406 protein-coding genes, 8 tRNA genes, 6 rRNA genes, 1 other RNA gene, 1 pseudogene and 3 riboswitches (2 of these 425 only partly in view) are annotated in these 457,426 nt (G+C 63.1%); of the genes and pseudogenes, 215 read left to right on the forward strand and 207 right to left on the reverse strand.

The genetic code is table 11. The features are described from left to right. From ACWA1U_RS05880 to ACWA1U_RS05910, 7 genes are all read left to right on the forward strand, one after another. Positions 1-408 carry the 3' portion of a GNAT family N-acetyltransferase gene (locus tag ACWA1U_RS05880; protein WP_463724408.1) on the forward strand. The gene continues 75 nt to the left of window position 1, outside the view, so only the last 408 of its 483 coding nucleotides appear in the window; the start codon falls outside the window, past its left edge; the stop codon is at positions 406-408. A gap of 117 nt (positions 409-525) precedes the next feature. Continuing rightward, the gene (locus ACWA1U_RS05885) at positions 526-1,245 is read left to right on the forward strand and encodes an L-ribulose-5-phosphate 4-epimerase (protein WP_463724409.1); all 720 of its coding nucleotides are present in this window, start codon (positions 526-528) and stop codon (positions 1,243-1,245) included. Further along, a complete protein-coding gene (gene araA / locus ACWA1U_RS05890) occupies positions 1,242-2,750 on the forward strand; it encodes an L-arabinose isomerase (RefSeq protein ID WP_463724410.1) in 1,509 nt (502 codons plus the stop codon). The genes ACWA1U_RS05885 and araA overlap by 4 nt, the downstream gene beginning before the upstream one ends. 177 nt (positions 2,751-2,927) lie before the next feature. Further along, a complete protein-coding gene (gene chvE, locus ACWA1U_RS05895) occupies positions 2,928-4,049 on the forward strand; it encodes a multiple monosaccharide ABC transporter substrate-binding protein (RefSeq protein ID WP_463724411.1) in 1,122 nt (373 codons plus the stop codon). 81 nt (positions 4,050-4,130) lie between these two features. Next, the gene (gene mmsA / locus ACWA1U_RS05900) at positions 4,131-5,660 is read left to right on the forward strand and encodes a multiple monosaccharide ABC transporter ATP-binding protein (RefSeq protein WP_463724412.1); all 1,530 of its coding nucleotides are present in this window, start codon (positions 4,131-4,133) and stop codon (positions 5,658-5,660) included. A gap of 3 nt (positions 5,661-5,663) precedes the next feature. After that, positions 5,664-6,863, forward strand: coding sequence for a multiple monosaccharide ABC transporter permease (gene mmsB / locus ACWA1U_RS05905; protein WP_463724413.1), 1,200 nt, complete (start codon positions 5,664-5,666; stop codon positions 6,861-6,863). Between the two features lie 100 nt (positions 6,864-6,963). Further along, positions 6,964-8,223, forward strand: coding sequence for an FAD-binding protein (locus ACWA1U_RS05910; RefSeq protein ID WP_463724414.1), 1,260 nt, complete (start codon positions 6,964-6,966; stop codon positions 8,221-8,223). Here the strand turns inward: ACWA1U_RS05910 and ACWA1U_RS05915 are convergent. The 8 genes from ACWA1U_RS05915 to ACWA1U_RS05950 all read right to left on the reverse strand — a co-directional run bounded on the left by ACWA1U_RS05915 (position 8,210) and on the right by ACWA1U_RS05950 (position 14,426). Then, the gene (locus ACWA1U_RS05915) at positions 8,210-8,986 is read right to left on the reverse strand and encodes a hypothetical protein (protein WP_463724415.1); all 777 of its coding nucleotides are present in this window, start codon (positions 8,984-8,986) and stop codon (positions 8,210-8,212) included. The two genes, ACWA1U_RS05910 and ACWA1U_RS05915, sit on opposite strands and share 14 nt — an antisense overlap. A 105-nt stretch (positions 8,987-9,091) precedes the next feature. Then, positions 9,092-9,898: an ATP-binding cassette domain-containing protein gene (locus ACWA1U_RS05920; RefSeq protein WP_463724416.1), complete on the reverse strand. Its 807-nt coding sequence runs from the start codon at positions 9,896-9,898 to the stop codon at positions 9,092-9,094. Positions 9,899-10,029: 131 nt separating this feature from the next. Further along, a complete protein-coding gene (locus tag ACWA1U_RS05925; protein WP_463724417.1) occupies positions 10,030-10,233 on the reverse strand; it encodes a hypothetical protein in 204 nt (67 codons plus the stop codon). A 2-nt stretch (positions 10,234-10,235) separates the two neighbouring features. Then, the gene (locus tag ACWA1U_RS05930) at positions 10,236-10,406 is read right to left on the reverse strand and encodes a hypothetical protein (protein WP_463724418.1); all 171 of its coding nucleotides are present in this window, start codon (positions 10,404-10,406) and stop codon (positions 10,236-10,238) included. 77 nt (positions 10,407-10,483) lie between these two features. Next, a complete protein-coding gene (locus ACWA1U_RS05935) occupies positions 10,484-10,711 on the reverse strand; it encodes a hypothetical protein (protein WP_463724419.1) in 228 nt (75 codons plus the stop codon). A 37-nt stretch (positions 10,712-10,748) separates the two neighbouring features. Next, positions 10,749-11,417 carry a ThuA domain-containing protein gene (locus ACWA1U_RS05940; protein WP_463724420.1) on the reverse strand — a complete coding sequence of 223 codons (669 nt, stop codon included), beginning with the start codon at positions 11,415-11,417 and terminating at the stop codon, positions 10,749-10,751. Further along, positions 11,414-12,553, reverse strand: coding sequence for a LacI family DNA-binding transcriptional regulator (locus ACWA1U_RS05945; protein WP_463724421.1), 1,140 nt, complete (start codon positions 12,551-12,553; stop codon positions 11,414-11,416). Before ACWA1U_RS05945 ends, ACWA1U_RS05940 begins: the two co-directional genes overlap by 4 nt. Further along, positions 12,546-14,426 (reverse strand): heparinase II/III family protein, encoded by a 1,881-nt coding sequence (locus tag ACWA1U_RS05950; RefSeq protein WP_463724422.1) that lies wholly within the window; start codon positions 14,424-14,426, stop codon positions 12,546-12,548. The genes ACWA1U_RS05945 and ACWA1U_RS05950 overlap by 8 nt, the downstream gene beginning before the upstream one ends. Before the next feature lie 144 nt (positions 14,427-14,570). On the opposite strand from ACWA1U_RS05950, the gene ACWA1U_RS05955 reads away from it, so the two are divergent. From ACWA1U_RS05955 to ACWA1U_RS05990, 8 genes are all read left to right on the forward strand, one after another. Beyond that, complete coding sequence (locus tag ACWA1U_RS05955; protein ID WP_463724423.1) at positions 14,571-15,584, forward strand: hydroxyacid dehydrogenase; 1,014 nt, start codon at positions 14,571-14,573, stop codon at positions 15,582-15,584. Next, positions 15,581-17,515: a DUF2264 domain-containing protein gene (locus ACWA1U_RS05960; RefSeq protein WP_463724424.1), complete on the forward strand. Its 1,935-nt coding sequence runs from the start codon at positions 15,581-15,583 to the stop codon at positions 17,513-17,515. Before ACWA1U_RS05955 ends, ACWA1U_RS05960 begins: the two co-directional genes overlap by 4 nt. Positions 17,516-17,577: 62 nt before the next feature. After that, entirely contained in the window at positions 17,578-18,855 is a 1,278-nt protein-coding gene (locus ACWA1U_RS05965) for an ABC transporter substrate-binding protein (RefSeq protein WP_463724425.1), read from the forward strand. 55 nt (positions 18,856-18,910) lie between these two features. Then, positions 18,911-19,846: a carbohydrate ABC transporter permease gene (locus ACWA1U_RS05970; protein ID WP_463724426.1), complete on the forward strand. Its 936-nt coding sequence runs from the start codon at positions 18,911-18,913 to the stop codon at positions 19,844-19,846. Next, a complete protein-coding gene (locus tag ACWA1U_RS05975) occupies positions 19,846-20,766 on the forward strand; it encodes a carbohydrate ABC transporter permease (RefSeq protein ID WP_463724427.1) in 921 nt (306 codons plus the stop codon). The genes ACWA1U_RS05970 and ACWA1U_RS05975 overlap by 1 nt, the downstream gene beginning before the upstream one ends. Continuing rightward, positions 20,763-21,491 carry a DUF624 domain-containing protein gene (locus tag ACWA1U_RS05980; protein ID WP_463724428.1) on the forward strand — a complete coding sequence of 243 codons (729 nt, stop codon included), beginning with the start codon at positions 20,763-20,765 and terminating at the stop codon, positions 21,489-21,491. Before ACWA1U_RS05975 ends, ACWA1U_RS05980 begins: the two co-directional genes overlap by 4 nt. Before the next feature lie 35 nt (positions 21,492-21,526). After that, positions 21,527-22,168, forward strand: coding sequence for a nucleoside/nucleotide kinase family protein (locus ACWA1U_RS05985; RefSeq protein WP_463724429.1), 642 nt, complete (start codon positions 21,527-21,529; stop codon positions 22,166-22,168). A 152-nt stretch (positions 22,169-22,320) separates the two neighbouring features. Then, positions 22,321-25,872 carry a discoidin domain-containing protein gene (locus tag ACWA1U_RS05990; RefSeq protein WP_463724430.1) on the forward strand — a complete coding sequence of 1,184 codons (3,552 nt, stop codon included), beginning with the start codon at positions 22,321-22,323 and terminating at the stop codon, positions 25,870-25,872. Positions 25,873-25,975: 103 nt separating this feature from the next. Here the strand turns inward: ACWA1U_RS05990 and ACWA1U_RS05995 are convergent, their stop codons facing one another. Further along, positions 25,976-27,037 carry a LacI family DNA-binding transcriptional regulator gene (locus ACWA1U_RS05995; RefSeq protein WP_463724431.1) on the reverse strand — a complete coding sequence of 354 codons (1,062 nt, stop codon included), beginning with the start codon at positions 27,035-27,037 and terminating at the stop codon, positions 25,976-25,978. 140 nt (positions 27,038-27,177) lie between these two features. Between ACWA1U_RS05995 and ACWA1U_RS06000 the strand changes: the two genes are divergently transcribed. The 5 genes from ACWA1U_RS06000 to ACWA1U_RS06020 all read left to right on the forward strand — a co-directional run bounded on the left by ACWA1U_RS06000 (position 27,178) and on the right by ACWA1U_RS06020 (position 35,895). After that, positions 27,178-28,098, forward strand: coding sequence for a carbohydrate ABC transporter permease (locus ACWA1U_RS06000; RefSeq protein WP_463724432.1), 921 nt, complete (start codon positions 27,178-27,180; stop codon positions 28,096-28,098). A 125-nt stretch (positions 28,099-28,223) separates the two neighbouring features. Then, positions 28,224-29,033: a carbohydrate ABC transporter permease gene (locus tag ACWA1U_RS06005; protein ID WP_463724956.1), complete on the forward strand. Its 810-nt coding sequence runs from the start codon at positions 28,224-28,226 to the stop codon at positions 29,031-29,033. Positions 29,034-29,079: 46 nt separating this feature from the next. Continuing rightward, a complete protein-coding gene (locus tag ACWA1U_RS06010; RefSeq protein ID WP_463724433.1) occupies positions 29,080-30,411 on the forward strand; it encodes an ABC transporter substrate-binding protein in 1,332 nt (443 codons plus the stop codon). 126 nt (positions 30,412-30,537) lie between these two features. After that, positions 30,538-32,637 carry a beta-galactosidase gene (locus tag ACWA1U_RS06015; protein WP_463724434.1) on the forward strand — a complete coding sequence of 700 codons (2,100 nt, stop codon included), beginning with the start codon at positions 30,538-30,540 and terminating at the stop codon, positions 32,635-32,637. Positions 32,638-32,694: 57 nt separating this feature from the next. Further along, complete coding sequence (locus tag ACWA1U_RS06020) at positions 32,695-35,895, forward strand: Ig-like domain-containing protein (RefSeq protein WP_463724435.1); 3,201 nt, start codon at positions 32,695-32,697, stop codon at positions 35,893-35,895. A 94-nt stretch (positions 35,896-35,989) separates the two neighbouring features. Here the strand turns inward: ACWA1U_RS06020 and ACWA1U_RS06025 are convergent, their stop codons facing one another. From ACWA1U_RS06025 to ACWA1U_RS06055, 7 genes are all read right to left on the reverse strand, one after another. Further along, positions 35,990-36,847, reverse strand: a complete 858-nt coding sequence (locus ACWA1U_RS06025) for a phosphogluconate dehydrogenase C-terminal domain-containing protein (RefSeq protein ID WP_463724436.1) — start codon at positions 36,845-36,847, stop codon at positions 35,990-35,992. Position 36,848: 1 nt separating this feature from the next. Further along, positions 36,849-37,649: a sugar phosphate isomerase/epimerase family protein gene (locus ACWA1U_RS06030; protein ID WP_463724437.1), complete on the reverse strand. Its 801-nt coding sequence runs from the start codon at positions 37,647-37,649 to the stop codon at positions 36,849-36,851. Then, positions 37,646-38,476, reverse strand: a complete 831-nt coding sequence (locus ACWA1U_RS06035) for a triose-phosphate isomerase family protein (RefSeq protein WP_463724438.1) — start codon at positions 38,474-38,476, stop codon at positions 37,646-37,648. Before ACWA1U_RS06035 ends, ACWA1U_RS06030 begins: the two co-directional genes overlap by 4 nt. Next, entirely contained in the window at positions 38,460-38,966 is a 507-nt protein-coding gene (locus tag ACWA1U_RS06040) for a ribose-5-phosphate isomerase (RefSeq protein ID WP_463724439.1), read from the reverse strand. The genes ACWA1U_RS06035 and ACWA1U_RS06040 overlap by 17 nt, the downstream gene beginning before the upstream one ends. After that, positions 38,963-40,738, reverse strand: coding sequence for a dihydroxyacetone kinase family protein (locus ACWA1U_RS06045; RefSeq protein ID WP_463724440.1), 1,776 nt, complete (start codon positions 40,736-40,738; stop codon positions 38,963-38,965). The genes ACWA1U_RS06040 and ACWA1U_RS06045 overlap by 4 nt, the downstream gene beginning before the upstream one ends. A 76-nt stretch (positions 40,739-40,814) precedes the next feature. Beyond that, complete coding sequence (locus ACWA1U_RS06050; protein WP_463724441.1) at positions 40,815-42,182, reverse strand: MFS transporter; 1,368 nt, start codon at positions 42,180-42,182, stop codon at positions 40,815-40,817. A gap of 255 nt (positions 42,183-42,437) precedes the next feature. After that, entirely contained in the window at positions 42,438-43,181 is a 744-nt protein-coding gene (locus tag ACWA1U_RS06055; protein ID WP_463724442.1) for a FadR/GntR family transcriptional regulator, read from the reverse strand. A gap of 224 nt (positions 43,182-43,405) precedes the next feature. On the opposite strand from ACWA1U_RS06055, the gene ACWA1U_RS06060 reads away from it, so the two are divergent. The 4 genes from ACWA1U_RS06060 to ACWA1U_RS06075 are packed head-to-tail and all read left to right on the forward strand — an operon-like array spanning position 43,406 to position 48,667. Further along, positions 43,406-44,671, forward strand: a complete 1,266-nt coding sequence (locus ACWA1U_RS06060; protein WP_463724443.1) for an ABC transporter substrate-binding protein — start codon at positions 43,406-43,408, stop codon at positions 44,669-44,671. Between the two features lie 6 nt (positions 44,672-44,677). Further along, on the forward strand, positions 44,678-45,649 hold the full coding sequence (locus ACWA1U_RS06065; RefSeq protein WP_463724444.1) for a carbohydrate ABC transporter permease: 972 nt from the start codon (positions 44,678-44,680) through the stop codon (positions 45,647-45,649). Further along, positions 45,646-46,476 (forward strand): carbohydrate ABC transporter permease, encoded by an 831-nt coding sequence (locus ACWA1U_RS06070; protein WP_463724445.1) that lies wholly within the window; start codon positions 45,646-45,648, stop codon positions 46,474-46,476. The genes ACWA1U_RS06065 and ACWA1U_RS06070 overlap by 4 nt, the downstream gene beginning before the upstream one ends. A 49-nt stretch (positions 46,477-46,525) precedes the next feature. Further along, positions 46,526-48,667 (forward strand): right-handed parallel beta-helix repeat-containing protein, encoded by a 2,142-nt coding sequence (locus tag ACWA1U_RS06075; RefSeq protein ID WP_463724446.1) that lies wholly within the window; start codon positions 46,526-46,528, stop codon positions 48,665-48,667. A gap of 11 nt (positions 48,668-48,678) precedes the next feature. Here ACWA1U_RS06075 and ACWA1U_RS06080 read toward each other — a convergent pair whose 3' ends face one another. Further along, the gene (locus tag ACWA1U_RS06080; RefSeq protein ID WP_463724447.1) at positions 48,679-49,431 is read right to left on the reverse strand and encodes a FadR/GntR family transcriptional regulator; all 753 of its coding nucleotides are present in this window, start codon (positions 49,429-49,431) and stop codon (positions 48,679-48,681) included. Between the two features lie 89 nt (positions 49,432-49,520). Here ACWA1U_RS06080 and ACWA1U_RS06085 point away from each other — a divergent pair, with 89 nt between their 5' ends. From ACWA1U_RS06085 to ACWA1U_RS06115, 7 genes are all read left to right on the forward strand, one after another. Then, positions 49,521-50,672, forward strand: a complete 1,152-nt coding sequence (locus ACWA1U_RS06085; RefSeq protein WP_463724448.1) for a mandelate racemase/muconate lactonizing enzyme family protein — start codon at positions 49,521-49,523, stop codon at positions 50,670-50,672. Between the two features lie 5 nt (positions 50,673-50,677). Continuing rightward, on the forward strand, positions 50,678-51,649 hold the full coding sequence (locus ACWA1U_RS06090) for an MBL fold metallo-hydrolase (RefSeq protein WP_463724449.1): 972 nt from the start codon (positions 50,678-50,680) through the stop codon (positions 51,647-51,649). Beyond that, entirely contained in the window at positions 51,646-52,740 is a 1,095-nt protein-coding gene (locus tag ACWA1U_RS06095; RefSeq protein WP_463724450.1) for a Gfo/Idh/MocA family protein, read from the forward strand. The genes ACWA1U_RS06090 and ACWA1U_RS06095 overlap by 4 nt, the downstream gene beginning before the upstream one ends. Further along, a complete protein-coding gene (locus ACWA1U_RS06100; protein ID WP_463724451.1) occupies positions 52,737-53,942 on the forward strand; it encodes a CaiB/BaiF CoA transferase family protein in 1,206 nt (401 codons plus the stop codon). The genes ACWA1U_RS06095 and ACWA1U_RS06100 overlap by 4 nt, the downstream gene beginning before the upstream one ends. Next, positions 53,939-55,072, forward strand: coding sequence for a hypothetical protein (locus ACWA1U_RS06105; RefSeq protein WP_463724452.1), 1,134 nt, complete (start codon positions 53,939-53,941; stop codon positions 55,070-55,072). Before ACWA1U_RS06100 ends, ACWA1U_RS06105 begins: the two co-directional genes overlap by 4 nt. Beyond that, positions 55,065-55,835, forward strand: a complete 771-nt coding sequence (locus ACWA1U_RS06110) for an enoyl-CoA hydratase/isomerase family protein (protein WP_463724453.1) — start codon at positions 55,065-55,067, stop codon at positions 55,833-55,835. The genes ACWA1U_RS06105 and ACWA1U_RS06110 overlap by 8 nt, the downstream gene beginning before the upstream one ends. Before the next feature lie 64 nt (positions 55,836-55,899). Next, positions 55,900-57,075, forward strand: coding sequence for a fumarylacetoacetate hydrolase family protein (locus tag ACWA1U_RS06115; protein WP_463724454.1), 1,176 nt, complete (start codon positions 55,900-55,902; stop codon positions 57,073-57,075). A 133-nt stretch (positions 57,076-57,208) separates the two neighbouring features. On the opposite strand, the gene ACWA1U_RS06120 is transcribed toward ACWA1U_RS06115, so the two are convergent. Continuing rightward, on the reverse strand, positions 57,209-57,415 hold the full coding sequence (locus ACWA1U_RS06120) for a hypothetical protein (protein WP_463724455.1): 207 nt from the start codon (positions 57,413-57,415) through the stop codon (positions 57,209-57,211). A 137-nt stretch (positions 57,416-57,552) separates the two neighbouring features. Next, complete coding sequence (locus ACWA1U_RS06125) at positions 57,553-57,855, reverse strand: hypothetical protein (protein WP_463724456.1); 303 nt, start codon at positions 57,853-57,855, stop codon at positions 57,553-57,555. Positions 57,856-57,867: 12 nt separating this feature from the next. Beyond that, positions 57,868-57,988, reverse strand: a riboswitch (SAM riboswitch). 113 nt (positions 57,989-58,101) lie between these two features. Between ACWA1U_RS06125 and ACWA1U_RS06130 the strand changes: the two genes are divergently transcribed. Together ACWA1U_RS06130 and ACWA1U_RS06135 are read left to right on the forward strand one after the other, a co-directional pair. After that, positions 58,102-58,593, forward strand: a complete 492-nt coding sequence (locus ACWA1U_RS06130) for a DUF2975 domain-containing protein (RefSeq protein WP_463724457.1) — start codon at positions 58,102-58,104, stop codon at positions 58,591-58,593. Continuing rightward, positions 58,593-58,859 carry a helix-turn-helix domain-containing protein gene (locus tag ACWA1U_RS06135; RefSeq protein ID WP_463724458.1) on the forward strand — a complete coding sequence of 89 codons (267 nt, stop codon included), beginning with the start codon at positions 58,593-58,595 and terminating at the stop codon, positions 58,857-58,859. The genes ACWA1U_RS06130 and ACWA1U_RS06135 overlap by 1 nt, the downstream gene beginning before the upstream one ends. Before the next feature lies 1 nt (position 58,860). Here ACWA1U_RS06135 and ACWA1U_RS06140 read toward each other — a convergent pair whose 3' ends face one another. The 5 genes from ACWA1U_RS06140 to ACWA1U_RS06160 all read right to left on the reverse strand — a co-directional run bounded on the left by ACWA1U_RS06140 (position 58,861) and on the right by ACWA1U_RS06160 (position 63,291). Further along, entirely contained in the window at positions 58,861-60,156 is a 1,296-nt protein-coding gene (locus tag ACWA1U_RS06140; protein ID WP_463724459.1) for an alpha-L-fucosidase, read from the reverse strand. A gap of 59 nt (positions 60,157-60,215) precedes the next feature. After that, a complete protein-coding gene (locus ACWA1U_RS06145; protein ID WP_463724460.1) occupies positions 60,216-60,965 on the reverse strand; it encodes a peptidase M56 family protein in 750 nt (249 codons plus the stop codon). Beyond that, positions 60,962-61,561 carry an RNA polymerase sigma factor gene (locus ACWA1U_RS06150; RefSeq protein ID WP_463724461.1) on the reverse strand — a complete coding sequence of 200 codons (600 nt, stop codon included), beginning with the start codon at positions 61,559-61,561 and terminating at the stop codon, positions 60,962-60,964. The genes ACWA1U_RS06145 and ACWA1U_RS06150 overlap by 4 nt, the downstream gene beginning before the upstream one ends. Before the next feature lie 39 nt (positions 61,562-61,600). Next, the gene (locus ACWA1U_RS06155; RefSeq protein ID WP_463724462.1) at positions 61,601-62,023 is read right to left on the reverse strand and encodes a GNAT family N-acetyltransferase; all 423 of its coding nucleotides are present in this window, start codon (positions 62,021-62,023) and stop codon (positions 61,601-61,603) included. Positions 62,024-62,130: 107 nt separating this feature from the next. Beyond that, positions 62,131-63,291, reverse strand: a complete 1,161-nt coding sequence (locus ACWA1U_RS06160) for an epoxide hydrolase family protein (protein WP_463724463.1) — start codon at positions 63,289-63,291, stop codon at positions 62,131-62,133. 150 nt (positions 63,292-63,441) lie between these two features. Here ACWA1U_RS06160 and ACWA1U_RS06165 point away from each other — a divergent pair, with 150 nt between their 5' ends. Then, on the forward strand, positions 63,442-63,678 hold the full coding sequence (locus ACWA1U_RS06165; RefSeq protein ID WP_463724464.1) for a helix-turn-helix domain-containing protein: 237 nt from the start codon (positions 63,442-63,444) through the stop codon (positions 63,676-63,678). A 32-nt stretch (positions 63,679-63,710) separates the two neighbouring features. Here the strand turns inward: ACWA1U_RS06165 and ACWA1U_RS06170 are convergent, their stop codons facing one another. Both ACWA1U_RS06170 and ACWA1U_RS06175 read right to left on the reverse strand, forming a co-directional pair. Next, positions 63,711-64,223 (reverse strand): hypothetical protein, encoded by a 513-nt coding sequence (locus ACWA1U_RS06170; protein ID WP_463724465.1) that lies wholly within the window; start codon positions 64,221-64,223, stop codon positions 63,711-63,713. After that, complete coding sequence (locus ACWA1U_RS06175) at positions 64,177-64,749, reverse strand: cysteine hydrolase family protein (protein WP_463724466.1); 573 nt, start codon at positions 64,747-64,749, stop codon at positions 64,177-64,179. The genes ACWA1U_RS06170 and ACWA1U_RS06175 overlap by 47 nt, the downstream gene beginning before the upstream one ends. A 148-nt stretch (positions 64,750-64,897) precedes the next feature. On the opposite strand from ACWA1U_RS06175, the gene corA reads away from it, so the two are divergent. Then, entirely contained in the window at positions 64,898-65,914 is a 1,017-nt protein-coding gene (corA, locus tag ACWA1U_RS06180) for a magnesium/cobalt transporter CorA (protein ID WP_463724467.1), read from the forward strand. Here corA and ACWA1U_RS06185 read toward each other — a convergent pair. The 3 genes from ACWA1U_RS06185 to ACWA1U_RS06195 are packed head-to-tail and all read right to left on the reverse strand — an operon-like array spanning position 65,892 to position 70,463. Then, the gene (locus tag ACWA1U_RS06185; protein ID WP_463724468.1) at positions 65,892-68,495 is read right to left on the reverse strand and encodes a family 78 glycoside hydrolase catalytic domain; all 2,604 of its coding nucleotides are present in this window, start codon (positions 68,493-68,495) and stop codon (positions 65,892-65,894) included. The genes corA and ACWA1U_RS06185 overlap by 23 nt on opposite strands. Positions 68,496-68,517: 22 nt before the next feature. Beyond that, a complete protein-coding gene (locus ACWA1U_RS06190; protein ID WP_463724469.1) occupies positions 68,518-69,564 on the reverse strand; it encodes a D-2-hydroxyacid dehydrogenase in 1,047 nt (348 codons plus the stop codon). Continuing rightward, positions 69,561-70,463: an SMP-30/gluconolactonase/LRE family protein gene (locus tag ACWA1U_RS06195; protein WP_463724470.1), complete on the reverse strand. Its 903-nt coding sequence runs from the start codon at positions 70,461-70,463 to the stop codon at positions 69,561-69,563. Before ACWA1U_RS06195 ends, ACWA1U_RS06190 begins: the two co-directional genes overlap by 4 nt. Before the next feature lie 105 nt (positions 70,464-70,568). Here ACWA1U_RS06195 and ACWA1U_RS06200 point away from each other — a divergent pair, with 105 nt between their 5' ends. Beyond that, positions 70,569-72,089, forward strand: a complete 1,521-nt coding sequence (locus ACWA1U_RS06200; RefSeq protein WP_463724471.1) for an apiosidase-like domain-containing protein — start codon at positions 70,569-70,571, stop codon at positions 72,087-72,089. Here ACWA1U_RS06200 and ACWA1U_RS06205 read toward each other — a convergent pair. Then, positions 72,038-73,513 (reverse strand): aminotransferase-like domain-containing protein, encoded by a 1,476-nt coding sequence (locus ACWA1U_RS06205; RefSeq protein WP_463724472.1) that lies wholly within the window; start codon positions 73,511-73,513, stop codon positions 72,038-72,040. The two genes, ACWA1U_RS06200 and ACWA1U_RS06205, sit on opposite strands and share 52 nt — an antisense overlap. Between ACWA1U_RS06205 and ACWA1U_RS06210 the strand changes: the two genes are divergently transcribed. Further along, positions 73,512-74,429 (forward strand): DMT family transporter, encoded by a 918-nt coding sequence (locus ACWA1U_RS06210; RefSeq protein ID WP_463724473.1) that lies wholly within the window; start codon positions 73,512-73,514, stop codon positions 74,427-74,429. The genes ACWA1U_RS06205 and ACWA1U_RS06210 overlap by 2 nt on opposite strands. A gap of 14 nt (positions 74,430-74,443) precedes the next feature. Here ACWA1U_RS06210 and ACWA1U_RS06215 read toward each other — a convergent pair whose 3' ends face one another. From ACWA1U_RS06215 to ACWA1U_RS06230, 4 genes are all read right to left on the reverse strand, one after another. Next, the gene (locus tag ACWA1U_RS06215; protein ID WP_463724474.1) at positions 74,444-75,001 is read right to left on the reverse strand and encodes a GNAT family N-acetyltransferase; all 558 of its coding nucleotides are present in this window, start codon (positions 74,999-75,001) and stop codon (positions 74,444-74,446) included. A gap of 263 nt (positions 75,002-75,264) precedes the next feature. Beyond that, positions 75,265-75,867: a GNAT family N-acetyltransferase gene (locus ACWA1U_RS06220; RefSeq protein WP_463724475.1), complete on the reverse strand. Its 603-nt coding sequence runs from the start codon at positions 75,865-75,867 to the stop codon at positions 75,265-75,267. A gap of 32 nt (positions 75,868-75,899) precedes the next feature. Further along, positions 75,900-76,892 (reverse strand): Rossmann-fold NAD(P)-binding domain-containing protein, encoded by a 993-nt coding sequence (locus ACWA1U_RS06225; RefSeq protein ID WP_463724476.1) that lies wholly within the window; start codon positions 76,890-76,892, stop codon positions 75,900-75,902. 10 nt (positions 76,893-76,902) lie between these two features. Continuing rightward, the gene (locus ACWA1U_RS06230) at positions 76,903-77,055 is read right to left on the reverse strand and encodes a hypothetical protein (RefSeq protein ID WP_463724477.1); all 153 of its coding nucleotides are present in this window, start codon (positions 77,053-77,055) and stop codon (positions 76,903-76,905) included. 139 nt (positions 77,056-77,194) lie between these two features. Here ACWA1U_RS06230 and ACWA1U_RS06235 point away from each other — a divergent pair, with 139 nt between their 5' ends. Both ACWA1U_RS06235 and ACWA1U_RS06240 read left to right on the forward strand, forming a co-directional pair. Beyond that, positions 77,195-78,148, forward strand: a complete 954-nt coding sequence (locus ACWA1U_RS06235) for an aldo/keto reductase (protein WP_463724478.1) — start codon at positions 77,195-77,197, stop codon at positions 78,146-78,148. Between the two features lie 65 nt (positions 78,149-78,213). Beyond that, entirely contained in the window at positions 78,214-81,132 is a 2,919-nt protein-coding gene (locus ACWA1U_RS06240; protein WP_463724479.1) for a glycoside hydrolase family 2 TIM barrel-domain containing protein, read from the forward strand. Positions 81,133-81,146: 14 nt separating this feature from the next. On the opposite strand, the gene ACWA1U_RS06245 is transcribed toward ACWA1U_RS06240, so the two are convergent. The 3 genes from ACWA1U_RS06245 to ACWA1U_RS06255 are packed head-to-tail and all read right to left on the reverse strand — an operon-like array spanning position 81,147 to position 85,751. After that, positions 81,147-82,457 carry a four-carbon acid sugar kinase family protein gene (locus ACWA1U_RS06245; RefSeq protein WP_463724480.1) on the reverse strand — a complete coding sequence of 437 codons (1,311 nt, stop codon included), beginning with the start codon at positions 82,455-82,457 and terminating at the stop codon, positions 81,147-81,149. After that, positions 82,450-83,757: a RuBisCO large subunit C-terminal-like domain-containing protein gene (locus ACWA1U_RS06250; protein WP_463724481.1), complete on the reverse strand. Its 1,308-nt coding sequence runs from the start codon at positions 83,755-83,757 to the stop codon at positions 82,450-82,452. The genes ACWA1U_RS06245 and ACWA1U_RS06250 overlap by 8 nt, the downstream gene beginning before the upstream one ends. 5 nt (positions 83,758-83,762) lie before the next feature. Then, positions 83,763-85,751 carry a glycoside hydrolase family 127 protein gene (locus tag ACWA1U_RS06255; RefSeq protein WP_463724482.1) on the reverse strand — a complete coding sequence of 663 codons (1,989 nt, stop codon included), beginning with the start codon at positions 85,749-85,751 and terminating at the stop codon, positions 83,763-83,765. Positions 85,752-85,985: 234 nt separating this feature from the next. On the opposite strand from ACWA1U_RS06255, the gene ACWA1U_RS06260 reads away from it, so the two are divergent. The 4 genes from ACWA1U_RS06260 to ACWA1U_RS06275 all read left to right on the forward strand — a co-directional run bounded on the left by ACWA1U_RS06260 (position 85,986) and on the right by ACWA1U_RS06275 (position 89,853). Beyond that, positions 85,986-87,314 carry an ABC transporter substrate-binding protein gene (locus tag ACWA1U_RS06260; protein ID WP_463724483.1) on the forward strand — a complete coding sequence of 443 codons (1,329 nt, stop codon included), beginning with the start codon at positions 85,986-85,988 and terminating at the stop codon, positions 87,312-87,314. A 66-nt stretch (positions 87,315-87,380) separates the two neighbouring features. Continuing rightward, a complete protein-coding gene (locus ACWA1U_RS06265; protein WP_463724484.1) occupies positions 87,381-88,262 on the forward strand; it encodes a carbohydrate ABC transporter permease in 882 nt (293 codons plus the stop codon). A gap of 1 nt (position 88,263) precedes the next feature. Next, positions 88,264-89,172: a carbohydrate ABC transporter permease gene (locus ACWA1U_RS06270; protein ID WP_463724485.1), complete on the forward strand. Its 909-nt coding sequence runs from the start codon at positions 88,264-88,266 to the stop codon at positions 89,170-89,172. 9 nt (positions 89,173-89,181) lie between these two features. Next, positions 89,182-89,853: an aspartate/glutamate racemase family protein gene (locus ACWA1U_RS06275; protein ID WP_463724486.1), complete on the forward strand. Its 672-nt coding sequence runs from the start codon at positions 89,182-89,184 to the stop codon at positions 89,851-89,853. On the opposite strand, the gene ACWA1U_RS06280 is transcribed toward ACWA1U_RS06275, so the two are convergent. Next, positions 89,807-90,931: a sugar-binding transcriptional regulator gene (locus tag ACWA1U_RS06280; RefSeq protein ID WP_463724487.1), complete on the reverse strand. Its 1,125-nt coding sequence runs from the start codon at positions 90,929-90,931 to the stop codon at positions 89,807-89,809. The genes ACWA1U_RS06275 and ACWA1U_RS06280 overlap by 47 nt on opposite strands. A gap of 84 nt (positions 90,932-91,015) precedes the next feature. Here ACWA1U_RS06280 and ACWA1U_RS06285 point away from each other — a divergent pair, with 84 nt between their 5' ends. The 3 genes from ACWA1U_RS06285 to ACWA1U_RS06295 are packed head-to-tail and all read left to right on the forward strand — an operon-like array spanning position 91,016 to position 93,374. Continuing rightward, positions 91,016-91,885 carry an NAD-dependent epimerase/dehydratase family protein gene (locus ACWA1U_RS06285; RefSeq protein ID WP_463724488.1) on the forward strand — a complete coding sequence of 290 codons (870 nt, stop codon included), beginning with the start codon at positions 91,016-91,018 and terminating at the stop codon, positions 91,883-91,885. A gap of 52 nt (positions 91,886-91,937) precedes the next feature. After that, on the forward strand, positions 91,938-92,933 hold the full coding sequence (locus ACWA1U_RS06290) for a helix-turn-helix domain-containing protein (RefSeq protein ID WP_463724489.1): 996 nt from the start codon (positions 91,938-91,940) through the stop codon (positions 92,931-92,933). Positions 92,934-92,948: 15 nt separating this feature from the next. Next, positions 92,949-93,374, forward strand: coding sequence for a CoA-binding protein (locus tag ACWA1U_RS06295; protein WP_463724490.1), 426 nt, complete (start codon positions 92,949-92,951; stop codon positions 93,372-93,374). 3 nt (positions 93,375-93,377) lie between these two features. On the opposite strand, the gene ACWA1U_RS06300 is transcribed toward ACWA1U_RS06295, so the two are convergent. Continuing rightward, positions 93,378-94,205 carry a DUF1206 domain-containing protein gene (locus tag ACWA1U_RS06300; RefSeq protein ID WP_463724491.1) on the reverse strand — a complete coding sequence of 276 codons (828 nt, stop codon included), beginning with the start codon at positions 94,203-94,205 and terminating at the stop codon, positions 93,378-93,380. Positions 94,206-94,264: 59 nt separating this feature from the next. Here ACWA1U_RS06300 and ACWA1U_RS06305 point away from each other — a divergent pair, with 59 nt between their 5' ends. Further along, positions 94,265-94,660, forward strand: a complete 396-nt coding sequence (locus ACWA1U_RS06305) for an MmcQ/YjbR family DNA-binding protein (RefSeq protein WP_463724492.1) — start codon at positions 94,265-94,267, stop codon at positions 94,658-94,660. Next, entirely contained in the window at positions 94,653-95,201 is a 549-nt protein-coding gene (locus tag ACWA1U_RS06310) for a DUF1990 family protein (RefSeq protein ID WP_463724493.1), read from the forward strand. Before ACWA1U_RS06305 ends, ACWA1U_RS06310 begins: the two co-directional genes overlap by 8 nt. Here ACWA1U_RS06310 and ACWA1U_RS06315 read toward each other — a convergent pair. The 3 genes from ACWA1U_RS06315 to ACWA1U_RS06325 form a co-directional block, all read right to left on the reverse strand. Next, positions 95,138-95,674 carry a GNAT family N-acetyltransferase gene (locus tag ACWA1U_RS06315; protein ID WP_463724494.1) on the reverse strand — a complete coding sequence of 179 codons (537 nt, stop codon included), beginning with the start codon at positions 95,672-95,674 and terminating at the stop codon, positions 95,138-95,140. The genes ACWA1U_RS06310 and ACWA1U_RS06315 overlap by 64 nt on opposite strands. Continuing rightward, positions 95,675-96,067 (reverse strand): DUF1304 domain-containing protein, encoded by a 393-nt coding sequence (locus ACWA1U_RS06320; protein WP_463724495.1) that lies wholly within the window; start codon positions 96,065-96,067, stop codon positions 95,675-95,677. A gap of 113 nt (positions 96,068-96,180) precedes the next feature. Next, positions 96,181-96,675, reverse strand: a complete 495-nt coding sequence (locus ACWA1U_RS06325; protein ID WP_463724496.1) for a hypothetical protein — start codon at positions 96,673-96,675, stop codon at positions 96,181-96,183. 158 nt (positions 96,676-96,833) lie between these two features. Here ACWA1U_RS06325 and ACWA1U_RS06330 point away from each other — a divergent pair, with 158 nt between their 5' ends. Continuing rightward, positions 96,834-97,907: a C2 family cysteine protease gene (locus ACWA1U_RS06330; RefSeq protein ID WP_463724497.1), complete on the forward strand. Its 1,074-nt coding sequence runs from the start codon at positions 96,834-96,836 to the stop codon at positions 97,905-97,907. Between the two features lie 8 nt (positions 97,908-97,915). Further along, positions 97,916-98,188, forward strand: a complete 273-nt coding sequence (locus tag ACWA1U_RS06335) for a hypothetical protein (RefSeq protein WP_463724498.1) — start codon at positions 97,916-97,918, stop codon at positions 98,186-98,188. Between the two features lie 103 nt (positions 98,189-98,291). On the opposite strand, the gene purL is transcribed toward ACWA1U_RS06335, so the two are convergent. From purL to ACWA1U_RS06360, 5 genes are all read right to left on the reverse strand, one after another. After that, on the reverse strand, positions 98,292-100,589 hold the full coding sequence (gene purL / locus ACWA1U_RS06340) for a phosphoribosylformylglycinamidine synthase subunit PurL (protein ID WP_463724499.1): 2,298 nt from the start codon (positions 100,587-100,589) through the stop codon (positions 98,292-98,294). Further along, positions 100,586-101,362, reverse strand: coding sequence for a phosphoribosylformylglycinamidine synthase subunit PurQ (gene purQ, locus ACWA1U_RS06345; protein ID WP_463724500.1), 777 nt, complete (start codon positions 101,360-101,362; stop codon positions 100,586-100,588). The genes purL and purQ overlap by 4 nt, the downstream gene beginning before the upstream one ends. After that, entirely contained in the window at positions 101,359-101,616 is a 258-nt protein-coding gene (purS, locus tag ACWA1U_RS06350) for a phosphoribosylformylglycinamidine synthase subunit PurS (protein WP_459327534.1), read from the reverse strand. The genes purQ and purS overlap by 4 nt, the downstream gene beginning before the upstream one ends. A gap of 255 nt (positions 101,617-101,871) precedes the next feature. Beyond that, positions 101,872-102,468, reverse strand: coding sequence for an SSI family serine proteinase inhibitor (locus ACWA1U_RS06355; protein WP_463724501.1), 597 nt, complete (start codon positions 102,466-102,468; stop codon positions 101,872-101,874). Positions 102,469-102,496: 28 nt separating this feature from the next. After that, positions 102,497-103,441, reverse strand: a complete 945-nt coding sequence (locus ACWA1U_RS06360) for a 3-methyladenine DNA glycosylase (protein WP_463724502.1) — start codon at positions 103,439-103,441, stop codon at positions 102,497-102,499. 248 nt (positions 103,442-103,689) lie between these two features. Between ACWA1U_RS06360 and ACWA1U_RS06365 the strand changes: the two genes are divergently transcribed. Beyond that, positions 103,690-106,866, forward strand: coding sequence for a S8 family serine peptidase (locus tag ACWA1U_RS06365; protein ID WP_463724503.1), 3,177 nt, complete (start codon positions 103,690-103,692; stop codon positions 106,864-106,866). Positions 106,867-106,987: 121 nt separating this feature from the next. Here ACWA1U_RS06365 and ACWA1U_RS06370 read toward each other — a convergent pair whose 3' ends face one another. Further along, a complete protein-coding gene (locus ACWA1U_RS06370) occupies positions 106,988-108,274 on the reverse strand; it encodes an aspartate kinase (protein WP_463724504.1) in 1,287 nt (428 codons plus the stop codon). A 206-nt stretch (positions 108,275-108,480) separates the two neighbouring features. Here ACWA1U_RS06370 and ACWA1U_RS06375 point away from each other — a divergent pair, with 206 nt between their 5' ends. Both ACWA1U_RS06375 and ACWA1U_RS06380 read left to right on the forward strand, forming a co-directional pair. Beyond that, positions 108,481-109,413, forward strand: coding sequence for an ABC transporter ATP-binding protein (locus ACWA1U_RS06375; protein ID WP_463724505.1), 933 nt, complete (start codon positions 108,481-108,483; stop codon positions 109,411-109,413). Continuing rightward, a complete protein-coding gene (locus ACWA1U_RS06380; protein ID WP_463724506.1) occupies positions 109,410-110,543 on the forward strand; it encodes an ABC transporter permease in 1,134 nt (377 codons plus the stop codon). Before ACWA1U_RS06375 ends, ACWA1U_RS06380 begins: the two co-directional genes overlap by 4 nt. Before the next feature lie 111 nt (positions 110,544-110,654). Here ACWA1U_RS06380 and recR read toward each other — a convergent pair whose 3' ends face one another. From recR to ffs, 4 genes are all read right to left on the reverse strand, one after another. Then, the gene (recR, locus tag ACWA1U_RS06385; RefSeq protein ID WP_463724507.1) at positions 110,655-111,251 is read right to left on the reverse strand and encodes a recombination mediator RecR; all 597 of its coding nucleotides are present in this window, start codon (positions 111,249-111,251) and stop codon (positions 110,655-110,657) included. 63 nt (positions 111,252-111,314) lie between these two features. Further along, positions 111,315-114,431 (reverse strand): DNA polymerase III subunit gamma and tau, encoded by a 3,117-nt coding sequence (locus ACWA1U_RS06390; RefSeq protein WP_463724957.1) that lies wholly within the window; start codon positions 114,429-114,431, stop codon positions 111,315-111,317. A 60-nt stretch (positions 114,432-114,491) separates the two neighbouring features. After that, on the reverse strand, positions 114,492-115,412 hold the full coding sequence (gene gluQRS, locus ACWA1U_RS06395) for a tRNA glutamyl-Q(34) synthetase GluQRS (RefSeq protein WP_463724508.1): 921 nt from the start codon (positions 115,410-115,412) through the stop codon (positions 114,492-114,494). 20 nt (positions 115,413-115,432) lie between these two features. Continuing rightward, positions 115,433-115,529, reverse strand: an RNA gene (ffs, locus tag ACWA1U_RS06400) — signal recognition particle sRNA small type. 102 nt (positions 115,530-115,631) lie between these two features. Here ffs and ACWA1U_RS06405 point away from each other — a divergent pair. From ACWA1U_RS06405 to ACWA1U_RS06415, 3 genes are all read left to right on the forward strand, one after another. Further along, positions 115,632-115,716 (forward strand) — tRNA-Ser (locus tag ACWA1U_RS06405). Between the two features lie 219 nt (positions 115,717-115,935). Beyond that, positions 115,936-116,997, forward strand: a complete 1,062-nt coding sequence (locus ACWA1U_RS06410) for a ferredoxin reductase (protein WP_463724509.1) — start codon at positions 115,936-115,938, stop codon at positions 116,995-116,997. A gap of 20 nt (positions 116,998-117,017) precedes the next feature. After that, entirely contained in the window at positions 117,018-118,211 is a 1,194-nt protein-coding gene (locus ACWA1U_RS06415; RefSeq protein WP_463724510.1) for a fatty acid desaturase family protein, read from the forward strand. Between the two features lie 67 nt (positions 118,212-118,278). On the opposite strand, the gene ACWA1U_RS06420 is transcribed toward ACWA1U_RS06415, so the two are convergent. Further along, entirely contained in the window at positions 118,279-119,184 is a 906-nt protein-coding gene (locus tag ACWA1U_RS06420) for an oxygenase MpaB family protein (protein WP_463724511.1), read from the reverse strand. 84 nt (positions 119,185-119,268) lie between these two features. Here ACWA1U_RS06420 and ACWA1U_RS06425 point away from each other — a divergent pair, with 84 nt between their 5' ends. Next, positions 119,269-119,760 (forward strand): glutathione peroxidase, encoded by a 492-nt coding sequence (locus ACWA1U_RS06425; protein ID WP_463724512.1) that lies wholly within the window; start codon positions 119,269-119,271, stop codon positions 119,758-119,760. Here ACWA1U_RS06425 and ACWA1U_RS06430 read toward each other — a convergent pair whose 3' ends face one another. Continuing rightward, positions 119,761-120,651 carry a Cof-type HAD-IIB family hydrolase gene (locus ACWA1U_RS06430; RefSeq protein WP_463724958.1) on the reverse strand — a complete coding sequence of 297 codons (891 nt, stop codon included), beginning with the start codon at positions 120,649-120,651 and terminating at the stop codon, positions 119,761-119,763. It abuts the gene before it with no gap. Between the two features lie 201 nt (positions 120,652-120,852). On the opposite strand from ACWA1U_RS06430, the gene ACWA1U_RS06435 reads away from it, so the two are divergent. Both ACWA1U_RS06435 and ACWA1U_RS06440 read left to right on the forward strand, forming a co-directional pair. Then, a complete protein-coding gene (locus tag ACWA1U_RS06435; RefSeq protein WP_463724513.1) occupies positions 120,853-121,152 on the forward strand; it encodes a type II toxin-antitoxin system VapB family antitoxin in 300 nt (99 codons plus the stop codon). After that, the gene (locus tag ACWA1U_RS06440) at positions 121,145-121,837 is read left to right on the forward strand and encodes a LytR C-terminal domain-containing protein (RefSeq protein WP_463724514.1); all 693 of its coding nucleotides are present in this window, start codon (positions 121,145-121,147) and stop codon (positions 121,835-121,837) included. The genes ACWA1U_RS06435 and ACWA1U_RS06440 overlap by 8 nt, the downstream gene beginning before the upstream one ends. A gap of 42 nt (positions 121,838-121,879) precedes the next feature. Here the strand turns inward: ACWA1U_RS06440 and ACWA1U_RS06445 are convergent, their stop codons facing one another. Genes ACWA1U_RS06445 through ACWA1U_RS06480 form a run of 8 tightly spaced genes read right to left on the reverse strand, consistent with a single transcriptional unit; the run spans position 121,880 to position 129,823 of the window. Continuing rightward, on the reverse strand, positions 121,880-122,575 hold the full coding sequence (locus tag ACWA1U_RS06445) for a DsbA family oxidoreductase (RefSeq protein WP_463724959.1): 696 nt from the start codon (positions 122,573-122,575) through the stop codon (positions 121,880-121,882). A 52-nt stretch (positions 122,576-122,627) separates the two neighbouring features. Continuing rightward, positions 122,628-124,475 (reverse strand): Hsp70 family protein, encoded by a 1,848-nt coding sequence (locus ACWA1U_RS06450; RefSeq protein WP_463724515.1) that lies wholly within the window; start codon positions 124,473-124,475, stop codon positions 122,628-122,630. 37 nt (positions 124,476-124,512) lie between these two features. Then, positions 124,513-125,214, reverse strand: a complete 702-nt coding sequence (locus ACWA1U_RS06455; RefSeq protein ID WP_463724516.1) for a hypothetical protein — start codon at positions 125,212-125,214, stop codon at positions 124,513-124,515. A gap of 59 nt (positions 125,215-125,273) precedes the next feature. Further along, complete coding sequence (locus ACWA1U_RS06460) at positions 125,274-125,762, reverse strand: hypothetical protein (RefSeq protein ID WP_463724517.1); 489 nt, start codon at positions 125,760-125,762, stop codon at positions 125,274-125,276. A gap of 4 nt (positions 125,763-125,766) precedes the next feature. Beyond that, positions 125,767-126,426: a nucleotide exchange factor GrpE gene (gene grpE, locus ACWA1U_RS06465; protein WP_463724518.1), complete on the reverse strand. Its 660-nt coding sequence runs from the start codon at positions 126,424-126,426 to the stop codon at positions 125,767-125,769. Between the two features lie 21 nt (positions 126,427-126,447). Continuing rightward, positions 126,448-127,668, reverse strand: a complete 1,221-nt coding sequence (locus ACWA1U_RS06470) for a cysteine peptidase family C39 domain-containing protein (protein WP_463724519.1) — start codon at positions 127,666-127,668, stop codon at positions 126,448-126,450. 60 nt (positions 127,669-127,728) lie between these two features. Next, positions 127,729-129,525, reverse strand: a complete 1,797-nt coding sequence (locus tag ACWA1U_RS06475; RefSeq protein ID WP_463724520.1) for a P-loop NTPase family protein — start codon at positions 129,523-129,525, stop codon at positions 127,729-127,731. Further along, on the reverse strand, positions 129,515-129,823 hold the full coding sequence (locus ACWA1U_RS06480) for a hypothetical protein (protein ID WP_463724521.1): 309 nt from the start codon (positions 129,821-129,823) through the stop codon (positions 129,515-129,517). The genes ACWA1U_RS06475 and ACWA1U_RS06480 overlap by 11 nt, the downstream gene beginning before the upstream one ends. A 106-nt stretch (positions 129,824-129,929) precedes the next feature. Between ACWA1U_RS06480 and ACWA1U_RS06485 the strand changes: the two genes are divergently transcribed. Next, the gene (locus ACWA1U_RS06485) at positions 129,930-130,460 is read left to right on the forward strand and encodes an RNA polymerase sigma factor (RefSeq protein ID WP_463724522.1); all 531 of its coding nucleotides are present in this window, start codon (positions 129,930-129,932) and stop codon (positions 130,458-130,460) included. Between the two features lie 18 nt (positions 130,461-130,478). Here the strand turns inward: ACWA1U_RS06485 and ACWA1U_RS06490 are convergent, their stop codons facing one another. Then, a complete protein-coding gene (locus tag ACWA1U_RS06490; protein WP_463724523.1) occupies positions 130,479-131,885 on the reverse strand; it encodes a GTPase in 1,407 nt (468 codons plus the stop codon). A gap of 174 nt (positions 131,886-132,059) precedes the next feature. Here ACWA1U_RS06490 and ACWA1U_RS06495 point away from each other — a divergent pair, with 174 nt between their 5' ends. Continuing rightward, entirely contained in the window at positions 132,060-132,668 is a 609-nt protein-coding gene (locus ACWA1U_RS06495; RefSeq protein ID WP_463724524.1) for a hypothetical protein, read from the forward strand. Between the two features lie 118 nt (positions 132,669-132,786). Here the strand turns inward: ACWA1U_RS06495 and aceB are convergent, their stop codons facing one another. Both aceB and aceA read right to left on the reverse strand, forming a co-directional pair. Then, complete coding sequence (aceB, locus tag ACWA1U_RS06500; protein ID WP_463724525.1) at positions 132,787-134,400, reverse strand: malate synthase A; 1,614 nt, start codon at positions 134,398-134,400, stop codon at positions 132,787-132,789. Positions 134,401-134,500: 100 nt separating this feature from the next. Then, positions 134,501-135,805 (reverse strand): isocitrate lyase, encoded by a 1,305-nt coding sequence (gene aceA / locus ACWA1U_RS06505; protein WP_463724526.1) that lies wholly within the window; start codon positions 135,803-135,805, stop codon positions 134,501-134,503. Between the two features lie 118 nt (positions 135,806-135,923). On the opposite strand from aceA, the gene ACWA1U_RS06510 reads away from it, so the two are divergent. Next, positions 135,924-137,405: a helix-turn-helix domain-containing protein gene (locus ACWA1U_RS06510; protein ID WP_463724527.1), complete on the forward strand. Its 1,482-nt coding sequence runs from the start codon at positions 135,924-135,926 to the stop codon at positions 137,403-137,405. 26 nt (positions 137,406-137,431) lie between these two features. Beyond that, entirely contained in the window at positions 137,432-137,974 is a 543-nt protein-coding gene (locus ACWA1U_RS06515) for a CGNR zinc finger domain-containing protein (RefSeq protein WP_463724528.1), read from the forward strand. A 78-nt stretch (positions 137,975-138,052) separates the two neighbouring features. On the opposite strand, the gene ACWA1U_RS06520 is transcribed toward ACWA1U_RS06515, so the two are convergent. The 4 genes from ACWA1U_RS06520 to ACWA1U_RS06535 all read right to left on the reverse strand — a co-directional run bounded on the left by ACWA1U_RS06520 (position 138,053) and on the right by ACWA1U_RS06535 (position 146,137). Beyond that, entirely contained in the window at positions 138,053-141,967 is a 3,915-nt protein-coding gene (locus ACWA1U_RS06520) for a S8 family peptidase (RefSeq protein ID WP_463724529.1), read from the reverse strand. A 279-nt stretch (positions 141,968-142,246) separates the two neighbouring features. Beyond that, the gene (gene thiD, locus ACWA1U_RS06525) at positions 142,247-143,071 is read right to left on the reverse strand and encodes a bifunctional hydroxymethylpyrimidine kinase/phosphomethylpyrimidine kinase (RefSeq protein ID WP_463724530.1); all 825 of its coding nucleotides are present in this window, start codon (positions 143,069-143,071) and stop codon (positions 142,247-142,249) included. A gap of 79 nt (positions 143,072-143,150) precedes the next feature. Next, positions 143,151-145,781 carry a polysaccharide pyruvyl transferase family protein gene (locus tag ACWA1U_RS06530; protein WP_463724531.1) on the reverse strand — a complete coding sequence of 877 codons (2,631 nt, stop codon included), beginning with the start codon at positions 145,779-145,781 and terminating at the stop codon, positions 143,151-143,153. 179 nt (positions 145,782-145,960) lie between these two features. Further along, positions 145,961-146,137, reverse strand: coding sequence for a hypothetical protein (locus tag ACWA1U_RS06535; protein ID WP_463724532.1), 177 nt, complete (start codon positions 146,135-146,137; stop codon positions 145,961-145,963). Between the two features lie 90 nt (positions 146,138-146,227). Between ACWA1U_RS06535 and ACWA1U_RS06540 the strand changes: the two genes are divergently transcribed. Next, on the forward strand, positions 146,228-146,932 hold the full coding sequence (locus ACWA1U_RS06540; protein ID WP_463724533.1) for a queuosine precursor transporter: 705 nt from the start codon (positions 146,228-146,230) through the stop codon (positions 146,930-146,932). 128 nt (positions 146,933-147,060) lie between these two features. Here ACWA1U_RS06540 and tgt read toward each other — a convergent pair whose 3' ends face one another. From tgt to ACWA1U_RS06570, 6 genes are all read right to left on the reverse strand, one after another. Next, on the reverse strand, positions 147,061-148,314 hold the full coding sequence (gene tgt / locus ACWA1U_RS06545; protein WP_463724534.1) for a tRNA guanosine(34) transglycosylase Tgt: 1,254 nt from the start codon (positions 148,312-148,314) through the stop codon (positions 147,061-147,063). 101 nt (positions 148,315-148,415) lie between these two features. Next, positions 148,416-149,177 carry an SRPBCC family protein gene (locus tag ACWA1U_RS06550; protein ID WP_463724535.1) on the reverse strand — a complete coding sequence of 254 codons (762 nt, stop codon included), beginning with the start codon at positions 149,175-149,177 and terminating at the stop codon, positions 148,416-148,418. Between the two features lie 29 nt (positions 149,178-149,206). Then, complete coding sequence (locus ACWA1U_RS06555) at positions 149,207-150,064, reverse strand: DUF6707 family protein (RefSeq protein WP_463724536.1); 858 nt, start codon at positions 150,062-150,064, stop codon at positions 149,207-149,209. Between the two features lie 63 nt (positions 150,065-150,127). Beyond that, positions 150,128-150,667, reverse strand: a complete 540-nt coding sequence (locus ACWA1U_RS06560) for an NUDIX hydrolase family protein (RefSeq protein ID WP_463724537.1) — start codon at positions 150,665-150,667, stop codon at positions 150,128-150,130. A 95-nt stretch (positions 150,668-150,762) separates the two neighbouring features. Then, the gene (locus tag ACWA1U_RS06565) at positions 150,763-151,461 is read right to left on the reverse strand and encodes a VOC family protein (protein ID WP_463724538.1); all 699 of its coding nucleotides are present in this window, start codon (positions 151,459-151,461) and stop codon (positions 150,763-150,765) included. Further along, positions 151,461-151,604: a ribbon-helix-helix domain-containing protein gene (locus tag ACWA1U_RS06570; RefSeq protein WP_463724539.1), complete on the reverse strand. Its 144-nt coding sequence runs from the start codon at positions 151,602-151,604 to the stop codon at positions 151,461-151,463. The genes ACWA1U_RS06565 and ACWA1U_RS06570 overlap by 1 nt, the downstream gene beginning before the upstream one ends. A 50-nt stretch (positions 151,605-151,654) precedes the next feature. Between ACWA1U_RS06570 and ACWA1U_RS06575 the strand changes: the two genes are divergently transcribed. Next, positions 151,655-152,245, forward strand: coding sequence for a YdeI/OmpD-associated family protein (locus ACWA1U_RS06575; RefSeq protein WP_463724540.1), 591 nt, complete (start codon positions 151,655-151,657; stop codon positions 152,243-152,245). Between the two features lie 81 nt (positions 152,246-152,326). On the opposite strand, the gene ACWA1U_RS06580 is transcribed toward ACWA1U_RS06575, so the two are convergent. The 4 genes from ACWA1U_RS06580 to ACWA1U_RS06595 form a co-directional block, all read right to left on the reverse strand. Beyond that, complete coding sequence (locus ACWA1U_RS06580; RefSeq protein WP_463724541.1) at positions 152,327-153,115, reverse strand: TspO/MBR family protein; 789 nt, start codon at positions 153,113-153,115, stop codon at positions 152,327-152,329. A gap of 65 nt (positions 153,116-153,180) precedes the next feature. Further along, complete coding sequence (locus tag ACWA1U_RS06585) at positions 153,181-155,274, reverse strand: iron ABC transporter permease (RefSeq protein WP_463724542.1); 2,094 nt, start codon at positions 155,272-155,274, stop codon at positions 153,181-153,183. 18 nt (positions 155,275-155,292) lie between these two features. Then, positions 155,293-156,288, reverse strand: coding sequence for an ABC transporter substrate-binding protein (locus ACWA1U_RS06590; protein WP_463724543.1), 996 nt, complete (start codon positions 156,286-156,288; stop codon positions 155,293-155,295). Between the two features lie 62 nt (positions 156,289-156,350). Further along, positions 156,351-157,214 (reverse strand): ABC transporter ATP-binding protein, encoded by an 864-nt coding sequence (locus ACWA1U_RS06595; RefSeq protein ID WP_463724544.1) that lies wholly within the window; start codon positions 157,212-157,214, stop codon positions 156,351-156,353. Between the two features lie 371 nt (positions 157,215-157,585). On the opposite strand from ACWA1U_RS06595, the gene ACWA1U_RS06600 reads away from it, so the two are divergent. Further along, positions 157,586-162,079, forward strand: coding sequence for a beta strand repeat-containing protein (locus ACWA1U_RS06600; protein ID WP_463724545.1), 4,494 nt, complete (start codon positions 157,586-157,588; stop codon positions 162,077-162,079). 178 nt (positions 162,080-162,257) lie between these two features. Continuing rightward, positions 162,258-162,680 carry a hypothetical protein gene (locus ACWA1U_RS06605; protein ID WP_463724546.1) on the forward strand — a complete coding sequence of 141 codons (423 nt, stop codon included), beginning with the start codon at positions 162,258-162,260 and terminating at the stop codon, positions 162,678-162,680. Here ACWA1U_RS06605 and ACWA1U_RS06610 read toward each other — a convergent pair. Next, the gene (locus ACWA1U_RS06610) at positions 162,639-163,730 is read right to left on the reverse strand and encodes a glycoside hydrolase family 76 protein (RefSeq protein ID WP_463724547.1); all 1,092 of its coding nucleotides are present in this window, start codon (positions 163,728-163,730) and stop codon (positions 162,639-162,641) included. The two genes, ACWA1U_RS06605 and ACWA1U_RS06610, sit on opposite strands and share 42 nt — an antisense overlap. 157 nt (positions 163,731-163,887) lie before the next feature. On the opposite strand from ACWA1U_RS06610, the gene ACWA1U_RS06615 reads away from it, so the two are divergent. Next, the gene (locus ACWA1U_RS06615; protein WP_463724548.1) at positions 163,888-164,664 is read left to right on the forward strand and encodes a 3-hydroxyacyl-CoA dehydrogenase; all 777 of its coding nucleotides are present in this window, start codon (positions 163,888-163,890) and stop codon (positions 164,662-164,664) included. A gap of 30 nt (positions 164,665-164,694) precedes the next feature. Further along, a complete protein-coding gene (locus ACWA1U_RS06620) occupies positions 164,695-165,888 on the forward strand; it encodes an acyl-CoA dehydrogenase family protein (RefSeq protein ID WP_463724549.1) in 1,194 nt (397 codons plus the stop codon). Positions 165,889-165,913: 25 nt separating this feature from the next. On the opposite strand, the gene ACWA1U_RS06625 is transcribed toward ACWA1U_RS06620, so the two are convergent. Next, positions 165,914-166,750 (reverse strand): hypothetical protein, encoded by an 837-nt coding sequence (locus ACWA1U_RS06625; protein ID WP_463724550.1) that lies wholly within the window; start codon positions 166,748-166,750, stop codon positions 165,914-165,916. Between the two features lie 22 nt (positions 166,751-166,772). On the opposite strand from ACWA1U_RS06625, the gene ACWA1U_RS06630 reads away from it, so the two are divergent. Continuing rightward, entirely contained in the window at positions 166,773-167,096 is a 324-nt protein-coding gene (locus tag ACWA1U_RS06630; protein ID WP_463724551.1) for a hypothetical protein, read from the forward strand. Positions 167,097-167,138: 42 nt separating this feature from the next. Here ACWA1U_RS06630 and ACWA1U_RS06635 read toward each other — a convergent pair whose 3' ends face one another. From ACWA1U_RS06635 to ACWA1U_RS06680, 10 genes are all read right to left on the reverse strand, one after another. After that, the gene (locus ACWA1U_RS06635; protein WP_463724552.1) at positions 167,139-167,804 is read right to left on the reverse strand and encodes a DedA family protein; all 666 of its coding nucleotides are present in this window, start codon (positions 167,802-167,804) and stop codon (positions 167,139-167,141) included. Between the two features lie 27 nt (positions 167,805-167,831). Further along, positions 167,832-168,755: an RluA family pseudouridine synthase gene (locus ACWA1U_RS06640; protein ID WP_463724960.1), complete on the reverse strand. Its 924-nt coding sequence runs from the start codon at positions 168,753-168,755 to the stop codon at positions 167,832-167,834. A gap of 23 nt (positions 168,756-168,778) precedes the next feature. Further along, the gene (locus ACWA1U_RS06645; RefSeq protein WP_463724553.1) at positions 168,779-170,701 is read right to left on the reverse strand and encodes a DUF6541 family protein; all 1,923 of its coding nucleotides are present in this window, start codon (positions 170,699-170,701) and stop codon (positions 168,779-168,781) included. After that, the gene (locus ACWA1U_RS06650; RefSeq protein ID WP_463724554.1) at positions 170,698-171,498 is read right to left on the reverse strand and encodes an Fpg/Nei family DNA glycosylase; all 801 of its coding nucleotides are present in this window, start codon (positions 171,496-171,498) and stop codon (positions 170,698-170,700) included. Before ACWA1U_RS06650 ends, ACWA1U_RS06645 begins: the two co-directional genes overlap by 4 nt. After that, positions 171,491-176,191 carry an ATP-dependent helicase gene (locus tag ACWA1U_RS06655; protein ID WP_463724555.1) on the reverse strand — a complete coding sequence of 1,567 codons (4,701 nt, stop codon included), beginning with the start codon at positions 176,189-176,191 and terminating at the stop codon, positions 171,491-171,493. Before ACWA1U_RS06655 ends, ACWA1U_RS06650 begins: the two co-directional genes overlap by 8 nt. Positions 176,192-176,272: 81 nt before the next feature. Further along, on the reverse strand, positions 176,273-176,980 hold the full coding sequence (locus ACWA1U_RS06660; protein WP_463724556.1) for a DUF4232 domain-containing protein: 708 nt from the start codon (positions 176,978-176,980) through the stop codon (positions 176,273-176,275). Positions 176,981-177,073: 93 nt separating this feature from the next. After that, the gene (locus tag ACWA1U_RS06665) at positions 177,074-177,796 is read right to left on the reverse strand and encodes a YcnI family copper-binding membrane protein (RefSeq protein ID WP_463724557.1); all 723 of its coding nucleotides are present in this window, start codon (positions 177,794-177,796) and stop codon (positions 177,074-177,076) included. An 84-nt stretch (positions 177,797-177,880) separates the two neighbouring features. After that, complete coding sequence (locus ACWA1U_RS06670; RefSeq protein WP_463724558.1) at positions 177,881-178,480, reverse strand: hypothetical protein; 600 nt, start codon at positions 178,478-178,480, stop codon at positions 177,881-177,883. A gap of 114 nt (positions 178,481-178,594) precedes the next feature. Next, positions 178,595-179,062, reverse strand: a complete 468-nt coding sequence (locus ACWA1U_RS06675; RefSeq protein ID WP_463724559.1) for a 23S rRNA (pseudouridine(1915)-N(3))-methyltransferase RlmH — start codon at positions 179,060-179,062, stop codon at positions 178,595-178,597. A 40-nt stretch (positions 179,063-179,102) separates the two neighbouring features. Continuing rightward, entirely contained in the window at positions 179,103-180,155 is a 1,053-nt protein-coding gene (locus ACWA1U_RS06680; protein ID WP_463724560.1) for an SDR family oxidoreductase, read from the reverse strand. Positions 180,156-180,245: 90 nt separating this feature from the next. Between ACWA1U_RS06680 and ACWA1U_RS06685 the strand changes: the two genes are divergently transcribed. Continuing rightward, entirely contained in the window at positions 180,246-180,548 is a 303-nt protein-coding gene (locus ACWA1U_RS06685; RefSeq protein ID WP_463724561.1) for an ArsR/SmtB family transcription factor, read from the forward strand. 46 nt (positions 180,549-180,594) lie between these two features. Next, on the forward strand, positions 180,595-181,365 hold the full coding sequence (locus tag ACWA1U_RS06690) for a type 1 glutamine amidotransferase domain-containing protein (protein ID WP_463724562.1): 771 nt from the start codon (positions 180,595-180,597) through the stop codon (positions 181,363-181,365). A gap of 64 nt (positions 181,366-181,429) precedes the next feature. On the opposite strand, the gene ACWA1U_RS06695 is transcribed toward ACWA1U_RS06690, so the two are convergent. Together ACWA1U_RS06695 and tadA are read right to left on the reverse strand one after the other, a co-directional pair. After that, a tRNA-Ser gene (locus tag ACWA1U_RS06695) sits at positions 181,430-181,519 on the reverse strand. A gap of 283 nt (positions 181,520-181,802) precedes the next feature. After that, on the reverse strand, positions 181,803-182,282 hold the full coding sequence (tadA, locus tag ACWA1U_RS06700) for a tRNA adenosine(34) deaminase TadA (RefSeq protein WP_463724563.1): 480 nt from the start codon (positions 182,280-182,282) through the stop codon (positions 181,803-181,805). 23 nt (positions 182,283-182,305) lie between these two features. Between tadA and upp the strand changes: the two genes are divergently transcribed. From upp to ACWA1U_RS06715, 3 genes are all read left to right on the forward strand, one after another. Then, positions 182,306-182,941, forward strand: coding sequence for a uracil phosphoribosyltransferase (gene upp / locus ACWA1U_RS06705; protein WP_463724564.1), 636 nt, complete (start codon positions 182,306-182,308; stop codon positions 182,939-182,941). A gap of 459 nt (positions 182,942-183,400) precedes the next feature. Further along, the gene (locus tag ACWA1U_RS06710) at positions 183,401-184,237 is read left to right on the forward strand and encodes a winged helix-turn-helix domain-containing protein (protein WP_463724565.1); all 837 of its coding nucleotides are present in this window, start codon (positions 183,401-183,403) and stop codon (positions 184,235-184,237) included. Positions 184,238-184,275: 38 nt separating this feature from the next. Next, positions 184,276-184,800 (forward strand): SixA phosphatase family protein, encoded by a 525-nt coding sequence (locus ACWA1U_RS06715; RefSeq protein ID WP_463724566.1) that lies wholly within the window; start codon positions 184,276-184,278, stop codon positions 184,798-184,800. On the opposite strand, the gene ACWA1U_RS06720 is transcribed toward ACWA1U_RS06715, so the two are convergent. Together ACWA1U_RS06720 and ACWA1U_RS06725 are read right to left on the reverse strand one after the other, a co-directional pair. After that, the gene (locus ACWA1U_RS06720; RefSeq protein ID WP_463724567.1) at positions 184,797-186,209 is read right to left on the reverse strand and encodes a dihydrolipoyl dehydrogenase family protein; all 1,413 of its coding nucleotides are present in this window, start codon (positions 186,207-186,209) and stop codon (positions 184,797-184,799) included. The genes ACWA1U_RS06715 and ACWA1U_RS06720 overlap by 4 nt on opposite strands. Before the next feature lie 92 nt (positions 186,210-186,301). Next, a tRNA-Arg gene (locus ACWA1U_RS06725) sits at positions 186,302-186,377 on the reverse strand. A 284-nt stretch (positions 186,378-186,661) separates the two neighbouring features. Here ACWA1U_RS06725 and ACWA1U_RS06730 point away from each other — a divergent pair. After that, positions 186,662-188,521: a phosphoenolpyruvate carboxykinase (GTP) gene (locus tag ACWA1U_RS06730; protein ID WP_463724568.1), complete on the forward strand. Its 1,860-nt coding sequence runs from the start codon at positions 186,662-186,664 to the stop codon at positions 188,519-188,521. Between the two features lie 115 nt (positions 188,522-188,636). Here ACWA1U_RS06730 and ACWA1U_RS06735 read toward each other — a convergent pair whose 3' ends face one another. After that, positions 188,637-190,043, reverse strand: a complete 1,407-nt coding sequence (locus ACWA1U_RS06735; RefSeq protein ID WP_463724569.1) for a phosphomannomutase/phosphoglucomutase — start codon at positions 190,041-190,043, stop codon at positions 188,637-188,639. A gap of 123 nt (positions 190,044-190,166) precedes the next feature. Here ACWA1U_RS06735 and ACWA1U_RS06740 point away from each other — a divergent pair, with 123 nt between their 5' ends. After that, on the forward strand, positions 190,167-192,281 hold the full coding sequence (locus ACWA1U_RS06740) for a RecQ family ATP-dependent DNA helicase (protein WP_463724570.1): 2,115 nt from the start codon (positions 190,167-190,169) through the stop codon (positions 192,279-192,281). A 76-nt stretch (positions 192,282-192,357) separates the two neighbouring features. On the opposite strand, the gene ACWA1U_RS06745 is transcribed toward ACWA1U_RS06740, so the two are convergent. Further along, positions 192,358-192,445 (reverse strand) — tRNA-Ser (locus tag ACWA1U_RS06745). A 53-nt stretch (positions 192,446-192,498) separates the two neighbouring features. Then, entirely contained in the window at positions 192,499-194,586 is a 2,088-nt protein-coding gene (locus ACWA1U_RS06750) for a prolyl oligopeptidase family serine peptidase (protein WP_463724571.1), read from the reverse strand. Positions 194,587-194,700: 114 nt separating this feature from the next. Here ACWA1U_RS06750 and ACWA1U_RS06755 point away from each other — a divergent pair, with 114 nt between their 5' ends. After that, positions 194,701-197,109, forward strand: a complete 2,409-nt coding sequence (locus ACWA1U_RS06755; protein WP_463724572.1) for an ATP-binding cassette domain-containing protein — start codon at positions 194,701-194,703, stop codon at positions 197,107-197,109. A 49-nt stretch (positions 197,110-197,158) separates the two neighbouring features. Beyond that, positions 197,159-199,069: an FAD/NAD(P)-binding protein gene (locus tag ACWA1U_RS06760; RefSeq protein ID WP_463724573.1), complete on the forward strand. Its 1,911-nt coding sequence runs from the start codon at positions 197,159-197,161 to the stop codon at positions 199,067-199,069. An 85-nt stretch (positions 199,070-199,154) separates the two neighbouring features. On the opposite strand, the gene ACWA1U_RS06765 is transcribed toward ACWA1U_RS06760, so the two are convergent. The 3 genes from ACWA1U_RS06765 to ACWA1U_RS06775 all read right to left on the reverse strand — a co-directional run bounded on the left by ACWA1U_RS06765 (position 199,155) and on the right by ACWA1U_RS06775 (position 204,867). Further along, positions 199,155-203,633: an ExeM/NucH family extracellular endonuclease gene (locus ACWA1U_RS06765; protein ID WP_463724574.1), complete on the reverse strand. Its 4,479-nt coding sequence runs from the start codon at positions 203,631-203,633 to the stop codon at positions 199,155-199,157. Between the two features lie 478 nt (positions 203,634-204,111). Further along, a complete protein-coding gene (locus ACWA1U_RS06770) occupies positions 204,112-204,639 on the reverse strand; it encodes a septum formation family protein (RefSeq protein ID WP_463724575.1) in 528 nt (175 codons plus the stop codon). Positions 204,640-204,779: 140 nt separating this feature from the next. Next, positions 204,780-204,867, reverse strand: a tRNA-Ser gene (locus ACWA1U_RS06775). A gap of 70 nt (positions 204,868-204,937) precedes the next feature. Between ACWA1U_RS06775 and ACWA1U_RS06780 the strand changes: the two genes are divergently transcribed. The 7 genes from ACWA1U_RS06780 to ACWA1U_RS06810 all read left to right on the forward strand — a co-directional run bounded on the left by ACWA1U_RS06780 (position 204,938) and on the right by ACWA1U_RS06810 (position 213,023). Further along, a complete protein-coding gene (locus ACWA1U_RS06780) occupies positions 204,938-205,909 on the forward strand; it encodes an NAD(P)H-quinone oxidoreductase (protein ID WP_463724576.1) in 972 nt (323 codons plus the stop codon). A gap of 76 nt (positions 205,910-205,985) precedes the next feature. Further along, positions 205,986-206,606, forward strand: a complete 621-nt coding sequence (locus ACWA1U_RS06785; RefSeq protein ID WP_463724577.1) for a PadR family transcriptional regulator — start codon at positions 205,986-205,988, stop codon at positions 206,604-206,606. Continuing rightward, entirely contained in the window at positions 206,603-207,325 is a 723-nt protein-coding gene (locus ACWA1U_RS06790; RefSeq protein ID WP_463724578.1) for an ABC transporter ATP-binding protein, read from the forward strand. The genes ACWA1U_RS06785 and ACWA1U_RS06790 overlap by 4 nt, the downstream gene beginning before the upstream one ends. A gap of 2 nt (positions 207,326-207,327) precedes the next feature. Beyond that, the gene (locus tag ACWA1U_RS06795; protein ID WP_463724579.1) at positions 207,328-210,066 is read left to right on the forward strand and encodes an FtsX-like permease family protein; all 2,739 of its coding nucleotides are present in this window, start codon (positions 207,328-207,330) and stop codon (positions 210,064-210,066) included. Positions 210,067-210,193: 127 nt separating this feature from the next. After that, the gene (locus tag ACWA1U_RS06800; RefSeq protein WP_463724580.1) at positions 210,194-210,433 is read left to right on the forward strand and encodes a hypothetical protein; all 240 of its coding nucleotides are present in this window, start codon (positions 210,194-210,196) and stop codon (positions 210,431-210,433) included. Between the two features lie 116 nt (positions 210,434-210,549). Next, positions 210,550-212,847, forward strand: coding sequence for a carbon starvation CstA family protein (locus tag ACWA1U_RS06805; RefSeq protein ID WP_463724581.1), 2,298 nt, complete (start codon positions 210,550-210,552; stop codon positions 212,845-212,847). Continuing rightward, positions 212,847-213,023 (forward strand): YbdD/YjiX family protein, encoded by a 177-nt coding sequence (locus ACWA1U_RS06810; RefSeq protein ID WP_463724582.1) that lies wholly within the window; start codon positions 212,847-212,849, stop codon positions 213,021-213,023. Before ACWA1U_RS06805 ends, ACWA1U_RS06810 begins: the two co-directional genes overlap by 1 nt. Positions 213,024-213,035: 12 nt before the next feature. Here ACWA1U_RS06810 and ACWA1U_RS06815 read toward each other — a convergent pair whose 3' ends face one another. After that, positions 213,036-213,872, reverse strand: coding sequence for a helix-turn-helix transcriptional regulator (locus ACWA1U_RS06815; protein WP_463724583.1), 837 nt, complete (start codon positions 213,870-213,872; stop codon positions 213,036-213,038). Between the two features lie 185 nt (positions 213,873-214,057). Here ACWA1U_RS06815 and ACWA1U_RS06820 point away from each other — a divergent pair, with 185 nt between their 5' ends. The 5 genes from ACWA1U_RS06820 to ACWA1U_RS06840 all read left to right on the forward strand — a co-directional run bounded on the left by ACWA1U_RS06820 (position 214,058) and on the right by ACWA1U_RS06840 (position 218,102). Further along, the gene (locus ACWA1U_RS06820; RefSeq protein ID WP_463724584.1) at positions 214,058-215,044 is read left to right on the forward strand and encodes an SDR family oxidoreductase; all 987 of its coding nucleotides are present in this window, start codon (positions 214,058-214,060) and stop codon (positions 215,042-215,044) included. A gap of 12 nt (positions 215,045-215,056) precedes the next feature. Then, positions 215,057-215,701, forward strand: coding sequence for a bacterial proteasome activator family protein (locus ACWA1U_RS06825; protein ID WP_463724585.1), 645 nt, complete (start codon positions 215,057-215,059; stop codon positions 215,699-215,701). Positions 215,702-215,718: 17 nt separating this feature from the next. Beyond that, entirely contained in the window at positions 215,719-216,177 is a 459-nt protein-coding gene (locus ACWA1U_RS06830; protein WP_463724586.1) for a hypothetical protein, read from the forward strand. Between the two features lie 108 nt (positions 216,178-216,285). After that, complete coding sequence (locus tag ACWA1U_RS06835; protein WP_463724587.1) at positions 216,286-216,879, forward strand: helix-turn-helix domain-containing protein; 594 nt, start codon at positions 216,286-216,288, stop codon at positions 216,877-216,879. After that, on the forward strand, positions 216,876-218,102 hold the full coding sequence (locus tag ACWA1U_RS06840; RefSeq protein ID WP_463724588.1) for an MFS transporter: 1,227 nt from the start codon (positions 216,876-216,878) through the stop codon (positions 218,100-218,102). The genes ACWA1U_RS06835 and ACWA1U_RS06840 overlap by 4 nt, the downstream gene beginning before the upstream one ends. Here ACWA1U_RS06840 and ACWA1U_RS06845 read toward each other — a convergent pair. Beyond that, positions 218,099-219,241, reverse strand: coding sequence for a hypothetical protein (locus ACWA1U_RS06845; protein WP_463724589.1), 1,143 nt, complete (start codon positions 219,239-219,241; stop codon positions 218,099-218,101). The two genes, ACWA1U_RS06840 and ACWA1U_RS06845, sit on opposite strands and share 4 nt — an antisense overlap. Beyond that, on the reverse strand, positions 219,238-219,762 hold the full coding sequence (locus ACWA1U_RS06850) for an RNA polymerase sigma factor (protein ID WP_463724590.1): 525 nt from the start codon (positions 219,760-219,762) through the stop codon (positions 219,238-219,240). The genes ACWA1U_RS06845 and ACWA1U_RS06850 overlap by 4 nt, the downstream gene beginning before the upstream one ends. Before the next feature lie 113 nt (positions 219,763-219,875). Between ACWA1U_RS06850 and ACWA1U_RS06855 the strand changes: the two genes are divergently transcribed. Together ACWA1U_RS06855 and ACWA1U_RS06860 are read left to right on the forward strand one after the other, a co-directional pair. Continuing rightward, entirely contained in the window at positions 219,876-220,715 is an 840-nt protein-coding gene (locus ACWA1U_RS06855; RefSeq protein WP_463724591.1) for an aldo/keto reductase, read from the forward strand. A gap of 214 nt (positions 220,716-220,929) precedes the next feature. Further along, on the forward strand, positions 220,930-221,556 hold the full coding sequence (locus tag ACWA1U_RS06860) for a dihydrofolate reductase family protein (protein ID WP_463724592.1): 627 nt from the start codon (positions 220,930-220,932) through the stop codon (positions 221,554-221,556). A gap of 27 nt (positions 221,557-221,583) precedes the next feature. Here ACWA1U_RS06860 and ACWA1U_RS06865 read toward each other — a convergent pair whose 3' ends face one another. Continuing rightward, positions 221,584-222,180: a hypothetical protein gene (locus ACWA1U_RS06865; RefSeq protein WP_463724593.1), complete on the reverse strand. Its 597-nt coding sequence runs from the start codon at positions 222,178-222,180 to the stop codon at positions 221,584-221,586. A 132-nt stretch (positions 222,181-222,312) separates the two neighbouring features. On the opposite strand from ACWA1U_RS06865, the gene ACWA1U_RS06870 reads away from it, so the two are divergent. After that, on the forward strand, positions 222,313-223,344 hold the full coding sequence (locus ACWA1U_RS06870; RefSeq protein WP_463724594.1) for a lactonase family protein: 1,032 nt from the start codon (positions 222,313-222,315) through the stop codon (positions 223,342-223,344). 2 nt (positions 223,345-223,346) lie between these two features. Here the strand turns inward: ACWA1U_RS06870 and ACWA1U_RS06875 are convergent, their stop codons facing one another. After that, complete coding sequence (locus tag ACWA1U_RS06875; RefSeq protein ID WP_463724595.1) at positions 223,347-224,315, reverse strand: N-acetylglucosamine kinase; 969 nt, start codon at positions 224,313-224,315, stop codon at positions 223,347-223,349. Positions 224,316-224,490: 175 nt separating this feature from the next. On the opposite strand from ACWA1U_RS06875, the gene ACWA1U_RS06880 reads away from it, so the two are divergent. Next, the gene (locus tag ACWA1U_RS06880; protein WP_463724596.1) at positions 224,491-225,639 is read left to right on the forward strand and encodes a zinc-dependent alcohol dehydrogenase; all 1,149 of its coding nucleotides are present in this window, start codon (positions 224,491-224,493) and stop codon (positions 225,637-225,639) included. A gap of 9 nt (positions 225,640-225,648) precedes the next feature. Beyond that, a complete protein-coding gene (locus tag ACWA1U_RS06885) occupies positions 225,649-226,227 on the forward strand; it encodes a hypothetical protein (RefSeq protein WP_463724597.1) in 579 nt (192 codons plus the stop codon). A gap of 40 nt (positions 226,228-226,267) precedes the next feature. Here the strand turns inward: ACWA1U_RS06885 and ACWA1U_RS06890 are convergent. From ACWA1U_RS06890 to tmk, 4 genes are all read right to left on the reverse strand, one after another. Next, positions 226,268-226,340 (reverse strand) — tRNA-Thr (locus tag ACWA1U_RS06890). 80 nt (positions 226,341-226,420) lie between these two features. Further along, positions 226,421-227,971, reverse strand: coding sequence for an alpha/beta hydrolase (locus ACWA1U_RS06895; protein ID WP_463724598.1), 1,551 nt, complete (start codon positions 227,969-227,971; stop codon positions 226,421-226,423). Continuing rightward, on the reverse strand, positions 227,968-229,131 hold the full coding sequence (locus tag ACWA1U_RS06900; RefSeq protein WP_463724599.1) for a DNA polymerase III subunit delta': 1,164 nt from the start codon (positions 229,129-229,131) through the stop codon (positions 227,968-227,970). The genes ACWA1U_RS06895 and ACWA1U_RS06900 overlap by 4 nt, the downstream gene beginning before the upstream one ends. Further along, a complete protein-coding gene (gene tmk / locus ACWA1U_RS06905) occupies positions 229,128-229,775 on the reverse strand; it encodes a dTMP kinase (RefSeq protein WP_463724600.1) in 648 nt (215 codons plus the stop codon). The genes ACWA1U_RS06900 and tmk overlap by 4 nt, the downstream gene beginning before the upstream one ends. A 163-nt stretch (positions 229,776-229,938) precedes the next feature. On the opposite strand from tmk, the gene ACWA1U_RS06910 reads away from it, so the two are divergent. Beyond that, positions 229,939-231,096, forward strand: a complete 1,158-nt coding sequence (locus tag ACWA1U_RS06910; RefSeq protein ID WP_463724601.1) for a trans-sulfuration enzyme family protein — start codon at positions 229,939-229,941, stop codon at positions 231,094-231,096. 9 nt (positions 231,097-231,105) lie between these two features. Then, positions 231,106-231,426 carry a DUF2516 family protein gene (locus tag ACWA1U_RS06915; protein ID WP_463724602.1) on the forward strand — a complete coding sequence of 107 codons (321 nt, stop codon included), beginning with the start codon at positions 231,106-231,108 and terminating at the stop codon, positions 231,424-231,426. Between the two features lies 1 nt (position 231,427). Here ACWA1U_RS06915 and ACWA1U_RS06920 read toward each other — a convergent pair whose 3' ends face one another. Further along, positions 231,428-232,150, reverse strand: coding sequence for a class I SAM-dependent methyltransferase (locus tag ACWA1U_RS06920; RefSeq protein ID WP_463724961.1), 723 nt, complete (start codon positions 232,148-232,150; stop codon positions 231,428-231,430). 161 nt (positions 232,151-232,311) lie between these two features. Between ACWA1U_RS06920 and ACWA1U_RS06925 the strand changes: the two genes are divergently transcribed. Then, the gene (locus ACWA1U_RS06925; RefSeq protein ID WP_463724603.1) at positions 232,312-233,067 is read left to right on the forward strand and encodes a phosphoglyceromutase; all 756 of its coding nucleotides are present in this window, start codon (positions 232,312-232,314) and stop codon (positions 233,065-233,067) included. Positions 233,068-233,143: 76 nt separating this feature from the next. On the opposite strand, the gene phoU is transcribed toward ACWA1U_RS06925, so the two are convergent. After that, positions 233,144-233,803, reverse strand: a complete 660-nt coding sequence (gene phoU, locus ACWA1U_RS06930) for a phosphate signaling complex protein PhoU (protein WP_463724604.1) — start codon at positions 233,801-233,803, stop codon at positions 233,144-233,146. A 173-nt stretch (positions 233,804-233,976) separates the two neighbouring features. Between phoU and ACWA1U_RS06935 the strand changes: the two genes are divergently transcribed. Then, complete coding sequence (locus ACWA1U_RS06935) at positions 233,977-235,224, forward strand: sensor histidine kinase (protein ID WP_463724605.1); 1,248 nt, start codon at positions 233,977-233,979, stop codon at positions 235,222-235,224. Next, entirely contained in the window at positions 235,221-235,901 is a 681-nt protein-coding gene (locus tag ACWA1U_RS06940; RefSeq protein WP_463724606.1) for a response regulator, read from the forward strand. The genes ACWA1U_RS06935 and ACWA1U_RS06940 overlap by 4 nt, the downstream gene beginning before the upstream one ends. A 102-nt stretch (positions 235,902-236,003) precedes the next feature. Here ACWA1U_RS06940 and ACWA1U_RS06945 read toward each other — a convergent pair whose 3' ends face one another. After that, on the reverse strand, positions 236,004-236,525 hold the full coding sequence (locus ACWA1U_RS06945) for a hypothetical protein (RefSeq protein WP_463724607.1): 522 nt from the start codon (positions 236,523-236,525) through the stop codon (positions 236,004-236,006). A 249-nt stretch (positions 236,526-236,774) separates the two neighbouring features. On the opposite strand from ACWA1U_RS06945, the gene ACWA1U_RS06950 reads away from it, so the two are divergent. The 6 genes from ACWA1U_RS06950 to glgX all read left to right on the forward strand — a co-directional run bounded on the left by ACWA1U_RS06950 (position 236,775) and on the right by glgX (position 243,225). Next, a complete protein-coding gene (locus ACWA1U_RS06950) occupies positions 236,775-237,257 on the forward strand; it encodes a CarD family transcriptional regulator (protein WP_463724608.1) in 483 nt (160 codons plus the stop codon). 101 nt (positions 237,258-237,358) lie between these two features. Beyond that, entirely contained in the window at positions 237,359-238,069 is a 711-nt protein-coding gene (gene ispD, locus ACWA1U_RS06955; protein WP_463724609.1) for a 2-C-methyl-D-erythritol 4-phosphate cytidylyltransferase, read from the forward strand. Next, positions 238,066-238,560 carry a 2-C-methyl-D-erythritol 2,4-cyclodiphosphate synthase gene (ispF, locus tag ACWA1U_RS06960; protein WP_463724610.1) on the forward strand — a complete coding sequence of 165 codons (495 nt, stop codon included), beginning with the start codon at positions 238,066-238,068 and terminating at the stop codon, positions 238,558-238,560. The genes ispD and ispF overlap by 4 nt, the downstream gene beginning before the upstream one ends. Before the next feature lie 71 nt (positions 238,561-238,631). Continuing rightward, positions 238,632-240,053, forward strand: coding sequence for a cysteine--tRNA ligase (cysS, locus tag ACWA1U_RS06965; RefSeq protein WP_463724611.1), 1,422 nt, complete (start codon positions 238,632-238,634; stop codon positions 240,051-240,053). An 88-nt stretch (positions 240,054-240,141) separates the two neighbouring features. Next, positions 240,142-241,131: a 23S rRNA (guanosine(2251)-2'-O)-methyltransferase RlmB gene (gene rlmB, locus ACWA1U_RS06970; protein WP_463724612.1), complete on the forward strand. Its 990-nt coding sequence runs from the start codon at positions 240,142-240,144 to the stop codon at positions 241,129-241,131. A 15-nt stretch (positions 241,132-241,146) separates the two neighbouring features. Further along, the gene (gene glgX, locus ACWA1U_RS06975; protein WP_463724613.1) at positions 241,147-243,225 is read left to right on the forward strand and encodes a glycogen debranching protein GlgX; all 2,079 of its coding nucleotides are present in this window, start codon (positions 241,147-241,149) and stop codon (positions 243,223-243,225) included. Here the strand turns inward: glgX and glgP are convergent. Next, on the reverse strand, positions 243,222-245,831 hold the full coding sequence (glgP, locus tag ACWA1U_RS06980) for an alpha-glucan family phosphorylase (RefSeq protein WP_463724614.1): 2,610 nt from the start codon (positions 245,829-245,831) through the stop codon (positions 243,222-243,224). The genes glgX and glgP overlap by 4 nt on opposite strands. 270 nt (positions 245,832-246,101) lie before the next feature. Between glgP and ACWA1U_RS06985 the strand changes: the two genes are divergently transcribed. Genes ACWA1U_RS06985 through glgB form a run of 3 tightly spaced genes read left to right on the forward strand, consistent with a single transcriptional unit; the run spans position 246,102 to position 253,567 of the window. Continuing rightward, the gene (locus tag ACWA1U_RS06985) at positions 246,102-248,117 is read left to right on the forward strand and encodes an alpha-1,4-glucan--maltose-1-phosphate maltosyltransferase (protein ID WP_463724962.1); all 2,016 of its coding nucleotides are present in this window, start codon (positions 246,102-246,104) and stop codon (positions 248,115-248,117) included. Continuing rightward, positions 248,117-249,883 (forward strand): maltose alpha-D-glucosyltransferase, encoded by a 1,767-nt coding sequence (gene treS, locus ACWA1U_RS06990; protein ID WP_463724615.1) that lies wholly within the window; start codon positions 248,117-248,119, stop codon positions 249,881-249,883. The genes ACWA1U_RS06985 and treS overlap by 1 nt, the downstream gene beginning before the upstream one ends. After that, positions 249,884-253,567, forward strand: a complete 3,684-nt coding sequence (glgB, locus tag ACWA1U_RS06995) for a 1,4-alpha-glucan branching protein GlgB (protein WP_463724616.1) — start codon at positions 249,884-249,886, stop codon at positions 253,565-253,567. A 40-nt stretch (positions 253,568-253,607) separates the two neighbouring features. Here glgB and ACWA1U_RS07000 read toward each other — a convergent pair whose 3' ends face one another. Continuing rightward, entirely contained in the window at positions 253,608-253,901 is a 294-nt protein-coding gene (locus tag ACWA1U_RS07000; RefSeq protein ID WP_463724617.1) for a hypothetical protein, read from the reverse strand. A 94-nt stretch (positions 253,902-253,995) separates the two neighbouring features. Here ACWA1U_RS07000 and ACWA1U_RS07005 point away from each other — a divergent pair. The 9 genes from ACWA1U_RS07005 (at position 253,996) to ACWA1U_RS07045 (ending at position 269,222) form a co-directional block, all read left to right on the forward strand. Next, positions 253,996-255,518 (forward strand): 16S ribosomal RNA (locus tag ACWA1U_RS07005). A 559-nt stretch (positions 255,519-256,077) separates the two neighbouring features. After that, positions 256,078-259,236 (forward strand): 23S ribosomal RNA (locus ACWA1U_RS07010). A gap of 186 nt (positions 259,237-259,422) precedes the next feature. After that, a 5S ribosomal RNA gene (gene rrf, locus ACWA1U_RS07015) occupies positions 259,423-259,539 on the forward strand. Between the two features lie 1,487 nt (positions 259,540-261,026). After that, positions 261,027-262,549: ribosomal RNA gene (locus ACWA1U_RS07020) — 16S ribosomal RNA — on the forward strand. A gap of 559 nt (positions 262,550-263,108) precedes the next feature. Beyond that, positions 263,109-266,267 (forward strand): 23S ribosomal RNA (locus ACWA1U_RS07025). Positions 266,268-266,453: 186 nt separating this feature from the next. Then, positions 266,454-266,570 (forward strand): 5S ribosomal RNA (gene rrf / locus ACWA1U_RS07030). The 16S, 23S and 5S rRNA genes sit together here, the layout of an rRNA operon. Before the next feature lie 115 nt (positions 266,571-266,685). Next, entirely contained in the window at positions 266,686-267,165 is a 480-nt protein-coding gene (locus ACWA1U_RS07035; protein ID WP_463724618.1) for an SRPBCC domain-containing protein, read from the forward strand. Further along, positions 267,162-268,550 carry an FAD-binding oxidoreductase gene (locus ACWA1U_RS07040; RefSeq protein WP_463724619.1) on the forward strand — a complete coding sequence of 463 codons (1,389 nt, stop codon included), beginning with the start codon at positions 267,162-267,164 and terminating at the stop codon, positions 268,548-268,550. Before ACWA1U_RS07035 ends, ACWA1U_RS07040 begins: the two co-directional genes overlap by 4 nt. Positions 268,551-268,685: 135 nt before the next feature. Then, positions 268,686-269,222, forward strand: a complete 537-nt coding sequence (locus ACWA1U_RS07045; protein ID WP_463724620.1) for a DUF4190 domain-containing protein — start codon at positions 268,686-268,688, stop codon at positions 269,220-269,222. A gap of 73 nt (positions 269,223-269,295) precedes the next feature. Here the strand turns inward: ACWA1U_RS07045 and ACWA1U_RS07050 are convergent, their stop codons facing one another. From ACWA1U_RS07050 to otsA, 4 genes are all read right to left on the reverse strand, one after another. Next, complete coding sequence (locus ACWA1U_RS07050) at positions 269,296-270,648, reverse strand: DUF4032 domain-containing protein (protein ID WP_463724621.1); 1,353 nt, start codon at positions 270,646-270,648, stop codon at positions 269,296-269,298. Positions 270,649-270,758: 110 nt separating this feature from the next. Beyond that, positions 270,759-271,847: an ABC transporter ATP-binding protein gene (locus tag ACWA1U_RS07055; RefSeq protein WP_463724622.1), complete on the reverse strand. Its 1,089-nt coding sequence runs from the start codon at positions 271,845-271,847 to the stop codon at positions 270,759-270,761. A gap of 142 nt (positions 271,848-271,989) precedes the next feature. Further along, positions 271,990-272,766, reverse strand: a complete 777-nt coding sequence (gene otsB / locus ACWA1U_RS07060; RefSeq protein WP_463724623.1) for a trehalose-phosphatase — start codon at positions 272,764-272,766, stop codon at positions 271,990-271,992. Next, on the reverse strand, positions 272,759-274,204 hold the full coding sequence (gene otsA / locus ACWA1U_RS07065) for an alpha,alpha-trehalose-phosphate synthase (UDP-forming) (RefSeq protein WP_463724624.1): 1,446 nt from the start codon (positions 274,202-274,204) through the stop codon (positions 272,759-272,761). The genes otsB and otsA overlap by 8 nt, the downstream gene beginning before the upstream one ends. Positions 274,205-274,337: 133 nt before the next feature. Between otsA and ACWA1U_RS07070 the strand changes: the two genes are divergently transcribed. Both ACWA1U_RS07070 and ACWA1U_RS07075 read left to right on the forward strand, forming a co-directional pair. Then, positions 274,338-275,198, forward strand: a complete 861-nt coding sequence (locus tag ACWA1U_RS07070) for a DsbA family protein (RefSeq protein ID WP_463724625.1) — start codon at positions 274,338-274,340, stop codon at positions 275,196-275,198. A 94-nt stretch (positions 275,199-275,292) separates the two neighbouring features. Continuing rightward, positions 275,293-275,369: transfer RNA gene (locus ACWA1U_RS07075), tRNA-Thr, on the forward strand. Positions 275,370-275,702: 333 nt separating this feature from the next. Here ACWA1U_RS07075 and ACWA1U_RS07080 read toward each other — a convergent pair. The 16 genes and pseudogenes from ACWA1U_RS07080 to ACWA1U_RS07155 form a co-directional block, all read right to left on the reverse strand. Next, complete coding sequence (locus ACWA1U_RS07080) at positions 275,703-276,500, reverse strand: hypothetical protein (protein ID WP_463724626.1); 798 nt, start codon at positions 276,498-276,500, stop codon at positions 275,703-275,705. Continuing rightward, on the reverse strand, positions 276,493-277,878 hold the full coding sequence (locus tag ACWA1U_RS07085) for an MFS transporter (RefSeq protein ID WP_463724627.1): 1,386 nt from the start codon (positions 277,876-277,878) through the stop codon (positions 276,493-276,495). The genes ACWA1U_RS07080 and ACWA1U_RS07085 overlap by 8 nt, the downstream gene beginning before the upstream one ends. A 2-nt stretch (positions 277,879-277,880) precedes the next feature. Continuing rightward, the gene (locus tag ACWA1U_RS07090) at positions 277,881-278,279 is read right to left on the reverse strand and encodes an HAD family hydrolase (RefSeq protein ID WP_463724628.1); all 399 of its coding nucleotides are present in this window, start codon (positions 278,277-278,279) and stop codon (positions 277,881-277,883) included. Further along, positions 278,231-278,539: an HAD family hydrolase gene (locus ACWA1U_RS07095; RefSeq protein WP_463724629.1), complete on the reverse strand. Its 309-nt coding sequence runs from the start codon at positions 278,537-278,539 to the stop codon at positions 278,231-278,233. Before ACWA1U_RS07095 ends, ACWA1U_RS07090 begins: the two co-directional genes overlap by 49 nt. After that, a pseudogene (locus tag ACWA1U_RS07100) lies at positions 278,523-279,538 on the reverse strand (pseudouridine-5'-phosphate glycosidase). Before ACWA1U_RS07100 ends, ACWA1U_RS07095 begins: the two are co-directional and overlap by 17 nt. 34 nt (positions 279,539-279,572) lie before the next feature. Further along, the gene (locus tag ACWA1U_RS07105) at positions 279,573-280,007 is read right to left on the reverse strand and encodes a DMT family transporter (protein ID WP_463724630.1); all 435 of its coding nucleotides are present in this window, start codon (positions 280,005-280,007) and stop codon (positions 279,573-279,575) included. Positions 280,008-280,073: 66 nt separating this feature from the next. Further along, complete coding sequence (locus ACWA1U_RS07110; RefSeq protein ID WP_463724631.1) at positions 280,074-280,394, reverse strand: DMT family transporter; 321 nt, start codon at positions 280,392-280,394, stop codon at positions 280,074-280,076. A gap of 10 nt (positions 280,395-280,404) precedes the next feature. Beyond that, positions 280,405-280,875, reverse strand: a complete 471-nt coding sequence (locus ACWA1U_RS07115) for a tRNA-specific adenosine deaminase (protein WP_463724963.1) — start codon at positions 280,873-280,875, stop codon at positions 280,405-280,407. A 29-nt stretch (positions 280,876-280,904) separates the two neighbouring features. After that, positions 280,905-281,513, reverse strand: a complete 609-nt coding sequence (locus tag ACWA1U_RS07120) for a DsbA family oxidoreductase (RefSeq protein WP_463724632.1) — start codon at positions 281,511-281,513, stop codon at positions 280,905-280,907. Between the two features lie 85 nt (positions 281,514-281,598). Further along, positions 281,599-282,078: a MarR family winged helix-turn-helix transcriptional regulator gene (locus ACWA1U_RS07125; RefSeq protein WP_463724633.1), complete on the reverse strand. Its 480-nt coding sequence runs from the start codon at positions 282,076-282,078 to the stop codon at positions 281,599-281,601. Between the two features lie 30 nt (positions 282,079-282,108). Further along, entirely contained in the window at positions 282,109-282,882 is a 774-nt protein-coding gene (locus ACWA1U_RS07130; protein ID WP_463724634.1) for a maleate cis-trans isomerase family protein, read from the reverse strand. 3 nt (positions 282,883-282,885) lie between these two features. Further along, the gene (locus ACWA1U_RS07135) at positions 282,886-283,560 is read right to left on the reverse strand and encodes a transglutaminase-like domain-containing protein (protein WP_463724635.1); all 675 of its coding nucleotides are present in this window, start codon (positions 283,558-283,560) and stop codon (positions 282,886-282,888) included. Beyond that, complete coding sequence (locus tag ACWA1U_RS07140) at positions 283,557-284,678, reverse strand: acyl-CoA dehydrogenase family protein (RefSeq protein WP_463724636.1); 1,122 nt, start codon at positions 284,676-284,678, stop codon at positions 283,557-283,559. Before ACWA1U_RS07140 ends, ACWA1U_RS07135 begins: the two co-directional genes overlap by 4 nt. 11 nt (positions 284,679-284,689) lie before the next feature. Beyond that, positions 284,690-285,064 carry an ectoine synthase gene (locus ACWA1U_RS07145; RefSeq protein ID WP_463724637.1) on the reverse strand — a complete coding sequence of 125 codons (375 nt, stop codon included), beginning with the start codon at positions 285,062-285,064 and terminating at the stop codon, positions 284,690-284,692. A 4-nt stretch (positions 285,065-285,068) separates the two neighbouring features. Then, the gene (locus ACWA1U_RS07150) at positions 285,069-285,338 is read right to left on the reverse strand and encodes a hypothetical protein (protein WP_463724638.1); all 270 of its coding nucleotides are present in this window, start codon (positions 285,336-285,338) and stop codon (positions 285,069-285,071) included. Positions 285,339-285,342: 4 nt separating this feature from the next. Next, positions 285,343-286,827: an AMP-binding protein gene (locus ACWA1U_RS07155; protein WP_463724639.1), complete on the reverse strand. Its 1,485-nt coding sequence runs from the start codon at positions 286,825-286,827 to the stop codon at positions 285,343-285,345. Here ACWA1U_RS07155 and ACWA1U_RS07160 point away from each other — a divergent pair. Beyond that, positions 286,822-287,421: a 4'-phosphopantetheinyl transferase family protein gene (locus ACWA1U_RS07160; RefSeq protein ID WP_463724640.1), complete on the forward strand. Its 600-nt coding sequence runs from the start codon at positions 286,822-286,824 to the stop codon at positions 287,419-287,421. The two genes, ACWA1U_RS07155 and ACWA1U_RS07160, sit on opposite strands and share 6 nt — an antisense overlap. A 311-nt stretch (positions 287,422-287,732) precedes the next feature. On the opposite strand, the gene ACWA1U_RS07165 is transcribed toward ACWA1U_RS07160, so the two are convergent. The 8 genes from ACWA1U_RS07165 to ACWA1U_RS07200 form a co-directional block, all read right to left on the reverse strand. Then, positions 287,733-288,332, reverse strand: a complete 600-nt coding sequence (locus ACWA1U_RS07165; RefSeq protein WP_463724641.1) for a uracil-DNA glycosylase family protein — start codon at positions 288,330-288,332, stop codon at positions 287,733-287,735. Positions 288,333-288,407: 75 nt separating this feature from the next. Further along, positions 288,408-289,265 carry an HNH endonuclease gene (locus ACWA1U_RS07170; protein ID WP_463724642.1) on the reverse strand — a complete coding sequence of 286 codons (858 nt, stop codon included), beginning with the start codon at positions 289,263-289,265 and terminating at the stop codon, positions 288,408-288,410. Between the two features lie 58 nt (positions 289,266-289,323). Continuing rightward, a complete protein-coding gene (locus tag ACWA1U_RS07175; protein ID WP_463724643.1) occupies positions 289,324-289,611 on the reverse strand; it encodes a hypothetical protein in 288 nt (95 codons plus the stop codon). 62 nt (positions 289,612-289,673) lie between these two features. Next, positions 289,674-290,291, reverse strand: coding sequence for a hypothetical protein (locus tag ACWA1U_RS07180; RefSeq protein ID WP_463724644.1), 618 nt, complete (start codon positions 290,289-290,291; stop codon positions 289,674-289,676). A gap of 101 nt (positions 290,292-290,392) precedes the next feature. Beyond that, complete coding sequence (locus tag ACWA1U_RS07185; RefSeq protein ID WP_463724645.1) at positions 290,393-290,737, reverse strand: hypothetical protein; 345 nt, start codon at positions 290,735-290,737, stop codon at positions 290,393-290,395. 49 nt (positions 290,738-290,786) lie between these two features. Further along, positions 290,787-291,203: a hypothetical protein gene (locus tag ACWA1U_RS07190; RefSeq protein ID WP_463724646.1), complete on the reverse strand. Its 417-nt coding sequence runs from the start codon at positions 291,201-291,203 to the stop codon at positions 290,787-290,789. A gap of 80 nt (positions 291,204-291,283) precedes the next feature. Next, complete coding sequence (locus tag ACWA1U_RS07195; RefSeq protein ID WP_463724647.1) at positions 291,284-292,144, reverse strand: NAD-dependent epimerase/dehydratase family protein; 861 nt, start codon at positions 292,142-292,144, stop codon at positions 291,284-291,286. Continuing rightward, positions 292,141-293,145 (reverse strand): aldo/keto reductase family protein, encoded by a 1,005-nt coding sequence (locus ACWA1U_RS07200; protein WP_463724648.1) that lies wholly within the window; start codon positions 293,143-293,145, stop codon positions 292,141-292,143. The genes ACWA1U_RS07195 and ACWA1U_RS07200 overlap by 4 nt, the downstream gene beginning before the upstream one ends. A gap of 119 nt (positions 293,146-293,264) precedes the next feature. On the opposite strand from ACWA1U_RS07200, the gene ACWA1U_RS07205 reads away from it, so the two are divergent. Further along, complete coding sequence (locus ACWA1U_RS07205) at positions 293,265-294,338, forward strand: lipid II:glycine glycyltransferase FemX (protein WP_463724649.1); 1,074 nt, start codon at positions 293,265-293,267, stop codon at positions 294,336-294,338. A 39-nt stretch (positions 294,339-294,377) separates the two neighbouring features. Then, on the forward strand, positions 294,378-296,042 hold the full coding sequence (locus ACWA1U_RS07210) for a threonine/serine exporter family protein (RefSeq protein ID WP_463724650.1): 1,665 nt from the start codon (positions 294,378-294,380) through the stop codon (positions 296,040-296,042). 10 nt (positions 296,043-296,052) lie between these two features. Here the strand turns inward: ACWA1U_RS07210 and ACWA1U_RS07215 are convergent, their stop codons facing one another. Continuing rightward, complete coding sequence (locus ACWA1U_RS07215) at positions 296,053-296,802, reverse strand: uracil-DNA glycosylase (RefSeq protein ID WP_463724651.1); 750 nt, start codon at positions 296,800-296,802, stop codon at positions 296,053-296,055. Between the two features lie 160 nt (positions 296,803-296,962). Here ACWA1U_RS07215 and ACWA1U_RS07220 point away from each other — a divergent pair, with 160 nt between their 5' ends. From ACWA1U_RS07220 to groL, 4 genes are all read left to right on the forward strand, one after another. Further along, complete coding sequence (locus ACWA1U_RS07220; RefSeq protein ID WP_463724964.1) at positions 296,963-297,247, forward strand: DUF3263 domain-containing protein; 285 nt, start codon at positions 296,963-296,965, stop codon at positions 297,245-297,247. Positions 297,248-297,283: 36 nt separating this feature from the next. Beyond that, a complete protein-coding gene (locus ACWA1U_RS07225) occupies positions 297,284-297,958 on the forward strand; it encodes a LytR C-terminal domain-containing protein (protein ID WP_463724652.1) in 675 nt (224 codons plus the stop codon). Positions 297,959-298,077: 119 nt separating this feature from the next. After that, positions 298,078-298,284 (forward strand): cold-shock protein, encoded by a 207-nt coding sequence (locus ACWA1U_RS07230; protein WP_463724653.1) that lies wholly within the window; start codon positions 298,078-298,080, stop codon positions 298,282-298,284. Between the two features lie 294 nt (positions 298,285-298,578). Then, the gene (gene groL / locus ACWA1U_RS07235; protein ID WP_463724654.1) at positions 298,579-300,213 is read left to right on the forward strand and encodes a chaperonin GroEL; all 1,635 of its coding nucleotides are present in this window, start codon (positions 298,579-298,581) and stop codon (positions 300,211-300,213) included. Between the two features lie 153 nt (positions 300,214-300,366). Here the strand turns inward: groL and ACWA1U_RS07240 are convergent, their stop codons facing one another. The 6 genes from ACWA1U_RS07240 to ACWA1U_RS07265 form a co-directional block, all read right to left on the reverse strand. Beyond that, positions 300,367-300,657, reverse strand: a complete 291-nt coding sequence (locus tag ACWA1U_RS07240; protein ID WP_463724655.1) for a WXG100 family type VII secretion target — start codon at positions 300,655-300,657, stop codon at positions 300,367-300,369. A gap of 128 nt (positions 300,658-300,785) precedes the next feature. Continuing rightward, positions 300,786-302,237 (reverse strand): sensor histidine kinase, encoded by a 1,452-nt coding sequence (locus ACWA1U_RS07245; protein WP_463724656.1) that lies wholly within the window; start codon positions 302,235-302,237, stop codon positions 300,786-300,788. Between the two features lie 25 nt (positions 302,238-302,262). Then, positions 302,263-302,973: a response regulator transcription factor gene (locus ACWA1U_RS07250; RefSeq protein WP_463724657.1), complete on the reverse strand. Its 711-nt coding sequence runs from the start codon at positions 302,971-302,973 to the stop codon at positions 302,263-302,265. A 57-nt stretch (positions 302,974-303,030) separates the two neighbouring features. After that, positions 303,031-304,674 (reverse strand): DNA repair helicase XPB, encoded by a 1,644-nt coding sequence (locus ACWA1U_RS07255; RefSeq protein WP_463724658.1) that lies wholly within the window; start codon positions 304,672-304,674, stop codon positions 303,031-303,033. After that, positions 304,667-307,048: a helicase-associated domain-containing protein gene (locus ACWA1U_RS07260; RefSeq protein WP_463724659.1), complete on the reverse strand. Its 2,382-nt coding sequence runs from the start codon at positions 307,046-307,048 to the stop codon at positions 304,667-304,669. The genes ACWA1U_RS07255 and ACWA1U_RS07260 overlap by 8 nt, the downstream gene beginning before the upstream one ends. A gap of 42 nt (positions 307,049-307,090) precedes the next feature. After that, positions 307,091-307,369, reverse strand: coding sequence for a hypothetical protein (locus ACWA1U_RS07265; protein ID WP_463724660.1), 279 nt, complete (start codon positions 307,367-307,369; stop codon positions 307,091-307,093). A 189-nt stretch (positions 307,370-307,558) separates the two neighbouring features. Here ACWA1U_RS07265 and ACWA1U_RS07270 point away from each other — a divergent pair, with 189 nt between their 5' ends. The 3 genes from ACWA1U_RS07270 to ACWA1U_RS07280 are packed head-to-tail and all read left to right on the forward strand — an operon-like array spanning position 307,559 to position 309,819. Then, entirely contained in the window at positions 307,559-307,942 is a 384-nt protein-coding gene (locus tag ACWA1U_RS07270) for a cold-shock protein (RefSeq protein ID WP_463724661.1), read from the forward strand. Between the two features lie 8 nt (positions 307,943-307,950). Next, on the forward strand, positions 307,951-308,505 hold the full coding sequence (locus tag ACWA1U_RS07275; RefSeq protein ID WP_463724662.1) for a DUF3027 domain-containing protein: 555 nt from the start codon (positions 307,951-307,953) through the stop codon (positions 308,503-308,505). A 33-nt stretch (positions 308,506-308,538) separates the two neighbouring features. Then, positions 308,539-309,819 carry an MFS transporter gene (locus ACWA1U_RS07280; protein ID WP_463724663.1) on the forward strand — a complete coding sequence of 427 codons (1,281 nt, stop codon included), beginning with the start codon at positions 308,539-308,541 and terminating at the stop codon, positions 309,817-309,819. On the opposite strand, the gene serC is transcribed toward ACWA1U_RS07280, so the two are convergent. Beyond that, the gene (gene serC / locus ACWA1U_RS07285; RefSeq protein ID WP_463724664.1) at positions 309,816-310,955 is read right to left on the reverse strand and encodes a phosphoserine transaminase; all 1,140 of its coding nucleotides are present in this window, start codon (positions 310,953-310,955) and stop codon (positions 309,816-309,818) included. The two genes, ACWA1U_RS07280 and serC, sit on opposite strands and share 4 nt — an antisense overlap. 260 nt (positions 310,956-311,215) lie before the next feature. Between serC and ACWA1U_RS07290 the strand changes: the two genes are divergently transcribed. The 8 genes from ACWA1U_RS07290 (at position 311,216) to ACWA1U_RS07325 (ending at position 318,305) form a co-directional block, all read left to right on the forward strand. Continuing rightward, positions 311,216-311,941, forward strand: coding sequence for a metal-dependent transcriptional regulator (locus ACWA1U_RS07290; protein WP_463724665.1), 726 nt, complete (start codon positions 311,216-311,218; stop codon positions 311,939-311,941). 119 nt (positions 311,942-312,060) lie between these two features. Beyond that, positions 312,061-312,223: riboswitch (cyclic di-AMP (ydaO/yuaA leader) on the forward strand. Positions 312,224-312,227: 4 nt separating this feature from the next. Continuing rightward, positions 312,228-313,448: a M23 family metallopeptidase gene (locus ACWA1U_RS07295; RefSeq protein WP_463724666.1), complete on the forward strand. Its 1,221-nt coding sequence runs from the start codon at positions 312,228-312,230 to the stop codon at positions 313,446-313,448. Between the two features lie 157 nt (positions 313,449-313,605). Next, positions 313,606-313,760: riboswitch (cyclic di-AMP (ydaO/yuaA leader) on the forward strand. 5 nt (positions 313,761-313,765) lie between these two features. After that, on the forward strand, positions 313,766-314,572 hold the full coding sequence (locus tag ACWA1U_RS07300; RefSeq protein ID WP_463724667.1) for an NlpC/P60 family protein: 807 nt from the start codon (positions 313,766-313,768) through the stop codon (positions 314,570-314,572). Positions 314,573-314,599: 27 nt separating this feature from the next. Further along, positions 314,600-315,421, forward strand: coding sequence for an NlpC/P60 family protein (locus ACWA1U_RS07305; protein ID WP_463724668.1), 822 nt, complete (start codon positions 314,600-314,602; stop codon positions 315,419-315,421). A gap of 227 nt (positions 315,422-315,648) precedes the next feature. Continuing rightward, positions 315,649-316,149, forward strand: coding sequence for an HNH endonuclease (locus tag ACWA1U_RS07310; RefSeq protein ID WP_463724669.1), 501 nt, complete (start codon positions 315,649-315,651; stop codon positions 316,147-316,149). Continuing rightward, a complete protein-coding gene (gene mobA, locus ACWA1U_RS07315; RefSeq protein WP_463724670.1) occupies positions 316,146-316,757 on the forward strand; it encodes a molybdenum cofactor guanylyltransferase in 612 nt (203 codons plus the stop codon). Before ACWA1U_RS07310 ends, mobA begins: the two co-directional genes overlap by 4 nt. A gap of 13 nt (positions 316,758-316,770) precedes the next feature. Beyond that, positions 316,771-317,055 (forward strand): DUF6457 domain-containing protein, encoded by a 285-nt coding sequence (locus tag ACWA1U_RS07320; RefSeq protein ID WP_463724671.1) that lies wholly within the window; start codon positions 316,771-316,773, stop codon positions 317,053-317,055. Then, on the forward strand, positions 317,052-318,305 hold the full coding sequence (locus ACWA1U_RS07325) for a molybdopterin molybdotransferase MoeA (protein ID WP_463724672.1): 1,254 nt from the start codon (positions 317,052-317,054) through the stop codon (positions 318,303-318,305). Before ACWA1U_RS07320 ends, ACWA1U_RS07325 begins: the two co-directional genes overlap by 4 nt. Positions 318,306-318,333: 28 nt before the next feature. Here the strand turns inward: ACWA1U_RS07325 and ACWA1U_RS07330 are convergent, their stop codons facing one another. Then, positions 318,334-320,670 carry an FdhF/YdeP family oxidoreductase gene (locus ACWA1U_RS07330; RefSeq protein WP_463724673.1) on the reverse strand — a complete coding sequence of 779 codons (2,337 nt, stop codon included), beginning with the start codon at positions 320,668-320,670 and terminating at the stop codon, positions 318,334-318,336. A gap of 167 nt (positions 320,671-320,837) precedes the next feature. Between ACWA1U_RS07330 and fdhD the strand changes: the two genes are divergently transcribed. From fdhD to ACWA1U_RS07345, 3 genes are read left to right on the forward strand one after another with little or no spacing between them, the layout of a single operon-like run. Continuing rightward, entirely contained in the window at positions 320,838-321,677 is an 840-nt protein-coding gene (fdhD, locus tag ACWA1U_RS07335; protein WP_463724674.1) for a formate dehydrogenase accessory sulfurtransferase FdhD, read from the forward strand. A gap of 29 nt (positions 321,678-321,706) precedes the next feature. Beyond that, positions 321,707-322,792: an LLM class flavin-dependent oxidoreductase gene (locus ACWA1U_RS07340; RefSeq protein ID WP_463724675.1), complete on the forward strand. Its 1,086-nt coding sequence runs from the start codon at positions 321,707-321,709 to the stop codon at positions 322,790-322,792. A gap of 28 nt (positions 322,793-322,820) precedes the next feature. Next, positions 322,821-324,734, forward strand: coding sequence for an ABC transporter ATP-binding protein (locus tag ACWA1U_RS07345; RefSeq protein WP_463724676.1), 1,914 nt, complete (start codon positions 322,821-322,823; stop codon positions 324,732-324,734). Here the strand turns inward: ACWA1U_RS07345 and yczE are convergent. Then, positions 324,715-325,341: a membrane protein YczE gene (gene yczE, locus ACWA1U_RS07350; RefSeq protein WP_463724677.1), complete on the reverse strand. Its 627-nt coding sequence runs from the start codon at positions 325,339-325,341 to the stop codon at positions 324,715-324,717. The genes ACWA1U_RS07345 and yczE overlap by 20 nt on opposite strands. A 61-nt stretch (positions 325,342-325,402) precedes the next feature. Here yczE and yczR point away from each other — a divergent pair, with 61 nt between their 5' ends. Next, a complete protein-coding gene (gene yczR / locus ACWA1U_RS07355; protein ID WP_463724678.1) occupies positions 325,403-326,821 on the forward strand; it encodes a MocR-like transcription factor YczR in 1,419 nt (472 codons plus the stop codon). Here the strand turns inward: yczR and ACWA1U_RS07360 are convergent. From ACWA1U_RS07360 to ACWA1U_RS07395, 8 genes are all read right to left on the reverse strand, one after another. Next, entirely contained in the window at positions 326,818-327,255 is a 438-nt protein-coding gene (locus ACWA1U_RS07360) for a DUF6314 family protein (protein WP_463724679.1), read from the reverse strand. The genes yczR and ACWA1U_RS07360 overlap by 4 nt on opposite strands. Positions 327,256-327,264: 9 nt before the next feature. Then, on the reverse strand, positions 327,265-327,690 hold the full coding sequence (locus ACWA1U_RS07365) for a hypothetical protein (protein ID WP_463724680.1): 426 nt from the start codon (positions 327,688-327,690) through the stop codon (positions 327,265-327,267). A gap of 598 nt (positions 327,691-328,288) precedes the next feature. After that, positions 328,289-328,918, reverse strand: a complete 630-nt coding sequence (locus ACWA1U_RS07370; RefSeq protein WP_463724681.1) for a hypothetical protein — start codon at positions 328,916-328,918, stop codon at positions 328,289-328,291. A 20-nt stretch (positions 328,919-328,938) separates the two neighbouring features. After that, entirely contained in the window at positions 328,939-329,322 is a 384-nt protein-coding gene (locus tag ACWA1U_RS07375; RefSeq protein WP_463724682.1) for a hypothetical protein, read from the reverse strand. Then, complete coding sequence (locus ACWA1U_RS07380) at positions 329,322-330,782, reverse strand: PGAP1-like alpha/beta domain-containing protein (RefSeq protein ID WP_463724683.1); 1,461 nt, start codon at positions 330,780-330,782, stop codon at positions 329,322-329,324. Before ACWA1U_RS07380 ends, ACWA1U_RS07375 begins: the two co-directional genes overlap by 1 nt. After that, positions 330,779-331,564 (reverse strand): hypothetical protein, encoded by a 786-nt coding sequence (locus tag ACWA1U_RS07385; protein ID WP_463724684.1) that lies wholly within the window; start codon positions 331,562-331,564, stop codon positions 330,779-330,781. The genes ACWA1U_RS07380 and ACWA1U_RS07385 overlap by 4 nt, the downstream gene beginning before the upstream one ends. A gap of 59 nt (positions 331,565-331,623) precedes the next feature. After that, positions 331,624-331,697 (reverse strand) — tRNA-Arg (locus ACWA1U_RS07390). A gap of 39 nt (positions 331,698-331,736) precedes the next feature. Then, positions 331,737-332,357: a hypothetical protein gene (locus ACWA1U_RS07395; RefSeq protein ID WP_463724685.1), complete on the reverse strand. Its 621-nt coding sequence runs from the start codon at positions 332,355-332,357 to the stop codon at positions 331,737-331,739. A gap of 175 nt (positions 332,358-332,532) precedes the next feature. On the opposite strand from ACWA1U_RS07395, the gene ACWA1U_RS07400 reads away from it, so the two are divergent. The 5 genes from ACWA1U_RS07400 to sucD all read left to right on the forward strand — a co-directional run bounded on the left by ACWA1U_RS07400 (position 332,533) and on the right by sucD (position 339,605). Next, positions 332,533-334,077: an alanine/glycine:cation symporter family protein gene (locus ACWA1U_RS07400; RefSeq protein ID WP_463724686.1), complete on the forward strand. Its 1,545-nt coding sequence runs from the start codon at positions 332,533-332,535 to the stop codon at positions 334,075-334,077. 127 nt (positions 334,078-334,204) lie between these two features. Beyond that, complete coding sequence (pcrA, locus tag ACWA1U_RS07405) at positions 334,205-336,649, forward strand: DNA helicase PcrA (protein WP_463724965.1); 2,445 nt, start codon at positions 334,205-334,207, stop codon at positions 336,647-336,649. Positions 336,650-336,656: 7 nt separating this feature from the next. Next, complete coding sequence (locus ACWA1U_RS07410; RefSeq protein ID WP_463724687.1) at positions 336,657-337,346, forward strand: hypothetical protein; 690 nt, start codon at positions 336,657-336,659, stop codon at positions 337,344-337,346. Positions 337,347-337,497: 151 nt separating this feature from the next. Beyond that, on the forward strand, positions 337,498-338,667 hold the full coding sequence (sucC, locus tag ACWA1U_RS07415; RefSeq protein ID WP_463724688.1) for an ADP-forming succinate--CoA ligase subunit beta: 1,170 nt from the start codon (positions 337,498-337,500) through the stop codon (positions 338,665-338,667). A gap of 35 nt (positions 338,668-338,702) precedes the next feature. Continuing rightward, a complete protein-coding gene (gene sucD, locus ACWA1U_RS07420; protein WP_463724689.1) occupies positions 338,703-339,605 on the forward strand; it encodes a succinate--CoA ligase subunit alpha in 903 nt (300 codons plus the stop codon). A 149-nt stretch (positions 339,606-339,754) separates the two neighbouring features. Here sucD and ACWA1U_RS07425 read toward each other — a convergent pair whose 3' ends face one another. Next, entirely contained in the window at positions 339,755-340,330 is a 576-nt protein-coding gene (locus ACWA1U_RS07425) for an NADPH-dependent F420 reductase (RefSeq protein ID WP_463724690.1), read from the reverse strand. Between the two features lie 91 nt (positions 340,331-340,421). Between ACWA1U_RS07425 and ACWA1U_RS07430 the strand changes: the two genes are divergently transcribed. The 5 genes from ACWA1U_RS07430 (at position 340,422) to ACWA1U_RS07450 (ending at position 344,719) form a co-directional block, all read left to right on the forward strand. Continuing rightward, a complete protein-coding gene (locus ACWA1U_RS07430) occupies positions 340,422-340,898 on the forward strand; it encodes a MarR family winged helix-turn-helix transcriptional regulator (RefSeq protein ID WP_463724691.1) in 477 nt (158 codons plus the stop codon). 144 nt (positions 340,899-341,042) lie between these two features. Continuing rightward, positions 341,043-341,666 carry a TetR/AcrR family transcriptional regulator gene (locus ACWA1U_RS07435; RefSeq protein WP_463724692.1) on the forward strand — a complete coding sequence of 208 codons (624 nt, stop codon included), beginning with the start codon at positions 341,043-341,045 and terminating at the stop codon, positions 341,664-341,666. Continuing rightward, the gene (locus ACWA1U_RS07440; protein ID WP_463724693.1) at positions 341,663-343,273 is read left to right on the forward strand and encodes an MDR family MFS transporter; all 1,611 of its coding nucleotides are present in this window, start codon (positions 341,663-341,665) and stop codon (positions 343,271-343,273) included. Before ACWA1U_RS07435 ends, ACWA1U_RS07440 begins: the two co-directional genes overlap by 4 nt. Positions 343,274-343,325: 52 nt before the next feature. After that, positions 343,326-343,766, forward strand: coding sequence for an SRPBCC family protein (locus tag ACWA1U_RS07445; protein ID WP_463724694.1), 441 nt, complete (start codon positions 343,326-343,328; stop codon positions 343,764-343,766). Positions 343,767-343,963: 197 nt separating this feature from the next. Continuing rightward, complete coding sequence (locus ACWA1U_RS07450; RefSeq protein ID WP_463724695.1) at positions 343,964-344,719, forward strand: sigma-70 family RNA polymerase sigma factor; 756 nt, start codon at positions 343,964-343,966, stop codon at positions 344,717-344,719. Between the two features lie 14 nt (positions 344,720-344,733). On the opposite strand, the gene ACWA1U_RS07455 is transcribed toward ACWA1U_RS07450, so the two are convergent. After that, positions 344,734-345,696 (reverse strand): glycosyltransferase family 9 protein, encoded by a 963-nt coding sequence (locus ACWA1U_RS07455; RefSeq protein ID WP_463724696.1) that lies wholly within the window; start codon positions 345,694-345,696, stop codon positions 344,734-344,736. Positions 345,697-345,772: 76 nt separating this feature from the next. Here ACWA1U_RS07455 and ACWA1U_RS07460 point away from each other — a divergent pair, with 76 nt between their 5' ends. Genes ACWA1U_RS07460 through ACWA1U_RS07490 form a run of 7 tightly spaced genes read left to right on the forward strand, consistent with a single transcriptional unit; the run spans position 345,773 to position 352,522 of the window. After that, positions 345,773-346,297, forward strand: coding sequence for a D-glycero-alpha-D-manno-heptose-1,7-bisphosphate 7-phosphatase (locus tag ACWA1U_RS07460; RefSeq protein WP_463724697.1), 525 nt, complete (start codon positions 345,773-345,775; stop codon positions 346,295-346,297). Beyond that, positions 346,294-347,364: a glycosyltransferase family 9 protein gene (locus ACWA1U_RS07465; RefSeq protein WP_463724698.1), complete on the forward strand. Its 1,071-nt coding sequence runs from the start codon at positions 346,294-346,296 to the stop codon at positions 347,362-347,364. The genes ACWA1U_RS07460 and ACWA1U_RS07465 overlap by 4 nt, the downstream gene beginning before the upstream one ends. Further along, positions 347,361-348,362: a glycosyltransferase gene (locus tag ACWA1U_RS07470; RefSeq protein ID WP_463724699.1), complete on the forward strand. Its 1,002-nt coding sequence runs from the start codon at positions 347,361-347,363 to the stop codon at positions 348,360-348,362. The genes ACWA1U_RS07465 and ACWA1U_RS07470 overlap by 4 nt, the downstream gene beginning before the upstream one ends. Continuing rightward, on the forward strand, positions 348,359-349,684 hold the full coding sequence (locus ACWA1U_RS07475) for a glycosyltransferase (protein WP_463724700.1): 1,326 nt from the start codon (positions 348,359-348,361) through the stop codon (positions 349,682-349,684). Before ACWA1U_RS07470 ends, ACWA1U_RS07475 begins: the two co-directional genes overlap by 4 nt. A gap of 44 nt (positions 349,685-349,728) precedes the next feature. After that, positions 349,729-350,397, forward strand: a complete 669-nt coding sequence (locus tag ACWA1U_RS07480) for a D-sedoheptulose-7-phosphate isomerase (protein WP_463724966.1) — start codon at positions 349,729-349,731, stop codon at positions 350,395-350,397. Beyond that, the gene (locus tag ACWA1U_RS07485; protein WP_463724967.1) at positions 350,397-351,794 is read left to right on the forward strand and encodes a PfkB family carbohydrate kinase; all 1,398 of its coding nucleotides are present in this window, start codon (positions 350,397-350,399) and stop codon (positions 351,792-351,794) included. The genes ACWA1U_RS07480 and ACWA1U_RS07485 overlap by 1 nt, the downstream gene beginning before the upstream one ends. Positions 351,795-351,820: 26 nt before the next feature. Continuing rightward, on the forward strand, positions 351,821-352,522 hold the full coding sequence (locus tag ACWA1U_RS07490; RefSeq protein WP_463724701.1) for an SDR family oxidoreductase: 702 nt from the start codon (positions 351,821-351,823) through the stop codon (positions 352,520-352,522). Between the two features lie 12 nt (positions 352,523-352,534). On the opposite strand, the gene ACWA1U_RS07495 is transcribed toward ACWA1U_RS07490, so the two are convergent. After that, the gene (locus ACWA1U_RS07495; protein ID WP_463724968.1) at positions 352,535-353,632 is read right to left on the reverse strand and encodes a glycosyltransferase family 9 protein; all 1,098 of its coding nucleotides are present in this window, start codon (positions 353,630-353,632) and stop codon (positions 352,535-352,537) included. Between the two features lie 144 nt (positions 353,633-353,776). Here ACWA1U_RS07495 and ACWA1U_RS07500 point away from each other — a divergent pair, with 144 nt between their 5' ends. From ACWA1U_RS07500 to rfaE2, 4 genes are all read left to right on the forward strand, one after another. Then, on the forward strand, positions 353,777-353,989 hold the full coding sequence (locus ACWA1U_RS07500; RefSeq protein WP_463724702.1) for a hypothetical protein: 213 nt from the start codon (positions 353,777-353,779) through the stop codon (positions 353,987-353,989). Positions 353,990-354,012: 23 nt separating this feature from the next. Beyond that, complete coding sequence (locus tag ACWA1U_RS07505; protein ID WP_463724703.1) at positions 354,013-354,930, forward strand: Rieske (2Fe-2S) protein; 918 nt, start codon at positions 354,013-354,015, stop codon at positions 354,928-354,930. Between the two features lie 83 nt (positions 354,931-355,013). Further along, the gene (locus ACWA1U_RS07510; RefSeq protein ID WP_463724704.1) at positions 355,014-356,414 is read left to right on the forward strand and encodes an aldehyde dehydrogenase family protein; all 1,401 of its coding nucleotides are present in this window, start codon (positions 355,014-355,016) and stop codon (positions 356,412-356,414) included. Next, on the forward strand, positions 356,411-357,895 hold the full coding sequence (gene rfaE2, locus ACWA1U_RS07515; RefSeq protein WP_463724705.1) for a D-glycero-beta-D-manno-heptose 1-phosphate adenylyltransferase: 1,485 nt from the start codon (positions 356,411-356,413) through the stop codon (positions 357,893-357,895). The genes ACWA1U_RS07510 and rfaE2 overlap by 4 nt, the downstream gene beginning before the upstream one ends. 144 nt (positions 357,896-358,039) lie before the next feature. On the opposite strand, the gene mraY is transcribed toward rfaE2, so the two are convergent. Beyond that, complete coding sequence (mraY, locus tag ACWA1U_RS07520) at positions 358,040-359,176, reverse strand: phospho-N-acetylmuramoyl-pentapeptide-transferase (protein ID WP_463724706.1); 1,137 nt, start codon at positions 359,174-359,176, stop codon at positions 358,040-358,042. A 413-nt stretch (positions 359,177-359,589) separates the two neighbouring features. Between mraY and ACWA1U_RS07525 the strand changes: the two genes are divergently transcribed. Further along, complete coding sequence (locus tag ACWA1U_RS07525) at positions 359,590-361,101, forward strand: HNH endonuclease signature motif containing protein (protein ID WP_463724707.1); 1,512 nt, start codon at positions 359,590-359,592, stop codon at positions 361,099-361,101. 236 nt (positions 361,102-361,337) lie between these two features. Here ACWA1U_RS07525 and ACWA1U_RS07530 read toward each other — a convergent pair whose 3' ends face one another. Continuing rightward, entirely contained in the window at positions 361,338-361,760 is a 423-nt protein-coding gene (locus ACWA1U_RS07530) for a MerR family transcriptional regulator (RefSeq protein ID WP_463724708.1), read from the reverse strand. Between the two features lie 115 nt (positions 361,761-361,875). Here ACWA1U_RS07530 and ACWA1U_RS07535 point away from each other — a divergent pair, with 115 nt between their 5' ends. Then, positions 361,876-362,595: an SDR family oxidoreductase gene (locus ACWA1U_RS07535; protein WP_463724709.1), complete on the forward strand. Its 720-nt coding sequence runs from the start codon at positions 361,876-361,878 to the stop codon at positions 362,593-362,595. Positions 362,596-362,677: 82 nt separating this feature from the next. Here the strand turns inward: ACWA1U_RS07535 and ACWA1U_RS07540 are convergent, their stop codons facing one another. After that, on the reverse strand, positions 362,678-363,772 hold the full coding sequence (locus ACWA1U_RS07540) for a VIT1/CCC1 transporter family protein (protein ID WP_463724710.1): 1,095 nt from the start codon (positions 363,770-363,772) through the stop codon (positions 362,678-362,680). A gap of 203 nt (positions 363,773-363,975) precedes the next feature. Between ACWA1U_RS07540 and ACWA1U_RS07545 the strand changes: the two genes are divergently transcribed. The 3 genes from ACWA1U_RS07545 to ACWA1U_RS07555 are packed head-to-tail and all read left to right on the forward strand — an operon-like array spanning position 363,976 to position 365,968. Continuing rightward, on the forward strand, positions 363,976-364,413 hold the full coding sequence (locus ACWA1U_RS07545; RefSeq protein WP_463724711.1) for a YidH family protein: 438 nt from the start codon (positions 363,976-363,978) through the stop codon (positions 364,411-364,413). A gap of 1 nt (position 364,414) precedes the next feature. Further along, a complete protein-coding gene (locus ACWA1U_RS07550; RefSeq protein WP_463724712.1) occupies positions 364,415-364,741 on the forward strand; it encodes a DUF202 domain-containing protein in 327 nt (108 codons plus the stop codon). 60 nt (positions 364,742-364,801) lie between these two features. Continuing rightward, positions 364,802-365,968, forward strand: coding sequence for an AI-2E family transporter (locus tag ACWA1U_RS07555; RefSeq protein ID WP_463724713.1), 1,167 nt, complete (start codon positions 364,802-364,804; stop codon positions 365,966-365,968). Positions 365,969-366,031: 63 nt separating this feature from the next. On the opposite strand, the gene ACWA1U_RS07560 is transcribed toward ACWA1U_RS07555, so the two are convergent. Then, entirely contained in the window at positions 366,032-367,564 is a 1,533-nt protein-coding gene (locus tag ACWA1U_RS07560) for a sodium:solute symporter family protein (RefSeq protein ID WP_463724714.1), read from the reverse strand. Between the two features lie 159 nt (positions 367,565-367,723). Between ACWA1U_RS07560 and ACWA1U_RS07565 the strand changes: the two genes are divergently transcribed. Then, positions 367,724-368,302 carry a helix-turn-helix domain-containing protein gene (locus ACWA1U_RS07565; protein WP_463724715.1) on the forward strand — a complete coding sequence of 193 codons (579 nt, stop codon included), beginning with the start codon at positions 367,724-367,726 and terminating at the stop codon, positions 368,300-368,302. Between the two features lie 106 nt (positions 368,303-368,408). After that, complete coding sequence (locus ACWA1U_RS07570) at positions 368,409-369,797, forward strand: ABC transporter substrate-binding protein (RefSeq protein WP_463724716.1); 1,389 nt, start codon at positions 368,409-368,411, stop codon at positions 369,795-369,797. Between the two features lie 198 nt (positions 369,798-369,995). On the opposite strand, the gene ACWA1U_RS07575 is transcribed toward ACWA1U_RS07570, so the two are convergent. Continuing rightward, a complete protein-coding gene (locus ACWA1U_RS07575) occupies positions 369,996-370,937 on the reverse strand; it encodes a carbohydrate ABC transporter permease (protein ID WP_463724717.1) in 942 nt (313 codons plus the stop codon). Beyond that, positions 370,937-371,896 (reverse strand): carbohydrate ABC transporter permease, encoded by a 960-nt coding sequence (locus ACWA1U_RS07580; RefSeq protein WP_463724718.1) that lies wholly within the window; start codon positions 371,894-371,896, stop codon positions 370,937-370,939. The genes ACWA1U_RS07575 and ACWA1U_RS07580 overlap by 1 nt, the downstream gene beginning before the upstream one ends. A gap of 159 nt (positions 371,897-372,055) precedes the next feature. On the opposite strand from ACWA1U_RS07580, the gene ACWA1U_RS07585 reads away from it, so the two are divergent. Then, the gene (locus ACWA1U_RS07585) at positions 372,056-372,484 is read left to right on the forward strand and encodes a VOC family protein (RefSeq protein WP_463724719.1); all 429 of its coding nucleotides are present in this window, start codon (positions 372,056-372,058) and stop codon (positions 372,482-372,484) included. Between the two features lie 2 nt (positions 372,485-372,486). Here ACWA1U_RS07585 and ACWA1U_RS07590 read toward each other — a convergent pair whose 3' ends face one another. Next, a complete protein-coding gene (locus ACWA1U_RS07590) occupies positions 372,487-372,891 on the reverse strand; it encodes a DUF1801 domain-containing protein (RefSeq protein WP_463724720.1) in 405 nt (134 codons plus the stop codon). A gap of 141 nt (positions 372,892-373,032) precedes the next feature. Here ACWA1U_RS07590 and speB point away from each other — a divergent pair, with 141 nt between their 5' ends. From speB to ACWA1U_RS07605, 3 genes are read left to right on the forward strand one after another with little or no spacing between them, the layout of a single operon-like run. Further along, positions 373,033-374,052 (forward strand): agmatinase, encoded by a 1,020-nt coding sequence (speB, locus tag ACWA1U_RS07595; protein WP_463724721.1) that lies wholly within the window; start codon positions 373,033-373,035, stop codon positions 374,050-374,052. Then, positions 374,052-375,734, forward strand: a complete 1,683-nt coding sequence (locus tag ACWA1U_RS07600) for a thiamine pyrophosphate-binding protein (protein WP_463724722.1) — start codon at positions 374,052-374,054, stop codon at positions 375,732-375,734. The genes speB and ACWA1U_RS07600 overlap by 1 nt, the downstream gene beginning before the upstream one ends. Positions 375,735-375,766: 32 nt before the next feature. Further along, positions 375,767-376,786 carry a nitronate monooxygenase gene (locus ACWA1U_RS07605; RefSeq protein WP_463724723.1) on the forward strand — a complete coding sequence of 340 codons (1,020 nt, stop codon included), beginning with the start codon at positions 375,767-375,769 and terminating at the stop codon, positions 376,784-376,786. Here the strand turns inward: ACWA1U_RS07605 and ACWA1U_RS07610 are convergent. The 3 genes from ACWA1U_RS07610 to ACWA1U_RS07620 all read right to left on the reverse strand — a co-directional run bounded on the left by ACWA1U_RS07610 (position 376,783) and on the right by ACWA1U_RS07620 (position 379,379). Further along, positions 376,783-377,793: a LacI family DNA-binding transcriptional regulator gene (locus tag ACWA1U_RS07610; protein WP_463724724.1), complete on the reverse strand. Its 1,011-nt coding sequence runs from the start codon at positions 377,791-377,793 to the stop codon at positions 376,783-376,785. The genes ACWA1U_RS07605 and ACWA1U_RS07610 overlap by 4 nt on opposite strands. Positions 377,794-377,897: 104 nt before the next feature. Further along, entirely contained in the window at positions 377,898-378,422 is a 525-nt protein-coding gene (locus ACWA1U_RS07615; RefSeq protein WP_463724725.1) for an immunoglobulin domain-containing family protein, read from the reverse strand. A gap of 30 nt (positions 378,423-378,452) precedes the next feature. Further along, positions 378,453-379,379: an arabinan endo-1,5-alpha-L-arabinosidase gene (locus tag ACWA1U_RS07620; protein WP_463724726.1), complete on the reverse strand. Its 927-nt coding sequence runs from the start codon at positions 379,377-379,379 to the stop codon at positions 378,453-378,455. A gap of 238 nt (positions 379,380-379,617) precedes the next feature. On the opposite strand from ACWA1U_RS07620, the gene ACWA1U_RS07625 reads away from it, so the two are divergent. The 9 genes from ACWA1U_RS07625 (at position 379,618) to ACWA1U_RS07665 (ending at position 390,483) form a co-directional block, all read left to right on the forward strand. Beyond that, positions 379,618-380,958 (forward strand): ABC transporter substrate-binding protein, encoded by a 1,341-nt coding sequence (locus tag ACWA1U_RS07625; RefSeq protein ID WP_463724727.1) that lies wholly within the window; start codon positions 379,618-379,620, stop codon positions 380,956-380,958. Between the two features lie 123 nt (positions 380,959-381,081). After that, complete coding sequence (locus ACWA1U_RS07630) at positions 381,082-381,984, forward strand: carbohydrate ABC transporter permease (RefSeq protein ID WP_463724728.1); 903 nt, start codon at positions 381,082-381,084, stop codon at positions 381,982-381,984. A gap of 194 nt (positions 381,985-382,178) precedes the next feature. Further along, positions 382,179-382,949 (forward strand): carbohydrate ABC transporter permease, encoded by a 771-nt coding sequence (locus tag ACWA1U_RS07635; RefSeq protein ID WP_463724729.1) that lies wholly within the window; start codon positions 382,179-382,181, stop codon positions 382,947-382,949. Between the two features lie 3 nt (positions 382,950-382,952). Further along, positions 382,953-384,281: an arabinan endo-1,5-alpha-L-arabinosidase gene (locus ACWA1U_RS07640; RefSeq protein ID WP_463724730.1), complete on the forward strand. Its 1,329-nt coding sequence runs from the start codon at positions 382,953-382,955 to the stop codon at positions 384,279-384,281. A gap of 2 nt (positions 384,282-384,283) precedes the next feature. After that, a complete protein-coding gene (locus ACWA1U_RS07645; RefSeq protein ID WP_463724731.1) occupies positions 384,284-384,961 on the forward strand; it encodes a YesL family protein in 678 nt (225 codons plus the stop codon). 118 nt (positions 384,962-385,079) lie between these two features. Next, entirely contained in the window at positions 385,080-386,582 is a 1,503-nt protein-coding gene (arfA, locus tag ACWA1U_RS07650; protein WP_463724969.1) for an arabinosylfuranosidase ArfA, read from the forward strand. Further along, positions 386,582-387,568, forward strand: coding sequence for an arabinan endo-1,5-alpha-L-arabinosidase (locus ACWA1U_RS07655; RefSeq protein ID WP_463724732.1), 987 nt, complete (start codon positions 386,582-386,584; stop codon positions 387,566-387,568). Before arfA ends, ACWA1U_RS07655 begins: the two co-directional genes overlap by 1 nt. 9 nt (positions 387,569-387,577) lie before the next feature. After that, complete coding sequence (locus ACWA1U_RS07660) at positions 387,578-389,767, forward strand: HVA1 family protein (RefSeq protein ID WP_463724733.1); 2,190 nt, start codon at positions 387,578-387,580, stop codon at positions 389,765-389,767. Between the two features lie 86 nt (positions 389,768-389,853). After that, the gene (locus ACWA1U_RS07665; protein ID WP_463724734.1) at positions 389,854-390,483 is read left to right on the forward strand and encodes an FMN reductase; all 630 of its coding nucleotides are present in this window, start codon (positions 389,854-389,856) and stop codon (positions 390,481-390,483) included. A gap of 43 nt (positions 390,484-390,526) precedes the next feature. Here the strand turns inward: ACWA1U_RS07665 and ACWA1U_RS07670 are convergent, their stop codons facing one another. Genes ACWA1U_RS07670 through ACWA1U_RS07680 form a run of 3 tightly spaced genes read right to left on the reverse strand, consistent with a single transcriptional unit; the run spans position 390,527 to position 393,495 of the window. Then, positions 390,527-391,660: an FAD-dependent oxidoreductase gene (locus tag ACWA1U_RS07670; RefSeq protein WP_463724735.1), complete on the reverse strand. Its 1,134-nt coding sequence runs from the start codon at positions 391,658-391,660 to the stop codon at positions 390,527-390,529. Then, positions 391,660-392,358, reverse strand: coding sequence for a class I SAM-dependent methyltransferase (locus ACWA1U_RS07675; protein WP_463724736.1), 699 nt, complete (start codon positions 392,356-392,358; stop codon positions 391,660-391,662). The genes ACWA1U_RS07670 and ACWA1U_RS07675 overlap by 1 nt, the downstream gene beginning before the upstream one ends. Continuing rightward, entirely contained in the window at positions 392,359-393,495 is a 1,137-nt protein-coding gene (locus tag ACWA1U_RS07680; RefSeq protein WP_463724737.1) for a type III polyketide synthase, read from the reverse strand. Between the two features lie 204 nt (positions 393,496-393,699). On the opposite strand from ACWA1U_RS07680, the gene ACWA1U_RS07685 reads away from it, so the two are divergent. From ACWA1U_RS07685 to ACWA1U_RS07700, 4 genes are all read left to right on the forward strand, one after another. Next, positions 393,700-394,773, forward strand: a complete 1,074-nt coding sequence (locus tag ACWA1U_RS07685; RefSeq protein WP_463724738.1) for a hypothetical protein — start codon at positions 393,700-393,702, stop codon at positions 394,771-394,773. A 124-nt stretch (positions 394,774-394,897) separates the two neighbouring features. After that, a complete protein-coding gene (locus ACWA1U_RS07690; RefSeq protein ID WP_463724739.1) occupies positions 394,898-395,554 on the forward strand; it encodes a hypothetical protein in 657 nt (218 codons plus the stop codon). A gap of 9 nt (positions 395,555-395,563) precedes the next feature. Further along, on the forward strand, positions 395,564-396,352 hold the full coding sequence (locus ACWA1U_RS07695) for an SDR family NAD(P)-dependent oxidoreductase (protein WP_463724740.1): 789 nt from the start codon (positions 395,564-395,566) through the stop codon (positions 396,350-396,352). Positions 396,353-396,392: 40 nt separating this feature from the next. Further along, on the forward strand, positions 396,393-398,789 hold the full coding sequence (locus ACWA1U_RS07700) for a Tex family protein (protein WP_463724741.1): 2,397 nt from the start codon (positions 396,393-396,395) through the stop codon (positions 398,787-398,789). Positions 398,790-398,937: 148 nt separating this feature from the next. Here the strand turns inward: ACWA1U_RS07700 and ACWA1U_RS07705 are convergent, their stop codons facing one another. After that, positions 398,938-399,609: a transglycosylase family protein gene (locus ACWA1U_RS07705; protein ID WP_463724742.1), complete on the reverse strand. Its 672-nt coding sequence runs from the start codon at positions 399,607-399,609 to the stop codon at positions 398,938-398,940. A 401-nt stretch (positions 399,610-400,010) separates the two neighbouring features. Here ACWA1U_RS07705 and ACWA1U_RS07710 point away from each other — a divergent pair, with 401 nt between their 5' ends. Further along, entirely contained in the window at positions 400,011-400,427 is a 417-nt protein-coding gene (locus ACWA1U_RS07710) for an acyl-CoA thioesterase (RefSeq protein ID WP_463724743.1), read from the forward strand. 49 nt (positions 400,428-400,476) lie between these two features. On the opposite strand, the gene fdhA is transcribed toward ACWA1U_RS07710, so the two are convergent. Next, on the reverse strand, positions 400,477-401,694 hold the full coding sequence (fdhA, locus tag ACWA1U_RS07715; RefSeq protein WP_463724744.1) for a formaldehyde dehydrogenase, glutathione-independent: 1,218 nt from the start codon (positions 401,692-401,694) through the stop codon (positions 400,477-400,479). Between the two features lie 200 nt (positions 401,695-401,894). Between fdhA and ACWA1U_RS07720 the strand changes: the two genes are divergently transcribed. The 6 genes from ACWA1U_RS07720 to ACWA1U_RS07745 all read left to right on the forward strand — a co-directional run bounded on the left by ACWA1U_RS07720 (position 401,895) and on the right by ACWA1U_RS07745 (position 407,257). Then, on the forward strand, positions 401,895-402,653 hold the full coding sequence (locus ACWA1U_RS07720; protein WP_463724970.1) for an SDR family NAD(P)-dependent oxidoreductase: 759 nt from the start codon (positions 401,895-401,897) through the stop codon (positions 402,651-402,653). Between the two features lie 121 nt (positions 402,654-402,774). Beyond that, a complete protein-coding gene (locus ACWA1U_RS07725; protein ID WP_463724745.1) occupies positions 402,775-403,002 on the forward strand; it encodes a YegP family protein in 228 nt (75 codons plus the stop codon). Between the two features lie 48 nt (positions 403,003-403,050). Next, positions 403,051-404,100 carry a nucleoside hydrolase gene (locus tag ACWA1U_RS07730; RefSeq protein WP_463724746.1) on the forward strand — a complete coding sequence of 350 codons (1,050 nt, stop codon included), beginning with the start codon at positions 403,051-403,053 and terminating at the stop codon, positions 404,098-404,100. Positions 404,101-404,193: 93 nt separating this feature from the next. After that, positions 404,194-405,048: an ECF transporter S component gene (locus ACWA1U_RS07735; RefSeq protein WP_463724747.1), complete on the forward strand. Its 855-nt coding sequence runs from the start codon at positions 404,194-404,196 to the stop codon at positions 405,046-405,048. A gap of 2 nt (positions 405,049-405,050) precedes the next feature. Further along, positions 405,051-405,803: an energy-coupling factor transporter transmembrane component T gene (locus ACWA1U_RS07740; protein WP_463724748.1), complete on the forward strand. Its 753-nt coding sequence runs from the start codon at positions 405,051-405,053 to the stop codon at positions 405,801-405,803. Beyond that, positions 405,800-407,257 (forward strand): ABC transporter ATP-binding protein, encoded by a 1,458-nt coding sequence (locus ACWA1U_RS07745; RefSeq protein WP_463724749.1) that lies wholly within the window; start codon positions 405,800-405,802, stop codon positions 407,255-407,257. Before ACWA1U_RS07740 ends, ACWA1U_RS07745 begins: the two co-directional genes overlap by 4 nt. Before the next feature lie 23 nt (positions 407,258-407,280). Here the strand turns inward: ACWA1U_RS07745 and ACWA1U_RS07750 are convergent, their stop codons facing one another. Both ACWA1U_RS07750 and ACWA1U_RS07755 read right to left on the reverse strand, forming a co-directional pair. Further along, entirely contained in the window at positions 407,281-410,523 is a 3,243-nt protein-coding gene (locus ACWA1U_RS07750) for a DEAD/DEAH box helicase (RefSeq protein WP_463724750.1), read from the reverse strand. Positions 410,524-410,564: 41 nt separating this feature from the next. Then, positions 410,565-411,053 (reverse strand): MarR family winged helix-turn-helix transcriptional regulator, encoded by a 489-nt coding sequence (locus tag ACWA1U_RS07755; RefSeq protein WP_463724751.1) that lies wholly within the window; start codon positions 411,051-411,053, stop codon positions 410,565-410,567. A 45-nt stretch (positions 411,054-411,098) separates the two neighbouring features. On the opposite strand from ACWA1U_RS07755, the gene ACWA1U_RS07760 reads away from it, so the two are divergent. Then, positions 411,099-412,040 carry an EamA family transporter gene (locus ACWA1U_RS07760; RefSeq protein ID WP_463724752.1) on the forward strand — a complete coding sequence of 314 codons (942 nt, stop codon included), beginning with the start codon at positions 411,099-411,101 and terminating at the stop codon, positions 412,038-412,040. A 37-nt stretch (positions 412,041-412,077) separates the two neighbouring features. Then, the gene (locus ACWA1U_RS07765) at positions 412,078-412,536 is read left to right on the forward strand and encodes a DUF3817 domain-containing protein (protein ID WP_463724753.1); all 459 of its coding nucleotides are present in this window, start codon (positions 412,078-412,080) and stop codon (positions 412,534-412,536) included. On the opposite strand, the gene ACWA1U_RS07770 is transcribed toward ACWA1U_RS07765, so the two are convergent. From ACWA1U_RS07770 to ACWA1U_RS07780, 3 genes are all read right to left on the reverse strand, one after another. Continuing rightward, complete coding sequence (locus ACWA1U_RS07770; protein ID WP_463724754.1) at positions 412,533-413,915, reverse strand: DUF2254 domain-containing protein; 1,383 nt, start codon at positions 413,913-413,915, stop codon at positions 412,533-412,535. The genes ACWA1U_RS07765 and ACWA1U_RS07770 overlap by 4 nt on opposite strands. Positions 413,916-413,949: 34 nt before the next feature. Next, positions 413,950-414,336 carry a VOC family protein gene (locus ACWA1U_RS07775; RefSeq protein ID WP_463724755.1) on the reverse strand — a complete coding sequence of 129 codons (387 nt, stop codon included), beginning with the start codon at positions 414,334-414,336 and terminating at the stop codon, positions 413,950-413,952. A gap of 140 nt (positions 414,337-414,476) precedes the next feature. Next, entirely contained in the window at positions 414,477-415,526 is a 1,050-nt protein-coding gene (locus ACWA1U_RS07780) for a sigma-70 family RNA polymerase sigma factor (protein WP_463724756.1), read from the reverse strand. On the opposite strand from ACWA1U_RS07780, the gene ACWA1U_RS07785 reads away from it, so the two are divergent. The 5 genes from ACWA1U_RS07785 (at position 415,525) to ACWA1U_RS07805 (ending at position 419,069) form a co-directional block, all read left to right on the forward strand. Beyond that, the gene (locus ACWA1U_RS07785) at positions 415,525-416,844 is read left to right on the forward strand and encodes an FAD-binding oxidoreductase (RefSeq protein ID WP_463724757.1); all 1,320 of its coding nucleotides are present in this window, start codon (positions 415,525-415,527) and stop codon (positions 416,842-416,844) included. The two genes, ACWA1U_RS07780 and ACWA1U_RS07785, sit on opposite strands and share 2 nt — an antisense overlap. 130 nt (positions 416,845-416,974) lie before the next feature. Beyond that, complete coding sequence (locus ACWA1U_RS07790; RefSeq protein WP_463724758.1) at positions 416,975-417,619, forward strand: LysE family translocator; 645 nt, start codon at positions 416,975-416,977, stop codon at positions 417,617-417,619. Positions 417,620-417,878: 259 nt separating this feature from the next. Continuing rightward, positions 417,879-418,166, forward strand: a complete 288-nt coding sequence (locus ACWA1U_RS07795; protein WP_463724759.1) for a hypothetical protein — start codon at positions 417,879-417,881, stop codon at positions 418,164-418,166. 16 nt (positions 418,167-418,182) lie between these two features. After that, the gene (locus ACWA1U_RS07800; protein WP_463724760.1) at positions 418,183-418,755 is read left to right on the forward strand and encodes an N-acetyltransferase family protein; all 573 of its coding nucleotides are present in this window, start codon (positions 418,183-418,185) and stop codon (positions 418,753-418,755) included. Continuing rightward, positions 418,752-419,069 (forward strand): putative quinol monooxygenase, encoded by a 318-nt coding sequence (locus ACWA1U_RS07805; RefSeq protein ID WP_463724761.1) that lies wholly within the window; start codon positions 418,752-418,754, stop codon positions 419,067-419,069. The genes ACWA1U_RS07800 and ACWA1U_RS07805 overlap by 4 nt, the downstream gene beginning before the upstream one ends. A gap of 6 nt (positions 419,070-419,075) precedes the next feature. On the opposite strand, the gene ACWA1U_RS07810 is transcribed toward ACWA1U_RS07805, so the two are convergent. Beyond that, positions 419,076-420,266, reverse strand: coding sequence for a citrate/2-methylcitrate synthase (locus ACWA1U_RS07810; protein WP_463724762.1), 1,191 nt, complete (start codon positions 420,264-420,266; stop codon positions 419,076-419,078). 77 nt (positions 420,267-420,343) lie between these two features. On the opposite strand from ACWA1U_RS07810, the gene ACWA1U_RS07815 reads away from it, so the two are divergent. After that, entirely contained in the window at positions 420,344-421,480 is a 1,137-nt protein-coding gene (locus ACWA1U_RS07815; RefSeq protein ID WP_463724763.1) for a citrate synthase, read from the forward strand. Positions 421,481-421,498: 18 nt separating this feature from the next. On the opposite strand, the gene ACWA1U_RS07820 is transcribed toward ACWA1U_RS07815, so the two are convergent. The 5 genes from ACWA1U_RS07820 to ACWA1U_RS07840 all read right to left on the reverse strand — a co-directional run bounded on the left by ACWA1U_RS07820 (position 421,499) and on the right by ACWA1U_RS07840 (position 427,437). After that, positions 421,499-423,994 carry an Ig-like domain-containing protein gene (locus ACWA1U_RS07820; protein WP_463724764.1) on the reverse strand — a complete coding sequence of 832 codons (2,496 nt, stop codon included), beginning with the start codon at positions 423,992-423,994 and terminating at the stop codon, positions 421,499-421,501. 24 nt (positions 423,995-424,018) lie between these two features. After that, complete coding sequence (locus ACWA1U_RS07825) at positions 424,019-424,642, reverse strand: hypothetical protein (RefSeq protein ID WP_463724765.1); 624 nt, start codon at positions 424,640-424,642, stop codon at positions 424,019-424,021. 221 nt (positions 424,643-424,863) lie between these two features. Then, positions 424,864-425,928, reverse strand: a complete 1,065-nt coding sequence (locus ACWA1U_RS07830; protein WP_463724766.1) for a spore photoproduct lyase family protein — start codon at positions 425,926-425,928, stop codon at positions 424,864-424,866. 39 nt (positions 425,929-425,967) lie between these two features. Next, positions 425,968-426,807 (reverse strand): SDR family oxidoreductase, encoded by an 840-nt coding sequence (locus ACWA1U_RS07835; protein WP_463724767.1) that lies wholly within the window; start codon positions 426,805-426,807, stop codon positions 425,968-425,970. Between the two features lie 90 nt (positions 426,808-426,897). Then, entirely contained in the window at positions 426,898-427,437 is a 540-nt protein-coding gene (locus ACWA1U_RS07840) for a hypothetical protein (RefSeq protein WP_463724768.1), read from the reverse strand. Positions 427,438-427,556: 119 nt separating this feature from the next. Here ACWA1U_RS07840 and ACWA1U_RS07845 point away from each other — a divergent pair, with 119 nt between their 5' ends. From ACWA1U_RS07845 to ACWA1U_RS07855, 3 genes are all read left to right on the forward strand, one after another. Further along, positions 427,557-428,291, forward strand: a complete 735-nt coding sequence (locus tag ACWA1U_RS07845; RefSeq protein WP_463724769.1) for a glutamine amidotransferase — start codon at positions 427,557-427,559, stop codon at positions 428,289-428,291. A 117-nt stretch (positions 428,292-428,408) separates the two neighbouring features. Continuing rightward, the gene (locus ACWA1U_RS07850; RefSeq protein WP_463724770.1) at positions 428,409-429,617 is read left to right on the forward strand and encodes a glycerophosphodiester phosphodiesterase family protein; all 1,209 of its coding nucleotides are present in this window, start codon (positions 428,409-428,411) and stop codon (positions 429,615-429,617) included. A gap of 181 nt (positions 429,618-429,798) precedes the next feature. Beyond that, positions 429,799-431,034 (forward strand): NAD(P)/FAD-dependent oxidoreductase, encoded by a 1,236-nt coding sequence (locus tag ACWA1U_RS07855; RefSeq protein WP_463724771.1) that lies wholly within the window; start codon positions 429,799-429,801, stop codon positions 431,032-431,034. 4 nt (positions 431,035-431,038) lie between these two features. Here the strand turns inward: ACWA1U_RS07855 and ACWA1U_RS07860 are convergent, their stop codons facing one another. Then, entirely contained in the window at positions 431,039-431,698 is a 660-nt protein-coding gene (locus ACWA1U_RS07860; RefSeq protein WP_463724772.1) for a class I SAM-dependent methyltransferase, read from the reverse strand. Beyond that, on the reverse strand, positions 431,698-432,684 hold the full coding sequence (locus ACWA1U_RS07865) for an NAD(P)/FAD-dependent oxidoreductase (protein ID WP_463724773.1): 987 nt from the start codon (positions 432,682-432,684) through the stop codon (positions 431,698-431,700). Before ACWA1U_RS07865 ends, ACWA1U_RS07860 begins: the two co-directional genes overlap by 1 nt. 129 nt (positions 432,685-432,813) lie before the next feature. On the opposite strand from ACWA1U_RS07865, the gene ACWA1U_RS07870 reads away from it, so the two are divergent. Further along, complete coding sequence (locus ACWA1U_RS07870) at positions 432,814-433,467, forward strand: GntR family transcriptional regulator (RefSeq protein ID WP_463724774.1); 654 nt, start codon at positions 432,814-432,816, stop codon at positions 433,465-433,467. A 27-nt stretch (positions 433,468-433,494) separates the two neighbouring features. Here ACWA1U_RS07870 and ACWA1U_RS07875 read toward each other — a convergent pair whose 3' ends face one another. From ACWA1U_RS07875 to ACWA1U_RS07890, 4 genes are read right to left on the reverse strand one after another with little or no spacing between them, the layout of a single operon-like run. Further along, entirely contained in the window at positions 433,495-434,235 is a 741-nt protein-coding gene (locus tag ACWA1U_RS07875) for a maleate cis-trans isomerase family protein (protein ID WP_463724775.1), read from the reverse strand. After that, entirely contained in the window at positions 434,228-435,652 is a 1,425-nt protein-coding gene (locus ACWA1U_RS07880) for a dihydroorotase (protein WP_463724776.1), read from the reverse strand. Before ACWA1U_RS07880 ends, ACWA1U_RS07875 begins: the two co-directional genes overlap by 8 nt. Further along, entirely contained in the window at positions 435,649-436,425 is a 777-nt protein-coding gene (locus ACWA1U_RS07885; protein WP_463724777.1) for an aspartate/glutamate racemase family protein, read from the reverse strand. The genes ACWA1U_RS07880 and ACWA1U_RS07885 overlap by 4 nt, the downstream gene beginning before the upstream one ends. A gap of 8 nt (positions 436,426-436,433) precedes the next feature. Beyond that, positions 436,434-437,807: an MFS transporter gene (locus tag ACWA1U_RS07890; RefSeq protein WP_463724778.1), complete on the reverse strand. Its 1,374-nt coding sequence runs from the start codon at positions 437,805-437,807 to the stop codon at positions 436,434-436,436. A gap of 445 nt (positions 437,808-438,252) precedes the next feature. On the opposite strand from ACWA1U_RS07890, the gene ACWA1U_RS07895 reads away from it, so the two are divergent. Then, positions 438,253-439,563 (forward strand): MFS transporter, encoded by a 1,311-nt coding sequence (locus tag ACWA1U_RS07895; RefSeq protein WP_463724971.1) that lies wholly within the window; start codon positions 438,253-438,255, stop codon positions 439,561-439,563. Beyond that, positions 439,553-440,239, forward strand: a complete 687-nt coding sequence (locus ACWA1U_RS07900) for an aspartate/glutamate racemase family protein (RefSeq protein ID WP_463724779.1) — start codon at positions 439,553-439,555, stop codon at positions 440,237-440,239. Before ACWA1U_RS07895 ends, ACWA1U_RS07900 begins: the two co-directional genes overlap by 11 nt. 53 nt (positions 440,240-440,292) lie before the next feature. On the opposite strand, the gene ACWA1U_RS07905 is transcribed toward ACWA1U_RS07900, so the two are convergent. Next, the gene (locus tag ACWA1U_RS07905; protein WP_463724780.1) at positions 440,293-440,832 is read right to left on the reverse strand and encodes an N-acetyltransferase family protein; all 540 of its coding nucleotides are present in this window, start codon (positions 440,830-440,832) and stop codon (positions 440,293-440,295) included. 40 nt (positions 440,833-440,872) lie between these two features. Then, positions 440,873-441,508 (reverse strand): zinc ABC transporter ATP-binding protein AztA, encoded by a 636-nt coding sequence (gene aztA, locus ACWA1U_RS07910; RefSeq protein ID WP_463724781.1) that lies wholly within the window; start codon positions 441,506-441,508, stop codon positions 440,873-440,875. Between the two features lie 53 nt (positions 441,509-441,561). On the opposite strand from aztA, the gene aztB reads away from it, so the two are divergent. Genes aztB through aztD form a run of 4 tightly spaced genes read left to right on the forward strand, consistent with a single transcriptional unit; the run spans position 441,562 to position 445,848 of the window. Beyond that, a complete protein-coding gene (aztB, locus tag ACWA1U_RS07915; protein WP_463724782.1) occupies positions 441,562-442,461 on the forward strand; it encodes a zinc ABC transporter permease AztB in 900 nt (299 codons plus the stop codon). Further along, complete coding sequence (locus tag ACWA1U_RS07920; protein WP_463724783.1) at positions 442,442-443,650, forward strand: hypothetical protein; 1,209 nt, start codon at positions 442,442-442,444, stop codon at positions 443,648-443,650. Before aztB ends, ACWA1U_RS07920 begins: the two co-directional genes overlap by 20 nt. Positions 443,651-443,655: 5 nt before the next feature. Beyond that, positions 443,656-444,585 (forward strand): zinc ABC transporter substrate-binding protein AztC, encoded by a 930-nt coding sequence (gene aztC, locus ACWA1U_RS07925; RefSeq protein WP_463724784.1) that lies wholly within the window; start codon positions 443,656-443,658, stop codon positions 444,583-444,585. Between the two features lie 39 nt (positions 444,586-444,624). Beyond that, positions 444,625-445,848 (forward strand): zinc metallochaperone AztD, encoded by a 1,224-nt coding sequence (aztD, locus tag ACWA1U_RS07930; RefSeq protein ID WP_463724785.1) that lies wholly within the window; start codon positions 444,625-444,627, stop codon positions 445,846-445,848. A 64-nt stretch (positions 445,849-445,912) separates the two neighbouring features. Here aztD and ACWA1U_RS07935 read toward each other — a convergent pair whose 3' ends face one another. Further along, entirely contained in the window at positions 445,913-446,311 is a 399-nt protein-coding gene (locus ACWA1U_RS07935; protein WP_463724786.1) for a winged helix-turn-helix transcriptional regulator, read from the reverse strand. 81 nt (positions 446,312-446,392) lie between these two features. Between ACWA1U_RS07935 and ACWA1U_RS07940 the strand changes: the two genes are divergently transcribed. Next, entirely contained in the window at positions 446,393-446,803 is a 411-nt protein-coding gene (locus ACWA1U_RS07940; RefSeq protein ID WP_463724787.1) for a RidA family protein, read from the forward strand. A 132-nt stretch (positions 446,804-446,935) separates the two neighbouring features. Next, positions 446,936-447,997, forward strand: coding sequence for a copper resistance D family protein (locus tag ACWA1U_RS07945; protein WP_463724788.1), 1,062 nt, complete (start codon positions 446,936-446,938; stop codon positions 447,995-447,997). Between the two features lie 54 nt (positions 447,998-448,051). Here ACWA1U_RS07945 and ACWA1U_RS07950 read toward each other — a convergent pair whose 3' ends face one another. The 8 genes from ACWA1U_RS07950 to ACWA1U_RS07985 form a co-directional block, all read right to left on the reverse strand. Continuing rightward, positions 448,052-448,831, reverse strand: a complete 780-nt coding sequence (locus tag ACWA1U_RS07950; RefSeq protein WP_463724789.1) for an alpha/beta fold hydrolase — start codon at positions 448,829-448,831, stop codon at positions 448,052-448,054. 124 nt (positions 448,832-448,955) lie between these two features. Further along, entirely contained in the window at positions 448,956-450,059 is a 1,104-nt protein-coding gene (locus tag ACWA1U_RS07955) for a substrate-binding domain-containing protein (RefSeq protein ID WP_463724790.1), read from the reverse strand. Between the two features lie 83 nt (positions 450,060-450,142). Next, entirely contained in the window at positions 450,143-451,444 is a 1,302-nt protein-coding gene (mmsB, locus tag ACWA1U_RS07960) for a multiple monosaccharide ABC transporter permease (RefSeq protein ID WP_463724791.1), read from the reverse strand. Between the two features lie 21 nt (positions 451,445-451,465). Continuing rightward, entirely contained in the window at positions 451,466-453,004 is a 1,539-nt protein-coding gene (gene mmsA / locus ACWA1U_RS07965) for a multiple monosaccharide ABC transporter ATP-binding protein (protein WP_463724792.1), read from the reverse strand. Between the two features lie 117 nt (positions 453,005-453,121). Then, positions 453,122-454,330, reverse strand: a complete 1,209-nt coding sequence (locus ACWA1U_RS07970) for an ROK family transcriptional regulator (protein WP_463724793.1) — start codon at positions 454,328-454,330, stop codon at positions 453,122-453,124. 86 nt (positions 454,331-454,416) lie between these two features. Then, a complete protein-coding gene (locus tag ACWA1U_RS07975) occupies positions 454,417-455,361 on the reverse strand; it encodes an N-acetylglucosamine kinase (RefSeq protein ID WP_463724794.1) in 945 nt (314 codons plus the stop codon). A gap of 96 nt (positions 455,362-455,457) precedes the next feature. After that, a complete protein-coding gene (locus tag ACWA1U_RS07980) occupies positions 455,458-456,105 on the reverse strand; it encodes a LysE family translocator (protein WP_463724795.1) in 648 nt (215 codons plus the stop codon). Beyond that, positions 456,102-457,426, reverse strand: the final stretch of a protein-coding gene (locus ACWA1U_RS07985; protein WP_463724796.1) for a TM0106 family RecB-like putative nuclease. 2,206 nt of this gene lie beyond the right edge of the window; only the last 1,325 of its 3,531 coding nucleotides appear in the window; its start codon lies beyond the right edge, outside the window — the gene reads right to left on this strand; it ends in the stop codon at positions 456,102-456,104. The genes ACWA1U_RS07980 and ACWA1U_RS07985 overlap by 4 nt, the downstream gene beginning before the upstream one ends.

Consider the following 457,426-nt stretch of genomic DNA (forward strand, 5'->3'; position numbering starts at 1 on the left):
TTCGCTACCTCGCCGGCGGAGAGCGTCCATGCCCTCGATCACTCGGCCCTCGCGGCGCCCGGTATGACCTTCTGGACGGCACGCGAGCAGGCACTTCTGCTGGGATGCGGTGCGCTGAAAGAACTCTCCATCACCGAAGGCGAGATCAAATCAATGCGGACGACGACGGCGGCCCGGCGACGCGGCGTCGGAAAGCTTCTACTCGCCCGCATCATCGACGAGGCACGCGCGCGGGGGTATGAACGGCTACTGCTCGAAACAGGCACCGAGGGCTTCTTTGCCCCGGCGCGGGCGCTTTACCAGCGCCACGGTTTCGTCGAATGCCTGCCGTTCGGAGACTATGAAGCGGACCCTCACAGCACGTTCATGGCTCTCGCGATCCAAGGCTGCGGATACGGGAGTGCTTGACATGCCCGGGTTGCCTGAGTCATATTATGTGAACGGTCACATTCGGCTTTCCGAGTTTGACTCCAAAATTTCCGCACGCAGCTTTGCGATTCCCCGCAGGACAATGAGGTTCACCGCATGACCACCTTCAGCGACAAAGAGCTCGAGGCCATTGATGCCGTCCGCCGCGACGTGGCGGGTCTGCACGCCGAACTGGTCAAATACAACCTCGTGGTGTGGACGGGCGGAAATGTCTCCGGCCGCGTCCCGGGCACGGACCTCTTCGTCATCAAGCCGAGCGGCGTCGATTACGACGATCTCACCCCCGAGAACCAGATCCTGTGCAATCTCGATGGCAACGTCATCGAGGGTACGCCCGGTTCCGAACGTTCGCCCTCCAGCGACACCGCCGCCCACGCGTACGTGTACCGGCACATGCCGCGCGTCGGGGGAGTGGTCCACACTCATTCCACCTATGCGACGGCGTGGGCTGCCCGCGGTGAATCCATTCCGTGCGTCATCACAGCCATGGCGGATGAGTTCGGCGGCGAGATCCCCGTAGGCCCGTTCGCGATCATCGGTGACGACTCGATTGGCCGAGGCATCGTCGACACACTCACCGGCCACCGCTCCCGTGCGGTGCTGATGCAGAGCCACGGCCCGTTCACCATCGGCAAGAACGCACGTGACGCCGTGAAGGCCGCCGTCATGCTCGAGGACGTCGCACGCACCATCCACATCTCCCGCCAGCTCGGGGACGCGCTGCCCATCGAGCAGCGCCATATCGAATCGCTTTTTGACCGCTATCAGAACGTGTACGGGCAGCAGAAGCCCGCAGAAACCGGAGCCGCCCTATGACTGCCCTGAAAACCTCGTTGGACCACTACGAGATCTGGTTCCTCACCGGCAGCCAGGACCTTTACGGCGAGGACACCCTGCGCCAGGTGGCTGAGCAGTCACAGCAGATTGTCGGCCAGTTGCAGGGCCTGCCCGTGAAGGTTGTCTGGAAGCCCACGCTCAAGGATTCCGCCTCAATCCGCCGTATGGCGCTCGAAGCCAACGCGACGGACAACACCATCGGCGTCATCGCCTGGATGCACACGTTCAGCCCGGCGAAGATGTGGATCGCGGGCCTGGACACCCTGCGCAAGCCGCTGCTTCACCTCCATACGCAGATCAACGTCGAGCTTCCATGGGCTGAGATCGACTTCGACTTCATGAACCTCAACCAGGCCGCACACGGCGACCGCGAGTTCGGGTACATCCAGACGCGTCTCTCGGTGGCGCGGAAGACCGTCGTTGGGCACGTGTCCAACCCCGCTGTGCAGGAGCAGATTGCCACGTGGTCCCGAGCGGCTGCCGGGTGGGCGGCAGTGCACGAATTGAAGGTTGCCCGTTTCGGCGACAACATGCGCAACGTTGCCGTCACGGAGGGGGATAAGACCGAGGCGGAACTGCGCTTCGGCGTTTCCATCAACACGTGGGGCGTCAACGACCTTGTCAAGGCTGTGGAGGAGCAGTCAGACTCCGACGTCGACGCGCTGGCCGTGGAGTATGAGGAAACGTACGACGTCGTCCCCGAGCTTCGGCGCGGAGGCGAGCGGCACGAGTCCCTCCGCTACGGCGCAAGGCAGGAACTGGCGCTGAAGTCCTTCCTCGAAGCAGGCTCATTCGGTGCGTTTACGACGACGTTCGAAGACCTGGGTGCACTCCGCCAGCTTCCGGGGCTCGCTGTCCAGCGCCTGATGGCGGCCGGCTACGGGTTCGGTGCCGAGGGTGACTGGAAAACCGCCGTGCTGGTCCGGGCCGCGAAGGTCATGGGTGCCGGGCTGCCGGGCGGCGCGTCGCTCATGGAGGACTACACGTACCACCTGGTGCCTGGGGAGGAAAAGATCCTCGGCGCGCACATGCTGGAAATCTGCCCCACCCTCACCACCTCCAAGCCAACGCTCGAGGTGCATCCGTTGGGCATTGGCGGCAAGGAAGACCCCGTGAGGCTCGTGTTCGACACGGACGCAGGGAACGCCGTCGTCGTCGCGATGTCCGACATGCGTGACCGCTTCCGCCTCACCGCCAACGCCGTCGAGGTTGTCCCGCCTGACGCACCGCTGCCCAACCTGCCGGTCGCCCGCGCGGTATGGAAGCCGGAGCCGGACCTCGCAACGAGCGCTGCGGCCTGGCTCAGCGCGGGCGCTGCGCACCACACGGTCATGAGCACCGCCGTCGGGCTCGATGTTTTCGAGGACTTCGCGGACATCGCCGGGACGGAACTGCTGCGGATCGACAGCACGACGACGTTACGTGAGTTCCAGCGTGAGCTGCGCTGGAACGCGGCGTACTACCGCTTGGCGCAAAAACTGTAGCGGTCGGCGCCGTGTTCGTCACGGACGTATAACAATCGTTTTACCTGCCTGTTCGCCTGCTCAAGGTCTAGGGTGACGACGATGTGAACGGTCATAAGTTTCTGCGTCAGGCTTCGCCCGCTTCAGTGGGCGGAACGCAGGTTTCGGGCGCAGGTGCCCGGAAAAGGAAGGAATGCCATGAAGAAAAATGTGATCTTAGGCGTAGCTGCTGCCAGCGCGCTGGCGCTCTCACTGACGGCCTGCGGAGGCAGCCGTGGTGGCGGCGGCGCTGGCGAAGGTGCCGAGGAGGGCTCGAATGAAGGCGCGCGTATCGGTGTTGCCATGCCGACCCAGCAGTCCGAGCGCTGGATCGCCGATGGTGAAAACATCAAGAGCCAGCTGGAAGAACTGGGCTACGAAGTTGACCTCCAGTTCGCCAACGACGACATCCCCACACAGGTCTCCCAGATCGAGAACATGATCAACGGCGGCGCGAAGGCCCTGGTCATCGCGTCGATCGACGGCACCACGCTGACCAGCGTGCTGGACACCGCCGAGAGCCAGGACATCCCGGTCATCGCGTATGACCGGCTCATCAACGGGTCCGACACCGTGGATTACTACACCACGTTCGACAACTTCGAGGTCGGAGTACAGCAGGCAACCTCGCTGCTGACCGGCCTGGGAATTCTCGATGAGAACGGTGAAGAGACGGGCGAAGAAGGCCCGTTCGACGTCGAACTCTTCGCTGGTAGCCCCGATGACAACAACGCCACCTTCTTCTGGGACGGCGCAATGGAGACACTGCAGCCGTACCTGGACAGCGGCGTTCTGCGCGTACCGAGCGGCCAGACGGAGTTCGAGCAGGCAGCCATCCTGCGCTGGCTCCCCGACACAGCCCAGGACCGCATGGAGGACCTCCTCACCGTGGGTGGCGGAGAAACGCTCGAGGGCGTCCTGTCACCGTACGATGGCCTGTCGATCGGCATCATCTCGGCGCTGACTTCGGGTGGTTACGCAAAGGATGAGCTGCCCGTGGTGACCGGCCAGGACGCTGAGGTTGGCTCGGTCCAGTCGATCGTCGCCGGCGAGCAGTACTCCACGATCTTCAAGGATGTGCGTGAGCTCGGCAAGCAGGCCGTCAGCATGGTCGATGCGCTGATGACGGGTGAAGAGCCCGAGGTCAACGACACCGAGACGTACGACAACGGCGAGAAGGTTGTGCCGTCCTTCCTGCTCGAATCGCAGATCGTGACTGTGGACAACTACGAGGAAGTCCTCATCGACAGCGAGTACTACACCGCTGAGGAAGTCCAGTAGGACAGTTCCTGAAAAACGCTGTGGCCGGCGGCCTGCGCTGCCGGCCACAGCGGCACCTTTTGTTCGATGTAAGGAAGCATCATGAAAGAAAATGTTCTCCAGATGCGGGGCATCACCAAGACGTTCCCTGGTGTGAAGGCCCTGCAGGACGTCACCCTTGAGGTGGCGCGCGGCGAAGTACACGCAATCTGCGGCGAGAACGGTGCAGGCAAGTCCACGCTCATGAAGGTGCTCTCGGGGGTCTACCCCCACGGCACGTATGACGGCGATATCGTCCTTGAGGGCGAAACCGTCGAGTTTCGTGACATCAAGGACAGCGAACACCACGGCGTGGTAATCATCCACCAGGAGCTTGCGCTGTCGCCTTACCTTTCTGTCGCGGAGAACATTTTCCTCGGCAATGAACGGTCCAAAAATGGCCTCGTCGACTGGAACGAGACCAACACCATGGCAGCCGCGTTGCTCAGCCGGGTGGGGCTGAAGCTCAACCCGACGGTCAGGGCCAATGAGATCGGCGTTGGCAAGCAGCAATTGGTGGAAATCGCCAAAGCGCTTTCGAAGGACGTCAAGCTGCTCATCCTCGATGAGCCCACCGCCGCCCTGAATGATGAGGATTCCGCTCATCTGCTGGGGCTGGTCAGTGACCTGCGCTCCGAAGGCATCTCCTGCATCATCATCAGCCACAAACTCAATGAAATCCGCGCGATCGCCGATTCCGTAACCATCATCCGCGATGGCCGCACCATCGAGACACTGAGCCTGCACGACGGTTCCGTGACCGAGGAGCGCATCATCAAGGGAATGGTGGGTCGCGACATGGCCAACCGTTACCCGGACCGCACACCGGAGATCGGGGATGAAGTGTTCCGGGTGGAGGACTGGACCGTGCACCACCCCCAGGAGCACTCCCGGGTCATCATTGACCGCGCGCACCTTTCGGTGCGGGCAGGGGAAATTGTTGGCATCGCCGGGCTCATGGGCGCTGGCCGCACCGAACTCGCGATGAGCATCTTCGGCCAGAGCTACGGTTCCAACATCAGCGGGAGCCTGTACAAGAACGGTCAACAGATCCAGGCGAAGTCCGTGGGCGCGGCAATCAAGCACGGCATTGCCTATGCCACGGAGGACCGGAAGCGCTACGGACTCAACCTGCTTGATGACATCAAGCGGAACATCTCCGGGGCTGCGCTGAACAAGCTCGCCCCCCGCGGTTGGGTGGACGGTGACAAGGAAACGATCGTCGCCAATGACTACCGCAAATCCATGAACATCAAGGCGCCGTCCGTCGCAGCCGTCACAGGCAAGCTCTCGGGCGGAAACCAGCAGAAGGTTGTGCTGTCCAAGTGGATGTTCGCGGATCCTGATGTCCTCATCCTGGATGAACCGACCCGCGGCATTGACGTAGGCGCCAAGTACGAGATCTACACCATCATCAACCGCCTCGCCGCGCAGGGTAAGGCGATCATTGTGATCTCCTCCGAACTGCCGGAACTGCTGGGTATCTGCGACCGCATCTACACCCTGGCCGAGGGGACGATCACCGCTGAGGTGCCCATCAACGAGGCCACCCCCGAAATTCTCATGCAACACATGACCAAGGAAAAGGACTAACCGATGGCCTCGAGCGTCAAGGACGCCGCCCAGTTCCTCACCGGCAGGCTCCGCCAGATCGGCATCTTCGTAGCACTGCTCGTGATTGTCGGGTTGTTCCAAGCCCTGACCGGCGGTGCATTGCTGCAGCCGGACAACGTCTCCAACATCATCGTCCAGAACAGCTACATCCTGTTGCTGGCCATCGGCATGGTCATGATAATCATCGCCGGGCACATCGACCTCTCGGTCGGCTCCGTTGCGGCTTTCGTCGGGGCGATGTCCGGTGTGATGATCCAGGACTGGGGTTTCCCATGGTGGCTTGCCATGCTGTCCTCCCTGATCATCGGCGGACTCGTAGGAGCCTGGCAGGGTTTCTGGGTGGCTTACGTCGGGATACCGGCGTTCATTGTCACGCTGGCCGGCATGCTCATCTTCCGTGGTCTCACGCAGATCACCCTGGAGAACCAGCGCATCAGCGGCTTCCCGGACGAGTACCGCCAGCTGGGTGGAGGCTTCCTCTTCCCGGGACTGTTCCCGGCGGCCACGAACCTCCTCGACTGGACAACCGTTGGCCTTGGCGTGATTGCCGCAGTGCTGCTGGTCATCAGCCAGATCCGTGGACGGCGCACCCGTGCTCGGCTCAACCTCGAGACCGAACCACAGGCCTGGTTCTTCACCAAGCTCGGGTTCGGCGTGGTCGTCATTCTCGGACTCACTTTCCTCCTGGCCAGTTCGCGTAGCGGAACGCCCATCGTCCTCGTTCTCCTCGGTATCCTCGCGGTTGCCTACAGCCTGGTCATGAACCGGGCAGTGTTCGGCCGCCATATCTATGCACGCGGTGGCAATCTGCAGGCGGCCCAGCTCTCGGGCGTCAACACCAAGCGCATCGACTTCATGCTCTTCGTCAACATGGGTGTCCTTGCAGCGCTTGCCGGCCTGGTCTTCACCGGGCGCCTCAATTCTGCGGGTCCGGGCGCCGGCAACCTGTTCGAACTGGATGCCATCGCTGCCGCGTTCATCGGTGGCGCTGCGGTCACCGGTGGAGTCGGCACCGTGATCGGCGCGATCACCGGCGGTTTGATCATGGGTGTGCTGAACAACGGCATGTCCCTGCTGGGCGTCGGCACCGACTACCAGCAGTTCATCAAGGGCATGGTGCTGCTGCTCGCAGTGGCCTTCGACGTATTCAACAAGCGCAAGGCGTCCAACGCCCTGAAGTAGACACATTCCGTTGGATGAGTTGTCAGGACACACCCCTCATTGCATGACTAAAGGGGTGTGTCCTGCTGTTTCGAATGAGAAAAAGAAAAGGACCACAAATATGGCGAACGACGTCGGCACAAACTGGGCAGGAAACCTCGCCTACGGCGCGTCCATAGTTCACGAGCCGACGTCGGTGGATGAGGTTCGGCGGATCGTTGCCGCAGCCAGGTCCATCAGGGCGCTCGGGTCCCGGCACTCCTTCAACACCATTGCCGACGGAACTGACGAGTTGCTCTCAACGGCAGCCTTGGATGGGCCCGTCATGGTGAATAGGGAAGCCTCGACGGTGACCGTGGGTGCAGGGATCCGCTACGGAGAACTGGCTTCAGAACTCGAACGGCATGGCCTCGCACTGGCCAACCTCGCGTCGCTCCCACACATTTCGGTGGGCGGGGCTGTCGCGACCGGCACCCACGGATCAGGTGACCGGAACGGCAGCCTTGCTGCCGCCGTCGTCGGGCTTGAACTCGTCACGGCGCACGGTGAGCTGGTGCGGTTCCGGGCCGGGGATGCCGAGTTCGAGGGCGCCGTGATCAACCTAGGGTCGCTAGGGGTGGTGACACAGCTCGAGCTTCAGGCCGAGCCGGCGTTCGAGGTGGAGCAGACTGTTTTTGAGGGACTGCCGATTGACGCGCTGATCGAGAATTTCGACAGCGTCACCGGTGCCGCCTACAGCGTCAGCGTCTTCACGACGTGGCGGGATGCCGACGTTGCCGACTCCGTCTGGGTGAAACGGCGGCCGGATCGCGACGCTGCGCTGCCGAAGACGCTGTTCGGCGCCGTACGCGCCGACGCTGAGCGACACCCGCTGCCCGGCTTCCCGCCGATTGGCTGCACGCCGCAGCTTGGCGTCGCTGGCCCCTGGTACAACCGGCTTCCGCACTTCAAGCTCGATTTCACCCCGAGTAATGGTGTGGAACTGCAATCCGAATACCTGATACCGCGCGACCATGCTCTTGCGGCCATCCTGGCGGTGCGGGAGCTGAGCGCGGAAATTGCCCCGCTGCTGCAGGTGAACGAGATCCGCACGGTGGCAGCGGATGCACTGTGGCTGAGTTCCAGTTATGGTACCGACGCCGTCGGGCTGCACTTCACGTGGGTTCAGGACCAGCCTGCGGTCGAAGCGCTGCTACCGAAGATCGAGGCGGCGCTGCAGCCGTTTGACGCGCGGCCGCATTGGGGGAAGCTGTTCACGCCCTCGAGCCACGACTTCCAAGCCCTGTACCCAAAGCTCGACGACTTCCGGCGGCTCGTTCACCACCTTGATCCCGACGGTGTCTTTGCCAACCCCTTTTCAGCCGCCGTTACGGCGCCCTGACACCTTTCGGACCTCTGGACAGCCTTGCGAGCGTGATCGCCGCCGCGGCCAGTAGGATCATCAGCGCGGCGGCAATCCCGCTGACCGGCGGGGAGTTGATTGAAGCCACCTCCGGAGCGTCGCTTCCGGCGGCGGGTATCCCGGAGTCAGGTGACTCAGAGGGCGTCGGTGCAACGTACCCTGGCGCCCAGGCGAAGGGCGGCAGAGCGAACGGGGGCATGATCGGCTCTGCCGATTTCTTTGCAGTCTCAGGATCCTCGGGAATCGTTTCTGCTGGGACAGGAACTACCGGAACGGGAACCACCGGTGCGGGTACGGGCTCAATAACAAATTGCTCCGGGATCTGAACTGCTGGACCCTCCACCGGCGCGGGGATTGGTGCGGGCGGTTCAGGTGCGGGTGGCTCTGGCGCGGGAGCGGGCGCAGGCAGTTCGGGTGCGGGTGGTTCTGGCGCGGGAGCGGGCGCAGGCGGTTCGGGTGCGGGTGGCTCTGGCGCGGGCGGTTCGGGTGCGGGCGCAGGCGGGGCAGGGGCGGGAGGTGGTTCGGATGCGGGCGGCTCTACCGGCGGTGCAGGTGGCGCGGGCTCCGGATCGGGCTCCGGCGGCGGTTCACTCAGGGTGGCCGGCGAGGTCGGCGAACGCCCATGATCTGACTCGTGACCTGGCTTGTGATCAGCGTTCGCGGACGGAACAGCGGTGAACGTTACCCCGACGATCAGCGCCACGGCCGCTATGGGCCCGAAACGGTAATTAGTGCTCCTCATGGGGTTCTCCAACCGCTGCTTGGGCGACTTGCGCTTAGCAGCACCACTCCACGGGGCGTCAACTCACTGAATGCAAGCTATCCGACCGTAAGTGTGCTTACTAGTTTACACCTCCGGTTCCTCAGATGCGACTGCGAATTCGCGGATTCGGCTCGGGTGCAGAAATGTGGAAGTGGTTCCGACGGCAACTCTTCTACCGCTGTTCCGTTCACCTTCGTGGATGCGGAGGATGGTGCAGACATCATCGGCGGTGGTCTTGCCCAACACAACCACCCGGTCTGCGAGGCGCAGAGCCTCATCCATGCTGTTGGTTGCCAGCAGCACTGTGGTGGGCAGCGCGCGGTGAAGGGTCTGCAGCACGGTGTGGAGTACGTTGCGGGCGGCGCCTTCGACGGCGGCGAATGGGTTGTCGAGCAGTATCACGCCTGGCGTGCCAGCCATGGCACGGGCCAGTGCGGCCCGGCGGGCGATCTCGGCGGTGACCTCAGTGGGCAGGAGTTTGGCGAACCGGTGAAGTCCGGCGAGGTCGAGGAGCTCGGCGATTTTTGCTTTCGCCTCGCTGGCGCTGGAACTCTTGCGGAGACCGAGGGCCAGGTTGGCCTGCAGTGAGTGGGCTGCCTGGAGCTCCACGTCGCGGGGCGTCCACGAGCAGCGGTCGTCAGTGCGGCGGACCGGCTCGCCGCCTACAAGTACTTCGCCTGACTGCGGGTGATCGAGCCCGGCGGCGGCGCGCAGGAGGGTGGAGGCGCCGTCGTCGTCGTTCCCTACGAAGGCAAGGACTTCGCCTGCCTTGACGTCCAGGTTGAGGTTCCGCACGCGCCCGGCATGGAGGTTCACGAAGGACACATCCAGTGGCGTGGAGGAAGGGCGGCGGAGTGCGAGGTGGTGGGGTGGAACCAGGCTGGGACTCATCGGCAACTTCCGTTGGCATCATGGTTCGAAGGCGTCCCCCAAACGCCCAGCGCGATCGACACCAATCTAGCCGTTTACGGTTGGATCCGCGCCATAACGGGGATCCAGCACGTAACAATGTGACCGCTAACTCAGCGGTAGGAGCGGAACATTTCCTCCAGGGTGCGTTCCCGCTGCGAGTCAGCTGAGCAGACCACAAGCCCAAGCCACACGTTCCGGGCTAGCCCGCGGACGCCCCAGGATCGGATCGGGAGCCGCTCGCGGGCGGGAGTTGAGTTGCGGCCGATGACGGCGAAGATGACGACCGTTATGGCAAGGATGATCAGGAGTGACATGGCTACGAACCTTCTGCCGTGAGGTCTGAGTACGAGCGGCTTGGAAGGGCGTCACTTCCCCATCCCGAGTGGGACGTGATGAGCGGCGTGCGGCCCGCCCCGTCCGAGCGGATAGCCCGCAGAACAGCCGCTGTGAGTGCGGCGACAACAATGAGTACGACGATGATTTCCATACATCGATCGTGCTCTCACCCGCACTGCGGCAACAGTGGCAGGAAAGACGCCTATCGCTAAATTACTGCCACTCCCTTTAAGGGCCCATATGGCGGTCCTGCCAGCGCGGATACAGCCACCACGTGAGCAGCGCAGCGAGCGGAACGACGACGACAGCGGCCAACCAGTGGGTGGGCAGACCGACCAGTGAGAACGGTGTCGAGTAGCACCCGCCGCCGGACGGACAGCCGCCGCGCTCCCCGATCGGCAGCAGCAGCAATCCCGCCAGCACGCCGAACGCCAGGCTCAGGACGAAGCGCTTCATACCTGCGAGGGTTCGCCTGCGGAGGCTGGGAAAGCGCCTACGCCAGCAGCCAGTCCACCGCCCGCACCAGGAGTTCCCGCCGCTCCGGCGAGGAGTACGACGCCGCGTCGTGGCCCAGTGCGTCGTAGAAGCTCCGCGCCCTCCCGGACGATGCATCCCGCTCGAGCGACCACATCAGCGGGTGCAGGTGGCCCTCATGTTCGTGGCGGGCGTGCACGACGACGTCGGGCGAGGTACGCAGCCAGCTGTACCGTTCGTCGTCGACCGTGAAATCCGGAACGCCCACCGCAAAGGATCCATCCAGCAGGATGTGCGCGGGCCCGTATTCGGGGTGCATGGACACATCGCGCACCCAGCGCCCGCCGAGGGCCGTCTCCCAGGCCTCGGACCCGGTGAAACTCGTCGAGCTTGCGTGAAGGGCCAGCAGTGGACGGCCACCGGCAATGAACGCATCCAGCCCGGCAGCGGCGGCCTCCGTGCCCGGCGAAGTGCCGCCATCGCGCGGCAGCCCCACATCCACCACCAGCAGATCAGGCCACGAAGAGGCGTCCTGAAAGCGCTCAAGGGTGGAGTCGACGTCGTCGGCCGTGGTTACGTCGATGCCGCGCTCCGAGAGGAGCCCCGCGACCGCAGCGGAAGTTTCGGCAAAGGGGTGCCACGGGTCCGCGTATCGGCCGGTCCCGGTGAGGATGAGTGCGGTAGTCATGGGAGGCTCACTTCCGTAGGGGTTGGGTGTGGGGTTCCGAGGGAGGAATCGCGCACGATCAGGTCGGGGTTCAACTCAAGCCGGTGGACGGGACGACGGCGGCCCTCGGTAATGCGGGCGGCCAGCAGCTGGACGGCCACGCGCCCAACGTAGTGCTTCGGTGGGCGAACCGCTGAGATGGCGGGTTCGGCGAGGTAGGCGACTTCGTCGTCGTACGCCACTACAGCAAGCTGGCCGGGAACGCTGATCCCCAGGTCGCGGCAGTGCTGAACCAACGCCACGGCCTGCGTATCGGAGTGCACCAACAGGGCGGTCGTGCCGGTCTCCCTGCACTGGTCCATGACGCTGTCGAAGTGCCCGGTGCGCAGCCCGTTGTCCTTCATACCTGCCGAATCGGCGTGGAGGGCAGTCTCTGAAATACCGAGCGCAGTGACGGCCTGCTTCCATCCCCGCACAACGTGCCGGCTGGTGGGGCTCTCCGAGTCGGTGAGGCACCCGATCACCCGGTGCCCTTCCTGCCACAGATGCCGGACGGCCATCCCTGCACCGAACGCATGGTCGGTCGCCACCCACTCGAGACGGTGCGCCGGAATGACCGTCGGGGAGCGCCGTTCAGCCAGCACCACCGGGACAGGCACTGAGTTGAGCCAGCGAAGCAGATCGTGGCCAGCCTCGCCGGAAGTATCAGGCGCAACGATGATTCCGCTGATCCCGTCCATTGCGAGCAGGGCCTGAACCTGGCGCCGGTTGTCCTCAGCGTCGTACGCGGAACCGCGCACCACCAGGCGCACCCGCTGCACTTCGGCTTCAGCGCGGGCACCACTGATCACCTGCGGCCAGTAATAATCCAATGACGGGACCACCATGCCGAACGTGTGCCGGTTGCCGGTGAGCTGTTCGGAAGCACCCCGTTCGAGCGGGCTCGGCAGAACGGCGCCACCGTGGACCCGGGACACGAGACCTTGCTCAGCGAGCGCGTTGACGTCCCGGCGGATGGTCAGTTCACTCACCCCGAGTTCGGCTGCGATCGCCCGTACCGTGACCGAGCCGTGCGCGCGCAACTCGTCCATGAGCCGTTCACGCCGCTGCAGGGAGAACATGGACCGCCCTGCCGGTGGGGTTTCGTTCTTACTCATCGCGCACCTTCACTGTCAGGGCAAACCGTCCGTCCGCACGGTGTTCCGCCTTCACCCGGAATGTCAGCCTGGTCAGCCGCCTGCCCCATACGTCCGAAAGCAGTGGGTCATCCAGTTCCCAGCGCTCAGCCAGCGCATCAGCGATCTTCGCGTCCCACGTCAGCTCCGCCGCACGGCCGCCGACGACGCCGGGAATCCCCTCCGGCAGAACCGTCGCCTTCCCGGGTTCCACGGCCCCAAGGCGACCGGCAAGCAGATAGTGAATGTCGACGTCGTCCGCGGCGCCCGTGGGACGCGCTGGTAGGCGCCACTCGTCGGTGATCTGTGCGGCGCCCGGTTCCAGCGCTGCCGTTCGGCGCCAGGATGAACCCGCGGTCAGCTCATAGCCGCCCCCGAGGTCCAGGACCATGACCGGTTCAGCGGCGGTGGGCGGGCGCACGACGACGACGGCGAAGTCCCTGCCGGCACGCTGGCTCAGACCCCACGGGGCCGGGGTGGAATGCCACACGCTTTGCATGGCCCGGATGGAGTACCGGTCGGTACCGAAAGTCTGCGCCGTATAGGTGGGTTGTCCCGCGTCCACCAGGAGGGGAGTGCCGTCCACCGCTACAACCACGGAGCCGAGGTCCAGGTGGTTATGATGCTCGGCATTGTGGCCACCCTTGGCCGTCAGGGTGAGGCCGCGCGCGCTTCCCTCGGTTTCCCGTGCGACCATGACCTGCACCGACTCGAAGTAGCTGAAAGCGGTCAATGGGGGAGTGGAGCTCCCGACGGCGCTTGCGCTCACCGCGCGCATCGCCCGCAGGAGCCCGGCGTCGGTTGGCGGCTCATGGGCCATCATCGCGCGGGCGTGGCGGCGGGCGTCGTCGTCGCCCAGACGTTGCGCCCAGCGGTGCAGCAGGTCCCACGGCAGGGTATCGGAGGCCTTGCCGGGACCGTCGGCCACGTTCAGGAAGAACCGCCCGCCGAGGTGCATGCGATGGGGAAAGCCGACCATTGCCCTGGTGATCGGCAGATCAGCGGCCAGTTCGCCGCCGGTCGCTTCCTCCAGCAGCTCAAGTGCTTCCAGTGCCCGGCCCGCGCCATTCCACCAGTACGCGAATCCCTCATCAACTGCGCCGTCGGAGGGGAGTGCATCGAGGAAGCGGTCCAGTCCTTCGATCACCCGGGCCGCCAGGCGCGCACGGCGCCCAGCGCTGGGCTCGATGATCAGCGCCGCTGCGAGGAGATTCGAGTGGATCCACGGATTCCAGTTGTGGACGTCGCCGTCGAGTCCCAGCCAGTGCCAGTCGAGGCGGTTCAGGAACGGACTGAGGACGCGGGTGTTCGTTTCTGATCGGATCCGCTGGCGGATGCCGGGTGCCCGTTCATCCAGTCGGTGTCCAAGGAGCAGGTCGACCCACGCCAGCTGTGCGGCGACTTCCCCTGCGCCGAGGTCGAGGTAGGGGTCATCGCGGTCCGGGACAATCTGCCGCTTGCGGGTGAAGACGTCATCGTGGGCGGCCCAGCTCCACGAACTCTGCTCGCACAGCAAGTACGCTCCGTCCACCACCTCATCAAGCCAGTCCAGACGACCAGGGCTTTGCCAGGCCATCAGCGTGGCGCGGGTCAGACGATCCTGGCGCTCCCGGATGAGGTCCTCGTAGGCCGTCCGGTTGCCGTCGCGGAAGTACCGGGTGTAGTGGGACGCCAGGGGTTGAGGCCAGGGGGTCCCGAACTCGGTTTCCGCGCGGGAGCGCAGGGCGCCGGGCAGGGTGAGCCCGCGGTCGAGCCACCGGCGTTCGAGGCGGGTGCGGGCACCTGCAAGGCTCTGCTGGAGGCTCTCGGGATCTGCAGCGGCGCCCCACCCCGACCGTAATGGCGGGGCGGTCACGGAGGTCGAGTGACTGAACATGTTCGTTTCGGATCGAATTCGAAAAGCTTGATTGCTTTACGTCGAGTCCGAGTATGTACTGGTTCCGAACGTGATGCAAGGCACACCCCGCCGGGCATCGAGCACATCGAAAGGACCGCTTCAATGACGAACAAACCCGAGGCGCTGGTGGTGATGGATCGCAAGACCTTCACCGACCAGTTCGACTCCTCGCGGCTGGAGCGGCTCGGGAACCTGGTGGCGCTCGGTGAGCCCGTCTGGACTGATTCCCTCGACTCTCCGGAATTACAGCAGCGGCTTGCCGAGGTGGAAATCCTGATCACCAGCTGGGGTGTACCCCGCCTGACCGCCGAGCGCCTGAACGCGCTTCCGAACCTCCGAGCCATTTTCCACTGCGCCGGAACAATCAGGGCCTTCGTCAGCGAGGAGCTCTGGGCGCGGAACATCCTCATCACCAATTCCGCTGATGCCAACGCGCTTCCGGTCGCCGAGTTCACTTTCGCTTCCATCCTGCTTGCGGGAAAGAAAGCGCAGTTCCTGGCTAATGACGCCCGGGCGCACCGTGAGGACTGGTCCTACCTCAACAACCACGGCGACCTCGGAAACATCGGCCGCACCATCGGCGTCGTCGGGTTCTCCAGGATCGGGCGGAGGGTGGTCAAGCTCATGGAACACCTTCAGGATGCGCAGTGCCTGGTGGTCGATCCGTATGCGGACCCGCAAGAGGTAGCGGCTGCGGGCGCCCGCCTCGTCACGCTTGAAGCGATGCTGCCGGTCGCAGACATCGTAACCATCCACGCACCCGAACTCCCCGAAACCCTCCACATGATCGGCGCCGCCCAATTGGCGGCGATGAAAGACCACGCAACCCTGATCAACACCGCCCGGGGTTCGCTGGTGGACACAAAGGCGCTTGAGGAAGCGTGCCTGACCGGTCGGATCCAGGCAATCCTCGACGTCACCGAACCGGAACCGCTGCCCGCCGGCTCGGTGCTCTATGACCTGCCCAACGTCATGCTGACCCCTCACATCGCCGGGTCGCTGGGCACCGAGACCCGCCGGATGTCCGATGCCGCCCTCGATGAGCTGGAACGCCACCTCTCCGGTAAGGCCCTTGAGACCCGGGTGCTCATGGAAGATCTCGGGTTGAGCGCATGATGCAGCTGACTCTTCCCGCTCTGGACCGGGACCTCTCGCCGTACACAGGCTGGACCCGCGAACACCACGCCGCGCTCGCGGACTCCATGCTCCTCGGCGTGCAGCAGTGGGCAAGCCCAACCCACGCCCGCATTACACCGCCGGGGCGCGCCGGCGGATATGGTCAGGCGATCGACGGGCTCGAGGGCTTCGCACGGACGTTCCTCACCGCGGGATTTCGCCTCGCGGGTGAGCACGGCAAGGACCCGTTGAACCTGGCCGAGTGGTACGCCGAGGGCCTGCGCCACGGCTCAGATCCGGCCAACCCGGAACGCTGGGTACGTCCCGACGAGCACGGCCAGGCCAAGGTGGAGGCCGCCGCACTGGCCCTTGTCCTCGACATGACCCGGCCCTGGTTGTGGGACCGTCTGGACAGTACGGTCCAGGAACAGCTGGTCAACTGGTTTTCCCTCACCACGGATGCCGAGTATCCGCCGATCAACTGGGTCTGGTTCCGCATCGTGGTCCAGCAGTTCCTCAAGTCGGTCGGTGCTGACTACAGCCAGGCGAACATCGACGAAGACCTCGCCCTTCACGACACCTTCGTGCGCGACGGCGGTTGGTACAGCGACGGCAGCAAGCGCGCCTACGACCACTACGCGGGCTGGGCCCTCCACCTCTACCCGGCGCTGTGGCACCGGATGGCAGGGCACGACGACGGCCCCGGACTTTCGCGCCGCGAACGCGACACCGCCCACCTGAATCGTTTCCTGCCCGACGCCGTCCGCCTGGTCGGCGCTGACGGCTCACCGCTCATCCAGGGCCGCAGCCTGATCTACCGCTTTGCCGCCGCGGCACCCTTCTGGGGTGGGGCGCTCGCCGGATGCACCGCCGTCGAGCCCGGCCTTTTACGCCGCGCGGCCAGCGGAATCGTCCGTCACTTCGCGGACAGGGGAGCACCCGACGCCGAGGGCCTGCTGACGCTCGGCTGGCACCATGAGTGGCGGCAGCTCGCGCAGTCCTACTCCGGACCCGGATCGCCGTACTGGGCATCCAAGGGCCTGCTCGGGCTCGCGCTCCCAGCCGACCACGCAGTGTGGACCGCCGTCGAGCAGCCGCTCCCGGTCGAAGAGGGCGACTTCACCTTCACCGCAGCGGCACCCGGTTGGCTGGTCAGCGGAACCCGGGCCGACGGCGTCGTGCGCGTGATCAACCACGGCACCGACCATGCGGAGGAGGGCGCGGAAACCACCGACTCGCCCTTGTATGCGCGGCTCGGCTACTCGACCGCAACCTCCCCGGTCATGGACAGCGAGGGCGAACTCAAACCACTCGACATGTCCGTCACGCTGGCTGACGCAGACGGCAATCCAAGCCACCGCACCGGATTCCGGACGCTGGAGATCGTGGTCCTGAACGACGGCGAGAACGACGACGACGACGACGACGGCGGCGCCCGGCTGGGTGCCTCCAGGGCCGCGACGCACTGGGTCGATCCGGACCCCACGGACACGCATCACGGTTCGGGACTGAGTGGATCAGTGCGCCGGGGCGCTCCCGTCACTACCGTTTCTGCGGCGAAGGGTGTGTGGGAGGTCCGGCTGGTTCGGATCGACCGCGCTCCAGGGCCCGGGGAGGAGCCGCTCGGAGTGTTGACCGTCGGTGGTTGGGCGCTTACGGAAGGCTCGAACCTCGACACAGTTGTGGTTCCGTTGGTGGGCCTGGGCACTCCCGGCTCGCGTCAGTACACCGACGCCACGCCGCTCGCTGAGCGCACGCGGGTTCCCTCCCTGAGCGAACCGGAACCAACGCCCGGCCGCTGGCACGCAGCCGCCGTCGGGCTCGGAACCTCCGAAATGCTCTCCCAGACGCCGAGGCTCACGTTCGCGGCCGGCACCCCAACAGTCCACTGGCCCGGCCAGCGCACCACCTCATTTCACCTGCCCGAATAACCGCAACCAGTACCTGCCCTCCCACCGCCAAGCGGCTGGGAAAAACCACAAGGAGAACCGCAATGAAGCGAAACGTACTCGCAGCCGCGGCGACGGCGGCCGCCGCCGTCCTGGCCCTCACCGGATGCGGCGGAGCCGCCGGACCGTCCGAGGAAGGTGCAGCGGAAGGAAAGACCCCGCTCACCGTGTCCGTCTGGAACTACGAAGGGACGCCCGAGTTCCAGGCCCTGTTCACCGCCTACGAGGAGGCCAACCCGGACATCGACATCCAGCACGTTGACATCCTCGCCGACGATTACGCCGAGAAGGTCACCACCATGCTGGCCGGAGGCGACACCACCGACGTGCTCACCATGAAGAACGTCACCGATTACTCCCGGTACGCCAACCGCGGGCAGCTACTCGAGATCAACGACGTCGTCGAATCCCTCGACACGGAGAACACCGCGAGCCTCGACGCATTCGATCTTGACGGCAGCTACTTCGCAGCACCGTACCGCCAGGACTTCTGGCTGATGTACTACAACAAAGACCTGTTCGACGCCGCTGGAGTCGAGTACCCCGAGCGGATGACCTGGGATCAGTACGCCGAAACGGCCAAGCAACTCACCAGCGGCAGCGAGGGTGACAAGGTCTACGGCACCTACCACCACTACTGGCGCTCGGTGATCCAGGCGATCTCGGCGGCACAGAACGACGGCGACCTGATCGGCGGTGAGTACGGCTTCTTCGAGGACCAGTACTCAATGGCACTCGACCTGCAGGAAGAGGGCGCAGCGCTGGATTGGGCGACGGCGATGAGCCAGCAGACCGGTTACCAGTCAATGTTCGAGACCCAGCAGACCGCAATGCTGCCGATGGGCTCGTGGTACATCGCGGCCCTGGTTGCCGCCCAGGAAGCCGGCGAGGCTGACTTCAATTGGGGACTGGCACCCATGCCGCAGGTCTCGGAGGGCGAGGACGTATCGACCTTCGGCTCACCCACCGCTTTCGCGGTGAACAAGAACGCTGAACGCAGCCAGGAAGCGAAAGACTTCATCACCTGGGCTGCAGGGGAAGGCGGGGCGGCGACGATCGCCGAGATCGGCGTCGTGCCCGCGCTGCAGACCGAGGAAGTGACCGAAGCCTACTTCCAGTTGGAGGGCCTGCCCACTGACGAAGTGGCGAAGGCTGCCTTCACCCCCGACGAAACGGCGCTCGAGATGCCCGTCAGCGAATTCGCTTCCGACGTTGACCTCGTCCTCACCGAGGAACACGAGCTCATCATGGTCGGAGAGAAGTCAGTTGAGCAGGGTCTTTCAGATATGGGCACCCGCGTCCAAAGCGAAGTACTGAACTAAATCTGCGCGGGCGCCGCCGGTTTCCGGCGGCGCCTCAACGGAGAAGGTGCACACCATGACTACCCAGACACTGCGAAGCCGCAAATCCTCCCCGCCGGAGATCCGCTCACAGGGCAACCGCAAACAGGCCCGGCGCACCACCCTGACCGGGTGGACCTTTATCCTTCCCAACTTCCTGGGCTTCCTCGCATTCACGCTGATCCCGGTCTTCGCGGCATTTGGGCTGGCGTTCATGGAGTGGAACTCCTTTTCCTCGCCCGAATGGGTGGGACTGCGCAACTTCCAGGAGATGCTCGGCAACGAGACGTTCTGGATAGCGCTCACCAACACCGTGGGCTACACCCTCGGCCATGTTCCGCTCACTCTTGCACTTGCCTTGATGCTTGCAATGCTGCTCAACCGCAAACTGAAGGGTCTTGGCTTCTTTCGGGTAGCCATCTTCTTCCCGTACATCACCTCGCTGGTTGCTGTGGCCGTGGTGTGGAACATGCTGTTCAACCCGACCACCGGTCCCATCAACCAGGTTCTCGAGGGCATCGGCATCGCGAACCCGCCTGGCTGGACCTCCAGCTCGGACTGGGCCATGCCCGCCGTCATTATCACCAGCGTGTGGCGGGACATGGGCTACTACATGATCCTTTACCTAGCAGGCCTCCAGGCCATCCCGTCGGAACTGTATGAAGCCGCCGAGGTTGACGGAGCCAGTGCCTGGCAGCGGTTCTGGAACGTGACGGTTCCCTGCCTGCGGCCCACCACCTTCTTTGTCCTCGTGATGCTGACGGTGTCCAGTTTCAAGGTCTTCGACCTGATCGTTGTCATGACTGACGGCGGGCCCGGACGGTCCACCACGGTGCTGTCGCAGCTCATCTACCAGGAGGGCATCAGCCAGGGTAACTTCGGCTACTCGTCCGCGATCTCGCTGGTCCTCTTCCTCATTGTGCTCACCGTGACGGTTGTGCAATTCAAACTGCAGCAGCGGAAGGAACGCTGATGACCAACATGACAGAAGACCTCAAGACCGAGGCGGCGCTGGCCCCTGTGCTGCCGCAGGAGGACCGGGCAGAACAGCGCAGGCACAGCCCGAAGGAGCGCAAACTGCGGCGGGTGAACATCGCCTGCTACACGGCGCTGATCATCCTTGTCGCAGCACTGCTGATCCCGTTTGCGTGGATGCTCTCATCCTCGCTGAAGCAGGACAACCAGGTGTTCACCGTACCCATCCAGTGGATCCCCGAGGATTTCGTCTGGAGCAACTACACAGACATCTGGACCCGCATTCCCATGATGGGTTACATCCAGAACACCATGTACCTGGCCGTGATCATCACGTTCCTGCAGGTACTGACCGGATCGCTGGCTGCCTACGGGTTCTCGAAGGTCCGCTTTCCGGGACGTGACGCGCTGTTCCTCGGGTATATCGCGACCATTGCCGTGCCGTGGCAGGCCTACATGGTGCCGCAGTACATCATGATGCAGAACCTGGGCCTGACGAACACATTCTGGTCGCTGATCCTGCTGCAGGCATTCGGTGCCTTCGGGGTGTTCCTGATGCGCCAGTACTACATGACCATTCCGGATGAATTGTGCGAAGCCGCCCGCATCGACGGCCTCAGCGAGTACGGGATCTGGGCGCGGGTGATCCTGCCGCTCTCCAAGCCCGCACTGGCATCGCTGGCGCTGCTGACCTTCGTCAGCACCTGGAACGACTACATGGGTCCGTTCATCTACCTCACCAGCAACCGGCTGTGGACAGTGCAGCTGGGCCTCCGTTCCTTCGTTGGCCAGTTTGACGCTGAATTTGCGATGATCATGACCGGCTCGGTCATTTCCATCATCCCGATCCTGATCATCTTCCTGCTCGGTCAGCGATACTTCATCCAGGGCATTGCAACGAGCGGAATGAAGGGGTGACAACCCTGGCGCAGGACCATCACAGAGGGCAGCAAGAAGGCAAACAAGCACGACGGCGGCGGGCCGGCCTGGGATTCGAGACCTATGCCAGCATCTTCGCCTTCGTTTACACGTTCCTGGCCGTCAACGTGCTGCTGGCGGTCACGAACTTGCCCCTGGTCTTCTTCTTCTACGCGGTGGCGGACCCAGTGGCGTCCTGGCCATTCTTTCTCGCGTTGTCTTTGACAGTGCTCCCGTCACTGGCCGGCGCGTTCGCCGCGTTCAACGCCCTGCGGGGAGAAGAGACGGTCAGCCGCCCTTTCGCGACCTTCCTTGCCGGGTACCGGGCGTCATTCAGGCGAGCGGCGCTCGCGGGTCTTGCCGCCGTCGTCGTGCTTGCTGTTCTGGGGGTTGACCTTGCGCTGGTGGCGGCGCTGCCCGCAGGCGCCGTGCTGATTCCCGTGCTGGTACTGGCCATGGCTACCGTGGTGGCGGTCTCGGTTCAGGCTGTGGCCGGCTCCGTGCTGCTGCCCGGTGCGCGGCTGAGGCACCTCGCGAAGGCTGCGCTGTATATCTCCGTGCGGCGCTGGTACCTGAGCTTGGCGGCGCTTGCCCTGCTCGGGATTGTGGCAGGGGCCGCCATGGTGCAGCCGGTGCTCGGCATCGCGCTGATTCCAGCTCCGCTGCTGTTCATCGTGTGGAGCAATGGTTCCTACGCGCTTTCGGCGGAGCTCGGGAAGGCCTGACCCCCGCGCGGGGGTGCCCGTGTCAGGATAGCTCCGTGGGCTTCGCTGACCTCTCGTCCCGGATTGAGCTGCTTCGTGCGCAGGGGGGTGTGGTGGTGCTCGGGATTGCCGGGCCCCCGGGAGCAGGCAAGACCACCCTCGCTCAGCAGCTGGTCGCTCGCCTGAACCGGGAGGAACCGGCTGGCGAGCGCCAGCATTTCGCGTACGTGCCCATGGACGGGTTCCATCTGGCCGACACCGAACTTTCCCGCCAGGGCCTTTTAGGCCGTAAAGGCGCTCCCGAGACTTTCGACGCGCATGGCTACGCCGCACTCCTGCAGCGGCTCCACGGGCCTCGTGATTCGGTGATCTACGCTCCCGGCTTTGACCGGACCATCGAGCAGCCAGTCGCCGGCGCCGTTCCGGTGTACCCGACGGCGGACACCATCATCACTGAAGGGAACTATCTGCTGCTTGATCGTCCCGGCTGGTGCGAGGTGAGGGCTCAGTGCACTGAGGTCTGGTACTGCGAGCAGCCCAACAAAAGCCTGCGGATCGATCGGCTGATCGAGCGGCACGTCGCGTTCGGCAAAACACGCGATGCCGCGGAGGAGTGGGTTGACCTTGTCGACGAGCCGAATGCGCGGCTCATCGCAGGGACGAGGGACCGGGCTGACCTGGTGGTGAATCCCGGCTAGGACCGGCGCCCTTACTTGAACCATGAGCTCCCCCAAGACCCCCGTGATCGAGTCTGACCGATGACGTTCGGAGCTGTTCGAAGGCGTTGAGTAGTGTGCGGCAGGTCACATACGTTGGCCGGGACCACTCGCCCCACAACAAAGAGGTTGCCATGACGTTCCACCCGCGCCGATGGAAAGGCACAACGGTGCTTGCCGCCGCTGCCTTCGCTACCGCAGGGCTCGTCGCCCTGCCGGTGGCTCCCGAGACTCCGGCCCACGCTGACACGACCGGCGTAACCATCACGCCCAATCCCGCGAGCCGTACCGACGCATTCCAGGGTTGGGGAACCAGCCTGGTCTGGTTCGCGAACGCGACGGCCGGCTACCCGGACCAGCTGCGTGAGGATCTGTACCAGAAGGTGTTCAGCAAGGAAGGGCTCAACCTGAACCTGGCCCGCTACAACGTGGGCGGCGGCCACGCTTCGGACGTCGCGGACTACCTGCACGATGGAAGCGCTGTAGAGGGCTGGTGGAATCCAGTCACCGAAGCCACCGCCGAGACACCGGTACTGTCCAACCTCTATAACCCGGACGGATCGGTGGATCCAGGCCAGGCGAACAAGCTGGCGTTCCTGGAGCAATGGGACCCTTACGACGACGCCTCCTACAACCCGGACGCCGACCTGACCCAGCGTTGGTGGGTCGAACGCCTGGCCGCCGATGACCAGATCACCCATTGGGAAGCCTTCAGCAACTCTCCGCCCTGGTTCATGACCCGCAGCGGATACGTGTCCGGACAGGACAACCGGCGGAAGGGCGAAAACCTGCTACCGGAAGCCGAGGAGAAGTTCGCGGCGTACATGGCACGGTCCGTGGAGCTGCTCGAAAAGGGTAGCGGGATCAGCGTGGACACCATTGACCCTTTCAACGAGCCGAACTCCGGGTACTGGGGCACTGACATTGACGCCGCAACCGGCAAGCCGCCGGCGTCGTACACCCAGAAGCAGGAGGGTGCGCTCATTTACCCGGCCGCACAGGACCGGATCATCAAGCACCTCGATGCCGAGCTGCAGCGGGACACCAGCACCACCGGCGCCGTCATCTCCGCCATGGACGAGACCGACCCGGCGAAATTCATGACCAACTGGAACGGCTACAGCGCGGAGGCGAAGGACGCCGTCGAGCAGCTCAACGTGCACACCTACGGCACCAACGACCGACGTCGGGTCCGTGACCTCGCCAAGGCGGAGCAACTCCCGCTCTGGATGAGCGAGGTGGGCGGCTTCTGGACAGGCAATACTGCCCTTGGCGATTCGAGGAGCGGTTGGGACCGCTCGAACATTACCAACGGCCTGGGTATCGCCTCCCGCATGGTCAATGATCTCCGTGAACTGGAACCGGACGCGTGGGTGTTCTGGCAGCCGGTCGAGGACACGTACAAGCAGGAGAAGGCGGACAAGGGCTGGGGTTCGATCTACATCGACTTCGACTGCAACTACGCGGGCCGCGAGGGCTTCTCCAACCGCCGCCTGAACGACGGCGACAGCCAGGAAGCAGCGAAGTGCAAGGTGCTGACGAACCAGAAATACAACACCACCCGTAACTTCACCCATTACATCCAGCCCGGCGACTTCCTCATCCAGAACAATGACCCGAAAACCGCCAGCGCCCTGCGCGCCGACGGCACCGGTGCCACCCTGGTTCATTTCAACGACACCGCCGCTGCTGAAACTGTCACGGTCGACCTCAGTCTCTTCGGAGCGATCGACGACGGCGCCACAGTCACGCCCGTCGTGACCACCAAGTCACCGCTTGAGGACATCGAACGCAACGCGCTGGTCGAGGGGGAGCCCGTTGCGGTTGACCGCGAGGCGAAGACAGCCACGCTTGAAATTCCCGCCGCCTCCGTAGTGACGTTCCTGATCGATGGCGTGAGCGGTGTTTCTGACACCGCAGCGCCGGTGAAGGACGGATCCACCTACCACGTGCCCGGAGAATCGAGCGGTCAGTACCTTGCCGCGCGCAATGGCGCAGTCACCACGGAACCCAAGGCGACGACGTCGGGCGCTGTTCCTGCCCAGCAGTGGACCTTCCACGCAGTGGACCCGGAGGATACGTACTCCCACGACCAGCGTTGGGTTGTATCCAACGGCGCCGGAGGAGTGCTGGCGGGTGCGGGCGGGATCATCACCGGAACCTCAACCGGGACTGCATCGATCCTTGACTCCAGCGTCGAGGAAGCCCGGGCCAACCCGGCCGCACAGTGGATTGTGAGCACCGAAAACGGGAATCAATGGACACTCGTCAACGCAGCCGCAGCGAGCACCCTGCAGGCAGGGGCGGCCGGTATCACTCTTGCTGCTCCGAGCGGATCGACCGCGACAGCGCGGAGCAACCCCAACCAGGCCTGGGCGTTCGAGGACGTTGCCGACCTGGTGCTCACCGGGACCGAGCAGGCGTACGTCAGCACCGAAATAGGGGTCGAGCCGGAGCTGCCGGAGACTGTGATTCCCCTGTACCCCGCGGGACGCGGCGAACCCGTAGCCGTCGAGTGGCAGAGCGCTGACGACGGCGCGTGGGACACTGCCGGCGAGGTGACCCTCTTGGGCTCTGGAACCGACATCTACGGTCAGCATTTCAATGATGCTTCAGTAGTGGTGACAGTCGGCGAGTACGTAGCCACGGATCCGGTGTCAGTGACAGTTGAGGCAGGAACGTCGCGGGCGGAGCTCGAGGACGTCGCCCCGGAGACTGTTCCAGGGCAGATCGGTACTGGCCCCGCACGCAATCCACTTCCGGTTACGTGGGACTTCAGCGCAGTGGACGACGCCGCGCTTGAGCCCACCGGATCCCTCACCGTACCGGGAACGGCAGCGGTGAGCGGCGGTACCTTGCCGGCCACGCTCACCGTCCTGGTGGTGGAGCGCGTGCAGGTCGCAAATATCTGCCGCGAGGCTCCGGGAACGGTAGTGACGGCGTCGTACACGGAAGGAAACTACCGCCCGGAGAACACGTGCGACGGCAACTCAGCAACACGCTGGTCCAACTGGGTCAGCGGCGGTCGCAGTGGTGACTCGCTGACGTACTCCTTCCCAGACGCGTACACGGTGGATTCAGTAACCATTTCGCCGTTCGAGAGGGCGCCGAGAAGCCTCACCGTTCAGTACCTCGACGACGACGGCGCGTGGCAGCAAACTTCGGCCGGCACCGTCTCGGGGCTCACCACCAGCTCTCCGACGACTGTGTCACTGGATCCGGTCGAGACGCGGGGAATCCGGGTCTCGCTCGATACTGCTGCCTCCTACACGAAGGTGTCCGAAGTGGTGATCGCAGGCTCACGGCTCGCGGACGCCGGGTTGGCGGACCTGGGCAGGTTGCTTGTGGACCAGGTGCAGGTGGAGGGGTTCGACCCTGCGGTCACTGAGTATTCGGCGACCATCGCCCCTGGGGATCTGCCGGTGGTTTCGGCGGTGCCGCTCGACTCAGCAGCCTCGGTTGAGGTGGAACAGGCGAGCGCGGGCAACCTGACCGCCGTCGTGACCGTTACCGCACCGGATGGTACCGAAAAGGTCTACCGGGTGGTGTTCACCGTCGATGAGAACGCGGGCGAGACCATCCTGACCAGTAAGGACCAGTGCAAGCGCGGCGGCTGGGCGACCAGCACCAGGCCGGTCTTCCGGAACCAGGGGGAGTGCGTAAGCTTCTTCGCCGCAAGGCCGTAGCAGCTTCCGCACAGTGAAGTAACGCGCCGGTGGGTTGCAGGATCGTGTGTGTGAGCGCGCGATCCTGCCGCTCATCGGCGCTTTGCGTGGAGTGGAACCGAACCTACGACGGCGGCGGCGCGGCGGTGCTCGAGCGCACCATCAGCCGGGTGGGCACCAGGGTGGTTCCCGGCGGCGGCGTCTCGTCGCGCAGTTGCTGCATCACCATCTCGACGCAGCGGTGGCCAACCTCGGTGAAGTCCTGGTGCACGGTGGTCAGGGGAGGTGTGAACGCGGAAGCTTCCGCTATATCGTCGAACCCCACAATGCTCACGTCCTCCGGCACGGAGATTCCCTGCTCGCGGAATGCACGCAGCATGCCGAGCGCCATCTGGTCGTTCGCCGTGAACACAGCGGTGCAGTCCTTCTCCTTCGCCAGGTCCAGGCCGGCCCGGTACCCCGACTCCGCCGACCAGTCCCCACGCAGCAGCCGCGGCACCTCCCGGCCTTCCCGTTCCAGCGTCTCCCGCCAGGCTGTGATACGCCGCTCGCTGGCGTACGACGCCGACGGGCCGCCCACGTGCCACACCGTCCGATGGCCCAGGCCCAGCAAGTGCTCGACGGCGGTGCGTGCGCCGTCTGCCTGGTCCGTGTCCACCACGGTGTACTGGGATCCGGCATCGGAGTCGACGACGACGGCCTTTACTCCGGGGGGCAGGGAGACAGTTGCGGCGTCGAGCAGGTGCACCTCCATCATCACGATGACGGCGTCAACTGCCATTTCGTTCAACCTCGAGAAGGCTCCCTGCACCCCCGCCTGCGTTGGTGCGGACACCGGGATGAGCGTGATCGCGAAGTCCTCACGGGCGGCTTCGAACGCAATGGCTTCGAGAGTCCGCACGTTACCCGTGGATGAGAGCGAGAACAGGATGACGCCGATGGTGCGGAAACTGCCGCGCTTCAGCGCACGCGCGGCGCTGTTGGGCCGGTAACCCAACTGGTTCATGGCAGCGATGACCTGCGTGCGGGTGGCCTCGACGACGCCGGGACTTCCGTTCGCCACGCGGGATACAGTCTGCGAGGACACCCCGGCAACACGGGCGACGTCGGCCATCGAGACGCGCCGCTGGCGTGCGGCGTGCGGCTGGGACTCGTCCACGAGTTCCACGCTGTCAAGGGATCTCATGGGGTCATCCAAAGCCGGGGCAGTTGACGGGCCGAAAGGTTCATGTGACCATCGTAACAATCATGTTTACGTAAACATCTCACTTCCTACTCGAGTATGTTTGCGTAAACATCTAGAAAAGTACTCCCGAAGGACCGTACATGACTATGACGTCGCAACCCGTCGTCGCGCGACCGGACAAGGTCACCACGCGACGCTCCGGCCGCAATTGGACGGGCTGGTTGTTCATCGGACCCTTCATGGCAGTGTTCGCGCTGGTGTTCCTTGCGCCGATTGCCTACTCGATCTTTCTGAGCTTCTTCCGGAACCAGCTGGTCGGCGGCAACGCGTTCGTGGGTCTGAACAACTACGCGCAGGCGCTCAGCGATCCGTCCTTCTGGTCCTCCCTGACCCGAGTGACGCTATTCCTCGCAGTCCAGGTGCCGGTGATGCTTCTCATCGCGCTTTTGGTGGCACTGGCGCTGGACAGCGGGCGGCTTTACGGCAAGGCATTCTTCCGCATCTCAATCTTCCTTCCTTACGCGGTACCCGCCGTTGTCGCCACCCTGATGTGGGGCTTCATGTACGGGACCCGATTCGGCCTGGTGGGCAACATCAATGACGCCTTCGGCCTCTCCCTTCCCAACCCGCTGAGCCCTGAACTGGTGCTCGCATCGATCGGCAACATCGTCACGTGGGAGTTCATCGGCTACAACATGCTGATTTTCTACTCGGCACTCAGGGTGATCCCGACGTCGTTGTATGAAGCCGCGGAAATTGATGGCGCCGGGCAACTCCGCATCATCACCGCCATCAAGCTCCCCGCCATTCGCGGAGCGCTCATCGTGGCAACCATCTTCTCGATCATCGGCAGCTTCCAGCTCTTCAACGAGCCGAGCATCCTCCAGGGCCTCGCTCCCAACGCGATCACCACGGACTTCACGCCAAACCTGTACGCCTACTCGCTCTCCTTCTCCGGGCAGCAGTACAACTACTCCGCCACCGTCGCAATCATCATGGGTCTGATCACCATGGCCATCGCCTACGTGGTGCAGGTCCGCGGCATGCGGAAGGAAGGTTGACCGTGACAACCACCGCGAAGATCCGCCCGAGCGTGCATCGCAAGGCCAGCGCTCCTGCCCGCATCCGATCGAGCCAGACCCGCAGCGTCGACAAACCGAAGCGCAGCGTCCTGCTCACTGTGCTCATGGGAATAGTGCTGGTCTACAGCCTGGTTCCGCTGCTGTGGCTGGTCATTAACTCCACCAAGTCCCAGGAGAGCCTCTTCAACTCCTTCGGCCTGTGGTTCGCCGGTGATTTCGACCTCTGGTCCAACATCACCGAAACCCTAAGTTACGACGAAGGCATCTTCGTCCGCTGGCTGGCCAACACCGTGCTCTACGTAGTCCTTGGTGCCGGCGGTGCCACCTTCCTCGCCGTGCTCGGCGGTTACGCCCTCGCGAAGTTCAATTTCCCAGGGAAGAAGGCGGTGTTCGCCGTCGTCATCGGCGCGGTGGCAGTGCCCGGTACCGCGCTCGCCGTCCCCACTTTCCTGATGTTCAGCGAGATGGGCCTGACCAACACCCCGTGGGCCGTGATTATCCCGTCGCTGATCTCACCGTTCGGCCTGTACCTGATGTGGACCTTCGCCTCGGAAGCCATCCCTACCGAGCTCATGGAAGCGGCCCGGGTGGACGGCGCCAGCGAGGCACGCACCTTCTTCCAGATCTGCCTGCCGCTATTGGCGCCGGGAATCGTGACCGTGCTGCTGTTCACCATGGTGGCCACCTGGAACAACTACTTCCTGCCGCTGATCATGCTCAAGAACCCCGACTGGTACCCGCTCACCCTCGGCCTGAATGCCTGGAACTCACAGGCTGCGACGGCGGGCGGCGAGGCAATCTTCAACCTCGTCATCACCGGGTCGCTGTTGACCATCCTTCCGCTCATCGCGGCCTTCCTGCTGCTTCAGCGCTACTGGCAGTCGGGCCTGGCCGCGGGCAGCGTCAAAGAATAACCCCCTTCAAGAAACCGTCCATCACCAAACAAGAACAAGGATCACTATGCGCACCAAAGCACTCGCGGGAACGGCACTGGCCGCCGCCCTCGCCCTCGGTCTGTCAGCCTGCGGCGGCGGATCCAATTCCGGAACGCAGGCCGAGCCCGTCGACGCGGACGCAGTACAGGCCGCGCTCGAAGAAGGCGGGACCCTGACGGTGTGGGCATGGGAGCCCACGCTTGAGCAGGTCGTCACCGACTTCGAAGCCGAATACCCGAACGTCGACGTCGAACTGGTCAATGCCGGTACGGGCAACGACCAGTACACGGCACTGCAGAACGCCATCGCGGCCGGCTCCGGCGTGCCCGATGTGGCGCAGATCGAGTACTACGCCCTGCCGCAGTTCGCACTCAGCGAATCGATCGCCGACCTCAACGCCTACGGTGCCGGCGATCTTGAAGGCACCTTCACACCCGGCCCCTGGAACTCCGTACACGCTGGCGAGGGCATCTACGGCCTGCCGATGGACTCGGGCCCCATGGCACTGTTCTACAACAAGGAACTCTTCGACAAACACGGCGTCGAGGTGCCCACCACGTGGGAAGAGTACGCGGAAGCCGCACGCACGCTGCACGAGGCTGACCCCGACGTCTACATCACCAACGACACCGGCGACGCCGGCTTCACCACCAGCCTTATCTGGCAGGCAGGCGGCCAGCCGTACACCGTGGACGGCACCAACGTCGGCATCGACTTCAGCGATGAAGGTTCCACAAAGTTCACCGAGACCTGGCAGGAGCTCATCGACGAAGAGCTCCTTGCACCGATCGGCTCCTGGAGCGACGAGTGGTACCAGGGCCTCGGCAACGGCACCATCGCAACGCTCGCAACCGGAGCCTGGATGCCCGCCAACCTGGAGTCCGGCGTAGCCGACGGCGCAGGCAAGTGGGCCGTCGCTCCGTTGCCACAGTGGGAAGACGGTGCCAACACGAGCGCTGAAAACGGCGGCAGCTCACTCGCCGTTCCAGCTGCGTCAGGGAACGGCGCGCTGGCATACGGCTTCCTCGAGTACGCAAACGTTGGCGACGGCGTCCAGACCAGGGGCGACGGCGGCGCCTTCCCTGCAACCTCCGCAGCCCTTGAATCTGAAGAGTTCCTGAACACCGAGTTCGAGTACTTCGGCGGCCAGCAGGCCAACCAGGTGTTCGCAGAGTCCGCAGCGAACGTCGTCGAAGGCTGGACCTACCTGCCCTTCCAGGTCTACTCGAACAGTATCTTCAACGACACCGTAGGCCAGTCCTACGTCTCCGACACCCCGCTGCAGGAGGGCCTGACCAGCTGGGCCGATTCCTCCGCTGATTACGGGCAGCAGCAGGGTTTCGCCGTCGCTGAATGAACCCGGTGAGTAAGCGTCGCTGAGTAAGCCCGCTGAAAGCGCCCGCTAGACCGCCGCCGGGCGGGGTATCCCGCCCGGCGGTCCCATTTCTTGCCGCATTCATCCACTCCCGCATTCAGGAGACTCATGTCCACCCCGTACCGCTGGCTCCGCTGGCCCGCACCCGCTAATGACGATGCTTCTACCGTTGATGCCGGCACGGCGGCACCGAAGCTGGGCTTCGGCGCCGACTACAATCCCGAGCAGTGGCCGCGCGAGGTCTGGGATGAGGACATCCGGTTGATGCGCGACGCCGGCGTGAACATTGTGTCGCTGGCGATTTTCTCCTGGGCGCGGCTCCAACCGAAGCAGGACGAGTGGGACTTCTCCTGGCTCGACGAGATCATGGACCTGCTCCATCAGGGCGGCATCGCCGTCGACCTCGCGACGGCCACCGCTTCACCGCCGCCGTGGCTGACGACGGCCCACCCCGAGATTTTGCCCGTGACCCGCACGGGTGAGACGCTGTGGCCGGGCGCGCGTCAGCACTGGCGTCCGACGTCGCCGGTGTTCCGCGAGCACGCGCTCGTCCTCGTGAACGCGTTGGCCGAGCGTTACAAGGACCACCCCGCGCTGGCCGCTTGGCACGTATCGAACGAGCTCGGCTGCCACAACATCTATGACTATTCCGACGACGCCGCCACAGCCTTCCGCACGTGGCTGCAGGCCCGTTACGGCACGCTGGACGAACTGAACCACGCCTGGGGCACGGCCTTCTGGGCGCAGCGTTACAGCGACTGGAACCAGATCCTGCCGCCGCGGCTCGCGGCGTCCCACCCCAACCCGACGCAGCAGTTGGACTTCAAGCGGTTCTCCTCAGATGCGTTGAAGGACTATTTGGTCGCTGAGCGCTCACTGCTCATCGGGATCACTCCCGATGTCCCGGTCACCACCAACTTCATGGTCATGGGTGAGACCAAGGGCATGAACTACGCCGACTGGGCGAATGAAGTCGATTTTGTCTCCAACGACCACTACGTGATCCCCGGCCCGCAGGACCTCGACGAGTTGTCCTTCTGCGCCAACCTCACGGGCAACATCGCTGGCGGCAAACCGTGGTTCCTCATGGAGCATTCCACCTCGGCGGTTAACTGGCAGCCGATCAATACTCCCAAGAAGCCCGGTGCCATGGCCCGTGATTCCCTGACGCACGTGGCCCACGGTGCGGATGCAGTGTGTTTCTTTCAGTGGCGCCAGTCGAAGGCGGGCGCGGAGAAGTACCACTCCAGCATGGTGCCGCACGCTGGTGAGAACAGCCGCGTTTTCGACGCCGTGAAGCAGTTGGGCGCAACGCTGACCGATCTAGCGCCGATCGCGGGCAGCATCCGCAAACCGGCCCGCGCCGCGATCCTTTTCGACTGGGACTCCTGGTGGGGCAGCGAGCTGGACTCCCACCCCACGGACAGGCTGCGTTACCGGCAGGAAGCGCTCGACTGGTACTCAGCGTTCCTCGCACTGGGGATCCGGGCCGACGTCGTTCCGGTCGCGAGCCGTTTTGAGGATTACGAGCTGGTGATCGCACCGGTGCTGTATGTCGTTCCGCAGGAGCTTTCCTGGCGGATCGACCAGTACGTCCGTGGCGGCGGCCACTTCGTCACAACCTATTTCTCGGGCGTTGTGGACGCCAACGACCACGTCTGGCTCGGCGGGTACCCGGGCGCGTTCAGCGAGCTACTCGGCATCCGGGTGGAAGAGTTCGGGCCGCTCGCTGAGGGCGCCGGCGTCGGCCTGGATAACGGGAGCGTCGGGTCGTTGTGGGCGGACCGGATCGATGTGCGCAACGCCGACGTCGTCGTCCGCTATTCCGGCGGGCAGGGGGATCTTGGCGGCTCGGGTTTCGATGAGCATGACTACGACGGCGGCGCGGCGGTCACGCGCCGGACCGTGGGCAAGGGTTCGGCGGGCTACGTCGGAACCCGGCTCGGTCCGGAAGGGCTTCGGCCGGTGCTGAAGCACTTCGCCGATGCTGCCGGGCTCACACCGGAACTGCCCACGGAACTCGCTGGCGCCGTCGAACTTGTCCTCCGGGCTGGCAGCGACGAGGAGTTCGCGTTCGTGATCAACCGGACGGACGGCGTCGTCGATGCCTCCGCCGTGCAGGGCGCAGTCCTGTCCGGCTCGGGGGAGCCCGGTTCGCTCAAGCTCGGCCCGCGTGAAGTCGCAGTACTGCGCAGGCAGCCGTCCTGACAGCCATGTCCTAATCACTTCAGACCACGCACCACCCCTTTGGAAGGAAGCAGTTCAATGACGAATTATCCAACCCGCCCATGGAAGGCGGTTGCCGGGATCGGCACCGTTGCGGCGCTGACCGCGGGGTTCCTCTTCGGAACTCCAGCTTCAGCCGCTCCGCCGGGTGCAGCAGAAGAACCGCTTCCTGAAGGGGTGACTGTCCGTCCCGACCCGTCCTACCAGAGCGAGGAGTTCGAGGGCTGGGGCACCTCGCTGGTGTGGTTCGCCAACGCCACGGGGGACTACCCGGCTGAAATCCGGGAGCAGCTCGCTGAAATGGTGTTCGGTGAGGACGGACTGAACCTCAACATCGCGCGGTACAACATCGGCGGAGGCAACGCGCCGGAGGTCGAAGATTACCTGCGTGCCGGTGGTGCGGTCGAAGGCTGGTGGAAGGCGCCGGAAGGCACCACCCGCGAGGACGTGGACTGGTGGGACCCGGAGAACCCGGACCACTGGAACCCGGACGCTGACCAGACGCAGCGCTGGTGGGTGGACCGCATCAAGGAAGACGTCACCCATTGGGAGGCGTTCAGTAACTCCCCGCCGTGGTTCCAGACCGTCAGCGGTTACGTGTCCGGGGGCTTCAATTCCAGCGCAGACCAGCTCAAGACCGGGAGCATCGACGAATTCAACGCCTACCTGCTGGGCGCCGTCGAACGCCTTGAGGACGCACACGGTATCTCGGTCGACACGCTCGACCCGTTCAATGAACCCAACACGCCGTACTGGGGTACGCAGCTTGGGCCGGACGGTGAGCCGACCGGCGGCCGCCAGGAGGGCGCACACATGGGCCCCGAACTTCAGCAGCAGGTGCTGCGTTCGCTTGCTGAGCAACTCCCTGAAGCTGACACTGATGCCGTCATTTCGGCCATGGATGAGACCAACCCGTCCATCTTTGCGACCAACTGGAACAGCTACCCACAGGACGTCCGCGACGTCGTCAGCCAGCTCAATGTGCACACCTACGGCACCGGCCAGCGCACCACACCGCGCGACCTCGCGAAGGCAGCGGACAAGCCGCTGTGGATGAGCGAAGTCGGGGGGTCCTGGGGCAACGGGCAGAACTTCGAGTCGATGGAATCCGGTCTCGGCATGGCCGGGCGGATCGTCGATGACCTGCGCGAGCTTGAGCCCAACGCCTGGGTGCTGTGGCAGCCGGTCGAGGACTACAACAACATGAAGCCTGGCGGCGAAAGCGCTGCAGGCGCCAACTGGGGGGCCATTCAGCTCCCGTTCGACTGCACCTCCGAGGACACGCTCGAGACGTGCCCCATCTACACCAACACCAAATACAACACGATCCGGAACTTCACCCACTACATTGAGCCCGGCGACCGCCTGGTCAAGGTGAGTGACACTGCGTCCACCGCTGCAGTGTCCGGTGATGGTGCCACCGTTGTGCACATCAACGACACCACCGACGCGCGCACCGTGAACCTGGACCTCACCGGTTTCGCGAAGGTCTCGCCGAAGGCAACGGTTACCCCCGTGGTGAGTGACGTGGACAACGTCCTCACCGAGGGCGAGCCCGTTGCAGTGGGCCGGAACGGCGTCGTCTCGCTGGAGGTTCCTGCCGAGTCAGTGACCACCTTTGTCGTCGAGGGAGTCACCGGGGTGGCGAAGGACGCAGCGCTGTTCCAGGAGGGTCACGCTTACCGCCTGCAGGGTTTCCAGAGCGGTAAGTCGCTGGTGCCCGCCGGCGACGGTGCACAGATCGCCACCACCGATCCGGCCAGTGGCGAACAGCTCTGGAACTTCACGCCGCTCGATGAGGGCTACAGCAACCGTGCCCGCTTCTCGATCTCCACGTCCGACGGCGCGAGCCAACTGGCCGTCGTTGACACCGCAGTAGTGCTGCAGGACGCTACAACGGCGCCTGGGCCGGAAGCACAGTGGATCCGTTCGACCACCGGCGACGGAAGCTACACTTTCGTCAATGCGGTATCCGGCCGGGTACTTGAGGTCGGCGGGCAGGCGACTGCAAACGGATCGCCTGCCACCACCTGGTTCCCGAACTCGGGGGCGAACCAGCGCTGGACCGTCATCGATGAGACTGTGCTTGGTGTGCAGGATCCGTCCGTGTTCACCCTGCCCGGCGTAGCGCCGGAAATGCCCGCGACCGTGGTACCTGAGTACCGCGACGGCGCCCGAGGCGAACTGCCGGTGACCTGGAAGGTTCCGGGCGACAAGGCCTGGGCCAAGCCGGGAGCCGTCAAGGTCCGCGGCACGGCAACCGACGCACTGGGTAACGTCCACAAGGTCACAGCGGTGGTCACCGTGGACACGCTGGTGTCCACCGAGCCCGCCCGTGCCAAGACCTTCATCGGCGGGACGCCCGAATTGCCCACGACAGTGACCGCCGTGGCCTCCGAGGGAGCGACGACGTCGGTTCCCGTCACGTGGGACGCGGCTCCCGAGGACGCCTTTGACGAAGCCGGCGTTGTCACCCTGACCGGTACTGCCAGCGTCGGCGACGGCACCACGCTGCCCGCGACGGTCCGCGTGCAGGTTACCGAACCGGGAACGGCGAACGCAGCCGACGACGACGGCGCGTCCATCAGCGCCACGTTCACTGAACCCGGCTACAGCACGGCGGGCCTCCGCAACGGCGACCTGCGGGACAAAGCATGGTCGAATTGGAGGTCGGGCACCAAGAACGCATCGGACACACTGACAGCCCAACTGGCTGAGCCTGCGGTGGTGAGTGGCGCCGTCGTGCACTTCTACCGTGATGGTGGGCACTTGAGTTTCGCCGAATCGGTGCAGGTGCAGACCCGCAACAGCGCAGGTCAGTGGGTCAATGCGGGCGGACCGGTTGTTGTCGATCCCAACCAACAGCCCGCGCCGTCGGTTGAGGTGCTGTTCGATGGCGTGCTGACCGACGCGGTGCGTGCGGTGCTGAAGGCCCGCAACAACACGCACATGACCGTGAGCGAGCTCGAGGTGCTCACCCAGGCGCCGGGAACGTCATCGGTGTCGACTGCGGAGTCCATCTCGCTGGATGGTGAGGAAATTGAAGGGTTCGAGCCTACGACAACCGAGTACACCGTGGGCTGGCGCGGCAAGGTGCCTACCGTTTCGGTGGTTCCCGCTGACCCGTATGCCACCGTTGACGTCACTCAGGCGGACACACGGACCCGGACGGCGACGGTAACCGTCACCTCAGAGGACGGCTCGTCGAGCACCACTTACAGGGTTGTGCTAGGCCGCTAGCTCAACCACCAAATGCGCCCGTGGGGTGCGGGATCCTGGGTCGAAACTCATGATTCCGCACCCCACCGGCGCGTTAAGGTCCCGGACGCGGGATCTAGCGCGAGGCTGAGTCCAGCTTCAGCATCTTGCCGATCACGTTGTCCAGCTCGGAGTCGTCGAAGACCTTCTTCCAGTCGTCACGGATGATGCTGTCCTTACCGTACTGGATGGCTATTTCACAGGCCTCGGAGAACGGATTCGATCCGCGCAGGGCGTTGGTCAGCGCGATCTGCACGTGGCCGAACAGCATGGCCTTCGCCGCAGCCTCCGGGACGCCGACGGTGTGGATGGTCTCATGGAGCGCCTCGTTGAGCAGGGTCCCGATCATGCAGGCGATGGTTTCCACGAGCGTCGGCTCCAGGACGGCCAGCTGTTTCACGGTCACCCAGTGCACCTCGATGACCGGCGCGTAGATCACCTTGATCGTCGCTTCGGTGAGGGCACGGACGTCGGCGGTGGCGTCGTCGTCGATTGCGGCGACAACGTGCTGCGGAGCAGCCTGCCCACCGAACGTGTCAGCCCACTCCTCCTTGGAGGTGCGCTCCAGGAAGACCGACGGGTGGCAGGGGTGCGCAACGGCCTGCACGACGTCGTCGCGCTTTGCCAGCAGGCCCGCATACGCGGCGGCCGGATCCAGGGTGAGCAGGACCGCGCCGGCCTTCAGCTGCGGGACCACGCCCTCGGAAACCACACCGAGAATGGTGTCCGGGACAGCGAGGATGACGACGTCGGCGTCCTTCACGGCGTCGTCGGTGGTGGTGACTTCGCGGCCTTCGGCGCGGACGCGCTCCTGTCCGGCGGGAGAATTCTCGCTGTAGAACACGGTGTGGGAGCTCTTCTGGAGGTTGGCGGAGACGCGCATCCCCATCTTGCCTCCGGCTCCGATAACAGCAACGGTCAGTTCGGTTGACATGTCATTTGCTCCTTAGGTAGTCGACGCCTTGTTGCGTCCACTGGTTCTCCAGGCGGATGGTCTCTTCTTCGGAGCCCTGCCAGGGGAGCCAGTGTTCAATAATCCGGTTGATGTTTTTCTCTTCTGGGCGGATCTTCCGGACCATGTAGTCGTAGTCCAGAAGGCCATCGCCGAGGGGTGCGCCAGCGTAGGTAAAGCCCACCCACCCCTCCTTGCGGCTGAACGCAAAGTCTTTGATGTGCATGTTCACGACATAGGGCGCGACGGCGTCCACCACGTCGTTCGGCAGCTCAAGGGCAGCGACAGTATTACCCGGGTCGCTGCAGATGCCGAGGTAGGGGCTGTCCAGGGCCTGAACCACTTCGAGAATCCGGGAGGTGGGCACCTGCTCATACGTCTCAAGCGCGATCTTCACTCCCGCAGCCTCGAACTCCGGCAGCACCTCCGTGAAAATACGGACAGCTTCAGCGGCCGACGGCGTGTGGCCCGGAACATTGAACATGGTCCTCAGCACCGATGCATCGAACATGCCTGCAATGTGCAGGAACTTTCGCAGGTGATCCGCCTGAATGCCCTTGGTGCCGAGTTCGAGGGTGATATCGAGGGAGTTGGCGGTGGCCCGCACTGCGCGGAGTTCGTCGTCGTTCATGGTCTCAAGGGGTGCGTAATCACAGACCTGGAACACATCGATTCCCAGCGCGGCGGTCCGCTCGAGCGCCTGGTGCAGGCTGAGGGGCGCGGCAACCTTGTCCGAGAGCTGCCAGAAGAAGGAGTAGGTACTCAGGCCAATCCGGCTGGTCATACGGTTACCTCCCTCTCAGCGAGCCGCTGCGCGGTTTCGTCCAGGATGATGCGGAGGGCCTCCGGATCGTGGGCGAAGCGGCCAAGGAACAGGCCGGCCACGCTGCTGTCCAGCTGGCCGATGAGTCCCGGGCCCGCACTGCCCCCGTAGATCACGCGGCTTTGTGCCTGCCCCGGGCGCGCCCGGAGGTGGCTGTCGATGCCGCGGACCACTTCGCTGATGTAGTCGGGTGCTGCGGGGACGGGTGCGCCGATCGCCCAGTGCGGCTCGTAGGCGACGATGGTCCGGCCCGCCTGGCCCAGGCCCGCTGCCCGGTCCAGGATGCCGTCGATCTCGCGGATGCAGTGCTCGACGGCGCTGGCAGCCGTTCCTTCTGTCGGCTCGCCGACGCACAGGACCGGAGTCAGCCCGTTTCTGTAGGCTGCTGCGGTCTTGAGCGCAACGACGCCGTCATCCTCGCCGAAGATGCGGCGGCGTTCGGCGTGACCCACTTCGGCGTAGCGGCCACCCGTTTCGGCCACCATGGCGGCACTGACCTCGCCGGTGAACGCGCCGCTGTCCTCCCAGAAGATGTCCTGGGCGCCGGTGTCGGCCCGGGTGCCGTCGAGGATGCGGGAGCACTCGGCGAGGGCTGGGTGGGAGGGCAGCACGAACAGCTCAACGTCTCCGTTCTGTACCGCCGGATGAGCCGCCGCGATTGCGGAAACTGCACGGCAGTACGCCAGCGTTTGCTCGTACCCGAAGTACATCTTCAGGCTGATGCCGACTATGGCTCCAGCCGGCGAGTGTTGGGGCGTCGGGGCAGGGGTTTCAGCAGGACGTGACACCTTGTGCTTCCTCACCGCCTTGGGAGTCACTGGTGCTCTCGTACTCCTTGATCAGGGATACCTTTTCGGCGGATGCGGATGACTCATCGAATGTGTAGGTGAGCCATTCCCTTGCAAGGCGGCGGGCCAGTTCCAGACCGACCACACGCTGCCCGAAGGTCAGTACCTGCGCGTTGTTGCTCAGCACGGAACGCTCCACGGAGAAGCTGTCGTGAGCGGTGACGGCGCGTACTCCTGGAACCTTGTTTGCGGCGATAGCAACGCCGAGGCCCGTGCCGCAGACCAGCAGTGCGCGGTCGGCCTTGCCGGCGGCGACAAGCTCAGCGGCAGCGATGGCCACCGACGGGTATGGGGTGTGCGAATCAGCATCAACGCCGACATCCTGCACGGACTCCACCAGGTCGCTGGAATCCAGGTCCGCTTTGAGGGCTTCCTTGTATTCAAGGCCGGCGTCGTCCGACCCGACAACGATGCGCAGTTTCCCGGTCATGATTGCTCCTTAGTGGTTCCCTCGAGGAGGGTGTTGTGAATTGCTCGAATAATCAGTGCCATGGACACGGCGCCGGCGTCGGGAGTGCCGAGGCTCTTTTCTGCGTGCGGGCGGGCTCGGCCGATCTTCGGGAGGAGGTGCGCTGTGTCCTTGGACGCCTGTTCGGCGACAGTGGCTGCTTCACCCCACGCCTCGGTCAGGGTTAGTCCGCGACCCGCGGATTTCGACAGTGCTTCCTGGAAGGGCAGCAGGACGTCGACGAGAGTCTTGTCGCCCGCCTTCGCTTTGCCGAAGACCATGATCGCGGTGGTGGCGCGGGATACGCCGTCGGCCATCACGCCGGCGTCGGGTTTGTCCGAGTTCCCCAGCGCTTCACCGAGCGCCGCCAGAGCCGTGCCCCACAGCGCGCCGGACGTGCCCCCTGCCTTGTTCGCCCAAGCGTCACCGGCCTGGGACAGGGTTGTTCCGGCGCCGGAACCCTGAATGACGGCGGCTTCCGCAGCGTTGACCGCAGCCTTCACTCCGCGCTGCATCCCGATGCCGTGGTCGCCATCGCCTGCAACGGCGTCGATCCGGCCAAGTTCATCGGCATTCTCATCCACGACCGCCTTCGCTGCCCTGAGAGCGGCGAGGATCTTCTCTGCCGTGGCCTGGGATTCTTTGCTCGCCTCAGGGGTTGCAGCCGCGACCGGTCCATCGACGGAGCCGGGGATCGCATTGCCATCGGCCTGCTGTGTTTCGAGCGGAGTCGAAGCGACCACGCCGCGTCGGAATGCGGGAGCGTCGGCAGGGGCGCTCCAGAGGTGTTCGAGTTCGTCGTCGAGCCAGAACAGGGTGAGCGAGGTTCCGGCCATGTCGAAGCTCGTGACCAGTTCACCGACCTGCGGGTCAACGATCTCCAGGCCGGCATCACTCAGAAGCTGCGCCACGCGGCGATACACCACAAACAGCTCCTCATATTTCACGCTGCCCAGGCCATTGAGAATGGGAACAACCCGCGGACGGCCCGTGGTGCTGCCGGCACCAGCGCCATCAGGAACTTCACCGAGCAGCTTGCTGACGAGCAGTTCCGCAAGCTCATCGGCGGTGGGGACGTCCGTTTCACCAATACCGGGCTCGCCGTGGATGCCCATGCCCACGGCCATGCGGCCCTCGGGTACCGAGAAGAGCGGGTGATCAGCGCCGGGGAGCGTGCACCCGGTGAACGCGACGCCGAACGAGCGCGTGCGGTGGTTGGCGCGTTCGCCGACGGTCATGACGTCGTCGAGGGTGTAACCGGCTTCGGACGCTGCAGCAGCGACCTTGAAGACCGTGAGGTCGCCTGCGATTCCGCGGCGTTTCTCGAGTTCGTTGCTCGGGGCGGAAGAAATATCATCCGTTACGGCGATGCTCCGGCAGTCAATGCCCTCCTTACGGAGTCGGTCCTGGGCCTGGTTGAAGTGCAGGACGTCGCCGGCGTAGTTGCCGTAGGAGAGGAGGACGCCGCCGTCGTTATCTGCTGCCTTCGCAACGTTGTACACCTGCTGGGCTGAGGGAGAAGCGAACAGGTTACCCATGGCGGCTCCGTGGGCGAGGCCCTGGCCCACAAGCCCTGCGAAGGCGGGGTAGTGACCGGACCCGCCACCGATCACCAGGGCTACGGTGCCCGGAGCAGTCACGGTGTTCCGGACCACTCCACCGGACACCCGGCGGACCCAGCGGCCGTGGGAGGCTACGAAGCCTTCGATCATCTCGTCTGCGAAATCGGCTGGTTCATTGAATAGGCGGGTCATTCCGGTGGCCTAACTGTGCTTGATGCGGATGTCTGGGCGGACGGGGCGGCACCGAGGCGGTGCCGCCCGACCTGGGTCACGGCTGGGTGTGGTGACCCGCACCCTGGACGTCCAGGGCTTCGGCGCGAGTACCGTCGGCCACTTTCCCCGAGCGGCCCAACAGAACCATCAGGAGCGCCGAGAGGAGCATGAACCCGCCAACAACGAACATCGGGACGGTGTAGTCCCCGGTCAGGTCACGGAGCCAGCCGGTAATGTAGCCGGCGCTGAAACCGGCCAGGTTGCCGATGGTATTGATGAGCGCGATTCCCGCTGCCGCTGCCGCCCCGGTGAGGAACTGAGTGGGAACAGTCCAGAAATTCGGCAGGGCCGCGAAGATGGACATGGCCGTGATGGTGATGACGGCTATGGTGGCTGCCGGTGATCCAGCAAAGAGGGCGAGCGGGATGCTGAGGCCGCCGATCAGGGCAGGCAGGGCGATGTGCCAGGTCCTGACTCCGCGGCGGGAAGCGTCCCTCGACCAGAAGTACAGTGCAAACGCTGCCGGCAGATACGGGATGGCAGTTATAAGGCCGCGCTGGAATACGTCAAACGACGTTCCGTAGAGCTCTTCGAACCCACCGATGATGGTCGGAAGGAAGAACGCCAGCGCGTACAGGCCATAGATGAAGCCGAAGTAGATGAAACAGAGGGTCCACACTCGGCCGTTCCCGAAAACGGTCTTCACGCTGACGTGCTTGTTGGAAGCGGCGGTTTCCTTGCGTTCCTTTTCAAGCGCACCGGTGAGCCAGGTCTTCTCGTCCTGGGTCAGCCACTTCGCCTGCGCGGGTGAATCTGCGAGGTAGAACCAGGCCAGCACCCCAACGATGATCGCAGGGAGCGCCACGCCGAAGTACATGAAGCGCCATCCCTCGAGGCCGAAGAAAACCCCTTCCTGCTGGATGAGCAGGCCGGCAAGTGGCGCGCCGATCACTGTGGTCAACGGCTGGGCGAGGTAGAACAGGGCCAGGATCTTGGCGCGGTGCTTGGTGGGAACCCAGAGGCTCAGGAAGAGGATGGCTCCGGGAAAGAAGCCGGCCTCTGCAACACCGAGGATGAAACGCAGGATGTAAAGGCCTTCAACGCTGCTGACCCAGGTGAACAGCAGGGAGACGATTCCCCAGCTGACCATGATCCGGGCCAGCCAGCGGCGTGCCCCGAACTTGTGCAGGGCAAGGTTGCTGGGGACCTCCAGCAGGATGTAGCCGATGAAGAAAATACCTGAGGCAAAACCGAACTGGGCTGCTGAGAGGCCCAGATCGTCATTCATGCCGTTGGGTCCGGCGAAGGAGATTGCCGTGCGGTCAAGGTAATTGATGAAGAACATCAGGGCGACGAACGGCACGAGCCGAACAGCCACCTTCCTGATGGCTGATGTTTCAACCGTTGACGGAGTGGTGTCCACATTGACTCCTAGTGTGTGCGGTGTATCCGGTGGTCCCTGGGGGAAGGGACGGGACATGTTCTGAGGACCCGGCCCGGAGCTTTCTGGGTGCGGAAAGGGGAGCGGGGGTGTGATGTAAACGATAGTCCTGCTGGGACTAATTGGTCAACCGGTTGACTGCTTTGACTTCTTTTTGGGCACACTTTGTCACGCCACGATGCTCGAATTCCCGTCCTGACAAGGAGGGTGTGGAGGTGCAGGCCCGGTGCGTTGGCGCTACTGCGAGGCGTCGTACCCGGCGAGCAGCCGGCGGGACGCGGTACCCATGTGAGCCGTCATCACGCGGGTGGCGGCATCGGCGTCGTGCTTGTTCAGTGCTTCGAAAATCTTCCTGTGCTCGGCCAGGGCGGCTGCTGCGTGGCTCTCGTCGGTCAGCGCCCTGTCTACCCAGATCCTCAACAGCGACCGGATGCTCTGCAGCAGCTCCTGAAGCACTTGATTGCCTGAACTGACCGCTATCTCTGTGTGGAACGCGGCGTCGGCCTCCACAAACGCGGCAAGGTCAAGCAGGTTTTTTTCCATCAGGTCGAGGCTGACTTTCATGCGCTCAAGGGATTCATCAGTAATGCGCGCCGCTGCGAGTTGCGCCGCCTGCACCTCCAGGCCGCTACGGAGCTCGACCAGTTCACGGGTGCGGGGCGCGCCCAGCATCATGCCCCAACTCAGGGTCCGGGGGAGCAGTTCAGAGACGCCGTCGCGCAAGTAGGTTCCGGATCCGGGCCGCACAACAACGATCCCGAGGATTTCCAGCGCAGCCAAGGCTTCCCGAACGGCGGAGCGGCCAACTCCCAGGGACGCGGCGAGCTGGCGTTCGGCCGGCAACCTGGTGCCCACCGGGATGTCTCCGCTCGTGAAGTAGGCCAACAGGCGCTCCGCGACCTCGGCAACAACCGAGCCCTGCCCGAGCGTGCCCAGGGCTTCGCTGATGTTTGTCAGGGATGCAGGCGAGTTGGCGGTCACAGGGAAAGCCTAACCGGAAGGGCGGCAGCAGCCGCTGTGAGCGCATGCCAGCCGCTGCATCCCTCTCCGCCAAGTTTCGCGGGCCGCGTGTCTGCCGTCACATTCACCTCATCGAATCCATTGACAGTGTTACGTATTACGTTATACCTTTGCTTCAACGCGGAGCCGTCCACTGCCCGCCGGTTCGTAGAAACGTAAGAATTAACTCTCTGAGAGGCATCGCAATGAAGCGGTATATCGCACCAAGCGCCCTGGGAATTGCAGCCGTTCTGGCGCTGACCGCATGCGGCGGCGCGAGCCCTACAGGGGGTGAGCCTGCCGGCGGAGGTGGCGAAGAGAAGCTCGTCATCTGGAACTGGGGAGCCGCTGACGCAGCGGCCGAGGCCTACACCGAGGACGTGAAAGCTGCGTTCGCGCAGTCCCATCCCGACGTTGAGGTTGAGATTGTCTCTCAACCATTTGACCAGTACTACACCCTGCTAGGCAGCGCGATTGAATCCGGAACCGGCCCGGACCTCGCCCTCTTCAACGGCGGAACACAGCTGAAGTCCCGCGCCGACCTCCTTACTCCGGTAACTGCCGAGCTGCAGGACCTCCAGGGCACCCTCGCAGGCTGGCCGGCTTTCGAGGCCGACGGCGAAACCTACTCCGCGCCAACGTTCCTCCAGGGCTTCCCCATCTATTTCAACAAGGCGCTCTTCGAGCAGGCCGGGCTGGACCCCGAAACTCCGCCGGCAACCTGGGATGAGTTGTCGGATGCGTGTGACGCCGTTGCAGAGAAGACTGAAGCTTCCTGCTTTGCCATGGGTAACAAGGAAGGCCTCGGCATCGAGTTCTTCATATCCGGTTTCGGTTCCGGCATCTTCACCCCTGAGGAATACGACGCCTGGATCGAAGGCGAGCGTGACTGGGAGAGCGAGCATGCAAAGCAGGCCCTCCAGCTGTGGCAGGACACGGCTGAACAGGGCTGGTATAACGAAGGCGCCAACTCCACCGCCATGTTCAACGACTCCTTCGACCTGTTCTCGGGTGGAAGCGCCGCCATGGTGATCGGGCTTTCGTCAGGAACGGCACACTGGAAGCAGTTCGATGAATTCCTCGGTGATGATCTTGGCTTCATGATGCCGGTCACCGTCAACGAAGGCACCGAGCCGGCGCTGCCCATCGAGGGCGGTATCGGTTACAGCGTGCTGAACGCCGACAAGACCGACGTCGGTGCCGACTGGATCAAGGCAACCGTGGACAACGGAGCCCTTTCCGCCTACTCCGTGGCGGGTGGCCAGATTGTTTCTGACACCACCATCGAGCTGGACACAGACATTGCCGCTGCGCAGAGCATCGTGGAGGCGTTGCCTGAGGGTAAGCCACTGCTGCACACCGCATTGAGCGGCGAGACGCTGGACCTTCTCCACCGGCTTGGGCAGGAGCTGCTGGTGGGCGAGGTTACCGTCGATGACGCCGCGAGCCAACTGGCTGCATCGGAAGGCTGATCCGCCGTGAGCACCAAGCACGCAATAGCTGAGAGCCGGGTCCGCACGGGCCCGGCTTCCGGGAAAAGCTCCGGGAAGAGAACGGGTAACGCAGCAGTACCGCCGCGGCGCAGGAAGCGCTGGACATCGGAACGGGTGACGCCCTTCCTGTTGATCATCCCGACACTCCTGGTTCTGCTCGCGTTCCGTGTTTACCCGTTGATCATGGGGATCAACTTCTCCTTCACTGGCGATGGGCCGCTTAACGGCGCGTTCGTCGGGTTGGACAATTACCTTGAGCTGCTCAGCATGGAACGCTTCCAGGCCTCAGCGAAGAACGTGCTGGTTGTGCTGCTCTTCGTGCCGATCGAGGTCTTCGTTGCGGGGATCCTGGCAACCTTCATCTTCCTGAAGGTGCCGGGCCACCGCCTCTACCGCAGTGTCTATTTCCTCCCCGTTGTTCTTTCGCCCATCATCATCGGCGCAATGTTCAATATCGTGCTTGGGGCAAACGGTCCGCTGAACGGGATCGGCGAAGCGCTGGGGCTGCCCACCATCGACTGGCTGGGCCAGCCTGAAACCGCGCTCCCCAGCGTGCTCGCTGTGCATGTCTGGGCGACCTTCGGTATGGCGCTGGTGATTTTCCTGGCTGGTTACTCGACGCTCGACGGCCAGTTGCTGGACGCCGCCAAGATCGACGGCGCCAGCCTCCGCCAGACCATCTGGTACGTGATCATCCCCGGGCTTTCGCAGACCATCCAGTTTGTGTTCGTGACAACCACCATCGGTATGCTCACCGGCTTGTTCGGGCTGCTCTATACGATGACGGCGGGCGGGCCGGGTGCTGCAAGCTACCTGCCCGAGTTCCTCATCTGGAAGCTCAACGGCGAAGCCCGCCCCGCGCTCGCCTCAGCCGCATCGGTCTTCCTGCTGCTTCTGGTGCTGATCATCGGACTGATCCAGATCCGCGTGCTCCGCCGCGCGACAAAGGAGTCATGATGCGCGCCGAGCGTCTCTCACGGTGGGCCATCGCAGTTCCGATGGCGGTACTCGCAATCGCCACCATCTTCCCCATGCTCTACGCGGTCAACCTCGCACTGAAGGACCGCCGGGGGTACGTCCTGGACCGGCTGGGGCTCACCACCACGTTCCAGGTCCAGAACTTTGTGGATGCCTGGGTCCAGGCAAACATGGGACGGTACTTCATGAACTCGATCATCGTCACGGGGTTCTCGGTGGCACTGATCCTGATTCTCGCGTCAATGGCCGGGTATGCGCTCAGTCACCTCACGTTCCGTGGCAGCCGTTTCGCGTTCCTGGTGATCCTCGCAACCATGATGATCCCGTTCCAGGTGATCATGGTGCCGTTCGTCAAGATGGTCAGCGACCTGGGAATCATCAACAGCTACCCGGGTCTGATCGTTGCGTACGTATCCCAATTCCTGCCTTTCACCGTGTACTTCATGACGGCCTTCTACTCGGGCATCCCCAAGGAGATCACCGAGGCCGCGCGCGTGGACGGGAGCAGCCTGTGGGGAGTCTGGGGCCGAATCATGCTCCCACTGGGGAAGCCCGCGCTCCTGTCCATGGGCATCCTCAATGCCCTGTTCTGCTGGAACGACATCCTGATTGCGCTGCTGGTCATGCAGTCGCCCGAGCAGCGCACCGTGATGGTGGGTGTCAGCGCGCTCCGGGGCCAGTACCCCGACAACGTGCCCACGTACCTTTCAGGAGTGCTCCTTGTGGTGTTGCCCCTGATCGTTGTTTACCTCATCTTCCAGCGCCAGATCACGGCGGGCGTTACGGCCGGCGCCACCAAGGGCTGACGCGCCGTGCCCATTCTTACGAATCCGTTCCCCGCCCATGGAGGCCTCGGTGTCTACTGACCGCATAGAAGTTCACGCAAGCCCCCAGGGCTCCGTCTACGGCGACGGTTCACGAGGCTACCCTGTCCGGGATCTGCACTCTGCAGTCCGTCTAATCCGGCAACGCCGCGAACCGGGGCAGCGCGCCATCGTGTGGCTCACCGGTGGCACTTACACGCAGCACGAAACGCTCGAACTGGGTGCGGCGGATTCCTTCACGACGTTCGCGGCGCTCGACTCCGGAAATCCTCCGGTGTTCGAAGGCGCGGTCCGGCTGGATCACTGGCGCACCGTAGAGGTGAACGGTGTTGCGGTGCTCGCGGCGCGCTCACCCGCCGTCGGACGCTGCCTTTATGTTGGAGGTGAGCGTGCCCCCCGCCCGAGGCACCCCAGGGAGGGGATGCTTCGGATCGAATCACAGGAGGGGCTGGACCCTGCCGCGGGTTTCGTGGAGACCCTTTTCGACGGCGCGAGTTCTTTCCGCTATTCCGACGGCGACATACCATCTCTTGCCGAACCGCAGCGGGTTGAGGTGGTGGTTCCGCACTACTGGGTGCAGGAGCGGATGCCCATTGACGACGTCGATACCTCGCGCCGCGAAATCACCAGCCGCCTCCGTTCGATCTTTGCCCTGCGCGACGATGCCGCCAAACTATTTGCGCGCTACTACCTGGACAACGTGGCGGAGCGTTTTGGTGAGGCTCCGGGGGAGTGGTACCTCGATTCGACCGGGCTGCTGTCGGGGTTGGACGGCGCCCACGTGCTGTACGTCCCAAAGCCCGGAGAAACTGCCGGGTCGCTGGATGTGCGGATGCCCGTGCTCGACGTTTTCGTCCGCCTGACCGGTACCGGCGGTGAACCGGTGCGGGAGGTCAGGTTCGAAGGCATTCATTTCGCTTATGCAGACTTCGCCGAGGTGCCGGCCGCGCGTCCTCCCTGTGGCGTCCGCGAGGATCCGGTGTTGCCGAAAGATGTCCCCTTCGCATCGGACGTACAGGCTGCGAGTACTGTTCCCGCGGCCATCCAGTTCGAGTTTGCACGATCATGTGCGTTCATGGACGGCGCCGTCGAACACGTGGGCGGGTACGGCATCAGCCTGGGTCAGGGCAGCCGCGGAAACCTGGTCAGCGGATCGCGGTTCTTCGATCTCGGTGCCGGAGCAGTGCGCAGTGGGGGATCAATAGATCCGGCAAGTCCCGCCTTCAACAGGGACAACGAAATCAGTGACAATGACATTGAATCCGGCGGCCGCGTCTACCCGAGTTGCGTGGCGGTGCTGTTGCAGCACGGTTCGCACAACGCGGTGGCCCACAACCACATCCGCGACTTCTACTACACGGGCATCTCGGTCGGCTGGATGTGGGATTACGAGGACAGCCCTTCGCAGGGAAATCTGGTTGTGGGCAACCACATCCACCAACTCGGCCAGGGCCTGCTGAACGACATGGGCGGCGTCTATCTGTTAGGAATAGCCCCTGGGACAGCCGTACGGGGCAACCTTATCCACGACGTCCGGTGCGCCAACTACGGTGGGTGGGGAATCTATCTCGATGAGGGTTCCTCCCATGTGGTGATCGAGGGCAACGTTGTCCACGACGTTTCCACCCAGGCGTACCATCACCACTACGGCCGGGAAGCGATCATCCGCGGGAACGTTTTTGCGTTCGGCGGGCAGGGGCAGGTCTCCATTACCCGCCCGGAGCCGCATGTTTCGTTCACCCTCGAGCGGAACGTGCTGGTTGGCCAGGGATCCCCGGCGTACGTCGGCACTGAGGGCCCCCGTGACGTCCGCAACTACACGCTCTTCTCGGACCTCAACCTGTTCTGGGATACGGAGCCGTTAGAGGGTGCTATCCGGGCTGCCAATGCAGTGAAGAGCACCAATTCCGCTGGTGGCTTGGACTTCACCATCACCGAAGCACTCGACGGCGAATGGGAGGCTGCAGGACGGGACCGGCACTCCCTGAACGCGGATCCGCTGTTCGTGAACCTGGCGGAGAGGGACTTCCGTGTGCAGGAGAACTCACCCGCACACCAACTTGGCATTACCGTCCCAGATGTTTCCGGGGCAGGGCCAAGATCGCTCGACGAGCGTCTCCACCCCCTGGCATCACGCACCCGCGTGGACCAGTTCGCCCGGGCGCAGGGCTGATGATGGGGGTTTCAGTCGCGGATACGACGGCGTTCCCAAGCCTTCACAATGTGATCGCGCATCCGGCTTCCGGCCAGGCTGGAGTCTCCCGCAGCAATCGCGTCAAGGACCTCGGCGTGTTCGGCGATGGTGAGCTCGAAGGCCTTCTCATCCGGCGCACCGTAGAAACGCGCGTTGTCGCGAGCCCGCCGGGTCAGGGTACGGGCTATGCCCTGCACCAGGGTGTCGCCGGAAATCTGCATGACACGGGTGTGGAAGTCAACGTCGGTCTGGGCGAAATCCTCGCGGGATCCGGTCGCCGCGCACAGTGTCGCATGGACCTCGCGGAGGGCTTCGACGTCGTCGTCGGTCGCCTTGGCTGCGGCGCTTTCAGCGAGGTACTCCTCAAGCCGGCTGCGGACCACGGCGATTTCGTCGAGGACACCCAGGGTGACATCGTTTTCGATCATCACGGAGATGACCACCCGGTCGAGGATGTTCCACTCGGCGGGGTCGGTGATCTCGGTGCCGCGGCCCTGGGCCACGCGCACCATGCCTTTCTCCTCGAGCCGCTTCATGGACTCGCGTATAACGGTGCGGCTCACGGCGAAGTGCGCGCACAGTTCGGTTTCCGTGGGCAGGAGGTCGCCGGGCTTAACAGTGCCGGTCACCACAGCCGACACAAGATCATGCACGACGGCGGTACCGAGCCGGGCAGATGGCGTTCGGGGAGTGCCGAGCGAGGCCGCGCTGCCTGTGCTCGATGGAAGGGACTGAGGAGCCATTCGGCAATTATACGGGGAAGCACCAACAAGGGCATACATATGATGTTTAGCGCACCGCGGAAGTTCGTTCAGAAAGTATCGAGGACGATATGAAAATCACCGGCTACCGCACCTTGACAACCCAGCACCGCTGGGCGCGCGCCATCGGGGACATAAACGGCCACCTGGACAACGCGGTCACCGCTGTCCCCGTGGTCATCGTGGAGACGGACACTGGGATCGAGGGTGTGGGCATCGGATCCCATGCCGACATTGACCGGCTCTTCCCCGCTCTACTCGGCGAGGACCCCCGCGCAACGTCCGCCCTTTTCGACCGGATGCTGGCCCAGGTCTTCAAATCGAGCCACGCCGGTGCCACCTACGGTGGAATTGCCACGCTCGACTCCGCCCTGTGGGATATCAAGGCAAAGGACGCCGGACAGCCGCTTTGGCGCCTGCTCGGGGGCCTTGACCGGTTTGTCCCCGCTTACGCGTCCGGACTGGACATTGCACTGAGCGACGAAGAGCTTGCTACCTTCTACGGTGCCTTCGCTGACCGCGGATACGTTGCCGGCAAGCTCAAGGGTGGGCTTGACCCGGTGACGGACATCCGCAGGCTCGGGATCATCGCCGACGCGCTGTCCAAAAACACGCCGTGCCCGGGCCTGATGCTCGACGCAAACGAGTCCTGGCAGGTTAAACAGGCCGTGCGCTACGTCTCGCGTGTCGAGGAAGCAGTTGACCTGCTCTGGATCGAGGAACCGCTGCGACGCTGGGACGCCGTCGGGCACGCCCGCCTGAGCGACTCGGTCCGCGCTGCCGTAGCAACGGGTGAGAACCTCACAGGCGTGGAGCAGTTCCGACCACTGTTCGACGCCGGCGCACCCGACATTGTGCAGGCCGGGGCCTGCTGGGGTGTGACGCACGCATTGCGGCTTGCAACTGTCGCGGCCAGTCGCGATCTTCCATTCAGTCCCGTGGGCTACAACGCCAACCCTGCGGTGGCGGCCGTGATGACGGCAGTCCCCAACCACATCACCACGGAGGTCCAGGCGCTGGATTTCGCGGTCGGACTGAGCGTTGACCACGAATATTCCGATGGAGGCATAGTGCTGGGTGACCAGCCCGGGGCCGGCATAGAGATCGATGAGTCGCTGATCAACAGCTCCTCCGCAGCGGACGGCTGGGGCAATCCGGCCGGTCCGCACATGCGGCCCCGCAGGGCGGGAATGCGCCTGTTACTCGACGGCGTGGAGCGTTAGGGAGGATGAACACCATGTTGCTTCGGCCGGGTCTTCACCGCATCCCGGCACCACTTGGCGAGCGGTTCGTAGCGTTGTATCTGTTGGAGGGCGAGGACGCCGCGCTGCTGGTGGATACCGGCATCCGCGAGTCCATCACCGAGACGTTCCTGCCGTATCTGGAACAGGCAGGCATCGACCCGTCAAAGCTGAAGTGGGCGCTGAATACACACTGCGATTTTGACCACACGGGCGGCAACGGCGCCCTCAAAGCTGCGTTGCCGCACGTCGAGATCCTTGCCCACAGGCTGGACCGGAAGCTTACTGAAGACGTACAACTGCTGATCGATACGCGTTACGGGGAGTTCCGGGCAACTGACGGATTCGATGACCCGCCGGAAACCACCGAATACCTGCGCAGCGTTACGGATCTGGTCCCTGTCGACCGCGAACTTGCTGGCGGAGAGACCTTCGACCTCGGCGGCCGTTCGGTGACCGTTCTGCACACTCCCGGTCACAGTCCCGGTCATCTGGCCGTACACGATCCCACGAACCGCGCACTGTTGATCGGCGACGCCACCCTCGGAGATACAGTTCCCTTCGCCGACGGCAGCGCGGCCTTCCCGCCGACGTACCGTGACACCGACCCCTACCTGGCCTCCATTGAGCGATTCCGCAGCCTGGACCCTGAGCTGTTGCTCACCGCGCACTACCCCGTCTATGAGGGTTCAGCGGCTCAAGCGTTCCTTGACCGCTCGGCGGACTACGTGGCCGAGATCGATGCGGTGCTTCAGAAGGTGCTGAAGGCGCAGAACGAACCACGAACCACCCTGGAACTGGTGCGCGTCGCTGGTTCGAAGCTCGGTCCGTGGAGCCCGGGCGCATTGGACTACTCGGTCTTTCCAGTCACAGGCAACCTTGAACGGCTCCGTGACCGCGGGCTCGTGACTGAGGGTCGCCGAACCGGCGGGCACCGCACGTGGAGGTGGGCATCATGAGCGGGGGAGTCCTGGGCCGAAAGGTCAGAATAGGTGCCATCGGTGCCGGGTGGTGGGCCACCAGCAACCACTTCCCCATCTACGCAGCCAGGGAAGACGTCGAACTCGTCGGTGTCTGCGGAATGGGTCCGCAGCTGGAGGCTGTGCGCAAACAGTTCGGCTTCGGCATGGCGACCGGGGACTTCAGTGAGCTACTCGCCCAGGATCTCGACGCCGTCGTCATCACGACTCCACACGACCTTCACTATGAGCACGCAGTGCAGGCGATCGACCGCGGCCTGCACGTGCAGGTTGAAAAGCCGGTGACCCTGGACGCGGGATCGGCGTGGGATCTGGTGGCACGTGCCGAGCGTGCGGGAGTGCACTTCCTCGTGCCGTACGGCTGGAACTATGCGCCGTTCGTTGTCGGAGCCAAGCGGTTGCTGGAGGAGCACGGCGTCGGAGAAATCCAGCATGTGGTGTGCCAGATGGCCTCACCCACGCGCGGCCTGTTCGCTGGCGACCCCGATGACATCCGCCAGCTTTGGGACTCCGACACCAGCGGCCCCGACAAGACCACCTGGCAGTCCCCGGACCGCGGCGGCGGGTACGCCCATGGGCAGGTCACCCACTCCAGCGCCCTCCTGTTCTGGCTGACGGGGCTGCGCGCCGCCACCATTGCGGGACGCGTGAGTCGCGCAGGTGCCGCCGTCGATCTCTTCAACGCCGCGACGGTCACGTTCGACAACGGCGCGCTGGGTGTCCTTTCCGGTGCCGCAACAGTGCCCGACGGCGACCCCTACCAGATCGACATCCGCATCTTCGGAAGCGAGGGGGTGCTGCTTCTCGACACTGAGCGCGAACGCGTCAGCCTGCACCGGTACGACGGCGGCCGCTGGGACCTTGCGATCCCGCGCGGCGAGGGTGCGTACCAGTGCATTACGCCACCCAACCGTTTCATTGACCTGGTCGCGGGGACGTCGACGGAGAACAATTCGGACGCACGGGTCGCCGCGAAGTCCGTCGAGCTGATCGACGCGCTCCTGAAATCCGCGGCACAGGACGGCGCAACCGTTCCCGTTCATCCAGAAGATAGGAAAACTTCCCCATGAGCCCCACCTCCATTCTCGAGGGCTACCGCGTCATCGACTGCTCCATCGCGATGGCCGGACCGTTCGCCGCCCAACGGCTTGGTGACCTGGGCGCCGACGTCATCAAGGTTGAGCCGACTACCGGCGAATGGCAGCGCCATGCCTCGGCCGGTGGCGCCGTCGGGAACCAGATCAATGTCTCGTTCCTTTCACTTAACCGCAACAAGCGCTCGGTTGCCCTGAACCTGAAGCAACCCAGGGGCCGCGAGGCACTCTATGACCTCATCCGCACGGCCGACGTGTTCCTGCAGAACTACCGGCCAGGGGTGGCGGCGCGGCTCGGCGTGGACTACGAGTCGCTGAAGGCGATCAACCCGTCAATCGTCTACGTGTCCATCTCCGGCTACGGCGAGGACGGACCGTACCGCGACCGGCCAGGACAGGACCTGCTGGTGCAGGCCATGTCCGGTGCCATGCTGTCGGCCGGGCGCGACGGCGACGAGCCGAGTCCAGCGGGCCAGTACCTTGCGGACGCGGTGACGGCGTCGACGGCGTTCGAAGGCGTACTCGCCGCGCTGTTGCACCGGGAGCGCACAGGGGAAGGCCAGCTCGTCACCGTCAATATGTTGGACGCCATCACCACCCTGCAGATGCAGGAACTCAGCGTGTTCACGGTTGGCAACCGGCCGCAGCAACGAAGCCGGGAAGCCCTGGCGCACGTATACATCCGCGCACCGTATGGCATCTTCAAGACCAAGGACGGCTTCGTCGCGCTCGCCTTTGCCGAGCCAGCACTCCTCGGCGAACTCTTGGACGAGCCTGCCTTCAGCGACTGGAAGGGTGAGGAACACGGGTGGAGCCACCGCGATGAGATGCATGAACGCATCGCGGCGAAACTCGTTGGCAACACCAGCGAGCACTGGCTGGAACTGCTGGGCGCTGCAGGCGTGTGGATAGGTCCGGTGTACTCCTACCAGGACCTCGTTGATGACCCGCAAATCGCGCACAACGGCACATTCGTGGAGTACAGCCACCCCACCGAGGGCACAGTCAAGACTCCCGGCTTCCCCTATAAGTTCTCGGCTACTCCACCCCGGATAGAACGCGGTGCACCGCTGACAGGGGAACACACACGCGAACTGTTCGCGGAGATCGGTTATGACATTGGGACGGTCGAGGCGCTGTTCGAGGCCGGAGCCGCCAGTGACCGGATGCACAGATGAGCCGCTTTCGCGGCCTCACCTGGGACCATCCCCGCGGACGCACGGCACTTGAGCGGTCTGCGGCCGCCTCGGGGGGTTTGATTTCCTGGGATACGCACTCGCTCGAGGGTTTCGAATCCGCGCCGATCAGGGAGCTCATGGAGCAGTACGACGTCGTCGTCCTCGATCACCCGCACCTTGGCGACGCCGTTGCGACCGGCAGCATCCGCCCCCTGTCGGATTTCTTTGATGCCGGCTATCTGGCAGCACTGGACGGCGGCAGCGTAGGGCCCACCCTTGAAAGCTACCGCTATGACGGCACCGTGTGGGCGCTTCCGTTGGACGCGGCAACTCAGGTCTCGGTCCGGGACGCGGCCCAGGTGACCGAAGCACCGTGTACCTGGGCGGAGGTGCTCGAGCTGTCGGGCGAATCCCCCGTTGCCCTCAGCCTGGCGGGCCCGCATGCGTTCCTCAGTGTCGCTTCACTGTGCGTGGCGCTGGGGGAGGAACCGTTGATTGAACCGGGTGCCGGAGTGCTTCCGCCACGTGCAGTACAGGCGGTGGAGACGCTCTCCGAACTGGCGCATCGCGCCCCGGCCGGCACCGAGCTGCTCAACCCCATCGGGTTGCTCGAGCGGATGCGTGTCGAGCGGGACATTGCCTACATCCCACTGGTGTTCGGCTACGTGAACTACAGCACCGGCCCGGCGCCCCTGCAGTTCGGGGACGCCCCGGCCTGGGTGCCCGGCGGCCGGCGCGGGTCCGTCATCGGCGGAACAGGCCTTGCCCTTTCCCGTAGGTCCAAGGTCGACGATGAACTGCTCGCCTACCTACGCTGGCACCTTGATCCGCTCACGCAGGCCACATTCATTGCCGACAATGACGGCCAGCCCAGCGCCCGCTCCGCCTGGACCAATGACGCCGTCAACGCCCACGCGAACAGTTTCTACTGCAACACCCTCGCCACCATTGACCAAGCCTGGGTGCGCCCGCGCGTCCCCGGCTTCACCAAGTTTCAGGGCGAAGCGTCAGGCCTGTTGCGGGAAGCGATCCTCGGGCCGGCGCAGGCGGCCTCCGCCGTCGTCGAAATCAATGCGCGGTTCAATGCGCTAGCCGACCGATTTGCTACCCAAGGGAGTACCCATGTCTGAAGATATCCGCTGCGAAATAAGGGGGCGGGTAGCGCTGGTTACCATCGACCGGCCGGCGAAGCTGAACTCCGTGACCAAGGAGATGTCGGACGAACTGGTGCGCATAGTGCATCAATTGAATGACGACGACGGCGTCCGGGCAGTGGTGTTGACCGGCGCGGGCGAGCGGTCTTTCTGTGCAGGCAGCGACATCCGCACCCTGGACAAATACGCAACGCCGTGGGACTTCCGGAATCGGGCCGACTACTGCGACGCCATCCGCGAATGCCGCAAGCCCGTGATCGCCGCTGTGAACGGATACGCGTTTGGTGGTGGGCTGGAGACGGCGCTGACCTGCGACATCCGGTTGGCTTCAACCACGGCGAGCTTCGCGGCTCCCGAGATCAAGCTGGGGTGGATCGGTGGGGGTGGGATGTCGGCGTTCCTGGCCGCGTCCATCGGGCCTTCGAATGCTGCGCTCATGCTGATGACGGGTGATCCTATCGATGCCGAGACCGCTCTTCGCTGGGGGCTCGTGAGCGAACTGGTGGAGCCACAAAACCTGGTGGCGCGTGCCGTTGAGCTCGGCGGGGTCATCGCTGCGCGTCCGCCCATCGCGGCCGAGACAGCCAAAGCCAATCTCCGCGCCGCCTACAACATGCCGCAGGACGCAGCAATCCGTTATGAACGGGATCTGCAGACCATTACCTTCGCCACGGCCGATGCCGACGAGGGCCGGGCCGCGTTCACCGAGAAGCGCCAGGCCGAGTTCCACCGGCGCTGAAGCGCGTTTCTCGCCCACTGTTTTGGCTTACCGTTTTGCCTAGCAACCTACCGAGAGGTTCACTGTGACTCTTCGCCCCACCGCTTCAGCGCTACTGCCCGACGACGGCACAACAGGCGCGCTCGCTGGCCGCGTGTTCGACCCGTCCGTTGGCGGGCCGAGCGTCGTGGCAATCCGGGCGGACGGCGTGGTGGATGTCAGTGCGTCGTTCCCCACCATGCGTGCGCTGACCGAGCTCGCCGATCCCGCGGGTGCGCTTGCCGGGGCCACAGGTCCGGTCCTGGGAACGCTCGATGAGATCGCCGCCAACACCCCTGACGCCACGCGGGATACGAGCCGCCCATGGTTGCTCTCGCCGATCGACCTGCACGTGGTTAAGGCTGCAGGAGTTACGTTTCCGGTGTCGATGATTGAGCGCATCATCGAGGAACGGGTTCGTGGGGAGGCGCACGGCGGCGCGGCGGTCCGGGAGGAAATCCTGGGTCTGCTGGGCGGATCACTGAACACGCTGGTGCCCGGCTCGCCGGAGGCCGCAGAGCTGAAGACCCTGCTGATGGAGAGGGGTTGGTGGAGCCAGTACCTTGAGGTTGGAATCGGTCCGGATGCGGAGATTTTCACCAAGGCGCCGGTGCTGTCCACTGTGGGGGCCGGCTCCGACGTCGGTGTGCTCGCGAAATCCGAGTGGAACAATCCCGAGCCGGAGGTTGTGCTGGTGGTGTCCTCGGAGGGGAACATTGTCGGCGCGACGCTCGGCAATGACGTGAACCTGCGGGACATCGAGGGCCGGTCCGCCTTGCTGCTCGGCAAGGCGAAGGACAACAACGCCTCAGCTGCGGTGGGTCCGTTCATCCGGTTCTTTGACGGCGGCTACGGGCTCGACGACGTCCATTCCGCCGTCGTCACTCTCACTGTGGACGGAACGGACGGTTTCCGGCTTGAAGGTACGAGCCTGATGGAGAAGATCAGCAGGGACCCGGCGCAGCTGGTGGAGCAGGCGATCGGTCCGCACCACGCCTACCCGGACGGGTTGGTCCTGTACCTCGGGACACTGTTCACACCGATCGAGGACCGCGGCGGGGCCGGTGCGGGATTCACGCACCACGTCGACGACGTCGTCACCATCAGGGAGCCGCGGCTCGGTTCGCTCATCAACCGGGTTCAGGTGAGCGAGAAGGTAGCGCCGTGGACGTTCGGCATTGACGCGCTGTACCGGAACCTTGCCGCGCGCGGATTACTCTAGGATTCGCGGCTCAGTCGCTGGGCCGATTGACGACATGCACGTCGGCCCATCCCCAGTCGAGCCGGTCCTTGAGCCATGCACCCTTTTTGAGGGTCGGGAATCCAGGTCATAGGGCCAGCCAATTGCGGCATCGTTATCGGCTGTTGTTTTTGCGTATGTTGAGAAAGATCGCGATGAAGGCAAGGCAGAACATGAACGGACTGAGGGTTTCCCAGAATCCCCGGCCGTCAAGGATTCGGAAGACGCCATTGGTGAGAAACAGAGCACCCAATAGCGGTGCGGCAATCAGGCAGAAACGTGCGAGGTGCGGGTGCATCCTGGGTTTACGTGATTCAGGCATTGTCTGCAGCGTACCGTTTTAGGCAGGTTTGCTGAACGCAACTGCGTGTCGCCCAACAAAACGCCGACCCCTTGGCCACTCGAAGAGCTGAAACCTGCAAGGAATCGTACGGCGCCCTGCAACGGCACCAGCGACCCTCAAGAAGCCGGTTCGAGCGACCGTCCCGATTCCAAGCCCAACGAGGCCGAATCAGACAAGACCACGCCTACGCGCAGCCCGTTGCGCCGATCGAGGGCTGCCACCCGCACAATCAACAAGCCGCTGCAGGCATCCCAAATCGGCCTGCTCACGCTTCGGCGCAACATGGCCTCGAGCGTGTGGATGTCCTGACTCCAACGCCGCACCCACTCACCGTCTACGCGGAAGTCGATGGCGCCGTCGTGCACATTGAGGATGGGAAAGACCGTGGGAAAGTGACCACCTGGAGGTTCGTGGCTCATCGCCGTCCTTCGAGTTTGCTCTTGCCCGCACCGGTGCCCGAGAGGGCAATGTGGGCCGCTTCCTCATCCGAACCACCCGTGAACATGGGGTTGGTGTGCGGCCAGTCGGAGCTTGGCGCCGCAGCTCATGAAGCTGAAAGGAGTATAACGACGACGGTGTCCCGGGGAATCCGTTGTGACGCACTGGCTTGTTCTAGCTCTCGTTTAACGATAGATTTCTATTGCAGGTCAATCGAAGGAGTCGTGATGGGAAAACTGGCCATCCTTGCGTTACGTGTTGTGATCGTGATGGTGCTGGCGGGTTCGCTCTTTGTGCAGTTGTGGATGGTTCCACTGATCGCCACCGACCTGGAGGAAGCGGGAGTCCCAACCGGGCTGCGCATCACGCTCAGCGCAATCGTTGTCCTCGGCATCGTGACAGTGCAGGTCACCGCGCTCTGCGTCTGGAAGCTCCTCACGATGGTTCGCCGTAACACGGTGTTCTCACGCGCAGCCTTCCGCTACGTCGACATCATTTTCTGGGCCATCGCCGCAGCGGCCGTGCTCATGTTCAGCCTGGCCGTCCTGCTGGCTCCGGGCGAAATTGCACCGGGAATCGTGCTCCTGATTTGCGGTGCGGCGCTCATGATCGGCGGCGTTGCACTGATCGTGCTGGTGATGCGGACCTTGCTCGCCCAGGCTGTTGACCGCGATGCCGAAGCCCAGCACCTCCGCACCGAACTCGACGAGGTGATCTGATGCCCATCATCGTGGATATTGACGTCATGCTCGCGAAACGGAAAATGGCGGTGGGCGTGCTCGCAGACCGCATTGGGATCACCCCCGCCAACCTGGCCGTCCTCAAGAACGGGCGCGCAAAAGCGGTCCGCTTCACCACGCTCGAAGCCATCTGCGACGTCCTCGACTGCCAGCCCGGTGACATCCTGCGCTGGGAGGGTGCCACCGAAAATACCAACAGAAACGACGACGACGGCGCCACGCCCCTTAAGCGCGGGCCCTCCTGAGCTAATCCTTCAGGAACAGCTCGACCACCGGCACCAGAACGTCCGGGCGCCGGATCGGAAGCTTGAGCGTGAGAGTCCCGGGCGGTTGTCCGCCCATCTCCATATTCGCCGCTTTGGCCGTGGGATCGGTCTGGATCTGTTGCACTTCCGAGGCGTCATTGAGGAGTTGTGCGTAGGCGACTTTGTCGGCCAGACCCGGCAGGTGTACGTGTTCGAGCGGCCATCCGAACAGGTGCAGGTACAGCCGGTTACCGTTCTGTGTGTACCGTGCGTCGGCAGGCGGCGCGAACGCTGAGGCTCCGGCGCCCCGGATGGACCGCTCGTGCAACCGCATCCATTCGCCTATGCTGTGCAGGCTCTCGCTGGCTCGTGGATCGAACTCGCCCCGACCAGTCGGCCCCACATTCAAGAGCAGGTTGCCGTCTTTGGAGACACCGTCAATGAGCATCCGTACCAGGAGGTCGGGCGTCTTGTAGGCGAGGTTGTCGCGGTCGTAGCCCCAGGAACCGTTCAGCGTCTGGCACGCTTCCCACACGACTGGCGTGCCGTCGTCGTTCTTCATTGGCTGGCTCGGCTGGTACTGCTCGGGTGTGATGAAGTCACCGTCGATTCCGAGGCGATCATTCACGAGGATGCCGGGCTGCAGTTCGCGGACCATTGCGAGCAGTTCAACAGCCGCCCAGTCGGTTGCGCCCTTGCCGCCCCACACCACGTCGCCGATCACGTCGTAGGAGAAGTCGTAGAACAGGTAGTCGATCTGGCCGTAGTTGGTCAGGAGCTCGCGGACCTGGCCGTGCAGGTAGTTGCGGTACCGGCTCATGTCCCGGGACTCGTTCAACGCTGCCACATCTGGCGCGTCCCGCTGCGGGTGGTGTCCGTCGATGGTGAAATCAGGGTGGTGCCAGTCGATCAGGGAGTGGTAGAAGCCGACGCGTAGCCCCTCGGCCCGGATAGCGGCAACGTATTCGGCGATCAGGTCGCGGCGGAAGGGAGTGTTTGATGCCTTGTAGTCGGTGAGCGCGGAGTCCCAGAGGCAGAATCCGTCGTGGTGCTTGGTGGTCAGGACCACGTACTTCATGCCGGCGCGCTTGGCCTGGCGGGCCCAGTCGCGGGCATCGAAAAGGTCAGGGTCGAAGTTCTCGAAGTACCTGCGGTAGTCCTCGGTGCTGCGCTTCTCCCAGGTCATGACCCATTCGTGGCGGGCCGGTAAGGCGTAGAGGCCGAAGTGGATGAACAACCCGAAACGGTCGTGCTGGAACCAAGCACTGTCAGCGCCTCGGACGGGAGATTCGCTCATGGTTTGGAACTATACATCGGATCTTTCGCCGGGTGGAGTCCGCCCGATTCATAGGGTGTTCACCATGACCCGACGACGAACTCGCCGATCACAGTTTCGCCGTCAGATTCGTAGACCGGCACCGTGACTGTCTTGCCCTTCATCGACTCCTGCCAGGCGAGCGCTTCCTCCGGGCTGGTGAAGTTCGCGGATCCGCCGGCGTCACGGAGTTCGGTCGTGTAGGCGTAGCCCATCTTGCCGTTCGTCGCGAAGACCGCTTGCAGGTCGGGTTCCGTGCTGTCTTTGGCCCCACCGTAAGTGTCGCCGTTCTCGTTCACGGCCCATTCGGTGGGCGTCTGGTTTACGTAGGTGACCTTCGCGCGGTACTGGACGTCGTCGTCGGCCTGGATTTCGGTAGTCCGTTTTTCGGGGGTGAGGGTCAGGGTTTGCCCGCCCATGCTCGACGCGTCATTCCCGCTGCAAATCATTGACGAGCCGTCTTCCCAGTAGACGGTGCCAGCCGAGACGCACGTGAGCTCGACGAGAATGTGTGTTGCCTGTTCGGGCGGCGGACCGAGGTCGATGACGGCTGAGCCGGTGTAGGTGCCCTCGGCGGGATCGGCGACACTGGTCACGATGTCGGACCCGGGAACGTGGAAGAACCCGGCCGTCGCAGCGCCGGCGCCACCAGCAAGCGCCGCCACCGCAACAAAGCCGGCCCCAATCTGCCAACGACGACGACGGCGCGCGCTCCCGGTGCGGGTCGCCTCGACTTCCCGAATCAAGGCGTCCCGCAAGCCGCGGCTGAATGTTTCGTCCATGCGGTTCATGGCTGGGTCTCCTGTGCTGGCTGGAGTGGTGAATCCAGTCCGTTTACGTGAACTTCGCTTCTGATCCAGATTTTCGCTCTGTGGAGGCGTGCTTTTGCTGCTTCCGGGCTGAGTTGAAGGAGGGGCGCGGCGGCGGCGACGGTGAATCCTTCGAGTGCAACCAGCGTGACGAGCTGCAGGTCGACTGGTTTGAGGGCGCGTAGGGCTCGGAGGAAGTCCGGGTGGAGACCGGCTGCCAGGTTCTGTTCGATGAAAGTCTCCGCGGTGTCGCGGGTGTCGGTTGGTTTTGGGAGGCTAGCGAGAAATGTTCGGTATCTGCGGGTTGAGCGGCGCACATTGCTGGCGCAGAGACTGGCGGTGACGAGGAGCCAGGGGAGGACGGAACGGTCAACGAGCGTCACCGCATCACGGCGTTTCCATAGCTGGAGGAAGGCTGTGGCGGTGACATCTTCGGCGTCGGTGCGGTTGTCGGTCAGGCGGCAGGCGTGAGCGTAAACGCGATCGCGGTGCCGGTCGAAGAGCTCACCGAAAGCGTCGCCGTTGCAGCTGAGACTGGCTTCCCAGAGGGTGGAGTCATCCGGAGTTGTTATCCCCATACTCTGTAGTGTCCGCGAGACGGGAAAAAGTTGCACGCATCAGTCGAATCGGATGAATGCGCGAACCGCACCTTCATTGAACTCTGAGGTTTCCGTGTAGCCGAGGGATTCGTAGAAGGCTTTCTGGCCGGGTTCCGCGTCGGTCAGCAGTACCTTTTGGCGCACGTGGGGGTACTGCCCGAGTGCGTTGGCCACGAGCGCTCGGCCAACGCTGGAGCGTTGAGCAGCCGGGTGGACCAGGACGTCCTGGAGGTAGCAAATCGAGGCGTCGTCGGAGATGACCCTGGCCAGGCCGACTAACTCGTTTCCTTCAAATGCGGCGACAACAAGTGAGGACCCGAGCAGTGCTCTTTGAAGGTTCGCTGGGTCGTCCGTGTATGCACGCCATCCCACCGATTCATAGAGAGCCACTACAGATTCAAGGTCCAGTTCTTTAGCGTCGACGATCCTGATGGTGGCCATGGTTCATCTAAACATTCTGCTGGGCTGTCGACTCCCAGCGGCAGGTGAGTTCGAGCCCCGGGCGAGTGCCGACGTCGTACTGATGCTGGCGGCTCAGTTGCTGGCTGCTAGCGCAGGGGGCGGAGGAACTCGCGGATGTCATCCACCAGGAGCTTCGGTTCCTCCAGGGCGGCGAAGTGCCCGCCACGGTTGGGGACATTGGTCCACCGGGTAATGGTGTGCTCCAATTCGGCGTAGCGGCGAATGCCGACGTCGTGGGCGAACATGATTGCTGCGGTGGGTACCCCGGACGGTTTCTTGGGCTCTCCCCAAGCCGACTCCTGTGCATAACCCACGTACGCTGCTGAGCCGGCGGTCCCAGTCAGCCAATAGATCGCGACGTTGGTCAGAAGCCGGTCCCGGTCAATGACCTGGTCCGGCAGTGCTTCGCGTGGATGGGTCCACTCCCGGAACTTGTCGAGAATCCAGGCCAGTTGCCCTGCGGGCGAGTCTGTGAGCCCGACTGCGAGGGTTTGTGGCCGCGTCGACTGGATGGAAATGTAGCCAAACTCCTCCTGCATGAACGCCTCTACCCGTGCAAGCCGGTCCCGTTCGAGTTCGGTGAAGGGTGCTTGCTCCGCTTCATCTGGTCCATGCAGCGGCGTACCGATACTGCCGTTGACGTGCACGCCAGCGACCCTTTCGGGAACCAGCCGGGCGACCTCCGGGGCAACCCCGGCACCGATGTCGCCGCCCTGGACGGCGAAGCGCTCGTAGCCCAGCCGCTTCATCAGCTCGCCCCAGGCAGCGGCGATGTGGGTGGTATCCCATCCGGCATCGGCGAGAGGGCTTGAAAAGCCGAAGCCTGGCAGGCTCGGGATGATGAGGTGGAATGCATCGGATGCGTCCCCACCGTGTGCGGCGGGATCGGAGAGTGGGCCAATGATGTCCAGGAATTCCACAAAAGAACCGGGCCACCCATGAGTAAGCAGCAGAGGCATGGCGTGAGGTTCTGCAGACCGGATGTGCAGAAAGTGGATGGTTTGCCCATCAATGTCAGTGGTGAACTGCGGATGGCGGTTCAGTGCGGTTTCCTGTGTGCGCCAGTCAAAGTCGCTCGCCCAGTACCGAACCAGTTCATCCAGGTAGGCAACCGGCACTCCGACATCCCAGCCATCCCCGGGTAGGGGGCTCGGAAGCCGTGTCTGAGCCAAACGTAGCTGGAGATCATCTAGCGCGTGCTGGGGGATATTGATGCGGAAAGGGTGAATATCCTTCGTGTTGGTCATGCCGAAAGCCTGTCAGCTATTGCGGACGGATTCGGTCCGCAATAACTTTTGGTTGCCCCAAGATTGAAGTCAACGCATGTTGACGATTAGGCGATTTTCGATTTAGTCTTGTCAACGTAAGTTGACGGATGAGGAAGGCTGACTGTGGAGGTGAACGAGTTGGTGAAGGTGGCACAGGCAACCGGGGACGAGGATCCACGGATTGCGTTGCGGGCAGCGGCCGAGCTCCGGCGGGCGTCAGAACGCATGGAAGCGCAGTTGGTTCGACGGGCACGCAATCAGGGGTTGTCGTGGGCGGAAGTCGCGGCGCAGCTTGGCGTTTCGAAGCAAGCGGTTCACCGGAAATACGGGGGTCAGGGCTTTCTCGGTCTTGGGCGTCAGGCTTAGGCCTGAGTCTGGCGACGGGCGCTGAGGCGGGCTCACTTAAGGACGAAGATGCCGTCCGGGCCCGGGTTGACTCGAGCGCCCGGTTTGGAGAACACGCTCACCGTCCACTCCGAGTGGACTGTGTGGGGAGCGCAGTGCCAGTCGGCAAACCTGCCTGTTAGTGCCAACCCCGCTGACGCAGCCAACGTGTCCTGTTGGTGAGGGCCGCCGGACGCCGCCGTCGTCGTACCGGAGACAAGTGTGCCTCCTGGCGTCAGCGCGTCTGCCGCTGCCAGGAAAGCGCGCTGCAGTGACTCGGGTGTAAGGAACGCTGGGACATTTCCGGACATCATCACCGCGTCGTAACGGTCTGGGAGGCCGGCTTCGCCGAGTGCGCTCGCCGAAAGGTCTTCGACTGCAAGCTGGCGGTACCATCCCGCATCGAACAGGAACGCATCTTTTGGGCGTAGGCGTTGTAGTCCGGACCGCTCGCGGAGTCCTCCACCGTTGATCTGGACGTCACTTGAGTAGGTCAGAAGTACGGACGACGACGGCGAACTCGTCATGGAGGTTCACTCCGGTTATATGGGTGAGCGTGTCCGCGCTGACGGTTTCGCCATCGGGACCTGTGCGGTCAAAGGTATGCGTTGCGTCGATGGCGAAGTACACGTGGTAACCCAGGTTTCCGCCGACGCGGGCGGTTGTTTCACAGCAGTGGTTCGTGGTGATGCCGCAGACCACAAAGGTTTCAATACCGTTCGTCTTCAACCACGAGTCCAGGTCGGGTGTGCCGTGAAAGCTGGAGTTGACGCTTTTGCGGACAAGTAGGTCGGGACGTTCCTGGACAAAGTCCTTTAACTTGTTCCCAGGATGGGACGGATGGAGAGGCGACTCTGGTGATGTCGAATCGTGCTGCACCAGCACGATCGGGCGGCCTTTCTCCGTCCACTCCTTCAAGAGCGCGGCGATGTTGCCCTCGCACTCCGGATTGTTGCGGGTGCCCCAGTACGCGGCATCATCGAAGGCCTGCTGAACATCCACGACAATCAGGGCTGTCTTCTGATCAGGCTTCCACGGCAGCGTTTGGGTCACGTTGCGACACTATCGTGTGTGGTTTCCGTTGGTTGATACCAAGACGTGGCGCGGTGTGGCTCCTCACCTTCCACAGGAACCAGAATGGCACAGGGCTCGTGAGACACTCACCTAGTCCCGCGAGCCGACCAAGAGAGAGGAACCGCCGATGCCCATCGTGGATAACGGGGTTTATGTGGACGGGCTGCGGACCGACAACCCGACCAATCTCGGCGAGACCTTTGAGGTGATGCGGGACCGCGGCGGCATGGCCTGGATTGGCCTCTATCGGCCGGATCACGCCGAAGTCATGACTGTTGCGGACGAGTTCGGCCTCCACGAACTCGCGGTCGAAGACGCACTGCACGGCCACCAGCGCTCCAAGCTGGAACGGTACGGAGAAACACTCTTCGCGGTGCTTCGTCCAGCCCGCTACCTCGACAACGAGGAGAAAGTCGAGTTTGGTGAACTGCACGTCTTCGTGGGCCCCGATTTCATCGTCACCATCCGGCAGGCCGAAGCACCGAACCTCGCAAACGTACGACGACGGTTGGAAGCCAAGCCGGAACTTCTTGCCCTCGGCCCGCAGGCCGTTCTTTATGCAATTCTCGACGAGGTCGTTGACCAGTACGCTCCCGTGGTCGCCGGACTCGAAAACGATATCGACGAAATCGAGGACGAGCTCTTCAACTCCGCCCCCGACGTCGCACGCCGCATCTACGAACTCTCCCGCGAAGTAATTGGTTTCCAGCGCGCAGCCCACCCGCTCCGTCCCATGCTCGAATCCCTGCTCCGCGGCTCTGATAAGTACGAGATGGACCTGGAGCTGCAACGCCGCCTCCGTGACGTGCTCGACCACGTCATCCGCGTCATCGAGCGCGTCGACTCGTACCGCATCCTGCTGCAGAACGCGCTCTCGGTTCACGCGACCCTGGTGACCCAGCGCCAGAACGAGGAAATGCGTCACCTTTCGGAGGCCAGCCTCGCCCAGAGCGAGGAGGTCAAGAAGATCTCCTCGTGGGCAGCGATCCTTTTCGCGCCCACACTGGTGGGAACCGTCTACGGCATGAACTTCGACTACATGCCCGAGCTGGCGTGGCGATTTGGCTACCCGTTTGCGCTGGCACTGATGCTGTTGATGGGCGTAGGTCTTTACCTCCTGTTCAAGAACCGGAAGTGGCTTTAACGCTCCTGAGCTCGCTTTGGAAGGTGTGGGTGCCGCTTACGACGACGACGGCGTCCTCGCCGGGGAGCTCCACCGTCGCCTCGGTGCCGGTAGGGACCGTCACCTCCACATGCAGCGCCTCGCCTTCGAGACGCCATGCGATAGCTGCCCTGCCGTAGGGCGTTTCATGCTCGGCCGAGGCATGCGTCAGCCCGCCGCCGGGCCGTGGAGCGAACCGTATCCTTCGATATCCCGGAGCGGCTGGAGCCAGCCCGGCCACAACCCGATGCAGCCAGTCAGCAACAGCGCCAAGTGCGTAGTGGTTGAACGAGGTCATGGTCCCGGGGTTCACGGTGCCATCCGGCAACAGCGCGTCCCAACGTTCCCAGATAGTGGTTCCGCCCTGCTTCACGGCGTATAACCAGGACGGCGCAGCCTCCTCTAGCAGCAGGCTGTAAGCAGCATCCACATGGCCTGTGGAGGTAAGTGCGTCAGATACCAGCGGGGTTCCCACAAATCCTGTCGCTATCCGGTGCCCGGACTCTTCGACCAATTCGGCAAGGCGCGCCCCCAGGTTGCCGTCGTCGTTCACCAGTTCAAACGCGATGGCGAGCGAGTACGCGGTCTGAGCGTCGCTGGTCATGCGACCATCGGCACGGACATACGCTCGTTTGAAAGCAGTCCGTACTTCGGCGGCGAGTTGGAAATAGCGTTCGGCTTCATCGCTCCGGCCCAACACCTCGGCCATTCGCGCGAGGCGGTCGGCGGATCGGGCGAAGTAGGCGGTGGCTACGAGGTACCGGTCGGTCCGTGCATCAGCTGGATCCTGTGGCGGTGCATGCGGGTCCAGCCAGTCGCCGAGCTGGAATCCCTCGTCCCAGAGCCGGTCCTCACCGGCCAACCGCTCAACGAGCTCCACCCAGTTCCTGGCGCTTTCATACTGCGCCTCAAGAATGCCAGCATCGGCGAAACGTTCGTATAGCGTCCACGGCGTGAAGGTTGCAACATCGCCCCAGGCGGCGCCGGGGCGGATCGGCGACCACATTTTGTGTGCAGGTATCACCGGCACGTACCAGGGCACAGTCCCGTCGGGAAGCTGTTCAACGGCAACGTCCTTCAACCAGCTGGACAGCATGCCGGACACGTCATAGAGGTAGCTCGCCGTCGGTGCGAACACCTGGATGTCTCCGGTCCAGCCGGCACGCTCATCACGCTGCGGGCAGTCTGTTGGAATGTCCAGGAAGTTGCCCCGCATGCTCCAGACCACGTTCTCGTGCAGCCGGCTAACCAACGGGTTTGAGCATTCGAACCAGCCGGTTCGCTCCAGATCCGTGTGATACACCCGGGCGACGACGTCCCCGTGGCTCACTGCCGCATCAAGGTCACCGGGCCATCCGGTCACTTCCGCATACCGGAACCCGTGGAAGGTGAAACGCGGTTCCCACTCTTCAACCTCACGGCCAGCGAGCACATACTGATCGGTGGATTTTGCCGTGCGTAACGGACGCGTATAGAGCTCGCCGTCCTGGAGCACCTCGGCTGTGCGGATGACCACACGGTCCCCCTCGCTGCCGGAAACCCGGATCCGCGGCCTTCCCACCAGGTTCTGACCGAAGTCGAGCACGCGTTTACCGCTCGGAGTGGTCAATACCTGGACCGGGGCAACCTCCTGTGTGCAGCGGACCGGCGGCCCTTCTGGTGCCACGAGGGTTGCGCGTTCGCGGTGGGCTGCGGCGACGCGGTGCCACGCGCCGTCGTCGTACCCAGGCTCGGACCAACCCGGGAGCTCCTCGCGTGCGTCGTACAGTTCGCCGTCGTAGTTGCCGCTGCGGATGATCGGACTCAGGGCGGCCCGCCACGAATCATCCGTGGCAATGACCTCAACAGAACCGTCCGCGTACCTGATTTCGAGCTGGGCAAGCAGTGAGAGATCCCGCCCGTACAGGTTCTGGAAGCCGCCGTACCAACCCAGCCGCCCGCGGTACCAGCCGTCACCGAGCCACGCACCGACAACGTTGGCGCCCACACCGAGGTGATCGGTGACGTCGTAGGTGTAATAGCGCAGGCGCCGGCCGTACGTGGTCCAGCCGGGAGACATAGCGTCATCACCCACGCGCTTGCCGTTGATCTCCACCTCATACAGCCCGTGGGCGGTGGCATAGAGGCGGGCGGAAACGACGTCGTCACGCACGGCGAACTCCCGGCGCACCAGGGAGGGCCTGCGCTCATCCGACGCCGGATCTTCCACCCACCCGGCGCCCACTGCCATCGCGGTCCAATCCGAGGGCTGCAACAGCCCCGCCTCTACAAATCCGGGATTACTCCACTCCGAGCGCGAACCGTCAGAACCGGTGACGCGCACACGGACGCCAACGCGCTCGCGTGATTCGAGCGGGTCGGCAGGCCACGGCTGCAGTACGGAATCAGCGGAATCAACTTGTTCGGCTACCCGTTCCCCGCGGCGATCCAGCTCCAGCTCATACGATGCCTGTGACCACCCGGACGGCGCCGTAGTCTTCCATGAGATGCGTGGCGAGGGGACGCCTGTTCCCAGGGCGTCCCGCAGATGCTCGAAGGTGGGGGCAGCAACACTGATGCTCATGGGTCTCCTGTGTGGGGCCGGTTCAGTAGAACTCGACGGTGTTGACGACGTTGTGGAGCGGCTTTCCGTCGAGCAACCGGCCGGCGTTCTCAGCGAACAGTTCGGCGATCCGGAGCTCTTCCTCGAGATACGTCCCGGCAGTGTGCGGGCTGACGACGACGTTCGGGGCGTCCCACAACGGGCTCTCGGCAGCGAGCGGCTCCCGTTCAAACACGTCGAGCGCGGCGAAGCCAACCCGCCCGTCGGCGAGTGCTTCGATCAGCGCTTCCTCATCGATGGTGGTGCCACGGCCAACGTTCACCACAGTGATTCCCGGCTTCACACCCGCGAGCAGTTCCCGGCTCAGCATGTGGTGGGTTTGTGCGGTAGCGGGCAGGCACATTACGACGGCGTCGACCTCGCCCAGCACGCCGGCGAGCTGGTCAGGCGGCACTACGGAAGCGACCACGGGAACGTCGACGCTGCGCCGGTGCACGCCGACAACAACAGATCCCAGCGCATCAAGCTTCTGCGCCACCGCCCGGCCTATCCCGCCGAGCCCGACGACGGCGACCCGCAGCGAGGACATGAGTGGCACCGCACGCCGTGCCCCCCAGACGTGGTTGCGCTGATCAGCGAGGAGGAGGGGGAGTTCACGCGCACCGGCGAGCACTCCGAAAACTGCGAACTCCGCGAGCGGCTCACCGTGGACACCGCCGGAGGTGGTGAAGACGATGCGGGACAGTTCGTCCTCGTTGAGCTCTGCACCCTTCACCTGTCCACCGCCACCGGCGGGCGTGGTGTGGACCCAGCGAAGCTGCCTGTTACTCCGGACTGCCCGTCTCAGCTGGGCGCCTGACTGGCCGGGCACTCCGTAAAGGGCATCTGCGCTATCGATAAGACGTTCGTACTCGGATTGTTGTTGCGGTGTGCGTTGGAACTCCGGGTCGCCCTGATGATCCCCCGGGTAGAGCTGCGGCGGCAACAGTTCCTGGTCGCGTATCAACTCGATTCGCGGCTCACGCCGCGTGATCAGCTCGCAGAGCGTTTCGGGAAGGGGCGTGGGCACAAAGACGCGCAGTTCGGTCACGGTGCTCCCGTCGTCGTAATCCGGTAGAGGCTGGTCGAGGCGGTGATGAAGAGTTCATCTCCCCGGTCTCCACCGAAGCACACGTTGGAGACCTTCTCCGGAATCGGCACGTGTCCAAGGAGGGTGCCGTCGGGGGAGTACACATAAACGCCGTCGCCGGCTGACGTCCAGATGCGGCCATCGCGGTCGACGGCGAAGCCATCAGAAGCACCGACCGGCACTGTTGCGAACGGTTTTCCTTCCCCAACTGTGGTCCCCTTGACCGGGAACGCGAGGATGTGCTTCGCGTCCGGGTTCTCGCCGAAGAAGCCGGTGTCGGAGACGTAGAGCACCGATTCATCCGGCGAGAATGCAATGCCGTTTGGATGCACCATCGAGGTGATGACGGGTTCCACGGCGCCCGTTGCTGGATCGAACCGGAAGACGTAGCAACCGTCATAGTCCTGGTTGCCGGGGTAGCCCTCCCTGCCACTTGGGTGCAGGCCGTACGGCGGGTCGGTGAACCAGATCGAACCGTCGGAGGCAACAGCAAGATCGTTGGGCGAGTTGAAGCGGTTGCCGTTCCACTTGTCCACGAGGATTTGGGGCCCGTTCTCAGTTTCCCTTTCCAGGGCCCGCCTGCCGTGGCTACACTGGATTACGGCGCCACGGGCGTCAAGGGTGCGGCCGTTCGTGTATTCCGCAGACTCACGGAACACACTGACGACGCCGGTTGCCTGGTCCCATTCGAGGATGCGGTTGTTCGGGATGTCGCTCCAGCGGACTCTTTTGCTTTCGGCCAGCCACAGGGGGCCCTCGGCCCAAACCGAGCCACTGGCCAGCCGCTCCGGTTCAGCGCCCTGAAGGACGGGAAAGAGCGCGGTACTTTCGGGCCGTGCCCCTACGTTTTGCTCAGCCACCAAGCTCCTCTTTGAATCACTGGTCAAGCTAGACCTCCTCAGCGTATATCAGGCCGTGTATCGTTTCAACAAACTGGTCAACCGGTGAACCTATTGCTTGACCACGTGTCGAAAGGACCGCGCGTGCACCCCTGCTACTCGGTAATGGAGCTTGAGTTCGTTGGGCCCGCAACACCTGTCCCAGCCGACCAGACGCCACTGGAAGTGACGTTCACGCACGAGGCTGGTGATGCCGTCGTCGTGCCGGGGTTTTGGGATGGAGGAACCCGTTATCTTGCACGCTTCTGTGCGGAGCTGGAGGGTGAATGGCGCTGGGAGTGCTCAAGTGCGGTCCGCGGGTTGTCCGGTCAATCGGGCAGGTTTACCGTGGGCCCGCCTGCCGGTGAGCGTGGGCCGGTTCGGGTGGCTGGTACCTTCCACTTCGCGTATGCGGACGGAACGCCGTACCGGCCTGTCGGATCAACGGTCTACAACTGGATCCACCAGGATGAGCCAATCTATTCAGAATCGGTTGATGCGATAGTTGAAGCCGGCTTCAATAAACTCCGGTTTATGGTGTTCCCGCAGGCAGGTGGCTACGTGGAGCACTTCCCCGAACTGCTTCCATTCGAGTGTCGCGCTGATGGGCGTTGGGACGTGACGCGGCCGGTGCCCGGGTTTTTCCAGCATCTTGATAGGTCGGTGCGGTTGTTGCAGGAGCGTGGCATCCAGGCCGATGTACTCATCTACAACGCTTATGACAACGGACGGTTTGGGCTCGACACCCTCACTGAGGATGAAGACGCGGTTTATCTGCGGTATCTGGTTGCACGACTTTCGGCTTACCCGAATGTGTGGTGGTCACTGTGCAATGAGTTCGACATTCTCGACCGGCCGATCGAGCGTTGGACCCGCACCGGGGAGCTACTTGCCGGCATCGATCCCCACCGGCATTTACGATCCATCCACAACTGGGTGCAGCTGTATGACTACAACCAGCCATGGGTTACGCATGCTTCCCTGCAGCTCGGGCAGGCTACGGAAGATTTCGGCAGGGCATCACTGTTCCGCGACGCCTATCTCAAACCGATCGTGCTCGATGAGATCAAGTACGAGGGCGATGTTCCCCAGCGCTGGGGGCAGTTGTCCCCGGAGGAACTTGTGCACCAGTTCTGGATTGCAACGGTTTCAGGCTGTTATGCCTCTCACGGTGAAAGCTTTGAACGGCCATCCGGGAGCCTGCACATTGTTGAAGGTGGGCGGTTTGTGGGCGAGAGCCCTGCACGCCTGGCCTTTCTGCGGGAGGTCCTCGAGCAGGTTGGGGGAGTTGGGCTGGATCCGATCGACAACTGGTGGGACCGGGCGTTCGTCGCGGGCGTCGTCGGGCAGGTCTATCTGCAGTATCTCGGGAGGTCCGCGCCGCCGGAGTGGATTTTCAGGTTGCCGCAGAACTCACAGGACGGGCTGGAGGACGGCCAGCGGTTCGAGGTGGAGATTATCGACACCTGGAACATGACTATCACTCCGGTTGGCGGCGAGTTCACGCTCGATAAGGTTCAACGCAACGAGGCCTGGTCCTCGGGATCCGCACCGGTTCAACTTCCGGTTGGGGAAGCGTTGGCGTTGCGGATTCGGAGGGTGGGCTGACGCTCACGACGACGCTCGGCTGAGCCGCTCGACACTTCACCGAGGATGCGCGCTGCTTCAGGGAAGGCCGCCGGGTTCGGTCCGGAGTAATTGAGGCGGATGAAGGACCCGGTGGGTTCGGCCGGGAACCATTCAGTGCCTGCAGCGATGACCACCCCGGCTTGCTCGCACTCGCGTGCGAACTGAAGGAGATCCGTAGTGTCTGGAAGCTGCAACCAGAGGTTCAGCCCACCCGCGGGGAGATGCGCGAGGTGGAGCTCGGATGCGTGTTTGCGGAGACTGTCGACGAGCAGGTCCCGGCGCAACTGCAACTGCTGTCGCAAACCCCGTAGGTGGGTCTTCCAGCCTGGCTGCGTGACGACGTCGAGCGCTGCGGTTTGAAGCAACCCGCTCACATAGAGCGATTCCCCGGCACGCGTGGACAAAATGCGGTCCCTGGCCGGCCCGCGGGCGATGACCGCCGCAACACGAAGCGCCGGTGACACGCTTTTGGTGAGTGAGCGGATGTAAATGACGTGGCCGCAGTCGTCGTGGGCAGCAACTGGCACGGGAGTGGTGGTGATGCCGAAATCGTGTGCCCAGTCATCCTCAATGAGGTAGGCGCCGTGCTCCCGCACTATCTGCAGCACCCGTTCGCGGCGCTCCGTTGACCACTGGGCACCCGTGGGGTTGGCGTAATTGGGTTGGGCGTAGAACAGGCGCGAACCCGTTTCCTCGAACGCGCGGGCCAGTTCTTCCGGATCCGGGCCGTCCGGTCCGCTGGGGACGGGGACGATGTCGACGCCGGCGTTACCGGCCGCGCGGATAGCCCCCCAGTAGGTGGGCGATTCGGTGAGTATTGGCCGCCCAACGGTAACGAGGGACTGGAAAATCGAGCTGAGCCCGCTTTGGCTCCCCGGGACGATGATCGTGTCGCTGGGCTCCGGTGACGAGATTGCTGCGGGTGTCGCGGCGCTAAGTTCATTGGCGAACCAGGACTGCAATTCCGGAAGGCCGGCCGCTGGGGTGCTTGCCACGGCCGATTCAGTCCGGGAAGCTCTTGCCAGTGCTGCGCGCACCAGCCGTTCCGGCAGCAACTCCTTGGTGGGATATCCCGAGTGAAGAGCTATGACGTCATTGGGAACAGAACGCATCGCGGTAGAGACTGGCCGGTAGGCGAAGCGGGGGGACCGCAAGGCGGCAGTCTGCCAACTGAAATCGACCGGTCTCGGCGCCCTGGCTGCGCGAACAAAGGTGCCAGCGCCAGGCCTGCTCTCGATCAGGCCCATGGCTTCAAGGCTGCGTAGGGCCTTCTGGACCGTAACCGGACTTGCGTTGTGTTCGGCGACCAGCGCGCGCGTGGAGGGCAGCCGTGAACCGGGTGCTGCATTTGCAATCCACGCCCGAAGCCGCTCCGTGATGCGCGCACTGCTATCGTTGTACATGAAGCCCAATAGTAGCGCTACTCTCGTTTATCGCCAACCGCTATCGTCGTCGTCGGTCGCTGGCCTCGCTTGGGGCTTTGCGGGGGTCGTAGCGTTTTCGTTCACTGTTCCTTTCACGCGAGTCGCGGTGGAGGGCATCTCTCCGTTGCTCGTCGGTTCCGGCCGGGCGGTGGTCGCGGGCGTCCTGGCCGGCCTGGCATTGCTGCTGACCAGGCAGCCGCTTCCCAGCAGGAATCAATGGAAGCGACTGGCGGTCGTTGCTGGCGGAATAGTGGTTGGATTTCCGCTCCTGACGTCGTTCGCGCTTACGTCGGCTAACGCCAGTCACAGTGCAGTGGTCATTGCGCTGCTGCCGGCCGCCACGGCCACTGTTGTGGCGGTACGAACACGTGAAAAGTTGCGAACCGCCTTCTGGGTCGCGGCCGGTCTTGGTGCCGTTGCTGCGCTGACGTTCGCGTTCGTGCAGGGCGGGGGTTTGGGGCACCTGGGATGGGCTGACATGCTGCTGCTTGGTGCGGTCATTGCAGCGGCGATCGGCTACGCGGAGGGCGGGCTGCTGGCACGCGAGTTGGGGGCGTGGCAGACCGTGTCGTGGGCACTGGTTCTCGCGATGCCGCTGATGGCGGTACTTGCCGGTGTTGCGGCAGCCAACCAGCCGCCGTCGGGCACTGTGGTGCAGTGGCTGGCTTTCGCCTACCTCGGCGTGGTGAGCATGTATCTGGGCTTCTTCGCCTGGTACCGCGGTCTGGCGGTAGGCCCGATGGCCCGGGTGAGCCAAATTCAGCTCGTCCAGCCCGTGCTGACAATCTGCTGGGCGTCGTTATTGCTTGGCGAACAGCTCACACTCCCCACGGTTGTCGGTGGAGTGGGGGTGGTCCTTTGCGCGGGGCTGGCGGTTCGGGTCCGGTTGCGCTAGTTGTTCACAGCAACTTACGACGACGACGGCGCCCCGCTCGCTGTTGTCGTTGGCCGGTTCGCGCGCCAATCAGTCGCAGAAATAGCGAATTGGCGGTAGAAGGTCTTGGTTGTGAGGAAGGTATCTTCCGTTCCTCGTCCCGTCTCCTGCATGCCAAGCCGCTGGAGTATGCGTAACGATTTTTCATTGGCAGCCAATGCTTCGGCCCAGATTTCCTTCAGATGGAGCTTTTCAAAGCCGAAGTCCAGCGCGGCGGCGGCTGCGCTGCTTCCGAGGCCTTGGCCCCAGTCAACGCGATTGCCGATCACATAACCAAGCTCGCGCCGTTGCGGGTCTGTTCCGTGCAGGTCCACGTAGCCGAGGAGTATCCCGTCGCGGACTACGCCAAGCCGGAGAAGTTCGGACGGTGGCTGGATAATGATTCGGGCCCAGAACTGTTCACGTTCTGGCCTCGCGGTGCCAGGTGTCCATTCAGCTTCGGCACAGAAGACTGGGTCATCGCCCCACCTGGAAATCATTTCGGCGTCGTCAGCCACGAGCGGACGAAGGGTCACTCCAGTGATTGAGTTCACAGACAGATCATATGACGCGGTTTTGTGGATGGCCTTTCCATCCAACGTATTCATTTAGTCAGGAGTCAATCGGTGCTGTCCGTAGTTTTGTCCGAGGCAGCTGTTTGGAGACTCCGCGCCAAACCCGGTACCGCAGCCAGTGAGAAGTAGCAGGGCTGCGGTGAACTGGGCCAAACGCACGAAATCTGGAAGTCAGCCGAGGCCTTTCATAGGCCATTGCCTCGGCTATGCAAGCACTTTACGGCGCAAGCAGGTTCTTCACACTACGAAACCTCTGATGCTCCCAAATCTTGACCGTCAGCCGCCACGTCAGCAGCATCTCGGATCTTCGCGAAAAGCAGCATGTCGCGTCGTTCCCCCGCGATCTCCTGATGGCTTCTGAGGAGACCTTCGCGCTCGTAACCAACCCGGTCAGCGGTTCTCACGGAGGCCTTGTTCCAAGGTTCGATCAACAGTTCGATCCTGTGCAGGGGCTCGATTGCCCAACCAAATTCTGTCAGCGCGCTGAGGGCATCTGACGCCACACCGCGTCCCCGAAAAGCGGGTACAACGCCATAACCTGCCTGAGCCCGTCCCTTATCCAACTCTCGGATGGTCAGCCCGATGAAGCCCAGGCATGCGTCCGTTTTCCGGTCGGCGATGGCGAAAGAGAAGCCGATGCCGTCGTCGTACCTTTGCCGTTGGCGTTTCAACCAGTCGAGGGCCTGCCCCTGCGATGCGCAGGCCGGCAAAGTGCCGATGTGCGGAACGTACGGATCGAGCGAAAGTGCGACGACGGCGTGCACGTCCTCCGGTTCGAACTGCCGCAGGACAATGCCACCCGCAGCGGGGTCAACCTCCGGCCAGGAAGGAACAGAACCGTTCATCCTCGAAGTCTGCCAGCAACCACAGCCCGCGCTCACCCCCGACTCAACCGGCGGACCCGCTCCGCCACCCAGTCGATCTCGCCGGCCAGCAGCTCCAATGCAGTACCTACCGGCTCATACCCGAGACGGGCCGAGGCCGTTGTGTCCAACACGACCGGATGCCGTTGCATCCACGGATGATTGCCCTCGTCGGGGTGGGGCTCGGACTGATGAAGGGTGGCGAGACGTGAGGAGTCCCGGTGGGAGGAGTCCAACAGCTTAAGCCCACCTGACCACTCCAGCCGCTCACCAATCGCGCGGACTATCTGTTCGGCGGATGGAGCGTCCGGATCGGCACTGTTGAGGACGCGCTGTCCGGGCTGCCCAGCCACAGTCTCAATCAGTGCCGCCGTGTTTGCTGCAGCCGTCAAATGGTCAATCGGGCCCGCCTCAGCCAGCTTGATCGAAGCCTCGCCACGCAGCATTGCCTCCACAAACGATTCAGTACGGGCATTGCGAGCCCACCTGCCTTGAACCTTGGAGGGCCGGATGATCGTCACCGGCAAGCCGCTATCCAGTGCTGCAACCTCGGCTGCAACCTTGGAAGGTGCGTAGCCCTCGCGGGTGTAGGGATTGACGTCGTCGTTGGCGGGCTGCAACGTCGGGTTGGTTTCAGGAATCGGGACCGGAAACCGGGGCGGTTCGTCACCGTTGATGTGCTGACCGGACGGATCAACATAGACCGCCCTGGTCGAGATAAGAACCGGGCAACCAACTGACGACATCACAGGCAACAGCGCGCGTACGTGCGAGGCCTTGTACGCCAACAGGTCAACCAAAAGTTCGACGCCGTCCCCCACCAGCTGCCCGATGTCCGACACATCGCTCCGCTCAACCTGGTGAAACCGCACGCCCGCCGCAGCCAGCTCGGGCGGCATCGCTCCAGCACCGCGACCCGTCACGTCCACGGCCCAACCCGACTCCGCCAACCTCAACGCCGTGGCGCCTCCGATAGCTCCGGTGCCTCCCAACACAACAGCACGCATGCGCTTCTCCCTATTCTTGAATTCCGCGACGGACGGCAAACGCCAGCGGTATATCCAACAACGCCACAACCACGCCGGTCAGGATGAACGTTTGCTGCAGGCCCGCCACCGCCGCAACCAAGCCTCCGGTTAAAGCCTCGAGAGGCAGGTTGATGTGGTTCACGGTCAGTCCCCCTGAGCTGGTTCAGTACGCACTCCGACCCTACTGGTAGCGGTTGGGACCTCCGAATCAGGTAGCTGCCGACGAAGCCCAACACGGTAGGGTTCGATGCAACTGAACCAGCGCACACGGAAGGCCCGCCATGCCCAACGAAGCCGTACAACCCACTGACCCGCGGCCACTCGGCGGGACGGGCCTGAAAGCAAGTCCCATCACGCTCGGCACCTCCTTTCTTGGTGCCGGCACCAGCCAGGGAAGCCAGGAAGAGGCCGACGCCGTCGAGCTCGCCACTGCCATGCTGCACGGACCGTACGCACTGGTCGACACCTCGAACAACTACGCAAAAGGCAGAAGCGAAGCGGTGTTGGGGCTTGCCCGCACGCAGAACGGCACGGCTCCAGGGCGCGACGTCGTCACCAAGACGGACGCAGACTCCGACACTGGACGCTTCGACCGTGACCGCGTCCGCCGCTCGTTCGAGGAAAGCTGTGAACGCCTCGGCGTTGACAGGATCAGCTTGCTGCACCTCCACGACCCGTACTCGGTCACCTTCGAAGAAGCTGCAGGGCGCGGCGGAGCCATCGAGGGAATGACCGAACTCAAGGACGAAGGGCTGGTCGACGCCATCGGTATCGCCGCCGGCACAGTGAGCCTGATGCGCCAGTTCGTCAGTACCGGCGCGTTCGATGTGCTGCTCACCCACAACCGCTTCACCCTCGTTGACCGCAGTGCCACACCCCTGATCGAAGATGCCGTCCAACGCGGCATGGGAGTCTTCAATGCCGCTCCCTTTGGCGGCGGACTGCTGGCACGCGGTTCAGCAAGCGGCGCCAATTACGCCTACACGGACAATCCGCCCGAACTGCTCGCCTGGGTGGCACAGGTGGAAGGGCTATGCAGCGAACACGGCATCGACCTCCCGACCGCCGCGCTCCACTTCTCGCTCGGTTCACCGCTGGTCGACTCGACAGTCGTCGGGATCTCGTCGACCAAACGCATCGCAGAACTGGAGCGGATGCGCACCACCGAGGTGCCGCCGTCGTTCTGGGAAGACTTCGAAAAGCTGGGCACGCCGCCCAGCAACATCAAAGACTGACGGCATCACCGACTGACAGCGCCACGGACAAACCGCCTCAGCTCGTATTCCGAACAGGAGCCTCGATGCCCGGATACTGGGAGACCTTTACACCTGGTGTTGGTCGCCGCACACCGCGCGCCGACGCCGTCAGTGATTCCCGCCGCATCACCCTGAATGGAGCCTGGCGCTTCCGACTGTCGCCCACGGCCGCCGGTACGGGCACGGCTTTCATCGAGTCGGGGTTCGACGACGGTAGCTGGGACCGCGTAGACGTCCCGTCCCATTGGGTACTGGAGCAGGTCACCCCGCTGGCTGGCGGCCAACCCCGCTCCCTTCTAGGAACCGCGGAGGGGCCGCTCTACACAAACACCGCCTTGCCGATACCGCTTGATCCACCTCGTGTGCCAACCGAAAACCCAACTGGCGACTACCGCCTCGAGTTCACCGTCCCAGCGGACTGGACCGGCGGGGTGCTCCGGTTCCAGGGAGTGGATTCCTGTGCGAAGGTCTGGTTGAACGGCGAGGAACTGGGGTTTTCGACCGGCAGCCGCTTACCCTTCGAGTTTGACGCCCCCGTCCATAGCGGTGAGAACGTCCTCGCGGTCAGGGTTCATCGCTGGTCGAGCGGCACATATCTGGAAGACCAGGACATGTGGTGGCTCCCGGGCATTTTCCGGGATGTCGAGCTGCTGGAGCGTCCAACAGGCGCTATCGACGACCACTTTATCCACGCCGGCTACGACGCCGAGACCGGCCTTGGAACCCTTCGTATCGACACTACCGCGCCGGCCACCATCGAGATTCCGGAACTCGGCATCAGCACGGTCGCCGGGAAAACCGTCACAGTGCCGGTGGAACCCTGGAGCGCCGAGTCACCGCGCCTGTACTCCGGGACGTTGCAATCAGACGGAGAGACGATCCATCTGCGGGTCGGCTTCCGGACCGTCAGCATCGTCAACGGCGAACTGCTGGTGAACGGCCGGAAGGTCTTCTTCCGCGGGGTGAACCGGCACGAACACCACCCTGACACCGGCCGCACCCAAGACCGCGACACTATGATCCGCGACATCGTGATGATGAAGCAGAACAACATCAATGCCGTCCGTACCAGCCACTACCCGCCCCACCCCGAGTTCCTCCGCCTCTGCGACGAGTATGGGCTCTGGGTAGTCGAGGAGTGCGATCTCGAAACGCACGGTTTTATCTACTCCGGCTGGGAAGGCAATCCGCCCGCTGATCCGCGGTGGCTCCCGGCCATGCTCGACCGGATCCGGCGCATGGTGGAGCGGGACAAGAACCGCCCGAGCGTCGTCGTCTGGTCGATGGCCAATGAGAGTTGGGTCGGTGAGAATTTCGGCGCTCTTGAGATCTGGCTCCGCGACCGCGATCCGTCGCGGCCCATCCACTACGAACGTGATCCCAGCTATCGCAACTCGGACTTCGCGTCCCTCATGTACCCCTCGCTTGAGTTACTTGAACAGATTGGCCGCGGTGAAGATCCGCGCCCGGAGGCAGTGAACGACGACGACGACGCCCGCCGGCGCTCCCTCCCGTTCCTCATGTGCGAATACGCCCACGCGATGGGTAACGGCCCGGGATCACTCAGCGATTACCATCGCATCCTCAAGGCCCATAAGCGGTTCTGTGGGGGATTCGTCTGGGAGTGGATCGACCACGGCTTCAACCATCAGGATGATCGCGGCAATGAGTTCATCATGCACGGCTCTGACGTCCCGTACCGCCCCAACGGGGCGCGCTACTGCCTGGACGGGCTGGTTTTCTCGGACCGTTCGGCGACGCCGGGCCTCGCTGAGCTCAAGGCGGCGGTGCAGCCGGTCATGATGACCGTCGGCGATTCAATCGAAATCCTCAACGATTACGACACCCTCTCACTCGATCACCTCACGTTCCACTGGCACCTCACCGTCGACGGCGAGGAGAAGGCATCCGGTTCCCTTGACGTTCCGCGGGTGGTCGCAGGGGGCACGGTTACTGTGCCGCGCCCGGTGCTGAACACCGACGGCGTGGGGGAGTGGTGGCTTACTATTGAGGCGGTCCTCGCAAGGGACGTCGACTGGGCGCCGGCTGGACACCTGGTGGCACGGTCGCAGGGCCTGGTTGCCCATCAAAGCCTGCCCCGGAGCAGCCCGTCCAGATACCCAGTACACGACGACGGCGCACTCCGGCTCGGCGACGCGGCATTCGATTCGACCGGCAAGCTCAGCCGGTTCGGGCCGCTGCAACTCGATGGACCAACCCTCGATGTTTACCGCGCCCCCACCGAGAATGACCGTGGACAGGGCGGGCGGAATAACCTGGCGGGCGTGTGGCTCGCGGTCGGAATCGACCGCATGCTGCACCGCACTGACGCCGTCGAGGTGCTTCAGGACCGCATCAGGGTACGGAGCCGCTTAGCTGCGGCGACCCATCCACACGCGGTTGAGTACCAGTTCGACTGGACCGCAGATGATGCTTCCCTGCTACTCGAAGTCAACGTCGAGTTCACTGGCCCGTGGTCCGACACGCCCTACCAACACCGGGATGTCGTGTTGCCCCGGCTGGGGCTGCGGCTCGGTCTACCGGGGGAATACCGTTATGCCCAATGGTTTGGACGGGGGCCGGGTGAATCTTACATCGACTCCCAGGAGGCTGCCGCAGTCGGTCGTTTCTCCTCGACCATCGACGATCTGCAGGTGCACTACCCGGTCCCGCAGGAGAACGGCAATCATTTGGATACCCGCTGGCTGGAACTGTCCGGAGAGAACCACCCGACACTGCGCATCGAAGGTGACCCGGTTTTCGGCTTCACCGCACGCCGGTGGACGAGCGAAGAGCTTGAGGTCGCGCGCCGCCCCTACCAGCTGGCTGATTCCGGCCGGGTGTGGCTGAACGTGGACCATACACAGTTGGGAATCGGTTCGGCTGCCTGCGGCCCGGCGCTTCCCGAGGAATACCGCATCCCCCGCGAGGGAACCACCTGGCGCGTCCGGTTTTCGATCTGACTTCCCGGGCCGCGCTAAACCGCAGCTGAGCGCAGCGCCCGGATACGCTCGAACAGGTCCACCGGACCCACCTGGCCGCCCTTCAGCAAAACCTCCACGCCGTCGAGCCACTCGTTCCGGGAGGCGACCGCGCAGACAACAACGTTGCCTATCGGGTTCGCCGCAATCGTCAGCGACCGGGCTCCGAGGAGGCCAACCACCCTGCTCGAGGTATCACCGCCGCAGATGATCACGCGTCGGGTGGCTCCGGCACGAAGAGCAGATTCGACGACGGCGGCGAGCCGGGCCGCGATGACAGCCACCAGATCGGTGTCCACAGGGGAAGTATTCAAACCTGCGTCGTAGTTTGCGTCCGCCCCGGTGGTCACTACGACACTGCGTCCCGCTGCCAGTTCACTCAGCACGATGTCGGCAACTTGGGAATCGAACGGCTTATCCTCGAGCCGCAGCACAACTTCGGTCCATCCCTGGCGGACGGCTTCCCCCACCTGCCGGTTGGTTTGCGGCGATCGGCTGCCTGAAACCGCGAGGGTCGGGCCGTCGTCGTTCAGGTCCGCATCGACGGCCGCTCCCGTGGAAGCGGGCAGCGCCCGGGCGATACCCCTGCTCAACCCACCGGACCCAACGATAAATCTCGGGAGGCCTGAAAGCTCAGTAACCACCGCTTCGCCAATAAGGGTGATGTGCTGATCGGAGAGCGCATCGAGCACCACTGCAGCCTCCGGACGCTGTTTAAGTTCACGAGCCAGGCCGGCGCCGTCGGAGTACTCCGTAAAATGCAGGCTGCCGATCGGCAGGTGGGTCTGCCTGGAGAGGTGCTTCGCCAGTTCGGACTCGTGCATGGGCGTCACCGGATGATGGGACATGGTGGGCTGCCGGTCCAGGCGGTACACCACGCCGTCGTCGGCCGCGAAATGGTGTCCAAAGCTTGTGTAGCGGCCAAAATCAGGCTGCGCGAAAAGCACGGGAACAGAGCAGGCGTGGGAGAAAAGCTCTCGGGCCACCTCGATCACCCGGCCAATGTTTCCCACCTCCGGTGAGGAATCCGCCGTCGAACATACCTTGTACTGAATGATGTGGGGCTTGAGAAGGGCGAGGGATTCAAGCGCTGGCCGCACCTCGCTGGCAAGCCGCTCCATCGGGAGGGAGCGGGAAATTCCCGCTATCCCAACGGCGTCGGACTCCTTCGCTGCCCTCTCCAGTTCGCCCTGGTCCGGAAGTCCGAGGAACAGGCGGCTCCGCCAGCCCTCACGCATTGTCTGCAGGAGAACGTCAACGCTGCCGGTGAAGTCGTCTCCGTAGAACGCAAGCCGTAGATCAGGCACGCGGAGTACCGAAGATCTCCGCCGCACGGCGGAACGCGGCCGAGGATTCCAGTGCGCTCTCAACCGTTTCACCCCGCTCTGCCGAATCCCAGGCGGCCCGCATGCTGCCTACTCCAGCAGAGGCACCATCCGGGTGGCCGTGAATGCCGCCGCCGGCCAACACCAGTACATCTGTCGTACCGATTGCGGCATGAGTCGCATGGGCCAGCCCTGCCCACTGGCCGGAAGACAAGACCGGCACCGTGGGAAGTTGGCCGAGCAGCGGCTCACGCACCGCTTGGATTGAATCGAGCACTTCGGCGTCGCTCTCATAGAACTTGTTGCTGATGCCGTTGGTATGCAGATGATCGACGCCGGAAAGGCGCGCCATTTTCTGCCAGGCCCGGAATGAGAAACCCAGCTGCGCGGACCGGCTCACTGCACCGAACATGGCACGGTGACCGTGAATGGGAACCGTCGAGTGACGGCGCAGGTATTCGACTCCCGCCAGGCCGATCATGTTGATGCACGCCATCACACAGGTTCCGCCCGCTTCTACAACAAGGTCATGGTTCGCCTCGAGACGACCGATGTCATCAGTGATGTTGAAAGCGTACATGGGCAACACTCCGGTGCGGTCGGCGTGCCGCTCAAGTACCGGCATCACCGCCCTGACACGCTCGGCCAGCGGAGCGAGGGGTCCGTTCCCCTGCAGCTCATCGTCCTTGATGAAGTCCACTCCTGCGTCCACCAGTTCGGCCACCACTTCGGCAAGTTCCTGTGGGGAGAGGCCGATACTGGGTTTAACTATTGTGCCGATCATGGCCCCCGAAGGACGGGACATGAGCCGACGGGTGCCTTCCACACCGAACTGAGGGCCGGGATACCGCTCCGCGAAGGCAGGAGGAAGGTCAAGGTCAACCAACTTGATGGCCGCTAGCTCCTTGATCTCAAACAGATTCCCCGCAACAGCCGCCTGCAGGTTGGGCAGGGAAGGTCCAAAGTTCGCCAATGGGAATCGAAGCTTGACCCGCGCGGCCCGACGCGAAACAGGATCACCCACAGATCCCGGCAGGCAGCTCGAACCGACCAACTCCACTTCCTTCAACTCTTCAACCTGTGCAGCGAACTGCGCGCGCAGATCGTCGGATTCCCGCGCGACCTTGACGAAGGTGCCGGTGGATTGCTCTCCGGCCAGCACTTCCGCGGCCTGCTGCAGGTCAAGTGAAGTTTCGATGTAGTAAGTCGCGACAACATGCTGCGACAAGGATGACGGCGGTGAGGTGGTGGCCGATCCGGCAGAGGGCAGTGTCTGGGTCATTGTTTTCACCACACCAACGGCAGCCAGACGGACATTTCCGACGGCCCGCGGTTGCCCCACGCGAAGTAGGGGATCAGACGTACGGGGATGGTCTGGAGTGCACCTTCTTCCAGATCGGTGTAAAGCTCGGCGCGATCGCCGACCGGCAGGACAATCGCCTCACATTCGAGGGCCACGATACGGCGCCCCCCAAGCTCGGTCTCCACCGGCGTCGGTCTGACACCCCGTCGCAGCGCGACCTGTTCCAACCGGACGCCTTCGGGCAGGTCCTGGCCCTCGACGCAATAGACCAATGGGCCACGGGTAACGGCTACCTGATTGGAAATCTCCTCCGCGAGACGGTTCCCGCGCACAACCCTGACTTGCATCGGCAACGTCAGGGTGACTGTGTCGCCGTCTCTCCACTCCCGGGTGATCGTGGTGTAGCTGCCCGGTTCTGCAACCTCCACCGCTTCACCGTTGACCGTCAGGCCGGCACCGTCGCTCCAGACAGGGATGCGCAGCTTGAGCGGCAACCCGCCGCCTGCCGCTGCGGTGACTGTGAAATCCACACGCTCACCCCAGGGTTGGTCGGTTTCCTGGCGCAGCGTGAGGCTGCACCCGCCACGTTCGGCGGAGATCTCCGCACTACCGTAGAGGTGGATCCACAGGCCGTCGTCGGAGGTTGAAACCGCCCGCTCGTGCAACTGCGCTAGAACGCGGGCGATGTTCGGCGGGCAGCAGAAGCAGCTCAGATACTCCGCACGCAGACGGGCATCCGACGGCGGCGGGTCAGGTACCGGCCTCATTGCGGTTTCGCCGGGCATGCGAAGCGGGAACGGAAGGTCGCGGACCTGACGGAGTGGGTTCGTGTAGAAGAAGCGTTTTCCGTCAAGACTGATGCTGGCGAGCAGGCTGTTATATACGATGCGCTCAATGACCTCGGCGTACCGGGCATCACCGGTCAACGCCAGCATGCGTTCGCTCCAGAAAATCATGCCGATGTTCGCGCACGATTCGTTGTGCGCCGTCGTGTTCGGCAGCTGGAATGCACGTCCGTAGGCCTGGTGTACGCGGCTGATTTCGCGCTGCCACGGATTTCCATCCGGAGAGGCGCCGTCGTACAGGGCGCCACAACCACCGGTCAGGTAGAGCTTCGTGTCGACGACGTCGGCCCATAATCCCGCAAGAACATTTTCCAGTTCCGCGTCTCCGGTCTCAGATACGAGATCGGCAAGGCCGGCATAGAGGTAATTTGCGCGCACAGCGTGACCGGCTGCCACTCTCTGCTCCCGCACCGGTATGCGGTCCTGGTTGTCGTCCCCACCTGCGAAGTTGTCGCGTACGGCCACGAAAGCTTCGGCCAGGCGAAGGTAGCGTTCGTTGCCGGTTTCCCGGTAGAGGTCAATAACCCCCATGTAATGGGACGGGCAGATTGCGCTCCGGGCCAGTTCATCGGCGTGGTTCTCGGCAAGGTTCTCCAGGAAGCCTGCTGCTTTCTGTGCAGCGTCCAGCAGAACGGTGCTCCGCGTAACCCGGTGATGGCGGGCGCCGAGGGTCATCAGGTGGCCAAGGTTGTAGGTTTCGAAGTTATAGCGGTCCGCTAAAGCGGTTGCTGCCACTTCGTTGCGCTCCGCAATGGTGGTGGGGGTGTGAAGGTAACCGTCTTCCCGCTGGACCGAGGCTATCCGCTTGGCAATCTGCTCGAGTTCGGCTTCCAGGTCCGGGTTGGGTGCCGTTTCCAGCAGGCTGATTGCAGCCTCCAGCCATTTATAGAGATCGCCGTCCAGGAAAGGGGGGCCCTCGTGTTCGCCATCCGCTTCTCCGGATGCAATGAGGAAGTTGCGCCAGCCAGGACTGACCGCTGGATCGCTGAGTGATCGCCAGATACCAGGCACGGTTACCGCACGCGTCCGTTCGAGGGTGTCACCCCAGAAGCCCTGGGTCCAGGCAATATTCGGGGCTGCAAGCGCAGTGAGTACATCGCGTTGACGCGGCAATATATCTGTCTTCATGGCGTGTCGTCCTCATTGTCGATGATGTTCTCGGGTGGATGCCCGGGATGGCCATATGAGTATTCTCGCAAACTTGAATGAATATTCAAAACAGTCAGGAATCGTGATACGCTCAACTCGAACGCCGAACCTGAATATTCTCTCACTGGTGACTTAGAACACAATGGTGGAGAATGGCCAGGGGATGAAACGGTTCAACTGCACTCACCGGAAGCAGTCGTCAAGGAGGACGCCATGAAGACAACCCGAAGCCGCAAAATGATGGCAACGGCCTTTGTATTAGCCACGCTCACCCCGCTCGCCGCGTGCGGTGGTGGTGGTGGATCACAGGAAGCCGGAGAGGAAGCAGCCGCGGGCTCCGATCCCGAAACTTTCACCGTTCTTACTGCCAATGAGAACGCAGTTCTCGAAGAGCAGCTTGATGCACTTGCCGAAGGCGCCTGCGCCGCGGAGAACGAGGCCCTTCCGCTTGAGCACCAGAAGGTTGCTCAGGCTGACACTGTGCAGAAGGTAACCCTCCTTGCAGGTCAGGGTGCGCTGCCCGCCCACTTCATCGCCGGTACCGCTATGGTCCGCCCGGATGGGGACCTGGGCAGCAATGAACTGGTCCTTGATTACCAGTCCGCGCTGGAGGAACTCGGGGTCTGGGAGAACGTCCTCCCGGGCGCTGCCGAAACAGTGCAGAGCGTGTACGGCGGCATGGTGTCCCTGCCATACCAGTACAACATTGAAGGAATCTGGTACAACAAGCAGATCTTCGCCGACAACGGCATCGAGGAGCCACAGACCTGGGATGAGCTGGTTGAAGCCAACGCAACGCTTGCTGATGCGGGAGTCATTCCCACAACGCAGGCCGGTGCTGCAGGATGGCCCCTGACGCGACTCATGGGCATGCACATTTTCCGCAATGTCGGCCCGGACGCCTTCCAGAAAGTGCAGGACGGCAGCGCCAAGCTGACCGACCCCGAGTATGTAGCGGGTGCGCAGGCGCTCGCCGATATGGCTGCTGCCGGTCACTTTGGGGATGGATTCTCCACACGCGACCCTGACACTTCGACCAACCTTTTCCTGACCGGAGAAGCAGCCATGACCTATGACGGCAGTTGGCTGCTCGGCGCGATCAATGATCCGGAGCGCAACACCATCGGTGCAGAGAACGTTGGCTTCATGCCGTTCCCAGGCGTGGACGGCGGCGCGGGCTCCATCGAACAGTACGCCGCTAACGCCGGAGCCGCCATGGCGATGTCGGCAGAGCAGTACGGCCCGAAGGTAGGCGATTGGCTCTCCTGCATCTCCGAGAACTATGGTGCGCAGGCATTGCAGGAAGCAGGCGTCATCTCCGGTTTCAAAGTCAACGCGGAGGTCACAGAGGTTCCTGAGCCAACGGCAAATATCCAGGAGAAAATCACCGCGCTCGAGGAGCCGGTGCTCTGGTTCGAAGCCTTGATGGATCCCAAGAGCAACTCGCTCGCATCCACAAACGTCACCCTCCTCACAAGTGGCGAAATGTCACCTGAGGACTACATGGCCGCGCTTCAGGAAAGCATCGACGCCGCCAAGTAAATTCGTTCCGGCCAGGCTGTCCTCCGTGATGGCCTGGCCGGTTCCCGCGAAGAAAGGGTTTCAACCATGAACTCAGTGTTCGGGGATCGCAAGACGATCTTCATCCTGCTGGGGCCGGCGCTGCTGCTCTACACGCTGCTCAAGATCGTTCCGGTTGGTTGGTCCTTTGGGCTCTCCTTTTTCGAGGGCAATACGTTGCGCGGCTTCGAATTCGTGGGGTTTGACAACTTCACCACCTTCTTCACCGACCAGGCCGCACTGCAGTCGCTGGGTGTGAGCGTGATGTTCGCCATCACCGCAACCATCGGCCAGGTCATCCTCGGCTACCTGCTGGCCCTGTTGTACGTGTTCGTCCTGCGCAAGGGTTCTGCAATCCTCCGCACCATCGTGTTCTTCCCGGCCATCCTGCCCACAGTTGCTGTCGCTCTCCTTTTCAAGAGCTTCGTTGCGGTCGGTGAGAATCAGGGCCCGGTCAATGATCTTCTGAACCTCTTCGGCATGAACAGCGTGGAGTTCCTGGCTACCACCAGCGGCACTATGGCAACCGCCATCGTGATGACGCTGTGGGGTTCGATGGGTTTCTACGCGATCCTGCTTTATGCCGGTTTGCTGGACATCCCCGACGAGATCCTGGAGTCCGCGAAGCTCGACGGCGCCAGTGGATTGCGCCTGGTCCGGCACATTGTCCTTCCGCTATCCCTGCCCATCCTGTTGTCTTCGATCATTTTCAGCCTCAACGCGACGCTCAAGGTCTTCGACAGCCTGCTCGCACTGAATAACGGGGGGCCCGGAACATCGACCGCGCCGCTCACCCTGTACATGTACCGCACCGCCTTCGAATATGCGGAGTACGGCTACGGCAGCACCATAGCCCTCGTCCTGACCTTCCTATGCCTGGTATTCACACTCGGCATCTTCCGCTCGTCTCGTCGCAAGGTGGAGGACTAACATGACTGCCCATACAGCGGTTCGCAGTGCACCCGTAGCACCTGAGCGTCCGGTCCGGCAGAGTCCGGCGAAGCGCAGGGCAATGCGCTCCCTGAAGCGCCTACCCGTCTGGATCATGGTGACGGTGCTCGTCGTCGTCGTGCTCTATCCGCAGCTGTGGATGGTTCTCGGCTCCTTCAAGACGCAGGCCGAGTTTCTCTCGAATCCAGCGCTGTCCCTGCCCCAGCAGTGGGACTTCAGCAACTACACAACCGCGCTGACCAACGGCAACGTCGGCAAGAACTACCTCAACAGCATCGCGGTCACACTTCCCGCAGTGGCGCTCATCGTGCTGATCGGTGTCGCGGCGGGTTATGCGCTGGAAGTGATGATCTGGAAGGGCAGGAATGGGGTGCTGCTCTACATCCTTGCCGGCATCATGGTGCCCGGTCAGATGATCCTTGTTCCGCTTTTCACCATCTACTTCCGTGCTGGCCTGACCGACACGCTGTGGCCGCTGATCATCACCTACACGGTGATGGGACTGCCCCTCACCACGTTCCTGATGGCTGCCTACTTCCGTTCGGTTCCGCGGGAGATCTTCGAGGCAGCAACAGTTGACGGCTCAAGCCCGCTTCGCTCGTTCTTCGCGATCGGGCTGCCAATGATGCGAAACTCAATCCTTACCGTCGCCCTGGTTCAGTTCTTCAGCGTGTGGAATGACCTGCTGATCGCGTTGACGTTCACCACGCGTCCGGAGCTCGCCACTATTCAGGTCGGCTTGCTGAGCCTTAGCGACGAGTTCGGGTCAACCCAGTACGGCCCGCTTTTCGCAGCCGTCAGCATCAACATCGTGGTGCTATTGCTTGTATTCATATTCCTCAACAAGAAGATCATGGCCGGCATGGCTGCAGGATCGGTAAAGGGTTAGGGAACGCTCATGACTGAAAGTACCCGCGTAGCGTTGATCCATACCGGCGCGGTGGTGATCGAGCCGATCATGAACCTGGTGAAGCGGGAGCTCCCGGAGGTCACGGCCATCAACTACCTGGACGACAAGATTGTTGCTGACCTGGGCAACCTCAGGGTTTCCGCATCGGTTCCCCTGCGCGTTGCTGATCTGGCCAGGGCTGCACGGGAGGCTGGGGCGGAGGCGATCATGTTGAGCTGCTCCTCTATTTCAGAACTCGCAGCGCCTACGTCGTTGGAGGTGGGTATACCGGTCCTGCGCATTGATGAGGCTATGGCCGACGAAGCCGTTTTGACCGGCAACCGCATTACCGTGCTCGCCACCCTTGCGACCACGTGTGAACCTACCTCCCGTCTCATCCGTGAGCGCGCCGAACTCGTCGGCCGCACTCCGGAGCTGCGCAGCGTCGTGGTTGACGGCGCCTTCGCGGCTGTCGCCGCAGGGGACCGGGCGAAGCACGACCATAAGGTAGCCGAGGCAATCAGGGAGGCGGCGTCGTCGTCGGACGTTGTTGTTCTGGCTCAGGCATCAATGGCCAGCGCCGCCCAGATTGTGGAGGTCAAGGTACCTGTGCTGACCAGCCTGGAGTCCGGCGTCAGGCGTCTGCGGGAACTGCTTGAGTCTCTTCCCGTGCCCCGCTGACTTCTCCGTTCCCTCGACCGTGAACCTCGCCTTCACCGCCCGCCAGCGCTTTCGCTGTGTCAATGTCCGTGACCAGCACGTTGATCCATCCACCGGTCAGGGCGCCGAGAATGGGTTCACGCTTCCTCAACCCGCCCGCCACTCCGATGCGGCGGGGGATGGCGAGAAAGTCTTCGACCGGAATGGAAATGGTGCGGGACGCAAGGTCGCCGGTGACACTGGTACCGTCTGCGGTGAAAACGTGGTGGCAGATGTCGCCCACCGCCTTGGCCTCCGAGAGACGCTCAAGGTCCTCGGGAGAGAAGGCGTTTCCGCTTTCCGCGAGCAGCTCCGATGGCACAACGCTTCCTACGCCGACGATCGCCATCGAAAGTTCTTTCCAGCGGCGGGTCACTTCGGTGAGAGCGCTGTCCTTGAGCAGGCTGTCCCTGATCTCGCGGCTCGCGACGATGCCGGGCGCGGGAACGTAGATTGGTTCCGCCGCGAGCATCCGTGCAAACTCGCCAACCAGGCGCTGCGCCTGGTTCTGAACATCCGGTGTGCCGATTCCACCGAGGAGCTGCACTACTTCCGTGGCACCACGCACGGTGAACGGCCGCATACGGTCAATCATTGCCAGCAGGGTCTGGCTCCACGAGGCGATGCCGATACGGTCTCCGCCGCCAAGAGTGGCCTCAAGGTAGCTACCCGCCGCGGCGCCGAGCGCCGAGAGGACCACCCGTTCATCGTCGTCGCTTTCGATGTCAACGACCACAGCCTCGAGCAGCCCGAACTTCGCTTCCAGACGCTCCTCAAGGTCGGAGTGGACGCCAGGCGCGACCATCACCGTGGTGCGGACAATTCCCTGCGCGGCCGCACGCTTCAGCAGCCGGGACACCTTCGCCTGCGAAATGTTCAACGCAGATGCGATATCCGCCTGGCGGACGTTCCGCTCGTGGTACATCCGGGCAACCTTGGTCAGCAGGCGCACTTGGCCGTCAACGGGGTTGGTGTGGCGGGAGGGTTGCACGGTGCTCCGTTCGGCGGGCCCGACCCCAGCCGGTTCTTCACCACCGGACACCAGTCGAACCCCAGTCATTTCCGCCCTCATTGTATCATCATGCGAAGTTGATACTTTATGCAACCCATCCAACCGACCATTGAACCTATCGCAAGGAATCATATGCGCATCGCCGTAACGGGCAGCTCTGGCAAGCTCGGCAAGGCAACAGTCCACCGGCTGCTCGAAGACGGCCATGATGTTGTTGGGCTGGACCTCACCGGGCCGGCTGGGGCCCGGTTCACCAAAGTCGACCTCAGCGATTACGGACAAACGCTCGACAGTCTTCTCGGCGTGACCGCGCGCCATGAGGGACTGGACGCCGTGGTGCACCTCGCCGCGATTCCCGTGAACGGGCTTGTCCCCGACGCCGCCACTTTCCAGAACAATGTCATCGTGAGTTTCAACGTGGTCCACGCCGCAATGCGCGCCGGGATTCGGACCATCGTCACCGCCTCAAGCATCACCGCCATGGGTTTCCCCTTTGATGAACCGCCAGCCTTACTCCCGATCGACGAGGAAACCACCCGGGCCAACAACACCTACGGACTCGGCAAGGTTGCCGAGGAAGCGATGTGGGCGGAGCTGGTTCGCTGGGAGCAGGGGCTCAGCATCACCTCCCTGCGCTTCACGAATGTGGTGGGGGAGGGGGAGTACGGAACCTTCGAGCGCGCTTCCAGCCCTGATTACCGCCGCGACCTGCTCTTCAGTTACATTGACGCCCGGGATGGAGCCACCGCCGTTGCCCATGCGTTGAAGCACGCGGCACCCGGTTTCGAAGTGTACGACGTCGCTGCCCCCGACACCGGCAGCGCTATTCCGACGGCGGAGCTCGCCGCGCATCACTTTCCTGGCGTGCCCGTCCGCCCAGGGCTCGGGGAGTTTGAGACGTTGGTTTCCGTTGACAAGGCTCGTGACCGCCTTGGATTTGAAGCGAAGCATCTCTGGCGCGGGGAGTTCGCGGCGCAGCGAGACGAAGGCGTTACGGGCTAGCCTCCGTCTGGCGGATCTTACCCTTTCGCTCAAATGCTGCCATACTGGCTCCATGCTTCAGTCCGTCGCAGCGATTGTCCTCCCGCCGGTTGCCGCCTTCGAGTTCGGCGTGGCGTGCGAGATTTTCGGTCTCGACCGCTCCGGCCGCCAGGATGGCGTCCCCGACTTCGACTTCCGGGTCTGCACACCCCACCCCGGGCTGTTGCCGGGCAAAACTGGCTTCTCGCTCGAGGTGACACAGGATCTGACTGCAACAGAGACCGCTGACCTCGTGCTCATGCTGCCGTACACGGTCAACTCTCCCTGCCCGCCCGAAGTACACGAAGCGCTCCGAGCGGCCCACGCCCGTGGAGCCTGGGTGCTCTCGGTGTGCAGCGGCGCGTTTGTACTGGCCGAGGCTGGACTGCTCAACGGACGACGTGCAGCAACGCACTGGATGTACTCGCAGCAGCTCGCGAGAAAGTACCCGGAAGTCACCGTCGACGAGAACGTCCTCTACGTCCAGGACGGCAACATCATCACCAGCGCGGGCACGGCTGCCGGAATCGATGCCTGCCTGCACCTTGTGCGCACCGAGCTCGGCGCTGCCACTGCAACGAGCATCGCTAGATCCATGGTCGTCCCGCCGCACCGGGCGGGAGGGCAAGCGCAGTACATCGACCGCCCGGTATCCGTAGTCGAGTGCGACACCCTCGAGGACGTCCTCGTCTGGATGGACGCGAACCTCAGCCTCGAGCACTCGGTCAGTGCCCTCGCCGTTCGCGCACACATGTCCGAGCGCACCTTCGCCCGCCGCTTCAAGGCAGAAACGGGTACGACGCCGGCCGCCTGGCTCACTGCCCAGCGTGTCCTCCGCGCGCAGAGCCTGCTCGAAAAGACCGATCTCAGCATCGAGGCCATCGCCCGCGAAACGGGCTTCGGTCAGGCGGTGCTGCTGCGCCACCATTTCCAGCGGGCACTTGGCACCAGCCCGGCCGCTTACCGGCGAACGTTCCGTGGAACCACCACGGAACCTAAACAACCCGCAACCGAACTGACATCCGTCTAAAGCTGAAAGGCACCCATGCCCCACCAGAATGATCCCGCGACCATCCAGAAGCTGATGACCACGCCGGGCCGCTGGGCCGTCGTCGGGCTTTCGAGCAACCCGGCCCGCCCGGCAGTGGGCGTGTCCAAATTCCTCATCGACCGGCTCGGCATGGACATTGTGCCCGTGAGCCTGAAGGGGGACGAGGTTCACGGCCGCACCGGCTACAAGACGCTGCAGGAAGCGCGGGACGGCCAGGGTGAGATCGACGTCGTCGACTGCTTTGTGAACAGCCAACGCGTGGGCGCAGTGGTTGACGACGCGATTGCGATCGGTGCCAAGGCTGTATGGCTCCAGCTCGAGGTGATCGATGAAGCAGCAGCCAAGCGTGCCGCGGACGCCGGGCTCAACGTCGTCATGAACGCCTGCCCGGCAATCGAAGCGCCACGGCTCGGGTTGTAGCGGCTACATCTTTTCCAGCGGAGCGCGCACGATGCTGTAGACGCCGTAGGCAATCAGCCCTACAGCGATGACTCCCAGTATCAGCTCGCCGAAGGGCTGTTCCTGGAGCGACTTGAGTGCGCCGTCAATCCCGGTTGAGTCCTCGGGGTCAGCCTTCACCGTCGCAACAATGAACAACAGGCCAAGCACTGCCAGTGCAACACCCTTCGCGCAGTAGCCGACGGCGCCCGTGACCTTGACGGCCGTGCCCCACGGCGGGCGGGGAGTCCGCTGCAGGTCCTCAAGAAATTTCCGCTTGGCACCCTTGTAGATGTAGTAACCGCCGATCCCGATGACGGCCGCGCCCAGCACAACGAGCAGGGTTGCCCCGGCCGGATTCGCCATCAGGGAGGAGGTGAACTGCCGCGTCGTCTGCCCGCTGTCCGTCGATCCGCCAAGCGCGTAGATCCCGAATCCCGTTCCGATCGCAGCGTAGGCAATGGCCTGCCCGATTGCCTTGAGTTTTCGGCCCCACTTCTCCTTGGATTCCCGTTCATTCCACGCGAACGCTGCCTCACTGAGCTGGAACAGGGCCAGCGCCAGGCACCCGATGAAGCCGAACCACAACAGGAACACTCCACCCGGCTGCGCGGCAAGGCGTTCCATGGCACCCGACTGGTCGGCTTCCCCCTCGCCGCCCATGGCGATACCAATGGCAATGAAACCGATCACGATATGCATGAGGCCGTTCGCTGCGAAACCCAACCGGGCAGCGGTCTCGAACGCCGTCGAATCGGCGGCGTCTTCAGCGCCGTCAGCAACCTTCCTCGCTTGCTGGCCGAGGTCTCCCATGTGCACTCCTTGGTATGTGGTCCCTCTATAGTGTCACCGGTTGGCAGTACGCTCGTGGTGTGGATGCAGTACAGCTTCGGGAAACCTGCCTCGCGATGCCGGGTTCGTTCGAGGACTTCCCCTTCGGACCTGACGCTTCAGTGTTCAAGGTGCGCGCACCCGGCGGCCCGGCGAAGATGTTCGCCCTGTCAGACCTTGAGGCCCCCGCGCTCTCGGTGAGCCTCAAGTGCGAGCCGGCACTCGCTGAGCAGTTGCGCGCGGCCCACCGTGAAATCACGGGTGCGTATCACATGAACAAAACCCACTGGAACGGTGTTGACTGCACCGGTTCCCTCCCCGATGGGATGCTCAAAGACATGATCGAAGACTCCTATGACCTCGTAGTCGCTTCCCTGCCCCGGAAGGACAGGGAATCACTCGGCTGGGCCAGGCTTGCAAGGGGCGCTGATGCCTGAGCTTACGTACTCCACAGTCGGGCTCACCAGGGCTGGTGCGTGGCCCGCTGGTTTTCGTCCGCTTCAGCATCGCATCCTGGTCGGGCAGGGCGGTATCGCTTTCCGCCAGCTCGCCGACGGAATCATGACATTCAACCTTCATCGCGGCGCTGGGTTGCGGGTAAAAGCGGCCCAGCGGGCGGTAGTCGGCGGGCGTGTGGTGGTGGGCTTCGGCGTCGGGGCCGTCCGGCTGGAGGCGCCCTGCCGGGTGGTGTGGGTTGAGGAGATCCAGACTGAGACCAACACGAACGACGACGACGACGGCGCCTCCCGCCGCGCGGGTTTTGCCTACGGCACCCTGCCGGGTCACCCGGAGGCAGGGGAAGAAGCCTTCATCGCTGAGATCACAGCCGATGGCCAGGTGTACTTCGAGGTGAGGGCGTTCAGCCGCCACTCGAACTGGTTCTACCGGCTCGGTGCGCCGATAGCCAGAACCTGTCAGTGGCTGGCCACCCGCGGGTACCTGCGGGCGGCGCGTCGCCTGGCCCGCACACCGTCATAGCGAAACACCGTACTCGCTCCCGGCGGACCAACCACCTCGTATCCGGCCCGGAGAAGCACCCCGGCTGACTCCTCAGACTGTGCATGCGCCTCAACCATGAGCACCCCCGGGTGGGACAGGGCATACTCCGTCACGCAGCGTAAAGCTTCCAGCGCGAAACCGTTGCGCCTGCGAGACGGGACGATCCCGTAAGCGACCCCCACCACGCCGTCCTGTGGCGGACCGTCAAACCCGACCGTCCCAATCACAACACCCGTGCCCCGCTCCACGATGAGCCACACCCCAAAGGCTGCGCCGCCGTCGTGCAGTAGGCCGGCTTCGAGAAGATGACGGGCTGAGTCCACGTCCATCGGCTGCGGGAAGTCAGCCGCCCATGAAGGGTCACGCAGCCCCCGGGCCAGGGAGGTCACGTGGGAGGCGCGCATTGGAACCAGGCTCAGACGTGCACTACTCAGCTCGAACGGGGTGACCATCTACGCGATCGTCGTTTGATAGAACAGACCGAGCAGCGCGATTAGCGGTGGTACGCCCTGAACCAGGGCCGCAATCCAAAGGCCGCGCACGGTCAACACCAGAACGACGGCGGCCAGCACCATCGAGGCCAGCGCGAGGACAATCATGCCGTACCCCGCCAGGGTGCCGGTAAGTGCCAGCCCGACAATCACTCCGCCCGCAAGGAACAGGTTGTAGAAACCCTGGTTGAAGGCCATCGGCTGCATGATTTCGGCGTGCTCCTGGGAGTGGACACCGAACTTCCTCCACACCGATGGATGGCGCCAGCGAACAGATTCCAGGACAAAAAAATAGACGTGCAACAGGGCCGCTATCAAAGCAAACAGCGCACTGATAAGCGGAAACGTTGTCATGAGGCAACCTTATCCGCTGGCCACTGGCAACCTCTCCTCGAGCTCGTAACGATCCGGACAGGGTTCAGGCACGTCCAAGCTGTTAGGCCGGGCTACAGCGGGTAAAAACTCGCTCAGGATAGCGAGCAGTCCGGTGAGGTGACTGTCGCGCTGAGGCTCAGTTCGCTCTGGTTCTTGGCGCGTAGAAGGAATGTGGCGGCGTGCTGGTCTTCGGCCTCGGTGGAAATCCAGCCGCCGCCGGCCGTCTGCACATCCGAAAGCTCCGAGAAACCATGCTCGGCCAGCACCCCTGACACGGCTTCGACCGTCCGGACCCGGTTGTCGGGCATCAAAACGTGGATGTCAACGGTAATGTTCTGCAGGAAGAGCACGCATCTTCCGTCGTCCTGAAGCCCCACCGAAGGAGTGTCGTTGGAATTCGCTACGACCGTCGCATCCGGGTAGGCCCTTTGAAGAGCGGCCGCAACGTCCTCGAGCACTCCCGCGTACGTGCTTTGGGCATCTTCCAGGTCCAGTGGAGGTTCTGCTGTTGAACCCGAACAGCCCGACAGCAGCAAACCCGCCCCCACCACTAACGCGCTCGGACCCGCCACACGCCTTTTCCCCATATCAAGTGCCTTCCTTGTGCCCGTCGCTCCAGCCTAGCGGGCTCCCTCCGGCCCTGGGATGGGCAGCTCTGCCCATCGCGCCGGCCTTAAGTGGCCAGTAGCTTTTGCAGTAGAAGTGGGAACAAACCGAATCGGATCAGACGGAGTGCTGGAGGCTCATGAGTGACCTTTTGGGAGCCAATCCCGAGCAGCTGAGACAGTTGGCTCGGCAAATGGGTGACAGCGCCGATCGCATTGCCTCCGCTGCTGCTGCGCTGCACTCGGTGGTCGAGCACTCGCCTTGGCAAGGCCCGGATGCCTCTGCCTTCCGCACCACCTGGCGATCGTCGCATCGCACTCAGCTGCTGCGTTGTGGCGACCTGCTGCGGAACAACTCCCAGCTGCTGCTGACCCAGGCAGATGACCAGGAACGCGCAAGCTCTAGCGACACTGCAGGCTCGGGCGGCAGTTCGGACGGGCCTGGAGACGCTGACAATCCCGTGGTCAACGCCGGAAACAAAGAAGACATCCCCGGCAATCCGGATACCAGCGAAGACCACGAGCCCATCGACACTCCCATCTCCGAAAACCCGGAGGACCTGCAGCCGGAAGATATCGACCAGGGCGCGCTCGCAGACTGCTGGTTGCTCGCCGGTCTCGGGGCCGTCGCCGGGCAGGACCCAGAATTCATCGCCGAGCACATGACACTGAACGAGGACGGCACCTATACCGTGCGCTTCTACGACGACGGCGAACCCGTGGACATCACCGTTGATCCCACGCGCGTCCCGGCATACGCTGGCGACCCGAATGGCCAGCCGAACTTCGCCACGATTTACGAGAAGGCCGCAGCAGAGTTCTTCGGCGGCAGTTACTCCGACATCGAATACGACGACCCGCAGCGCGCCCTCGAAGCCATCACCGGGCAAAATTCGCAGACCGAGGGTGGATTGAGTTTCGACCAGATCGAAGATCGAATGGGTGGCGGTCCCGTTGTCGCATCAAGTGCACCCGGCGACCAAGGGTTCTTCGACCTCTGGCCCGACGAGGTGGAACATGACCAGATCGTGACCAACCACGTCTACATCGTCGAGGGGATCGAGGAACGAAACGGCGAACGAATGATCCACCTGCGCAACCCCTGGGGGCCCGACGGCGGTACGGCTTCGGACGGCGAGCAAAAGGTCGGGGACATCTGGCTCACCGAAGAGGAATACCTTGAGAACTTCCCCAGCGTCAGCTCGATCGAGTAGGGCAGGTTATGAGTTCTGAAACGGAATCGACAGTTCAGCTGAAGCAGGGCGCGCAGCTGAAGCACCACGGGGCCCGCATCGGCTTGATGCGGGTCGGCGCGCCCGGAGGAGTACCAACAGCGAAGCTCTCCGTACGCACCGCGGCGAGCACCGACGTCGTAGACCTCCAACTTGGCGAGTCAGCGCCGTGCGGTGAGTACGGCAGTGTCACGCTGGTGGATGTCGTGGCACCCAACGCGGAAGCCACACGCGGCGCGGCCATACTGCAACTGGACGCCTGACTACCGATTTGGAGCACAGAAACCAGCACGCCCCCGGCGCCTCAACTGGTTACCGTTTGGCCTGGTTGAACGGCAGGGAGCGTGCTTCCCGTGTGGACAGATTTCAGCCGAAGTACTTCGGAAGAGTTGCCTCGTGGGCGTCCTTGAGCTCGGCAAGCGGCAGCGTGAAATGCCCCTGAACGTCCAGGGCCTGGTTCTCAACGTCCACCACACCGATTCGGATTCTCGGGAAGTTCCGCGCGGTACACATGTCGTTGAACCGAACCTCTTCCGAACGCGGAACCGAGACGATGGCTCGTGCCTGGGACTCCGAGAAGAGCGCCGTGAACGGATCGATCCCGTCCCGTTCGCACAGTTCGTCAATTCCGATCCGCGCGCCAACACCGAAGCGCAGCACCGCCTCGGAAAGCGAAGCAGCAAGGCCACCCTCCGAGAGGTCATGGGCGGCATCGATCATGCCGTCCCGCGACGAGTTCACCAGGATTGCCGCGAGCGTCTTCTCGGCGTCGAGGTCCAGCGCGGGCGGCTGCCCGCCAAGGTGGCCCCGCAGGTTAGCCCATTCCGAGCCATCGAGTTCATCCCGCGTGGTTCCGAGCAGGTAGATGGCCTGCCCGTCCTCACGCCAGCCCGACGGCGTACGGCGGGCGACGTCGTCGAACACGCCAAGGACACCCACCACCGGGGTGGGGTGGATGGCAACGCCGCCGGTCTGGTTGTACAGCGACACGTTGCCGCCGGTGACTGGAACTCCGAGCTCCTGGCACGCATCGGCAAGGCCGCGCACAGTCTCGGCGAACTGCCACATGACCTCGGGGTCCTCCGGCGAGCCGAAGTTCAGGCAGTCCGTGACGGCCATGGGCTTAGCACCCGAGGTGGCAACGTTCCGGTACGCCTCGGCGAGGGCCAGCCGCGCGCCGTCGTACGGGTTGAGGTATGAGTACCGCCCGTTGGCGTCGGTGGACAGGGCAATGCCCAGGCCGGTCTCCTCGTCGACGCGGACCACTCCGGCGTCGTCGGGCATAGCCAGTGCGGTGTTCCCCTGCACAAAGCGGTCGTACTGGTTGGTGATCCAGTCCTTGGAGCACATGTTCGGTGAAGCCATGAGCTCCAGAACAGCCGCACGCAGCAGCTCACCGGTAGCCGGGCGCTCGCCGCTGAACGAATCCGCCTGGACGTCGTCCAGCCACTCGGGACGGTTGTAGGGGCGTTCGTAGACGGGGCCGTCGTGGGCAACGGTGCGGGGATCGACGTCGACAATCTTCTCGCCGTCCCATTCGATGATGAGCCGCCCGGTGTCCGTGACTTCACCGAGCCAGGAGTACTCCACAGCCCACTTGTCCATAATGGCCTCGAACGCTGCAACGTTTTCCGGCGTCACGACTGCCATCATGCGTTCCTGCGACTCGGACATGAGGATCTCACCCGGGGTCAGCGATGGATCGCGCAGGAGGACGTTGGTCAGCTCGACGTGCATGCCGCCGTCCCCATTCGAAGCCAGCTCCGACGTGGCGCAGGAGATTCCCGCGGCGCCGAGGTCCTGAATGCCCTCGACCACCGAGGCCTTGAACAGTTCCAGGCAGCACTCAATGAGCACCTTCTCGGCGAAAGGATCGCCAACCTGGACGGCAGGGCGCTTCGAAGGCTTGGCGTCGTCGAAGGATTCCGAGGCCAGCACCGACGCGCCGCCGATGCCGTCTCCGCCCGTGCGCGCGCCGAAAAGCACCACGCGGTTGCCGACGCCGGACGCATTGGCCAGCCGGATGTCCTCGTGGCGAAGCACGCCGACTGCAAGCGCGTTCACCAGCGGGTTGCCTTGGTAGACGGAGTCGAACACCACTTCGCCGCCGATATTCGGGAGGCCGAGAGAGTTGCCGTACCCGCCGATTCCGGACACTATTCCGTGAACCAGCCGCGCGGTGTCGGGGTGGTCGATGGCTCCGAAGCGCAGCGGGTCCATGACCGCCACGGGACGCGCACCCATCGAGATGATGTCGCGGACGATGCCGCCGACGCCGGTCGCAGCACCCTGGTAGGGCTCCACGAACGAGGGGTGGTTGTGGGATTCGACCTTGAAGGTCACTGCCCAGCCGTCGCCAATGTCGACGACGCCGGCGTTCTCACCGATGCCGACGAGGAGGTGCTCCTTCATGGCTTCGGTGACCTTGTCGCCGAACTGGCGCAGGTGGACCTTTGAGGATTTGTAGGAGCAGTGCTCACTCCACATCACCGAGTACATCGCGAGTTCGGCGGCGGTGGGACGGCGACCGAGGATCTCCACGACGCGCTGGAACTCGTTTTCCTTCAGGCCAAGCTCTGCCCAGGGGAGATCCTGCTCCGGGGTCTGCCCGGCATGCTCAACGGTGTCGATGTTGAACTTTTTGGTGGTTGTCTCAGTGCTCACTTATTGACCAGTTTCTGCAGTACCGAGGTGAAAATTCCGAGCCCGTCCACGCCGCCGCGAACATCCACGGGACCGAGCGCCGACGAATCCGGGCCAAATCCAGCTTCCACCGCATGCTCGGGGTGGGGCATGAGGCCAACCACGTTGCCGTGCTGGTTTGTGATGCCCGCAATGTCTCGACGGGAGCCGTTGGGGTTTCCGCCCACATAGCGGAACACCACGCGGCCTTCACCCTCGAGTTCATCGAGGGTGTGTTCGTCAGCAACGAACTGGCCGTCCTGGTTCTTCATCGGGATGACCACTTCATCGCCATCCGAGAACGACGACGTCCAGGCCGTAGCGCTGTTCTCGACGGCCAGGCGCTGGTCGCGGCACAGGAAATGCAGGTGGTTGTTCTTGATCATCGAACCGGGCAGCAGGTGCGCTTCGGTAAGGACCTGGAACCCGTTGCAGATACCCAGCACAGGCAGGGAGCCACCGGACGCGGCGGCAGTGATCTGCTCCATCAACGGCGCGAACCGCGAAATTGCACCGGCGCGGAGGTAATCACCGTAGGAGAAACCGCCGGGAATGATGACTGCGTCAACGTCCTTGAGGCTGTGATCAGCGTGCCAGAGTGCGACGCCGGTCCCTCCTGCGAGCCGGACGGCACGGAGGGCGTCGCGGTCGTCGAGCGAACCGGGAAACGTCACCACACCGACACGGACGCCGGCCAGGCTCTCATCCACAGCTTCGGCGGCTGTTTGGCCGATCAGGGGAGTTTCGATGGTCACTGTGCGTCCTCGATGACCTCGACCCGGGTCACATCCTCGATCACCGGGTTCGAGAGCAGGGTAGCGGCCGCGCTGCGCGCGTGCTCCAGGACCTCTTCGGTGATGTCGCCTTCGACGGTGAGCTCGAAACGCTTACCCTGGCGGACTTCGGCGAAGCCGGTAAATCCGAGCCGGGGGAGGGCGCCGGCGATGGCCTTGCCCTGCGGGTCGAGGATTTCAGGTTTGGGCATAACGTCAACGACGATCCGGGGCATCCGGCAACTCCTGTGAAGTGTAAACACTGCGAATAGGTGCGGTTAAAAGCAGTTGCCCGGCGGGTGCCGTCTCACGCTTGGATGATTGACTCCAGACGAAGTCCCTGACGCGATCCAGCGCTCCGCGAGCTTGCCGTCCCATTCTACCGGCGCTCGGGGGCATCACGTGACCTGTGACGCGAGGCGCGAAAGTGGCGCAAAACAGTAGATCCCTCCCGGTTTCCGGAAGGGATCCACTGCTGTTCGAAGGGCGACCTATTGTGTTCCGGATGTACCAAGAATCGACGAGAGCGAATTCCAGCGCGCAATCTCGCAACCGTCAGTCGCGGCGAAGGAGGCCATGACGCGCCTGCCGTCGACCATGCCCTTGACGGTGGCCGTCTGCGGTCCGCCGTACTGCTGGGTGCACATGCGGTTTGGATCGCGCTGAGCGGTGAAGAACTCGGCTCCGAGTTTCCTCACCGTTTCGCAGGCAGCTTCCGCATTCGGCAGGGTTGTAGCTTCCCCGACCCCATCCTTGGTGCACTCCAGGGTGTACTCAGTGGGAGCGGATTCAGGTGTCTGCAGGATGGTGATGGACAGCATCGCGGTTCCGACGGCTGCCGGATCGCTGGGCATGGTGGGGGTGGGTTTGCCGGTTTCGGAAGGCATGGTGGAGTCCGTTTCAGTTGGGGAACCGGATGGCGAATCGGTAGGTGAATCGGTCAGGTCTTCTGAGGTGTCGGGTGCGTCGCTGGAGGTCGGCGCGGGGGTGAGTTCAGCGCCGGGCGTGTCCCCTGGAGACCCGCACCCAGCCAGCAGCACCGTCAGCACGGCACACACCAGTAAGTGCGGACTGCGTATTGAAATCATGGGTAACCTCCTTGTTGCCCTCAATGTTTCACCGCGCCTGAAGTTCCGTTCCGGTCTGGACATCCTGCACCAGATCGCTGACGCGCTCACTCAACTGTGCACGAAGTTGCTGTGATTCCGCCGAGAACAGCCGCTGAGCGCGCACATAGTCCGCCCGCCCCGGTGGCGTCTCGATGGCAATCGGCGGGTATCCCCACTCGCTCAGGTCATACGGCGAGGCCTGCATATCCATGATCCTGATCCGCCAGGCAAGCTCAAAGCAGTCCATGACCAGTTCGCTCGGCAACGCGGGAGTGAGCTTGTAGGCCCATTTGTAGAGATCCATGTTGGCGTGGAGGCAGCCGGGCTGTTCAAGGTTTCGCTGTGTTTCACGGGTGGGCTGCAGTTCGTTCAGCGGACCGGCCTGCGGCGTGTAGAAGCGGAATGCGTCGAAGTGTGAGCAGCGGATCCGGTTTGCCTCGACCACTTCGTCGGTCCCACTTGCCCCCAGCCGAAGGTTCAGGTACTCGTGGCGGATCGAATTCTCTTCCGAGCGGTAGGCCATTGCCCACTCGTGCAGGCCAAAGCAGCTGAACTGTCCTGGGCGTGCGGCTGTTCCCCCGAGGATGACCTGCGCGAACTTCACGGCCTCGCCCCGGGCCGCAAGGAAACTGGCGGGATCGCAGGTAACGGCGTCGTCGTCGTTCGCTATGCCCAGAGCCTCACGCTCAGCCGAGGTAAGGCGGCGGTAGAACTTCCAGGCGGCGCGTTCGACGGCGGCCGGTCCGGTCAGGACGGTACGCGCCCCCGGGTGCCACCGCAGGAGCTGGGCAGGTTTCTGCGTGTAGTAGGTGAAGAGGAAATCTTCCACCGGATGCGGCCGCCGTTCAGACCGGCGCTCAAGGTAGGGCTCGGTGTATTTCCGGACCCGCGCGGCGTGGGCGGAGGCCAACGGGAGCCACTGGTCCTCGATGAGAACAGTGGTGGTTTGCATATTTACATTATGGCCCCGATGCCTGAGGCAACCAGTGCATTACCATGGTCGACCGAATAAGTTAATGCACGACCGTTATGGAAACTGTATTTTGCTCCAAACCCCCGCAAACGGGCAGGCAGCACCCAGCTCGACAAGATAAATGTCCGGGCGCGGGGGTAGCCTGTTCGAGGCTTAGGTGTGATTCAGGGCACAATCCGTCTCCCGCTCAAGCTGCTTTCAGGCCGGCAGGTCCGGCCGCTCGTTCGATGAAAGGTAACCAGAGCGTGAAAGACCCCCAACAGAAGACTCCGCGGGCAAGCGGATTGCGAAGGGCTACAGCTCTCGCCGTCGGCCTTCCGCTGATTCTCGGTTCCATGGCGGCTCCGTCTGTCGCCGCACCCAACGGTCCCACTGCCACCCAGCAGGTCCAGCCAGTCAAGAAGGTTAATCCGAAGGATTACCCTGACGGTCGCTACATCGTCGTGCTCAATGAAGCGCCGGCGGCGACCTACGACGGCGGCGTTGCAGGTATCGCAGCGACCAAGCCCGAAGCAGGCGAGAAGCTCAATGCTGAGGACGCAAACGTCCAGAAGTACCAGAAGCACCTTGAGAAGAAGCAGAAGGCAGTTGCCGCCGAAGAAGATGTGGACATCAACCGCACCTTCACCGCCGCGATCAACGGCTTCAGTGCCCAACTGACCTCGGACCAGGCGGTTGAACTCGCCAAGGATCCACAGGTTCTCATGGTCGCTGAGGACGTCGAGTACGCCCCGGATGCCTACACGAGCATTGACATCCTGAACCTGCCCGGCAAGAAGGGCGCCTGGAACACTCAGTTCGGCGGAGTGAAGAACGCGGGAGCTGGCACCGTTGTAGGTGTCATCGATACTGGTTACGCACCCGACAATCCTTTCTTCCAGGGCAAAAAGGTCAAGCCCCTGAAGGGGAACCAACAGCCCAAGGTCGGCGAGCCGTACCTCGACGCTGACGGCAACATCGCCATGCTGAAGGCTGACGGCGGAACATTCGTTGGCGAGTGCCAGGCAGGCGAAGGCTTCACCGGAGAAGAGTGCAACTCCAAGGTTCTCGCGGCGCAGTACTTCGCGGACGACTTCGTGCGCTTCGTACCCGAGGGAAACCGCGCTCCTCAGGAAGTTCTTTCCCCAGTCGACATCGACAACCACGGAACCCACACTGCCAGCACCGCAGCCGGCAACAACAAGGTGACCCAGGTTGTCGACGGCCGCGACTTCGGTCAGTCCTCCGGTGTCGCTCCAGAGGCCAAGCTCTCCATCTACAAGGTTTGCTGGGCTGACACGGACCCCAACACCGGCGGTTGCTACGGCTCCGCTTCGATTGCCGCAATCAACCAGGCAATCCTCGACGGCGTAGACGTCCTGAACTTCTCGATCTCGGGAAGCACCACCACAACCACTGATCCCGTCTCGCTTGCGTTCCTTTCCGCAGCGTCGGCAGGTATCTTCGTGGCTGTGTCGGCCGGGAACTCTGGCCCGACTGCCAGCACCGTCAACCACGGCGGCCCCTGGCTGACCACAGTTGCGGCGAGCACCTTCAGCCACGCGCTGCAGGGAACTGCCGAGTTCTCCGACGGAAGCAAGTTCCGTGGAGCCAGCGTCATGAGCCAAGGTGTTGCTGCCAGCCCTGTCGTTCTTTCCGCCAATGCTGCTGCCGCAGGTGGCACCGACGCCGCACTGTGCGCACCGAACTCGCTTGACCCCGCAAAGGTCACCGGCAAGATCGTCGTGTGTGACCGCGGAGTCTACGACCGCGTGGCCAAGTCCGCTGAAGTTGCCCGCACGGGCGGCGTCGGCATGATCCTGGTGAACCTGACTGACTCCTCCATGGACTCGGACCGGCACGCCGTCCCGACCATCCATGTCAACGCTCCGCAGGGTCCGGAACTGAAGGCAAAGGTTGCTGCCAACCCGAACCTCACCGTTGCCCTTGTCCCTGAGGACACCACAGGCCTGCCCCTGCCTCCAGTTCCGCAGGTCGCAGGATTCTCTTCGCGCGGCCCGCTGCTGGCTACCGGTTCTGACCTCCTGAAGCCGGACATTGCGGCTCCTGGTGTTGCAGTACTTGCCGGCGTCTCCACCGTTGGGTCCAACGGCGAGCAGTTCGGGTTCCTCTCCGGAACCTCGATGGCTTCGCCGCACATCGCTGGTGTCGGCGCACTGATCCTGGCCGAGCGCCCGGACTGGTCCCCTGCAGCAGTGAAGTCGGCGATGATGACCACTGCTGATTCGCTCAAGACCGCCCAGGACGGCGTGGACGGCGACGTCTTCGCTACCGGTGCTGGCCAGGTTGACCCCTTGAACGTTCTCAATCCGGGCCTGATTTACGACGCCGGATCGCGTGAGTACCTTGAGTTCGTGAAGGGCACTGGCGTTCCTGTAAACATTGCGGGTCTGAAGGCTACCGAAGCGAAGAACATGAATGTTCCGTCCTTCGCACTCGGCAACCTGACCGGTAAGGTAACCGTCACCCGAACGGTCACCGCTCTCGAAGCAGGTATCTACGCGGCCAAGGTGAACGTACCCGGCGTGAACGTTACCGTTACACCGTCAATCCTGAATTTCAGTGCTGCCGGTGAAAAGCGCACCTTCCAGGTGACCTTCGAGAATGCCAGTGCACCGTTGGGACAGTTCGCCAAGGGTTCCCTGACCTGGGAAGGCCAGGGCAAGGTTGTGACCTCCCCGGTTGCGGTTCGCCCGCAGTCCGTGGTTGCGCCTGCCGAGGTTTCCTTCAGTTCAGCTGGTCCTGACGGCAGCGGAACCATCGACGTCACCTCGGGAACCAACGCCCCGATCAACATGACGATCGACGGTCTCTCCAAGGCCAGCCGTGAGAACCTCTCACTGGTTCCCGGGCCGGTTGAGGTAGCGAACGATGCGTCGAACTTCCTGACTGAGGTGGAGGTTCCAGCCGGAACTCCGTTCGCCAAGATGTCGGTGATATCTGCCGATGACACTGCGGACTTCGATCTGTTCGTCTTCAATCCCAGGGGTCAGCTCACCCAGGTGGCTACCGCATCGGCCAGCGAGACGCTGACCCTTCGGAACCCCATCCCAGGTACTTACACCGTTGTCGCCAACCTGTATGCAAGCACCGACGGTCGTGCAACCGCGGCAACGTTCGACGCCGCGGTACTGGGCGCCAACCAGGGCAACGCGACAGTGACTCCGAACCCGTTGCAGCTCGCAAACGGAACCAAGGGCAAGGTCACTTTCAACTGGACCGGGCTCGAGCCAGGATCCTACGTAGGTCGAATCACCTACCAGGGATCCACCAACGTCACCTTCGTAAACGTGACGGTGAGCGGGTCCGGCACAGCAGCTGTGGCACCGCTGCCGCAGGTAAACGGAGCTGACAAGCTGCCTTCCGGCCCCAGTGAGGACATCACCCCCACGATCGGCAAGTAGCTAGAAAGCACCACACTCGCACCAGCAAAGTACCCCCACAGCCCAATGGGACTGCGGGGGTACTTTCGTGCTGGGTGCTGGGTGCTGGGTGCTGGGTGCTGGGTGCTGGGTGCTGCGGCTGCTAGCGCCCGGTGCCAGCGTAGACGGTAGCGACGTCGTCGCCGTCGAGCTCGAATGCCGCGTGCACGGCCCGCACTGCGGTGTCGAGCAGTTCGGCGCTGGTGACTACCGAGATGCGGATCTCGGAGGTCGAGATCATGTCGATGTTCACGCCGGCGTCGGAAAGGGCGCGGAAGAACTTGTAGGACACGCCAGGATTGGATCGCATGCCAGCGCCGATGAGTGAGAGCTTGCCAATCTGGTCGTCGTAGTCGATGCCCTCGTAGCCAACCTCGGCCTGGGCTGCCTTCAACGCGGCCAGCGCATCAGCGCCCTCGACGACGGGCAGGGTGAATGAGATGTCTGTGTGCCCGGAACCGTGCGTTGAGACGTTCTGCACGATCATGTCGATATTGGAGTGCGCACCAGCCACGATCCTGAAGATCTCAGCTGCCTTGCCAGGAATGTCCGGCACGCCGACTACGGTGACCTTCGCTTCGGAACGGTCATGGGCAACACCGGAGATGATCGGCTGTTCCAAGGGTTCTCCCTCTTGAATCTTGATGGTGTCGTCGGGGCTGGGCAGAACCCAGGTGCCTTCGAGCTGGCTGAAGGATGAGCGGACGTGCAGGGGCACGCCGAATCGGCGGGCGTATTCGACGCATCGCAGGTGCAGGATCTTGGCTCCGGAGGCGGCCATTTCGAGCATCTCTTCACTTGAGATGGTGGCGATCTTCCTTGCGGTGGCCACCACCCTGGGATCGGCCGTGTAGACGCCGTCGACGTCGGTGTAGATCTCACACACGTCAGCATCCAGGGCTGCCGCCAGGGCGACGGCGGTAGTGTCCGAGCCGCCGCGGCCGAGGGTGGTGATGTCGTTGCTGTCCCGACTCATGCCCTGGAAGCCGGCAACGATCGCGATGTCGCCCTTGTCAATGGACGTCTTGATCCGGTGCGGTGAGACGGCGATGATCCGTGCCTTGCCGTGAATGGCGTCCGTGATCATCCCGGCCTGGCTGCCGGTGAATGACTGCGCGTTCGAGCCGGATTCATGGATAGCCATCGCGAGCAGCGCCATCGAAATGCGCTCACCTGCACTGAGCAGCATGTCCATTTCGCGGGGGTTCGATTCGGTGCTTACCTGCGCTGCGAGGTCGAGCAGTTCGTCGGTGCTGTCTCCCATCGCGGAAACCACCACGACCACCTGGTTACCGGCCGCCTGCGTCTGAACCACACGCTTGGCGACACGCTTGATGCCCTCGGCGTCCGCGACTGAGGAACCACCGAACTTCTGAACAATTAAGGCCATGCGCACGCTCGCTGAATACTTGTGAAACAGTGTCCGGCGGCGTCTTCGGCGCCCGAAACAGGTCGATGGATAGGACAGGGGAGTTGCCCAGCGAACTGGACATGCACGGCGGTAGCCGCATCGACCATCTTAACGGTTACCAGAAGACGCCCCAACTGTGCGTCGAATTATGCAGCAAAACGGCGCCTCCTTGCTAGGGTCACTTCATGACCAATGGGTATGGGGGAATCATTGCCAAGGGTATTCAAAGGAGCTTCGGCTCCGTCGCGGCTGTCCGCAACATCGACTTCGAGGCGCCGCCCGGTGAAGTGACGGCGCTGATCGGGCCCAACGGGTCCGGAAAAACCACGCTGCTCCTGATGCTGGCGTCACTGCTGGCTCCCGATGCAGGCTCGCTCACAGTCGGTGGGTTCAACCCGCTTGAGGACGCCGCAAGCGTCCGCCGCCGCGTAGGTTGGATGCCGGACACGCTTGGTGTTTGGGAATCGCTGAGGGCACGCGAAATCCTCACCACCGTGGGTGCACTGTACGGAATGACGACGACGGCGGCGGGCAAGCGCGCTGACGAGCTGCTCGCCGAAGTGCGACTGGGCGACTACGCCGAGGCGCCTGCGAGGATACTCTCCCGCGGCCAGCAGCAGCGGCTCAGCCTGGCACGGGCTCTCATTCACGATCCTGAGGTGCTCCTCCTCGATGAGCCTGCATCCGGCTTGGACCCGGGATCACGGATTGAACTGCGGGTACTGCTCAGACGGCTCGCCGGGCAGGGTAAGACGGTGGTGGTTTCCAGCCACGTGCTCTCCGAGTTGGACGAGATCGCTGACCGTGCTGTCTTCGTCAACCGCGGGGAATCGGTGAAGAACCAGACACTTGATGAAGCGGGAAGGCAGTCACGCCGGTACTGCATCCAGGCGGAGCCGATGGGCCCGCTTGCAGATGCCCTGACAAGCCACGGGCTCGCCTTCGAGGAGCGGGGTGACTCGCGTCGCGTCGAGTACCAGGTACTGCTCAGCAGCACTGAGCAGGCAGCCTGGCTGCTTCGCACCCTGGTGATGACCGACGTCGTCGTCACAGCCTTTGCGCCCGCTGGCGGCGCCCTCGAAGAGACCTATATGAGCCTGGATACGGATCGGCAATGAGCACAGTGAAGTCTGAGACTCTGGAAGAAGCGCGCACCCAATCGCTCGGGTACTGGACCGGCATCCGAACCATCTTCAGCCTTGAAATGAGGCAACGGCTTCGGGGCCGCGCATGGTACGTCATGCTGCTGATCTGGTTTGTCATCATCGGGCTGGTGTTCATGCTCGCAACGATGACCATGGGGTCAATGCCCGGGAGCAACGGCCCGATCCTGTTTGAGCTGATCGTCGGGTTTGTCCTGTTCTTCGGACTGCTGCTTGCGCCGGGACTGTCGGCGAACGCCATCAACGGGGACAGGGCTGCCGGAACGCTTGCCATTCTGCAGGTGACTCTCCTGACGCCAGGCCAGATCCTTTGGGGTAAGTGGCTTGCGTCCTGGGTGGCTTCACTGGGATTCCTCGTGCTGAGCGCACCGTTTATCTTCTGGTCGCTGGCCCTTGGAGGCGTCAACCCGGCTGAAGCGTTCGTGTCGCTGCTGATGCTCGCGGTTGAGCTGGCGCTGGTCTGTGCTCTTGGCGTCGGTATCTCCGCGCTCGCAGGGCGCCCCCTCTTCTCGATCGTGACCACGTACATGGTGGTCGCAGCGCTGGCGCTTGGTACTGTCATCGCCTTCGGTCTCAGTTTCACCCTCGTGGAAGAGAAAAACGCCCAGGTTACGCAGTCCTACCCGGATTACAGCAGTCAGGGTTTTGACACTAACGGCGTTCCGGTCGATGAAGAGGTTGAGTGCATCACGGAAACAGTCTCGATGAGCGTCTGGCACTCAGAACGGATCGCCTGGCTGCTTGCCGCGAATCCTTTTGTCGTGGTTGCCGACGCTGTGCCTTACGACAGGGACGCGAACCAGCCGGAGCCTGATCCCTCCGGTTACTCCTACCGCACGCCAGGTGTCATGGAAAGCATCAGCGAACAGGTTCGGAACGCACAGGCCGGGCCGGATTACAACGTGACGTGCGAGGAGTCGCAGTTCTTCGGCGGCTCCGGCCGGGACATCGAGAACGAACCGTTCCCCATCTGGCCCCTCGGCCTCGCACTCCAGGCTGGCCTCGCGGGACTTGTGCTTTGGCTTGGCCACAGGAAACTGGTGACCCCTGTCCGTCGGTTGGCAACGGGAACGCGGATCGCCTGATCAACTCCTGTTTCACTGACAGCTGGTTGGGTGCGCAGATAATCGGTTTTCTGATCGTGGGAAAGCCCGATTATCCGCGCACTCAACCCTGGGGCTGACCCCGAATTCCTGTTAGGAAACCGTCCGGCGGCCCTCGAATGCACGGCCGAGGGTGATTTCATCTGCATATTCGAGGTCCCCGCCGACCGGAAGGCCGGAAGCGAGGCGGGTGACCTTGATGCCAATGGTTTTGAGCATCCGCACGAGGTAGGTGGCCGTCGCTTCGCCCTCGAGGTTCGGATCGGTGGCGATGATGATTTCCTGCACCTGGTCATCGGAGAGGCGGCTCAGGAGTTCGCGGATACGCAGTTGCTCCGGACCGATTCCCGCGATCGGATTGATTGACCCGCCCAGCACGTGGTACTTGCCGCGGAAGGACCGGGTGCGTTCCACCGCGATGACGTCTTTGGACTCTTCGACCACGCAGATTGCCGTGGGGTCGCGGCGCGGGTCCCTGCAGATGGCGCAGGTTTCCTGCTCCGCAACGTTTCCGCAGATGGTGCAGAACTTGACTCGCTCCTTGACGGTGACGATGGCGTCGACGAGGCGTTTCGTGTCGTCGCCGTCTGATTCAAGGATGTAAAAGGCTATGCGCTGGGCTGACTTTGGGCCCACACCTGGCAAACGCCCCAGCTCGTCGATGAGCTCCTGAACTGCGCCTTCGTACACGGGTCTCTCTTAGCTGTTGTGGTTGCTGGAGCGTGCTTGTTGGAGCTGGGCGAACCTGACGACCTACTGGTCGAGGCTACGCTCCTCGATGAGCCGACCGTTGAGGATCCGCTCAATGGCCTGACGGCCAACCAGCCCGGACTCCTCGATGGTTTCATCATCTGCACTGGGAACGTCCTCAACGAAGTTCAAGTCTACGGCTCCCGATGCGCCGTTCCGGCGTGCATCTGGCTGCGCCTTCTTCCGCGTAGCTTCCGAGCGGGCTGCCTCATCAAGCAGTTGCTGGTACCGGCTTGGGCGGGAGGGCGGCTCGTCCTCGAAGGATGGTTCCTGCGGTCCCGGATCATCGGGGTCGGGTGCAGGCTCCTGCCGCAGCCAATCATCCGACGGCGACGGCGACGGCGACGGCGATGGTGACGGTGAGGTCGAAGTCGTGGGTGTGGGAGTCGGGGAGGCGGGTGCTTCGGATGTCACTGGCGATTCGCGTGGCGTCGCAGGCGCCTGGTCAGGACGCGCGGCTGGCCGTTCGCCGGCACGTGGGGTGGGCGAATCGGGGTGTGCGGATTCGGGCGATTCTGAATCAAACCGTGGGGTTTGCGCAGATTCTTCGTCCTGAGCGGCAGGAGCAACGCGTCCGACGGCGGAAGGTTGGCTTGGCGCTGCGGGTGGCTTGCCCTGACGCGCGGCAGGCGATTCGCTGGCGCGGGGGGCGGGTTGATCGGTGGACGGCTCGTTTTGCACTGCGTCGGCCGGCTCGCTTGGACTGCCTGGCGCAGCCGGAGTGGCGTTCGCAGGCTCCCCGCGCGGCGCTGTGTTTTGAGTGGGAGGAACTGACCACTGGCTATTACCGCCGAGCGCGTTGCTCGGCACATCCGGCTTATCAGGTGGCAGGCCCCACGCCTCATCGATACTCGAGGTGGACGGAGCTGCAGTTGGCACGTCCGGTTGCGAAGCCGTTGGCTGGCGCTGTTGGTCGGAAGTAAGAGGATTACCGTTGGCCTGGTTTGAACCCGACTGGTCCGAGTCAGGCGTCCCGGTGCCTGGCTCGGTTTTGCCCGCCTGCACTGGCCCATCCTGTTGCGAGCCGTCTGCCGGCAGCGCCCGGCTAGTAGGTACTTTTGGGTCGGGTTCACCCACAGCCGCAGTGCCGTCGTGGATTGCTTCGATGCTGCAGGTGAGGCCCAGCACCTTGCTGATGGCCTGTTTCAAATTGTCGGTGTGCTGGCCGCGCTGGAACCCCAACGCGTTGCCCTGCGAAGCGAACGCCAAAGTGAGCTGGTTGTCATTGAAGGATCTCGGCTTGGCGTCCGCATTGACGTTCAACCACGTGCTGCGCTTGATTCCGGCAAGCTCATCCATGATCTCCGGCCACGCACGCCGGATCATTTCGATCTGGCCCGAACCTTGCTGGCCTGAGGCCTGCTGGCTTGTGCCCTGCTGGCTCGAGGTCTGAGGGGTTGGCTGCGGCCCGGAGTTCTTCTGCCCGCCACCTTGCAGGTCCGGTTGCTGGACCGAGCCCCGCTGGTCCGAACCCCGCTGGCCTGAACCCTGAACCGCTTCCTGCCCCGGAGATGCCTGCGATCCGCCCTGCGTTACCGGCGGTGCGGGGGAGCGCTCCGAGGTTTCGCCGCGGCCGGTGTGGGAGTCCGAGCTCTCGGTTGGTGATGCCTGCTGCCCGGTTGGTTCCGGCGCCGACGGCGATTGCTGCTGAGGCGGTTGCTGCTGAGCGGGTCGCTGTGCGGTGGGTGACTGTGTGGTGGGCGACTGAACTGGTGCAGTGTCAGCCGATTCAGGACGGGCCTGCGGTTGCCCTTCAGGCGCCCGCTTCGGGGAGTTGTTGGAAGCAGGACCGGAGGGCATGCCCCAACCGCCACCCCAATCAGCGGCAGCAGGTTCCTGGGAAGGCGCATCCGGGCGTCCAGGCTTCTCGGCAGGCTCAGGCAGGTTGGACGGAACGTTCTCCCTGCCAGCGTCCATGCCATCACGTGGAGCAGCTGGCGCAGGCCTAACGGTGCTCCTGTCAGCAGCAACGCCGTCAGTAGGGCCCGCGCTGTCAGTAGGGCCGCTTGCGTAGCTGAGCCGACGTTCGATGCGGTCCACCCGGGCAAGCACACCCTGCTCGGACTGATCTGCCGCAGGCAACAGGATCCGTGCACAGAGCAACTCAAGGTGGAGCCGTGGCGACGTTGCTCCTGTCATCTCGGTCAGGGCTGTATTGGTAATGTCTGCCGCGCGGGACAGTTCCGCGCGCCCTAGTTGCTGCGCCTGGGTGCGCATCCGGTTCAACTGATCATCAGGGACGCCGCGGAGGATGGAGGCTGCGGCGTCGGGCACCGCATTCACGATGATCAGGTCACGGAAACGCTCCAGCAGGTCCTCGACGAATCGCCGGGGATCATGTCCGGTCTGGATGACGCGGTCAACAGCACCAAAGACGGTAGCGGAATCATCAGCGGCAACGGCGTCAACCACGTCATCCAGCAGCGACGCGTGGGTGTACCCGAGGAGTGAGACGGCAAGCTCGTAATCGAGGCCGGACGCACCTGCACCGGCCATGAGCTGATCCAACACGGACAGGGAATCGCGGACCGACCCTCCACCTGCCCGCACCACCAGCGAAAGCACGCCGGGGGCCACCGGGATGTTTTCCTGGTCGCAGAGCAGCTGGAGGTAAGTCATGAGCGGTTCCGGCGGAACCAGCCGGAACGGATAGTGGTGCGTCCGCGACCGGATAGTGCCGATCACCTTGTCCGGCTCAGTGGTGGCAAAGATGAACTTGATGTGTTCCGGCGGTTCTTCGACGATCTTCAACAGCGCGTTGAAGCCCGCGCTGGTGACCATATGGGCCTCATCGATGATGAAGATCTTGAAGCGGTCCCGGATGGGAGCGAAGGTGGCGCGCTCGCGAAGGTCACGGGCATCATCAACTCCACCGTGTGAGGCGGCGTCAATCTCGATGACGTCGAGGCTGCCTGATCCGCCACGGGCAAGCTCCACGCAACTGTCACACGTGCCGCACGGGACCGGCGTGGGGCCCTGAGCACAGTTCAGGCAACGGGCCAGGATGCGTGCAGAGGTTGTCTTGCCGCAGCCGCGCGGGCCGGAGAAAAGATAGGCGTGGTTGACCCTGTCCTTGGAAATGGCCGTCATCAATGGTTCGGTGACGTGCTCCTGACCGATGACGTCGGAGAAGGTCTCCGGACGGTACCGGCGGTAAAGGGCTGTACTCACAGAAGAACTCTATCGGTTGGGTCCGACAGGAGAAGCATTGGTGGAGGAGAGGTGCGAGGGGTCAACGATCCACGGTTCCCGGGGCAGAACCACAGGATCGAAAGCGTCAAGAGCGGCCTCCAAGGACGCACCTGGGAGCCCAAGTGAACCAAGCAACAGCGCCCTGATCCTCGGAGGCTCCCAGCCGTCCGCCGTGAGCTGTTCGAGGGTGACGGAACCGTCCCGCTTGGCCAGCCGCCGGCCATCCTGGTTCAATGCCAACGGAACATGGGCATACTCCACTGGAGGCAGGCCCAGCAGGGACGCGAGGTGAGCCTGCCTCGGCGCGGAACTCAGGAGGTCCTCCCCCCGAACCACCTGGTCGATGCCTTGCAAGCCATCATCGACGACGACGGCAAGGTTGTACGCAGGTACGCCATCGTTTCGAACCACTACGAAATCATCGACGGCGCCCTCGTAGACACCGTGCAATACGTCACGGATCTCGTGCTGCGAGGCATCAGCGAGCAGCCTCAGCGCTGCTGGTCTGTTCCGACGTGCGGCATCGCGCTCGGTGGTACTCAGGGAACGGCAGGTTCCGGGGTAGTGACCCGGCAGCGCATGTGGTGCGGACGCCGCCTCGGCGATGTCCCGCCGCGTACAGAAGCACTCGAAGAGGCGACCATCGGCGCGGAGGCGGCTGACGGCGTCGTCGTAATGGTGCTGGCGCTCGCTCTGGCGGGAAGGTTCGCCGTCCCAGGAGAGCCCGACGGCGGTGAGTTCGGCGAGCTGGGCGGCCTCGGCTCCCGCGCGGACCCGGTCAAGGTCCTCGATGCGCAGGAAGAACTGGCGGTGTGAGGACCGGGCGAACAGCCACGCGAGGATCGCCGTGCGGAGGTTCCCAATGTGCAGTTCGCCGCTCGGGCTCGGTGCGAATCGGCCTGCGCCCACGGTCAACCTCCTGCGGAAAATGAGAAGACCCCCCATGCACCTGCCAGAGCCCGCTTACCCTTGCTACCTTCCGGTCCTGGGGGAGTTCAACAGGATGACACCACATGAGGGGCCGCGTAACAGTCTACAACAGCCGCTGGGTGGGGGACGTAGCCCGGACAGGCCACTGGATTCGGTGGAACACCTTTGTACGGGTATTCTGGTGTCTGCTCCAAATGAGGAGGATTCGCCTAGCGGCCTATGGCGCACGCCTGGAACGCGTGTTGGGTTCACGCCCTCGGGGGTTCAAATCCCCCATCCTCCGCTGTGTAGCACAGGCACCCCGGCCCAAGTGGCCGGGGTGTTTCACGTTCGAGCCGCGACAGCCACGTTTGAGAAATCATAAGCATGCTGAGTAAAATAAACTGAGCACAGTTTGCAACGCGTGAGGTCAAGGCTTGAAACTTCATACGGACAACTTGCAGTCGTGGTTCGGCCTTCGCATCACGCGCCATTTCCGAGGAGTTGCATTGGACCTACAGGAATGACCCCGCCGCCTAAGTTCTCGCGTGCCTTCGAGGCGCTGACTACACCGTTGGCTCCGGAAGACTTTCTGTCTCTTTTCAATCCGGTATTTTCTTCCCGCCAGCTGCGCGGCGTCGTCACCAAGGTCCTGTCCGAGACCGCTGATTCGGTGACCATCCACTTCCGCCCCGGCAGGGGATGGAAAGCACACCGTGCGGGTCAATGGGCCAGGATCGGCGTGGAGCTCAACGGTGTGCGGCACTGGCGTTCGTACTCGCTCAGCACGGCAGCCGGCCAGGATCCGGCAATCACAGTGACGGACATGGGAGCCGTTTCCGGGGTTCTGGTGCGGGAGACCAAACCGGGCGACGTCCTCTTCCTCGCGCCCCCGCAGGGCAGTTTCGTGCTCCCGGAAAAGCCCCGTCCGCTCCTCATGCTGACGGCAGGCAGCGGCATCACCCCGGTCATGTCGATGATCCGGACGCTGATTCCCCGACGCCCGGATGCCGACGTCGTACTCATTCATTCAGCACGGACCGCCAAGGACAGCCTCTTCGTCGAGGAACTCCGCGAACTCGCCGACCAGTTCCGCCAATTCCGGATCAAGCTCTGGTTTACCCGGGAGCGCGGCCGGATCGACTTCTCCAAAACGTCCGAGCTGGACGAGCTCTGCGAGGATTGGCGTGATCGGGCGGCTTACGCCTGCGGACCCGAGGAGTTCCTGCAGGACGCCGAGTCACTCTGGACGGACCAGCCGCAGCTCCCCGAGGGAAGCCTCACCATCGAGCGGTTCAACACCGTCCTTGCCGACGGAGCAGGGCACGACGGCGGCCTGGTCACCTTCGAAGCCTCCGACCGCGAGGTTGAAGCCGACGGCGAAACTCCGCTGCTGGAGGTCGGCGAGGACGCAGGCCTACTGATGCCGAGCGGCTGCCGCATGGGAATATGCCACAGCTGCCTGCTCCCGCTGAGGGCAGGACAAGTCCGCGACCTCCGCACCGACGAAGTACATGGGGAACCAGGCCAACTCATCCAGACGTGTGTTTCGGCGGCAGCCGGGCCCGTAAATCTCGATATCTAGGAAATCTAAGGAGTCCAAGTATGACAAGCCTTGTAGATCAAGTTTCAGAAGCTACTGAAGCAACCGACGTCGAGAAGCCAACTACCCGACGACGGCCCGGAGCGCTCGCTGAATCCGGTAGCCCCCTGGTCCGCCCTCCTGCAGCGGCGCACCTGTCGGACGAGCAGATTGCGGAGCTGGGCCGCGAGCTCGACGCCATCCGCGACGAGGTACTCGGACGCCGCGGGAAGCCTGACGCCGCCTATATCCGCAAGGTGATTAAGGCGCAGCGCGCGCTTGAGTTTGCCGGCCGCGCGGCACTGCTGGGCAGCCGGAACAAGGTGGCCTGGGTTGCGGGCACCACCATGCTTAGCTTCGCGAAGATCCTCGAAAACATGGAACTGGGCCATAACATCCTGCACGGCCAGTGGGACTGGATGCGGGATCCGGATATCCACTCCACCACCTGGGACTGGGACTTCGTCACCCCCACGCGCTCGTGGCAGCACACCCACAATGACCTGCACCACCGCTGGACCAACGTGGTGGGCAAGGACCGCGACGTTGGATACAACCTGCTGCGCATGGATGATGACCAGCCGTGGAAGCCCTTCAACCTGGGCAACCCGGTTTACAACGCCATCCTCGCGCCGCTCTTCGAATGGGGAATTGCCCTCTACGACCTGGAGCTCCCGGAGTACCAGGAAGGCCTGAAATCGAAGGAGGATCTCCGCCGGGACCTTCGGGCACTCGGTATCAAGGCCGCCAAGCAGTTCGGCAAGGACTACGCGGCTACTCCCGCGGTTGCCATGCTGACCGGCTCCGGCAAGCAGGCGCTGATCGGCACGCTGACGGCTAACGCTGTGCGCAACGTGTGGGCGCACGCAATCATCTTCTGCGGACATTTCCCGGCTGGCACCGACACCTTCACCGAGGAAATGGTCGACGGCGAAACCCGCGGCGACTGGTACGTGCGCCAGATGATCGGGTCAGCGAACATCTCCGGGTCCAAGTTCATGCACCTGATGAGCGGCAACCTGTCCCACCAGATCGAGCACCATCTGTTCCCGGATCTGCCCTCCAACCGGTACTACGAGATCGCGCCCCAAATCCGTGAGATCTGCGCCCGGTACGGCTTGCCGTACACCACCGGGCCGCTCCTCAAGCAGGTGGGCTCCGCCTGGGCAAAGGTGTTCAGACTGTCAGTCCCGGGCCGCGCAGCGGCTGCGAGCTAGGCACCCGAGGCTGGGCGCCGGCGCGGAAGGGCATCCTGGAAGACAGGCGCCGGTCAGCAACTCCGGGCTAGGCGCCAGCTTCGAGCCTGCGGATCCGGCGGAGGGCCGCCGCAACTGTGGGGCTCTGCCTGCCGAGGCCCAGCTTGAGCGCGCCAAGAACCAGCAGGACAGCGGGCTTGACGGGTAAGGGTACTGGTCCGATATGTGGAAGAGTCAACCCGAGCAGTTCCCGGTGCCGCGGCGTCAACGTCGCCACGGCACCGGTGAACAGGACCCTGTAACCCAGCCGCTGTGAGCGGGGAAGCGGGGGACGCCTGATGTAAGCCAGGGCGTCCTGGACCTGCTCGCTCGAGGTGAGTTCGTCGTCGTACGTTGCCAGTTGCTCCCGCAGCTCCGCCACGCTTCGGGGCGGATCGGTGACTCCCATCAACTCGCCGGCCACAGCCCACTGCTCCACATATTCGTCAGCCCCGCCGGGAAACCGCACGCCGTAAGCCTGATGGGCTGACAGGAAGGCATCGGTGAAGGCGAGATGTACCCAGCGGAGTAGATGGGGATCGTTGGCGCTGTAAGCCTGCTCGACGCCGTCGGCCCCTATGTAAGTGCCGGTCACCTTCTCGTGGAGGCGGCGAACCCAACCGGACGCGTTGCGGGCAGCGTCCGTGGAGCCGTAGGTGACCGTGAAGATCCAGCGGATTGTGTTCGCGAGGCGGCCCAGCGGATCCTCACGGAAGTTCGAGTGCGCGTAGACGCCAGCCATCGCGCCGGGGTGCAGTGCCTGCAGCAGAAGCGCCCGGATGCCGCCAACCGTCGGCGTCATGGAACTGTGCACCGACCAGACGGCGGAACCGGGTGTGAAGTAACCGGTGTCGTCACCCTCCGCGAGCTCCTCCGACCACCTAGGCGGTTGAGCGCCTGTACCAGTGAAGGTGTTCTTGAGCTCAATGCGCAGACGGTTCAAGAGGGAGGCCATAATCCAGTATGCAAGGCTGAGCCCCATCCGTGTGCCGGCCCCCAACGAACCCCAAGACGATCCACCACCACCCAAGGAGCGTAAATGCCGCAGAATCTTCACGACATCCCACTGACCATGATCGATGGAACCGAGGCCAGCTTCGGGGACTTCAAGGGCATGACGGTAATGGTGGTCAATGTCGCGTCGCAGTGCGGGTTCACTCCCCAGTACTCGGCCCTGGAGAAGCTTTACCGCACGTACGCTGACCAGGGTTTTGTAGTGCTCGGGGTGCCGAGCAACCAGTTCATGGGCCAGGAACCCGGAACCGAGGAAGACATCCAGGCCTTCTGCTCCAGCACTTTTGACGTCACCTTTCCGCTTACCCGGAAGACCGATGTACGCGGAAGCGGCCAGCACCCGCTCTACGCGGAACTCACCAGGTTCAAGACCGGCTTGCTCCCTGGGCTGGTGAAGTGGAACTTCGAGAAATTCCTGGTGAACGACGACGGCGAAGTGGTCGCGCGGTTTGCCCCAACGGTTGAGCCGGACTCGCCGGAGGTTGTCAGCGCAATCGAGAAAGCGCTGAATTCCTGACTAGGTGACGGTGGTTGTCGGTCGGGAGTTGACCGCGTCAGTGCAGCGAAGCAGGAAGGCTGCGCCGGCGTCGTCGTTTGTCAGCTCGCCCTCCGTGAGGATGGCGTACGGCTTCTTCGGGACGCCGTCCGCTGGGCGCACGTCGACGTGCGCCACGCTGTAGCCGTGCTCGTGGAGGTAGTCGGCCATCGCGTAATCCGTGCGGGAATCACCCACAGTCCGCCAGACGTGTGGAATCTTCCCGTTCAGCAACTTCAATGCGCGCTCAGCGCCGAGGTCCTTGCCCACCCGAACAGATTCGATGTCAGTGGAAATGATCGTGGGGTCAACGCGGTAGTCGATGCTGTCGTCGCTGTCCGGCAGGTGGTGGGACAGCCTGCAGACGCCCATGTTGTATTGCTGCATCAGTTCGAGGACAGCGGCGTCGAACGGGCCCTGCCGGTTCAGGTAATCCTCGTTTTCGACGTCGATGCGCTGCTCAATCGAGACCATTGCGCGCTTGGTCTCGTCGAAAAACATGTGGTCCGCGTACTCCGTTTCGACCAGGTGCCGCACGTCGTCGCCGAACTCGGCCGGAAGTGCGAGGCTCCCGTCAACCTGCACCTCGGTTTCGCCGTCGGCGCCGAAGCTGAACCAGGTCGAGCCCTTCTCACAGATGGCGTGGAACGTTACGCCGGCGGGAATACCGGCGGCGAGCATGGGCTGCATCACCTCGTCGCGGATGAAGGCATCCGACCTGCCAGTGTTGAAGATGACCGGCCACCCCGCACCCGCAAGCTCGAGCAGTGCGTCGATGATCTCCGGGCGCACCGTGCGGGAAACAGGGCTGGCGACCGGCCCGTCGACGTCGAGCAGCAGGCCCATCGGGGCAGGTCCAGGTTCAGGATGCATCACCGTCCCAGTATCCGGCGAACCCCTTGTACGCACGAATCCGTGACCGTTCAGTATTTCCCCAAGGTCTGCGCAGAATGATTTGTTACGACTCCCGATCATCCCGATTATCGCTTCCTGAGCCGTAACCTTTTGACTACGACCCGGTGGGCCGGGCGCGTTCATGTTTCATTGGAGGTGTAAGTTGCCTAGGCTGTGTTGGTGATCTTCAAAGCAGTAAGTGACGGACGCCCCTATCCCGACCATGGACACGTGACGCCCAAGGACTGGGCGAACGTTGCTCCGCGGCAGGTTCGGCTTGACGAACTCGTCACCACCAAAACTACGCTTGACCTCGAGGCGTTGCTTGCTGAGGACTCAACATTTTTCGGAGACCTCTTCCCACACGTTGTGCAGTGGAAGGACACGCTCTACCTCGAGGATGGGCTCCACCGGGCTGTCCGAACCGCACTCCACCAGCGAAGCATTTTGCACGCACGGGTCCTAGTGATCGATGGCTAGGAACCCGAAACAAAAGCCCATTCGTTCGAAGAAGAACCCCATCGAATGGCACGGGCACCGGATTGTTACTGAGAACGATCTCGACACAGTATTCGCCGACGACGGCAACGTCGAGCGCCCCCATATCTACATGCGCAGGCTGCGCCACGGCGTGGTCCTGGTGTTGTTGGTCGGGCTGCTGACGGCGGCGGTCCTTTTCGCGCTCGCACTTTCGCGCGGCGAAATCCAGCTCACCACCACTAGCGTGACACCCTCAGCAACCCCCACAGATACGTGCCCCAGCGGCCCATATGAGTTGGTTGATCCGCCGACTGTCACCGTGAACGTGCTGAACAGCACCAGCATCACCGGGCTCGCCGGAAACGCTGCGGCGTCTCTTGGAGAACGCGGCTTCGTCATCGAAGCGATAGGGAACCGAACCGTCGAAGCTTCCAACATGACGGCGATCATTACTTCCGGTCCCGCCGGTTACGCGCAGGCTTTCACGCTTCAGCGGACCATCCCGGGAACGCTTTACATGGAGGATGATCGGTCGGACACCACGGTTGATGTTGTCCTCGGCTCGGAATTCGAGGCACTGGTCCCGGCGGAGGAAGTCAATCCTGAAGCAGGCGGTTTGACGTGCCAACCACCTTCCACGGCGAGCGCCACGCCAAGCCCTGCACCGGCGTCGAGCGCACCCTGACGAAGCAGCAGTACACACCCGGCGCCGGGAACCATCGGTTGCTCAGCAGCCGTCAGGGCCGCAGACCTCGCCGTCCGCCGTCGACGAGACCGGTATCAGCGGGTGGGTTTCCTGCCACGCCTGGTCCAGCGCCTTCCGGAATACCTCCACGGGCTGGGCGCCTGAAATACCGTACTTCCTGTCGACCACGAAGAACGGCACACCGCTGACGCCGAGTGTCTGAGCCTCGCTGATGTCACGCCGGACGTCGTCAGCGAAACGATCGCTGGCCATCGTTTCGCGGATGGCCTCTTCATCGATGCCGATGTTCCTGCCGAGCGCAACGAGTACGTCGACATCGGAGGTATTGAGTCCCTGCTCGAAGTGCGCGGAGAGGATGGCTTCCTTTGCTTCGTTGCCTCGTTCAAGGGATTTGGCGAGGTGCAGGAACCGGTGGGACGGGAAGCTGTTGCCGACAACGACCGAGTCGAAGTCGAAGTCGACTCCAACATCGGCTGCTGATGCTTTGAGCTGGTTCCACATCTGGCGGACCTGCTCCGGGGGAAGTCCCTTGCGCTCCGACAGGTATTGCAGCTCAGTGCCGTCATAGGACTCAGGCAGGGTCGGGTCGAGCTGGAAGCTCTTCCAAGTCACGTCAACGCTGTCCCGGTGGGGGAAATCGGCCAACGCCTTCTCGAAGCGGCGCTTCCCCACGAAGCACCAGGGGCATTTGACGTCAGACCAGATTTCGATGTGCATACCTGGGCCAACGGAACGACGGCGGTGCGCTATTCCCGCGCGGGCCGAGCGGCTAATTTCCCTGCCACCAGTCATAAAGCTTCTCCACATCCGCTTCGCCGGAGATGGCCCAGGCTTCAGTAGACGCTTCCTCCTCGGACCAGACGAGGTAGGAACCCTCGGCATCGACCGCTCCGAGGATGCGCCCTCTCACTTCATCGGTTGGATCGCCGGTAAAATTCCAGGTCTCCCACGCGGGTGGCTGTGTGACGTCCCGTTCAGCTGCACCGAAGTTATCGATGATGCCGTCGAATGCCCGGTTCAAATCATCAGTTGAATCGTATCCGTACAGCCAAACGGTGGGCCGCTCGGCCGCACTGAATTCGGTGCTGGTCACTGAATCACACACCACGCCGAAGCTCGCATCGACCAGATCAGTATTCGAGGTGCATGTGTCGGACTGTATGAGTCCGAACCCGTCCGCGTCGGCTACCAGCGTACATTCGCCTTCGGACAAGTCGGTCCGGTCTATGGCAGCGCATTCGGAGGGGAGCGCTGTCGTGGAAGCGTCAGCCCCTGGGGAACTGGGGCTGACGGGACCCGCGGATGTGGTGGTGTGGGATTCTCCTGCAGGTTCCCGGTTCCCGAGATTTGCAGCGACAATCCCGACAGCCAGAATTATTGCAGCTGCACCAACCCCGCCGGCGAGAAGAACCTTCTTGGAGAGTCCGCCCGGCTTTTTGTCCCCGGGGTCACCGTGATTGGGAGGAGTTGGTGCAGTTAGGCCAGCCCATGTGCCGTGATCCGGTACCGACGCGGGAACGTGGGCTGGTTGCCACGGCGCCTGTAGCGCCCCAATGCTCGTGACCTGCTTTGGGTCTCCCATAAGCCCCAACTTCATGGGAAGGATACTCTCCAGTTTGGCCTGGAGCGCTGGGATGTGGCTCGACCCTCCAGTCAGGTACACCCGGTGTAGGGAGTCCGTCGACGGGAGCGCCTGCGCGATGACACTATGGAGAAGAGCCACCGCCCGGTTCAATTGTTGGTCAACCATCTGCTCGAATTCACGGCGGGTTATTGTGCCAACCCATTCATGCGCGCCTGAGCGGACACCGATGGGGGCGGAAGCGTGAAAACTCAGTGCGTGCTTCGCTTCCCTAACCTGGTCACGCAATACCGCGCGGTCCGCAGCCGCTCGCTCCGAGGCGAGCGCCTCGATCAGCCCGGTCTGTCCTTCTGCGCGCAGTTGCGCGTATACCCAGTCTTCCAGCTGAGCGTCGAAGTCGTGACCTCCCAACGGGTCGATGCCAGCCGAGGACATGACGTGGAAGGCGGGTTGTTTCCCGGTGGCCTCAAACTTCAGCACTGCTGCGTCGCAGGTGCCGCCACCAAAGTCCAGGACTGCTATCTGCGCACCGGGCGGGACATCTGAGCCGGCAGCATAGTGCCACGCCGCGGCTATCGGTTCGGGCATCAGGACGACCTGCTCACGTGGTATTCCCGCTTTCCCCGCGGCCTCCAGCAAGCGCTGTTTCATGTATTCATCCCAGGCATCGGGATGGGTGAGGATTACACCAGAAGGTGTCCCTTCTCCTGCGAATCTGAGGGCTTGATGGAGTACGAAACGTAGCACGGAGGCAACCAGGTCCACTGGATTGAACACTTCTCCACCCAGCACTACTGCATTTTCTCCCAACCGCCGCTTCGGCGTCGGTTCGAACGCTGCCGGATTAATGCCCGCTATCCGGAGGGCCGATTCGCCCGTGAGAATTTCTCCGTTGTACACCGCTACGCATGACGCGATCGCGTCGGATCGTGACCCGAGGCGGAGGACGACGACGCCGTCGTCCCCACGCACAACAGCGGCAGCAGTGTTTGATGTTCCGAAATCGATGGCTAACCGCCATGGCGAGCTGCTCATGAGCTTTCCCTTCATTGTGTCGATACGTTCCGGGCAGCTAGTGCTCGCCCATGGACCACCACTCGTGCAGAGTCTCAATCCCAAGCTCGGTGGACTCAGCCGAAATCCAGAGCAGTTCTCCCCAATCGGTCCAGACGAGAATCGCCTCGCCCTCCTCCACGCGGCTCATGAGCTGTCCCCGGTCCACATCAGCCGGATCGTCAGTGAAGGACCAGCGGTCAACCGCCGGAGGCTGCAGCACGTCACCTTCGGCTATGCCCAAATCCTCCGCGTAAGAGTCAAAACCCTGTTGGAGCTGTTCCCGTTCGGCGAAACCGAAAATGTATACAGAGGGTTCCTTGTCGGCAGGAAGGATGCCACGGGCGTCACCCTTGCACTCGACAGCAGCGATGGACCCACCTGACGGTGGGTAGGTAACACAGGTTTGAATTGCGACCAACCCAAGGTTGTCACTGTTCACCAGATTGCACTCAGCAGCAGAGAGGTCGGGCCGCTCGTACCCGCCACAGATCCGGCGTTCTGCTTCGACGGTCGTCGGAACTGTCGGCGGCATAGTGGTTGGTTCGGAAGAGTCATTGGGACTGGTGGTTGGCGGCAAGGTGGGGAGGCTGGCGTCTGTGTCGGAACCGCAGGCCACCAGAAGCCCTCCTGCCAGTATCGATCCGAACAGAAAGCTCCCGCCCATCCTGAAGACGCTGTAGAGGCGGGTTCGCGGCCTGCCCATTCGTGTTCGTTTCATCTACTGGTCTTCCCTGCGGAGTTATTGCACTGGTCGGTGATCAGACGAAGCGCTGATTTTCAGTGCTGATGGTCGGATTTTTGGTTGAAGGGGTTTGGAAAACCCCTTTGCCCCGTTTGCGGTTGGTGTCCTGGAGCCGCGTGGACTTCGCTGGGCGATGGGTTTGTAGGCTTCTGCGGCATAGTCGGCAGCGGGCCGGTGACGGTCTTCGTCTTGCCTCGCTGATTGTCCAGGTTCCCCATTCCGCGCTCGCTGGGCTGCGGGAACTTGCGGAAGCGCCGCCACAACGTGAAGCCTGCGACGGCCAGCCCAAGAAATACCAGGAACCTTCCGGTCAGGACCAACCCCGCGTCATCGTTGTCGTACGGTTGGCCCAGGATGTACCCGAGGCCAGCGAAGGCGCTTTCCATAGCTCCGCCCCTGCGGCTTGTCGACGAGGGAACATAGTTCCATCCGGCGATGGCTGAACCAACGAAGATGAAGAGGAACACCAGGAACCATAGGAGGCGGTCGGAAAGCCGCCGGCGCTTGGGAGGTTGCGGAATCATATTCTTACTCCTTAAAAACTTCGACATCTGCGGGACGCAGAACGCCTTCTGGTGACTGCCATCCCGGACGGAGAACGCGGGCAATACGAAAGACGAGCGCAGGACTGGGAGAGGGGACGCCCGAGACACCGTTATGAATGGTGGTGTCAAAAGGTTCCCCGGAAGTGGGACTGACCATCCGGACGCCCACCCCGCGAAGCGATTTTTCGACGTGCGCCCTCACAGCGTCGCTTTCTGAAAGGTCGTAGGCGCCGATCAAGCCACTGACAAGGTAGCTGTGATCTTGGTGTTCTTGCCGCGGGGTGGCAGCGATCCCGACTCGTGCCTCACCGGATGTGTGCTTCCCCGGCCTCTCTCGCAGAAGCGCCCAGAGCAGAGTCAAAACCAGTAGGGCCAACGCCGTGATGACGATGACAGCCCACGGCGGCGTCGCTCCCAGCGAATGCAGGACTTCGTCAAAAACCCCGGCGTCCTCGCCCGTGCCGTGCGGCTCGGGAACCGGCGTCATTGGTGGGGCTATGGGAGCCTCTTCCTCTGACGACGGTGCCAAACTGCGTTGCGGAGGAGTTTCGACCAACGACTCCGGCTGCTCCGGCAGGCACACCGATTCTTCCGCTGAACGCTCGTCAGAAGAGCAGGTTGGGGGCCGGACACCGGTCAACATTGAGCAGATCCTCCTCGCAAGTCAGCGGGTGATCAGTCTGGCCGCCAGAATGGCCACTGGAAGAAGTATCCAGGGGTGCTGGACAGCCAAAGCGGTGGTGGCATCGAACGGAGATACTTTGGTGGCGTCACCCGAACCATCGAATGACGCGCCGGCCGTGTCGCCCACTGCACCCGCAGGAACGGGGGCGCCGGCAGGGACCAGATCGCCGGAGCCCGGGAGCGCGGTCTCCTCAGTGTTCAGGACCCCACCCGGGACCTTGTCACAGACAATCATCGCGTTTTCCGAGTCGGCCCAGGCGTTCATGAACAGATCGATGGGTACTTCCGACAGATCCCCACCCGGCGACCCGGGATCTGAGAGAAGGATGGTGCCGCGTTCGGTATCAATCCCCGTCACCACCACGGCATGGTCCGGCACATTGTCTTCCGAGGCCTCACCGGTCCAGATTTCTCCGCTATCGATGAAAAGGATGACGTTATAGCCGGCTTCGAGGTCAGATGCCAACGATTCGAGATCACCGAACTGATACTGGGCGGGCACCCCAGCCTGGTTGAGGATTTCGACTCCTTTTTCAAACGGAATTCCGGGGATTCCGTCCTCTCCGACCACGAATGCGCCGATCTCGTTTGCGATTTCCACGAACGCCATTTCGTCTTCATAGAAGACACCCGTGTACTCCGAAACGATCTGGGCGATGCTTGCCGGCAGGCAGAAGCCGTTTTGTGCCTGCTGGAACCAATACTGCGAGTCTTCCAGGGGGTCCCCGATGAGCCGGCCCTCTTCGACGGTCCAGGCGTCTCCGTCCAGAGTGGGGTCGGTTCCGTCCACGGAGGGGTCGCTCACTGTTTCCTCGGGGGAACCATCAACTGGGAAGGTGAGGTCAAGCGCCGCCACTAGCTCCGGGAAACTGCTTTCGAGTTCGTCGTGGGAGATCCATTGCGGGTTTGATGTGTCGTCTGCCGGGGACACGAGGTAACCGCCCTCGCTCTCGGTGACGAGAATGTCAGCGGCGCCGTCGGCGTTGGTGTCAATGTACGCGGCATCTGCGGTTGCGTCGGCATCCGAGTCCACTGCCACAAAGGAAATGGCCGCATCAATTTGCACGAAGATGCTGTCTGTCACACCATCTTCATTCAAATCCAGTAGCTCAGGTTCGACGGTGTCGGATTCCACCGGCTGGGAGGGATTCTCCTCAAGGGGAGCGGAATCCTCGGTCAACGGGTCAGGGCTGGTTTCCATGGTCTTCTCCTTTGGAGGGATGATGACCGTTAGAGCTGCTGTGGCCGTGAATAGTTCCCGTTACTCTCCATGTAATTTCGTCAGGCTTGCGTCTACCGCGGCGAGCTGATTTTCGACAAGCCGTACCTCCCGTCTCAGACCGTCGATCCTCTGCTGGCTAGCCTGCGCGGACTGTTGTTGCTGGGCCTGGCGCTCACGGAGGAGTTGCTGAACCCTGGTTAGTGATTCCTGAAGCTGTACGCGATAAGAGGTGACCAGTTCGGGCTTGAGCGTGCGTATCCGGGTATCCACGTAGTCGGAAATTATTGCGCGCTCAGCCTGAGACAACCGGGGAATCTCACTTTGCATCCGTGATTTTTCAAGCATGTTGTGGCGGTACAACTTGTTTACGGCGAACCATCCACCCGCGCCGAGCACAGCCAGCGGCACTGCGATCGGGGAGGAAACGGCTCCGGCCACCACGGCACTGCCGCTAAGCAGCCCGGCGGCCGCCCCGCCCATGCTGGCCCCCATCATCAACGAGATCGCCATGGATGGGTCGAAACCGACGCGCTGCCTATCACTGCTCAGTTGGTGCTTGTGTTCAGGGCGCGAGCTTGAACTGAGCACTTCGCCGAGAACCTCAGGGAGACTGACATCCCGGAAGCTGGCTCGAACAAGGTTTTGCAGCCGTTCCTCCGCGTCCGTAACTGCAGTACCCCGAATAGTTTGTAATTCGGCAAATATTTGATTGGTCAATTGTTGCGCTGTTTTTGCGTCCCGCAGACCCTTGGTTGACTGGATCCTGTTCCTCCACTCATTCGTCCAGGAATCAAGGCTTGCGCCGACGGTCCGCAATACGCTGGCCCTGAGCTCCCCCAGATCCCGTTCGAGGTCCAAGGTCCACCGTTGTTGCTCTTCTTTCAGATCGGCCAGCCGCTGGCGTTCAGTTCGCATGGCAACTTCGGCGCCCGGGTCCATCCCAACCGTCGTTATTCTGGTCAGTACCGATTGGCGGTATAGCTCAAGAGCTGTCCGTGCCAGCCGGAGGGCATTTGCTGTGGGCGCGTTTCCGGCACGAACCAGTTCACGTTTGAGCGCTTTCAGCAGTTCGGGATATCCGGATGCCTCTGCGACGGCACGGCTTTGCGCCGCATTCCCGATTTCCGCCGCTGCCACTGCCATCGGGACCGACACGCCGGTCACGCAGCCGCCGGCGAGTCGGGCAAGCCGCTTTTCCAGGAGGGAGATGTTGCCGGCAACGGTTTGTCTCCATGAACCCGGGTAGAGATCCGTCTTTGTTACAGCGACAGCGATGGCTTCCACCCGGGCCGAGCACTCCTCCAAATAGTCCAATTCGGCTTTCGAAAGTACTGCGCCGGCGTCGGTGACGAAAACAGCGATGGATGCCGACTCCAAAATCTTCAAGTTAAGGAGGGATTGTGCGCTTTCAAGCCCGCCTGCGCTGGGGGCGTCCACCAAGAGGGCGTCGTCAAGCGCGCAGGAGCGCGCGTGAACCTCCACGCCGATGGGGTGCATGCCCTCATTTTGGGTCGGGGAGCGAGATCCATCGGGATAAACCCATACCGGCACGTCGTCGTCACTCTTCCGCGGGATGACTAGCCGGTACAACCCGGTCCCGCCCGGTTGCCGATCCGTACCGGCGAAGCAAGGTGCTATAAGGTTGACCAGACTGCTTTTTCCTTTACCGCTTTCACCGACAAACACAGCTACGGGCGGTCCAGTGCCCCTGGTGGCCTGTTTCATGATGGTGTCGGCGGCAACCGAGTATCCGGCCTGTCGAAGCATCCGCGTCGATGCGGCTAATTCAGCCATTGCCGCGTTCGAAACGGACAACTGCCGGAGCTCAGCTTCCATAGCCATCGTCAGGCTCGGAGTCCCAGGAAGGGGTCTCGCCGTCCCCCCTGGTATGACCGGTTTCACCATCAGGGGGGCTCTCTTCGAGGCCGGGAACAGCGGACCCATAAAGGGAGGCGCCGGGATCCACGAAGCCATCTTCGTCTTCCGAAAATGGCTGCGTCAGCGGATTATCAAGCGTGTCTGGTTCCACCTCGGACCGAGCAGCTTCAAGCGCCCGGAGCCACACGGCATCAGGCGGTCCGTCGGGGACCATCAGCAGGTCCTTGAGGGACGGTTCGGAGTTTTGCTGACTCATTTCGGGATCCTCGATAAGAAGCTTTTCAGTGACTCGTGGCGGGTTTATAGTGACTCTACTGGTCGGTGCCGGGCGGTGCGTCGATCGGAATATCCGGAAGGGCGCTATGGAAAGGTTCCCTGCCCAGGCTGAGCTCCTTGAGGCGGCAATCAAGGGAGACGCGCAGGCTTTTGAGGCACTGGTTACCCGTCATAAATCCATGATCTGGTCCGTGTGCCTGCGGATCACCGGAAACACTTATGACGCCGAAGACGCGCTTCAGGACACTCTCCTTGCCGCGTGGAAGAACATTGGTCGGTTCCGCGCCGAGGCAGGTTTTGGTACCTGGATATACCGGATAGCGTCCAATGCTGCGCTTGGGGTGATCAGGAAAAGAGAGATTGCAACGGCGGAGATCCCGGAAGACTTGAATGTGGACCGGGACTTCGCCGAACAGCTTGCGGCATCGGATGTGGTTCAGCGGGCGTTGAAGACGATTCCCGAGAGTTTCAGGGCCGCGCTTGTACTGCGGGAACTGTGTGACTTCACCTACGCCCAGATAGCAGAGCACCAAGGGGTCGGGGTGCCTACCGTGAAAAGCCGTATCAGCCGCGCGCGGCGTGCTTTGGAGTCTGCGGCCGTAGCTGATGGTATATAGCCCGTTCATGCCCGTCTCCTAAACCGATACGCCGGAACGAATCAAGAAAGTCCTGGCTATGACACGCGCGGCCTGGGCTTCCGCTCCGCTGGCAGCTGCCCCGACCATCGCTTGGTATAGGGCTGCCTTCGAGAGGTTGCTGGCAGCAGTACCCGGGTCCACAGGGTTCTCAGGCGCTCCAGTCAACAAACTTTCCAGAACGCCGATGAGCTGGTGTTGTGGGGCAGTGGCACGGAGTAACTCGAGGGCGGACCATTCGTTCAGTTGGTGGAATATCGGCGCGTGCCGGGCGGATTCGATCATCGACCGGGCGTCTGCGGACCAATTCTGCCTCCGCGCAGATTCGGTCAATTGATTGAGTATCGTCAGGATCAGCATCCGTTCCACGGTTCCGGAGAGGATCCGCTGCAGCGTTTTCTCCAATTGGTTCAGCCCCGACCGACTTTCGAGCCACTTCATCAAGCCGACAGAGGAACGCGAGTAGAACCTGCCCTGACGTATTCCATATGCGCCAATCAGCTGCGTAAGCCTTGCAAAGCTTTCCGGTTTGGTACCGGCCGGGTAACCGAATTGCTCAGGGAATCGCAGCTGATGGTCGGCAGCACCCTGCAGCGCGCGCAGGTTCCGTAAGTCCTCCTCCTGGAAGGCACCCGTTCGCACGGTTTCGGCCAGCAGGCCGGAAATCGGCACGACGTCGACGAGCAAGTGCATGCGTGCAGATAGTGCGGATGCCGCCTGGACAGCAGCGTCAACTGGCTCCGCGTTCAGCCAAGGTCCACCGCTGAAATTGTCGGCGTGAGAAAGCAGGCCCACTATAGGCACGGATACTGTCCCATGTATGCCTGAGCTGCGGGCGGTGAAGCTGCTGATGAACTCCTCATCATCGGGACGGAACACATCCCGCACCAAATAAAGGAGTACATCAGGCTTGGCGGCACCCCCCGTGAGTAAGCCAACTTCGGTCCGCAAGGAATTCTCGGTCGCCGCCGAACCCAGACCAGGCGTGTCCACAATGGTTTTTGTGCGCAGGCCGGCGGATTGCAGGAATATGCGCACGCACTCACAATCCTCAACAGCGAGATCCGGGAGTAGCGGTCCGGTCGGTGTCAAGGGAACCGGTGTGGTTCGGCCTGAACGGGAGACGACTTCAGCGCGGGACGGAGACCCGTAAGCGTAGTAGGAGAGAAGTGCAGTGCTTTCCTGCGCCGACGTCGGCGCCATGGTCGCTCCAATCAAAGCATTGACCAAAGTCGATTTCCCAGTATTGACGCGCCCGGCCACCGCTACCACTGCTGGGCGGGTGAGAAGTTCGCGGAGGCCTGCGATAGTCTCGGCGCCAGCGAGTCCGGCAAGCGGATGAAGCTTTTCCAGTAAACATAGCGTCGCTGAGCGCAGGTCCGTCCGTTCCGTTCCAAGGGCAGCCATCGGTATTTTCACAGTTCCTCATCGTGGGGGCCGTTTCCCATTGGATGCCGGCCGCAACCGAAAGGTTCCCAGTGAGTTCTTCTCTTCTCCCCGGGAACATTCCCGCAGGTTCAAAGCTCTAATGAACAAACACAAAACAGGAAGCGCTCGCTTCCACCTATGAAGGAGACAACCATGGCCTGGGAAAACTATTCGTTCACGGACAACAACGCGGACGGACTGGGCGACGTTGGTGCTGCAGATCTCAATGGCGATGGTGTCGCGGACTCGTATGCGATCGATACGAACTATGACGGGTACGTTGATACCTACCAGAATGATGCCAACGGTGATGGGTATTTTGAGGGAATCGGTTATGACCAAAATCAGGATGGTCTGGCAGACTCCGTTGCAGTCGATACTGACCTTGATGGTGTGGTGGATAGCACGGTCTATGACATTGACCAGAATGGAATTGGCGAATCGATCACACTGGATGCAGACCGCGATGGCATTCAGGAGACGGTCTGGAACGATCACAACCAGGACGGCCAAATTGACAGCTATGCATCGCCGGGCACGGGCTTCGTGGAGACGCCGTGGGATCAAGTTCCGGTGGGGTATGACGGAACTGTCGGCGGACCAAACAATGGGGGATTCGCCGGTCCACTCCTGAACAACGAAGTGATCATGAGCAGCCCCGAAGGTGTCGACCTCGTCAATCATCTGATAGACAGCAACAACCGCATGATCACCAACATCCTGCTGCCTGACGGGTTTGAAATTGTAGAGCGCGAGTACTGACCTGTTGATTGGCGCGGATGGGGAGGAACGCAGCGACGTTCCTCCCCATCCTCGCGTCTGAGACCTTTGGGATACCGGACACAGCCACGCGCCTGCGCTCTCGTCGCCCTTCTGGAGGCTACCTCGGGAGGGCAGCCGGAACCTTGCCCGCGCAGAGGTGCCGCTCATACGCGGGGAGGGTGAGGAACTCGGGGAAGGTCTCGCCGAGCGCCACCTCTTCGAAGAGCTGCCGGGCCTCGTCGAAGCGGTCCTCATCGAAGCGGGGGAGGCGCATGAACTCCTCCTCCAGCAGCTCTGCCACCCACTCGCGGGTCACAATCTCGCCGCGGTCGGTGACTGCGTGCACGTGTATCCACTGCCAGATCTGCGACCTCGAAATTTCCGCTGTTGCGGCGTCCTCCATCAGGTTCTTCAGCGTTACCGCACCGTTCCCGCGCAACCACGTCTCGAGGTAGCGGATGCCCACCTCAATGTTCGTGCGGATACCGGCCTCCGTGATGAGACCCTGCGTTCCCGTGAGGTCGATCAGCGCGCGGTCATCGGGTACGACGTCGGTGCGCTGCCGGTCGAGCTGGTTGGGCCGGTCCCCGAGAACGACGTCGAACACCGCCCGCGCGACCGGCACCAGGTCCGGGTGGGCAACCCAGGAGCCGTCGAAGCCATCGCCGGCCTCGCGCATCTTGTCCGTGTGGACCTTCTCGAGCGCGACGGCGTTCGCTGCCTCATCGCGCCGGTTGGGGATGAATGCCGACATGCCGCCGATGGCGTGGGCGCCGCGCTTGTGGCAGACGCTCACCAGCTGTTCCGTGTAGGTGCGCATGAACGGCGCGGTCATGGTGACCATGGTGCGGTCCGGCAGCACAAACCGGGGACCGCGCAACCTGAAGTTCTTGATGATCGAGAAGATGTAGTCCCACCGGCCGGCATTCAGGCCGGATGAGTGCTCGCGCAGTTCGTAGAGAATCTCCTCCATTTCGAAGGCAGCGGTGATGGTTTCGATCAGCACGGTTGCGCGGATGGTTCCCCGCGGAATGCCGAGGAGTTCCTGCGCCCGGACGAAGACGTCGTTCCAGAGCCGTGCCTCGAGGTGGTTCTCAAGCTTGGGCAGGTAGAAGTAGGGCCCGCGACCCTGCGTGATGAGCGTGCGGGCGTTGTGGAAGAAGTGCAGTCCGAAGTCCAGGATCCCGCCGGAAATCGGCTGCCCGTCCACCAGCAGGTGCCGCTCCGGCAGGTGCCAGCCCCGGGGACGCACGACGACGGTGGGCAGGTTCTGCCCCAGCCGGTACTCCCGGCCGTCCTCGGTGGTGAAGTCGATGCGCCGGTTCAGTGCGTCCTGGAGGTTCAGCTGAGCGTTGATGACGTTCGACCACGTGGGGGTCAGCGAATCCTCAAGGTCGGCAAGCCACACGTTGGCGCTTGAGTTCAACGCGTTGATGGTCATCTTCCGCTCGAGGGGCCCGGTGATCTCCACCCGGCGGTCCTCCAGGCCGGGGGCTGGCGGCGCAACCCGCCAGCCGCCGTCGTTCCTGATGTGTTCCGTGTGGGGCAGGAAACTCGGGTCCACGCCGCGGGCGATCTGGTTGCGGGTCTCCCTGCGGCGCTGCAGCAGCTCCTGGCGGCGGGGCTCCGCAACGGCATGGAGCTCGCTGAGGAAGCTGAGCGCTTCCGGGGTAAGGACCTCGTCCTGGCGGGGGATTGGTTGCGAAGTGAGGGTGATGCCTTGGGTGTTCATGGGGTGCTCCTGCGTGAAGTTGCATCGACTCAGCAGAAATCGCTACTTTCTCGCGAGCTTCCTGTTATTTCTGCTGACTCGATGGGGAGGAAATAGGTTTTTAGTGGAACTGCTGGGCTTCGGTGGAGCCAGCGAGGGCGAGGGTGCTGCCAGAAGGGTTGAGGGCGCTGGCCACCTGGTCGAAGTAGCCGGTACCGACCTCGCGCTGGTGGCGGGTGGCGGTGTAGCCGCGGGATTCGGCGTCGAACTCGCGCTCCTGCAGGTCCACATATGCGGTCATACCGTCGGTGGCGTAGCCGTGGGCGAGGTCGAACATCGAGTAATTCAGCGCGTGGAACCCGGCGAGGGTGATGAACTGGAACGTGTACCCCATGGCGCCGAGCTCCCGCTGGAACTTCGCGATGGTTGCGTCGTCGAGGTGCTTGCGCCAGTTGAACGACGGTGAGCAGTTGTAGGCGAGCATCTGGTCGGGGAACTCGGTCTTGACCGCTTCCGCGAACTGCCGGGCAAGCTCAAGGTCCGGCTTACCCGTCTCCATCCAGATCAGGTCCGCGTACGGAGCGTAGGCGTGGGCCCGGGCAATGCAGGGCTCGACGCCGTTGCGAACCTCGTAGAAACCCTCGGGGGTGCGCCCACCGGTCAGGAACGGGCGGTCGCGCTCGTCGACGTCGGACGTGAGCAGCGTGGCCGCCTCGGCATCCGTACGGGCAACAATCACCGACGGTGCGCCGGCGACGTCGGACGCAAGCCTTGCCGCGTTCAGCGTGCGCACGTGCTGCTGGGTGGGAATGAGGACCTTGCCGCCGAGATGACCGCACTTCTTTTCCGAAGCGAGTTGGTCCTCCCAGTGCACCCCCGCTGCGCCCGCGGCAATCATGGACTTCATCAGCTCGAATGCGTTGAGCGGGCCACCAAACCCGGCCTCGGCATCCGCAACAATCGGCACAAACCAGTCCTCCACAGACTGGATACCTTCCGCCCACTCGATCTGGTCAGCCCGCTGCAGCGCGTTGTTGATTCGCCGCACCACCTGCGGAACCGAGTTGGCCGGGTACAGCGACTGGTCCGGGTACGTCTGCCCCGACAGGTTGGCATCAGCGGCCACCTGCCAGCCGGACAGGTAGATGGCATGCAGGCCCGCCTTCACCTGCTGCACCGCCTGATTACCGGTGAGTGCGCCGAGTGCGTGGGTGTACTCGCCGCTGCTGGCCTGGGATGTGAGCTGCTGCCAGAGCTTCTCGGAACCGCGGCGGGCAAGTGTGTGCTCTTCCTGCACGCGTCCGCGGAGGCGTACGACGTCGGCAGCTGAGTAATCACGCTGGACACCTTCCCAGCGTGGATCTGCCGCCCACTCGAGCTCGAGCTCGCGTGCGGCTTCTGTGTGGTTGGTGTTCTCCTGCGACATTGCGGTTCTCCTTCCAGAGGGCTCATCGCCCGGTGTGGAATCAACAATCCGGCAGTTTGTGGCATTGAAGTAGAAAAAGTTATGGAAAGAATCGCAATTCTTCGCGTATCGTCAAGAAATGACGACTTCCAGTTGGAATCGGACCCGGACACCCGATGCCCCCACTGCCGCCGAAGGCCAGGATGCCATCAGCCTCGGCCGGCGCCTTCGCCACCTCCGCAAGAGCCGGCGCATGACGCTCGATGAGCTTGGCGCCGTCGTCGGCACCGCGCCATCGCAGCTCTCGCTGATGGAAAACGGCAAGCGCGAGCCGCGGCTCGGCATGCTGCAGTCCCTTGCGAAGGCGCTCGGGGTGAGCGTGGACCAGCTACTCGGAGACGAACCGCCAACGCGGCGTGCCGCCCTTGAGATCGCGCTCGAACGCGCCCAGCGGGGGCCGCTCTACGAATCGCTTGGGCTGCCGAAGGTCCGGACATCCGCCAGGCTGCCGCTGGAGGCGCTTGAGGCGCTCGTTGGCCTCCAGGCCGAACTGGACCGCCGGATGAACGAGCAGGTCGCCACACCGGAGGAAGCACGCCGGGCCAACGCTGAACTCCGCGGCATCATGCGGCGGCAGAACAACTATTTCCCGGACATCGAGGCTGAAGCGCAGCAGGTTCTCTCTGCGGTAGGACACACCAGCGGGCCGCTCTCGCAGCACCTCATCGCCGACATCGCAGCCCACCTGGGGTTCAGCCTGCACCACGTCAGCGACCTGCCGCACTCCACCCGCTCGGTGACGGACCTCAAGAACCGGCGCATCTACCTCACCCATTCTCAGCGGATGGACCACGATCCCCGGTCCGTGCTGCTGCAGGCGCTGGGACACTACGTCCTCAAGCACGGGACGCCCGAGAACTACCGCGAGTTCCTGCGCCAGCGGGTGGCCACCAACTACTTTGCGGCCGCGTTGCTGCTCCCTGAAAAGGCCACTGTCGAGTTCCTGCAGGCCGCGAAGGCCGCCAAGGAGATCGCGGTCGAGGATGTCCGGGACGCCTTCGCCGTCTCCTACGAAACCGCCGCGCATCGCTTCACCAATCTCGCAACACAGCACCTGGGGATTCCCACCCACTTCCAGAAGACCCATCAGAGCGGGATCATCTACAAGGCCTACGAGAATGACGGCGTTGCGTTCCCCCAGGACCACACCGGCGCAATCGAGGGCCAGCCATCCTGCAGGAAGTGGACGTCGCGGGTGGTGTTCGACGTCCCGGACAAGTTCTCCGCCTACAGCCAGTACACAGACACACCAAGCGGCACGTACTGGTGCACCGCGCGCACTGAGCGTGCCGCAGCCGGCGAATTCTCGCTCAGCGTCGGGGTGCCCTACGCTCACGTGAAATGGTTCCGCGGCCGGGAGACCACAATCCGTGGGGAGTCCCGCTGCCCGGACGAATCGTGCTGCAAGCTGCCGCCGTCGTCGTTGGCGCAGGAATGGTCAGGGTTCGCCTGGCCCAGCGCCCGCGCGCACTCACACCTGCTGGCGGCCATGCCGCCCGGCGCCTTCCCCGGCGTTGACGAGACCGAGGTCTACGCCTTCCTCCAGGCGCACTCGGGCTAGTCTGGGTCCACACCGACAGGAGCACCATGCTTTTCGCCAATGACACTGAAGACGGCCTGCGCGGCGCCGCTGCGCTGGTGAACACCGACGACGACGACGGCGAGCTCCTGCCCGACGTCGCCGCCCTCGCCGAGTTCGCCCGCGAGTGGAACTGGTCCGGGAACCTGGCGCTGGATGAGGCGGAACTGAGTGCCGTGCGGGCACTGCGGCCGCGGCTGCGGGTGCTGTGGCACAGCGACGAGGACGGCGTGGTGGACCTAGTCAACTCCTTGCTCCTCGAGTTCGAGGCCCTGCCGCAACTGGTCCGCCACGATGAGTTGGGCTATCACATCCACGCCACATCGCTGGAGGCTCCGTTGTCCGCTCGGATGGCAGTGGAGGCGGCGATGGCATTCGTGGACCTGGTGCGGAGCGGGGAACTGGGCCGGCTGCGGATCTGTGCTTCCCCGGACTGCAGCAACGTGGTGGTGGACCTGTCGAAGAACAGGTCGAGGCGCTTCTGCGAGTCCGGTTGCGGGAACCGGGCTGCCGTGGCGGCGTACCGGGCACGGCAGCGGGCTTCAGCCTGAGACCTTAAATGTTTCTGCCCGCCGGGCCTTTCGGCTCAGCGGGCAGAAACGTTATTCAGTTATCTGGAAACGCGATGGTTACGGGTTGCAGCCGCCGTTTTCCTCCTGGTAGTCCAGCAGACGGACCATGAAAGCAGCCATTGCGTCACGCGCCACAGGCCGCAGTGACTTGTACTCTCCATCAGGCCAGCCGGTGGTGATGCCGGTGGTCTTCATCCACGAGATCTCGCGATGGAAGAGGCTGTCTTCCGGCACATCGGTGTACGGGGCCTCATTGGGCGCAACGTACTCTTCCGCATCAGCAATGTTGCAGTACAGGCCGGAGAACCGGTTCATGAACGCAGCCATCGCATCGCGGTTGACGGGTGCCAGTCCGCGGTAGGTGAACGTACCGTTTGCTTCTTCCCAGCCCGTCGACAGGCCGGTGGCCTGCATCCAGGCAATCTCCTTATAGAAGAGATTGTCGGTCCGCACATCAGTGAACGGCGACTGGGCCGGTTCAGCGAAGTGCGGTTCACCTGCGAGACGGTACAGGAATGCGGCCATGGCATCGCGCCGGACGTTATCGAACGGCCGGTAAGTGCCGTCAAGGAAGCCCGTGGTGATACCGAGGTCAGCGATCTGGTTGATCTCGGGCTCAAACGGGGTTCGGCTGGTGTCGGGGAACCGGAGCGCCCCTACCTCAGTCGGTACAACCTCATCCCTGACGCCGCTTGCGTTGTGGTGGTGCAGCAACAGTACATCCGCATTCATGACACCAAGCTCGCGGTGTACGTTCAGCGATGCACCGTCCTGATCAGCGAACACAAAGCCGTCTACGCCGGCGCCCTCGAACCACAGGTCCGGGTTCGTGAGGTTGAACGGAATCCATCCGGTTTCATCCACGGGGCCAGCGATGTCGCCTTCTTCATTCACGTTGAAGCCGCTGGTGGTGTAGACGTTGTACTGGATTGGATCGTCGATACCGAGGTCAAAACCCAGATCCGCCAGCGGCAGGGGAAGAGTGACCACGTTGGTGTCGAAGGTGTTGGCATCGATCGAGCCGTCGACTCCGTTGGCGAAGTAAAGGTTTTCGCCGGGAGTCACGGTGCCGTCATCAGCAACGCTGAGCAGCTCGAACAGGATCATGTCCAGTCCATCTACGCGCACCGACTGAAGAACAAAGTCGGTGGTGTCATCATTGTCCACGTCGAGATCGATGTTGACACCAAGTGAACCAGCGAGCGTTCCCCAGTTTTCCCAGGTCGCGATACCGATGTTCAGGAGGCCTTCCTCGGGCTCGCCGCCGGCCGCTACAACCCCGGGAACCGTTGAGGCAGCGCCTACGGACCTGAGGTCAATCGCGGACAGTGAGTCCAGTGGTAGGTCCTGACGGCGCGGGCTTTCGAGACCGAGAACAAATGGCGACACGAGGGAGGTGTACGCGGTCGGCGTACCGAACGCTCCGCCCTGGGCCAGATCGCGGCCCGTCAGCGTGAGCAACTCTTCCGTGTCAGAACCGTTGAGGTACGTCAGTTTAGGATCGCCCGACATCTCGGAGGTGGGCTTCGGTGCTGCGTAAACCGGAACGCGCAGGGTGTTGGTTTCACTGGTGAGTTCCACACGTCCGGAGACGTCAGCCAGGAACTGGCGTGCAACGCCCAGCTGCACTTCCTCTGCGGCCGGATCAATGGTCTTAGCCAGCTCAGCCGGATTGATTGTCATGTTGACTGCAAGCTCAACAGTCGAGTTGCCGGGCACCTCAACGCTTTCTGCGCCAAGGGACACGTTCACGCCCGGCATGGTGCTCGCCGGGAGGTACTCGGTGTTGAAGACCTGTGTGTCGTCCGACAGGTTCTGTACGGAAATCTGGCGGGTGGCCGTCAGATTGTCAGCGCCCATCTCGATGACACCGAAGTTGACCGACACGAGTGTCTGGTCTTCCGAGTCATAAGCGAGTGCGGTTGCTTCCAGCGCGTTCAGCGCGTCGACTCGCCCGGAGCCCGTGCGGTTGGGTGCGTATTCGACATCACCGCCGGATTCAACGGTCACGTCAGTGGTCGCCGTGTTCATGATGACGTTCTTGACCTGGTACGCGTTGAGGTTCGTCTCGGCGTAAACGAGCGCTGCGATACCCGCTACATTCGGTGCCGCCATGGACGTGCCGGTCTTGACTGACGCTCCATCTCCGGTACCAACTGCAACTGACCCGATGAGTGTGCCGGGAGCAGCAACGTCGGGCTTGACCACTCCGTTGGATCCGTGAACGCCACGCGAAGAGCTGGCATTCAGGGTGTCCTGAGCGTTGGAGCCGCCGGTAGCCGCAGCGATGTACTCGGGTGCCAGCTGGATCTCCAGAGTGCCTTCTGCTGCAAACGGGCGGAGAGCCTCGGAGGACTCGCGGTTGAACTGCACACCGGGGATGGTTGCGTTACCGGCGATGCCAGCGTCGAAAACGTCGCGCGGTGAGTCAAGGACAACACCAGCACCACCCGCATTCTGGACGTTGTTGAAGCGAACGCCGGATCCACAGGGGAACGCCCCGTCCTCTTCCCACTGCAGCCAAACCCACTCGCCGTCGAATGTGCCCTCAGGGAAGGCATTGCAGCCGAAGCGGTTGGACTCATCAGCCATAACCACGCGCCCGTTGAGCTCATCTTCGGTGGCCGTTGTATAGCTGTCGAAGTTGACGCTGTACTGGCCTTCTGCTGTGGTTCCAGCCACTTCCGCCGGCGCGAGTACGTCCACCAGATCCAGCGTGATCTGCGATCCAATACTGTTCGCGACAGTCAGGGCCGACTTGGCGCTACCGGGGGTGCCACCAATGTCGTAGATGTCGCCGTCATTTCCGGAGGAAACGACCGAGAGCACGCCCTGCGAGGTCAGGTTGTTGACAATGTCCACCTCGGGGTCATCCGGGATCGGGAAGTTCGATCCAAGAGACATGTTCACAACGTGAGAACGGTCGCCGAAGTTGCCGTCATTGTTCGGATCAAGGACGCGGTCCAGGGCCTCGCCTACAACAAGGCTGGACCCGCCGCAACCGAAGACGCGCATCGACACAAGCTGCGCTTCGGGCGCCGTGCCCGGCCCGATTCGCATTGCGTTCACATCCTCCGCGTCCAGGGAAGCGTAATCACCCGTGAACGTGCTTCCGTCAGCGTTGACGCCGTACCCCGCAGCGGTTCCCGCGACGTGGGAGCCGTGGCTCTGGCAGTCGATTGGGTTGGGGTCTGGATCCGGTGTGCTTGTCTCAGCGGAGCTGGCGTCGTAGGCATCACCTACTAAGTCCCAACCGCCTACGTACTTGGCTTCGTCATACCAGGCGGGGTTAGGAGCGCTCTCCTGTGCTGCGGGCGAAGACGCTTCGTCAAACGTTGCAATGTCACCGGGACCACCGAAACCGGCGTGGGTGTAGTCAATGCCGGTGTCGAGGACGGCGATGGTCACGCCATTGCCGGTCTGACCCAAGTCACCCGCCCAGGAGTTGAGGGCGCGGGTATCGATAACGCCACCCTTGTTAGTTGGCACCTTTGGCACCAGCCTGCTGATTTTCACCACATCCGGCCGTTTGGCCAGTTCCCGGATGGCCGCAGCATCGCCGCTGATAGCCACGCCTGGAATGGTGTTGGTGGTGGTGTACAGAGCTGTTCCGGACGCCGCGGCGGTGACCTCCTCGGCCTTCGCCTCAATCCCGGCACGGATGGTGGCGACCCGATCCGGAGCGGCGACCGGCGCCTGGATCCCGCGTCGGACCTCAAGCGGCTGCGTTTGCTCGAAAGCGCCCTTGCCTTCGAACTGAATATAGACCGCAACAACGCCTGAAGCGGATGCGAGGCTATCTGAGACCTTCAAGCCTGGCGGTACTGCTTGGAAAGCGAGGCCTTCGGCTGTAGGAGCAACTTCCGGTGCTTCATTGGCCGAAGCAGGCGCCCACATACTCGAAGCCAGAACAAGACCGGTTAGCGATGCCAACACAGCCTTTCCTGGACCCCAGCGGTGTAACTTGGTCATGCTTCTCCTTAGTAAGGATCAGTCTTGGCCGCTCCGCCGAGTTCTATTGTTAGTCCCCTGCAGCACTGCCGGCACGGCCGAGACCTTGTGAGTGATTTCCCTTGTTGCAGTGGGTGCCAGCAGCCGTATGGAGCCGCTGCCGACTCCATACGTTTACTAGCCTTATGTGTGCAGCATCACAAGTCAACGGGTCCGACATAGTTTCCTTAGCGAATCATGAAAATTGTCTTGGAGACCGCTGTGCTCGACTCGAGTAGTGCGGCAGTCACGTCACGTGCGTCAGCGAGCCTGAACGCTGCCTCGATGGCTTCCCTGCCACACGGCGTCGAACGGTGCGTTGGACGAAACCCGGTTCCTGATGCCCGCGGTGACAAAAACCTTGGCCGTCTGCGCCGCCTCCAGTGGCGACGCGCCCTTGGCCAACTCGGCGGTGATGGCCGCGGCCAACGTGCAACCGGCACCGCTCACGGCGACGTTCCCCACCTTTGGCGAGGCGAGAATGTCCATGGTGTCGCCGTCGTAATAGACGTCGACGGCGTCATCGCCCTCCAACCGCACACCCCCCTTGGCGAGCACGACGGCGCCACTCACCTCATGTATGCGCCGCGCCGCCTCCTGGAGGTCCTGAACCGAGCGGATGGTGATTCCGGAGAGGGACTCGGCCTCGAAGTGGTTCGGAGTGACGAACGTTGCGAGGGGAAGAATGTTGGTTTTCAGGGCTTGGTCGGTGTCCAGCGCGGCTCCCGGTTCCTGGCCCTTGCAGATCAGCACCGGGTCCAGTAAGACGTTCTGCCACTGCTGGGACTTGAGGGCGGTTGCGACGGCGTCGATGGTCTGCGGAGTCCCGAGCATGCCAATTTTGACGGTCTGCACGTTGTGGCAGGACTGGATGGCTTCGAGCTGGTCAGCGATCACCTGCGCATCCACGGGCACGAACCGGTGGTTCCAGTTGTCCTTCGGGTCGAACGAGACGATGCAGGTGAGCGCGGCAATGCCGTAGGTGCCGAGTTCCTGGAACGTTTTGAGGTCGACCTGGGCTCCGGCACCCCCGGTAGCCTCGGAACCCGCGATGGTCAGGGTGATTGCTGGTGCTTCAGTAGCCATGGGACAAGTTTGCCCGACGGTACTGAGGCCGCGCCAACCTTGAGGTTCGGGTTGGTTTCACCATTGGCGTTACCTCGGCTTACCGCTGGCTTTGCCGCGACGCGACCTTGACCAGCCGCTTGACCCAGCGCTTGGCGGTCCGGAGAGTTGGGTGCCCCTCAAGCAGCTCGGCGACCTCGGACATCAGCGGCCGCGTGTTGTTGGAACTGGCCATTCGCCGGTGCATGGCGTTGATTTCGCCCTGCAGCCAGTCGTTGTGCGAGGTGAGGTCTCCGATGGCGAGCTCGTTATTCGCGTTCAACCGTGCGGCCGTTGCGCTCTCGGCAGACTCGATGGCGAACATGGGAGAACGGGGCACGATACTCGCTTCAGGTGGTCCGGCGGGAAGACCCCGCAGGGCGTCGGCAACGCTATCCCACCAGGAGTCTTGGGTTGCACGCAGAGCTGGGCGCTGATCGCGAAGGTGCGCGGCAAGACGCTCACGGTCCCTCAGCACTGACTCGACCCACTGCACGTCCCCGTCTCCGGCGAGGTGGCGCAGGGACCGAAGAAGATGTCCGGCGCCCCAGTGGTCGAGCGCTCCGCCGAGCCTTACTTCACCGTAGTAGTCCACAGCCACTGGTAGCACCGGGACAGCGGCGGCGAGGGCAAAGACGACGGGGTGGTAGCGGCTGCTGATGACGAGCTCAGCGCCGGCGGTAAGGCCCGCAATCTCCATCGCCGTTCCCTGCGGGTGTACCTGGATGTTCACTGCCCGCGAGAGCCGGGCAATTGCCGTATGACACTCCACATCGCCGTCGGGCGCACCAAGAGTGGAAACGTGAGGAAGCAGTAGAACGGGCAGTTGCAGCTGCGCGGACGCCAGGTCCAATAGCCGGGCCATGTGCCGGTGGTAGTCGTCCCGGGGCATTGCCCCGGACCACGGGGCGAACGTAGCCGCAATGTATCGGGCGGGGATATCAACGGCGTGAGTATGTCCCAGGTTCTCGATACGGGTGATTTGCGGACTGTCGCCTGTGCCGTTGCCGAAGCTGTCATCTGTGCCGTCGCCGAAGAAGGAGGCGTCATCGAGTACGGGCGAGGCCTCGACGTTAAGTGAGGACAAGAGATCCAGCGTATGCCTTTCGCGTGCGCCGACCACTGTGCACAACCGGAGCGCTTCCGCGAGCTCGATTCCGTCCGCCTCGGTGAGCACCGGTCCAACAGTCTGTCCTGTCACGAGAACGTTCAGGCCCATTGCCCGCGCTATCCGGATGGCCGCGATGCGTTCGAAGAGTAGGCCCCCACACTGCGACGTGAGGTTGCCGCCCCCCGCGACGATCAGCGTCTGGCAGCCGTCGAGGATCGCGTGCCACGCGCGTACAAGTTCAGCGGCGGCCTCCGACGTCCCGCTGCCTTCCAGATGCGCCTTTACTTCCTGCAGGAGTTGGTGGCGCTCGTACGCGTTCCACGGGACGTCCGGCCGCTTGGCTGCGGGATACCCAAACAATCGCGCGGATTCTTCGACGTTGCAGGTCAGGAGGACGAAGTTGTTGAGACCCCGTTTCTGCAGTTCACTGATGCACGCATGCGCCATTGCTTCATCGCCCACGTGGTACTGGCCCTGGCCAAGATCGCCGAGCACCGCAATCTTCTCCGTCTCTCCATTCGCGGCCGGCGATGAAGGCATGGCAGCGTCCGGCACGAGCTCCAGAGACTGCCCGGCGTCGTTCATTCGGGTCAGCCGGTCCCTGAGGCGACGACGAATTGAGCGTGCAACCCGCAGCGGAAGAGGCATCGACGTGGCATGGACCATATGGCGGAGCTGCTCGAGTTCGTGGAGGACTCCCGTGATCTGCCCAGTGACGTGACTGATCGTTTCATCCTGGCTTCGCTGCACCTCATCAAGGCGCTGGTGAAGGCGGTCCGCTTCGACGACAAGCAGCTCCCGCTGGTAGAGCAGGGGGCCCAGCCCAAACTCACGTACGTGCTCGCGTAAGAGGCGATCGCGCACTTTGAGGGAGTACAAATGGTGCTGATCGAGCGTCGCGATGACGCTGTTCGCCTCGCTGTCCTTCGAGGACCGACGCTGGTTCCAAAAGGCGAGAGGACGCCCCTTGATGAGCCCAATCTCATGGTGAACCAGGAAACGGAGGTGGAAATCCCAGTCCCCCACCACAGGCAGATCCTCGGCGAATCCGCCAAGCTCGCTGTAAACGTCGCGACGGAACAGGAACGAAATCGGAACGAAGCGATTGTAGTGAAGGGAATCTATAAGGGTGATCTGGCGCATCTGTGGCTCGAAAGTGACGCGTTCCTCCACCTCACGACCAGCGGAAGTGAGCCTCTCAAAGACGATCTCTGTTTCGACAGTCACGCCCCCCTGCTCAGGGTGCTGGTCCAGATGCGCCACCGTGGTGGCCAGGAACTCGGGGTCCCACTCGTCATCGTCGTCGTGGATTGCAATGAACTCGGACTGCACTGCCGCGATGGCCTGATTGGAGGCGGCCTCCATGCCACGGCTGGCATCGTTATCCAACCTGGTCAACCTGTGCTCGAATGAAGCGGCACGAGGCGAGAGTGCTTCATCCACCTGGGCGGGGCTGCCGCCGTCATTGATCAGGACGGCATGCCAGTCCGTGAACGTTTGACCCAGCACGCTGTCCAGCGCCCGACCAAGGAGCCGACCGCGGTCTTTGGTGCGTATGACGATGGCGACGCGGGGCTGCAAGATTGGGTCCTCCTGTGTTAGTTCAAGGACGGCTTGGGGTCTGAAAAAGGTGCATCTGCTGGCCGGCAAAGGAGCTCTGAGCTGATGCGGAACCCGCCCTCATGGTTCAAATGGTCCGTATAGATAGTGCCACATGCCGGGAAGGGCCCCGCTGACTGCGTCGAATTAGGAGCGGCCGGTCAGACTGCCTCCTCGCCCGGCGCATGGCGCTGGTTGGTGGGGTTGACGGTAACGAGCTTCCAGACGCTGGCCCGCCCGACGGCGGAAGAGAGCAGCCAGGGGTCCCTACGCGAGCTTGCGAGTGCGGGGAGGGCGGCGAACGCTAATAGAGAATGGATTCGGGATTCGCTGACCATGGGACAATTGATGACGCCCGGGGGCAGCCGGGCATAAGTGCTAATACAGCGGGCCCGGACGGGCTGCGCGAACCACTAAGAATGAGAACAATGACTCAACTGCAGGAACATGCCCGCGCCCGTTACGCGACCGTAGGCAGCGCAAACTTCTCGATCATGCTGGCGGTGCTCGCCGTCGTCGTACTGTTGTCGAACATCGGGGCGTCGAAGGGCGTGGTGATCGGTCCGATCATCGGCGACTTCAGCATCATCACCGACGGCGGGTTCTTCCTCTTCCCGCTTGCGTACATCCTTGGCGACGTGATCAGCGAGGTGTATGGGTTCAAGGCTGCGCGGCTCGGGATCATCGTGACGTTTGTGCTGTCAGCGTTTGCGTCACTGGCGTATGGGATCATCATCGCGTTGCCCGGGTTTGACGACGAGTTTGGTGTCGCCAAGCAGGGTGCGCTTGAACTGGCGCTTGGGCCGGTGCCGCTCATTGTGCTTGCGTCGCTGCTGGGGTTCCTGGTGGGCCAGACCCTGAACTCGCTGGTGCTGGTGCGGATGAAGGCACGCTTCGGTGAGCGGAGCCTGGTCGCGCGCCTGATCGCCTCGACCGGCGTTGGTGAATTTGCCGATACGCTGATTTTCTGTACCATTGCGGCGTCGGTCATCGGGATTACGGACTTCCCGACGTTCCTGAATTACCTCTTCTTCGGGTTCGTGTACAAGACCCTGGTCGAGGTGCTGATGCTTCCAATTACGACGACGGCGATCCGCTGGGTGAAGCGCCGGGAGCCCTCCTACGCGGGCTGACGATCGGCTCCGGCCCGAATCAACGGATCCGTTGTTTTCCCGCAAACACAGGTGCTTGGATGAGCCCTTGCCGAAAATAGCTGCCGCGGGTTAGGTGCAGGAGCGGGGCGCGGGGTGACGGGACGGGCTCAGCCACGGGACGACGCGTAGTACCGCCCCAGCACCTCCGCCTTCAGGTCGAAGTAGGTGCCGTCCTCGATGGCGGCGCGGGCGTCGTCAACCATCCGGATCACGAACCGCTCGTTGTGGATGGAGATCAACGTTGCCGAAATCATTTCCTTCGCCTTGAACAGGTGGTGGATGTACGCCCGCGTGTAGTGGGTGCACGTGTAGCAGTCACAACCCTCCATGAGCGGCGTGAAGTCGCGTTTGAACCGGGCGTTCGAGAGGTTCCACCGTCCGTCCGGCACGTAAAAGGCCGAGTTGCGGGCCACACGGGTGGGGGAGACGCAGTCGAAGGTGTCGGCGCCGTTCTCGATTCCGGTAAACAGGTCATCCGGCTCCGAGATGCCGAGCAGGTGCCGCGGCTTGTCCTCGGGCAGTTCGTCAGCGCACCAACCCAGGATGGTGCCCAGGTTCTCCTTCTCGAGGGCACCGCCAACGCCGAACCCGTCGAAATTCATCGAGCCAAGATCCCGTGAAGCCTTGCGCCGCAGGTCCTCATACTGGGCACCCTGAATCACGCCGAACAGCGCCTGGTACGGCTTGTCGGCCCGCACCTCGGTGAGCCGCTCGTGTTCAGTGATGCACCGCTCAGCCCACAGCCGCGTGCGTTCCAGCGATTCTTCCTGGTATCCGCGCGAATTCATCAGCGTTGTCAGCTCGTCGAATGCGAACATGACGTCGGCGCCGAGCTGGTGCTGGACCTGCATCGAGATTTCCGGGGTAAACCGGTGCCGGTCACCGTTGAGGTGCGAGACGAACCACACGCCGTCGTCGTCGATGTGGGCCAACCGTTCCTTGCCGACGGCTACGTGGTCGTCCTGTCCCGCATGCTCGGACGCGGCAGCCGAGTCCATGGTGATGACCTTCTTGAATCCGGACCCGAGGCTCATCACCTGGAACCCGCCCGAATCCGTGAAGGTCGGCCCGGCCCAGTTCATGAACTTCCCAAGACCTCCGGCCTCATCCAGCACGTCCGCGCCGGGCTGCAGGTAGAGGTGGTAGGCGTTCGCGAGCAGCGCCTGGGCGCCGGCTTCCTTCATGGATTCCGGCAGTACCGCCTTGACCGTGGCCTTGGTCCCGACGGCGATGAACGCGGGCGTCTGAATCTCACCGTGCGGCGTGGTGATGGAACCGGTCCGCCCGTGCAGGCCGTCAGCCGCGGGCACCGTTTCGCTGAGGCGCTTGCGGACGGAGAAGGAGAAATCTGATTGTGGCATCAGCTCATTCTGCCAGCAGCACGGTGGCGAACTGACGGGAACGGCGCCGGGGCAGCCCCAACGAGACGAACGACGACGGCGGGACGGCCGGGGCTGGCGGCCTACAGCCCCGAAGTGAGGAGCGGCTCCGCGGACGGGTACGCGGATGCGCGGAAGGATTCCCAGCTATCCCAGATGGTGTGCAGGTCCCGGGCGCCGAGGCCATACGTGGTCACGATCGCCAGACTCGAACCACCCTGATCGGCAAGGATCACGAGGCCGTCGCCGTGTTCGCTGTACTCGGCAACAGTCAACCCGAGCTGGTTCTCCGTCCGGAACCACACCTCACCTGTCAGTGTGTGCCCATTGGGGAGGTCGAGCGAATACGAATCCCCGGCCTGCTGGAGCTGGTCCGCGTTCAACCGCGCGATGATCGGCTCAGACGATTCTCCGGAGAAAAATGCAGTATGGCGAGAGGCGGACGGATGGCGCTCCAACGCGAAGCGCAGCTGCTGCAGGAACGTGACCCACCCTTCGGTGATCTCCTCGACATACTCGGGGGAACCACCGCGCTCGATGGTTAGCACCGTGCCGTCGGAGACCGGCTCGAGGCGGAACGTGTCACCGCCGTCGACAGTCAGGAAGGTGTGGTCGGGGCCTTCGACAACGCTCTTCGCGAAGAAGATCGAGCGGATCTCCTCGTCCAGTCCTTCTGCCTCCCACCCGTGCCACTGGCGGATGAGCCGCGGTTCCCGCAGCATCGACCACACTTGACGGGCATCAGCGTTGATGTGGACGCTAAGCGGGTTGGCGCTGGGAACAGGAGTATTTCGCCCATGCCCCTCGGTGCTGGACTGCCGGAAGGAGCTTCCTGCGTCGGTCATGTGCGCCACTTTACTCCGGGGCGGGGCCCCTATCCAGAGGTAGAAATACGGGTGCCCAAGGCTCGGATTGCAAGCAGTTCGCGTCCGATTCTCCGGTCTAGGACCTCAGCGCCGAGCGTCTCGGATCCGCCGTGAGCGCGCAGGTAAAGCAACACCGACAGGCGCAGCCCGCGCCAGTCCTTTTCGACGGCGGGATCCCCGGCAGCACGCGCAATCTCCCTGTCGTAAAGGTTGGGTTCGTTCAGTTGACGCTGCCTCACAGCGGCAGCAAGCTTCGCTCTGAGCGGGTCCGTTTCGGCGTCGTCGGCAGTACGAAGCGAGGCTGTGTAGGCGTGGGCGCGGGAGGTGTCACCGTCGTCGTGCGTGAGGTGGGCGGCAAGCGCCAGGCATGCCTCGATGAGGTTCCAACGGCCGAAGTTGCCGTCGAAGGGCTGGTCGGTCAGGAGGTCGCAGACTTTCAGGGCGCTGGGGGCGTCCGCGAGGTCGACGTAGAGGGTGAGTGCGAGGTCGCGGATATCCTGGAGGTTGCTGCCGGACTTGAGGTTCACGCCTTTGGTGAGTCGATCGGCGAGTTCGCGAACGCGGGCGCTCTCTGGGTGCACAGCCGCCACATGGGCGATCAGGGCCTCGGGGGAACCCTCATCGGCACTGCCCGGCAGCTCATCCGGTGCTTCGACCTGCACCTTGGACCCGGCAGCGATCCGGAGAGTGCCACCACCGCGGAGCATCGCGACGACGACGGCGGGCACACCGAAGTCGTCAGGTTCGACGACGGCGTCCAGCACTTCGGAGGTGCGTTCGCCGTCCGGCAGGAGCAGCTTCCGCCCGGCAGTCAAAGCCTCGGCTGCAAGCGGTTGCAGCCGGATGGCGCTCTGGCTGTCGATCATCGAAGAAACCCCTACCTCACTCTGCCAAGGACCCCCCGATTATATAAAGAAACGGTAACGGGGTTAGCGCGCCCAGCCCGCGTACGCGAGTGCCTGCCGCAGAAGGCTGTCCCGACCACCGGAGAACTCGGCGCTCACGCTTGGGCTCAAAGCTTCATCCGGCGTGAGCCACGTCAGTTCGAGGGCATCCTGCCGAGGGTCACACTCGCCCGTGACCGGGATGAGGTAGGCGAGCGCGACGGCGTGCTGCCGGTCATCCGTCAGCCCGGTTTCCGACGGCGACGGGAAGTACTCAGCGATGGTGAACGGCACCGGACACGGCGGAAGCTGGGGGAGTGCGAACGGCCCCAGATCCTTTTCCAGGTGCCGCAACAGTGCCGCACGGATAGTCTCCCTGTACATCACACGGCCCGACACAAACGTGCGGACCATTTCACCCTGGTCGCTGGCCTGCAGCAGCAGCCCTACCTCGGTGACGTATCCCAGGGAATCGCACCGCACGGGGATGGCTTCCACATAGACCATGGGGAGCCGGCGGCGTGCCTCATAAAGATCGTCTTCGTTGAGCCACCCTGGGTTTGGGTCTGGAGTGCGCAGGTTCATACCTTCTGTTTTATAGCAGACCGGGCACTATGCAGTCCTGACTCGCTGCACTTTGGCCACGGGCTGAATCCGGCATCACGGACTCAGCCGCGGACTCAGCCTGCGGCGTGGTCCTCATACCCGTAGTGATCTTCCTGCCATTCGTTGACCCAGATCTCGCCGCCATCGGGATTGGGAAGGCGCAAGGACCGCCCATAATTCTCATCGATCAGGTTCGCTGCGATTCCCTGTCCCAGCAGCCGCTGCTGGAGTACCTCGACGTTGCCGTCGTACTCGAAGGCGAGCTCCGCGCCGTCGTCGTCTGCCTGGTGAACGGCCAGATGCCCGCCGTTCTTTGCGGTGAAGTCGGTCCAGGATCCGGCGTGGGAGCTCAGGCGCTTCCTCGCGCCGATGTCGGTGAGAACCTTCTCCGCCGCGGGGACATCCGGTGTGTACCAGATGGGCATGACGGACAGGCCTTCCGACGCAGGCTGCGGGTCGGAGAGGGTCCCGTATGCGAGGAACGTGCGACCGCCCGGTGCGGTGACCTGTGCGGCCGGTCCGTCGTTGGTGTCGATGACGACGGCGGCAGTCCCACCGTCCGCAGTACGGCGCGCAAACTCAGTCACCGAACCGACCTCGAAGTTGAGGCTCACCTCGTGCTCGTCAGCGATGTGGACGGCGACCCGCCCGCTGTCAGCGGCGAATACCTTCCAGCCGTCAGCGTCCTCAACCAGCTCCAGGCCAAGGGCGGTGAGCAGTTTCGAAAGGGCGTCGAAATGAGGGGTGAAAATGATTGGCCGAACTCTCAGCATTACTTCTCCTCCACATAGTTACGAAGCACCTTCTCGACCAGGGCGGAAAGGCTCTCACCCTCATCGATGCTTTTGTGCTTCACCGCACGGACGAGGTCCTGCGGCAGATAGACATTGAACTGGACCTTCGGCTCCGATGGCATGCCTAGAATGCTAGCAATCTAACATTTACCGTGTCCAGTACTCTCAAGCTATGGCCATCGAACTCCCGGAATTGCTGCTCACCGACGCGCGCGCATGGAGGGACTGGCTGGAGGCCAACCACTCGTCGTCGTCCGGGGTCTGGCTCATCCTCCACAAGAAGGGCGGGAGCGTCACGGAGCTTACCTATCCGCAGGCCGTGGACGAAGCGCTGTGCTTCGGGTGGATCGACGGGCAGGCGAAGAGGCGCGACGACGGCAGCACCTTCCAGCGCTTCACTCCCCGTGGCCCACGCAGTATCTGGTCCCTCCGGAACGTCGGGTTCATTGAGCGGTTGGAGGCGGAGGGCAGGATGCACGACGCCGGTCGCATCGCCGTCGCGCAGGCCAAGGCCGACGGCCGGTGGGAGCGTGCCTATGCCGGGCCGGCTACCTCGGTGATGCCGGAGGATCTGTCGGCGGCGATCGCCGCGAATCCTGACGCGCAGGCCATGTTCGAGGTGCTGACCTCCCAGAACCGGTTCGCGCTGATCTTCCGGCTAAGCCAGTTGAAGACCGACGCCGCCCGGCAGCGGAATATTGCCTCGTTCGTCGCGATGCTCGCGCGGCACGAAGCCCACTATCCGCAGAAGCGGAAGCCGTAGAGGGTTGAAATGTTGGTCGCTTTACCGACGCGTTCAAGGCGCGGCGACGCTTTGTGGGGGAGCGACTGGGTCGTTGCGGTGTCAACGGTCCGAAACGCGGGCGCCTGACCGGAAACGGACCGCCAAGGTCGCGGCCACAACGAGGGCCGCAGCGGCTGCAGCGGCAACCGCCGTCGTCGTCGATTCGGGGTTGCCTGAAGTCCGGCCCACCACGATCCAGGCCAGGCCCCAGGCGGTTGCCGCCGCGACGGCGAGCCGGCCACTTCCGCGCACAGCGAGGAAGACGCCGACGACGGCGACAACCGCGAGGACGACCACCGACCAGATCTCCGGGCTGACGCTGAAGCCCTCGAATCCCGCTGCCACCAGCGCCGCAGTGATGTTGGCGCAGACCGCGACGCACACCCAGCCCAGGTAGAGGCCAAGCGTGCCGTCCACGAAGATGCGCTCAGGCCAGGTGCGGGCCTTTTCCGATGTATAGATGGAGAAGATCACAGCAAGCACCCCCAGCAGCCCTACGATGACCGGAACGCTGAGGCCCAGTAGGCCCGCTTGAATGGACAGGATCCACGCGGCGTTCAGCAGCATTGAAGCGGCCACCCACCAGCCGAGACGGCGCTGAATAACCGACGCTTTCTGGGAGGGGAACCATTGGAGGATCGTGTACCCGGCGAGCCCGCCGTAGATGACCGACCAGATCCCGAAAGCTGATCCCGCAGGAGCCAGTAACGTTGCGTCCGCGCTCAGCGCCCCACCCGCAGCCTCATTGATGGGGGTGCCGCCCAAAGCCCCGGACCCGACAGTGGAACCGATGATGCAGAGGACGAAGGAGGCGGTTACGCCTATCTGTCGGGCGGAATCGGAAGTCACAATGCGCTCCTGGTGATTGGCAAACTATCTCCACCATAGACATATCTCGCCAGTGTGGACCAGAACTAACGCGCCAACCGGCTCCGGAACAACAGCCACACGAAGTACGGCGCACCGAGCAGGGCCGTGAGCAAGCCCGCAGGCAACTGCCCCGGCGCAATCATGGTCCGCCCGATCATGTCGCCCAGGCACACCAGCAGCGCACCGAGCAGCACCGCCGTCGGGATGGCAAGCTTGTGCCGCGACCCGACCAACGCCCGTGCAGCATGCGGTGCCACCAGCCCGACAAAACCAATCACGCCGATACCAGCCACCGAAGAACCCGTCAGCACGACCGCACACACCAGCAGGATCAACCGCGAACTCGGGACCGAAATGCCGAGCAGCTTGGGGGTGTCCTCGTCGAGCGACAGCAGGTCTTGTGTACGGTGCCGCGCCCAGATCACCGGAACGGTCAGCAGCAGCGCAGCGGTCATCGGGATGAGGTGTTCCATCGACCTCCCGTAGGTGGATCCGGAAAGCCACGTCAGCGCCTTCGCTTCGTTCCACGGATCAGTAAGCACAATGAGCAGCGTGATGCAGGCCATCGCCGCCGCCGAGACGCCGATTCCGACCAGCACAAACCGGTCCGTCTGCAGCCCGCCGCGGAACGCCAGCCCGAACACAATTGCCGCAGTCACCGCAGCACCCACTCCGGCAGCACCGGCGATCATCCAGAATCCAGCCAGCGGAACAAAGGTGATCACCAGGATCGCGGCTACGCCCGCACCGCCGGACACACCGATGATCGACGGTTCAGCCAGCGGGTTCCGCGAAACGGCCTGGATCGCCGTCCCCGCGAGGGCCAGCGAAGCGCCCGCAAGAAGGGAAGCTCCGACCCTCGGGAAACGCGCATCCATGACGCTCGTGACCACTGGCCCCGCCTGCCCGGTCACCCAATTCAGCACATCGCCCAAGAGCAGCTTCGCGTCCCCAAGGAGCAGCCCGGCAACGGTTGTACCGAGCACCAGGACCGTCAGCAAAACAACGACGACGACGCCGGCCCCGGCGCAGTGCGTCCGCAACGACACGGAACGGGCCTCGCGGGTGGGTCCCGAGGTGCGCACGCGGTGCGCCAGAATGACCAGGAAGATCGCGCCGAGCATCGTGGTGACGACGCCGGTGGGGACCTCCACCGCGCTCTGCGCACCAACCAGTGCGCGCAGCAGCACATCAGCCCCGAGCACGAGGAAAATACCCATCAGGGCCGAAGCGAGAATCAGGGCCACGTGCCGGTGGAGTCCGGGAATCTTCGCGGCTGCCAACCGGACAATCGCCGGAGCGGCCAGCCCGACAAAACCGATCGGGCCGGAAATGGTCACCGCAGCAGCTGACAACAGCACAGCCAGCATGATCGCCAGCACCTGCGTCCCCCGGACGTTGATGCCGAGAACGCGCGCTTGGTCATCACCGAGCGTCAGCAGGTCCAGCGAGCGGGCTTTCGCCAGGAGAATGACCAGCACCACACCGATCAGCGGCGCCAGCAGCACGAACTTGTCCATGCCACTTTGGCCCAGCGACCCGGCTCCCCACGCGAAAAGGCCGCGGGTTTCCTGCTGGAAGAGGATCAGCAGGGTGTGCGTCAAGGCGCTGAACGCCAAGGCAATCGCCGAGCCGGCAAGCACTAGCCGGACGCTCCCGGACTGCCCTGTACCCGAAAGGGCCAGCACCAGCGCCGCAGCGCCAATCCCGCCGAGGAACGAAACCCCCACTGCCCCGATCAGCGGAACCTGGAGGCCAACGGCCGCGACGACGACAATCGCCAGATGCGCACCCGCGTTCACCGCGAGGGTATCCGGGGAGGCGAGGGCGTTACGGGAGACCGACTGCATGATTACGCCGGCGACGCCGAGCGCCACCCCGACCAGCACGCCCGCCACCAGGCGCGGCACCCGGCTGGCGGTGACGACGGCGGCTGTGTCGCCGTCGTCGTTCCCCGCCAGCAGGCCAATAATGTCCGCGGCGCTCACGGACGAGGTGCCCTGCGTGATGTGCACCAGGGCGAGGAGAAGGGTTGCCGCGCCGAGCAGCAGCCCGAACGCAGCGAGCCGGAACCCTGGCCTGGACTGCGCCTCCGGCAGCACCGAGGGAGCAGCGCGGGTCAGGGTTTCCGGCGTCATGGTGCTGTAATTTCCGGGTTACTTACCGGCCGCGGCGACTGCTGCTTCTACGAGTTTCTCCATGGACGCAGGACCGCCGAACGTCCAGATGGAGTCTGGGAAGCGCTGCACGTTGCCTTCCTTGACGAACGGCAGGCCCTTCCAGATGGCGTTGTCCGCAAGCTCGTCCTGGTAGGCGTCGCCGAAGGTGTCGTTGGTGATGTACCAGAACAGGGTGTCCTCGGGGAGGGCGGTGAGACCTTCGACGTCGGTTTGGGCAAGTCCGTAGGCGGGGTCGCCTTCCAGCTCCCAGGCGTTCTTGAGCCCGAGTTCGGTGAACACGTCCGAGACGAGCGAGCCCGGCGCGAACGGGCGGACGGAAACACTGCCGGCGTCGACGTAGGAGTCGGAGAAAGCGACGGGAGCTCCGGCGGCGCCCGCCTCCTCGATGGCGGCGCGGCCTTCCTCGATCTTGGCCTCGAAGCTCGACTTCAGCTCAGCGGCCTCATCTTCGGTCCCCGTGGCCTGCGCGATCATCTCCAGGTTCTTGAACATCTGGCCGATGTTGTCCGAGGAGTCCCCACCCGGAACGACGATCACGGGAGTGGTCTTCTCGATCTGCTCGATAGCGCCCTCAACCAACTGGTCCGTCACGAGGACGAGGTCCAGGTCCAGTGTCGCCAGGGTGTCGATGCTGGGCTCACCGCGTACACCGATGTCCGTCACCGTGTCATCGAGAGCTGGAGTGCCAACCCAGTTGTTGTATCCCTCGATGTCAGCAACGCCAACCGGCACGACGCCGAGCGAAGCCAGATTCTCCACGACGTTCCACTCCGTGCCGGCAACCCGTTCCGCCGGTCCGTCCAGCACAACTTCCTTACCGCGGGCGTCCGTGATGGTGATGCTTTCGCCGGAGGCTGCTTCAGTGGTTTCGGTGCCGCTCGCGGCGTCCTCGGTGGTGCCGCACGCCGACAGTGCGAGCATGGTGACCGCCGCCAGGGCAGCGAGAATCTTCGGTTGTTTCGGTTGCTTCATTGGGTTCATTTCTATGCGGGCGCGGACGGCGCGTTCTGTGTGAAGCTGTTGAGAATGTGGATTCAGGAGGCCTGGAGCACTGTGCCCGAGTGGCTTCCGACGGCGTTGTGTCGGCCAACCGCACGCGTATGCACGGTGCCACTGGACACGGTGACGTCCACCCGCACCCCGTACGCCGTCGTGAGGTTTTCCGACGTGAGCACCTCGACGGGTGAGCCCTGCGCGAGCACGGAGCCGCTTTCAAGCAGGACCACGTGGTCGGCGATGGCCGCAGCCTGGTCAAGATCGTGGAGTACGACGCCGACGGTCACCCCATGGTGGGAGGCGAGGTCGCGTACGACGTCGAGAATTTCGACCTGGTAGCGCAGGTCAAGGTAGGTGGTGGGCTCGTCGAGAAGGAGGACGCCCGTGTTCTGGGCCAGGCAGCTGGCCAGCCATACACGCTGTGACTGTCCGCCCGAAAGTGCCGAAACCGGTCGGTCCGAAAGTTCGGCGGTGCGGGTCAACTCCATCGCGTGCGCGACGATCTCGGCGCCCTCGGGATCATTTCCCGACCAACGGCTGCGGTGCGGGTGCCGCCCGAACTCGACGACTTCCTTGACCGTAATGCCGGAGGGGACTGGGCGGCTCTGGGCGAGCAAGGTGATTTTGCGGGCGAAATCCTTGGGGGAGAGTGAGAGGACGTCGTCGCCGTCGGACGTGGTCACGTTGCCCGAGTCCGCGGTATGCAACCGGGCGATGGTGCGCAGGAGGGTTGATTTGCCGCTTCCGTTGGGCCCGATCAGAGCGGTCACCGCACCAGGGCGCAACGCGAAAGACACGTCTTTGACGGCGGGCTGCTTGCCGTAGGAGATGAACATGTCCGCGACGTCGAGGCCATGAGTCGAAGGGCGGTCCGCAGTCCGCGGGAGATCGGTGAGGGTCACTCCACTAAGGTAAGGCGAGCCTTAGTGAATTGACAAACATTAAGACATGAAACGCTTTCGTAATTCAATTTCAGGTCCATCGAGGAGGCGCTATCTACCGATTCGGGCTACTACACCGATACACGATCGTTACCGTCTGTGTATTGAATTTGATTGAAGGTGTATCGGCATCTCGGTAGCCTCGTGAGGGCTTTACCTAAAACTGAACATTCCTAGGGGGAATTATGGGGGAAAACCGAGCCCGCGCTTTCAGGCGCGGCTTGAGCGTGCTATTAGGTAGCACGCTAATCGCCGGCACAATCACAGTCGGCAGCATCACCACCAACGCAATCAGCCCGGCTATCGCTGCGCCAGCCCTGGACTGTACCGCAGTGTACTCCCTACAGGGGACAGGGGATCGGAACCTCTGGCAAGTCAACACCGCAACCGGTGCGCAGACCAGTGTCGGATCTTTCGACTTCAACCAGACCAGCGGAACATTGAACGGCCTCGGCATTGCAGCTGACGGATCGGCAGCCTTCGGAATCATCCCGAACCCGGACGGCACGCGGACGGTTTACCGTCTGGACCGCGCAACGGAAACCACCACACCCCTCGGCGCTGGCGTCCCTGGCGGAAACGTCACGCATGGTGCCGTCAACCCAGCCACCGGATTCTATTATTACGGCGTAATCACTGGCGGAAACGCGCAGATTTACGGCTTCGACACTGTGAACAACACGTCGATCGGACTGGTTGCCAGTGGACCTGTTCCCAACTCCGGCGGCAACGGTGACTGGGCGTTTGACCGTCAGGGCCGCCTGTATGTCGTGGCGGGCGTCGGCAATACGCAGACAACACCTGGTAGCAGCATCCTGTCGGTTATCAACCAAGCGCTTCCAACCGCACCCACAGCAACACCGGTGGCCGTCTCCGGTGAGCAACTAGCCTTCATCGGTACTCCCGAGGCCGTCAATGGCATCGCCTTCGGTGGTGACGGTTTCCTCTACATGGGCAGCTCCGGCACACTGCGGCAGGTTGATCCTGTCACTGGTGCCGTCACGAGCACGGTACCGCTCTCGCCTACGGGCACTGTGGACCTCGCTTCCTGCGCTGTCCCCAACACGATCACGGTCCAGAAGGACTTCCCCGCCGGACGCGCGATCTCCGATGATCAGGCGACCCTCACGCTGACTGGCGGCGGTCTCCCTGCTGGAATCCAAGGCACGACTGAGGGCAACGACCCCGGCGTGCAGACCGGCGCTACTGAGGTTGCAGGCCCCGTCTTCGGCCGGATTGGTGAGACTTACACCATCTCCGAAACCGGATCCGGAACCGTCCCGTCATCTCCCTCCAACTTCGGTTATGTTTCGAGTTGGTCCTGTATCGATGAGAACACCGATGCGGCAATTGCCAGCGGTGATGGAACGGAAGGCACATTCACGATTCCGGAGGGGTCATCCGGTGTCGCGATTCTCTGTACCTTCACGAACGCCGCTGAAGTCACTGGCCTGGTGCTGGATAAAATTCCAAGCTCCCCGACCGGTAACACGGCAGGTTCCACCATCACGTACACCTTCAATGTGACGAACACTGGTACCGTACCGCTGGACACCGTGACGGTGAACGATCCCATGGTTGGTGCCGTGACTTGCCCGGCTGGCCCGCTCGCGGTCGATGCGACCGTAACCTGCACCGCTGCTCCCTACGTTCTCACGCAGGAAGATGTAAACAACGGCCAGGTTGTGAACGACGCAACCGCAACCGGAACCACTGAAGGCCTGCCCGATGCCTCCAGCACCGACAGCACCGACACTCCCATCGCGCAGTCTCCCTCCCTCCTGATCGAGAAGGACGCTGGCGCACCAGTGGATGCGAACGCTTCAGGCATCACTGACGCCGGTGACACCATCCAGTATTCCTTCACCGTGACCAACAACGGCAACCTTCCGATCAGCGGCATTGTGGTCAATGATGATCTGCTGAGCGGCCAGGATCCCGCGATCGACGTCACTTGCGAAGAAACGGTGCTGCAGCCGGCGGCATTCACCAATTGCGTGGCCGACGAGCCATACACGATTACCTCCGCTGACGAGACAGCCGGTGAGGTCCTGAATGTTGCCACAGCAAACGGCATCGACTCAAACGAAGCACCCGTGGAATCCAACGAGGATGACACCCGCACCATTGTCACTGCGCAGCTCAACGAGCTCGTCATTGACAAGGCCGCCGGTGACCCTGTGGACGTGAACAGCTCCGGCATCACCGACGCCGGCGACACCATCCAGTACTCCTTCACCGTCACCAACAACGGCAACGTGCCCGTTTCCGGCCTTTCGATCGATGATGCGTTCCTGAGTGAGCTGGACCCGGCGATCACGATTACGTGTGCCGCCAGCACCCTGGCTGTCGGAGAATCCACTCTCTGCAGTGCAGACTCCGTATACGTCATCACCGAAGCCGACGAAACTGCAGGCACCGTTGAGAACACCGCTAGCGCCACCGCAGTTGACCCTGATGGTGACGAGGTCATCTCCGACGATGACGCCACCAGCACCACGGTTGAGGTCCCTGCTCCAGCTTTCACCTTTGAAAAGACCGCCGGCACCCCAACTGACGTGAACAGCTCCGGCATCACCGACGCTGGCGACACCATCGAGTACACCTTCCTGGTCACCAATACTGGGAACGTCACGATCAAAGACATCGTGATCGATGATCCGCTGGTTGGAGAGGTCACTTGTGAGAGCACTTCGCTGCTCGCTGGTGCGTTCACCGACTGCACCGCTGCTGTTTACGTCGTAACTGAGGAAGACGAAGTAGCCGGACTAGTTGAGAACGTTGCGACTCTGACGGCCAACGACCCCGATGGTGATCCCCTCGAGCTCATCAAGGATGACACCACCACCAAGGTCACCGCACCGAACCCCGTCCTGACTATCGAGAAGTTCGCCGGCGATCCCGTCGACGTCAATAACTCAGGGCTCGCCGACGCCGGTGACACCATCGCCTACACCTTCATTGTGACCAACGAAGGCAACGTCCCGGTCAGCGCATTAGCGGTGACCGATCCCCTGGCCGGAGCTGTCACCTGTGAAGCGGTGACGCTGGCGCCAGGCATCTCAACCGATTGCGCCGCTGATGAGCTGTATGTGATCAGTAATACCGATGAGGTGAACGGTGAGGTAGTCAACGTAGCGGAGGCGACCGGCACCGACCCCGACGGTGAGCCTCTTGAGCCCGTCGAGGACAGCACCACCACCGAGGTTGACCTCCCGAACCCGTCGGTGTTGTTCGAGAAGTTCGCCGCTGACCCGGTTGACGTGAACGCGTCCGGTATCACCGACACCGGTGACACCATCCAGTACACGTTCCGCGTCACCAATAACGGGAACGTACCGGTCACCGGCCTTGCGATCGATGATGCTTTCCTGAGCGACCTGGACCCGGCTATCACAATCACTTGTGGTGCTGTTGACCTGCAGCCGGGAGCGTTCACCGACTGCGTGGCGGATTCGGTTTACACGATTACCGCAGAAGATGAAGCAGCAAATGTCGTTGAAAACACGGCATTGGCAACCTTCACCGATCCTGACGACGAAGAACGTAAGTCGGACCCGGACACGACCAACACCCCGGTCACCGCCCAGGCCCCTGTTCTGACCCTGGACAAGGTTGCCGGTGACCCCGTGGACGCCAACGAGAGTGGCCGCATTGACGCCGGTGACACCATCGCCTACACCTTCACAGTGGCGAACGACGGCAACGTCCCAGTCACCGGCGTTGTAGTCAACGACGAACTCGTTGGAGCGGTCACGTGCGACGTTGTTGACCTTGGGGTGGGCGCGGTTGCAACCTGTGTGGCTGATGAGCTGTACGTTCTCACCCAGGACGACGTCAACGCAGGAGAAGTCATCAACGTAGCAACCGCTACGGGCACTGATCCCGATAACGAGGACGTCACTTCTAACAAAGACTCAACCAAGACCACAATCGCTCGCGCAGCGAACCTCGTCATCGAGAAGAACGCAGTACCGGTCGACGAGGACGGCGACAGCAAGGCTGACGTCGGTGAAGGAGTCAACTACACCTTCACAGTCACCAACACCGGCAACGTAACCCTCACCGACGTCTTCGTCGATGATGCAAAACTCGCCGGAGTGACCTGTGAAGCGACAACACTGGAGCCAGGCGACTCAACCGAGTGCGTGGGTACCGAAACGTACATCGTCACCCAGGACGAAGTCGATGCCGGCGTGGTGGTCAACACCGCAACAGCCAACGGTGCGGCTGAAGGCCTGGACCCGGTTGTCTCCGTCCCCGACAACACTTCAACACCCGTTGACGTTGTCCTCGCGCTGCAGCTCGAAAAGGACAGTGCGCTGCTTGATGAGAACGACAACGGCTCCGCCGACGCGGGTGAGGTCATCCGGTACACGTTCACGGCTACCAACACCGGAACGGTGACCCTGAACGACCTCGTGATTGATGATCCGATGCTCGTGGAGGCTGAGATGGAGATCACCTGTGCGGAGGTGCTCGTTGCACCCGGAAAGTCGGTCACCTGCACAGCTGACTACACCGTGCAGCCTAGTGACGTTGAGTCGGGCGAGCCGATCCGGAACGTAGCCAGCGCATCAGCGATGGGCCTCACCGGCGCCGCGCTCGCTCCGCAGGATGACACCGAAACGGCCGTAACCGTGAAGGACGACGCCGTGGAAGAAGAGCCAACGGAGGAAACACCTGAGGTCAACACCCCCGCCCCCGGCGCGGGCGGAGATTTGCCGGACACCGGCGGCATCACTCTCATCGCCGCAGGGTTGGGAGCGGTACTTCTCCTTGGTGGGCTGGCCCTGACCCTCGTCATGAGGCGTCGTAACGCCTAACAGGTCGCAGTACAAGAAGGGGAGGTGCGACAACACGTCGTACCTCCCCTTCGTCGTTAGCAGGCAGCCGTCAGTGAGCCCCATGTGGCACAGGACCGGTGAACCTGCGGTTTGGTTGGGGTGACGCAGGCATCCTGCAACTGATCAGTCTGCAGGTCCGACCGGTAGCGTTGAGGTCATGAACAAGCTTCCTGTCTCCATTGTCGGAGCGCTTGCCACCGGCGCTTTCACCCTTCTTCGGCCCGCTGACTGGTCTCCGGCCACGCAGCGGGGTTTCGTCATCACCCCCGGTGTCGTGCTCGGGGCAGGAGCCGCGATCCTGCTCTCGAAAGGCGCTCGCGTTCCAGTTGAGGACGGCAGCACCCAGGAGGTCACCGTCAAACTTCCCGTGCCCGCCCGGGCGGCGCTCGCCGTTGGGCTTGGAGCGGCGACCTGTGGGGTCTGCGTGCTTTCGCTTCGCTTCGATGAGTGGCTGGAAAATCAGCTGGTTAGCCGCGGCACGGCGCATCCCCGCCGTTGGATGGCTGCGGGCGGCGCGCTCCTATACTTCGTGGTTGACCTAGCGGATAAGCCCGCCCGAGAGCGGCTGGATAAGTCCTAGTTCACGCTCGACCCGCGCGGCAGCCTCGAACACCATCCACGCCTGCAACTGCGTCGAAAGCTCGACGGCGCCTGGCGCAACTTCCTCACCGGGCGCCGACGGGAACTGCGCCACCCGACGACGGCGCCTGCCGACCACACGCTCGGCGCGGCGCTCCCAGAGGCCGTCCGCCGTCGTCGTAATCAAGGTCCTGGCGGTGGAGCGTGCTTCCTCCGGTAACCCGGATACCGCCGCGAGCGCTAGATAGCGGGCAAGGATTCCGGTGAAGAGCCCGCCATCTCCGTCGCCGTGCGTCCGGAGGGCGCCCGAGGGAAGCGTTAGCCCGCGTGACACGGCGTGCACCAGTTCGGCAGCGCGGCGCATGCTCAGCGGGTCGCCAAGCGTGAGCAATGCACCGAGCACGGGCCCCTGGTTGTAGGTATAGATGTCGCGCACGAGTTCCCCGCGGCGGGTCCGGATGCCGTCAAGGAGGAGCCCGGTGGAAGAGTCCTGAAGGTGCCCGTACAGCCACCCGATCATGCTCCGCGCTTCCTCCGTGCGGCCGATGCGCGCGAAATAGAGCGCGGCCGGGGCTGTGGCGGGCACGTTCTTGAAATCGCGGGAGGTGTTCCAGAACAGCCCACCGCCGAGGTCCGGTGTGTGAGCCGAGGCCAGCGCGCCCGTGAGGAGGTGCAGCGGCCGGGTGCCCGCGATGTCCGCAGCGCGTAGGGCGGCGAGCGCGAGCCACGCCATGTCGTCGTAGTACCGGTTCGTCCACCGGCCGCCGTTCCGCAGCCGGATGGTGGTCAGAAGGCGGCGTGCCCGCACTCGGTGCGTGGCGCCGTCGTCGTTCTGTGGGTCCTGTTGAGTCCGGGCTTCCCGCTCGGTCGCGTCGAGCAGGCAGTCGAGGTAGTGCGCCTGCCACCAGTAGTGCCACGGGCCGCCGGTGGGACGCGGCTCCTGAACGGCGCCCAGGTGCGTACCCGGCAGGCCGAACAGGCGGTGACCGAACGTAGCGGTCACTGAGCCAGCCGCAATGGCTGCCCGGGTGTGGGCGTCTGTGATGGGCATAGAGCCACCCTATTCGGTGATGCCTGCGTTCGAATTGAGCAAAGTGCACAATCGGCCACCCGCCGGGTGCCCCGTGGGCTGAATCACAGTAGGCTCGAATGAGCTAATCTGCCGTTTGTGCGGGTGAGCAAGCAGCGAGTGACGCAAAGGAGATGTCATGGAGTGTGCTGGTTCTGTTGCCCTGGTGACGGGCGGGGCGTCCGGGTTGGGGCGCGCAACGGTGCAGAGACTGCACGACGACGGCGCGTCAGTCGTGATTCTCGACCTCCCGCAGTCAGAGGGGGCGGCGTTTGCGGATTCGCTCGGCGAGCGGGCGCTGTTCGTTCCCGCCGATGTGACCGACGAAGGCCAGGTTCAGGCGGCGGTGGACGCCGCCGTCGGGCTCGGACCGCTGCGGATCGTGGTGAACTGCGCCGGGGTGGCGACTCCCGGGAAGGTGCTGGGCAGGGACGGCGTGCTTCCGCTTGAGCAGTTCGCCAAAGTCATCAACATCAACCTCATCGGCACGTTCAATGTGCTTCGGCTCGCGGCGCAGGCCATTGCCGCTACAGACCCGGTGCAGACGGAAACCGGTACGCAGGAGCGTGGCGTCATCGTGAACACTGCCTCCGTCGCGGCGTTCGACGGGCAGATCGGCCAGCCTGCCTACGCAGCGTCCAAGGGCGCGGTCGCCGCAATGACCCTTCCGGTGGCGCGTGAACTGGCGCGGTCCTTCATACGTGTCATGACCATCGCCCCTGGAATCTTCGAGACGCCTATGATGGCGGGCCTGCCGCAGGAAGCCCAGGACTCCCTGGGCCAGCAGGTTCCCCACCCCTCGCGGCTGGGGAAGGCTACCGAATACGCGGCGCTCGTGCAGCACATCATCGAGAACCAGATGCTCAACGGTGAAACCATCCGGCTGGACGGCGCTATCCGGATGGCACCCAGGTAATCCCGGTTGCAACTTAGAAAGGACAGCTCAATGGAGAGCAGCCTCCCATCCGCAGACTTCCTCGGATTCGAGTCCCTGCTCAGCGGGGCCGAGCAGGCCAAGTTGGAGGATGTACGCGACTTCCTGGCGAAGGAAATTGCCCCTCACGCCACAGACTGGTGGAACCGCGCCGAATTCCCCATGGAAGTGCTGCCCAAACTCGCTGCCCTGAACCTCAGCACGCCCGTACAGCAGGGATACAGCCACCTTTTCAGCGGGATGGTGATCGCTGAGCTCACCCGAGCAGACACCTCCCTCGCCACGTTCTTCATGGTGCACCATGACCTCTTCGTCGAAGCGCTGCACGAGTTCGGTACCGAAGACCAGAAGAACCGGCTTCTGCGGGACGCAATGGACCTCACGGTCACCGGGGCGTTTGCGCTGACGGAGCCCCAGCACGGATCGGACGTGGCCGGCGGGATGGCCACCATCGCAACGCGCGACGGCGACACCTGGGTCCTCAACGGTGCCAAGCGCTGGATCGGCAACGGCACTTTCTGCGACTACATGCTGCTGTGGGCACGGGATACCGCGGACGGCGCGGTGCGCGGTTTTATCCTCGATGCGAACCTGCCCGGCGTCACCAGGACCATCATCGAGAACAAGATCGCCCTGCGGACGGTGCAGAACGCAGACATCACCCTCGAGAACGTGCGGGTCTCCGAAGCGGACCGCTTCGCCGGAATCAACAGCTTCGACGACACCAAGCGCCTGCTGCGCGGCTCACGCATCCTCGTGGGGTGGCAGGCTGTCGGGCAGCAACTGGCCGCATTCGACGCCGCCCGGGACTACGCCGTCAAACGCCACCAGTTCGGCAAACCGATCGCCAGCTTCCAACTGGTCCAGGAGCAACTGGTCCGCATGCTCGGAAATACGACGGCGAGCCTTGGCATGATGGCCCGTATTGCCCAGTTGCAGGAAGCTGACCTGCTCGACGGTCCGGGGGGCGGCAGCGTCCGTGCGGACATGGCGCAGGCTGCGCTCGCGAAGTCCTACACGTCATCTTTGATGCGGGAGACGGTAGCGCTTGGCCGTTCCATCTTCGGCGGGAACGGCATCGTCACGGACTACAAAATGGCCAAGATTTTCTCCGACGCCGAGGCGATCTACACCTACGAGGGCTCGTACGAGATCAACGCGCTCATAGCAGGCCGCGCCATCACCGGCGTTTCGGCCATCCTGTGAATTCGACGGGACGAAGCGTCACGGCTCAACTCCGGCGGTAACCGTCACTGTCCGGCTCGTCGATGTACTCGTAGTCATCATCATCCTCATCGACCAGGTCTATGGGTGGCAGGTTGGCTGTCTGCCGGGCGCGTAGGTCCCGCCGGTAGGAGTGGTCCACGCGGTGGCGGCGTGATCCGGCGATGATGAGCATGAGGAAGACCGCCAGCGCGGTGGCCGCAGCGACGGGCATGGATTGCAGCCCACCGATCAGCCGCTCCACGATGATCCACGCGAATCCCCACACCAGGGCCAGCGCGACGGCGATGCGCCCGCGGTCCAGCGAACAGATCACACTTCCAACAACGACGACGACGCCGAGTCCCACCATTGCCCAGATAAACGCGTCGTCAGTGAGCCAGTTGAAGTCCTCAAGCGTGACGACGGCAGCGGTATGGCTGAGAGCCGTGAAACCGGTCCACCCGAGGAACAGCCCTAGCGGGACATCCACCAGCGCACCCTCAAGGCGGGTCGCCGCCGACCATCGGTTGAGCCAGCGCAGCGACACCATGAGCGCCATGAGCAGCCCGCCATGAAGCCCGAGGCTCAGTACGAACTGGTCGGCCTGAATTGCCATCGCACTGCCGAGGTTGAGCAGCAGCGCTGCGATTACCACCCAGCCGAGCCTCCGGTGGCGCGGGCTGTCGATCTCCGTGGGCAACCACTGATGCACCGTGTATGCGATCATCCCCAGGCCGATCAGCGCCCAGATATACAGCGAGAACAGGCTCGGCGATACAAGCGTGAAGTCAGGCGAGAAGAGTTCGGAAGCCTGGATTTCGGTCACGCCGCCGAACAGACCCACCACGGCAGCAGTGCCCACGAGAGTTCCAATGACGGTAAGGGTGACAAGGTTGCGCCGTATCTGGTCCGCCCGCCACGAACTGACGTTCGCGGCTGCACTGCGCCCGGTCGATGCTGTCCACGACGCCGTCTGCCTGCCCGACTTCGCCATCCAGGCTGATGCGGTGACGGCGGTTGCCTTCAGTTTTTCCGGTACCGCGTTGTCTGCGGGGACGATGCGTGCGCCGCCAGCACGACGTTCGGTGCGGGAGGGCACGCCCGCCGTCGTCGTGCTTTCCGTAGCCGGCGCGCTGCCCGCGCCCGCCGTCGCCGTCGTCGTACTGCGTGGGTCCGAATCTCCGGCGGGTACCGAGGCTTTCGGCTGAGCGGCTTTCAGCCGGTCAAGGACGCTGTTCCCCTGTGCTGGTCTATTCGTCGAGGGGGGCCGGGGAGGTTGGTTCGGCAGCCGGTGGTCGGGTGGAGTCGGCATGCTCATGTGTTTTTCGAACCTCCCGGCGCTGCTTGAGCGCGAAGAACGCGGCAATTATCAGTCCCACCAGAGTACCTACACCCATTCCCAGGAGTGCACTGGCCCACATCGGGAACCCGGTTGTGACGTCGGAGATGAAGCCCAGGCCCACCAGCCAGCAGGACCACAGGAAGCCTCCGACGGCGGCGCAGCCCATGAACGGGCGCATCGGAATGTCTGCGATTCCCGCTGCGGCGACGCCCGCTGTCCGTCCGCCCGGCAGGAAGCGGAGTGCGATGACGCCCGCGTAGGTGGGCGATTTGCCCGCCTTTTCGACGGTGGAGCGGATCCCGCGGTGCACGGCCCGGCCCCACCTGAACCTGTCCAGCCAGTGCGTGAGCCGGTTGCGGAAGAGCATGAACAGGGCGAGGTCACCAAGCCAGCTACCAACGACAGCGGTCAACAGCGCAAGAGGAAGCAGCACCGAACCCTCGGACGCCAGGGACCCGGAGGCGATGACGAGGAATTCCGAGGGCATGATGGGTGCGAACACATCTGCGATCACCACAATCAGGGTGGCCGGATGAATCAGCACCGACCACTCGGAAATGCTTGACAGGTCCACCCACCACAATCTACAGGCGTAGACGCGCTATGAGCACGTACTTTCCGTCAACGCGGACAGTTCAAGGCCGCTGGTGAACGACGCCGGACGCGAAGTTAGCGGGTCGGTAAATTCGATGTGGCGGGCAAGTAGCTGGAGCGGCTTGGAGTAGTCGTCCTCCTGCTGCGGCTGGAGCACTGGGTAGAACGGGTCATTAAGGATGCCGAGCCCGAGGCCTGCCATATGCAGCCGCAACTGGTGCGTCTTTCCCGTGTGGGGTTGCAGCCGGTAGCGACCCACGCCGCCGCGCTCGCCGACGAGCTGGATCCGTGTCTCCGCGTTGGGCTCGCCCTCGACCTCCTGCGCCAACAGATAGGTGCGGGACTTGATGATCCGGCTGCGCACCGTGCGCGGGTGAACGTCAAGCTCCAGTGAGGGATCGACGGCGGCGGCTGCCTCATATTCCTTGCGGATCAGCCTGTTCTCGAAGAGGAGCTGGTACGCGCCGCGCGTAGCCGGGTTCGTTGAAAACATCAGGATGCCGGCGGTCATCCGGTCGAGGCGGTGCATGGGGATGAGGTCCGGCAGTTCCAGCTGAACCCTCAACCGCACCAGCGCCGACTCCGCGACGTACATCCCGCCCGGTGTGGTGGGGAGGAAATGCGGCTTGTCCACCACCAACAGGTTTTCGTCCTGGTGCAGGATGCTCACCTCCACGGGCAGCCGCTTCTCGATGGGGAGTTCACGGTAGTACCAGATGAAGGTGTGCTGGCTCAGGGGGGTGGCGCGGGTCAGCCGTTCGCCCCCGAGCGCCACCACTTCACCGCGGTCGAATCGCTCGGCGATCCCGTTGGGATCCACGTGGTCCCACCGGTCGAGGATGTATTCCAGCGCGGTGGCCCACGGACCCTCCTCAGGCAGCCGCAGCCGCGTGGCGTTGACACCGTTGCGTACTGGGAGCGGGGACTGCATCACCCATCAAGCGTACCGGCGGGTCAGCATCCTGTGATCCGGTACAGCCTCGCGTCACCTTCACTGTCGGCCAGTTCAAACCCGTTGCCCTCGGTGAGGCTCTGCAGCCCCGGCACGCTCACGGTCTCTCCCGGATGCACCGATTGGCTACCGAAATCCAGGACGTAGCCGGCGCCGGTCTCCGCGACCGCAGCACACACTTCCGGCTTGCCGGTCATCTCGTCGAGCGATTCGAACAGCAGCCTGCCCGCTGGGGTGACCGGCGAGGTGCCGTAGGGGAGGAGCGTGGCAAGTCCGGTGTATGAGTAGGAAAGCGATGCGCCCGTGAGCGGCACCCCGACAATGACCGAGCCTTCCTCGACCTCCGAAGGAAGCCCTTGGATCAGCGCGAGTTCGTCAACGGTCAGCAGGTGGGAATCTTCGGTGAACCGGTACTTCGCGGCGGCTTCGGCAACGCCGCGCTGCACGGCTCCCAGCGGCGCCAGAGCCACGGCCGCCAGTACAAGTACGATGGCGGCCGCCCCCATGCGAGCCCCGCCACCCGTTTGCAGCACCCTCCGGACCCCGCGCTGCTTCCCGATCAGGTCAAGCAGCGCCACTGCTCCGACAGCGGCTACAAGGATCCCGGCAACGGGCAGCATGGCGCTGATCCGGAAGTAGTCGTTGTACCAGACGCCGCCGAAGATCCACCGTAGGTCCGGTGCTTCCTTCCAATTACCCACGACAAACAGCGTTGCGGCGAGGGCATACAGCGCGAGCGTCCACCGGTGACGCCTGCGATAGAGCACGACGACGGCGCCCACCAGGGTGAGCGCGGCGGCAAGGTACGCCGTGGGCCGTTGGAGTGGCGACTGAAAGAGGACATCAGTGAGCGCGCGCCCAACATCACCGAGTTCATCCCAGTTATCTGAGCTGCCCCGTGGAGGGCGCAGCCGCATCCATACGGTTCCGAGGACCAGCAGAAACAAGCCGAAGCCAGCCAGCGTGTGCCAGAACGGCGCCGTGCCCCGCCGGATCCTCGCGTACATCGCCGCGCCCACGATCGGCAGGCTCAACCCCAGGGCGCCGACCATCGACGCGGGGTGGGAGAGCGCCAGCCCCGGAAGTACTCCCGCCAGCAGCAATAGGTTCGCGGCCGTCGTCGTGCGCTGTGGTGCGCCCACGCCCAGCAACTGGATGACGAGGCCCAGCACTGCAGGCAGGATGGCTATCGAGAGCATGAACGGGAACACCACGCCGAACTCGAGGAGCAGGTAGGGGAAGCTGCTGTAGGCGCCGGAAAGCACTGCCGCGACGAGCAACGCGGTGCGGCGCTCGCCGGTTACCCGGGTGACGAGGAACAGGCAGCCGGTGCTCCAGATTGTCACGATGATTGCCAGGTTCACGACGTTGATCGCGGCGGGGATCGACACCCCGGTTGAAATCATCACGACGGACACCAGCGCATGCCAGCCCGCCGGGTAGAAGACCGGTGCGCGGGTTCCCAGGTAGCCGAGGTGTAGGGAAGACGCGTTCAGCACCTCACCGATGTAGCGCAGGGCGTTGAGGTGGAAAATGTTGTCGTGGGATTGAGCGATGTTCTGCGGGTCGCCGAAGATCCACAGCATGATCCCGCCGACGGGGACGGCCGCAACTGCCCACGCGATGAGCGTCCAGCGGAGGGAACGCCCCGGATCCATGGCGATGAACCGGCCGAACCGCCGCCGGACCAGCCACAGCAACAGGCCCACGGCTGCGCTCACCGCGATGAGTGGCGTGAGGGACCAGTCGATCCCCGCCAGGGCGGCCGCTTCGGCAGCGACGACGACGGCAGTTACGCTCAGCGGGCCGGCCAACGCAAGCAGGGTGAGCCGCTGGAGGCCGAGCGCCGCGCCCCACACCAGACCGGGGCCGAGCAGCACTACGAACGCCACCAGGAATCCCGGTAGCACGGTTAGCCAGCTCATGGTCTCCCTAGGTCTTTGGCCGGTTGGCAGTGCGGGCAGTGGTAAAGCACGCGCTGTTCGAATTCGTTGTCGCCCAGTTCGCTGCGGACTACCTTGGTGCCGCAGCGCAGGCACCCGCGGTCGGCTCTCCCGTAGACCCACAGCGGGTCCCTGAGCAGGTTGCCGGTGGTTGCGCGGGTGGAGCGGGCCTTGTTCACCTCCAGCAGGCGGTGGGCGAGCTCGACCATCCGTGGCAGGTTCTTCACCTCCCCCACCGGAGTGAGCGGGTGTTCGCCCGCCAGGAAACAGAGTTCGCAGCGGTAAACGTTACCGACTCCGGCGAGGTTCCGCTGATCGAGGAGTGCCAGTCCGATGGGACGGTCAGGCTCCGCGCGAAGTCTCCGCAGCGCCTCTTCGGCATCCCAGTCCCGGCCCAGCAGGTCGGGTCCAAGGTAACCGACGGCGTCGTCCTCTTCCTTCTGCGCAATTACCCGGAGGAATCCAAGCTCGAACCCTACTGCGGTTTGCGTAGCGGTTTCGAGGATGCAGCGGGCCTTGAACGCTGGCCGTCTCCACTTCCCACCCTTGGGGTAGACGTGCCAGAGCCCTTCCATCTTCAGGTGGGAGTGGATGGTCCACTCCTCCTCCACACGGATCAGCAGGTGCTTGCCGCGCGCGACGACGTTCCTGACTGTCATGCCCGTGAAGTCGACCGTGGCGAACTTGGGTACGCGGATGTCGCACCGGGTGAGCTGTTGCCCATGCAGCGCCTGGTCGAGGTCGCGTGCCGCGCGCCAGACTGTATCCCCCTCAGGCACGGATCCTCAGCCCCCGCGGCGTGGTGTAGAAACCAGCCGCTGCCAGGGCGCGGCCTGCTTCGGAATCCAGCGCGAACTCTCCGTTGATCTTCTCGACCGCCATCTTGTCCGTGGCACCCTGCCGGATGGCACGGACCAGCGCCTCGGCTGCTGCGGCGAGCACACCGGCGTCTTCGGTGTACGTCAGCACGGTTTTACCGCCACGTTCCACGTAGAGCGCCAGTTCCCCGTCCACCAGCACCACGAGCGCGCCGGCCTTCCTGCCCGGGCGGTGTCCGCCGTCGTGCTGCGGCCAGCCGAGGGCCGCACCGAACGGGTTGGCCGGGTCAGTGGCAGCGAGTGCGACGGCGGAGGGAGCCTTGGCGTTCGTGGTGAAATTGGGATCGGACCGTGCGTCCGAGCTGAAGGACCGCAAGCGGTCCACGGTCGCAGGAACTGCGAACTGCGCGGCACCGAGGTGCTCGATGAAGTAGCCCCGGCGGCACCGGCCCATCTCCTCAAGCCGGGAAAGCACCTTGTACATCAGCCCGAACCCGCCGGGAATGCCCTCACTCACCACTGCGCCGCGGGTGAGCACTCCGTACCGGTCCATGAGGAGCTCGGCCGTGGCGTGGGCGTGGATGGTGGCGTCGCTCTCGGGTGCGGGGAGCAGCGACCACCGGCCCGCCACCTGTGGAGGAGTGCTCCGCTGGTAGCCGCTGGCGCCGGCGTCGTTCACTGCCAGCCGCATGCTGGCCCCGGTGAGGGACGGCGCCCGTCCCAGCCGACCCATCCTGGCCGACCTCGCCCGCGGGGTGGGGGTCCGCTGTTTGTGGGCCGTCTTGCCGCCGGCAAGCAGCGCACGCACGGGCGTGAAGGTGTCATTGCCGATGCGGCCAGCCCACACCAGGTCCCAGAGCGCTGCGGTCACCGCTGTGTCAGAGGGCTGTTCGCTCCTGGAAAGCCCCTGCACGAGCTGCCTGAAAAAGTACGCCCCGCCGCCGGAGAGGAGGTCAAGGAGTTCCTGCTGCACAGCGGTCGGCTCGAACGCGGGATCCGGTAGCAGGGTAAGGGGTGCGTTCTCGGCAAGGTGCAGCGAGATCCAGCCGTCATTGCCGGGCAGCGAACCCGCACCGGACCACACCACTTCTCCGGTTGCGGCGAGCTCATCGAGCATCGCGGGCGCGTAGTTGGCGACCCTCGAGCGCAGGATCAGCGGTTCCCACGCGGAGGCCGGGATGGGCACGCCGGAAAGCTGGTCGATCACGGTGGCAACGCCGTCGAGCCCTCGAAGCCCCGAACCCACGTGCTGCCATACGGGAAGGAAACGGCCGTACGCGGCCGGGTCCACCGGCTCCACCTCGTGCCGGAGTGCTGCCAGCGAGCGGCGCCGGAGCCTGCGCAGCACCTCGGCGTCACACCACTCGCTGGGCGCGGCTTCGTGGGCGGGGGACGCACCGGTGGGCCGGAACTCGCCCTCTACGGCACGTCCGTCAGCTGAGAGCCGCTGCAGGGCGGTGAGGACGACGGCGACACCCAGGCCCAGCCTCGTGGCAGCTTCCGCGGCGGTGAAGGGGCCGTGCGTGCGGGCGTAACGGCTCACCAGATCACCCAGTGGGTCAGGGACGGGCTCGATGAAGGCGAGCGGAACGCCCATCGGCAGCGGCACGCCCAAAGCGTCACGCAGCCGGGCGGCGTCCTCTACCGCGGCGATCCGTTCCTCACCGGCGACGTTGACACGCAGTGCCCGGTTGGCCTTGACCAGAGCGTCGACGAAATCGGCGGTGCCCTCAGGCTCTTCGGAGCGCTCGGTAATCTCGGCGGCGGTCAACGGGCCAAGGATTCGCAGCAGGTCGGCAACACCTTCGAGTCCACGGGCCTTCCGGTCTGGTGCAAGCCGCTGCAGCTCCAGTTCGGTTTCGGCGATGACACCGGCGTCGAGGAGTTCGCGAAGTTCAGCGCGCCCCAGCAATTCGTTGAGGAGGGTCGGGTCCAGGGAAAGGGCTGCGGCCCGGCGTTCCGCGAGCGGGGAGTCGCCTTCATACAGGAACGAGGCGACGTACCCGAAGAGCATGGTGCGCGCGAACGGCGAGGGTTGAGGTGTGGTGGTCTCAACGATGCGCAGCTCACGGCGGTCGATCTGCCCGGCAATGTCCTTCAACGCCGGGAGGTCATAAACGTCCTGGAGTACCTCCCTGACAGTCTCGAGGATGATCGGGAAGGTCGGAAACTTCCGCGCGACGTCGAGGAGCTGCGCGGAGCGTTGGCGTTGCAGCCACAGCGGGCTGCGCTTGGAGGGGTTCTGGCGGGGAAGGAGCAGGGCGCGTGCGGCGCACTCGCGGAAGCGGGAAGCGAACAGAGCGGACCCACCTACCTGAGCGGTGACGATCCCATCGAGCTCCTCGGCATCGAAGAGGAAAAGCTCGGCGCCGGGTGGTTCATCCTCCATGAGCGGCACCCGGAGGACTATGCCGTCGTCGGAGGCCATCGCTGACCCGTCCATGCCGTAGCGCTGTTCCAGGCGTGCACCGACCGCCAGCGCCCACGGAGCATGGACGGGCATCCCGAAGGGGCTATGGAGGACTACACGCCAGTCGCCGAGTTCGTCGTGGAAGCGCTCGACGACGAGCGTTCGGTCATTGGGGACCACCTCAGTGGCCTCCTGCTGTTCGCGCAGGTAGGTGAGCAGGTTGCCCGCTGCCCATTCGTCGAGTCCGCTGTTGGTGCACCGGGCGGTTGCTTCTTCATCGGTCGCATTGGACAGCTCCCGGACAAAGCGTCCAAGCGCCTTGCCCAGTTCCACGGGACGCCCGAGGGAATCGCCCTTCCAGAACGGCAGCTTTCCGGGCTGGCCGAACGCAGGGGTGACCAGCACGCGGTCGTGGGTGATCTCCTCGATCCGCCAACTCGTGGCCCCGAGCGCAAAGACGTCGCCGACCCGGGATTCGTAGACCATTTCCTCGTCAAGCTCGCCCACCCGCCGGCCCCCTCGGGCGGAGTCATCCGAACCCACCAGGTACACACCAAACAGACCGCGGTCCGGGATGGTGCCGCCCGACGTGACGGCCAGCCGCTGCGCACCGGGCCTGCCGGTGATGCTTCCTTCGACCCGGTCCCAGATGATCCGGGGACGCAGTTCAGCGAACTCATCCGACGGGTAGCGCCCGGCGAGCAAGTCCAGGGTCGCCTCGAACGCGGACCGCGGGAGGGTGGCAAACGGCGCCGATTTCCGCACGACGTCGAACCACTCCTCCACGTCGATGGTCCCCAGGGCGGACGCCGCAACGGTCTGCTGGGCGAGGATGTCCAGCGGATTGGTGGGGATGAACAGCGGCTCGATCTGGCCTGCGAGCATCCGCTCCACTGTGACGGCAGTGTTCACGAGGTCACCGCGATGCTTCGGGAAGAGGACTCCTTCGGACACCTCGCCGACCTGGTGGCCCGCGCGGCCCACTCGCTGCAGCCCGCTTGCCACCGAGTGCGGCGACTCGACCTGGATCACCAGGTCAACTGCGCCCATGTCGATGCCAAGTTCCAACGACGACGTCGCCACCACGCAACGCAGCCGGCCGGACTTGAGGTCATCCTCGATCATTGCCCGCTGGTCCTTGGAGACGGAACCGTGATGGGCGCGGGCGAGAAGCGCTTCCGCGCCCTCGGTTTGGCCTGCTTGTGCCATTATCTCGGCGGGCGGTCTCGCCGGTGGGACGGGTTCTGCGCGGTCCGTGCGGTCGGCGCGCTCCGGGCCGTTGTCCGCGCTACTGTCCCCATGCGTCTTCGCGAGCTCCGCTGCTTCCCTGCGTTCGGCATGGATTTCGTTCAGGCGGGCGGTCAAGCGCTCAGCCAGCCGGCGCGAATTCGCGAAGACGATCGTGGAGCGCTTGGTCTCGATCAGGTCGACAATTTTCTCTTCGACGTGGGGCCAGATGCTCGGCTGGGGGGTGGGGCCGCCGTCGTCGTCGTTGGTTGGTGGTCCGCCCAGTGCGGTCATGTCCTCGACTGGCACGGTGACAGTGAGGTTCCATGACTTCTTCGACGGCGGGGCAACGATCTCCACCGGGGCGCTGCCCGCGAGGAATCGCGCGACTGTCTCCTTCGGCTCGACGGTCGCGGAAAGGCCGATCCGCTGCACCGGCCGGTCCAGCATCGCATCGAGGCGGGCCAGTGAAACCGCCAGATGTGCGCCGCGCTTGGTCCCGGCGACGGCGTGCACCTCATCGATGATCACTGTGTCGAGGTCCATCAGCGTCTCGCGGGCACGTGAAGTGAGCATGAGGAACAGGGACTCAGGAGTGGTGATGAGGATGTCCGGCGGGCGGGTCAACAGGGCCCGGCGCTCGGCCTGCGGGGTGTCTCCGGACCGCACGCCCACGGTCACCGACGGTGCGGGGAGGTCCAATCTTTTGGCGGTCTGCGTGATGCCGATCAGTGGTGCCCGGAGGTTCCGTTCAACGTCGACGCCGAGTGCCTTCAGCGGCGAGATATACAGCACGCGCGTGGACCGCTTGCCCTCGATGGGCCGGGCAATGAAGCTATCCAGTGCCCAGAGGAAGGCAGCGAGGGTTTTGCCTGATCCAGTGGGGGCTACGACCAGCGCATGGGAACCCGCCGAGACCGCGTTCCATGCCCCTTCCTGGGCAGGGGTGGGCGCGAGGAAAGCTCCCTCGAACCACTGACGCGTGGCGGGCGTGAATTTCCCGAGCACCGATTCCATCGCTTCATCATCTCTCACCGCTCTGACAATTTTTGGCAGGGCGGTCTCACTCAGCGCGGAAGGAGCGTTGGCGACAGGGGGTTACTGCGGCGCGAGGTGCTCCGCTGGGCTGACCGACATGATCACAATGCTCGTCGCGGCGCAGGCAGTGCCCGCCTGATCGACGACGAGTGAGTCTGTGGCGTTCGGCGGGTACACGCGCAGGCCGGTGGTGTCGGTCACCTGGCAGTCGGCGCCGAAGTTCTCGGCGCGGGTCTGCTTCACGGCGGCAATCGCCGATTCGCCCGGCGCAAGCTTGACCTCGGGGGATTCGCCTGGCTCGCGTTCGGCGGGTGCTCCCACCTGGTTGCCGGCAGCGTCGACGAAGGACACTCCCGGATACCCGGTGATGTCACACTCTCTGTCCGAGATGTTGGTGAAGATGAGCTGCCGGTACACGCTTCCGGCCGCGCCGCCGCCCATCTCCGTCTCCAGGACGGCGTCGAGCATGCCTGCCGTGCAGACTCCCTCAGCTGCGGGTTCGGAGGTCGCGGGGTCGGTTGGTTCGGGAGTTTCGGCCGGCTCAGTTGTCTCAGGCGGCGCAGTTGTCTCGGCCGGTTCCGTTGTTTCCGCGGGCGCGGACGACGTCGCGCTGTCGGTGGCTTCGTCCGTCGCCTCGGTGGTTGAGGCCGACGACGACGGCGGGGTCTCTTCCTCCGCCGCGTTATTTGCGGTGCACCCGGCGAGGGTGAGCGTTCCAACAACGACGACGACGGCAAGCCACTGGGGCGCGTATGCACGGGTGTTCATGGGTCCACCCTTATGCGGCAGGCCCCCTGCGTCAATCAGCCTCCCCGGCGCATGGCCGATTGACGCAGGGATTGTTACCTGTTCAGCCTCGGACTATGCCTTGACGTTGCGGGTGCGGATCAGCGCGACGACGCCGGCGAGGAGCCCGAGCAGGCCTGCCCCGAGTCCCACCCACCCGGCGGCCGATGACCCGGACGAGTCGCTGTTCGTGGATGCGCTTTCGAGGCTGGCGGCCTCCGCGGTCTCCTCCTCGGTGGCTTCTTCCTCCCCATGTTCCCCTTCAGCTCCGGTCAAAGTGACCGTGGGCGCGGGTGCTTCGAGGCTGTGCGGGTCTTCGCCCTCTGCGGGGATCTCGGCCCAGTCGGTCTCGCCCTCGACGCAGCTCTGCAGGACCGGGAACGCGATGGTTTCCCCATCAGCGTCAGGCAGTTGGACTGACAAGTCCATCTTCTGCAGGTAGCCGTCTTCGACGGGTGTTTCTGCTGTGTACACGATCTGGCCCACCCGCTCGGTGACGCTTGACCCATTGTCCAGGGTGAGCGGCTCGTCAAGGGTTTCGGTGACCTTCTCGACCTTCCAGCCGGGAACGATCTCCGGCTTGGCATCAATCAGCGGCTCCGGTAGGGAAATGGTCAGCTTGTTGGTCGAGGAGCCGTCGCAGCCGTGGGAAAACGCGACGGTGAGGTTGGCGTAGGCGCCGGCTGCAGTGGTGTCAGCTTTGACTGTGACGTGGGCGGCTGCGCCCGCAAGCCCCAATCCCATCAGGCCAGTAGTGGCTACGGCCGCGGTCAGGGTACGGCGAACTGAAGTCTTCATGGTGTTACCTCTCAATGGTGCTGTCCGTCAGGACAGTCGGGTATGGAATGCGCGTTGAAGCGCTGGCATGACGCCGGGTAGTGATCAGTGAGAGGTGAGGAGCGGTGGACCGCGTAGCGGCCGGATATTCAGGAAGGGGTGTAGGTAGTTCCGCGCAGGTTCGTCCGGAACGGAAGCGAGCCTCGCATGCGGCGGGAAGGTTGCGAGCCGCGGCAGCGCTGCAAGCGGTTGGAACCAACGCAGCGCGAGCAGCAGCGCGGACTCGCCGTGGAACAGCATGAGGGCAGTCACGACGACGGCGGCAGCGTGGGCCGCGAACATCAGCGGACTGTCGAACACGGCGAACGCGTGGGAATGCTCCATTGCGCCGGCGTGTGCGCAGTGCACCTGCTGCGTACCGAAGTGCCCGCGCATCGCAGGAATGCATGCCGCCGTCGTCGTCAACGTGGTGAACGCCTGGTGGAGGGCGAACTGGCCGGCGCCGAGAGTGCCGATGACGGCGGTGAGTGAGAGCTTTTTCCGCGCCAGCACGGTCACCGCGAGCAGCGTGGACGCTGCCAGTGCGGCGAGGATCAGTGGACTCGGCAGTGCCGCTCCGCCAGCAACGTGTGCGCCGGTAGCAAGGGAGAAGACGACGACGGCGGTAGCCACTGCCCGCACGATGCGTGCGTGAGTGCTGGCCATCAGTCCCCTCCTTCTCTGGATTGTGCGCCGGAGCTTGAGCTTCTACGGCATGTAGAAGCTCGGGTGCTGTCCAACTGTATTCGCTGCCGGTGACAGTTTGGCTCGGTCGGGCGCCTACTCGTGATGATAGGAGCGGCGCCCTGCGATCTCCTGGGACCGGTAGAGCTGTTCAGCGAGGATGAGCCGGACCAGCTGGTGCGGAAAAACCAGGGGTGAGAGGGACCAGATGAAGTCTGCCCGCTGGTGTATTTCCTGGTTGACGCCGTAGGCGCCGCCGATGATCACCGTGAGGTTGCGGGAGGCATCGAGCTGCTGCTGCAGCCTGGCCGCCAGCGCGGGGGAGTCGATGGCCTTGCCGCGTTCGTCAAGGAGGATGACGTAGTCGGTGGCGTTCTTCCCGGTGAGGCGCTCGAGGAGGCGGGCGGATTCCTCCTCGCGGGCGGCATCGCCTTCGCGGGCTGAGTGCGGGATGAGCTGCCAGGTGAGGTCGAAGGGCTTTTTGAGCCGCTTCTCATACCGGGTGATGCCCTCGGCTACCCATGATTCGTGTTTCCGGCCGACTGCCAGTGCGCGCAATACCATGTCTCCACGCTAGTACCGGCTCGGGAATGGGACCGCCGCGCTAGGGGATGATTTTCTGGTCGCGAAGGTTCTGGAAGATTCCCAGGAACATTTCTTCCGTGTCGATGTACTCGTGGAATCCGGAGCGGCGGGCTTTGGAGCTGTCTGAGAGGACGTCGTAATCCCATGCGAAGACGAAGTCGCCGAATTTCCAGGAGGAGATGTCTTCGTAGGGGATGGGTTGCAGGCCGTGTTTGAAGCTCATGTTCTCCCAGAGTGGCGCTTTGTCCTCCATGATGTTTGCGAGCGACATTGGTAGGGGCGGCGCGGTTTCCAGATCGAAGAATTTCGCAATCTTCGGCCACATGCTTTCCCAGCGGAAAAGGTCGCCGTTGGTGATGTTGTAGGCCTGGTTAGCGCTGGAAGGGTTCGTGGCTGCCCAGACCGTGGCTTTCGCCAGAAGCCCGGCGTCAGTCATTTCAATGAGGCTGGAGTACGCGCCGGGCTTTCCGGGGAACCGCAGCGGAATGCCGAGTTCCTTGCTGATGGAGGCGTAGACGGCGATGGCCATAGCGAGGTTCATGGGATTGCCCAGGGCAATACCGCACACCACGGAGGGCCGTAGCGCGGACCAGGTCCAGGTCTTGCCTTCCTGCTGCGCTTCGAGGAATTGCTGCTGGTCAACGTTGAACTCCGGCGGCATATGCGCGGGAGCGTCCTCCTTTGCCGGGGTTGCGAATGGACCCAGATGCGCTCCGTATACCTTGTAGCCCTGCATTAATGACACATGTTCCAACGCGGGGGATGCGGCTTCGATGACTTCAACAGTATTGACGAGCATCGCCAGATTGGGTGCAACCAGTTCGGTCCAGGACGGCCGGTCTTGGAAGGCGGCGTAAAAGATGTGCGTCACTTCCGCCAACGAAGAGAGCTTCCGCTCGGTGTCATCCCGGTCAAGCAGGTCCACAGCGATGTACCGCACCCGACCGTTGTCCTTCCCACCTCGCCGGGAGAGTCCAATGACGTTCCAGTCGCCAAGCTGATCGAGATGATCGACCAGGTTCCCACCGATGACTCCGCGCGCCCCTACAACGAGGGCTGTCTTGTCCGCCATGTATCCACCTTCTAATCGTCATATCGTGAAATTACGATCTTATTTCTACCACAACATCGGTAGATCGCGAATTGTCGATAGAATGGTCAGATGAGCGGGTTAAATGACGAAGAGTTGGTTCAGGTGTTCAAGGCGTTGGGGCATCCCACGCGCCTGTGCATCATGCATTGGTTGAAGGACCCTGAGTCTTTCCCTGCCCAGGAGCAGCCAGCGATGGAGGTGGGCGTGTGCCTGAAACATATTCAGGCACGGGCGGGTGTCTCGCAATCAACCGCGTCACAGTTCATGGCCACACTTCAGCGCGCGGGACTGGTTACCAGTCAGCGCATAGGTCCTTGGACCCACTACCAGAGGAACGAGAAAGTCATCAGGCAGCTTGGCGGGATCATCTGAGGCCGCGCCGGTGGGGCGCAATTCCGCGCGGGCGTAGGGTGGAAGCATGAAGAAAATCCTCATGGTACTGACCAGCGTTTCGGAGATCGGCGACACCGGAGAGAAGACCGGCTACAACGTGGCCGAGGCCGCGCACCCCTGGAAAGTGTTCAAGGATTCAGGGCACTTCGTCGATTTCGCCTCAATCAAGGGCGGGCAGCCACCGCGGGACGAAGTGGACTCGAAAGACCCCATCCAGGTCGCCTTTACGGAAGACGAAACCACCCGCGCCGGCCTTTACAACACTGCCCGCGTGGACGTGGTCGATCCGGACCAGTACGACGCCGTCTACCTCGTGGGCGGCCACGGAACCATGTGGGATTTCCCGGAAAGCAAGGGCCTGCAGAACCTCGTGGCCAGCGTCTACAACGCGGGCGGCCTGGTCGGTGCTGTCTGCCACGGGCCGGCTGGCCTGTTGAATGTGGAGTTGGACAACGGGCTTCGCCTCGTCGAGGGCAGGGAAGTGGCTGCCTTCACCAATGACGAAGAGGTTGCCGCAGGGAAAGACAAGGTCATCCCGTTCTTCCTGGCCGACAGTCTGGAGGAACAAGGCGCCACGCACGTTTCCGCTGAAGTCTTCGAAGAGAAAGTCGTGGTCGACGAACGGCTGGTGACCGGCCAGAACCCGGCGTCGGCTGCTGGTGTGGCCAAGGAGATGGAGAAGCTTTTCGCAGAGGTCATCCATCAGGAGAAGGCCGAAGAGCAGCACGATGCCGAAGCTCTGCGCGCCGAGAAGGATGCTGAGAAAGCCGCTGCGGAAGCTGAGCAGCAGCAGTAGAAGCGTCAGACGAGAGAAGGCCCTGCATCCCAAAGTTCACATTGGGGAGCAGGGCCTTCTCAGTTGGCGGTGACGGTGGGATTTGAACCCACGTTGGCTTTTACACCAAACAACATTTCGAGTGTTGCACCTTCGGCCGCTCGGACACGTCACCAACGGTGTCACTTTACCGGCTCAAGAGCACCACTCCCAAAATGGGCCCGAAAGGCTTCATCGGCGCACCAAAAGTGTCAGCGAAGAAGGAAAGAAAACCTGGTGGCGTTGGCTTGCACGCTGGGACGTCAGCACAAACCGCTCACTTTGCTTCCACGTGGTGGGAGACTGCGATGTCCAAGAAAGTGTCCAACAAGATCATGTCCCGGCGATTTCTGGCCGTTCGACTTGCGGAGGTTGCCAAGGTCGACGGCGTCGTTCTTGCGCAGGCTCCTGCAGGACGGTCAGTGCCTGCGCACCTCGAAGAAATCAGTCAGCAGGCGTGCGCACTCCTCTTCCAACACACCGGGGAAGACTTCAGTCCAGTGGTTCAGCCGACGCTCCCGCAGAACGTCGAACACAGAACCCGCGGCCCCGGCCTTCTCATCCCAGGCCCCAAAAACAACCCGCGGTATCCGCGCCAGCACACTCGCCCCGGCGCACATGGAGCACGGTTCGAGCGTCACCACCAGCGTGCAGCCCTCAAGCCGCCATTCCCCAAGCACTTCCGCGGCACGCCGGATGGCGAGGACCTCAGCGTGTGCGGTTGGGTCGCCCGTCGCCTCGCGCTCGTTCCAACCGGTCCCGAGTACTGTGCCGTCCGGACCGACGACGACGGCGCCGATTGGCACGTCCCCGGTGTCCAGCGCCCGCTGTGCCGCCTGCAACGCCAAACGCATCAGTGCGGCATGATCCGGTGCTGAGGAGGCGGGGAAGGGGGGCATGAGCCCAATGATACTTTTGACCAATGCGAGTACTGGTTGTCGACCATCCCCTGGTAGCCCACAAACTGACGGTTCTGCGGGACAAAAATACGTCGTCGCCCGTTTTCCGGTTGCTGACCGAGGAACTGGTCACGCTCCTCGCTTACGAGGCCACCCGCGACGTCCGGGTCGAGCCCGTGGAGATCGAGACGCCGGTGACCTCGACCATCGGAACCGGCCTCGTCAAGCCGACGCCGCTCGTGGTGCCGATCCTGCGAGCTGGCCTTGGAATGCTGGAAGGAATGACCCGGCTCGTCCCGACGGCCGAAGTGGGGTTCCTGGGGATGGCGCGGAACGAGGAAACCCTCGAAGCGATTACCTACGCCGAGCGCCTTCCTGACGACCTGACGGGCCGCCAGGTCTTTGTACTCGATCCCATGCTGGCTACCGGAGGTACGCTGCGCGAAGCGATCAAGTTCCTCTTCCGCCGGGGCGCCGCTGACGTTACCTGCATCTGCCTGCTCGCTGCCCCCGAGGGGTTGGAAGCCCTGAAGCAGGAACTGGATGGGAAAAACGTGACTATCGTGCTCGCATCCATCGACGAGAAGCTCAACGAGAAGTCCTACATTGTGCCCGGCCTGGGCGATGCCGGAGACCGCCTGTACGGCGTGGTGGGCTAGTCGGGCTGTTCCTGCGCGGGGTGTCCAGCGCTAGACGAGTTGTGATTGGTCCAATCTGGGCAACCGGTTCACATAGTGGACGATCCGACACCACACGCGGTCAAGAATGGTCATATTGTCGATTGGGAACGGCGCGTTTCTGCGGGAGGATGACAGTTCGTCCATTCGTCGGATAGTCCAAGATGCGGACTCTTTATCATTGTTACTTGCGCGTAAGTGATTGTTACGTGCAATAATTCGGATTGTGAACACCAACTCAGCAGCATCTGCAGCCGCAGCTAGCCTCCCGGGCATCATGTCCGCATCGGGAACACGCTGCTGTCGAATGTGCGCGTAACGGCCTACCCCCTCCCTTTACGCATTCCCTAGCCCAACGGCGGGCTCCACAGAAGCTCCATCTCGACCGGGCACACCCCTGCATTCGAGCCGTGATGACGGCGATTCACCATGAGGTTTAACATGACCGTTTCTTCCGGATACGTCCACATCTCCCTCCGCAACGCGCAGAACCGAGCCAACGCCCAGCGTCAGGCCTACGGTCAGCGGCCCGGCTTCCCGCAGTACAGCCAGGCGGCGCCAACCTACCCCGCTGGTTACGGGCAGTTGACGCCAGTACCCTCGCCATCAGATGCACACCCGATCACGGCGCCTGTGCCCGTAGTGGCCCCGAACGGAATCCCAGGGCCCCAGCCCGTAACCGGAGATACCACCGCCCGGGGTTTCGTTCTCTACGTTGCCCTTGACGAAGACACTGCGGCAGAGCATGGCACCACGCTGAGCAAGCTCGCCCAGGACGTTCGCGGCTACGTTCGCTCACTCGTTCCAGGCGCTCAGAGCCACGCCGCCGTCGCGCTTGCTCCGGCAGACGCCGTAGGCACCGATATCGACGTCGTACGCCAGGCTCTGGGTGACCCCACGGTCAGCCGCCGCCCCCGCGCGGAGCAGCAGCCGACGCCCTCGCCCGCCCCGCGGCCCACTGGTGTCCTGATCGACCTCTCACGGCGCGAGGTACACCTCGACGGCGAAATCCTGAACCTGACGTTCAAGGAATTCGAGCTGCTCAACTACTTGGTCGAGAACGCTTCCCGCACCGTTGGCCGCGAGGAACTGCTCTGCGGCCTGTGGCGCAACGCTGATGAAGTACCGAACGAGCGCACCATCGACGTGCACATCCGCCGCCTCCGCTCGAAGCTCGGCCGCCTTGCCAACACGGTCCGCACAGTCCGCGGCCAGGGCTACCGTTTCTACGAGCACCCCGAGGTTGTCGTGTGGGCTGCGCCGGAGTACTCAATCTAGTCGGAGCCCCGCGAGTCTCCTCGGCCTAGGATGGGGTGGTGTCTTCCCACCACTTGAAGCGTCTGATGTTGCTGCGCCACGCCAAATCCGACTGGCATGGCGGGGTGGAAGACCACGAGCGGCCGTTGAGCGCACGCGGGCATCGCGATGCGCCGCTCATTGGGCGCTGGATGGTGGAGAACCGCGCCGTCCCTGACCTCATTCTGACGTCCACCGCTGTGCGGGCACGCCAAACGTGCACCTGGGTGTGCAGTGAACTAGGGGACAAGGCGCCGACTCCCCGGCTCGATGCCGCGCTGTACGGCGCCACGCCCGCGCAGATGCTCGCCGTCGTCAACCGTGTTCCCGAAACAGCAACCAGTGTTCTCGTGATTTCGCACCTTCCGGGTGTTCAGGAGCTGGCAATGCGCCTTGCGTCCGTTCATTCCGACGAGGACGCTGTGGTGAACCTCGCCACCCATTACCCGACGGCGGGCCTCACTGTCCTTCAGTACGGCGGTCACTGGGCTGAGCTGGACGGGCGCGACGCCGAGGTCACCGACTTCGTGATCCGCCGGGCCTAAAGGCCGTACTTCTCGAGCAGGCGCAGCCAGACCTCGTTGATGGTTGGGTAGGCCGGCACAGCGTGCCACAGGCGATCCAAGGGCACTTCGCCCACGATGGCGATGGTCGCAGCGTGAACCAATTCAGAAACATCCGGTCCGGCGAAGGTCACCCCGACCAGGACTTTGCGGTCCTCGTCCACCACCATCTGGGCCCAGCCCTCATAGCCGTCAGCGTGGAGTGCGGAGCCGGCGACGGCGATCTCCAGCGAGGTCTCGCTGACGTTGAGGCCGTCCTTGCGCGCGGTCTCCAGAGTGCGTCCGGCCATCGCGATCTCTGGATCGGTGAAAACGACCTGCGGCACCGCGTACGCATTGGCCGAGGCAGCGAACGCGCTCCACTTCTCGGGAGGCCCGTTCAACTGGCCTTTCGCGCGGGCAACTATGGCGTCACCGGTCATCCGGGCCTCGTACTTGCCCTGGTGGGTGAGCAGAACCTTCCCCGCGGCGTCGCCGACCGCGTATAGCCACGGCTGGCCTGCCACCTGCCCCGATTCGTCCGTCTGGAGACCTTTGGTGTCCAGCCCGAGGTCCTCCAAGCCGAGGTTAGCCAGCGCCGCGTGCCGGCCGGTCGAGACGAGTAGCTTCTCTGAGTCGACCACTTCGCCGCTGGCAAGCGTCACGCGGTAACCGCCGCCGTCGTCGTGCACGGACTTCGTTTCGGTGTTCAGGAGAATTGTGATGCCGTCACGTTCGAGACCCTGCCGAACCAAGTCCGACGCCGGTGTGGGGTAGTTGCCCAGCAGTCCACTGCGCGCGATCAACGTGACCTTCGAACCGAGCCTGGCGTAGGCCTGGGCCAGTTCCGTGCCGGCAACGCCACCGCCAAGGACAGTGAGGCTCGCCGGGATCTCCTTTGCGGAGGTGGCCTCGCGGGTGCCCCAGAAGGCGAGGCCGCTGAGCCCCTCGATCGGGGGAACGGAGGGCTTGGAGCCCGTCGCGAGCACGACGGCGTGGCGCGCCGTGACTCGGGTGCCGCCGTCGTCGTTTGCAACCTCCACCGCCAGCTCACCGGTGAGGCGGGCCGTGCCGCGGATCAGGGTGATGCCGGTGGAATTGACCCAGTCCACCTGGGAGGAGTCATCCCAGTGGGAGGTGAATTCGTCGCGGCGGGCAAGGACCTGGCGGGCATCGAGCGTGCCGGTGACCGCCTCGCGGGAACCGGCGACAGCCCGCGCCGCGTTGAGGGCGGTACCGGGGCGCAGCAGGGCCTTGGACGGCATGCAGGCCCAGTAGGAACACTCGCCGCCCACCAGCTCAGCTTCGATCAGGGTGGCAGTGAGCCCTCCGCGGACAACCCGGGCGGCGGCGTTTTCACCGACAGCGCCTGCTCCGATAACGATGACGTCGGTGCTCTGTTCAGCAGTCATGCTCCTGAGCCTTCCACTCGCGTGAGGGCGGGGCAAGCGTTGGCCTGATTAAACGCAACCGCCCCGGAACTGATGTTCCGGGGCGGTGACTGTGGTGCGCGCGAAGGGATTCGAACCCCCAACCTTCTGATCCGTAGTCAGATGCTCTATCCGTTGAGCTACGCACGCATTTGAAGCTTCCAAGAAACTTCTTCCTGCCGATTGGCCGTAGACAACTTTACAGCCAATCTGGACCTAATCCTAATCGCATTGACCCCTCCGTGGGACTATTCAGAACCTAGACCGGTCTATGTGACCTTAATCACACAATAGACTATCTGGGCAGTCCAAGAACCGCGAGTTTCTGCGGAATCGATTGACCCGCACAAATTTCGGAGGACCCATTTGGCCGATTATCCGGGTCCCTGCGCCCCTAGCATCGTTACACCACACACCCAACGAAGGGAAGAGAAATGGGCGATTCCGTGCGACAGCCGCTGCTCGCAGAACGAGCGACTGACGAGGCCACAGTAACCGCTGCTCCAACAACTCACGCTGCACTGCTGGCCTGGGTCGAGGAGACAGCAGCCCTCACTCAGCCCGACCGGATCTATTGGGTCGACGGTTCCGCACAGGAGAACGCGCAACTGGCCGATGAGCTCGTTGCGGCGGGAACCTTCAAGCGCCTGAACCCTGAGCTGTTCCCCAACTCGTTCGCAGCTTTCTCCGACCCGGCCGACGTAGCCCGGGTCGAGGAGCAGACCTTCATCTGCTCCCGTGAGGAGCGCGACGCCGGATTCACCAACAACTGGATGGATCCGGACGTGATGAAGGACAAGCTGCGCGGACTGTTTGCGGGCTCGATGCGCGGCCGGACCATGTACGTGATCCCGTTCGTCATGGGCCACCTTAATGCTGAGAGCCCCAAGTTCGGCGTTGAGATCACGGACAGTGCCTACGTGGTGACCTCGATGCGGATCATGGCGACCATCGGCACGGCTGTGCTGGACCGCCTGACCGAGCTGAATGCTGACTTTGTGCCTGCGCTGCACTCCGTCGGAGCGCCGCTAGCACCAGGCCAGCAGGATGTCGCCTGGCCGTGCAACGACGATAAGTGGATCGTCCATTTCCCTGAGGAGCGATCAATCTGGTCCTTCGGATCCGGCTACGGCGGCAACGCGTTGCTCGGGAAGAAGTGCTACGCGCTGCGCATCGCTTCGGTGATGGCCCGCGACGAAGGTTGGCTGGCTGAGCACATGCTGATCCTGAAGCTGACCTCGCCGCAGCAGAAGACCTATTACGTGTCCGCGGCCTTCCCGTCGGCCTGCGGCAAGACCAATCTTGCGCTTCTCGACCCGACGATCGAGGGCTGGAAGGTCGAAACACTTGGTGACGACATCACCTGGATGCGCTTCGGCAAGGAGGGTGAACTACGTGCAGTAAACCCCGAGGCTGGCCTTTTCGGCGTAGCGCCGGGAACCGGATGGCACACCAACCCCAATGCAATGCGCGCCATCGCGAGGGGCAACTCGGTGTTCACCAACGTTGCGTTGACCGACGACGGCGGTGTCTGGTGGGAGGGCATGACCGAGGAGGTGCCCGCTCACCTCACGGATTGGCAGGGCAACGACTGGACGCCGTCGTCGGACGCTCCGGCGGCTCATCCGAACGCGCGGTTCTGCACGCCGATCGACCAGATCGACATGCTCGCCGAGGAGTTCAATGATCCTGAGGGCGTGGAGCTTTCGGCGATCCTGTTCGGCGGAAGGCGCAAGACCACTGTGCCGCTGGTAACTCAGGCACGCGACTGGACAAATGGAATCTTCATGGGGTCGACCCTGTCTTCGGAAACCACTGCTGCTGCAGCCGGTGCTGTGGGCCGTGTGCGCCGCGATCCAATGGCGATGCTTCCGTTCATCGGATACGACGCCGGTGATTACCTGCGTCACTGGCTCAACGTGAGCAGCCAGGCCGATCAGTCACGGCTTCCCAAGATCTTCCTGGTCAACTGGTTCCGCCGGACTGCGGATGGCGGATTTGCGTGGCCCGGCTTCGGCGACAACTCCCGGGTGATGAAGTGGATCATTGAACGCTTGGAGGGGACGGGTGAGGCTGTCGAGACCCCGATCGGGTTCATACCTGCGGCGGGTTCCCTCGACTTGACCGGACTGGACCTCTCGCCTGCTGACGTTGAACAGGCTGTGCGCGTGGACGCTGACGAGTGGGCCACTGAACTCGTGGGCATAGAGCAGTGGTACCAGGAGTTTGGCGAGTCCTTGCCGAAGGAGCTGTCTGACGAACTGGAAAGCCTGAAGAAGCGGTTTGCTGCCTAAAGGGACTTGTCCAGACAGGCCGTAATCCCGGCCCGCAGGGCATCATGCTGCGGGCCGGCGGGCGTTTCCGGGGGTCCGACCAGTTTGTTGCGGGATAAGTTGCGAGCCGCTGACTCTATTGCCTGATTTGCTCGAGCACAGCGGTGGTGAGGTTTTCGAGCGTCGCCGGGTCTTCAGCCTCGGCGTTGAGTCGAAGGAATGGCTCAGTGTTCGACGCGCGGAGATTGAACCACCACGAACCGTCAGTCGCGGTGAAAGTGAGGCCATCCACCTCATCCACAGTGACTCCGTCGCTCTCGAACTCCTCACGTACGCGCTCGGTGGCGGCAGCGGCATCGTCGACCTTGCTGTTGAGCTCGCCGGAGGAGAAATACGGCTCGTATTCGCGGCCGAGATCCGAAAGGGGGCGGTTCTGCTCGCCGAGGGCGGCAAGCACGTGCATCGCTGCAAGCATGCCGGTGTCAGCGTTCCAGAACTCGCGAAAGTAATAGTGGGCGGAATGCTCACCGCCGAACACCGCGCCCTCTTCGGCCATGACCGCCTTGATGAAGGAATGGCCGACACGGGTGCGTACCGGCCGCGCGCCCTCGGCACGCACCAGTTCGGGCACAGCGCGGGAGGTAATCAGGTTGTGGATGATCACCGGCTCCTGTTCACCGTTTGCCTGTGCGCGGCGGATCTCCCGGCGGGCAACCAGCGCGGTGATGGCGCTTGGGGACACGGGATCACCGTTCTCGTCAATCACGAAGCACCTGTCGGCGTCGCCATCGAACGCCAAGCCGATGTCAGCGCCGTTGCTGACGACTGCGCGCTGCAGGTCCTTGAGGTTCTCTGGCTCCAGCGGATTTGCAGGGTGGTTCGGGAAGGTGCCATCGAGCTCGAAGTACAGCGGAATGATCTCTAGCGGGAGTGCCTCCAGGAGCGCACGGTCCAGTACCGCTGGGGTGGTCAGCCCGGCCATGCCATTGCCTGCGTCCACTACTACTTTGAGCGAGCGGATTCCGGAGAGGTCCACAAGCGAACGCAGATACTCGGCGTATTCCTTCAGGATGTCCTGGGAAGAGGTGGTCCCCGGAGCCTCGACAGGGGCAATTGCGCTGGCTTCGAGGTACTGTTCCGCCAGTTCCCTGATAGCAATCAAACCGGTTTCGGAAGAAAGCGGGACCGCGCCGGGACGTGACATTTTCATCCCGTTGTACTGCGCCGGGTTGTGGCTTGCGGTGAAGGTGACGCCCGCTGCGTTCAGCTTCCCACTGGCGTAGTACAACTCATCGGTGGAAATCTGCCCGAGGAAGATGACGTTCGCGCCGCGGGCCGTGGCACCGTCAGCGAAGGCCTGGCTGAACGCGGGGGAGGACGGACGCATGTCCCCTCCCACCAGAACCGATTTACCCGCAAGGTCCAGGAAGTCGACGAACGCCGCCGCGACTGCCCGAACGGTCTCGACGGTGATGGTCTCGCCAACAATGCCCCTTACGTCATAGGCCTTGAAGGATGCGGACAGGTCGATGGTTGTGTTCACGCTGGAAAGTCTAGCGGTTGGCTCAGACTCACCCCGAGGCTGGGGAGGAGAGGAAAGCTGCGGTTGTCCACATTGACGACGCCGCCGCCAGCACTGTCGGAGACGGCTGCCATACTTGGGCGCATGGCCGACACCACCACGCTCCATGATCAGGCGCTGACCATCCTTCGCACCCTCGTAGGGCGGGAGGATGCCGTCTTCCACGATGGGCAGTACGAGGCGATAGAGGCCCTCGTCAACGGCGGGCGCCGCGCTCTCGTTGTCCAGCGCACAGGCTGGGGAAAGTCAGCTGTGTACTTTGTGGCGAGCCTCCTGATCCGCGCCGCAGGAGCTGGTCCAACGTTGATCGTCTCGCCGCTACTGGCGCTGATGCGGGACCAGGTTGCCGCTGCCGAGCGCGCAGGGGTTCGGGCGGCTGCGATCAACTCGGCGAACCAGACCGAATGGCAGGAGATCTCGGCACGGCTGGACGCCAATGAAGTGGATGTCCTGCTCGTTTCCCCGGAACGCCTCAACAACCCTGCCTTCCGGGAAACGCATCTGCCGGAGCTGGTGCGCAGAACCGGACTGCTGGTGATTGATGAAGCCCACTGCATCTCCGACTGGGGCCACGACTTCCGCCCCGACTACCGGCGCCTCCGTGACCTCATCACCACGCTTCCGCAGGGTGTACCGGTGCTCGCGACAACCGCCACCGCCAATTCGCGGGTGGTGAAGGACGTTGAAGAGCAGCTCGGAACTGACGGAACGCCCGTCTACACCCTTCGCGGCGAGCTCGCCCGGAAATCACTGAGGCTCGGCGTCCTGCGTTTGCCCAGCCCGAGGTCCCGCCTCGCCTGGCTGCTCACCCATCTGAATGACCTCCCAGGCAGCGGCATCATCTACACCCTTACGGTGTCGGCCGCTGAGGACACTGCGCGGCTGCTGCGGGAAACCGGTCACCATGTACTGGCCTACACAGGGCGCACTGACCCGGCTGATCGGGAGCGAGCGGAACAGGCGCTCAAGAACAACGAGGTCAAGGCGCTCGTCGCAACGAGTGCACTCGGCATGGGATTCGATAAACCGGACCTAGGGTTCGTGGTGCACGTCGGCGCTCCCTCCTCCCCTGTTGCCTACTACCAGCAGGTAGGTAGGGCAGGCCGCGGCACGCCCAACGCGGACGTACTGCTGTTGCCTGGGTCGGAAGACCGCGACATCTGGGAGTACTTCGCGACGGCCTCGATGCCCGCAGAGGACAAGGCACAGCGCATACTCGAGGCGCTTGCCGACGGCCAGGTACTCTCGACCCCCGCTTTGGAAACACGTGTAGACGTCCGGCGCTCACCGCTTGAGCTGCTGCTCAAGGTGCTCGACGTGGACGGGGCCGTCCGCAAGGTCACTGGCGGGTGGCAGGCAACCGGCAAGCCGTGGCAGTACGACAGCGAGCGGTACCAGCGCATCGCTAAAGCCAGGGTGCACGAGCAAAAGGCCATGCTTGACTACGAGAACACCTCCGGCTGCCGCATGGAGTTTCTCGCAGCGGCGCTGGATGATCCTGCTGCGACCCCCTGCGGACGCTGCGACAACTGTGCCAGCCCGTGGTACTCCGACGAGGTGTCACACGATGCGTCGGAGAGCGCAAGTAACGCCCTGGGCAGGGTGGGAGTCGAGTTGGAGTCCAGGGGTCAGTGGCCATCCGGTATGGACAAGCTCGGTGTGCCGGTGAAGGGTCGCATCCCAACTGATCAGCAACTGTCGCCCGGCCGCGCGCTCGCCCGCATGACGGACCTGGGATGGGGCAACCGCGTGCGTGAACTCCTTGCTGAGACTTCCGAAGACGCTGTCCTCGACGCGCTGGCCGCACAGGCTTGCGTCCGGGTGCTTGCTGAGTGGGGTTGGGAGGCCCGGCCGGTGGCAGTGGTCAGCATGCCCTCACGACGCCGCCCCCTCCTCATTAAGTCCCTCGCCGAGGGGCTTGCAGCGGTGGGGCAGATTCCTTACCTGGGCGCACTGCAATTGCCGCAGGGTTGGCCCTCCGGCACCTCCGGCGGCAATAGCGCCTTCCGGTTGGCTGCGGTGTGGGACAAGTTCGCGGTGCCCGCCGAAGGGCAGGAGTGGTTCGAGTCCAACCCCGGACCGGTGCTTCTGGTTGATGACCTCGCCGACAGTCGCTGGAGCCTCACCGTAGCGGGTAAGGCGCTCCGCGAAGCTGGTGCGCAGGAGGTACTGCCGTTCGTTCTGGCGTTGAAGGCTTAGCTGACGCCCGACGGTGGCCTGAGGTTAAAACACCAACGCCCCGAACCGGTTGGTTCGGGGCGTTGGTACAAGAACGCGGAGACGGGGGGATTTGAACCCCCGGTAGGCTTTAGGCCCACACTTCATTAGCAGTGAAGCCCATTCGGCCGCTCTGGCACGTCTCCAGCAGCTATTACTAGCCACCCAAGACTACCTAGACCCCCGGGCAAGTTCCAAACTACATCTGCCCTGTCAGCGCCTTCCAGACAAACTCCTGCGACATGGCGTGCATACGGGCAGCCTGGCGGTTGTCGGAGGCTCCGGCGTGACCGCCTTCAAGGGCCTCGTGGAACCAGACATTGTCCACGTTCATTGCCCTCATCCGGGCTGCCATCTTGCGGGCCTGCACCGGGCCCACGCGGTCATCGCTGGTCGCCGTCCAGATAAGCGTCTTCGGGTAGCTCGCGCCCTCCTGCAGGCGGTGGTACGGCGAAAACGTCTGCACGTACTCCCACTCCTCGGGCTTGTCCGGATCGCCATACTCAGCGATCCACGAATAGCCCGCCGACAGCTTGGTGTAGCGCTTCATATCGAGCAGCGGGACACCGCAGGAGATGGCCCCGAACAGGTGCGGATACTGGGTCAGCATGTTGCCTACGAGGAGGCCGCCGTTGCTGCGTCCCGTACATCCCAGCAGCTCGGGGCGCGTGACGCCACGGTCAACCAGATCCTGCGCGATCGCCGCAAAATCCTCATAAGCGCGGTGCCGGTTGGCGTGCAGAGCGGACCGGTGCCACGCGGGACCGTACTCTCCACCGCCCCGGATGTTCGCCAGCACATACACGCCGTGGCGCCCATCCGACGTCGTCCGCTCCAGCCAACCCCGCCCGATCACACCGCTGTACGCCGGGGTCATAGCGTGTTCGAACCCGCCGTACCCGGACAGCAAAGTCGGGTTGGCGCCGTCGAGCGCCAGGTCCCGTGTCGCAACCTGGAAGTAGGGCACGCGGGTGCCGTCCTTGGACACGGCGAAGTGCTGCTCCACCGCGAAGGTGCCTTCGTCAAAGTACGACGGCGACGCCTTCACCTCAGCGTGCGTCCCGCCAATGGTGCCGCGCACCACGGTGGTGGGGGTGAGGAAACCGGTGGCGACGAGCCAGTAGTCGTTGCCGGCGTCGTCGTCCTCGTCGTCCACCGCATACGCGTCCACGGCGTGCAGGGGCGGGCAGGCGTCAAGGATGTCCGCGGAGAACCCCTGGGCGGGGTTCAGCACCCGGATCTCGGAGGACACATCGTTGAGCAGGTTAAGCAGCAGGTAGTCCCGGGTCCAGCTCCAGGACTGCAGCGCGGTGTGGGCGTCAGGGGCAAAGACGGTAGTGAGCTCCCGCTGACCCTTCAGGAAATCCTCAAGCCGTGCAGCCTGCAGCGAACCAGCGGCGTAGGTGACGCCGTCGAGCACGAAGTCCGTGCGCGGGCGCAGGAGAAGCCATTCGCGGTGGAGGGACACATTGACGTCGTCGGGCACGTCGATGTGTACCCACTCATCTGCCCGGCGAAGATAGGTGCGGCTGGAGTAGAAGTCGATGATGTGGGCGGCGACGTCCCGTTCGAACCCCGGCGTCTGGTCGCGGACCACGGCAGCCATCATGGAGTTCTCGGGAATCTCGAAATACAGCTCGGCAGATTCGAGCGGCTCGCCACGGCGCAGCGTCCGCACGGTTCGCGGGTAGGAGCTGGTGGTCATGCTTCCGGGACCGAAATCCGTCCCGACGTGCAGCGCATCCGGGCCTGCCCAGCTGATTCTGCTCTTGGCGACCGGAACGTCGAAGCCGCCGTCCACGAAGGCGCGGTCGACGACGTCGTACTCCCGGTAGCGCTGGGCGTCGCCGCCGTCGGGGGAGAGCGAAATGAGCGCCCGCCGGTAGGGCTCACCAAACGCCGGGCGGAGGAACATCGCGCCGCCCCATACCCATTCCTGGTCTTCCGCGGCGCTCAGCGCGTCGACGTCGAGCAGGACGTCCCAGTCCGGGGAATCGGTCAGATAGCTGTCCCAGGTGGTGCGGCGCCAGAGGCCCTTGGGGTGCGCGCCGTCGCGCCAGAAGTTGTAATAGTGGTCTCCGCGCTTGCCGACCATGGGGATGCGGTCCGTGGAATCGAGCACCTCCAGGAGGCGCTGCTCCGTGGCAAGGAAACCGTCGTCAATGAGGATTCCCTCGGTCACTGCATTCTGTTCGCGGACCCAGTCCATGGGTTTCTCGCCGTAGATGTCCTCAAGCCAGAGGAACTCGTCGTCAGTAGCGTGGTCAGGCTGTGTGGTTGACGTCATACCGTTATCTTAGGCAACCTCGCGGTGAGATGCTCCCGGAAAGTGCCTGACTATTGTCAGTGCTTGCTGATTAGATAGAGCCAGACGACGCCGGTTGAGAGTTTGGAGACGCCCATGGGCACAGCCACGAGCACCGAAACAGGCGCCCAGCGCGGTTCGCAGGACGGGGCGCAGCACGCCGCTGACACCCACGACCTCATCCGCGTGCAGGGCGCACGGGAGAACAACCTCAAGAATGTCACCATCGAGTTGCCCAAGCGCCGGCTGACGGTCTTCACCGGGGTGTCCGGCTCCGGAAAGAGCTCCTTGGTGTTCGCCACCATCGCAGCGGAATCGCAGCGCATGATCAACGAGACCTACAGCGCGTTCGTCCAGGGGTTCATGCCCTCACTGGCCCGCCCTGAGGTGGACTTCCTTGAGGGGCTCACCACGGCGATCATCGTGGACCAGGAACGCATGGGCGCCAACCCGCGGTCCACCGTCGGCACTGCCACTGACGCAAATGCCATGCTGCGCATCCTCTTCAGCCGCCTGGGTGACCCGTACGCAGGCCCGCCTACGGCCTATTCCTTCAATGTGCCCACCCGGAAGGCCAGCGGAGTCATGTCCACGGACAAGGGCGGGCGCGTGGAAAAGGCGGTCGTCAGCCAGGCGGTGTACCTCGGCGGCATGTGCCCCCGCTGCGAGGGGATGGGCGCGGTCAGCGACATCGACCGGACGGCGCTGTACGACGACGCCAAGACCCTCGCCGACGGAGCGTTGACAGTTCCGGGCTACTCAATGGACGGCTGGTACGGCCGGTTGTTCGAGGGCGTTGGCCTGCCGATGGACAAACCCATCTCGCAGTTCACCAAGAAGCAGCTGGACACCATGCTGTACGCGGAGCCCACCAAGATCAAGGTGGAGGGCATCAACCTCACCTTCGAGGGAATCATCCCCAAAATCCAGAAGTCGATGCTCTCGAAGGACGTCGACGCCATGCAGCCGCACATCCGCCGGTTCGTGGAGCGGGCAGTGACCTTCCAGACCTGCCCGGAGTGTGAGGGAACCAGGCTCACCGAGCAGGCGCTCTCCTCAAGGATCAACGGGAAGAACATCGCGGAGCTGTGCCAGATGCAGATCAGCGACCTCGCTTCGTGGGTGCGAGAGCTCAAGGACCCGTCGGTGGCTCCACTCCTCAGGGGGTTGCAGCACCTCCTCGATTCGTTCTCCGACATTGGCCTTGGCTACCTGAGCCTCGACCGCCCGGCGGGCACGCTCTCCGGCGGTGAGGCCCAGCGAACCAAGATGATCCGGCACCTCGGTTCCTCGCTCACCGATGTCACCTACGTCTTCGACGAGCCCACCATCGGGCTTCACCCCCACGACATCGAACGCATGAACCAGCTGCTGCTCCAGTTGCGGGACAAAGGCAACACCGTGCTCGTGGTGGAGCACAAGCCAGAGACCATCGCGATCGCCGACCACGTTGTGGACCTGGGTCCGGGAGCCGGTACCGCAGGCGGTGAGGTCTGCTTCGAGGGCCCAGTGGAGGCGCTACGCTCTAGCGACACCATCACCGGCCGCCACCTGGGCGACCGCGCGGCCCTCAAGGAATCAGTCCGGAAGCCGAAGGGCATGCTGGAAGTCCGCGGTGCTTCCACGCACAACCTGCAGGATGTCGACGTCGACCTTCCGCTCGGGGTCCTCACGGTGGTCACCGGCGTGGCAGGTTCGGGTAAGAGCTCACTCATCCACGGTTCGGTTGCCAAGCGCGAAGGTGTTGTGGTGATTGACCAGGGAGCAATCCGCGGTTCGCGGCGCAGCAATCCGGCCACCTACACCGGGCTTTTGGAGCCCATCCGGAAGACCTTCGCAAAAGTGAACGGGGTAAAGCCGGCGCTGTTCAGCTCCAACTCGGAGGGTGCCTGCCCCACCTGCAACGGAGCCGGCATCATCTTTACTGAGCTCGGAGTCATGGCCACGGTGGAATCCCCCTGTGAGGACTGCGAGGGCCGCCGCTTCCAGGCTTCCGTGCTGGAATACACGCTCAACGGGCGCAACATTGCCGAGGTGCTGGGAATGTCGGTCAAAGAGGCCGCAGGGTTCTTCGCCGAGGGCGAGTCCAAAACTCCGGCGGCGCGCACCATCCTCGACCGGCTCGAAGATGTGGGCCTCGGCTACCTGAGCCTGGGGCAACCGTTGACCACCCTCTCGGGCGGTGAACGGCAGCGCCTCAAGCTTGCCTCGCAGATGGGCGAGAAAGGAGACATCCTCGTACTCGACGAACCCACCACCGGACTCCACCTGGCCGACGTCGAGAACCTCCTCGGCCTGCTGGACAGGCTGGTGGACTCCGGCAAGTCGGTGATCGTGATCGAGCACCACCAGGCGGTCATGGCGCACGCGGACTGGATCCTAGACCTAGGTCCTGGTGCCGGGCACGACGGCGGCAAGGTAGTTTTCGAGGGAACGCCGGCTGAGCTGGTCGAGGGAAAGCAGACCCTCACGGGCGAGCATCTCGCCGCGTACGTCGGCGGGTGAGTCCTCCGGGGTGAATCGGCGCCTGCCGGAGGGCCGATAACCTAGGGGAATGGAGAGAACGCGGGAGGTCCAGGTAGCCATTGTCGGCGCTGGGCCCCGCGGAACATCGGTATTGGAGCGCTTGACCGCCAACTGGTCGGCGCTCGCCGGCCACGAACGTCCACGGGTCACGGTGCACGTCATCGAACCGTATGAACCCGGTTCTGGACACGTGTGGCGGACGGGGCAGTCCAGGCATTTCCTCATGAACACACCGGCCCTCTTTCCCACGGTGGTGCCCGTGGGGAGCGCTACGGCCCGCCAGGCGCCGTCGCTCGTGCCCGTGGCTTTCAATGACTGGCGCCAGCTTCCGCCGGAAAAGAACCTGAGCGAGGAAGACCTCGCTGAGCTGGCTTCGCTGTCCTCGGCCGACTTCCCGAGCCGCGCGCTGTACGGCCGGTATCTGCAGTGGGTGTACCGCGAGATCGTGGCGCGGGCACCTGAGGGATTCAACGTTGTCGTGCACTGCGCCGAGGCGCACCACATCCAACGGTTGGATGATGGGTTCCGGGTGGAACTCAGTGAGGGTCAATCTCTGGTGAGTGACGCCGTCGTGCTCGCCGTAGGGCACCTCCCGGCGCAGCTGAACCGGGAGCAGGAGTCCCTGCGTGATGGGGCGGCCCGGCTCGGGCTGCAGTACTGGCCGCCCCAGGTGCCTGCTGATGTGGACTGGAACCGGTTGCCGGCCCGCAAGCCGGTGCTGGTGCGGGGACTCGGACTGAATTTTTTCGACATCATCACGCACCTGACTGTTGGCCGGGGAGGCAGCTTCGTCGCCAATGGCGAACCGGCGGGCCGCGCGCTGACGTATCAGCCGTCCGGTAGGGAACCGTTAGTAATTGCTGCGTCTCGTCGCGGGACGCCCTACCGTGCCAAGGCGAAGCTCGACAGCTACGTTCCGCGGAGTGTCGAACTGCGGTACTGCACGCTGGAGCGGGCGGGCAGCTTTGCCGCCGACGGTATTCAACCCGGCTTCGATCACGATCTGTGGCCGCTGCTGCACCGGGACGCGGTCTGGGCGTATTACAGCACGCTGGCACAGGTCCGCACGTTGCCCAGCGGATTCCTCGGCCAGCTGCGCATCGCGCTCGACCAACCCGACAACGCCTGGGGCGCAGCACTTGAGAAGGTTCTCGATGAATCTGTTCCGGTGGAGAACCGGCTCAATCTGGAGGCACTGGCCCGGCCGTTCGGTCGGCGCAGGTTCTCGACGGATACGGAGTATAACGAGGCCGTCCTGGAGTATCTGGAGGAGGACGCCGCCAGCTCGGACCGCGGCGAGGACGATCCGCTGAAGATGGCCATCGGTGCCATGAACGCGGGGCGGTCGGTGATCAAGCAGGTGGTGGCCGACGGCGGTCTGACCGAGGCTTCCTGGACCGCAGAGCTGCGGGGATGGTTCGAACCGCTGGTCGAGGGTCTGGCGAGCGGACCGCCCGCCCTGCGCATCGAGCAGCTGGCGGCACTTGCCCGGGCTGGCGTCGTGCGCTTTGCCGGGCCGGCGCCGCGCTTCGAACTGGATAAGGCGAGCGGACGGTTCTCGGTTTCGTCGCCCTGGGTCGAGGGAAGGAAGTACGACGCCGGTGTGCTGATTGAGGCGATGATGCCCGCCAACCGGGTGTCCCAGAACCGTTCGGTCCTGCTTCGCCGGCTGCTGGAAGACGGCCTCGTCCGTGCGAGGACCATGATGTCCGAAGACGGAGTACCGGAAGTCTCAGCAGGGTTAGACGTGACCAAGCCGCCGTACCGTTCCATCGGCGCGAACGGGCTCGTGCAGGAAGGGCTGTTCGTGCTCGGGCTTCAGCTCACGTCGGTGCAGTGGGGGACCGCGATTGCGGCGGAAGCCGGCGCGTCGCTGGACGCCGGCGGACGAACGCTCCGCGACGCCGACGACATCGCGCGCGCAATACTCAAACCCTAATAAGAGGGGCCGCACGGCGAAAGGCGCCCCTCCCGACTAGGTCGGGGGAGCGCCTCTAGGCGTGCTCAGTCAGCCGTACCGGGGGTTAGCCGCGTCGGGCTTCAGCCAGGCACTTGCGGTACTCGGCCATCTGCTTGCCGTAGGCTCCCGAGTCTTTCTGGCCCGGTCCACGCTTCGGCTTGGTTGGCTTCACACACTTTTCCTCGGCTGCTGCAGCAGTGACGTAGAGAGTCACGGTGGTGCCCGACTCCTTGGCCACCAGGACAATCCGTCCCTCACCCACGGCTGTTGCCGGAATGGTGAGCGCTACCTCGGCCGCACCGGCGCTTACCGGTGTGGTTCCCAGCTCGGTTACTACACCTTCGCCATCGATGTAGCTCGAAGACAGGCTGGTGTTGGCAGGGCTGCCGAGCGAGGTGAGATCGAGCTTTGAGACGCTGAACGAAACGCCTTCTCCGGCTTTCACCTCGGTAGGTGCGTTCTTGACGATGACGGCGCGGCGGTCGAAGCTCGGCGACAACGGGCTGTTCTGCTCGATGTAGCTGATCCACGCGTCACGGTCCACAAGACCCGAATCGCGAACATCGGTCCCATCCTGGAAGACGGTGAAGTTGTCGCCGCCCTGCGCAAGGAAACTGACCGTACCGATCCGGTACTCACGCTCCGGGTCGATCGGCGCGCCGTCAACGGTCACCGAGGTGATCCGCGAACCGACAGCCAGGTCCGGGTTGTAGGTGTAGGACACGTTGTCCGACAAGCCGAGGGCCAGGAAGGAGCGTGAGCTGCCAGCGGGCTGCCACTGCTGCTCGAGCATGGTCTTGAACTGGTCACCAGTCAGGGTGGTGGTCCACAGGTTGTTCACGAACGGAAGTACAGCGTTGGCCTCAGCGTAGGTAATGACGCCGTCTTCGCCGTAATACAGCTCGTTGCGCAGTCCGCCCGAGTTGATGACGCCGATTTCTGCTCCGCCGCGCTCAGCTGACGCCAGCGATGCGCGCATGGCATCAGCCACGAGGTTACCCAGCGTTGATTCCGACGTGCGGTCATCCCGGGCGCCGTTCACAAATGCTGTGGTGATGTCAGCAGTCACTGATCCAACGGGCTGGTTGCCGATGACCGCAGCCTCAGCCAGCGCAACGTCGACAATCGTCTTGACCTCAGCGACCCGCGGGAACTGCGAGACCAGCGTGGCGTCGGCGGTAGTGGTCCGGGCGACGTTCTGCGCCGTGTAGGACTCAACGTCCCCTGTGGCGTTATCCACCGTGAGGGTGATCTGCCCGATGAACGCACCGTAGGAACCGGTCTGGACTACCGGGCGGGTCTCCCCTTCAGCGCCCGGTACGGGAGCATCCCACGCGTACTGCTTGTGCGTGTGGCCCGTGTAGATCGCATCGACCAGTGGGGAAGTTTCGGTCACGATCTCGGCGAAGGCACCGCCTGCGGCGATCTCTTCCTCGATGGTCGCGCCCTCAACCACGCCGTCCCCGGCACCCTCGTGGTACTCGGCCACGATGATGTCTGCGAGGTCCTGATCCTCGATCTGCTGTGCGACGCGGTTGACAGCCTCAACCGGATCTCCGAAATCGAGAGTGGAGATTCCGCCCGGGCTGACCAGTGAAGGAGTCTCCTCGGTCACAGCACCGATGACCGCTACGTCGATGCCGCCGACGTCCACAATCTCGTATTCCTGCAGCGCCGGAGTTGTGGTGCCCTTCTCGTAGACGTTGGCCCCGAGGTAATCGAACTCGGCGAGGTCGGAGACCCGTCCGGTCAGGTCCTCGAACCCGGCGTCGAACTCGTGGTTACCCACGGCCGAGGCTTTGAGATCCAGCGCATTGAGAACGTCGATGGTCGGCTTGTCCTGTGCAATGGAGGACGCGAACAGCGATGCTCCGATGTTGTCGCCCGCGGAGAGGAACAGTGAGTTCTCCTCGCCGAACTGTGCCCGCAACTGCTCGATGGTCCCGGCGAACTTAACGGTGTTGGCATCGATGCGACCGTGGAAGTCGTTGATCCCCATCAGGTTGAGGTCCGTGGTGGCTTCTTCGGGAGCGAGGTTCAGCCCCACGATCACTGGGTCGTGGTCGCTGGCCCTGAACTGGTTGGGCTCGTAGAAGTTGGTGGCGTTGTAGTTGTAGCGGCTGTACTCCATCGCCACGGACTCGACCGCGTTGATGTTCCATACGTCCACGCCGGAAACCGTCGCATCCGCTGCGGGTGAGGCGAGGATGTGGTCGAGCGAACCGACCAGGCCCGAGAAGACATAGGAGTATCCGTCAGTCTTGGGGCCCTGGTTGATGTAGCCGGCCTCATACAGAACCTGCATGGGGTCTTCAGCCGAGTAGGAGTTGAAGTCACCGGCAAGGAAGACCTTGTCGGTGCCCGCGTCAGCCTGGAGTTGCTCGGCGAACGCCACGAGGGCCGTGGCCTGCTCAACGCGATCAGCGTTTGATGCCCCTTGGCCATCGCCCTGGTCAGCGTTCTCGCCGCTGCCCGAACCCTTGGACTTGAAGTGGTTGGCGATCACGAGGAACTTGGTTGAGTCATCGCCGTCCACCGCATTGAAGCTTTGCGCAAGCGGCTTGCGGGCGTTCGAGAATGCCTCATTGTCATCGAGGATGACGGAATCGTCGACCGGCTCAACGACAGCCTTCTTGTAGATGAAGGCTGTGCGGATGAAGTCTTCGTTAGCAAGCTCCGGCAGTTCGGCTGGCGAGCGAACGTAGTCCCAAATGCCCGGCGTTGCTTCGTTGAGCGCAGCGGTCAGGGTTGCCAGTGCTTCATCGCGGTCCTTGCCGAACTTCGCCGAGTTCTCGATCTCCTCGAGGGAAACGACGTCGGCATCCAGGCCGTTGATCGCCGCTACGATCTTCGCTTCCTGGCGCTCCAGGTTCTCGGCGTTGGCGGCGCCGCGGGCATCGCAGCCACCGCGCACCGTAACGGGGTTTCCTTCGCGATCCTGGTAATAGGTGCAACCGGTGAGCTGGTCACCCGTGGTGGTGAAGTAGTTCAGCACGTTGAAGGACGCCAGCTTGACGTTACCGCCAATGTTCTCCGGCGCCTCGGGGCGCTCGCCCTCGAAGGCGACGGGCTGCACTGCACCGGCGTTCGCAGCGGTAAGGGCGGTCAATGGCTGGAACTTCCAGGAGCTGTTACGGAAGTCAAGGACGACCGGTGCCGTGAAGGACGCCGAAGAGTTCACCCGGACCGGCTGTTCCGGCGTGAGGTAAGGCAGCGGCTGGCCCATGTTGGCGGCGTTCAGGAAGTTGGTGGTGGCGCCGTCATCGAGCTTTACGCCGCGGGCAGCGTTGTCAGCGGCCACGGCAGCGTTCTCGGGTGTTCCCGGCGCGGCGATCTCGGTGGGCTGGACAAGTGGGGAGTCGCCGACAGCCAGCGCGATCTCGCCGTACTGGTTCAGTGCGTAATTGTCCGTCACAGTGAATCCGCCTGTGGGCTGCAGGAGCATACCCTCAAGCGCTTCGCGGCCCGCGTTGTCTGCGGGGTACGCGACGGCAGCGGCCTTCACGGCCTCTGCTGCCTCGGCAGGCTTGGTCATGCCGCCAGCCGGGACGGAGAGCTGGGTCAGTTCGAAATACTCACCGGCAGTGCCAGTGACCTCGACGAAATCACCGACTGCGACGCTCGCCACCGTGGTGGGGGAGTAGACAAAGATGCCGTCCGATGCCGTGTGGTCAGCCCCGAGGTCCCCGCCGGTGCCGGCGGTCTGGAGGTAGTAGCCTTCGAACCCGCCAGTTGGGTAAGCGGCTGTCACGACGCCACGGGTGGTAACGGTTGCGCCGAGGTAAGGCGTAGCGGTTCCGGTGCCCTGGATCTGGTCGATGGCCAGCACTTCACCGGGTGTCGGTGGGTCAGGATCGGGATCGGGATCCGGATCGCCGCCGCCTTGGTCGCCTGCGGCGTTGGTGGGCGTCACAGCTCCCAGCGCGGTGAAGTCGGTCTTGTTGTTGTCAGCGTCCGCGAAGTCAGCGCGGTTCATCGACAGCGGGTTGGTGGTGCCGCCGGGGCCTTCCTCGGCAGCGGTTTCAAACGTGTTCGAAGCGCCATACCCAAGCAGGTCAACCACTCCGGCTGCATCCACAACCGAGCCCACAGGAAGCGGATTCACTGCGGTGCGCTGGTTTGAAAGCACGATGGTGCCGCTGGTACCACTGAAGTTCAACCCGGTGGTGAGGTCCGGAGTGGGAAGTGCTACGCCGGCGTCGGCGTTGCTGCTGCCCTGGATCAGGTAGTGCCCGTTGGCCGGGATGCTCCCGCTCAGTGCCGCCAGGTTACTGGGGGCCGTTGACGTTCCCGCAGCCCGGTACTGGAGTGACCAGCCGTCCAGGCTGACCGGGGCGTCCGTGGTGTTGTAGAGCTCCACGAACTTGTGGGTGAACGGCGCGTTGCGGCTGCCGCCATTGACGTACGCTTCATTGATTACGACACCGGTGCTTGACGCGGCTTCGACGGTTTCCTCTGCGCTGGCTGGCAGTGCGGCAAACGGTGAGGCGAGCAGCCCGACCGAGAGCACTGAACACAGCGCGCCCCTCCACGAATGATTCATTCGTCCTGTTTCTCCTTGACTTGGGCCGGATTACGGCCGCGAGTGATGCCCGCTGTCGGCGTCGAGCTTTGAGCGGATGTGGTCACGGGAGTGACTGTAGGTGTTGGCGCTGACACTTTTGCCTGGCCGGAAATTCCCGTGCCTGAGGTGACGTCACAACGCCGCCTGAGACGCTCCAGGCCGCAGTAAAGCCAACCACTCTCGAGTGAACGGGTGGTTACAGGGCAGGAACGGATCGGGGGAGTTGAGACCATCAACAGCGGAAACGTTGTAGCTGACGCTTACGTCACTCGGTGCGGGTAGGTCCCCCGAGCGTGCCGCGATTAAGGAAGTGCCGGTTCGCATCAGGCATATGAGCGTTTCCTATTCGTTGGTCCGTTTGTGTCGGACGGCGGCATCCAGGTCCTGCCACTGTTTAGTGACGTGGACCACAGCGAATGCCCTAGGACATTCAAACATGGTTGATTGCCGTTGGGAACTACCGTTTGGAGCCTTCGAGGCTACCCGTGGTCGGTTCGCCGCCCGGGAGGCCTACGGTGCAGACTGCCGCTCGGCCGCCGTCGTCCTCCCAAACAGACTCCACCGGGTAGAAGTACTGGAGCTCAAGCTCGGAGGCGTCGTACTCCATCCCGATGAAGCCCGCGAACTCCCCGCGGCAGAACTCCTGCGTCAGGGCGTCCGCTTCACCGATGCCTGGGTAGTCGCCCACTGGAAGTTCGGTCGTGGCGAAAACCTCGAGGGCGTGTTCCTTGGAGCAGGGCATTACCTCGATATTGGGATCCGCGGCCGTTCCGGTGTCCGTCATGCAGTCGCCCGCAATCAATTCGTTCGCCGCGGTCTCCGGAGCTTCCTGGGAAGCAGCAGTAACAGCAGCCGACGACGACGCACCCGAAGGTGACGTGCCAACAGGCGCGTCGTCGTCGTCGTTCGTTGTGCAGCCGGTCATAACCAATGCAAGCAGGGCAAGGGACGCGGGAAGCGCGAAACGCTGTGGGGTCGCAGTCACCGTTGAATGGCTCCTCGGGATCGTTTTCGGCACGTTGGGAGCCTACCCGATGCCGCCGAACCGCTGGGGAGCGAGGAATCGAAAGGCGCCCCGATCCTGTGGACCGGGGCGCCTCGGGCGAGCTTGGCTCAGCTCATGTGCGGAAGGTAAGAGATTCGAACTCTTGAGACGGGGTTACCGTCCACTGGTTTTCAAGACCAGCTCCTTCGGCCGCTCGGACAACCTTCCCTACGGGGAATAGTGTTTCATGGGTGGGCAAGCTGCTCAAAACCACCACCTGTGAACCGGAGGGGAAGCCATGAGAGCCGTTGTGCTGACAGAATTCGGCGGGCCGGAGGTTCTGGAGGTCGCCGACGTCGAGCCTCCCCGGATCAGACCGGGTGAAGTGCTGATCGACGTCGTTGCTGCCGGGCTCAACCGGGCGGACGTGCAGCAGCGCCGCGGGCTCTACCCGCCTCCGCCGGGTGCATCGGAGTACCTCGGGCTTGAAGTGTCCGGGCGGATTGCCGACGTCGGAAGTTCGCGTTTCGCGCCCGGTGACGCCGTCGTCGCGCTACTGGCTGGCGGTGGGTACGCGGCGCAGGTGGCGGTGCCCGCGGGGCAGGTGGTGCCAGCGCCCGACGGCGTCGGGTTGGCTGAGGCGGCCGCGTTGCCCGAGGTGGCGGCCACCGTCCACTCCAACCTGGTGATGACGGCGGGCCTTCGGCGCGGGGAGACCGTGCTGATCCATGGGGCCTCGGGCGGGATCGGGACGATGGCCATTCAATACGCGCGTGCCCTCGGTGCGCGGACCATCGTGACCGCCGGGACTGCAGCGAAGCTCGACTACGCCCGTTCCCTCGGAGCCGACGTGTGCATCAACTACCGTGAGCAGGATTTCGTGGCGGAACTTCGGGAAGCAGCCGGCGACGACGGCGCGGACGTGATTCTCGACGTCGTCGGGGCGAAATACCTGGGCCGCAACGTCGACGCGCTGGCGGTCGGCGGACGGCTCGTGGTCATCGGGTTGCAGGGAGGCGCGAAGGCGGAGCTGAACCTCGGAGCTCTGATGAGCAAGCGCGCCTCGGTGGCAGGAACCACGTTGCGCTCGCGGCCTGTGGAGGAGAAGTCGGCGATCATGGCGGCGGTCAAGGAAAAGGTCTGGCCGCTGATCGCAGACGGGTCGATCACGGTGCCCGTTGACCGCACCTTTCCGCTCGAGGAGGCTGCAGCAGCACACGCCTACTTCGACTCCGGCGAGCACACGGGCAAAATTCTCCTCACCGTTTAGCGCGTTCCTCTTCTCTGGGCATACTCAGTATGCAACACTGACTCTTGTTAGATACTGAGTATGCAAAGGGGATCACGTGTCCGTTCGCCACAGTCTGCTGGCACTCCTGCAGGAGCAGCCACGGTACGGCTACCAGTTACGCAGCGAGTTTGAGCAACGAACGGGCTCAACCTGGCCGCTGAATATTGGGCAGGTGTACACAACGCTGGACCGCCTGGACCGCGACGGCCTTGTCAGTAAGGACGGCGACGACGGCGACGGGCACGTGGTCTACCGGCTCACCGAGAACGGGGCGGAGGAGGTGCGCAACTGGTTCGCGAAGCCGGTTGCCGCGTCCAATCCGCCGCGCAATGAGCTGGCCATCAAGCTGGCGCTCGCCGTCACCCTTCCCGGGGTGGATGTGCAGGCGGTAATCCAGGCACAGCGGAACGCATCGATGCGGTCGCTGCAGGATTACACGAAGGTGCGGCGCACTACTGCTTCGCACGATCGGGCAGAAGATACGGCCTGGCTGCTGGTGCTGGATTCCCTGATCTACAGCACAGAAGCCGAGGTCCGGTGGCTGGATCACTGCGAATCCCGGATGCTGCAACTCAGTGCACGCAATGCGGCCCGGCCCCGTACGCGGATGGTGGGGGATTCCACGTCCGGGGCCGAGGCGGCAGACACAACAACCATCCATGGGGGAAATCGATGAGCCAGGTATTGCAGCTTGCCGGCGTAGGCCGAACGTTCGGAGAAGGAGCGACGTCGGTCGCCGCACTTCGCGACGTGAACCTCACCCTTGATAAGGGCGAATTCGTGGCGGTAATGGGACCGTCCGGATCCGGCAAGTCCTCGCTGCTTGCGCTCGCAGGGGGCCTCGACCGGCCGACGTCGGGTGAGATTTACGTCGAAAGCACGCCGTTGAGCGGGCTGACGCTGAATGAACTGGCGAGGCTCCGGCGTCGAGCTGTTGGTTACGTTTTTCAGGACTTCAACCTCGTGCCCACCCTGACTGCGTCCGAGAACGTGTCGCTGCCCCGAGAGCTCGACGGCGTTCCAACCCGGAAGGCGCAACGGCAGGCCAAGGACGCCCTGCGGCAGGTCGGAATTGAAGCGCTGGCTGACCGCTTCATGGACGAGATGTCCGGTGGGCAGCAGCAGCGCGTTGCGATTGCCCGGGCGATCGTGGGGGACAGGCACCTGATCCTCGCAGATGAACCGACCGGTGCCCTGGATTCAGCCACCGGTGACGAGATTATGGGTGTGCTCAGGCATCGGGCTGATGAGGGTTCCGCCGTCATGCTGGTGACGCATGAAGCGCGGCATGCCGCCTGGGCAGACCGGGTGATCTTCATTCGTGACGGGCGGATAGTCGACGAGTCCGAGGCGGCGCAGGATCCTTCCGCGTTGCTCGCGCAGAGCGGCCTCTAGCCGTGGGCGTGGAGGTCGGTGCCTACAAGGGTGCCCGGAAACAGGCGTTCCGGATGGCGCTGCGGCTCGCCTGGCGGGATGCGCGGAAGCATAAGGGACGCAGTGCGCTGATCGTGGTGTTGATCGCGCTGCCCGTTGCGGGAATGACGATGATCGCGCTGCTGATCACGAGTTCGCAGATGACCGTGCAGGAGCGGATTGATACGGAGCTGGGGACCGCTCAGGCGGTGCTGATGCAGGGCCCCGGGAGTGGATCAATCCAGATGCCTAACGAGCCGCAATCGGGGATGCAGTATGAGGAACCGGATCCCGACTTTGTGGCAAAGACGCCCCAGGAAGCCGCGCCTGCGGGCTATGAGACGTTGACAGAGCAGAGAAGCGGTTTCACCCTTTCTAAGGGCAAGGTCCCTGTGTACTCGGAACTTCGCGTCGCCGAGCTTTTCGATCCAGCGTTCGAGTCTCGATTTGACCTGATCGAGGGATCGCAGGATGCCGGTGCTGAGTCGGTGTACCTCAGCTTTGCCATGGGGTTGAGGATGCATCTCGACGCAGGCGATGAGCTTGAAGTCGGCACCGATAGTTACCCGGTGGCCGGAATCATCCGTGAGAAGGGTTGGGCAGCGACAACCGAAACCGTTTACGTACTGCCTGACCATCCTTTGGCTGAAGCTCAGCAGGATCCAATGTCACAGGTTTATTTACTCGGTGACGATCCGCTGACCTGGCCCGAAATCAAGGAGCTCAACGCGGTTGGCGTCTCCGCGTTATCGCGGACCGTGCTCCTGGACCCACCAGCCGCGTCTGAATTGCCACCCGGCGTAACTGACTGGAGACAACAAAGCCTCCTCATGGGGATTCTGGCTGTCAGCGTAGTGGGCACCCTGGTTTTGGCCGAGGTGGGGTTGCTTGCGGGTGCTGCATTCGCAGTAGGTGCGAAGGGACAACGCCGAATGCTGGCGCTCATTGCGGCGGCAGGCGGAGAGAAGAGCACAGTGCGGTTCATCGTCACTGCCTCTGGTTTCGTGTTGGGGGGCGTAGGCGTCGTCGTGGGTTCAATGCTCGGCATAGCGGCCGCCGCTGCATGGGTCTTATGGCACCTGTCGAACTACTCACCCGCATTCCCGGGCTTCCATTTGACGTGGTGGCCAATCGTAATTTTCGCTGGCCTCGGTTTCCTGGCATCCGTGATTGCCGCCCTTGTGCCGGGGTCAGCGATTGCGCGCCAGAACGTGTTCACTGCCGTCAAATCGGCCCACGGTGCCTCGAAGCCCGCCCGAAGAGTCCCACGCGCCGGGCTGGTTCTGCTCGGATTGTCGCTCGTCTCCGGCGGCGGTGGAGTCCTCCTCGCTACCGGGGCCGCCCCCGGTGAGCTGCTTACGGATCGCGCTTTCTTCTTCATTCCGCTCATGGCTCTGGGTGCCCTCCTCTTCCTAGCCGGGTTGCTCGCATGCACCAGTCGTATCGTCGACCTCTCTGCCCGCCTTGCGAGCAAATCCCCAGCTTCCCTCCGGATGGCGGCCAGGGACGCATCCCGCAACAGGAGCCGCTCCGTTCCGGCGATCGCTGCTGTCCTTGCGGCTACTGCGGTTGCCGCGGTCGTGATGGTTGGATCGGCGACTGGCGCGCGTCAGGCAGAGTACGGCCAGACCCTGAATCTGCGCGAGTTGCAGGGATCAGTTCGGCTGGTCCATTACAACGAGGAAGACGGATCGCTCAGCTCCGTCAATCCGGCTCCGGCGGCTGCCGCGGTGGAGAAGGTGATGGGAGAAGTAGGCAAGGTAACCGTTATCAGCGGAGTCGAACAGTCCTGCCCGGCTGACGGGATGTGCACCTCGCAGAGGCTGGAGCTACCACCGATAAACACCTGTGCTGAGCGAGTCGCTACCGGAACGGCGGAACTGGCCACCTGCCGTGATCCTTCCGGCGGGGGCGGCGGTGGCTTGCCCCAGTTCGTTGTGGACGATGCCGAGGCGGTAGAAGCGATCTTCGGGCACCGGCCGTCGCAGGAAGTGTCGGATGCACTTAGCTCCGGCAAGATGGTGGTCCTCAACCCGGCGTGGATAGATGATGGCCACGTGACGCTTCTCAGAGAATCCTGGAATTCGAAGTCCGGAGAACAGGGCGAAACAGAACGGGTCCAGCTGGAAGCAGTGGCGGCAATTGGCGCGCCGAACCTCGGTTTGGAAGGGATTATCTCCCCTGCAACCGCCGAGAGCCTCGGCTTCAAAGCCATAGAGACCGTCGTGGTGATGGATCTGCCCCGGCAGCCCACGTACGTTATCGCGGATGAGATCAACGCTGAGTTGATCGAGACGATGGGGTACCAGTCGACGTTCATGTTCCAGTTCCCTGGCCCGCCAACCGAGCAGATCCTGTGGGCCATCAGCGGTATCGCGGCACTGGTCGCATTGACCTCGGCGGCCATCACCGCGGGACTTGCCCTGGCCGACGGCCGTGGCGACCAGGTCACGCTTGCCGGCATCGGGGCGGCGCCTGCGCTCCGCAAGCGGCTGGCAGCCGCGCAGACCGCGCTTGGGGCGGGCCTCGGCGTCGTGCTCGGAACGTTAGGCGGGCTGATCCCCGCAATCGCCGTCCTCACAGCGATGCAGCAGTACCAGCTCGTCATCCCGTGGACGCAGCTCCTTGCGCTGGTCGTCCTTGTTCCGCTGATTGGAGCGGGCGCGGCGTGGCTGTTCACCCGTGCCAAGCTCCCGATGACGCGAAGGGCGCTCCTGCAGTAACCAGACCGCGCCCGGATCCGTTGGTCGGGTGCAGATGGTTACGCAAAGGACTCCCGAAAACTAAGGCTGCTTTGTATATCCAGTCCCGTGTGTCAAGCTAATTCCCACTCAAGTCCAAGGAGGAATCATGGCCAAGCACAGGGCAGACGGCGAACCGGATCAGACCGCACCAGGCAACGGTGAAGAGACCGGTCTCGAAGCCGCGGCGGAGAACTGGGCCGAGAACATGGCAGATCAGGTGCCCGACGGCGTCGAGAACAACGAGCGCGACACCGCCAACGAGGGGCCGGACCCCCGCACCGAAACCCACTCGAGCATCAGCGAAGGGTCCAACGCACGCGACGGCGAAGACGATCCGTCCCACTGACAAACCGTTCATCTCAAACATTGCACCGTTGAGCGACCGCCCACTCGAATGGGCGGTCGCTTTGCCGTGAGGGCGCTACTTTCGTTGAGTTAACCACTCAACTTCGAGGGAGCACCATGAGTGAGAAGAACTTGGGCCGGGACCGCGCGGGGGCGCACAACGGCCATGAAAGCCAGGAGGCCGACGTCGTTCTCCAGGACCCTGACCTGCCTCCTACGGCGGTGGATCCTGAGAAGGACAAAACCGGCTGGACGCCACTGAAGATCGCCATCTGGGTGGGCATTGCGCTGCTCGGCGGAGTCAGCTGGACCGTCCTCGCCATTGTCCGCGGCGAAACAGTCAACGCCGTGTGGTTCGTCTTCGCGGCGGTCTGTACGTATCTGATTGCCTACCGGTTCTACTCCAAGTTCATCGAGCGCAAACTACTTCAGCCGAATGACCGGCGCGCCACCCCGGCTGAATACAAGGCAGACGGCAAGGACTACGCAGCAACCGACCGCCGCGTTCTCTACGGCCACCACTTCGCCGCGATCGCAGGAGCCGGTCCGCTCGTCGGACCAGTACTTGCTGCGCAGATGGGCTACCTGCCGGGCACTATCTGGATCATCATCGGCGTCATTCTGGCCGGAGCCGTACAGGACTACCTGGTCATGTTCTTCTCCATGCGCCGCGGCGGCCGGTCCCTCGGCCAGATGGCACGCGAGGAACTCGGCCTCATCGGCGGAACCGCAGCGCTGATCGCGACCCTCGCAATCATGATCATCATCGTGGCCATCCTGGCGCTCGTCGTCGTCAACGCACTCGGCGAAAGCCCATGGGGCGTGTTCTCGGTCTCCATGACCATTCCCATTGCCCTGTTCATGGGCGTCTACCTCCGGTACCTCCGCCCGGGCAAGGTCACCGAGGTCTCCATCATCGGGTTCGCGCTGCTCATGCTCGCGATCATCGCCGGCGGCTGGATTGCAGAAACTGACTGGGGTGTCGCTGTCTTCACCCTCGACCGCGTGACCATCGCGTGGGGCATCATCATCTACGGTTTCATCGCTGCCGTCCTGCCCGTCTGGCTGCTGCTCGCGCCGCGTGATTACCTCTCCACCTTCATGAAGATCGGCACCATCGTGATGCTGGCCGTGGCCATCATCATCGTGCGGCCGGAAATCAACGTTCCCGCCTTCAGCGAGTACGCCTCGCGCGCTGACGGCCCGGTGGTCCCGGGCACCCTGTTCCCGTTCCTGTTCGTCACCATCGCTTGCGGTGCGTTGTCCGGCTTCCATGCGCTGATCGCCTCAGGCACCACCCCGAAGATGATCGAGAAGGAACGCCAGACCCGCTTCATCGGTTACGGCGGCATGCTCATGGAGTCATTCGTCGCGATCATGGCTCTGGTGGCTGCGCTCTCGATCGACCGGGGAATCTACTTCGCCATGAACTCCTCCGCCGCCGCGACGGGCGGCACCATCGAGGGTGCCGTGGCATTCGTCAACGGGCTCGGACTGACCGGCGTCAATCTTGCGCCGGAGGCACTCAGCACACTCGCCAGCAACGTCGGCGAGGAATCGATTGTGTCCAGGACCGGTGGCGCGCCCACACTCGCGGTCGGAATCGCCCAGATCATGCAGGGCCTGTTCGGCGGTGCGGGCATGATGGCGTTCTGGTACCACTTCGCCATCATGTTCGAAGCGCTCTTTATCCTGACAGCGGTCGACGCCGGCACACGCGTTGCGCGCTTCATGCTGCAGGACAGCATCGGCAACTTTGTTCCCAGGTTCAAGGACACCTCCTGGCGCGTTGGGGCGTGGGTGTGCACGGCCATCATGGTGGCCGGCTGGGGAGCGATCCTCATCATGGGCGTGACCGATCCGCTGGGCGGCATCAACACACTCTTCCCGCTGTTCGGCATCGCCAACCAGCTACTCGCTGCCATAGCGCTCGCAGTCTGCATGGCGATCTGCGCGAAGAAGGGTGCGTTCAAGTTCCTGTGGATCCCGGCACTTCCGTTGGCGTTCGCCTCGGTGGTGACCATCTCGGCGTCGTTCCTCAAGATCTTCTCCCCGGTGCCCGCTGTAGGGTACTGGGCTCAGCACACCGCCTTCCGCGATGCGCTCGCCGCTGGCGAGGAGAGCTTCGGAAACGCACAGAGCGTTCCCGCAATGGAGGCGGTTGTCCGCAATACCTTCATTCAGGGCACGCTGTCGATCGTCTTCGTGGTCCTCTCGATCATCGTGATTGCGACGGCGATCATCGCCACCATCAAGGCCTACCGCGCGGGCGGCGGTCCGAGCATGGAAGACCCGGCAGTGCCCTCACGCACCTATGCCCCGGCAGGCATTATTGCAACGCCAGCGGAAAAGGAGCTTGAGAAGCTGTGGGCTGACCTGCCGAGCGAGAAGAAGCCGGCACGGGCAGGTCACTGATGAGCGTCAAGGAGCTCATCTGGATCTTCAAGGGGGTGATGGGCGAGAACGCCTACCAGCAGTACCTCGCCCATCACGCCTCCACGCACAGCAGCGAACCTCCCATGACCGAACGGCAATTTTGGCGCGACAAGACCGACCGCCAGGACGCCAATCCGGAGGGCCGCTGCTGCTGACCCGGGCGGCGTTCAGCGTGCGTCGGCTCCGATGACTGAGAGAAGTTGCAGCTTTTCATAGCTCTCGCTTCCCGGTATTGCCGTGTAGACGAGCAGCGCGTGCGATTGCCCTGGTTCGATGAGCCGCTGGCAGGTAAGTTCGAGCGCGCCCAACTCTCGGTGGACGAAATGCTTCACTTCGCGTGGCTGGATTCCGACTTCGTGACTGCTCCACATCACCTGGAATTCCTCGCTGCTCGCCAGGAGCAGGTCGGCAAGATGCGCAGCGCGGGAATCTGGTCCGCGGAGGGTAACGGCCTCCCGCAGGCCCGAGGCAAACATCCGCGTCAGAAACGGGTGTTCCTCGGGCGCATAGAGCTGGCGTGAGGTGGGAACGGCGAACCAGCGGAACATGATGCTGCGCTCGGGGCCGGTGTACTGCGTTGTGTCGCCGGTGAGAGCAGCGCCCATCGGAGTCTGGCGGAGTGTCTCGCCCAACTCAGTGACGATTTCCGCGGGCGTATCGACCAGACGGTCGAAGATGCGCAGCAGACCGGGGCTGATGTGTTCGCTCGCCGAGCCCCTGACCGGTGGGTTATGGCCGGCGAGCCGGAACAGGTGGTCGCGTTCGGCCAGCGTCAGGTGAAGGCCTTGCGCGATGGACGCGATCATCTGCTCAGAGGGTTGCGGTCCGCGCTCCCGTTCCAGTCGCGCGTAGTAGTCGGTGGACATGTGGCATAGCAGAGCTACCTCCTCGCGTCGAAGCCCGCTGGTCCGGCGTCGTTGTCCCCTGGGGAGGCCCACATCCTCGGGCTGCAGTGACTCGCGACGGCGGCGGAGGAATTCCGCAAGCCCTGTCCTGTCGATCATGGTTCCCCTTAGCTCTGTATCTGTCTCAGTTTTACCGCTCCTGAGGTGGCATAGCCACGGCCTGGCAGTCCGCCCCTCGTCCCCCCCTGCAAAGGGGTATTGCGTATCGGGGGATCGGCAGGCCCTGAATAACGCAGCGAATATGTTCGATGCTGGAGGCACAGACCACCAATGAGGAGCCAGGCATGAGCCGCAAGACCATAGACATCACCATTCCGGACCTATCCGGAAAGCGGGCCGTCGTCACCGGCGCCAGTGACGGAATGGGTACGGGAATAGCTGCACGGCTGGCAGCGGCGGGCGCGGAAGTCATCATGCCCGTCCGGAACCGCTCCAAAGGCGAGGAAGCAATAGCCGCCATCAGGCAGTTGACCCCGGAAGCGAGGGTGTCCCTGCTCGACCTGGATCTGTCCTCGCTGGAATCCGTCGCGGCCCTGGGAGAGACTCTGCGCAAGGATGGCCGGCCGGTCCACCTCCTCATCAACAATGCCGGGGTGATGACTCCACCTGACAGGCAAACAACTGCCGACGGGTTCGAGTTGCAATTTGGATCCAACCACCTCGGGCACTTCGCGCTCGTCGCCGATATCCTCCCTCTCCTGCGGGCAGGCCAGGCACGGGTAACCTCACAGATCAGCATCGCTGCGAACCGGGGCAGCATCAATTGGGATGACCTGAACTGGGAGCGCAGCTATGACGGCATGCACGCCTACAGCCAGTCCAAGATCGCATTCGGGCTTTTCGGTCTCGAGCTCGATCGACGCAGCCAAGCACACGGTTGGGGCATCACCAGCAACCTGTCCCACCCAGGGGTAGCTCCGACTAACCTTCTTGCTGCCCGCCCCGAAATTGGCCGCAGCAAGGAGGTTCCGGGCCGCAGGCTCATCAGGCTCTTGTCATCCCGCGGAATCCTCGCCGGAACGGTCGAATCCGCAAAGCTGCCGGCGCTGATGGCCGCAACTGCGCCAGACGCCAGGCGGGGTGCTCTCTACGGTCCCAAGGGCATCGGCAACCTGGGCGGAGCCCCGGCAGAACAGAAGCTCTACTCCCGCCTGCGCAGCACCGAAGAGGCCAGCCGGGTGTGGGACGTCTCCGAGCAACTCACCGAATCCACATTCCCTACCTCCTCACCCGGAGGGAGAGCCCGAGGGCAGGGAGTGAGCTCGCCGTGAGAGCATAAGCACATGACCGAACAGCAGCCCGAGCCCCTCACCGTCACGCCCGAGCAAGCGGCGAAGGAACACCAGCAGAACGCAGTCCTCCTCGGCAAATTGGACGCAGGTCACGGGCTCCCGGAACAGAACGACGACGGCGCCCCCCGTGAGCGCAGCCAGCCCGCCAAGTTGACTGAGTTGGTCGACGAGCCTGCGAAGGTCATGCGCATCGGCACCATGCTCAAGCAGTTGCTGGAAGAAGTACGAAGCGCTCCACTCGACGATGCCGGGCGCACACGCCTTGCTGAGATCCACGAGCGGTCCGTCCGTGAACTCGAGGACGGGCTCGCCCCGGAGCTTGTGGAGGAGCTGCACCGCATCAACCTGCCGTTCACCGAGGATTCAGTACCCACCGACGCCGAGCTCCGGGTTGCCCAGGCGCAGCTCGTAGGTTGGCTTGAAGGGCTGTTCCACGGCATCCAGACGGCGATGGCGGCACAACAGATGGTCAACCAGCAGCTCGCAGCGCAGCTTCAGTTGCGCCAACTCCCGCCCGGAACCGTCCTGGCTCCCGGCGTCGTCGTCGGTGAAGACGGCGAGCCAAAGCGCTCGCCGGGAGCGCAGCAGGCCGCGGCACCAAAGCCTGACCCTCACGGTCCCGGCCAGTACCTCTAGCAGCGCCTCCGAAAATCATGGGACTTTTCACGGCTGCCCGGCAGGGCCGCAAGGACGACGCCGAATTGGGCACGGGGGTGTGGCGCCGCGCCCACGACCGCTTTCGCCGTGGCCTCGACCGGTATCACCAGATCCTGGAGGGCGTGGAGGACGACGCCGTCTATAACGAGCTCACGGAACTCGCCAATGAACTGGTTCAGCTGTTCCCACGTGTCCGTGCGGTCTGCGTCGCCGCGCAGGCGCAGGCGCCGAGCGAGGGCCTGGACATTCCGGGCGCGTTGCTTCAGGTGCATCGGGCGCTTTCCCGCGCGGGCAACGCGCTTGCGACGACGGCAGAAGCGGCCGCCATGGCACGGCTCGACGGCGAACGCTGGGGGATTGCCTCAGCGGGACTCGAGAATGTACGGCGCCGGGCGGGCGTAGTGGCCGAGGACGTGGCCGAGGCAGAGCGGCTGCTGGCCGAATCACGCGACTGAACCTGCCCTTCTCGGGCTGATGTCGACGACCCAAACTATGAAGTCTTCCCTTGACAATGTTTCCTCGGGCGCCAATAGTGAAGTGATCACTTCAGAGATTGGAAGCGCATGCCAGATTCCAGTTCCACACCGCCGCCACGCAAGATCGTCGGCACCGACGCGCTCGCGGCACTGGCGGTGCCTGCCCGGTACGCAATTTTCGACCACCTCCTTGCAGTTGGACACGCCACCGCCAGTCAGTGCGCCAAAGTAACGGGGGAGACTCCCTCGAATTGTTCATGGCACCTTCGGGCACTAGCGAAGGTCGGTCTGGTTGAGCGGGTGACGGATTCGGCTGAAGACGGTCGGGACCGGCCGTGGCGGGCGGCTGCGTCAGGATTCGACTTCTCCGGTGATGGCACCCAGGCCGGCGAACTGGCGGGTACGGCGCTGGAGAACGTGGCGGCGATACGGGCCAACGCAGCATTCGATCGCTACCTCTCCCAACGCGGCGAACTATCGAAGGACTGGCAGGACGCAGCCGGGACACACCGCTATCACCTGGCACTCACGGCCGATGAACTGACGAAATTGCTGGCGGCAATGGACGAGCTCGTCCGGCCCTACGTGCATTTACACCGCACCGAGCGCCCCAAAGACAGCTTGACGGTCCAGATGCAGATCAGATCCTTCCCGGACGATTCCGCCAGCAGCACCCGGTGAGTTTCCTGCGGCTGCTGCGCACCCGGTACATCGGTGGGTTAGCAGGCGCCGGATTCCTCGCCGAGGTGGGCGACTGGATGCTGCTGATAGCACTGCCGCTCTACGTACTGGAGCTCACCGCATCGCCACTCGTCACCGCTACGGTCTTCGTCCTTGGCTTGGCGCCTACGGTGGTCGCAGGTCCGCTGGCCGGTGTTCTGGTGGACCGGAGCGATCCATGGCAACTGATGGCGATCGTTGCGGGGCTGCAAGCTCTGTGCCTTGCACCGCTTCTTGCCGTCAACGGCGAGTCGGATCTGTGGATTCTCTACGGCGTCGTGGTCGTTGAATCCGTGTTGGGCACCATTATCGAACCGTGCAGGGCTGCTACAGCGGCCGCCCTGGTCGCCACTGCGCAGCTCCCGGAGATCAACCAGCTCATGGGGATCCTCTCGAGCCTGGCCCGGCTGCTGGGCAGTCCGATTGGTGGATTGATCCTCGCCGTGGGCGGATTCGATGCGATCATCTACGCCAATGCAGGCACCTTCCTGGGCGCAGCGGTCATTTTCGCTCTCGGGGTCCGCGGCCAAAGATCAAAGGGAAGAAAGCCGCCCCCGAAGCAGCTGGCCAGCCCATGGGCTGACCTCGTCGAAGGGCTGCGGATCACCGCCCGAACCCCAGCGTTGAGGCAGGTGATGGGCGTGGTCTGCTTCATCGCCGTCGCCCAGGGTGCCTTCGTTCTCCTCTTCGTCCTCTTTGTAACTCGCACTCTTCAAGGCAGTGAAGCCGACGTCGGACTGTTGCGTGGTGTGCAGGCCATCGGCGCTCTCGCTGGCGGGGCATTACTCGGGCTGTTGATCCGCCGAACCTCGCCCAGGTGGTTGATTGTCTGGTCCCTGGCCGCCTTTGGCCTAATGTCGCTGGCGATCTGGAATCTGCCCGCTCTGACCACGTATCTCCCTGTCTACATAGGACTGTTCATCCTCGTCGGGGCGCCAGGCGTGGCTTTGGGGACCGGATTGCTTACGGTCCTTCAAAGCAGTTGCGAGGCGAAAGTGCGGGGCCGGGTGCTCAGCACCTACTTCGCCCTGTACGGTGCGATGCAGGCGGTAGGCACGCTGCTGGCTGGGTTCGTGGGAAGCGGGACGGCGCTCACCGTCAGCCTGCAGGTCCAGGGGCTCCTCTACCTTGTGGCAGCCGCCATGGCTCTTCGGTTGACGGTCTCGCGCCGTCGTACGGACTAGAAGCCCAACAGGGTCGAATCCGGTTGGACCGAGAGTTCAGCGACGGGCATGCTCCGCCCACCACACGTCAGCTCCTGGCCGGTTGGATAGATGTCCGCCCGAAGATAGGGGATCGGGTGTCCGCCGGTCACGTAGGGGTACCCCGCTTCATTGAGGACCATCGGCGTCGGCCCTTCACCGATGAAGCTCAGCGGCAGGTCAGCGACATGCGCACTGAATCCCTTTGGCCAGCGCAGGTACCAGCTCTCGCCCTCGTACTCGTACCAGAAACAAGCGCTGCCTTCTTTGACTTCACCGTTGATTGTCCCGAGCACCTCGCCCTGCGCCCCGGGTTCGGTGCTCGCAGTGCCCTCCGGAATCTCACCCAGCACGTCTCTGCCTGATAATTGACCCACTTCCCGGTCAGAGGTTTCCAGCGGCACTTCGCCTTCGGGGAGGAGGTCGAGCTGCTCGCGCAGATCTTCCGGAAGGGTGATGGAGGCGCCGTCGGCGTTGACTACCGCTCCGGTGCGCTTGTTCATCACGGTCAGCATGGCCAGCGGATCCTCTAGGAGTTTGTTCGTTTCGTCGAGGAAGAACAACTGCGTTCTCAGGAACAGGGAGCTCGAATTCGCTTCCTCGAGTGTGTCGATGCGCGATACCGGTTGTCCGGTGACGTCAATCAGAACCTCCCCCTCTGGCACACTCCCCTTGAATACCTGCTCGATGTCCACGAGTAGCTGGAAACGCAGTTCCCCCGCATCGACTGAACCTTGGCCGCTTGAGGAAAGCGGCAACCCCCCAACCACGGATGCAGCCTCGTCGAACAGCCGGGACACGGCCGCACCATCGTCGGCAGGTGACGGGGCTGTCCGCGGAACAACAATGGACACGACCACGACGGCAAGCAGGATGGCGAACGCAGTACCCGCCGCCACCAGCCGGGCGAAGCGAACGCGGGGCGGCGTGACAAACGCGCGGCCCGTCGTCGTCGTACGTCCTGCGGGTGCGGGCTCGGTAATGACGGACCCTTGGTTGAGGACCTGGGTGACGCCGTCGGGTGCTGCCTGTGACAGCGCACGACGGCGGCTGGCCGCCAATTCTTCTTCGCTCACGTGGTGAGCGGGGTCGGCTTCGGAGAAGATCTGTCCGATGTTCATGCTGTTTCTCCCGTCATGGGCAGGTGTTTGGCGAGGGCCCGTCGAGCCCGGTGTAGGCGCACCCTGGCGGCGCCGGGAGAACAGCCAAGGAGTTCTGCCGCTTCGATCAAATTGAATCCGTCCCAGAAAGTGAGCATGAGGATCTCGCGATCGGCGGGCTTCAAATGGCCCAGCGCCTCATGCACGCCCTCAGGAATATGAGCGCTGCGTTCGAAGGTCTGCGCGATGCGCTCGACGAGGCTTCGATGACGCTGTTGCGAGCGGTAATGGTTGCGCAGCAGGTTCTTCGCGATGGTGAAGAGGGTGCCGGCGGTGAGTTCGTCTGCAGTCATCTTCTGCCACCCGATCCTGAAGGTTTCGGCGCAGAGATCCTCGGCAGCTTCGGCAGTGTCGGTGCGGCGGCGCAGGTAGAGATAGACCCGGTCATGATGCTGCCGGTGTGCTTCCGTGAACTGCCGCTCGCGGGCGCGTCCTTCATCTAGCGCTTTAATCGCCGTCCCCCTCGGTGCCTGTGTGCCCATACCCAACTAATGTCCGTTGTCCACGGAAGTGTTACAGCCCCTGAACGAAATAATTCCTGCCGGGGCGTGGTTGCCACTCTTCGGAACACGTTTCAGTATCTCGAAAGGCACTTATGAGCACCTCACCGAACCTTACGTTCAACGACGGCCGCACCATCCCGCAGCTCGGCTACGGCGTCTGGCAGGTTGAAGACGCAACGGCAGAGGACGTCGTCGGGCGTGCCTTCAAAGCTGGCTACCGCCACATCGATACCGCGAAGATCTACGGCAACGAAGCAGGAGTAGGGCGAGCAATCGCATCCTCCGGCCTCAGCCACGACGAGCTGTTCATCACCACCAAGCTGTGGAACGCCGATCAGGGTTACGAAAGCACGCTCGAGGCATTCGAAGCCTCCATGGATCGCCTGGGCCTCGAAACCCTTGACCTCTACCTCATCCACTGGCTGCAGCCGAAGCAGGGTAAGTACGTGGACACCTGGAAGGCTCTGGTCGAGCTGCAGAAGCGCGGTCGCGTGCTCTCCATCGGCGTCTCGAACTTCACCGTCGAGGCTCTCCAGGAGATCATCGACGCAACCGGCGTCGTCCCCGCGATCAACCAGGTTGAGACCCACCCGTACCTGAACCAGTCCGAACTCCGCGCGTTCGAGGCCGAGAAGGGCATCCTGCACGAGTCCTGGTCACCGCTTGGTTCCGGCAAGGGCCTCCTTGAGGATCCCGTCCTGGCCGAGATCGCCGAGAAGCGCAATGCAACGCCCGCCCAGGTTGTGCTTGCGTGGCACCTGGCACTCGGACTCGTTGTCATCCCGAAGTCCGTCACCGAGTCCCGCATCGCCGAGAACTGGGGCGCACTGGACATCACGCTGACGGAAGAGGATGTCGAGGCCATCAACGCCCTCGACAAGGGCGAGTCCGGCCGCATCGGAGCCAACCCCGCAACAGCTGACTTCGCCTAAACCTTTGCAGAACGACGACGGCGGCTCGCCCGCCCAGGTCGTGTCACCACGCCCGCCGCGCCTGTTGATCAGGCTCGGCGGGCGTTGTGCTGTTCTGAGAGCCCCTCAACGATGAATCCCGCTCCTCCCTTCCGTCTGAACTGTTGACCGGCGATTCTTATGGAGGATCGGTTCACCATCAGTACCGGAACTTTCGTTGGAACAGCTACTCAGAGTGCAGAATTTCGCAGTATCGCGTGACGGCTACGGTGCCGGCGAGGGCCAGAGCCTCGAGCAACCGTTTGGCCATGCCGACCCCTCTGCCCTGATGGCCTGGGCGCTTGCCACGGCCAGTTGGCCTGGTCGCAGCACCCGTGGCGGAAGCCGCGGTCTCGACGACTACCTTGTCCGCGACTTTGCCCGGAACATTGGAGCCGAGATCATGGGACGCAACAAGTTCATTGCGCAGAGGGGCCCTTGGGAGGATCACGAGTGGCAAGGCTGGTGGGGCGATGAGCCGCCCTTTCACACACCCGTCTTTGTGATGACACACCATGAGCGGCCGTCCTTCTCCCTGTCGGACACCACCTTCCACTTCGTCAATGCGGAGCCGGCCGAAGCGCTCAAACGCGCAAAGGAAGCCGCGGCGGGCAAGGAGGTCAGGCTGGGAGGGGGAGCGACGGTAATCCGGGAGTTCCTCGAAGCTGACCTTGTCGACACCCTGCACGTTGCCGTCGTCGACGTTGAGCTCGGTTCCGGCGCACGGCTGTGGGAGTCACCGGGGGACCTGCTCGACCGGTTCCACCTCGACGTCGTGCCCAGCGCGAGCGGCGTCACCCACCACCTCTTCTGGCGCAGATAGCGTAGTACCCGATCCCGAATGCCGCCCCTACTCGGTGGTGGCCTCTTCCGCGAGTTGGACAGCCGCGTCAGCCATCTCATCCGAGAGCTGCATGACGTCCCACATCCCTACCAGCCGGTTGTCGTGGCTGTAGGCAGTGACGGTCGTCCCGCTGCCATCGGCCGCTACGAAGAAGTGGGCGGGCGGCGGTATCTTCAGGTGCTTGGCAACGTCGCCATGCCTGAACTTCAGGCCAGGGTTCCATTCCTTTTCCATCTCGATCCACAGACTGTCGCCCAGCAGTCGCGAGCTGATTCCAGGTTGAGAGAAAGCTTCGCTTAGCGCATTAAGCGCAGCTTGTTTGTCCTTAGGCGACTCCCAGGACCGTTGCTTGGTGAACCTGCTGGTCGCGTGGTCGCGCATGATGTCCGGGGGCAGTTTCGTAGGGCGGCGAAGGAGCCGGCCCTGGCTGAAGAGCACGGCCATGATCCCGATCATGACATAGAGGGAAAGGTGAGAGGAAAGTCCGAAGTAGATCGCGCCGACCGTTATTGTAATCGCAACGAGGACCGCTATGACCTTGCGCTTGGTGGTGGAGAAGTACAACAAAAGCCGTTGATACCTGGTGTAGGACTCCTGCGACATTTCAAGCTCCCCTCGCGCTCGTGCCGATGCTTCAAAAAGGCATCGACACGAGCCTAGCTGTCGTCGCTGGGATTCAATTTGCCAGGAGAGTCGACTCCTCGCTGCACACGCGGCGTGCGCAAGAATGGTCCCATGAACAGCGACACAGCGACACTCTGGATCGGCACCTACCCGGCGGCAGGATCGGATCCCGGTTCCGGCGAAGGCATCTGGAAGGTGACCCTCGACCTGCGCTCCGGGAAACTGCGCGACGCCAGACTGGCTGTGGCAACGCCGTCGCCCTCTTTTCTCGCCCTGCACTCCTCCGGATCCGTGCTCTATGCCGTCTCGGAGAACGCGGACGGTGAAGTAGCGGCCTTCCAACTCGTCGACGGTGAGCTGCTCCACCGCAGCACCGTCCCCACCGGCGGTTCCTCCCCCTGCCACGTTCTGGCGCAGCAGAATATGCTCTGGATCGCGAACTACGGAGACGGCGTCGTGACGCAGGTCCACCTCGACGACGACGGCGTGCCCTCCGGCGAGCCCATCGTCCACCGACACGAGGGCAGCGGCCCTAACACGGACCGCCAGGAGGGCCCGCACGCCCACTACGCTCACGACGCCGGCGAGGAGGTTTGGGTGAGCGACCTCGGAACCGACGAGCTTCGCCGCTTCACAGCCTCCGGAGCCGCCGGAATCGCGGCCAAGCTGCCGCCCGGCACGGGTCCGCGACACCTGGCGACGCTGTTGGGTGGCGCCGTCGTCGTCGGTGAGCTCGACTCGCGTCTTCACGTGCTCAGCGCCGACGGAGCGCTGCTGTCGAGCCAGCCTGCAAATCATGCCCAGCTGGAAAAGGGCGTTGCCAGCCAGCCTTCGCATATCGCGGTTGGCGTCTCACACGGCACCGCTGACCTCTTCTACGCGGCGACCCGCGGGCCTGATGTCTTGTCGGTTTTCCGGGTGGGGGATGGTGTGTCGCTGTCCTATCTCAGTGATTCACCGATTGGCGGGGCGTGGCCGCGTCACTTCGCTGTGGTGGCAGCCGACGACGACGCCGCGGACTTGGTGATTGTGGCGAACCAGGGTTCCTCGACCCTTGACGTGCTCCGGTGCAATGCGTCCGGCAGCACGGTGCAGGTCGACTCGATGAACCTGCCCGTGCCCGCGTGCGTCCTGCCGGGCTGAACTCAGCCGTGCACCATTGACGTCACGTAGGGCGGGTGGCTGAGCGCATTTGCCGGATTGTCGGAGGCCGCCCGCGCCAGGAAGAACGCGCCGTCGAGCGCTGTACCCTGCGCGGGAAGCAGCTCAATCTCGGGCCGGTGCAGTCCGAGCTCCTCCCGCAGCGCGGCCATGAGGAGCGGTGTCGCGTCGAAGAGGCCGCCAACCAGTGCGAGCCGGGGCGGGACGCCACCCCCGACGGCAGCGGCCCCCGTCCGGGCGAGCTCCCGGCCCGCGGTCTGGAAGATGCGCGCAGTGTCCGCGTCGCCGTCGTCGGCTAGCTGGGCCATGTCCGGCACGAAGGAAGCGAGCATCTTCGAGCGGTCGGGGCGGGTGTAGATGTGCTTGAGGAGTGCCTCGGGCGAACCGAATCGTGTGCGGAGAGCATCGAGCAGGGGAGTGGAGCCGCCGCGGCCATCGAAACTGCGGAACGCCACTTCGAGGCCCTGCCTGCCAATCCAGGCGCCGCTGCCGGTGTCGCCGAGCAGGTGACCCCAGCCGTCGACCCGATGCCACACCCCTGCATAATCGGTGCCGAGAGCCGTGGCGCCTGTGCCGGCGGCGAGCACCGCGCCCGGCTCGAAGGACAGTGCGCCGACGTGGGAGGTGAGAATGTCGCCGGATACCACCGTTACGGAGACGTCGAAGCGTTCGGCGAGTGCGGTGTGGAGCGGAGTCGGGTCGGCCATGAGGGACTGGACACTCGCCATCCCGAGAACCAGCGCGTCGAGCCTCTCAACCTGCGCTGACAACATAGCTCCGCACACCGCTTCGCCAACGACGTCGAGCAGTGCGGGGATGTTAATGCCACCGGCTTCAATCTGCACGCCGCCGGCAACACGAACCGCCTCGCCGGGCTGTTCCTCGGTACGTGCTGCGGTCGCGCGGCATCCAGTGCCGCCAAGGTCAACGCCGCAGACACCCCGGTTGGTCATGAAGCTCTCCTCCGTATCGCGGCGGTCCGCAGCCCGGGACTGTTCGGGCTGGATCGTAGGCAAGTGTATCCACGCGGGACTGCGAGCGGCGGTGCCATCGGCCACAAACCCTAGCCTCCCCCGACAGATAGACAGTATGCTTACTTTCTTCTAGACAGTCAGTTAGGCGGCAGCTATGCGAGCAATGGTCTATCGCGGTCCGTACAAGATCCGGGTCGAAGAAAAAGACATCCCGAAGATTGAACACCCGAATGACGCGATCGTCCGCGTGACTCGCGCCGCTATCTGCGGCTCTGACCTGCATCTGTACCACGGGATGATGCCGGACACCCGGGTTGGCACAACATTCGGTCACGAATTCATCGGCGTCGTCGAATCAGTCGGCGGATCGGTGCGGAACCTCAGCCCCGGCGACCGCGTCATGGTTCCTTTCAACGTGTACTGCGGTTCCTGCTACTTTTGCGCCCGGGGGCTGTACTCCAACTGTCACAACGTCAACCCGAACGCGACGGCGGTTGGCGGCATCTACGGCTACTCCCACACTTCCGGGGGATACGACGGCGGCCAGGCGGAATTCGTCCGCGTACCGTTCGCCGACGTCGGGCCGTCCCTGATTCCCGACTGGCTGGACGATGAAGACGCCCTTCTCATGACGGACGCGCTCGCCACCGGGTATTTCGGAGCGCAGCTCGGCGACATCGTCGAAGGGGACACCGTGGCTGTCTTCGGTGCAGGGCCGGTGGGGCTTTATGCCGCCAAGTCCGCCTGGCTGATGGGAGCCGGGAGGGTGATCGTCATAGACCAGCTTGAGTACAGGCTCGAGAAAGCACGCACCTTTGCCCATGCTGAGACGCTCAACTACAACGAGTTCGACGACATCGTCGTGCAGTTGAAGAAGACCACTGACTATTTGGGCGCGGATGTCGTCATCGAAGCAGTCGGAGCTGAAGCGGACGGAAACTTCCTGCAGCATGTCACCGCCACCAAGCTCAAGCTGCAGGGTGGTTCGCCAGTGGCTCTGAACTGGGCCCTCGACTCGGTGCGGAAAGGTGGGAACGTCTCGGTGGTGGGAGCCTATGGGCCCATCTTCAGCGCGGTGAAATTCGGGGACGCCGTGAACAAGGGACTGACCCTCCGGATGAACCAGTGCCCGGTGAAACGGCAGTGGCCCCGGCTGCTCGAACACATTCGGAATGGGTATCTCAAACCGAACGACCTCGTCACACACCGCATACCGCTTGAGCACATCGCGGAGGGCTATCACATCTTCTCGGCCAAGCTCGATAACTGCATCAAGCCGATCATCGTCCCAGAGGCGAGCTAGGAGAAGGTCATGCCGTCAACCCCGTACCTGGCAAGCAAGCGAGAAAGCCCCGAGTCCCGTGAAGAGCTGAAGGCACGTATCCCGGGGTGGGGTGCCGACCTTGATCCGGCGGACCGCCCTTCCTACCCGAAGGAGAGATTCGCACCCGAGTCCACCGGCGCCCACTGGGACTACCCGGAAGAGCAGGCAGGCCGGGACGGCCGCGAGCACTCAATCGAACATCCGATGGTGACGCCGGTATTTGGAACCTCCGTGCCGCTCAAGGGAGTATCGGGTGTGATCCGCCGCTACGCGTACCGCTCCTTCAGCGAAGCACGCGCGGCGCACTGGCTGCTCCTGATCGCGGGTGACCGCGCGGACGCTGTCGAGAGTCATCTGCGCTCGCTTGTGAGTGCTCGGCCCGATAACCCGGTAACCGAGACGGGAGTGCTTGCGGAAAAGCGAGCGCACCCGATCCGCTCCCGCTTCGGCGTGAAGCGTTCAGATGTGAACCATCAATGGATAGACCCATTGCTGGTGGGCGGTCCGTGGATTGCCGCGGCCGGTGCCGCCGTCGTAATTGTGAGGAAGCTGGTTCGGCGGCGTTAGCCGGCTGCGCTTACTCGCGACTTCCCGAGGGCATGAAGAGAGCCTCCTGCCAGAGTCGAACTGGCGACCTTCTCATTACGAGTGAGACGCTCTACCGACTGAGCTAAGGAGGCTGACTGCGGATGATCCCTGCAGACGCAGGGGCTCATTCACAAGGCATAACTGTATAAGAGCGCTGGCGTAGCGGTCAAAATCAGCAGGTCACGCCGTCCTCGGGCACTGAACCATCGATCAGGTAGTCATCAACCAGGTTTTCCAGGCACTGGTTGGACCGGCCGTAGGCGGTGTGGCCCTGCCCCTCCCACGTGACGTGTACGGCTGATTCGAGCTGGTCGGCCAGGGCGAGCGACCACTCATACGGTGTCGCCGGGTCTCCCGTAGTACCAATGACGACGATCGGCGCAGCACCTGGCGCGCTTGCGGGCGCGGGTTCCAGAACGGCGTCGTAAGCCCAGTCCTCACAAGTGAGGGCTCCGTAGCTCAGGTATTCGCCGAAGACGGCGGAGGCTGCCTCCAACTCCTCGGCTTCCAGGGTCATGGTCTCAACGTCGGCGGACATGGGGTAGTCGAGACAGTTCACGGCCGTGAACGCAGCGCCCATGTTGGTGAGGTAGCTGCCGTCTTCCTCACGTTCGGCACTGAGGTCGGCGTAGTACAGCATCTGGGTGGGGTCACCCTGTAAGGCCGAATCAATCGCTTGTGTCAGACCGGCCCAACCGGCGTCGTCGTACAGCGGAAGCACCAGACCCTGGAAGAACGATCCAATAGTCACCAGCCTGCCGTCCGCCGCAGTCATGGGGCTCTCCTCAACCGATTCCAGGAGGCCATCGATCACCGCGACACCCTCCTCCACGTCCCCGGGGAACGGGCAGTCATTCCCGGTCTGGCAATCGGCAACGTAGGCCCGGAGCGCTTCGTCGAACGCCGCAACCTGACCGGCCACCACCTCACTTGCACTCAACGAGGGGTCAACAGCCCCGTCAAGCACAAAGCGCCCAACGTTATCCGGAAAGAGCTTCGCGTAGGCTGCACCCAGCTGCGTGCCGTAGGAGAAGCCCAGGTAGTTCAGCTGCTTGTCACCCACGATCGCCCGCAAAATGTCCATGTCCTTTGCCGCGCTTTCTGTGTCGACGTAGCCCAATAGTTCCCCGGTCCGCTCGGCACACAGGTCCGCGAACTCAGCCGAATCCTCCACCAGGATTTCCAGGGCTTGCTCATCGGTGACATCCGGCGGGAAGACGTCTTGCCGGGCGGCATCCTGTTCCTCGTCGGTCAGGCACTCCACGGCTGAGGACCGGTTGATACCCCGAGGGTCGAAGCCGATGACGTCGTAAGCACCGCGCAACCGGTCGCTGAGCACAAACTCCCCAATATCGCGCACGAAATTGAAGCCGGAACCGCCAGGCCCGCCGGGATTGACCAGCAGCGAACCCTGCGCATCGCCCGCTGCATCCAGCCGGATCGCCGCAATGTTGATCGACTCCCTCTCCGGATCGCTGTAATCAAGGGGAACCTTGACGGTTGCGCACGCAAAACCGTCCTCGCATTCCTCCCAGGTCACTTCCTGCGAGTAGAACTCGCGCAGCCCATCAGGAACGTCACCGATGACCTCCGGCGGCGCGGTCACTGCCCCGGTCTCCGGTGCGGAAGCGCTACACCCGGAAACAACAAGACCCACGACGACGGCGGCAGCGCCTGCGAGCATCCGGAACCTGCGGTGGCGCTTGGGTTGGGAGTTGGTCACGCGGAAAGTTCCTTCTCGGGCAGCAGGCTGACGGTCATCGCCTCGATAGCGAGGAGTGGGGCGATATTGGTTCCAACAATCCGCGTGCGTACTTTGTTGATCGCTTCAATCCGGTTTAAGGTCTGCTCCGGGCTTCCGTTCTCCGCATAGCGTTCCAGTTCAGGACGCAGAGGCTCATTCACCAGGCGTCCGCCGGTTCGGACCTGCAAAACCAGCACATCCCGGTAGAAGGAAGTGAGGTCGGTGAGGGCGCGGTCGAAGTAGTCGTTCTTCGACCGCTTGGCGCGCCGGGTCTGGTCATCCTCGAGACGCTTGACCTGAGCGCGGAGGGACGGGGGGAGCGTGCCCGATTCAGGAGCTCCCAGCGAGACCAGCAACGCGGCCTTCTCCTCGGCATCACGCTGTTCGAATGAACTCTGCGCTTCCGCCTCTGCCAACTTCACCAGCTCAGCAGCAGCTTTCATCGCGCCAGCAATGTTCCTCAGGTTCAGCGGCAACCGGACAATCTGGTTTCTCCGTTCACGGGCGTCGCTGTCCGTGGCGAGCCGCTTGGCCACACCGATGTGGCTCTGCGCGGCGCGGGCTGCAGCCTCGGCAATTACTGGGTCAATTCCGTCCCGCTGGATAAGCAGCCGTGTCACCTCTTCCACCGGCGGAACCCGCAGGCTGACGGACCTGCACCGGGACCTGATAGTGACGAGCACATCCCCGGGGCTCGGCGCGCAGAGTAGCCAGACGGTGCGTGGGGGAGGCTCTTCGATCGCCTTGAGCAGCACGTTGGTGCTGCGTTCCTGCATGCGGTCAGCGTCTTCGACGATGATCACGCGCCACCTGCCCGTGGAGGGTTTGTCCTGGGCTTTGCGGACCAATTCCCGCGCCTCGTCGATGCTGATGGTGACTTTCTCGGTGGTCACGTTGGTGACGTCGGCATGGGAGCCGGCTAGCGCCGTCGTGCAGGCCTTGCACTCGCCGCAGCCCCGTTCGGCAAGGGAAGGCCGGTCGCAGAGCAGTGCGGCAGCGAACGCACGGGCTGCGTTGGACCGGCCGGAACCCGGTGGGCCGGTGAACAGCCAGGCGTGGCTCGGCCGCTCAGCCTCCGCGGCCCGGCGCAGCTGTTCCACCGCAGCCTCCTGGCCGGTGAGGAACGTCCACACGCTCATGCCAGCCGCTCCTGAACCGCCGCAAGGATGGCCGCGGCAAGCCGATCCAGGGGATCGGCAGCGTTGAGCACCAGGTATTGCGCTGGGTCCGACTCCGCCCGATCACGGAAGGCGGCGCGAATTTGTTCGTGGAAAGAATCGGGCTCGGACTCCAGACGGTCCTCTGGGGCAGCGGCGGAAGCTCGCCGTCCCCGGCCCTCCTTGTGGTCCACGTCGAGGAGAACGGTGAGGTCAGGCCGAAGCCCCTCCACCGCCCACAGGTTGATGCCCAAAACGCTGTCTGCGCCCAGCCCCCGGCCCACGCCCTGGTATGCCACCGAAGAGTCGATGTAGCGATCACAGACGACGACGTCGCCACGCTCCAGCGCCGGCAGGATTACCTGGTGCACGTGCGCGGCCCTGGCAGCGGCGAAGATCAGTGCTTCGGTGCGCGGGTCGATGTGGCCCTGCCCGTGGTCGAGGACGAGCGACCGCAGTTTCTCACCGATCTCGGTGCCGCCGGGCTCACGGGTGCGCAGGACGGTGTGGCCGTCAGAGATAAGCGATTCAGCCAGCCTCAGCGCCTGCGTGGACTTTCCCGCGCTGTCCCCGCCCTCAAGGGCAATGAACAGTCCACGGGTGCGGCGGGAGGTCTGATTGGTCACTGCATCAGCCTACCGACTGGCACCGACAGTCTGATCGCCGAAGGGTGCAGGCTGGGGAAACCCGGTTTGGAACTGGCGCTCATCACGAGTTGCATGCTTCAGGCATGTCATGAGCGCCCACTCGATGCGAGGGACCAATACCTGAACCAACTAACCTGATGCAATGAGTGAATCCCGTAAACACTATGAGCAGCTTGCCCCGGATACGCTCACGGTGGCCGCCGGTCGCCCGCCACGCGAGCATGATTCCCCGGTTAACCCGCCGATCGTCCTCTCCTCCACTTTCTACGAGACTGCTCCACCCTCGGGCGACGACCGCATCTACGCGCGCATGTCGAACCCCACTTGGGACCCATTTGAGGAAGCGCTCGCCGAACTGGAAGGCGCGGCTCTCCCTGCCCTTACCTTCGCCTCGGGAATGGGAGCTGCGGCGGCCGCCTTGTCGCTAGTGCCGGCGGGCGGCGTCGTCGTTATCCCACGCCATGCCTACGGAGGGTCGATCTCGCTTGCCCTCGCCGAGGAGAAGCGTGGCCGCCTGACCGTCAAGCAGGTCGACATAGCCGACACCCAGCAGGTGCTGGACCAGCTCGGCGGATCGGACATGCTGTGGCTGGAAAGCCCCACCAACCCCATGCTCGAGGTCGCGGAAACCAAGGTCCTCACCGATGCGGCGCATGCCGCGGGCGCGGTCGTCGTTGTTGACAACACCTTCAACACGCCGCTGGTGTGCCGGCCGCTCGACTACGGAGCCGACGTCGTCCTCCACTCCGTCACCAAGTACCTGGCGGGGCATTCCGACGTCGTGCTTGGCGCCCTGGTGACCTCGGATGAAGCCACCAGGGCGGAATTGAAGACGCATCGGACGCTGCATGGCGCGATTGCCGGACCATTCGAGGTGTGGCTTGCCCTCCGCGGACTCCGTACGCTGGCGCTGCGGATGGAGCGCAGCCAGGCGAATGCTCTGGACCTTGCCCAGAGGCTGGCTGCCCACCCCGCCGTCGAACGTGTCCGCTACCCCGGACTCCCGCAGGATCCCGGGCACGCCCGGGCGAAAGCGCAGCTCAAGGGTTTCGGCGGCATTGTCAGTATTGAACTCGCCAGTAGGGAAGCCGCCGACGCCCTGGTGGAGTCCGTCCGCCTCTGGCTTCCCGCCACTTCGTTGGGCGGCGTCGAGTCCCTTATGGAACGACGACGGCGGCAGCCGGGCGAGCCTCGCACGGTACCGGAGGCCCTCGTGAGGCTCTCCGTCGGCATCGAGAACGTGGAGGATCTCTGGAGCGATCTGGCCCAGGCGCTCTCCTCCACCACCGCTACCCGTTAGGCTTGAACTGTGGAAATCGTGCTGCTCACCGAGTTCTGGCTTTTCAGAGGCCTTGCCTATGTCGCGCTCGGCATCGAGCTGTGGGCACTGGCTGACTGCGCAAAGCGCAAGGCGGTGTCATTCGAAGCCTCGCTCAAGCGGACCAAGGGTTTCTGGCTCGGCATCACGGGTGGATCGGCTGCGGTGGGTGTTATTACCGCCCTGATCGGTGCATTTGGTTTGTTCGGCATCCTGCAGCTGGTCGCCGTCATCGCAGCGTGCGTCTACTTGGCCGATGTCAAGCCAGCGGTCAGCGAAGTCCAGAGCGGCGGACCGTACGGGCCCTGGTGATCTAGCCGGGCTTCACTGCCTCCCAGGAAACCGTCACCTCTCCTAGCCTCCAACGCGCTGGCCCGTAGAGAACCGGCCACCCGGCGTCGACCATGGCCGCGCACATCCGTATCCACCGTTGCCTGAGCCCGAACGACTGCAGGGGTGCTGCGTCCAGCCACATCCGGTCGAGCGCCCGCAGATAGTCGTAAACCCCCTCGCCGGGGACGTTCCGGTGAATCAACGCTTTAGGCAGACGCTCAGCTACGTCCGAGGGTAGTTCGAACCCTCCGAAGCGCAGGGAAATGCTCAGCGATAAGGGACCGCCAGCATCTACGGCAACCCACGTGGCCCTGCGCCCGATCTCGTCGCACGTCCCGTCGATAAATAGCCCATCGGGTGCCAGACGCGTCCGTACGAGGGCCCAATGCGCGAGGTACTCATCCTCGCCGTACTGGCGCAGCACGTTGAACGCACGCACGACGACGGGCCGCCTCCCTTCCAGCGGGACCTCAAAGCCGCCGCGCACGAACCGTAGGCCGGGACGTTCCAACGGGAGCGCCGCGAGCACCCGCTCCGGATCAATTTCGATGCCGACAACTTCCACGTCGTCACGGATTCTCCGCAGGCGTTCGAAAAGTTCGACGGCGGTAACGGGCGCCGCGCCGTAGCCCAGGTCCACCACGAGCGGGTCTTCGGCGGCCAGGATCCGCCAGGCTTCCGGCCCTGCCAGCCAGCGGTCCATTCGTCGCAACCGGTTGGGATTCGTAGTGCCGCGGGTGATGGCTCCGACGGGCTTTCCAGCCGTCTCATCACGCTTCCTCCCTGGCACTGTTCAAGGGTATGCCACCGGTAACACAGGGTCCTTCCTGTGAAGCGCCGCCTCAAATACGGCAGACTGGGACCATGACTTCTTACAAACTGATTTTGCTGCGCCATGGCCAGAGCGAGTGGAATGAAAAGAACCTTTTCACGGGCTGGGTGGACGTGGCGCTGACAGAGTTGGGCCGCAAGGAAGCCGTGCGCGGCGGAGAGCTTTTGGTTGAACACGATGTCCTTCCCGACATCGTCTACACCTCACGCCAGAAGCGCGCCATCATCACCGCGAACCTAGCCCTTGAGGCGGCTGACCGCAGCTGGATTGATGTCAAGCGGGACTGGCGCCTGAACGAGCGCCACTATGGTGCGCTGCAGGGTAAGGACAAAGCACAGACCCTGGCCGAGTACGGTGAGGCGCAGTTCATGGAGTGGCGCCGCTCTTACGACACCCCGCCGCCGCCGCTCGAGGACTCCAGCGAGTTTTCCCAGGCGAATGATCCCCGCTACGCGGATCTCGGTGACAGCATTCCCCGCACCGAGTGCCTGAAGGACGTCCTTGACCGGTTCCTACCGTACTGGGAGTCGGATATCAGCGCCGATATAAAGTCCGGCAAGACCGTGCTGATTGCCGCGCACGGCAACTCGCTGCGCGCCCTAGTGAAGCATCTGGACGGCATCAGCGACGAGGACATCGCTTCCCTCAACATCCCCACCGGCATTCCCCTGGTGTACGAGCTGGATGAGGACCTCAAGCCCGTCAAGGCCGGCGGCACCTACCTTGATGCAGACGCAGCCGAGGCCGCGATCAGGGCCGTTGCGAACCAGGGCAAGGCCAAGCACTAAACAGAAACCCTGACCAGGGAACGACGTCGGCCCGCCCCGGTAGGGGACGGGCCGACGTCGTTCTCCGCGTGAGCGTTCAGTTGAGCGGAGCGCTCGGCTGCCACTCACCCGTGACCAGGTAGGTCACCTTCCGCGCCACGGAAACGCCGTGATCCGCGAAGCGCTCGAAGTAGCGGCTCGCGAGCGTTACATCCACGGTGGTCGGCGCGGTAGCGTTCCAATCCGACGCAGCAACAGCCTTGAACACGCTGGCGTGCAGTTCGTTGACCCGGGCGTTGTGGGCGTAGATCTCGTTGCTGAGCTCCAGGTTGCGCGTTTCGAGCAACTCGGTGACCTTGCTGGCAATGGCGATGTCCAGCTCGGCAAGCTCCACGAACGTAGGCCGGATACCTTCCGGAATCACGTTCTCCGGGAAACGCAGGCGGGCGAGCTGTGCGATGTGCCGCGCGAGGTCGCCCATTCGCTCGAGCGAGGCGCTCATGCGCAACGCCCCCACGATCATGCGAAGGTCGCTCGCGACCGGCCCCTGGAGGGCGAGGACGTCAATTGCCCGCTCGTCGAGATCGTTCTGGAGGAAATCGATCCGCGCATCTGCGGCGATGACTTCCTGGGCCAGCTCGGTATCCGCTCCCTCGAACGCACTGGTGGCCTTCTGCACGGCCTCGGAAACCAGCTGGGAGATCTCGATGAGTTCTTCGCCGATTTGGTGAAGCTCCGCTTGAAAAACCTTACGCACGTGGGCGTCCTTTCCCTATGAGGTGCTGAACGGGCGCTGATGCGCAGTCCTGCTCTGCACATTTCCAGTTGCCCGTTAACTGTTACGCATCTTTAGGTGAACGTTAGTTGAACCGGGAAGCCAAAGCCACCGGATCAGCATGGGGGCGCCGGACCACCGCCTAAGCTAGGTTTGTGGATCCAGTTTTCCTGAGCCTTGTCGCCGGACTGATCGGTCTCGCCGTTGGCGTTACCGGCATGCTGGCATTCCGGTTGAGTGAGGCCCAGCGGCGGGTCCGCATGGATCCGGACGAACCAGTGTTGCCGAAGGGCGCGGCAGACGTACTGTCCGTCGTTGGGCGCGCCTACCTCATCGTGGATGCCATCGATGGCGTGGTCAGGGCGAGCCCCGCTGCGTATGCGTTCGGTCTGGTGCGCGGTCACACCGTGGTGCACAGCGAACTCCTCGAGCTCACGGCGCGCGTGCGCCGGGACGGCGTGATCGAGGAACACCAGCTGGAACTTCCCCGCGGCCCCCTTGGCCAGGGCACAATCATCGTCCAGGCTCGAGTGGCGGCGCTCGGGGAGGAGTACATCCTGATCCTGGCTGATGACCGCACCGAAATTACCCGTACTGAAGAAATCCGCAACGACTTCGTGGCGAACGTCTCCCATGAACTGAAGACACCCGTCGGCGCCATTTCGTTGCTCGCAGAAGCGATCGACGACGCCGCCTCGGACGAGGTGGCCGTCCGCCGCTTCGCGCAGCGGATGCACAAGGAATCCGGCAGGCTTTCGGCACTGGTCCAGGACATCATTGAACTCTCGCGGCTGCAGGGCACCGACGTCGTGCGCCGCGGCAAACCAGTGGACGTCAACAGCGTGATCACCGAGGCGGTTGACCGCAACAAGCTTCCGGCGGAGAGCAAGGACATTGAGATCGTTGTCGGCGGGAAGATTGACCTGCCCGTTTACGGTGACCCGGACCTACTGATGACCGCCTTCCGCAACCTCATCGACAACGCCATCCGGTACTCACCGGTGGGAACCCGTGTAGGCGTTGGGCTGCGGTCGAGGGACGGGCTCGCCCAGGTTTCAGTCACGGACCAAGGGCTGGGCATCACCTCCGAGGAGCAGGAACGGATCTTCGAGCGCTTCTACCGCATCGATGCAGCGCGTTCCCGCCAGACCGGTGGCACCGGGTTGGGGCTCAGCATCGTCAAGCATGTGGTCTCCAACCACGGTGGTGAAGTGACAGTGTGGTCACAACCGGGCCAGGGGAGCACCTTCACAGTCCGTCTTCCGGAGATGGAATCTGTCGAGAACGACGACGACGGCGGGCTGGGCAGCACCCACGGCGATAGCGGCGGCACGGCCTCGAAGCAGGACAACGTCAAGAGCGAAAAGGGCGCCACAGCCCAGAACCAAGGAGTGAAAGCGTGAGCCGAATCCTGATCGTTGAGGACGAAGAGTCTTTCAGCGACCCATTGTCGTACCTGTTGGGCAAGGAGGGCTTTGACGCCGTCGTCGTCGATAACGGTCTTGACGCCCTTACCGAATTCGACCGGGCCGGTGCGGACCTCGTGCTACTGGACCTCCAGCTGCCGGGCCTGTCCGGCACCGAAGTGTGCCGCCAGTTGCGGCAGCGCTCCAGCGTCCCAGTGATCATGCTGACCGCCAAGGACTCCGAGATCGACAAGGTGGTGGGCCTGGAACTCGGAGCCGATGATTATGTGACGAAGCCCTACTCCTCCCGCGAATTGGTGGCCCGTGTGCGCGCGGTCCTGCGACGGCAGGGTGAGCCTGAGGAACTTGTGTCCAGTTCGGTTGCCGCAGGTCCCGTGCGGATGGACGTTGAACGGCACGTGGTCAGCGTGAACGGTGAGCAGGTTTCGCTACCGCTCAAGGAGTTCGAGCTGCTCGAGATGCTGCTGCGCAACTCCGGCCGGGTGCTGACCCGCGGCCAGCTGATCGACCGCGTGTGGGGTTCGGACTACGTTGGCGACACCAAGACGCTCGACGTACACGTGAAGCGCCTGCGCGGGAAGATCGAACCTGATCCATCAACCCCGCGCCACCTTGTGACCGTGCGGGGTCTCGGCTACAAGTACGAGCCGTAAAGAGGGCGCCTCCTACGGAGAGGCTGCCTGTGGACAACCGCCGGGCTACGCAACAAAGGCGCCAGTCACAAGACCGGCGCCTTTCGCGTAGCTTCTGGGGGCCTAGTGTTCTTCCTCGGTCTCTTCTGGTGAGGGCTCCGGGGTGTAGCCGCCGGGCACGAACTCACGGTATTCCTCAAGCGTTCCGTCCAGTACCGGCACCCGGAAGGTGGCGGAGTCCGAGTCCACCGAGAATTCGAGGTCCACCAGGGCTCCCGGGATCTCGCTGATGCCGGCGAGGGTGCCGTCATCGTCGACCTCGTCCTCGAATACGTACTTTTCACCAGCGGGGATCGTAACCTCGGAGGTCTCGTTTTCACCCTCGATGGACACCTGGACGGTGGAATCCGACTCGTTGAACAGGGTGCCGAGGAGAGTGCCAGGCTCGCCTTCGTCCGAGGTGATAATCAGGACGTTGCGCAGCAGCACCGGACCGACCTGCTCGACGATTCCGTCCGAAGCCGCGTACTGGATGGTGGTCGCCTGCTGGCTGGTGACAGAACAGCCCGTTGCTCCAAGGAGGGCCAGCACAGCGCTTCCGGCAACAACCGCCTGCTGCACTCGGGTCTTCGGGGCACTCTTCACGGCACTGACTCCTGGGGATCACTGGTCACGCGGACCGTTGGACTTTCGCTACGGAACAGCCTATCCGCATCGGCCGTAAATAACGGACTTGGTAACGTCCGCGAACACCCGGACATGCATCTATTACCGCCGGCGTCAAGAGCGGAATGATAGTCAATTGATCGTCATTCGGCCCGCTGACCTGCGAAAATACGTAATGGGCGTGTCGTTTTCGTGATAAACTGATCTGCGGGAAAGGGGATTATCCACATGGTTTTTGAGGTCGGCGAAACAGTTGTTTACCCTCACCACGGCGCAGCAAAGATCGAAGAGATCAAGATGCGCACCGTCAAGGGCGAAGAGAAGATGTATCTCAGGCTCAAAGTGGCGCAGGGTGATCTGACCATTGAAGTTCCAGCAGAGAACGTTGACCTTGTAGGGGTTCGCGACGTAGTGGGCAAGGAAGGCCTGGAGCACGTTTTCGACGTACTCCGTGCCGAGTTCACCGAAGAGCCCACCAACTGGTCACGGCGCTACAAGGCCAACCTGGAGAAGCTCGCATCAGGCGATGTCATCAAGGTTGCCGAGGTAGTTCGGGACCTGTGGCGCAGGGATCATGATCGTGGTCTGTCCGCTGGCGAGAAGCGAATGCTCGCCAAAGCACGGCAAATCCTGATCTCCGAACTCGCGCTTGCAGAGAAGACGGATGAAGAGAAGGCCGCCACAGTCCTCGATGAGGTACTGGCCTCCTAGCAAAAGGAAAGGGATCGCGAAAGCGGTCCCTTTCCTTTTGCTGTCCTGGTTCTGTCCTGCGACTATGCGAAGGCGCGCTCGCCTTCGCATAGGGTGAAGCAGTGTATGCAGATCCATCGCGAGTCGGAGTAGTACTTGTCGCCGCAGGAGCCGGTCAACGGCTCGGCCGCGGTGTGCCCAAGGCCCTCGTCCTCTGCGCGGGGCAAACGCTGCTGGAGCACGCACTCGACGGAATTATCACGGCCGGTGTGGCCCAACACATCTGCGTGGTTGTCCCTGCCGGCGACACAGACCTCCGCGCCATCCTCACCAACAGGCCACCAACGGACGTGAAAATCACCGTGACCGACGGCGGTGCGAGCAGACCCGAGTCCGTCCGCTCAGGGCTCGCTGGCCTGCCTGAGCACCTCTCCATCATCCTGGTCCATGACGCCGCCCGCGCGCTGACGCCGCCCCACGTCTTCCACTCAGTGGTGACGGCTGTCGCCAACGGAGCTCCCGCCGTCGTTCCCGGTATTCCCGTTACGGACACCATCAAGACCGTGAGCGGGACTGCGGTGACGGGCACACCGGACCGGGCAACGCTCCGGGCAGTCCAGACTCCGCAGGGATTCGAGGCTGCAACCCTGCGGGATGCACACTCAGCGGCCGATCACCCCGAAAAGATCACCGACGACGCCATGCTCGTCGAATCGCTTGGTATCCCGGTAACCGTCGCAGCAGGGGATCCGCTCGCCTTCAAAGTCACCACGCCACACGACCTGATGCTCGCCGAAGCCCTGGTGCTCCAGGCACAGGAGGTTAGCCCGTGAATAGTCGACCGAACCTGCCAAGGACCGGCATCGGGTTCGATGTTCACGCTTTCGCGCCGGAAGAAGAGCCCCGGACCCTGTGGCTGGCGGGGCTCGAGTGGGTTGGCGAGCGCGGGTTGTCGGGCCACTCCGATGGCGATGCAGTAGCCCACGCCGCCGCCGACGCACTCTTCTCAGCTTCGGGAACCGGTGACCTGGGGAGCAATTTCGGCACCGACCGGCCTGAGTATGCCGGCGCCTCAGGGGTCACCCTGCTGACGGAGGCGGCCCGTATTGTGCGTGCAGCAGGCTTTGAGATCGGAAACGTTGCCATCCAACTCGTTGGCAACCGGCCGCGTTTCACCCCGCGCCGCAGCGAAGCCGAAGCCATCTTGTCGGCGGCGGTCGGAGCGCCTGTCACCGTGTCGGCCACCACGACGGACGGCCTTGGGTTCACCGGAAGGGGCGAAGGCATAGCGGCGATCGCCACCGCCGTCGTCGTCCTGCCCTGAGCGAGCGTCCCGCGCGGGCTGCCCCATCTACCCACGCCGGACTGGCCGCAGCCATTCTGTAGTCTGGATCGGTGAGCCTCAGATTCTATGACACCGCAACCGCAGAAGTCCGCGCGTTCACGCCCCTGGTGGAGGGTGAAGCGCGGGTCTACTACTGCGGGGCAACGGTGCAGGGAATGCCTCACGTGGGCCACGTCCGCTCCGCCATCGCTTTTGACCAGTTGACCCGTTGGTTGCGCATCAGCGGCTACAGGGTCACCGTGGTCCGGAACGTCACGGACATCGACGACAAAATCCTGGCAAAAGCCCTGGCCTCGCAGTCCGCGGACCCTGAATCCGTTCCCAACGAGGAATGGTGGGCACTGGCCTACCGGTACGAGCAGGAGTTCCTCAAGGCCTACGACACCCTCGGCGTCCAGCGGCCCACCTACGAGCCCCGCGCAACCGGTCACATTCCGGAGATGCACCAACTCATCCAGCACCTCATTGACCGCGGGCACGCCTATTCCGCCACTGACGGTTCCGGCGATGTGTATTTCGACGTCCGGTCCTGGCCCGCTTACGGCAGCCTGACCCGGCAGAGCATCGACGACATGCAGGCGACACCCGACGCCTCTCCCCGGGGAAAGAAGGATCCGCGCGACTTCGCGTTGTGGAAGGGCTGGAAAGACGGGGAGCCTGAGTCCGCTGCCTGGGCGAGTCCCTGGGGAGCCGGACGCCCGGGCTGGCATCTGGAATGCTCCGCCATGGTCACTAAATACCTCGGCCCTGAGTTCGATATCCACGGCGGCGGCCTGGACCTGCGCTTCCCGCACCACGAAAACGAAATGGCACAGTCCCAGGCCGCGGGCCACCCCTTCGCGCGTGTCTGGATGCACAACGGCATGGTCACCTACCAGGGTGAGAAAATGTCCAAATCCATCGGCAACACAGTCAGCCCAGGCGAAATGCTGGAACTCGCCAGCCCGCGCGTGGTCCGGTACTACCTCGGGCAGGCCCACTATCGCTCCGTCCTCGACTACCGTCCGACCTCCCTGCAGGAGGCCGCGTCCGCCGTCGAGCGCATCGACGGGTTCCTCGCGAAGGCGCCCACCACTGAGCCGGATTGGCGCAACCTCCCCGCTGCGTTCATCGAAGCCATGGATGACGACCTCAACGTCCCGAGGGCCCTCGCGGCCCTGCACGACGCCGTGCGGACAGGCAACACCGCGCTTGCAGCGAACGACGACGACAGCGCCGCCTCCGCCGCCACGCAGGTGCGCGCGATGACCGCTGCCCTAGGGCTCGACGCCGTCGAGGGCGCGGCAAGCCGCGAGGGCCCCGAACACGCCGTGCTTGACGCCCTGATTCGTTCCCAACTCCAGCAACGCAGCGAAGCCCGCGCGGCGAGGGACTGGACCCGTGCCGATGCGATCCGCGACGCGCTGGCGGGTGCCGGCGTCGTCGTCGAGGACTCGGCAGACGGAGCGCGCTGGAGCCTTGCGCGGGACTGAGTTGTCGGCAAGCTCGCTGCTGGAAAGATCGGAAGAAACGCCCGCGTAAACTGGAGGCAAGCATTTCCTCCAACTTAAGGTGTTTCCCATGGCCAACCAAGGACGTCCGGGTGCTGTTCGCAAGCTCAAGAAGGGCCCCACAACCGGCACCGGCGGGCACGGCAGGAAAGCCCTGGAGGGCAAGGGCCCTACCCCGAAGGCTGAGGATCGCTCCTACCACAAGGCCTTCAAGAACAAGGAGCTGTCAGAGCGCTCCGCTGCAAAACGGCAGGCGGGCAGGGGTGGTACCTCCCGCGGTAAAGGCAAGCCGGCCGAGGAATTCGTCACCGGCCGCAACGCCGTCGTCGAGGCACTACGCGCAGGCATCCCGGCCAAGGCGCTGCACGTCGCCATCCGCATCGATGTGGATGACAGGGTCCGCGAGACTTTGAAGCTCGCCACCGAGCGCGGCATCCCGTTGATGGAAACGGGCAAGCCGGAGCTCGACCGCATGGCAGACGGTTCCGTGCATCAGGGTTTGCTGCTTCAGATTCCGCCGTATGAATACGCGGACGGACATGACCTTGCCGTTGAGGCCCTCGCCAAGTGGAAGAAGGGGCACCTGAGCCAGGCGCCCCTGTTCGTGGCGCTTGACGGCATCACTGATCCACGCAACCTCGGCGCCATCATCCGCTCGGTTTCGGCTTTCAGCGGACACGGTGTGATCGTGCCGGAGCGCCGGTCCGTCGGCGTGACCGCAGCAGCCTGGAAGACCAGCGCCGGCGCCGCAGTGCGTGTTCCAGTGGCGCGCGTGGGCAACCTGAACAATGCCCTGAAGTCCTTCAAGGAACAGGGGATTTTCGTGCTGGGGCTCGACGGCGACGGTGATGTCTCGCTCCCGGACCTCACCTTGGGTACCGAGCCGGTCTGCCTGGTGGTTGGCTCCGAAGGCAAGGGCCTGTCCCGGCTGGTGAGGGAGAACTGCGACCAGATTGTCTCCATACCCATCAACGCGGCCATGGAATCGCTCAATGCTTCAATGGCCGTGGGCATAAGCCTGTATGAAATTTCCAGTCAGCGCGCGGCTGGCACCCGCTAGAAGCGCGATCACCGCATGAGTCTCTCCACCGGCACCAGACAGCTCTCCCACGCATTCCCGCTGGGAGTGTCCCGTTGCGCCCAGGGGCCGTCGGGACTTTACAACGTTGCGGTCTACGCCCCGGAACTCGCAGGCGTCGAGGTGCATTTCGAAGACGCTGAGGGTGAATGGCAGGTCGTCGCCCTCACCGAAGTCACTGATGGTGTCCATCATGGGCTGGCGGCCGGCCTGCGTGAATCCGGGCGATACGGCTTCCTGCCCATCGGAGCGGGTCCGGCGGGCGACCCTGGGTCGTCGCAGCTGCTGCTCGATCCCTATAGCCGTGCCATTGACACTGTCGATGGACCAGCGGGCCCGGTTTACTTCTCCGTCATGGTCGAATCGGACTTCGACTGGGGGACGGTTGCGCCGCCGCGCACACGTTGGCGGGACACCGTGATCTACGAGGCCCACGTGAAGGGCCTGACCAAGCTTCATCCCGACATCCCCGCTGGACTTCGGGGTACCTACGCCGGGCTGGCGCACCCGGTCATGATTTCCTACCTCAAAGAGCTTGGGATCACCGCGGTTGAACTGCTGCCCGTACATTTCCATATCGACGAACCCCACCTTGAACCCCTCGGCCTCACCAACTACTGGGGTTACAACACGCTCGGATACTTCGCACCGCAGCCTTCCTACGCCACCGAGGCCGCGCAGCGGTCCGGGCCGAAAGCTGTCCAGGACGAGTTCAAGGGCATGGTCAAGCTGCTGCATGAGGCAGGTATCGAGGTCATTCTCGACGTCGTCTATAACCACACAGCCGAAGGCCCGCAGGGCGGCCCCGCCCTGTCGTGGCGGGGCCTGGGGGAGAAGCACTACTACCGCCACCACGACGACGGCCGGTACCTCGACACCACGGGCTGCGGGAACACGGTCAACTTTGCCGAGCCGCGCATCATCGAGTTTGCACTGGACTCCCTGCGCCATTGGGTCAATGAGTACGGAATCGACGGTTTCCGGTTCGATCTCGCCGTCGCGCTCTGCCGGGATGAGGACCATCAGTTCACTCCGCGGCACCCCCTCCTGATCGCGATGAAGGCGGACTCCGCACTCAGGGGCGTGAAGCTGATCGCTGAGCCGTGGGATGTGGGGCACAACGGTTGGCAGACGGGAAACTTCCCGCAGGGCTGGGCCGACTGGAACGACCGATTCCGGGATACCGCACGGGACTTCTGGCTCGCGGACCAGGCAGCATTGGTTGAGGGACGGCGGGGCGGCACCGTGGCGCGCCTTGCCAGTTGCCTGGCCGGGTCGGCTGATGTTTTCGCCCGGTCGGGCCGTACGGCAGTGTCGTCGATCAACTTCGTCACGGCACATGACGGTTTCACCCTCGCGGACCTGACTGCCTACAACCGAAAGCACAACGAGGCCAACGGTGAGGCTAACCGGGACGGCCACAACGACAACCGCAGCTACAACCACGGTGTCGAAGGCCCCACGGAGGACGAAGGGATCCTCGCTGCCCGTGCCCTTACTGCGCGGAACCTCATGGCAACGCAATTGCTGTCTCTCGGCGTCCCGATGCTCACAGCCGGCGATGAATTCGGCAGGACCCAGCTCGGGAACAACAACGCCTACTGCCAGGACAACCCGCTTGCCTGGGTGGACTGGAAGCGGACCGGCGCCGCCAGCACCATGTTCGAGGCAACCAGGGCAATACTGCGTATCCGCCGGGAGTTCCTGGACCACCAGCCACCCAGCTACCCCACCCGGGAGGACAACTCCTACCTCCTCTGGTTCAACTCCGCCGGTGAGCCGATGACGCAGGAGCAGTGGTCTGACCCGGACTGCAGGATCGTCCAGTTGCTGCTTGGGTCCCCGGATGGCTCCCTCAAGGGCCTCGTGATGATTAACGGGCACCTCGAGGACCGCAGGGTGACCCTCCCGAGGGAGGCAGTGTTGAAGGACTTCGGGGTGCTCGAGAGCGGGAACCAGGCATTCGAACTGCGCTTCACAACGGCTGCCGTGAACGTAAAACGCCGCGGTGCCCGCCTCCGTGTGGGAGAAACGGACACCGCGGCATCCAACTCTGTGACCGTCTACCGGGGCTAAGCGTTCACTACCAGGCCGAGCTCGGCCCTGGAGGCGAGGCTTTCGTGGTGCGGGAGTACCCGCACGGTGTAACCGAATGACCCGGAGTGGTCGATCATGATTTCCCCAGAGAACAGGTACCGTCCACGGCCCAGATCCTCTGAGACCGTGAGATCGGCTGCGGCAACATCACTCAGGTCATCGTTGTCCGTGGCCCGGCCGTAGACCACCTCAACGCTGACATCGTCAGCAGTAAGGCTGCCGAGCGAGATATAGGCGTTCACAGTGAGCGAATCGCCAATCTGTGGGTTCTCGGAAACGCCGAGCGAATCGACATGCTCAACCTGAACCCCGGACCAGCCATCCTTGATGCGGGACCGCCAGGTAGCCGTCTGGCGGGCCGCTGCGTAACCGTCCCTGCCGGTCAGGCGACCGGCGCGGCACGCGGGCTGGTAGAGCTCCCGGACGTAATCTTGAAGCATGCGCTCAGCCGAAACTGCGGGTCCGAGCTTGGCCATGGTGTGCTTGATCATCGCGACCCACTGGTGCGGAACGCCGTCGGTCCCTGGTTCTGACGGTCCTGCAGCGCCGGCGGCGGCACGTACCGTCCCATAGAACCGCGGTGCTACCTGCTCCTCGATGAGGTTGTAAAGCGCTGCCGCTTCGATGTCGTCGCGTTCTTCAGCGGTTGCCCCATTGTTCGCGGTGGGAATCGCCCAGCCGTTGTCGCCGTCGTACATCTCGTCCCACCAGCCGTCCAGGACAGAGAGGTTGAGGCCGCCGTTGATGGCCGACTTCATGCCGGAGGTACCGCAGGCTTCGAGGGGCCGGAGCGGGTTGTTGAGCCAGACGTCGCAACCCGGGAAGAGGGTGCGGGCCATCGCGATGTCGTAGTTCGGCAGGAATACGATGCGATGGCGCACCGCAGGATCATCGGTGAACCGGACAAGATCCTGGATCATGCGCTTGCCCTGCTCATCGGCGGGGTGGGACTTGCCTGCGATCACCAGCTGAATGGGGTTCGTCGGGTGAAGCAGCAGCGCCTTCAACCGGTCCGGCTCGCGCAGCATCAGGGTGAGGCGCTTGTAGGTCGGCACCCGGCGGGCGAAGCCGATAGTCAGGATGTCCGGATCCAGCACGTTATCGGTCCACGCCAATTCCGCGTCAGCCGCACCGCGCTTCTTCCAGGATGACCTCAGCCGTGCGCGGACGTCCTGAATCAGGTTGGACCGCATGAGCCGGCGAAGGCGCCAGATATCGGCATCCTCAACGTCGTAGACCCGTGCCCACTGAGGATCAAGGACCGAGTCCGCGCCGAAGTTTTCCCGGGCGAAGTCGGCGATCAGCGGGTCAACCCAGGTGGGTACGTGCACACCGTTCGTGACGGAGGTGATGGGCACCTCGCGGGCGTCGAAGCCCTGCCAGAGCCCGGAGAACATCTCTCGTGAAACTTCGCCGTGCAGTTTGGCTACACCGTTTGCCCGCTGCGCGAGGCGCAGGCCCATGACCGCCATGTTGAACTTGGCTGGGTCACCTGCTGGATAGTTCTCGGCCCCAAGCTCCAGGACCCGCTCGGTGGGCACCGACGGAGCGAGGCCTGCGTCGAGGAAGTGCTCGATCTGCGCGCGCTCGAACCGGTCGATTCCAGCCGGGACCGGAGTATGGGTGGTGAAGACCGTGGACGCGCGACCGGCGGTAAGTGCTTCCTCCCAGGACATGGGGTGTTCGCCGGAGGGGTCCATGAGCTCGCGGATGCGCTCGATGCCCAGGAAGCCTGCGTGGCCTTCGTTGGTGTGGAAAACCTCGGGTGTGGGCATGCCGGTCAGGCGCTGGAAGATGCGCAGCGCCTTGACGCCGCCCATCCCGAGCAGCAGCTCCTGCTGTAGGCGCTGGTCGCCGCCGCCGCCGTACAGGCGGTCGGTGACGTTGCGTGCGGCTTCGTCGTTGCCTGGCACGTTCGAGTCGAGCAGCAGGAGGGGGACGCGCCCGACGTCGGCACGCCAGATGTGCGCACGAAGTTCGCGGCCGTTGGGCAAGGGTAGGACGACAGTGGCGGCAGTGCCGTCGTCTTCCCGCAGGAGAGTCAGCGGAAGCCCGTCGGGGTCCAGGACGGGGTAAGTTTCCTGCTGCCAGGCGTCGCGGGAGAGCGACTGCTTGAAGTAGCCGGCCTGGTAGAGCAGGCCTACGCCCACCAGGGGAACCCCAAGGTCGGATGCTGCCTTGAGGTGATCGCCGGCAAGGATGCCGAGGCCGCCGGAGTACTGCGGAAGTACAGCGCTGATGCCGTATTCAGGGGAGAAGTACGCAATACATTGGGGAGCATCCTCGCCCAGTGACTGGTACCAGCGGGGCTCGGACAGGTAGCGGTCCAGGTCAGCTCCGAGGTCCTGGATGCGGGTAACGAGTTCCTCGTTCGCCGCGATTTGCCGGAGCTGTTCGCGGGTGACCGATCCGAGGAACTCAACCGGATCATTTCCGCTGGCCGCCCAGGCCGCGGGATCGATGTCGTGGAACAGGCGCGCTGTGGGCAGATGCCACGACCAGCGCAGGTTCCCTGCCAGCTTGCCCAGGGGGGCAATGCTCGATGGAAGAACGGTACGGACTGTAAACCTACGGATTGCCTTCACCTCGGTAGGTTAGCGCACATCGCGCACGTGTGTTGGGTCATATTCCACTAAATGCGTAAGCGCTTGCATTGTGACGTCGATTGCTGCGGCGGAGGGAGGAAATAGCCGCGATCCCTCATTTGGCGCGGGTTTAGCGGCAAAGCTGTTACAGCCCGTCCACTGGTGGAGGGCCCGGTTACCAAGTTGCCTTAGCAATCTGTCCCAATAGTCGATAACGTCTAGGCTGTGACCACTTCGAGCGAGGCGACACGTACAAAGGCAGGCAAATCCATGGATGAAGATCTGCGATTCGGGCGAATCCCCATCACCAAGGTGTCCCCGGTGGTTGAGGGTGGAAACTTCCCGTCAAAGGCGATTCCGGGGTCGGACATCGTTGTGGGAGCGACCGTCTTCCGCGAGGGACACGACCAGCTTGGTGTGTCCGCAGTACTTTTGGACCCAAGCGGAAAGGAAGTCCAGCAGGTTCGGTTGCTTCCCCTTGGTGGCGGAACTGACCGTTATGAAGGCCGCTTGTGCCCGCTGCGGGAGGGTCTCCACACTTTCGCGGTGGAGGGCTGGGCAGACCTGTACGAGACCTGGCACCACAACGCCACCGTGAAGATTGCAGCCGGTGTCGACGTCGAACTGATGCTGGAAGAAGGTGCGGTGCTTTTCACCAGTCATGCTCCTTCCCGCACCCTTGAGGAAAAGCAGGTCTTCCTGGCTGCTGCAACAGCGCTGCGGGATACCGAGCAACCGCTGGGCCAGAGGTTGTCCGCAGGCGAGTCAGCCGAAATCCGCGCCGCCATTGCCCGCGAGCCGCTCCGTGACCTTGTGACCCGGTCGCGTGAATACCCGATCCTTGTCGAACGGGTGGCTGCGGGCCGCGGCTCCTGGTACGAATTCTTCCCCCGGTCAGAAGGGGCTGTGTACAACCCAGGCACTGCCGAATGGACGTCAGGCAACTTCGGGACTGCAGCACAAAGACTGCCAGCCGTCGCGGAGATGGGGTTCGACGTCGTCTACCTGCCGCCGATTCACCCGATCGGCCGTACACACCGAAAAGGACCGAACAACACTCTCACCGCGGGTCCCGGTGATCCCGGTTCTCCCTGGGCAATTGGCGCTCCGGAGGGTGGTCACGACGCCATCCACCCGGATCTTGGGACATTCGAGGACTTTGACGCCTTTGTGGAACGGGCTGCCGAGCTCAACCTCGAGATTGCCCTCGACCTGGCGCTTCAGGCATCACCGGATCACCCCTGGGTCACAGAACATCCCGAGTGGTTCACCACCCGGGTGGACGGCTCCATTGCCTATGCAGAGAATCCGCCCAAAAAATATCAGGATATCTACCCGATCAACTTCGACAACGAGCCTGCCGGTCTCTACGAGGAGGTCCTGCGCATAGTTCTGCTGTGGGTCAGTCATGGCGTGAAGATATTCCGCGTGGACAATCCGCATACCAAGCCCGTCCAGTTCTGGGAATGGCTCATCGCGAAGGTCAACCAGAAGCACCCTGATGTGGTCTTCCTGGCTGAGGCCTTCACCCGTCCGGAAATGATGCATGCGCTCGGCCGCGCTGGATTCCAGCAGTCCTATACCTACTTCACATGGCGCAACACCAAGGAAGAGCTCGAAGAGTACTTCGACCAGGTGAGCCACGAATCACCTGCATACTTCCGGCCGAACTTTTTCGTGAACACCCCGGACATCCTTACCGAGTACCTTCAGTACGGTGGTCCTGCAGCATTCAAGATCCGATCCGTCCTGGCCTCGATGGCAAGCCCACTCTGGGGCGTATACGCCGGGTTCGAACTGTTCGAACACGTCGCCAGGCCAGGCGCTGAGGAATACATCGACAATGAGAAGTTCGAGTACCGTCCGCGGGACTTCGAAGGGGCCATCGCACAGGGTCGCAGCCTCGCCCCGTTCATCACCAGGCTCAACGAGATCCGTCGAACGCACCCAGCGCTTGGTGATCTTGAGAACCTGACTGTGCATTCCTCCAGCGATCCGGCCACTTTGGTTTTTTCGAAGCACAAGGACGGGCTGGGCGAGGGCGGCTCGGATAAGGACACGCTCATCGTCGTCGTGAATGTTGATCCACACAGTGCCCGTGAGAGCACAGTGTCCCTCGACCTGGATGCCCTTGGGCTGGGTGACGGCGACACGAACGACGACGGCACGTTCTGGGTGGACGATCTTCTCACCGGCCAGAGCTGGCAATGGGGAGCCAACAACTATGTCAGGCTGGACGCCCACGTGGAACCGGCACATATTTTTTCCGTCAGGAGGAAGCTTTAGTGGCGAACCCGTTTCAGCTGAATGCCCCAGGCCTTGCGCATGATCCGCACTGGTATCGCAAGGCTGTTTTTTACGAGGTACTGGTCCGCGGTTTCGCCGATGCCAACGGCGACGGCTCAGGTGATTTCACCGGCCTGATCGACAAGCTTGATTACCTGCAGTGGCTTGGCGTGGACTGCCTGTGGCTTCCACCGTTCTTCAAATCGCCCTTGCGTGACGGTGGTTACGACATTGCTGATTACTATGACGTCCTCGACGAGTTCGGCAGTCTCAGCGACTTCAAGCGCCTTGTGGCCGAAGCGCACGCACGTGGCGTCCGAGTGATTATCGACCTGCCGTTGAACCACACCTCGGACAAGCACCACTGGTTCGAGGAGTCGCGTAATGACCCGGACGGTCCATACGGTGACTTCTACGTCTGGAGCGACACGGACGAGAAGTACCAGGACGCACGCATCATCTTCGTCGACACCGAAGACTCCAACTGGACCTTTGACCCCGTACGCCGGCAGTTCTTCTGGCACCGGTTCTTCAGTCACCAGCCGGACCTCAACTTCGAGAACCCCAAGGTCATCGAAGCCCTGTTTGACGTCGTGCGCTTCTGGTTGGACCAAGGCATTGACGGTTTCCGGGCTGACGCGATTCCCTACCTCTTCGAGGAAGAGGGCACCAATTGCGAGAATTTGCCGGCAACGCACGCCTTCCTCAAGGACCTGCGGGCAATGGTGGACGAGAACTATCCGGGCCGCGTGGTTATCGCAGAAGCGAACCAGATGCCTGACGAGGTCGTCGAGTACTTCGGTAACGAGGATGCACCCGAGTGCCACATGTGCTTCCACTTCCCGATCATGCCGCGGCTGTTTTATGCGCTGCGCGACCAGAAGGCTGCACCGATCATCGAAACGATGGCCGAGACGCCGGACATACCGGCGGGCGCACAGTGGGGCACTTTCCTGCGTAATCACGACGAACTGACACTGGAAATGGTCACCAACGAGGAACGCCAGGCAATGTTGGGCTGGTATGCGCCAGACTCCCGCATGCGCGCCAACGTCGGTATCCGACGCCGTTTGTCGCCTTTGCTGGACAACTCCCGGGCCGAGGTGGAGCTCATCCATGCGCTCCTGCTCTCGCTGCCCGGTAGTCCTTTCCTCTACTACGGCGACGAGATCGGCATGGGCGACAACATCTGGCTTGAGGACCGCGATGCTTCGCGTACCCCGATGCAGTGGAACCCAGACCGGAATGCAGGCTTCTCTACTGCCGATCCGGGCAAGCTCTACCTGCCGGTGGTGCAGTCGCTCGTCTACCATTACAACCATGTGAACGTGGAGGCGCAGCTGGCGAGCTCAAGTTCGCTGTTGCACTGGATGCGTCAGATGCTGGCTGTCCGCCGTTCGCGTCCGGCATTCGGGCTGGGCTCCTACCGCAACGTGCCTACCGAAGCTGAGCCAGTCCTTGCCTTCATCCGCGAAGTGCATCCGGGAAACGTCGAGGGCGAGCAGCCCGAAGTGATCCTGTGCGTCTTCAACCTCTCCCAGCATCCCGTCGCCGCGCAGCTGCATCTGCCGGAGTATTCGGGCCGCGGGTTGAGGGACCTGTTCGGTGGGACACCCTTCCCGGCGTTTGGTGAAGACGGAAACCTGACCCTGACGCTGGGCAGCCATGACTTCTACTGGCTGAGGCTCCGTTCAGCGACCTCCAACACGGCGTCGCCGCACACCGAAGCTCTTCCCGTCATCCCTATGTCAAAGGTTGTGCAGTAAATGGGCTCACTGACGCCGTCCCTTCCCGAGCTCCTCTCGGCCTGGATGCCTAACCAACGCTGGTTCCCCGCCAAAGGCCGGGACGTAGCACTCAACCGGGTCGGCGGGATCAAGCTAGAGGACCCGGCTGGGGAAGTTGGCCTCGAGGTCCACCTGGTCGCCGTGGAGTCCGGGCGACGGCTGGATGTCGTGAACGTCCCGCTGACCTATCGTGCGGAAGCTCTGGAGGGCGCTGAGGCAGGCCTTGTCGGGGAGATCGAACATTCTGAACTAGGTCGCCGCTACGTGTACGACGGCGCCCACGACCCGGTCTTCGTGTCCGCGTGGGTGGAGCTGATGCGCAGGGAGGGCCGCTCGGTTGACGGCCACACGGAGGGAACCGCAAGCAGCGGGTTCGCTTCGACGTCGTCGCTCCCACGTGCGGCAGACATCACGGTTCTGCTCGGTGAACAGTCCAACACGTCGGTGGTGGTGCGTTCCAGCGGTGAACCCATGATCGTCAAGTTCTTCCGGGTTCTAGCAGCTGGCGAGAGTCCAGACGTTCTGGTAAGCGCAAAACTTACCGAGGCCGGATCCCAGGACGTCCCGCGGACTTTCGGTTGGATTATGGGCAGCTGGCAGGATGCCCGGAATGACGGCGAATGGGTGTCCGGCCATCTCAGCGTGGTGAGGGAGTTCATCAGCGGGAGCAAGGATGCCTGGCGGTGCGCGGTTGCGGCCGTCGAAAGCGGGACATCTTTCGCGTCCGAGGCTGCGGAGCTTGGAGGCGTAATTGCGCGGATTCATCAGCAGTTGGGTGACGCCTTCGGGTCTCGCCCGGCCACGCGCGTAGAGGCCGAGGAGTTTCGCGAGTCGCTGAGCGCCCGGATCGAGTGGGCGTGGCGTGAAGCAGGGACGAGCGTCGGGCCACTGGACGTCGCCGTTACTTCCGTGCTCGACGAAGTACTGGCAGTCGAGGGGTTACCAGAGCTGCAACGCATACATGCCGACCTGCATCTCGGGCAGATTCTTGCTCTGCGCGAAGGCGGGTGGTCGGTACTCGATTTTGAGGGCGAACCCCTCCGGCCGGCCGCCGAACGGAGTGTGCCCGACGTGCCGGTACGAGACGTCGTCGGGCTGGTCCGTTCGCTTGAGTACGCAGCCGGTGTTGCGGTGCACGAAGGCACCGTCACCGCTGAAAGCGCTGAAGCGTGGGCAGTCGAGGCTGTTGACGCTTTCCTTGCCGGTTACTCGCGTGAGACTGGAACTGTGATCGAGCGGTCAGGGGCTCTTTTCCGGGCGCTCTGGCTTGACAAGGCACTCTATGAGGTGGTGTACGAATTGAGGAACCGACCCGATTGGGTAAATGTACCCGTGGCAGCTGTACGGCGGGTATTGAAGGGCGGTGGCAAGGCAAAGACTGCCGTAACCGCCGAGGATTCTCCGAAGGAGTCTGGGGTGGAAAGCACCCAGGTCCCCGCTGGGGAAGAACCGGCGAAATCCGCTGGCAAGGCTCCGTTCTCCGGACCGATCCAGGTTGAACCTGATGTTCTGCAGCGCGTCTCGGAGGGTCGGTATCACCAGCCTCACGCAGTGCTTGGTGCCCATCTGGACGATCATGGACACGTCACTATCCGCACGCTTCGCCGGCTCGCCAATGGCGTGACCGCGCTGACCGGTTCCGGGCGGGTGGAGTTGCAGCATGAGCACAACGGAATCTGGGTGGGCACCCTTGAAGCGGAGCGCGCCGGCCATGTCCCCGATTACCGGCTCGAGGTAACTTACGACGGCGAACCAGAGATCGTCGACGATGCTTACCGGTTCCTCCCAACTTTGGGGGAGATCGACATGCATCTCCTCGCCGAAGGTCGTCACGAAACGCTCTGGACGGCTCTCGGAGCACATGTCCGCCGTTACGCGTCAACGCTTGGTGACATCACCGGCGTCAGTTTCGCTGTTTGGGCCCCGAACGCTGAGTCGGTGCGCGTCAAGGCAGACTTCAACGGCTGGGATGGCTCCGTTCACGCCATGCGAACGCTTGGCAACTCCGGCATCTGGGAGCTCTTCGTTCCAGGAGCGGCTGCGGGCGCCTGCTACAAGTTCGAGATTCTTGGCCGAGACGGGCAGTGGCGTGAGAAGGCCGACCCAATGGCCCGCGGTACGGAAGTGCCGCCCCTGACAGGTTCCCGAGTTGTGGAATCGACTTACTCGTTTGACGACGAGGCGTGGATGGAAGCGCGCCGCACCGGGGATCCCCATAACGGGCCGATGAGCGTGTACGAGGTTCACCTTGGTTCCTGGCGCCTCGGGCTGGACTACAGGCAGATGGCAGAACAGCTGGTTGAGTATGTGAGCTGGCAGGGCTTCACGCACGTCGAGCTGATGCCGGTTGCTGAGCACCCGTTCGGTGGGTCGTGGGGATACCAGGTCACGTCCTACTACGCGCCGACCTCACGCTTCGGGCATCCTGACGATTTCAAGTACCTGGTGGACAAGCTCCACCAGGCTGGAATCGGCGTCATCATGGACTGGGTACCGGCGCACTTCCCGAAGGATGAGTGGGCACTGGCCAGGTTCGACGGCGACACCCTCTACGAGCACGGGAACCCGCAGCTCGGTGAGCACCCTGACTGGGGAACGTTGATCTTCGACTTCGGTCGACGGGAAGTCCGCAACTTCCTGGTCGCGAACGCGCTGTACTGGCTTGAGGAATTCCACATCGACGGGCTTCGTGTCGACGCGGTGGCATCCATGCTCTACCTCGATTACTCCCGCAAGGACGGCGAGTGGCAACCGAACAAGTTTGGCGGCCGAGAGAACCTGGAAGCCATCTCCTTCCTTCAGGAAGTCAACGCAACTGCGTACAAGAGGGCGCCCGGAGTTGTCATGATCGCCGAGGAATCGACGGCTTTCGACGGCGTCACGAGGGCCACATCGGCCGGCGGTCTCGGGTTCGGCATCAAGTGGAACATGGGCTGGATGCACGATTCCCTGCAGTACATCTCCGAGGACCCCATCAACCGGGTGCATCACCATGGCAAGGCGACGTTCTCCATGGTCTACGCCTATACCGAGAACTTCCTGCTGCCAATCAGCCACGACGAGGTAGTGCACGGCAAGGGGTCGCTCCTGCGCAAGATGCCTGGAGACCGGTGGCAGCAGCTCGCTAACGTGCGTGCCTACCTGGCATTCCAGTGGGCTCATCCAGGAAAGCAACTCATCTTCATGGGGACTGAGTTCGCGCAGGAATCCGAATGGTCGGAGCAGCACGGGCTTGATTGGTGGTTGTCGGACACCATCCCCCACAAGGGAGTGCAGCATCTGGTCCGGTCCATCAACCAGATCTACAGGGATACGCCTGCGCTTTACGCACGTGACAACGATCCAGCGGGATTCCAGTGGATCGACGAAAACGACGGCGCCCACAACACCTTGTCCTTCGTTCGGTGGGACACACAGGGCAACCCCCTCGTGTGCATCGCAAACTTCTCAGGCGCACCGCATCAGGATTACCGCGTTGGACTGCCATGGGCGGGGGAGTGGAAAGAGCTGCTCAATACCGATGCCGAGCAGTTCGGCGGCTCTGGAGTTGGGAACTTCGGAACGGTGATGGCCACCGAGGGAGCGCAGAACGGACTTCCCGCATACGCGAGCCTCACCGTGCCTCCGTTGGCCGTGCTCTACCTGGTCCCGGCTCACACCTAGAGACTCTTTCTTCACGCTGAACTGGCACCCTCGAACCGATTTACACATCCGGCTCGGGGGTGCTAGAGTTTATATCCGCGCTGACGATCACTTCGGATCCAAACAACGCGCACATCACATCAAATCCAGATCGTTTTTTGGACGCTGATGATGTGTGCGGAGGGTGGATTTGACGGGGTGGGGTTTGGTGGGTAAGTTTGGAAAGTTGCTCCGGAGCGATGAGCGGCCCTGTTGGGGTTGTTTTGGTGCTGGGTGCTTCTGTTGTTTGAGAACTCAATAGTGTGCCATGTTTGTTGATACCGATTGTTTTTTGATTGGTTGATTTGCTGGTCATCTCACCTCGTGGGGTGGCTGGTTTTTTGGCTGGTTTCGAATTTTGTGCAGCATTGGCCTTCTTTTTCCGGGGGTTGGTGTTGTGTTCGTAGTTTTTTACGGAGAGTTTGATCCTGGCTCAGGATGAACGCTGGCGGCGTGCTTAACACATGCAAGTCGAACGATGATCCTCAGCTTGCTGGGGGGATTAGTGGCGAACGGGTGAGTAACACGTGAGTAACCTGCCCTTGACTCTGGGATAAGCCTGGGAAACTGGGTCTAATACTGGATACGACCGACTATCGCATGGTGGTTGGTGGAAAGCTTTTGTGGTTTTGGATGGACTCGCGGCCTATCAGCTTGTTGGTGGGGTAATGGCCTACCAAGGCGACGACGGGTAGCCGGCCTGAGAGGGTGGACGGCCACACTGGGACTGAGACACGGCCCAGACTCCTACGGGAGGCAGCAGTGGGGAATATTGCACAATGGGCGCAAGCCTGATGCAGCGACGCCGCGTGAGGGATGAAGGCCTTCGGGTTGTAAACCTCTTTCAGTAGGGAAGAAGCGAAAGTGACGGTACCTGCAGAAGAAGCGCCGGCTAACTACGTGCCAGCAGCCGCGGTAATACGTAGGGCGCAAGCGTTATCCGGAATTATTGGGCGTAAAGAGCTCGTAGGCGGTTTGTCGCGTCTGCCGTGAAAGTCCGGGGCTTAACCCCGGATCTGCGGTGGGTACGGGCAGACTTGAGTGATGTAGGGGAGACTGGAATTCCTGGTGTAGCGGTGAAATGCGCAGATATCAGGAGGAACACCGATGGCGAAGGCAGGTCTCTGGGCATTAACTGACGCTGAGGAGCGAAAGCATGGGGAGCGAACAGGATTAGATACCCTGGTAGTCCATGCCGTAAACGTTGGGCACTAGGTGTGGGGGACATTCCACGTTTTCCGCGCCGTAGCTAACGCATTAAGTGCCCCGCCTGGGGAGTACGGCCGCAAGGCTAAAACTCAAAGGAATTGACGGGGGCCCGCACAAGCGGCGGAGCATGCGGATTAATTCGATGCAACGCGAAGAACCTTACCAAGGCTTGACATGAACCGGAACGGCGCAGAGATGTGTCGGCCACTTGTGGCCGGTTTACAGGTGGTGCATGGTTGTCGTCAGCTCGTGTCGTGAGATGTTGGGTTAAGTCCCGCAACGAGCGCAACCCTCGTTCCATGTTGCCAGCGGGTTATGCCGGGGACTCATGGGAGACTGCCGGGGTCAACTCGGAGGAAGGTGGGGACGACGTCAAATCATCATGCCCCTTATGTCTTGGGCTTCACGCATGCTACAATGGCCGGTACAAAGGGTTGCGATGCTGTGAGGTGGAGCTAATCCCAAAAAGCCGGTCTCAGTTCGGATTGAGGTCTGCAACTCGACCTCATGAAGTCGGAGTCGCTAGTAATCGCAGATCAGCAACGCTGCGGTGAATACGTTCCCGGGCCTTGTACACACCGCCCGTCAAGTCACGAAAGTTGGTAACACCCGAAGCCGGTGGCCTAACCCTTTTGGGGGGGAGCCGTCGAAGGTGGGACCGGCGATTGGGACTAAGTCGTAACAAGGTAGCCGTACCGGAAGGTGCGGCTGGATCACCTCCTTTCTAAGGAGCGCCTACAACTTTCTGTTCATCCCGTTGTTGGGGTGTGGGGGTTGTCAGGAGTATGCCCATTGCGCAGGCGTTTGTTCTGCGGTGGGTGCTCATGGGTGGAATATCAACGAAATTGTGGTGGCTGGTGCTGTTGATTGTGTTGAGTACGGGCTTGTTCTTGTGTGTTCTCGTGTAGTGCGGGGATGTGTGGGGGTGGGTTGTGGAAAGGCGTGGTTGGTGGTGTTGGTTTCATCCTTTGGCACACTGTTGGGTCCTGAAGCAACAGGAGTCTGATCCTTTCGGGGGTTGGGTTTGTGGGGTTTCTGGTTTTCCTGGGCATGATTGCCTGCACTGTTCTCCTGTGAGAAGGGGTCTGTGGTTTGGTTGGATCGTAAGGGTCTGGCTGGGTTGCGGGGGTGTGGGTGGTGTGTGTTGGGGTTGTTGTTTGAGAACTGCATAGTGGACGCGAGCATCTTAAATTTTGTGTAATCGCGCATGATTCGTTGGCTGGCATTGTGTCTGTCCCTTTGTTGGGGTGGGTGTGGTGTTGGTTGTGGGTTGTGTGTGTTTTCGTCAAGTTTTTAAGGGCACACGGTGGATGCCTTGGCATCAGGAGCCGAAGAAGGACGTGGGAATCTGCGATAAGCCTGGGGGAGTTGATAACCGAACTTTGATCCCAGGATGTCCGAATGGGGAAACCCCGCCATGCGTACTTGTTGCGACGTGGTGACCCGTATCTGAACACATAGGGTACGTGGGGGGAACGTGGGGAAGTGAAACATCTCAGTACCCACAGGAAGAGAAAACAATAGTGATTCCGTTAGTAGTGGCGAGCGAACGCGGATGAGGCTAAACCAGTGGTGTGTGATAGCCGGCGGGCGTTGCATCTCTGGGGTTGCGGGACTTTCCGTATCAGCTCTGCCGGGCTGGTGAAGTGAGTGCAAGCGTATAGGTGAACGGGTTTGAAGGCCCGACCGGAGTGGGTGAGAGTCCCGTAGCTGTAATGCGTGTTGCCGCTTGGAGAGTATCCCAAGTAGTACGGGGCCCGAGAAATCCCGTGCGAATCTGCCAGGACCACCTGGTAAGCCTAAATACTCCCTGATGACCGATAGCGGACAAGTACCGTGAGGGAAAGGTGAAAAGTACCCCGGGAGGGGAGTGAAATAGTACCTGAAACCGTGTGCCTACAATCCGTCAGAGCAGGTGGTGATTTATCACTGTTCCTGTGATGGCGTGCCTTTTGAAGAATGAGCCTGCGAGTTAGTGTTACGTCGCGAGGTTAACCCGTGTGGGGTAGCCGTAGCGAAAGCGAGTCTGAATAGGGCGAGTGAGTGGCGTGATCTAGACCCGAAGCGAAGTGATCTACCCATGGCCAGGTTGAAGCGACGGTAAGACGTCGTGGAGGACCGAACCCACTTCAGTTGAAAATGGAGGGGATGAGCTGTGGGTAGGGGTGAAAGGCCAATCAAACTTCGTGATAGCTGGTTCTCCCCGAAATGCATTTAGGTGCAGCGTTGCGTGTTTCTTGCCGGAGGTAGAGCTACTGGATGGCCGATGGGCCCTACAAGGTTACTGACGTCAGCCAAACTCCGAATGCCGGTAAGTGAGAGCGCAGCAGTGAGACTGTGGGGGATAAGCTTCATAGTCGAGAGGGAAACAGCCCAGACCACCAACTAAGGCCCCTAAGCGTGTGCTAAGTGGGAAAGGATGTGGAGTTGCTCAGACAACCAGGAGGTTGGCTTAGAAGCAGCCATCCTTGAAAGAGTGCGTAATAGCTCACTGGTCAAGTGATTCCGCGCCGACAATGTAGCGGGGCTCAAGTACACCGCCGAAGTTGTGGATTTCAAACAATAACCCAGCTGGCCCTTTGGGGTTGGTTCAGGTGTTTGGAGTGGTAGGGGAGCGTCGTGTGGGCAGTGAAGTCGCGGTGTAAACCAGCGGTGGAGCCTACACGAGTGAGAATGCAGGCATGAGTAGCGAAAGACGGGTGAGAAACCCGTCCGCCGAATGATCAAGGGTTCCAGGGTCAAGCTAATCTGCCCTGGGTAAGTCGGGACCTAAGGCGAGGCCGACAGGCGTAGTCGATGGACAACGGGTTGATATTCCCGTACCGGTGAAGAACCGCCCATACTGAACAAGGGATACTAACCACCCAAACCATTTTCCAGTGCCCTTCGGGGACAGTGTTAGTGGGGAGCGTGGGACCTGATCTTGGGAGGTAAGCGTATTAACAGGTGTGACGCAGGAAGGTAGTCGGGCCAGGCGATGGTTGTCCTGGTCTAAGGGTGTAGGAGGGATCATAGGTAAATCCGTGGTCCTGGTTTAGATACCGACTTTGAGACCCGATGGGCCCCACTTTGGTGGGGATCCGGTGATCCTATGCTGCCTAGAAAAGCATCGGCGTGAGGTTCCAACTGCCCGTACCCCAAACCGACACAGGTGATCAGGTAGAGAATACTAAGGCGATCGAGAGAATTATGGTTAAGGAACTCGGCAAAATGCCCCCGTAACTTCGGGAGAAGGGGGGCCCCAACCGTGAACCACACTTGCTGTGGGGAGGCGGATCGGGGCCGCAGAGACCAGGGGGAAGCGACTGTTTACTAAAAACACAGGTCCGTGCGAAGTCGCAAGACGATGTATACGGACTGACTCCTGCCCGGTGCTGGAAGGTTAAGAGGACCGGTTAGCCCCTTGTGGGCGAAGCTGGGAATTTAAGCCCCAGTAAACGGCGGTGGTAACTATAACCATCCTAAGGTAGCGAAATTCCTTGTCGGGTAAGTTCCGACCTGCACGAATGGAGTAACGACTTCCCCGCTGTCTCAACCATAAACTCGGCGAAATTGCACTACGAGTAAAGATGCTCGTTACGCGCAGCAGGACGGAAAGACCCCGAGACCTTCACTATAGTTTGGTATTGGTGTTCGGTGTGGCTTGTGTAGGATAGGTGGGAGACTGTGAAGCTTGGACGCTAGTTCAGGTGGAGTCATCGTTGAAATACCACTCTGGTCACTCTGGATATCTAACTTCGGCCCGTAATCCGGGTCAGGGACAGTGCCTGATGGGTAGTTTAACTGGGGCGGTTGCCTCCTAAAAAGTAACGGAGGCGCCCAAAGGTTCCCTCAGCCTGGTTGGCAATCAGGTGGCGAGTGTAAGTGCACAAGGGAGCTTGACTGTGAGAGAGACATCTCAAGCAGGGACGAAAGTCGGGACTAGTGATCCGGCGGTACATTGTGGAATGGCCGTCGCTCAACGGATAAAAGGTACCTCGGGGATAACAGGCTGATCTTGCCCAAGAGTCCATATCGACGGCATGGTTTGGCACCTCGATGTCGGCTCGTCGCATCCTGGGGCTGGAGTAGGTCCCAAGGGTTGGGCTGTTCGCCCATTAAAGCGGTACGCGAGCTGGGTTTAGAACGTCGTGAGACAGTTCGGTCCCTATCCGCTGCGCGCGCAGGAAATTTGAGAAGGGCTGTCCTTAGTACGAGAGGACCGGGACGGACGAACCTCTGGTGTGTCAGTTGTACTGCCAAGTGCACCGCTGATTAGCTACGTTCGGATGGGATAACCGCTGAAAGCATCTAAGCGGGAAGCCTGCTTCGAGATGAGATTTCCATACACATATCGTGTGAGAGGCCCCCAGCCAGACCACTGGGTTGATAGGCCGGATGTGGAAGCGAGGACTAACGACTCGTGAAGCTGACCGGTACTAATAAGCCGATAACTTGACACCACACAAAACATGTAATGCTACGCGTCCACTATGCGGTTCCCAACCAACAACCCCGGGAACCAAACACAACAAAATACACACAACTAAACACAGAGTTGTAACCACAATTTTCCCACCCCCCAACCACCCACACCCCCCACCAAAAAGGGGCAAAAGGGCAGGACACGGGGGGACGGGTAAACGAGTTACGGCGGTCATAGCGTGGGGGAAACGCCCGGTCCCATTCCGAACCCGGAAGCTAAGACCCACAGCGCCGATGGTACTGCACCCGAGAGAGTGTGGGAGAGTAGGACACCGCCGGACAACACTTCACAGGAGGGCCTCACCACAACGGTGAGGCCCTCCCGCATTTAACCCACACACCCACACACCCACACAGCCACACCCCCAACGCCGAGCCGCGCAGGCGCCTTTCCCTTCCTGGACGTAGCCGATGGACTCGAACCCAGCCGGCGGCCACGTGGATAACGACGGTGCGCCAGCAACTGAACTGTCTCCCCATCGAACTTGCCCGCAGCCGTTGCCCTTGTTGGGCGGGGCGATAGCAACAGCTACTTGAGGATCCTAAAGACCGGGGCGGCCGGTGTGCAGCCTTCGATGACACTCCAGTAGGGCCCTCCAGCTCGGCCGCGACGGGAGCGAAGCTGCCCGTTTAGAAGCACGAGCTGGCCCACTCTCAGCCCGAGGTACCCGGAGATGTGGCGGCTAAGTCGGCAGCGCGAGCCATCGCGGTGGAGATGCTGTCTAATTAACCGGTCTCCAAAACGTCTAGTCTGTTGATCACTGACGGCATGGTGGTGAGGTCTTACATGGGGACGAACATCCGAGACTGAGGCCCGGCTGGCGTCGCGTGGCTACACCCTCAGGGAGTTACATCGAGCGGCGCTGGGCCGGACACCGCGGCAGGGGTGGCGGGTGGCGACTGATCTGCTGCCATGGACCCACCGGGACGAAATCGACCTCGGTGCATGCTGTCTGAGGAGTCACCCGCTGGCGAGCAGCGTGGGGGCGCGGTTCGCCCGGTCACCGCGACCGTGCGTTCGTCTCGGGTCGGCGCTGGGGGGGGGGGGGGTATACACAATCCCCGCAGTGCACCCTGATGATGAAGTGCGGGCCAAAAGGATCCGTGCCACTGCGTTGATCGGACCTGCCATAGTCAACGAGGCCCCTCACCGCAGTTGATTCCTGGGCCAGCGAGAGACGACCCTCCTTATGAGCTTAAGAATACGGCTTTGAGCGCAGTGGCATATGAATATGGTCACAAAAGTGAGTTGGGGCCTGGACGGGCCTCGGTGGGCAGTTATTCGCCCTGAATTGGCGCATTTGTGGGTGTGTAAGGCCTCTGTGCGGTGATTTGCGAGGACCCAAAACGGCGTGTAATGTTTTCTGAGTCGCCGCGGCCGGGACAGAGAGATTCTGAACCTGGCGGGAGCGGCACTCCTCCTAAAATTTCCTCCTGGCACCCTCGCGTGCGGTGGAAGATTCATGGGAGGCACCGAAGCCCGCACGCTAATCCCCCGACAGGGTGGATTTGACGGGGTGGGGTTTGGTGGGTAAGTTTGGAAAGTTGCTCCGGAGCGATGAGCGGCCCTGTTGGGGTTGTTTTGGTGCTGGGTGCTTCTGTTGTTTGAGAACTCAATAGTGTGCCATGTTTGTTGATACCGATTGTTTTTTGATTGGTTGATTTGCTGGTCATCTCACCTCGTGGGGTGGCTGGTTTTTTGGCTGGTTTCGAATTTTGTGCAGCATTGGCCTTCTTTTTCCGGGGGTTGGTGTTGTGTTCGTAGTTTTTTACGGAGAGTTTGATCCTGGCTCAGGATGAACGCTGGCGGCGTGCTTAACACATGCAAGTCGAACGATGATCCTCAGCTTGCTGGGGGGATTAGTGGCGAACGGGTGAGTAACACGTGAGTAACCTGCCCTTGACTCTGGGATAAGCCTGGGAAACTGGGTCTAATACTGGATACGACCGACTATCGCATGGTGGTTGGTGGAAAGCTTTTGTGGTTTTGGATGGACTCGCGGCCTATCAGCTTGTTGGTGGGGTAATGGCCTACCAAGGCGACGACGGGTAGCCGGCCTGAGAGGGTGGACGGCCACACTGGGACTGAGACACGGCCCAGACTCCTACGGGAGGCAGCAGTGGGGAATATTGCACAATGGGCGCAAGCCTGATGCAGCGACGCCGCGTGAGGGATGAAGGCCTTCGGGTTGTAAACCTCTTTCAGTAGGGAAGAAGCGAAAGTGACGGTACCTGCAGAAGAAGCGCCGGCTAACTACGTGCCAGCAGCCGCGGTAATACGTAGGGCGCAAGCGTTATCCGGAATTATTGGGCGTAAAGAGCTCGTAGGCGGTTTGTCGCGTCTGCCGTGAAAGTCCGGGGCTTAACCCCGGATCTGCGGTGGGTACGGGCAGACTTGAGTGATGTAGGGGAGACTGGAATTCCTGGTGTAGCGGTGAAATGCGCAGATATCAGGAGGAACACCGATGGCGAAGGCAGGTCTCTGGGCATTAACTGACGCTGAGGAGCGAAAGCATGGGGAGCGAACAGGATTAGATACCCTGGTAGTCCATGCCGTAAACGTTGGGCACTAGGTGTGGGGGACATTCCACGTTTTCCGCGCCGTAGCTAACGCATTAAGTGCCCCGCCTGGGGAGTACGGCCGCAAGGCTAAAACTCAAAGGAATTGACGGGGGCCCGCACAAGCGGCGGAGCATGCGGATTAATTCGATGCAACGCGAAGAACCTTACCAAGGCTTGACATGAACCGGAACGGCGCAGAGATGTGTCGGCCACTTGTGGCCGGTTTACAGGTGGTGCATGGTTGTCGTCAGCTCGTGTCGTGAGATGTTGGGTTAAGTCCCGCAACGAGCGCAACCCTCGTTCCATGTTGCCAGCGGGTTATGCCGGGGACTCATGGGAGACTGCCGGGGTCAACTCGGAGGAAGGTGGGGACGACGTCAAATCATCATGCCCCTTATGTCTTGGGCTTCACGCATGCTACAATGGCCGGTACAAAGGGTTGCGATGCTGTGAGGTGGAGCTAATCCCAAAAAGCCGGTCTCAGTTCGGATTGAGGTCTGCAACTCGACCTCATGAAGTCGGAGTCGCTAGTAATCGCAGATCAGCAACGCTGCGGTGAATACGTTCCCGGGCCTTGTACACACCGCCCGTCAAGTCACGAAAGTTGGTAACACCCGAAGCCGGTGGCCTAACCCTTTTGGGGGGGAGCCGTCGAAGGTGGGACCGGCGATTGGGACTAAGTCGTAACAAGGTAGCCGTACCGGAAGGTGCGGCTGGATCACCTCCTTTCTAAGGAGCGCCTACAACTTTCTGTTCATCCCGTTGTTGGGGTGTGGGGGTTGTCAGGAGTATGCCCATTGCGCAGGCGTTTGTTCTGCGGTGGGTGCTCATGGGTGGAATATCAACGAAATTGTGGTGGCTGGTGCTGTTGATTGTGTTGAGTACGGGCTTGTTCTTGTGTGTTCTCGTGTAGTGCGGGGATGTGTGGGGGTGGGTTGTGGAAAGGCGTGGTTGGTGGTGTTGGTTTCATCCTTTGGCACACTGTTGGGTCCTGAAGCAACAGGAGTCTGATCCTTTCGGGGGTTGGGTTTGTGGGGTTTCTGGTTTTCCTGGGCATGATTGCCTGCACTGTTCTCCTGTGAGAAGGGGTCTGTGGTTTGGTTGGATCGTAAGGGTCTGGCTGGGTTGCGGGGGTGTGGGTGGTGTGTGTTGGGGTTGTTGTTTGAGAACTGCATAGTGGACGCGAGCATCTTAAATTTTGTGTAATCGCGCATGATTCGTTGGCTGGCATTGTGTCTGTCCCTTTGTTGGGGTGGGTGTGGTGTTGGTTGTGGGTTGTGTGTGTTTTCGTCAAGTTTTTAAGGGCACACGGTGGATGCCTTGGCATCAGGAGCCGAAGAAGGACGTGGGAATCTGCGATAAGCCTGGGGGAGTTGATAACCGAACTTTGATCCCAGGATGTCCGAATGGGGAAACCCCGCCATGCGTACTTGTTGCGACGTGGTGACCCGTATCTGAACACATAGGGTACGTGGGGGGAACGTGGGGAAGTGAAACATCTCAGTACCCACAGGAAGAGAAAACAATAGTGATTCCGTTAGTAGTGGCGAGCGAACGCGGATGAGGCTAAACCAGTGGTGTGTGATAGCCGGCGGGCGTTGCATCTCTGGGGTTGCGGGACTTTCCGTATCAGCTCTGCCGGGCTGGTGAAGTGAGTGCAAGCGTATAGGTGAACGGGTTTGAAGGCCCGACCGGAGTGGGTGAGAGTCCCGTAGCTGTAATGCGTGTTGCCGCTTGGAGAGTATCCCAAGTAGTACGGGGCCCGAGAAATCCCGTGCGAATCTGCCAGGACCACCTGGTAAGCCTAAATACTCCCTGATGACCGATAGCGGACAAGTACCGTGAGGGAAAGGTGAAAAGTACCCCGGGAGGGGAGTGAAATAGTACCTGAAACCGTGTGCCTACAATCCGTCAGAGCAGGTGGTGATTTATCACTGTTCCTGTGATGGCGTGCCTTTTGAAGAATGAGCCTGCGAGTTAGTGTTACGTCGCGAGGTTAACCCGTGTGGGGTAGCCGTAGCGAAAGCGAGTCTGAATAGGGCGAGTGAGTGGCGTGATCTAGACCCGAAGCGAAGTGATCTACCCATGGCCAGGTTGAAGCGACGGTAAGACGTCGTGGAGGACCGAACCCACTTCAGTTGAAAATGGAGGGGATGAGCTGTGGGTAGGGGTGAAAGGCCAATCAAACTTCGTGATAGCTGGTTCTCCCCGAAATGCATTTAGGTGCAGCGTTGCGTGTTTCTTGCCGGAGGTAGAGCTACTGGATGGCCGATGGGCCCTACAAGGTTACTGACGTCAGCCAAACTCCGAATGCCGGTAAGTGAGAGCGCAGCAGTGAGACTGTGGGGGATAAGCTTCATAGTCGAGAGGGAAACAGCCCAGACCACCAACTAAGGCCCCTAAGCGTGTGCTAAGTGGGAAAGGATGTGGAGTTGCTCAGACAACCAGGAGGTTGGCTTAGAAGCAGCCATCCTTGAAAGAGTGCGTAATAGCTCACTGGTCAAGTGATTCCGCGCCGACAATGTAGCGGGGCTCAAGTACACCGCCGAAGTTGTGGATTTCAAACAATAACCCAGCTGGCCCTTTGGGGTTGGTTCAGGTGTTTGGAGTGGTAGGGGAGCGTCGTGTGGGCAGTGAAGTCGCGGTGTAAACCAGCGGTGGAGCCTACACGAGTGAGAATGCAGGCATGAGTAGCGAAAGACGGGTGAGAAACCCGTCCGCCGAATGATCAAGGGTTCCAGGGTCAAGCTAATCTGCCCTGGGTAAGTCGGGACCTAAGGCGAGGCCGACAGGCGTAGTCGATGGACAACGGGTTGATATTCCCGTACCGGTGAAGAACCGCCCATACTGAACAAGGGATACTAACCACCCAAACCATTTTCCAGTGCCCTTCGGGGACAGTGTTAGTGGGGAGCGTGGGACCTGATCTTGGGAGGTAAGCGTATTAACAGGTGTGACGCAGGAAGGTAGTCGGGCCAGGCGATGGTTGTCCTGGTCTAAGGGTGTAGGAGGGATCATAGGTAAATCCGTGGTCCTGGTTTAGATACCGACTTTGAGACCCGATGGGCCCCACTTTGGTGGGGATCCGGTGATCCTATGCTGCCTAGAAAAGCATCGGCGTGAGGTTCCAACTGCCCGTACCCCAAACCGACACAGGTGATCAGGTAGAGAATACTAAGGCGATCGAGAGAATTATGGTTAAGGAACTCGGCAAAATGCCCCCGTAACTTCGGGAGAAGGGGGGCCCCAACCGTGAACCACACTTGCTGTGGGGAGGCGGATCGGGGCCGCAGAGACCAGGGGGAAGCGACTGTTTACTAAAAACACAGGTCCGTGCGAAGTCGCAAGACGATGTATACGGACTGACTCCTGCCCGGTGCTGGAAGGTTAAGAGGACCGGTTAGCCCCTTGTGGGCGAAGCTGGGAATTTAAGCCCCAGTAAACGGCGGTGGTAACTATAACCATCCTAAGGTAGCGAAATTCCTTGTCGGGTAAGTTCCGACCTGCACGAATGGAGTAACGACTTCCCCGCTGTCTCAACCATAAACTCGGCGAAATTGCACTACGAGTAAAGATGCTCGTTACGCGCAGCAGGACGGAAAGACCCCGAGACCTTCACTATAGTTTGGTATTGGTGTTCGGTGTGGCTTGTGTAGGATAGGTGGGAGACTGTGAAGCTTGGACGCTAGTTCAGGTGGAGTCATCGTTGAAATACCACTCTGGTCACTCTGGATATCTAACTTCGGCCCGTAATCCGGGTCAGGGACAGTGCCTGATGGGTAGTTTAACTGGGGCGGTTGCCTCCTAAAAAGTAACGGAGGCGCCCAAAGGTTCCCTCAGCCTGGTTGGCAATCAGGTGGCGAGTGTAAGTGCACAAGGGAGCTTGACTGTGAGAGAGACATCTCAAGCAGGGACGAAAGTCGGGACTAGTGATCCGGCGGTACATTGTGGAATGGCCGTCGCTCAACGGATAAAAGGTACCTCGGGGATAACAGGCTGATCTTGCCCAAGAGTCCATATCGACGGCATGGTTTGGCACCTCGATGTCGGCTCGTCGCATCCTGGGGCTGGAGTAGGTCCCAAGGGTTGGGCTGTTCGCCCATTAAAGCGGTACGCGAGCTGGGTTTAGAACGTCGTGAGACAGTTCGGTCCCTATCCGCTGCGCGCGCAGGAAATTTGAGAAGGGCTGTCCTTAGTACGAGAGGACCGGGACGGACGAACCTCTGGTGTGTCAGTTGTACTGCCAAGTGCACCGCTGATTAGCTACGTTCGGATGGGATAACCGCTGAAAGCATCTAAGCGGGAAGCCTGCTTCGAGATGAGATTTCCATACACATATCGTGTGAGAGGCCCCCAGCCAGACCACTGGGTTGATAGGCCGGATGTGGAAGCGAGGACTAACGACTCGTGAAGCTGACCGGTACTAATAAGCCGATAACTTGACACCACACAAAACATGTAATGCTACGCGTCCACTATGCGGTTCCCAACCAACAACCCCGGGAACCAAACACAACAAAATACACACAACTAAACACAGAGTTGTAACCACAATTTTCCCACCCCCCAACCACCCACACCCCCCACCAAAAAGGGGCAAAAGGGCAGGACACGGGGGGACGGGTAAACGAGTTACGGCGGTCATAGCGTGGGGGAAACGCCCGGTCCCATTCCGAACCCGGAAGCTAAGACCCACAGCGCCGATGGTACTGCACCCGAGAGAGTGTGGGAGAGTAGGACACCGCCGGACAACACTTCACAGGAGGGCCTCACCACAACGGTGAGGCCCTCCCGCATTTAACCCACACACCCACACACCCACACACCCACACAGCCACACCCCCAACACCGGTAAAGTTCCACACATGGAAAGCATCTTCTCGCACTTGCCCAGGGAGTCCCCCGAGCAAAAAGAAGGTGCTGCACCTTCCAGCCTGACAGCAGCAGTCGAGGTTCCCCGCGGCGTTGACGAGGCTTTCGCTGGCTTTACCGACGGCATCCATTTATGGTGGCCGCTTGAGCAAACTGAATTCGGGGACGGCACCCACCCAGAATTCACTGACGGGCAACTGGTCGAGGAGAGTCCTTCGGGCGAAATTGCGTCTTGGGCAACTGTCGTCTTGTCCCCGCCCGGGACGCTTGAGCTCGAATGGTTCCTGGGCGGCAAGCCCGATCAGCGCAGCTCCGTTCACATCACGTTCTCGCCTTTGCCAGCTGGCACGCAAGTAGAACTGGAACACTCCGGATGGGCTGGGGGAAGTGAGGGCGCTTCCCAATCCGCTGCAGCTCCTGATTGGACCGTTGTCCTGGCACGCTACCGTCGATTCATGGGTGGGGCGCAGTGAGCGAAGTAGGCCCAGCGGACGGTACGGCAGTCGTGCAGGAACTGGCAGCTTCCATCCCGACGTTCCGCATCCTCACCGACCACGAAGTACTCGAGGCGTACGCGCACGATCAGGGACCGGCCACGAGAAGGGAGCTTCCCGCCGTCGTCGTTCTTGTTGAATCTGTTGAGGAGGTTCAGCACACAGTCCGCGTAGCGCGCCGGCTTGGAGTGACGGTGGTGCCGCGCGGAGCTGGCACCGGCCTGTCTGGTGGCGCGCAGGCACTGGACAGGTGCATCGTCATGGGGTTCGAGCGGATGAACCGAATCCTGGACATCAGGGCAACGGATGAGGTTGCTGTAGTCGAGCCTGGAGTGCTCAACTCGGATTTGAACGAAGCCGTTGCTTCTCACGGGTTGATGTACGCGCCGGACCCTGCGAGCTACCGCATTTCGACAATCGGCGGCAATGTGGCCACAAACGCAGGCGGGCTGCGGTGCGCGAAGTATGGCGTCACGCGGGACTCGGTGCTTGCTCTCGACGTCGTTCTGGCTGACGGTACCCTCATCCGGACAGGACACAACTCGTTCAAGGGAGTGGCGGGTTATGACCTGACTTCACTGTTTGTGGGGTCCGAGGGCACGCTCGGAATCGTGGTCGGAATTACCGTTCGGTTGAAGTACCTTCCTGTGGCGACCCGGACCCTCGCGGCTTTCTTCCCGAACTTCCCCGCTGCGGCTGCGGGGGTGCTCGCCATCGGCGCGGCGCGTGTGCAACCCGCAATACTCGAACTCCTCGACGGCAACACACTGCGCGTCCTTGACTCGGCTCATGGATCCGACCTTGCAGTGCGTGGGGGATCCCTGCTCCTTGTGCAGACAGATGGGTTCGGTGCGGACGCGGAAGCTGAGGTGGTGCGGGAGGTCCTGACCGGACTGGGCGCCACCGTCAGTGCGGAGGACGAGGGGGAAGCTGAGGGGCTGCTGAACCTGCGCCGCAACGCGAGGGGAGATGGCGCCTATGATGCGTACCGGGTTGGGGAGGACGTGGCCATACCCCGGTCGCAGCTTGTCCAGTATGTTGCGGAACTTGAGCGAATGGCCCAGGCGCACGGCGTGTTTGTGAAGGTCGTGGCGCACGCAGGAGACGGTAACCTGCATCCAACCTTCTGGGTGGACGAGAACGAGGGTGATGCGGGTATGCTGCGGCTCAACGCGGCCCTCGATGAATCCGTCCGCCTGGCCATTGACCTCGGTGGAACAATAACCGGTGAACACGGGGTGGGTGAGTACAAGCTTCGCTGGCTGGCGTGGGAACAGTCCGAGGACCTGCTTCAGCTCCAGCGGGAGATCAAGCAGATATTCGACCCAAACCACACCCTCAACCCCGGAAAAGCGATTCTGTAGCGGGCGGCTGTCTGCCCCGTCAGGCGCTGAAAGATCGCTTCATGGAATCCCCGGCTCACAGCGGACAGGCCTATAGACTGGCCGAAGCAACACTGCCACGAACGGTGGCAGTTCATCACCAGAATGGGGAAATACGTGTCAGACAACACCACCGGCCAGCCCGGAAACAGCGGCGGACAGGACGACTCTTCACGCTACCCAGCGGGGCAGCAGTGGCAGCAGCCGTCTGCAACGGATCAGCCGGCGTCCTCCGGTGCGTCCGCTTCGGGGAACCAGCCGTACGGGCAGGCAGGTGGATACGGTAATCAGCCCCAGGCGTCATCCCCCTACGGCCAGCCGCAGGGACAGGGCGGTTACGGAGGCGGGTATGGTCAGGCCCCAGCCGAGAACCCCGGCAAGACGCTCGGAATCGTCGGCTTCATTTTGTCCCTGATTCCTTTCATCACGGTCGTCGGTCTCATCCTCAGCATCGTTGCCTTCGTGAAGTCGAAGAAGGCCGGTATGGGAAATGGCTTCGCTCTGGCAGGCATCATCATCGGTGCGCTAGGAGTGATCGGCTCTATCCTGTTCGTAATCCTCACCATTGTGGGTATCACCGCGATTGCGGAGGTCTGCAACGAGCTTGGATCCGGTACACACACTTACCAGGGTTCACAGATCACCTGCCCATAGCAGGCCACTGATCGAGAAGCTCCCGCGTTCCACCACACGGTGGAGCGTGGGAGCTTTCGTTTAAGCCGGTTCGCTAGTCTTCGAGACCGCCGGTGATAAGGTCCATCGTCTTCGTATCGGCTGTCAGCATGATGGCTGCTTCATCCCGCCGGTGCCTCAGTACGGTGTCGAAGTAGGACTGCACCGCTTCGGCGAGCGGCACATTGCGGTCCTGCTTCTCCGACATATACCAGCGATGCTCGAGCACTTCGTGGACAACCTCCGCCGGTTCGAGTTTCCCGCCCAGCTCCCGCGGAACAGCGCGGACGATAGGTTCGAACACCTGGGTGACCCACTGGTGAGCGCTGATCTCTTCGTCGAGGTCGGGATTGTTGTCCGCGCGGTAGGCGTCCATGTCGTTGAGCAAGCGGCGCGCCTGGTTCTCCTGAGCGTCGATACCCGTCAGGCGGATGAGGCGGCGGCTGTGGTGACCTGCGTCAACAACCTTGGGCTGCAGCTGAATTTGCGATGTTTCGGAGACTGTTTTGATCGCGTACTCCTCTACGTCGAAGCCAAGCTCATTCAGGCGGCGGATGCGCGCGTTGACGCGCCAGCGTTCGCCCAGCTCGAATGATTCCTGCTCAGTGAGCTCCGCCCACAGACGGCGGTAGCTGTCCATGATCAGCTCGCTCGTGGCCAAGGGATCCACCTTTTCCTCGATCAGGCCGCCTTCCGCGAGATCCATCAGTTCCCCAGCGATGTTCACCCTCGCGATCTCGAGATCATACTCCCGTTGACCATTGGACAGCCCCGGGTACAACTCGCCCGTTTCAGCGTCAACAAGGTAAGCGGCGAAGGCGCCTGCGTCGCGGCGAAAAAGCGTGTTGGAGAGGGACACATCGCCCCAGTAGAACCCGATCAGGTGCAGGCGTACCAGCAGCAAGGCCTGCGCGTCGATGAGGCGGGTGAGCGTGTCCTTCCGCAGCATTTGGGAGAAAAGCGCACGGTAAGGCATGGAAAACTTCAGGTGCCGTGTGACCAGCACCGGGTTCAAATCTTCGCCCGCGACGTTCTTCCGACCCGAAATGACGGCGACGGGTTCCACGCACGGTACATCGAGCCGCTGAAGCTTCCGTAGCATGTGGTACTCGTGCCGGGCTATGTGCTCACTGGTTTCCTTGATGGCGATCACGGACCCGCTCAAATGGGCGAACCTGACGATGTGACGGGAGATGCCGCGTGGTAGCGCGGCCAGGTTCTCGGCCGGCCACTCCTCGAGCGCAAGGTGCCAGGGCAGGTCAAGCAGCTCTGGATCGGTCGAAGCGGCAGTGATGTTGAGCGATCCTAGCGAACCCTCGCCCAGGGCAGCGTTGGAGCGCGGAAGCTTGCCCGCCTGGGTGTAGTCCGTTGGCTCGTTGTGCCAGTTCGCCTGAGTCGCGTCGGTCATGATGATCAGTCTGTCCTTAAAATGACGGTAGCCCCCGCCGGTTGAGTTTACCGTCAACCGATGGGGGCCACCGCAGTGGTAGGAGTCTGTTTGCTTACGCGCCGGACTTGTTAGACATGATCGGCCAGGCGGAGACCGTTGGTGGTGTCGAAGAGGTGCACATGACCCTGCTCAGGGCGGACGTAGACGTGATCGCCCTTCATGGGTGGGCGGCGGCCGTCCACGCGAACCACCATGTCGTGATCCTTGCCGTCGAGCGTGGCGTGCCCGTAGATGTAGGCATCGGCGCCGAGTTCCTCGACCACGTCAACTTCCACCTGCAGGCCCTCGCCGTCTGCGGCAAGGACGAGGTCCTCGGGGCGCACGCCCAACGTGACAGTGTTGCCCGCAGCTGCCTCAAGGACATTTCCTGGCACGGGGTAGACGATTCCTCCGAAGAGGACGCCGCCGTCCGCGACAGGCAGTTCCAGGAGGTTCATTGCGGGAGAACCAATGAAGCCCGCAACGAAGACGTTCTTGGGGCGCTCGTAGAGGTTGCGGGGCGTGTCAACCTGCTGGAGGATGCCGTCCTTGAGGACCGCGACACGGTCTCCCATGGTCATGGCCTCGACCTGGTCGTGGGTCACGTAGACGGTGGTGACGCCGAGGCGGCGAGTGAGTGACGCGATCTGCGTGCGGGTCTGGACGCGTAGCTTGGCATCCAGGTTCGACAGCGGCTCATCCATGAGGAACACCTGGGGGTTACGAACGATGGCGCGGCCCATGGCGACGCGCTGGCGCTGACCGCCGGAGAGTGCCTTCGGCTTGCGGTCAAGGTAGTCCTCGAGGTCGAGGAGCTTCGCAGCTTCACGAACCCGCGTTGCTCGGTCTTCCTTGGAAATGCCTGCGATCTTCAGGGCAAAGCCCATGTTGTCGGCGACGGACATGTGCGGGTACAGCGCGTAGTTTTGGAAAACCATCGCGATGTCGCGGTCCTTCGGCGGAACGTCGGTGACGTCGCGGTCGCCAATGAGGATACGGCCCGAGTTGACGTCTTCAAGGCCGGCCAGCATACGAAGGGAGGTGGACTTTCCGCAACCGGAAGGTCCAACGAGAACGAGGAATTCACCGTCTGCGATCTCGATGTCGAGCTTGTCTACGGCGGGCTTCTCAGTGCCCGGGTACAGGCGCGTAGCCTGGTCAAACGTTACCGTTGCCATTTTTATTATCCTTTTCACGGGCAGGTACGTGCCCGACGATCCGTTGTGAATGGGAATTATTCAGTTTTGATGACCGGCGCAGGGCCGAATTAGTACAGCCGTGAACCAGGTCACAAGACTTGAGTATGGCACGGAAGCCTACTCAGGCGCCAGCAGTCCGTAACGCGAGCAGTTCAGTTAGAACGCCCACCAGTGATTCCGGGGACGCCACGCGGTACTGGGCAGATGTGACGCCGTCGCCTACCTTGATCCCGACATCTGGCGTTGCGAGCGTTCTGAACGCGTGTTCATCGGTGACGTCGTCGCCTGCGAACACCACCGCCGTCGCGCCCGTCAGCTCCCGCAGGGATCGCAGCCCGCTTCCCTTGTCTGCCTGCACGACCGATACCTCAAGGACGCTCTTGCCATCGGACACGTGCAGGTTTTCGAGCGAACCCAGAGCAGTGCGCGCGCTGAGAGTAGCGGCGGTTGCGGTGTCGGCATCGGCCGTGCGGGTGTGAAGGACGACGCCGGCCGGCTTAGTTTCCAGGACCGTGCCCGGATGTGCGTCAACGACCTCCTGCACTGCAGCCGTTGCGTGGCGCAGTATTGAGGCTTGGGATTCCGTCAGCTCCATGGGCGCTCCGTCGGGTCCTGTCCAGGTTTCGGCTCCGTGGCTGCCGATGAGCAGCGTCTCCGGTTCCGGTGAGGCGACCCGTCTGAGACTCTCGAGCGCGCGCCCGGAGATGAGCGCCGTCGTCGTTCGTGGAAGTTTTCCCAGGGCGCGTAATGCTGTCGCGGCACCTGGTAAGGCCCGTGCGTCGTCAGCGCGGTCGACGAGCGGGGACATGGTTCCGTCGAAGTCCAGGGCGATGAGCAGGTTGTCGGTCGCGGCGGCTGTTGCGAGGGCGGACCTGAGTTCCGGGCTGAGTTCAGACAAGGACTTCCTCCCGTGCGCCGTTCTGGAGTTCGGCCAGAAAGGCTTTGGACCAACGCTCGACGTCGTTCTGCAGCACTTGCCTGCGCATGGTGCGCATACGGCGGGAGGCCTCGCCTGGGCTCATATCGAGGGCCGCGCGGATGGCGGCCTTGAGGCCGTCAATGTCGTGCGGATTGACGAGGATGGCCTGACGGAGCGTGTCCGCAGCGCCGGCGAACTCGCTGAGGACCAGGGCCCCCCTGTTGCCCGTCCGCGCGGCGACGTACTCCTTGGCCACGAGGTTCATCCCATCGCGCAGGGCGGTGACGAGCATGACGTCGGCAGCCAGGTAAAGCGCCACCATTTCCTCCACCGGGTAGCTGTGGTGGAGGTAACGGATGGCCGTGTTCTTGATGGTGTCGTACTGCCCGTTGATGCGACCGACGGAGCCCTCGATCTCCTCGCGCAGCAGCCGGTACTGCTCAACCCGCTCGCGGCTGGGGCTTGCTACCTGGATCAGCGCGGCATCTTCAACCTGCACCTTTCCATCGGCGAGCAGTTCCTCGTAGGCCTTGAGTCTGTGGCCGATGCCCTTCGTGTAATCGAGGCGGTCGACACCGAGCAGAATGTGCTTCGGATTGCCAAGCTCGCGGCGGATCTCCTTGGAACGCTCGATGATGTCGGGCCGGTTCGCGAGGTCGACGATGCGCTGGACGTCAATTGAGATGGGGAACGCTTCGGCGCGCGAGATGTAGTCTTCCGTTCCGTCCTCACCCTTCACCTGAACCTGTTGCTGCCGGACAGCCAGGCCGAGGAACCGGCGGACGCAGCGCAAAAAGTTACTGGCGTCGCTCGGGCGCTGGAAGCCGATAAGGTCTGCTCCCAGGAGGCCCTCGATGACCTGACGGCGCCACGGCAATTGGGCGTAGATCTCAAGCGGCGGGAACGGGATGTGGTTAAAGAAGCCGATCTTCAGGTCGGGGCGGACTTTCCGGAGCATCTTGGGAACCAGTTGCAGCTGGTAATCCTGGACCCATACCGTTGCGCCCTCGGCCGCGATCGCTGCTGTGGCCTCCGCGAAGCGTTCATTGACCCGGCGGTAGGAATCCCACCAGTGCCGGTGGAACTCAGGCGGCGCAATGACGTCATGGTAGAGCGGCCAGAGCGTGGCGTTTGAGAACCCCTCATAGTAGAACTCGACCTCATCATCACTGAGCGGGACGGGTACGAGGCGCATGTTGTCGTGATCGAAGGCTTCAAGAGTTTCATCAGGTGCGCCGTGCCAGCCCACCCATGCGCCGTCCGCTTTCTCCATGACCGGCGCGAGCGCGGTGACCAGGCCGCCAGGTGACCGACGCCAGGAGCCGTTGCCGCCGTCGTCGTTCACCCGGTCAACCGGCAAGCGGTTGGACACGACAATGAATTCGAACTCCCCGTACGTGGTGTCGCCTGTCTGCATGCAAGTCTCCCCTGAATTTAGTAGCCCTACTGATGACTTTAGCGGGTCCGGATGGCAGGCCGGGGTCAGGAAGTATTCAGGGGCGTCACCTAAAATGGTCCGGAAAGAGCACCTCCGATGGACATGAGGACCGATGACGCCGAGCAATTCCCAGCCGAGTAAAGCCCAGCGCAAATCCGACGCGCGTGAGCAGGCACGGTTGCTGCGCGAACAGCAGGAGCGTAAGGAGAAGCGGGCGTCTTTCCTCGTCAAATGGGGCGTTGTGGCTGCGGTGATCGCGATACTCGTGATAGTCGGGTTGATCATTGCGGGGAATTTGAGGAACCAGGTACCCGATGCAGGGCCGGCGCCGGCCCACGGCAACGAGTTTGGCGGCATCACTCTGACATCCGCTTCTGACCTGGCTTCGACGCAGACTGAGCAGGTAGACGTTGCTTCGCTTCCCGAAGACGCACCCAATCCGGCGGATCTACCACCGGGTGTCCAGGCCTCCGGATCGGATGAACCCGTGCAGGTAGTGGTCTTCGTCGACGTGAATTGCGTGCACTGCGCGAACTTCGAGCGGGAACATGCTGGGCAGATGCAGACCTGGCTGGATGAAGGGGCTGTCACCGTCGAGTACCGCAACGTGGCGTACCTCGATCCGAACTCGCAAAGCCAGTACTCCTCGCGCGGAGCTGCGGCGCTGGCGTGTGTAGCGGACTCGTCCCCCAACGCATACTGGGACTTCTCGACGGCCCTCTTTGGGAACTTCGAGAACGGTGAATTGACCGACGGAGAGCTTGTGGAAATGGCTTCCTCCGCTGGCGCCGCGGATATTTCTTCTTGCCTTGAAGAGGACACTTTCCGCCCGTGGGTCAAATACACCACGGAAGCGGCTTCAGTCCACGGCGTCGGCGGCACGCCCACGGTGTTTGTGGACGGTCAGGAAGTGACGGACCCCGTGGGCGACTTCGCCGCCGTCGTGCAGGAAAAGATCGACTCGAAGCGCTGATAGGCCAAGGATTTCCCGGCGGTGTGCACGCTGGGCTAACCTTGTGTAGCGCCCTTGGAAGTACGACGACGGCGCACGCTGGCTTGGCCAGCACGCCTCCTTAGCTCAGTTGGCCAGAGCACCTGTCTTGTAAACAGGGGGTCGCCGGTTCGAATCCGGCAGGAGGCTCCAACAAACTGCTCAAGCACTCGGAAGTACCCCGGTGATTGGGCGGTTTTCTTTGCCCTGGACTGGGGCATCCACTCCGAATTCCTACGGCGCACACTCGATGTGTCGTCAGTATTGAGGAACGGAATCCCGTTGGCGACCGAAGTGGCTTCGCAAAAGTCGGTGGCTCCGTTTCTTGGCATCGTGGTGTCCGTTGATTCGGCAACCCTGACCGGCAGGGAATCTCCGACGAGGGCGGTTCCGTCGACCGCTGGCGGCGGGACTGACAGTGTGATTCCCCGCTTACGTGCAATGTCCACGGGCCCCGGAAGCCGTCGAGGAGGAAGATATGCCCTTTCAGTCTTGGCGACTAACGCCCCCCGTCGAGGACACACTCAACGCAGGCCTGCTTCCCTTCAGCAATGCGTCAAGCGTCGCGCCATTAGCGGTGAACAATGGAAGCGGGAGCTGAGGAGGTTCTTGGGTCAGCACGTCAAGGCTTGGGAACCCACTTCCTGGAATGAGTATGGAGTCGGCCCCTTTGAGATCCCGTTCGAGAAGGTTCTGCATCACTTCTCGAGGGTGGATATGCCATTTTGCCCCGTGGTCGAATCGATCTTGTCGGGGAATGACATCCCAAGCGGCGCTCAACTCGAAGTACTGAGCATCTGCCATCCCGATACCCCGGTTAGCTAGGTAATCGTGGAGTGCGGCGATGGTCGGCTCTGTGAACCAGGGTGGCACAAGCACATAAGGGTTTCTGACGCCGGCCTCGTGCATGGCGGACACTAGCGCTTCCGCCGCGGTACATACCACCCAGGACGGGTTCACTTTCAGGGCAGCGGCTCGGAACGCCGCATCGAATCCCGATGGATTGAAGATGCTGCTGCTTGTGAAGCACAAGCCCACGGCGTCCACGCCGATCCGCTCCAAGGCATGCAGTACTTCGAGAATGTGCGAGGTGACTGGTTGAGCAGCCGGGTCACCCGTGTACTCGCTTCCCATGGAGCGCGGGAGATGGAAACGGACGACATGAATACTCACTCCTGTTGGCGCGAGATTTCGAATCTCTATCTCTGGCACCGGATCGTTGTCCACGACGATGAGGCCGATCCGGAACCGCTCGCACCCTGCAACGCTTTCTGGTTCAGGCATTGGGTTCCGAATCCTTCCGATGCATTAGGGCCAGGACGATGCCTGCCGCTGCAAAGGCGGCATTGATCGCGAAGGCTATCTGATACCCCATCTCGGTGCCGACAAAGGCGATGATGAGCACCAGCAGGGCGAGACTCAATCCACCGGAGACATATTGTGAGGTGGTGATGAGGGATCCTGCTGCACCTTGGGATTCCTGTGGGGCGTCGGAAGTTCCGAGGACGAACATCCCGGTGTAGATAACACCATGGCCGAGTCCGCTGATGATGAATCCGGGTAGTAGACCGATCCAGAAGCTCTCGATGTTCAAGCTGAAAGCGAGTAGTAGCAGGCCGGCAGTGGCTATGGCGAAGCCGAGGGCCAAGGTGAACTTGACGCCTCGTGCCGCTATCAGTTTCCCGGCAACAACGTTGCCTACTGTCACCATTGCTGCCAGCGGGAGGAAGGCTATACCGGCGGCGAGGGCAGAGTAGTTGCGCTCTTCTTGGAGGAATAAGGTGACGAGGAAGAATTCTGTGCCGACGCTTGCCATGTAAAAGGCGGCTGCTGCGGATCCGGCACGTAGTGACTTGACTGCTCGAAGCTGTCGCTCGATGAGCGGAGCGGCCGACCGGTTCTCATTCAGGAGAAATAGCGCAACGGCGAAGATGGCCAGGCTGAGGCAGCTCCACAGTAGGACGTTTGTTGATGAGGGATCAGCTAGAAGCGTGAGGAAGAGAACAACCAATAGCACCGCAGCTGTACCGGTCAAACTGGAGAACGCCGGGATGCGGGGTGTTGATCCTGTTGGTCGGTCATCTTTGAAGGATTTGAGCGCTCCGAAAATGCAGATCAGAACCAACGGTAAGTTGATGTAAAACGTCCAGCGCCAGGAGAACGTGGTGAGGACTCCTCCGAAGACCACACCTGCTGCCAGACCGGACGCGCCCACTGCCCCCCAGATTGCGTAGGCGCTGCTTCGAAGCGGTCCGGAAGGAAATGCCTTGCTGAGTAGCGCGAGAACTGAAGGGAGTAGGGCCGCTGCTGCGACGCCCTGCAAAGCGCGAGCTAGGAGCAGGAGTGTCGCATCTTCAGCGATGCCTCCTAATAGCGAAGCGACTCCGAAGAGAGTAACCGAGGCGACGAACACCCGCTTGCCGCCAAGCTTGTCGACTATTCGCCCGCCCAGGAGCAGAAGGCCTGCGAAGAGGAGTGCGTAGGAACTCACAACCCATTGCAGAGAAGCTTCAGTCATACCGAGTTCGGCGCCGATGCTTGGCAGGGCAACATAGACGATCGAGTAGTCGAGGGCGATGACGAACTGGGCTATGGATATGACCAGCAGGATCAAAGATTGGGCGCTGGTTTTTTTGTCGACCGGAACGGTATTAGTAGCCACGATTAGGATTCCTTTGAGTTGAGCGCTGAGTCCAGGGCGTCGAGTAGGCCTTCGGGACTAGGGCAGATGGCGCCCGCCCCGGAGGCGAGCAGGGCATCGCGGTCGTCCACACCCCATAGGACTCCGACAGACGGCATGTTCGCTGCCCTTGCCATCCCCATGTCGTGAACCGAGTCACCAACCACCACGCAGTGTCTGGGATCGACCCCGAGTCTGTCAGTAACGTGTAGTGCCACGTCCGGGGCGGGCTTTGGATTATCGACGCAGTCCGCACCGGCGACGGCCTCGAAATAGTGCAGCAAGCCAGCCGCAGAGAGTAGCTCGTCGGCGCTGCGCAAGATTTTGCTCGTCGCTACCGCCAATTGGTGTCTTCCCTGAAGTGCGTCAAGGCATTCTCGCAAACCCGGAAAACCAGGCTGGCGGCTGAAGAGACAACGTGCTCGGAGAAGAGTTCCCGAAAGCGAATGACTGCCGCTCCATGATCTGTCACGTTTCCACCGAAGGTACTGAACATCTGAAGAGGTGGCTTGCCGATCATCGCCCTGATGACCTTTTCTGATGGAACAGCGAGGCCAAGCTCGACGGCGGTCATTCTGGCTACCCTCACGATGCCCGCCGGTGTGTCGAGCAGAGTTCCGTCAAGATCAAAGATGACTGCCATGCCCCACCTCCGTCCTAAGTCGAAGGGCTATGTCCGCCGCCGCAACGGCGGTAGAAATCAGGACCGACCGGTTCGCTGCCATGCTCGCTCCGCCCGTTGCCTTACTGATGGCGGACAAGACGACTGGTGTGAGCGCTTGTCCGTAGATCCCAGCAGAACGCGCATCCTCGAGTGCATCTTCCACCGCGGCGTTCAGCTCCTCCGACGGCAAGGCATCCGCTTCATCGATCGGTCGTGTGATGAGCAGGCCGCCGGGCAGCCCAAGGTCGAAATGCAGGTCGATCAGGGCCGCAACGTCTGAGGGCTCATCGAGCTTCCAAGGAACTTCGAAACCTGAGGAGACGGCGTAGTAGTTGGGGAACATTTTTGATCCGTATCCAACGACCGGAATCCCTTTGGTTTCGAGGTACTCCAGCGTTAGCGCCGGGTCTAGGAGCGATTTGGCTCCCGCGCAGACGACAGCGACCTGCTGCCGGGCCAATTCATCCAAATCGGCAGAGATGTCGAGGGTTGTCTCAGCTCCCGATGGACTCCACCGATTCCAGCGACACTGAAAACTCTGATTCCCTTTGCCGCTGCGACGATGAGACTGGATGAGACTGTGGTGCCTGCCGTGACTCCCTGGACAATGGCAACAGCGAGATCCCGGCTGCCGATCTTCCGAGGCGAGTTCTCTTCAGCGAGACGCTGCAGCTCCGATGCCTCCAGGCCCAGGGTGACTTTCCCATCAATCAGTGCCACCCTTGCGGGCGTAGCGCCTGCCTGACGCACAGCGTCGTCGACGGCAAGGGCCATTTCGTGGTTCGACGGGTAGCTGCCACCTGAGACTACCGAGGTTTCCATGGCGACGATAGGGGCTCTTGCCGACCGTGCGGCAGCCACCTCTTCGGAGGTGTGAATGTGGTCGGGAATCATGACGGTAAACCTTCCAATATCGTCTGTTGGTGTATGGCGCGTTCCGGTTGCCCCTTTCCCGCCTGCGATGGCAGTTGCGGGCATTGCCCCGCGCAGTCGGAGCCCTTTGTGTGGGCGTTTAGACGTCAGCGGGCTGCGTTGCCGGTTTCTTCGTTCGCAGCTTCGGGCTGTCGGCGAGCTTCAGGCAGACGACACCTGCGATGATCACGGCGAGCCACAGGGCCTGCGCCAGGGTGAGGGTCTCACCAAAGAAGACACTGCCGAGGATGGCGGCACCGACTGCGCCGATGCCGGCCCACACGGCGTAACCAATACCAACGTCGATGTGCTTCAGGGCGACGCTCAGGAAGAAGAGGGTGAAGAGGAAGAAGATAAGGGCGGAAATGGACCAGCCTGGGACGGTGAAACCTTCACTACCGCCGACGCTGAGGGCGTAGCCGATCTCGAATACGCCGGCGAGGATGAGGACGAGCCAGGCCCTGCCCAACTTCCGGCTTTCTGCGTGTGTGTCCGTGGCTGTCTGTACATCAGTGACGGCTGGCGTGTTAGTCATGGTGCTGTGTTCCTCTCAAGAATGATGTTTGTTCCGCGTTAGGTGCGGTGATCATGTGATGTTGTTTTAGTGGATGCCGCTGAGCTGCAGACCGACAACCCCGCCGATGACGACGAGGATTCCTCCTGCTTTTTTCCAGTCGAGGCGCTGCCCGAAGAGCAAGGCACCGAGGATGGTGATTCCAATGCCAGCGATCGCCACCCAGAGCGCGTAGCCGACCCCAACATCGAAGGTGAGCAGCGCGAGGCTGAGGAAGTAAGTGGCTATTCCACCACTGAGAAGGGTCGCGACGGTCCATGGGACATTCTTGAAGCCGTTAGCTTTGCTTGCGGCGATGGCGACCATGATTTCAAAGATCACGGCGATCGCGAGGTAGAGCCAGCTCATGAGATTCCTTTCATAGAGTTTGTCCGTAGCGGTTGCTCACGGGCGTGTTGATCGCGAGATAACGTTCGAACGGCTTTGCGCCGTTGGTGACAGGAAGAGGGTGCACGATGTCGGTCAAGAATTCATCGGTGATTCCGAGCGCGGGGTAGCTGTGCCTGTAATCGAAACCCCATTGCGCGACTTCTCCACGATCCACTGCGATGTAGATGGTTTTGACCTTTCGCTGGATTGCGAAGCGGTAGCAGAGGCCGCACGGTTCGCCGGTTGCCAGAAGGATCGTTCCTTCGATGCTCTGGCGGCCGCGCGCGTCCATGAGTTGTCGCATTGCCATGATCTCGGCGTGAGCACTTGGATCTCCGGTTTGGTGCACCTGGTTGACCGCGAAATCGGAGATGCGTTCCTCGCCATCAGTGAGTACACCGACGAACGGAAGCCCGCCGGCTTCAACGTGGGCCAAGCTGTAGCTCACGGCCTTATCCATCAGCTGGGACAGAAACCCTCCGTCCAGGCTCACAGTCTCGCCCCTGCTTCTGCGGCACTGTCGACGAGGTCCTTAAGTTGGCTTGCGTTGAGGACCCCGGAGACGACCCTGCCGTTGACTCGGAAACTTGGTACGGCGGATATGCCGATGGTTTCAGCTGCGAATCTCTGGTCCTCGTTTTGGCGTTCCCGACGCTCAGTACTTCGGAGCGCTTCTTCGGTGTCCTTGCGGCTCAGTCCCGCTGACTGTGCAACGTCGACGATGACTTGGTCATCACCGATGTTGCGGTCCTGCTGGAAGAAGGCCTCAAACATTCTTCGGGAAAAAAGTTCGGCCAGCCCGTGTTCATTGGCCAGTTGGAGCACCATGAACGCCTTGTCGGTCCGCGGCTGAGGCGAGATTGTCGGCAGAGTGATGTCCATTCCAACCCGCCGAGCCATCGGGTAAACAGCCCGATCCCATATCGCGGGAAGATAGTCATCCTCCGGTTTCAGAGTTGGCACAGGGTCAGGGCGCAGCTCGAAGGGCCGGATTTCCAGTTCAATGTCTCGCTCACGTACGAGTTCGTCCAGCGCGCCTTCCACGAGGAAGCAGAAGGGGCAGACGTAGTCGACGAACACTTCTACTCTCGTAGTCATATGTCGACGTCCTTTCTCTAATAGTCATCATGGTGCATGTACATGCAGATATATAGAGGTAAAAATAGAATGTTAAAGGCAGGGGCTATGCGATGAGATCGGCGATGCATTCGAGTGCTCGTCCTATCTCTACGCCACCACCCTGAGGGCTCTGCTTATTTGCTTCCCGAAGGAGTTTGTCGACCTGCTTCTCGTAGGGCGCGTGGGCTTCGCGAACAACCTCTTCTCCCCGTTCGGCAATGACCGCGTACACTCCGCGCAGATCGTCGGGACAAGTGTCCCGGTATGTCAGCCCTTTGGCTTCGAGTCGACTCAGGAGCCGGGTCACTGAGCTTTGGTTCAAGCCCACTTTGCTCGCCAGGTCGTTGACTCGTAGCTCCTTGTCCGGGGCTTTACTCAGAAGAACGAGTGCCCTGTACTCGGTAAGGCCGATTCCGAAGGAGGTAGTCAGCCATTTTCCAAGGTTGGAATCGACAGCGGAAACGAAGGCGGTCGTTTGCGACCAGGCGGTGCTTAGATCGGAGAGGGATGACGCCCCCCCCGAATTGCCATCATCCATGTACATGCATATAAGTCTAGCATGGGAGGTCCCGAATTAACTTTCCTTGAACAACTTTCCGTATCCCTGTACTTGATGCTGCAGCCCTGAGCCTTCCAGTGCGGCCCACAACAAGACTTGGTTCGCAGTTAGAACCGTAACCCCTAGATCCTGCTCAAGATAATGGATGGCACCGATAGCCCGCTGTCCGTTGCCCGCGACGAGAACTGCCCTCGCTCCGGTTCGTTGCACAACGGATGTCACCGCCTCGGCCATCCGCTTGGCCGTTATGGTCGGAGGGCCACCCTCTGGACCGCTCGGCGTGGCTGAAATGACGTCTATCCCTTGTTCCGAAAAGTACGCCTGGCCCTCCTGGCACAGCTGGTCATCAAACCACGATGGTGCGATCAACGCCACCCTATCGAGTGCGAGGTGCCGCATCGCCGATACCGCCGCAACTCCGGTGGTTATCAATCTGATGCCATGCGCCACGGCTGACAGTCTTTGCAGGGCATCGCGTTCTCGCTCGGGACCGATCTTGAACGACGAGCTGGTGAAAGCCAAGCTGATGGCGTCCAAGGGGGAACTGGACAGACTCTCGACTGTCTGATCAATAGGGCCCTCTTGAATGAACTGCATTACAGGGTCGTGGGCGATCTTTTCGTCGATCAAGCCGCCTGGATGCATAGGACTGAAATCGATGCGCGCGCCGTGCACGGTCACCGGCAGACCTGTCAGCATGGCTTGTGCTTCAGCTTCGGGGCCGATGTCCGCGTGTGGGCTGATAATCCCGAGTTTGAATTCGGAGTCCCAGCCGTCAGTTCTCCACACGTTCTATCCCTCCGTCACAGGTTGAAGCGCCCGCGTCAGTTGAATTGAGGTTGGCGTTCGTCCGTCGAGTGTGACCATGCGGGGGTGTTTGCGCCCGATTACGCTAAGCACCTCCGTCATTACCGGATCGGGGTATATCTGCTGCTGTCCCTTGTACAACATTTTGGAGTTCGGGCTGTTGCGTTGTTCGATTGAGTCTCCGTTCGCGTTGAACGGCAGAACATCGATGCCATAGAGGGTGCAGAGCAGCGCATTGAAGATTGGGGCAGCCTTGATCCACCGCCCGTTGAGGTAAATCTGCGCGTACCAATGTAGGAACTCTGTTCCTCCGACAAGTTCAAGCATGGCGTCGTCAGCGACGTGGTTAGAAACGACGTCCGAGCACAGTGCAGCGGGGACGCCAAGCCGTCGGCAGCCAGCGACAAAGAGAACGGCTTTGTGCAGGCAGAAGCCGGAGCGCTCCTCGACCACGAGTGAAGCGGAAAGCCCTTTGTGCAGGGGCACGTTGAAGACGTTGTAGTCGACATCGTCCCGCACTGCATCGTGGAGTTGCTCGACTGCCCGGGCAATGTTTGGTTCACGGTAGCATCCTGCAGATCTCACGAATTCGGAGACGGCGGAGTGCTCGAAGTCGAACAAGGCAGTTTTCTGTAGCAGGAGCGTATTCGTGGCGATCATGTCAATATCCCCATCATTGTCGCGATTTTGGATCTCAGTAAGTCATTGGATCCCGAGTAGATAGCTCCAGGTACTGCATCGAGTAGGTCCGAATGCAGGGACGAGGTTGTCAGATAGCCGTTGCCGCCGTGAACTTGTATGGCGTTCAAGGCGGAGGTTACATTTGCTTCGCTGATGAAAATCTTCGCTGCAGCTACGGGGATCGTTACATCCTCGTATCCGTCGATCTTGTCAGCGACCGATTCGATAAGCGCTCCGCCGAGTTCAATCGCGATACGCGATTCGACTATCCGGTTCGCAACCAGCTGGTTTGTGCCAATGCTCGTGCCGAATTGCTGACGCTCGTTGACGTAATCGACCGAGCGCTCCACTATCTGTTCCATCTCGCCGATGTTGGCCGAAAACGCGAGGAGAATCTCTCGTTTCATCACTTGGTCCAAGATGAGCAGGCCAGCCCCCGAATGCCCGATCCGGTTCTCAACTGGCACTTTCACACCGTTCAGGTGGACTTCCCCAATCGGGGAGGTCCGAAGCCCCACGGTGGGCATGGCTGGTGAAGTCGAAACTCCTAGCCAACTGGTCTCAACAAGGAAGGCAGATAATCCGAGGTCTCGGTCCCCCTCGATGGTTTTGGCATAGACGACCAATGTGGACGCTACCGGCGCATTAGTGATGAAACGTTTCTCACCGTGCAGTACATAATGGTCGCCATTGAGCGTCGCCGTGGTCGCCATGCTCATCACGTCAGATCCTGCGTTTTCCTCCGTGATCGCGTGCCCTCCTATAGCTGTTCCGTTCTCGGCAGCCGGTAGGTACCTGCTTCGTAGTTCGTGGCTGCCGTAGGCGCGTAGGCAGTAGATTGTGCTCGCCAGTTGTGTGACGGCGGAGAAGGTCAAACCGCGGTCGGGGCTTGTCTTTCCGAGTTCACGCATACTTTCAACGGCTCGCTTCAAGGGGTTGCTGCCAACCGAACCGTCGTCTGCCAATATGCGGAAGAGCCCAGTTGCGGAGAGCTCTCGCCATATCTCCTCGGAAAACTCATCGTTTCTCGCGCTGTCGGCGTTGATTCGTCGTTCGTGCAGACTTCGGAGGAAGCCTGACCATCGCTCGTTGTTCATTCCGGTTCCTTTTAGTAGGAGCTGAAGCCGTCGACGGAGAGCGTGTGCCTCTCGTCTCCACGGATAGGCGGGTTGAAGATGCTCACCAATTCCATGTCTTCGTGCTCGGAAGCACGCAGATAGTGGGGCTCATGCCCGTCGAGGACATAGACAACGCCCGGTTCAACGTGGAAGACATTGCCGTTGGTGTCTTCCACGCTTCCTGACCCGCGGATGCAGTAGCAGGCCTCCAAATTGCGACGATATTCAAGTTTCGATTCGGTTCCTGCCCGCACAAGGGTGTGCGCCATGGCGAAGCCCATATTGTCTGATTCGACGAGCAGGCGGTGGCTGGTGCCATTGCCCCAATCGACGGGGATGGTTTCCTTCTTCGACCTTGTGAACAACGTCCTAGCCTTCCTTCTTGTTAGCGGTGTCCGTGCGGTGCGTATCGATGAAACCGGCGATGCCTTGCGGTGTCTTCAGCGCGGCAGGGTCAATTTGAATGGAGTTGATGGGGATGCGGTAGGTGCGGCCGCACCAGCCGAGGACCTGGACAGTGCTCACGCTGGTGAGTATTCCGGTGGCGTGTAGATCGATGTCCGAGGGCAGTTCCTCGGGGGCGATGTCCGTGGCGAATCGTTCGGAGATGTAGTGTTTGACTGCTTCGACGGTTGACATTGGTTTACTCTCTTTCCACGCGTGCTTGTATTTGCTGAAGGTCTGGCTTGCCGTTGCCATTGAGCGGGAACTGTTCGTAGAAGTGCATACGAGTCGGCATTGCGAAGGACGGGAGTCTTTGGCTCATGCACATGCGGAGCCGAAGCCCCGAAGTCGGCTGGCCGCTCTCCGGCTGCGTCCATGCCAGATGTAATTCCTGTTCCGCTGCTGAAGAGCTAAGCCATGCGCAAGCCATGCCGACAAGACCGGTGTCACGCGCTGTTTGCTCGATCTCATCCAGGTTGATCCGCTGGCCGCGGATTTTGACGGTGCGGTCCGTTCGTCCTCTATAGAAGACCTGACCCTCTTCGATAACGACACGGTCTTGCATCCGGTGATAGCTTTCCGCGCGCGCGTCTTGTGCCAGGGGAACAAGTTCACCGTCTTGGATGTATCCCAGTGCCATCCAGGGGGTGCGGACCAGGAGTTCGCCTTCTGCTCTGTCCACCCATTCGATGATCGACCGGCGTGTCCCGGCATTCTCCATCTCGACGTTGCAACCTGTGATTGGTGTACCTAATGGGAGCTCGTCAACCGTTGTGAATTCGTCTGCGGTTGCCGTGTGCATCATGCAGTCGTTGACTTCTGTTGATCCGTAAACGTTGTGGAAGTCTGCCGCGGGAAACAACCGTGCCGCCGCCGCCCTGCTTGTTGGGCTCACTGCTCCACCGGTGATGATCAGGTCCCTAACCGATGCGTAGGATCGCGCGGCACAGTTGTCCTTGATGATTGCTTCGAGTGTTGCCGGCACGGTTTGAAGGAACGAAGGTCTGTGCGTCTCTAGCAGATCGCTCAGGTAGTCCTGCTGCTGGAGTCTCCCTGACTCCGCGGCTACTACCGTTCCTCCAGCCGCTAGCACAGCCCACGTGTCTAGCAGTGAAACGTCGAAGTTCCACGGGCTAAGGCTCAAGGAAACAGTGTCAGCACCGAACCTGAATCGTTTGGCACCCCATGAGATGAAGCGTTCAATCGCCGAAACCGGAAGCGCAACCAGTTTCGGTTTACCGGTGGACCCGGAGGTGGGGAAGGCGAGGATCCCTTCGGAGTTTGGCTCATCGAGCCTGGTCTGAACGAACAACTGAAGCTGATGCGTAAGTTCGTTGAGGTAGCCATCGCTTGCCTTCTCCGGGACAAGCACCGCCACCCCGCCGCTTCCAACTGCTTCCAGGCACCGGCCCAGAACGGACGATTTCTTGGATGCCCTTAACACGGCCGGGTAGACCGCATCGGAATGTGCTGGTTCTAGCTCTCCAGTCACATCGATAATTCGAGCGACGTGGCGCTGAAGATCTGCCACGGTGTAGTGCTGCTTCGTAACAAGCACCATCGTTTCCCCCCTGAATGTTGAGACTGCAATCACAGGCACCGCCTGGACGGCGGGCATGCGCTTCCCTAAGTGACCGCGCATTGGATTGATGTACATGCATGAGAATAGGCTCTGCATGTGCATACATCAAATTCCCGATTTCTTAGCGTTTTCGAAGGTTTTTCATCCGCGCAAGTAGTGATCGGAGCTGATCTCCCCCTGAAAATCGGCGCCACCGTTGATGCTGCGGGTGACCTAGTTGAGCGCTGCTTGGGCCCCGGCGCCCGCGCCTCGCTACGAAATCGACACAGAAGATTTCCCCTGCATTTCGGAGAAATTTGCTTCTCCGTATCTCATACTTCAGCGCTGACCGCGTTGGCCATTTCAGCCGGGCCCGTCGGCATAGACGTCGAGACTGCCCTTCAAGAAAACGCGATGGAAGACATGATTTGGGCGCTCACCGAAACGGAGCGGGCCGAAGTGGAACACTTCGGCCCGCGTCGGCTTACCGAGATTTGGACAACAAAAGAGGCGGCAGGGAAAGCCCTGGGAAGCGGTTTGGGTGCTAATCCGCGAGGTATCCGCACTCGTGCCTATGGCGGTCTCTCAGGCACACGCACCGCAGACTTCCAGCAAACGCCGAACCATCTAGCCTGGTCAACGGGACTCTGGATCGGTGCACACCATCTAAGCGTCGCCCGGTTAGTCGCGCCGGTGTGCAACTCCCGGGTCAACTGATCGACCGAACTCAAGGCCATCGCGAATCGCAAGTCATCTACGCCGAGGTCGGCTCCGTCGACCGTTGCAGGCGTGACTGACCGGTGCGATTCTCGCCAGGATCCTGCGTTTCCTCCGGGCCTTGGGGATATAAACCACCGGCTGATGGACTGGTTCGAGTACCTCAGATTGTCCACCCGGCTCACCGGTTCGAATCCGGCAGGAGGCTCCAGCAAAACCGCCCCAGTTCTGCTTTTCAGGCAGTGCTGGGGCGGTTTTTTCATTGCCTGGGCTGGCGTACGAGAGCTTCCCGGAAGGGACCACGCTCGATTTCAGCCAACTAGCCGCTTGGCGCGGTCAACTGCTTTCCGGAATTCGTCCTGCTTAGCTTTACGGGCCAGCGCCTGCGGCCCTACTCCTGGGGCCTTGATCGGCATGACACGAGGCACTCGGTCCCGCAAATGTTTTTCCCATGCTTGCTGGACTGGATCGCTGCACAGCAGCACTACTTCGAGGCGGGGAAGGAGACGAAGGACCGCGCCGAGGGCTTTTGCTCCGGCAGTCCAATCGTTGGCGGTTGGGCTGGAAATTGAGTACGGCATCATGTTCCACATGAGGACGCCCTCGTGAAGGCCCGAGGCATCCCGTTCAATCCAGCAACGCTCGGCGGAGCCATCGGGGTTGTCGACCGAAACGAAGCCGGTGCCTTCGTCTGAGAGCACCTCCGGTGAGGGTTTATCCAGGACGAACAGGACACGCGCCTGGTCACCGGCGTCGGCTGGATCGAAATGTGGGACGGGGAGGCCTTTGGTCGTTTGGTAAGCGACCCGCCATTCCTCCAGGCGTTCTATGTGCGGCTCGGTGGCCAGCATTGACCTACGGTTATCAAGGATTTCAGCATCAGCAAGGGCTTGAGGGCGTTCAAGGAACATCTACTCACTGTATCCGGCATTTCGACGACTGCTTTCGAATCGGCAGAGCCAGGTTCCATTGAGACGTTAGTTTGGTCAGTTTCGGTGCGGACCGGTTTCACCAAGCTGCCGTGCCGCTTCTTCGGAGAACAGCTGTTCATTCGTCATTATTGAACCTCGCATATGCCCTGCGTTGTGGACCATTGTCCGCAGTTCCGACACCGAGAAAGGATCAGGCTGCCTGCAGTGTGAGACGCGGTGACAATTGCTGCAAAGCGGAACCAGGTCCGTAATGGGGTCAAACTCGTATGCCCCGTTCACTCTGCTCAAGGGGACCACGTGGTGCAGCTCGATCAGCCCGGCGCCCTCCAGCCCGAACGTTGCTTCGAAGTCGAAACCGCAAGCACGGCAGACCGTTCCGTGATGGGCCAACGCTATCCGTCCAGCGTCTGGGTCCTGTTCGTACCGGTTCGTAAGTGATCGAAAGAGTGCACTGGCCGGGAGTGCACCCGGCGTACCAGAATGCCCGTGAATCTGAGGAACACTCGCGGACCACAGCGCGCGAAACTCCGCTTCAATTTCGGCAGGTACTACCGCGGGCGCATCCGCCGGCCACTTCGACACGGGAAAGTGCTGGCGGAGTGTCTCGAGTAGTAGCCCATCGCCCGCTGGGAGCAGGATGTCGAAGTCGATCTGGACGATGTACCCAGCTGCACCCGCAGGTTCCGGGCGCGTCGTCGTCGTCGTAATCCCGTGGCCAACCAGGCTGTCCGACTGCGGCGCACCGCTCTGCTTGAGGAGCCACACGTCTGAGCCGAGGGGTAGATCGATCAAAGTTCCAACCGGCCATTCCTGGCGGAGGAAGCCCACCTGGCCGATTCGCTCGATGGCGTCCGCATAGGCACCTGGGAAGCTTTGCTGTTCGGGCACCCACGCGAGGATTGCAGCCGTCATGACACCAAGTGTGCCACCGGGCAGCTCAGTAACAATCCTGTTCGGCTGAGGTGCGAGCTCAGGCAGCCTGCGCGTAGTCCAATGCATGCGACCAGTCCTGGTGATCCGCTTCAACGAGTTGCCCATCCTGGTCACAGCAGATGCTGACCGGCTCCCCGTACCCTTCGCAGGAGGGGTCAGAGCACCGATCCGAGTAGGTGAGCGCCTGTTCGCGCTCCCACTGATCGACCTGGCAAACTGCCCAGGCGTCCCCCTGATCAGCGAGCTCCATGAGCTCTTCAATGGTGTACCGGCGGCCCTTCTCGGGGTGCTGGATCTGGTTCCTGGTCTGTGGTGAAGTGTTCATGCGACCAAAGTACTTTCGCCCACCGACATTTTTGCTCGGGCTGCCAGCAAACCCCTAAATCTCTACGAATTGACCGACCGGAGCGCGGACTGGATCGCAATGATGTTCTCGCCATACTTAGCGTCGTAAGCCTTCTGCAGGGTGCCGTCGTCGTAGACCACCGTGGCGAAGAGGTATCCGTTCTCGACGTAGGAAGACAGAACCAATGAGCCTTCCGCGGTATAAAGCTCCTCCTGGAGTAGGACCAGATCGTCTTCTGAACCTGCTCCTGGATTCGCTGGATCCGTCCGGGGGTCGATGGAAGCTGGAGGGTCGTACAGCGCCAGGAGCATAGCGGGCTGCGTCACGGTGAGCGCGGAGCCGTCCCAAGTTCCCTGCACCGCGTAGGCACCCCAGCTAACACCGCTGGCAGTCTCAAACCCCTCGACTGCGGCCCAGTCCCATCCGATGATCTCCGGGCCGGAACACTGTGGCGGGTAGGACTCCATAACAGCGCCGAGGCAGAACATGGCCGGACCGCCATCCTTCGACAGCACGGTGCCCTGACCAAGCACCTCGCCTGACGACGCCGGAGGCGGCTCTTCGCCAACGTTCCCTCCGGGTGAGGCTACCGCGCCGCAGCCAGCGAGAAGCGCGACGGCCACGGTACCCAAAACTGCCCGAAACGATGCGCTTTGCATACCGCCAACATACTGCCGAATCGCCTAGCGCCACAGAGTTGGGGGACAACCGTCACTGAACTGGAATCAGCCGGACGGCGTCCCCGCCGAACCGACAGAAATTACGACGACGGCGCGCAGGCTTCCTGAAGCGCGTCAACCGATTCCGCTGGCACTTCGTCGCCAGCGGCGGCGATCTCGCCCAGTGGTTCGGTGATTTCCGGAGGCACTCCGGCCGCCTCCGCAGCAGTGACAAGACCGCCGAGCACTTGCTTGTCCTCCGCGCTGACCAGCCCATCGCTGACGAGATTGCAGATCTGCGAACGCACCTCGTCAGCGGCCGCCCCGGCTACCTGGGACGCGGCGTCGCTGGCGATCTCACTGGCCGATTGCTCGATCTGGCTGCACCCCGCAAGCAGGGCGGCTGTCGGCATGATCAGGAGTAGTGCTGCAAGTTTCTTCACCATCCCAGTCTAGCCAGGGCAGCCGGACCGCAGCTGGGCGTGCCAGCGGCTGTTACCGGTCCAGATCCTCGGGCTCGAACTGGCTGAGGGCCTCTCCGCCGAAGTTGGCGCCGTCGTCGCTCCCGTCGACTTCCTCTTCGCTCACAGCGTCACCGAAGTCGACGTCAGCTGCTGCCTCTCCGATTGTCGGCTCCTCGGGCGGTACTTGCTCCTCGCCCTCAAGGAACCGTTCTTCCTCAGTCTCATCCCGCAGAACCTGATCACTGACCTCTGCCCTCGGGGCGGTGGCCCCGGGTTCGTCCTGCAGCAGCGGATCTTCCCGCCAGTTGTCTGGATCGACTTCGGCGGCGGTCGGGTAGTCATCCGGCTGACCGTCGCGCACGGGATCGAGCGCTTCCGGCGCTATCGACTCGTTGACCGCATCTTCGCCCACCACATTCAGCTCTTCACCGGGGAGGTTCTCAGTCATGACTGATCCTTTCGTCGATACATCCAATGTCCTCAGGCTCGCACCCGAACTGTAAGCCTACTGATCATTCCGGGTGGGGGCTAGCTTGAGCACTCGGGGGCGTGATCCCGCCAGGAGTGCTGCGGATCGAAGCCGATCACCCGGCGTGCCCTGTCAATCGACAACAAGGTCTCGTGTTCCCCGACATCCCTGGTGATCAACACGTTCGGAAACACTTCGGCTGCCAGCGCTGCACTGGAGCGGGACATCACCGTGTCCGCGGCGGCAATGATGAACCGGTCGAAGCCATTTGACGCGTTCTCCAGAGCACGCAGCACCGCGTGGGCACCGTCGCGGCCGTCGATATACCCCCAGAGGTTCCACTTCCGGAGCTCTGGGTCACTGTCGAACGACGGGAACTTCGCGTAGTCCTCTGGATCCATGACATTGGAGAACCGAAGCGCCGTGATACTCAGGGCCGGGTCCCATCGGGCCAGCTGGATGGCCATCTGCTCCTCCAGGTGCTTCACCAGCGAGTAGGTGCTCTCCGGCCGGGCCGCATAATCCTCGTCAACGGGAAGGTACGGAGGATCCTCGTCGAAGGGCAGCCCGAGCACCGTCTCACTGGACGCGTACACGATCCTCTTGATCCCCGCTCGCCGGCATCCCTGGAAGACGTTGTAGGTGGCCAGCATGTTGTTGTGGAATGTCGCGGCATCAGCCTGTAGCCCGGGCGCCGGAACGGCAGCAAGATGCACGACGGCGTCAAAACCTGAGTGCCTGTCGTCCACTCCCAGCAGTGCATCGACAACGTCGCCATAACTGGTCAGGTCAATGGAAATGAAGCCGGGGCTGCGCTCGCCGTGCATATCAAGCGCGAGGACGTGATGTCCGGCTTCTGTCAGGCCTCGAACGACGTTCCGCCCCAGCTTCCCGCTGGCCCCGGTAACAGCAACCCTCACGCGGGGCGCCTCTCGGGAGAGGTGGTCTTCGCCGCGTCGGTTTCAGCGAGGTGGCCGATTGCCTCGTCGATCTTGGTCATCAGTGCCGGATCCAGGGTGACGCCTGCGGCCGCGACATTGGATTGAACCTGCTCAGGCCTGGAAGCACCGATGATCGCCGAAGCCACATTCGGGTTCTGAAGGACCCAGGCGATGGCGAGCTGCGCCATGCTCAGCCCGGCCTCATCGGCAATAGGCTGCAGCTTCTGTACCCCGGTCAGTACCTCGTCCGACATCCAGCGCTTGATCATGTCAGCGCCGCCCTTGTCGTCCGCCGCACGTGAGCCCTGAACGGGCGCCTGCCCCGGCTGGTACTTGCCGGTGAGCACGCCTTGCGCGACCGGGGACCAGACGATCTGCGAGATGCCAAGCTCCTCCGACGTCGGCACGACCTTCCCTTCAATGACCCTCCACAGCATCGAGTACTGGGGTTGGTTGGAGATCAGCTGGAACCCCAGGTCTTTGGCAAGTTCATGACCCTCGCGCAGCTGCTCGGCGGTCCACTCGCTGACGCCGATGTAGAGGGCTTTGCCGTGACGGACGACGTCGGCGAAGGCCTGCATCGTCTCCTCAAGAGGCGTCTCGTGGTCATACCGGTGCGCTTGGTACAGGTCGACGTAGTCCGTCTGCAGGCGGCTGAGTGACCCGTCAATGGACTCCATGATGTGCTTGCGGGAGAGCCCGGCGTCGTTGTGGCCTTTCGGCCCGGTCGGCCCCCACACCTTGGTGAAAATCTCCAGCGACTGCCGCCGCTCGCCCTTCAAAGCCTCTCCGAGGACCGTCTCAGCGGCTGTGTTCGCGTAAACGTCCGCTGTGTCGAAAGTGCTGATGCCGGCGTCGAGCGCTGCCCTCACGCACTCGGTGGCGACGTCATTCTCCACCTGCGATCCGTGGGTCAGCCAATTGCCGTAGGTGATTTCTGAGATCTTGAGTCCGCTTTTTCCGAGGTATCTGAATTCCATTCCTCGATGCTATCCATGCCGATGACGCGCGGTATAGGGCGGCCGGACGTGGCGCGGGGTCGGTGAGTGCATGCGGCTAGACTGAATCGACGCCTGCCGACCAGTTGTGATTGAGGACCATGGGTACGTTTACAGCGCGATTTGCCACTGAGGAAGAGCAGAATAACTGGGATTCCCTGGTTACAGCCAACCCCAACGGCGGCAACATCCTGCAGTCGGCGTCGTACGCGGACGTGAAGTCGCGGCACGGCTGGAACCCGAGGTTCCTCGTCTTCGAATCGCCCGCCTACACCACGTACAACCTGGTCATCGAGAAGAAGGTGCCGCTCCTCGGCAGCCTTTGGTACCTGATCAAAGGTCCGGATGTGGCCTCACCAGCTGACGTCCCCGCAATCATCGAGGCATGCAGGGCGTTCATCCGCGGCGCCCGCCTGAATGTCTTCGCGCTCAAGATTGAACCCGACATTGCCGACGGCGAAGATGTACGCGCGTTGTTCCTTGGTGCGGGCCTGGTGAAGACCTTCAACCTGCAGCCCAACGACCACACGGCGATCCTGGATACGACGCCGGACCCTAACCAGTTGCTGCGGAACCTGCATTCCCGGGGCCGCAACGCAGTCCGAAGGGCGGAGCGCGAGGGTGTCACCGTGCAGCGCATGGAGCCCACCGAGGAAAACTTCCGCATCATGTACCGGTTGATGGCGCATATCGAGGACCGGTCAGCTGCCCGGCTGCGTTCCTTCGATTACTACCACCGGTTCTGGACCAACTTCGTCTCCGCCGGGCAGGGCAGGCTCTACTTCGTGCATGAGGGCGGCGAACCGTCGGTAGGCGCTTTCGTCATCAACTACGGGCGCAAGGGCACCTACAAGGACGGCGGCTCAAAACCCGGCCGCTCCCAGTACGGTGATTCCCATCTCATTCAGTGGGTCGCGATCAACGACCTGAAGGACGAGCACGGCATCGTGGAGTACGACTTCTGCGGTACACCGCCCAGTGACCAGCTGAAAGACAAGAGCCATCAACACCACGGTCTCGGGCTCTTCAAAACCAGCTTCACGAAAACGGTCACTGACTTCGTAGGGTGCTATGACCTGGTGCTCAGCCCCATCAAGTACCGTGCATGGCAGCTGATCGGCGAGCGTGCGATGCGGCAAATTTACTGGCGGCGGCACCGCCAACCGTTCTACTAAACCGTCATTTCCCGGGCAGGGACCAGAAAGGGGCCACGAGTGGCAGACAAGACCGGCGGGGACCGCCGGAGCCCGAACACCAACCCCTCACCGGTGGCAGGCCCCTTGCCTGTGGTGCCTCAGAACCCAGTGAGCCCAGCCGACGTGGTTGCAGCACCGCCCACTGCTCCGGCAAAGCCTGCAGGGAAACCTCCGGGCAAGGCGAAATCGAAGATCGTGAAGAAAGCGGAATCGTCTTCCCGAGAGCAGCCCAGCCCCACCGACGCACTGCCCATCACCCCCCGTTCTGCACGCCCTGACCGCTCACAGGTAGCAGCGCGGAAGGTGCTTCGGCGGCTGGTGCAGGGCGAGTCTCCGCCAACGCAGGCCATGAACCTTGTTGAGCGCCTGGCTGGAAGTCCCTACGCCAACCCCACCGTCCAGGTGGGCGGGCCCGACGTCGGCGCTCGCCGGACGCTGGACTTCGCCCTCAGCCTCGCCGAGACGATGTTCCGCTACGGCGCCGGCGCACTGGAAGTGGAGACCAGCATCATCGCGGTCACTGCTGCTTTCGGCCTCGACAACATCGAAGTGGACATCACCAACCAGTCGGTGGTGCTGAATTACTCTGCGAAGGACCAGACGCCCACGACTGTGCTCAGGGTTGTGCGCTCCTGGACGAACAATTACGCGGGCCTCACGGGGGTGCACCAGCTGGTCACAGACATCGTCGACGGCGGTGTCGACCGCAACGAGGCCGCGCGCCGCCTCGACGACATCACCCGCAGGCCAAAGCCGTTTCCGCGCTGGATGGTGACCGGTGCCTTCGGCGTTTTCGCGGCCGCGATCGTCGCATTCATCGGCGGCGGTCCACTGGGCTCCCTTATTTCGTTCGTCAGCTGCATCGGCGTGGACCTCCTGTCCCGGCAGCTGGGGCGCTGGCGGGTACCGGAGTTCTTCGCCACGGCAACGTCGGCGGCACTCGTCACGCTGACAGCGATGCTGCTCTGGTGGCTGAATGTTCCGATATCCCCCGCCCTGGTGGTGGTCGGGGGAATCCTCCTGCTGCTGCCGACCGGCCGGTTGGTCTCAGCGACCCAGGATGCAATCAATGGCTTCCCGGTGACGGCCGCCGGCCGCTTCCTCTCCGCATTCCTGGTCTTCGCCGGAATCGTCTCGGGTATCGCCGTCGCGCTGGTGCTCGGCAACTTCATTGGCGTCCCCGAACTGGATGTCACCTCCTCGGAGGGCTCCCTTTACCCGTTGCCGGTGGTTGCCGTGCTCGTGTTCATCGCCATCGCCATGATCTGCGTGGCGGAGCAGACCGACATGTCACTGGTCATCCCGACGTCCCTCGTGGGAACGGCAGGCTTCCTGCTGTACTCCCTGGTGGTGGCACTCGGAGTGGGGTACCGGTTGGCCCCGGCGATTGCAGCGGTGTTGATCGGCATGCTGGCAAGGGCCATCGCGCTTCGCATGGGCGCTCCGCAACTGGTTGTCGCGGTGCCGGCCGTCATGTTCCTTTACCCCGGACTGACGATCTTCCGCTCCATGTACGAGCTGACGATTGAAGGCGACATTTCCGCCGCCGGCGCGATTGGACTCTTCAATGCGCTCACCATCATCCTTGCCGTCGCGGGCGGGGTTGTTCTCGGCGACAACCTCGCGCGTCCGTTCACGAAGAAGTTGAGCAGCAACGAAAGGCGACGTAACCGGCGCCGTTAGGTGCAACAGGTCAGGCGCGCAGCCAGTTCACCGGGTCTGCGCCCTGCCCTACAAGGAGTGCATTAGCCCTGCTGAACGGACGCGAGCCGAAAAAGCCGCGGGAAGCCGACAGCGGACTGGGATGAGCCGACTCAATCAGCGGGGTAGCGCCGAGCAGCGGTTTGAGCTGCTGGGCTTCCCGCCCCCACAGGATGGACACGAGCGGCAGATCCCGGGCCGCGAGGGCGCCGACCGCTGCCTCGGTGACAGCCTGCCAGCCGAGCCGGCGATGGGATCCGGTTTCACCCTCGCGGACGGTCAGCACCCGGTTGAGTAGGAGGACACCTTCCTCCGCCCACCCGGACAGATCGCCGCTTGCAGGTGCGGGTGCCTCCAGGTCCGCCGAGAGCTCCTTATAGATATTCGCCAGGCTGCGCGGGAGCCGTGTCCCAGGCGACACGGAAAAGGACAACCCGACGGCGTGACCTGCGGTGGGGTAGGGATCCTGCCCCACAATCAGGACCTTGACCCTGCTCATGGGGTAGGTAAAGGCTCGTAGGATGTGCTCTGCGGCGGGGAGGACCTGCGTTCCGGCCTGTTGCTCGGACTCAAGCCGCTGCGCAAGTGCATGCACCTCGGGTTCCACCTGACGCAACGCCGCAGCCCAGTCCGGAGCCATCACATCGGTGAGCGACGCCGGTGCCGCGAACGGCAGGCCAACCCCGGGGTGCGGTGTGCGTTGTGGCGTGGGGAGTGGGAACAGGGCGTCGTCGTCGTTCATCCTTCTATCCTGACTGCTTGGCGGGCAAGTCGTGGGGACTTTCTGGTGACCTAAGGGAGAATGACAACGGTGTGATTCACCATTACCATGGAGCAGGAATACAGGCTCGAAACCCCGGATTGGACGGTGTGTCGTGGGAGCACGCAGCGCGGCCGCGCAGTTGGACTCGTCGAATGACGCAACCCTATTAGCCTCAGGGCTTACTGACCGGGATCAGCAGATGCTGGAACTTGAACGTCAGTGGTGGAAATATTCCGGGGCAAAAGAGCAGGCGATCCGCGAAATGTTCGACCTCTCGGCGACGCATTATTACCAGATCTTGAACGGCCTGATCGACACGGAGGCCGCACTGGCTCACGATCCGATGCTGGTGAAGCGGTTGCGTAGACTACGTACCACCCGACAGCGCGCGCGTTCCGCGCGGCGTCTCGGCGTCGACGTCTGACGCTTAGCCCCGACCAACCCAAGGATTCGCCAGTACATGAGCCGGTACCCCCGCGATGAGTTCGATCAGGTGCCCGAAAGCGCCGCCCGGCAGGGAGTGCACAGGGAGCGGCTGGAACCGCCAAGGGCCAGCGGCCTCGCGCTGAAAATCATCGTTGGCCTTCTGGTTCTGGCCATTGGACTCGCTGCCTACTTCGTCTTTCCCAGGCTTGGAATCGGGCTGGTCGCTGACGTGACATCGTCTACCAGCGGCTCGCCGCCGTCATCGGACGAAACCCCTGCTTCTGACGAGCCTTCAGCGCAAGAGGAAACCTCTGCGCCGGAGGAAGCCACAGCCAGCGCCGAGCCGAGCGACGCGGCGAGTCCCTCCCCGAGCGCCGCGCCATCCGAGTCTCCCTCGGCCGAACCGACATCGGCCGAGCCCGAGCCCTCCGCCGTCGACCGCACCCAGCCCGTAGCGGTGCTCAACGGCACAACTGTTGCTGGCCTGGCCAGCACGGCGGCCGGGCGTCTCCAGGCAGAAGGCTGGAATGTCTCGCAAATAGGTAACTGGACAGGCCAGCCGCCGCAACAGTCCCTCATTTTGTATAACGGTGAGGAGCAGCGGGCGTCCGCCGAGGAACTGGCCAGGGTGCTTGGGGTCGCGGCAGTCCAGGGCGACGCGGGTGTCCCGCAGGGCATCACCGTGGTGGTTGGTCCGGGTTTCCAGTAATCCGGTTAAGGATCAATAACGTTCACTGTGTTCCACGTCACTGGACGGCCCACCTGGGATTAGATGTTCTCAGCCCTGTCACCATCAGCCGACAGGGGATCTACCAGTGGGAGAACAACATGGCGCAGGGAACCGTAAAATGGTTCAACGCTGAAAAGGGATACGGCTTCATCACCGTGGATGAAGACGGAGCGGATGTCTTTGTACATTGGTCCGCTATCCAAATGGAAGGGTACCGCGCGCTTGACGAGGGTCAGCGGGTGGAGTTCGAGATCGGCGAAGGCCAGAAGGGGCCCCAGGCCGAAGCCGTGAGGCTTGCGCCCTAGCCGACCAACGCTTTCGACTGCGACGGCGGCGCGTACCTCGTGAGGTACGCGCCGCCGTCGTCGTTCTTCCCACCGCGAACAGCTTGCACTCACCCCCTGAGAGTGCTAATTATTGACTTAGCACTCGGGCGCGACGACTGCTAAGCCGCCGCCCCGCACGTGAACCAGGCAACCACTGTGGTGAGAGCTGCGCCGGGACGTAAAGAGATCATTCCGGCGCAACTTGTCCGTCGCGGGCACCGCAGACAGGTTGCAGCTGACAAGCAGGACCGTCCCGAAAGGACCTAAGCCGTTATGGCCAAGATCATTTCTTTTGATGAAGAGGCACGCCGCGGCCTCGAGCGCGGGTTGAACATCCTCGCTGATGCAGTCAAGGTAACGCTCGGCCCACGCGGTCGCAACGTTGTCCTTGAGAAGAAGTGGGGCGCCCCCACGATCACCAACGACGGCGTTTCCATCGCCAAGGAGATCGAACTCGACGATCCGTTCGAGAAGATCGGCGCCGAGCTGGTCAAGGAAGTTGCCAAGAAGACTGACGATGTCGCGGGCGACGGAACCACCACCGCCACCGTTCTTGCACAGGCGCTCGTGAAGGAAGGCCTGCGGAACGTTGCCGCCGGCGCAGATCCGCTGAGCCTCAAGCGCGGCATCGAGAAGGCCGTTGCTGCAGTTACTGCAGAGCTTCTTGCTTCCGCCAAGGAAATCGAGACCAAGGAAGAGATCGCCGCTACGGCGTCGATCTCCGCCGGTGACCAGCAGATCGGTGACCTGATCGCCGAAGCCCTCGACAAGGTGGGCAAAGAAGGCGTCATCACCGTCGAGGAGTCCAACACCTTCGGCCTCGAGCTTGAACTCACCGAAGGTATGCGCTTCGACAAGGGCTACATCTCCGGCTACTTCGTCACCGATGCAGAGCGCCAGGAAACCGTCCTGGAAGACCCCTACATCCTGATCGTCAACTCGAAGATCTCGAACGTCAAGGATCTCGTCGCTGTCCTCGAGAAGGTCATGCAGTCCGGCAAGCCGCTGCTGATCATCGCCGAAGACATCGAAGGCGAAGCACTGGCAACCCTCGTGGTCAACAAGATCCGTGGAACCTTCAAGTCCGTTGCCGTCAAGGCCCCCGGATTCGGCGACCGCCGCAAGGCCCAGCTGGCTGACATCGCCATCCTCACCGGTGGCCAGGTCATCGCCGAGGAAGTCGGCCTCAAGCTGGAGAACGCAACTGTGGACCTGCTTGGCCAGGCCCGCAAGGTTGTTGTCACCAAGGATGAAACCACCATCGTCGAAGGTGCCGGTAACGCTGACGAGATCGCAGGCCGCGTAGCCCAGATCCGTGCCGAGATCGAGAACTCCGACTCCGACTATGACCGCGAGAAGCTGCAGGAACGCCTGGCCAAGCTGGCTGGCGGCGTTGCAGTCATCAAGGCCGGAGCTGCAACCGAGGTTGAGCTCAAGGAACGCAAGCACCGCATTGAGGACGCTGTCCGCAACGCGAAGGCTGCTGTCGAAGAGGGCATCGTTGCCGGTGGCGGCGTTGCGCTGATCCAGGCCGGTGCGAAGGCTTTCGCGAACCTTAACCTGGAAGGCGACGAGGCAACGGGCGCGAACATCGTCCGCATTGCAATCGACGCTCCGCTGAAGCAGATCGCTTTCAACGCTGGCCTGGAGCCGGGCGTTGTTATCGAGAAAGTTCGTGGTCTGCCTGCGGGTCACGGACTCAACGCCGCAACCGGCGAGTACCAGGATCTCCTTGCGGCAGGCGTGAATGACCCCGTGAAGGTGACCCGCTCTGCTCTGCAGAACGCGGCATCGATCGCAGGCCTGTTCCTCACCACTGAAGCTGTTGTCGCGGACAAGCCTGAGAAGGCTGCTCCTGCCGGTGGCGGCGACGAGATGGGCGGCATGGGCGGTATGGGCGGCTTCTAGCCTCCAGACCCTTCATCGCTGTTCCTCGCGAACGCATTCGCGTGACATAGGAAAGCCGGCCACCCCTTGCGGGTGGCCGGCTTTTCTTTGTCGGACAACGCCTCAGCGGCGGCGTCTGGGACGGCAAACGCCGACACTGCTGTTGGACCGGGCTTAGTGCGTGAACATGCGCGCGTTGCTCAGCTCCGCCTCGGTGTACTGCTGAGTGGCCATGCCAAGGGCCTCGTTGATCCCGGCCAGGGACTCCTCCACCTTTGCCTGGGTGGCCCGCCAATCGGTGATGAGTTGCTGGAAGTTCTGCGACGCCTGTCCCTGCCATTCTGACTCAAGTGACCGCAGGCCGGCCTGCATGGCGTTCACCTCCGCCTGCAGCCTGGCTATGGTGTTCTGGACATCTGCGCTCTTGGCGGCCAGCGAATCAGTGTCGACGTGGAAGTAGGTCATGGTTCCTCCTGTGGTTGATACCCGTGCATCTTCGACACTAGAAGCGGATGGGCAACCTCAGGAGGGAGTTCTGCAGAATGTGGATAAACTCCGCGGAAAAGGTGCTCGGTGGAGGAGGACTTGCTGTGTCAGTCGTCTGAGCGCGGCTCAGGGCTTTCCGCATCATACGGAAGGCGGATGGAGAGGGTGGCGCCGCCGCCGGGTGTCTCCTCGAGCCGAACCGTTCCGTCGTGCTGTGCAACGAGCGCCGCCACAATGGCGAGGCCAAGTCCGGTCCCGCCGGTCTCGCGGTACCGGGAGGAATCGGCGCGGTAGAAGCGTTCGAAAACACGTGCGGCGTCGTCTTCCGAAATGCCTGGCCCGTGGTCGCGTACCTCAATCACGGAATCGCTGCGGCCGTGGATCACGGGTGCCACTCCGACGGCGATCTCGATAGGGGAGCCCTCGGGTGTGTAGCGCAGCGCGTTGGTCATCAGGTTCGCAACGACCTGGCGCAGGCGGGCTTCATCGCCGACGGCGGGAGCGTGGCGGGCTTTGCCGCCGTCGAGCCCGATAACCCGTATGTCGCGCTCCGGTGCAATGGCGCGGGCGTCCAGAGCGGCGTCGTTCCCAAGGACCAAAAGATCAAGTGGCTGGGACTCGAGCGGCCTCTGCTCATCGATCCGGGCAAGGGTGAGAAGGTCTTCGACCAGCTGGCCCATGCGCTTGGCTTCGCTTTCAATGCGGCCCATGGCTGCCTGGACATCTTCGTCATTCTGGAGCGCACCATGACGGTACAGCTCCGAGAAACCGCGGATGGTGACCAGGGGTGTGCGCAGTTCATGCGAGGCGTCGGCAACGAAGCGGCGCATCTTCCGCTCAGAGTCCATCCGGGCAGCGAACGCGGACTCAATATGGGCGAGCATCGCGTTGAGTGACCGCGAAAGCCGGCCGACTTCCGTGGCCGGTCTTTCCACCTCGACTCGACGGGACAGGTCTCCCGCCGCGATGGCTGCCGCAGTCTTCTCCACCCGGCTCAGGGGACGGAACTGGCGCGTGACCGCCACATAGGCCACCAGGGACGCGGCTGCGATCGAGAAAAGGCCAACGGTGAAGATGATGCGCCCGGCCTCGGACACCGCATCATTGACCGGCGTCATGCGGGTGGCTACTGCCACGGCAATGTTTTGGTCAGACAGGGTGAACGCAACGACCCGCCATTCGCTGCTCTTGCTCGTCCCTTTCACGGTGAAGCCGCGTCCTTTGAGGTCCGCGACTTCTTTCACGGTCAGCCGGGGTATGTCGGGAACGTCCTCTGTCTCGGACGAGTGGGTGGCGCGCACCGGCACGCCTCGGGCGTCCAGCCAGACCCCGTAGAAGCGGAAAAGCCCTTGACCCGAGATGTCGCCGCCCATGGTTGCGATGCTGTCGGACACGGACTGGGCGTTGGCCTCGATGTCCTGATCCATCTGCGCCACCAGGCTGTTCCGCAGCAGCGTGATGGTGACGGTTCCCGTGATGCCCACAGTGACCACCATGAGTAGGGTCATGATGGCGATGAGCTGCGTGCGCAGCGACGCAGAGTTCCAGCGGCGGGTCACGATGAAGAGAAGGTTAGCGGCTTGTTCAGCGCTTGTCAGCGGTGCGCAGCAGGTAGCCGACTCCGCGTTTGGTCTGGATCAGAGCGGGGGCTTCAGGGTTCTTGTCAATCTTGCGCCGCAGGTAGGAGATGTAGGACTCGACAATGGAGGCATCCCCATTGAAGTCGTACTCCCACACATGGTCGAGGATCTGCGCCTTCGAGAGCACACGGTTCGGGTTCATCATCAGGTAGCGCAGCAGCTTGAACTCGGTCGGCGAGAGATCGATGACCTCGTTGGCCCGGCGGACCTCGTGTGCGTCATCGTCAAGCTCAAGGTCGTCGACGCGGATGATGGCGCCGTCGTCGTCCGTTGGCTGCGTGCGGCGGAGGACGGCTCGAATCCGGGCGACCACCTCGTCAAGGCTGAAGGGCTTGGTCACGTAGTCATCACCGCCCACCGTGAGGCCGGTGACTTTGTCATCGGTGTCATCCCGGGCCGTCAGGAAGACGACCGGGAAGTGCCTGCCGGCAGCGCGGAGACGCCGGGTCACGGTGAACCCGTCCATGTCGGGGAGCATGACATCCAGCACCGCGAGATCCGGATTGTGAGTCTCGGCGGCGGCAAGGGCCTCGCGTCCATTGGCTGCGGCCACAACGTCAAACCCCGCAAAGCGAAGCGACGTGGAGAGCAGTTCGCGGATGTTCGGCTCATCATCGACTACAAGCAATTTGGCTTCAGGTCCAGACTTATTCACAATTCCCAGTTTGCTCCCAGTAGCTGGGAGTTTTCTGGACGTTAGCGGTGAGCCGTCTCAGGTTTTCTGGATGTCTGCGGCGTCCAGGATGGTGTAGGCATATCCCTGTTCTGCGAGGAAGCGCTGTCGTTTAGCGGCGAAGTCCTGATCCACAGTGTCCCGCGCGACGACGGTGTAGAACCTCGCGGCCCGGCCGTCGCCCTTCGGCCGGAGCAGCCTGCCCAAGCGTTGTGCTTCCTCCTGACGGGACCCGAACGAACCTGACACCTGGATGGCTACAGACGCTTCCGGTAGATCGATCGAGAAGTTCGCCACCTTGGACACCACCAGGGTGGTGACTTCGCCGGCGCGGAAAGCGTTGAACAGCCGCTGCCGTTCCTTCACGGACGTCTCGCCCTTGATCACAGGTGCGTCAAGGCGCTCACCCAATTCGTCCAGCTGGTCAATGTACTGCCCGATCACCAGCAGCTGCTCGCCCTTGTGCGATGCAACCAGCTTTTCCACCACTGCGGTCTTGGTTTCGGAGGTGGCGCACAAACGGTACTTGTCGCCGTCGTCGGCCATTGCATACGCAACGCGCTCATCCCGGGGTAGGTCCACGCGGACCTCGACGCAGTCAGCGGGCGCAATGTAGCCCTGTGCCTCGATGTCCTTCCACGGGGCGTCGTAGCGCTTGGGGCCGATGAGCGAAAACACCTCACCCTCGCGCCCATCCTCACGCACCAGCGTTGCTGTCAGCCCGAGGCGGCGCCGGGCCTGCAGGTCTGCGGTCATCCGGAAGATCGGCGCGGGCAGAAGGTGCACCTCGTCATAGACGATGAGGCCCCAATCATTTGCGTCGAGCAGTTCAAGGTGCGGGTACAGGCCGCCACGGCGGAGGGTCAGCACCTGGTAGGTGGCGATGGTGACCGGCCGGACCTCCTTGACCGCACCGGAGTACTCGCCGATATCGTCTTCCGTCAGGGAAGTCCGCTTGATCAGCTCGTCCTTCCACTGCCGCGCCGAAACGGTGTTGGTGACGAGAATCAGGGTGGTGGTGGAGCTGGTCGCCATCGCGGCGGCGCCCACCAGTGTCTTCCCCGCACCACAGGGCAGGACGACGACACCGGACCCGCCCGCCCAGAAGTTTTCGGTCGCCAGTTTCTGGTACGGCCGCAGAGCCCAGCCGTCCTCGTTGAGCGCGATGGGGTGCGGTGTGCCGTCCACATAGCCCGCAAGGTCTTCCGCGGGCCACCCCAGCTTGAGGAGAAGCTGCTTGAGCTGCCCGCGCTGCGAGGAGTGCACGACGACGGTCTCCCCGTCGATCCGCGGGCCGAGCAGGGGCTCAATCTTCTTGGCGTGCAGCACTTCCTCAAGTACCGGGTAATCAGTGGTCCTCAGCACCAGGCCATGCTGGGCGTCCTTCTCGAGGCGCAGGCGTCCGTAGCGGGACATCGTCTCCTCGATGTCGACCAGCAGCGCGTGGGGTACCGGAAACCGCGAGTACTTCAGCAGCGTATCCAGCACCTGCTCGGCGTCGAGTCCCGCGGCACGGGCGTTCCACAGTCCGAGCGGTGTCAGTCGGTAACTGTGCACGTGCTCGGGCGCGCGCTCCAGCTCGGCGAATGCAGCGATCGCATGGCGTGCCTCGGTGGCCTGCTCATGGTCCACCTCGAGCAGGATGGTCTTGTCGCTCTGGACAATCAGCGGTCCATCAGGCATCCGTCGAGGCCCCTTCCACAGTTTCCACGTCCATGATCCGATGTACGGAAATGACCCGCTCAGTGTCTTTCTCCGGGTCGAAGACCCTCACCCTCCCGGCATGGAACGAGAGTGGAACAAAGATTTGGCGGGTGGCATTCCCTCCGCTGTCCGCGAAGCCAAGCCGCACGGGCTGTTTGGTCCTGATTGCCGAGCGCAGGGTTTCCAGCCCGATGAGCGCCTCGCTCTCGGTTCCCGCTCCCGGACCAGTCCGGGTGTCACCCCGCAGCACCAACAGCTGGGCCTCGGCGTCTTCCTCCGTCAGTACCCAGGGGTTGGTGCGGACAGACGACGGCGCCGCGCCAGCACTCCGTGAGGCGCGCGGTAGCTGACGGGAAACGGCCCCACCCTCGAGGGCGGGGAAGTAGCCCAGCTCCCGCAGGGTGGCCGAGAGCTCAGCGGGAGAAGCCTGCGCAACGACCACCGTCGGTGCCAACCGGACCAATCCGAGTGCTGCTGCGGAAGGGTCCGTTACCAGGGCAGTCAGCGTTGCGTCGTCGTCGCTGCGCACATAGCTGAAAGCCTGGCCCACCCGGAGCGAGCCGTACCGTGATGCGGTGTCCTCAACGAGGTAGCGCAGCGGTTGAGGCAATTCGGTAGCGGAGTGCCTCTCCAGGAACGCGAGGATGGAAGCGGCATCCTGGCCGTCGTCGAGGGCGTTCCGGATGGATTGCGCCGAGAACCGGTAGACAGTGGCCGGGCCCTGCCCCTCAGCAGCGGCGAGTAGGGCAAGCTCCCGGGCGACCGAAGGCTCGAGGTAGCCGGGGGCAACCGCGGTCAGGTCCGCCTGGACCATGAAGTAGCTCAGCGGTTCCGGCAGTGCACCGTGAAGGATCGCGGAGGCGTCGTCGAACCGGTCCGCAGCAACGGCGGCACCCAGGTCCGTCAGGGCACCGGACCCCAGCAGGCCTAGATGTGCCATCTCGTCAAGCATGCCCGGAACCAGGCGGGCGAACCGGCGGCGGAGGCGCGGCTGCTGCCAGATAAGGCGCTCGACGACGGCGGCCGGCGTGAGGACGGGCGCTGCGCCGTCGTCGTGTGTTGTTTCCTTAGTGAGGTCCGCTGCAGCCGTGAGCGCACGACGGCGGACCGTCGGGGCATCGGTCCGGGTCGCCTCCGAGGAGAGCACGTTGACGGCACCCCCGCCGGTCAGCTGGTCGCCAACGAGCGATGGCGCCCGCTCGGCATCCAGCCAGGCGCGGACCATGCGCACCCACTGCTCGTCCCGTTTGAGGGCGTACCAATCGTCCCCCGGCGTTGAGGTCCAGCGGGAACTGTCCGGATCCAGGGTGATCAGACGGGTGAAGGCGGCCAGTTCAAGCAGCCAGCTGACCAGCTCCCGGTCGATCCGCAGGGCATCGGCGACCCGCCGGATTTCACGGACCCCAACACCCCCGGTCCGGAGGGTGGCGACGGGCTCGGCGTGGATCACGGCGAGCAGTTCGGTGACGAGGCGGAGCGACTCTGCGGCGGCACCGTAGGCCGCATTATCCCGGAGGCTTGCACGGACGGTCCGCAGCTCGGGCGATGGGGGAGTCACTGGGAGCGCCGGAATGACCGCCCCTCCGCGAACAGCAATACCGACTTCCCGGGGCAACTCAACGTGGTTCGCATCCAGACGGATAAGCAGCCCGCGTTCAAGGAGCCATTGCACCGGTGAGCCGGAACCGTTCCCGGCTGCAGGCGCCGCGCCGACCGGGGAAGCAGTGAGCTTCTGCAGCAGTGACCGTGCCCGCTCCGGTGCCTGTTCGATGATTCCTGCACCGGACTCACCGAGCGCCGCTGCGAGGTCAGCCGGGGCGCTGCCCGCGGCGGCGGTCACCAAAGACGTGTTTTCGGCGCGCAGCACATTCAGCCCGGCCAGGATTCGCTCGCCGAACTCCGGGTACTGCCCGGCCAGAACGTTGAGCGGGCGGCCTAGCCCGGCAGGGTACGGGCCGAGCGCCTCCTGCAGGGTGTCGAGGGGATAGAAGGACTTCCGCCCCTTGACCGCGGGGCCGGAGCGCAGCAGGGCCAGTGAGTGAAGGTGGGTCAGATACGGCTCCAGCACTTTCGCCGTAGTGCCGGGAATAGCGCGCTTGAGATCCGGGGCGGTGGTTCCAGCAGGTGCATCAAGGTCGGTCACCAGGACGAGCGCTTCGAGGACCGCCAGACACGGCGTGGTCAGCGATTCAAGCGCGCGTTGGACGCTGACCCGGGTGGAAGCGCGGGCAGCAAGCGCGGAGAAATCCGGGACGGAGGGGAGCACGATGTCCGGGCGCGCGGCCATGAGCTGCCGAAGCTCGGCATCGCTGCGGGAGGCCAAATCCTGGGCCAGGGCGCGGATAGCGGACACCGTATCTAGGTTACTCGCACTCGGCGAACCTCACCCGGAGCATCAGGAAAGTCTGCGGCGCCGGATGCTGAGAAGGACGGTGAGGACCATGAACAGGAACCCCAGGGGCAGGCAGACGTAGGCGAGTAGGACGAAGCCGGGCCATGGCTCGGACTCCAGCAGTTCCGTCAGGAGGATCACCACGAGCGAGCCAAGCCCAAGGACAGCCAGCCCGACGGCGGCAATCAGCAGTGCGAGGCGCCCGCGTTGCCCCGGCTCCGGCGCCGTCTGCAGGCGGGCGTCGTCGTCATTGGCTGGGGTTTGGGGTGGGGTCTGCGGCATGATGCTTCCAGCGTACAAGAGCGCACTCCTGCCCACTCCGGCCCCCGCGACGGGTATCCTGTTAAGGCAGACTTTCCCCACGCTTTGCATTGAACTGTTGAATCGGACAGTTGACCGGTGAACCGGCCAGCGCTTCCCCGACGGAACGCGACAGTGCAGGCGCCAGCGGTTCAAGAACGAGGTAATTACGTGCCCATCGGCAAGGTGAAGTGGTTCGACTCTGAGAAGGGCTTTGGCTTTCTCGCGACGGATGACGGCAAGGAAGTGTTCCTGCATGCCTCGGCGCTGCCTCCTGGAGTGACGGAAGTGAAGGTCGGCGCCAAGCTTGAATTCGGCGTTGCTGATGGCCGTAAGGGTCTCCAGGCGCTTTCCGCGCGGATCCTCGACGCGCAGCCTTCGGTGGCGAAGGCAACACGCAAGAGTGCCGAGGACATGGCAATCATCACTGAAGACCTGATAAAGCTGCTCGATGACGTCTCCAACGGGCTTCGCCGCGGCCGCTACCCTGACAAGTCCCACTCGGCCAAGGTGGCAGCGGTGCTTCGCGCCGTTGCAGATGACCTGGACGTTTAGGCGAGGGCATGACTGAGTCCCCGGAGCTTTCAGTGCCGACCGAGGTGAGCGAAGAGCCCGCTGTCGACTCGATACCGCTAATGCCGAAACGCAGGCCAGTTCGTCGGCCGTCCAAGCCGGACGCCGTTTTGGCGGCCGCAGTCGATGCTGCACGCAGCGGCGTCCTGGAGGTCGCTGATGAAAGCGAAGTCGGAGAGCACCAAGGCGTGTCACCCGATGCCGAGCGGCTGGTCACGCACCGGTTCCAGGCGTTCGTTCCTGGCTACGTCGGCTGGCACTGGTATGCAACTCTGGCCCGCCTGCCCCGCGGCAAGGACGCCACCGTGTGCGAGGTGGGTCTGTTGCCGTCTGAGGATTCGCTCCTTGCCCCTGCGTGGGTGCCGTGGTCCGAGCGGGTCCGGCCGGAGGATTCCGAGGGCTCTGATGATGGGACTGCAGACACCGCACAGGCGGACGTCGCTTTGGTGGACACTGTAGTTCTCAGCGCAGCCGATGATCTGGTGGCCCCTTTGGAGGACCACACCGACCCAAGCATCCCTGGAGGCGAACCCCCAGTTGCCTGAGGTGTGGGTTGATGCATGGAGGAAGGTGTCCTGATGGGCACGTTCCGCTCCCTGCACATCCACAACTACCGGCTGTGGTTCATTGGCGCGCTGATCTCAAATATCGGCACGTGGATGCAGCGCACCGCCCAGGACTGGCTGGTGTACGACATCCTGACCGACCAGGACGCCGCTGCCATGGGGATTGTGATGGCACTGCAGCTGGGACCGCAGCTATTCATGGCGCCTTGGGCCGGGCTTATTGCAGACTCAGTGGACCGGCGCAAACTTTTGATCGGGACGCAGGCTGCGATGGCCGCGTTGGGAATCGGTCTCGGAATCCTGGTGGTTTCCGGAGCCGCTGAGCTTTGGCATGTGTACGCTTTTGCGCTCGCTTTGGGACTTGTTTCGGCCATCGATGCGCCCGCCCGGCAGACGTTCGTTTCGGAGCTTGTCCGCGACGACTACCTGCCGAACGCGGTCGCCCTGAACAGCGCCTCCTTCAACGGGGCCCGTATGTTCGGGCCGGCGGTAGCGGGGCTACTCACAGTGGCTGTGGGTCCGGGCTGGGTCTTCCTGATCAACGCGCTGACCTTCGGCGCCATGATCTTCGTGCTTGTCACGATCAGGCAGAGCGAGCTCCGGGTTCTGACCAGGTCCGCTCCCGGACGCATCCGGGCGGGCTTCAGCTATGTGCGCCACCGCCCGGACCTCATGATGGTGATGTTCGCCATCTTCGTCGTCGGAACCTTCGGCCTGAACTTCGCCGTCTATATCGCGGCGATGGCACGGACGGAGTTCAACACGGGCGCGGGTGTGTTCGGCACGCTGTCCTCCATCATGGCCGTGGGCTCTGTCGCGGGAGCGCTGCTCTCAGCCCGCCGGGAGCGACCCCGCCTCAGGTTTATTTTCGGAGCGTCCGCCGCCTTCGGGGTGGCATGCACGCTCGCAGCGCTGGCACCGTCAGTCTGGCTCTTCGGCGTCGCACTGGTGCCCGTGGGGCTATCCGCGCTCACGCTGATGACCAGCGCGAACGCTTACGTCCAGACCACTACCGCCCAGGAAATGCGCGGCAGGGTGATGTCCCTGTATTTCGCGATCTTCCTCGGCGGCACGCCTATCGGCGCACCCATTGTGGGCTGGGTGACCAATGCGTACGGCCCGCGTTGGGGACTTGCCGTTGCCGCCCTTTCTGGTGCTGTCGCCGCCGTCGCCGGTTTGATCTGGATCTGGCGCTCGCACAGGTTGTCACTGCACCTGACACATCCCGCGCCGCGCAGGCTGAAACTGACTCTCGCAGCGACCGCGCGGGATACCACCGAGCGGAACGGTTAGGCTCCCGCCGCGGATTGCTCAATGACGTAGTCGATGCTCTGCAGAAGGGCCGAGACATCATCGGGCTCGATCGCCACGAAGGTGGCGATGCGCAGCTGGTTGCGTCCAAGCTTCCGGTAGGGCTCGACGTCGACAATTCCGTTGGCACGCAGGGTCTTCGCGATTGCTGCGGCGTCAATGGAATCGTCAAAGTCAATTGTCGCGATAACGTTCGACCGGTCCGCCGGATCCAACACGTACGGGGTGGCAACCGCGCATTGCTCCGCCCAGCTGTAAACCCGCCCGGCGGAGTCAGCGGTGCGGCTCGAAGCGAAGTCGAGGCCGCCGTTGCCGTTGAGCCACTCAATCTGTTCGTTGAGCGTGACCAGGGTGCCAAGAGCGGGGGTGTTATAGGTCTGGTTCAGCCGGGAGTTGTCGATGGCTGTCTGCAGGTCCAGGAAGTCCGGAATCCAACGGTTGGACGCCTTGATCGAGGCGGCACGCTCTATCGCGGCGGGGGAGAACAGCCCAAGCCAAAGGCCACCGTCGGAGGCGAAGTTTTTCTGCGGTGCAAAGTAATAGACGTCCGCCTGGGACACATCGACGGCAAGGCCGCCGGCCGCCGACGTCGCATCGATGGCTATGAGCGCGCCGTCGTCGGCTCCGTCAACCCGGTGGACGGGGGCCGCGACGCCGGTGGAGGTCTCGTTCTGCGGCCAGGCATAGAAGTCGACGCCGGACTCGGCAGCGGGCTGCGGGCGGGTTCCGGGATCGGCCTTGATGACTGTCGAGTCTCCAAGGAACGGCGCCTTGTTAGTGGCGGATGCAAATTTGGATCCGAACTCGCCAAAGGACAGGTGCTGTGCCTTTGCGTTCACCAGCCCGAACGAAGCAACATCCCAGAACGCTGTTGAACCGCCGACGCCGAGCACAACCTCATAGTCCGAGGGTGCCTGGAAGAAATCCATGAGTCCGGAGCGGACTGAGCCCACCAGGTTCTTGACCGGCGCCTGCCGGTGGGAGGTCCCGAGCAGTGTGCCGCCCGCCCGAACCAGGGCGTCAACCTGGGCGCTGCGCACCTTCGAGGGCCCGGCGCCAAACCGCCCGTCTTTGGGCAGGATCTCAGTGGGGATGCGGATGTCAGGTGTATTGCTCATAGTCGCTCCAGGACGGTTCACGGCAGTGTTGGGGTCGAGACCCATTCTGCACCAGCGTCCACAGGGGCAGTACATTGTGACCCATTTCCGCTGAACCGCTGCAACGGTTTCGGGTGTTGCCCGGAACAATCGGAACAAGGACCGGCGGATAGGTTAACCTTGTGTGGCGGTAGGGATGACGACGGCGAACCAGCGAGCGGGAACCCCCAAGCCGTGCAATCGACGCTAAACCCGCACCAGGGCCTAGGAGCTGAACCCGCATGACGGACCTCATCGACACAACCGAGATGTATTTGCGGACCATTCTGGAACTGGAAGAGGAAAACATCGTCGCGCTGCGGGCTCGCATCGCAGAGCGCCTGCGGCACTCGGGACCAACTGTCTCCCAGACAATCGGCCGGATGGAACGCGACGGCCTTGTCATTGTCACCGGAGACCGACACTTGGAACTGACTGAACTCGGGCGGCGCAAGGCCACTGAAGTGATGCGCAAGCACCGGCTGGCTGAGCGATTGCTCTCCGATGTCATTGGCCTTGACTGGGCGTACGTGCACGATGAAGCGTGCCGCTGGGAGCACGTCATGAGTGAGCGCGTGGAGCGCCGGCTCTATGAGTTGCTTGGACAGCCGAAGGAGTCCCCATACGGCAACCCGATTCCCGGCTTGGAGGCAATTGGCGGGGAGCCCTCTGAACAGCCCATGCCAGGCGTCCTCAGCCTGACGCAGGCGATGGCCACCTACAGTGCGGGCTCGGCGGTCACGCTCAAGCGCCTTGCCGAGCCGATTCAGGTGGACCCCGAATTGCTGATGCAACTCGATGAAGGCGGCTTGCGCCCCGGGGCTTCGTTAAGCCTGGAAGTGGTTGGCGACTACGTGTCTGTGCGTGTGCCGGGCGTGCAGGGAGCGCTTGAATTGCCACCGGAGGTAGCCTCGCATGTCTTCGTATCCGTTCAAGAGGCGCCTGTCACTTCTTCCGGCCTCCGCTGAATAGGCGCAGGTTATCCACAGTTTGGTAACGGAATGATCACTTCTGCGTTGCCTGCTCTATAGTGGAAAACTGACGCTGATACTTCGGCGTTACCCAATCCGCTTGCCTAGCCCTGTCTGCGGATTGCGTGCTGAGACTTATTGACAGGGGCGGAGGACCCACCAGTGGTCACCTGATTTGGTGGCCTTGGGGTGAAGCTCAAAAGGATGTATCTGGCTGAGCCGAGTTTTCTCATACTCGAATCCGACAGCTAACTTCGCAGGCAGCAAATGAGAAAGGGTTTCCTTGTCTAACACCGCTACTGGGCGCCGCCGTGCCAGTGCCCCGGTTGCTGAAGTGCGGCCACGCGACGCCCACCGGCGTGAACGCGCGGCACGGGTAGCTGCCGACCAGGCAACGTCTCTGGCCTCCACTGCTGTATCTTCCGCCGCGATGCCAGCCACCTCCGCCGAGCGCCGCCGTGCCCTCGCCGAACGCGCCGTCACGCTCGCTGCGTTGGAACCCGGGGTCGAGAATGCGCTGGAACTCTTCGCAGCAACTCCCACCGGGCAGGCCTCCATCGAGCCCGTTCAGGCGTCCCTCCCCAGGCCTGCGGCCACCATCGCCCGGCCACCTGCACCCGTTGTCCCGCCACGAAACGCTATGCCCGCTGCTAAGTCCAGCGCCGCTGCGTCCTTCATTGATGCCCCTGAGGTCATAGTGCAGGCCACGGACTGCACGGTCGTTGTCCCACTGAGCCGCCGCGCCGCCCGCAACGGCTACACCGCTCCCGCCACCGGAATGTTGCCAAGGGACGCGCAGCGCCGTGAGCGCCGCCGTCGTGCCGTTACTGCGCGTCGCGATATCTCCTTCACTGGGTTGAGCCAGAAGGTGGCCATAGCTGCTGCGGCGTCGGGCATGGTCCTGACAGTGGCAATCCCAACTACAGCAGCGGTTGGACCAACCGACCTGCAGCAGGCCTCCCAATCCGAGCCAGTTGCCGAAGCGCCGATCCAGGCCGCAATGAGCGCCGAGGTTACCTTTGACCGCGCTGCCCTGCACGGCAGGTTCGACCCTGACGCAAAGCTCGCGGAGATCGTGGCTGCATCCGGAAGCAAGATCGTCGCGGCCGAGTCGAGGGGATCATTGGAGCCTCCCCTGGACAACGTGGTGATGACTTCACCCTTCGGAAACCGCATCAGCCCCATCACGGGCGCCGGCGAGCTCCACACCGGCCAGGACATGAGCGAGGCCTGCGGGACGTCCGTGAAGGCCGCTGCCGCGGGCACTGTGACGTTCGCTGGCTGGCATGGCTACGGCGGAGGCAACAGGGTAGTCGTTGAGCACGGTAACGGCTTGGAAACCACCTACAACCACCTCTCCGCAATGGACGTGACCGTGGGCCAGGCTGTCGGACGGGGCGAGGTCATTGCCCGGGTTGGCAGCACGGGCGCGTCGACCGGATGCCACCTCCACTTCGAGGTCATGATTGAGGGCCAAAACGTCGACCCGCTGGGCTGGCTGTAGCCACCGCACACCGTGTCCGGTTACGTTTCGTAACCTCAGACACACCGTTCCGTGATCGGAATGTGACATACCGACCGATCTGATGTACCGTTCAACTCGTGCCAAATCGTAGGGGGTTTGGCACTCTCGAGCAGATCGCCTAGCTCTGCCACTGCCCGAGGTCCGTTCGCAACAATCGCATGGCAGAGGCGGGGGAACCAATTGTGGGCTTCGCAAGAAGTCCTTGGGGTTAAGTCGCTGGATCATAATCCGCGGCCGGGTGACTCCCATCCGAATCCGACAGCTCACCTCGCAGGCGTAGGGAGAGGCAACTCAACGTGTCAAATAGCTCTGCGCTCGGACGCCATCGTGCGGTTCCGGCTCACACAAGCTCGCTCGCAGCAATTTCGAAGGCGGTTTCCTCGAACGCCGGATCAGTCGGACGGCAGGCAGCGGTCATCGTCGCAGCTTCCGGACTGGTCCTCACCGCCGGACTCCCGGCTCACGGTGCAGGTGAAGCACAGCGCTCCGCTCAGGCCGTGAAGACCCTGAGCACCGTCGAATCCACAATCGTCACCGCATCTGCTGATGCAACCGTGACCTTCGAGCGCGCAGCCGTTGCAGCCGTGGCAGCTCCGGTCGTCGAAGCGCCTCCTGAAGCGGCGCCGGTTGTCGCAGTTCAGGCCGAGGCTATCGAGGTAGCACCCGTTGCAGAACTCCAGGCCGCACCGGTTGCCGTTGAGGCAGCACCTGCAGTCGAGGTTGAGGCAGCACCCGCAGTCGAGGCCGAAGCAGCCCCCATCGAAGCTCCGGAGCCAGTCGAAGCACCTTCCGCCAGCGGAATCGGCGCAGCGCTCGTTGGATCGGCATACTCGCAGATCGGCGTTGCACAGGATTGCACCGCGATGGTCGAGAACGCTCTCCGCTCGATCGGCAAGTCGGTCGGCGACATCGCTCCGAGCGACTTCTTCGCTTTCGGATCGGTCGTTTCCAGTCCCGCTCCCGGTGACCTTGTTGTCTCGGGCGGCCACGTTGCCATCTACGTCGGCAACGGCCAGGTCATCAGCGGTGGCTTGAACGGCATGAACACCGGCCTGCACAGCCTGTCCGACCTCTCCGGCTACAGCTTCGTCCGCGTTAGCTAAGACCCGCAAGACCTGGAGCCACAGAATATGACCACGAACACCCGTGCCATCGCACGCCACCGCGCCGAAGTTCAGCGGTCGGCCCACTTCTCATCAATCGCCAGGGCTGTCAGCGACAACGCAGGCGGAGTAGGTCGCCAGGCGGTCGTAATCGCCGCAGCGTCCGGTCTGGTGCTGACCACCGGCGTCGCAGCTAACGCCGTCGAGCTTTCGGCAGAGCGCACCGCCGTAACCACCGCGTTGGAAGTTCAGGCGGTAACAGCGCCTATCCAGGCTTCCGTTGACGCTGAGGTGTCCTTCAACAAGACACCCGTGAAGGCTGTTGCGGCACCAATCGTCGCCACTCCCGCGGTGCAGCTGCAGGCTGACGAGATCGAGACATCGCCAGCCGTTGAGGCGGCGCCTGCCGTAACTGCTGAGCCTGCAGTATTTGAAGCCGCTCCAGTGGTGGAGGCTGAAGCAGAGGTTGTTGTAGCAGCAGCCGCTGAGCCTGCGCCTGTTGCTCCTGTAGTTTCTTCCGGAGTTGCTGCAACCATCGCCGCTGCTGCCCAGGCGCAGCTCGGAGTCACCCAGGATTGCACCCGCCTCGCGAGCAACGCCCTCGCAGCAGCTGGCATCAACTTCCACGGCTGGCCTGCTGGCTACCTCTCCCTCGGACGCACGGTCAGTGCAGCCGAAGCCATCCCCGGCGACCTTATCTACTACGCAGACGGCGGCATGGGCGCAGCCCACATCGCTGTGTACATCGGCGGCGGCCAGGCAGTGCACGGCGGCTTCAACGGTAACCAGACCGTTGTTGCTCCATCCCAGCTGGGATCCGGACCGGTGTTCATCCGCGTAGGCGGCTAGTACAGCGCATTCCCCTACACGTAGACAGAACCCCCAGCCAGTTTGGCTGGGGGTTCTGCTGTTCCTCGTCAAGCGGAAATTTTTCGTGGAGACGGGAACGGCGATTGACGGAACCTCGCAAAGACGGCTTACCCTTGCAGTGTCAATCCGAAGTACCTCCGCTGTAACTTCAGGGCACACCCGGTTCTCCGGGCACCTCCAGCGGAGGACGGCAAAGAGGAATGTGCATGCGCACTCTCGTTCTGAATGCTGGATATGAACCACTGGCGGTGGTCACCTTCCGCCGGGCGCTCGTGCTTGTGCTCACGGGTAAGGCCAGTGTGGTCGCCGAAGGGGATGATCCGGTGATCGGCCCGAATGAAGTGCTCTCCCGGCCATCGGTAATTCTGCTGAACCGGTACGTGAAGATCCCCTACCGGCACAGCCTGGTAGCCACCCGGCGCGGGGTCCTTCGGCGCGACAACCACCTCTGCGCGTACTGCGGCAAGTCCGCGTCGACCATCGACCACGTGATGCCCCGATCGCGCGGCGGGGTTGATAGCTGGGAGAACCTTGTTGCGTGTTGCCTTCGCTGCAATAACGCGAAGGGAGACAAGACATTAGTTTCGCTCGGTTGGTCATTGCGTGTAGTCCCGAGGCCACCGCGCGGCACCTCCTGGCAGATCCGTGAGCTTGAAAAGCCCTCCCCCCAGTGGAGCGAGTTCCTTTCCACTGACAACGCCGCGTGAGCGATCGTTCCTTCCGCGCTTCCGCTAGCGTAACCTTCGACGCCGTTGTGCTCAGTGGAGGCAGATCCTCGCGCCTCAACGGCGTCCCGAAATCATCACTGCGGGTGGGCGGATTGACCCTGCTGGCCCGCACCTGCGACGCTGCTGTATGGGCGCAGCGCACCGTCGTTGTCGGTCCTTCGACTGCTGATACCCCCGCGAGGGTGGAGTTCATCCGGGAAGACCCACCCTTTGGCGGACCGGCCGCTGCGGTGAGTGCCGCCGTCGCGCATCTGCGGACGCATCACGCGCCGTGGGTGCTCGTCCTGGCCTGCGATATGCCGCAGATTGCGCAGGCAATTCCTGTGCTGCTGGAAGGAGCTGCCGGCACGGGTAGTTCCGTTCTGGCCTACGACGGCGGCCGTGAGCAGCCGCTGGCAGCCCTGTATCGCTGGCCGGACCTTGCTTCACAGGCGACTCCGGACGCAGCACGGAATCTCTCCATGCGCCAGCTGCTTGCTAGTGTGCAATGGAGTGCAGTCGAGGTCCCGCCGGGCTCAACCCACGATGTAGACACGTGGGCCGACGCCCAGAACCTGGGGGTCGAGGAGCCTGACGCGGGCGCATAGCGAAAGGTTCACCATGGACGATCGAGATCTCCTGCTGCGGCAGTGGAGTGAGCAACTCATCGAGCTGTTTGAGCTTACCGGTACGGAGGTCGACGTCGACGCGGTCCTCGCGCTGGCCGGGAAGGCCGCCCATTCGGTGGTGCGTCCTGCTGCGCCGCTGACCACTTTCATTGCGGGTTATGCCGCTGGCATGGCGGTCGGTTTCGGGCAGGCGGACAGTGCTGTCGCGCAGCGGTCAGCCATACTGGCGGCCAACGCGGCCTGCGACGCCGCAGGCCAGGACGGTGACCGCCCGTGACGGTTCCTGCACGCAACATCCCGTGGGACGCCGCCGTCCGCGTGGCTTTCGAGTGCGCGACGCCAGCGCCCGCCCAGACAGTACAGCTCGCCGACGCGCTGGGACAGACGCTCGCTGAGCCCGTGGTGGCGCTGCAGCCCATTCCGCATTACGCGTCCTCCGCGATGGACGGGTGGGCGGTCAACGGGGAACCGCCGTGGACTTTGGTCACGGCCGCTCCGCTGGAGGACAGCTCGTGGCAGCGGGCGCAAGCACACAGGAAATCCGGGTGCGCCGAGTTGCAGGCCAGTGAAGCAGTTTTCATCCTGACCGGTGGTGTGGTCCCGCCCGGAGCGACGGGCGTGCTGCGAACGGAGCACGGCGCAATTGCCGACGGCAGGCTGACGCGTAATGACCGCGCGCGTCCCAACGAACCCGCTATGAATGAGCACATCCGGCCTGCAGGGGAGGAAGCCCCTGCAGGCACTGAAGCGATCCTTGCGGGTTCGGTGCTGAACCCCGCGCAGATCGCGTTGGCCGCCGTGTGCGGTTATGACAACCTTCCGGTTCTTCGCGCACCGCGCGTTTCGCTCCTGCTAACGGGCGATGAGGTGATCGAGGCTGGCCTTCCGGAGCCAGGGCAGGTACGGGACACGTTCGGCCCCCAGCTTCCCGGCCTCGTAACCATGCTTGGCGGGCACGTGGACACGGTGGCCCGCGTTCGAGACGACCTGGACGACGTCGTTGCCGCAATCAGTGCCGAGGCGATGGACGAGCTGTCGCTGGCGCGGGCTTCCGGGGACGTGCTCATCAGCACGGGCGGCACCGGAGCGTCCGACGCCGACCACATCCGCAGGGCGCTGACTGTTCTTGGCGCCGAATTCATCATCGACGGTATAGCGATGCGGCCCGGGCACCCGACGCTCCTGGCGAGAATGCAGGACGGACGGTTTTTCGTGGGGCTGCCCGGAAATCCCCTCGCGGCTATGATGGCCCTGTTCACCGTGGGCGGTCCGCTGCTTGCGGGCCTCCGTGGGGCGCCCTTCCCTGAGCCCGGCTGGGCGCTGGTGGGGGAGGACTTTGAACCTCTCGAAGGGCGCACACGGCTGGTTCCCTATCGGAATGAGGGTGGACGGGCGATGCCGACCGTCCACCACCGCTCGGGAATGTTGCGGGGATTGGCTGAGGCACACGGTGTGCTCGTGGTGCCGGTCGAAGGCTGCCAGCTGGACGAGAAGATTCCCGCCCTACCGCTGCCCTGGTTGAGGTAGCTACACGGCCGCGGGCAGGTCCGCCTGGTTATTTCTCCCCGCCGGAGCCTTCGGCCGGGCCATTGCCCGCTGGCTCGAGGCGGACGATGACACCCTTCGAGACAGGCGTATTGCTGCCCTTGACGGTGTCATCGAGCGGGACCAGGACATTACCTTCGGGGTAGTAGACCGCGGCGCAGCCCTGGGCAGTGGGGTAGGAGACCACCCGGAAGCTGCGCAGGACCCGGTCTTTGCCGTCAACGTACTCACCATGTACGTCCACCAGGTCTCCGTCCTTGAAGCCCAGCGCGGTGAGGTCTTCAGGGCTGACGAAGATCACGTGACGGCCCTTCCGGATGCCCCGGTAGCGATCGTTGTAGCCGTAGATGGTGGTGTTGAACTGGTCGTGTGAACGCATGGTCTGCAGGATCAGCCTGCCGGGCGGGCAGTCAATCAGGTCCAGCGCATTGACTGTCAGTTGCGCCTTGCCCGTAGGAGTCTTGAACGTTCGCGAATCCCTCGGCCCGTTGGCGAGGAGAAAGCCGTCCTTCTCCCGGATGCGGCGATTGTAATCCTCGCAGCCGGGCACCACATGGGCGATGTGGTCGCGGATGCGGTCGTAGTCGTCCTCGAATCCCTGCCAGTCAGCGGCGATGCGGTCGTCGAGAGTGGCGCGTGCTATCCGACTGACGATCGCAACCTCAGACAGTAGGCCGGGGGCGACCGGGTCAACGCGGCCCTCGGAGGAATGGACTGCGCTGACGGTGTCCTCGACCGAAACGAACTGCGGCCCCGTTGCCTGGAGGTCAATCTCCGTGCGGCCGAGCGTGGGAAGGATGAGCGAGTCTGTCTGTGCACCGACGACGGTATGGGAGCGGTTGAGTTTGGTCGAGATCTGAACGTTCATTTCAAGGTTCTGCATCGCCGCTTCAGTGGCCGCGGTGTCAGACATGGCGGCAACGAAGTTTCCGCCCAGGGCGAGGAAGAATTTGATGTCGCCGTCCCGCATTCCCCTCACGGCGGCCACCGAATCGACGCCGTGTTCGCGCGGAGGTTCGAAACGGAATTCCTTTCCAAGTGCATCCAGGAAGGAATCGGGCATCTGCTCCCAGATTCCCATCGTGCGGTCGCCCTGCACATTGGAATGGCCGCGGATGGGCGACGCACCTGCGCCTGGTTTGCCGATGTTCCCGCGCAGCAGGAGCAGGTTGATCATCTCCTTGATGGTGCCGACGCCGTTCTTCTGCTGGGTGACACCCATGGCCCAGGTGATGATTGTCCTCTTGGACTTGATGTACCTGTCCGCGAGCTCGTCGATATCCTCCGAGCGAAGGCCGGTGGCCTCCAGGACCGTCAGTTCATCCAGGTGCGTGAGATGTTCGCGCAGTTCGTCCAGACCCTCGCAGTGCTGGGCGATGAACTCGTGGTCCAGCACCGTTCCGGGGTGCCTGTCTTCGGCTTCGAGCACGCGCTTGGACAAGGCCTGCAACAGCGCCATATCTCCGCCGGCGCGAATCTGTAGGAACTGATCGGCGAGGTCGGTACCGCGGCCCACCACGCCCTTGGGCTTCTGTGGGTTCTTGAACCGACGGAGTCCTGCCTCAGGCAACGGGTTGACGGCGACGATCTGTCCGCCGTTTTCCTTCTGCTTCTCCATTGCGCTCAGCATGCGTGGATGGTTGGTGCCTGGATTCTGGCCGATGACAATCATCAGCTCGGAGCTCAGGTAGTCGTTGTAGGCGACCGTGGCCTTCCCGATGCCGATGGTCTGGCCCATCGCGACGCCGGAGGATTCGTGGCACATGTTGGAGCAGTCGGGCAGGTTGTTTGTTCCGAGCCCGCGGATGAACAGCTGGTAGATGAATGCTGCTTCATTTGAGGCGCGGCCGCTGGTGTAGAACGCAGCTTCGTGAGGGGATGCCAGGCTCTTGAGTTTTTCGGAGACGATACTGATCGCGCTGTCCCAGCTGATGGGCCGGTAGCGGTCATCGCCTGCCGCCTTATAGACGGGTTCCGTCAGCCTCCCCTGCATGCCCAACCAGTACTCGGACCGGTCGCGCAGCTCAGAGATGGAATGTTCAGCCCAGAACTCGGACGACACCGTGACGGGGGTTGCCTCCCACGTCACCGCCTTCGCGCCGTTCTCGCAGTACTCGAAGGTGCTGCGGTGGTCGGAAGGATCGGGCCACGCACAGCTCATGCAGTCGAAGCCCTGCTTCTGGTTCATGTTGAGGAGCGTCTTAGCACTCCGCCCAATCCCCATGTGCTTCAGCGCAGGCTGCATGGAATGGTAGACGCCGGGCAGCCCGGCCGCCCAGTCCTTGGGCTTCCCGACGTCGACGTTGTTCTCATCGGCTTCGTCCACTGCCGGATCATGGCGCGTCATGTGCGTTCCCTTTTCCTTACGTTGCTGCGGTGCGCTGATGCTGTCTTATCCGCTGTCCCGTCCATTGTCCACCAAGCCCACCGGCCGTGGGAGGCTGATGGCCCACCCAGTGCCGGTGAACTACGCTCGAAGCTGCAGGCACCAAACACTGAAACGGGAGCAACAAAATGGCTCGTGTGACCCACCGGCGGCGGATTGTACGTTTCCGGCTGGACGGTGCGCCGAGCCGGCGCGAGGACCGGCTCGCGGGTGAGGAGCCCCTCGAGATCCGGCTTGGCAGCAAGGCGTTCACCGTAACCATGCGCACTCCCGGCGATGATTTCGACCTGGTGGCCGGATTCCTCGTCTCCGAGGGTGTGGTCAGCGATCCGGGCGAGTTGGTCAGCCTGCGGTATTGCGCCGGCGTAGACGAGCAGGGCCAGCAGACCTTCAACGTGGTCGAGGCGCAACTGCGCCCTGATGTTGCCTTGCCGGATACGGGAATGGAGCGCCACGTCTATACCTCGAGTTCCTGTGGCATCTGCGGCACGGCGTCAATTGATGCGGTCCGGAAGTCCGCGCACTTCGACGTGCACGACGACGACGGCACGGTGGACCTCGCGGTCCTTGCCTCCCTGCCTGCAAGGTTGAGGGAGGGCCAGAAGCTCTTCGACCACACCGGCGGGGTCCACGCCGCCGGCCTGTTCTCCCGGGATGGTGAACTGCTGTGCCTCCGGGAAGACGTCGGCCGCCATAACGCCGTCGACAAGGTGGTCGGTTGGGCGCTGCGGGTCGACATGCTCCCGCTCCGCGGCACCATCCTCCAGGTCTCAGGGCGGGCGTCGTTCGAACTCGTCCAGAAAGCCCACCTCGCCGGGGTGCCGATGCTTGCGGCGGTGAGCGCGCCGTCGTCATTGGCTGCCGACCTTGCGGAAGAGGCGGGAATCACGCTCGTTGGGTTCAGCCGCGGGCAGAGCCTGAACTGCTACGCGCATGCCCAGCGCATAACCTCAGATCCCCCGGAATAGGGGCCCTGACACCGGGGTTGCAGAGGAGTATGGAACTCGGCATCTTCAGCTTCGGCGACATTCATCAGAACCCGGTCACCGGTGAGCGGGTAACGCCTGAACAGCGGATGGCTGATCTCCTCGAACGTGCCCGGCTCGCCGATCAGGTGGGGCTGCACTACTTCGGAATCGGCGAGCATCACCGGCCTGATTATGCGGTGTCTTCCGTGGTCCCCGTTCTGTCTGCTGCTGCCGCGCAGACCAAGAACATCCACGTCGGCTCAGCTGTGACCGTCCTGAGCACCGAGGACCCTGTGCGCGTGTACCAGCAGTTCGCCACCCTGGACCTGCTGTCCGGCGGTCGAGCGGAACTGACGGCTGGCCGTGGGTCCTTCATCGAGTCCTACCCGCTCTTCGGAGCGGCCCTGGAAGACTACGACGCCCTGTACGCGGAGAAGATCGAGTTGCTTCTGCAACTTGATGCGGAGGAACGCGTAACCTGGTCCGGGCGGTTCCGCGCGCCGCTGCAGGATGCGCTTGTCCTTCCCCGGCCCACCCGTGACCATCTGGACATCTGGATCGCGACGGGAGGGACGCCGTCGTCATCTGTTCGCGCGGCACGCCTTGGGAAGCCCGTGATCTTCGCGCTGCTCGGCGGGGCAGTCGACAATTTCTCGCAGCACGCCGCCCTCTACCGGGATGAGTTCGACAGCTCAACAGGCGGTGTTCCGCGGGTTGGGCTCAGCGGGGTGGGGCTTGTCCTGCGGAAGGGTGCGCAGGAGGCGCTGCGCCCTTACTGGCTGGACACCATGACGCGGATCTCCGCTGAACGCGGTTTTCCGAAGCCGAGCGGCGTCACCTACAACATGCAGTCAGCACGGACCGGATCACTGTATGTCGGTACGCCGGAGGAAGTGGCTGAGAAGATCCTGCTCACGCATGAGGCCATGAATCATGACAGGCACATCCTGCAACTCGACTTCTCCTCGGTTCCGCAGAAACTGGTGCTGGAGTCCATTGAGCTGCTGGGAACAGAGGTGCTTCCCCTGGTCAACGCGGCCCTCGGATCCTCGTCAACACCTTCCGGCACCCAGTCAGCCGGTCTGCGGACAGAAAGTGTCCGGGGCAGGTCCTAAGCTTGAAACTCACTAGCGGGAGGCGTCCATGAGTATGGAAGGCGCGGCCTGGAGTTCCCTCTACCGGATCTCCTCGGCCAAGAACGGCAACAACAAATTCTCCAGGGAGACGCTCAAGCGGATCCTTTCCTTCGCCGTGCCCTACCGGGTGAAGCTGATCCTGTTCATCGCCCTGTCGGTGTTGTCCGCTTTCCTGGCCGTGGCTACACCGGTGCTCGCCGGGCAGGTCGTGAACGCGATCATCGCTGAGTCCCCGGTGCAGACCATCGTGTGGCTCGCCGTCGTCATCGCGCTGGTTGCGGTAGCTGACACTGGAGTTGGCCTGGCAACCCGCTGGTACTCATCGCGCATCGGCGAGGGCGTGATCCTGGACCTGCGCACAGCGGTGTTCGACCATGTGCAGAAGATGCCCATTGCCTTCTTCACCCGAACGCGAACAGGCGCCCTGGTCAGCCGCCTGAACAATGACGTCATCGGCGCGCAGCAGGCCTTCAGCGGCACCCTGTCCGGTGTGGTCAGCAACCTCGTGGCGTTGATTCTCACACTGATCGTCATGTTGAGCACGTCGGTCCTGGTGACCGTGCTCGCGATCATCATGCTTCCCATCTTCCTGCTCCCGGCCCGCCGCATGGGCAGTCGGCTGGCGTCACTGCGCCGGGAAGCCGCGGACTACAACTCGACCATGAGCACCCAGATGACCGAGCGGTTCTCGGCTCCTGGAGCCACCCTCGTCAAGCTCTTCGGCCGTCCCGATGAGGAGTCAGAGGAGTTCCGTGCCCGAGCCGCCCGCGTCCGTGACATCGGCGTCAGGACTGCCATGCTGCAGTTCGTCTTCTTCTCGGCGCTGATGCTGGTCTCAGCACTGGCGCTCGCACTGGTCTACGGGCTGGGCGGAACGCTTGCGCTCAACGGTGCCCTGGACACGGGTGAAGTGGTCACCCTTGCCCTCCTCCTCACCCGGCTCTACGCACCGCTTACCTCCCTCGCCAACGCCCGGGTGGAAATCATGAGCGCGCTGGTGAGCTTCGAGCGGGTGTTCGAGGTGCTCGACCTGGACCCGCTGATCAAGGAAAAGCCTGACGCCGGCACCGTCCCTGCCGGGCCCGCAACCGTCGAGTTCGACGACGTCCGGTTCGCCTACCCTTCGGCCGACAAGGTGTCGCTGGCCTCCCTCGAGGAAGTTTCAACACTGGACACCCGCGGCGGGGAGGAAGTGCTGCACGGCATCAGCTTCCGGGTAGAACCTGGCCAGACCGTAGCGCTGGTGGGAACCTCCGGCGCAGGCAAGTCCACCATCGCCCAGCTCCTTGCGAGGCTGTACGACGTCGATTCCGGCGCCGTCCGCATCGGCGGCAAGGACGTCCGGGACGTGACGTTCGAATCCCTCCGCCACACCCTCGGCATGGTTACACAGGACGGCCACCTCTTCCACGAAACCATCGGCTCGAATCTTCGGCTGGCACGCCCGGAGGCCACGGAGGAGGAAGTGTGGGACGCCGTCCGGCGAGCCCGCCTTGAATCACTCGTCAAAGCATTGCCGGATCAGCTGGACACCATGGTGGGGGAGCGCGGATACCGGCTCTCTGGCGGCGAACGCCAGCGCATGACCATAGCGCGCCTTCTACTGGCCCAACCGCGGGTCGTTATTCTCGATGAGGCGACGGCAGCCCTCGATTCGACGTCGGAAGCCGCAGTACAGGCGGCACTTACGGAAGCCCTTGAGGGACGGACGGCCCTGGTGATTGCCCACCGGCTCTCGACCATCCGCAGTGCCGACCTGATCCTGGTGATTGAAGACGGGCGCATCGCGGAGCGCGGGACGCACGAGGAGTTGTTGGAGCGGCAGGGCCGCTACGCCGAGCTGCATTCCACCCAGTTCGCCGTACAGAAAGCCGTGGCGGCCGAGGAGCAGCCGGAAGCACTTACGGCGTCGGGGAGCTGACTTCCGGACGTTTCCCGGGGTGCTCAGGGACGAGCAGCAGGGGCAGTGCGATGTTGACCAGCGGTCCAACCAGCAGCGCGAAGGCCACGGTACCCACACCGACCGTTCCGCCGAGAACCCAGCCGATGGCGAGCACGGTTATTTCGACGCCCGTGCGGACCTTCCAGATTGCCCAACCCCACCGCCGGTTCATGCCGGTCATCAGCCCGTCCCGTGGTCCCGGGCCCATCCGTGCGCCGATATAAAGCCCTGTCGCCACTGCAAGGAGCACCAGGCCGCCGGTAAACAGGAGGATCTGGAGCCAAAGCTCGCTCTGCTGCGGGATGACGGCAAGTCCCACCTCCGCGCTGGGCCCGACGAGGAGGACGTTGAGCACGGTTCCTATGCCGGGTTTTTGACGGATCGGGATCCAGAGAAGCAGGACGGCAAGGCCAATCAGGTTGGTGGTCAGTCCGAAGGGTATGCCGCTCTGGAGCGATACACCCTGGCCGAGGACGTCCCAGGGTGAGACACCAATGCCCGCGCGGATCATCATGCCGATGGCAAAGCCGTAGAAGAAGAGGCCAGAGAGAAGCTGTACAACGCGGCGCGTCAAAAGGTGGGGCATGGTCTAAGTGAACCCGTGAATTGGCCTTACATCAAGAGGCCAATTTAGATAAACTGGACTGATGCAATCTCTCTCTGCCCGCCGACTGGATTCGCTGCTGTCTGATTGGCGTGGAACAGCGCCGGTCTACAGCACCCTCGCGGACCGCATCCGTCTCCTGATGCTGGACGGGCGAATACCGGTCGGGTCTCGTCTGCCTGCGGAGCGCGAACTATCCCAGCAACTCGGCGTCAGCCGGACTACGGTCTCGGCCACCTTTGCCCGCCTCCGCGAAGCGGGCTATCTGGCAAGCACGAGGGGGTCAGGCAGTGTCGCCGTGCTACCCGCTGGGGAGCCCCTGCCGGGGGATCACGGCCACCCGGACCTCCTCGACTTCAGCAAGGCCACCCTGCCGGCCGCACCGCAACTGGCTGAGGCTGCGCTGCGAGCGGCCGAGGCGCTCCCGTCCTACCTCGGCAGCTCGGGCTACGACCCCGTGGGGCTGCCTCAATTGCGCCAGGCGATTGCGGACCGTTATTCGGAGCGTGAACTGCCCACCTCCGCAGACCAGATTATGGTGACAGTTGGCGCCCAGCACGCCATCGCCCTGCTTGCACGGGTGCTCCTGGACCGCAGCGACACCGCCGTCGTTGAGTCACCCAGCTACCCGCACGCCTACGAAGCGCTTGGCGCCGTGGCCCGGCGTTTGGTGCCGGTGAGCGTGAGTGCCAGGACCGGCTGGGATGAAGACCAGCTTGAGCAAGCTTTTGCACGGACCCATCCGGCGCTCGCCTATGTGATGCCGGATTTCCATAACCCGACGGGCCGCACGATGGATGCTGACCAACGCGCGCGGTTGCTTCAACTGGCTGCCAGGCACGGGACGGTGGTAGTGGCCGACGAGACAATGGCTGAGTTGGCTATCGACGACGACGACGGCGCCCGTCCGCTTCCGCTGGCGGCTTACGGCCCTGCAGTGCTCATCGGTTCACTGGGAAAGACAGTGTGGGGAGGATTGCGGATCGGCTGGATCCGCGCCGAACCGGACCTGGTTCACAGGCTGGTGCGGGCGCGCTTCGCGAATGACCTCGGGACACCGATCCTTGAGCAGCTCATCGCTGCAGACCTGATGGGGAATTACGGGTCCATTCTTGCGGACCGTGGGCGCCAGCTAAGGGAAGGGCGGGACCGGGTGGCCTCACTGCTGTCCGGGCGGTTGCCCGAGTGGGACGTTCCGCACGTGTCGGGTGGGCTTGCGCTGTGGGTGGGGCTTGGCCAGCCGGTCAGCTCCCAACTGACACTCGCTGCCCGCAGCAGGGGGCTGTTGATGGCTGCCGGACCACGTTTTGGCCTGGACGGGGCATTCGAGCGTTTCCTGCGCATTCCGTTCAGCTACCATGCGGAGCAGACCGAGCGGGCGGTTGAAATTCTTGCGGAATGCTGGAGTGCTTTGCCGGCGGGACAGTCTTCGGAGCTGGGCTATTTGGCCGAAGTGGTTTAGGGCTGCCGGCGGGTGAGCCGGGTGATGAGGAGCAGGTTCTTGTGTGGTCCGGTAACCCGCCACGAGTAGGTCCACTCAGCAATGCCTTCAATGCTGAAAGAGCCCCGGTAGAGGTCGGGTGAGCACATGTGCTCCGGTGAGTCAGTGCCGTTTCGCAGGTCCAGGGAGTGGAAGACGCGCCCGTCTTCGAAGTGCACGTCCATTGTGTCGTTCGTACCGGGACGCCAAATGAGGGTGCGGGAGGCTGTGGTCGGCGCGTGGTCTGCCCAGGTTAGGGTGCCGTTCTCATGATGGATCAGGGCGCCGTCGTCGTTCTCGGTGAAGGTTGCGGTTCCGGTGAAGGTGCCCGTCGAGCCGGACACGAGGTCTTCAAGCGTTCGCTTGACGGCCCAGGTGCCAAGGAGGAAGTCGCGGAGGGTGGGGGTGGGGTGCATTGGTTACGCTCACTCGAGTCCGTAGTACTCGCGGATGTCGTTCATAAACCGCAGGTCGGGATCGAGGTCTCCTGGACTGACGTAGGTTGAACGATCTAGCGAATACACAAGGAAGCTCAGGTCGGTTGATTCGTCTCCGGTCTCGGCAGCGAACACTTCCAAACTATCTTCAAGGATGCGTAGCAGCTCTGAGCGGTTATTAGTGTCGGTGCTGACAACGATTCGGGTCGTACTACTCATCCCGGCGTGGTTCGAGTAATCGACAGATTGGCTTTCCACCCCGTCCACGGCGGCAATTGCAGCAGCCCATTTCTCCTCCCTGGATTCTCCGGAACACCCGGATAGGAGCACTGCAGCGCAGAGCACCACTGCTAGAAACACACGCGTTTTCGGAATTTCCTTCTCCTCATGGTCCGCTTCTTTTTCACTGGACATTTCACTGGGTTCGTTATTTTCTTCGGCTTGGCACAGAGTAGGCAGATCCAGTCGAGTCCGTCGTACTCGCGGATGTCTTTGACTCCGCGCAGCCCAGGTGCCAGATTACCCGGCGCGGGGTAGACGGACCGGTCCTTCGAATACACAAGGTAGTTCAGTCCCGTGGCATCGCCTCGTTCAGTACTGTCCTCAAGTTCCGAAGTAGTCATGGAGGTCGCTCAGCAACAGGAGGTCCGGTGCGAGATCGCTGGGACTAACGCGGGTCGAACCATCTTGCGAATACACGGTGTAATACAAAGCGCTGGACTCTCCAGCTGTTTCGACGCTGAGGGCCTTCAAAGTCTCTTTCAGTATGCGGAGGAGTTGAGCGTGGTCGTTTGTCGAGGTTTGAACCTAGATCGTCGTCGTTCTGGCCATCCCGGAGTTATTCCTGTAGGTGACGGTTTGGCTTTCCACCCCGTCCACGGCGGCGATCGCAGCAGCCCGTTTCTCCTCCCTGGATTCTCCGGAACACCCGGATAAGAGCACTGCAGCGCAGAGCAGCACTGCTAGAAACACCCGCGTTTTCGGGATTCGGTGTTCTTCAGTCTCATCGCATTCATTCTTTCCACTCGTCAGGGGTGGGCGCAATCGTGTAGATGATCACCGACTTGGGATCATCAATCTTGCTGCGTACCTCAATCTGAACCGAGATGCCTAGCTTGTATGCAGGATCAGGATGCCCCTTGATGTCCCTCTTCCCTATCTGGTCCCGCTCGCGGTCTGTCCATGTAGGATCCACTCCGAGAAGGGGTGTCAGCTCATCCACTCGATCCAGCATCTGCTCAGGAGTGTCAAACGTCTCGAATGCCGTGATAATCCCGAAGCGATCCTGCTCGGAGTCATCCCCGAACCGCAAAATGTCGGACCTGAGCTTGAGCTCTCCATTAGGAGCAACCAGGGTGAGATCCACCAGACCCTCGCGATCATCCAGCTGGAAGTCCAGAGGAACCTGGTCGTCGGTCAGCCCTACTGACTCCTTGGTGAGAGAGCTATCGCTGAGGTCAAAGCGCGCCATCTTGGTGCCCTCGATCTGAGCTAGTCCCGCTTCTGTCAGTTGGGTCTCCGCACCAGGCTCCAGCGGGGTGGTGTCGCTGCCATTCCCTGAGCCACACGAGGTGAGCGCCAGAAGCAATGCCAACGCGATGGTGGTGTACTTCTTACGCAAGGTTCCTCCTGTATGAGTCATGGATCAAAGGTCCTGCACCATCAGTCCAGTCCGTAGTGCTCGCGCATGTCACTCATAGAGAAGCCTGCGAGCTCCTCGAGGTCTTCGGGTGTCAGGCTCAGCGACCTGTCCTGGGAGTAGACCTGAAATCCAAGCGCGGTTTCCTCGTACGGGTCAGCACTTTCGATGAAGGCGCGGAGGCTTCCGTCGAGGATTGCGATCAGTTCGTCGCGGTCATTTGTGCCAGCCGTTACATCAATGAAGGTGGAGTCGCCCATCCCGGCGTGGTTGTTATATTCGACGGTCACGCTTTGGACCCCGTCCACAGCGGAAATTGCATCTTCATACTTCTGTGCCGGTGAAGCTCCGCAGGCTGTAAGTACGAGGCAAGCACACAGGACGAGGGATGCGAGTGCCTTCTGCATTAGTGCCTTCTTCCGATCGGGACCACGAACGACTCTACGTGGCCAAGATCGTCGGTCAGGAAGCGTTGCATAGAGGCGCCGCTCGCGTACTGCTCGGACGTGCTGCCGACTATCTCCTCGGCCCTGCTGATGGAAGCCGCATAATTGCCGAAGTCGTGGTTCTGCGGCACGTCGAGGGGGTGAGCACCTGGCGGATTCATCAACACAACACGCGCTTCGTCCGACGCCGGAGTCTTCCCTGCAACATCCAATCCGCCGAGATCCAATCTGGGGACCACATCCGTGACGTGCTGGAAAGAGATTACATCCACATCCGAGGGCATAGCCGAGGTGTCTATCGGTGAACCGAATGTCATCACGTTCGTCACGTTGAAGGAGCTCGAGAACTCCGGATCGACCGTGAGCGCGGCGGCCGTCATTCCACCTTGTGAATGCCCCGACAGCATCACAGGGTCACCCGGGTTGATACCGGCCTGTTGCATCGCAAGGACAACGGATTCTGACGACGTCGATAATTGGCCGGAAGCGGTTACCAAGTTGCCGGTAAGGTCGGTAGCCGATCCGGATGTGAGAGGGTTCCAGCTCTGCGTGCCTGGAATGTCGACGATATAGGCGGGTCCCTCCTGTCCTGCAACTTTCGTGATTCGCACCGACCCGTCAGCACTCAAGCTGTTCCCCTCGTCCGAATATGCCTGCACGGTGTTTCGGGCAATCGCCTCGAGATCTTGAGGCAGAAAGCTCTCCAGGTGCCCAGACGGGCCCACCCCCGCACCATCCATTGACACCCCCACCGGGATCGGCTCACCAGCCCAGGGTTGGCCGTCGTCGAGCAGGTTGACCTCCCACTGGCCGAGCGTTGCCAGCGTGAGCAGGGTGTCGACGGTTCGTCCATCAACGAGTAGATCCGAGGCCATCAACTCCATGAGCGCAGGATCGTTCCCGATCGCCCACTGGCCGAGCAGACCCAGTTGATGACTGGAGGCGTCGTGCAGATCACGGAATGAGTCGGTGATGTTCTCGTAGCCCAGGTCCACCCTCACGCCGAGCCAGTCGATGCCGCCGTCAATCGCGTCGTCAACCCAGTCCGCGCCGCCCGCGATCCAGTCCAGACCTTCGGCAAGCCAGCCGTCGTCGTCCGTGTTTCCCACGGTGTCGACCGGTTCGCACTTTTCTGGTTGCGGCCACCCGCCTTCCGATGCGCTCGTCCCCTCTTGGGAGGTTGCGTTGTCCGCTGCGACGAGGGCTGCGCGGCGGAGATCGTCGGCGATGCGCACGAGCGTCGGCCGATGGCGGCTGCTCCAGTCTCCGCGGAAGCGCTCGGCGTCCCCACCGTTCCAGGGGATGGCAGAGACCAGCCCGCCAACCTGCATCCCGAGCAGGTCGAGGGTGCCCGCAGCCGATTCGAGCGATCCGGCGAAGGACCGGACCTGTTCGGGATCCATCCCGAGGGTGATGCTCATGGGGTTGCTGCGGAACTGGCCGCAAACTCGTATGCACCCGTCAGCGCGAAGATCACCTCACGGGCAACATGCCCCGCGTGGCGCGGTGCGAGGGTGAGCGTGCCGTCCGCAATACCCACTGAATAGAGCCCGGACCCGCGGACGGACCACCTCGCAGCCCATACCTGCCGGCCCGCGCCGGCGCGCGTGGTCATCGTGGCGCTCACGCAGGCTTCTTCGGGCACCACGGCGTCACCGGACTTCGGATCAAGCCGGACGACGTTCTCCGCAAGTACCGAACGGGCATGCGCGGCGTCGGCACGCAGCTCCGGCAACGGTGGCAGCGTCCGGGCAATCGCGCCCCACACGGATGCGACGTCGAAGAGGGCAACCTCGATCGCCGGTTCGTGTTCAAGGGTCCGGAAGCCGTCGTCGTGCGTCGCTTCGACCTTGCGTCGGGTGTAGACGCACACGCCGCGTTCGCCGTCGATGCTCACGTCACTGCGGCCAGCGACGCCGTTATAGCGCGCGTTGAACTTCAGGAGCGTCACCGGGTTCAACACGATCTGCAAGGCGTCCAGCCACGTTGGGGTGAGCGCTGGCCCGTCCGCAACGCCTGCGGTGCGCAGCTCGGCCCAGGCTGCATCGAGAGCTTCGGGTGGCACGCCTGCAAGGGTGGGGAGCGTTCGCCCGGTTGGCCCATCAGCGAGTTGCTTGCCGGCGGCGTCGAGTGCGAGTGCCCAGGCAGTGGGGGAAAGGCGAACAAGGTGCGACGGCGCCGCGACAGTTGAAAAAGTCCCCATGGAACTCAACCTACCGGCGCGGCGGCGAGGACACGATGGGGAGGTCTGTCCATCAAAAGTGCCCCTGGCCGGAATCGAACCGACGACCTTCCCTTTAGGAGAGGGACGCTCTATCCTACTGAGCTACAGAGGCGGGGTGCCGCGCAGCACTTCAGACTGAATCGCAGCGGTTCTAGCTTACATTCTTCGAAGCAGGCGTCCGCACCCGCTGCGGCAGCAGCACGGCGAGCAGGCCCGCCGCGCAACTCAGCGCGAACAGCACCCAGCGCAGGACCGTCAGCGTGGACGCGAGGGCGACCGCACCGCCGTCGGGCGCTGAAGATGCCAGCAGCGAATCGATGGCAACGTTTTCCCACAGGTCGACGACGACGAACAGCAGGACGGGCGCCCACAGAGCCCAGCGAAGCCCGCGGCGGGCGACGTTGAGCTGGACCAGAAGCAGCCACGCGAGCCCGAAGATCAGCGGGAAGAGAGTTCCGGCAGTCTTGTGCACGTAGCTCAGCTGTCCGAGGGAATCCGCATCCATTGCGGACTGGAGGCCACCAATGTACCCGGCGTCGTACCCGCCGAAAAGCATGTCCGGCATCTGGAGGCCGCCGGAGAGCTGGGTCATTTGTGCGAGCGTCAGCAGGTGGAAGTACCAGAACAGGAACAGAGCCGCCGCAACCGCGGGGATCAGGATGACGCTGGCGTTGGACTTCTGGCTGCCACTTTGCTGTGTATTTTGCTGCGGTGCCAACCCCGCAGCAGCCGGTCCGTGCTTGCGCGCGATCTGTGCCTTTGTTTTACCCATAACGCAATTTACCCACACACAACGCTGGATAGTTACCTTGCAGCAGCACTTCCTGAAAATCTAGCACGAATCAGGTCTCGTTTTGATCACAATGCCGCGCCAACCCAGTCTGTGATTGCAATCACTCCCCGGTTTGGGTTGTCTTTAACGAATGGCAATCAACCAAGTACTACCAATGTCTACCGTTGCGGATCAGGTGGGATGGCTGGCTGCCATCGAAGACACCATCGATTCAATCTTCAAGCCGATCGCTGAAGTCTTCGCCGCAATAGTTTTCGTTCCGATCACCATCGGAGACGTAAGCTTCCCGGTCGTCGTCGCGTGGCTCATCGCCGCAGCCGTCATCTTCACCATCTACTTCGGCTTCATCCAGTTCCGCGGACTCAAGGTCTCCTACGAGGTCATTCGCGGACGTTATTCCTCCAAGGACGACCCTGGAGAGGTCCCACACTTCCAGGCCCTGACGTCGGCACTGTCCGGCACTGTCGGGCTTGGAAACATTGCCGGTGTCGGCGCAGCAATGGCGCTGGGCGGACCCGGTGCAACCTTCTGGATGATCCTCGCCGGGCTCCTCGGCATGTGCACCAAGTTCGCAGAGTGCACACTCGGGGTTAAATACCGTGAGGTCCACGCCGACGGCACCGTTTCGGGTGGTCCGTTCAAGTACCTGCCAGTCGCCTTCGCCAAATTTGGCAAGTGGCCCGCCAAGATCCTGACCGGCATCTTCGCTGTCGCCATCCTGATCTTCGGCATCGCCGGCGGAAACATGTTCCAGGCCAACCAGACGTTTGCACAGGTCCAGGAAGTCACGGGCGGCACCGATGGATTCCTTGGTAACCCGGGCGCGGCACTCATCTTCGGCTTGATCCTCGCAGGTTTCGTGGCGGCGGTGATCCTCGGTGGCATCAAGTCAATCGGCGCGACCACCAGCAAGCTCGTTCCCGCAATGGGCATCATTTACGTAGTCGCCTGCCTGTTCGTCATCTTCGTGAATTTCGGTCAGGTGCCTGCAGCCTTCGCGTCCATCGTGGAGGGCGCTTTCGCTCCCGCAGGCATGGCAGGCGGCATCGTCGGCGTCATGATCGTCGGCTTCCAGCGCGCAGCCTTCTCCAATGAGGCCGGCCTCGGTTCAGCTCCCATCGCCCACTCCGCGGTCAAGACCCGCCGTCCGGTGAGCGAAGGCTTCGTGGCAATGTTCGAGCCACTCGTTGACACCGTCATCATCTGTACCATGACCGCGCTGACCATCATCATCGCCGGCGCTCCGAGCCTTCAGGCCGGCATCGACCAGGTCCAGGGCGGGGGCGACGCACCTGACGGAGTAATCCTCACCTCCGACGCTTTCGCCACCGTGATCGACTGGTTCCCAATCGTCCTCGCAGTCGCCGTGGCCCTCTTCGCCTTCAGCACCCTGATCACCTGGTCCTACTACGGACTCAAGGCTTGGGAGTACCTGTTCGGCCGCGGAAAGCGGAGGGAAATTGCGTACAAGGTCATCTTCCTTTTCTTCACGGTTGCCGGTTGCGTGCTGACCTTCGGCCAGGTGCTCAGCTTCGCTGACTCTGCGCTGTTCATCTGCGCGTTCGTCAACCTGCTCGGTGTGTACATGCTTCTCCCCGTCATCAAGCGGGAGATGAAGGCATACCTTGCAGACCGCAAGAGCGGCAAGCTCCTGGACCTGGGCGTCGAGCCCGAAGACAGGGAATCCGCCACGAAGTAATCCTGTCCCAGCCCTCCAGTGCCCGCCCGGATCACCTGATCCTGGCGGGCACTGTCATGTCCGGCAAGACCCGCACGACGACGGCGGACAGGTTCTGTCCGTGCCAGCACCTAGACTTAAAGGCACCATGGACCTGCTCTTCGACCCGCACCTCAGCTCACCCGCCGCAGGTAGGCGCGGCGCGTCGTCGTCGTCCTCCCCGGATACCGCCGAACATCCGCGTGGAGGAGGCCGGGTTGACGAAGCCCGTGCGCGTGAACTGCTGGCCGGGCTCAACCCGCAGCAGGAAGAGGCGGTCAAGCACAGCGGGTCTCCGCTGCTCATCGTCGCTGGGGCAGGCTCGGGCAAAACCCGCGTGCTCAGCCACCGGATCGCCCACCTCATGGCTACCGGGCGGTCGCATCCCGGTCAGATCCTCGCCATCACCTTCACCAACAAGGCTGCAGCGGAGATGCGGGAGCGCATCGAGGCGCTGGTCGGTGACGTTGCAAAACGTATGTGGATTTCAACGTTCCACTCCTCCTGCGTGCGGATCCTGCGGCGCGAGGCGACCTCCATCGGCCTTAACTCGAACTTCTCCATTTATGACTCCGCGGACACCCTGCGGCTCGTCACGCTCGTCTCGAAGGGCCTGGACCTCGATCCAAAGAAGTTCGCGCCCAAGGCCATTCAGCACAAAATCTCGGCGCTCAAGAACGAGCTGATTGATGAAGAGTCCTTCGCCACGGCTGCGAACTATTCCGACCCGTTCGAGCAGGCGGTAGCGGAGGTCTACAAGGGGTACGCCCAGCGGCTGCGGCAGGCAAATGCCATGGACTTCGATGACCTGATTGCGCAGACGGTCTTCATGTTCCGTGCCTTCCCGGGGGTGGCTGACTATTACCGGCGCCGCTTCCGGCACGTGCTGGTCGACGAATACCAGGACACCAACCACGCGCAGTATGCACTGGTCAGGGAGATAGTTGGAGTTCAGGGCGAGACGGTGGAGGAGCCGGCAGAACTCACAGTGGTTGGTGACTCGGACCAGTCGATCTACGCGTTCCGCGGGGCAGATGTCCGCAACATCGTGGAGTTCGGAAATGACTACCCGAACGCGCGCACCATTTTGCTGGAGCAGAATTACCGGTCCACCCAAAACATCCTGAACGCTGCCAACGCGGTGATATCCCGCAACCCCAACCGGCCGGAGAAAAGGTTGTGGACTGCCGAGGGCAGTGGCGAGAAAATAGTCGGCTACGTCGGCGAGAACGAACATGAAGAAGCGCGTTTCATCGCCGACGAGATCGACCGGCTGCAGGATGAGGACAATCTACGGCCAGGCGACGTCGCGGTCTTCTACCGGACCAACGCGCAGTCCCGGTCCATCGAGGAAATCCTGATGCGCGTCGGCCTGCCCTACAAGGTGGTCGGCGGCACCCGCTTCTATGAGCGAAAAGAGATCAAGGACGCACTGGCGTACCTCCGTGTGCTGGTGAACCAGGACGACGTCGTCAACCTCCGCCGGATCCTCAATGAACCGAAGCGCGGCATCGGCGACCGCGCGGAGTATGCCATCGCAGCGCTCGCCGAAAGGGACCGCGTCAGTTTCATGGATGCGCTGCGCCGCGCGGACGAGGCGCCGGGCATGGCTACGCGATCAGTTAACGCGGTCGCAGGGTTCGTGAAGCTGATCGATGACCTGGCAGAAGTGGCCGAGGGGTCAGGTGCCTCCCCAGCGCTGGAGGCCGTGCTGGAACAAACGGGCTACCTGGCGCTGCTGCGCGGCAGCTCGGATCCCCAGGACGAGTCCCGGGTGGAGAACCTTGCGGAGCTCGTGGCCGTGGTCCGGGAGTTCGAAATTGAAAACCCCGACGGCACGCTGACGGACTTCCTCGAACAGGTGTCCCTGGTTGCCGACGCCGACCAGATTCCCGATGCCCCGGAAGGCGCCGGCGAGGATGTCGAGAAGGCAGTTGCCGAAGCCCGCAGGCAGGGTGTTGTCACCCTGATGACGCTGCACACAGCGAAGGGCCTCGAATTCCCGGTGGTGTTCCTCACCGGCATGGAGCAGGGCATCTTCCCGCACCAGCGCTCGGCCACCGACCCCGCGGAACTCGCCGAAGAACGCCGCCTCGCCTATGTTGGCCTCACGCGTGCACGCAAGCGGCTCTACATCACCCGCTCCGAAGTGCGTAGTCTCTGGGGACAAAGCCAGTACAACCCGGCCAGCCAGTTCATCGGCGAGGTGCCGGATGAGCTGATCGACTGGAAGCGGGAAGCGGCGGCCCGGCCGGCCTGGAACGGTGGGCAGAGCATCAGCGGTCCGCGCTTCAGCGGCTCCCACTGGGGGGCGGGCACAGCGTCGGCCAACGACGTCGGCCGTGGCCTGCCAGGCAAAGCCGCTGGCCGCGTGCAGCCGCAGAAGGAAGTGGTCGCCGTGTCGACCGGAGACAAGGTCAACCACACTACGTTTGGAAACGGTACTGTTCTGGCGGTCGAGGGCTCGGGGGACAAGATGGTGGCCAAGGTGCGGTTCGACGTCGGCGAGAAACGCCTGTTGCTGCGTTACGCCCCGCTGACGAAGGTCGGGTAACGGCGTCATGCAGGCACGCACCGGGGGAGTGCACGCGCGCGCACGGCGGGGCGCCGTCGTCGTTTTCGCTGGGATTTTAAGTCTTCTCACTGCCGCGTGCGTGCAGATCCCGGTGAGCAACCCCACCCCTAGCGTGCCCCCAGATCTCACCGCACTGGAAGAGCTGGCAGCCATGCCCGAGGCACCCATCAGCGAAGTGCAAGCGCTGGAGGCTGAGATTGCCGCATTCCTTACGGAAGACCGCAACGCGTACTGCGCCATCACCACGGCGCAGGGCGGCATCATCAACTCCCCGGTGGATCCCAGGCTCTCGGGCGGCGAACGCGACGACACCATTCTTGAGGTGCCGGCGATCTATTGCGAATTCGCCCGCTATCCGGAGCCGGCCAAAGTGACCGACAACTGTTACGGGACCAACCTGGGGTTCAAAGGCGGGACGCTACTTCTCACCGCCGAAGGGGCATCCTACGGCGGCTGCCGGATTGGCATGAGCGTCATGGAGGCGCAGCTCGGTCCAGGAGCCAAAGCCGGCGATCATCCCGTTACGCGCCTGCCGGTCCTTCCGGACAAGACCGCGGTGGAGCTCAACGGATTCCGGTGTGGAAGGGCAACAGACGGCATCGTCTGCGTGCACATCGAGACCGGGCACGGGTTCGTCGCCTCGGCTGCGGAGTACGAAATCTTCTCTCCGGAGTAAGAGCGGAAACGGTAACTGAGAGGGTTACTTTTCTACAACTCATAGAACTGTGTGCTTACTCACGAAACCGCTAGTCTGTAAAAGGCGCTCCGAGCCAAGGGACTAGAGTTCCCTGTGTAAACCTACTTCGACGCAGAAGGACACTAGATAAGTGGACCTGTTTGAATATCAGGCGCGCGATCTATTTGAGGCTCACGGCGTTCCCGTGCTTGCCGGCATCGTGGCGCAGTCCCCTGAAGAAGCAAAAGCAGCGGCCGAGAAAATTGGCGGCGTTGTCGTCGTCAAGGCGCAGGTCAAGGTTGGCGGGCGCGGCAAGGCAGGCGGCGTCAAGGTAGCCAAGACCCCGGACGAAGCTTTTGAGTACGCGTCCGCCATCCTGGGTATGGATATCAAGGGCCACACCGTCCACAAAGTCATGATCGCCCAGGGCGCAGACATCGCCGAGGAGTATTACTTCTCGGTGCTGCTGGACCGGGCGAACCGCAACTACCTGGCCATGTGCTCGGTGGAAGGCGGCGTGGAGATCGAGCAGCTGGCAGTTGAGCGTCCTGACGCACTGGCCCGTATTGCAATTGATCCTGCCGTTGGCATTGACCGCGCGAAGGCAGACGAAATCATCGACGCAGCAGGGTTCGCGCCTGAGCTGCGCGAAGGCGTCGCGAACACCATCCTGAAGCTGTGGGACGTTTTCGTGAAGGAAGACGCCACCCTCGTTGAGGTGAACCCTCTGGTCAAGACCGGTGCGGGCGAAATCCTCGCGCTCGACGGCAAGGTCACCCTGGATGAGAACGCTGACTTCCGCCACAAGGATCACGCTGCCCTTGAGGACAAGGACTCCACCGATCCGCTGGAGGCCAAGGCCAAGGAAAATGACCTCAACTACGTCAAGCTCGACGGCGAAGTAGGCATCATCGGAAACGGTGCAGGCCTGGTCATGTCCACGCTCGACGTCGTCGCTTACGCCGGCGAGAAGCACGGCAACGTGAAGCCCGCAAACTTCCTCGACATCGGTGGTGGAGCTTCCGCTGAGGTCATGGCGGCAGGCCTCGACGTAATCCTGAACGATGCCCAGGTCAAGAGCGTCTTCGTGAACGTCTTCGGTGGCATCACTGCGTGTGACGCTGTGGCCAACGGCATCGTGAAGGCACTGGAAATCCTCGGTGGCAAGGAAGACAAGCCGCTGGTTGTGCGTCTCGACGGCAACAACGTTGAAGAGGGGCGCCGTATCCTCGCTGAGGCCAACCATCCGATGGTCACCCTCGCCGACACCATGGACGAAGGCGCCGACAAGGCTGCTGCGCTGGCGCACGCCGCCAGCTGAACCTCGTCGCGACCAAGGATTATTAAGGAACAGACATGTCAATCTTTCTGAACAAAGATTCCAAGGTGATTGTCCAGGGCATCACCGGTGGCGAGGGCACCAAGCACACCGCGCTGATGTTGAAGGCTGGCACGCAGGTTGTTGGCGGCGTAAATGCCCGCAAGGCTGGCACCTCCGTCACGCACGGCGACGTCACCCTTCCTGTGTATGGCACCGTCAAGGAAGCCATCGCTGAGACCGGTGCCGACGTATCGATCATCTTCGTGCCGCCGGCATTCACCAAGGATGCAGTGGTTGAAGCGATCGACGCTGAGATCGGTCTCGTGGTCATCATCACCGAGGGTGTGCCGGTACAGGACTCCGCTGAGTTCTGGGCCTTGGCCAAGTCCCGTGTCGGTGCGGACGGCAAGCAGATCACCCGGATTATCGGGCCTAACTGCCCCGGCATCATCACCCCTGATGAAGCGCTTGTGGGCATCACGCCCGCGAACATCACCAGCAAGGGCGGTGTTGGCCTGGTCTCGAAGTCGGGCACACTGACCTACCAGATGATGTACGAGCTCCGCGACTTGGGCTTCTCTACCGCAATCGGTATCGGCGGTGACCCGGTGATCGGTACCACGCACATCGACGCACTCGAGGCGTTCGAAGCTGACCCCGAAACCAAGGCCATCGTCATGATCGGTGAGATCGGCGGCGATGCTGAGGAGCGCGCGGCTGAATTCATCAAGGCCAACGTCACGAAGCCGGTCGTCGGCTACGTGGCTGGCTTCACCGCTCCCGAGGGCAAGACCATGGGCCATGCCGGTGCGATCGTCTCCGGCTCAGCGGGCACGGCGCAGGCCAAGAAGGAAGCCCTTGAGGCTGCGGGTGTGAAGGTCGGCAAGACGCCGTCCGAAACTGCCCGCCTGCTGCGTGAGGTTTACGCAGGGCTCTAGAACTTAATTCACGACGGCGGCCGTCACCTTCCTTGCGAAGGTGACGGCCGCCGTCGTTGTTCCTCGAAGTGGGCGCCTGCTGCACCATGGGGTTGAGATGACGACTCCACGCCGGTGTACTGAACCGGGCACCGGCGTCGTGTAGGTCATTAGCGGACGAGGGTGAAACCGCTGGTCCACTGGATCTTTTCGCCAGCGGCGAGGGTCAGTTGAAGGAAGCCGATGGCTTCGAGCTCGCGTGCGCGGGCCAGGGAACCGGCGTCAACCGTGTCCACTCCGCCGGCCTTGATGGCGTCGACGAAGGTGTTTTTGGCGTTGGCGTCGTCACCGGCGACGAGCACGGTGGTCTGGTTCTGTCCTACGGTCTTAGAGCCGAGGGTTGCGGCGAAGTTGGTGTTGAATGCCTTGAGGACCTTGGATGACGGGAGCGCGGAGGCGAGTTCTGCGGCTGCGGAGCTGTCGGATGCGACCACGAGGGAGTCGAAGGTTTCGAAGTTGAGCGGGTTGGTGATGTCGACGACGGTCTTCCCGGCCAGCTGCTCGCCGTATTGTGCGGCGATGTCTTTGAGCGCGGGGTAGGGAACCGCGAGGACGACGACGTCGCCGTTGACCGTGGCATGGGTGTCCGACGAGTCGATGTGCTCGACGGACGAGCCGCCCGCTGCGACAACGCTTGCGATGGCGCTGCCCATATTGCCTTTGCCGAAGATGGTGAACGAGGTCATGTGGGACTCCTTGGGGAAGATTACTTGTAAGTACAACGATAAAGTTAGCACTAATTAGTTGTAGGTGCAAGCATTGCGTAGGATGGAGGACATGACGCGATGGCTCAGCAAGGACGAACAGACAGCGTGGATGCGGACGGCCGCGGTCCTCGAGTTGCTCCCTGCGGCCCTGGACGGTCAGCTCGGGCGGGACGAGGATCTGACGCACTTCGAGTACTTCGTTTTGGCATCGCTGTCGGAAGCGCCCGGACGCACCCTGCGCATTACCGGTTTGGCCTCGATGACCAATGCAACTCTGCCCCGGATCTCGCGCGTCTTGACTGGCCTTGAGAAGAAGGCGCTGGTGGGGCGCAGTGAGTGCAGTGATGACCGCCGCGCCAAGAACGTGACCCTTACCAGTGTGGGGTGGGAGAAGGTCGTGAGGTCTGCGCCGGGTCACGTCGAGAACGTCCGGAGTCTGGTATTTGACCAACTCACGCCTGATCAGGTGTCACAGTTATCAGGGATTGCGGCTCAGTTGCTCAAGACACTGGACCCTGAGGGGCGGATGTTCGCTTCGGTGCGCTAGTTCTCTGCAGTCAAGTCAAGATAGTTCTGAGTCGATGTCGGGGCCAACGCCTTTGTGGTCGGCCGCATGGGCGAATTGGTCTCGCGTTGCAGTACTGCAACCTTGCACTTGTGCAAAATTATGGTTGCGTGAGACAATCATTTGGTGAGTCAACTAATTTCCCTGCGTGACCGAAAGCGGACCGAAACCTGGGCTGCATTGCACGAAGCCGCTGCCCGGCTCACCCTCGAGAAGGGCCCGGACAACGTCACTGTCGAGCAGGTCGCTGCCATCGCGAACGTCTCTCCGCGCACTTTCTTCAACTACTTCAGCACCAAGGAAGATGCGATCCTCGGACTGCAGGAGCCGAGTATCGAGCATGAGTTGCTGGCAACGTTTTCCGCTGACCACGATCTGCTGGAGCAGGTTTCACGGCTGCTGATCGCCGTCGTGCATTCGACCGAAGGTGGGGATGGGGAAGCAAGCCTGCGGCTGCAGGTGCTGAGCGAATATCCGTTGCTTCGCCAGCGTCGCTTCGCGTATTTCCTCAAGGTGGAGCAGCTCGTGCGGGACGTGGTGGCGGTCGCTGTTGCGGACTCCGGACGGTGGCAGGCCGCGCTGAGCCGGAACTCCGCGGAGGATGTGGCGCGCATGATCGTGCTGGTCGCCGGGGCACCAATGCGCTACGCCATCCAGCAGGCATCAGCCTCACCCACCATCGAGAACCAGTATTCGGCGCTGGACGGCGCCACCGCGCTGCTTCGTGAAGTCCTGGAGGAAATCAGATGACCAGCACAGTTCAACGCAAGGAATCGGGCCTGCTCCTGCTCTTTGTCGGCCTGATGCTCTCCATGCTGTTGGCTGCCCTGAACCAGATGATCCTCAGTACGGCGCTGCCCACCATCGTGGGTGAACTGAACGGTGTGGACCAGATGCTCTGGGTAATCACCGCCTACATCCTCGCGGCGACGATCGTGATGCCCATCTACGGGAAGCTCGGCGACCTGATGGGGCGGAAGAGCCTGCTGCTGCTGGCGATCGGCATCTTCATGGTCGGGTCAATCGTGGGCGGGCTCGCTCCCAACATGGAGTGGCTGATCGCCGGGCGGGCCGTTCAGGGCCTCGGCGGCGGCGGTCTGATGATCCTCTCCCAGGCGATCATTGCTGACGTGGTTCCCGCGAGGGAGCGCGGCAAGTACATGGGTGCGATGGGTGGCGTCTTCGCCTTCGCGTCGGTTGCAGGCCCGCTCCTGGGCGGCTGGTTCACGGAGGGTCCCGGCTGGCGCTGGATGTTCTGGATCAACATGCCGCTGGGAATCCTTGCGATTGTGGTGGTGTTGTTCTTCCTGCGGCTTCCCTCGCGCGAGCGTGCCCACCCTCACATCGACGTGGCAGGGATGGTGCTGTTGGCGATTGCGACGACGTCCATAGTGCTCGTCGGAACCTGGGGCGGAACCCAATACCCGTGGGGCTCCCTGCAGATTCTTGGGCTGATTGTCCTGTCCGTTGTGGCGGCGTTCCTGTTCGTAGCGGCCGAGCGAAGGGCCAAAGAACCCATCCTCCCCATGAACCTTTTCCGAGAGCGGAACTTTGTCCTCACCACGATTGGCGGGCTGCTGATCGGCGTGACGATGTTCGGTGCCATCGGGTACCTGCCCACTTACCTGCAGATGGTGACCGGCGCGAGTGCCACCAACGCAGGCCTCCTGATGATTCCGATGATGGGTGCGTTGATCATCACCTCGACCGGTTCCGGTGTGCTGGTCAGCAAGACTGGCCGGTACAAATGGATGCCGATCGTCGGTTCAGTGGGGATCACTGTGGCATTGCTCCTGCTCTCCACGATCACCCCGACGACGCCGGTCTGGATCATCTGCGTGTACATCGCCATCATGGGCGCTGGGCTGGGTCTGAGTATGCAAATCCTGGTGCTCATTGTGCAGAACACCTTCCCCAACCGGGTGGTCGGTACGGCCACTGCCTCCAACAACTACTTCCGCCAGATCGGTGCCACGCTGGGATCGGCCATCGTGGGCAGCCTCTTCACTGCCCGCGTGAGTGAACTGCTGCTGGAGCGGCTTCCAACTGGGGGTACGGGTCTGGAGGGCGGCGCGAACTCGTTGACGCCAGCCGTCGTGAACTCACTGCCGGAGGCGCTGCAGGCGCCGATCATCGCGTCCTACAACGACGCGCTGACCCCCCTGTTCCTCTACATGGCCCCACTCGGAGTGATAGCCGCGATCCTGCTGTTCTTCGTGCATGAGAAGGCGCTGGCGACGGTCATTGAGCGGGACCCGGCCGTGATTGTGAGTTCCACCGGAGAACCCTCGGAGCCGGCCAGGCTGAAAGCTCAGACTGACCCCGCCGTCGTGCCCGCCGAGCCCGCTGGGCGGTAGGGAAGTATATCCAGGGGCCCAGGTGCCACGAGATCCACGGCACAATGAGGCAATGACAACATTCCTGATCCGCCGCGAACGGTTCATCCAGGCACCTGCCGAGAAAATCTTCGAGGTGCTGGCCACCCCCGCGCTGCACAGTGTGATCGACGGCTCCGGTACCGTGACCGGCGAGCAGCCCAACGGTCCGGAGCGGCTGCATGAGAACGCGCGCTTCGGCATGGACATGAAGATCGGCGCGCCCTACAAGATCCTCAACCGGGTGGTCGAGTTCGAAGAGGGCCGCCGGATCGCATGGCGCCACTTCTCAAAGCACGTCTGGCGCTACACGCTCGAACCGCGCGATGGCGGCACCCTGGTCACCGAGGAATGGGATGCGCGCGGCGTGCCCTGGAAGCCGGTCCTCGTGCTGATGGGTTTCACCCGCAAACACCCCGCTTCGATCGAACGCACACTGCAGAAGCTCGACGAGTATGTCACCGCGAACAAGTAAGCCTTCCTAGTGCTTTGAGGGTGAGTAGTCAATACCTCAGACGAGAAACAATTAGAAGAATTTTAAGATAACGATTTGATCAATACGTTGCGTAGTCAGCATGCTTATGTTTCTCTGAGAAGTGATTCCCCCCACAGCTCATAGCGAGAGGTGAAAGCATGCGTGCAGCCCCTTCACAGCCTGTCAATGAACGGAAAATGTCGAGTGGAAGGCGCACCGAGGGACGGCTGCACACCGCCATGCAGGAAGAAATGGCGCTGGAGCACCTGCACCTTGCAGACTCGGTGGCCCGCGCATTCGGGGTTTACAGCCACGACGCCGCGGACATCCGGCAGGTCGCCTACCTGGGCCTGGTTAAAGCTGCCCGCCGGTTCGACCCAACGGTCGGCGTCGACTTCGCCGCCTACGCCACCCCCACCATCAGGGGAGAGGTAAAGCGCTACCTGCGGGACAGCTGCTGGATGGTCCGCCCGCCCCGCGAACTCCAGGACCTGAAGAGCGAGGCCGCCAAAACTTCGCAACAGCTCGCGCAGCGCCTTGGACGTGAGCCCTCCGTGACTGAGCTGGCGGCGGAACTGGACCGAGACCCAGCCGTCGTCGGCGAAGCGCTCACCTGCGGTGGGAGCCAACGCCCGGCCTCACTCGACGCCCCGCCCTACGCTTCGGCGTGGGCGGAGACACTCCAGGCAGACGGCGATGAGTTCGCCCGCAGCGACGACGTCCTGTCCCTGCGTGCCGCCGTCCGCGAACTCTCTGACCGGGAGAAGGAGCTGCTGTTCCGCCGGTACTTCCACGAGGAGAGCCAGGAGCGGATCGGCCAGCGCCTCGGAATGACGCAGATGCAGATATCGCGTCTGCTGGCGCGAACGCTGGTCAAGCTGCAGAAACGCCTGCTTGAGCACGCCGGTGACGCCGAACCGCGGCAGGCTATCCGCACGCCAAGAGTTGCCTGAGTCCCAGCGAAAGCCTAGTAAGTCCCGAGCTCCCGGGCGGCGTCGAGCACGTCCTCAACCGTAACGGCGAGCAGCGCGGGATCCGGCTCAACGGCAAAGGTCTCGCCCAATCGCTGTGAGGCATCAGTGAGCACTGTGTGCGGGCCAGGCGGCGGGCCCCACTTGCTCACCGGGGCCGGGCCGAAGAGCACAACGGACGGCCGCGCATAGGCCGACGCCAGGTGTGCGGCCCCGGTGTCAGCTGACACCACGAGCGCCGCTTCAGAGACCACAGCCGCAAATTCCAACAGCCCGAGTTCCCCGGCAACAACGGCGCTCCCCGGCAGCCCGGCCGCTTCCTGTACGGCGACCGTGCGGGGACGCTCGCCCGCGCTACCCGTGAGCAGCACGCGGTGCCCCGCGCCGGACAGGCGGCGGGCGACGGCGGCAAACCGCTCGACCGGCCAGAGCCGGCTCCCGTACGCAGCTCCCACATGAACGACGACGGCACCGCTCACCTGAGCCCCGACGTCGGGCGCTGGCAGCCGGTAATCCAGCGGATCCGCTTCGATGCCGTGCTCGGTAAGCATGCGTGCCCACCGGACGCGTTCGTGGAGGCCATCCACCCAGGCCGGACCTTCCCAGCCGGCGGCGGAGTGCCCTATCCGCCGCGCGGCCTGCAACGCCTCAAGCCGCCCGCGGCTTTCCGCACCGCTCCCGTGAAGGTTGACCGCGACGTCGACCCTCCCGGCCTGAATCGGAATCGGCACGTCCAGGCCGTGCGTGGGCAGCAGCTCGTCAACGCACCCGGTCAACAGGACGATCGGCTCAAGCCAGCGCTGCGCCGCATAGAAGATGCGATGCTCCGGGAAAGCCCTGCGCAATCCCCGCAGCGCCGGCACTGCAACCAGCAGGTCGCCGAGCTTCAGCGCCCGCAGGGCCAGCACTTCCGGCCGGCCGTCGCGGTCAGGGAAGGTTCCGGCTTGGTCTGGCTGCATGCGCTTCATCCTGCCAGATACCAACTTCTTCGATGAGTTGTGTTTAGGCGCCGCCCGAAAAGGGAACTGTGCTGTTATGAGCCGCGAGCCGAAAGCCGTTCTCCTTGACCGGGACGGAACGCTGATCTTCGACGTGCCGTACAACGGGGACCCTGCGCTGGTTGAGGCGATGCCCGGAGTTGATGCTGTGTTGCGGAATCTCCGCGCCGCCGGTATACCCCTGGGCGTGCTGACCAATCAGTCGGGCATCGCCCGGGGGCTGATCACCAGGGACCAGGTAGACGCCGTCAACGCCCGCGTTGATGAGGTGCTCGGGCCCTTCGACGCGTGGGAGGTATGTCCGCATGGTTCGGAGGACGGTTGCGAGTGCCGCAAGCCCGCGCCGGGAATGATCCTGAGCGCTTGCGCCCGCCTCAACCTTGACCCCGCCGACGTCGTCTTCATCGGTGACATCGGAGCGGACGTCGAGGCCGCCACCGCTGCTGGTGCCATCGGAGTGCTGGTGCCGACGCCGGTGACCCGCCGGGAGGAGATCGACGCCGCCGAACTGGTGGCGCCCGACCTCGCCGCCGCGATCGGGCTGCTTCGGGACCGCGCATGACGGGGCGGGTGCTGGTCGCGCGTCTCGACAGCGTCGGTGACGTGCTGATCGCGGGGCCCGCAGTACGGGCGGTAGCAGCGCAGCATCCCGCCGGAGTCGTCATGCTCTGCGGGCCGCAGGGCGCACCGGCGGCTGAGCTGTTGCCCGGGGTGGCCGACGTCGTCGTCTGGGACTGCCCCTGGATCACCGCACCAGCGCCGGACGTCACGCAAAATCACCTCGACTCGCTCGTACACGCAGTCAGCGAGGCTGGCATCCGCGAGGCCGTCATCCTCACCTCCTTCCACCAGTCGCCGCTGCCGCTGGCCATGCTGCTGCGCCTCGCCGGCGTCGGACGGATCACCGGCGCCTCGATCGATTACGCGGGGAGCCTGCTGGACAACCGTTTGAAGCCGGGGGAGGACTTCCCCGAGGACCAGCCCGAAGCCGAGCGTGCCCTCAGGATCGCCGCCGCCGCGGGTTACCACCTACCCGACGACGACGACGGCCGCCTGCGCGTGCGCGAAACACCGGACATGTCGGGCCTGGCGGGAGAGCGCCCTTACATCGTGCTGCACCCTGGCGCAGCGGTGCCGGCCCGCGCGTGGCCCGCACTCCACCATGCGGCGCTCGCCGAACTGCTGATCGGCGCGGACTACCGCGTGGTGGTCACCGGCGGGAGCGGCGAACGCGAACTGACCGCCACCGTGGCCGGGCCGGATGGCGTCGACCTCGGAGGACGGACCGACCTGCGGGGGATGGCCGGTGTGCTTGCGGGAGCCTCCGTGGTGGTCACCGGCAATACCGGCCCGGCGCATTTGGCGGCTGCCGTCGGAACGCCGGTGGTCAGCCTGTTCTCACCCGTGGTTCCGGCCATCCGCTGGGCACCGTACCGGGTTGCGGTGGAGTTGCTCGGAGACCAGAACGCGCCCTGCGCCCAGACGCGGGCAAGGGATTGCCCAGTCCCCGGGCACCCGTGCCTGGCCAACGTTGGCCCGGAGGAGGCTTTCGCTGCGGTCGAGAGGCTCATCTCGGGAGTTACCTCGCTGGGCACCAGAAGAGTCGGTAGAGAAACGAGGCACGCATGAAAATCCTGCTGTGGCACGTGCACGGCGGCTGGACGGATGCCTTTGTCCGCGGCCCGCACCAGTACCTGCTTCCCACCACGCCCGACGGCGGTCCGTGGGGTCTTGGGCGGGCGGGGCGGGACTGGCCCGAAAATGTGGTTGAGGTTGCGCCGGCGGACCTGCGTGACCGAGACGTCGACGTCGTCGTCCTGCAGCGCACGGAGGAACTCGCCGAGTGCGAGCTGCTGCTTGGGCGCAGGCCCGGCAAGGACATTCCGGCGGTCTTCCTCGAACACAACACGCCGAAGGGAGACATCCCCTGGAGCAGGCATCCGCTCGCTGGCCAGGACGACATTCCGGTGGTGCACGTGACCCACTTCAACGACCTCTTGTGGGATTGCGGAACCACCCCCACCATGGTGGTGGAACACGGGATCGTGGACCCCGGCCACCTCTACACAGGCGAGCTGGACCACATCGCCGCAGTGGTCAACGAGCCGGTCCGCCGGGGCAGGGTCACGGGGACCGACCTGCTGCCGAGGTTCGCCCGGGCGGCGCACCTCGACGTGTTCGGTATGGGGACGGACTTACTTCCCGCCGCTCTGGACCTTGGCCCGGATGAACTCACCATCTGCGGCGACCTTCCCACGAATGCGCTGCACACGGAGCTGGCTCGGCGCCGTGCCTACGTGCACCCGCTGCGCTGGACGTCCCTCGGGCTGGCGCTGCTGGAAGCGATGCATCTTGGGATGCCGGTTATAGCTCTGGCAACCACCGAGGCGGCACGGGCCGTACCACCGGAAGCGGGAGCAATCTCAACGGACGTCGAGCAGCTGTGCGCAATGGTCCGTTTGTTGATGGAGAACCCGGATGAAGCCCGGGTACGGGGCACGACGGCGCGGCAGGTTGCGCTTGAGCGTTACGGGCTCCGGGCGTTCCTGGGCAATTGGGACGACGTCTTGACCAGCGTGGTGGATCGAGCCCGCATTCCTGCAGTTCCTGAGAGGAGAGCACAGTGAGAATTTCGATGGTGTCGGAACACGCGAGTCCGCTCGCAGCCCTCGGTGGAGTCGATGCGGGAGGGCAGAACGTGCACGTTGCGGCGCTGTCCAGCGCGTTGGCACGCCGCGGGCATAGCGTCAGCGTCTACACCCGCCGCGACAGCACCAGCCTGCCGCCGCGGGTCCAGGTGTCCCGCGGCCTTGAGGTGGTCCATATTGACGCCGGGCCCCCGGAAGTAGTGCCAAAGGACGAGTTGCTGCCGTTCATGGGTGCGCTTGCGGACGGGATCGCCGTTGACTGGGAGGGGTCTGTTCCCGATGTTGTGCACGGGCACTTCTGGATGTCCGGCCTCGCGGCCCTGGATGCGGCGCGCCGCGAGCAGTTCGGTTCGATCGCCGTGCTGCAGACCTTCCACGCGCTCGGAACCGTCAAGCGGCGGCATCAGGGGGCGGAAGACACCAGCCCTCGCGAGCGCGCCTGGCTTGAACCATCCGTGGGCCGGAATGTTGACCGCGTCATCGCCACCTGCTCCGACGAGGTGTTCGAGCTGAAGGCGATGGGCGTGGACGGCACCCGCATTTCGGTGGCTCCCTGCGGCGTCGACCTTGGCGTGTTCAGTCCCGAGGGTCCGGTGATGGGAGCCGTCGCTGGGACTAATGAACGCCGCCGCCACCGGCTGGTGGCCATCGGCAGGCTTGTCCCGCGCAAGGGGGTCGACCTGGTGATCCGCGCCCTCCGCACCCTGGCTGACCAGGGGATTGACGACGTCGAACTCGTCATCGTGGGCGGATCCGGCGACGCTTCACGGCTCGAGGAGGACCCGGAAGCCCGCAGGCTGCGGGCGCTCGCGGAGCAACTCGGGGTCGCGGACCGCGTGGTGATGCTCGGTCAGATCCCGCGGGAGGACGTCCCGGGCCTGCTTCGAAGCGCGGATGCAGTGATCTGTGCTCCCTGGTACGAGCCGTTCGGCATTGTTCCGCTCGAGGCGATGGCGTGCGGCGTACCGGTGGTTGCGGCCGCAGTGGGCGGACTCATCGACACCGTGGTGGATGGCCAGACCGGGCTGCACGTTCCGCCGAGGGATCCCCACGCGCTCGCCGAAGCGATCGCGAAAGTGGTGCAGGACCCCGATGCGGCGAAGGAACTCGGACGCGCCGGCCACGCACGCGTCCACGCCCGCTACTCCTGGGACCGCATAGCCCTCGACACAGAGAAGGTCTACCAGCTCACGCTGAACCAGCTGAATGGCAGGGCAACAGAACGACGACGGCGCGCGGCCACCTCGGCAACAGACGTCGCAAACCTGTCCCACCTGCAGACTTCCGGGAGTGCACAGTGAACGCCGAACACCTGGCGCTTTTCCGCCCTGGACGCAGGCGGGGGCTGGTTCCCGTGCCGGTGCTGCCGGATCCTTCAGCGCCCGCACAGCCCGATCCCACACAACTCCCTGGCGCAGGCGACACAGCAGCCCTGGACGCCGTCGTCGAACATTTACAACAGGTGATGCCCGCCGTCGAATCCCTGATGTTGTCCGCTGGCAGGCTTGCGGAGTGGGGTGTCGACCTCGCGGACCGCCTGATGGGCGGGCAGCGGCTGCTCGCGGCAGGGAACGGTGGTTCGGCGGCGGAAGCCCAGCACCTTACGGCGGAACTGGTGGGACGGTTTGACGGCGAAAGGGAGCCGTTCTCGGCGATCTCGCTCCATGCGGAATCTTCCGCGGTCACGGCTATCTCGAACGACTACGGTTACGAGCACATGTTCGCCCGGCAGGTCCGCGCGCACGGACGGAAGGGTGACGTGCTGCTGCTGTTGAGCACCAGCGGCAAGAGCCCGAACCTGCTGCTCGCGGCAGAGGCAGCCCGCGAAGTTGGCGTAATCAGCTGGGCGCTGACCGGCCCCGGACCCAATCCGCTGACCGAGGTGTGCGACGAGCACGTGGCCATCGACGCTCGCTCGGCCAACGCCCAGGAGGGCCACCTGATCGCGCTGCACGCCCTGTGCCGGGCTTTCGATGGCGAAGTGGCCCGCCGCCGTGGACAGGAGACTGGATGATGAAGATCGTGGTGGTCGGGGACGTACTCCTCGACGTGGACCTCAGCGGCGCTTCCACCCGGTTATGCCCGGACGCGCCCGTGCCCGTTGTGGACGTGGAAGCAGCGGTCCGGCGTGCGGGAGGCGCCGGGCTGGTGGCCCGGATGCTCCAGCAACAGTTGCAGGGCCGGGCGGATTGCCAGGTGCAGCTGGTCACCGTGCTGTCCGACGACGACGCCGCCACGCGCCTCCGCGGGGAGCTCGGGGACATCCCGCTCGTAACCGGGCCATCGGGGGCTCCGACACCGGTGAAGACCCGCGTCCGGGCAGCGAACCAGGCCGTGGTCCGCTTCGATGAGGGCTGCGGGCCGGCGTCGGTGCCTGACGTGAGCGGCGAGATGCTCGCGGTGGTCGAGGCTGCCGACGTCGTTCTGGTTTCGGATTACGGGCGGGGGCTGACGGCCAACGCGGAACTGCGGGTGGTACTCGAGCGGATTGCCGCACGGATTCCGGTGGTCTGGGATCCGCACCCATTGGGCGCTGAGCCGGTGCGCGGAGTGGCAGCGGTGACGCCTAACCTGTCGGAGGCGCTCAAGGCCTCGGGCGGTGGGGGTGGTAAGCCGGCCGACGTCGTGAGGGCTGCGACGGATGCCGCGAAGGAACTCGAGCAGCGTTGGGGGAGCCGGGCCGTCGTCGTAACGTTGGGCGAACGCGGTGCGCTCATTCATCGCCAGGGAGAGAGCGGAGAGCTGCCGCACCTGGTGCCCGCGCCGCCCATCACGGCGAAGGACCCTTGCGGTGCCGGCGACCGGTTCTGTGCCACGCTGGCGCTGCGGTTGGGATCGGGGGCTGACCTGCTTGAAGCGACCCAGGCCGCCGTGTTAGCCGCCGCCGAGTTCCTGGCCGCAGGCGGCGTGGCCACACTCAACCGGGAACCGGGGCCGACAACGCTGCACGGCCCGTCGATCGACGCACTGCAGGTAGCGCACGCCACCCGTGTTGCGGGCGGAACAGTGGTTGCGACCGGAGGATGCTTTGACCTGCTGCACGCCGGGCACGCGCGCACACTCGCAGCTGCCCGGGCGCTTGGCGACTGCCTCATTGTCTGCCTCAATTCCGACGACTCGGTCCGCAGGCTCAAGGGGGCACAACGTCCCATCATGGGCGAGGACGACCGCGCGGAACTGCTTGAGGCCCTCGGCTGCGTGGACGCGGTGTACATCTTCGGCGAAGACACCCCTGTCGAAGCGCTCGCCGTCCTGCGCCCGGACATTTGGGTCAAGGGCGGCGACTACTCCGCCGCCGAATTACCGGAAGCCGCGCTCCTGCGCTCCTGGGGCGGCCAGACCGTAACTGTTCCCTATATACCCGCACGATCAACGACCTCCCTGGCCGCGGCGCTCGCCGAGGTCGGCTAACTACACGCTAATGAAGGAGAACATCCATGCCTGAATCGACTTTTAACCCCGGCCGCGTGCTCGTCACGGGTGGAGCGTCCGGTCTTGGAGCGGCCGTTGTGGCGAGCGTGCTCGACGCCGGTGGTACGCCCGTTGTGCTGGACCGCGACATCAGTGCGGTGTCCGGCGTCAAGGCGCTCGAGGTGGACGTCGCGGACCGTGAAGCCGTCAGCCGCGCCGTGCAGGAGGCGGCGGACATGCTGGACGGTCTTGACGCCGTCGTGACCGCTGCGGGAATCGACCGTTGCGGACGGTTGGAGGATGTGCCCGCGGGGGAGTGGGAGAAGGTGTTGGCGGTCAACCTCCTGGGCACCGTTTCGACGGTCCGCGCTGCGCTGCCCTACCTGAAGTCCAGCCACGGGCGGGTCATCACCATCGCGTCGACACTGGGCATCCGGGCTGTTGCGGACGCCACGGCGTACTGTGCGTCGAAGTTCGGCGTCGTCGGGTTCAGCCACGCGCTCGCAGCGGAGATGGCGGGCGAGATCGGGGTCACCACGCTGATCCCGGGCGGCATGGAGACCAGGTTCTTCGATGACCGCGACGAGAAGTACAAGCCGCAGGACAACTCCCGCCTCAACGATCCGCGAAAGGTGGCAGAGGCCATCCTCTTCGCACTGTCGCAGCCGCGCGGCTGCGAGGTCCGCCAGATGCTGATCTGCCACGAGGAAGAGGGTTCCTGGCCCTGAGGTCACGAGCGCTCAAAGGAGGGAACGCACGTCCGCGTAGACGGCCTCGGGCTGGATCTGCTGAACGAGCGAGTCATCATGCTCGCACCGCTCAGCGGTCCAGCCCACCTGCGTCACGTCCACTCCGCAGACCGGGCACGCGATCACCCAGGCGATGTGGACCCGGTGCAGCGTGCGGCCCAACGCTCCTGCGCTGATGGCGTTGCCGGCCCAGAAGATCCCCACGGTCGGCGTGCCGACCGCCTGGGCAAGGTGGCGCGGGCCGCTGTCGTTTCCAACCACCACCGACGCCACCGACAGCACTCCAACCAGATCGGAGAGGGATAGTTGGTCAGCGAGCGAGCGCATACTCCCAGCCTTCGGCCCGCCTGCGGATGCCGCCTGCCCAAGGATGTCCTCCGCAAGGGTGACGTCGCTGTCGTCGCCCACTATGACGACGTCGTTCCCGTCCGCCGCCGCCATTGCAGCTACGGCAGCGAACGACGACGACGGCCACCGCCGCCGCGGGTCCGTGGCACCGGGATGGAGGACCACGAGCGGCCGGTCCCTGCCGCCGACCAGACGCAGGCCGGCAGCCCGCTCTTCATCGGTCGCGGTGAAGCGCGGTTCGAGGGATACCGGCGCCGCACCCGCGAGGCCTGCGACTTCCAGGCCGCGGAGGAACTCGTTCTGGTAGTAGACGTAAGGCAGGTTCCGTTCGAGGGGCTCGGCGTCGGGCGTTTGCGTCCCCACGGTGTGCCGGGCGCCGAGCCGCAGGAGGAACGGGTTCGAATGCCTGCCGCCGCCGTGGAGCTGGATGGCGAGATCGAACTCGCGGGACTGCATGCGCGCGATGAAGTCGGAGGTCACCTTTGAGTCCTCGGAGCCTGGCCGCACACCAGGGAAGAAGGGCACGGTTTCGACGTCGGAAACCGGCCCCGGCCTGTTTAGAAGCAACGCCTGATGCAGCTCGGTTCCGAGCAGGGTGATGCGGGCTTCCGGGTATGCGTGCGCCAGCGCGTCCAGCGCTGGGTAGGCAAAGAGCAGATCTCCGAGGCCGCCACAGCGCAGGACCGCGATCCGGCGGACGCCGTCGAACTTCCCGAGCAGCGGTCCCACGCTCAACGACATAGTCACCTCAATCCAATCGGCCGCTCGGCCTGCAATTCCGCGGCGTCGACCGTCCAGAGGAAGCGCGGGACTGTCGACAGGAACAGTTGCTAAGCATACTGTTTATCTAAATCAGTACCCGACGTTGAAGGGACACCGGACACCATGACGGAGCAGAATCCTGACCTCTCACCTGAGGCGGAAGAAGAGACGGTGGAGCACATCGCCGAAGACGTGAAGGCTGAGATTCGCCTTGGCCATGTCGAAGACGATGTCACCCACGTTTTGGAAGAGCGCCTCGACGAGGCGGGCGTCCATCTTCGTCCGGAGAAGGTTGATGACTTGGCCGAAGATATCGAAAACGACGTTTCAAGCTAACGTCCACGCTAAGGAGCACCGTCATGAAACTGGCAGATATCAACGCACTGGTCGAGAGCGTGGTTGACCGCGTGGAACGAGCCGAGTTCCTGGACGCCCCCGCGGACAAGGCAGCCGGCGTCGTATCCCGGGTTCTCAAACCCGGCGCCGTCAAGAACCTGCTCAGCGGGACGGGAACAGGTCATCCGGCGCACCCAATCATCGTGTTGATACCGCTCGGATCCTGGGCTTCGGCGCTCTACCTTGATGTGATGGGCAAGGAATCAGAGGGTATCGCGGCGCGGCGCCTGCTCGCGCTCGGAAACCTGAGTGCTGTGCCGACCGTGCTCACCGGTCTCAGCGACTGGGCCGACACACTAGGCGCCGAGCGCCGCGTCGGGCTGGTCCACGCCTCACTGAACCTAACGGGCATCGCATTCTTCGTCGGCAGTTCGCTGGCCAGAGTCGCCGGTGCCCGCAAGCTCGGCGTCTTCTCCGCGGTCCTGGGTATGGGCGCGGTCTCAGCGGGTGGTTGGCTCGGCGGACACCTCGCCTACGCCCGTGGTGTCGGAACGGATACGACGGCGTTCGAGGTGCCGCCCGAAGGCTGGACCGACGTTGCCGCCGTCGTCGACGTCACCGATCGCCCGATCGCCGTCGATGCTGGCGGCGTCGCCGTGCTCCTGGTCCGGCATGCCGGTGAGATCCGGGCGTTGACCGACCGGTGCACCCACCGCGGCGCGCCCCTTCACGAAGGCACCGTCGAGGACGGTTGCGTGGTCTGTCCGTGGCATGCGAGCCGTTTCCGGCTGAGCGACGGTCAGGTTGACCAGGGCCCGGCCACGCGGCCACAGCGCACCTTCGAAGTGCGGACGGTTGACGGCAGGGTGCAGCTCAAAGCCAGCGAAGATCCCGGCAGTCTGCGCAGCGAACCGGTCACCGGCGCTTCCTTGAGCCGGTAGTACTTCGGGCGGTCGTGTGTGAACGGCGGCGTTCCTGGGTACATGCCATGCACGCAAGGCACTTGACCGCCATAAGGAGCCCAATGACAAGCGAGCCCCACACCATCACCGCACGCCCCGACGCCATCACCATCCTTGATCCGCGGGACGGGACCGAGGTGGGAAGCCTTGAGTCTGCCAGTAGGGAGCAGGTATCCCTCGCGGTGCAACTCGCGCGCGCGGTCCAGGCGGAGTGGGCTGCCGTTGATCCGGCGGAGCGGGCGAAGATGGTCCGCGCCGGAGCCGACGCTCTGCGTAGCGGCGCCGATCGGCTCGCTGAATTGAACAGCCGGGAAACCGGGCGGCCGCGGGAGGAAGCGCTCGGCGGTATCGAAGCGGGAGCTTCGACCCTCGAACAATATGCCGAACTGGGCCCGCTGCACCGCGGCCTGAGCCTTCGGGGTTCGGCGCTCGCAGCTGACTACACGGTCACGGAGCCACGCGGGGTGGCGGCGATCTTCACTCCGTGGAATGACCCGGTAGCTGTCGCGGCCGGGCTGCTTGGAGCGGCCCTGGCCACCGGCAACACCGTGATCCACAAGCCGAGTGAGCGCTGTCCCCACCTTGGCCAACTGCTGGGTGAGTTGCTGTCGCCGTGTTTCCCGGCGGGCGTGCTGACCACCCTGAGCGGTGGGCCCGAGGTAGGCACCTTGGTCACCATGGAGGATGGCGTGGACGTTTACGCGCACGTGGGTTCCAGCGCCACCGGAGCACGCATCGCAAGGGCCGGCGTCCTCACCGGTGCGCACGTACTGCGCGAGAACGGCGGAAACGATCCGCTGTTGATTGACGACGACGTCGACCCCGCGTGGGCTGCGGAACAAGCCGCCATTGGAGCTTTCAGCAACGTCGGCCAGATCTGTACTTCGGTTGAACGGATCTACGTTCACGAAGCCATCGCTGATGAGTTCTGCGGGGCGCTTGTTGAGCAGGCACGGCAGCGCAACGCCTCCGGGGAGTTCGCTCCGCTGGTGGACCTGCGGATGCGGGAAGCCGTCCACGGCCAGGTGGAGGCTGCTGTGCGGATGGGTGCCGAGGCCGCTGAGGGTGGCGCTGTTCCCGATGGGCCGGGCGCGTTCTACCCCGCCACGGTGCTGCTGAACTGCACTGAACAGATGGACGTGATGGGCGAGGAGACCTTCGGGCCCGTTGCTCCCGTGGTGCGGGTGTCCAGTTTCGACGAAGGCCTTCAGCTCGCGGCCGCCGGAAAGTACGGGTTGGCGGCCAACGTGCTCACGGGGCGGATCAAACATGCGCAGCGGGCGGTTGCAGTGCTGAAGGTCGGAACGGTCAAGGTGAACGCAGTGTTCGGTGGGGCGCCGGGTGGGTCGGCGCAGCCGCGTCGCGACAGCGGCCAGGGCTTCGGCTACGGACCCGAACTGCTCGACGAGTTCACCCAGGTCAAGGTTGTACATATCGAGGCGCCGGGGGGGTCGCGGCGATGAGTGCGCTCAGCACCCTCCGCGGCCTCGCCGAGTGGGTGCCCGCTGAACTGGCCAGGGCGGCGCCGGTGGTGACTGTCATCGGTGACGTGATTCTCGACGGCTGGTGGAGCGGGAGCATTGAACGGTTCTGCCGCGAGGCGCCGGCGCCGGTGGTCGACGTCCAGCGCCGCGAGTATGCGCCCGGTGGCGCAGCAAATACTGCCATGAACCTTGCTGCCATGGGAGCGAGGGTGCGGCTGGTGGGCGCGGTGGGGAACGACGACGCCGGCACCCGGCTGCGTGCCCTTCTCGACGACGCCGGGGTGGACACTACCGCGCTGCTTGTTGTCGATGGGCACCGGACCACCACCAAGTACCGCATCATCGGCGGGGACCAGGTGATGCTGCGGCTCGATGACCAGGCGGAAACACCGCCAGCCGAAGCTCTGGTTGCTCTCGCTGCGTCCGTGCCGGGCGCCGTCCAGGGGAGTGCGGCCGTCGTTGTCTGTGACTACGGTTCGGGTGAGTTGGGGGAGCCGGCGCTGGAGGCTCTCCGCGCCTCGGCCGGCGGCGCATTGACTGTCGTCGATGCCCACGATCCGCGGCCGTGGGCTGCCCTGTCACCGGACATCGTCACGCCGAATGCGCAGGAGGCGGCCAAGCTGCTCGGCACGAGCTTCAGCGGCAGCGCGCCGGGTGACCGCAGCGCGTTCCTGACCGAACGCCGCGGCGAACTGTTCCACGCGACGGGTGCTTCCGCCGTCGTCGTGACCCTTGACCGAGACGGAACCGTGCTCCTGTCCGCGGAAGGGCAGGTACACCGGACGTGGGCGAGGCCGGCGTCGGAGAAGCAGGCCTCGGGTGCTGGGGACACGTTCGTTGCGTGCCTCACCGCGGCGCGTGCTGCGGGCATGCCGATGACGACGGCGCTGGACCTTGCGCAGGCGGCGGCGGACGTGGTGGTCGGGCGGCCGGGGACGTCAGTGTGTTCCACGGCGGACCTGACGGAGTACCTGGGCGGCTTGGCTTCCACTGTGTTGTCGACCGATGAACTGTTACGCCGGGTTGGTGAACAGCGTGGGCTTGGCCGCCGAATTGTGTTGACGAATGGGTGCTTCGACGTGCTGCACCGAGGGCACACGCGCTACCTGACGCAGGCGAAGCAGTTGGGCGATGTTCTCGTTGTGGCGCTCAACAGCGATGATTCCACGCGCCGGCTGAAGGGCCCTGACCGCCCGATCAACGCTGTCGCCGACCGTGCAGGGGTGATCGCGTCGCTGAGTTGCGTGGATTTCGTGACGGTGTTTGATACCGATACGCCTGTCCCGCTGATCGAGGCGCTCAGGCCGGACGTCTATGCCAAGGGCGGGGACTACTCTTCGCAGATGCTGGAGGAAGCCCCTGTGGTCGAGCGGTGTGGAGGAGTAGTGCGGATTCTGGATTACGTTTCGGAGCTTTCGACGACGGCGGTGGTCGAGAAGATCCGAATGTTGCCAACTTGATAAAATCTACTCATCCTTTTCTCATGAATTATCAGTAGGCTTATGAGTGCGCACCTTTTGGGTGCGTGAGGGCCGTCCGAGACTGCGGCGCTCGATGCCGGTAGCCACGCTGTGTTCCCCCAACACCCCTGGCTGCCGGCATCCTTACTCAAGGCCCCTGATCAGGCTCCTACTCTGGTCAGCTCCTACGAGCCACTCCGCGTAGAAGATTCCCAGGGCGACAGCGACGAAGAGCCCGGCAATAATCCAAAAGCGGGCCACAACCGTGACCTGCTCCCAGCCCTTCAATTCGAAGTGGTGATGGAGCGGGGTCATTCGGAAGACGCGTTTGCCGCCGGAAAGCTTGAAGAAGCTGACCTGGATGATGACGGACAGGGTGATCATGACGAAGAGGCCGGCCATGACCACCAGGAGGAGTTGGGTGCGGGAAAGAATGGCGAATCCAGCGATTGCCGCGCCGAGGGCCAGCGAGCCGGTGTCGCCCATGATGATCTTTGCTGGAGATGTGTTCCACCACAGGAACCCGACGAGTGAGCCGCATAGGGCTGCGGCGATCAGCGCGAGATCCAGTGGGTCACGTACTTCGTAACAGATGGTTGTTGGGACGCTGGGGTCGGTGCAGCGCTGGTTGAACTGCCAGATGCCCATCAGCATGTAGGCGCCGAAGACGAAGATTGAAGCGCCGGTGGCAAGGCCGTCCAGCCCGTCGGTGATGTTCACGCCGTTGGAGGCGGCGGTGAGGATGAGGTTGGACCACAGGATGAAGAGGATCGCTCCGATCAACGGACCGGCAAAAGCCAGGTCGAAGGATGTGTCACGGACAAACGAGATAGCGGTGGAGGCGGGAGTCCGCCCAGTTTCGTCGGGGAAGTTCAGGGCGAGGACGGCGAACGTTACTCCCACAACTGTCTGGCCGAGGATCTTCGCTGGTGCGGTGAGGCCGAGACTGCGCTGCTTGGTGATCTTTATGTAGTCGTCGAGAAAACCCACTATGCCCATGCCGGCGGTGACCATCAACAGCAGGACCCCCGATGCTGTGGGACCACTCATCTGCCCGGCCAACACCATGACGCCGTGGGTTGCGAAGTAGGCGAGAATCACCGACCCGATAATCACGATGCCGCCCATGGTGGGGGTGCCGCGTTTGGTGTGGTGTGAGACTGGGCCGTCTTCGCGAATGAACTGGCCGTAGTTCTTCCGGACCAGGAAACGGGTGAGGAGCGGGGTGCCGGCCAGCGACAACACCAGGGCCGTAGCCGCGGTAATCAGCAGCGCGATCATGTGAAGGTGCCCCCTTGAGCGTTTATTGCTTCAGTCTGCGACTGAGGTTGATCGCCGGGCACCGCCGCCGATTCGTTTGAGAGCCGATCCTATCGGATGGGGTGGGCGGCGTTGGGACGGGAGCATCGCGTAGCCCAGCTGTGGTGACAAAGGTCCTGTCCTGGCCAGCTTCCTTATTGTGTTGGTTCAGGTTAGTTCCCACGAAGTCGGGCAGCTCCAGCCTTGGATGCGCGCGCAGATAGGTGGGTTCGACGGCGGAACGTAAAACTGTCAGAGGCGGGTGATTGACTGTTTTGCATGGAGAACGGTACCGAGGTCTTGGTTGAGGACGCCCCTGGCAGGGATGCCTTTGAGGACGCCTTTGCCGGGATAGCCGTGGAGATTTCCTCGCGGCTGGCCTGGTTGAGTCTGGTGTGTCGTTGTTTGATGTGCCGTTGAAGGATGCCTTTGAGCTGTTCTCCGGTTTGGAGCCTGGTGATGGGGATTTTGATCAGCACGCCCGTGACCTGGTGGAGGATGCTGACCCGTTCTCCCTGGTCGGCAGGCTGCTGCATGCGATCTCGGAGGAATCCGTAAAGTTCCAGACGCTACCTGACCTTGTGGATTTGCTGCGGGCAGCTGACCGGCTAACAGCGTGGGCTGCAGCACGGCAAGCCGCGCTGACGGCCCGGGTGTATCACCGGATCGCTGAGCGGCATGTCTCCCCAGACAGGGCTGACCACACTGGGATGAGTTTCAGCCTTGCCGTGCAGGAAATCGCGCCGCTGCTACGGGTACCGGGGCGCACCGCTCACCGTCTCCTCGGACAAGCCCTCCGATTAACCGAAGGCCTGCCAGCAACCCTGTCCGCCCTCGAGGCCGGGTCTATCAGCCCCGTCCAGGCCCAGGTCATCGTGGAGGAATCCGGCGCCCTCCCGGTTGAAGGGTTGCGCGGGTTCGAACAGGACATCCTCACCACGGCAGGTAAACTCACCCGCCCCCAACTGGCCCGCAGGTGCCGGCGGTTACGCGAAGAACTCCACTCCGAATCCATCACCGAACGTAGGGCGCGGGCGGTGAAGGACCGCGACGTCACCGTCCACCCGGAACAAGACGGGATGGCCTGGCTCGGCGCCTACCTACCAGCGGAGCAAGCCCAGGGAATCTTCAACCGGGTCGACACCGCAGCCCGGTGCCTGCAAGGCCCCGGCGAAGCACGGACCCTACCCCAACTAAGGGCCGACGTCTTCGCTGACGTACTCACGCACACCTGTTCAGGGGATGCGAAGAAGGGCACCGGGTATCGCGGGATCGGAGCGACTGTCTTCGTCACCGTACCCGTCATGACCCTTCTCGGACACCACAAAACCACCTGGAAAAACATGGCCACCAAAGGCGGAGACGCCAACAGTGGCGATGGTAGGGGCGGAAACACTGGCCCGTCGAAGGACACCAGTGCTGGTCCTGCTGCTGCCTCCGAGGGAACTCCAGGGTCTCCGGGTGTGCCGGGGCTCGACGGGTGTGAGAACGGGCTCCTCGACGGGTACGGGCCCATCGACCCAGGCACCGCCGCGAAGCTCGCCGCGCACGCCACAAGCTTCACCAGGATCCTGGTCCACCCCGAAACCGGTGCCGTGATCAGCGTCGGCAGAGACAAATACCGGCCACCGAAACACTTACAAGACTGGGTGCGGGTCACCAACCCAACCTGCGTCCACCCCGGCTGCACCAGATCCTCATTCACCAGCGAAATAGACCACACCACCCCCTGGGCACACGGCGGAACAACAGAACTCCACAACCTCAAACCCAGATGCAAACTCCACCACAAACTCAAAACCGACGGCTACTGGACCATCACACCCACCAAACACGGAACAGAACAAGCCACCTCACTCAGCGGCAAAACCTACACCCCACCACCCCAACCACCACCACCCTTCTAGCCGGTCCCAGACGCGCACGAATGCTGCTGCGCGCTGATTTAGGGGGTGCTATTGACGTCACGCGCAGACGTGCGCGGAGGCCGTTGTCGCTGTGCGCCGACGTGGGCGGTTGCTGTGCGCGGGCGTGGGTAGGCGTTGCTGTTGCGGTTGCTGTCGCCGTGCGCGGGGTGAATCGGTGCTGTTGCTGACGCGCTGATGTGCGGGGCATGTAAAAGCCCAAGCCCAAGACCCGGCAGCTACCGGACGTTGGTAAGGGCGCGGTCGTACTCAGCCGCTGACGCCTGGGCAGGTTCACGCAGGGCCGGGCAATGCTCAGGCGTTGGGTTGTGCGCAATGTCGATCATGCGGTCGAGAGCATCACGGGCCGCTGCCAAAGAGTTCAACGAGTCGGTGATGCGGGCACGCTCCGCCTCGAGCATCGCGAACACTTCCGGAGTCGAGGCGCCTGCGTCAACACACGGCAGCAGCTGAACGATCGTGCGGCTTGGCAGGCCAGCAGCAAAGAATTGTTGGATCAGCTGGACCCGCTCAACAGCCGAGTCTGTATAGACCCGTTGACCCGCGGTGGTTCGGGTGGAGGCAAGAAGATCCTGCTCCTCGTAGTATCGGAGGGCTCGTGTGCTGACCCCGGAACGCCGGGCGAGTTCACCGATGCGCATGTGTTGATCCTCACGTAGAAGGCGAAACGCTGAAAGGCGACTTGCCCTTAACGTCAACGTCAACTCCTACGGTATAGGAACTAGACGAAAACCCCTCGATTACTAAAGGAACTTCATGGACATCACAGGACAGACAGCGCTCGTCACCGGAGCCAATCGCGGGATCGGCTACCAGTTCGTACTCGAACTACTCGAACGTGGCGCGACGAAGGTTTACGCAGCCAGCCGACGCCCGGAGTCTGTTGATTTCGGGGGCGACAGCCGGGTCATTCCGCTCGGACTAGATCTCCTGGACCACCAATCGGTCGTCTCCGCGGCGGAGACAGCGCACGATGTCACCCTGTTGGTGAACAATGCCGGCATCGCCACGTCAACGCCCCTCATCACCGGTGACCTCGACAAGATCCGACTCGAAATGGACACGCATTTCTGGGGAACCCTCGACGTGAGCCGCGCATTCGCCCCGGTACTCAAGTCGAACAACGGCGGCGCTATCGTCAACATCCTCTCGGCGCTGTCATGGTTCTCCTACCCCGGAAACGGTGCTTACGGCGCAGCGAAAGCCGCTGAATGGAACATGACCAACGGCATCCGCCAGGATCTCGCTGCCCAGGGAACCCTCGTTCAGGGTGTCCACCTCGGAGCAGCAGACACCGACATCATGGCTGGTTATGAGGGCCCGATGATCGCCCCGCGTGACGTAGCGCGCGCCTCACTTGACGGCCTCGCGACCGGCGCAATTGAAGTGATCGTGGATGACTGGAGCGCCATGGTCAAGGCATCTCTCGCAGCCGACCCCTCCTCGTTCTACGCGCAGCTCCAGGCAAGCCTGTAACACTGAGACCGAATAACACTGTGACCGAAGGGACCCGCACAGAAAGCCTGCTGTGCGGGTCCACAGGAGTTCAAAGCATCGCTTAGGCTACCGACACCCCGAACGCGAGTCCCAACAGGTACGTAGCTGCGGCTGCACCGAGCCCGATCGCAAGCTGCCGCAACGCGCGTTTCAGCGGCGACGCCCCCGAAAGCAGCCCGACGACGGCGCCCGTCGCCAACAGCGCCAGACCCACCAGCGTGCAGGCAATGACTACCGCAACCAGCCCGGTCAGCCCAAACAGATACGGAAGAACAGGGATCACAGCGCCGGACGCGAAGAAGCAGAAACTCGCCGCAGCCGCTCCCATCCCCGTTCCCACTGCTTCGTAGTCGTCCTTATGCTCAAACCGCTCCGGCTGATAGGACAGGCTGGGGTCGCAGTCGCAGCTAAACCGGCCCAAACGTTCCGCAGCCCGATGCTCCGCCGCATCCAGCGACATCCCCCTCGCCCGGTACACCAGCACCAGCTCGTTCGCGTTGATATCGAGCTCCTTGGCCGCCTCCAACGTGACCTGCGTGGGCCGCGACGCCGAAAGGAGCTCCCGCTGCGACCGAACCGAAACGTACTCACCCGCACCCATTGAGAGCGCTCCGGCGAGAAGCCCGGCGAGCCCGCTGAACAACACAAACGCGCTCGAAACTCCCGTTGCACCGATGCCCATAATGAGCGCCAGGTTGCTCACCAGCCCGTCATTGGCTCCGAAAACGGCAGCCCGGAAATTACCCGACAATCGGTTTCGCCCACGCGTCGCTAGACCACGCACAACTTCCTCATGAATTTGCTCATCCGCAGCCATCGCGCTCGTGGCATAAGGGTCTTCCGCATAAGGTGACCGACCCTCGGCACGCTGCGCAAGAGCCAGTACGAAGACCGAACCGAACCGGCGCGCCAGGAAACCAAGCACCCGGTTACGGAAGGAAGCGCGCGCGGGTTTGCCGGCGTCGTCGCCCAGTAGCTTCAGCCAATGCTGCTCGTGCCGACCTTCGGCAGCGGCGAGGGCGAGCAGGATCTCCTGCTCTTCACCGGCCCGCTTCCGCGCGAGGTAGCGGTAAGTCGCGGCTTCGGCGCGTTCGTCGGCCAGATACTGCCGCCAGCGCTTGATGTCGGCCGGGGTGCGCGTTGCCTGTGGCGTCACGGATGGCTCCTGATTTCACTGACCAGGGCTTCCAGATGGGGGCTCCGGCCACTTAACGAATGTATGGCCGAAGGTCTCGCTCGCCGCCTGAACGGTGGACTGCCGGGCGTCATCGCTGAACACCAGTATGTCGACAGGCCTCGGAATTCCTCCCGGAGCTACTCCCCTTCGCAAACGTCCATACTACCCGCACCCGGCCGCTTATGTTCCCGTCCCGGGGTATTACTGGCACTACGCTGGAACCCGTGAATACAGCACCGAACGACGACGACGGCGGGCGGAGCGCCCTCGCCTGGCGCCTCCTGCGCGGCGGCAGCGAGCCGGACCCCCGCTTCACGCTCGCTAACGAGCGGACCTTCCTTGCCTGGATCCGGACCTCCCTTGCCCTGTTGGCCGGCGGGATCGCCGTGGAAGCTTTCACGACTGACATCTTCGTTCCCGCCCTCAGGACCACCGTGGCCGTCCTGCTGCTCCTGCTCGCCATGATCATTGCGGCCGTGGCGTGCTTCCGCTGGCTCAACGTCGAGCGGGCCATGCGGCACGGATCGCCGCTGCCGTTGCCGTTCCTCGCGCCGCTGCTGGCGCTCGGCGGCACGGTGGTTGCCGCCGTCGTTATCGTGTTTGTCCTGGTGCGGGCCTGACATGACCGCGCCCACCCGCGATCCGGGGCTGCAGCCCGAGCGGACGTCGCTGGCGTGGGGGCGGACCATGACCGCACTCGTTGGCGCAAGCCTCCTGCTGCTGCGCTGGGTTCCCGCGCACGGATGGTTCGCCGGAGCGCTGGTGGCATTGGCGCTCGCGGCAGCGCTGGGAATCTACTCGAGCCAGCGGGTCCGGTACGCGCGCAGCGTGGCCGGTGTGAAGCGCGGGCAGGTGGAAGCCGACGTCGTTGCGGTGGTGTGTACGTCGGGTGCGGTGCTGCTCATGGGCGTACTTGGCATCTATACCGTGTTGTTCCTGCCCTTATAGGCGACGTTGGCACGTAGGGTAGAACTCGACCCGTACCCAAGAGCGCCGAGGATCCTCCCTGTGGATTACCGAAACAACCCCAAGTCGAGACCGACAAGCCCCTGGCATGACAGCCTTGGAAGGGCGAGCATCCGCGGCGCTCAACTGCTGCTTCTGGTCGCCGTTGCAGTGGTCTCTATCTTCGGGCTGATCCAGATTCGCCTGGTGGTCATTCCGCTGCTCCTTGCACTGATCCTCGCTGCCGCGATCAGCCCACTGGTCAACATGCTGCGGCGCAGAGGCTGGCCAAGTGGCGGAGCAACGGCCTTCTCCTTCCTCCTGCTGCTGGTGGTTCTGGGAGGAGTGGTCACGGGGATCGTCTTTGCCGTGCGTAGCCAGCTCGATGAGCTGATGCAACGCGCCAACGAAGGCATCCAGAAGGTCGACGACTTCGTCCAGACCGGGCCAATTCCCATCGACCAGGAGCAGATCGAAAGCGCACGCCAGTCCATCATCGACTTCGCGACCAGCTCCGCCGCTGGAACCACCGCGATCACCGGGCTGACGGCGGCAGGCGAGTTCCTCACCGGTGCCGCCCTGATGCTCGTGATCCTGTTCTTCTTCCTGAAGGACGGCGACCGGATCTGGGCGTTCATGCTGCGCGGATTCCATGAAGACCGGCTCGAACGGGCACGGCGCGTAGGCCACAAGAGCCTAGAGGTCCTCGGCGGTTACGTGCGCGGAACGGCGATCATCGCCCTTGTCGACTCGCTCTTCATCGGCATTGCGCTGCTTGTCCTCGGCGTGCCGCTCGCCTTGCCGCTGGCGGTCATAGTATTCATCGGGTCATTCGTTCCACTGGTGGGCGCGACGGTGGCCGGCGCTCTCGCCGCCCTGGTTGCACTCGTGGCCAACGGGCCGTTCGTGGCGCTGATGGTGATCATCGTCGTCGTCGTGGTGAACCAGCTGGAAGGGAACTTTCTGCAGCCCGTGGTCATGGGGCGCTCACTGAACATTCACGCCCTGGTGATCCTGCTGGCGCTCACTGCGGGAACCATCCTGGCCGGAATTGTCGGCGCGATCCTGTCCGTGCCGATCGCTGCGGTCACCTGGGCCGCCATCAAAGCCTGGCGGTACGAGGATCATGAGGATCACGAGGAGCCGGACGTCAAGAAGGACTCAGTCGGGCAAACGCACGGAGAGGCGCCCGCAGCGGGGTCTGCGGAAGCTCCCGCAGACCCCAGTTGAGTGTGCACATAATCACCGAATAGCGCTGTTCAACGGTGATTATGTGAACACTCGACGGGTAGGTCAGCGGACCGGAGTGGACGGTCCCTCGAGTGGAACTTCCTCGTCAACTTCGCCTGCCACGCGCCGGTTCCATGCATCCATCACAGCAGGGTCCGTCGGCTTGGTTGAGAGGGACACCGCAATGTACGCAATGGCTGAGGAGATCAGCCCGAAGTAGATCGGCTCGTTGGCGTAGATGCCGCCGTTCACGCCCGAGCTTGCGTAGTAGAAGAGCGAGCCGAGAGTGATCACAGCGCCGGCAACCATGGACACCGCCGCACCCTGCCCGGTACCGCGCTTCCAGATGAGGCCGCCTAGAATCGCCACGAGTAGTCCGCCCACCAAAATGTCGTACGCGATGGTCAACGCAACGACCACGTCATTCAGGACAATCGCGACCACCACCGCCAGCACTCCGAGGCCCAGGACCCACCGGCGGTTGCCCGCGATGTCGTGCTCGGCGCTGATTTGCTGATCGCCCTGCGCGGCGACGTCCGCTCCGCCACGCAGACCGCGGCGACGCCAGCTCTTCACGAAAGGTACGACGTCGGAACTCGCCACGGTCGCGGCGGCAATGAGCGCGCCGGACGCAGTGGACATCATGGCCGCAACTGCGGCTGCGAGCACGAGCCCGCCAATTCCGACCGGCAGGATGTCGATGGCGACCTGTGCGTAGACGTCGTCGGTGTTTTCGAGTACGGGCAGGAGAACGCTGGCGGCCATGCCGATCATGGCACCGGCAACGCCGTACAGAATGCAGTAGACCCCTGCAGTAGTGCCGCCCCAGCGGGCAACTTCGGGCGTCCTGGAGGTGAAGACGCGCTGCCAGATGTCCTGGCCGATGAGCAGGCCAAGCGTGTAGACCACGAAGTAGGTGATGATCGACTGGGCGCCGATGCCCGTGATGTTGAAGAATTCCGCGCCTGCCCGTTCACGGATGCCGTCGAAGCCGCCGGCTGCAGCGAGCGAGAACGGGAGCATGAGCGCGAAGACACCGATGGTCTTGATGATGAACTGAGCCATGTCCGCCAGGGTGATGGACCACATGCCGCCGATCGTTGAGTAGATCAGCACGATGATTCCGCCGAGTGCGATCGCCAGCCAGCGTTCCAGGCCGAAGAGCACCACGAAGATGGTCGCGTAGGCGCCGGTGGAGGTTGCGCAGAGGACCACCGTGTAGGCGAGCATGACAATGCCCGCGACCTTCGTGGCTTCGTGGCCGTAGCGCAGCGTGAGCATCTGGGACACGGTGTAGATCTTGAGCCGCTGGATGGTGGGAGCGAAGAAGAGGCTGAGCACCAGGACGCCGGTGCCGATCGCGACGACGAGCCACATGCCGGAGATGCCGTATTGGTATCCGAGGCCCACCCCGCCAACGGTGGACGCTCCGCCGAGGACGACTGCCGCCATCGTGCCGGTGTAAAGGAAAGGTCCGAGCCTTCGGCCGGCCACCAGGTAATCACTGGTGTTCTTGGTGCGCGACTTCCCCCACCAGCCGAACGCGAGCATCGAGGCGAGGTATACCACCACGATTGCGATGTTTAGGAATTCCATGATTCTCCCGGGCGTTTTTTGAACGGTTCGCTGCGTGTAGTTTTACCTATAGGCAACAGATGTTGTCCTGTAGGCTAGTTGTGATGTGGCTAACACGTCAAGTATGTGCTCAGCAGATGACGTCGGTATGCTCAGAGTTCGCCTCCGGAAGGACCACCTATGAAGGCTCTGCCTGTAGAACCCAGCAACGTCCCCGTGGTTATTGGTTCCCGGATCCGCTCGGCACGTCAGGCGCAGCGCATGACCATCGAGCAGGTCGCAGACTCCACGGGACTGACCAAGGGGTTTCTCAGCAGGGTTGAGCGGGACCTGACATCGCCGTCGGTCGCTTCTCTGGTGACGCTGTGCCAGGTACTTTCAATTTCCGTCGGTGATTTGTTCTCGGTACCGGAGACCCACCTGACACGTTTGGGTGAAGCGCCCAGAATCAGCCTCGGCGGCGAAGGGATCAACGAGCGGCTGCTCACCGCGCGGTCCGAGCGCAGGCTGCAGATGATCCACGCCGTCGTCGAACCCCACGGCCGCGGCGAAGCGGAACTCTATTCCGTTGACTGTGAAGTGGAGACCCTGCACGTGGTTGCGGGTCGCTTCGAGCTGATCTTCTCCAATTCCCGCTATGAAATGGAGGCCGGCGACACTCTCACCTTCCCTGGGCGTGAACCGCATACGTGGGTGAACCCGACCGGTGAGGAAGCGATCGTTCTCTGGACGCTGGTTCCCGCCGCATCCGGGGGCTAGCGCGGTTCCGAATCGTTACTGAGATACCAAGCTGGCTTATGGAATACTGAGCCGAGAAGCTGGTCTAGACAGACCTGCCTCTGGTCGAGCTTGAAGGGGTTATGCAATGAAGACTTCCCGGTCAGCCGCGGTATTCGCCGCGGCCACGGCAATCGCATTGATGGCAAGTGCCTGCGGCGGAGGAAGCGGCGGTCCTGCTGACTCCGGCGAAGCGCCCGATTATGGCGCCGAACTAACAGGCGCACTGTCGGCCGGCGGATTCACCCTCGGAGATGAGGTAGCCACTTCCCGCGCTGACTATGCGACGGCGGCACTCGAGGAAGACGGCGTGACCGTCGAGATCAACGAGAGCGACTTCGACCCGCAGCGCTTCGCGGCCCAGGCGGCTAGCGGAACCCTGCCCGATCTCACCCTCATGGACCGACAGTACGTAGCAACCTACGCTGCGAAGGGCCTCATTGAGCCGGTGAATGAGTGCTTCGCGGCGCAGGACGTCAATCCCGAAGAACGCTACTACGAAGCCGTGCTCGGTGATGTCACCTACGACGGACAGTATTACGGCATCCCGCAGTTCTGGCAGCCGTGGGCGATCATCATGAACACCCGCGTGATGGAGGAAGCCGGCGTCACACCGGAGGATCTTGACACTTCGAATCCCGAGGCAGTTCTCGAAGCGGCCGAGGCGATGTACGAGGCCGACGGCGACAACCCCTCCCGGCTGGGTTTCGACCCGCAGTTGCCGTCGCAGGCGCACGTCTGGTTTCTCGCTTTCGGTGGGGCGATCATGGATGAGGAGGGCGTACCAACCCTCGACAATCCCGCGAATGTCGAAGCGCTGACGTGGCTGAAGGAAATCTACGATGCCCAGGGTGGATACGAAGCCGCGTACAGCTTCAACCAGACCTGGGACTTCTTCGGAGCCGACAACCAGTTCGTTACGGACCAGGTGGGCGCCGGCCTTTACGCACAGTGGTACCCGAACGTGTTGGCAGATTTCGCTGATGAGCTTCAGGTATCAGGCTTGCCCCTGCGTAACCAGGGCGGCGATCCAATCGCCGCCGCCAGCGGGCAGTCCTACGTGATCCCCACCGGCGCCGAGAACAAGGCGGCAGCGTGCAAGTGGGCTGTCGAGAACACCTCCGACGAAGCTTGGCGGGCAGCCGCCGAAGCCCGCATGCAGTCCATTGAGGAGACTCCGGGCAAGGTGTTCACCGGCATCTTCACCGGATCGCAGACCGCTGACGCACTGATCAAGGAAGAATTCCTGGTACCCACCGAAATAGAAGGTTTCGACCAACTGATCGATTCCTACTACCAGGGCCTGGAGAACGGCGCACCCCTCGGCTCATCACCGGCGGGCCTGGAGATCCAGACCGAACTCCAGAACGCAATCGCCCCGGCGATGGCAGGCGACAAAACCATTGAGGAAGCCCTCGGTGATGCCCAGGCAGCTGCGATGCTGGTCTACGAACAGGCGACGGCAGCGGCTGAATAGCCTTCAGCGGAGCGGGCCGGCAGGGTTCCCTGCCGGCCCGTTTCTATGTCCTGTGCACCAGCGAAGCAGCGAATACGAGCGAACGACGACGACGGCGTCCCGCTCGAGGGGGACGAGGGGCCTTATGCGCGCACAAGGGCCTATTGACGGAAGGACCGTAGTTAGCGCCACTCGGTGAAAGAAGCCGGAAGAAAAACCCTAGCCCTTGCGGCCCTGACCTGCCAGACCCTCGATGAAGTAGCGCTGGCCGATAGCAAACAGGATGAGCATGGGGATTGTGACCAGTAATGCTGCAGTCATAACGTACTGGTAATCCGCTTGACCGCCCGATGTGGGGCTGAAGAGCGACATTGCGTACGAGATGCCCAGCGGCACCGTGTATTCCGACGGCTCGCCAAAGTTGAGGTAGATCAGCGGCGCCTGCAAGTTGGTCCAGCTCGCCTGAAACTCGAAGACGAAAACAATGATGAATGAGGGAATGGACAGCGGCAGGGCGATCCTGCGGAACAGTCCGAAGTAGCTGCAGCCGTCAATCCTGGCAGCTTCGAAGATGTCGCGCGGTAATCCGAGGAAGAATTGGCGCTGCAGGAAGATATAGAACGCAGAGCCAAACAGGTTGGCACCCCACAGCGGAACGTTGGTCCCAAGGAACCCAAGGTCCTTCCAGATCAGGTACTGCGGGATCAGGGTCACAGCGCCCGGCAACATCATGGTTCCCAGCACCAGACCGAACAGCAGGTTGCGGAATGGGAAGCGGAAGTAGGCGAACCCGAAGGCGACAATCGAACTGGATATGGTTACCAGCGTGGCAGCCAGCAACGCGATGGTGAAGCTGTTGAACAGCCACGACACCAGCGGCAACTGGTCCCACACCTGAATGTAGTTGTCGAACACCCAGGTTTCGGGGATCAGCCGGTTGTCGAAGACGTCTTCGCGGGGCTTGAAGGTCGCAGCAAGCAACCAGGCGAACGGGTAGAGGAACAATATCGAAAAGCCGATCAACAGGGCCCACAGCACCACCTGTCCGAGGATGCTACGGGGCTTGTGCCAACTGAAGGGCCGCGTCTTTGCGGCAGCGGACTTCTCCCGCGGATCCGACTCAGCGACCGCCTGCGGCTGCGAATTGATGACGGAAGCCACTAGTCCCTACCCCCTTCGTAGTACACGAGTTTGTTGCCGAAGCGGACCTGCACCACGGTGACCAGCAGGATGATCACGAAGAGCAGCCAGGCGATCGCTGCGGCGAACCCCATATTGAACTGCTGAAACGCCTGCTGGAACAGGTACACGCCGACGAACAGCGCCGCGTCTGGTGCGGCATTGGTGGTGTCGCGGTAGAACAGCAGGAAGGCCTGGTCGAAGATCTGGAGGGCAGCGATCGTCAGGACAATGGTGCAGAAGAACAATGCATTCGAAATCATCGGCAGGGTCACGCTGAAGAATTGTCGAAGCGAGCCCGCCCCGTCAAGGGCTGCAGCTTCGTATAGGTCACGGGGTACGTTCTTGAGCGCCGCCAGCAGGATGAGCATGGTCCCGCTGACGCTCCACAGACCGATGAGGATGATCGATGGTTTCATCCACGTAGGGTCGATGAGCCACTGTGGCCCGTCGATTCCAAAGAACCCGAGGAACGAGTTGATCGCCCCCGAGTTGCCGTTGAGCAGCAGGAGGAAGATCGATGCAGCGGCAACAGACGGCGTCATTTTCGGCAGATAGTAGATCACCCGGAAAATGCCTGCCCCGCGGTCGGGGATCTTGTGGAGCAGGTACGCCAGCAGCAGCGCGAAGCAGATTTCCAATGGAACGGAAAGGGTGGCGTAGTACAGCGTGTTCCCCAGGGAAGTCATGACCTTTGGGTCTTCGAGGAGCCGCTCGTAGTTACTGAAGCCAACCGGTGCAGCGGTGTTGGTCGACAGATCATAGTTGGTAAACGAGATCACCAGGCTGTAGATCATGGCGCCCAGGGTGAAAATCAGGAACCCGATGACCCAGGGGAGGATGAAAAGGTAACCCGCCCTGGCTTCGCGGTTGAACGGTTCCTTGATCCAGCGTGGACGCCTGAGCCGCCTCCGTTGGCGGGGTTCGACCGCTGTGGCCAAGCTGCACCTCCTAGCTGTCTCATGGTTGCTTGGAACAAGAGTAAGCCACAGGCCTGCTTTGTATAGGAGCGCTGATCTTCCAGTCTGAGAAGCGATGGGCTATACGCAGCGGAGGTCGGCGGATACTCTGGCCAGACCTTCCACCGTTAGGAATTTTCCATGGATTGGACCCTTGAAGTTGTAGTTGTCCCCGTCTCGGACATCAACCGGTCGCTGGAGTTCTACCGCGACAAGCTCGGCTTCATCCTCGACCATGAGACCGAGGCGAACGGAATGCATTTTGCGCAATTGACGCCGCCCGGTTCGGGCTGCTCGATTGTCTTCGGATCCGGACCGGGCATGGATGGGATGAAGCCCGGTACGCTCAAGGGCGTCCAGCTGGTGGTTGCCGACGCGTATGCCGCCCGCGACGAGTTGCTTAGCCGCGGCGTCGCAGCCGGCGACATGACCGTCTTCGACGAGCGCGACGGCGCCACCTTCTTCTGGTTCGACGATCCCGATGGCAATTCCTGGACTGTTCAACAGATCCAAGCCCGGGCCGAGAAGCCGCTGATTCCAAAAGAAGCGCGCATCGGCAAGCAGCCGTAGACCTAAACTTCGGAGCCCGCCTTCTTCAGTTTCCGCCAACCGCCTGCCCGGTTGTTCGCGATTATCTGCCTGAACATTGCGAGGAGGGCAGGAGCATTGACCGGGTCTCCCTCATGGAACGCGACGGTCCGCGCCGTCTTGTTCTCGTGTCCCGCGGTGATGATGCCCTCAGGATCGGGCACCATTGCGCCGTCGTAAAGGAAAACGTTCAGGTGGTCCTTGGTGGTGAGGAAAGCGCAAATGTTGCCCTGCAGTACAAAGTAGGGCTGAACGGTGCGCTTGATGGTTTCCTCAACGTCAGGATCTGCAGCGTGCACAAGGTCGCGGACTTCACGGCACACAGCCTGCTGCCAGTGGGGAAGCGCGTTGATGTAGTCGTCAACTCGGGGGTCGTGGACGGTGGCCATGAAGGTCAGGCTAGCCGACCCCGTCCAGCATGTCTGCCTTGACTGAGACGCCCACCACAATTAGCCTTTGAAGAAACACTTGATGCCTATTAGGCAACTGTGCCGAAGCATCACCGGCGCCGCGAAATAAGGGAGACACAGATGGAAGAGCTGCGCGTTACGGCAGGCGGCAAGCTGGGGCCGATCGACTCGGCCCGAATCCCGCGCTACGCGGGTGCGGCCACTTTCGCCAGGCTTCCCCGGCTGGATCAGGTCGATAAGGCGGACATCGCCGTCGTCGGTGTTCCCTTTGACTCGGGCGTCTCCTACCGCCCAGGGGCGCGTTTCGGGGCCAACCATGTCCGCGAAGCCTCGCGCCTGCTGCGGCCGTACAACCCGGCCATGGATATCTCACCCTTCGAGCGCGTGCAGGTAGCCGACGCCGGCGACATGGCCGTCAACCCGTTCAACATCAACGAGGCGATCGAGACCGTCCAGCAGAACGCGCTGGACCTGACGAACGACGGCGCCCGCCTGGTCACTCTCGGCGGTGACCACACCATCGCGTTGCCGCTGCTCCGGGCTGCCTCCCAACGCGCCGGTGAGCCGGTTGCGCTGCTCCACTTCGATGCGCACCTCGACACCTGGGACACCTACTTCGGCGCTGAATACACGCACGGCACGCCATTCCGCCGAGCTGTTGAGGAAGGCATCCTCGACACTGAAGCTATCTCGCACGTCGGCACCCGCGGACCGCTTTACGGCGTCAAGGACCTCGAGGATGACCGCCGGTTCGGGTTTGGCATCGTCACTTCCTCGGACGTGTTCCGGCAGGGTGTCGATGAGGTCGTGGCCAAACTCCGCGACCGGATCGGGAACCGCCCGCTTTACGTTTCGATCGATATCGACGTGCTTGACCCCGCACACGCTCCGGGCACCGGAACCCCGGAAGCAGGCGGCATCACAAGCCGTGAACTGCTTGAAATCCTCCGCGGGCTGCGGGGAATGAACCTGGTGGGAGCCGACGTCGTTGAAGTTGCTCCCGCCTATGATCACGCTGAAATCACCGGTGTGGCCGCCTCGCACGTAGCGTATGACCTGGTGAGCCTGATGGCCGACGGGCTCTCAACTACGAACTCCACCGAAAACGAAGCTCCCACTGAAACCGGAAAGGACAGCTGATGCAGTCCACTGACAGCGCCGCAACAGTACCCCCGCAGCCGGTCACCGACCAGCGCAACGGTGGCGACCTGGTCATCGAGACGCTGAGCGCGCTCGGTGCAACCACAGTGTTCGGCATTCCAGGCCAGCACGCGCTCGGCCTGTTCGACGCGCTTTCCCGGTCCAACCTCCAGTTCGTTTCCTCGCGGGTGGAGAACAACTCAGCCTTCGCTGCAGACGGCTTCTCGCGCGCCACCGGTGAGGTCGGCGTCCTGTTCCTCTCAACCGGCCCGGGTGCGCTCACCTCACTCGCCGGCCTGCAGGAGGCCTACGCCACCGGCGTGCCGATGGTGGTCATCGCCAGCCAGATCCCGCTCGAAGGACTGGGCGCGCGGCGCAAGGGCATGCTGCACCAGCTCGACGACCAGAAGGCCTCCGCCGCCAACGTCACGAAGAGCCAGCGCCTGATCCAGCACGCTTCCGGCATCCCCTCCGCCATCCAGGACGCCTGGACGGAAGCGGTCTCGTCTCCACAGGGTCCCGTCTGGATCGAGGTTCCGCAGAACGTGCTGCTGGATCCCGTGATGGTGCCCGAGGTTGAGGATGCGCTCGCCGAGCCGTTCGACAACCCGCCCCGGGTGGAACTGGTCCGTGAAGCGGTCAAGTGGCTGTCCGAGGCGAAGCGCCCTGCGATTGTGGCCGGCGGTGGAACCCGCCGCGGCAAAGCCGAGAATTACCTGCTGTCCCTCGCGGAGAAGCTCGACGCACCCGTGCTGTGCTCGCCAGGCGGCAACGGTGCTTTCCCCTGGAACCACGAACTCTCACTGCAGTCCTGGGTTGAAGACCGATACGTGACCGAGGTGCTTGAGGACGCCGACGTGCTGCTGGTCATCGGCTCCTCCCTAGGTGAAGTGACCTCCAACTACTTCACGCTGGAGCCGCGCGGCCGCATCATCCAGATCGACGCCGAACCGCGGGTGCTCGAATCGAACCGACCCGCCCTCGGCATCCGGGCAGATGCGGGCCAGGCCCTCGCCGCGCTCGACGAGGCGTTGACCGCCGTCGAGCCCCGAACTGGCGAATACGATCCACGCACACTTGTCGCTGAGACCCTCGCGAAGGTGCGTGCGCGCCTCGATTCGCAGGATCTCGCGAAGGAACGCACGTTCATGGCGGACATCCGGGAGGCGGCGCCGTCGGACATGCAGACCTTCTGGGACATGACCATCGCCGCGTACTGGGGTTGGAGCTGCTGGGACTCACGGAACGGCGAGTTCCACTCCGCGCAGGGTGCAGGCGGGCTCGGCTACGGTTTCCCCGGGGCGATCGGCGGATCCGTAGGCCTCGCGTCCAAGGGCCAGGCTGCCCGCGTGCTGGCTGTGTCGGGCGACGGCTCGGCGATGTACTCCATCGCGGAACTCGCCACTGCGCGGCAGCACAACCTGCCGGTGACGTGGCTGATTGTCGACGACGGCGGCTACGGCATCCTCCGCGAATACATGGAAGGCGCATTCGGCAAGGCCACAGCCACCGAGCTGACCCGTCCGGACTTCGTGCTCCTGGCTGAGTCATTCGGAGTGCCCGCTGTCCGGGTTGCACCGGAGAATGTGCGGGAGGCGCTCGAGGCAAGCTTCGCGGCCGAGGGGCCGAACGTCGTCGTCGTCGAAACACTGTTGAGGTTGTTCGCGCCCACGCACCTGTAACTGGTGCCCGCAAGGCTCCAGGGAGGAGGACGGTGTTCGATCTGCGTGATCTCGACCGGCCGATTGTCGGCGCGCCCATGGCGGGCGGTCCATCCACGCCGGAGCTTGCCGCTGCGGTCACGAACGCCGGCGGACTTGGATTCCTGGCGGCCGGATATCGTTCGCCAGAGGACCTTGAGCGGCAACTGGAGCGGGTGAGCAGTTTGACCAGCGGGCCGGTTGGAGTGAACCTGTTCGTGCCTGACGATCACCGCCCTGACACCGCTGCACTGGATGCCTACCGGGTATCGCTGCTCGCCGACGCTTCCCGGCTCGCCGTTGAGCCGGGCGTTCCGAAAGCCGACGACGACGGCTGGCTGGCCAAGCTCGACGTCGTCCAGTCCCTGCGCCCTGCAGTGGTGTCCTTCACGTTCGGATGCCCCGAGGCGAGCGTGTTCGCGATGCTCGCCGAGGCCGGAATCCTCACCGTTGCCACCGTGACAACCCCCGCAGAGGCCGCGCTCGCCGTCGCACGGGGGGCAGGCACGCTTGCCATCCAGGGGCCCGACGCCGGTGGTCACCGCGGCACGTTCGATCAGCAGGCCGAGCCGACTGACCAGCCGCTCTCCGCGACCCTGGCGGCTGTGCGGGCGCTCACCGGTGTGCCGCTCGTGGTGGGCGGGGGAGTGTCCACACCGGACGACGTCGTACGCTTGCTCGCTCAGAGCGCTGACGCTGTGCAGGTGGGAACCGCGTTGCTGCTCGCCGATGAAGCGGGTACCAATCCGCTGCATCGCTCGGCGATGAGTCAGTTTGCCGGCACGTCGCTGACCCGGGCGTACACAGGTCGCGTGGCGCGCGGTCTGACGAACCGGTTCATCTCCGAACACGCAAACGCGCCGACCGGTTATCCGCAGGTTCATCACCTGACCGCGCCTCTGCGGGCGGCTGCAATCTCCAAGGGTGACCCGGAGGTGGCCCACTTCTGGGCGGGGACGGGATTCGCGTCAGCTGAGCCGGGGCCGGCAGCGGCCATTGTCGAGCGGATCTTCGGGACAGACCGCCGCTTCTAGATGACCGCCGTCGACTCTCGCGCCATCACCTGAAACTGCGTCAGGATCTCGCGCGGCGCTGGGCCGGACGGATTCTTGATTCGTTCCATCAGTACTTTGATTGCGGTCTCCGCGATCTCCTCACGCCCGGGATTGACGCTGCTGAGCGTGGGCAGGGAGTAGCGGGTTTCATCGAGGTCGTCGAACCCGATCACGGCGACGTCGGAGGGAACGCGGCGCCCTGCCTCCTGCAGTACGCGCATAGCGCCCTGCGCCAGAGTGTCATTGAACCCGAAAACTGCATCGAACTGCACACCGCGATCAAGCAGGTCGTGCATCGCTTCGGCGCCGTTGGCGCGATGCCAGGTGCCAACATAGGCAACCAGGTCGTCGTCGTACTCCATTCCGCGCGCTTCCAGCGCTTCACGGTACCCCTTGAGACGGAGACCGGCGGAGCCGATGATCTCACCCTCGTGGGCGCCGACGACGGCGATGCGCCGCCTTCCGGTGTCCAGCAGGTGTTCGGTCGCGGCTCGGGCACCCTCAACGTTCTGCATGGTTACGTGGTCGCAGTTGCCTGAGAAAATCCGTTCGCCGAGCAGCACAATAGGCACCTCCGCGGTAACCAGCGAGGCGTCCTCCTCGCCGAGGCCCAACGGACTGAAAATCAGACCGTCTGACATCCGCAGACGGGGGCTTCTGAGCACGTCAAGCTCACGGTCGCGTTCACCGCTGGTTTGCTCGATAAGCACCACCAGTCCACGGGCCTCCGCAGCGCTGATGACGGCGTCGGCCAGTTCGGCAAAGTACGGCAGGCGGAGCTGGGGGACAGCGAGGGTGATTGCGCCTGTCTGGCCGGAACGGAGGCTGCGGGCAGTGAGATTCGGGCGGTACCCCAATTCCGCTATAGCCTTTTCGACGCGCTCGCGCGTGGCTGGCCGGACGTTCGGGTGATGGTTGATGACATTGGACACCGTCTTGAACGACACCCCGGCCACCTGGGCCACATCATGCAGGGTTGCCGCCATTGTAGAAGTCCTCTTCACATCGGAACCGGTGGGACACGCAGCAACGTGTCCCACCGGCAGAATATCGCGTTGTCGGGCTTTCAGCGCCGGGCCTCGCATTAGGGTCAGCGGCGGCTGGCACCCATTGCGCGGACGTCCACCGCGACGGGCTCGGTTGCGGCGGTTCCGTGCGCGTTTGAGAACACAGCCCGTACCAGCAATCCGTCCTGTTCTGCGCTCAGATTCTTCATCACCAGTTGAGACCGCCGATGGTTGTTTTCCGCGTTGATCGTCCGGGGTTGTTGAGTTACGCGCTGCCAGGTAACGCCGCCGTCAGCAGACGTTTCCCACTGGGCAACCGGCGCAGGAACGCCCGTCGCTTCCGCGCGGAAAGACACCTTCCCGCCAACTGCGGCGGCATCCGCCTGAGGTGGCTGCGTCACCGCAGGAAGGTCAACGGTCTGGTTGAACTCGGGCCAGCCGTCCACCCAGTTGATCTTTTGGAGGCCGAGCGTGGGGAAGTAGGGAATGTCCTCATTGGCGCCGTCGTAGTAGTGGAAGGCGAGATAGTCGTCGAAGACGGACTGGCCGCCTGGGCCGGTGATGGCGCCGTGCGCGTCCAGCACCACCGTGCCCCCACCGCCGAACATGTCGCGTCCATCCTTGTCGAGGTATGGACCTTAGACCGACTTCGACCTGCCTACCGCGATCTTGTAGGTGGAGTCGCCGCCGCGGCAGCAGGAATCGAACGAAACGAAGAGGTAGTAATAGTCGCCGTTCTTGGTGATGTAGGGAGCTTCAATGGGGTTGCCCGGCATGAAGCGGTCCGCGATGTTGACCGTTTGGGACTGCCAGTTCTCAATGGGTTTACCGCTGGGCCATTCGATCGGCACAAGGAAAATGCCGTACCAGAAGGAGCCGATAGCCATGTACGGCTCACCGTCCTCCCCTTCCACGATGCCGGCGTCGATGGCATTGAACGTCTTGTCCGGATCGTTCGGGTCAAGGCCGGTTGCAGGTGAAGAGACCACTAAACCCTGGTCAACCCATTCGTAATCGGGATCGTCCGGGTTGAGGGTGGTGTTGGTGGCCAGCGCCGTGAGTGAGTTGTTTCCGCCGAAGCGCGATGCAGAGTAGTACAGGTAGTAGGTGCCGTTGTTCTCATAGATCTCGGGCGCCCAGAGATTGCCGGGAAGCTCGCCGTCGGAGAAATGTTCATCGATCCAGGTTGGTATCTGGTCCCACACGGTCCCGGTAAACTCCCAGGTGGTGCCTTCATCGTGCGAGGACCAGATCTGGATAGTTCCGCCGTTCTCCCTGTTGACGAGGCCAGTGGAGTAGACGTACCAGGTGCCGTCGTCGTCGATGATCAGGGCAGGGTCGTGGATGGGCGCAGTCTCGCCCACTACTGATTTTCCGCCTAACCGGTCCTCGGTGAACGGCGTGCCCTTCCCGCTCCATGTCTGGGGAGTGTTTTGGGTACTTGTTGCGTGGATTGCCGGGGCAGTGACGGCGCCGGTTAAAATAAGCCCCGCGCTGATTCCGAGGGCTGCTGCTGCCCTGGCGAAGCGTGAGCGGAGTTGGCCATGCGGCGGTCGTGACTTCATTATCACGGTCCTTTCGACGGAAAGAGGTTGATTACAACGTTGCAAATGTGACACGTCCTGATCCGCGCCGTCAAGGAACTTTCTGGTCTGTTTGCTGAAGACCGTTCGTTTCAGATACCTGTTGACGCCGGATGTGATCTATGCCATTCTTCTTTGCAACGTTGTAATAGACGTTGTAAATCATTGTTCACACAGCTGACCTGGTTCACCCGCAACCCCTTACCGGAAGGACCACGTGATGATGAAGTCACGTACCATCGCCAAGACCATCGCTGCTGCAGCAGCCGCCAGTTTCCTGCTCAGCGGGTGCGCCGCGGCTGCAGGTGGAGGCGACGACGGCCAAAAAACGCTCACCTTCATGTACCGTGGCGGGCCCGATGACAAAAAGGCCTACGAGCAGGCTGTCGCGCAATTCGAGAAGGACAATGGTGTCGAGGTCGAAATGATCCAGACCACCGCTGACCAGTACAGCACCAAGCTCAAGGCGGCCATCTCGGGCCGGCAGATTCCCGACGTCTTCTACATCAGCCCCGGAGAAGTCCAGGCGTACGCGAAGAACGGGATCGTCAAGGACATCACTGAGCAGGTCGAAGGATCTCAGAACATCGACCTGGACAACATCTGGGATTATGGCGTGGACAGCTACCGCTTCGATGGAGAACTTAGCGGCCAGGGCGCCATCTATGCATTGCCTAAAGACGTGGGCCCGTTCTCATTCGGCTATAACAAGACGATGTTCGAGGAAGCTGGCATCCCGCTTCCCGATCCTGAAAAGCCCTACACCATGGAAGAGTTCGTTGAAGTAGCCAAACAGCTCACCAAGGACAACAACGGTGACGGCAAGTTGGATCAGTGGGGTACTGGCCTCAACGTAGTCTGGAACCTTCCCGCCTTTGTCTGGTCGAACGGCGGTTCCTGGCTGAACGATGACCGCACCCAGGTCACCATCGACACCCCGGAGTTCACCGAAGCGCTCCAGTGGTTCGCGGACCTGCAGAACGAACACAAAGTCACCCCATCGGCAGGCGAAGCGCAGACGCTTGATACCTACCAGCGGTGGATGAAGGGAGAGATTGGTTTCTTCCCCGTAGGCCCCTGGGACCTTGCCACGTATGAGGAACTCCCGTTCGAGTACGACCTGATCCCGTATCCGGTCGGCGCGACGGGTGAGCCGGCCACCTACACGGGCACCCTCGGCATCGCGGTGTCCAACGCCAGCGAACACCCGGAGGAAGCGGCGAAACTCGTCACTTACCTCTCCGGTAACGAAGAGGCGCAGCAGACACTGACGGATGCGGGCGTCCAGATCCCCAACCTTGAAGACATGGCCGAGGAGTGGGCGAGCGACGACAGCATCAAGCCCGCCAACAAGGAGGAGTTTCTTCAGGTTGTCCGCGAGTACGGTCGCCCGCTCCCGAGCGAACTGACCTACAACGCCGAGTGGTATGACGAGTTCTTCACCAATATCCAGCCTGTGCTGGATGGCAAGAAGACCGCCGCCGAATATGTGAAGGAAGCGCAGCCCAAGATGCAGAAGTTCCTTGATTCGGCGAACCAGCAGGCAGGCATCGGCGGCTAGGTCGCCGGCTACTCCAAGCTGACAAGATCCGGGTGCCGCGGCCGCGCATAGGCCAGCCGCGGCACCCCTCCAGCCGGGCCCGTGCCGGCGAACCCCACGCTCCTGAATCAACGAGGATCTCTGATGTCCACCACCACCACGCGCCGATCCCGGCTCCACCGGCAGGAACACCTGACCGCGCTGGCGTTCGTTGCCCTGCCGGTTATCGGGTTTCTGCTGTTCACCCTCTACCCGATGCTGTTCTCCGTCTATGCATCATTCACCGACTGGAATGGCCTCACAGCTCCAGTATTCAGCGGTCTGGACAACTACATCACCATGGTTCAGGATCCGTACTTCCTGGAGGCCATTTACAACACGTTCTTCCTGATGCTGGGTATCCCTGTCGGGCTTGTGATCTCCCTGGCCCTGGCCCTGGCGATGAACCGGAAGATGCGCGGCTCCACCTTCTTCCGCACTATCTACTACGTTCCTGTGATCTCCTCGATCGCTGCGGTAGCCATCCTGTGGCAGTGGGCGTTCAACGGCGACTTCGGGCTGATCAACCAGATCCTCGCCCTGGTAGGCATCGACGGGCCGAACTGGCTTCAGGACACCAGTACCGTAAAGCCGGCGTTGATCATCATGGCAATCTGGAAGGGCCTGGGATTTTCGATGCTCCTCTATCTCGCCGCCCTCCAATCGGTGCCCCGCCACCTCTACGAAGCAGCGGCCCTCGACGGTGCAGGCGCCTGGCAACGGTTCCGGTACATCACCGTCCCCATGGTTCGCCCGGTCACGTTCTTCCTGGTGGTTACCAGCGTCATCGGTGGGTCCCAGGTCTTCGTGGAAATCAACATCATGACCCCCACCGGTGGCCCCGAATTCTCCTCCGCCACCATCGTTTGGTACATCTGGCAGAAGGCTTTCGACAACTTGCAAATGGGCTACGCCTCCGCGATGTCAATAGTGCTGGGCCTCATGGTGTTCCTTATTACCTTCATCCAATTCCGGCTCAACCGCCGCAACCAATTCTCGATTGACTGAGGCAGGTCACCATGTCCTCCCAACGCGTCCTTCCCTCACCGCCCCCGCTGAAACCCGAGCAACGCCTTCCCAGCGGCGCATCAACCGGCACCGACAGAGGTCCCGCTTCACGAACCTCTTCATCCCCCACCGAGAGACGTCATCGCCTCGGCAACATGATTGTGACGATCGTGCTATCGGTCGGAGCAGTCGTAATGGTTGCACCACTGCTCTGGACGTTCTCCACGTCGTTGAAAACTCGTGACGGGGTTTTCGCCCTGCCGCCGCAGTGGATTCCGGATCCCTTCGTCTGGGAGAACTACCTGCGGATCTGGTCTGCAGGACCGCTGCTTAGCGGCATCCAGAACTCTCTGATTGTGGCCTGCACAGTGACGATCGTCGGTACCCTGTTCTCGGCGCTTGCGGCCTTCGCGTTCGCCAAAATGCGGATGCCGTTCAAGAACGTCATCTTCCTGAGCCTGCTCGCAGCCCTCATGGTTCCGTTCCCCACCCTGATGATTCCGCAATTCACCATGTTCGCGTCCATCGGCTGGGTGGATACTCTGCTCCCGCTGATCGTGCCGTTCATTTTCGGAAACATCATCATGATCTTCTTCCTGCGTCAGTATCTGTCCTCAGTGCCGGACTCGATCATTGAAGCGGCGCGGATTGACGGCGCATCCTTCCTTCAAATCTTCTTCCGACTGATCTTCCCGATCATCAAGCCGGCGATCGCCGCCCAGTTCATCCTCTGGTTCATGGCTGTATGGAACGACTATCTTGCGCCCATCATCTACTTGAATTCACCCGAGGTGCAGACCCTGCAGTTGGTGATAGCGAACTTCAACGCCCAGTATGCGATCCAGACCGACTACCCCCTGATCATGGCTGCGTCCTTTGTTGCCCTGCTGCCTGTATTGATTGTGTTCATTGTCTTCCAGCGGCAGATCATCGAGTCGATCGCTCTCACCGGAGCCAAGGGATAACCCATGTCGGTAATGGACAGCCTGCAACCCGATACGACACCGGGATCGGAGACCTGGGGCGCCCGCCATGCACATGATCCCACAGTGGTGAGGGGAGACGACGGCATCTACTACATGTTCTCCACCGACTCGGTTGCCAATTCCCGCAATATCCCGGCCGGGGTTCATATACGCACGTCCGCAGACCTCATTGAGTGGACTTACCGCGGCACCGCACTGGACGGCGTACCGGGTCCGGCTGCCCAATGGAGTGGCGCTAAAGGCCTGTGGGCGCCTGAGGTGGTGCGTTGGCCGGTTACCGGGGGCAGAGCGCGATGGCACATGTACTACTCGGCTTCCACCTTTGGTTCCAGCACGTCGGCGATCGGACTTGCGGTTGCGGACAGCCCGGCAGGGCCATGGGAGGACCGCGGTCTCGTGGTGCGTACGCTCTCGGGCCGGGATACGCAGAACGCAATCGACGCCGCCGTCACTTTCGACCGCCAGGGGGGGCCCTGGCTGACCTACGGCTCCTTCTTCTCAGGCATCCATACGCTACGCCTGGACGCCGGAACCGGGTTCGCGCTCTCGGAGGGCGACCTTGGTACGTGCATAGCCCGTCGGCACACTGACGTCGACCGCGCCATCGAGGGGGCCTTCGTTCAGTACAGGCCGGAAGATGACCGTTACGCCCTCTTTGTGTCCTACGATTCCCTCTTCAGCACCTATAACGTGCGCGTTGCGGTGGCGGACGAAATAACAGGACCTTACCTCGATGCGAATGGTTCCGAAATGACCGACGTTGACGGAGTCCCGCATGCTGTCGGTACGAAGATCCTGGGCAGCTATCGGTTCCTGGGAGATACTGCCTGGCTGGCGCCCGGCCACAACTCGATCCTCACTGTGCCGGCGACTGATCAATCGCGCGAAGAACAGTTCATGGTGCACCACGTCAGGTTCGGGGACGATCCGACTCAGCACATGGTTCAGCTTCGGCGGGTTTTCACCACCGAGGGTGGCTGGCCGGTCGTTTCGCCGCAGCCCTATGCAGGGTCGGAGCGCGAAACCCTTCCCGCGCGGGCTTCAATCAGCGGCGCGTGGCGCGTCATCCGTTTCGCCCCGGAATCCACTCAACTCGTGGAAGCCCGGACCGCAACGGTGCACGACGACGGCGGCGTCACTTCCGCCGGCGAGGCGCGGCAGGTGCGCCTCACCGTAGCCGGAGCCGACTTTGACGCTCAACTGGATGCTGTGGTGTTTGGCTCGTGGGACTTCTCACGGAACCGGGCGGCGCTGTCGTTCAGTGGAATCGACGAGCACGGCGTGGTTTACGCCGGAACCCAGGGAGACTGACAATGCAGAATGAAACCCCGGGTTGGGCTGGCCGCCTCATGGAATGGCTGCGCTTCCTCATGAAGCTGGTCTTCCTGAACCTCCTGTTCCTGGCCGGAACGCTGGCCGGACTGGGAGTCTTCGGGATCTTCCCAAGTGCAGTCGCCACAACGGTGCTGCTTGCGCGTCTTCGCGCCGGTGACCCTGGTGACCGATTGGTTGGAGATTTCATGACCGCCTATCGCGTCCAGTTCGTCCACGCGAACAAAGTAGGCAGCCTGTTCGCTCTCGCTGGACTGCTCGCCGTGATGAACGCAGTCAACCTTCCTCACGTTGCAACCGCTCTGCACTTCGCGCTCAGTGCAGTCGCCGTCGTCGTCTCCGCAGCACTGGCTGTATCCGCGGGTGCCGCCGTCGTAATCTGCTCCCGCCACCGCGATACGGTGCGCCGCACCTGGCGCTACGCGCTGGTGCTTCCGCTGGCATCGCCCGGAATGACGCTCGCCTGGCTGGTGTCGATAGCCGGAGTGGTAATTCTACTCAGCGGTGTCAACGCACTCCTTCCGCTCGTGGGTGCGTCGCTGCCGCTGCTCGTTTCCGGCCTCGTCATCGGCCACCGGCTGGACACCCTCGCCCGGAACGACGGCGAGGCCACGCGCCCTCTGCACATCGGGAGGCCGCGCCAGCTCACCGAAGCCTGATCTTCACCGCAATCGAACTCCGCACAGACCACCCTGATAGATAGGAACCCCCGTGACCACCACCACCACGCCTGATTCGTCGGCGGCCACGACACCCGCCGAAGACAACGACCTTCCCGTGGAGGCGCCGACCACAATCCGCGTTGACCGGACAGCCGTTGTTGCGCCTGTCAGCCGCAGGATTTTCGGCTCCTTCGTTGAGCACCTCGGCCGCTGCGTATATGACGGCATCTACGAACCCGGCCACCCGACAGCCAATGAAGACGGATTCCGCATGGACGTCGTCGAACTCGTACGGGAACTTGGCTCCACGACCATCCGCTATCCCGGCGGAAACTTCGTGTCCGGCTACCGGTGGGAAGACGGAGTCGGCCCCCGCGAGCAACGCCCGGTCCGCCGCGACCTCGCGTGGCACTCGATCGAGACCAACCAGGTGGGCCTCGACGAGTTCGCGCGATGGTGCAAGCTGACAGGCTCCGAGCTCATGATGGCCGTCAACCTCGGCACCCGCGGCATTGAAGCTGCCTTGGACCTCCTTGAGTACACCAACCACCCCTCCGGCACCGCGCTTAGTGACCAGCGCATCGCCAACGGAGCCAAGGAACCCTACAACATCCGCATGTGGTGCCTCGGAAACGAGATGGACGGCCCCTGGCAGATCGGGCACATGTCCGCTGAGGACTACGGAAAGATCGCAGCCCGGACCGCGTCCGCTATGAAGACGGCGGACAAGGACCTGGAGCTGGTTGTATGCGGGTCTTCCGGATCCTCCATGCCAACCTTCGGTGAGTGGGAGCGCGTGGTTCTGGAGCAGAGCTACGACTATGTGGACTACATCTCCTGCCACGCCTACTACCAGGAGCGCAACGGTGATCTCGACTCCTACCTCGCATCCTCGCTGGACATGCAGTACTTCATCGAGACCGTGGTGGCCACCGCGGACCACGTGAAGCACAAGCTCAAAAGCAAGAAGACTATCCAGCTCTCCTTCGACGAGTGGAACATCTGGTACCTCGACGAGCACCAGGCATCGGAAGAGGTCAATGACGAGTGGCGTGTGGCCCCGCGCCAGCTCGAGGACACCTACTCGGTTGCCGACGCGGTGGTCTTCGGGAACCTGCTGATCACGCTGCTGAAGAACCACGACCGCGTGGCCTCCGCCTCGCTTGCCCAGCTGGTCAACGTCATCGCGCCGATCATGACAGAGCCCGGCGGCGATACCTGGCGCCAGACCACCTTCTTCCCTTTCTCCGTCACCTCGCGGCTGGCGAAGGGCGAGGTGCTTCGTCCGCAGATCAACGCCGGCACGTACTCGACAAAGGTCTACGGTGAGGCGCCGCTGGTTGACGCCGTGGCCACGGTCGACGCCGGAAGTTCGGCCCTGTTCCTGGTCAACCGCAGCCAGACCGACTCGATCGATGTTTCGATCGATGTGAGGGATCTTGGTGCGGGAGTGATTACCGAGGCCGTCACGCTTCACGATGAGGACGTCTACGCCAGGAACACCCGTGAGGACCAGGATCGAGTGGGCTTGAAGCAGCTTCAGGGCGCGGTGCTCGACGACGGCATCCTCACCGTGTCGCTGCCGCCGGTTTCCTGGTCAGCGATTGCCCTCGGCTAATGACATTTCGCGCAGCGGCATGGCCCGCCGTCCTGATTGCCCTGGCGCTCGGGATGGTGGGCTGCGCCGCGCCGCCTGCAGGGGAGCGGGAGCTGAGCGGCGACTACTTCACCCATGATCCGGCGCTCGTCGCCGGATCAGGCGACTGGTTCGTCTACTCAACCGGCGACGGCCAGGTTGCGGACGGCAACATCCAGGTACGTCGCTCGGAAGACGGTGAACACTGGGAATATGCCGGCGAGGTATGGCAGGAAAAGCCGGAGTGGCTCACCGAGGCGGTTCCCGGGGTCGATAATCTGTGGGCGCCGGAGCTTTTCGAGCATGAGGGCACCTGGTACCTCTACTACTCGGCGTCCACGTTCGGGAGTAACGACTCGGTGATCGCCCTTGCAACGAACACCACGCTGGACCCGGAGGATCCCGCCTACGAATGGGTTGACCGGGGCGAGGTTCTGTCCTCGGCCGGGGAGAACTTCAACGCGATCGACCCCGGCATCGTGGAGGACGACGCCGGCACCCCCTGGATGAGCTTCGGCTCCTTCTGGGGAGGCCTGCAGCTCGTGGAACTTCAATGGCCGTCGGGGCTCCTCGCCGATGGCGCCCCCGAGCCTGTGACCATAGCCGACCGGCAGTCACCGCCGAACGCCATCGAGGCACCCTACCTTCTTGCCCAGGACAACTACTACTACCTCTTCATTTCGAAGGACTTCTGCTGCAAGGGCCTCGAAAGCACCTACAACATGGCGGTCGGTCGCTCCGCTGACATCGAAGGCCCATACCTGGACCGGGACGGCGTGCCCATGCTCGAGGATGGCGGCACGCCATTGCTCGCAAGTGATGGCCCACGCGTGGGGCCGGGTGGTCAGTCGGTGTCCGGTGACCTGCTGGCTTTCCACTACTACGATGAAGCACTTGACGGCGCCTTCCGGCTCGGTCTGGTTCCCCTGATGTGGGAAGATGGCTGGCCGACGGCGCGCTGGGACTAGGAACAGCCCATGACATCTGAAACCGCCGGTGTTGCACCCGCCGGTGTTGCACCCGCCGCTGTTGCCCCCGTCGCGCCACGCACGCGCGCCCGGCTGGCACTCAGCCCCCTCGGCTTCAACGCCGTCACCTTCGCACCGGACGGCATGCTCGGCTCCTGGCAACGGACCAACCGCACCGCGGGCCTCCAGCACTGCATCACGCACCTTGGGGAGGGCGGCGCGCTACCGAACATGCGTGCCGCCGTAGCAGCGAGGGAGGGCGAGGCATCATCTGAATTCAAGGGCTTCCACTTCGCCGATTCCGACATCTACAAGGTCCTTGAGGCTGTCGGATGGGAAGCAGGCCGGAGCGACATCACGGAACTGCTGCCGTTCGTGGACGAGACCGTGGAACTGCTTGCCCGCGCCCAGCAGGAGGACGGTTACCTCAACTCTTTCTACGCCGGGACGCCCGAGCGGCAGTTCACCGACCTGCGGTGGGGACACGAATTGTACTGCCTCGGGCACCTGCTGCAAGCCGGTATCGCCTGGTCGCGTACTCAGCGCCGCACGGACCTGCTGGAGATCGGTGTCCGGTTCGCCGAACTCGTGGAGCGCGTCTTCCCGCCGGGCGGGCGTCCGCCTGTGTGCGGGCACCCGGAGATCGAGACAGCACTCGTCGAGCTGTACCGGCACACGGGCGATACGCGATGGCTGGAGCTGGCCCGCCGAATGGTCGATGCCCGTGGGCGCCAGAGCGTAGGGGAGGACCGCTTCGGCTACCAGTATTTCCAGGACCACCTGCCGGTCCGTGAGGTGCCCGGCGCAACCGGGCACGTGGTGCGCCAGCTGTATTTGGCGGCCGGTGTTGCGGACCTGTACACCGAGGACGGCGACGAGGACCTGCTCTCGGCGTTGAAGCGCATCTGGTCCGACGTCCACCTGCGCAAGATGTACATCACCGGCGGTCTCGGCTCCCGGCACCGCGACGAAGCGTTCGGTGACCCCTTTGAACTGCCGCCGGACCGCGCCTACTCCGAAACCTGCGCGGCCATCTCCAGCGTGCAGTTCAACTGGCGCATGCTCCTGATCACCGGCGAGGCCCGGTACGCGGACGAGCTTGAGCGGGCCCTGTACAACGCTGTCGCGGGTTCCACTTCACCGGAGGGGACCGACTACTTCTACTCCAATCCGCTGCAGGTGCGCTCCGAGCGGGACGGGGAACACGAGCAGGCGCCCGCCCGCAGGGCACCCTGGTACGACTGCGCCTGCTGTCCGCCCAACCTGGCCCGCCTGCTCTCGTCACTGCACGCCTACGCGGCAACCACCGACGACGACGGCGGCCTCCACCTTCACCTGTACGAAACTGCCGACATCCGTCTCCCGCAAGGTTCCGTCACCGTCCTGACGGGTTACCCGTTCGACGGGCACATTCGCCTCAAGATCTCCGGACAGGTGCCGTCGCTGTCGTTGCGCCTGCCGGGGTGGGCCGAGCATCATGTGCTGTCCCTGAACGGGGTCGAGCAGCGGGTGGAGCCGGTGGGCGGCTACCTGCGTCTCGAGGACGTCGGTCCCGGGACGGTTGAGCTGGTGCTGGATATGCCGGTCCGGCTCCGTACTCCGCATCCCCATATTGACGCTGTACGCGGCTGCCTTGCGGTCACGCGGGGCCCCATCGTGTATGCCCTGGAGCAGACCGGCCTGCCGGACGGCGTCGTGCTCGAGGACGTGGTGCTGGAGGCAGCGGGTGAGCTGAAAACAGGCGCAGCGGAGGTGCTGGTTCCTGGCGACGTCAGCGTCCTGAAGGTGACCGGCACCGCGGCGGTGCAGCCGCCGTCGTCGTCGGATCCGTATCCCGTCGCGGGCACGGCGACGCCCGCTCAGGGCCGGTCCTTCGCCGTCGACCTCGTCCCCTACTTCCGGTGGGGCAACCGTGGGTCGGGCGGCATGCGTGTCTGGCTCCCTGTGTCCGACCAGGGGTGGCGCGCCGTAATCGATCAGTGCAAGGCTGGACCCATGTCATTCAGCAAAGGAACGAAGGTCAGTTGGAACACCTCACAGGGCAAGACCCACGGCAAGGTGGTCGAGAAAAAGGACAAGGAGTTTACCTTCGACGACCAGAAGTTCAATGCCTCGAAGGATGAGCCGTACTACATCGTCGAGAGCGAGAAGACCGGCAAACAGGCCGCGCACAAGGAAAGCGCGCTCAGCGAAAACTAGCCGGAAGCACTAGTCGGGAATGAATCCCCACCATCCACGGTTCAACTAGATGCAAACGCATGAAGTTCTGAACTGGAGGCTGGGCAATGGAAACGCGCCGAGTAGTAGTCATATCGGGTGGACTGGGGACGCCGTCGTCGAGCCGGATGCTGGCGGATCAGCTTGCCGGGGCAGCACGGCGCGAACTCGATAGCGTTGGGCTTTTCGCTGACGTTTCCACGATCGAGCTCCGCGAACTTGCCGTCGATGTCGCGAACAACCTGATCACCGGTTTCGCTCCGCCCGCTCTCGCCGCGGCATTGAAATCAGTCATCGAGGCCGATGCCTTGATCGTGGTCACGCCCGTGTTTTCCGGCTCTTACAGTGGGCTGCTGAAGTCCTTCTTCGACGTCGTCGACAACACTGCACTCGACGGCATGCCCGTGGTGATCGCGGCAACCGGCGGCAGCGCCCGGCACTCGCTGATGCTCGAGCACGCCATGCGCCCACTGTTCACCTACCTGCGCGCACGAGTCGCCACGACGGCGGTTTACGCCGGCCCCGAAGATTGGGGAACCGGGTCCGAGGGCGAGCCAGCGCTCGACCAGCGCGTTGCCCGCGCCGCGAAGGAACTCACCGACATGATCGCGGGAACGACGACGACGGTGCGCCGCCGCCCGGGTGCCCAGGCAACCCTTCCGTTCGAACAGCTCCTGGCGCAGATTCAGTCCCGCTGAGTCCTGGCGCGGGTCGCCAAGCCCGGTTTAGGCGTCCGTCTGGTTAGTGCATCGTGAAGGTGCGGGCCACGGCGTCGTGCACGGCGGGAACCCGCGCAACCCTGCCCAGCACCCGGTTCCGCACCGAGAGCACCGGCGCGGGGAGTGGGCGCCCAAGCAGCATGTTGATGTGGGCCTGGCGTGACGCGACCAGTGCCCCCCGGCGTCGTTCGCTGTTGAAGCGGCGCAGCTGGGCGCCCACTGGGCGGCCCGCCAGGGACGCGACAATTAACGGCACAAGTTGTTCGGCATCGAGCCAGCCAAGGTTCATCCCCTGACCGCCGATCGGCGAAACCTCATGCGCAGCATCACCGATCAACGCCACCCTCCCGTGCACAAACCGGTCAGCGATGCGTCGGCGCACCTCGAAGGAACTCAGCATCGTATTCCCGGTTGGGTCCACCCGAACTCCCGTGCGCGAGGCCACCAACCCGGCCACCAGTTCAGCGCTTGGCGAGGGCACCAAAGAGGGCATCCGCACCACCCACCGCCGCACCGAGCCTGGCAGCGGGAAGGACTCAACGATCCCCTCAGGCTCAAGGTAGAGCGCGGCAGTGCTGCCGTCGCCGGTGGTATCCGCGAAGTCGCCCATCACGTAGGCATCGGCGTAAGGTCGAATCGGCGCACGAATTCCCACGGCGTCGCGCACCATGCTCCGCGCACCGTCCGCGCCGATCACCAGCCGCGAGCGCAGCGACCGGGAGCCAGCAGCAGACGAGGTGAGCGTGAGCACCTCGTCCCCGAGGTCGTGCACGGACTCAACGCTTTCACCACGCCGCAGGGCATCCGGCGCAAGCTCGGCCAGGCGTTCGGCGAGTATCCGCTCAGTCTGCTCCTGCGGGATCGCGAGCACGTACGGGTGCGGGCCGGGGACGCAGTCGAAGGACAGCTCGGCAACCTTACGGCCCCGGCTTCGCGCCACCCCGCCCGGGATGCGGACGCCGGAGGAAATCAGCGCACCGACCACTCCAGCCGCTTCGAGCGAAGTCAGCGCCGGCGGGTGGATGCCGATGGCGCGCGAGTGCGTGCTGCGCTGCGCCCGTCGCTCCAGCACCTCTACTTCCACGTCGGCCTGGGCGAGCAGGATCGCCGCGTACAGCCCCACGGGACCTCCACCAACGACGACGACCTCCGGCATCAGGCTGCGGGTCCCGCACCGCGAATCGCGAGGTTCCGGTAGGGGAACTGCCGCTCAACCCGCCACCCCTCGGGCACGGCGGCGCGCAGTTCACCTGCGCGGTAACTGCGACGGATCGAGGTGAGCCCGTCCACCCGGATGAAGGAGCCGCGCAGGGGGAGCGTACCCAGGGAGAACAGCGGGTAACCAATCGCGGTCCGCTCAATGTCGCTGTGCAGGGCAAGTCGGGTGCTCAAGCGTTCCGAGTCGGACAGCAGCCCGCCCAGCTCAGCGGCACTGAGGTGATGCAGCACGTGGTTGGAGGTGACGACGTCGTACTGTGCCCCCTCGGCAACTAGCTCGGAACTGAACGCGCGGCGAAAAATCAGCCCAGGCACGCTTGGCTGGCGGGTTGCATACGCGAAGGCGCGTTCGTCGGGGTCGATGGCCGTGATCTCCAGCTTCAACCCGTCCTTCAGCGCCCAGCGCGCGAAAGCCCGGGGCACGTCGCCGCCGCCCGAGCCGATGTCCAGCAGGGTGTTGGTGCGCGACGCCGACAGCACCGGCCGCACGTGCCTCACCCAGGTGCGGCGCCAGCCGGCCACGGCCCGATTGACCAGGTGGAACTGGGCATACGTGCGGTCGAGCATGGCGGGGTTACAACCCGGTTTGTCCATCTCCTCGACGGCGGTGGGGTCCCGGTGGGCGAGGAACACCACTCAGGCTGCCATTTTGGTCAGCAGGGCGGTCTCGACGGTCAGGCCGGGCCCGAACGCCATTGAACAAATCCGCTCATTCTCCGTCCCGGCGGGCTGGTCGAGGATGTGCTTGAGCACGAACATGACGGTGGCGCTGCTCATATTGCCGTAGTTGCGGAGGGTCTCGCGGGCGGGAATCAACTGGCTGTCGCTGAGCTTGAGCTTGGCCTGGACCTTGTCGAGGATGCTGCGCCCACCCGGGTGGATGGCCCAGTGCTCGATCTCCTCATATTCCTTGCCGATCAAGGACTCGTCCCGCTCAAGCAGGGGTGCGAGCGCACCGACGATGTGTTCGTCGATGATGTGCGGGACGTAGGTTCCAAGGACCATCTCGAAGCCCTCGTCGCCGATGTTCCACGCCATTGATTCCTCGCCGACCGGGGTCAGCGTGGTCTCGAAGAAGTCGAGGCTGAGCATGCTGCGGGTGGCCACCGGGAAGTCGGTGCGCGCGCTGATCACTGCGGCCGCTGCGCCGTCGGCAAAGAGTGAGGTTCCCACGATGGTGTCGGGATTATTCGATGAGCGGACGTGCAGCGAGCACAGTTCCGCACTGACCACGAGAACGACGGCATCCGGATCAGCCTCGCAGAAGGACTTCGCCGCGCGCAGTGCCGGGAACGCCGCATAACAGCCCATGAACCCGAGGTGGTAGCGCTGGGCGGAGGCGTTCAGCCCAAGTGCGCGCACAATCTTGTAGTCCGGTCCGGGGTTGAAGAACCCGGTGCAGGAGACGGTGATGACGTGCGTGATGTCTGTTGGCTGAACCCCAGTTGCAGAGTCGAGAGCCTTCTGCGCCGCCTCGATGAAAAGCTTGGTGCTCTGCTCCGCGTAGACCTCGTTGCGGGCCTTGGTGCCTGGGCTGAGGATGGTCATGGTGTCGGAGTCGAAAAACACTGGCGTCTCGTTGTGCCGTTCGAGGGTCAATTCCTCAACTGCGGTGTAGCGGGTTTCGATCCCGGATGAGTCGAAGGCCGCCGTCACCAGCCGCTTCCCCAGCCGATTGAGGCCCTGCTGCGCTGCGAAAACATCACGGACCTGCGACTGAACCATCACGGTTGTCGGGACCGCGGTTTCGAGGGACCTCATCAGCACTGTCATAGTTCATTGTTAGGTGAGCCGCTGACTGAACACAATACGAAGCACGCTGAGGATCGGCTCCCCGGCCCGCGCTGAGTGCGCAGATCATCGGTTTCTGGCGGCTGTATTCGCCGATTATATGAGCACTCAACAGGGATCATGTGAGCACTCAACAGGCGAGCCGCACATGCCGGTCCGCGAAGTCCGGGAGGGTAGCGTGGAGGCATGACCTGGCACTTGTTCGTACGACGACGGCCCCTCACCGGAGTGCGCACCGCACCGGCAATCGTGGGTGCGTTCCTTTCCGTGGCGCTGATGGCCGGCTGCACTCCTGCGCCGGATACTTCCGGATCCACGACGGGTGGCGCAACAGGCGCGGAGGCGACCTCCGCGCCGTCCGCGGGATCGTCGTCGTCGGCTTCGGGAAGGCCCACACCGAGCGCGAGTCCAAGCCCAAGCGCCACACCAAGCCCCAGCCCGACACCAAGCCCCACCCCGGAGCCCGCCGAGCTCCCACGCGGCGGCGTGGACCTCTTCCCGGAGTACCGCCTGGTGGGGTTCAGCGGCCACCCCTACTCAGCGGCGCTGGGACGGTTGGGGATCGGCAATATCGACGAGAGGGTCGCCGAGATCGAGCAGCTTGGCGCCGATTATGCGGCTGACAGGAAGGTCTTGCCGGTACTGGAACTGATCGCCGTCGTCGTGCAGGCCGATCCCGGCGCGGACGGTGCTTACCGGACGAGGACCTCGGATGAGATCATCGGTGACTACCTCGAGGCCGCCCGCCGGCATAAGGGCATCCTGCTCTTGAACGTGCAGCCTGGCCGCTCGAGCATGGAGGAGGAAGTGCGCTCGCTGGAGAAGTGGCTGAAGGAGCCCGACGTCAGCGTGGCACTGGATCCGGAATGGGATATCACCGCGGAGCAGCTTCCGGGCGTCTCGTACGGGCATACATCGGGCGGGGAGATCGCCGCCGTCGCCGCCTATCTGGACGGACTGGTTACGGAGCATGACCTTCCGCAGAAACCGCTCGTCTTCCACCAGGTCGCCGCGAGCGTGGTCTCCGACGAAGCGGCTATCGGGAAGTACGAGGGGGTCGAGGTCATCAAGAGCGTGGACGGCATCGGCGCGCCCGGAGCCAAGATCGACACCTACAACGTCCTGATGACGGGCCTCTCTCCCAACGTGCGCGCAGGGTTCAAGCTCTTCTTCGAGGAGGACGTGTTGTTGGGGCCGCTCATGACTCCCGCGGAGGTTCTCGCCCTCACCCCGCAGCCGGAGTACGTGCTGTACGAGTGAGGTGTGGGTCCAGGCACCAAACCCTGTGGCGTGTGTCTCCGAATAAAGGGTGGAAGCAGTTCCCGCCGCGCTCCGGCATGGGTGGGGGCGGAACCAGCGGGACAACCCAGAGGATGTGGAACACGTGGCAGTTCGAGCGGCAGCACTGACCGGCAGCGCGTTACTCGTGGCGATCCTCAGCACCGGCTGCATGAGCGTCGAAGAGAACCCGCTGAACGTGAATTCGCCGCGGAGCGACCAGCAGAATGTAAGCGCGGTCGAGCGCACCGAACAGGCTGTGCAGGATTTCGGTGAGGATCCCCTGAATCTCGCCGAGAACGGCGCGACCCTCTGCACCTCGCAGCCACCCGTCGGCTTTCAGGAATTCACCGTCCTGGTGCACAACGAGGCCCTCGAGACCTTCACGTTCGACGACATCTCGCTGAAGGACGCCAAGGGGCTCACGCTGGTCAACGCTGAGGTTTCGACAGCTAACCGCGAGGGCCACCATAAGGTCCACGGCGGCGACGACGGCGGCGCCCATGGCGAGCACAGCTCCGAACCTGCCGCGGAAGAACCAACTGAAGCTGCTGAACCTGCCGGGCCGGTAGTCCCGGTCCCCGCTGAGGGCTACAACATCACCACCCACGAGTACGTGAACCTGGTGGTCGCCGTTGCTATCGACGAGGGCGCCGAGTCCGGCACTGCCCAGGGCGTCACCGTTGCCTATTCAACGAACGGCCAGGAATTCACCGGAACGCATCCCCTGATAGTGCAATTAGAGCGCGAAAGCTGCGCCTAAGCTGTTCGGATGGCGCAAAACACCCTCGAAGGCCGCACCGTCCTGATCACGGGAGCCGGTGGACTTGGCATCGGCCGCGGAATGGTCGAATCGGCTCTTGAGGCTGGAGCCCTGGTCATCGGCGTGGACCTCTCCGCAGAGTTCGCCGAACGGCTCACCGGTACCTTCCCGGAGGTGCGCTGCCTGGTCGGAGACATCGCCAGCGAAGCAGACGTGGACCGCATCTTCACCGAAGCCGGGGCGGTTGACGGCCTCATCAACAGTGCCGGCATTGGCCTCGTGAAACCGTTTCACCAGGTGGAGGTTGCCGAATACGACCGCGTCCACGACGTCGACGTGCGCGGAACCTGGCTCACCAGCCGCGCCTTCGCCCGCCAGTTGTTGGCGCGGAACGCGGTCGGCTCCATCGTCAACGTCTCCTCCGTGCACGGAAGCGCCAGCACCGAGGGGTTTGCCATCTACGCCGCTGCCAAGGCGGCCGTCGAGGGACTGACCCGTGGGATCGCCATCGACCTTGGTGTGGACGGCATCCGCTGCAATGCGGTGGCGCCCGCCTACGTGCCCTCCGAAGGCGGGCACGGGCTGCCGCATGAATACTCAGAGAAGCAGCGCGCACTCGTTGATGCCGAGGTCAACGACTTCCAGGTCCTCAACCGGCTCATGGAGGGACGCGACCTGGGGGACGCCGCAGTCTTCCTCCTGTCCGACGCCGCCCGCGGGGTCACCGGCCAAACGCTCATGGTGGACTCCGGCCTGACCATCCGCCTGTACAGCAAGTCCCACACCAACAGCCGGTAAGCCTCCCGCACGGCGCGCGTGAGAACTGCTTGATGAAACAATGACGTACGTGATTGCACCACGTACGTCCCCAGCAGACCTGTTCGACCAGCTTGCCGAGGAACTCGGCGTCCAGCCCTGGCAGGTCAGGGCCGCCGTCGAACTCCTCGACGCCGGCTCAACCGTCCCCTTCATCGCCCGCTACCGCAAGGAAGTCACGGGAACGCTGGACGACACACAGCTCCGCGAGCTCGAAGAGCGGCTACGGTACCTGCGCGAACTCCAGGACCGGCGCGCGGCCGTCCTCGAGGCGATCGAAGCGCAGGGCAAGCTCACGGACGAGCTGCGTGCCGCCGTCGTGGGCGCTACCACCAAGGCCCGTCTGGAGGACATCTACCTTCCTTTCAAGACAAAGCGGCGCACCAAAGCGCAGATCGCGCGGGAGGCGGGCCTTGAGCCGCTGTCCGAAGCCTTGCTCTCAGACCCGTCGCGGGACCCGGTGACCGAAGCGGCGCGCTACCTGAATGACGCCGTTCCCACCGTCGAAGAAGCGCTCGCCGGAGCGAGGGCCCTCCTGGTGGAGCGGGTAGGGCTCGACGCCGACCTCCTCGAGAACCTGCGCGAACGGCTCTGGAAGCAGGGCCGGCTGCGCTCGCAGGTGGTGGCGGGCAAGGAAATTGACGGCCAGAAGTTTGCCGACTACTTCGACTTCTCGCAGGTGCCGTCGGCCATGCCGTCACACCGGGTCCTGGCCCTGCTGCGTGGAGAGAAGGAGGGCGTGCTTCAGTTGGCGCTGGTCGAGGGTGAATCGAACGACGACGCTCTCCGCGCGCGCCGAAAGTTCGAGAACTCCGTGGCTGCGTTCCTGGGGGTCGCCGACCGTGGGCGGCCAGCCGATGCATGGCTGATGCAGACCGTGCAGCAGGCGTGGCGGCGGTTGTTGGCCAAGCTATCGATCGACCTGCGCGTACGGCTGTTCATGGAGGCCGAGACCGAAGCGGTCCGGGTGTTCGCAGCCAACCTGCGCGATGTGTTGCTCGCAGCTCCTGCGGGCAGCCGGACCACGATCGGCCTGGATCCGGGACTGCGGACCGGAGTAAAGGTTGCTGTGGTGGACGGTACCGGGAAGGTCCTGGAAACCTCCACCATCTACCCCCACGCGCCGGCGAGGAAGTGGGACGATGCACTCGCCGTGCTCTCCCGCATGGTGGTGAAGCACAACGTCGAACTGATCGCGATCGGGAACGGCACGGCGTCCCGCGAGACGGACAAACTAGCCATTGAGCTGATGTCGCAGCTGCCGGACCGGACGCTGCACAAGCTGGTCGTGTCGGAAGCCGGGGCGTCGGTGTATTCGGCGTCAGCGCTCGCGTCCGCTGAACTGCCCGGGATGGACGTTTCGCTGCGGGGTGCGGTATCCATCGCCCGGCGGTTGCAGGATCCGCTGGCGGAACTGGTGAAGATCGATCCAAAGTCCATTGGAGTGGGCCAGTACCAGCACGACGTCACGCCAACCAAGCTGGAGCGCTCGTTGGACGCAGTGATCGAGGACTGCGTGAACGCGGTGGGAGTGGACGTGAACACGGCGTCTCCCTCGCTCCTGACGCGCGTAGCCGGTGTTGGGACGCTGTTGAGCGAGAACATCGTGGCGCACCGCGATGCCCATGGTCCGTTTTCCCGCCGGGCCGATCTGCTGAAAGTGCCGCGCCTCGGTGCCAAAGCCTTCGAACAGTGCGCCGGGTTCCTCCGCATCACCGGGGGAGCGGAGCCGCTGGACGCCTCCAGCGTGCACCCCGAGGCATACCCCGTGGCCCGGCGGATAGTGCGCGACGCCGGTCGCTCGCTTCGGGCCCTCGACCTGGCCCAGTACGTGGATGACACCTTCGGGTTGCCGACCCTGCAGGACATCCTCGCCGAGTTGGAGAAACCGGGACGTGATCCGCGGCCGGCGTTCGTGACTGCGCAGTTCGCTGACGTAGAGAAGATTTCCGACCTGCGGCCCGGCATGGTCATGGACGGCGTGGTGACGAATGTGGCTGCCTTCGGGGCCTTTGTTGACGTCGGCGTTCATCAGGACGGGTTGGTGCACGTGTCCGCGATGGCGAACAGGTTCGTCCGGGACCCCCATGAGGTTGTGAAGTCTGGCCAGGTGGTCAAGGTGAAAGTGCTCGAGGCGGACCCCGAGCGCAAACGCATCTCCCTGACGTTACGGCTCGACGACGACGCTCCCGGCGCGGGAGGCCGTGCCGTTGCGGGTGCGGGTACTCAGCGCCCTGTTGCGCCCAAGCCGGGCGGGATGCGTTCCGGCTCTGGCGGCTCTGGAACTCACCGTGGTGAGGGCCGGGGTGAAGGAGGCGACCGTCGTCGTCGTACCCCTGGTGAGACAGCGGCGAAGCCGGCGGCTAGCGGCGCGATGGCGGAGGCGCTCCGGGCTGCGGGACTTGCCCCGAAGAACTGAAACACCCTCCGCTGAGTGGTCAGATAATCGCCTTATCCCGCCCGCATAAGTGGATTATCTACGCACTCGACGGGGGGCTGGAGGGAGGGACGCAGAACGGCCCGCAACGAGTATCCGTTGCGGGGCCGTTCGGTGAAGCTGAACACTATTAGGCAGGCAGCTGCAGAACGTCGCCGGTGAAGATGAGGTCGGCGTGGATGAGGTTGTCCGCATTGAGCTGGTAGAGGGCTTCCCAGCCGCCTTCGACGCCCAGCTTCTCAGCGATGGTGCTGAGGGTGTCGCCGGACTGGATGGTGTAGGTGTCGCCGCTGGCAGCAGGTGCCTCAACAGCAGGAGCCTGTACCTGAACGGGTGCCTGTGCAACAGGAGCCTGAACCTGGACTGGCGCCTGAACAACAGGAGCCTGAACCTGGACCGGAGCCTGAACCTGGACGGGAGCCGGTGCCGGAGCAGCGGGGATTGGGGTCGGGTTGGCGCCGGCGGTCAGGCCGAGCTTGGCCGAGCAAGCGGGCCATGCACCCCAGCCCTGTCCGGCGAGAACGCGCTCGGCAACAGCGATCTGCTGCTCACGGCTGGCGTCCTGTGGTGCACCCTGGCCGCCGAAGCCGGCCCAGGTGGAGGGGGTGAACTGCAGGCCACCGGAGAATCCGTTACCGGTGTTAATGCCCCAGTTGCCGCCGCTTTCGCACTGAGCAAGGGCGTCCCAGGTACTGCCTGGAGCTGCGTTGGCGGCTCCGGCGGAGGCACCGAGGCCGAGGCCGACGAGGGCAGCTGCTGCAAGTCCGCGGCGCGCGTTAAGGCTGATTTTCTGGTTCTTCATGGGGGTACGATGCTCCGAAAGGCCACCTGCACTCGTTCCGTCCCCGGACGTCTTTGCGCCGTTGCTCACCCTTGACTGATCAGTGGGGCTGGTCTTGGTGTCTGCCTGACGAGCAACGTGCGGTGGAGGGGCAGCACCGGGCATTATGCGGCCGGCGTGCTGTGACGCCGGCTTTGTGGTTTCCCTGAACGGGGAGTCTCACGAGAGGATTCCGTGAGAGGTCTATTTACCTACGGTAACGGGTTTCTCAATCGTTGCCAAATCGAGACGTGTTGGTGCTTGACGAAAGAGCGTAAGCGGCTCCACGGCTCAAGTGGTTTAAACCCTGCTTGCCACTGTAGAACATATGCATGGACGCGCACCAGAAAATCACGTGTGAAATTCCCATGCGGTGGAGTGACATGGACGCTTACGGGCACATCAACAACGTTCAGGTTGCCCGGATTCTTGAGGAGGCACGCATCTGCGCCTTCGGGCAACCAGCGGGCACTGGAGAGGTGGGAAACGAGCCGCCGGTTCCGCTGTTTTCCTCGATCGGAGACGGGGTCCAGGCGCTGGTGGTCGAACACCGGATCAGGTACACGGCAACGCTTGACTACCGGAACATACCGTTGCTGGTCGACCTGTGGGTCAGCCGCCTGAAGCCCGCGAGTCTGTCCATTTCCTACCTGCTTCGGGACCCTGTTACCGACCGGGTCTGCGTGAAAGCCGAGACCGTCCTCGCGTTCGTCGCGACCGACACCGGAGCGCTGCAGCGAATCACCGATGAACAAAGGCAAATCCTCGCGCCCCACGTCGCGCAAGGATTGTTCACCTAGCCAGGCGGGGTGGGCCGTATGACAGGAACACCCCGCCTGACGCCGCCAGCTATGCGGCGATGTAGCCGTTAGGGTTCAGCACATACTTCGTGGCAGCGCCCTGGTCGAATTCCTCGTAGCCCTGAGGTGCCTCATCGAGGGGAATAGCCTTGGCATTGACTGCCTTGGCGATCTGCACTCGGTCGTGCAGGATCGCCATCATGAGTCCGCGGTTGTACTTCATCACCGGGCATTGTCCGGTCGTGAAAGACAGCGACTTCGCCCAGCCCGTCCCGAGCGAAAGCGACAGCGATCCCACCTTGGCAGCCTCGTCAACGCCGCCGGGGTCGCCGGTGACATACAGTCCGGGTATCCCGAGAGCTCCACCGGCCGCGGTGATCGACATCAGTGAGTTCAGCACGGTTGCAGGAGCCTCGTGGGAGGCATCGGTCCCGTGCCCGCGTGCCTCAAATCCCACCGCATCGACGGCGCAGTCGACTTCCGGAACACCGAGAATCTGCTCAAGCTGGTCCTTCGGTTCGCCCTTCGAGACGTCGACAGTCTCACAACCGAAGCTGCGCGCCTGTGCCAGCCGTCCCTCGTTGAGATCACCAACGATGACGACGGCGGCACCCAACAATTGCGCGGACACCGCGGCAGCAAGGCCTACAGGCCCGGCTCCCGCGACATACACCGTGCTTCCAACGCCTACGCCGGCGGTATAAGCGCCATGGAATCCCGTGGGAAAGATGTCGGAGAGCATCGTCAGGTCCAGAATCTTCTCCAGGGCCTGGTCCCGGTCCGGGAATTTCAGCAGGTTCCAGTCCGCATAGGGCACCAGGACATACTCGGCCTGGCCGCCTACCCATCCGCCCATATCAACGTAACCGTAGGCGCTGCCGGGCCGGTCCGGGTTGACGTTGAGGCAGATACCGGTCTTGCGCTCCTTGCAGTTGCGGCATCGCCCGCAGGAGATGTTGAACGGCACCGAACAGATGTCGCCCTTCTTGATGAACTCGACATCGCTGCCGACCTCAACCACTTCGCCCGTGATTTCGTGGCCGAGCACCAGGTCCGCCGGAGCCGTGGTTCGTCCACGGACCATGTGCTGGTCGGAACCACAGATATTGGTGGCGACCGTTTTGAGAATGACACCGTGATTTACCTTCCTGCCAACGTTCGCCGGGTTGACTCCCGGGCCGTCCTTCAGCTCGAACGTAGGGTAATCGGTGTCAATAATTTCGACTTTGCCGGGGCCCTTGTAGGCCACAGCCTTGTTTCCTGACATGGCAATCCTTCCGAGTTGGCGGGCGTTCGTCACCGAACGTCCCTTCGAAGGCCTTGGCCGACCCCAGTCATCAGCAGTGGGCCTCGCCGCCAGTCTAGGACTCAAGGAGTCTCACGGCATCAGTTTTCGTTATAATTCCGAAACCGATCCCAGCACCCGCTGAGCGGAAGTGCCTTCCCTCGCTCGCGGAAAAGGAAATGATGTGTGAATACGCGTTGATTACTGGAGCGACCGCCGGGCTCGGTGCAGAGTTTGCCGACCAAATTGCCGCCCGGGGCCACGCTCTCGTCCTGGTTGCACGGGACCGGGACCGGCTTGAGACCAGGGCCGCGCAGCTTCGCTCACGCTGGGGCGTGGAGGTGGAGGTACTGCCGGCTGACCTGCACGACGACGACGGCGTCGCCCGCGTGGTTGCCCGCCTGCAGGATGCGGAGCGGCCGGTTTTCCTGCTCGTCAACAATGCCGGGTACGGCCTGGCCAAATCCTTCGAGCAGAACTCCCTCGCTGAGGAAGTGAACCATGCCGCAATCCACGTCACGGTCCCGCTGGCGCTGACCCATGCGGCGCTGCAGGGAATGCTCGAGAGGGGATCGGGGCAAATTGTGAACGTGGCAAGCGTTGCTGGCTTCACTCCGCGCGGCAGTTATGCGGCTTTGAAGGCTGCCATGATCAATTTCAGCCGCTGGGCCAATATCGCCTACCGCAGGCGCGGGGTGGCGGTGATGGCCCTGTGTCCAGGATTCGTACACACGGAGTTCCACCAGCGCATGGGGATGGACAAGGGATCGGTGCCGCGCTGGATGTGGTTGGAGGCCGGGCTGGTCGTCGAAGCAGCCCTCAAGGACCTGGCTGCAGGGAAGGCCGTTTCGATACCCAGCCGTCGCTACAAAGCGCTGGCATTCATCGCCAGGAACGCGCCGTCGTCGTTGGTGGCAGCGCTGGCAGCACGCGGCCGCTAACCGGAAAACTGGTGTACCTCGGGCAACCTTCTCCAAATCGTGACCATAAATTCCAACTGAATCGTAAGTTCGCTTACTATTATTGACGGAAGTTGAGGCGACCTTACAAGGAGGTAAGCGCATGTCTGGATACTTCAAGCTGGTAGACGCTCACGATCACGGATATCGGCTCAAACTTATGGCAGGAGACGGCTCGCTGATTGCGGTTTCAGCTTTCTTTCCCACCAAGCAAGCGGCCATCAAAGGCATCGACCTGATCCGCGAAATCGCTGGCACTGGACCCGTTGTGGATCACAGCCGCGACGACGTAATAGCTCAGGAAGCCAACAAGGGGCGCCTCAGCGCTTAGCTGCGATCTGCGTCGGCTCGCCCGGGTCTGCCTTGCTACGGTGAGCCTATGATTTCCCAGCCTACAAGGCTCCTTTTGGACGTTGACACCGGAATTGACGACGCCGTGGCCCTCCTTTACCTGCTCGGCGTACCGGGGCTGCATATCGAGGGAATCACGTGCACGGCCGGCAACGTGTCCGCCCGCCAGGTCGCAGCCAATACGCTGGCTCTGCTGGAGCTGGCGGGGGCACCGGAAATTGAGGTAGCAACGGGCAGGGAGACCCCCCTGCAGATTCCCCTTGTCACCACCGAAGAAACCCACGGCGACCAGGGGCTCGGTTATGCCGCGCTGGCGCCTGCTTCACGGTCGGTCTCAAGCCGCTCGGGTGTCGATCTGTGGGTGGAGGCCGCACGGGCTAGTCCCGGTGAAATCACAGGTCTGGTGACAGGTCCGCTCACCAACCTGGCACTGGCTCTCCGGCAGGAACCGGAACTCCCACACCTGCTCAAAGGACTGGTCATCATGGGTGGATCCTTCAACTACCCGGGCAACACCACGCCCGTCGCGGAGTGGAACACGCATGTCGATCCGCACGCTGCCCGAGAGGTGTACGCGGCGTATGAGGGTATGCCGATGGAGAAGTTGCCGATTATCTGCGCACTCGAAACCACCGAACGGATCGAGTGCCGCCCGGAGCACGTTGAGCGATTGGCAGCGGCCGCTGGCGCACCTCCTGAAATGCTCTCAACTCATGACGTTGACGGACTGCGGAGCGACTCCCCGAACCCAGTGATTCAGGTCGTCTCCGACGCGCTCCGCTTTTATATGGAGTTCCACCGCCTCTATAACCAGGGCTACATTGCCCACCTTCACGACCTTTTCGCGGCGATGGTCGCCACCGGTGAAGCTCACTACACCGCACGGGAGGCGCACGTCGACGTCGAAACAGAGTCGGCGTTGACGTTCGCCCAGACTGTGGGCGACTTTGCAGGGTTCCGCAAGCTCGCGCCGAACGCAAGGGTGGTTGTCGGCAATCAACCGGGCGAGGTATTCGAGCTGATGATCGAGCGTATTGCTTACGTCGCTCAGGGAGCAGCCTCCGCCCGGCCCAGGTAGACTGGTGAGCTGCCGGGGGATGCCGCCGGCCAGCGCCGAGGTGACATGAGGTGCGCTCCTTCAGTCAATGCACTTCAGTGCGTAAGGACCGCCATGAATCCCTCCCTGACGCTTCCGTCCCAACCCGGTGCCTCGTCCTCACATCGGTTGCCCATCATCGCGGGCGCCTTACTCATCGCTACCACCTACCTGTATCTCGTTTTGGCGCAACCCACAGAGATTGCCGGCGGAGCCAGTTCCCCTGCAGGCCTGATCTGCCTCCTGGGTTTCCTGGGAGGTGGTGCGCTGCTGGTGGCAGGTATCCTGCCTGGACTGAACACACAGGCACTGGTGCTCATGCCGCTCGGTATCGCCCTGAATATTTCCTTCGGGCAGCTTGCCGGCAGCCTCGGCTTACCGATCTACCTTGATGCCCTTGGTACTGTGCTGGTCGCAGTTCTGGCGGGCCCCGCGGCCGGTGCCGCAACCGGGGTGTTAAGCAACGCCATCTGGGGGCTGTTCAATCCGTTTGCCTTGCCGTTTGCTGCTGGTTCCGCGGCCATCGGCCTGCTGGCCGGATCGGCAGCCCGTTGGGGCATGTTCCGTCGCGTTTATCTGGTTCCTGTTGCCGGGCTGATTACCGGCGTCGTGGGAGGTCTGCTGGCCGCTCCGGTGGCTGCTTTCATGTTCGGCGCAGCCGGCACCGTGGGTACCAACGCCATTGTGGCGGCGTTCCGCGCAATGGGGGATACGTTGCTTGTGGCGGCGACTAAACAGGGGCTAACTTCGGACACCATCGACAAGCTCATTATATTCACTGTGGTGGCGGTGATTGTGTACGCGCTGCCACGCCGTACACGGGAGTCCTTCGGTTTTGTGCGCCGCCACCGGGTGCTTCATCAGCGAGCCTCGGCGGCGCCGGCAGTCAAGCCCAGCCGAGCGGATGAGAGTACCGCCGGAAGGGAGTGAGGGTGCCGGTCCGCCGAATCTGCAACCCGCTTACCGAGTTGGCCGTCGCAGGGCTGCTTGTGGTGCTCGTCCTGGTGATCGATGACTGGAGGTTCTCAGTTGCTGTCCTTCTGCTGGTGGTTGTGCCGGCAGCGGCGTTCTCTGGCCGCGTAGTAAGAATCGCCGTCGTTTTTGGAGTGCTCCTGGGGCCAATGCTTCTCTTTCTCCTACTCCTTCACGGGCTTTTCTACCCGGAAGGGAAGGTGGTGCTGCTCGCTCTGGGCCCCGCCGCCGTCACGGAGGAGGGTCTGCAGTTTGCCTGGTCAATGGGCACCCGTATGGCTGCCTTCACGGGTTTACTCCTCACCGCGGCACTGTCGCTGGACGTTTCCGAGTTGCTGAGCACCCTGACGCACCGCGGTTGGAACCGCAAGCTGGTGTTTGTGCTGGGTGCTTCACTGGGGTTGGCGCCGCTTGTGGCGGAACGGGCTGCCCACATCACCAAGGCCCAGCAGGCGCGCGGACTCGTCATTACCCTCAACCCATTGTCGCGAGTACGTGCGCTCGTGATGGTTGGCCGACCGTTGATCGCAGGCCTGTTGATGGACGCTGCCGACCGGTCCCAGGCACTCGAGGCCCGCGGCTTCGCTGGGTCCAAACCGCGTACCAGTTACCGCGCCGACACGGACACCGCCACACAGCGGGCGGTGCGATGGTCCCTGCTGATCGCCGTCGTCGCCTTCACTATCTGGTGGTACATGGGACGGCCAGCATGATTTCCCTCGATCTTATGAGTTACACATACGACGACGACGACGACGACGACGACGGCGCCTGCCTGGCAGATATTGCCCTCACCGTGGACGCGGGTAAGCGGGTGCTGGTTGTCGGCGCTTCCGGCTCCGGGAAGAGCACGCTTGGGCGGTTGGTTGCCGGCCAATCCGATGGCAGGCAAGGCCACCGGTTTGTCGGAGCCCTGACGCTAGCGGGGGAGCGACTGACCTTTGAGGGAACAGGCTCCGATCCGCGGATTGATCCCGCCGCGTGGGCAGCCCACGTTGGCTATGTCGGACAACGCGTTCAGGCGCAGTTGTCGATGGTTTGTGCAACCGTCGCGGAGGAAATTGCGTTCGGGCTCGCCAACCGCGGGTTTCGGCCCCAACAGATGCGTGAGCTTGTCTCGGATATCGCCGAGCGGATGGGCCTGACTGACCTCCTTGACCGTGACCCTAGGAGGTTGTCAGGCGGCGAGCTGCAGCGCGTCTGCATCGCGGCCGCAATAGTAGGCAAACCGGGTCTGTTGGTGCTGGACGAGCCGTTCAAGGGATTGGACGCGGCAGGGCGGGCGGGGCTGGAAATGCTGCTCGATGGCCTGGTGCAGAACGGAACTGCTGTGCTGCAGTTTGAGCCTGTGATTCCGCCCGGGTTCGGGCCGGGGAACCGGATACTTGAACTCGCTGGTGGAATGGTGACGGCAGTGGATCCTGATTCGCAGGACGCGCGAGCCTATAGCGCAGACGCCCTGGTCCAGAGGTTGGACCCATCGGCTAGCCGGTCCTCGTCGGAAGGGCTGCCCGCCGTAGCGTTGCATGGAGTCGTGTTTGGCTATGGCGAGGACATCCTTCTCTCGATCGGTCAGCTGGAAATTTGCCGGGGAGAGGCTGTAGCAGTGCTCGGCCCCAATGGTTCGGGCAAATCAACGCTTCTCCAGCATCTGAACGGACTGCTGCGGCCTTCAGCGGGGACGGTGCGCGTGAACGGGGAGGATATCCGGGAGCGGACCACCGGGTCGCTTTCTGCCAGCGTTGGTTATCTTTTCCAGGACACCGACCCCCAGCTCTTCGAGCGCACCGCCCTACGGGAGGTGTCCTTCGGTCCACGCGCGGCTGGCGCGCCGTCTAAGCAATCGCAGCAAACCGCGTTGCAGGCGCTGCAGGACGTTGGACTCGCGGACGCGAGTGGGGTCCATCCGCACGATCTCTGCTTCCGTGACCGGCGGCTCCTCGCGCTGGCCTCGTTGATGGCAAGACGACCTGACATTTGGGTGCTCGATGAACCTACAGTGGGCCTGGATGTGCATGGGCTCGAAGTTTTGGCGAAGATGATCCGGCGCCATGCCGAAGCCGGGGGCACCCTGGTGATGGCGACACACGATGTGGCATTTGCCCGCGCTCTCTGTCACCGCAGTCTTCAGTTGGGGGAGACCGGGAGCCTGTTGTTGAGCGATTGACGGAAATCGCGGGGTAGAGCTTTCTAACCGGCCAACAGTTCCCGGATGTCCTCGGCCGTCAGTGCTGAGCTGAAGACGGCGTCGTCGTCCATCACCGAACTGAAAAGCTTGGCTTTCTGCTCCTTGAGCTTCATCACCTTCTCCTCAATGGTGTCCTGCGAGACCATCCGGTACACCATCACGTTTTTGGTCTGCCCGATGCGGTGGGTGCGGTCCACTGCCTGAGATTCGCTCGCAGGGTTCCACCAGGGGTCCAGGAGGAAGCAGTAATCGGCCTCCGTAAGGTTCAGTCCGAACCCGCCTGCCTTCAGGCTGATGAGGAAGACGGGCGCACTGCCGTTTTTGAATGAGTCGATGACTTCGCCGCGTTTGCGGGTAGACCCGTCGAGGTAGACGAACTCGACCCCATGCTGTTCCAGCCGGGCAGCGGCCAGTTTCAGGTAGGACGTGAACTGGCTGAACACCAGCGCTCGATGGCCTTCTGCAACGACGTCCTCGAGTCGCTCAAACAGGACGTCCAACTTCGCCGAGGGGACGCCCTCGTACTGTGGCTCCACCAGCGAAGCGTCCAGCGCAAGCATGCGAAGCAGCGTCAGCGAGCGGAAGACAATCATCCTGTTACGGTCAAGGTCCTCGATCAGTCCAAGCAGCTTCTGCCGCTCCCGCTGCAGGTGGGTCTGGTAGATCTTCCGGTGCGTCGGGTGCAGTTCAACGGCAAGCACCTGTTCCTGCTTCGGCGGAAGGTCAGAGGCGACGGCTTCCTTGGTACGGCGCATCATCAACGGCCGGATTCGACGGCGGAGCCGCTGCAGGCGCTCAGAGCTTCCCTGCTTCTCAATGGGCGTGCGGTACTCCTCGGTGAACGCCCTCGATGACGGAAACAAGCCGGGGGCGGTGATGTTGAACATCGCCCAGAGCTCCATCAGGTTGTTCTCCATGGGCGTTCCGGTGATGGCCAGCTTGAAGGGGGCACCGAATTCCTTGGCGCACCGGTGGATCTTCGCCGCATGATTCTTGACGAACTGCGCCTCGTCGAGAATGAGGCCGGCCCAGCTGACACCTGCGTAGGCGGGGTTGTCCAGCCGGAAGAGCGTGTAGGAGGTTACGACGACGTCGGCCCCCTCGATCTGTTCCGTCAACGGCGTGCGGCTCTTAGCCTGGGTGTCGCCAATGCCGACCACCCGGAGTCCGGGCGTAAACCTCCCTGCCTCGGCCACCCAGTTGGGAACCACAGAGGTGGGCGCCACGACGAGGAAAGGGCGGTCTTCGCCCTGTTCCTTCGCATGGGTCAGCAACGCGAGGGTCTGGAGGGTCTTGCCGAGCCCCATGTCATCGGCCAGTACACCGCCCAACCCGTGGGACCAGAGGAAGACAAGCCAGCTGAAACCTTCGGCCTGGTAAGGGCGGAGCGTCGCGTGCAGACCGGCGGGCAGGGGAGTGGGTTCGAGTTCGGTGAGCTCCAGCAGGCCGGAGACAGCCGAACGCCAGGCCTGCGCCTGTTCGGTCTCTTCAGCGAGATCCTCGAACTCGGCCCAGAGGCTCGCCTGGTAGCGGCTGATCCGCAGGCCCGTCTCCCACTCATTGAGCATCCGGGCCTCATCGATGAGGTCGCGAAGCTGGTCGAAGATGGGCTGATCAAGGGAAAAGTAGGTGTTGTCTACGAGTTTGATCCGCTTATGCCCCTTGGCCAGGGCGGTGAAGATGTGGTCGAACGGGATCTTCCGGCCCTGCACGGTGATGAGGACGCCGAGGTCAAACCAGTCGCGGTCCTCGGTATCCACCGCAGTGACCAGCAGCTGCGGTGCCTCGGTGAGCTCCTCGAAGACCGGCTTGGTTCCCATGATGTCCACCCGGACGGTGTCCAGCCGCTCCAGCCGGGGGAGTGCGGTCTCGGTGAAGTCGACCATTTCCATTCCTGTGAGGGACCGCTCCCTGGCCATCCGGCCGCCCATCGCGTCACGGGCAGCCTGTAGGGCTGTCGACTCGGCCGCGGAGTCGCGGAAGGCGTCGTCGTCGTTCTTGAGCGGTTTACGCGTGGGTGCGTCCCCCGTTCGGTATTCCCAGTCCCAGTGGAGGTTCAGCTGGTCATCGTTGAACGTAGCGGTCAGGACGAGTACGGGAGGCAGTATCTCGGGGAAAGTGACTGAGCCGTCGCTGCTGACCACGTCGATGGATTGCAGCAGCCGGGGGTAGAAACTGATCAGGAATTCCTGCTGTTCGCGCTTTGGGATGCGGACCGGCCGGGTGCGCTCAAGCAGTTCCCGGTTGTGGTCATTGAGCTTTCGGGTTGTGGGGGCGAGGGTGATGACGCCCTCCGATGAGGACGAGTACACACCGTGGTTGGCGATGATGTGGGTGGTTTCGGGTGGATGATTCTCGCCGTCGATGTTGATGGCGGGACAAAGCTGGATGGCATCCCCAGTGGTGGTCGCATCGAGCAGCAGGACGGCGCTGCCCGCCAGCTGTATGCGGATGCTTTTCTTCGAACCGACGAACTCGATGCCGAGCCGTTCCGCCTCGCGCAGCAGTTGCCACAGCAGCGGGTTGCTGAAGTCATCAAGGTACAGCCAGGAGTCATTGTTTCCGAAGTAGGTGACGCCCGTGCCGCGGTGGAGGGCGGGGAATTGGGCGAACCAGCGGTGTTGATCCGGGTCCAGCTTCATGCCGTAGGTCTGGTAGCTGATGTTGCCCCAGGCCAGGTTGTTCTTGACCCAGTTACCCTTGGCGTTACGCACCACCGGGCGGACGCCGAGCTTGAACCCGCGGTAGGCACGCCGCTTGTCCCAGGTTGCGCCGGTGACCGGACGCAGGTCGAACTGGAGCGCTAGCGGTGTGTTCGGGACCGGGGCGAGAGCGCCGTCGTCGTGCTCGTGGCTTGAGATCAGGCCGGACAGGGATTCCTGCCAGCCGGCCGGGCGGGATGCGGTGGGTGGCGCCGTGAGCTCCTGGTTGGCGCGCAGGTTCTCCATGTTGGAACGCAGCGCCACGGCGGCGACGTGCTTGCAGTCCACGCCAATTGGGCAGGAGCACACGCTGTCACGCAAGTGGTACCGGCCGTCACCCTTCAGTGCGAGGTAGAGCTGCGTCCGGTAGGGCGCGGGTGAGCCTCCGATGACGCGCGCGTGAACGGTTTTGGAGTCCGGTTCGAAGGACAGATCCTGGACCAGGGAGTCTTTGGCATAGCCCTGCCCGCGCTGGAAAGCGGCGCCGCCGACCATCCTGATGATGTCGGCGACATCGATCATGGGAAAGGCGGGCTGGGGCATGAATTCATGCTCTCACGGGCGGCTGACAGTTTTGGAAGGCACTATTCACCCAGTTGGAGATCCAGCTTTCTGAGCAGTGCGGCGAGGGCTTCAAGTTCTTTCGGAGACAGGCCCGATAAGAGTTCCCGCTCGGTCTCGACGTGCGTTGGCAGGGCGGCGTCGATCGCGGTCCTGCCCTCTTCTGTGAGGCCGACGACGGTTGCCCGCCCGTCTACTCCGCTCCGGGAGCGCTCGATCAAACCGCGATCTTCCAGTCTGTTGAGCCGCTGGGCCACGGCACTTGAGGTGATCATGGAGCTGGCCGCAAGGTCCTTGGGACTGAGGGTGAAAGGGCTGCCAGCCCTGCGGAGTGTGGCCAGGACGTCAAAGGAGCCCGAATCCAGTCCGTGATTCGTGAAGTTCTGCTCAAGGCGTCTCTCGATCCGTTGTGCGGCACGGGAGACCCTCCCGACCACCTCCATGGGAGAGACGTCAACGTCGGGGCGCTCCCGGGTCCACTGCTGAACTATGTGATCCACGTGATCCTGCATGACTTCACTATAGACAATGACTAAGCACTTAGCTATATTAACTAAGTGCTTAGCAAATATTTCGCCCTTCTTCTCGTTACCGCGCTGGCCCCGGCCATCTGGGGAAGTACGTACCTCGTGACCAGTCAGTGGCTGCCCGCCGATCTGCCGCTGACCGCCGGTGCACTGCGCGCCCTGCCAGCCGGGTTGCTGCTCCTCCTGCTGGTGCGAAAGCTGCCAACCGGTTCCTGGTGGTGGAAATCGCTGGTACTGGGAGCGCTCAACATCGGAGTGTTCTTCGCGCTGCTCTTCATTGCTGCCTACCGGCTGCCCGGGGGAGTCGCGGCAACGGTGGGTGCCATCCAGCCGCTGATTGTCGCGGGGCTGGCAACCCTCATCCTTCATGAGCGGTTGACCCTGCGCGTGATCCTGTCCGGGCTCGCCGGCGTCGTCGGCGTTGCGCTTCTGGTCCTGCAGTCGCAGGCGCGGCTGGACGCCATCGGCCTGGCCGCAGCACTCGGGGGCGCAGTGTCGATGGGCGCCGGCGTCGTTCTCGCGAAAAAGTGGGGGCACACGGAGAAGCCGCTCATCACCACTTCGTGGCAGCTGATCGCAGGAGGGATGCTCCTGGTGCCGCTGGCCCTGTTTGCTGAAGGCGTACCTTCAGCTCTGACGCCCGTCAACGTAGCCGGGTACGCCTACCTCGCCGTTCTCGGGACTGCGCTCGCGTATGTCCTGTGGTTCCGTGGCATTCAGCAGCTTCCCGTGACCGGATCGGTGTTCCTGGGCCTCCTCAGCCCCGTGGTCGCCACCATCCTAGGGTGGGTTGTGCTCGGTGAAGACCTTTCGCTGCTGCAGGGGCTTGGTGCTGTGGTGATCGCCGGTTCGATCGTTTCCGCAGCTCTTCGGATGCACGTACGGAAATCCCCCCGCGGCCGTCCAGTTGCATCTGAGCCCGCGGCTACGGTGCCCGCTTGTGGAGTAAAGGTGGGTACGGCCCTGCGGTAGATTTGAAGCACCGCATCCCACTTAACAGGAGACAGCTATGACACCCCGCACCCTCTTCCGAAGCGTTGCTATCGCGGAGGCTGTGACGTGGGTGCTCCTGCTCGTCGGCATGTACCTGAAGTACATCGCGGAGACCACGGACATCCTCGCTTCGATTGGTGGGGCGCTCCACGGCTTCGTCTTCCTCACCTACCTGGTGAGTACGTCCTTTGTCTGGGTGAACCAGCGCTGGAGCGCCGGAACAGGCGCGCTCGCACTGCTCGCCGGTGTCGTTCCGTTGGCCACTATCCCGTTGGACCTCTGGCTGGAACGCAAGGGAAGGCTCGACGGCGGTTGGCGGCTTGCGCCCGGCAAGGACCGCCCGTCCGGTGCGGCCGAGAAACTGCAGGCGTGGGTCCTGCGCAATCCCCTGGCTGCGGTTCTCGTGGCGATCGTCAGCGTGAGCGTCGTCTTCGCGGTGCTGCTGCTCATCGGCCCGCCGGTTCAGGTGAGCTAGCCGTTCTTCGTCCGGTGCTCCGTGGCATGTGAAGGGTTAGCCCGGATAATCTCGCGGCACTGCTTCTGCAGATCCTCCTGATCCAGTGAATCGAGCTGGCTTCTGCCGACAGCTCTTTCAATGCGTTCGGCTGCCCTGACGATCACCGGGCGGTGGCGGCTCTCCGCATCGTTCCAGCTCACTTCCCGCAGCAGCTCGATGAGCCTGGCCGCGACTTTCTGATCGTCCACGCCGTAGGTGCAGATCTGCGCAACCACCATGTCGAACGGTGCTTCAAAGCCCTGCCGGGGGATCCCGACACGAAAGCGCCCGGCGTCGTCCCGGAAGACCTGGGGTTCCGGCTCCTTTCTCGCCAGTCGGGACAGTACTGCCGATAGGTGTCCGAGCGCATGGATGCAGGTGGTTGGGTCATTCACACTGGGTGAGATTGCACGCACTGCAACGTCGAGGAGCTGCTGCAGGGCCAGGCCGATGTCCTGGACGGAGTTGCGTTCGAAGCCGATGCTCAGGGTGTCGTTCATTGCTTCCTGAATCGCGTCCTGATCCTCATCTGTCCACACGTCCGAATCCCGGCCGTGGCGCCAGATGCTCGCGAACGGCACGCCCTGCACAAGAAACTCGCCCGGTGACCTGCTGAGCGTGATGACCGCGTTGAACTGCTGCGCCACCTGCAGGAGCGCAGGGCCATTGATTTCCACCAGAAATCCGGAAGTTCTCGATCTGACCCGGTGTGCTTCGGCCGGTGCCGTGGGTACGGAGGTGCCGTCGTCGTCGTTCGCGCCAAGCTCATCCACCGTCGCCAGGAAGTCCTCGCGGACATCCTGCAGCATGCGCTCCACGCGAAGCTGTCTCGACAGATGACCCAGGAAGAGAACGAGGCCAATCACCGTGGCGAGTGCGAGCAGGAACGAGAGCGAGACCGCGATCTCGGGGACGAAACCGGTTGACTGGTCATCGGCGTCCCGGATGGTCCTCAGCACAGTCAGCGCGAAGGCGAACGTGAACAGGAAGAGTGCCAGCGTGTTGTGAACGAAGCGGTCACTGGTGAAGGTGCGCAGCAGTCGCGGGGAGTATTGGCTGCTTGCCAACTGGAGTGTCACCACGGTGAGCGAAAAGGTCAGGGACGTGACCGTGATGGTGGACCCCGCGATGGCCTCCATCAGCGAGCGGGCCGCCGAGGGCCCGCCGCCGAAAAGGAAGCCGGACACAGCGGCGGGGAGTTTGTCGTCAACCGCCCGGTCAACCCACGTGATGAACTGCGCGAGGACCACCGAAACGACGACGGCGGCGAGCGGAACCGGCCAGAGCTGGGTATGTATGTAGTCCCGCACCGCCCGTGGAGTGAGGTGAGTGAGGCCGCGCCCGGGTCCGCTTTGCATAGTCGACAATAACAAAGCGGACCCGGGCGGCAACTCAGTTGCTGGCGGCGTCCCCGTAATTCGGCAGCTGCTGAAGCGACCAGGTGTTGCCGTCCGGGTCTGAGAAGTAGACGAACCGTCCCCACTGCTGTTCGTCGACGTCACTGGCGTCTACCCCATTGGCGAGAAGATGCGCCCGTGCCTCATCGGCGTCGGGGATGACCACCTGGAGCCCCTTCTGGGATCCGGTAGCCATTTCGGTGATTCCCTTGCCCAGGACAATGGAGCATGCGGAACCCGGAGGAGTGAGCTGAACGAAGCGCACGTCCTCGCTTACTGTGTGGTCTTGATCGAGTGTGAACCCGACCTGATCTCGGTAGAAAGCGATGGCGCGGTCCGTGTCGCTGACCGGGATGGCTACGAGTTCGATCTTCCAGTTCACTGCTGCTCCTTCTATGGGCGGTGGATACGACAGCACAATAAGACGCATTAAGGACAACTACTGTCCGCTGTAGGGCGATGACTATCGACCTGATCAAGCCGCAGAGAGTACGACGACGACGCGCCTCGCCGTGGCATCGGTCAGCCCGCGAAGAGCCCGAGAGCCTCAAGCGCCGAGGGGTTGCCGACAACTTCGAGAGCACGAATGCGACCGTCTTGGAGGTGGAGAAGATAGGCGGCTTGAGGCAGCCCCCCGGTCACGAAGAGGCCGGTGGGGAGACCATCGATCCGAACGATCTGCACAAGTTGCGCTCGACCAGCGAATATTCGCGCTACCGCGTCGGCTCCCTGGATGCGTTCCCGAAGCAGTGGTGCGCCATGCGCTGCACCTTTTGCGGCGAGCGTTACTGCGGTGGTGTCCGCGCGAAGCTCCACATCGGGGTCGAGGAGTTGCAGGAGGCGACCGAAGTTGCCGCTGCGTGCGGCATTCAGAAACGCATCAAGGGCGGCGTGGTGCTGCTCTTGCACGGATTCGATGTCGACGACGCGGAGTCGCGCTCTGGCTCTGGAGGCAAGTTGTCTGGCGGCATCCGGCGATCGTTCGACGATCGGCGCTATCTCGTCGAAGGGCAACTCGAAGACATCGTGGAGAACCAGACTGAGCCGCTCAAGCGGGCGGAGTGCGCCCAACATCACGCTCAGTGCCAAGCTGATGTCGTCGGCATGCATCACCTGATGCTCGGGGGTATCAGGACCGACCTCCCGGTCGACGTCGACAACGTCTGTGACACCGGCCTCGATTGCAAAGTCCTCTCGGCGAGATTGCTCGTGACGGATTGAATCGATGCAGACTCGGGACACGACGGTCGTGAGCCACGCTTCGAGATTGTCGATGCGCCCAGCTTCAACCCGCTGCAACCGCAGCCAAGTTTCCTGGACCGCATCCTCAGCACTCCACGGGGACCCAAGGGTTCGCTGCGCAATCCGGAGCAGCCGCGGACGATGATGTTCGAATTGGCTCGCTAACTCCTCGAGCGCAGGCTTTCCGCGGGCCTTGGTTGGCATATTTCCCCCCTTGTTTGGCGCCTCGGTCACATTCTCGCGGTGCCATCCGACTTCATAGTAAGCCCTCTGTCGAGGGGGCTGAAGGCACCGGTCGCCGCTCACTCGAATCGTCAGGAGTCCTACCATGTCGACCCTTTCACCCGCCAATGCAGCCCGTCTACGTTCATCGCTCCGGGGCCGAGTATGGCTCCCCGGCGATGACGGATTCGACGAGGCACGCCGTCCCTGGAACCTCGCGATTGAGCAGCAGGTGTGCGCGGTGGTGGAAGCCGCAGACCCTGCCGACGTTGCAGCTCTCGTTCACTTCACATCGGCCGAGGGTATCCCGATCACTGCGCAGCCCAGTGGTCATGGCGCCAGTGGCCGGACGGAAGGCGCGCTTCTTCTTCGAACGACCCTGCTCGACGAGATAGCAATCAATCCGGGCAAGAGAATCGCGCGGGTTGGGGCTGGAGTGAAGTCGGGGGAGCTCCAAAAGGCGGCGGCCGTGCATGGTCTCACGGCGCTGCCCGGGAGCTCGCCTGTGGTTAGTGTGATCGGTGCTGCGTTGGGTGGTGGGCTGTCGTGGTTCGGTAGGGCCTACGGATGGATGGCTGACAGCATCGTCGCCGCAGACATTGCAACGCCGGACGGTCGTATCCGCCGGGTGACCTCAGAAGACGACGCCGAACTGTTGTGGGCGCTTCGGGGTGGCGGTGGTGACCTTGTTATCGTGACGGCCCTTGAGGTCATTCTGCGAGACGCGCCAGCCGTCTTTGGCGGACGGTTACTCTGGTCGGGCATGCACGCCCGCGCGGTCGCGGAGTGTTTCCGCGCGATGACAGCCGAGGCGCCGGACTCGCTAACCTTGTGGCTGGAGCTCCTGAGCTTCCCTGGATCGGACCCGATGGTGGCTATCGACTCGACCTATCTGGGCAAGGAGCAGGCCGCCATAGCCCATATGCGCGCCATCCGGGAACTCCCGCGAACGCTGGCAGACAGCCGAGCGGTGATGAGCGTCGGTGACCTCGGCAGCATTACCAACGAACCCACAGCTCCTGGGTTTGGGCAGTCGCATGGAGAGCTGCTTTCGAGCCTCGACGACAAAGCAATCTCGGCACTCACCAGCGATCCCATCGCTCCACTGATGACAGTGCAGGTGCGCCACCTCGGCGGCGCACTTGCAAGAGCGAGCGACAGCCCTCATGGTTCCATCGGCGCACCATATGCGGCATACATGTTCGGTGTCCCTGCCGACGCTCGAACCTCGGCCGCGATCGCGTCGAAGCAAGCGGGACTTTCGGCTGCACTTCCGACTATGACCAGGAAGCCCATCACATTCCTGAACCCGTCAGAGAATCTTCGCGATGCGCTTCCCCCCGAATCAATTCGACGGCTGCAGCAACTGAAGGCCGTACTTGATCCCGGGAACCTCGTGCGCGGCAACTTCGGCATCCCCACGTGAGCGAACCTCGGCCGGGCAGGCCGCTCCGCCCAAGAATGGCGGTCGGCGGCTTTGGGTCCACCGCTCTATATCGAGTCAGGGATAGTCCGGTTCCGTTGAACCTGCCGGTGTGATGGCAGAGGATGGAACGATGACTACTGGACTGATCTTGGGGTTCCTCGGCGTCGCTGTCCTGGCATACATCACTCCAGGGCCGGATTGGTTCGTGGTGATGCGTCATTCCGTGAGGAACCGCCGCGCCGGTTTTGTCTCGGCTTTAGGTGTTCAAACCGGGCTCATCGTCCACATGCTCGCTGCAGCTCTCGGAGTTGCTGCACTGTTGCTCGCCAGCGCTGCAGCCTTCACCGCCTTGAAGCTCGTGGGTGCTGCTTATCTAATCTTCCTCGGGGTGCAAGCCATGGTGCGCGCCCATCGCCTGGTGAGAAGCACAGATGCTGATATGGCCGAAACAGATCAGTCATTGGGCCTTTGTGCGGTGTATCGGCAGTCGTTTTACGCGAATGTACTCAACCCTAAAGCTGCACTGTTTTTCGCTGCTGTTTTGCCTCAATTCGTCTCACCCTCCTTTCCGATAGCGCCACAAGTGCTTCTCCTCGGAGTGCTCGACATAGTTCTCGGCATCGGGTGGTGGTTGATCTTCGTCTGCGGAATTGGCGAAGTTCGCCAGCTTCTTGGACGTGTCCGTTCACGCGTAGTCATTGACCGCGTTTCAGGTGTTGCACTCATTGGACTCGGGGGCGGACTTGCTCTGGCCGATCCCCCACGGGCCTCATAGCAAGTTTGTTGCTAACTCCTATGTCGCCGCATCTCGAACCATGAGTTCAGAGACGGTGCAGCGGTGGTGCCGCACCCCGAAATGCTGGGTATGGACCGGCCACTGCGGTACCGTCGAACCACCCCGTGAAGGTGCTCCGTCTCCTGAGTAGGTTTGCCTTGAATAGCAAGCTTGCTTATGATTCTGTGTAGTTCAATATCAACGAGTCACCAGCCCGGCATAGGGGAATGCCAGGTGGAAAGTACCTATGGTTCCCTTCATGCAGTCCACCGCTACCCACTCCGACTATGCGGATGCCCTCCGGGTCGAGTCCCCGACGTTCAGCCCTTCCACTGAATTGACGGATTCTGCCCGCCGGATCCATGAACTCGAACGCGTGCGTGTCGAACTCGTTGGAACCCTGCTCGCGGTCCAGCAGTCCTGCTCGCTCAGCGGAGACCAAAACGACGCACAGCGCCTGATTTCCGCAGCTGTCCGCGACCTTGAGGAACACGACTCGGTGCTCTTCGAAGCCCGGACCTTCCACTCCTCGGTGCGGACTCACTGAGTTCACACTCTGACCCTTGATCGGCTTCGCTGAGCTTCGTTCAGAAGCTCACTCCAGCGTTCTGCCGGCGTCTGTGCATGTGCGCATTGCGGAACCAAATGACATCGCCGCAATGCTTTCCCTGCAGCAGGAAGCGGGCCGGCCGGCTCATCCCGGATCCCTACAGGCGGCAATCGAGGACGACGGCAGGCTCGTCGTCGTCGTGTTCGTTGAGGACGAGTTGGTCGGGTGGGCCAAGACCCACCGGTTTGAAACCGACGACGGCGTTGCCCCAGCCGGCGAGTACCTCGGCGGAGTGGAGGTGGCAACAGCCTGGCGCCGCCGCGGTCTCGGGACAGTGCTGACCGATGAGCGCCTGAGGTGGATCGCGGAGCGTGCGGACGCCGCCTGGTACGTAGTTAACGCCAACAACCTTGCCTCCCTGGAACTGCACCGCCGCTGGGGTTTCGCGGAGGTCGCGCGGGGTCCGTCATTCCACGGCACCGCGTTCACTGGCGGCGTGGGTGTCCTCCTCCGCGCGGATCTGACCCGCGGTGTTCGGTTGGAACTGGCAGACTGGGACCATCCCCCGATGAAAGGCAGCCCGTGATCTTCATTGTCGTGAAATTCAACGTCTCACCGGACTGGTCCGACCGCTGGTTGGACCTTACCCGTGAGTTCACCGAAGCTACCCGGAATGAACCCGGGAATCTCTGGTTCGACTGGTCGCGCAGCGTCGAAAACCCGAACGAATTCGTTCTGGTGGAGGCCTTCCAGGATGATGCCGCCGAAGCCCACGTGAAAAGCGATCACTTCCGCAAAGCCATGGAAGACATGCCCCAGGCGCTTGTGGAGACCCCGCAGATCATCAGCGAGAAGATCTCGGCTGACGGCTGGGGTCGCATGGGTGAATTGACCGTCTAAGGCCTTTCAACTGACCGGCCGGCGCCCCACGTAGTTTCCGCTTGGCCGCAGCCTCATCGGCGGCTGCGCGTACTCCTCAAGAATGTGCGCGGTCCAGCCGGCGGTCCGTGCCAGGCCGAAGATGCCGGGACCGGCTTCGGGCACCATTCGCGCACCGATGGCCAGCACCGCCAGTGCCAAGTCGATATTGGGCAGGTGGTCCGTCCGGGAGATGACGACGGCGGCAATACGGTCCGCCACCCGGCCCACCTCGCGGTACCGCGGAGCAGAGCGCATGAGGCCGAGCAGCAGGTGTGCGCGTGGATCCCGACGGGAATAGAGCGGATGGCCGAACCCGGGAATGCCCTGGCCCGCGGAGAGTTGGCGCGAGAGCGCGGCCTCCGGGTTGCCCGAGGAGAGGGCGTCGTCGAGCATCGCCGCCGCCCTCGTGCTCGCATGGCCGTGCATCGAACTGTCGAACGCGCCGAACGCCGCAGTCAACGCCGCGTAAGGGTGGGCACGGGCGGAGGCCGCTACCCGGGCGGCGAGCGTTGACGCCGCGAGGTCATGGTCGGCGAGTAGAACCAGGGCCGCGTTGAGGATGTGGAGGTCCGACGGTTCGGGAGCGTCCGGGCTCAGCCGCGACCACAGCGCCGCGGACAGGGACCCAGCCTTTCTGACCCGCTGCCGGGGAAGGACCTCCACCATGGTGGTGATCGCCCGCGCCGCCAGCGCTCGAACCGTCGGCGGGGCCAGATCCCATTTCACCGGGTCCCGAACGCTCGAGGAGAGCAGGCTTTGCTGGAACCAGTCAATCGGCCTGGCGCCGGCCAAATCCAGATCCCGGAGGGTGGCGACCACCCCGTCGAACGGGACGAAGACAGCCTCGTCGCCCGCCTCCCATAACAACCGTGCCACGTCCTCGAAGCTCTTCTCCCGCGCCAAGCGGGCGGCGGGCTGTCCGCGGAAGTGCAGGCCGTCGTCGTGCAGCAGGGTGATCGACGAATCCACGACCATCAGCGGCGCGCCGGAGACCGGTGCCTCGGCACGACGGCGGCGCCTCCTGGCCATGCTCTCCACCTCCAGTGCGTCGAAGGTGGAAGCGCGGTTCTCCTCCGTCCGTTCGCTGCGTAGAAGACCGCGGGACACGTAGGAGTAGAGCGTGGCGGTCTTCACTCCCAGGCGGGCTGCGGCCTGAGCAGCGGTCAGGCGCTCCATGTTGATCCGATCAATGTTGATTACCTGCGGGTCAATGTGAGTGCTGCAATGGTAGCAACGTTCCGAAAGGGGTCCAGATGCTCACCGCAGACCGAACCGACAACACCCTGATCGATGTTCCGCGCGGCTTGGCAAACGTGGTCGTCGCCGAAACCGAACTCGGCGAAGTTCGTGGCCAGGAAGGCTTCTACACGTACCGGCAGTACTCCGCCGTGGAGCTTGCACGGTCACGCACTGTGGAGGAGGTGTGGCACCTCCTGCTGAGCGGAGAGTTGCCGACGGAAGCACCCAGCCAGCCGATGACGGCGGTCTCACCTGCTGTGCGTGAGGCGCTTCCGATCATCGCCAGGACCAACGGGTCTGATGCGCTTGCCGGGCTCCGCACAGCCCTTGCCCTCGAGGGAGCAGCGTCGGGCGCGCGGCCGCTCTACGACCTGACGCCGGGGGAGCGGCGGGACGAACTTGTCCGGCTCGCCGGCGTCGTACCGTTCCTCAATGCCGCGTTGTTCCGCCTGGGCGCTGGGCTTGAGCCCGTCGAGCCGGACCCGGCGCGGGGTTACGTCGAGAACTACCTCTGGATGATCACTGGCGTGGTGCCATCCAAGCAGCACGTGAATGCCCTCAATTCCTACATGGTGGCTGCCCTGGACCATGGCTTCAACGCCTCCACTTTTACGGCTCGGGTCATCGCGTCGACAGGGGCCGACTCCGCGTCCTGCCTGGTCGGGGCCCTCGGCGCACTGTCCGGACCCCTTCACGGCGGGGCTCCCGGGCGGGTGCTGGAGATGCTCGACGCCATCGGCTCGGTGAGGAGTATCGACGCCTGGGTAACCGGGCAGATCGAGTCCGGGCGTCGCATCATGGGCTTCGGTCATGCTGTTTACCGCACGGAGGATCCGCGTTCACGGTTGCTCAAGGAGGTCGCCCAGGAGCTTGGCGGCCCGCGTGTCGAGTTCGCGCTCGCTGTGGAGGCGAGGATCCCTGTTTTGCTGACAGAGCTGAAACCCGGCTGGCAACTCCACACGAACCTGGAGTTCTACGCCGCCGTCGTCATGGAAGCCGTCGGTCTTGATCGCGCCCTGTTTACCCCGACCTTCGCGGCAGCGCGAGTGCTCGGTTGGACCGCCAACATTCTCGAACAGAGCAAGGATCCGAAGATCATCCGTCCGGCAGCCCGCTATATAGGGCCAAAGGCGCCGGTCCCCGTGCCGTGACTTGCCGGCGGTGTCGTATCAAAAGTCTCTGTCGAGGGCGCCGGTTTCGGTGACCGGGGCAGTGGATGACCGGCTTCCAGCTGGGGTCATCACAGACGAGGTGGGGGTCCAGATCATGGCTGCGGCGGTGCTGTTGGTGCGTAGGCTGCTACTGCTGCTTATGGGGCTTCCCACGGTGACGGTGATGACTGTTTGCGGGATGCCGGACACGGTGATGGTGGTGGCGGTCATGGTGGCGTTCAAGGTGACGGTGCTGAGGTTTTTAACGAGGTTCGTTCTGGTGTTCACGGAGCCGAGGTTGACTGTGCTGCCGGGTCGTTGAATGTCGATGGTGTCCCCGGATCCACCCAGGCCGAGAAGGTTTCCGTCACGGAGACGCACAGTGACAGGCAAGGAGCTGCCGGCCCACCCTGGGGTGATGGTGGCGAGGTTGACGGTTCGGCTGTAGGTGAAGCTCAGCCTATCGCCGGTATCTAAGCGTCCGGTGGTGCCGGTCCCGTTGCTTGCCTGGATATCTGTTGCCCTAAGCGGGCTGTTGTCGACTCGACGTGAGGGCACGATGGCAGAGATGGTTTCCCTGCCCGCGCCGTCGGTGAGAATGGCGCGGAGATCATAGAGTCCGTCGGTCACAGCGAGGGTATCCCAAGCACAGGTGTAGGGGGAGGTACTGATTGAACATCGGGTGGTCCAGGTTGTTGTGCCAGCGGGTGCTGTTTGAATTCTGACGTTACTGATGCCTGCGTTGGAGTTTGCGGCCGCGTTGAGGGTTACGGTGCCGGTGAGGAAGGGCCCGGGGTCTTCGACTGAGATCGAGGTGACGGTGTTGTCGACGACCCGGTTGGTGACGGCTGCGGAAGTTGTGGTGTTACCCGCTGCGTCTGTTGCAATGGCGCGGAAGTTGTAGGTGGCGTTCGGCAGTGTGGTGGTGTTGAACCGGCAGGTGTAGGGGGCGGCGTCTGCCGTGCAGAGGGAGGTCCAGCTGGTGGTGCCGGTCCGGGCATATTGAAGTTGTACCTGAGCAATCCCGGAAATGGTGTCGCTTGCCGTGGCCGTAAAGGATCGGGTTCCGTTGAGCGGGGTGCCTGGATCACCCATCGCCACAGTGGGCGCCTGGTTATCCACCAGGACGTCCGTGACCGTCTCAGAGTAGGTGACGTTTCCACTGGACACAGCTCCGGAGCGCAGGTCGTAGGCCTGGTTTGCGAAGGTGGTGGTGTTCCAGGTGCAGTTGTAGGGGGCGTTGAGGTTGTTACACAGCGTGGTCCACTTGTTGGTTCCCGCAGGGGAGAATTCCACCCTGACGGTGTAGCTTCCGCCAGCTGGGTTGGTGAGGGTTGTGTTCAGGGTGACGGTCCCCCGCTGGAACTCACCTGGGTCGGTAAGTTCGACTCCGAAAGTGTTCGCCACTCGGGTTTCCACGGTTGCCGAAATACCGGTGAGCCCGGTGTTATCCGTGGCAACTCCCCGGAGGCTGTAGGCGCCGTCTGGCACGGTGGCGGTGTTCCACACACACGAGTACGGGGGAGTGGTCGCTGTGCAGAGGGGAGTCCACGCGCCGCCTGCTGCAGAGTATTCGATGGTGACGCTGCGGATGCCGGACTCGGCATCGGAGGCTTCAGCGCTCACGTTGGTGCTGCCCCGCACCGTTGCGCCGGGTGAGGTGAGAGAAATCCTCGGCGGTGTCCAGTCAGCTGCGGTGCTGAAAGTGTTGGCGGCGTTGGCTGTGCTGGCGGTGAAGGCCGCTGAAGAGAACACCGAGGCTCCGGCTAACACCATGGCGGCTAGCACCGTGACAATTCCGACCGCGGCACCAGCCCGAAGCACCAACGGCGGAGCAGCATCGGCCAGCGCGTCCTGGTGGTTCTCATGCCTTGACGGACCGTTTGGGTTGTCTGACCAGGGGGTTCCATCGGTTGCGTCGAGTTCGTCCGCTGGCGGTGTCCTGCTGGTTGGGCGACCGCCGAAGAGGGCAGTGGCGACGGCCAACAGGGTGAGCACTGACCAGAGGGCGAGGGTGGTCAAGTTGCCGCTTGCGAGCCATAGTCCGGGAAGGCCGATGAAGGGGATTAACAGGCGGGCCTGACCGGTGATTTGTTCGCGTACCAGGGGGGTGCTGTCGACCTCGAAGTTGGCATCGCCGGCGGTGACGTAGGTTCCGTCGGGGTTTTCAGAAACAATCCTGTGCAGCCGGGTTTTCTCCACACCACTGGGCTCAGCCGATGCAGGGCTGGTGAATTCCACTACTCCGCCTACCGGAACCGGGGCAGAGTTCTCTAACGCGGACGCCAGTACGACGTCTCCGGCGCTGATATGGGGTTCCATCGACCCGCTTTGCACCACAGTGCCGTGCCAGCCGGCCAAGGCTGGAAGGACAGCTACCAGCGCAAGGCTCAGCATGACGCCCAAGTACAGCCGGGACAGCAGGCAGGCAAGGAAAAGAGCCCAGCCGTCCGCGGAGAACAGTGAAATTACTCCGGAGAGGACCGGTTGGGCGCCGGTCTTCTCCGGAGTCACAGGAAGGTTAGTAGTGTTTCGGGACTACGGGGTGGGCGATTCGTCTGACTGAAGTTCCCAGACCAGATCAATGCCTACCCGTGCGCTCTGGAGGGCATTGACCTGGTCCTGGCTCATGCCGGTAGTGTCGAAACGCCAGGTGCCGCGGTAGCTTTGCTTTTCTCCGGGAGTTCCGGTGGTTACCCAAGGAGCACCGCCGGTAGCGAAGTCACGGTTTACCGAGGCCAAAGTGGAAAGGGGCAGCTCGGGCACCTGGTTGGCGGTAGGAACAAACCCAGTGCAATCGTTGAAGGACCCGCCGGTACCTAGCTCCAGGTCAAAGAAAATTCGATCTTCAAGGCCACGAGCACTGATGAGGTTCAGCGTGTAGGCGCGGACCTCGCCAGCGACATTGGACTGGGAGGTGACGACGATGCATTTTTGCCCGGTCTGCCCGGGAACGATGTTTTCCACTGTGAAAGCCGCTGAGCCTTGGTCATCGTCGGTGAGCACGACACTCCCGGAGCTCCAGGAATTTCCGGCGTTACGGGTGGTGGCGGTGAAAGCGGCCTGCGAGCCCTGCCATACCATCCCACCAGCCAGGAGGACAGCTATGGGTCCTGCACTCAGCGCAGCGATTTTTCGGACACGGGCGGAGGGAACGTTCATGGGGAGACCTTTCCAAGTGAGGAAAATAAATTGGGCGACTGCGGCCCGTATTATCCCCAGTGGATTTATCGGTACAAACTCCGGCGTCGCCCCTACGGTACGCGAGAGGCATGTGTGAACCAATAGAAGAGGTGCTTGTTCGGCCAATCTTTCGTGTTTCCGCTTGCTTTCCTGTGCCTATCTGGGGAGTAGCGATGCGCAGGACGGGCAGGAGGCGAAAATCAGAACGCGTAACGGATACGGCAGTAGGGCGCAATGTCCTCGATCAGCGACGTCAGCTGCCGGACGTAGCTGCCCTTAGCACCGGTTCGGTAGCGCACGTTGGTGAACCCGTTGGAGGACACTTTTGCCTCCTGCAGGTCCGGCCGCCACAGCACCTGCTCAGCCTGCGGATGCCAACCAAGGTTCACTTCGTGCAGGCGCTCATTGTGCGTGAGGAAGATGACCTCCGCAGCGAGTTGTTCCTTGGCTGCCGGTGTGAGCGTGGCATCGAGCTGGCGCAGAAGCTGCTCCCAGTCGCTGAGCCACGTGTCCGTGATGATGACCGGCGAGAAGTTCACGTGCACCTCGTAGCCGGCCGCCACAAAGTCATTGATCGCTGCCATGCGCTCCGCCACCGGCGAGGTGCGCACGTCGATGGATTTCGCCAGGTCAGCGGGCATCAGGGAGAACCGGACCCGCGTATGCCCACCGTGGTCCCATCCAAGCATCTCCGGGTTTATGTATTTGGTGGCGAATGACAGCTTGGCGTTGGGTAGATCCCGGTACAGCTCGACGAGGTCCTGCACGTTGTCGCTGATCAGGGCATCAACGGAGCAGTCACTGTTCTCGCCGATGTCGTACACCCACAGCTCCGGATCGCATTGGTTCGGCTCCAGTTTCATACCCTGTCGGTTGGCGTGCCGCTCAAGCGCACCGGCAATCTGGTGGATGTTCGCGAAGACGGTCACAGGGTTGCTGTACCCCTTGTGCCGCGGGACGTAGCAGTACGCGCACGCCATGGCGCAGCCGTTAGCGGTAGACGGGGCAATGAAGTCCGCGGAACGCCCGTTCGGCTTCACGGTCAGCGCCTTCTTGACGCCCAGCACCAGCGCTTCGGTCTTGATCCGGGACCAGCGAGGCACGTTGGTCTCGTCACCGTGCACTTCCGGGATGTTCCAGTGATTTTCAACCGGTACGACGGCGGCATCAGGCCACCGCTCAACGATCTCCTTGCCCCGCGGCAGCTCCAGGGCAGCAGGCTGCGCGTAGATGCGCTTGATCTGCAGTAACCGGTTGAATTCCATCGATCTATCCTCGTCCTGAACTCGACAGGGCTGATCGGGTCAGAGAATTGGCCGGCCACCCGTGACGGCGATGCGGGCACCCGACATGTAGCTACCGTCGTCGGACGCCAACAATACGTAGGCCGGAGCCAGCTCCGCGGGCTGCCCGGCGCGGCCGAGGGGAGTGTCGTCACCGAAGGACTCGACCTTCTCGTTCGGCATGGTCGCGGGGATCAGTGGAGTCCAGATGGGGCCAGGCGCAACGCTGTTGACGCGGATGCCCCTCTCGCCGAGCAGCTGGGCAAGGCTCGCGGCGAAGTTGGCGATGGCTGCCTTGGTCGCGGCGTACGGCGCAAGGGCAGGGCTCGGCATGTCCGAGTTCACGGACGAGCTGCCGATGATCGAGGAGCCCGGCGCCATGTGGGGTAGTGCGGCCTTGACCAGATGGAACATCGCAGAGACGTTCACCTTGAAGGTGTACTCCCACTCCTCGTCGCTGATCTCCTCGATGGTGTCGTGGCTCATCTGGTACGCGGCGTTGCTGACGAGGACGTCGACCTTGCCGAACTCCTGCACGGCCTTGTCGATGATGTCGCGGCAGTGCTGGGGTTCAGAGAGCTCACCGGGGACGAGGATCGCCTTGCGGCCCGCTTCCTCGACGTAGCGCGCGGTCTCGCGGGCGTCGTCGTCCTCGTTGAGATAGGAGATGAGGACGTCTGCGCCCTCGCGCGCGAAGGCGATAGCGACGGCGCGGCCGATTCCACTGTCCGCTCCGGTGATGACTGCGGCTTTTCCGGTGAGTTTGCCGCTGCCGCGGTAACTCTCTTCACCGCAATCGGGCGTAGGTGTCATGGCCGACTGGATGCCGGGTACGTCCTGCTGCTGTGCTGGCTGGCCCATGGTTTCCTCCTGTGTTGGAAGGGTCTGCTGTGTGTAAAGCGAGAAGAGGCCCGCCGTTATGGGGGAACGGCGGGCCTGGTTTCGCAAGTGCTAGCGGTCGAAAAGGCCGCCGAGCACGTTCTTGGGGCGCTGCTGCTCACCCTGCTGGGCACCAAGCACGATGACCGCACCACTCAGTGCGGGCAGGATCCACTGGAGAATCTTCAGCTGGGATTGTGCCTTCGCGAGTGCTTCGGGTGCGCCGGGCTTGGGCTCGGTTGCGCCTTCGCCGCCGTACTGGCTGAGCTCGCCGACCTTCTTGCCGAGCATGCCCGAGTACAGCGATGCACCCATGCCGACCACGGTGATGGCTGACTTGACCACGGTGTTGGCGACAGCACCGGGCTGCCCGGCCAAACGGCCCTTATTCGCAGCGATCAGGCCGATGCCGCCAATTGCGTGCGCGCCGAATGCTGCAACCTGGACGGGGGTCCACTTAGCCCAGCCGATCGTGGAAAGGCGTGTGCGCTCCGTGGCGTCCTTGGCTTCAGCAGTTGCTCCGTTGAGGCCTACGGCACCCATGAGTGATCCGCCGAACCAAGCGGCAGCACTGAGATCGTGTAGGGACCGTACAAGCGTGTTTCCTGACATGATGCTCTCCTCTGACTTGGGATTGCCGTTGAAAAACGGCTTCCCTTAAGGTCTATCAGCATGCTTAGCATTTGGCGAGTGGTAGTTTGCGGATTTGGTCTTATGAGTACGATCTTTGAGTGCTTCCTTTCCTGCTTCTGGCCACCCGCGCTGAGGATGACGCCGCGCTCGGTGAGTACCGCAGTTTCCTGAAATTTGCTCGACTGGAGGCGGACGAGCTCCGGCAGATCCGTGTGGAGAAAGCGCCGTTGCCCGAGATCCGGCTGGAGGAATACTCCGGCATTTTCCTTGGTGGGAGTCCGTTCAATTCGTCGGATCCTGACGGGGCAAAAACTCCAACTCAGCACCGCGTGGAGCGCGAACTGGGCCAGTTGCTCGACCGCGTTGTCGAAACGGACTTCCCCTTCCTTGGAGCCTGTTACGGCGTAGGCACGCTCGGACGGCACCAGGGCGCTGTGATCGACAGGACTTTCGCCGAGCCCATTGGCCCGGTGGCAGTAACAGTGAACGACGACGGCGTACGCGACCCGCTGCTGGCGGGCTTGCCGCAGCAGTTCGATGCGTTCGTTGGCCATAAGGAGGCGTGCACCACGCTGCCGCCGGGCGCGGTGCTGCTGGCCTCGTCGTCGTCGTGCCCTGTTCAAATGTTCAGGGTGAAGCAGAACCTGTACGCCACGCAGTTCCATCCGGAGCTCGACGTCCATGGCCTGACTGAGCGCATCCGGATCTACCGCCACGCAGGGTACTTCCCGCCGGATCAGGCCGAGGATGTAATCGCCCGGACGCGTACCGCGTCAGTGACCTGCCCGCCGCAGATCCTCCGGAATTTTGTGCTGCGCTACGCTCGGGACTGATTTGTCAGCGGGGCGCCCTTTCACCCGCCGTTCACCCCAGGTTGTCCCTGGGTACTCCCTGGACGTGTTGCATCGAAGGTGGGGATTCATTCACACCACCTGAAAGGTACTGAACCTATGGCATTTCGCCTGACCAGGACCATTGCAATTGCGGTAGCTGGGCTGACCCTCGCTGCCGCTCCAGCCGCCATCGCGCACGCAGCACCGGCTGACCGTGCGCAGGAAGGGCCGATCCTCATTGGCCACCGGGGCGCCGGCGGGACCGCACCGGAGAACACCGTTGCTGCGTTCAAGGACGGTCGCTCGTCAGGGGCGGACTTCTTCGAAATCGACGTGCAGCTCAGCGCCGACGGGGTCCCGTTCCTCTTCCATGACAACACCCCGGCACGCACCACCAACGTCGAAGAGGTGTTCCCGGGCCGCGAGAACGATCCGATCACATCCTTCACCTGGGCCGAGCTTCAGCAGCTCGACGCCGGTTCATACTTCAGCGACAAGTACGACGGCGAGCGGATCCCGCACTTCGACGACGCCGCTGCCGTCGCGACAGTGAAGACCGGCGTGTACATCGAGATCAAAGCGCCGGTGAACTCGCCCGGTGTTGAGCAGGTCGTGGCAGACAACCTCCGCAATGACCCGAAGTGGGAGCAGCTTGTTGCTGCCGACAAGATCCAGGTGATCGGGTTTGACGAGGCGTCCAACCGTCGCTTCGCCGCCATAGCGCCGGAGATCGAGTTGCAGCAATTGACCTCTGTAGTGCCCTCGCGCGCAGTGGTGGCCTCATGGGCCTCCTTCGCCGATTCGGTTGGCACCAACTACCGGACGCTGACCCCGCAGAACGTGGCCGACGTGAAGGCTGCCGGGCTGGTCCTTGGGGTATATACGGTGAACTCGCCTGAGGCCGTGCAGTACTCGTTGGACCTCGGAGTCGATGCCATAACCACCGACTTCCCGATCCAGAACCACCGCTACCTTGAGGGCCGCAAGGTCTTCCCTGGTGCCGCTGTCGAAATCACCGACTCTGTGAACAACCCTGCCGGTGACGACGTTCAGCCGGAGCGGGGTGAACACGTTGTCCTGCGCAACGTCTCCAACGGGAGCGTTGACGTGAGCGGTGCGATCATCCGCGATGCGGCGAACAACATCCTGAGCGTCGGCGACGGTTATGTGCTTGAACCGGGTGCGGAACTTCGCGTCTACACCGGCCCGGGCACCAATTCCGCTGAGGCGTACTACAACGGTGGTACCGCTTCCGTGCTGAACAACGGCGGCGACTCGGTGGCCCTGTGGGTTGGCCCGCGTCTGCTGGACGTGTTCGCGAACTAGTTTCAATGCTGAACGGCTCTGCCCGCTGGTTCCCGTGAACCGGCGGGCAGATCTGCGTTGTGGCACTGGCTACAGTGAGTGCCGTTTCCGCCCGTCGCTGGTTGTTAGCGGCTTCGCGACCCTACTGAACATCTACCAGGGGGCGTAGGGTCGGAACGAGTCCATAACCTCAGGAGCACCCATGGCAGAGCACGACGACGCCCGCACCACCCAGCCCCAACCCGGCACGAGCGCGCATCACCAGGTGCTCATCATCGGCGGCGGGAACGGAGGCATTTCGCTTGCAGCAAGGCTGCGGCGTTACCGGGTAAGGGATATCGGGGTCATCGACCCCACCGCGCAGCACCTCTACCAGCCCTTCCTCTCGCACATCGCAGGCGGAACCGCGAAGGCCGAGACCGCCATCCGTTCGCAGGCCTCAGTCATCCCGAAAGGCGTCACCTGGCTCCAGGACGCAGCGACCAACATAGACCCGGTCAGCAAGACGGTGACACTCGCCAAAGGGCAAACAGTCACGTACGGGCACCTGGTGATCTGCCCCGGCATCCAGAAAAACTGGGACGGCATCCCCGGCCTCGCGGACGCCCTCGATTCGCCCCACGGTGCCACGAATTACAGCCTCGACCTCGCGGTGAAAGCCTGGCGCCTGCTCAGCAATATGCGCTCCGGCATTGCCGTCTTCACAATTCCCAGCGGGCCGGTCACGTGCTGGGGAGCAGCCCAGAAGCCGATGTACCTTGCATGCGATTACTGGTGCTCGCAGGGAGTCCTCGACGATATCCGCGTGATCCTCGCAGTCCCTACGCCCACGGTCTACGGCGTTGATGTGGTCGACGCCGAGCTGAACCGGAAGATCGCCGAATACGGGATCGAGCTACGCTGCACCACCGAACTGACCGGCGTCGACGTCGAAAACCGCACCGCGACGCTCCGTGACACAGCCTCCGGAACGTCCGAGGAAATTCAGTACGACCTCCTCCACGCTGCACCCCCGCAATCCGCCCCGGACTGGATCCGCGCCACGGGGCTGGCCGACGACGACGGCTTCGTCGCCGTTGACCGCCACACTCTCCGCCACGTCAGCTACCCGACCGTGTGGTCCCTGGGGGACGCCGCAGGGACGCCTAACTCGAAATCCGGAGCCGCTCTCCGCGGGCAGGCCAAGATCCTCGCGAAGAACCTGCAGGCTGTCCTGAAAGGCAAGGAGCCAAGTCAGAAGTACGACGGTTACGGTGCATGCCCGTTCACCGTCAGTCGCGGCACCGTTGTGCTCGCGGAGTTTGATGACACGCTGAAACCCAAACCCACCGTGCCAGGCTGGAAAGGGCTTGCGAAAGAGCGCAAGCTCACGTGGCTCGTTGAACGGTACGGATTCGTGCGGCTCTACTGGTACGGGATCCTGAAGGGCCGGGCATAAGGGCCTAGACCACACGCCGCCCGCGGTAGACCGAATCGGCGATGGCGAGCTTTTGACCTTCAGGTCCGCTCGCTTCACGCGCGCGGTCCTCGGCGACGAGGGTCTCCCAACCCGGGCCAAGGAGTTCCACAATATTGTCGGCTGTGAAGTAGAGGTCGTGGTGGACAGGCCGCTTCGCTTCGGTATGAAGGTCCGACGCCGAGTGCCCCACGACCAGCAGCGTCCCGCCCGGCACGACGGCGTCGGCCAAGCGCCGGTAGATCGGGTCGCGATCCTCGGTCGGCAGGTGCATGTACTGCGCTGTCACTAGGTCGAAGGCCTGCGCGGGGGGAGTCCACTCGGTGAGATCATGGTGCTCCCAGGTCACGGGCGGCTGGTCCGGCGTCGCTTCTGAACTGGACTGACTTTCGTGCTCCGCCGCGCGCGCAAGCGCAACGGATGAGATGTCGACGGCGGTGACTTGCCAGCCGCGCGCAGCGAGCCACAGCGCGTCCGCGCCTTCACCGCAGCCGACGTCGAGCGCTTTCCCTAAAGTGAGGTCAGCGGCCTCGGACACCAGCTGTGGGTTCGGGTTTCCGCTCCAGATCCGGTGTTTTTCGCCGTAGCGGGAGTCCCAGAAGGATTCGTCGTAGACCGGATGGTTGTTCTCGTTATGGGTGTGCATCAGGAGACCTTCACTTTGCTTGCAGAGTTGTTTCTTGCACGGTAGTCGGCCAGATCGGCTGCCAGCTCTTCCGCCATGAAGGAATTGTTGATGGCAACAGCTGCGGTGGATCCCGACGCTGCGGACGGGAGAACCTGCAGCATCAGGTTCGCCACATTACCGGCGGCCCAGACGCCTTCGACGCCGGTGGCGCCCATTTCGTCGATCTCGAGGTGTTCGCCGACCCCCATGGGGTGCTGGACCGGCGCCAGGCCGAGCCCCGCGAACATGCCGGTGTTGGCAACAAACCGTGGAGCTACAGTGAGGGCTTCGAGTGGAACCACGCGCCCATCGGCGAGTTCGACGCCGGCAAGGCGCCCGCCGTCGTCGTTCCGTACGCGGGTCACAGCGCCGTCAACCACCGTTATCCCGCGGGCTGCTAGCTGCTCCCATTCATCTTCGGTCGGCTCGACAAAATCGTTGAGGAAGAGGGTGATGGAGTTGCTCCACTGGCGGAAGAGCAGTGCTTGGTGGACTGACATCACGCTGGTGCCGAGGATGCCGATGTTCCGGTCGCGGACTTCCCAGCCGTGACAGAACGGGCAGTGGATCACGTCTTCGCCCCAGTGCTCCCGCAGGCCGGGAACGTCGGGAAGCTGATCCGTCAGGCCGGTGGTGAGGAGGAGGCGGCGGGAGCGGAGGACGGTGCCGTCTTCGAGGGTGGTGCGGAAGGTTTCGTCGTCGCGCTGCGCGCCGGTGGCTGTACCCTCGACGATCACGCCGCCGTAGGCCTCGACCTCCTTGCGCCCAATGCGGACCAGTTCGAGCGGGCTCATGCCCTCGCGGGTGAAGAAGCCATGAACGCCATCGGCTGGGGCGTTGCGCGGCTGGCCGGCGTCGACGACGGCGACGCTCCGGCGGGTGCGGCCGAGCATCAGCCCGGCACTCAGACCGGCAGCCCCGCCTCCGATGATGACGACGTCGTAAGTGTTCTGAAAAGTAGTCATGTATTCAGGATGAGACTCATTCTGAATGGTGGCAACTATCTTTGCCAGATTGGCAAACCGTCGACCGTATCGAACGGAGTGGCGCGGGTACTGTAGATGCAAGGGCATGCTGAGGAGAAGGGACGGCAGATGAGTGTTCAGAGCGGGCTGTACCGCCATGACCTTCCTCTCCGGGAAATAGTGGGAAACGAAATACGTACCCGTATCTTCAACGGAACTTTCCCACCGGGCACCCGGCTGGTCGAACGCGATCTCGCGACTGAATTCGACGTTTCGCGTTTTCCCGTTCGGGAAGCGATCAGAATCCTTCATAGGGAAGGCCTTGTGGAGACCCTCCCGACCAGAGGGATTGTGGTCAAGCGGCTGCAGCGGAAGGAAGTGGAGGAAATTTTCGACATCCGCGAGGCCCTCGAAGGCCTGGCGTCGAAGCTGGCTGCGGAGAAGGTGGCAGCCGGAGAGCCGAACGACCTTCAAAAGTACGTACAAGAGTCCCGTGAGGCGCTCGCCAAGGGAAATCTTGAAGCCGCCCGCACTGCAAATTCCGACTTCCATGACGCGATCATCGATTCATCGGGGAGCGCCACCCTGCACGACATCCTGACCCCGCTGATGGGCAGGCTGCACTGGCTATTTGGGCAAGTCTCAAACCTCGACGCTGTGTGCAATGAGCATAGTGACCTGTGTTCGGCGATCAATTCAGGCGACCCGATCGCGGCAGCCGAAGAGGCGCGGCATCACGTCCAGTCCTACCGGAACCAGACGCTGAAGCACCTCTTCGGCTGAGATCACGCGCGGCGGGCCGGTCAGGAGCTAAAGCAACAGGCGTCCCCACTGCTGATCCAGTCCGGGCGCACCGGCCATGGTGAGGGTCTTCCACAGCGTAACGGCGACCGAGTCCAGCACGGGAAGCCCGGTCTCCGTTTCAACCTGCCGCACGACCGGTGCTCCGTAGAGGTTGGTACACAGATAGATGAGCGCATCCGGGCGGTCTGTGCGGGAGGCAAGGTCGCGGGACGGTTCCAACAGATCCGACGGCGGCACACGTCCGAACGACTCGTTCACCGACAATCCCAGGTGCCGCTCGGAGACCACCTCTACTCCTTCCTCTGCATACCTGTCAGCGATCGCCTGGTTGACGTCCGCGGTGTATGGCGTAATGAGCCCAATCCGGGAGGCGCCGAACGCCTTGAGGGCGTCCAGATACGCCAGGGTGGATGTGGTCGCGGGCACGCCGGTTTCCGCGGTGATCTGCTGAACCATCTCGCGGTCGGCCGCAGGTCCCAGCCAGGAGCCGGCGGTCCCGTTCCAGGCGATGACATCGACGTCGGCTGTCTTCAACAACCGGGCAGCTGCGACCATCGTTGAATGGTCGAACTGCTTGTTTGAACCGTCGTCCAGGGCAATCCGGGTCACTTCCACCCGGGCGAAGTGAACGGTGACGTCCGTGCGGTCCCCGAGTATCCGGTAAGTCTGCGGTTCCAGGCAGGTGTTCGACGACGGGACGATCATCCCGATGCGGATTGGCCGTGTGGTTTCACCAAGCTCATGCATGGGCCAGAACCTCCTGCTTCCCGGCCAGCATTTCGCGTGGTCCCTGCCGCCTGATGAACCTGCCGACCGGCCCCGGATCACTGAACACGCCGCCGTCGAGCACTATGCGTCCACCGGCAATGACGGTGGACGGCCAGCCTGCCAGCTCGAGGTCCTGGAATGGCGAGAAGTCGGTGCCCATGTGGAGCGCGGCGCCGTCGACCGTCCGGGTTTCCGCGGGGTCGAACAGCACAATATCCGCGTCATACCCCGGCGCCAGGACTCCTTTGGACGCGAGTCCATTGATGCGTGCGGGTGCGGTAGCGAAGACCTCCACGAACCTTTGCATCGTCATGCCGCGATCACGCACCAGCGCCGTGAAGGTTGCCGGCATGCGGGTCTCGACACCCGGAAGGCCGTGCGGCATGAACCGGATGTCATCCTTGCGGGTGCTTTTCTGCGACAGGTCGTAGCAGGAATGGTCCGAAGAGACGGTGTCGATCCCGCCGGCGAGAGCACGGTCTAGCAGCGCTTCCACTGCTTCCCGGCTGCGCATGGGTGGGCAGCAGGCAAACCGTTCGGGAAAGTCCGAACCGTAGACGCTTTCGTCGAGGGTCAGGTAGTGGGGGCAGGTCTCGGAGTAGGCACTGAGTCCACGGGAACGGGCGTCCTGCACCAGTTCGACGGCGTCGGACACCGTTTGGTGGACGAAGTACACGGGCGCACCGGTGTACTCAGCGATGGCCAGGACCTCCCGTACAGAGGCTGTCTCAGCGAGCTCCGGCCGGGTGAGGTGCAGGTGCTCGATGCCGGTCAATCCGCGGCCTGCGTGGTCTTCTGTGCAGTCGGCGATGATGGCGTCATGTTCGGCGTGGATGTAGGTCAAGCCGTCGAGACGCACCATTTCCTTCATGACGCGGAGGATGGTGTCCTCATTCGCCATGGTGGAGCCCCGATTGGTCGTGTACATCTTCACCGACCGGATGCCGAGTTCCGCCAGCCGGTCCAGCTGGGCCGGAACCGTGTCATCCCACTCGACCACCGAACCGTGGAGTGCGACGTCGCACCGCGCCACCTGCGCCAACCGCAGCTTGTTCTCCACCGCCTCAAGCGGACTCTCGTCCGCCGAAGCTGGGATGCCGAAGTCGATGACCGTCGTCGTCCCTCCCCAGAGCGCGGCGATGGTGGCGGATTCGAAGGTGTCCAGTGACGAGTAAGAACCGGTGACTTGCTGGATGTGGCAGTGCCCGTCCACTCCGCCGGGGATTGCAGTGCGGCCGGCAGCATCGATGACAACATCTGCGTCGGGCAACAGGTCCAGGGGAGCGTCGCCGTCGTAAACCGCCGTGATGCGCCCGTCACGGATGCCGATGTGGCCGGTGACGGTATGCGTCGCGTTGACGATGACGGCGTTGGTGATGAGCGAGTCCAGTTTCATTCCGGACCACCATCCTTTCGATGTGTTTCGTGCCCGCGGGCAAGCGTGCGGGTGATGGCTTCGGAGAGACCGGCGTTCGGTTTGGGCGGCGGCGGCGCGAAGCTGCCTGCCCGGTGGGTACCGCCACCAAGGGCGACGAGCACTTCCGCCTGCTTCACGCCGGCTGAGATCCCGTCGACCACCGGGACCGGAATACGGTGCCCGATGGCCCTGGCCAGTCCGGCGAGCGGCGCGCCGGCGAGGATGACGACGTCGGCTCCGTCCTCACGCACTACCTGGCCCGAAAGCTCAAGCAGTCTGGGGGCGAAGTCCTCCTGGACGGAGCCGATGCCGGTGAGCGGATCGGTCAGGGAGCGGATGGATGCCAACCGCCCCCCGAGACCGTTCCGCTCGACGCACTCCCGGTACCAGGCCGTGATCCGGTGGGAAATGGCCACGATCGAGAACCGTGAACCCTGGAGAGCCGCCGTGTAGAGCGCGGCCTCCGTAATCCCCACCACCGGAATGTCGACGAATTCCTTGAGTGCGGGCATTCCCGGGTCACCAAATGCGGCAACGACGACGGCGTCTACTTTCTCGTGTTCCTCGGCGACGACCTGCGCTACAGCACCCGCCGCGAGCAGCGATTCCATACGGGTCTCGATGTACTCCACACCGAACGGTGCAGTGCGCATGATGATTTCTGTTCCGGGCGACGCCGCACGCTGGGCTTCGGCGAGGATCAGCGCGGAGACGCTTTCGCTGATGTTTGGGTTGATGACCAGGAGTTTCATGGTGGTCCCTAGACCGGCAGCCGGCGGCTGTAATCGAGGGTGATGACTGAAGCGAACATTACGACGGCGGCACCTACGAAGTAGAGCAGCGCCCAGGTGTAGCCGCCGGTGGCGCCGACAATGAAGCCGATTGCCATGGGGGTGATGAAGCCGTTTACGTTACCGGCGAGGTTCATCGCACCACCGAGAACACCTGCGTTGCCACGGCCGCCGAGCAGCGCGGGGATGCTCCAGAAGAGACCGACCCAGCGCAGGAAGAACAGCACGACAGACAACAGTACGACGGCGGTGATGGGATCGCTGACGAGGGTGACACCGATCAATCCGGCGACCACAACGAGGCTTGAGAAACCGAGCAGCGTGCGCATCACCTTATTGGCTGAGGCACCTTTTGCCCGCCAGGCGTCGGCAATGTTTCCGCCGAGGATTTCGCCGACGAAGCCCGCACCGAAGATGACGAACGTTCCCCAGCCCACTCCGGCGAGGTTGAAGCCCTTGGCTTCGGAAAGGTACAGCGGACCCCAGGTGAGCAGACCGTAGAAGACGCCGTTGAAACCGAACCAGCCGAAGCACATTGCCCAGAAGGACTTGAACTTCAGGTAGGGGAGCAGGCCGCGCTTGCCGGGGGCGCCGACTGCGGCTGCCTTGGCGTCTTCTTCGGCGTGGGATGCTTCAATCAGGTCGATTTCGGCCTGGTTGATGCTGCGGTGTTGGCGCGGGGTGTCCCGGATGTACCACCAAGCGGCGAAGCCAAAGAGCGCGGTGGCGATGCCGGCTGCGAGGAACGCTCCGCGCCAGCCGCCGGTAAGTCCGATCAGGCCGGCGATTGCGATGCCGCCGATGCCCGCACCGAGAGGGGCCCCGGCGTCGAGGATGGTGGCGCCGCGGCCGCGCTCCCCGGTGGCCATCCACTGGCCGTTGAGCTTGCCACCGGCGGGCATGATCGCTGCTTCGGTAACGCCGATCAGCGCCCGTGCAGTGAACAGGCTCGCGAAGTTCCACGCCAGACCGGAGGCAGCGGTGGCGAGTCCCCATCCAACACAGGATCCGGTGACCATCTTCCGGGCACCCAGGCGGTCGACGAGCCAGCCGCCGGGCACCTGCATGATGGCGTAAGCGAAGAAGAAGGCTGAGAGAAGAAGGCCGATGGACTCCGGTGAGAGCTGGAACTCTTCCTGGATGAGCGGCATCGCCACCGAAATGGACCCACGGTCCACGTAGTTGAGGGTGACGAGCACGAGGAGGAGCACAAAGAGCTTCCAACGAACGCGGGTTGGCTTCCCGCCTTTGGAATCCGGTTGGTGCGGTGCAGCGACTCCTGGCCGGGGCTGGTCAGGTGGGTTCTCCACAGTGGTGGATGACAGATGGTCGTCGTTGGCCATGTGAGTTTCCTTAGAACGTGCGGACGGAGGCCGGGCGCACCCTTTGGAGAGGAAGACTCTGTGCGTCCGATGAACTTGGGATCCCAAATTGAGATTAGGCGTGAGATAGCCCACTGTCAACGAATTGTTTGAAATATTTCTGGGCAGCAGAAGTTTTCTTCCACAATATGGAACTCACTGGCAGGGCAGTCGAAGACTTTCCAGGTTTGGGATCCCATTGACGCTCACTAGTAGTAGATATAACCTGTGTCACACACGAGGTGGAAGTTACTTTCCACAAAGTGGAAACATTAGCTTTGACTTACAGGCTCAGTGAGGAGCAACTGTGATGAAGGAACGTACGGCTCAACCAGCGGAAGGGTCCCAATCCGGGACGCTAGCTACCCAGATTGAGGGGGCCTATCAACGGATAGGGGTCACGGGGGCCCACCGTCAGATCGTGTTCATGATTCTCTTGGGAGTGTTCTTTGATGCCCTCGAGCAAAATGCTGTAGGCATCACGGGGCCCGTGCTTCGCGAGTCCTGGGGCCTGGGAGCCGGCGAGATCGGGTTCCTCAACACCTTGACGTTCACGGCTACGGCCCTTGGACGCGTTGCAACTGGTTTGATTATTGACAAGTACGGTCGGCGCCAGATGTTGATGATCAACCTGATCATCTTCGCCGGCGGATCACTTCTGTGCGCGATTGCCCCGAACTACGGGGTTCTTTCTGCAGGCCGATTCATCGTGGGTTTCGGTCTTGGTGGTGAGATCGCCGTTGCGGTCATCATGATGGCCGAATTCTTCGCGGCAAAACATCGTGGAACGGCCGTGGGGTTGATCAACGTCACCGCGGCAGGTCTTGGCAACATGTTGGCCCCAGCGTTCGGCATCCTGGTCTTCACACTCTTCGACGGTCCGGACAAGTGGCGCTGGGTCTTTGGACTGCTGTTCATTCCCGCCCTGCTCGTCATGTTCTTCCGACGCTACGTACCGGAAACTCCGCGCTTCTTGGCATCCAAAGGCCGGATTGACGAAGCAAACCTGGTGATTACGCGCCTTGCCCGCGGGAAACTGGCCGGCCCAATCAACGACCCGGAACAATTCATCACCGCTGCGCCGGACCACAGGGTCGTCGAATCCTCAGGCCATTGGAAAGAACCCCTTCAGGGGCGCCTGCTCAAGCGCACAGTGTTCCTGGGCATTGCGGTCACCATGTCCTACGCGGCACAAATCTCCATGCTGACTCTCATGCCCACCATCCTGGTTGCGCAGGGCTATGCGCTCAATGCCAGTTTGTGGTTCACCCTGCTCATGCAATCGGGATCCCTCATCGGCGCGTGCACTGCTGCCTTCCTGGCCAGCCGCCTGCCCCGGAAGAAAGTCCTGACCGGAGCTGCCATTCTCGGGTGCATCGCCGGGCTGTCGATGGCCTTTCTGGCACAAGGGATCGTCCTCATCATCCTTTGCGGCGTGCTGTTCAACTTCTCGGTGATTGTCCTCAACACGACCATCTGGCTCTTCGCGCCGGAACAGTACCCAACCCGCGCGAGAGGGTTTGGAACCTCCATCATCCTCGCTGCCGGATCACTTGCGGGCGGCCTGTTCCCCCTCATATCGGGCATAATTTTTGACGCCGCCGGCCTCGCTGGCATGTTCGCAACGCTTGCCGGCCTGTTCGTGGTCCTGGCCATAGCCGTGCAATTCCCGCCCGAAACCTTCGGCAAGCCGCTCGAGGAAGATCCAGCGGAACCGGGCGGTGTTTATGGACACTGACCCAGCACGCCGCAACGTGCTCCTGGTCAACCCCAACACCAGCTCCAGAACAACCCAACTGATGGAGGACCTCGCCGCCTCGGTGCTCGCACCGCATCTGGTGGACGTTGTAGGCATCACGGCGGCGGCGGGGCCTTCCATGATCGTTGAGCCTGAAGCCTTGGCGGAGTCGGCAGTGCACACGAGACGGGCTGTCCTCGACTACCTTTCGACGTCGGACTTGGAAGTCAGCGCGGTGATCGTCGCAGCAATCGGAGATCCGGGCCGGGAAGACCTGGATCTGGAACTGCCGATTCCCGTGGTCGGAATCGGCCAGGCTTCGATCATCGCCGCGTGCGCGGATGGTCGACCGTTCGGGATGGCAACCAGTACACCGTTGCTGGTGCAGTCTCTGACTGATCTGGTTGCTTCATACGGCAAGTCTGGCTGGTTCAGGGGGGTGCGGGTGACGAAGTCTGACCCGTTGACGCTGGCGGGCGACGCTGAGAGGCAGTTCGAAGAGCTGTCCCGCGCCGTCGACGAAAGCACTCAATCGGATGGAGCCCTATCGGTCATCATTGCGGGTGGTCCTTTGAGTGGAACGGCGCTCCGAATAGCCCAAACTTCAACGGCTCAGATAACCCAGCCAGTGCCGAGTGCCTGCCAACGTGTGTTGGAGCTGACGGACCTCAAGTGAAACCCGTGGGGCGGGAGGCTTTGCTACCGGTGGATTGGTTCTACCCCGGCGCCCTACGCCGAAAGGGGCCGCTCCAGCACGAAGTCATGCTCCACGTTGCTGCCGAGCTTGAACGTCTTGGTGCCCACCTTCGCAAAGCCGTGCTTTTCGTAGAAGCGGATAGCGCGGGCGTTCTGGTCATTGGTGCCGAGCCACATGCCGTGGGCGTCGTTGCCCATGGAAGCGACGTCGAGCGTGGCCTCCATGAGTTTCGACGCCGCACCCCGGCCGTGGTGGGAAGGGTGAAGGTAGAACTTGCTGAGCTCGATGGTGGGGAAGATCGAGAGACAGGACCGGACGTGCTCGTCCTTCGGCAGCCCCTCGACAAGCATGCTCCACCCCAGCAGGTGCCCGTCCTCGCGGAGGCACAACAGGATCCTGGTGGGATCAGCAATGTGCTGGACGAACTTTGCCTCGGACAGTTCGGTGGCGACGTACTGCGCAATGTCTTTGGGGTCCGACGTCGGAGGGCAGGCAAGCGGGAAGGCGACGCTGGCGAGGACTGCCAGCTGGCCGGCGTCGTTCGCTGTTGCGTGCTCGATAGTAACGGTCACAGGAGCTAGGGTATCGCTGTTCGACACCCTGCGTCCCGGGTTACGAATCGAAGCTGATGCGCCCCTGATCGAGGATGAGAGCGCGGTCAGCCCGGTCAATATCGTCCGGGTGGTGGCTCGATTCGATGACCGTAACCCCGCGGCGCAATTCCTCATCGATGGCAGTGCGGATGCGTTCATGCGCTGCACGGTCCAGGCCAGCGGTCGGCTCGTCGAGCAGGAGGATGTCCGACTCCTGACTTAGGCCCTGAGCGATCAGCGTGCGCTGTCGTTGGCCACCGGACAGCTCGCTGAGTTGGCGCCCGGCAAGGTTGGAGATCCCCATTCGTTCCATCGAGATGGTGACCACTTCGCGGTCCCGAGCCCGCAGGGGAAGCAGGCCGTGGCGGTGCGGCCACCGGCCCATTTCCACAGCCTGGCGCACCGTGCATGGCAGAACTTCCGAGGTGCGGGTGTGCTGGATGACGTAGGCGGGCCGGCGTCCGGTAGTCAGTTGAACCGAACCAGCGGCAGGCTTCAGCAGACCGGCCGCTATGCCGAGCATCGTCGACTTGCCCGAACCGTTGGCACCGGTAATGACGGTGTGCACGCCGCGTTCGAAGACCGCTGACACGCCCTTCAGTACCGGCCTGTCCGGGTAGGCAAATTCCACCTGATTGAAGACCACCGAAGACATCAAATTCCCTCCTTGTGCGAATCGTTCTCATTAGCAATATAGGATGAATCACGATGGAATGGTTACTCGATCCCCTGAACGCGTCGTTCATGCAGCGCGCCCTGCTGGGCGGCGGCCTGGTTGCGGTGTTCTGCGCCGTCGTCGGGACCTGGGTTGTAGTGCGCGGCATGGCGTTCCTCGGTGATGCGATGTCACACGGGCTGCTGCCGGGTATCGCCATCGCTTCGTTGCTCGGCGGCAACCTCGTCATCGGCGCCGCGCTCAGTGCAGCGGCAACGGCGGCTGGTGTATCAGTGATCACCCGCAACCGGCGCGTTTCACAGGACACAGCCATCGGCCTGCTTTTCGTGGTGATGCTCTCCCTTGGTGTGATCATCGTGTCGGCGTCCGGCTCGTTCGCGGTAGACCTCACCGGCACGCTGTTCGGCGACGTGCTCGCTGTGGGGACTGACGACATCATTGTCCTCGCCATCGTGGGGACCCTGGTGCTGGCGGCCGCCGCAGTGTTCCACCGGGCATTCACAGCCCTCGCTTTCAACCAGCAGAAGGCGGCGAGCCTCGGCTTGCGGCCACGGCTGACCCACTTCGTGCTTCTGTGCATGATCACGCTCGCAGTGGCGGCGTCCTTCCAGGTGGTGGGAACACTCCTGGTCTTCGGACTGCTGATCGCCCCGCCCGCCGCTGCGCTGGTATGGGCCCGGTCCATCCGGACAGTGATGGTGCTGGGCTCAGCGATCGGCGTCGCGAGCGTTGTGACGGGCCTGTTCATCTCCTGGTACGCGTCGACGGCGGCCGGGGCGACCATCGCGCTAGTCGCCGCGCTGTCCTACTTCGTCTCCGCCCTCGGCCATTCCCTCATTGAAAGCACGCGGCCCGCCGCTTCCGAACCGATCGCCACACCAGACCCCCAGCTAGAAATGGAAACGCTCACCCGTGCACCGCACCACGCGTAAAACACTTGTCCCACTGCTCACATTTCCCCTCCTGCTCACCGCTTGTGGCGCACCCGCAGCGAACGACGACGGCGCCCCCTCCGCAGAAGCCTCGCCCCACGGTTACATCGCCGGGGCGCAGGAAAATGCCGAAGGACAGACCGGTCTGCTCACCTTTGATTCAAAGACCGGACAGGCGCAACTGCTCTCCCTCCTAACGGAGGAAGTAGCCGACGCCGGGACCTTCGGGCCGATCAGCGGCATTGCGCAGGACGGCCGTTACGCGCTCATCACCACAGCCAGTTCGGTGGACGTCTTCGACACCGGCGCGTGGACCGTTCCGCACGGCGACCACAGCCACTACTACAGCACCGAGCCGGGGCTGGTCGGCACCATCGATGTTCCCGACGCCGGCGCGATCGCCGGGAACGGCCAGTACCTCGCGGTGTTCTCAGAGTCCGGCGGATACGCGTCAATCCACACGCACAAGGACCTCGACTCAGGCGACGTCACCGAAGCCGCACGCATCACCACCACACCGCACCAGGGCCGGGTGATCCCGTTCAAAGACCACTTCATCACTACCGTCGCCGAGGGTACTCAACCGACCGGGGTCGAAGTCCGGGACATCGACAACCAGACCGTGCTCGCACAGGAGAGCTGCCCGGCAGCCAGCAGCCACGCGTCCACGCGCGTCGGGATTGTGCTGGCCTGCACCGACGGCGCTTTACTGATCACGGAGGATGACGGCGTATTCACCGCCGAGAAGATCCCGTACCCGCAGGATCTGAAAAGCGTTACACCCGCCGTTACCCTCGAGCACCGCCCACGGTCCAATGAACTCGCCGCTCCGGCTGGCGAGGCCGGCATCTGGCACCTCGACGTGTCCGGGCGCACGTGGACCCACCTCGAAACCCCGGTCCGGGTGGTTGCGGCATCCGCTGTTGGCGACACCAAGCGGGTACTGGCTCTCGGCGTCGACGGTTCGCTCATGAGCATCGACCCGACCACCGGTGAGGTCGACCGCACCGAACTGCTCGAACCCTTGGCCGCGGACGCTGCACCGCAGCTCCGCATCGACACCTCACGCGCCTACGTCAACGATCCCGCAACGTCCAAGGTCTACGAGATCGACTACGCGGACGGACTCCGGACCGCCCGCACCTTCGACGTCCCGGCCGCCGACCTGATGCTGGAGACCGGACTGTGACGCGGGTGAGGCTGGCAAAACTGACCGCTGCGCTCGTCGCGGGCGCCTTCGTGCTGACCGGGTGCTCGGCAGCGGCAAGTGACAAACCCACGGTGGTGGTCACCACCAACATCCTGGGTGACATCACACGGAACATCCTCGGTAATCAGGCCAGCGTCGTCGTACTCATGGAATCAAATGCGGACCCGCACTCGTTCGGCATCTCCGCCCAGCAGGCCGCGGAACTGGAGAATGCGGACCTCATCATCCACAACGGCGCCGGGCTGGAAGAGGGCATCCTCAACAACGTCAACGCCGCCGCAGCGGAGGGCGTACCGGCGATCGCCGCGATGGACGCCATCGAACCGATCACCTTCACGCACGACGACGACGACGACGGCGGTGAGCACGAAGGCGCGGACGATCCCCACTTCTGGACCGACCCGGACCGCGTTGCGCAGGCATCGACGGCGATCGCCGAGGGCGCGATCGAGCACGTTGGGGATGTGGACGCCGACGCGGTGCGCTCGCAGGCCGCCGCCTACGTGGACGAGGTCGAGAGCCTTGCCGGCGAGATGGAGGAAAGTTTCGCGGCCATCGGCCAGGACAAGCGGAAGCTCATTACCAACCATCACGTCTTCGGATACCTCGCGCAGAGGTTCGGGTTCGACGTGATCGGTGCGGTGATCCCCAGCGGCACAACGCTCGCCTCACCCAGTTCAGCGGATCTCGATGACCTCACCAGCGCCATCCAGGACGCAGGGGTGGTGGCAATTTTCGCGGACTCGTCCCAACCGGAACGGCTCGCCGAAGTGCTCGCCAACGAGGCAGGCCAGGACATCGCCGTCGTGCCGCTCTTCACCGAATCTCTCGGCGCGGAAGGTTCAGGCGCCGAGACCTACCTGGACATGATGCGCTCCAACACCGAACGCATCACCGAAGCACTGACCCGCTAATTAGACCTGAATGATCCCACCCCCTCCGAAAGGAAACACATGCATTACCGATCCAAACCCCTCCAGCTCGCCGCCGCCCTCGCGGTCAGCGGCCTGGTGCTCACCGGCTGCGGCAGCAACACCGAACCCGCAGCGGAAAACACGTCTTCCAGCGCTGCAAGCTCGGCGCCTACCGTCGACGAAGCGACTCCTCGTATCGTCACCACTTACGACGGCGGCGTGCAGGTCCTCGACGGCGAGTCCTTCGAGGTGCTCGGCGACTTCCCACTCGAAGGCTTCAACCGCGTGAACCCGGCGGGGGATGGGCGCCACGTGATCATCTCCACGGCCGACAAATTCACGGTGCTCGACACCGGTGTGTGGAGCGACGGCGACACCCACTATGCGCAGGATCCGGCGATGACGGACATCAGCTTCGACGCTCCCAAGCCGGGTCACGTCGTCCGCCATGACGGCAAGACCATCCTCTTCAGCGATGGGACCGGCGAAGTCACGGTCTTCGAGTCGAGCGACCTTGCCGAGGGCCAGCCCGAGACCGAGACGTACCAGTCCGAGCAAGCCCATCACGGCGTCGCCGTCGAGCTTTCCAACGGCGAACTCGTCCAGACACTCGGCAACGAGGAGGAACGCCCGGGGATCGTGGTGTTCGACGAAAAGGGCGAGGAGATCGTCCGGAACGAGGATTGCCCCGGCGTTCACGGTGAAGCTGCTGCGTCCAACGAAGCAGTCGTGATCGGTTGTGAAACAGGCGTCCTCATCTACTCCGGCGGTGAAATCACCAAGCTCGACAGTCCCACGGAGTACGGGCGCATCGGTAACCAGGCCGGTTCGGAAGAATCAGTCATCACCCTTGGCGACTACAAGCAGGATCCCGACGCCGAACTGGAGCGCCCGGAGCGGATCTCCCTGATCAACACCGAGACCAAGAAGCTCGACTTCGTTGAACTGGGAGCGAGCTACAGCTTCCGCTCACTGGCTCGCGGGGCGCACGGGGAGGCCCTGGTGCTCGGCACCGACGGAGCCCTGCACGTTATCGATCCGGAAACCGCGAAGGTAACCAACAGCATCCCTGTGATCGATGAGTGGGAAGAACCGATCGAATGGCAGCAGCCCCGCCCAACCATTTTCGTGAACGACCAAACAGCGTTGATCACGGACCCAGCCACCAACACCATCCATGCGGTGGACTATGAGTCCGGCAAGATCACCAGCACTGGTGAACTTAAGGAAACCCCGAATGAGCTGACAGGCGTCACCGGCTAAGCTTCATTCTGCGTTTCAATGCCTGGGACCCCGCACCTCCATCCATGGTGCGGGGTTCCGCGTTTCAGAGGCTGGTTTGAGTTTTTGATACCTCGACCTCATCGAAGCGGCGGCGGGCCTGCTCGATCAGCGGCATTTGCTTCGAGGCCCAGTCGAGGATCACCTCGACCGGCGGTCTAAGGGTCTTTCCTAACCGTGTAATCCTGTACTCCACCGCCACGGGACGGGTACTCAGCACAACCCGTTCGACTATGCCGTTGCGCTCAAGCCGCCGCAGCGTCGCCGTGAGCGACTTCTGCGACACAGCAGGAATGATCCGCTTCAATTCGCTGAAGCGCTGAGGGCGCTCGCACAACTCGTTGAGAACCAGAAGTGACCACTTGTCCAGCACCTGGTCCAGAAGCTCGCGATGCGGAGCATCGATCTCAAACCGGTCGGAGGTTGGACTGCTGGTATTCATCATGAGACCTAGTTTCGTTGAAGTTACGACGGTTCACCAGGTATCCATTAGATACCAGCAAAAAACGAATACCAAGGAGCTCTCATGACTGTTCGCCTTCACTCTCCGGCCGCACTGATGCAGCCAGTGCCGTATCACCACGTCGCTGTCGCAACCGGCACCCGCCATGTGCACGTTTCCGGCCAAATCGCGAGGACAGCCGACGGCACTCCGGTAGCTCAAGGGGATTTGACCGGCCAGGTGTCACAAGCCCTGAAGAACACCCACTCCGGTCTCGCAAGCGCGGGTGCGGAATTTGGCGACGTCGTTCGCCTCACGTTCTACGTCACCAACTGGACACCCGACAGTATTGAGGCCTTTATGGCGGGCATCAACGCCGTAGCGGACGACATCGGCTTGCCCCTCCCGATGCCCCCAGCATCCTTGATCGGGGTCGACTACCTCTTTGAACCCGACGTACTCGTGGAAGTTGAGGCCACCGCCATCCTCGACTAACGGCGTCCCACAGCGGACAACTGAACGCCGTGCGCCAGCGGACCCGCTGCCGCCCTTCACCAAGAGACATGACACTCGGACCGAGGAAGCGGGCTTACTATCGCTATAGGACTTCGAAAGGCGGCCATGCACGTGTCACGGAAGAGCGCCGCCGAAGTGAGCGGTAAGGCGGCAGCGCCGTCAGAGCGGCCGAGTGGTCCCCAGCGAGTCTGGCAGGCCGCCGTTCTTGGGGCCGTGCTCATCGCGGCCGTGGTGCCCCTCGGGATTCTCCTGCTGTCCGACGACGCCGGAGCAGTCAACACTATTGGCTGGACTTTACCCGTGGTCCGGGTGCTGGTACACCTGACAAGCCTCGCCGCGATCGCCCTGCTGTGCGTCGGGGTACTCCTGCCCGCCCGGGCCGACGATCCGGAGCAACTCACCCCGGAAGCCCAGCGGCTGGGACGGCAGGGGAGCGCGGCGGCGGGGATCGCCGTCGTCGCCTGTGTCTTGCTCCTGCTCTGGACCTACTTCGATGTTCTCGGCAGCGGGCCGCTGGGCGGTGCGGGCTTCGAGGACTTCGGCTCGTTCATGAACGAGCTGGCATCCGGGCGTGCCCTGGTTGCGCAGGCGGGCATGCTGGTGCTTGCTGCGATCCTGGCGAGGGTTGCCCGCACTACGCTTCCGCTGCGGATGGCGCTTGTCCTGGTGGTTGCGGGGACGACGACGATGGGCCTCGGCGGGCACTCCGCATCGGCCTCCGGGCACGGTTTGGCGATGTTCAGCATGACGGGCCACATCGGGGCTGCGTCCCTTTGGGTCGGCGGCCTGGCCGGTCTCGGGTGGTTGGCCTGGCGGGACGGGGAGTTACTGCGCCCGGCGGTCAGGAAGTTCAGCCGGTTGGCCCTGATCTGCGCAATCGCTGTGGGCGTGAGCGGGGTGGTCAGCGCGGTGGTCCGGGTGGAACAGCTGGATGCGCTGCCTGGGTCACTGTACGGCGCGGTGCTGCTGCTGAAGGTGGTGGCGTTCAGTGTGCTGATCGGTTTCGGTGTGCTGCACCGCCGTCGGCTGCTTTCGCAGGAGAGGTTCACGCTCCGATCGTTCGCGAAGCTGGCCGCGGGGGAACTCGTCATCATGGGTGTGGCGTACGGGCTTGCCGTGGCCCTGATCCGGTTGGACCCGCCGGTCGTGGAGGCGCTCGCTGCGCTCAGCTGACAGTTCACCACTTCAGGCCGCTCCACTAGGGAGCGGCCCGTCGTCGTGTGTTTCCTACCCGGTGGAGTTGAGGATGAAGCGCGCAGCCTCCTGTGGCTGGTCCCAATGCGGGAAGTGTCCGCAGTTCTCGAAGACGTGCAGCGTTGCGTCCGGATAGAGGGACATGGCGACGGCCGCTTCACTCAGTGGCGTGACCTTGTCCTGGCGCCCCCACCCGAAAGCGAGGCTGCCCTTGACTGATCCGGCGGCTGCACCCTGTTGCCGGGGTCCATGGGCGAGTGACCGGCGTGCCTCGTCCAGGCTGGGCGCGGTTTTGAAGCCCTGGAGCTCGGTGAGGACAAGGTCAGGGTCGAGCTTCCACGGCGCGGCCGAAAACTGCGCGAGGAGCGCGGTGCGTCCGGCGGCCTGCTTCACGAGGGAAGGCAGGATCGGCTGGATGCGGCGCACGAGTGCAACGGAGGCCTTGACGGTGCTGTTGAAGATGCGGACCTGGGTGTCGTTCCAGAAGCCGCCGGGGTTGAGCGCAACCACTTTCCCGGGGTAACCGCGGCGAGCCATTTCGGTGACGATCCGCGCGCCCATGGAGCTACCGACGATGTCCACGGCGTTGAGGCCCTGCTCCTGCAGGAAGCGTTCGACGGCGTCAGTGAGGGTTGCGATGCTTACCTCGCCCGGGAGGGGCGCACTTTCGCCAAATCCGGGAAGATCGATGGCGATGACCTCGCGCTCGTCCTTCAGCAGTGGGACGATCGGATCCCAGTTGCGGATCCCCGACCCCAGGCCATGGACGAGGACGAGGGGTTTGCCGGAACCGGTTCGTTCGGTGTTCAACATTCGGATCGAGTTCCTTCCGTTGCCGCACTCTGCGTCAGGGGGTCAACCCTAGTCCTGCAATGTGAGGGAATACAGAGAGGTCCCCGGCCGCAACGCGACCGGGGACCTCTCGAGGGTGTAGCGGTTACTTGGTCAGTTCCGACAGGGTCGGATCGTCGGCGTAAGCGTCAGCTGCGTTGTCCTTGGTCACGATCTGTGGCTCAAGAAGGTAGGCGGGAACGGTCTTGACGCCGTTTTCGTAGGAATCGGGATCGTTGATCTCGAGTTCCTCGCCGGCCTGCAGGCCGTTGACCATCTCAATGGAGTGCTCAACGAGGGCGCGGGTGTCCTTGTTGATGGTGGAGTACTGCTTGCCCTCCATGATGGACTTCACGGACTCAACTTCGGAATCCTGGCCGGTGACAACGGGCACGGACTTGCCTGCACCCTCGACCGAGGTCAGGATAGCGCGGGCGAGCGTGTCGTTGGGGGAGAGAACGCCGTGAAGCTCTTCGGATCCGTAGCTTCCGGAGAGCAGGGTGTCCATGCGCTTCTGTGCGTTTTCGGCCTTCCAGCCCTGGGTGACAGCTTGCTCGAAGGTGTCCTGACCGGAGACAACAACGAGGTTGCCGTTGTCGATTTCAGGCTGCAGGATGCTCATCGCGCCGTCGAAGAAGACCTTCGCGTTGGCGTCATCCGGCGAGCCTGCGAAGAGCTCGATGTTGTAGGGGCCCTCGGGTTTTGCAGCCTTCATGCCGTCGAGCAGTGCCTGGCCCTGCAGTTCGCCTACCTTGAAGTTGTCATACGCCACGTAGTAGTCCACGGCGTCCGTGTTGAGGAGCAAGCGGTCATAGGCAACAACCGTGATGCCGGCCTCCTTGGCCTGGGCAAGCTGGGTTCCCAGCTGCGCGCCGTCGATAGCTCCGACGATCAGTACCTTCACACCGTTGGTGATCATGGAGCTGATCTGGTTCTGCTGCTCGGAGACACCGCCGTTGGCGAACTGCACGTCGGCCTCGTAGCCGGCTTCGGTGAGGCCATCGTTGAACAGTTTCTCTGCGAGGACCCAGTTCTCCGAGGTCTTCTGCGGCAGTGCCACACCGATCGCTGCGCCTTCTTCGAAACCGCCGGCTGCAGCGTCGCCGCCTCCGCCTCCGGTTGCCGGCGTCGCTTCTTCACGACCGCAACCGGTCAGCGTCAGTGCTGAAATCGCAGCGATGGCTGCGAGGGATTTTGCGAACTTACGCATTCTCTTCCACTTTCTCTTGCAATTGCTCTTGCTCTGATTGACGGGTTAGGCATTGGTACCTTGGCGCGGGGTGGTGTCGGCGCCTAGGAGTCGTGGGAGATAACTTCCTTCGTTCCGACGGCTTGCTCCGTAGGAGCTGGTTGCGGAGTGGAGGTCTCGGGCGTCTTAGGCCCATTACCTCCGCCGAAGTTCCTGGTGAGCAGACCGAGGATCGATGGCTTGCCCTGGCTCTTGTTGTAGACATCGAAGGCGACGGCGACGAGCAGTACAAGGCCCTTGATGATCTGTGTGTCATCAGCGCCTGCGCCGAGCAGCTGGAGGCCGTTGTTGAGTACGGCCATGACGAGTCCGCCGATAATGGAACCGACCACCGTGCCGACGCCACCGGTCACTGCGGCGCCGCCGATGAAGACAGCGGCGATCGCGTCGAGCTCCCAGCCAACACCGTCCGAGGGGCCGGAGGCGGTGGAGCGTCCGACGAAGATCATGCCGGCAAGAGCGGCGAGGATGGACATGTTCATCATGACCATGAAGTTCACGCGCTTGCTCTGCACACCTGAAAGCTCTGCTGCGTGGCGGTTACCACCAACTGCGTAGACGTGGCGCCCGAGGATGGTCTTGTTGGAGACGAACGCGTAGATGATGACGAGGACACCGAGGATGAGCCCGGGGATGGGGAAGGATGTTCCGGGACGGCCGGTGGAGAACAGGTACGTCGCGTAGAGGATAACAGCGGAGAGCAGTACAACCTTGGTGACGGGCACCCAGATCGGCGGTACAGGCGCATTGATCTTCTCAAGCTTCCGGCGGCTGCGGAACTCGCGGTAGACGACGAAGACGACAAGGGCAATACCGATGAGGAGGGTGAGGTTGTTGTAGCCGAAGTCCGGGCCTACCTCGGGGAGGTAGCCGGCGCCCAGGTAACGGAACCCTTCGGGAACGGGAATTGTCAGTGAGTTACCGACGGACTGGTTGGCTCCACGGAACAGGAGCATGCCGGCCAGCGTGACGATGAACGCGGGTATACCGACGTAGGCAACCCAAAAGCCCTGCCACATGCCGATCAGCGCACCGAGCACCAGGCCGAGGAGCACACCGAGGTACCAGGGGATTCCCCAGTCCCGCATCGCGATGGCGACGACGATCCCGACGAACGCCGCAATGGATCCGACGGAGAGGTCAATGTGTCCGGCAATGATGACCAGAACCATGCCGATGGCCAGGATCAGGATGTAGGAGTTGCCGTTGAAAAGGTTCATCATGTTCACGGACGTGAGTGTCTTGCCGCCGGTCATGATCTGGAAGAAGACGACGAGCGCGACGAGCGCGAAAATCATGCCGAACTGCCGCGTGTTGCCGCCGAAGAGTTGTTTAAGGGAATTCATATGTCTTTCCTAAAGAGCGTCTCAGGCAGATTTCCTGCTGGCGGTCATGAGTTTCATCAGGGATTCCTGGTCTGCGTCGCCGCGGACCAGCTCTCCAGTGATCGCGCCCTCGAAGATGGTGTAGATGCGGTCCGAGAGCCCGAGCAGTTCGGGAAGTTCAGAGGAAATGACGATGACGCCCTTGCCCTGGTTGGCGAGGCGCTGGATGATGCCGTAGATTTCGAACTTCGCACCGACGTCGATGCCGCGGGTGGGCTCGTCGAGGATGAGTATTTCCGGGTCCGTGAACATCCACTTCGCCAGGACTACCTTCTGCTGGTTGCCGCCGGACAGCTTCGCTACACCTTCGTTGACGCTGGGCGTTTTGGTGCGCAGGGATTTCCGGTATTCCTCGGCGACCCGGTACTCCTCGTCATTGTCGACGACGAGGCCGCGCGTGATCTTCTTGAGGTCCGCGGACACGGTGGTGGACTTGATGTCGTCAAGCAGGTTCAGGCCCAGGGACTTGCGGTCCTCAGTCACGTAGGCGAGGCCCGCGTTGATCGCCTGCGGCACCGTGCGCAGCGTGACTTCCTCGCCGTTGATGAGGATCTGTCCGGACTTGTAGTTGCCGTAGGAGCGGCCAAATACTGATCGGGCGAGTTCCGTGCGGCCCGCACCCATCAGGCCAGCGAAGCCTACGATTTCACCTCGCCGGACGTGGAAGTTCGAGTTCTTGCAGACCAAGCGGTCCTGTACTGCTGGGTGCCCGACGGTCCAGTTGCGCACCTCGAAGAACGTTTCGCCGATATTGGGGGTGTGGTCGGGGAATCGGGACTCAAGGGAGCGTCCCACCATGCCGCGGATGATGCGGTCCTCATCGACGCCGTCATTCTTCACATGAAGGGTCTCGATCGACTTACCGTCGCGGATGATGGTGATCGAGTCAGCGATCTGCTCGATCTCGTTGAGCTTGTGGGAGATCATGATGCAGGAGATGCCCTTGGACCGGAGGCCCGACATCAGGTCCAGCAGGTGCTGGGAATCGGCCTCGTTAAGGGCGGCAGTCGGCTCGTCGAGGATGAGCAACTTCACTGACTTGCTGAGCGCCTTGGCTATCTCAACCAGCTGCTGCTTGCCAACGCCAATATCCTTCACCTTGGTGATGGGATCCTCGTTCAGCCCCACCCGCGCCAGGAGCTCCAGGGTGCTGGCGTTGACCTTGTCCCAGTCGATCACTCCGAAGCGGGTGGGCTCATTGCCGAGGAAGATGTTCTCTGCGATGGAAAGCTCGGGGATGAGAGCGAGTTCCTGATGGATGATCACAATTCCGGCGGCTTCGCTGGACCGGATGTCCTTGAACTGGACTTCGTTGCCCTGAAAGACGATTGTGCCGTCGTAGGTGCCGTGGGGGTACACGCCGGAAAGGACCTTCATCAGCGTGGACTTGCCCGCGCCGTTCTCGCCGCAAATTGCATGGATCTCGCCGGCGGTGACGGAGAGGGATACCTCATCCAGGGCTTTGACGCCCGGGAACTGCTTGGTGATCGACTGCATCTCAAGGATGGTGTGGTTGTCCATAGGGCCTTCCCGCAATGACTGCGCTGTCTTCGGAACCGCAATGGCCCGAGAAAGAAGTTAACTCTGAGTAGGGTCTTGCAGTCAAGTCTTGAACGCAAACTCGAGCGAAAATTTACCTCAGCTTGAGGAATGCGCGGGTTGTGAAAGTACGACGGCGGCACCTCCCAGCGCTTCTGCCCGGTCTCCCAGCGACCCCATGCGGACCTTCGTGGACTCACCCACAACGGGCACGGCGTGCCGTAGGAGGCCGCGACGGATGGGATCCAGGAGAATGTCGCCCAAGCCCGTGAGCGAGCCGCCAAGCACGATGAGCTCAGGGTTGATCAGGTTGGCAACGTGTGCCACTGCCCTCCCGATCGCGAGTCCGGCGTCGTCGATAACCCGTAGCGTTGCGGTGTCACCCTTTAGAGCAAAGTCCACGATGTCCCGGGCGGTCAACGGACGCTCGCTGGTGCGTTGAAGAAGGTTGATCATGGTGGCCGTTGACGCGACTGTTTCCAGGCAACCCCTGTTACCGCAGCGGCAGATGAGCCCGTGTTCGTCAATGGTGGTGTGGCCGAGTTCCCCGGTGATTCCCACGTTGCCGTAGAAGAGGGAACCGTTGAGGATCAGACCTGCTCCTATGCCCGATCCCACCTTGAGGAACATGAGGTTGTCCACCGCGCTGTGCGGCCCCCAGGTGACCTGGGCGAGAGCACCCAGGTTGGCATCATTCTCAATCGATACGGGTATTCCGAGCCGCTCGCCGAAGGTTTCCCGCATGTTGATCCCCACCCATTCGGGAAGGATCGCTCCCTGTACCACCGTGCCGGTCCGGCGATCGATTGGCCCCGGAATTCCGATGCCAGCTCCAAGGACAGCGCGCTTTGGAATGTTCCGCTCGTCGAGGAGCCGCGAAAGTAGGGTCTCTGCTGCGTTGAGTCCTTCCTCGGCCGTATGCCCCGGCGGGAGGGGGATGGCTTCTTCGCTGATGGCACGGTAATCCGGGCCGGCCAGGACCACGCGAAGGTGGCGGCGGCCGATGTCGATTCCGACGGCGACGGAACCGTTGTCGTTGAGCGCTACAGAAAGTGCCCTGCGCCCCGAACTGGTGGTCGGGCTGGTTGTCACCGTGCCGGACAGGGACATGCCGCGAACGATGTTGGAAACCGTGGCGGTGGACAGTCCGGTTTGCCGGGCAAGTTCCGCCTGGGTCTGAGGCCCACCTGTAGCCAGGGCCTGAATGATGCGCTGTTCATTCAGCTGGCGGAGTGCCGACTGCGACCCTGGTTTGGCGGGCCCCCCATTCATGGTGGCCCGCGCTAGCGGGGCGGAGTCGACGGGCATGTAGTACAGGTTGCTACAAAGGGATGTTGTAGTCAAGAAGTGAACACAAGCAACGAGTCCGCGCACGTTTGTTGTTCGCTCGCGCGCTACGGAATCTCTTCAGCGGTTATGTCGTCCTTGATGTTTTGCCGCCGGGCCGTCCCTTCGGCTGCGACCAGGTGCTGGACACCCATGACCGGATCTTCGGTCAGGAAGGTGATGCCGTGCAACCCTGCAGCTTTGAGCTTGGAGGAAATGGCCTGTTGGAGAACCGGCTGGTTAACGGCGAGGCCTCCGCCGATGATGACCGGGCCTTCCAGTTGCAGTACCAGCGCAACGTCTTGCACCATTTGGCTGATGTGCCCGGCAGCGGCCTCGATGATGTGGCTGCTTTCCGCGTGCCCATCTGCGCAGGCGTCGAAGACCAGACTGGCTTGCCCCGCCCAGTATCGCCGGCCCGTATCGCCGTGGAACAGTGCAATCAATTCCGCCGGTGAGCTCACCGCGTTGGCTTCCAGCACCCGCCGTCCCAGTTCATCCTGATCCCTGGCGAGGTCGTGTAGATGAAGAGTGTGGCGAACGGCTTCGCGGCCTATCCAGTAACCACTACCCTCGTCCCCGAGCAGGTAGCCCCACCCACCGGACCTCGCCTGCCGTCCGTGGCCATCGGTTCCCCAGGCTGCGGTTCCGGTTCCAACGATGACGGCGATGCCGGTGGATGCGCCACCCGCCGCGAGTATCAACCGCGTGTCATGGACTACCTCCACCGTGGCGCCCGGAACATGGGGAGCGATCAACGCTGCGAGAGCCCGGGCATCCTCGGCGGTGTCCACCCCACCAGAACCTGCGATAACCCGCGCGACGTAGCCTGAACCGAGTTGCTGGAACAATTCGGTGAGGTTCAATGCGGCAGTTTCCGGTGTCACGTTCTGGACGTTCGCGCTTCCGGCTGTGGCAGATGCAACCGCCTCGCCGTTGTGCCAGCGCACGCCCTGCGTCTTGGAGCCGCCAATGTCGAGACCAATGAGGTCTTCGGGTGTGTCCCTGTCCAAGGTCAGCTCTCCTCAATTCGCATGTGTTCGCGCGCGTGTTGCAGCAAAGACTTTACGCCAGCTCCAACTGCTCGGTAACAGAAACCATCCGTCCTGCTAGCTGGATGCTGCAGGGGCTGGTGCGTCGAAGGCGAGTTTCACGCCGATTACGCCGAGTAGGGTCCCGGTGACCCATTTCTGCCATCGGATCCATTGAGGTTTGCGCAGCAGGAAGGCGGCGATCGACCCGGCGGCGAGAATAATTACCCCGTTCACGATCAGACCTACGGCTATCTGGATAGCACCGAGCTGGAACCCCTGGGCCACTACGCTGCCAGCAGCCGGGTCGATGAACTGGGGAATCACTGCCAGGTACAAAATCGCAACCTTGGGGTTGAGCAGATTGGTCAGCAGACCCATGCGAAAGAGCTTCCCGAAGGAGTCACGGGGCAAAGGGCTGGGTTCAAATAGAGAGCTTCCGCCAGGTCGCAACGTCTTATAGGCGAGCCATAGCAGGTAGAGGGCGCCAGCCACTTTCAGGGCAATGAACAGCCACGGAACCACGAGGAAAATGGCTGCAAGTCCCACATTGGCCATTGTCATGTAAACGACAAAACCTACCGCCGTGCCGGTCAACGACATCATGCCGGCGCGCCACCCCTGACTGATACTGCGGGAGACCAGGTAGACCATATTCGGTCCTGGAGTGAGCGCCATTCCCAGTTCGACAAGCGCTATCCCGGTGGCCGCGGCAAGCGAGATCATGAAGGGTTGTCCGGAGCGCACAACCCAATGAACGCACCGAGTTCCTCGAGTTGCTCCGGCCGATTCGGCATGTGCTGTGTGAGTTCGGGGGAGCGGACGATGACGGCACGCCACTGCCCGCGGGAAATCGCCACGTTGATCCGGTTGCGGTTGAGCAGGAACTGGACCCCGCGCGGTGCTTCCGAAGCTGACGAACACGCCATCGACACGATCACCACCGGCGCTTCCTGACCCTGGAATTTGTCCACCGTGCCCACCCGGGTACCGGTGAGCCCTGCGTCCTTGAGCTTGCGCCGGATCATCTGGACCTGGGCGTTGTAGGCGGCGACAACGAGGATGTCCGCATCGGCAAGGACCCGCGGCTCGTTCTCCGTGTCATCCCAGCGAAGCCCGATGTGCTTCTGCACCTGCCTGACAGCCTCTTCGGCTTCCTCGGATGAAGCGCTCTTGTTGCCCGAGTGATCCACGAGAACGCATTCGACGCCGGCGGGCTGGCCGTCGAGAGCCCGTTTGGTTGCGAGGACCGCGGAGTCCAGCTTGTCGTCGTAGGACAGTCTGGACACTGCCCGGCATAAGTCCGGATGCATCCGCCAGCTGTCAGCAAGGAAGTAGCCGAGCTCGGGGCGCAGCGTCGCGTCCCCTTGCGAAAGCCACCCGAGCGCCGACTCGTCCACGGGCTCCGGATGGTTCGCCTGCGTAACCTGCGGGAGCTGCTGCGGGTCACCAAGCAGCAGCAGCCGCTTTGCAGCCCGCGATACGGCGAGGGTATTGGCCAGCGAGAACTGCCCGGCTTCATCGATGACCAGCAGGTCGAGTGACTCCGGCGGCACCTTGCTCCCCGTCATGGTCCACGCAGTGCCGCCAACCAGCGCGCCGGCGGACCCGTCGAGGAGGGACGCGACGTCGTCGTCGGTCCTGTGTGTCCACGGCGCGTTCGGATCCTCCGTCTTCTTGGCAATCTGGTGCGCGGGGACTCCCGCTTTGAGCACGGCCCGCAGCATGTTCTCGACGACGGCGTGGGACTGTGCCACGACGCCGACCTTCCAGCCGTCTGCCACCAGCGCGGCGATGACGTGCGAGCCGACATAAGTTTTACCGGTGCCAGGAGGGCCCTGGACGGCGAGGTAGGAGAGGTCGAGCAGGCGGACTGCCGCGGTGATCGCCGAAATGTAGTCGTGGTCGGGCGCTTCCGGAAGGCTGGAGGCACCGGCCAGCGTGGGATTGGCCCGGCGGAGTATGTCCAGCCCGGGGCTCCTCGGCAGCCCCGGGAGGGACGCACCCACCCGCTGAGCGAGTTCGGCCAACGCTGCCCGGATGGACT

This window comes from Arthrobacter sp. TRD_SC_6, assembly GCF_055361185.1.

What these genes read in the sequence shown, in the direction of transcription:
- ACWA1U_RS07080 (WP_463724626.1), bottom strand. Translation starts at nt 276,500, where the DNA reads ATGCCTGAACCAGAAAGCGTTGCAGGGTGCGAGCGGTTCCGGATCGGC.
- ACWA1U_RS06655 (WP_463724555.1), bottom strand. Translation starts at nt 176,191, where the DNA reads ATGGAATCGGTGCTCGGGAAATTCACGCCCGCCACGCGTCAGTGGTTC.
- ACWA1U_RS05925 (WP_463724417.1), bottom strand. Translation starts at nt 10,233, where the DNA reads ATGTCACTCCTGATCATCCTTGCCATAACGGTCGTCATCTTCGCCGTC.
- ACWA1U_RS05990 (WP_463724430.1), top strand. Translation starts at nt 22,321, where the DNA reads ATGACGTTCCACCCGCGCCGATGGAAAGGCACAACGGTGCTTGCCGCC.
- ACWA1U_RS05965 (WP_463724425.1), top strand. Translation starts at nt 17,578, where the DNA reads ATGAAGCGAAACGTACTCGCAGCCGCGGCGACGGCGGCCGCCGCCGTC.
- ACWA1U_RS06410 (WP_463724509.1), top strand. Translation starts at nt 115,936, where the DNA reads ATGACCCCGCCGCCTAAGTTCTCGCGTGCCTTCGAGGCGCTGACTACA.
- ACWA1U_RS06360 (WP_463724502.1), bottom strand. Translation starts at nt 103,441, where the DNA reads ATGCAAACCACCACTGTTCTCATCGAGGACCAGTGGCTCCCGTTGGCC.
- ACWA1U_RS07970 (WP_463724793.1), bottom strand. Translation starts at nt 454,330, where the DNA reads ATGCCCGTCGACTCCGCCCCGCTAGCGCGGGCCACCATGAATGGGGGG.
- ACWA1U_RS06765 (WP_463724574.1), bottom strand. Translation starts at nt 203,633, where the DNA reads ATGAATCATTCGTGGAGGGGCGCGCTGTGTTCAGTGCTCTCGGTCGGG.
- ACWA1U_RS06780 (WP_463724576.1), top strand. Translation starts at nt 204,938, where the DNA reads ATGAGAGCCGTTGTGCTGACAGAATTCGGCGGGCCGGAGGTTCTGGAG.
- ACWA1U_RS07070 (WP_463724625.1), top strand. Translation starts at nt 274,338, where the DNA reads ATGACGCCGAGCAATTCCCAGCCGAGTAAAGCCCAGCGCAAATCCGAC.
- ACWA1U_RS07535 (WP_463724709.1), top strand. Translation starts at nt 361,876, where the DNA reads ATGGACATCACAGGACAGACAGCGCTCGTCACCGGAGCCAATCGCGGG.
- fdhD (WP_463724674.1), top strand. Translation starts at nt 320,838, where the DNA reads ATGGCTCGTGTGACCCACCGGCGGCGGATTGTACGTTTCCGGCTGGAC.
- ACWA1U_RS07135 (WP_463724635.1), bottom strand. Translation starts at nt 283,560, where the DNA reads ATGATCGCCACGAATACGCTCCTGCTACAGAAAACTGCCTTGTTCGAC.
- ACWA1U_RS07095 (WP_463724629.1), bottom strand. Translation starts at nt 278,539, where the DNA reads ATGGCAGTCATCTTTGATCTTGACGGAACTCTGCTCGACACACCGGCG.
- thiD (WP_463724530.1), bottom strand. Translation starts at nt 143,071, where the DNA reads ATGGCTACTGAAGCACCAGCAATCACCCTGACCATCGCGGGTTCCGAG.
- ACWA1U_RS07225 (WP_463724652.1), top strand. Translation starts at nt 297,284, where the DNA reads ATGAGCCGGTACCCCCGCGATGAGTTCGATCAGGTGCCCGAAAGCGCC.
- ACWA1U_RS06210 (WP_463724473.1), top strand. Translation starts at nt 73,512, where the DNA reads ATGAAGCCCAATAGTAGCGCTACTCTCGTTTATCGCCAACCGCTATCG.
- ACWA1U_RS07590 (WP_463724720.1), bottom strand. Translation starts at nt 372,891, where the DNA reads ATGGCCACCGTCCACGACCCCCGAGTTGACGACTACATCAACGCGCTT.
- ACWA1U_RS07695 (WP_463724740.1), top strand. Translation starts at nt 395,564, where the DNA reads ATGGCGCAAAACACCCTCGAAGGCCGCACCGTCCTGATCACGGGAGCC.
- ACWA1U_RS07230 (WP_463724653.1), top strand. Translation starts at nt 298,078, where the DNA reads ATGGCGCAGGGAACCGTAAAATGGTTCAACGCTGAAAAGGGATACGGC.
- aceA (WP_463724526.1), bottom strand. Translation starts at nt 135,805, where the DNA reads ATGTCGCAGGAGAACACCAACCACACAGAAGCCGCACGCGAGCTCGAG.
- rfaE2 (WP_463724705.1), top strand. Translation starts at nt 356,411, where the DNA reads ATGAGTGCGCTCAGCACCCTCCGCGGCCTCGCCGAGTGGGTGCCCGCT.
- yczE (WP_463724677.1), bottom strand. Translation starts at nt 325,341, where the DNA reads ATGCCCCACCTTTTGACGCGCCGCGTTGTACAGCTTCTCTCTGGCCTC.
- ACWA1U_RS07500 (WP_463724702.1), top strand. Translation starts at nt 353,777, where the DNA reads ATGACGGAGCAGAATCCTGACCTCTCACCTGAGGCGGAAGAAGAGACG.
- serC (WP_463724664.1), bottom strand. Translation starts at nt 310,955, where the DNA reads ATGAGCAATACACCTGACATCCGCATCCCCACTGAGATCCTGCCCAAA.
- ACWA1U_RS06875 (WP_463724595.1), bottom strand. Translation starts at nt 224,315, where the DNA reads ATGACCAACCGGGGTGTCTGCGGCGTTGACCTTGGCGGCACTGGATGC.
- ACWA1U_RS06415 (WP_463724510.1), top strand. Translation starts at nt 117,018, where the DNA reads ATGACAAGCCTTGTAGATCAAGTTTCAGAAGCTACTGAAGCAACCGAC.
- ACWA1U_RS06460 (WP_463724517.1), bottom strand. Translation starts at nt 125,762, where the DNA reads ATGATTCCGCAACCTCCCAAGCGCCGGCGGCTTTCCGACCGCCTCCTA.
- ACWA1U_RS06315 (WP_463724494.1), bottom strand. Translation starts at nt 95,674, where the DNA reads ATGGTCACCCCGTTCGAGCTGAGTAGTGCACGTCTGAGCCTGGTTCCA.
- ACWA1U_RS07755 (WP_463724751.1), bottom strand. Translation starts at nt 411,053, where the DNA reads ATGCAGGATCACGTGGATCACATAGTTCAGCAGTGGACCCGGGAGCGC.
- upp (WP_463724564.1), top strand. Translation starts at nt 182,306, where the DNA reads ATGCGAGTACTGGTTGTCGACCATCCCCTGGTAGCCCACAAACTGACG.
- ACWA1U_RS06565 (WP_463724538.1), bottom strand. Translation starts at nt 151,461, where the DNA reads ATGCTGAGAGTTCGGCCAATCATTTTCACCCCTCATTTCGACGCCCTT.
- ACWA1U_RS07385 (WP_463724684.1), bottom strand. Translation starts at nt 331,564, where the DNA reads ATGGGGACTTTTTCAACTGTCGCGGCGCCGTCGCACCTTGTTCGCCTT.
- ACWA1U_RS06550 (WP_463724535.1), bottom strand. Translation starts at nt 149,177, where the DNA reads ATGACCGACGCAGGAAGCTCCTTCCGGCAGTCCAGCACCGAGGGGCAT.
- pcrA (WP_463724965.1), top strand. Translation starts at nt 334,205, where the DNA reads ATGGACCTGCTCTTCGACCCGCACCTCAGCTCACCCGCCGCAGGTAGG.
- ACWA1U_RS06110 (WP_463724453.1), top strand. Translation starts at nt 55,065, where the DNA reads ATGTCTGAAGATATCCGCTGCGAAATAAGGGGGCGGGTAGCGCTGGTT.
- ACWA1U_RS06105 (WP_463724452.1), top strand. Translation starts at nt 53,939, where the DNA reads ATGAGCCGCTTTCGCGGCCTCACCTGGGACCATCCCCGCGGACGCACG.
- ACWA1U_RS07600 (WP_463724722.1), top strand. Translation starts at nt 374,052, where the DNA reads ATGCAGTCCACTGACAGCGCCGCAACAGTACCCCCGCAGCCGGTCACC.
- ACWA1U_RS06010 (WP_463724433.1), top strand. Translation starts at nt 29,080, where the DNA reads ATGCGCACCAAAGCACTCGCGGGAACGGCACTGGCCGCCGCCCTCGCC.
- ACWA1U_RS07365 (WP_463724680.1), bottom strand. Translation starts at nt 327,690, where the DNA reads ATGTCCAGTGAAAAAGAAGCGGACCATGAGGAGAAGGAAATTCCGAAA.
- ACWA1U_RS06420 (WP_463724511.1), bottom strand. Translation starts at nt 119,184, where the DNA reads ATGGCCTCCCTCTTGAACCGTCTGCGCATTGAGCTCAAGAACACCTTC.
- ACWA1U_RS06470 (WP_463724519.1), bottom strand. Translation starts at nt 127,668, where the DNA reads ATGGAAACCAGCCCTGACCCGTTGACCGAGGATTCCGCTCCCCTTGAG.
- ACWA1U_RS07000 (WP_463724617.1), bottom strand. Translation starts at nt 253,901, where the DNA reads ATGACCAGCAAATCAACCAATCAAAAAACAATCGGTATCAACAAACAT.
- ACWA1U_RS06925 (WP_463724603.1), top strand. Translation starts at nt 232,312, where the DNA reads ATGACTTCTTACAAACTGATTTTGCTGCGCCATGGCCAGAGCGAGTGG.
- ACWA1U_RS07395 (WP_463724685.1), bottom strand. Translation starts at nt 332,357, where the DNA reads ATGGGTAAAACAAAGGCACAGATCGCGCGCAAGCACGGACCGGCTGCT.
- ACWA1U_RS06865 (WP_463724593.1), bottom strand. Translation starts at nt 222,180, where the DNA reads ATGTCGCAGGAGTCCTACACCAGGTATCAACGGCTTTTGTTGTACTTC.
- araA (WP_463724410.1), top strand. Translation starts at nt 1,242, where the DNA reads ATGACTGCCCTGAAAACCTCGTTGGACCACTACGAGATCTGGTTCCTC.
- ACWA1U_RS07980 (WP_463724795.1), bottom strand. Translation starts at nt 456,105, where the DNA reads ATGATCTCGCTTGCCGCGGCCACCGGGATAGCGCTTGTCGAACTGGGA.
- ACWA1U_RS06240 (WP_463724479.1), top strand. Translation starts at nt 78,214, where the DNA reads ATGCCCGGATACTGGGAGACCTTTACACCTGGTGTTGGTCGCCGCACA.
- ACWA1U_RS07570 (WP_463724716.1), top strand. Translation starts at nt 368,409, where the DNA reads ATGAAGACTTCCCGGTCAGCCGCGGTATTCGCCGCGGCCACGGCAATC.
- ACWA1U_RS07720 (WP_463724970.1), top strand. Translation starts at nt 401,895, where the DNA reads ATGTGTGAATACGCGTTGATTACTGGAGCGACCGCCGGGCTCGGTGCA.
- ACWA1U_RS07710 (WP_463724743.1), top strand. Translation starts at nt 400,011, where the DNA reads ATGGACGCTTACGGGCACATCAACAACGTTCAGGTTGCCCGGATTCTT.
- ACWA1U_RS07815 (WP_463724763.1), top strand. Translation starts at nt 420,344, where the DNA reads ATGCTCACCGCAGACCGAACCGACAACACCCTGATCGATGTTCCGCGC.
- ACWA1U_RS07765 (WP_463724753.1), top strand. Translation starts at nt 412,078, where the DNA reads ATGACACCCCGCACCCTCTTCCGAAGCGTTGCTATCGCGGAGGCTGTG.
- ACWA1U_RS07955 (WP_463724790.1), bottom strand. Translation starts at nt 450,059, where the DNA reads ATGCGTAAGTTCGCAAAATCCCTCGCAGCCATCGCTGCGATTTCAGCA.
- ACWA1U_RS07795 (WP_463724759.1), top strand. Translation starts at nt 417,879, where the DNA reads ATGCAGTCCACCGCTACCCACTCCGACTATGCGGATGCCCTCCGGGTC.
- ACWA1U_RS06670 (WP_463724558.1), bottom strand. Translation starts at nt 178,480, where the DNA reads ATGGCCAGCACTCACGCACGCATCGTGCGGGCAGTGGCTACCGCCGTC.
- groL (WP_463724654.1), top strand. Translation starts at nt 298,579, where the DNA reads ATGGCCAAGATCATTTCTTTTGATGAAGAGGCACGCCGCGGCCTCGAG.
- ACWA1U_RS07440 (WP_463724693.1), top strand. Translation starts at nt 341,663, where the DNA reads ATGACCAGCACAGTTCAACGCAAGGAATCGGGCCTGCTCCTGCTCTTT.
- ACWA1U_RS07425 (WP_463724690.1), bottom strand. Translation starts at nt 340,330, where the DNA reads ATGACCTCGTTCACCATCTTCGGCAAAGGCAATATGGGCAGCGCCATC.
- ACWA1U_RS06095 (WP_463724450.1), top strand. Translation starts at nt 51,646, where the DNA reads ATGAGCGGGGGAGTCCTGGGCCGAAAGGTCAGAATAGGTGCCATCGGT.
- ACWA1U_RS07780 (WP_463724756.1), bottom strand. Translation starts at nt 415,526, where the DNA reads ATGGTAGGACTCCTGACGATTCGAGTGAGCGGCGACCGGTGCCTTCAG.
- ACWA1U_RS06810 (WP_463724582.1), top strand. Translation starts at nt 212,847, where the DNA reads ATGAGCGTCAAGGAGCTCATCTGGATCTTCAAGGGGGTGATGGGCGAG.
- ACWA1U_RS05910 (WP_463724414.1), top strand. Translation starts at nt 6,964, where the DNA reads ATGGCGAACGACGTCGGCACAAACTGGGCAGGAAACCTCGCCTACGGC.
- ACWA1U_RS07880 (WP_463724776.1), bottom strand. Translation starts at nt 435,652, where the DNA reads ATGAAACTGGACTCGCTCATCACCAACGCCGTCATCGTCAACGCGACG.
- ACWA1U_RS06120 (WP_463724455.1), bottom strand. Translation starts at nt 57,415, where the DNA reads ATGCCTGAATCACGTAAACCCAGGATGCACCCGCACCTCGCACGTTTC.
- yczR (WP_463724678.1), top strand. Translation starts at nt 325,403, where the DNA reads ATGCAATCTCTCTCTGCCCGCCGACTGGATTCGCTGCTGTCTGATTGG.
- aceB (WP_463724525.1), bottom strand. Translation starts at nt 134,400, where the DNA reads ATGAACACCCAAGGCATCACCCTCACTTCGCAACCAATCCCCCGCCAG.
- ACWA1U_RS07665 (WP_463724734.1), top strand. Translation starts at nt 389,854, where the DNA reads ATGGAAACGCGCCGAGTAGTAGTCATATCGGGTGGACTGGGGACGCCG.
- ACWA1U_RS07450 (WP_463724695.1), top strand. Translation starts at nt 343,964, where the DNA reads ATGTCGAGTGGAAGGCGCACCGAGGGACGGCTGCACACCGCCATGCAG.
- ACWA1U_RS07375 (WP_463724682.1), bottom strand. Translation starts at nt 329,322, where the DNA reads ATGCAGAAGGCACTCGCATCCCTCGTCCTGTGTGCTTGCCTCGTACTT.
- ACWA1U_RS06130 (WP_463724457.1), top strand. Translation starts at nt 58,102, where the DNA reads ATGGGAAAACTGGCCATCCTTGCGTTACGTGTTGTGATCGTGATGGTG.
- ACWA1U_RS06790 (WP_463724578.1), top strand. Translation starts at nt 206,603, where the DNA reads ATGAGCCAGGTATTGCAGCTTGCCGGCGTAGGCCGAACGTTCGGAGAA.
- ACWA1U_RS07180 (WP_463724644.1), bottom strand. Translation starts at nt 290,291, where the DNA reads ATGCAAAGCGCATCGTTTCGGGCAGTTTTGGGTACCGTGGCCGTCGCG.
- ACWA1U_RS06815 (WP_463724583.1), bottom strand. Translation starts at nt 213,872, where the DNA reads ATGATCGACAGGACAGGGCTTGCGGAATTCCTCCGCCGCCGTCGCGAG.
- ACWA1U_RS07240 (WP_463724655.1), bottom strand. Translation starts at nt 300,657, where the DNA reads ATGACCTACTTCCACGTCGACACTGATTCGCTGGCCGCCAAGAGCGCA.
- ACWA1U_RS07360 (WP_463724679.1), bottom strand. Translation starts at nt 327,255, where the DNA reads ATGCACCCCACCCCCACCCTCCGCGACTTCCTCCTTGGCACCTGGGCC.
- ACWA1U_RS05885 (WP_463724409.1), top strand. Translation starts at nt 526, where the DNA reads ATGACCACCTTCAGCGACAAAGAGCTCGAGGCCATTGATGCCGTCCGC.
- ACWA1U_RS07640 (WP_463724730.1), top strand. Translation starts at nt 382,953, where the DNA reads ATGTCGGTAATGGACAGCCTGCAACCCGATACGACACCGGGATCGGAG.
- ACWA1U_RS07255 (WP_463724658.1), bottom strand. Translation starts at nt 304,674, where the DNA reads ATGCCTGATGGACCGCTGATTGTCCAGAGCGACAAGACCATCCTGCTC.
- ACWA1U_RS06045 (WP_463724440.1), bottom strand. Translation starts at nt 40,738, where the DNA reads ATGACCCGCCTATTCAATGAACCAGCCGATTTCGCAGACGAGATGATC.
- ACWA1U_RS07490 (WP_463724701.1), top strand. Translation starts at nt 351,821, where the DNA reads ATGCCTGAATCGACTTTTAACCCCGGCCGCGTGCTCGTCACGGGTGGA.
- ACWA1U_RS06255 (WP_463724482.1), bottom strand. Translation starts at nt 85,751, where the DNA reads ATGAAGACAGATATATTGCCGCGTCAACGCGATGTACTCACTGCGCTT.
- ACWA1U_RS06170 (WP_463724465.1), bottom strand. Translation starts at nt 64,223, where the DNA reads ATGACGAGTTCGCCGTCGTCGTCCGTACTTCTGACCTACTCAAGTGAC.
- ACWA1U_RS06070 (WP_463724445.1), top strand. Translation starts at nt 45,646, where the DNA reads ATGATGCGCGCCGAGCGTCTCTCACGGTGGGCCATCGCAGTTCCGATG.
- ACWA1U_RS06675 (WP_463724559.1), bottom strand. Translation starts at nt 179,062, where the DNA reads ATGGTATTGCGCGCACTGGCAGTCGGCCGGAAACACGAATCATGGGTA.
- ACWA1U_RS06160 (WP_463724463.1), bottom strand. Translation starts at nt 63,291, where the DNA reads ATGACCAACACGAAGGATATTCACCCTTTCCGCATCAATATCCCCCAG.
- ACWA1U_RS06335 (WP_463724498.1), top strand. Translation starts at nt 97,916, where the DNA reads ATGAGTTCTGAAACGGAATCGACAGTTCAGCTGAAGCAGGGCGCGCAG.
- ACWA1U_RS07055 (WP_463724622.1), bottom strand. Translation starts at nt 271,847, where the DNA reads ATGGCAACGGTAACGTTTGACCAGGCTACGCGCCTGTACCCGGGCACT.
- aztD (WP_463724785.1), top strand. Translation starts at nt 444,625, where the DNA reads ATGCATTACCGATCCAAACCCCTCCAGCTCGCCGCCGCCCTCGCGGTC.
- ACWA1U_RS07730 (WP_463724746.1), top strand. Translation starts at nt 403,051, where the DNA reads ATGATTTCCCAGCCTACAAGGCTCCTTTTGGACGTTGACACCGGAATT.
- ACWA1U_RS07410 (WP_463724687.1), top strand. Translation starts at nt 336,657, where the DNA reads ATGCAGGCACGCACCGGGGGAGTGCACGCGCGCGCACGGCGGGGCGCC.
- ACWA1U_RS07370 (WP_463724681.1), bottom strand. Translation starts at nt 328,918, where the DNA reads ATGACTCATACAGGAGGAACCTTGCGTAAGAAGTACACCACCATCGCG.
- rlmB (WP_463724612.1), top strand. Translation starts at nt 240,142, where the DNA reads ATGGCCAACCAAGGACGTCCGGGTGCTGTTCGCAAGCTCAAGAAGGGC.
- ACWA1U_RS06620 (WP_463724549.1), top strand. Translation starts at nt 164,695, where the DNA reads ATGGAGAGCAGCCTCCCATCCGCAGACTTCCTCGGATTCGAGTCCCTG.
- ACWA1U_RS07610 (WP_463724724.1), bottom strand. Translation starts at nt 377,793, where the DNA reads ATGGCGGCAACCCTGCATGATGTGGCCCAGGTGGCCGGGGTGTCGTTC.
- ACWA1U_RS06020 (WP_463724435.1), top strand. Translation starts at nt 32,695, where the DNA reads ATGACGAATTATCCAACCCGCCCATGGAAGGCGGTTGCCGGGATCGGC.
- grpE (WP_463724518.1), bottom strand. Translation starts at nt 126,426, where the DNA reads ATGTTGACCGGTGTCCGGCCCCCAACCTGCTCTTCTGACGAGCGTTCA.
- tadA (WP_463724563.1), bottom strand. Translation starts at nt 182,282, where the DNA reads ATGCCCCCCTTCCCCGCCTCCTCAGCACCGGATCATGCCGCACTGATG.
- ACWA1U_RS07900 (WP_463724779.1), top strand. Translation starts at nt 439,553, where the DNA reads ATGGACACTGACCCAGCACGCCGCAACGTGCTCCTGGTCAACCCCAAC.
- ACWA1U_RS07110 (WP_463724631.1), bottom strand. Translation starts at nt 280,394, where the DNA reads ATGAGCTGGCTCTACCTCGCGATCGCCGTGATCTTTGAAATCATGGTC.
- ACWA1U_RS07170 (WP_463724642.1), bottom strand. Translation starts at nt 289,265, where the DNA reads ATGACGGCTGCAATCCTCGCGTGGGTGCCCGAACAGCAAAGCTTCCCA.
- ACWA1U_RS07205 (WP_463724649.1), top strand. Translation starts at nt 293,265, where the DNA reads ATGGGTACGTTTACAGCGCGATTTGCCACTGAGGAAGAGCAGAATAAC.
- ACWA1U_RS07885 (WP_463724777.1), bottom strand. Translation starts at nt 436,425, where the DNA reads ATGAAACTCCTGGTCATCAACCCAAACATCAGCGAAAGCGTCTCCGCG.
- ACWA1U_RS07380 (WP_463724683.1), bottom strand. Translation starts at nt 330,782, where the DNA reads ATGAGCATCACCCTCGGGATGGATCCCGAACAGGTCCGGTCCTTCGCC.
- mmsB (WP_463724791.1), bottom strand. Translation starts at nt 451,444, where the DNA reads ATGAATTCCCTTAAACAACTCTTCGGCGGCAACACGCGGCAGTTCGGC.
- ACWA1U_RS07560 (WP_463724714.1), bottom strand. Translation starts at nt 367,564, where the DNA reads ATGGAATTCCTAAACATCGCAATCGTGGTGGTATACCTCGCCTCGATG.
- ACWA1U_RS05970 (WP_463724426.1), top strand. Translation starts at nt 18,911, where the DNA reads ATGACTACCCAGACACTGCGAAGCCGCAAATCCTCCCCGCCGGAGATC.
- ACWA1U_RS07630 (WP_463724728.1), top strand. Translation starts at nt 381,082, where the DNA reads ATGTCCACCACCACCACGCGCCGATCCCGGCTCCACCGGCAGGAACAC.
- ACWA1U_RS06270 (WP_463724485.1), top strand. Translation starts at nt 88,264, where the DNA reads ATGACTGCCCATACAGCGGTTCGCAGTGCACCCGTAGCACCTGAGCGT.
- ACWA1U_RS06845 (WP_463724589.1), bottom strand. Translation starts at nt 219,241, where the DNA reads ATGAACATCGGACAGATCTTCTCCGAAGCCGACCCCGCTCACCACGTG.
- ACWA1U_RS07340 (WP_463724675.1), top strand. Translation starts at nt 321,707, where the DNA reads ATGGAACTCGGCATCTTCAGCTTCGGCGACATTCATCAGAACCCGGTC.
- ACWA1U_RS07105 (WP_463724630.1), bottom strand. Translation starts at nt 280,007, where the DNA reads ATGACTAACACGCCAGCCGTCACTGATGTACAGACAGCCACGGACACA.
- ACWA1U_RS05960 (WP_463724424.1), top strand. Translation starts at nt 15,581, where the DNA reads ATGATGCAGCTGACTCTTCCCGCTCTGGACCGGGACCTCTCGCCGTAC.
- ACWA1U_RS06490 (WP_463724523.1), bottom strand. Translation starts at nt 131,885, where the DNA reads ATGGCTGCCCTTGGAACGGAACGGACGGACCTGCGCTCAGCGACGCTA.
- ACWA1U_RS07895 (WP_463724971.1), top strand. Translation starts at nt 438,253, where the DNA reads ATGATTCTCTTGGGAGTGTTCTTTGATGCCCTCGAGCAAAATGCTGTA.
- ACWA1U_RS07735 (WP_463724747.1), top strand. Translation starts at nt 404,194, where the DNA reads ATGAATCCCTCCCTGACGCTTCCGTCCCAACCCGGTGCCTCGTCCTCA.
- ACWA1U_RS07870 (WP_463724774.1), top strand. Translation starts at nt 432,814, where the DNA reads ATGAGTGTTCAGAGCGGGCTGTACCGCCATGACCTTCCTCTCCGGGAA.
- ACWA1U_RS06685 (WP_463724561.1), top strand. Translation starts at nt 180,246, where the DNA reads ATGAGCGGGTTAAATGACGAAGAGTTGGTTCAGGTGTTCAAGGCGTTG.
- ACWA1U_RS06710 (WP_463724565.1), top strand. Translation starts at nt 183,401, where the DNA reads ATGACCGTTTCTTCCGGATACGTCCACATCTCCCTCCGCAACGCGCAG.
- ACWA1U_RS06275 (WP_463724486.1), top strand. Translation starts at nt 89,182, where the DNA reads ATGACTGAAAGTACCCGCGTAGCGTTGATCCATACCGGCGCGGTGGTG.
- ACWA1U_RS07445 (WP_463724694.1), top strand. Translation starts at nt 343,326, where the DNA reads ATGACAACATTCCTGATCCGCCGCGAACGGTTCATCCAGGCACCTGCC.
- ACWA1U_RS07835 (WP_463724767.1), bottom strand. Translation starts at nt 426,807, where the DNA reads ATGGGCCAGCCAGCACAGCAGCAGGACGTACCCGGCATCCAGTCGGCC.
- ACWA1U_RS06680 (WP_463724560.1), bottom strand. Translation starts at nt 180,155, where the DNA reads ATGGCGGACAAGACAGCCCTCGTTGTAGGGGCGCGCGGAGTCATCGGT.
- ACWA1U_RS06440 (WP_463724514.1), top strand. Translation starts at nt 121,145, where the DNA reads ATGGCTAGGAACCCGAAACAAAAGCCCATTCGTTCGAAGAAGAACCCC.
- ACWA1U_RS06475 (WP_463724520.1), bottom strand. Translation starts at nt 129,525, where the DNA reads ATGGAAGCTGAGCTCCGGCAGTTGTCCGTTTCGAACGCGGCAATGGCT.
- ACWA1U_RS06820 (WP_463724584.1), top strand. Translation starts at nt 214,058, where the DNA reads ATGAGCCGCAAGACCATAGACATCACCATTCCGGACCTATCCGGAAAG.
- ACWA1U_RS07705 (WP_463724742.1), bottom strand. Translation starts at nt 399,609, where the DNA reads ATGAAGAACCAGAAAATCAGCCTTAACGCGCGCCGCGGACTTGCAGCA.
- mmsA (WP_463724412.1), top strand. Translation starts at nt 4,131, where the DNA reads ATGAAAGAAAATGTTCTCCAGATGCGGGGCATCACCAAGACGTTCCCT.
- ACWA1U_RS06730 (WP_463724568.1), top strand. Translation starts at nt 186,662, where the DNA reads ATGGGCGATTCCGTGCGACAGCCGCTGCTCGCAGAACGAGCGACTGAC.
- ACWA1U_RS07310 (WP_463724669.1), top strand. Translation starts at nt 315,649, where the DNA reads ATGCGCACTCTCGTTCTGAATGCTGGATATGAACCACTGGCGGTGGTC.
- ACWA1U_RS06325 (WP_463724496.1), bottom strand. Translation starts at nt 96,675, where the DNA reads ATGGGGAAAAGGCGTGTGGCGGGTCCGAGCGCGTTAGTGGTGGGGGCG.
- ACWA1U_RS06880 (WP_463724596.1), top strand. Translation starts at nt 224,491, where the DNA reads ATGCGAGCAATGGTCTATCGCGGTCCGTACAAGATCCGGGTCGAAGAA.
- ACWA1U_RS06140 (WP_463724459.1), bottom strand. Translation starts at nt 60,156, where the DNA reads ATGAGCGAATCTCCCGTCCGAGGCGCTGACAGTGCTTGGTTCCAGCAC.
- ACWA1U_RS06450 (WP_463724515.1), bottom strand. Translation starts at nt 124,475, where the DNA reads ATGAGCAGCTCGCCATGGCGGTTAGCCATCGATTTCGGAACATCAAAC.
- ACWA1U_RS07750 (WP_463724750.1), bottom strand. Translation starts at nt 410,523, where the DNA reads ATGCCCCAGCCCGCCTTTCCCATGATCGATGTCGCCGACATCATCAGG.
- purS (WP_459327534.1), bottom strand. Translation starts at nt 101,616, where the DNA reads ATGCCCCGGATCGTCGTTGACGTTATGCCCAAACCTGAAATCCTCGAC.
- ACWA1U_RS07785 (WP_463724757.1), top strand. Translation starts at nt 415,525, where the DNA reads ATGTCGACCCTTTCACCCGCCAATGCAGCCCGTCTACGTTCATCGCTC.
- ACWA1U_RS06640 (WP_463724960.1), bottom strand. Translation starts at nt 168,755, where the DNA reads ATGCAGTCCCCGCTCCCAGTACGCAACGGTGTCAACGCCACGCGGCTG.
- mmsA (WP_463724792.1), bottom strand. Translation starts at nt 453,004, where the DNA reads ATGGACAACCACACCATCCTTGAGATGCAGTCGATCACCAAGCAGTTC.
- ACWA1U_RS06370 (WP_463724504.1), bottom strand. Translation starts at nt 108,274, where the DNA reads ATGGCCTTAATTGTTCAGAAGTTCGGTGGTTCCTCAGTCGCGGACGCC.
- ACWA1U_RS07770 (WP_463724754.1), bottom strand. Translation starts at nt 413,915, where the DNA reads ATGCAAAGCGGACCCGGGCGCGGCCTCACTCACCTCACTCCACGGGCG.
- ACWA1U_RS06365 (WP_463724503.1), top strand. Translation starts at nt 103,690, where the DNA reads ATGAAAGGTAACCAGAGCGTGAAAGACCCCCAACAGAAGACTCCGCGG.
- ACWA1U_RS06060 (WP_463724443.1), top strand. Translation starts at nt 43,406, where the DNA reads ATGAAGCGGTATATCGCACCAAGCGCCCTGGGAATTGCAGCCGTTCTG.
- ACWA1U_RS06280 (WP_463724487.1), bottom strand. Translation starts at nt 90,931, where the DNA reads ATGACTGGGGTTCGACTGGTGTCCGGTGGTGAAGAACCGGCTGGGGTC.
- ACWA1U_RS06485 (WP_463724522.1), top strand. Translation starts at nt 129,930, where the DNA reads ATGGAAAGGTTCCCTGCCCAGGCTGAGCTCCTTGAGGCGGCAATCAAG.
- ACWA1U_RS07565 (WP_463724715.1), top strand. Translation starts at nt 367,724, where the DNA reads ATGAAGGCTCTGCCTGTAGAACCCAGCAACGTCCCCGTGGTTATTGGT.
- ACWA1U_RS06320 (WP_463724495.1), bottom strand. Translation starts at nt 96,067, where the DNA reads ATGACAACGTTTCCGCTTATCAGTGCGCTGTTTGCTTTGATAGCGGCC.
- ACWA1U_RS07120 (WP_463724632.1), bottom strand. Translation starts at nt 281,513, where the DNA reads ATGACTACGAGAGTAGAAGTGTTCGTCGACTACGTCTGCCCCTTCTGC.
- ACWA1U_RS06510 (WP_463724527.1), top strand. Translation starts at nt 135,924, where the DNA reads ATGACGACTTCCAGTTGGAATCGGACCCGGACACCCGATGCCCCCACT.
- ACWA1U_RS06535 (WP_463724532.1), bottom strand. Translation starts at nt 146,137, where the DNA reads ATGGTCAGCGAATCCCGAATCCATTCTCTATTAGCGTTCGCCGCCCTC.
- ACWA1U_RS07050 (WP_463724621.1), bottom strand. Translation starts at nt 270,648, where the DNA reads ATGACCGACGCGACTCAGGCGAACTGGCACAACGAGCCAACGGACTAC.
- mraY (WP_463724706.1), bottom strand. Translation starts at nt 359,176, where the DNA reads ATGATCGCGCTGCTGATTACCGCGGCTACGGCCCTGGTGTTGTCGCTG.
- ACWA1U_RS07810 (WP_463724762.1), bottom strand. Translation starts at nt 420,266, where the DNA reads ATGGAGCGCCTGACCGCTGCTCAGGCCGCAGCCCGCCTGGGAGTGAAG.
- ACWA1U_RS07645 (WP_463724731.1), top strand. Translation starts at nt 384,284, where the DNA reads ATGCAGAATGAAACCCCGGGTTGGGCTGGCCGCCTCATGGAATGGCTG.
- ACWA1U_RS06515 (WP_463724528.1), top strand. Translation starts at nt 137,432, where the DNA reads ATGCTTTTCGCCAATGACACTGAAGACGGCCTGCGCGGCGCCGCTGCG.
- ACWA1U_RS07585 (WP_463724719.1), top strand. Translation starts at nt 372,056, where the DNA reads ATGGATTGGACCCTTGAAGTTGTAGTTGTCCCCGTCTCGGACATCAAC.
- ACWA1U_RS06855 (WP_463724591.1), top strand. Translation starts at nt 219,876, where the DNA reads ATGAGCACCTCACCGAACCTTACGTTCAACGACGGCCGCACCATCCCG.
- ACWA1U_RS07825 (WP_463724765.1), bottom strand. Translation starts at nt 424,642, where the DNA reads ATGAACGTTCCCTCCGCCCGTGTCCGAAAAATCGCTGCGCTGAGTGCA.
- ACWA1U_RS07290 (WP_463724665.1), top strand. Translation starts at nt 311,216, where the DNA reads ATGACGGACCTCATCGACACAACCGAGATGTATTTGCGGACCATTCTG.
- ACWA1U_RS07345 (WP_463724676.1), top strand. Translation starts at nt 322,821, where the DNA reads ATGAGTATGGAAGGCGCGGCCTGGAGTTCCCTCTACCGGATCTCCTCG.
- ACWA1U_RS07035 (WP_463724618.1), top strand. Translation starts at nt 266,686, where the DNA reads ATGGAAAGCATCTTCTCGCACTTGCCCAGGGAGTCCCCCGAGCAAAAA.
- ACWA1U_RS06375 (WP_463724505.1), top strand. Translation starts at nt 108,481, where the DNA reads ATGACCAATGGGTATGGGGGAATCATTGCCAAGGGTATTCAAAGGAGC.
- aztB (WP_463724782.1), top strand. Translation starts at nt 441,562, where the DNA reads ATGGAATGGTTACTCGATCCCCTGAACGCGTCGTTCATGCAGCGCGCC.
- ACWA1U_RS05995 (WP_463724431.1), bottom strand. Translation starts at nt 27,037, where the DNA reads ATGAGATCCCTTGACAGCGTGGAACTCGTGGACGAGTCCCAGCCGCAC.
- ACWA1U_RS07165 (WP_463724641.1), bottom strand. Translation starts at nt 288,332, where the DNA reads ATGTTCCTTGAACGCCCTCAAGCCCTTGCTGATGCTGAAATCCTTGAT.
- glgX (WP_463724613.1), top strand. Translation starts at nt 241,147, where the DNA reads ATGAGTCTCTCCACCGGCACCAGACAGCTCTCCCACGCATTCCCGCTG.
- ACWA1U_RS06610 (WP_463724547.1), bottom strand. Translation starts at nt 163,730, where the DNA reads ATGCCCATCACAGACGCCCACACCCGGGCAGCCATTGCGGCTGGCTCA.
- ACWA1U_RS07510 (WP_463724704.1), top strand. Translation starts at nt 355,014, where the DNA reads ATGACAAGCGAGCCCCACACCATCACCGCACGCCCCGACGCCATCACC.
- ACWA1U_RS07625 (WP_463724727.1), top strand. Translation starts at nt 379,618, where the DNA reads ATGATGAAGTCACGTACCATCGCCAAGACCATCGCTGCTGCAGCAGCC.
- ACWA1U_RS05930 (WP_463724418.1), bottom strand. Translation starts at nt 10,406, where the DNA reads ATGGAAATCATCGTCGTACTCATTGTTGTCGCCGCACTCACAGCGGCT.
- ACWA1U_RS07155 (WP_463724639.1), bottom strand. Translation starts at nt 286,827, where the DNA reads ATGCACATGCAGAGCCTATTCTCATGCATGTACATCAATCCAATGCGC.
- ACWA1U_RS05915 (WP_463724415.1), bottom strand. Translation starts at nt 8,986, where the DNA reads ATGAGGAGCACTAATTACCGTTTCGGGCCCATAGCGGCCGTGGCGCTG.
- speB (WP_463724721.1), top strand. Translation starts at nt 373,033, where the DNA reads ATGGAAGAGCTGCGCGTTACGGCAGGCGGCAAGCTGGGGCCGATCGAC.
- ACWA1U_RS06135 (WP_463724458.1), top strand. Translation starts at nt 58,593, where the DNA reads ATGCCCATCATCGTGGATATTGACGTCATGCTCGCGAAACGGAAAATG.
- ACWA1U_RS06920 (WP_463724961.1), bottom strand. Translation starts at nt 232,150, where the DNA reads ATGGACCGCTGGCTGGCAGGGCCGGAAGCCTGGCGGATCCTGGCCGCC.
- ACWA1U_RS06080 (WP_463724447.1), bottom strand. Translation starts at nt 49,431, where the DNA reads ATGGCTCCTCAGTCCCTTCCATCGAGCACAGGCAGCGCGGCCTCGCTC.
- ACWA1U_RS06220 (WP_463724475.1), bottom strand. Translation starts at nt 75,867, where the DNA reads ATGAACGGTTCTGTTCCTTCCTGGCCGGAGGTTGACCCCGCTGCGGGT.
- ACWA1U_RS06235 (WP_463724478.1), top strand. Translation starts at nt 77,195, where the DNA reads ATGCCCAACGAAGCCGTACAACCCACTGACCCGCGGCCACTCGGCGGG.
- ACWA1U_RS06225 (WP_463724476.1), bottom strand. Translation starts at nt 76,892, where the DNA reads ATGCGTGCTGTTGTGTTGGGAGGCACCGGAGCTATCGGAGGCGCCACG.
- ACWA1U_RS07840 (WP_463724768.1), bottom strand. Translation starts at nt 427,437, where the DNA reads ATGTCAGGAAACACGCTTGTACGGTCCCTACACGATCTCAGTGCTGCC.
- ACWA1U_RS07320 (WP_463724671.1), top strand. Translation starts at nt 316,771, where the DNA reads ATGGACGATCGAGATCTCCTGCTGCGGCAGTGGAGTGAGCAACTCATC.
- ACWA1U_RS06850 (WP_463724590.1), bottom strand. Translation starts at nt 219,762, where the DNA reads ATGGGCACACAGGCACCGAGGGGGACGGCGATTAAAGCGCTAGATGAA.
- ACWA1U_RS06950 (WP_463724608.1), top strand. Translation starts at nt 236,775, where the DNA reads ATGGTTTTTGAGGTCGGCGAAACAGTTGTTTACCCTCACCACGGCGCA.
- ACWA1U_RS06205 (WP_463724472.1), bottom strand. Translation starts at nt 73,513, where the DNA reads ATGTACAACGATAGCAGTGCGCGCATCACGGAGCGGCTTCGGGCGTGG.
- ACWA1U_RS07790 (WP_463724758.1), top strand. Translation starts at nt 416,975, where the DNA reads ATGACTACTGGACTGATCTTGGGGTTCCTCGGCGTCGCTGTCCTGGCA.
- ACWA1U_RS07655 (WP_463724732.1), top strand. Translation starts at nt 386,582, where the DNA reads ATGACATTTCGCGCAGCGGCATGGCCCGCCGTCCTGATTGCCCTGGCG.
- ACWA1U_RS05955 (WP_463724423.1), top strand. Translation starts at nt 14,571, where the DNA reads ATGACGAACAAACCCGAGGCGCTGGTGGTGATGGATCGCAAGACCTTC.
- ACWA1U_RS07330 (WP_463724673.1), bottom strand. Translation starts at nt 320,670, where the DNA reads ATGACGCGCCATGATCCGGCAGTGGACGAAGCCGATGAGAACAACGTC.
- ACWA1U_RS07545 (WP_463724711.1), top strand. Translation starts at nt 363,976, where the DNA reads ATGTTCCCGTCCCGGGGTATTACTGGCACTACGCTGGAACCCGTGAAT.
- ACWA1U_RS07200 (WP_463724648.1), bottom strand. Translation starts at nt 293,145, where the DNA reads ATGGAATTCAGATACCTCGGAAAAAGCGGACTCAAGATCTCAGAAATC.
- ACWA1U_RS07190 (WP_463724646.1), bottom strand. Translation starts at nt 291,203, where the DNA reads ATGACTGAGAACCTCCCCGGTGAAGAGCTGAATGTGGTGGGCGAAGAT.
- ACWA1U_RS06570 (WP_463724539.1), bottom strand. Translation starts at nt 151,604, where the DNA reads ATGCCATCGGAGCCGAAGGTCCAGTTCAATGTCTATCTGCCGCAGGAC.
- ACWA1U_RS06265 (WP_463724484.1), top strand. Translation starts at nt 87,381, where the DNA reads ATGAACTCAGTGTTCGGGGATCGCAAGACGATCTTCATCCTGCTGGGG.
- ACWA1U_RS07615 (WP_463724725.1), bottom strand. Translation starts at nt 378,422, where the DNA reads ATGTTCGGCGGTGGGGGCACGGTGGTGCTGGACGCGCACGGCGCCATC.
- ACWA1U_RS06040 (WP_463724439.1), bottom strand. Translation starts at nt 38,966, where the DNA reads ATGACCGGGAAACTGCGCATCGTTGTCGGGTCGGACGACGCCGGCCTT.
- ACWA1U_RS07680 (WP_463724737.1), bottom strand. Translation starts at nt 393,495, where the DNA reads ATGACAGTGCTGATGAGGTCCCTCGAAACCGCGGTCCCGACAACCGTG.
- ACWA1U_RS06755 (WP_463724572.1), top strand. Translation starts at nt 194,701, where the DNA reads ATGGGCACAGCCACGAGCACCGAAACAGGCGCCCAGCGCGGTTCGCAG.
- ACWA1U_RS06005 (WP_463724956.1), top strand. Translation starts at nt 28,224, where the DNA reads ATGGGAATAGTGCTGGTCTACAGCCTGGTTCCGCTGCTGTGGCTGGTC.
- ACWA1U_RS06910 (WP_463724601.1), top strand. Translation starts at nt 229,939, where the DNA reads ATGAGTGAATCCCGTAAACACTATGAGCAGCTTGCCCCGGATACGCTC.
- ACWA1U_RS07465 (WP_463724698.1), top strand. Translation starts at nt 346,294, where the DNA reads ATGACGGGGCGGGTGCTGGTCGCGCGTCTCGACAGCGTCGGTGACGTG.
- ACWA1U_RS06455 (WP_463724516.1), bottom strand. Translation starts at nt 125,214, where the DNA reads ATGAAACGAACACGAATGGGCAGGCCGCGAACCCGCCTCTACAGCGTC.
- ACWA1U_RS06250 (WP_463724481.1), bottom strand. Translation starts at nt 83,757, where the DNA reads ATGACCCAGACACTGCCCTCTGCCGGATCGGCCACCACCTCACCGCCG.
- ACWA1U_RS07935 (WP_463724786.1), bottom strand. Translation starts at nt 446,311, where the DNA reads ATGATGAATACCAGCAGTCCAACCTCCGACCGGTTTGAGATCGATGCT.
- ACWA1U_RS06870 (WP_463724594.1), top strand. Translation starts at nt 222,313, where the DNA reads ATGAACAGCGACACAGCGACACTCTGGATCGGCACCTACCCGGCGGCA.
- ACWA1U_RS05920 (WP_463724416.1), bottom strand. Translation starts at nt 9,898, where the DNA reads ATGAGTCCCAGCCTGGTTCCACCCCACCACCTCGCACTCCGCCGCCCT.
- ACWA1U_RS07455 (WP_463724696.1), bottom strand. Translation starts at nt 345,696, where the DNA reads ATGCAGCCAGACCAAGCCGGAACCTTCCCTGACCGCGACGGCCGGCCG.
- ACWA1U_RS06145 (WP_463724460.1), bottom strand. Translation starts at nt 60,965, where the DNA reads ATGAACCGCATGGACGAAACATTCAGCCGCGGCTTGCGGGACGCCTTG.
- ACWA1U_RS07620 (WP_463724726.1), bottom strand. Translation starts at nt 379,379, where the DNA reads ATGAAGTCACGACCGCCGCATGGCCAACTCCGCTCACGCTTCGCCAGG.
- ACWA1U_RS07950 (WP_463724789.1), bottom strand. Translation starts at nt 448,831, where the DNA reads ATGTTGAACACCGAACGAACCGGTTCCGGCAAACCCCTCGTCCTCGTC.
- ACWA1U_RS06560 (WP_463724537.1), bottom strand. Translation starts at nt 150,667, where the DNA reads ATGAACCTGCGCACTCCAGACCCAAACCCAGGGTGGCTCAACGAAGAC.
- ACWA1U_RS07460 (WP_463724697.1), top strand. Translation starts at nt 345,773, where the DNA reads ATGAGCCGCGAGCCGAAAGCCGTTCTCCTTGACCGGGACGGAACGCTG.
- ACWA1U_RS07865 (WP_463724773.1), bottom strand. Translation starts at nt 432,684, where the DNA reads ATGACTACTTTTCAGAACACTTACGACGTCGTCATCATCGGAGGCGGG.
- ACWA1U_RS06100 (WP_463724451.1), top strand. Translation starts at nt 52,737, where the DNA reads ATGAGCCCCACCTCCATTCTCGAGGGCTACCGCGTCATCGACTGCTCC.
- ACWA1U_RS07140 (WP_463724636.1), bottom strand. Translation starts at nt 284,678, where the DNA reads ATGAACAACGAGCGATGGTCAGGCTTCCTCCGAAGTCTGCACGAACGA.
- ACWA1U_RS07685 (WP_463724738.1), top strand. Translation starts at nt 393,700, where the DNA reads ATGACCTGGCACTTGTTCGTACGACGACGGCCCCTCACCGGAGTGCGC.
- ACWA1U_RS07470 (WP_463724699.1), top strand. Translation starts at nt 347,361, where the DNA reads ATGAAAATCCTGCTGTGGCACGTGCACGGCGGCTGGACGGATGCCTTT.
- ACWA1U_RS07725 (WP_463724745.1), top strand. Translation starts at nt 402,775, where the DNA reads ATGTCTGGATACTTCAAGCTGGTAGACGCTCACGATCACGGATATCGG.
- ACWA1U_RS07150 (WP_463724638.1), bottom strand. Translation starts at nt 285,338, where the DNA reads ATGTCAACCGTCGAAGCAGTCAAACACTACATCTCCGAACGATTCGCC.
- ACWA1U_RS07830 (WP_463724766.1), bottom strand. Translation starts at nt 425,928, where the DNA reads ATGGAATTCAACCGGTTACTGCAGATCAAGCGCATCTACGCGCAGCCT.
- ACWA1U_RS07860 (WP_463724772.1), bottom strand. Translation starts at nt 431,698, where the DNA reads ATGCACACCCATAACGAGAACAACCATCCGGTCTACGACGAATCCTTC.
- ACWA1U_RS06185 (WP_463724468.1), bottom strand. Translation starts at nt 68,495, where the DNA reads ATGAGCATCAGTGTTGCTGCCCCCACCTTCGAGCATCTGCGGGACGCC.
- fdhA (WP_463724744.1), bottom strand. Translation starts at nt 401,694, where the DNA reads ATGTCAGGAAACAAGGCTGTGGCCTACAAGGGCCCCGGCAAAGTCGAA.
- ACWA1U_RS06380 (WP_463724506.1), top strand. Translation starts at nt 109,410, where the DNA reads ATGAGCACAGTGAAGTCTGAGACTCTGGAAGAAGCGCGCACCCAATCG.
- ACWA1U_RS06025 (WP_463724436.1), bottom strand. Translation starts at nt 36,847, where the DNA reads ATGTCAACCGAACTGACCGTTGCTGTTATCGGAGCCGGAGGCAAGATG.
- tgt (WP_463724534.1), bottom strand. Translation starts at nt 148,314, where the DNA reads ATGCCACAATCAGATTTCTCCTTCTCCGTCCGCAAGCGCCTCAGCGAA.
- ACWA1U_RS06590 (WP_463724543.1), bottom strand. Translation starts at nt 156,288, where the DNA reads ATGAAGCAACCGAAACAACCGAAGATTCTCGCTGCCCTGGCGGCGGTC.
- ACWA1U_RS06000 (WP_463724432.1), top strand. Translation starts at nt 27,178, where the DNA reads ATGACTATGACGTCGCAACCCGTCGTCGCGCGACCGGACAAGGTCACC.
- ACWA1U_RS06155 (WP_463724462.1), bottom strand. Translation starts at nt 62,023, where the DNA reads ATGGCCACCATCAGGATCGTCGACGCTAAAGAACTGGACCTTGAATCT.
- sucD (WP_463724689.1), top strand. Translation starts at nt 338,703, where the DNA reads ATGTCAATCTTTCTGAACAAAGATTCCAAGGTGATTGTCCAGGGCATC.
- corA (WP_463724467.1), top strand. Translation starts at nt 64,898, where the DNA reads ATGCCCATCGTGGATAACGGGGTTTATGTGGACGGGCTGCGGACCGAC.
- ACWA1U_RS06555 (WP_463724536.1), bottom strand. Translation starts at nt 150,064, where the DNA reads ATGATCGACAGCCAGAGCGCCATCCGGCTGCAACCGCTTGCAGCCGAG.
- chvE (WP_463724411.1), top strand. Translation starts at nt 2,928, where the DNA reads ATGAAGAAAAATGTGATCTTAGGCGTAGCTGCTGCCAGCGCGCTGGCG.
- ACWA1U_RS07215 (WP_463724651.1), bottom strand. Translation starts at nt 296,802, where the DNA reads ATGAACGACGACGACGCCCTGTTCCCACTCCCCACGCCACAACGCACA.
- otsA (WP_463724624.1), bottom strand. Translation starts at nt 274,204, where the DNA reads ATGCAGACAGGCGACACCACGTACGGGGAGTTCGAATTCATTGTCGTG.
- ACWA1U_RS07940 (WP_463724787.1), top strand. Translation starts at nt 446,393, where the DNA reads ATGACTGTTCGCCTTCACTCTCCGGCCGCACTGATGCAGCCAGTGCCG.
- ACWA1U_RS06800 (WP_463724580.1), top strand. Translation starts at nt 210,194, where the DNA reads ATGGCCAAGCACAGGGCAGACGGCGAACCGGATCAGACCGCACCAGGC.
- ACWA1U_RS07850 (WP_463724770.1), top strand. Translation starts at nt 428,409, where the DNA reads ATGGCATTTCGCCTGACCAGGACCATTGCAATTGCGGTAGCTGGGCTG.
- ACWA1U_RS06615 (WP_463724548.1), top strand. Translation starts at nt 163,888, where the DNA reads ATGGAGTGTGCTGGTTCTGTTGCCCTGGTGACGGGCGGGGCGTCCGGG.
- ACWA1U_RS07175 (WP_463724643.1), bottom strand. Translation starts at nt 289,611, where the DNA reads ATGAACACTTCACCACAGACCAGGAACCAGATCCAGCACCCCGAGAAG.
- ACWA1U_RS06355 (WP_463724501.1), bottom strand. Translation starts at nt 102,468, where the DNA reads ATGATTTCAATACGCAGTCCGCACTTACTGGTGTGTGCCGTGCTGACG.
- aztA (WP_463724781.1), bottom strand. Translation starts at nt 441,508, where the DNA reads ATGTCTTCGGTGGTCTTCAATCAGGTGGAATTTGCCTACCCGGACAGG.
- ACWA1U_RS07275 (WP_463724662.1), top strand. Translation starts at nt 307,951, where the DNA reads ATGACTGAGTCCCCGGAGCTTTCAGTGCCGACCGAGGTGAGCGAAGAG.
- mmsB (WP_463724413.1), top strand. Translation starts at nt 5,664, where the DNA reads ATGGCCTCGAGCGTCAAGGACGCCGCCCAGTTCCTCACCGGCAGGCTC.
- ACWA1U_RS06885 (WP_463724597.1), top strand. Translation starts at nt 225,649, where the DNA reads ATGCCGTCAACCCCGTACCTGGCAAGCAAGCGAGAAAGCCCCGAGTCC.
- ACWA1U_RS06645 (WP_463724553.1), bottom strand. Translation starts at nt 170,701, where the DNA reads ATGAGCTGGCTAACCGTGCTACCGGGATTCCTGGTGGCGTTCGTAGTG.
- ACWA1U_RS06310 (WP_463724493.1), top strand. Translation starts at nt 94,653, where the DNA reads ATGCCTGAGCTTACGTACTCCACAGTCGGGCTCACCAGGGCTGGTGCG.
- ACWA1U_RS06085 (WP_463724448.1), top strand. Translation starts at nt 49,521, where the DNA reads ATGAAAATCACCGGCTACCGCACCTTGACAACCCAGCACCGCTGGGCG.
- ACWA1U_RS06430 (WP_463724958.1), bottom strand. Translation starts at nt 120,651, where the DNA reads ATGCATCCTGAACCTGGACCTGCCCCGATGGGCCTGCTGCTCGACGTC.
- ACWA1U_RS06760 (WP_463724573.1), top strand. Translation starts at nt 197,159, where the DNA reads ATGGAGAGAACGCGGGAGGTCCAGGTAGCCATTGTCGGCGCTGGGCCC.
- ACWA1U_RS06290 (WP_463724489.1), top strand. Translation starts at nt 91,938, where the DNA reads ATGCTTCAGTCCGTCGCAGCGATTGTCCTCCCGCCGGTTGCCGCCTTC.
- ACWA1U_RS07280 (WP_463724663.1), top strand. Translation starts at nt 308,539, where the DNA reads ATGGGCACGTTCCGCTCCCTGCACATCCACAACTACCGGCTGTGGTTC.
- ACWA1U_RS06260 (WP_463724483.1), top strand. Translation starts at nt 85,986, where the DNA reads ATGAAGACAACCCGAAGCCGCAAAATGATGGCAACGGCCTTTGTATTA.
- ACWA1U_RS07115 (WP_463724963.1), bottom strand. Translation starts at nt 280,875, where the DNA reads ATGGATAAGGCCGTGAGCTACAGCTTGGCCCACGTTGAAGCCGGCGGG.
- ACWA1U_RS07700 (WP_463724741.1), top strand. Translation starts at nt 396,393, where the DNA reads ATGACGTACGTGATTGCACCACGTACGTCCCCAGCAGACCTGTTCGAC.
- ACWA1U_RS05935 (WP_463724419.1), bottom strand. Translation starts at nt 10,711, where the DNA reads ATGAAGCGCTTCGTCCTGAGCCTGGCGTTCGGCGTGCTGGCGGGATTG.
- ACWA1U_RS06295 (WP_463724490.1), top strand. Translation starts at nt 92,949, where the DNA reads ATGCCCCACCAGAATGATCCCGCGACCATCCAGAAGCTGATGACCACG.
- ACWA1U_RS07125 (WP_463724633.1), bottom strand. Translation starts at nt 282,078, where the DNA reads ATGTACATGGATGATGGCAATTCGGGGGGGGCGTCATCCCTCTCCGAT.
- ACWA1U_RS07265 (WP_463724660.1), bottom strand. Translation starts at nt 307,369, where the DNA reads ATGCCGCAGACCCCACCCCAAACCCCAGCCAATGACGACGACGCCCGC.
- ACWA1U_RS06330 (WP_463724497.1), top strand. Translation starts at nt 96,834, where the DNA reads ATGAGTGACCTTTTGGGAGCCAATCCCGAGCAGCTGAGACAGTTGGCT.
- ACWA1U_RS06665 (WP_463724557.1), bottom strand. Translation starts at nt 177,796, where the DNA reads ATGAAGACTTCAGTTCGCCGTACCCTGACCGCGGCCGTAGCCACTACT.
- ACWA1U_RS06015 (WP_463724434.1), top strand. Translation starts at nt 30,538, where the DNA reads ATGTCCACCCCGTACCGCTGGCTCCGCTGGCCCGCACCCGCTAATGAC.
- ACWA1U_RS06425 (WP_463724512.1), top strand. Translation starts at nt 119,269, where the DNA reads ATGCCGCAGAATCTTCACGACATCCCACTGACCATGATCGATGGAACC.
- ACWA1U_RS07530 (WP_463724708.1), bottom strand. Translation starts at nt 361,760, where the DNA reads ATGCGCATCGGTGAACTCGCCCGGCGTTCCGGGGTCAGCACACGAGCC.
- ACWA1U_RS07550 (WP_463724712.1), top strand. Translation starts at nt 364,415, where the DNA reads ATGACCGCGCCCACCCGCGATCCGGGGCTGCAGCCCGAGCGGACGTCG.
- ACWA1U_RS07495 (WP_463724968.1), bottom strand. Translation starts at nt 353,632, where the DNA reads ATGTCGTTGAGCGTGGGACCGCTGCTCGGGAAGTTCGACGGCGTCCGC.
- ACWA1U_RS07890 (WP_463724778.1), bottom strand. Translation starts at nt 437,807, where the DNA reads ATGGCCAACGACGACCATCTGTCATCCACCACTGTGGAGAACCCACCT.
- ACWA1U_RS07660 (WP_463724733.1), top strand. Translation starts at nt 387,578, where the DNA reads ATGACATCTGAAACCGCCGGTGTTGCACCCGCCGGTGTTGCACCCGCC.
- glgB (WP_463724616.1), top strand. Translation starts at nt 249,884, where the DNA reads ATGGGCTCACTGACGCCGTCCCTTCCCGAGCTCCTCTCGGCCTGGATG.
- ACWA1U_RS06480 (WP_463724521.1), bottom strand. Translation starts at nt 129,823, where the DNA reads ATGAGTCAGCAAAACTCCGAACCGTCCCTCAAGGACCTGCTGATGGTC.
- ACWA1U_RS06520 (WP_463724529.1), bottom strand. Translation starts at nt 141,967, where the DNA reads ATGACCAAGTTACACCGCTGGGGTCCAGGAAAGGCTGTGTTGGCATCG.
- ACWA1U_RS06575 (WP_463724540.1), top strand. Translation starts at nt 151,655, where the DNA reads ATGGCCATCGAACTCCCGGAATTGCTGCTCACCGACGCGCGCGCATGG.
- ACWA1U_RS06660 (WP_463724556.1), bottom strand. Translation starts at nt 176,980, where the DNA reads ATGAACACCCGTGCATACGCGCCCCAGTGGCTTGCCGTCGTCGTCGTT.
- ACWA1U_RS06830 (WP_463724586.1), top strand. Translation starts at nt 215,719, where the DNA reads ATGGGACTTTTCACGGCTGCCCGGCAGGGCCGCAAGGACGACGCCGAA.
- ACWA1U_RS07745 (WP_463724749.1), top strand. Translation starts at nt 405,800, where the DNA reads ATGATTTCCCTCGATCTTATGAGTTACACATACGACGACGACGACGAC.
- ACWA1U_RS07875 (WP_463724775.1), bottom strand. Translation starts at nt 434,235, where the DNA reads ATGCATGAGCTTGGTGAAACCACACGGCCAATCCGCATCGGGATGATC.
- ACWA1U_RS06090 (WP_463724449.1), top strand. Translation starts at nt 50,678, where the DNA reads ATGAACACCATGTTGCTTCGGCCGGGTCTTCACCGCATCCCGGCACCA.
- ACWA1U_RS07670 (WP_463724735.1), bottom strand. Translation starts at nt 391,660, where the DNA reads ATGCCGGAGGTCGTCGTCGTTGGTGGAGGTCCCGTGGGGCTGTACGCG.
- ACWA1U_RS06690 (WP_463724562.1), top strand. Translation starts at nt 180,595, where the DNA reads ATGAAGAAAATCCTCATGGTACTGACCAGCGTTTCGGAGATCGGCGAC.
- ACWA1U_RS06805 (WP_463724581.1), top strand. Translation starts at nt 210,550, where the DNA reads ATGAGTGAGAAGAACTTGGGCCGGGACCGCGCGGGGGCGCACAACGGC.
- ACWA1U_RS06445 (WP_463724959.1), bottom strand. Translation starts at nt 122,575, where the DNA reads ATGCACATCGAAATCTGGTCTGACGTCAAATGCCCCTGGTGCTTCGTG.
- ACWA1U_RS06720 (WP_463724567.1), bottom strand. Translation starts at nt 186,209, where the DNA reads ATGACTGCTGAACAGAGCACCGACGTCATCGTTATCGGAGCAGGCGCT.
- ACWA1U_RS06605 (WP_463724546.1), top strand. Translation starts at nt 162,258, where the DNA reads ATGAACAAGCTTCCTGTCTCCATTGTCGGAGCGCTTGCCACCGGCGCT.
- ACWA1U_RS07635 (WP_463724729.1), top strand. Translation starts at nt 382,179, where the DNA reads ATGGTTGCACCACTGCTCTGGACGTTCTCCACGTCGTTGAAAACTCGT.
- ACWA1U_RS06285 (WP_463724488.1), top strand. Translation starts at nt 91,016, where the DNA reads ATGCGCATCGCCGTAACGGGCAGCTCTGGCAAGCTCGGCAAGGCAACA.
- ACWA1U_RS06985 (WP_463724962.1), top strand. Translation starts at nt 246,102, where the DNA reads ATGGATGAAGATCTGCGATTCGGGCGAATCCCCATCACCAAGGTGTCC.
- ACWA1U_RS06495 (WP_463724524.1), top strand. Translation starts at nt 132,060, where the DNA reads ATGGCCTGGGAAAACTATTCGTTCACGGACAACAACGCGGACGGACTG.
- ACWA1U_RS05975 (WP_463724427.1), top strand. Translation starts at nt 19,846, where the DNA reads ATGACCAACATGACAGAAGACCTCAAGACCGAGGCGGCGCTGGCCCCT.
- ACWA1U_RS07400 (WP_463724686.1), top strand. Translation starts at nt 332,533, where the DNA reads ATGTCTACCGTTGCGGATCAGGTGGGATGGCTGGCTGCCATCGAAGAC.
- ACWA1U_RS06540 (WP_463724533.1), top strand. Translation starts at nt 146,228, where the DNA reads ATGACTCAACTGCAGGAACATGCCCGCGCCCGTTACGCGACCGTAGGC.
- ACWA1U_RS07505 (WP_463724703.1), top strand. Translation starts at nt 354,013, where the DNA reads ATGAAACTGGCAGATATCAACGCACTGGTCGAGAGCGTGGTTGACCGC.
- ACWA1U_RS06300 (WP_463724491.1), bottom strand. Translation starts at nt 94,205, where the DNA reads ATGGGAGACCTCGGCCAGCAAGCGAGGAAGGTTGCTGACGGCGCTGAA.
- ACWA1U_RS07185 (WP_463724645.1), bottom strand. Translation starts at nt 290,737, where the DNA reads ATGGTGAAGAAACTTGCAGCACTACTCCTGATCATGCCGACAGCCGCC.
- ACWA1U_RS06825 (WP_463724585.1), top strand. Translation starts at nt 215,057, where the DNA reads ATGACCGAACAGCAGCCCGAGCCCCTCACCGTCACGCCCGAGCAAGCG.
- ACWA1U_RS07305 (WP_463724668.1), top strand. Translation starts at nt 314,600, where the DNA reads ATGACCACGAACACCCGTGCCATCGCACGCCACCGCGCCGAAGTTCAG.
- ACWA1U_RS06750 (WP_463724571.1), bottom strand. Translation starts at nt 194,586, where the DNA reads ATGACGTCAACCACACAGCCTGACCACGCTACTGACGACGAGTTCCTC.
- ACWA1U_RS07485 (WP_463724967.1), top strand. Translation starts at nt 350,397, where the DNA reads ATGAAGATCGTGGTGGTCGGGGACGTACTCCTCGACGTGGACCTCAGC.
- ACWA1U_RS05945 (WP_463724421.1), bottom strand. Translation starts at nt 12,553, where the DNA reads ATGAGTAAGAACGAAACCCCACCGGCAGGGCGGTCCATGTTCTCCCTG.
- ACWA1U_RS05940 (WP_463724420.1), bottom strand. Translation starts at nt 11,417, where the DNA reads ATGACTACCGCACTCATCCTCACCGGGACCGGCCGATACGCGGACCCG.
- ACWA1U_RS06150 (WP_463724461.1), bottom strand. Translation starts at nt 61,561, where the DNA reads ATGGGGATAACAACTCCGGATGACTCCACCCTCTGGGAAGCCAGTCTC.
- ACWA1U_RS07430 (WP_463724691.1), top strand. Translation starts at nt 340,422, where the DNA reads ATGACGCGATGGCTCAGCAAGGACGAACAGACAGCGTGGATGCGGACG.
- ACWA1U_RS06900 (WP_463724599.1), bottom strand. Translation starts at nt 229,131, where the DNA reads ATGAGCGTGTGGACGTTCCTCACCGGCCAGGAGGCTGCGGTGGAACAG.
- ACWA1U_RS07855 (WP_463724771.1), top strand. Translation starts at nt 429,799, where the DNA reads ATGGCAGAGCACGACGACGCCCGCACCACCCAGCCCCAACCCGGCACG.
- ACWA1U_RS06125 (WP_463724456.1), bottom strand. Translation starts at nt 57,855, where the DNA reads ATGAGCCACGAACCTCCAGGTGGTCACTTTCCCACGGTCTTTCCCATC.
- ACWA1U_RS06030 (WP_463724437.1), bottom strand. Translation starts at nt 37,649, where the DNA reads ATGACCAGCCGGATTGGCCTGAGTACCTACTCCTTCTTCTGGCAGCTC.
- ACWA1U_RS06835 (WP_463724587.1), top strand. Translation starts at nt 216,286, where the DNA reads ATGCCAGATTCCAGTTCCACACCGCCGCCACGCAAGATCGTCGGCACC.
- ACWA1U_RS06740 (WP_463724570.1), top strand. Translation starts at nt 190,167, where the DNA reads ATGGCCGACACCACCACGCTCCATGATCAGGCGCTGACCATCCTTCGC.
- ACWA1U_RS06585 (WP_463724542.1), bottom strand. Translation starts at nt 155,274, where the DNA reads ATGACGCCGGAAACCCTGACCCGCGCTGCTCCCTCGGTGCTGCCGGAG.